This window comes from Bradyrhizobium sp. 613_E4_N2_2 (assembly GCF_052075995.1).
Taxonomy (GTDB): Bacteria; Pseudomonadota; Alphaproteobacteria; order Rhizobiales; family Xanthobacteraceae; genus Bradyrhizobium; species Bradyrhizobium barranii.
This window is the reverse complement of sequence record NZ_CP197234.1, coordinates 8,275,841-8,723,254: the sequence shown is the minus strand read 5'-3', so window position 1 is coordinate 8,723,254 and position 447,414 is coordinate 8,275,841. Positions and strand designations below refer to the sequence as shown.

The 447,414-nt window shown below is 64.2% G+C and carries 441 protein-coding genes, 5 tRNA genes, 1 other RNA gene, 4 pseudogenes and 1 riboswitch (2 of these 452 only partly in view); of the genes and pseudogenes, 265 read left to right on the top strand and 186 right to left on the bottom strand.

The genetic code is table 11. The features are described from left to right. The 5 genes in view from AB7290_RS41520 to AB7290_RS41500 are tightly spaced (at most 18 nt apart) and all read left to right on the top strand, a layout consistent with a single transcriptional unit that may run on beyond the window. On the top strand, window positions 1-568 hold the end of the coding sequence (locus tag AB7290_RS41520; protein WP_085399229.1) for a dipeptide ABC transporter ATP-binding protein. The gene continues 1,172 nt to the left of window position 1, outside the view; 568 of the gene's 1,740 nt are visible here — the last part of the coding sequence; its start codon lies off the left edge, out of view; it ends in the stop codon at window positions 566-568. Window positions 569-586: 18 nt separating this feature from the next. Further along, on the top strand, window positions 587-766 hold the full coding sequence (locus tag AB7290_RS41515) for a DUF4089 domain-containing protein (protein WP_028148078.1): 180 nt from the start codon (window positions 587-589) through the stop codon (window positions 764-766). A 7-nt stretch (window positions 767-773) separates the two neighbouring features. After that, window positions 774-2,168 carry an AtzE family amidohydrolase gene (locus tag AB7290_RS41510; protein ID WP_085399230.1) on the top strand — a complete coding sequence of 465 codons (1,395 nt, stop codon included), beginning with the start codon at window positions 774-776 and terminating at the stop codon, window positions 2,166-2,168. Window positions 2,169-2,180: 12 nt separating this feature from the next. Further along, window positions 2,181-2,573, top strand: a complete 393-nt coding sequence (gene hpxZ / locus AB7290_RS41505) for an oxalurate catabolism protein HpxZ (RefSeq protein ID WP_071909099.1) — start codon at window positions 2,181-2,183, stop codon at window positions 2,571-2,573. 4 nt (window positions 2,574-2,577) lie between these two features. Continuing rightward, window positions 2,578-3,300 (top strand): GntR family transcriptional regulator, encoded by a 723-nt coding sequence (locus AB7290_RS41500; RefSeq protein ID WP_071909100.1) that lies wholly within the window; start codon window positions 2,578-2,580, stop codon window positions 3,298-3,300. A 111-nt stretch (window positions 3,301-3,411) separates the two neighbouring features. On the opposite strand, the gene atzF is transcribed toward AB7290_RS41500, so the two are convergent. Both atzF and AB7290_RS41490 read right to left on the bottom strand, forming a co-directional pair. Continuing rightward, window positions 3,412-5,217: an allophanate hydrolase gene (atzF, locus tag AB7290_RS41495; RefSeq protein WP_085399231.1), complete on the bottom strand. Its 1,806-nt coding sequence runs from the start codon at window positions 5,215-5,217 to the stop codon at window positions 3,412-3,414. Window positions 5,218-5,409: 192 nt separating this feature from the next. Continuing rightward, window positions 5,410-5,916 (bottom strand): MarR family winged helix-turn-helix transcriptional regulator, encoded by a 507-nt coding sequence (locus AB7290_RS41490; protein ID WP_085399232.1) that lies wholly within the window; start codon window positions 5,914-5,916, stop codon window positions 5,410-5,412. A gap of 149 nt (window positions 5,917-6,065) precedes the next feature. Here AB7290_RS41490 and AB7290_RS41485 point away from each other — a divergent pair, with 149 nt between their 5' ends. Beyond that, complete coding sequence (locus AB7290_RS41485) at window positions 6,066-7,916, top strand: feruloyl-CoA synthase (protein ID WP_085399256.1); 1,851 nt, start codon at window positions 6,066-6,068, stop codon at window positions 7,914-7,916. A 347-nt stretch (window positions 7,917-8,263) separates the two neighbouring features. Here the strand turns inward: AB7290_RS41485 and AB7290_RS41480 are convergent, their stop codons facing one another. Next, window positions 8,264-8,770, bottom strand: coding sequence for a MarR family winged helix-turn-helix transcriptional regulator (locus AB7290_RS41480; protein WP_085399233.1), 507 nt, complete (start codon window positions 8,768-8,770; stop codon window positions 8,264-8,266). An 83-nt stretch (window positions 8,771-8,853) separates the two neighbouring features. On the opposite strand from AB7290_RS41480, the gene AB7290_RS41475 reads away from it, so the two are divergent. From AB7290_RS41475 to AB7290_RS41465, 3 genes are read left to right on the top strand one after another with little or no spacing between them, the layout of a single operon-like run. After that, complete coding sequence (locus AB7290_RS41475; RefSeq protein ID WP_085399234.1) at window positions 8,854-10,062, top strand: cytochrome P450; 1,209 nt, start codon at window positions 8,854-8,856, stop codon at window positions 10,060-10,062. Between the two features lie 12 nt (window positions 10,063-10,074). Beyond that, window positions 10,075-10,398, top strand: a complete 324-nt coding sequence (locus tag AB7290_RS41470) for a 2Fe-2S iron-sulfur cluster-binding protein (RefSeq protein ID WP_085399235.1) — start codon at window positions 10,075-10,077, stop codon at window positions 10,396-10,398. A gap of 51 nt (window positions 10,399-10,449) precedes the next feature. Next, entirely contained in the window at window positions 10,450-11,661 is a 1,212-nt protein-coding gene (locus tag AB7290_RS41465; RefSeq protein ID WP_085399257.1) for an ABC transporter substrate-binding protein, read from the top strand. Between the two features lie 205 nt (window positions 11,662-11,866). Here AB7290_RS41465 and AB7290_RS41460 read toward each other — a convergent pair whose 3' ends face one another. Beyond that, window positions 11,867-13,129: an NAD(P)/FAD-dependent oxidoreductase gene (locus tag AB7290_RS41460; RefSeq protein WP_135215218.1), complete on the bottom strand. Its 1,263-nt coding sequence runs from the start codon at window positions 13,127-13,129 to the stop codon at window positions 11,867-11,869. A gap of 300 nt (window positions 13,130-13,429) precedes the next feature. Here AB7290_RS41460 and AB7290_RS41455 point away from each other — a divergent pair, with 300 nt between their 5' ends. Further along, window positions 13,430-14,602: an ABC transporter substrate-binding protein gene (locus tag AB7290_RS41455; protein ID WP_028148067.1), complete on the top strand. Its 1,173-nt coding sequence runs from the start codon at window positions 13,430-13,432 to the stop codon at window positions 14,600-14,602. Between the two features lie 294 nt (window positions 14,603-14,896). Here the strand turns inward: AB7290_RS41455 and AB7290_RS41450 are convergent, their stop codons facing one another. The 9 genes from AB7290_RS41450 to AB7290_RS41410 all read right to left on the bottom strand — a co-directional run bounded on the left by AB7290_RS41450 (window position 14,897) and on the right by AB7290_RS41410 (window position 23,934). Next, entirely contained in the window at window positions 14,897-16,768 is a 1,872-nt protein-coding gene (locus AB7290_RS41450) for a bifunctional sugar phosphate isomerase/epimerase/4-hydroxyphenylpyruvate dioxygenase family protein (protein WP_085399237.1), read from the bottom strand. Continuing rightward, window positions 16,765-17,502, bottom strand: a complete 738-nt coding sequence (locus tag AB7290_RS41445; RefSeq protein WP_085399238.1) for an ABC transporter ATP-binding protein — start codon at window positions 17,500-17,502, stop codon at window positions 16,765-16,767. The genes AB7290_RS41450 and AB7290_RS41445 overlap by 4 nt, the downstream gene beginning before the upstream one ends. Before the next feature lie 9 nt (window positions 17,503-17,511). Further along, entirely contained in the window at window positions 17,512-18,255 is a 744-nt protein-coding gene (locus tag AB7290_RS41440; RefSeq protein WP_085399239.1) for an ABC transporter ATP-binding protein, read from the bottom strand. Then, entirely contained in the window at window positions 18,252-19,250 is a 999-nt protein-coding gene (locus AB7290_RS41435) for a branched-chain amino acid ABC transporter permease (protein WP_071909113.1), read from the bottom strand. Before AB7290_RS41435 ends, AB7290_RS41440 begins: the two co-directional genes overlap by 4 nt. Continuing rightward, on the bottom strand, window positions 19,247-20,122 hold the full coding sequence (locus AB7290_RS41430) for a branched-chain amino acid ABC transporter permease (protein ID WP_063979909.1): 876 nt from the start codon (window positions 20,120-20,122) through the stop codon (window positions 19,247-19,249). Before AB7290_RS41430 ends, AB7290_RS41435 begins: the two co-directional genes overlap by 4 nt. A gap of 236 nt (window positions 20,123-20,358) precedes the next feature. Further along, on the bottom strand, window positions 20,359-21,489 hold the full coding sequence (locus AB7290_RS41425) for an ABC transporter substrate-binding protein (RefSeq protein WP_085399240.1): 1,131 nt from the start codon (window positions 21,487-21,489) through the stop codon (window positions 20,359-20,361). A 58-nt stretch (window positions 21,490-21,547) separates the two neighbouring features. Continuing rightward, entirely contained in the window at window positions 21,548-22,426 is an 879-nt protein-coding gene (locus AB7290_RS41420) for a shikimate dehydrogenase (protein ID WP_085399241.1), read from the bottom strand. A 143-nt stretch (window positions 22,427-22,569) separates the two neighbouring features. Then, window positions 22,570-23,508, bottom strand: coding sequence for a LysR family transcriptional regulator (locus AB7290_RS41415; protein WP_085399242.1), 939 nt, complete (start codon window positions 23,506-23,508; stop codon window positions 22,570-22,572). A gap of 249 nt (window positions 23,509-23,757) precedes the next feature. Next, window positions 23,758-23,934: a hypothetical protein gene (locus AB7290_RS41410; protein WP_014491261.1), complete on the bottom strand. Its 177-nt coding sequence runs from the start codon at window positions 23,932-23,934 to the stop codon at window positions 23,758-23,760. A 165-nt stretch (window positions 23,935-24,099) separates the two neighbouring features. Between AB7290_RS41410 and AB7290_RS41405 the strand changes: the two genes are divergently transcribed. From AB7290_RS41405 to AB7290_RS41365, 9 genes are all read left to right on the top strand, one after another. Continuing rightward, window positions 24,100-24,837 carry a helix-turn-helix transcriptional regulator gene (locus AB7290_RS41405; protein WP_063979905.1) on the top strand — a complete coding sequence of 246 codons (738 nt, stop codon included), beginning with the start codon at window positions 24,100-24,102 and terminating at the stop codon, window positions 24,835-24,837. 83 nt (window positions 24,838-24,920) lie between these two features. Then, window positions 24,921-25,580, top strand: a complete 660-nt coding sequence (locus AB7290_RS41400) for an acyl-homoserine-lactone synthase (RefSeq protein WP_071909116.1) — start codon at window positions 24,921-24,923, stop codon at window positions 25,578-25,580. Window position 25,581: 1 nt separating this feature from the next. Next, the gene (locus AB7290_RS41395) at window positions 25,582-25,800 is read left to right on the top strand and encodes a hypothetical protein (protein WP_008540920.1); all 219 of its coding nucleotides are present in this window, start codon (window positions 25,582-25,584) and stop codon (window positions 25,798-25,800) included. A 296-nt stretch (window positions 25,801-26,096) separates the two neighbouring features. Then, a complete protein-coding gene (locus AB7290_RS41390; RefSeq protein WP_008143427.1) occupies window positions 26,097-27,014 on the top strand; it encodes a branched-chain amino acid ABC transporter permease in 918 nt (305 codons plus the stop codon). Continuing rightward, window positions 27,011-27,955: a branched-chain amino acid ABC transporter permease gene (locus tag AB7290_RS41385; RefSeq protein WP_085399243.1), complete on the top strand. Its 945-nt coding sequence runs from the start codon at window positions 27,011-27,013 to the stop codon at window positions 27,953-27,955. Before AB7290_RS41390 ends, AB7290_RS41385 begins: the two co-directional genes overlap by 4 nt. Continuing rightward, window positions 27,948-28,715 (top strand): ABC transporter ATP-binding protein, encoded by a 768-nt coding sequence (locus tag AB7290_RS41380; protein ID WP_063979902.1) that lies wholly within the window; start codon window positions 27,948-27,950, stop codon window positions 28,713-28,715. The genes AB7290_RS41385 and AB7290_RS41380 overlap by 8 nt, the downstream gene beginning before the upstream one ends. Further along, window positions 28,708-29,436, top strand: coding sequence for an ABC transporter ATP-binding protein (locus tag AB7290_RS41375; protein ID WP_085399244.1), 729 nt, complete (start codon window positions 28,708-28,710; stop codon window positions 29,434-29,436). The genes AB7290_RS41380 and AB7290_RS41375 overlap by 8 nt, the downstream gene beginning before the upstream one ends. A gap of 39 nt (window positions 29,437-29,475) precedes the next feature. Next, complete coding sequence (locus AB7290_RS41370) at window positions 29,476-30,471, top strand: AraC family transcriptional regulator (RefSeq protein WP_244623213.1); 996 nt, start codon at window positions 29,476-29,478, stop codon at window positions 30,469-30,471. Window positions 30,472-30,581: 110 nt separating this feature from the next. Continuing rightward, the gene (locus AB7290_RS41365; RefSeq protein ID WP_085399246.1) at window positions 30,582-32,864 is read left to right on the top strand and encodes a TonB-dependent siderophore receptor; all 2,283 of its coding nucleotides are present in this window, start codon (window positions 30,582-30,584) and stop codon (window positions 32,862-32,864) included. 312 nt (window positions 32,865-33,176) lie between these two features. On the opposite strand, the gene AB7290_RS41360 is transcribed toward AB7290_RS41365, so the two are convergent. Together AB7290_RS41360 and AB7290_RS41355 are read right to left on the bottom strand one after the other, a co-directional pair. Continuing rightward, complete coding sequence (locus AB7290_RS41360; protein WP_085399247.1) at window positions 33,177-34,613, bottom strand: glutamine synthetase family protein; 1,437 nt, start codon at window positions 34,611-34,613, stop codon at window positions 33,177-33,179. A 163-nt stretch (window positions 34,614-34,776) separates the two neighbouring features. Next, a complete protein-coding gene (locus AB7290_RS41355) occupies window positions 34,777-36,135 on the bottom strand; it encodes an aromatic ring-hydroxylating dioxygenase subunit alpha (protein ID WP_085399248.1) in 1,359 nt (452 codons plus the stop codon). Window positions 36,136-36,246: 111 nt separating this feature from the next. On the opposite strand from AB7290_RS41355, the gene AB7290_RS41350 reads away from it, so the two are divergent. The 4 genes from AB7290_RS41350 (at window position 36,247) to AB7290_RS41335 (ending at window position 39,460) form a co-directional block, all read left to right on the top strand. Beyond that, a complete protein-coding gene (locus AB7290_RS41350) occupies window positions 36,247-37,032 on the top strand; it encodes an IclR family transcriptional regulator domain-containing protein (protein ID WP_085399249.1) in 786 nt (261 codons plus the stop codon). Window positions 37,033-37,100: 68 nt separating this feature from the next. After that, window positions 37,101-37,433, top strand: coding sequence for a PRC-barrel domain-containing protein (locus AB7290_RS41345; RefSeq protein ID WP_085399250.1), 333 nt, complete (start codon window positions 37,101-37,103; stop codon window positions 37,431-37,433). 82 nt (window positions 37,434-37,515) lie between these two features. After that, window positions 37,516-39,249, top strand: coding sequence for a YbaL family putative K(+) efflux transporter (gene ybaL / locus AB7290_RS41340; RefSeq protein WP_441254446.1), 1,734 nt, complete (start codon window positions 37,516-37,518; stop codon window positions 39,247-39,249). Continuing rightward, window positions 39,200-39,460, top strand: coding sequence for a hypothetical protein (locus AB7290_RS41335; protein ID WP_085399252.1), 261 nt, complete (start codon window positions 39,200-39,202; stop codon window positions 39,458-39,460). The genes ybaL and AB7290_RS41335 overlap by 50 nt, the downstream gene beginning before the upstream one ends. Before the next feature lie 64 nt (window positions 39,461-39,524). On the opposite strand, the gene AB7290_RS41330 is transcribed toward AB7290_RS41335, so the two are convergent. Both AB7290_RS41330 and AB7290_RS41325 read right to left on the bottom strand, forming a co-directional pair. Continuing rightward, on the bottom strand, window positions 39,525-39,920 hold the full coding sequence (locus tag AB7290_RS41330; protein WP_085399253.1) for a group II truncated hemoglobin: 396 nt from the start codon (window positions 39,918-39,920) through the stop codon (window positions 39,525-39,527). Window positions 39,921-40,187: 267 nt separating this feature from the next. After that, window positions 40,188-41,204: a helix-turn-helix transcriptional regulator gene (locus AB7290_RS41325; protein ID WP_275552115.1), complete on the bottom strand. Its 1,017-nt coding sequence runs from the start codon at window positions 41,202-41,204 to the stop codon at window positions 40,188-40,190. 28 nt (window positions 41,205-41,232) lie between these two features. Between AB7290_RS41325 and AB7290_RS41320 the strand changes: the two genes are divergently transcribed. From AB7290_RS41320 to boxB, 5 genes are all read left to right on the top strand, one after another. Further along, window positions 41,233-42,774, top strand: a complete 1,542-nt coding sequence (locus AB7290_RS41320) for a benzoate-CoA ligase family protein (RefSeq protein WP_085399255.1) — start codon at window positions 41,233-41,235, stop codon at window positions 42,772-42,774. A gap of 224 nt (window positions 42,775-42,998) precedes the next feature. Continuing rightward, on the top strand, window positions 42,999-43,817 hold the full coding sequence (locus AB7290_RS41315; RefSeq protein ID WP_085399607.1) for an alpha/beta fold hydrolase: 819 nt from the start codon (window positions 42,999-43,001) through the stop codon (window positions 43,815-43,817). Window positions 43,818-43,835: 18 nt separating this feature from the next. Further along, window positions 43,836-44,363, top strand: coding sequence for a DUF309 domain-containing protein (locus AB7290_RS41310; protein ID WP_085399608.1), 528 nt, complete (start codon window positions 43,836-43,838; stop codon window positions 44,361-44,363). A 116-nt stretch (window positions 44,364-44,479) separates the two neighbouring features. Beyond that, complete coding sequence (boxC, locus tag AB7290_RS41305; RefSeq protein ID WP_085399609.1) at window positions 44,480-46,168, top strand: 2,3-epoxybenzoyl-CoA dihydrolase; 1,689 nt, start codon at window positions 44,480-44,482, stop codon at window positions 46,166-46,168. Between the two features lie 129 nt (window positions 46,169-46,297). Beyond that, on the top strand, window positions 46,298-47,734 hold the full coding sequence (gene boxB, locus AB7290_RS41300; protein ID WP_085399636.1) for a benzoyl-CoA 2,3-epoxidase subunit BoxB: 1,437 nt from the start codon (window positions 46,298-46,300) through the stop codon (window positions 47,732-47,734). A 194-nt stretch (window positions 47,735-47,928) separates the two neighbouring features. Here the strand turns inward: boxB and AB7290_RS41295 are convergent, their stop codons facing one another. Next, on the bottom strand, window positions 47,929-48,729 hold the full coding sequence (locus tag AB7290_RS41295; RefSeq protein ID WP_085399610.1) for an SDR family oxidoreductase: 801 nt from the start codon (window positions 48,727-48,729) through the stop codon (window positions 47,929-47,931). 228 nt (window positions 48,730-48,957) lie between these two features. Next, window positions 48,958-50,016 carry a polysaccharide deacetylase family protein gene (locus AB7290_RS41290; RefSeq protein WP_085399611.1) on the bottom strand — a complete coding sequence of 353 codons (1,059 nt, stop codon included), beginning with the start codon at window positions 50,014-50,016 and terminating at the stop codon, window positions 48,958-48,960. Between the two features lie 164 nt (window positions 50,017-50,180). Between AB7290_RS41290 and AB7290_RS41285 the strand changes: the two genes are divergently transcribed. The 13 genes from AB7290_RS41285 (at window position 50,181) to phoB (ending at window position 62,007) form a co-directional block, all read left to right on the top strand. Beyond that, on the top strand, window positions 50,181-51,575 hold the full coding sequence (locus tag AB7290_RS41285) for an OmpA family protein (RefSeq protein ID WP_085399612.1): 1,395 nt from the start codon (window positions 50,181-50,183) through the stop codon (window positions 51,573-51,575). A 2-nt stretch (window positions 51,576-51,577) separates the two neighbouring features. After that, window positions 51,578-51,874 (top strand): hypothetical protein, encoded by a 297-nt coding sequence (locus AB7290_RS41280; protein ID WP_063979886.1) that lies wholly within the window; start codon window positions 51,578-51,580, stop codon window positions 51,872-51,874. A 125-nt stretch (window positions 51,875-51,999) separates the two neighbouring features. Continuing rightward, the gene (locus AB7290_RS41275) at window positions 52,000-52,590 is read left to right on the top strand and encodes a TetR/AcrR family transcriptional regulator (protein ID WP_085399613.1); all 591 of its coding nucleotides are present in this window, start codon (window positions 52,000-52,002) and stop codon (window positions 52,588-52,590) included. Beyond that, on the top strand, window positions 52,587-53,519 hold the full coding sequence (locus tag AB7290_RS41270) for a haloalkane dehalogenase (RefSeq protein WP_085399614.1): 933 nt from the start codon (window positions 52,587-52,589) through the stop codon (window positions 53,517-53,519). Before AB7290_RS41275 ends, AB7290_RS41270 begins: the two co-directional genes overlap by 4 nt. Before the next feature lie 11 nt (window positions 53,520-53,530). Then, complete coding sequence (locus AB7290_RS41265) at window positions 53,531-53,758, top strand: Rdx family protein (RefSeq protein WP_085399615.1); 228 nt, start codon at window positions 53,531-53,533, stop codon at window positions 53,756-53,758. Window positions 53,759-54,211: 453 nt separating this feature from the next. After that, the gene (locus tag AB7290_RS41260; protein ID WP_063979882.1) at window positions 54,212-55,267 is read left to right on the top strand and encodes a lysylphosphatidylglycerol synthase domain-containing protein; all 1,056 of its coding nucleotides are present in this window, start codon (window positions 54,212-54,214) and stop codon (window positions 55,265-55,267) included. 33 nt (window positions 55,268-55,300) lie between these two features. Then, window positions 55,301-56,599, top strand: coding sequence for an ATP-binding protein (locus AB7290_RS41255; RefSeq protein ID WP_085399616.1), 1,299 nt, complete (start codon window positions 55,301-55,303; stop codon window positions 56,597-56,599). 144 nt (window positions 56,600-56,743) lie between these two features. Next, window positions 56,744-57,757: a phosphate ABC transporter substrate-binding protein PstS gene (pstS, locus tag AB7290_RS41250; RefSeq protein ID WP_063985930.1), complete on the top strand. Its 1,014-nt coding sequence runs from the start codon at window positions 56,744-56,746 to the stop codon at window positions 57,755-57,757. Between the two features lie 144 nt (window positions 57,758-57,901). Continuing rightward, window positions 57,902-58,891 (top strand): phosphate ABC transporter permease subunit PstC, encoded by a 990-nt coding sequence (pstC, locus tag AB7290_RS41245; RefSeq protein ID WP_085399617.1) that lies wholly within the window; start codon window positions 57,902-57,904, stop codon window positions 58,889-58,891. 1 nt (window position 58,892) lies between these two features. After that, entirely contained in the window at window positions 58,893-59,738 is an 846-nt protein-coding gene (pstA, locus tag AB7290_RS41240; RefSeq protein WP_063979879.1) for a phosphate ABC transporter permease PstA, read from the top strand. Next, a complete protein-coding gene (gene pstB, locus AB7290_RS41235; protein ID WP_063979878.1) occupies window positions 59,735-60,556 on the top strand; it encodes a phosphate ABC transporter ATP-binding protein PstB in 822 nt (273 codons plus the stop codon). Before pstA ends, pstB begins: the two co-directional genes overlap by 4 nt. Before the next feature lie 11 nt (window positions 60,557-60,567). Then, on the top strand, window positions 60,568-61,284 hold the full coding sequence (gene phoU / locus AB7290_RS41230) for a phosphate signaling complex protein PhoU (protein ID WP_028155152.1): 717 nt from the start codon (window positions 60,568-60,570) through the stop codon (window positions 61,282-61,284). Between the two features lie 15 nt (window positions 61,285-61,299). After that, window positions 61,300-62,007: a phosphate regulon transcriptional regulator PhoB gene (gene phoB / locus AB7290_RS41225; RefSeq protein ID WP_014491300.1), complete on the top strand. Its 708-nt coding sequence runs from the start codon at window positions 61,300-61,302 to the stop codon at window positions 62,005-62,007. A gap of 234 nt (window positions 62,008-62,241) precedes the next feature. On the opposite strand, the gene AB7290_RS41220 is transcribed toward phoB, so the two are convergent. After that, on the bottom strand, window positions 62,242-62,754 hold the full coding sequence (locus AB7290_RS41220; protein WP_014491301.1) for a GcrA family cell cycle regulator: 513 nt from the start codon (window positions 62,752-62,754) through the stop codon (window positions 62,242-62,244). 456 nt (window positions 62,755-63,210) lie between these two features. On the opposite strand from AB7290_RS41220, the gene AB7290_RS41215 reads away from it, so the two are divergent. The 3 genes from AB7290_RS41215 (at window position 63,211) to AB7290_RS41205 (ending at window position 66,606) form a co-directional block, all read left to right on the top strand. Continuing rightward, window positions 63,211-64,419 carry an aspartate aminotransferase family protein gene (locus tag AB7290_RS41215; RefSeq protein WP_085399637.1) on the top strand — a complete coding sequence of 403 codons (1,209 nt, stop codon included), beginning with the start codon at window positions 63,211-63,213 and terminating at the stop codon, window positions 64,417-64,419. Further along, window positions 64,419-65,342, top strand: coding sequence for an ornithine carbamoyltransferase (gene argF / locus AB7290_RS41210; RefSeq protein WP_014491303.1), 924 nt, complete (start codon window positions 64,419-64,421; stop codon window positions 65,340-65,342). The genes AB7290_RS41215 and argF overlap by 1 nt, the downstream gene beginning before the upstream one ends. Window positions 65,343-65,598: 256 nt before the next feature. Continuing rightward, window positions 65,599-66,606, top strand: a complete 1,008-nt coding sequence (locus AB7290_RS41205) for an Hsp33 family molecular chaperone (protein ID WP_085399618.1) — start codon at window positions 65,599-65,601, stop codon at window positions 66,604-66,606. Window positions 66,607-66,758: 152 nt separating this feature from the next. Here the strand turns inward: AB7290_RS41205 and apaG are convergent, their stop codons facing one another. Then, window positions 66,759-67,151: a Co2+/Mg2+ efflux protein ApaG gene (apaG, locus tag AB7290_RS41200; protein WP_014491305.1), complete on the bottom strand. Its 393-nt coding sequence runs from the start codon at window positions 67,149-67,151 to the stop codon at window positions 66,759-66,761. A 180-nt stretch (window positions 67,152-67,331) separates the two neighbouring features. Here apaG and AB7290_RS41195 point away from each other — a divergent pair, with 180 nt between their 5' ends. Genes AB7290_RS41195 through AB7290_RS41185 form a run of 3 tightly spaced genes read left to right on the top strand, consistent with a single transcriptional unit; the run spans window position 67,332 to window position 70,378 of the window. Further along, the gene (locus tag AB7290_RS41195; RefSeq protein WP_028155148.1) at window positions 67,332-68,597 is read left to right on the top strand and encodes an OpgC domain-containing protein; all 1,266 of its coding nucleotides are present in this window, start codon (window positions 67,332-67,334) and stop codon (window positions 68,595-68,597) included. Continuing rightward, complete coding sequence (locus tag AB7290_RS41190; RefSeq protein WP_063979875.1) at window positions 68,597-69,376, top strand: SGNH/GDSL hydrolase family protein; 780 nt, start codon at window positions 68,597-68,599, stop codon at window positions 69,374-69,376. The genes AB7290_RS41195 and AB7290_RS41190 overlap by 1 nt, the downstream gene beginning before the upstream one ends. Before the next feature lie 12 nt (window positions 69,377-69,388). Beyond that, entirely contained in the window at window positions 69,389-70,378 is a 990-nt protein-coding gene (locus AB7290_RS41185; RefSeq protein ID WP_071909137.1) for an SGNH/GDSL hydrolase family protein, read from the top strand. A 159-nt stretch (window positions 70,379-70,537) separates the two neighbouring features. Here AB7290_RS41185 and AB7290_RS41180 read toward each other — a convergent pair whose 3' ends face one another. After that, window positions 70,538-71,734 carry an O-succinylhomoserine sulfhydrylase gene (locus AB7290_RS41180; RefSeq protein ID WP_085399619.1) on the bottom strand — a complete coding sequence of 399 codons (1,197 nt, stop codon included), beginning with the start codon at window positions 71,732-71,734 and terminating at the stop codon, window positions 70,538-70,540. A gap of 63 nt (window positions 71,735-71,797) precedes the next feature. Then, window positions 71,798-71,877, bottom strand: a riboswitch (SAM riboswitch). Window positions 71,878-71,957: 80 nt separating this feature from the next. Between AB7290_RS41180 and AB7290_RS41175 the strand changes: the two genes are divergently transcribed. From AB7290_RS41175 to AB7290_RS41160, 4 genes are all read left to right on the top strand, one after another. Further along, entirely contained in the window at window positions 71,958-73,094 is a 1,137-nt protein-coding gene (locus tag AB7290_RS41175) for a 2'-deoxycytidine 5'-triphosphate deaminase (RefSeq protein WP_094183942.1), read from the top strand. A gap of 114 nt (window positions 73,095-73,208) precedes the next feature. Further along, window positions 73,209-73,622, top strand: coding sequence for a PAS domain S-box protein (locus AB7290_RS41170; protein WP_085399638.1), 414 nt, complete (start codon window positions 73,209-73,211; stop codon window positions 73,620-73,622). A 104-nt stretch (window positions 73,623-73,726) separates the two neighbouring features. Then, complete coding sequence (locus tag AB7290_RS41165; RefSeq protein ID WP_085399620.1) at window positions 73,727-74,779, top strand: hypothetical protein; 1,053 nt, start codon at window positions 73,727-73,729, stop codon at window positions 74,777-74,779. Window positions 74,780-74,941: 162 nt separating this feature from the next. After that, window positions 74,942-76,387 (top strand): MATE family efflux transporter, encoded by a 1,446-nt coding sequence (locus AB7290_RS41160; protein ID WP_085399621.1) that lies wholly within the window; start codon window positions 74,942-74,944, stop codon window positions 76,385-76,387. On the opposite strand, the gene AB7290_RS41155 is transcribed toward AB7290_RS41160, so the two are convergent. From AB7290_RS41155 to AB7290_RS41135, 5 genes are all read right to left on the bottom strand, one after another. Next, entirely contained in the window at window positions 76,384-76,887 is a 504-nt protein-coding gene (locus tag AB7290_RS41155; protein ID WP_085399622.1) for a hypothetical protein, read from the bottom strand. The genes AB7290_RS41160 and AB7290_RS41155 overlap by 4 nt on opposite strands. 100 nt (window positions 76,888-76,987) lie before the next feature. Further along, on the bottom strand, window positions 76,988-77,389 hold the full coding sequence (locus AB7290_RS41150; RefSeq protein WP_085399623.1) for an SRPBCC family protein: 402 nt from the start codon (window positions 77,387-77,389) through the stop codon (window positions 76,988-76,990). Window positions 77,390-77,632: 243 nt separating this feature from the next. Further along, the gene (locus AB7290_RS41145) at window positions 77,633-77,992 is read right to left on the bottom strand and encodes a VOC family protein (protein ID WP_038933391.1); all 360 of its coding nucleotides are present in this window, start codon (window positions 77,990-77,992) and stop codon (window positions 77,633-77,635) included. A 55-nt stretch (window positions 77,993-78,047) separates the two neighbouring features. After that, window positions 78,048-78,887 (bottom strand): helix-turn-helix transcriptional regulator, encoded by an 840-nt coding sequence (locus AB7290_RS41140; protein WP_085399624.1) that lies wholly within the window; start codon window positions 78,885-78,887, stop codon window positions 78,048-78,050. A gap of 95 nt (window positions 78,888-78,982) precedes the next feature. Continuing rightward, the gene (locus tag AB7290_RS41135; RefSeq protein ID WP_063985926.1) at window positions 78,983-79,558 is read right to left on the bottom strand and encodes a methylated-DNA--[protein]-cysteine S-methyltransferase; all 576 of its coding nucleotides are present in this window, start codon (window positions 79,556-79,558) and stop codon (window positions 78,983-78,985) included. A gap of 173 nt (window positions 79,559-79,731) precedes the next feature. Between AB7290_RS41135 and AB7290_RS41130 the strand changes: the two genes are divergently transcribed. After that, window positions 79,732-79,805 (top strand) — tRNA-Gly (locus AB7290_RS41130). 250 nt (window positions 79,806-80,055) lie between these two features. On the opposite strand, the gene AB7290_RS41125 is transcribed toward AB7290_RS41130, so the two are convergent. The 5 genes from AB7290_RS41125 to AB7290_RS41105 form a co-directional block, all read right to left on the bottom strand. Next, on the bottom strand, window positions 80,056-83,937 hold the full coding sequence (locus AB7290_RS41125; RefSeq protein WP_354102069.1) for a tetratricopeptide repeat protein: 3,882 nt from the start codon (window positions 83,935-83,937) through the stop codon (window positions 80,056-80,058). 170 nt (window positions 83,938-84,107) lie between these two features. Further along, window positions 84,108-85,118, bottom strand: a complete 1,011-nt coding sequence (locus tag AB7290_RS41120) for a CBASS cGAMP-activated phospholipase (RefSeq protein ID WP_354102070.1) — start codon at window positions 85,116-85,118, stop codon at window positions 84,108-84,110. A 62-nt stretch (window positions 85,119-85,180) separates the two neighbouring features. After that, entirely contained in the window at window positions 85,181-87,868 is a 2,688-nt protein-coding gene (locus AB7290_RS41115) for a tetratricopeptide repeat protein (RefSeq protein ID WP_354102071.1), read from the bottom strand. Further along, a complete protein-coding gene (locus tag AB7290_RS41110) occupies window positions 87,855-89,723 on the bottom strand; it encodes a hypothetical protein (protein ID WP_354102072.1) in 1,869 nt (622 codons plus the stop codon). Before AB7290_RS41110 ends, AB7290_RS41115 begins: the two co-directional genes overlap by 14 nt. Before the next feature lie 76 nt (window positions 89,724-89,799). Further along, window positions 89,800-90,036, bottom strand: a complete 237-nt coding sequence (locus AB7290_RS41105) for a hypothetical protein (protein WP_441254438.1) — start codon at window positions 90,034-90,036, stop codon at window positions 89,800-89,802. A 726-nt stretch (window positions 90,037-90,762) separates the two neighbouring features. On the opposite strand from AB7290_RS41105, the gene AB7290_RS41100 reads away from it, so the two are divergent. Together AB7290_RS41100 and AB7290_RS41095 are read left to right on the top strand one after the other, a co-directional pair. Continuing rightward, window positions 90,763-90,963, top strand: coding sequence for a hypothetical protein (locus tag AB7290_RS41100; RefSeq protein WP_354102074.1), 201 nt, complete (start codon window positions 90,763-90,765; stop codon window positions 90,961-90,963). Window positions 90,964-91,203: 240 nt separating this feature from the next. Continuing rightward, window positions 91,204-91,398 carry a hypothetical protein gene (locus AB7290_RS41095; protein ID WP_354102075.1) on the top strand — a complete coding sequence of 65 codons (195 nt, stop codon included), beginning with the start codon at window positions 91,204-91,206 and terminating at the stop codon, window positions 91,396-91,398. 508 nt (window positions 91,399-91,906) lie between these two features. Here AB7290_RS41095 and AB7290_RS41090 read toward each other — a convergent pair. Genes AB7290_RS41090 through AB7290_RS41075 form a run of 4 tightly spaced genes read right to left on the bottom strand, consistent with a single transcriptional unit; the run spans window position 91,907 to window position 96,080 of the window. Beyond that, a complete protein-coding gene (locus AB7290_RS41090; RefSeq protein WP_354102076.1) occupies window positions 91,907-93,394 on the bottom strand; it encodes a hypothetical protein in 1,488 nt (495 codons plus the stop codon). Further along, complete coding sequence (locus AB7290_RS41085; RefSeq protein ID WP_354102077.1) at window positions 93,378-95,006, bottom strand: hypothetical protein; 1,629 nt, start codon at window positions 95,004-95,006, stop codon at window positions 93,378-93,380. Before AB7290_RS41085 ends, AB7290_RS41090 begins: the two co-directional genes overlap by 17 nt. After that, window positions 95,003-95,734 (bottom strand): hypothetical protein, encoded by a 732-nt coding sequence (locus AB7290_RS41080; protein ID WP_354102078.1) that lies wholly within the window; start codon window positions 95,732-95,734, stop codon window positions 95,003-95,005. Before AB7290_RS41080 ends, AB7290_RS41085 begins: the two co-directional genes overlap by 4 nt. A 10-nt stretch (window positions 95,735-95,744) precedes the next feature. Then, window positions 95,745-96,080: a hypothetical protein gene (locus tag AB7290_RS41075; protein WP_354102079.1), complete on the bottom strand. Its 336-nt coding sequence runs from the start codon at window positions 96,078-96,080 to the stop codon at window positions 95,745-95,747. A gap of 215 nt (window positions 96,081-96,295) precedes the next feature. On the opposite strand from AB7290_RS41075, the gene AB7290_RS41070 reads away from it, so the two are divergent. Further along, window positions 96,296-96,889, top strand: coding sequence for a hypothetical protein (locus tag AB7290_RS41070; protein ID WP_354102080.1), 594 nt, complete (start codon window positions 96,296-96,298; stop codon window positions 96,887-96,889). A 35-nt stretch (window positions 96,890-96,924) separates the two neighbouring features. Here the strand turns inward: AB7290_RS41070 and AB7290_RS41065 are convergent, their stop codons facing one another. From AB7290_RS41065 to AB7290_RS41050, 4 genes are all read right to left on the bottom strand, one after another. Beyond that, entirely contained in the window at window positions 96,925-97,272 is a 348-nt protein-coding gene (locus AB7290_RS41065; protein ID WP_354102081.1) for a hypothetical protein, read from the bottom strand. 346 nt (window positions 97,273-97,618) lie between these two features. Further along, window positions 97,619-98,536, bottom strand: a complete 918-nt coding sequence (locus AB7290_RS41060) for a hypothetical protein (protein WP_354102082.1) — start codon at window positions 98,534-98,536, stop codon at window positions 97,619-97,621. 91 nt (window positions 98,537-98,627) lie between these two features. Further along, window positions 98,628-100,607, bottom strand: coding sequence for an AAA family ATPase (locus tag AB7290_RS41055; protein WP_354102083.1), 1,980 nt, complete (start codon window positions 100,605-100,607; stop codon window positions 98,628-98,630). A 443-nt stretch (window positions 100,608-101,050) separates the two neighbouring features. After that, window positions 101,051-101,656 carry a hypothetical protein gene (locus tag AB7290_RS41050; protein ID WP_354102084.1) on the bottom strand — a complete coding sequence of 202 codons (606 nt, stop codon included), beginning with the start codon at window positions 101,654-101,656 and terminating at the stop codon, window positions 101,051-101,053. 307 nt (window positions 101,657-101,963) lie between these two features. Between AB7290_RS41050 and AB7290_RS41045 the strand changes: the two genes are divergently transcribed. The 10 genes from AB7290_RS41045 (at window position 101,964) to AB7290_RS41000 (ending at window position 111,590) form a co-directional block, all read left to right on the top strand. Next, window positions 101,964-102,158 (top strand): hypothetical protein, encoded by a 195-nt coding sequence (locus AB7290_RS41045; protein WP_354102085.1) that lies wholly within the window; start codon window positions 101,964-101,966, stop codon window positions 102,156-102,158. A gap of 233 nt (window positions 102,159-102,391) precedes the next feature. Next, a complete protein-coding gene (locus AB7290_RS41040) occupies window positions 102,392-103,291 on the top strand; it encodes a DNA-methyltransferase (RefSeq protein WP_354102086.1) in 900 nt (299 codons plus the stop codon). 3 nt (window positions 103,292-103,294) lie between these two features. After that, on the top strand, window positions 103,295-103,882 hold the full coding sequence (locus tag AB7290_RS41035; protein ID WP_354102087.1) for a hypothetical protein: 588 nt from the start codon (window positions 103,295-103,297) through the stop codon (window positions 103,880-103,882). 28 nt (window positions 103,883-103,910) lie between these two features. Further along, a complete protein-coding gene (locus AB7290_RS41030; protein ID WP_354102088.1) occupies window positions 103,911-104,231 on the top strand; it encodes a hypothetical protein in 321 nt (106 codons plus the stop codon). Beyond that, on the top strand, window positions 104,228-104,944 hold the full coding sequence (locus tag AB7290_RS41025; RefSeq protein WP_354102089.1) for an ImmA/IrrE family metallo-endopeptidase: 717 nt from the start codon (window positions 104,228-104,230) through the stop codon (window positions 104,942-104,944). The genes AB7290_RS41030 and AB7290_RS41025 overlap by 4 nt, the downstream gene beginning before the upstream one ends. A gap of 64 nt (window positions 104,945-105,008) precedes the next feature. Then, complete coding sequence (locus tag AB7290_RS41020) at window positions 105,009-106,262, top strand: hypothetical protein (protein ID WP_354102090.1); 1,254 nt, start codon at window positions 105,009-105,011, stop codon at window positions 106,260-106,262. Window positions 106,263-106,276: 14 nt separating this feature from the next. Continuing rightward, a complete protein-coding gene (locus tag AB7290_RS41015) occupies window positions 106,277-108,130 on the top strand; it encodes an ATP-binding protein (RefSeq protein WP_441254434.1) in 1,854 nt (617 codons plus the stop codon). 65 nt (window positions 108,131-108,195) lie between these two features. Continuing rightward, window positions 108,196-109,806, top strand: coding sequence for a phospholipase effector Tle1 domain-containing protein (locus AB7290_RS41010; RefSeq protein WP_441254432.1), 1,611 nt, complete (start codon window positions 108,196-108,198; stop codon window positions 109,804-109,806). Window positions 109,807-109,809: 3 nt separating this feature from the next. Next, window positions 109,810-110,922, top strand: a complete 1,113-nt coding sequence (locus tag AB7290_RS41005; RefSeq protein ID WP_354102093.1) for an MBL fold metallo-hydrolase — start codon at window positions 109,810-109,812, stop codon at window positions 110,920-110,922. Then, complete coding sequence (locus tag AB7290_RS41000) at window positions 110,919-111,590, top strand: hypothetical protein (RefSeq protein WP_354102094.1); 672 nt, start codon at window positions 110,919-110,921, stop codon at window positions 111,588-111,590. Before AB7290_RS41005 ends, AB7290_RS41000 begins: the two co-directional genes overlap by 4 nt. Here the strand turns inward: AB7290_RS41000 and AB7290_RS40995 are convergent. Continuing rightward, entirely contained in the window at window positions 111,583-112,740 is a 1,158-nt protein-coding gene (locus AB7290_RS40995) for a hypothetical protein (protein ID WP_441254430.1), read from the bottom strand. The two genes, AB7290_RS41000 and AB7290_RS40995, sit on opposite strands and share 8 nt — an antisense overlap. A 144-nt stretch (window positions 112,741-112,884) precedes the next feature. Then, complete coding sequence (locus AB7290_RS40990; RefSeq protein ID WP_354102096.1) at window positions 112,885-113,586, bottom strand: hypothetical protein; 702 nt, start codon at window positions 113,584-113,586, stop codon at window positions 112,885-112,887. Window positions 113,587-113,876: 290 nt separating this feature from the next. Between AB7290_RS40990 and AB7290_RS40985 the strand changes: the two genes are divergently transcribed. Next, window positions 113,877-115,088 (top strand): RES family NAD+ phosphorylase, encoded by a 1,212-nt coding sequence (locus AB7290_RS40985; RefSeq protein ID WP_441254428.1) that lies wholly within the window; start codon window positions 113,877-113,879, stop codon window positions 115,086-115,088. A gap of 133 nt (window positions 115,089-115,221) precedes the next feature. Further along, window positions 115,222-115,485 (top strand): hypothetical protein, encoded by a 264-nt coding sequence (locus tag AB7290_RS40980; protein WP_354102098.1) that lies wholly within the window; start codon window positions 115,222-115,224, stop codon window positions 115,483-115,485. Between the two features lie 75 nt (window positions 115,486-115,560). Here the strand turns inward: AB7290_RS40980 and ku (AB7290_RS40975) are convergent. Continuing rightward, window positions 115,561-116,482, bottom strand: a pseudogene (gene ku / locus AB7290_RS40975) (non-homologous end joining protein Ku). Between the two features lie 167 nt (window positions 116,483-116,649). On the opposite strand from ku (AB7290_RS40975), the gene AB7290_RS40970 reads away from it, so the two are divergent. The 5 genes from AB7290_RS40970 to AB7290_RS40950 all read left to right on the top strand — a co-directional run bounded on the left by AB7290_RS40970 (window position 116,650) and on the right by AB7290_RS40950 (window position 119,007). Next, the gene (locus tag AB7290_RS40970; RefSeq protein WP_354102099.1) at window positions 116,650-117,021 is read left to right on the top strand and encodes a hypothetical protein; all 372 of its coding nucleotides are present in this window, start codon (window positions 116,650-116,652) and stop codon (window positions 117,019-117,021) included. A 12-nt stretch (window positions 117,022-117,033) separates the two neighbouring features. After that, window positions 117,034-117,483: a hypothetical protein gene (locus AB7290_RS40965; RefSeq protein ID WP_354102100.1), complete on the top strand. Its 450-nt coding sequence runs from the start codon at window positions 117,034-117,036 to the stop codon at window positions 117,481-117,483. A 2-nt stretch (window positions 117,484-117,485) separates the two neighbouring features. After that, complete coding sequence (locus AB7290_RS40960) at window positions 117,486-118,205, top strand: SOS response-associated peptidase (RefSeq protein ID WP_354102101.1); 720 nt, start codon at window positions 117,486-117,488, stop codon at window positions 118,203-118,205. Then, window positions 118,202-118,471, top strand: coding sequence for a hypothetical protein (locus tag AB7290_RS40955; RefSeq protein WP_354102102.1), 270 nt, complete (start codon window positions 118,202-118,204; stop codon window positions 118,469-118,471). Before AB7290_RS40960 ends, AB7290_RS40955 begins: the two co-directional genes overlap by 4 nt. A 305-nt stretch (window positions 118,472-118,776) precedes the next feature. Continuing rightward, window positions 118,777-119,007, top strand: a complete 231-nt coding sequence (locus tag AB7290_RS40950) for a DUF6894 family protein (RefSeq protein ID WP_354102103.1) — start codon at window positions 118,777-118,779, stop codon at window positions 119,005-119,007. A gap of 227 nt (window positions 119,008-119,234) precedes the next feature. Here the strand turns inward: AB7290_RS40950 and AB7290_RS40945 are convergent, their stop codons facing one another. Continuing rightward, the gene (locus AB7290_RS40945; protein WP_441254425.1) at window positions 119,235-119,462 is read right to left on the bottom strand and encodes a hypothetical protein; all 228 of its coding nucleotides are present in this window, start codon (window positions 119,460-119,462) and stop codon (window positions 119,235-119,237) included. A gap of 278 nt (window positions 119,463-119,740) precedes the next feature. Here AB7290_RS40945 and AB7290_RS40940 point away from each other — a divergent pair, with 278 nt between their 5' ends. Then, complete coding sequence (locus AB7290_RS40940; RefSeq protein WP_354102105.1) at window positions 119,741-120,010, top strand: hypothetical protein; 270 nt, start codon at window positions 119,741-119,743, stop codon at window positions 120,008-120,010. A gap of 318 nt (window positions 120,011-120,328) precedes the next feature. On the opposite strand, the gene AB7290_RS40935 is transcribed toward AB7290_RS40940, so the two are convergent. The 3 genes from AB7290_RS40935 to AB7290_RS40925 form a co-directional block, all read right to left on the bottom strand. Then, on the bottom strand, window positions 120,329-120,523 hold the full coding sequence (locus AB7290_RS40935; protein WP_354102106.1) for a hypothetical protein: 195 nt from the start codon (window positions 120,521-120,523) through the stop codon (window positions 120,329-120,331). An 80-nt stretch (window positions 120,524-120,603) separates the two neighbouring features. Beyond that, window positions 120,604-120,963: a response regulator gene (locus AB7290_RS40930; RefSeq protein ID WP_354102107.1), complete on the bottom strand. Its 360-nt coding sequence runs from the start codon at window positions 120,961-120,963 to the stop codon at window positions 120,604-120,606. 304 nt (window positions 120,964-121,267) lie between these two features. Further along, complete coding sequence (locus AB7290_RS40925) at window positions 121,268-122,362, bottom strand: DUF1236 domain-containing protein (protein ID WP_354102108.1); 1,095 nt, start codon at window positions 122,360-122,362, stop codon at window positions 121,268-121,270. A 238-nt stretch (window positions 122,363-122,600) separates the two neighbouring features. Between AB7290_RS40925 and AB7290_RS40920 the strand changes: the two genes are divergently transcribed. Then, the gene (locus AB7290_RS40920; protein ID WP_354102109.1) at window positions 122,601-122,828 is read left to right on the top strand and encodes a hypothetical protein; all 228 of its coding nucleotides are present in this window, start codon (window positions 122,601-122,603) and stop codon (window positions 122,826-122,828) included. Between the two features lie 226 nt (window positions 122,829-123,054). Here AB7290_RS40920 and AB7290_RS40915 read toward each other — a convergent pair whose 3' ends face one another. Continuing rightward, complete coding sequence (locus AB7290_RS40915) at window positions 123,055-123,459, bottom strand: hypothetical protein (RefSeq protein ID WP_354102110.1); 405 nt, start codon at window positions 123,457-123,459, stop codon at window positions 123,055-123,057. Between the two features lie 192 nt (window positions 123,460-123,651). Between AB7290_RS40915 and AB7290_RS40910 the strand changes: the two genes are divergently transcribed. After that, the gene (locus AB7290_RS40910) at window positions 123,652-124,062 is read left to right on the top strand and encodes a hypothetical protein (RefSeq protein ID WP_354102111.1); all 411 of its coding nucleotides are present in this window, start codon (window positions 123,652-123,654) and stop codon (window positions 124,060-124,062) included. A 64-nt stretch (window positions 124,063-124,126) separates the two neighbouring features. Here the strand turns inward: AB7290_RS40910 and AB7290_RS40905 are convergent, their stop codons facing one another. The 4 genes from AB7290_RS40905 to AB7290_RS40890 all read right to left on the bottom strand — a co-directional run bounded on the left by AB7290_RS40905 (window position 124,127) and on the right by AB7290_RS40890 (window position 126,858). After that, window positions 124,127-124,552, bottom strand: a complete 426-nt coding sequence (locus tag AB7290_RS40905; RefSeq protein ID WP_354102112.1) for a hypothetical protein — start codon at window positions 124,550-124,552, stop codon at window positions 124,127-124,129. 67 nt (window positions 124,553-124,619) lie between these two features. Next, window positions 124,620-124,964 carry a DUF1236 domain-containing protein gene (locus AB7290_RS40900; RefSeq protein WP_354102113.1) on the bottom strand — a complete coding sequence of 115 codons (345 nt, stop codon included), beginning with the start codon at window positions 124,962-124,964 and terminating at the stop codon, window positions 124,620-124,622. Between the two features lie 113 nt (window positions 124,965-125,077). Next, window positions 125,078-125,443, bottom strand: a complete 366-nt coding sequence (locus AB7290_RS40895; RefSeq protein ID WP_354102114.1) for a hypothetical protein — start codon at window positions 125,441-125,443, stop codon at window positions 125,078-125,080. An 86-nt stretch (window positions 125,444-125,529) separates the two neighbouring features. Continuing rightward, a complete protein-coding gene (locus tag AB7290_RS40890; protein WP_354102115.1) occupies window positions 125,530-126,858 on the bottom strand; it encodes a histidine kinase in 1,329 nt (442 codons plus the stop codon). Window positions 126,859-126,972: 114 nt separating this feature from the next. Here AB7290_RS40890 and AB7290_RS40885 point away from each other — a divergent pair, with 114 nt between their 5' ends. Continuing rightward, complete coding sequence (locus tag AB7290_RS40885; protein ID WP_354102165.1) at window positions 126,973-127,593, top strand: response regulator transcription factor; 621 nt, start codon at window positions 126,973-126,975, stop codon at window positions 127,591-127,593. A 342-nt stretch (window positions 127,594-127,935) separates the two neighbouring features. Here the strand turns inward: AB7290_RS40885 and AB7290_RS40880 are convergent, their stop codons facing one another. The 4 genes from AB7290_RS40880 to AB7290_RS40865 form a co-directional block, all read right to left on the bottom strand. Continuing rightward, a complete protein-coding gene (locus tag AB7290_RS40880) occupies window positions 127,936-130,041 on the bottom strand; it encodes a PAS domain-containing protein (protein WP_441254421.1) in 2,106 nt (701 codons plus the stop codon). A gap of 297 nt (window positions 130,042-130,338) precedes the next feature. After that, window positions 130,339-130,713: a response regulator gene (locus AB7290_RS40875; RefSeq protein WP_354102118.1), complete on the bottom strand. Its 375-nt coding sequence runs from the start codon at window positions 130,711-130,713 to the stop codon at window positions 130,339-130,341. Window positions 130,714-130,795: 82 nt separating this feature from the next. Further along, the gene (locus AB7290_RS40870) at window positions 130,796-131,920 is read right to left on the bottom strand and encodes a PAS domain-containing sensor histidine kinase (protein WP_354102119.1); all 1,125 of its coding nucleotides are present in this window, start codon (window positions 131,918-131,920) and stop codon (window positions 130,796-130,798) included. Then, window positions 131,913-132,701 (bottom strand): alpha/beta fold hydrolase, encoded by a 789-nt coding sequence (locus tag AB7290_RS40865; protein ID WP_441254420.1) that lies wholly within the window; start codon window positions 132,699-132,701, stop codon window positions 131,913-131,915. The genes AB7290_RS40870 and AB7290_RS40865 overlap by 8 nt, the downstream gene beginning before the upstream one ends. A gap of 285 nt (window positions 132,702-132,986) precedes the next feature. Here AB7290_RS40865 and AB7290_RS40860 point away from each other — a divergent pair, with 285 nt between their 5' ends. The 3 genes from AB7290_RS40860 to AB7290_RS40850 all read left to right on the top strand — a co-directional run bounded on the left by AB7290_RS40860 (window position 132,987) and on the right by AB7290_RS40850 (window position 134,726). Then, complete coding sequence (locus tag AB7290_RS40860) at window positions 132,987-133,244, top strand: hypothetical protein (RefSeq protein WP_354102121.1); 258 nt, start codon at window positions 132,987-132,989, stop codon at window positions 133,242-133,244. Between the two features lie 85 nt (window positions 133,245-133,329). Further along, window positions 133,330-134,487 carry an ATP-binding protein gene (locus AB7290_RS40855; protein ID WP_441254418.1) on the top strand — a complete coding sequence of 386 codons (1,158 nt, stop codon included), beginning with the start codon at window positions 133,330-133,332 and terminating at the stop codon, window positions 134,485-134,487. A gap of 110 nt (window positions 134,488-134,597) precedes the next feature. Continuing rightward, window positions 134,598-134,726: a hypothetical protein gene (locus tag AB7290_RS40850; protein ID WP_441254416.1), complete on the top strand. Its 129-nt coding sequence runs from the start codon at window positions 134,598-134,600 to the stop codon at window positions 134,724-134,726. Between the two features lie 62 nt (window positions 134,727-134,788). Here the strand turns inward: AB7290_RS40850 and AB7290_RS40845 are convergent, their stop codons facing one another. From AB7290_RS40845 to AB7290_RS40825, 5 genes are all read right to left on the bottom strand, one after another. Then, window positions 134,789-135,109: a hypothetical protein gene (locus AB7290_RS40845; RefSeq protein WP_354102124.1), complete on the bottom strand. Its 321-nt coding sequence runs from the start codon at window positions 135,107-135,109 to the stop codon at window positions 134,789-134,791. Window positions 135,110-135,195: 86 nt separating this feature from the next. Continuing rightward, window positions 135,196-135,651 carry an Hsp20 family protein gene (locus AB7290_RS40840; protein WP_354102166.1) on the bottom strand — a complete coding sequence of 152 codons (456 nt, stop codon included), beginning with the start codon at window positions 135,649-135,651 and terminating at the stop codon, window positions 135,196-135,198. Window positions 135,652-135,838: 187 nt separating this feature from the next. Next, window positions 135,839-136,291 carry a hypothetical protein gene (locus tag AB7290_RS40835; protein ID WP_354102167.1) on the bottom strand — a complete coding sequence of 151 codons (453 nt, stop codon included), beginning with the start codon at window positions 136,289-136,291 and terminating at the stop codon, window positions 135,839-135,841. 117 nt (window positions 136,292-136,408) lie between these two features. Next, window positions 136,409-137,029, bottom strand: coding sequence for a hypothetical protein (locus tag AB7290_RS40830; protein WP_354102125.1), 621 nt, complete (start codon window positions 137,027-137,029; stop codon window positions 136,409-136,411). A gap of 35 nt (window positions 137,030-137,064) precedes the next feature. Continuing rightward, window positions 137,065-137,385: a hypothetical protein gene (locus tag AB7290_RS40825; RefSeq protein ID WP_354102126.1), complete on the bottom strand. Its 321-nt coding sequence runs from the start codon at window positions 137,383-137,385 to the stop codon at window positions 137,065-137,067. A gap of 129 nt (window positions 137,386-137,514) precedes the next feature. On the opposite strand from AB7290_RS40825, the gene AB7290_RS40820 reads away from it, so the two are divergent. Continuing rightward, entirely contained in the window at window positions 137,515-138,045 is a 531-nt protein-coding gene (locus AB7290_RS40820) for a response regulator transcription factor (protein WP_354102127.1), read from the top strand. A gap of 152 nt (window positions 138,046-138,197) precedes the next feature. On the opposite strand, the gene AB7290_RS40815 is transcribed toward AB7290_RS40820, so the two are convergent. Genes AB7290_RS40815 through ku (AB7290_RS40800) form a run of 4 tightly spaced genes read right to left on the bottom strand, consistent with a single transcriptional unit; the run spans window position 138,198 to window position 140,738 of the window. Then, the gene (locus AB7290_RS40815) at window positions 138,198-138,806 is read right to left on the bottom strand and encodes a cell envelope biogenesis protein TolA (RefSeq protein ID WP_354102128.1); all 609 of its coding nucleotides are present in this window, start codon (window positions 138,804-138,806) and stop codon (window positions 138,198-138,200) included. Window positions 138,807-138,813: 7 nt separating this feature from the next. Next, window positions 138,814-139,476, bottom strand: a complete 663-nt coding sequence (locus AB7290_RS40810) for an HAD family hydrolase (RefSeq protein ID WP_354102129.1) — start codon at window positions 139,474-139,476, stop codon at window positions 138,814-138,816. Next, on the bottom strand, window positions 139,477-139,812 hold the full coding sequence (locus AB7290_RS40805) for a hypothetical protein (RefSeq protein ID WP_354102130.1): 336 nt from the start codon (window positions 139,810-139,812) through the stop codon (window positions 139,477-139,479). Beyond that, window positions 139,809-140,738 carry a non-homologous end joining protein Ku gene (gene ku, locus AB7290_RS40800; RefSeq protein WP_354102131.1) on the bottom strand — a complete coding sequence of 310 codons (930 nt, stop codon included), beginning with the start codon at window positions 140,736-140,738 and terminating at the stop codon, window positions 139,809-139,811. The genes AB7290_RS40805 and ku (AB7290_RS40800) overlap by 4 nt, the downstream gene beginning before the upstream one ends. A 187-nt stretch (window positions 140,739-140,925) precedes the next feature. Between ku (AB7290_RS40800) and AB7290_RS40795 the strand changes: the two genes are divergently transcribed. After that, window positions 140,926-141,855 carry a 3'-5' exonuclease gene (locus tag AB7290_RS40795; protein WP_354102132.1) on the top strand — a complete coding sequence of 310 codons (930 nt, stop codon included), beginning with the start codon at window positions 140,926-140,928 and terminating at the stop codon, window positions 141,853-141,855. A gap of 44 nt (window positions 141,856-141,899) precedes the next feature. Here AB7290_RS40795 and AB7290_RS40790 read toward each other — a convergent pair whose 3' ends face one another. Continuing rightward, window positions 141,900-142,088, bottom strand: coding sequence for a DUF3606 domain-containing protein (locus AB7290_RS40790; RefSeq protein WP_354102133.1), 189 nt, complete (start codon window positions 142,086-142,088; stop codon window positions 141,900-141,902). 110 nt (window positions 142,089-142,198) lie between these two features. Here AB7290_RS40790 and ligD (AB7290_RS40785) point away from each other — a divergent pair, with 110 nt between their 5' ends. From ligD (AB7290_RS40785) to AB7290_RS40765, 5 genes are all read left to right on the top strand, one after another. Beyond that, entirely contained in the window at window positions 142,199-143,116 is a 918-nt protein-coding gene (ligD, locus tag AB7290_RS40785) for a non-homologous end-joining DNA ligase (protein WP_354102168.1), read from the top strand. Window positions 143,117-143,184: 68 nt separating this feature from the next. After that, entirely contained in the window at window positions 143,185-143,529 is a 345-nt protein-coding gene (locus AB7290_RS40780) for a response regulator (RefSeq protein WP_354102134.1), read from the top strand. Between the two features lie 688 nt (window positions 143,530-144,217). After that, the gene (locus tag AB7290_RS40775) at window positions 144,218-145,084 is read left to right on the top strand and encodes a hypothetical protein (protein WP_354102135.1); all 867 of its coding nucleotides are present in this window, start codon (window positions 144,218-144,220) and stop codon (window positions 145,082-145,084) included. 182 nt (window positions 145,085-145,266) lie between these two features. Beyond that, window positions 145,267-145,704 carry a DUF2231 domain-containing protein gene (locus tag AB7290_RS40770; RefSeq protein ID WP_354102136.1) on the top strand — a complete coding sequence of 146 codons (438 nt, stop codon included), beginning with the start codon at window positions 145,267-145,269 and terminating at the stop codon, window positions 145,702-145,704. Next, the gene (locus AB7290_RS40765; RefSeq protein ID WP_441254411.1) at window positions 145,701-147,020 is read left to right on the top strand and encodes a PQQ-dependent sugar dehydrogenase; all 1,320 of its coding nucleotides are present in this window, start codon (window positions 145,701-145,703) and stop codon (window positions 147,018-147,020) included. Before AB7290_RS40770 ends, AB7290_RS40765 begins: the two co-directional genes overlap by 4 nt. Window positions 147,021-147,097: 77 nt before the next feature. On the opposite strand, the gene AB7290_RS40760 is transcribed toward AB7290_RS40765, so the two are convergent. Further along, window positions 147,098-147,322: a hypothetical protein gene (locus AB7290_RS40760; protein ID WP_354122511.1), complete on the bottom strand. Its 225-nt coding sequence runs from the start codon at window positions 147,320-147,322 to the stop codon at window positions 147,098-147,100. Between AB7290_RS40760 and AB7290_RS40755 the strand changes: the two are divergent. The 5 genes and pseudogenes from AB7290_RS40755 to ligD (AB7290_RS40735) all read left to right on the top strand — a co-directional run. After that, window positions 147,298-147,420: pseudogene (locus AB7290_RS40755) on the top strand (DNA ligase); the annotation flags it as partial. The gene AB7290_RS40760 and the pseudogene AB7290_RS40755 overlap by 25 nt on opposite strands. A gap of 64 nt (window positions 147,421-147,484) precedes the next feature. Continuing rightward, window positions 147,485-147,754 carry a hypothetical protein gene (locus AB7290_RS40750; RefSeq protein ID WP_354102139.1) on the top strand — a complete coding sequence of 90 codons (270 nt, stop codon included), beginning with the start codon at window positions 147,485-147,487 and terminating at the stop codon, window positions 147,752-147,754. Then, the gene (locus tag AB7290_RS40745) at window positions 147,755-149,437 is read left to right on the top strand and encodes a PHP domain-containing protein (RefSeq protein WP_354102140.1); all 1,683 of its coding nucleotides are present in this window, start codon (window positions 147,755-147,757) and stop codon (window positions 149,435-149,437) included. Then, window positions 149,437-150,000, top strand: a complete 564-nt coding sequence (locus AB7290_RS40740) for an MOSC domain-containing protein (RefSeq protein ID WP_354102141.1) — start codon at window positions 149,437-149,439, stop codon at window positions 149,998-150,000. The genes AB7290_RS40745 and AB7290_RS40740 overlap by 1 nt, the downstream gene beginning before the upstream one ends. 10 nt (window positions 150,001-150,010) lie before the next feature. After that, window positions 150,011-150,958, top strand: coding sequence for a non-homologous end-joining DNA ligase (gene ligD, locus AB7290_RS40735; protein ID WP_354102142.1), 948 nt, complete (start codon window positions 150,011-150,013; stop codon window positions 150,956-150,958). 25 nt (window positions 150,959-150,983) lie between these two features. Here ligD (AB7290_RS40735) and AB7290_RS40730 read toward each other — a convergent pair whose 3' ends face one another. Further along, window positions 150,984-151,808, bottom strand: coding sequence for a ribonuclease HII (locus AB7290_RS40730; protein ID WP_354102143.1), 825 nt, complete (start codon window positions 151,806-151,808; stop codon window positions 150,984-150,986). Window positions 151,809-152,069: 261 nt separating this feature from the next. Between AB7290_RS40730 and AB7290_RS40725 the strand changes: the two genes are divergently transcribed. After that, entirely contained in the window at window positions 152,070-152,339 is a 270-nt protein-coding gene (locus tag AB7290_RS40725; RefSeq protein ID WP_354102144.1) for a hypothetical protein, read from the top strand. A gap of 271 nt (window positions 152,340-152,610) precedes the next feature. Here AB7290_RS40725 and AB7290_RS40720 read toward each other — a convergent pair whose 3' ends face one another. From AB7290_RS40720 to AB7290_RS40710, 3 genes are all read right to left on the bottom strand, one after another. Then, window positions 152,611-154,287, bottom strand: a complete 1,677-nt coding sequence (locus AB7290_RS40720; protein WP_354122512.1) for an ATP-dependent helicase — start codon at window positions 154,285-154,287, stop codon at window positions 152,611-152,613. 29 nt (window positions 154,288-154,316) lie between these two features. Further along, window positions 154,317-156,155 (bottom strand): ATP-dependent nuclease, encoded by a 1,839-nt coding sequence (locus tag AB7290_RS40715; protein ID WP_354102145.1) that lies wholly within the window; start codon window positions 156,153-156,155, stop codon window positions 154,317-154,319. A gap of 525 nt (window positions 156,156-156,680) precedes the next feature. After that, window positions 156,681-158,225, bottom strand: coding sequence for a hypothetical protein (locus AB7290_RS40710; RefSeq protein WP_354102146.1), 1,545 nt, complete (start codon window positions 158,223-158,225; stop codon window positions 156,681-156,683). Between the two features lie 758 nt (window positions 158,226-158,983). Here AB7290_RS40710 and AB7290_RS40705 point away from each other — a divergent pair. The 12 genes from AB7290_RS40705 (at window position 158,984) to AB7290_RS40650 (ending at window position 172,592) form a co-directional block, all read left to right on the top strand. Then, entirely contained in the window at window positions 158,984-162,037 is a 3,054-nt protein-coding gene (locus AB7290_RS40705; RefSeq protein WP_085399625.1) for a DPP IV N-terminal domain-containing protein, read from the top strand. Window positions 162,038-162,228: 191 nt separating this feature from the next. Further along, window positions 162,229-162,810 carry a helix-turn-helix domain-containing protein gene (locus AB7290_RS40700; protein ID WP_028160282.1) on the top strand — a complete coding sequence of 194 codons (582 nt, stop codon included), beginning with the start codon at window positions 162,229-162,231 and terminating at the stop codon, window positions 162,808-162,810. Next, a complete protein-coding gene (locus tag AB7290_RS40695) occupies window positions 162,810-163,322 on the top strand; it encodes a GNAT family N-acetyltransferase (protein WP_085399626.1) in 513 nt (170 codons plus the stop codon). Before AB7290_RS40700 ends, AB7290_RS40695 begins: the two co-directional genes overlap by 1 nt. Window positions 163,323-163,324: 2 nt before the next feature. Next, the gene (locus tag AB7290_RS40690) at window positions 163,325-163,789 is read left to right on the top strand and encodes a GNAT family N-acetyltransferase (RefSeq protein WP_085399627.1); all 465 of its coding nucleotides are present in this window, start codon (window positions 163,325-163,327) and stop codon (window positions 163,787-163,789) included. Between the two features lie 88 nt (window positions 163,790-163,877). Further along, window positions 163,878-164,921, top strand: coding sequence for a LacI family DNA-binding transcriptional regulator (locus AB7290_RS40685; RefSeq protein WP_085399628.1), 1,044 nt, complete (start codon window positions 163,878-163,880; stop codon window positions 164,919-164,921). Window positions 164,922-165,004: 83 nt separating this feature from the next. Then, a complete protein-coding gene (xylB, locus tag AB7290_RS40680) occupies window positions 165,005-166,462 on the top strand; it encodes a xylulokinase (protein WP_441254407.1) in 1,458 nt (485 codons plus the stop codon). Next, window positions 166,459-167,781, top strand: a complete 1,323-nt coding sequence (gene xylA / locus AB7290_RS40675) for a xylose isomerase (RefSeq protein ID WP_085399630.1) — start codon at window positions 166,459-166,461, stop codon at window positions 167,779-167,781. The genes xylB and xylA overlap by 4 nt, the downstream gene beginning before the upstream one ends. 12 nt (window positions 167,782-167,793) lie before the next feature. Beyond that, a complete protein-coding gene (locus tag AB7290_RS40670; RefSeq protein WP_085399631.1) occupies window positions 167,794-168,552 on the top strand; it encodes an ATP-binding cassette domain-containing protein in 759 nt (252 codons plus the stop codon). Next, the gene (locus AB7290_RS40665) at window positions 168,552-169,634 is read left to right on the top strand and encodes an ABC transporter permease (protein ID WP_085399632.1); all 1,083 of its coding nucleotides are present in this window, start codon (window positions 168,552-168,554) and stop codon (window positions 169,632-169,634) included. The genes AB7290_RS40670 and AB7290_RS40665 overlap by 1 nt, the downstream gene beginning before the upstream one ends. A 94-nt stretch (window positions 169,635-169,728) precedes the next feature. Further along, complete coding sequence (locus AB7290_RS40660; RefSeq protein ID WP_063985925.1) at window positions 169,729-170,661, top strand: sugar-binding protein; 933 nt, start codon at window positions 169,729-169,731, stop codon at window positions 170,659-170,661. A gap of 106 nt (window positions 170,662-170,767) precedes the next feature. Continuing rightward, window positions 170,768-171,745, top strand: coding sequence for an aldo/keto reductase (locus AB7290_RS40655; protein WP_085399639.1), 978 nt, complete (start codon window positions 170,768-170,770; stop codon window positions 171,743-171,745). A 4-nt stretch (window positions 171,746-171,749) separates the two neighbouring features. Further along, window positions 171,750-172,592: an amidohydrolase family protein gene (locus tag AB7290_RS40650; RefSeq protein ID WP_085399633.1), complete on the top strand. Its 843-nt coding sequence runs from the start codon at window positions 171,750-171,752 to the stop codon at window positions 172,590-172,592. 201 nt (window positions 172,593-172,793) lie between these two features. On the opposite strand, the gene AB7290_RS40645 is transcribed toward AB7290_RS40650, so the two are convergent. From AB7290_RS40645 to AB7290_RS40630, 4 genes are all read right to left on the bottom strand, one after another. Further along, on the bottom strand, window positions 172,794-173,159 hold the full coding sequence (locus AB7290_RS40645) for a nuclear transport factor 2 family protein (RefSeq protein ID WP_063979860.1): 366 nt from the start codon (window positions 173,157-173,159) through the stop codon (window positions 172,794-172,796). A gap of 154 nt (window positions 173,160-173,313) precedes the next feature. Next, window positions 173,314-173,664 carry a RidA family protein gene (locus tag AB7290_RS40640; RefSeq protein WP_014491332.1) on the bottom strand — a complete coding sequence of 117 codons (351 nt, stop codon included), beginning with the start codon at window positions 173,662-173,664 and terminating at the stop codon, window positions 173,314-173,316. Between the two features lie 117 nt (window positions 173,665-173,781). Next, window positions 173,782-174,699 carry an alpha/beta hydrolase family esterase gene (locus AB7290_RS40635; protein ID WP_094183948.1) on the bottom strand — a complete coding sequence of 306 codons (918 nt, stop codon included), beginning with the start codon at window positions 174,697-174,699 and terminating at the stop codon, window positions 173,782-173,784. Between the two features lie 3 nt (window positions 174,700-174,702). Continuing rightward, the gene (locus tag AB7290_RS40630; protein WP_085399634.1) at window positions 174,703-176,361 is read right to left on the bottom strand and encodes an FAD-binding dehydrogenase; all 1,659 of its coding nucleotides are present in this window, start codon (window positions 176,359-176,361) and stop codon (window positions 174,703-174,705) included. A 250-nt stretch (window positions 176,362-176,611) separates the two neighbouring features. Between AB7290_RS40630 and AB7290_RS40625 the strand changes: the two genes are divergently transcribed. From AB7290_RS40625 to AB7290_RS40600, 6 genes are all read left to right on the top strand, one after another. Continuing rightward, on the top strand, window positions 176,612-177,133 hold the full coding sequence (locus AB7290_RS40625; protein WP_085399635.1) for a hypothetical protein: 522 nt from the start codon (window positions 176,612-176,614) through the stop codon (window positions 177,131-177,133). A gap of 120 nt (window positions 177,134-177,253) precedes the next feature. Further along, the gene (locus AB7290_RS40620) at window positions 177,254-177,448 is read left to right on the top strand and encodes a hypothetical protein (RefSeq protein ID WP_028160269.1); all 195 of its coding nucleotides are present in this window, start codon (window positions 177,254-177,256) and stop codon (window positions 177,446-177,448) included. Window positions 177,449-177,472: 24 nt separating this feature from the next. Continuing rightward, window positions 177,473-178,063, top strand: a complete 591-nt coding sequence (locus AB7290_RS40615; protein ID WP_014491337.1) for an SCO family protein — start codon at window positions 177,473-177,475, stop codon at window positions 178,061-178,063. A gap of 138 nt (window positions 178,064-178,201) precedes the next feature. Continuing rightward, a complete protein-coding gene (locus AB7290_RS40610) occupies window positions 178,202-179,377 on the top strand; it encodes an IS481 family transposase (RefSeq protein ID WP_085398134.1) in 1,176 nt (391 codons plus the stop codon). A gap of 215 nt (window positions 179,378-179,592) precedes the next feature. Continuing rightward, on the top strand, window positions 179,593-180,534 hold the full coding sequence (locus AB7290_RS40605) for a transporter substrate-binding domain-containing protein (RefSeq protein ID WP_085398353.1): 942 nt from the start codon (window positions 179,593-179,595) through the stop codon (window positions 180,532-180,534). Window positions 180,535-180,693: 159 nt separating this feature from the next. Further along, entirely contained in the window at window positions 180,694-182,337 is a 1,644-nt protein-coding gene (locus tag AB7290_RS40600; protein WP_085398354.1) for a lysine--tRNA ligase, read from the top strand. A 58-nt stretch (window positions 182,338-182,395) separates the two neighbouring features. On the opposite strand, the gene AB7290_RS40595 is transcribed toward AB7290_RS40600, so the two are convergent. Beyond that, window positions 182,396-183,148, bottom strand: coding sequence for a carbonic anhydrase (locus AB7290_RS40595; RefSeq protein WP_085398359.1), 753 nt, complete (start codon window positions 183,146-183,148; stop codon window positions 182,396-182,398). A 125-nt stretch (window positions 183,149-183,273) separates the two neighbouring features. Then, the gene (locus AB7290_RS40590; RefSeq protein WP_085398355.1) at window positions 183,274-183,927 is read right to left on the bottom strand and encodes a S24 family peptidase; all 654 of its coding nucleotides are present in this window, start codon (window positions 183,925-183,927) and stop codon (window positions 183,274-183,276) included. Between the two features lie 293 nt (window positions 183,928-184,220). Between AB7290_RS40590 and AB7290_RS40585 the strand changes: the two genes are divergently transcribed. Together AB7290_RS40585 and AB7290_RS40580 are read left to right on the top strand one after the other, a co-directional pair. Then, window positions 184,221-184,565, top strand: a complete 345-nt coding sequence (locus tag AB7290_RS40585) for a DUF952 domain-containing protein (protein ID WP_071909157.1) — start codon at window positions 184,221-184,223, stop codon at window positions 184,563-184,565. Continuing rightward, window positions 184,562-185,659 carry a quinone-dependent dihydroorotate dehydrogenase gene (locus AB7290_RS40580; protein WP_063979852.1) on the top strand — a complete coding sequence of 366 codons (1,098 nt, stop codon included), beginning with the start codon at window positions 184,562-184,564 and terminating at the stop codon, window positions 185,657-185,659. The genes AB7290_RS40585 and AB7290_RS40580 overlap by 4 nt, the downstream gene beginning before the upstream one ends. 99 nt (window positions 185,660-185,758) lie before the next feature. On the opposite strand, the gene AB7290_RS40575 is transcribed toward AB7290_RS40580, so the two are convergent. The 5 genes from AB7290_RS40575 to AB7290_RS40555 form a co-directional block, all read right to left on the bottom strand. Continuing rightward, entirely contained in the window at window positions 185,759-187,084 is a 1,326-nt protein-coding gene (locus AB7290_RS40575) for an MATE family efflux transporter (protein ID WP_085398356.1), read from the bottom strand. Between the two features lies 1 nt (window position 187,085). Further along, entirely contained in the window at window positions 187,086-187,820 is a 735-nt protein-coding gene (locus AB7290_RS40570; protein ID WP_085398357.1) for an MBL fold metallo-hydrolase, read from the bottom strand. Between the two features lie 21 nt (window positions 187,821-187,841). Next, window positions 187,842-188,147, bottom strand: coding sequence for a DUF6460 domain-containing protein (locus tag AB7290_RS40565; protein ID WP_063979849.1), 306 nt, complete (start codon window positions 188,145-188,147; stop codon window positions 187,842-187,844). Between the two features lie 72 nt (window positions 188,148-188,219). Beyond that, window positions 188,220-190,178 (bottom strand): ATP-dependent DNA ligase, encoded by a 1,959-nt coding sequence (locus AB7290_RS40560; RefSeq protein WP_135215208.1) that lies wholly within the window; start codon window positions 190,176-190,178, stop codon window positions 188,220-188,222. Continuing rightward, on the bottom strand, window positions 190,175-191,212 hold the full coding sequence (locus AB7290_RS40555) for a ligase-associated DNA damage response exonuclease (protein WP_085398189.1): 1,038 nt from the start codon (window positions 191,210-191,212) through the stop codon (window positions 190,175-190,177). The genes AB7290_RS40560 and AB7290_RS40555 overlap by 4 nt, the downstream gene beginning before the upstream one ends. A 199-nt stretch (window positions 191,213-191,411) precedes the next feature. Here AB7290_RS40555 and AB7290_RS40550 point away from each other — a divergent pair, with 199 nt between their 5' ends. The 5 genes from AB7290_RS40550 to AB7290_RS40530 all read left to right on the top strand — a co-directional run bounded on the left by AB7290_RS40550 (window position 191,412) and on the right by AB7290_RS40530 (window position 197,996). Further along, window positions 191,412-192,338: a class I SAM-dependent DNA methyltransferase gene (locus tag AB7290_RS40550; RefSeq protein WP_085398187.1), complete on the top strand. Its 927-nt coding sequence runs from the start codon at window positions 191,412-191,414 to the stop codon at window positions 192,336-192,338. 115 nt (window positions 192,339-192,453) lie between these two features. Further along, window positions 192,454-193,683, top strand: coding sequence for an ABC transporter substrate-binding protein (locus AB7290_RS40545; RefSeq protein WP_085398188.1), 1,230 nt, complete (start codon window positions 192,454-192,456; stop codon window positions 193,681-193,683). Between the two features lie 169 nt (window positions 193,684-193,852). Next, a complete protein-coding gene (locus AB7290_RS40540) occupies window positions 193,853-196,429 on the top strand; it encodes a ligase-associated DNA damage response DEXH box helicase (protein WP_354080244.1) in 2,577 nt (858 codons plus the stop codon). A gap of 116 nt (window positions 196,430-196,545) precedes the next feature. Next, window positions 196,546-197,244, top strand: coding sequence for a ligase-associated DNA damage response endonuclease PdeM (pdeM, locus tag AB7290_RS40535; RefSeq protein WP_085398435.1), 699 nt, complete (start codon window positions 196,546-196,548; stop codon window positions 197,242-197,244). A 320-nt stretch (window positions 197,245-197,564) separates the two neighbouring features. Further along, entirely contained in the window at window positions 197,565-197,996 is a 432-nt protein-coding gene (locus AB7290_RS40530; protein ID WP_085398436.1) for a hypothetical protein, read from the top strand. Between the two features lie 111 nt (window positions 197,997-198,107). Here AB7290_RS40530 and AB7290_RS40525 read toward each other — a convergent pair whose 3' ends face one another. Together AB7290_RS40525 and pyrE are read right to left on the bottom strand one after the other, a co-directional pair. Further along, window positions 198,108-198,890, bottom strand: coding sequence for a DUF2865 domain-containing protein (locus AB7290_RS40525; protein ID WP_071909165.1), 783 nt, complete (start codon window positions 198,888-198,890; stop codon window positions 198,108-198,110). A 232-nt stretch (window positions 198,891-199,122) separates the two neighbouring features. After that, complete coding sequence (gene pyrE, locus AB7290_RS40520; protein ID WP_014491354.1) at window positions 199,123-199,686, bottom strand: orotate phosphoribosyltransferase; 564 nt, start codon at window positions 199,684-199,686, stop codon at window positions 199,123-199,125. 171 nt (window positions 199,687-199,857) lie between these two features. Between pyrE and AB7290_RS40515 the strand changes: the two genes are divergently transcribed. Next, window positions 199,858-200,484: a glutathione S-transferase family protein gene (locus tag AB7290_RS40515; RefSeq protein ID WP_038959906.1), complete on the top strand. Its 627-nt coding sequence runs from the start codon at window positions 199,858-199,860 to the stop codon at window positions 200,482-200,484. Window positions 200,485-200,654: 170 nt separating this feature from the next. On the opposite strand, the gene AB7290_RS40510 is transcribed toward AB7290_RS40515, so the two are convergent. From AB7290_RS40510 to AB7290_RS40500, 3 genes are all read right to left on the bottom strand, one after another. Continuing rightward, entirely contained in the window at window positions 200,655-201,290 is a 636-nt protein-coding gene (locus AB7290_RS40510) for a LysE family translocator (RefSeq protein ID WP_085398437.1), read from the bottom strand. 242 nt (window positions 201,291-201,532) lie between these two features. Beyond that, window positions 201,533-204,586 carry a DNA polymerase I gene (gene polA / locus AB7290_RS40505; RefSeq protein ID WP_085398438.1) on the bottom strand — a complete coding sequence of 1,018 codons (3,054 nt, stop codon included), beginning with the start codon at window positions 204,584-204,586 and terminating at the stop codon, window positions 201,533-201,535. Between the two features lie 215 nt (window positions 204,587-204,801). Then, window positions 204,802-205,869 carry an acyltransferase family protein gene (locus AB7290_RS40500; RefSeq protein WP_441254401.1) on the bottom strand — a complete coding sequence of 356 codons (1,068 nt, stop codon included), beginning with the start codon at window positions 205,867-205,869 and terminating at the stop codon, window positions 204,802-204,804. Window positions 205,870-206,061: 192 nt separating this feature from the next. Here AB7290_RS40500 and AB7290_RS40495 point away from each other — a divergent pair, with 192 nt between their 5' ends. From AB7290_RS40495 to AB7290_RS40480, 4 genes are all read left to right on the top strand, one after another. After that, window positions 206,062-207,378 carry a UDP-glucose dehydrogenase family protein gene (locus AB7290_RS40495; RefSeq protein ID WP_354080250.1) on the top strand — a complete coding sequence of 439 codons (1,317 nt, stop codon included), beginning with the start codon at window positions 206,062-206,064 and terminating at the stop codon, window positions 207,376-207,378. A 116-nt stretch (window positions 207,379-207,494) separates the two neighbouring features. Continuing rightward, entirely contained in the window at window positions 207,495-209,972 is a 2,478-nt protein-coding gene (gene hrpB / locus AB7290_RS40490) for an ATP-dependent helicase HrpB (protein WP_085398212.1), read from the top strand. A gap of 259 nt (window positions 209,973-210,231) precedes the next feature. Beyond that, the gene (locus AB7290_RS40485) at window positions 210,232-210,744 is read left to right on the top strand and encodes a TIGR02281 family clan AA aspartic protease (RefSeq protein WP_085398211.1); all 513 of its coding nucleotides are present in this window, start codon (window positions 210,232-210,234) and stop codon (window positions 210,742-210,744) included. Window positions 210,745-210,953: 209 nt separating this feature from the next. Further along, window positions 210,954-212,453, top strand: coding sequence for a phosphomannomutase/phosphoglucomutase (locus AB7290_RS40480; protein WP_085398210.1), 1,500 nt, complete (start codon window positions 210,954-210,956; stop codon window positions 212,451-212,453). Window positions 212,454-212,513: 60 nt separating this feature from the next. On the opposite strand, the gene AB7290_RS40475 is transcribed toward AB7290_RS40480, so the two are convergent. From AB7290_RS40475 to AB7290_RS40420, 12 genes are all read right to left on the bottom strand, one after another. After that, entirely contained in the window at window positions 212,514-213,689 is a 1,176-nt protein-coding gene (locus tag AB7290_RS40475; protein WP_085398134.1) for an IS481 family transposase, read from the bottom strand. Window positions 213,690-213,904: 215 nt separating this feature from the next. Beyond that, window positions 213,905-214,414: an Lrp/AsnC family transcriptional regulator gene (locus AB7290_RS40470; protein WP_014491365.1), complete on the bottom strand. Its 510-nt coding sequence runs from the start codon at window positions 214,412-214,414 to the stop codon at window positions 213,905-213,907. Window positions 214,415-214,511: 97 nt separating this feature from the next. After that, window positions 214,512-215,435 (bottom strand): sugar kinase, encoded by a 924-nt coding sequence (locus AB7290_RS40465; protein WP_085398525.1) that lies wholly within the window; start codon window positions 215,433-215,435, stop codon window positions 214,512-214,514. 13 nt (window positions 215,436-215,448) lie between these two features. After that, window positions 215,449-216,393 carry an NAD(+) diphosphatase gene (gene nudC, locus AB7290_RS40460; protein ID WP_085398524.1) on the bottom strand — a complete coding sequence of 315 codons (945 nt, stop codon included), beginning with the start codon at window positions 216,391-216,393 and terminating at the stop codon, window positions 215,449-215,451. A gap of 9 nt (window positions 216,394-216,402) precedes the next feature. Beyond that, complete coding sequence (locus tag AB7290_RS40455; RefSeq protein ID WP_085398523.1) at window positions 216,403-216,822, bottom strand: HIT domain-containing protein; 420 nt, start codon at window positions 216,820-216,822, stop codon at window positions 216,403-216,405. A 254-nt stretch (window positions 216,823-217,076) separates the two neighbouring features. Then, window positions 217,077-218,204 carry a muconate cycloisomerase family protein gene (locus AB7290_RS40450; protein ID WP_085398522.1) on the bottom strand — a complete coding sequence of 376 codons (1,128 nt, stop codon included), beginning with the start codon at window positions 218,202-218,204 and terminating at the stop codon, window positions 217,077-217,079. Continuing rightward, window positions 218,201-218,956 (bottom strand): SDR family NAD(P)-dependent oxidoreductase, encoded by a 756-nt coding sequence (locus AB7290_RS40445; protein WP_085398521.1) that lies wholly within the window; start codon window positions 218,954-218,956, stop codon window positions 218,201-218,203. Before AB7290_RS40445 ends, AB7290_RS40450 begins: the two co-directional genes overlap by 4 nt. Beyond that, window positions 218,956-219,762 carry an amino acid ABC transporter ATP-binding protein gene (locus tag AB7290_RS40440; protein WP_085398520.1) on the bottom strand — a complete coding sequence of 269 codons (807 nt, stop codon included), beginning with the start codon at window positions 219,760-219,762 and terminating at the stop codon, window positions 218,956-218,958. The genes AB7290_RS40445 and AB7290_RS40440 overlap by 1 nt, the downstream gene beginning before the upstream one ends. Further along, window positions 219,759-220,421 (bottom strand): amino acid ABC transporter permease, encoded by a 663-nt coding sequence (locus AB7290_RS40435; RefSeq protein ID WP_008131668.1) that lies wholly within the window; start codon window positions 220,419-220,421, stop codon window positions 219,759-219,761. Before AB7290_RS40435 ends, AB7290_RS40440 begins: the two co-directional genes overlap by 4 nt. Window positions 220,422-220,609: 188 nt before the next feature. Further along, window positions 220,610-221,458, bottom strand: a complete 849-nt coding sequence (locus tag AB7290_RS40430) for a transporter substrate-binding domain-containing protein (RefSeq protein ID WP_085398526.1) — start codon at window positions 221,456-221,458, stop codon at window positions 220,610-220,612. A 428-nt stretch (window positions 221,459-221,886) separates the two neighbouring features. Beyond that, a complete protein-coding gene (locus AB7290_RS40425; protein WP_354080258.1) occupies window positions 221,887-223,368 on the bottom strand; it encodes a catalase in 1,482 nt (493 codons plus the stop codon). 115 nt (window positions 223,369-223,483) lie between these two features. After that, the gene (locus AB7290_RS40420) at window positions 223,484-224,125 is read right to left on the bottom strand and encodes an HD domain-containing protein (protein ID WP_085398518.1); all 642 of its coding nucleotides are present in this window, start codon (window positions 224,123-224,125) and stop codon (window positions 223,484-223,486) included. Window positions 224,126-224,229: 104 nt separating this feature from the next. Here AB7290_RS40420 and AB7290_RS40415 point away from each other — a divergent pair, with 104 nt between their 5' ends. The 6 genes from AB7290_RS40415 (at window position 224,230) to AB7290_RS40390 (ending at window position 228,878) form a co-directional block, all read left to right on the top strand. Further along, window positions 224,230-225,210: a GlxA family transcriptional regulator gene (locus tag AB7290_RS40415; RefSeq protein WP_085398517.1), complete on the top strand. Its 981-nt coding sequence runs from the start codon at window positions 224,230-224,232 to the stop codon at window positions 225,208-225,210. Window positions 225,211-225,337: 127 nt separating this feature from the next. Next, window positions 225,338-225,434, top strand: an RNA gene (ffs, locus tag AB7290_RS40410) — signal recognition particle sRNA small type. A gap of 94 nt (window positions 225,435-225,528) precedes the next feature. Further along, window positions 225,529-227,367: a DNA polymerase III subunit gamma/tau gene (locus AB7290_RS40405; RefSeq protein WP_085398516.1), complete on the top strand. Its 1,839-nt coding sequence runs from the start codon at window positions 225,529-225,531 to the stop codon at window positions 227,365-227,367. Window positions 227,368-227,489: 122 nt separating this feature from the next. Further along, a complete protein-coding gene (locus AB7290_RS40400; RefSeq protein ID WP_085398515.1) occupies window positions 227,490-227,810 on the top strand; it encodes a YbaB/EbfC family nucleoid-associated protein in 321 nt (106 codons plus the stop codon). Between the two features lies 1 nt (window position 227,811). Next, window positions 227,812-228,414 (top strand): recombination mediator RecR, encoded by a 603-nt coding sequence (recR, locus tag AB7290_RS40395; protein ID WP_063979823.1) that lies wholly within the window; start codon window positions 227,812-227,814, stop codon window positions 228,412-228,414. Window positions 228,415-228,440: 26 nt separating this feature from the next. Further along, on the top strand, window positions 228,441-228,878 hold the full coding sequence (locus AB7290_RS40390; protein WP_085398514.1) for a hypothetical protein: 438 nt from the start codon (window positions 228,441-228,443) through the stop codon (window positions 228,876-228,878). 142 nt (window positions 228,879-229,020) lie between these two features. Here AB7290_RS40390 and AB7290_RS40385 read toward each other — a convergent pair whose 3' ends face one another. Next, entirely contained in the window at window positions 229,021-230,385 is a 1,365-nt protein-coding gene (locus AB7290_RS40385; protein ID WP_085398513.1) for an AmpG family muropeptide MFS transporter, read from the bottom strand. Window positions 230,386-230,468: 83 nt separating this feature from the next. After that, window positions 230,469-231,668, bottom strand: coding sequence for a DNA recombination protein RmuC (locus AB7290_RS40380; RefSeq protein WP_085398512.1), 1,200 nt, complete (start codon window positions 231,666-231,668; stop codon window positions 230,469-230,471). 171 nt (window positions 231,669-231,839) lie between these two features. Between AB7290_RS40380 and def the strand changes: the two genes are divergently transcribed. From def to AB7290_RS40360, 4 genes are all read left to right on the top strand, one after another. Beyond that, a complete protein-coding gene (gene def, locus AB7290_RS40375; protein ID WP_063979819.1) occupies window positions 231,840-232,364 on the top strand; it encodes a peptide deformylase in 525 nt (174 codons plus the stop codon). A 216-nt stretch (window positions 232,365-232,580) separates the two neighbouring features. Next, the gene (gene fmt / locus AB7290_RS40370) at window positions 232,581-233,504 is read left to right on the top strand and encodes a methionyl-tRNA formyltransferase (RefSeq protein WP_085399968.1); all 924 of its coding nucleotides are present in this window, start codon (window positions 232,581-232,583) and stop codon (window positions 233,502-233,504) included. A 119-nt stretch (window positions 233,505-233,623) separates the two neighbouring features. Further along, the gene (truA, locus tag AB7290_RS40365) at window positions 233,624-234,361 is read left to right on the top strand and encodes a tRNA pseudouridine(38-40) synthase TruA (protein ID WP_085399970.1); all 738 of its coding nucleotides are present in this window, start codon (window positions 233,624-233,626) and stop codon (window positions 234,359-234,361) included. A 23-nt stretch (window positions 234,362-234,384) separates the two neighbouring features. Beyond that, window positions 234,385-234,720 carry a GIY-YIG nuclease family protein gene (locus AB7290_RS40360; protein WP_063979816.1) on the top strand — a complete coding sequence of 112 codons (336 nt, stop codon included), beginning with the start codon at window positions 234,385-234,387 and terminating at the stop codon, window positions 234,718-234,720. Between the two features lie 141 nt (window positions 234,721-234,861). Here the strand turns inward: AB7290_RS40360 and dapE are convergent, their stop codons facing one another. The 11 genes from dapE to rpmH all read right to left on the bottom strand — a co-directional run bounded on the left by dapE (window position 234,862) and on the right by rpmH (window position 244,411). Continuing rightward, on the bottom strand, window positions 234,862-236,028 hold the full coding sequence (gene dapE / locus AB7290_RS40355) for a succinyl-diaminopimelate desuccinylase (protein ID WP_085399972.1): 1,167 nt from the start codon (window positions 236,026-236,028) through the stop codon (window positions 234,862-234,864). Continuing rightward, window positions 236,025-236,663 carry a DUF805 domain-containing protein gene (locus AB7290_RS40350; RefSeq protein ID WP_085399974.1) on the bottom strand — a complete coding sequence of 213 codons (639 nt, stop codon included), beginning with the start codon at window positions 236,661-236,663 and terminating at the stop codon, window positions 236,025-236,027. The genes dapE and AB7290_RS40350 overlap by 4 nt, the downstream gene beginning before the upstream one ends. A gap of 237 nt (window positions 236,664-236,900) precedes the next feature. Next, the gene (gene dapD / locus AB7290_RS40345; protein WP_063979813.1) at window positions 236,901-237,746 is read right to left on the bottom strand and encodes a 2,3,4,5-tetrahydropyridine-2,6-dicarboxylate N-succinyltransferase; all 846 of its coding nucleotides are present in this window, start codon (window positions 237,744-237,746) and stop codon (window positions 236,901-236,903) included. A gap of 233 nt (window positions 237,747-237,979) precedes the next feature. Continuing rightward, window positions 237,980-238,672, bottom strand: coding sequence for a pyrimidine 5'-nucleotidase (locus AB7290_RS40340; protein ID WP_085399976.1), 693 nt, complete (start codon window positions 238,670-238,672; stop codon window positions 237,980-237,982). Window positions 238,673-238,686: 14 nt separating this feature from the next. Further along, window positions 238,687-239,673 carry a DUF1036 domain-containing protein gene (locus AB7290_RS40335; protein WP_085399977.1) on the bottom strand — a complete coding sequence of 329 codons (987 nt, stop codon included), beginning with the start codon at window positions 239,671-239,673 and terminating at the stop codon, window positions 238,687-238,689. A 155-nt stretch (window positions 239,674-239,828) separates the two neighbouring features. Then, window positions 239,829-240,716, bottom strand: a complete 888-nt coding sequence (argB, locus tag AB7290_RS40330; RefSeq protein WP_063979811.1) for an acetylglutamate kinase — start codon at window positions 240,714-240,716, stop codon at window positions 239,829-239,831. Between the two features lie 114 nt (window positions 240,717-240,830). Next, complete coding sequence (locus AB7290_RS40325; protein ID WP_094183983.1) at window positions 240,831-241,199, bottom strand: DUF423 domain-containing protein; 369 nt, start codon at window positions 241,197-241,199, stop codon at window positions 240,831-240,833. Further along, window positions 241,196-241,849: a ribosome biogenesis GTP-binding protein YihA/YsxC gene (gene yihA, locus AB7290_RS40320; protein WP_085399980.1), complete on the bottom strand. Its 654-nt coding sequence runs from the start codon at window positions 241,847-241,849 to the stop codon at window positions 241,196-241,198. Before yihA ends, AB7290_RS40325 begins: the two co-directional genes overlap by 4 nt. A 139-nt stretch (window positions 241,850-241,988) precedes the next feature. Further along, window positions 241,989-243,830 carry a membrane protein insertase YidC gene (gene yidC, locus AB7290_RS40315; protein WP_085399982.1) on the bottom strand — a complete coding sequence of 614 codons (1,842 nt, stop codon included), beginning with the start codon at window positions 243,828-243,830 and terminating at the stop codon, window positions 241,989-241,991. Window positions 243,831-243,846: 16 nt separating this feature from the next. Beyond that, entirely contained in the window at window positions 243,847-244,248 is a 402-nt protein-coding gene (gene rnpA, locus AB7290_RS40310; RefSeq protein WP_085399984.1) for a ribonuclease P protein component, read from the bottom strand. Between the two features lie 28 nt (window positions 244,249-244,276). Continuing rightward, window positions 244,277-244,411 carry a 50S ribosomal protein L34 gene (rpmH, locus tag AB7290_RS40305; protein ID WP_008542748.1) on the bottom strand — a complete coding sequence of 45 codons (135 nt, stop codon included), beginning with the start codon at window positions 244,409-244,411 and terminating at the stop codon, window positions 244,277-244,279. Between the two features lie 362 nt (window positions 244,412-244,773). On the opposite strand from rpmH, the gene AB7290_RS40300 reads away from it, so the two are divergent. From AB7290_RS40300 to AB7290_RS40285, 4 genes are all read left to right on the top strand, one after another. After that, window positions 244,774-246,273 (top strand): ATP-binding protein, encoded by a 1,500-nt coding sequence (locus AB7290_RS40300; protein WP_094183985.1) that lies wholly within the window; start codon window positions 244,774-244,776, stop codon window positions 246,271-246,273. 163 nt (window positions 246,274-246,436) lie between these two features. Continuing rightward, window positions 246,437-246,513, top strand: a tRNA-Arg gene (locus AB7290_RS40295). Window positions 246,514-246,812: 299 nt separating this feature from the next. After that, window positions 246,813-247,595 carry an alpha/beta fold hydrolase gene (locus AB7290_RS40290; RefSeq protein WP_085399985.1) on the top strand — a complete coding sequence of 261 codons (783 nt, stop codon included), beginning with the start codon at window positions 246,813-246,815 and terminating at the stop codon, window positions 247,593-247,595. A 167-nt stretch (window positions 247,596-247,762) separates the two neighbouring features. Beyond that, window positions 247,763-248,161 (top strand): hypothetical protein, encoded by a 399-nt coding sequence (locus AB7290_RS40285; RefSeq protein ID WP_085399987.1) that lies wholly within the window; start codon window positions 247,763-247,765, stop codon window positions 248,159-248,161. A gap of 137 nt (window positions 248,162-248,298) precedes the next feature. Here the strand turns inward: AB7290_RS40285 and AB7290_RS40280 are convergent, their stop codons facing one another. From AB7290_RS40280 to AB7290_RS40260, 5 genes are all read right to left on the bottom strand, one after another. Beyond that, window positions 248,299-248,718 carry a CBS domain-containing protein gene (locus tag AB7290_RS40280; RefSeq protein WP_085399989.1) on the bottom strand — a complete coding sequence of 140 codons (420 nt, stop codon included), beginning with the start codon at window positions 248,716-248,718 and terminating at the stop codon, window positions 248,299-248,301. A 115-nt stretch (window positions 248,719-248,833) separates the two neighbouring features. Beyond that, entirely contained in the window at window positions 248,834-249,304 is a 471-nt protein-coding gene (locus AB7290_RS40275; RefSeq protein ID WP_085400052.1) for an aminoacyl-tRNA deacylase, read from the bottom strand. A 203-nt stretch (window positions 249,305-249,507) separates the two neighbouring features. Next, window positions 249,508-249,828 carry a hypothetical protein gene (locus tag AB7290_RS40270; protein ID WP_063979802.1) on the bottom strand — a complete coding sequence of 107 codons (321 nt, stop codon included), beginning with the start codon at window positions 249,826-249,828 and terminating at the stop codon, window positions 249,508-249,510. 50 nt (window positions 249,829-249,878) lie between these two features. Further along, window positions 249,879-254,705, bottom strand: coding sequence for an NAD-glutamate dehydrogenase (locus AB7290_RS40265; protein ID WP_354080286.1), 4,827 nt, complete (start codon window positions 254,703-254,705; stop codon window positions 249,879-249,881). 307 nt (window positions 254,706-255,012) lie between these two features. Next, window positions 255,013-255,252 carry a hypothetical protein gene (locus AB7290_RS40260; RefSeq protein WP_193560915.1) on the bottom strand — a complete coding sequence of 80 codons (240 nt, stop codon included), beginning with the start codon at window positions 255,250-255,252 and terminating at the stop codon, window positions 255,013-255,015. A gap of 100 nt (window positions 255,253-255,352) precedes the next feature. Between AB7290_RS40260 and AB7290_RS40255 the strand changes: the two genes are divergently transcribed. The 5 genes from AB7290_RS40255 (at window position 255,353) to AB7290_RS40235 (ending at window position 260,355) form a co-directional block, all read left to right on the top strand. After that, entirely contained in the window at window positions 255,353-257,509 is a 2,157-nt protein-coding gene (locus AB7290_RS40255; protein WP_085399993.1) for a GumC family protein, read from the top strand. Between the two features lie 143 nt (window positions 257,510-257,652). Next, window positions 257,653-257,811 (top strand): hypothetical protein, encoded by a 159-nt coding sequence (locus AB7290_RS40250; RefSeq protein WP_166104648.1) that lies wholly within the window; start codon window positions 257,653-257,655, stop codon window positions 257,809-257,811. 176 nt (window positions 257,812-257,987) lie between these two features. Next, entirely contained in the window at window positions 257,988-258,311 is a 324-nt protein-coding gene (locus AB7290_RS40245) for a hypothetical protein (RefSeq protein WP_085399994.1), read from the top strand. Between the two features lie 136 nt (window positions 258,312-258,447). Beyond that, entirely contained in the window at window positions 258,448-259,749 is a 1,302-nt protein-coding gene (locus tag AB7290_RS40240; RefSeq protein WP_244623305.1) for an aminotransferase class V-fold PLP-dependent enzyme, read from the top strand. A gap of 165 nt (window positions 259,750-259,914) precedes the next feature. Then, window positions 259,915-260,355, top strand: a complete 441-nt coding sequence (locus AB7290_RS40235) for a hypothetical protein (RefSeq protein WP_085399998.1) — start codon at window positions 259,915-259,917, stop codon at window positions 260,353-260,355. 26 nt (window positions 260,356-260,381) lie between these two features. Here AB7290_RS40235 and AB7290_RS40230 read toward each other — a convergent pair whose 3' ends face one another. Next, window positions 260,382-261,404, bottom strand: a complete 1,023-nt coding sequence (locus AB7290_RS40230) for an LLM class flavin-dependent oxidoreductase (RefSeq protein ID WP_085400054.1) — start codon at window positions 261,402-261,404, stop codon at window positions 260,382-260,384. Window positions 261,405-261,434: 30 nt separating this feature from the next. Further along, window positions 261,435-262,364, bottom strand: coding sequence for a LysR family transcriptional regulator (locus AB7290_RS40225; protein WP_085400000.1), 930 nt, complete (start codon window positions 262,362-262,364; stop codon window positions 261,435-261,437). A 107-nt stretch (window positions 262,365-262,471) separates the two neighbouring features. On the opposite strand from AB7290_RS40225, the gene styA reads away from it, so the two are divergent. Both styA and styB read left to right on the top strand, forming a co-directional pair. Next, window positions 262,472-263,722, top strand: a complete 1,251-nt coding sequence (styA, locus tag AB7290_RS40220; protein WP_354080290.1) for a styrene monooxygenase subunit StyA — start codon at window positions 262,472-262,474, stop codon at window positions 263,720-263,722. Between the two features lie 6 nt (window positions 263,723-263,728). Continuing rightward, window positions 263,729-264,232, top strand: coding sequence for a styrene monooxygenase NADH-dependent flavin reductase subunit StyB (styB, locus tag AB7290_RS40215; RefSeq protein ID WP_085400003.1), 504 nt, complete (start codon window positions 263,729-263,731; stop codon window positions 264,230-264,232). Window positions 264,233-264,310: 78 nt separating this feature from the next. Here the strand turns inward: styB and AB7290_RS40210 are convergent, their stop codons facing one another. Further along, complete coding sequence (locus AB7290_RS40210; RefSeq protein WP_224580953.1) at window positions 264,311-265,402, bottom strand: AraC family transcriptional regulator; 1,092 nt, start codon at window positions 265,400-265,402, stop codon at window positions 264,311-264,313. Window positions 265,403-265,733: 331 nt separating this feature from the next. Here AB7290_RS40210 and AB7290_RS40205 point away from each other — a divergent pair, with 331 nt between their 5' ends. The 3 genes from AB7290_RS40205 to AB7290_RS40195 all read left to right on the top strand — a co-directional run bounded on the left by AB7290_RS40205 (window position 265,734) and on the right by AB7290_RS40195 (window position 267,641). Beyond that, window positions 265,734-265,934: a hypothetical protein gene (locus AB7290_RS40205; RefSeq protein ID WP_244623307.1), complete on the top strand. Its 201-nt coding sequence runs from the start codon at window positions 265,734-265,736 to the stop codon at window positions 265,932-265,934. A 3-nt stretch (window positions 265,935-265,937) separates the two neighbouring features. Next, entirely contained in the window at window positions 265,938-266,255 is a 318-nt protein-coding gene (locus AB7290_RS40200; protein WP_205124614.1) for a DUF1488 family protein, read from the top strand. A 252-nt stretch (window positions 266,256-266,507) separates the two neighbouring features. Further along, entirely contained in the window at window positions 266,508-267,641 is a 1,134-nt protein-coding gene (locus AB7290_RS40195) for an alpha/beta hydrolase (protein ID WP_071909205.1), read from the top strand. Window positions 267,642-267,701: 60 nt separating this feature from the next. Here AB7290_RS40195 and AB7290_RS40190 read toward each other — a convergent pair whose 3' ends face one another. The 4 genes from AB7290_RS40190 to AB7290_RS40175 all read right to left on the bottom strand — a co-directional run bounded on the left by AB7290_RS40190 (window position 267,702) and on the right by AB7290_RS40175 (window position 271,372). Beyond that, window positions 267,702-268,415, bottom strand: a complete 714-nt coding sequence (locus tag AB7290_RS40190) for a class I SAM-dependent methyltransferase (protein WP_135215953.1) — start codon at window positions 268,413-268,415, stop codon at window positions 267,702-267,704. Further along, window positions 268,412-268,870, bottom strand: coding sequence for an Rrf2 family transcriptional regulator (locus AB7290_RS40185; protein ID WP_085400006.1), 459 nt, complete (start codon window positions 268,868-268,870; stop codon window positions 268,412-268,414). Before AB7290_RS40185 ends, AB7290_RS40190 begins: the two co-directional genes overlap by 4 nt. A gap of 228 nt (window positions 268,871-269,098) precedes the next feature. After that, window positions 269,099-271,120: a YgiQ family radical SAM protein gene (locus AB7290_RS40180; RefSeq protein ID WP_085400008.1), complete on the bottom strand. Its 2,022-nt coding sequence runs from the start codon at window positions 271,118-271,120 to the stop codon at window positions 269,099-269,101. Window positions 271,121-271,216: 96 nt separating this feature from the next. Then, on the bottom strand, window positions 271,217-271,372 hold the full coding sequence (locus tag AB7290_RS40175; protein WP_161495788.1) for a 3-keto-5-aminohexanoate cleavage protein: 156 nt from the start codon (window positions 271,370-271,372) through the stop codon (window positions 271,217-271,219). 98 nt (window positions 271,373-271,470) lie between these two features. On the opposite strand from AB7290_RS40175, the gene AB7290_RS40170 reads away from it, so the two are divergent. After that, entirely contained in the window at window positions 271,471-272,409 is a 939-nt protein-coding gene (locus AB7290_RS40170; RefSeq protein WP_085400012.1) for a DMT family transporter, read from the top strand. 190 nt (window positions 272,410-272,599) lie between these two features. Beyond that, the gene (locus AB7290_RS40165; protein ID WP_162131457.1) at window positions 272,600-272,740 is read left to right on the top strand and encodes a hypothetical protein; all 141 of its coding nucleotides are present in this window, start codon (window positions 272,600-272,602) and stop codon (window positions 272,738-272,740) included. Window positions 272,741-272,746: 6 nt separating this feature from the next. Here the strand turns inward: AB7290_RS40165 and AB7290_RS40160 are convergent, their stop codons facing one another. Both AB7290_RS40160 and AB7290_RS40155 read right to left on the bottom strand, forming a co-directional pair. Next, entirely contained in the window at window positions 272,747-273,442 is a 696-nt protein-coding gene (locus tag AB7290_RS40160; RefSeq protein ID WP_085400014.1) for a GntR family transcriptional regulator, read from the bottom strand. Between the two features lie 8 nt (window positions 273,443-273,450). Continuing rightward, the gene (locus tag AB7290_RS40155; RefSeq protein WP_085400016.1) at window positions 273,451-274,863 is read right to left on the bottom strand and encodes an FAD-binding oxidoreductase; all 1,413 of its coding nucleotides are present in this window, start codon (window positions 274,861-274,863) and stop codon (window positions 273,451-273,453) included. 179 nt (window positions 274,864-275,042) lie between these two features. On the opposite strand from AB7290_RS40155, the gene AB7290_RS40150 reads away from it, so the two are divergent. The 9 genes from AB7290_RS40150 (at window position 275,043) to AB7290_RS40110 (ending at window position 287,686) form a co-directional block, all read left to right on the top strand. Beyond that, window positions 275,043-275,927 (top strand): dihydrodipicolinate synthase family protein, encoded by an 885-nt coding sequence (locus AB7290_RS40150; RefSeq protein WP_085400057.1) that lies wholly within the window; start codon window positions 275,043-275,045, stop codon window positions 275,925-275,927. A 202-nt stretch (window positions 275,928-276,129) separates the two neighbouring features. Beyond that, window positions 276,130-278,466, top strand: a complete 2,337-nt coding sequence (locus AB7290_RS40145; protein WP_085400018.1) for a TonB-dependent siderophore receptor — start codon at window positions 276,130-276,132, stop codon at window positions 278,464-278,466. Between the two features lie 2 nt (window positions 278,467-278,468). Beyond that, window positions 278,469-279,494: an extracellular solute-binding protein gene (locus AB7290_RS40140; RefSeq protein ID WP_085400019.1), complete on the top strand. Its 1,026-nt coding sequence runs from the start codon at window positions 278,469-278,471 to the stop codon at window positions 279,492-279,494. Continuing rightward, the gene (locus AB7290_RS40135; RefSeq protein ID WP_085400021.1) at window positions 279,487-280,668 is read left to right on the top strand and encodes a PepSY-associated TM helix domain-containing protein; all 1,182 of its coding nucleotides are present in this window, start codon (window positions 279,487-279,489) and stop codon (window positions 280,666-280,668) included. The genes AB7290_RS40140 and AB7290_RS40135 overlap by 8 nt, the downstream gene beginning before the upstream one ends. A 73-nt stretch (window positions 280,669-280,741) precedes the next feature. Beyond that, window positions 280,742-281,974: a rhodanese-like domain-containing protein gene (locus AB7290_RS40130; protein ID WP_085400023.1), complete on the top strand. Its 1,233-nt coding sequence runs from the start codon at window positions 280,742-280,744 to the stop codon at window positions 281,972-281,974. A 120-nt stretch (window positions 281,975-282,094) separates the two neighbouring features. Then, a complete protein-coding gene (serA, locus tag AB7290_RS40125) occupies window positions 282,095-283,339 on the top strand; it encodes a phosphoglycerate dehydrogenase (protein ID WP_085400059.1) in 1,245 nt (414 codons plus the stop codon). A gap of 111 nt (window positions 283,340-283,450) precedes the next feature. After that, window positions 283,451-284,470 (top strand): patatin-like phospholipase family protein, encoded by a 1,020-nt coding sequence (locus tag AB7290_RS40120; protein ID WP_085400024.1) that lies wholly within the window; start codon window positions 283,451-283,453, stop codon window positions 284,468-284,470. 3 nt (window positions 284,471-284,473) lie between these two features. Continuing rightward, window positions 284,474-285,928 carry a GntP family permease gene (locus tag AB7290_RS40115; protein ID WP_085400026.1) on the top strand — a complete coding sequence of 485 codons (1,455 nt, stop codon included), beginning with the start codon at window positions 284,474-284,476 and terminating at the stop codon, window positions 285,926-285,928. 96 nt (window positions 285,929-286,024) lie between these two features. Then, window positions 286,025-287,686, top strand: a complete 1,662-nt coding sequence (locus AB7290_RS40110) for a tannase/feruloyl esterase family alpha/beta hydrolase (protein WP_085400028.1) — start codon at window positions 286,025-286,027, stop codon at window positions 287,684-287,686. A gap of 154 nt (window positions 287,687-287,840) precedes the next feature. Here AB7290_RS40110 and AB7290_RS40105 read toward each other — a convergent pair whose 3' ends face one another. Then, window positions 287,841-289,454 (bottom strand): MDR family MFS transporter, encoded by a 1,614-nt coding sequence (locus AB7290_RS40105; protein WP_085400030.1) that lies wholly within the window; start codon window positions 289,452-289,454, stop codon window positions 287,841-287,843. Further along, window positions 289,402-290,661, bottom strand: a complete 1,260-nt coding sequence (locus AB7290_RS40100; protein ID WP_085400031.1) for an HlyD family secretion protein — start codon at window positions 290,659-290,661, stop codon at window positions 289,402-289,404. The genes AB7290_RS40105 and AB7290_RS40100 overlap by 53 nt, the downstream gene beginning before the upstream one ends. Before the next feature lie 91 nt (window positions 290,662-290,752). Here AB7290_RS40100 and AB7290_RS40095 point away from each other — a divergent pair, with 91 nt between their 5' ends. The 7 genes from AB7290_RS40095 to AB7290_RS40065 all read left to right on the top strand — a co-directional run bounded on the left by AB7290_RS40095 (window position 290,753) and on the right by AB7290_RS40065 (window position 298,328). Beyond that, on the top strand, window positions 290,753-291,421 hold the full coding sequence (locus AB7290_RS40095) for a TetR/AcrR family transcriptional regulator (protein WP_085400033.1): 669 nt from the start codon (window positions 290,753-290,755) through the stop codon (window positions 291,419-291,421). Window positions 291,422-291,452: 31 nt separating this feature from the next. Further along, window positions 291,453-291,902, top strand: a complete 450-nt coding sequence (locus tag AB7290_RS40090) for a MarR family winged helix-turn-helix transcriptional regulator (RefSeq protein WP_085400034.1) — start codon at window positions 291,453-291,455, stop codon at window positions 291,900-291,902. A gap of 11 nt (window positions 291,903-291,913) precedes the next feature. After that, window positions 291,914-292,684: an enoyl-CoA hydratase gene (locus tag AB7290_RS40085; protein ID WP_085400036.1), complete on the top strand. Its 771-nt coding sequence runs from the start codon at window positions 291,914-291,916 to the stop codon at window positions 292,682-292,684. A 121-nt stretch (window positions 292,685-292,805) separates the two neighbouring features. Beyond that, the gene (locus AB7290_RS40080) at window positions 292,806-294,887 is read left to right on the top strand and encodes a methyl-accepting chemotaxis protein (RefSeq protein ID WP_085400038.1); all 2,082 of its coding nucleotides are present in this window, start codon (window positions 292,806-292,808) and stop codon (window positions 294,885-294,887) included. Between the two features lie 117 nt (window positions 294,888-295,004). Beyond that, window positions 295,005-295,943, top strand: coding sequence for a dihydrodipicolinate synthase family protein (locus tag AB7290_RS40075; protein WP_085400060.1), 939 nt, complete (start codon window positions 295,005-295,007; stop codon window positions 295,941-295,943). A gap of 292 nt (window positions 295,944-296,235) precedes the next feature. Then, on the top strand, window positions 296,236-297,636 hold the full coding sequence (locus AB7290_RS40070) for a selenium-binding protein SBP56-related protein (protein WP_071909224.1): 1,401 nt from the start codon (window positions 296,236-296,238) through the stop codon (window positions 297,634-297,636). Between the two features lie 83 nt (window positions 297,637-297,719). Then, entirely contained in the window at window positions 297,720-298,328 is a 609-nt protein-coding gene (locus tag AB7290_RS40065) for a hypothetical protein (protein WP_085965313.1), read from the top strand. Window positions 298,329-298,331: 3 nt separating this feature from the next. Here the strand turns inward: AB7290_RS40065 and AB7290_RS40060 are convergent, their stop codons facing one another. Genes AB7290_RS40060 through AB7290_RS40050 form a run of 3 tightly spaced genes read right to left on the bottom strand, consistent with a single transcriptional unit; the run spans window position 298,332 to window position 300,910 of the window. After that, window positions 298,332-299,030, bottom strand: a complete 699-nt coding sequence (locus AB7290_RS40060; protein WP_085400041.1) for a DUF1045 domain-containing protein — start codon at window positions 299,028-299,030, stop codon at window positions 298,332-298,334. Between the two features lie 18 nt (window positions 299,031-299,048). After that, window positions 299,049-300,242, bottom strand: coding sequence for an alpha-D-ribose 1-methylphosphonate 5-triphosphate diphosphatase (locus tag AB7290_RS40055; RefSeq protein WP_085400043.1), 1,194 nt, complete (start codon window positions 300,240-300,242; stop codon window positions 299,049-299,051). After that, entirely contained in the window at window positions 300,239-300,910 is a 672-nt protein-coding gene (locus AB7290_RS40050) for a chloramphenicol acetyltransferase (RefSeq protein WP_085400045.1), read from the bottom strand. The genes AB7290_RS40055 and AB7290_RS40050 overlap by 4 nt, the downstream gene beginning before the upstream one ends. A gap of 174 nt (window positions 300,911-301,084) precedes the next feature. Here AB7290_RS40050 and phnC point away from each other — a divergent pair, with 174 nt between their 5' ends. The 5 genes from phnC (at window position 301,085) to AB7290_RS40025 (ending at window position 305,856) form a co-directional block, all read left to right on the top strand. Further along, window positions 301,085-301,894 (top strand): phosphonate ABC transporter ATP-binding protein, encoded by an 810-nt coding sequence (phnC, locus tag AB7290_RS40045; protein ID WP_085400046.1) that lies wholly within the window; start codon window positions 301,085-301,087, stop codon window positions 301,892-301,894. A 59-nt stretch (window positions 301,895-301,953) separates the two neighbouring features. Then, window positions 301,954-302,889, top strand: coding sequence for a phosphonate ABC transporter substrate-binding protein (gene phnD, locus AB7290_RS40040; protein ID WP_063979768.1), 936 nt, complete (start codon window positions 301,954-301,956; stop codon window positions 302,887-302,889). Window positions 302,890-302,965: 76 nt separating this feature from the next. Continuing rightward, window positions 302,966-303,850, top strand: coding sequence for a phosphonate ABC transporter, permease protein PhnE (gene phnE, locus AB7290_RS40035; protein ID WP_085400048.1), 885 nt, complete (start codon window positions 302,966-302,968; stop codon window positions 303,848-303,850). Beyond that, window positions 303,847-304,695: a phosphonate ABC transporter, permease protein PhnE gene (phnE, locus tag AB7290_RS40030; protein ID WP_085400050.1), complete on the top strand. Its 849-nt coding sequence runs from the start codon at window positions 303,847-303,849 to the stop codon at window positions 304,693-304,695. The genes phnE (AB7290_RS40035) and phnE (AB7290_RS40030) overlap by 4 nt, the downstream gene beginning before the upstream one ends. A 201-nt stretch (window positions 304,696-304,896) precedes the next feature. Then, window positions 304,897-305,856, top strand: a complete 960-nt coding sequence (locus tag AB7290_RS40025; protein WP_085398127.1) for an IS5 family transposase — start codon at window positions 304,897-304,899, stop codon at window positions 305,854-305,856. Window positions 305,857-305,990: 134 nt separating this feature from the next. On the opposite strand, the gene phnF is transcribed toward AB7290_RS40025, so the two are convergent. Further along, complete coding sequence (gene phnF, locus AB7290_RS40020) at window positions 305,991-306,722, bottom strand: phosphonate metabolism transcriptional regulator PhnF (protein WP_071909231.1); 732 nt, start codon at window positions 306,720-306,722, stop codon at window positions 305,991-305,993. A 120-nt stretch (window positions 306,723-306,842) separates the two neighbouring features. Here phnF and phnG point away from each other — a divergent pair, with 120 nt between their 5' ends. From phnG to AB7290_RS39975, 9 genes are read left to right on the top strand one after another with little or no spacing between them, the layout of a single operon-like run. Next, a complete protein-coding gene (gene phnG, locus AB7290_RS40015; RefSeq protein WP_085400868.1) occupies window positions 306,843-307,307 on the top strand; it encodes a phosphonate C-P lyase system protein PhnG in 465 nt (154 codons plus the stop codon). A 4-nt stretch (window positions 307,308-307,311) separates the two neighbouring features. Next, window positions 307,312-307,920: a phosphonate C-P lyase system protein PhnH gene (gene phnH, locus AB7290_RS40010; RefSeq protein WP_085400870.1), complete on the top strand. Its 609-nt coding sequence runs from the start codon at window positions 307,312-307,314 to the stop codon at window positions 307,918-307,920. A 4-nt stretch (window positions 307,921-307,924) separates the two neighbouring features. After that, the gene (locus tag AB7290_RS40005; protein ID WP_085400872.1) at window positions 307,925-309,028 is read left to right on the top strand and encodes a carbon-phosphorus lyase complex subunit PhnI; all 1,104 of its coding nucleotides are present in this window, start codon (window positions 307,925-307,927) and stop codon (window positions 309,026-309,028) included. Further along, window positions 309,025-309,915 (top strand): alpha-D-ribose 1-methylphosphonate 5-phosphate C-P-lyase PhnJ, encoded by an 891-nt coding sequence (locus AB7290_RS40000; RefSeq protein ID WP_085400873.1) that lies wholly within the window; start codon window positions 309,025-309,027, stop codon window positions 309,913-309,915. The genes AB7290_RS40005 and AB7290_RS40000 overlap by 4 nt, the downstream gene beginning before the upstream one ends. A gap of 7 nt (window positions 309,916-309,922) precedes the next feature. After that, complete coding sequence (gene phnK / locus AB7290_RS39995; protein ID WP_085400875.1) at window positions 309,923-310,720, top strand: phosphonate C-P lyase system protein PhnK; 798 nt, start codon at window positions 309,923-309,925, stop codon at window positions 310,718-310,720. Window positions 310,721-310,742: 22 nt separating this feature from the next. Beyond that, window positions 310,743-311,441 (top strand): phosphonate C-P lyase system protein PhnL, encoded by a 699-nt coding sequence (gene phnL, locus AB7290_RS39990; protein ID WP_085400877.1) that lies wholly within the window; start codon window positions 310,743-310,745, stop codon window positions 311,439-311,441. A gap of 11 nt (window positions 311,442-311,452) precedes the next feature. Further along, complete coding sequence (locus AB7290_RS39985) at window positions 311,453-312,610, top strand: alpha-D-ribose 1-methylphosphonate 5-triphosphate diphosphatase (RefSeq protein WP_085400972.1); 1,158 nt, start codon at window positions 311,453-311,455, stop codon at window positions 312,608-312,610. Further along, entirely contained in the window at window positions 312,607-313,203 is a 597-nt protein-coding gene (gene phnN / locus AB7290_RS39980) for a phosphonate metabolism protein/1,5-bisphosphokinase (PRPP-forming) PhnN (protein ID WP_085400879.1), read from the top strand. The genes AB7290_RS39985 and phnN overlap by 4 nt, the downstream gene beginning before the upstream one ends. A 22-nt stretch (window positions 313,204-313,225) precedes the next feature. Further along, a complete protein-coding gene (locus AB7290_RS39975) occupies window positions 313,226-313,837 on the top strand; it encodes a pyridoxamine 5'-phosphate oxidase family protein (protein ID WP_071909237.1) in 612 nt (203 codons plus the stop codon). A 285-nt stretch (window positions 313,838-314,122) separates the two neighbouring features. On the opposite strand, the gene AB7290_RS39970 is transcribed toward AB7290_RS39975, so the two are convergent. Continuing rightward, window positions 314,123-314,854, bottom strand: coding sequence for an SDR family NAD(P)-dependent oxidoreductase (locus tag AB7290_RS39970; RefSeq protein WP_085400974.1), 732 nt, complete (start codon window positions 314,852-314,854; stop codon window positions 314,123-314,125). A 392-nt stretch (window positions 314,855-315,246) separates the two neighbouring features. On the opposite strand from AB7290_RS39970, the gene AB7290_RS39965 reads away from it, so the two are divergent. Together AB7290_RS39965 and AB7290_RS39960 are read left to right on the top strand one after the other, a co-directional pair. Continuing rightward, complete coding sequence (locus AB7290_RS39965) at window positions 315,247-315,468, top strand: hypothetical protein (RefSeq protein WP_085400880.1); 222 nt, start codon at window positions 315,247-315,249, stop codon at window positions 315,466-315,468. Window positions 315,469-315,490: 22 nt separating this feature from the next. Continuing rightward, window positions 315,491-316,444, top strand: coding sequence for an aliphatic sulfonate ABC transporter substrate-binding protein (locus tag AB7290_RS39960; RefSeq protein ID WP_085400882.1), 954 nt, complete (start codon window positions 315,491-315,493; stop codon window positions 316,442-316,444). Between the two features lie 134 nt (window positions 316,445-316,578). Here AB7290_RS39960 and AB7290_RS39955 read toward each other — a convergent pair whose 3' ends face one another. The 3 genes from AB7290_RS39955 to AB7290_RS39945 all read right to left on the bottom strand — a co-directional run bounded on the left by AB7290_RS39955 (window position 316,579) and on the right by AB7290_RS39945 (window position 319,543). Next, a complete protein-coding gene (locus AB7290_RS39955) occupies window positions 316,579-317,361 on the bottom strand; it encodes an alpha/beta fold hydrolase (RefSeq protein ID WP_085400883.1) in 783 nt (260 codons plus the stop codon). 4 nt (window positions 317,362-317,365) lie between these two features. Beyond that, entirely contained in the window at window positions 317,366-318,661 is a 1,296-nt protein-coding gene (locus AB7290_RS39950) for an O-acetylhomoserine aminocarboxypropyltransferase (RefSeq protein WP_085400885.1), read from the bottom strand. Window positions 318,662-318,742: 81 nt separating this feature from the next. Next, a complete protein-coding gene (locus AB7290_RS39945; protein WP_085400886.1) occupies window positions 318,743-319,543 on the bottom strand; it encodes an IclR family transcriptional regulator in 801 nt (266 codons plus the stop codon). Between the two features lie 129 nt (window positions 319,544-319,672). Here AB7290_RS39945 and AB7290_RS39940 point away from each other — a divergent pair, with 129 nt between their 5' ends. From AB7290_RS39940 to AB7290_RS39915, 6 genes are read left to right on the top strand one after another with little or no spacing between them, the layout of a single operon-like run. Next, on the top strand, window positions 319,673-320,638 hold the full coding sequence (locus AB7290_RS39940; protein ID WP_085400888.1) for a Bug family tripartite tricarboxylate transporter substrate binding protein: 966 nt from the start codon (window positions 319,673-319,675) through the stop codon (window positions 320,636-320,638). A 3-nt stretch (window positions 320,639-320,641) separates the two neighbouring features. Then, entirely contained in the window at window positions 320,642-321,259 is a 618-nt protein-coding gene (locus AB7290_RS39935) for a flavin reductase family protein (RefSeq protein ID WP_085400890.1), read from the top strand. A gap of 55 nt (window positions 321,260-321,314) precedes the next feature. Beyond that, the gene (locus AB7290_RS39930) at window positions 321,315-322,175 is read left to right on the top strand and encodes a fumarylacetoacetate hydrolase family protein (RefSeq protein ID WP_441254382.1); all 861 of its coding nucleotides are present in this window, start codon (window positions 321,315-321,317) and stop codon (window positions 322,173-322,175) included. A 3-nt stretch (window positions 322,176-322,178) separates the two neighbouring features. Then, complete coding sequence (hpaH, locus tag AB7290_RS39925) at window positions 322,179-322,982, top strand: 2-oxo-hept-4-ene-1,7-dioate hydratase (RefSeq protein ID WP_085400894.1); 804 nt, start codon at window positions 322,179-322,181, stop codon at window positions 322,980-322,982. Between the two features lie 25 nt (window positions 322,983-323,007). Further along, window positions 323,008-323,400 (top strand): RidA family protein, encoded by a 393-nt coding sequence (locus tag AB7290_RS39920; protein ID WP_028159133.1) that lies wholly within the window; start codon window positions 323,008-323,010, stop codon window positions 323,398-323,400. A gap of 12 nt (window positions 323,401-323,412) precedes the next feature. Continuing rightward, complete coding sequence (locus AB7290_RS39915; protein WP_085400896.1) at window positions 323,413-324,288, top strand: amidohydrolase family protein; 876 nt, start codon at window positions 323,413-323,415, stop codon at window positions 324,286-324,288. 12 nt (window positions 324,289-324,300) lie between these two features. On the opposite strand, the gene AB7290_RS39910 is transcribed toward AB7290_RS39915, so the two are convergent. The 3 genes from AB7290_RS39910 to AB7290_RS39900 all read right to left on the bottom strand — a co-directional run bounded on the left by AB7290_RS39910 (window position 324,301) and on the right by AB7290_RS39900 (window position 326,061). Continuing rightward, on the bottom strand, window positions 324,301-325,308 hold the full coding sequence (locus tag AB7290_RS39910; protein ID WP_085400898.1) for an LLM class flavin-dependent oxidoreductase: 1,008 nt from the start codon (window positions 325,306-325,308) through the stop codon (window positions 324,301-324,303). A gap of 308 nt (window positions 325,309-325,616) precedes the next feature. Then, on the bottom strand, window positions 325,617-325,835 hold the full coding sequence (locus AB7290_RS39905) for a hypothetical protein (RefSeq protein WP_028151408.1): 219 nt from the start codon (window positions 325,833-325,835) through the stop codon (window positions 325,617-325,619). 58 nt (window positions 325,836-325,893) lie between these two features. After that, window positions 325,894-326,061, bottom strand: coding sequence for a hypothetical protein (locus AB7290_RS39900; RefSeq protein ID WP_161495807.1), 168 nt, complete (start codon window positions 326,059-326,061; stop codon window positions 325,894-325,896). A 170-nt stretch (window positions 326,062-326,231) separates the two neighbouring features. Between AB7290_RS39900 and AB7290_RS39895 the strand changes: the two genes are divergently transcribed. Both AB7290_RS39895 and AB7290_RS39890 read left to right on the top strand, forming a co-directional pair. Beyond that, on the top strand, window positions 326,232-326,471 hold the full coding sequence (locus tag AB7290_RS39895; RefSeq protein ID WP_085400900.1) for a hypothetical protein: 240 nt from the start codon (window positions 326,232-326,234) through the stop codon (window positions 326,469-326,471). Then, a complete protein-coding gene (locus AB7290_RS39890) occupies window positions 326,468-326,917 on the top strand; it encodes a DUF3085 domain-containing protein (RefSeq protein WP_071909249.1) in 450 nt (149 codons plus the stop codon). The genes AB7290_RS39895 and AB7290_RS39890 overlap by 4 nt, the downstream gene beginning before the upstream one ends. 13 nt (window positions 326,918-326,930) lie before the next feature. Here AB7290_RS39890 and AB7290_RS39885 read toward each other — a convergent pair whose 3' ends face one another. Then, complete coding sequence (locus tag AB7290_RS39885; RefSeq protein ID WP_085400902.1) at window positions 326,931-328,685, bottom strand: SulP family inorganic anion transporter; 1,755 nt, start codon at window positions 328,683-328,685, stop codon at window positions 326,931-326,933. A gap of 371 nt (window positions 328,686-329,056) precedes the next feature. Here AB7290_RS39885 and AB7290_RS39880 point away from each other — a divergent pair, with 371 nt between their 5' ends. From AB7290_RS39880 to AB7290_RS39870, 3 genes are all read left to right on the top strand, one after another. Next, window positions 329,057-329,545 (top strand): Twin-arginine translocation pathway signal, encoded by a 489-nt coding sequence (locus AB7290_RS39880; protein WP_085400903.1) that lies wholly within the window; start codon window positions 329,057-329,059, stop codon window positions 329,543-329,545. 11 nt (window positions 329,546-329,556) lie between these two features. Beyond that, on the top strand, window positions 329,557-330,195 hold the full coding sequence (locus AB7290_RS39875; RefSeq protein WP_085400905.1) for a ferric reductase-like transmembrane domain-containing protein: 639 nt from the start codon (window positions 329,557-329,559) through the stop codon (window positions 330,193-330,195). A gap of 196 nt (window positions 330,196-330,391) precedes the next feature. Next, a complete protein-coding gene (locus AB7290_RS39870) occupies window positions 330,392-330,880 on the top strand; it encodes a cyclic nucleotide-binding domain-containing protein (protein ID WP_071909253.1) in 489 nt (162 codons plus the stop codon). Between the two features lie 96 nt (window positions 330,881-330,976). On the opposite strand, the gene AB7290_RS39865 is transcribed toward AB7290_RS39870, so the two are convergent. Next, window positions 330,977-331,468, bottom strand: a complete 492-nt coding sequence (locus AB7290_RS39865) for a septal ring lytic transglycosylase RlpA family protein (protein ID WP_094184040.1) — start codon at window positions 331,466-331,468, stop codon at window positions 330,977-330,979. Window positions 331,469-332,570: 1,102 nt separating this feature from the next. On the opposite strand from AB7290_RS39865, the gene AB7290_RS39860 reads away from it, so the two are divergent. After that, entirely contained in the window at window positions 332,571-333,590 is a 1,020-nt protein-coding gene (locus AB7290_RS39860; protein ID WP_245344060.1) for an outer membrane protein, read from the top strand. Between the two features lie 100 nt (window positions 333,591-333,690). Here AB7290_RS39860 and AB7290_RS39855 read toward each other — a convergent pair. Next, a tRNA-Thr gene (locus tag AB7290_RS39855) sits at window positions 333,691-333,765 on the bottom strand. Window positions 333,766-334,082: 317 nt separating this feature from the next. On the opposite strand from AB7290_RS39855, the gene AB7290_RS39850 reads away from it, so the two are divergent. From AB7290_RS39850 to AB7290_RS39830, 5 genes are all read left to right on the top strand, one after another. Next, on the top strand, window positions 334,083-334,271 hold the full coding sequence (locus AB7290_RS39850) for a hypothetical protein (RefSeq protein WP_028159142.1): 189 nt from the start codon (window positions 334,083-334,085) through the stop codon (window positions 334,269-334,271). 40 nt (window positions 334,272-334,311) lie between these two features. Beyond that, entirely contained in the window at window positions 334,312-336,018 is a 1,707-nt protein-coding gene (locus tag AB7290_RS39845; protein WP_085400907.1) for an FAD-dependent oxidoreductase, read from the top strand. Between the two features lie 126 nt (window positions 336,019-336,144). After that, window positions 336,145-336,453 carry an EthD family reductase gene (locus AB7290_RS39840; protein WP_085400908.1) on the top strand — a complete coding sequence of 103 codons (309 nt, stop codon included), beginning with the start codon at window positions 336,145-336,147 and terminating at the stop codon, window positions 336,451-336,453. 251 nt (window positions 336,454-336,704) lie between these two features. Beyond that, complete coding sequence (locus AB7290_RS39835) at window positions 336,705-337,214, top strand: hypothetical protein (protein WP_085400910.1); 510 nt, start codon at window positions 336,705-336,707, stop codon at window positions 337,212-337,214. Between the two features lie 114 nt (window positions 337,215-337,328). Continuing rightward, window positions 337,329-338,153, top strand: coding sequence for an alpha/beta fold hydrolase (locus AB7290_RS39830; RefSeq protein ID WP_085400911.1), 825 nt, complete (start codon window positions 337,329-337,331; stop codon window positions 338,151-338,153). 222 nt (window positions 338,154-338,375) lie between these two features. Here the strand turns inward: AB7290_RS39830 and AB7290_RS39825 are convergent, their stop codons facing one another. Beyond that, entirely contained in the window at window positions 338,376-339,029 is a 654-nt protein-coding gene (locus AB7290_RS39825; protein WP_085400912.1) for a TetR/AcrR family transcriptional regulator, read from the bottom strand. Window positions 339,030-339,113: 84 nt separating this feature from the next. On the opposite strand from AB7290_RS39825, the gene AB7290_RS39820 reads away from it, so the two are divergent. The 11 genes from AB7290_RS39820 to AB7290_RS39770 all read left to right on the top strand — a co-directional run bounded on the left by AB7290_RS39820 (window position 339,114) and on the right by AB7290_RS39770 (window position 346,035). After that, complete coding sequence (locus AB7290_RS39820) at window positions 339,114-340,052, top strand: SDR family oxidoreductase (protein ID WP_085400913.1); 939 nt, start codon at window positions 339,114-339,116, stop codon at window positions 340,050-340,052. A 26-nt stretch (window positions 340,053-340,078) separates the two neighbouring features. Beyond that, window positions 340,079-340,738, top strand: a complete 660-nt coding sequence (locus AB7290_RS39815) for an NAD(P)H-binding protein (RefSeq protein WP_085400977.1) — start codon at window positions 340,079-340,081, stop codon at window positions 340,736-340,738. An 81-nt stretch (window positions 340,739-340,819) separates the two neighbouring features. Further along, a complete protein-coding gene (locus AB7290_RS39810) occupies window positions 340,820-341,269 on the top strand; it encodes a DUF2948 family protein (RefSeq protein ID WP_063986739.1) in 450 nt (149 codons plus the stop codon). A 145-nt stretch (window positions 341,270-341,414) separates the two neighbouring features. Continuing rightward, window positions 341,415-342,710 carry a histidinol dehydrogenase gene (hisD, locus tag AB7290_RS39805; RefSeq protein ID WP_085400914.1) on the top strand — a complete coding sequence of 432 codons (1,296 nt, stop codon included), beginning with the start codon at window positions 341,415-341,417 and terminating at the stop codon, window positions 342,708-342,710. After that, the gene (locus AB7290_RS39800; protein WP_071909262.1) at window positions 342,707-343,204 is read left to right on the top strand and encodes a UPF0262 family protein; all 498 of its coding nucleotides are present in this window, start codon (window positions 342,707-342,709) and stop codon (window positions 343,202-343,204) included. Before hisD ends, AB7290_RS39800 begins: the two co-directional genes overlap by 4 nt. A gap of 132 nt (window positions 343,205-343,336) precedes the next feature. Then, a complete protein-coding gene (locus AB7290_RS39795) occupies window positions 343,337-343,804 on the top strand; it encodes an arsenate-mycothiol transferase ArsC (RefSeq protein ID WP_085400915.1) in 468 nt (155 codons plus the stop codon). 146 nt (window positions 343,805-343,950) lie between these two features. Then, a complete protein-coding gene (locus AB7290_RS39790; protein WP_085400916.1) occupies window positions 343,951-344,580 on the top strand; it encodes a Maf-like protein in 630 nt (209 codons plus the stop codon). Window positions 344,581-344,725: 145 nt separating this feature from the next. Continuing rightward, window positions 344,726-344,908, top strand: a complete 183-nt coding sequence (yacG, locus tag AB7290_RS39785; RefSeq protein WP_028151429.1) for a DNA gyrase inhibitor YacG — start codon at window positions 344,726-344,728, stop codon at window positions 344,906-344,908. 184 nt (window positions 344,909-345,092) lie between these two features. After that, window positions 345,093-345,168 (top strand) — tRNA-Phe (locus tag AB7290_RS39780). A 105-nt stretch (window positions 345,169-345,273) separates the two neighbouring features. Continuing rightward, window positions 345,274-345,429 carry a hypothetical protein gene (locus tag AB7290_RS39775; RefSeq protein WP_155794856.1) on the top strand — a complete coding sequence of 52 codons (156 nt, stop codon included), beginning with the start codon at window positions 345,274-345,276 and terminating at the stop codon, window positions 345,427-345,429. Window positions 345,430-345,543: 114 nt separating this feature from the next. Then, the gene (locus AB7290_RS39770; protein ID WP_441254374.1) at window positions 345,544-346,035 is read left to right on the top strand and encodes a hypothetical protein; all 492 of its coding nucleotides are present in this window, start codon (window positions 345,544-345,546) and stop codon (window positions 346,033-346,035) included. 561 nt (window positions 346,036-346,596) lie between these two features. On the opposite strand, the gene AB7290_RS39765 is transcribed toward AB7290_RS39770, so the two are convergent. Then, the gene (locus AB7290_RS39765; RefSeq protein ID WP_028147401.1) at window positions 346,597-346,980 is read right to left on the bottom strand and encodes a PLDc N-terminal domain-containing protein; all 384 of its coding nucleotides are present in this window, start codon (window positions 346,978-346,980) and stop codon (window positions 346,597-346,599) included. A 156-nt stretch (window positions 346,981-347,136) separates the two neighbouring features. On the opposite strand from AB7290_RS39765, the gene AB7290_RS39760 reads away from it, so the two are divergent. Beyond that, on the top strand, window positions 347,137-347,262 hold the full coding sequence (locus AB7290_RS39760; protein ID WP_256376437.1) for a hypothetical protein: 126 nt from the start codon (window positions 347,137-347,139) through the stop codon (window positions 347,260-347,262). A 127-nt stretch (window positions 347,263-347,389) separates the two neighbouring features. On the opposite strand, the gene AB7290_RS39755 is transcribed toward AB7290_RS39760, so the two are convergent. Both AB7290_RS39755 and AB7290_RS39750 read right to left on the bottom strand, forming a co-directional pair. Beyond that, on the bottom strand, window positions 347,390-347,617 hold the full coding sequence (locus AB7290_RS39755; protein WP_085400918.1) for a DUF3551 domain-containing protein: 228 nt from the start codon (window positions 347,615-347,617) through the stop codon (window positions 347,390-347,392). 899 nt (window positions 347,618-348,516) lie between these two features. Continuing rightward, entirely contained in the window at window positions 348,517-350,637 is a 2,121-nt protein-coding gene (locus tag AB7290_RS39750; protein WP_085400919.1) for an ATP-binding protein, read from the bottom strand. A gap of 143 nt (window positions 350,638-350,780) precedes the next feature. Between AB7290_RS39750 and AB7290_RS39745 the strand changes: the two genes are divergently transcribed. Genes AB7290_RS39745 through AB7290_RS39735 form a run of 3 tightly spaced genes read left to right on the top strand, consistent with a single transcriptional unit; the run spans window position 350,781 to window position 353,451 of the window. Then, complete coding sequence (locus AB7290_RS39745) at window positions 350,781-351,443, top strand: FABP family protein (RefSeq protein ID WP_063985871.1); 663 nt, start codon at window positions 350,781-350,783, stop codon at window positions 351,441-351,443. Between the two features lie 19 nt (window positions 351,444-351,462). Further along, window positions 351,463-352,173, top strand: coding sequence for a RibD family protein (locus AB7290_RS39740; RefSeq protein WP_085400920.1), 711 nt, complete (start codon window positions 351,463-351,465; stop codon window positions 352,171-352,173). Between the two features lie 9 nt (window positions 352,174-352,182). Then, on the top strand, window positions 352,183-353,451 hold the full coding sequence (locus tag AB7290_RS39735; RefSeq protein ID WP_135215754.1) for a flavin monoamine oxidase family protein: 1,269 nt from the start codon (window positions 352,183-352,185) through the stop codon (window positions 353,449-353,451). Window positions 353,452-353,482: 31 nt separating this feature from the next. Here AB7290_RS39735 and AB7290_RS39730 read toward each other — a convergent pair whose 3' ends face one another. The 7 genes from AB7290_RS39730 to AB7290_RS39700 form a co-directional block, all read right to left on the bottom strand. Beyond that, window positions 353,483-353,803, bottom strand: coding sequence for a hypothetical protein (locus tag AB7290_RS39730; protein ID WP_085400922.1), 321 nt, complete (start codon window positions 353,801-353,803; stop codon window positions 353,483-353,485). Window positions 353,804-353,924: 121 nt separating this feature from the next. Next, entirely contained in the window at window positions 353,925-354,500 is a 576-nt protein-coding gene (locus AB7290_RS39725) for a cysteine hydrolase family protein (RefSeq protein WP_085400923.1), read from the bottom strand. A gap of 171 nt (window positions 354,501-354,671) precedes the next feature. Further along, the gene (locus tag AB7290_RS39720; protein ID WP_085400925.1) at window positions 354,672-355,019 is read right to left on the bottom strand and encodes a DUF3088 domain-containing protein; all 348 of its coding nucleotides are present in this window, start codon (window positions 355,017-355,019) and stop codon (window positions 354,672-354,674) included. A gap of 55 nt (window positions 355,020-355,074) precedes the next feature. Further along, a complete protein-coding gene (locus AB7290_RS39715) occupies window positions 355,075-355,650 on the bottom strand; it encodes a hypothetical protein (RefSeq protein WP_071917092.1) in 576 nt (191 codons plus the stop codon). 202 nt (window positions 355,651-355,852) lie between these two features. After that, window positions 355,853-357,169 carry a tetratricopeptide repeat protein gene (locus tag AB7290_RS39710; protein ID WP_085400926.1) on the bottom strand — a complete coding sequence of 439 codons (1,317 nt, stop codon included), beginning with the start codon at window positions 357,167-357,169 and terminating at the stop codon, window positions 355,853-355,855. Between the two features lie 12 nt (window positions 357,170-357,181). Beyond that, complete coding sequence (locus AB7290_RS39705; protein ID WP_085400928.1) at window positions 357,182-358,192, bottom strand: aldo/keto reductase; 1,011 nt, start codon at window positions 358,190-358,192, stop codon at window positions 357,182-357,184. 305 nt (window positions 358,193-358,497) lie between these two features. Next, entirely contained in the window at window positions 358,498-358,923 is a 426-nt protein-coding gene (locus AB7290_RS39700; protein ID WP_063986737.1) for a PaaI family thioesterase, read from the bottom strand. Window positions 358,924-358,994: 71 nt separating this feature from the next. Between AB7290_RS39700 and AB7290_RS39695 the strand changes: the two genes are divergently transcribed. Together AB7290_RS39695 and AB7290_RS39690 are read left to right on the top strand one after the other, a co-directional pair. Further along, on the top strand, window positions 358,995-359,621 hold the full coding sequence (locus AB7290_RS39695) for an NUDIX hydrolase (RefSeq protein WP_085400930.1): 627 nt from the start codon (window positions 358,995-358,997) through the stop codon (window positions 359,619-359,621). 56 nt (window positions 359,622-359,677) lie between these two features. Continuing rightward, window positions 359,678-360,892: a hypothetical protein gene (locus AB7290_RS39690; protein WP_085400931.1), complete on the top strand. Its 1,215-nt coding sequence runs from the start codon at window positions 359,678-359,680 to the stop codon at window positions 360,890-360,892. A 172-nt stretch (window positions 360,893-361,064) separates the two neighbouring features. Here the strand turns inward: AB7290_RS39690 and AB7290_RS39685 are convergent, their stop codons facing one another. Continuing rightward, the gene (locus tag AB7290_RS39685; RefSeq protein ID WP_085400981.1) at window positions 361,065-361,373 is read right to left on the bottom strand and encodes a hypothetical protein; all 309 of its coding nucleotides are present in this window, start codon (window positions 361,371-361,373) and stop codon (window positions 361,065-361,067) included. 197 nt (window positions 361,374-361,570) lie between these two features. On the opposite strand from AB7290_RS39685, the gene AB7290_RS39680 reads away from it, so the two are divergent. The 5 genes from AB7290_RS39680 to AB7290_RS39660 all read left to right on the top strand — a co-directional run bounded on the left by AB7290_RS39680 (window position 361,571) and on the right by AB7290_RS39660 (window position 366,731). Continuing rightward, entirely contained in the window at window positions 361,571-362,050 is a 480-nt protein-coding gene (locus AB7290_RS39680; protein ID WP_085400933.1) for a hypothetical protein, read from the top strand. Window positions 362,051-362,260: 210 nt separating this feature from the next. Continuing rightward, complete coding sequence (locus AB7290_RS39675; protein WP_063985861.1) at window positions 362,261-363,208, top strand: TAXI family TRAP transporter solute-binding subunit; 948 nt, start codon at window positions 362,261-362,263, stop codon at window positions 363,206-363,208. Window positions 363,209-363,395: 187 nt separating this feature from the next. After that, window positions 363,396-365,504, top strand: coding sequence for a TRAP transporter permease (locus AB7290_RS39670; protein WP_085400935.1), 2,109 nt, complete (start codon window positions 363,396-363,398; stop codon window positions 365,502-365,504). Continuing rightward, window positions 365,501-365,878, top strand: coding sequence for a DUF1850 domain-containing protein (locus AB7290_RS39665; RefSeq protein ID WP_167768178.1), 378 nt, complete (start codon window positions 365,501-365,503; stop codon window positions 365,876-365,878). The genes AB7290_RS39670 and AB7290_RS39665 overlap by 4 nt, the downstream gene beginning before the upstream one ends. A 46-nt stretch (window positions 365,879-365,924) precedes the next feature. Next, entirely contained in the window at window positions 365,925-366,731 is an 807-nt protein-coding gene (locus AB7290_RS39660) for an SDR family NAD(P)-dependent oxidoreductase (protein ID WP_085400938.1), read from the top strand. A 166-nt stretch (window positions 366,732-366,897) separates the two neighbouring features. Here the strand turns inward: AB7290_RS39660 and AB7290_RS39655 are convergent, their stop codons facing one another. Together AB7290_RS39655 and AB7290_RS39650 are read right to left on the bottom strand one after the other, a co-directional pair. Then, window positions 366,898-367,668 (bottom strand): hypothetical protein, encoded by a 771-nt coding sequence (locus AB7290_RS39655; RefSeq protein ID WP_085400939.1) that lies wholly within the window; start codon window positions 367,666-367,668, stop codon window positions 366,898-366,900. A gap of 86 nt (window positions 367,669-367,754) precedes the next feature. Beyond that, window positions 367,755-369,332 carry a cation:proton antiporter gene (locus AB7290_RS39650; RefSeq protein WP_085400941.1) on the bottom strand — a complete coding sequence of 526 codons (1,578 nt, stop codon included), beginning with the start codon at window positions 369,330-369,332 and terminating at the stop codon, window positions 367,755-367,757. 118 nt (window positions 369,333-369,450) lie between these two features. On the opposite strand from AB7290_RS39650, the gene AB7290_RS39645 reads away from it, so the two are divergent. The 5 genes and pseudogenes from AB7290_RS39645 to AB7290_RS39625 all read left to right on the top strand — a co-directional run bounded on the left by AB7290_RS39645 (window position 369,451) and on the right by AB7290_RS39625 (window position 375,356). Then, window positions 369,451-370,215: a tetratricopeptide repeat protein gene (locus AB7290_RS39645; protein WP_085400943.1), complete on the top strand. Its 765-nt coding sequence runs from the start codon at window positions 369,451-369,453 to the stop codon at window positions 370,213-370,215. Between the two features lie 133 nt (window positions 370,216-370,348). Beyond that, a pseudogene (locus tag AB7290_RS39640) lies at window positions 370,349-371,658 on the top strand (tetratricopeptide repeat protein). A gap of 329 nt (window positions 371,659-371,987) precedes the next feature. Further along, window positions 371,988-373,898 carry a propionyl-CoA synthetase gene (locus tag AB7290_RS39635; RefSeq protein WP_085400945.1) on the top strand — a complete coding sequence of 637 codons (1,911 nt, stop codon included), beginning with the start codon at window positions 371,988-371,990 and terminating at the stop codon, window positions 373,896-373,898. A 260-nt stretch (window positions 373,899-374,158) separates the two neighbouring features. Beyond that, window positions 374,159-374,428 (top strand): hypothetical protein, encoded by a 270-nt coding sequence (locus AB7290_RS39630; protein ID WP_085400946.1) that lies wholly within the window; start codon window positions 374,159-374,161, stop codon window positions 374,426-374,428. A gap of 181 nt (window positions 374,429-374,609) precedes the next feature. Next, window positions 374,610-375,356 carry an OmpW/AlkL family protein gene (locus AB7290_RS39625; RefSeq protein WP_085400948.1) on the top strand — a complete coding sequence of 249 codons (747 nt, stop codon included), beginning with the start codon at window positions 374,610-374,612 and terminating at the stop codon, window positions 375,354-375,356. A 305-nt stretch (window positions 375,357-375,661) separates the two neighbouring features. On the opposite strand, the gene AB7290_RS39620 is transcribed toward AB7290_RS39625, so the two are convergent. Next, window positions 375,662-376,357, bottom strand: coding sequence for a DUF1013 domain-containing protein (locus tag AB7290_RS39620; RefSeq protein ID WP_085400950.1), 696 nt, complete (start codon window positions 376,355-376,357; stop codon window positions 375,662-375,664). Window positions 376,358-376,622: 265 nt separating this feature from the next. Between AB7290_RS39620 and ispH the strand changes: the two genes are divergently transcribed. Genes ispH through rnhA form a run of 3 tightly spaced genes read left to right on the top strand, consistent with a single transcriptional unit; the run spans window position 376,623 to window position 379,042 of the window. Beyond that, window positions 376,623-377,591 (top strand): 4-hydroxy-3-methylbut-2-enyl diphosphate reductase, encoded by a 969-nt coding sequence (gene ispH, locus AB7290_RS39615; RefSeq protein WP_063985850.1) that lies wholly within the window; start codon window positions 376,623-376,625, stop codon window positions 377,589-377,591. Between the two features lie 6 nt (window positions 377,592-377,597). Further along, window positions 377,598-378,581 (top strand): homoserine kinase, encoded by a 984-nt coding sequence (locus AB7290_RS39610; RefSeq protein ID WP_085400952.1) that lies wholly within the window; start codon window positions 377,598-377,600, stop codon window positions 378,579-378,581. Continuing rightward, window positions 378,578-379,042 carry a ribonuclease HI gene (gene rnhA / locus AB7290_RS39605; protein WP_085400953.1) on the top strand — a complete coding sequence of 155 codons (465 nt, stop codon included), beginning with the start codon at window positions 378,578-378,580 and terminating at the stop codon, window positions 379,040-379,042. Before AB7290_RS39610 ends, rnhA begins: the two co-directional genes overlap by 4 nt. A gap of 159 nt (window positions 379,043-379,201) precedes the next feature. Here rnhA and AB7290_RS39600 read toward each other — a convergent pair whose 3' ends face one another. The 6 genes from AB7290_RS39600 to AB7290_RS39575 form a co-directional block, all read right to left on the bottom strand. After that, window positions 379,202-379,687 carry a peroxiredoxin gene (locus AB7290_RS39600; RefSeq protein ID WP_007597501.1) on the bottom strand — a complete coding sequence of 162 codons (486 nt, stop codon included), beginning with the start codon at window positions 379,685-379,687 and terminating at the stop codon, window positions 379,202-379,204. A gap of 96 nt (window positions 379,688-379,783) precedes the next feature. Then, window positions 379,784-380,338 carry a DUF924 family protein gene (locus AB7290_RS39595; protein ID WP_085400955.1) on the bottom strand — a complete coding sequence of 185 codons (555 nt, stop codon included), beginning with the start codon at window positions 380,336-380,338 and terminating at the stop codon, window positions 379,784-379,786. Window positions 380,339-380,354: 16 nt separating this feature from the next. Continuing rightward, entirely contained in the window at window positions 380,355-382,040 is a 1,686-nt protein-coding gene (locus AB7290_RS39590) for a long-chain fatty acid--CoA ligase (protein WP_085400957.1), read from the bottom strand. A gap of 191 nt (window positions 382,041-382,231) precedes the next feature. Further along, window positions 382,232-383,701, bottom strand: coding sequence for a D-alanyl-D-alanine carboxypeptidase family protein (locus tag AB7290_RS39585; protein ID WP_135215749.1), 1,470 nt, complete (start codon window positions 383,699-383,701; stop codon window positions 382,232-382,234). A gap of 176 nt (window positions 383,702-383,877) precedes the next feature. Further along, window positions 383,878-385,674 (bottom strand): glucan ABC transporter ATP-binding protein/ permease, encoded by a 1,797-nt coding sequence (locus tag AB7290_RS39580; RefSeq protein ID WP_085400960.1) that lies wholly within the window; start codon window positions 385,672-385,674, stop codon window positions 383,878-383,880. A 91-nt stretch (window positions 385,675-385,765) separates the two neighbouring features. Continuing rightward, window positions 385,766-386,815, bottom strand: coding sequence for an ABC transporter substrate-binding protein (locus tag AB7290_RS39575; RefSeq protein WP_085400962.1), 1,050 nt, complete (start codon window positions 386,813-386,815; stop codon window positions 385,766-385,768). 227 nt (window positions 386,816-387,042) lie between these two features. Here AB7290_RS39575 and AB7290_RS39570 point away from each other — a divergent pair, with 227 nt between their 5' ends. The 7 genes from AB7290_RS39570 to AB7290_RS39540 all read left to right on the top strand — a co-directional run bounded on the left by AB7290_RS39570 (window position 387,043) and on the right by AB7290_RS39540 (window position 392,809). Further along, on the top strand, window positions 387,043-387,420 hold the full coding sequence (locus AB7290_RS39570) for a hypothetical protein (protein ID WP_071909294.1): 378 nt from the start codon (window positions 387,043-387,045) through the stop codon (window positions 387,418-387,420). 133 nt (window positions 387,421-387,553) lie between these two features. Next, window positions 387,554-387,958: a phosphoribosyl-ATP diphosphatase gene (hisE, locus tag AB7290_RS39565; RefSeq protein WP_028147364.1), complete on the top strand. Its 405-nt coding sequence runs from the start codon at window positions 387,554-387,556 to the stop codon at window positions 387,956-387,958. A 133-nt stretch (window positions 387,959-388,091) separates the two neighbouring features. Continuing rightward, on the top strand, window positions 388,092-388,694 hold the full coding sequence (locus tag AB7290_RS39560) for a YqaA family protein (RefSeq protein WP_081369120.1): 603 nt from the start codon (window positions 388,092-388,094) through the stop codon (window positions 388,692-388,694). 122 nt (window positions 388,695-388,816) lie between these two features. Then, window positions 388,817-389,356, top strand: a complete 540-nt coding sequence (locus AB7290_RS39555; RefSeq protein ID WP_085400964.1) for a hypothetical protein — start codon at window positions 388,817-388,819, stop codon at window positions 389,354-389,356. 27 nt (window positions 389,357-389,383) lie between these two features. After that, complete coding sequence (locus tag AB7290_RS39550) at window positions 389,384-390,784, top strand: aspartate ammonia-lyase (protein ID WP_014491544.1); 1,401 nt, start codon at window positions 389,384-389,386, stop codon at window positions 390,782-390,784. A gap of 155 nt (window positions 390,785-390,939) precedes the next feature. Continuing rightward, window positions 390,940-391,908: an NAD(P)H-dependent flavin oxidoreductase gene (locus AB7290_RS39545; RefSeq protein WP_085400966.1), complete on the top strand. Its 969-nt coding sequence runs from the start codon at window positions 390,940-390,942 to the stop codon at window positions 391,906-391,908. Window positions 391,909-392,035: 127 nt separating this feature from the next. Then, on the top strand, window positions 392,036-392,809 hold the full coding sequence (locus AB7290_RS39540) for a thioesterase family protein (RefSeq protein ID WP_085400967.1): 774 nt from the start codon (window positions 392,036-392,038) through the stop codon (window positions 392,807-392,809). 422 nt (window positions 392,810-393,231) lie between these two features. Here AB7290_RS39540 and AB7290_RS39535 read toward each other — a convergent pair whose 3' ends face one another. Further along, window positions 393,232-394,794: an AMP-binding protein gene (locus tag AB7290_RS39535; protein WP_085400969.1), complete on the bottom strand. Its 1,563-nt coding sequence runs from the start codon at window positions 394,792-394,794 to the stop codon at window positions 393,232-393,234. A gap of 108 nt (window positions 394,795-394,902) precedes the next feature. Here AB7290_RS39535 and AB7290_RS39530 point away from each other — a divergent pair, with 108 nt between their 5' ends. From AB7290_RS39530 to AB7290_RS39505, 6 genes are all read left to right on the top strand, one after another. Then, window positions 394,903-395,868, top strand: a complete 966-nt coding sequence (locus AB7290_RS39530; RefSeq protein ID WP_085400971.1) for an NAD(P)H-dependent flavin oxidoreductase — start codon at window positions 394,903-394,905, stop codon at window positions 395,866-395,868. Between the two features lie 169 nt (window positions 395,869-396,037). After that, window positions 396,038-396,286, top strand: a complete 249-nt coding sequence (locus AB7290_RS39525; protein WP_028147356.1) for a hypothetical protein — start codon at window positions 396,038-396,040, stop codon at window positions 396,284-396,286. A gap of 131 nt (window positions 396,287-396,417) precedes the next feature. Further along, the gene (locus tag AB7290_RS39520; protein WP_085399489.1) at window positions 396,418-397,125 is read left to right on the top strand and encodes a hypothetical protein; all 708 of its coding nucleotides are present in this window, start codon (window positions 396,418-396,420) and stop codon (window positions 397,123-397,125) included. Window positions 397,126-397,212: 87 nt separating this feature from the next. Next, on the top strand, window positions 397,213-397,896 hold the full coding sequence (locus tag AB7290_RS39515; protein ID WP_085399483.1) for a hypothetical protein: 684 nt from the start codon (window positions 397,213-397,215) through the stop codon (window positions 397,894-397,896). A 402-nt stretch (window positions 397,897-398,298) separates the two neighbouring features. Next, entirely contained in the window at window positions 398,299-398,724 is a 426-nt protein-coding gene (locus AB7290_RS39510; RefSeq protein WP_144030651.1) for a hypothetical protein, read from the top strand. A 2-nt stretch (window positions 398,725-398,726) separates the two neighbouring features. Continuing rightward, window positions 398,727-400,619, top strand: coding sequence for a PQQ-binding-like beta-propeller repeat protein (locus tag AB7290_RS39505; protein ID WP_085399480.1), 1,893 nt, complete (start codon window positions 398,727-398,729; stop codon window positions 400,617-400,619). 131 nt (window positions 400,620-400,750) lie between these two features. On the opposite strand, the gene AB7290_RS39500 is transcribed toward AB7290_RS39505, so the two are convergent. Further along, window positions 400,751-400,975, bottom strand: coding sequence for a hypothetical protein (locus tag AB7290_RS39500; protein ID WP_014491555.1), 225 nt, complete (start codon window positions 400,973-400,975; stop codon window positions 400,751-400,753). Window positions 400,976-401,201: 226 nt separating this feature from the next. Here AB7290_RS39500 and AB7290_RS39495 point away from each other — a divergent pair, with 226 nt between their 5' ends. Further along, on the top strand, window positions 401,202-401,483 hold the full coding sequence (locus AB7290_RS39495) for a hypothetical protein (protein ID WP_085399488.1): 282 nt from the start codon (window positions 401,202-401,204) through the stop codon (window positions 401,481-401,483). Between the two features lie 137 nt (window positions 401,484-401,620). Here the strand turns inward: AB7290_RS39495 and AB7290_RS39490 are convergent, their stop codons facing one another. From AB7290_RS39490 to AB7290_RS39470, 5 genes are all read right to left on the bottom strand, one after another. After that, complete coding sequence (locus AB7290_RS39490; RefSeq protein WP_085399479.1) at window positions 401,621-403,558, bottom strand: sensor histidine kinase; 1,938 nt, start codon at window positions 403,556-403,558, stop codon at window positions 401,621-401,623. Then, window positions 403,555-404,238, bottom strand: coding sequence for a response regulator (locus AB7290_RS39485; protein ID WP_038933185.1), 684 nt, complete (start codon window positions 404,236-404,238; stop codon window positions 403,555-403,557). The genes AB7290_RS39490 and AB7290_RS39485 overlap by 4 nt, the downstream gene beginning before the upstream one ends. 121 nt (window positions 404,239-404,359) lie before the next feature. Then, window positions 404,360-407,107, bottom strand: a complete 2,748-nt coding sequence (locus tag AB7290_RS39480; RefSeq protein ID WP_085399478.1) for a DUF2235 domain-containing protein — start codon at window positions 407,105-407,107, stop codon at window positions 404,360-404,362. A gap of 273 nt (window positions 407,108-407,380) precedes the next feature. Next, window positions 407,381-407,632 (bottom strand): GCG_CRPN prefix-to-repeats domain-containing protein, encoded by a 252-nt coding sequence (locus tag AB7290_RS39475; RefSeq protein ID WP_085399477.1) that lies wholly within the window; start codon window positions 407,630-407,632, stop codon window positions 407,381-407,383. A gap of 24 nt (window positions 407,633-407,656) precedes the next feature. Beyond that, window positions 407,657-407,899 (bottom strand): hypothetical protein, encoded by a 243-nt coding sequence (locus AB7290_RS39470; protein WP_063985829.1) that lies wholly within the window; start codon window positions 407,897-407,899, stop codon window positions 407,657-407,659. Between the two features lie 297 nt (window positions 407,900-408,196). Here AB7290_RS39470 and AB7290_RS39465 point away from each other — a divergent pair, with 297 nt between their 5' ends. After that, entirely contained in the window at window positions 408,197-409,156 is a 960-nt protein-coding gene (locus AB7290_RS39465; RefSeq protein WP_085399476.1) for an AraC family transcriptional regulator, read from the top strand. Between the two features lie 7 nt (window positions 409,157-409,163). On the opposite strand, the gene AB7290_RS39460 is transcribed toward AB7290_RS39465, so the two are convergent. After that, window positions 409,164-409,394, bottom strand: coding sequence for a hypothetical protein (locus AB7290_RS39460; protein WP_063985827.1), 231 nt, complete (start codon window positions 409,392-409,394; stop codon window positions 409,164-409,166). 125 nt (window positions 409,395-409,519) lie between these two features. Here AB7290_RS39460 and AB7290_RS39455 point away from each other — a divergent pair, with 125 nt between their 5' ends. Next, window positions 409,520-409,981 carry a DUF6314 family protein gene (locus AB7290_RS39455; protein WP_085399475.1) on the top strand — a complete coding sequence of 154 codons (462 nt, stop codon included), beginning with the start codon at window positions 409,520-409,522 and terminating at the stop codon, window positions 409,979-409,981. A gap of 35 nt (window positions 409,982-410,016) precedes the next feature. Here the strand turns inward: AB7290_RS39455 and AB7290_RS39450 are convergent, their stop codons facing one another. Beyond that, entirely contained in the window at window positions 410,017-410,319 is a 303-nt protein-coding gene (locus AB7290_RS39450; protein WP_085399474.1) for a hypothetical protein, read from the bottom strand. 417 nt (window positions 410,320-410,736) lie between these two features. Here AB7290_RS39450 and AB7290_RS39445 point away from each other — a divergent pair, with 417 nt between their 5' ends. Then, entirely contained in the window at window positions 410,737-411,573 is an 837-nt protein-coding gene (locus AB7290_RS39445; protein ID WP_085399473.1) for a DUF6538 domain-containing protein, read from the top strand. A gap of 171 nt (window positions 411,574-411,744) precedes the next feature. Then, window positions 411,745-412,254 carry a lipocalin-like domain-containing protein gene (locus AB7290_RS39440; protein ID WP_085399472.1) on the top strand — a complete coding sequence of 170 codons (510 nt, stop codon included), beginning with the start codon at window positions 411,745-411,747 and terminating at the stop codon, window positions 412,252-412,254. Between the two features lie 243 nt (window positions 412,255-412,497). Here the strand turns inward: AB7290_RS39440 and AB7290_RS39435 are convergent, their stop codons facing one another. From AB7290_RS39435 to AB7290_RS39400, 8 genes and pseudogenes are all read right to left on the bottom strand, one after another. Continuing rightward, a complete protein-coding gene (locus AB7290_RS39435; protein WP_161495773.1) occupies window positions 412,498-415,821 on the bottom strand; it encodes an adenylate/guanylate cyclase domain-containing protein in 3,324 nt (1,107 codons plus the stop codon). Between the two features lie 171 nt (window positions 415,822-415,992). After that, window positions 415,993-416,689 (bottom strand): annotated as a pseudogene (locus AB7290_RS39430) (transposase); the annotation flags it as partial. Window positions 416,690-416,722: 33 nt separating this feature from the next. Next, entirely contained in the window at window positions 416,723-417,688 is a 966-nt protein-coding gene (locus AB7290_RS39425; protein ID WP_161495772.1) for an ABC transporter substrate-binding protein, read from the bottom strand. 102 nt (window positions 417,689-417,790) lie between these two features. After that, window positions 417,791-418,225, bottom strand: coding sequence for a YybH family protein (locus tag AB7290_RS39420; RefSeq protein WP_085399468.1), 435 nt, complete (start codon window positions 418,223-418,225; stop codon window positions 417,791-417,793). 64 nt (window positions 418,226-418,289) lie between these two features. Then, complete coding sequence (locus tag AB7290_RS39415; RefSeq protein WP_085399467.1) at window positions 418,290-418,937, bottom strand: cysteine hydrolase family protein; 648 nt, start codon at window positions 418,935-418,937, stop codon at window positions 418,290-418,292. Continuing rightward, the gene (locus AB7290_RS39410; protein ID WP_085399466.1) at window positions 418,934-419,728 is read right to left on the bottom strand and encodes a sensor histidine kinase; all 795 of its coding nucleotides are present in this window, start codon (window positions 419,726-419,728) and stop codon (window positions 418,934-418,936) included. Before AB7290_RS39410 ends, AB7290_RS39415 begins: the two co-directional genes overlap by 4 nt. A gap of 132 nt (window positions 419,729-419,860) precedes the next feature. After that, a complete protein-coding gene (locus tag AB7290_RS39405) occupies window positions 419,861-420,385 on the bottom strand; it encodes a DUF302 domain-containing protein (RefSeq protein ID WP_244623486.1) in 525 nt (174 codons plus the stop codon). A 44-nt stretch (window positions 420,386-420,429) separates the two neighbouring features. Next, on the bottom strand, window positions 420,430-421,416 hold the full coding sequence (locus AB7290_RS39400) for a nitrilase-related carbon-nitrogen hydrolase (protein WP_085399465.1): 987 nt from the start codon (window positions 421,414-421,416) through the stop codon (window positions 420,430-420,432). 366 nt (window positions 421,417-421,782) lie between these two features. Here AB7290_RS39400 and AB7290_RS39395 point away from each other — a divergent pair, with 366 nt between their 5' ends. The 3 genes from AB7290_RS39395 to AB7290_RS39385 are packed head-to-tail and all read left to right on the top strand — an operon-like array spanning window position 421,783 to window position 425,663. Then, window positions 421,783-424,581 carry a PAS domain S-box protein gene (locus AB7290_RS39395; RefSeq protein ID WP_161495771.1) on the top strand — a complete coding sequence of 933 codons (2,799 nt, stop codon included), beginning with the start codon at window positions 421,783-421,785 and terminating at the stop codon, window positions 424,579-424,581. Beyond that, entirely contained in the window at window positions 424,581-424,991 is a 411-nt protein-coding gene (locus AB7290_RS39390; RefSeq protein WP_085399463.1) for a response regulator transcription factor, read from the top strand. The genes AB7290_RS39395 and AB7290_RS39390 overlap by 1 nt, the downstream gene beginning before the upstream one ends. A gap of 36 nt (window positions 424,992-425,027) precedes the next feature. Then, window positions 425,028-425,663, top strand: coding sequence for a response regulator transcription factor (locus AB7290_RS39385; protein WP_085399462.1), 636 nt, complete (start codon window positions 425,028-425,030; stop codon window positions 425,661-425,663). A gap of 99 nt (window positions 425,664-425,762) precedes the next feature. Here the strand turns inward: AB7290_RS39385 and AB7290_RS39380 are convergent, their stop codons facing one another. Continuing rightward, window positions 425,763-426,230: a carboxymuconolactone decarboxylase family protein gene (locus AB7290_RS39380; RefSeq protein ID WP_085399461.1), complete on the bottom strand. Its 468-nt coding sequence runs from the start codon at window positions 426,228-426,230 to the stop codon at window positions 425,763-425,765. Between the two features lie 405 nt (window positions 426,231-426,635). Between AB7290_RS39380 and AB7290_RS39375 the strand changes: the two genes are divergently transcribed. From AB7290_RS39375 to AB7290_RS39365, 3 genes are all read left to right on the top strand, one after another. After that, window positions 426,636-428,039 carry an aldehyde dehydrogenase family protein gene (locus tag AB7290_RS39375; RefSeq protein WP_085399460.1) on the top strand — a complete coding sequence of 468 codons (1,404 nt, stop codon included), beginning with the start codon at window positions 426,636-426,638 and terminating at the stop codon, window positions 428,037-428,039. Window positions 428,040-428,205: 166 nt separating this feature from the next. Further along, window positions 428,206-428,937 (top strand): NAD-dependent epimerase/dehydratase family protein, encoded by a 732-nt coding sequence (locus tag AB7290_RS39370; RefSeq protein WP_085399486.1) that lies wholly within the window; start codon window positions 428,206-428,208, stop codon window positions 428,935-428,937. 127 nt (window positions 428,938-429,064) lie between these two features. Continuing rightward, window positions 429,065-429,691, top strand: a complete 627-nt coding sequence (locus AB7290_RS39365; protein ID WP_085399459.1) for a flavodoxin family protein — start codon at window positions 429,065-429,067, stop codon at window positions 429,689-429,691. Between the two features lie 722 nt (window positions 429,692-430,413). Here the strand turns inward: AB7290_RS39365 and AB7290_RS39360 are convergent. After that, window positions 430,414-430,486: transfer RNA gene (locus AB7290_RS39360), tRNA-Ile, on the bottom strand. Between the two features lie 171 nt (window positions 430,487-430,657). Between AB7290_RS39360 and AB7290_RS39355 the strand changes: the two genes are divergently transcribed. Both AB7290_RS39355 and AB7290_RS39350 read left to right on the top strand, forming a co-directional pair. Continuing rightward, the gene (locus tag AB7290_RS39355) at window positions 430,658-431,170 is read left to right on the top strand and encodes a hypothetical protein (RefSeq protein WP_135217084.1); all 513 of its coding nucleotides are present in this window, start codon (window positions 430,658-430,660) and stop codon (window positions 431,168-431,170) included. Continuing rightward, window positions 431,134-432,468: an MFS transporter gene (locus tag AB7290_RS39350; protein WP_085399458.1), complete on the top strand. Its 1,335-nt coding sequence runs from the start codon at window positions 431,134-431,136 to the stop codon at window positions 432,466-432,468. Before AB7290_RS39355 ends, AB7290_RS39350 begins: the two co-directional genes overlap by 37 nt. Window positions 432,469-432,831: 363 nt before the next feature. Here AB7290_RS39350 and AB7290_RS39345 read toward each other — a convergent pair whose 3' ends face one another. Further along, window positions 432,832-433,728, bottom strand: coding sequence for a ketopantoate reductase family protein (locus tag AB7290_RS39345; RefSeq protein WP_085399456.1), 897 nt, complete (start codon window positions 433,726-433,728; stop codon window positions 432,832-432,834). A gap of 481 nt (window positions 433,729-434,209) precedes the next feature. Here AB7290_RS39345 and AB7290_RS39340 point away from each other — a divergent pair, with 481 nt between their 5' ends. The 3 genes from AB7290_RS39340 (at window position 434,210) to AB7290_RS39330 (ending at window position 437,283) form a co-directional block, all read left to right on the top strand. Further along, complete coding sequence (locus tag AB7290_RS39340) at window positions 434,210-435,241, top strand: amino acid ABC transporter substrate-binding protein (protein WP_085399455.1); 1,032 nt, start codon at window positions 434,210-434,212, stop codon at window positions 435,239-435,241. Between the two features lie 19 nt (window positions 435,242-435,260). Beyond that, window positions 435,261-436,151, top strand: coding sequence for a L,D-transpeptidase (locus AB7290_RS39335; protein ID WP_085399454.1), 891 nt, complete (start codon window positions 435,261-435,263; stop codon window positions 436,149-436,151). A gap of 916 nt (window positions 436,152-437,067) precedes the next feature. Next, window positions 437,068-437,283, top strand: coding sequence for a hypothetical protein (locus tag AB7290_RS39330; protein ID WP_244623494.1), 216 nt, complete (start codon window positions 437,068-437,070; stop codon window positions 437,281-437,283). Window positions 437,284-437,463: 180 nt separating this feature from the next. On the opposite strand, the gene AB7290_RS39325 is transcribed toward AB7290_RS39330, so the two are convergent. Beyond that, window positions 437,464-438,060 (bottom strand): type 1 glutamine amidotransferase domain-containing protein, encoded by a 597-nt coding sequence (locus AB7290_RS39325; RefSeq protein WP_205124632.1) that lies wholly within the window; start codon window positions 438,058-438,060, stop codon window positions 437,464-437,466. A 126-nt stretch (window positions 438,061-438,186) separates the two neighbouring features. Next, window positions 438,187-438,984 (bottom strand): SDR family NAD(P)-dependent oxidoreductase, encoded by a 798-nt coding sequence (locus AB7290_RS39320; protein ID WP_085399453.1) that lies wholly within the window; start codon window positions 438,982-438,984, stop codon window positions 438,187-438,189. Between the two features lie 111 nt (window positions 438,985-439,095). On the opposite strand from AB7290_RS39320, the gene AB7290_RS39315 reads away from it, so the two are divergent. After that, on the top strand, window positions 439,096-440,076 hold the full coding sequence (locus AB7290_RS39315; RefSeq protein ID WP_085399452.1) for a GlxA family transcriptional regulator: 981 nt from the start codon (window positions 439,096-439,098) through the stop codon (window positions 440,074-440,076). Here the strand turns inward: AB7290_RS39315 and AB7290_RS39310 are convergent. After that, entirely contained in the window at window positions 440,073-440,981 is a 909-nt protein-coding gene (locus tag AB7290_RS39310) for a LysR family transcriptional regulator (protein WP_085399451.1), read from the bottom strand. The two genes, AB7290_RS39315 and AB7290_RS39310, sit on opposite strands and share 4 nt — an antisense overlap. A gap of 326 nt (window positions 440,982-441,307) precedes the next feature. On the opposite strand from AB7290_RS39310, the gene AB7290_RS39305 reads away from it, so the two are divergent. The 8 genes from AB7290_RS39305 to AB7290_RS39270 all read left to right on the top strand — a co-directional run. Continuing rightward, window positions 441,308-441,601, top strand: a complete 294-nt coding sequence (locus tag AB7290_RS39305) for a hypothetical protein (RefSeq protein WP_085399450.1) — start codon at window positions 441,308-441,310, stop codon at window positions 441,599-441,601. A gap of 88 nt (window positions 441,602-441,689) precedes the next feature. Beyond that, the gene (locus AB7290_RS39300; RefSeq protein ID WP_441254354.1) at window positions 441,690-442,976 is read left to right on the top strand and encodes a c-type cytochrome; all 1,287 of its coding nucleotides are present in this window, start codon (window positions 441,690-441,692) and stop codon (window positions 442,974-442,976) included. A gap of 1 nt (window position 442,977) precedes the next feature. Further along, window positions 442,978-443,454 carry a (2Fe-2S)-binding protein gene (locus AB7290_RS39295; RefSeq protein ID WP_085399449.1) on the top strand — a complete coding sequence of 159 codons (477 nt, stop codon included), beginning with the start codon at window positions 442,978-442,980 and terminating at the stop codon, window positions 443,452-443,454. After that, window positions 443,447-445,744, top strand: coding sequence for a molybdopterin cofactor-binding domain-containing protein (locus AB7290_RS39290; protein ID WP_441254351.1), 2,298 nt, complete (start codon window positions 443,447-443,449; stop codon window positions 445,742-445,744). Before AB7290_RS39295 ends, AB7290_RS39290 begins: the two co-directional genes overlap by 8 nt. A gap of 20 nt (window positions 445,745-445,764) precedes the next feature. After that, window positions 445,765-446,208 carry a tautomerase family protein gene (locus AB7290_RS39285; protein ID WP_245343989.1) on the top strand — a complete coding sequence of 148 codons (444 nt, stop codon included), beginning with the start codon at window positions 445,765-445,767 and terminating at the stop codon, window positions 446,206-446,208. A 40-nt stretch (window positions 446,209-446,248) separates the two neighbouring features. Continuing rightward, window positions 446,249-446,662 (top strand): tautomerase family protein, encoded by a 414-nt coding sequence (locus AB7290_RS39280; RefSeq protein ID WP_085399447.1) that lies wholly within the window; start codon window positions 446,249-446,251, stop codon window positions 446,660-446,662. A gap of 84 nt (window positions 446,663-446,746) precedes the next feature. Further along, the gene (locus tag AB7290_RS39275) at window positions 446,747-447,136 is read left to right on the top strand and encodes a tautomerase family protein (protein WP_085399446.1); all 390 of its coding nucleotides are present in this window, start codon (window positions 446,747-446,749) and stop codon (window positions 447,134-447,136) included. A gap of 73 nt (window positions 447,137-447,209) precedes the next feature. Continuing rightward, on the top strand, window positions 447,210-447,414 hold the start of the coding sequence (locus AB7290_RS39270) for an oxidoreductase (RefSeq protein ID WP_349642879.1). The gene runs 416 nt beyond the window's last position; the window shows 205 of its 621 coding nt (coding positions 1-205); the start codon lies at window positions 447,210-447,212; the stop codon falls past the right edge of the window.

The window sequence follows — 447,414 nt, the reverse complement described above, 5'->3', positions numbered from 1 at the left end:
CATCGCGCCTGCCTCCTTCGCCCGGCTGCCGCAGCGCAGCCGCATCCAGATGGTGTTCCAGGACCCGACCGACAGCCTCAACCCGCGTTTCACCGCCGCCCGCGCCATCGCCGACCCCATCATGCAACTCGGCGACATCAGGGGACGCGATGCGCTGCGAACGCGCTGCGAGGAGCTCGCGACCATGGTCGGGCTGCCGCACAATCTGCTGGATCGGTTTCCGCACCAGCTCTCCGGCGGCCAGAAGGCCCGCGTCGGCATCGCGCGCGCCATCGCCCTGCATCCAAAACTGGTCATACTGGACGAGCCGACCGCGGCGCTGGACGTCTCGGTGCAGGCGGTGGTGCTGAACCTGCTTCAGGACCTCAAGGCACGGCTAGGTATGAGCTATCTGTTCGTCTCGCATGATTTGAATGTAGTGCGCTTGTTGTGCGATCGTGTCATTGTGATGCGGACGGGGCGGATCGTCGAGGAAGGCTCTTCCGAGAAAGTCCTGAGCGATCCGCAGGACGACTACACCAAGGAGCTGCTGACGGCGATCCCGCATCCGCCGTTGCCAGTGCACTGAGATCAGCTTGAGAGAGTGATGGCCGAGCCGCTGGACGATTATATCGACGCCGTATCGAAAGCGCTGGCGCTGCCGGTCGAGGAGGCCTGGAGGCCGGCGGTGCGCGCCAATCTCGAAGTCTCGCTCCGGCTTGGCCGACTGGTCGACGAATTCGCGCTGCCGGACGAGACCGAGCCCGCGCCGATCTTCACGGTCTGACCCCGCTATGACCACCAAGCCAGAGATGACGGCTGCGGACATCGCCAAGGCTGTGGCCGGCGGCAAGATGTCGGCACTCGATGCCACCGAAGCAGCGCTTGCGCGCATCAAGCAGCACGATGGCGTCCTCAATTCCTTCACCGACGTCACCGCCGATCGCGCCCGTGCGAAGGCGCGTGCGATCGACGCCGACATCGCGTCGGGCAAGGAGGTTGGCCCGCTCGCCGGTGTTCCCTTCGCGGTGAAGAACCTGTTTGACGTCGCAGGCCTGCCGACACGCGCCGGCTCGAAGATCAACCGCGACCTCGCGCCTGCCAAGCGCGACGCCACGCTGATCGAGCGGATGGAAGCCGCCGGTGCCGTGCTCGTCGGCGCGCTCAACATGGGCGAATACGCCTACGACTTCACCGGCGAGAACGTCCATGACGGTCCCTCGCGCAATCCGCATGACACGACCCGGATGACCGGCGGCTCGTCCGGTGGTTCGGGGAGCGCCGTCGGCGGCGCGCTGGTGCCGATCGCGCTCGGCTCGGACACCAATGGTTCGATCCGCGTGCCGTCCTCCTTCTGCGGCATCTTTGGTTTGAAGCCGACCTATGGCCGGCTGTCGCGGGCGCGCTCGTTCCCGTTCGTCGCGAGCCTCGATCATCTCGGTCCGTTCGCGCGCTCGGCGACCGATCTCGCGCTCGCCTATGACGCGATGCAGGGACCGGATGCGGATGATGCCGCCTGTACCACGCGCGGTCTGGAGCCGACGCTGCCGCTGCTCGCCAATCCGGTGTCGGACCTGCGCATCGCGATTGCCGGCGGGCACTTTCAGAACAACGTGTTTCCCGAGGCCGTCGAAGCCGTCAGCCGCGTCGCCAAGGCGCTCGGCGCGACGAAGATCGTTGACGTCCCCGAAGCCTCGCGCGCCCGCGCGGCGGCCTATGTCATCACCACCACCGAAGGCGCCTCGCTGCATCTCGATCGCCTGCGCAAGCGCCCGAACGATTTCGATCCCGCCGTGCGCGACCGGCTGATCGCCGGCGCGATGGTGCCGGCGCCGCTGGTCGACCGCGCGCAGAAATTCCGCCGCTGGTATCGCGCGCAGCTCGCCGAGATCTTCAAATCTGTCGACGTGCTGATTGCACCGGCCACGCCCTGCACCGCGCCGAAGCTTGGCCAGGTGAATTTCACGCTTGACGGCGTCGAGTTGCCGGTGCGCGCCAATATCGGCATCCACACCCAGCCGATCTCGTTCATCGGATTGCCGGTGGTCGCCGTGCCGGTGCCGCTCGAGCCGCTGCCGATCGGCGTGCAGATCATCGCCGCGCCCTGGCGCGAGGACATCGCGCTGCGCGTGGCGCACGCATTGGAGAAGATGGGCGTGGTCTCCGCGCCGTCGCCAAGGGGACTTTGAGAGGGATTTAAAATGGAGATCGATCTCCCCGAGGTGATCGCGGAAGTGAAGGCCGCGTTCGATCGCTATGAGCAGGCGCTCGTCACCAATGATGTCGCCGTGCTCGGCGAGCTCTTCCGCAACGATCCCCGCACGCTGCGCTATGGCATCGGCGAGAACCTTTACGGCTATGAGGCGATCTCCGGCTTCCGCGCCGGCCGCTCGCCGGTCGGCCTGAACCGCCGCACCGCGAAAACCGTGATCACCAGCTATGGCCGCGACACGGCCGTGGCCTCCACTCTGTTCTATCGCGACACGGCTCCCGGCAAGGTCGGCCGGCAAATGCAGACCTGGATTCGCTTCGCGGAGGGCTGGCGCGTCGTCGCCGCCCATGTCAGCATCATCGACGAGTCGAAAGAGACCTGATCGTATGACGCTTGACGATCTTCCGCCCGGAACATTGCCGGCCGAGCCGGTGGTGCCGCGCGTCGACCGGGCCCAGCCCAGCCTGCACAAGATCACGCGCGCCGAGGAACTGCGGCTTCAACTCGCCGACGAGATCGTACGCGGAACCCTGGCCCCCGGCGCGCCGCTGGATGAAACCGACATCGCGCGGCGCTTCAGCGTCTCGCGCACGCCGGTCCGCGAGGCGCTGCGGCAGCTGGTGGCGAGCGGCCTCGTCGAATCGCGCGCCCATCGCGGTGCGGTGGTGGCGCAGCCCTCGGTCGAGCGTCTCAAGAGCATGTTCGAGGCCATGGCGGAGCTCGAGGCGCTGTGCGCGGGCCTTGCCGCCGAACGCATGTCGGCCGCCGAGCGCCATGGTCTTGAAGCCATCCACGAAGAGCTGCGCGTTCTCAGCTACGCCGGCAATCCCGATCGCTTCCACGAGGTCAACGAGCGCTTCCACAACGCGATCTATGCGGGATCGCAGAACGGCTACATCGCCGAGATCACGCTGGCGACGCGCGTCCGCGTGCAACCGTTCCGCCGCGCCCAGTTCCGCAACCTCGGCAGATTGGCAAAGTCGCAGGCCGAGCACGATCGCGTCGTCGTCGCCATCATGCGCGGCGACAAGCAGGGCGCTGCGGCTGCGATGCGCGCGCATATCGAGCTGGTGCGCGGCGAGTATGAGATTTACGCGGTGTCGGTGTAGGGCGGCAAACGCGGTACCGTAGGGTGGGCAAAGGCGCAAAGCGCCGTGCCCACCATCTATCCTAACTAATGCTGTTGGTGGGCACGCTACGCTTTGCCCACCCTACGGCAGCTACGCCTTCGCGGCCTCCGCCATGAACTTCCGCCAGCCACCATACGCCGTGATGTCTCGCGCCTCGCCCAGCACCTCCGGCTCGACGAGAAATCCCTTCACGCTGCGGCCATCCGCAAGCCTGATCGTGCCGATCGCCATCGGTGCGGGAATCGCATTGACGAACTTGCCGAAGGCGGATGACGACAGCGACCAGATTTCCAGCTCGATCGACGCGCCCGTGCCCGCCTCGAGGCGCAGCATGCCTGGCTTCGGCGGCGTGGTTTGAAGCGCGTAGAGCTTGTAGTCCGGCGCGGTCTTCGTTGCCTCGATCAGCTTTCCGTTCAGTGCCCGCAATTCGCCGTTCAGCGCCATGCCGGAGAGATGCGCGCCGACGACGGCGATCGGAATCTCGTCACTGCCGTTTGCTGCGAGCGGCGCCAGCGGTGCCTGCGCGACGCCCTTCGCGCCGACGGTCAGCTTCGTATCCGCATGGAATGCACGGCCGATGCTCGCAAGCAGCGCATCGCGCCCCGCAGGCGCGAGCAGCGTGATGCCGAACGGAATGCCGTCGGTGCGCATCGACGCCGGTACCGCGAGGCCACAGAGGTCGAGCAGGTTGACGAAATTGGTGTAGGTGCCGAGCCGGCTGTTGAGCTCGATCGGATTGGCCAGCACCTGGGCGGTCGTATACGCCGTCGGCGCCGTCGGCAGCACCAGCGCGTCGATATTGGCAAACGTCCGCTCGGCGATCTTGCGCAAGCCCTGCAAACGGTAGAGCGCAGAGAAGGTTTCCGCGGCGGTCAGCCGCGCGCCGGCGGCGGTGATCTCGCGCGTCACCGGATGAATCGAATCAGGCGCGGACGCCAGCAGATCCTTGATCACGAGATAACGCTCGGCGACCCACGGCCCCTCATAGAGCAGCCGCGCCGTCTCGTAGAACGGCTCGAGGTCGAACTCGACCAGCTTAGCGCCGAGCGCGGTCCAGCGCTTCAGCGCATCACCGTAAGCGGCTTCCGCCTTCCTGTCGCCGAAGAAGATCAGCTGCCCGTTGCGGGGCACGCCGAGGCGCAAATTCGCGGGGAACGGCGTGATCGCGCCGAGCGGCCGGTCGCGCGAGAACGGATCGGCCTGGTCCGGCCCCGCCATCACGGAGAGTGCCAGCGCAGCATCGTCAACCGTCAAAGCGAATACCGAGATGCAGTCGAGCGTGCGGCAGGCCGGTACGAGGCCAGCAGTCGAGATCATGCCGAGACTCGGCTTCAGCCCGACGATGTTGTTGAGCATCGCCGGCACCCGGCCGCTGCCGGCGGTGTCCGTGCCCAGCGACAGCGGCACGAGTCCGGCACCGACCGCGACTGCCGAGCCCGAGCTCGATCCGCCGGGAATGAGATCCTCGCGGATCGAATTTTTGGGGATGCCATAAGGCGAGCGCACGCCGACGAGGCCGGTTGCGAACTGGTCGAGATTGGTCTTGCCGATGATGATCGCGCCGGCCGCGCGCAGGCGCTCCACCGCGGTCGAATCATGCGTCGGCGTATACGAGAAGGCCGGGCAGGCCGCGGTGGTCGGAAATCCCAGCGCGTCGATATTGTCCTTCACCGCAACCGGCACGCCGTAGAGCGGCAGGCTGGTGGCATCCCTTGCGGCAAGCTTCTCGGCCTCCGCGATCGCGTCCTTCTCGTCGCGCAGGCTGATGAAGATTGCGGGATCGTTGTGATCGCGGATGCGCTGATAGGTTCGCGCGACGGTCTGCGCAGGCGTGATCGTGCCCGCGCGATGCGCGGCCACAATCGCGGCGATCGTTTCAGGCTGCTCAGCCCCCATGGTGACAAAACTCCGGCAACAGGTCTTACCCGGATTGAAGCAAGCGATGTGCCATTGTGTACACAATCCGGGCAGGCGCTATGCTTCGGATATTATCGAAGGATCAGTGGCTTGTAAGATATTTCGAGGATTGTTGGGCCGTCGTGCCAGCGCCCCGATACGGGCAGTTGCGCAAATATTGGGCAGCGTCGATCAGGTGAAGCCGGCGAGGATCTGGAGCAGCCGCTCCCGGTTCTCCTTGCCGATCTTCTCCACGACATGCCGCTCGTGCTCGGCGGCGAGGCGCTTGAATTTGGCAAGCGCCGTCTCCCCCGGTGCGGTGAGGTGCAGCGCGTGGGAGCGGCGGTCCGCCTTCGACTTGACCCGTTTCACCAGCTTGCGCTGTTCGAGGCTGTCGAGCAGATGCACCAGCCGGGCGCGCTCGATGCCGAGACGCTTCGCCACCGCCATCTGCGACAAGCCCGGATTGGCGCCGATGACCGTCAGCACGGAATATTGCGTCGGCTTGATGTCGACCGCGCCGAGCGTCTTGATGAAGTCCTGAAAGATCCAGATCTGGAAGCGCCGCACCGCATAACCGGCGTGCCCGACCAGTGCGTCGAGGCCGATCTCGTCCGCGTCGTTCGGCCGCGCGGCGCCGTTGCCGGCCCGCTTGCGTGGGGAGGGGCGGGGCTCAGTTCGGGCTGCGCTGGCTGTCACGTAATCTCTCCTGCCGTGCAACCTTAGCGCCCCGAAGGCCTGTGCGGAAGATTGTTGTTGACGACAACAATTGTCGTGCCCAACAATATGGCCAAAAGCGGCCCGGAACGAGGCTGCAGCCGATCCCGGATACGGGCGAGGAGGAAACCATGACAACCGCCGCACGCGGTGACGCTTCGAGCCTGTTCGCAACGCCCAAGACCGTCGCCGAGCATCGCGCCGACGGCAGCATCGTGCTGCGCTCGCCAGAGCCCCTGCGCGACGGCGCGCGCTGCATCGGCGACTGGCTGGAGCATTTTGCGCGGCAGACGCCCGATACGATCTTCCTCGCCGAGCGCGACAGCGCCGACACGCCCTGGGCCACCATGACCTACGCGGGTGCCCTGCGGCGTGTGCGCGCGGCGGCGTCCTGGATTCTGGCGCAGAGCCTCAGCGCCGGGCGTCCCGTCGTCATCCTCTCCGACAACAGCATCGATCACGCGTTGCTTGCGCTGGCCGCCCAGCATGTCGGCGTTCCCTCGGCCGCGATCTCGCCGGCCTATTCGCTGATGTCGAAAGATTTCGACAAGCTCAAGAGCATGATTTCGCTGCTTCAGCCGGGCGTGATCTATGTCTCGGCGACAAAGCCGTTTGCCGCGGCGCTGGCCGCGATCGAGCCGCTGCACAAGGCGCAGATCATCAGTGGCAATGCCGGCGATGCCGATGCGCTGGCCTTCCGTGACATCGCGGCGACGCCCGAAACGGGCGACGTCGCAAAAGCCCTCGCCGCGGTGACGCCGGATACGATCGCAAAATTCCTGTTCACCTCGGGCTCGACCGGCACGCCGAAAGCAGTCATCAACACCCAGCGCATGCTGACCTCGAGCCAGCAGGCCAAGGCGCAAACTTGGACGTTCCTGGACCAGGCCGACAGCGATCTCATCATTCTCGATTGGCTGCCCTGGAGCCATACCTTCGGCGCCAACCACAATTTCAATCTCGTGCTGCGCAACGGCGGGTCGTTCTATATCGACGGCGGCAAGCCCGCGCCCGGTCTCTTCGCAACGTCACTCGCCAATCTGAAAAGCGTGATGCCGACGGTCTATTTCAACGTGCCGCGCGGCTTCGACATGCTGATCGCAGCGCTGCGCGGCGACGAGGAACTGCGCCGCCGCTTCTTCGGCGAGGTGAAATTCGCCTTCTATGCCGGCGCCGCGCTGCCGCAGAACCTCTGGGACGCGCTCGAGCAGCTTTCGGTGGAGACTGTTGGTCGTCCGCTGCCGATGGTGTCGGCCTGGGGCTCGACCGAGACGTCACCGCTGGCGACCGACTGTCATTTCCTCGCGGAGCGTTCGGGCAATATCGGCGTGCCCATTCCCGGAACCGAGCTGAAGCTCGTCACGTCGGGCGACAAGCTGGAGGTGCGCGTGCGCGGCCCCAATGTCACGCCGGGTTACTGGAAGGCGCCGGAGCTGACGAAGCAGGCTTTCGATGACGAAGGCTTTTATCTGATCGGCGATGCCGTGAAGCTTGCCGATGCGAACAGGCCGGAGCGGGGTCTGTTCTTCGACGGCCGCGTCGCGGAGGACTTCAAGCTCAACTCCGGCACCTGGGTCAGCGTCGGTACGCTGCGCGTGGCCGGCATCGCTGCGCTGGCGCCGCTGGCGCAGGACATCGTCGTCACCGGCCATGGCGGCGACGAGGTGCGCTTCCTGGTGTTCCCGAATATGGCTTCTTGCCGTGCCCATGCCGGCTTGCCCGAGACGGCAGGCGTGAACGATGTGCTCGCGCATGGCAAGGTCAGGACTGCGATCGCGCAGGGCCTGGCGAAGCTGAAGGGGCAGGGCGCCAACTCCTCCGGCCACGCCACGCGCGCGCTGCTGCTCGCCGAGCCGCCGTCGGTCGATGGCGGCGAGATCACCGACAAGGGTTACATCAACCAGCGCGCCGGGCTGACGCGGCGGACCGATGCAGTGGCGCGGGTGAATGATGATGCGTCGGGTGAGTGGATCGGTCTGTAGCCACGGGCAGATCAAGTCAGAGTGAGGCCACGCTCTCTCCACATCGTCATTGCGAGCGCAGCGACGCAATCCAGAATCGTTCCCCGAAGGGGCTCTGGATTGCGTCGCTGCGCTCGCAATGACGGGGATAGAGCTGCCGCCAACTAAGCCAGCTATTCTGCCGCAATATCCTGCATGATTCTTTTGTTGCTTAAGCAACTAATTTGTGCGAACCGTTCCAGACAAGGATGACGGCGGGGGAACCGCTGCGCCTGATCCTGGAGGAAACGATGCTCGGCAGAGAGGGTGCCGCGGGCAAATGCCGGCGTATGCCTGAAGGCGGCGATGCCGCGCGCTTCACGCGCGCGTCAGGTGGTGCTGCTGCCGGTCACTGCGCCGAGATTTTCGTGCAGCCGGCGCAGCAGATCGATCAGCACCTCGCGCTCGTCCTTGCTCAGGCAGGACAACAGCCGCCGCTCGCGCTCGAACGCCGCGACGATCACCCTGTCATGGGTGGCGCGGCCCTTCGCCGTCAGCGAGATCGAATGGGTGCGGCCATCGTTCGGGTCGGTTCGAATCGAGACCAGTCCGCGCTTCTCCAGCCCCGCGAGCGTCCGGCTCACCGGCCCCTTGTCAAAACCGATGACGTGGCAGATCCGCGAGGCGGGAATGCCGGGCTCAATCGCCAGCAGCGACATGATCCGCCATTCCGTGACGTTGACGCCAAACTCGCGCTGGTAGAACGCGGTAGCGCTGTTCGAGAGCTTGTTGGCGATGAAGGTGATGAAAGCCGGGACATAACGGTCGAGATCGAGCGTCGGCCCGGTTTCGGCGGGTGCGGGCCTTTGGCGGGCTCTGGTCGAAGACGGCGGCATATCGGTCTTTTGTCTCGCGGCGTGTCCGAAGACCTAAGGGCAAGCGCGGCCCTTTCACAAGATCAAAATGAGGGAGGACTTCAATGAGCGCACCTGGCTCCGCCGTATCAGGCGTCCCGCATCTCGACGTCGATCCCTTCGACATGAATTTTTTCGCCGACCCCTATCCCACGCACGAGCTGCTGCGGGAGGCAGGTCCGGTCGTCTATCTCGACAAGTGGAACGTCTACGGCGTGGCACGCTATGCCGAGGTCCACGCCGTGCTGAACGATCCCGCGACGTTCTGCTCCAGCCGCGGCGTCGGCCTCTCCGATTTCAAGAAGGAGACGCCGTGGCGGCCGCCGAGCCTGATCCTCGAGGCCGATCCGCCCGCGCATACGCGGACCCGCGCCGTACTCTCGAAGGTGCTGTCGCCGACCGTGATGAAGCAGGTGCGCGACCGCTTTGCCGCGGCGGCCGAGGAGCGGGTGGACGCGCTGATCGAAAGGCGCAGCTTCGACGCGATCGCCGACCTCGCCGAGGCCTATCCGCTCTCGATCTTCCCGGATGCGCTCGGGCTGAAATCCGAGGGGCGCGAGCATCTGATTCCCTACGCGAGCGTCGTGTTCAACGCATTCGGGCCGCCCAATGAGCTGCGCCGGGAGGCGATTGCGCGTTCGACGCCCCATCAAGCCTATGTTGCCGAGCAGTGCCAGCGCGAGAACCTTGCGCCCGGCGGCTTCGGCGCCTGCATTCATGCCCAGGTCGACGAGGGCGCGATCACGGCCACCGAAGCGCCGCTGCTGGTGCGCTCGCTGCTGTCGGCTGGTCTCGACACCACTGTCAACGGGATCGGCGCGGCCGTCTATTGCCTCGCGCGCTTCCCCGAACAATGGCAGCGCCTGCGCGGCGATCTCACGCTCGCGCGGAGCGCCTTCGAGGAAGCGGTTCGTTTCGAAAGCCCGGTGCAGACCTTCTTCCGCACCACCACACGTGAGGTCGAGCTGTCAGGCGCGACGATCGGCGAAGGTGAGAAGGTGCTGATGTTCCTTGCCGCCGCCAATCGCGATCCGCGCCGCTGGGACAAGCCCGACAGCTACGACGTCACGCGCCGCTCGTCCGGCCATGTCGGTTTCGGCTCCGGCATCCACATGTGCGTCGGCCAGCTCGTCGCGCGCCTCGAGGGCGAAGTGATGTTGACGGCGCTGGCGCGGCGTATCGCGAAGATCGAGATCACGGGCGAGCCGAAACGCCGCTTCAACAACACGCTGCGCGGGCTCGACAGCCTGCCGGTCACCATCACCCCGGCCTGACGAGGAGCCTTGATGCCCGCCATCACTTTCATCCATGCCGACGGCAAGTCCGATCGTGTCGAAACCTCAGGCGACGAAAGCGCCATGCAGGCCGCGACCCGCCATGGTCTCGACGGCATCCTGGCCGAGTGCGGTGGCAATGCCATGTGTGCGACCTGCCACGTCTATATCGACGCAGCCTGGCTCGCGCGCCTGTCCGCGATGGCTGATGACGAATACGCGCTGCTCGACGGCACCGCCGCCGAGCGGCTGCCGAACAGCCGGCTGGCCTGCCAGATCATGATTACGCCCGCGCTCGACGGGCTGGTGCTGAGATTGCCGGAACGGCAGGTCTGATTCCAGAACGTGCCGGCGGCGACCGGCGCGACACACAAAGGGGAGGGAACGATGAAACACCTGAAATGGACGCTTGCGCTCGCGGCGAGCCTGGTAAGCGGCGCGGCAAGCGCCGAGATCTCCGACAATGTCGTGCGCGTCGGCGTGCTCAACGACATCTCGGGCATCTTCCAGGACACCAACGGCATGGGCTCGGTCGAAGCTGCGCGGATGGCGGCCGAGGACTTCAACGGCGGCGGCAAGAACATCAAGGTCGAGATCGTCTATGCCGACCACCAGAACAAGGCCGATGTCGGCAACGCGATCGCGCGCAAATGGCTCGATGTCGAGGGTGTCGATGCCATCGTCGACGTGCCGAATTCGGCCGTCGGCCTCTCCATCAACACGCTGCTGCGCGACAGCCGCATGACCTTCCTGGCGTCGTCCACGGCGAGCTCGGATCTCACCGGCAAGGCCTGCTCGCCCAACACGATCCAATGGGTCAACGATGCCTGGGCGACCGGCAACACCACCGCGGCTGCGATGATGGCGCGCGGCGGCAAGGACTGGTATTTCCTCACGGTCGACTATGCGCTCGGCAAGGGCATCGAGGCGGAGGCGCAGAAATACATCGAGGCGCACGGCGGCAAGGTGCTCGGTTCCTCGAAACATCCGCTCGGCACCTCCGATTTCGCCTCCTTCCTGTTGCAGGCGCAGGGCTCGAAAGCGCAGGTGATCGGCCTTGCGAATGCCGGCGGCGACACCATCAACGCGGTGAAGCAGGCTGCCGAGTTCGGCATCCAGCAAGGCGGGCAGAAGCTCGTCGCGTTCCTGCTCTTCATCAACGACGTCCATGGCATGGGTATCAAGGTCGCCCAGGGCCTCCAGCTCATGGAAGCGTTTTACTGGGACATGAACGATGATACCCGCGCGTTTGCCAAACGCTTCGCCGCGCGACCCGGCATGAACGGCAAGATGCCGAGCGGCAACCAGGCCGGCGTCTATGCCTCGACGCTCGCTTATCTGAACGCGGTCGCCGCGACCGGCAGCGACAATGCGAAGGACGCCGTGCCCGAGATGAAGAAGTTCAGGGGTAAGGACAAGCTGTTCGGCGACACCACGATCCGCCAGGACGGCCGCGTCGTGCATCCCATGTATCTGTTCGAGGTGAAGAAGCCGGAGGAGTCGAAATATCCGTACGACTATTACAAGCTGGTCTCGACGATCCCCGCGGACCAGGCGTTTAGGCCGATGACGGAGGGCGGATGTGAGTTGGTGAAGTAGGCAACAGCGTAGCCGCGAGCGCGGTCTTCCTTCACCTCTCCCCGCTTGCGGGGAGAGGTCGGATCGCCCCCGGCGATGCGTAGCATCGTCCGGCGCGATCCGGGTGAGGGGGTACAGGTCTATCGACGATCTCGCGTGTGGAGAGAAGCCCCTCACCCCAACCCTCTCCCCGTAAGAACGGGGAGAGGGAGAAGAGGCAGCGTCCCTACGCCACCTTGCTACTCCCCTGCGTGATCAACCGCGCCGCGCGCTGGTCGCGGGCGTAGATCCAGAGCCAGCTCAGGGCGACGCTGAGGCGGTGGCGCAGCCCGATCAGGAAGTAGATGTGGGCGATGCCCCAGATCCACCATGCGATGGTGCCGCGCAGTTTGACCTTGCCGAAATCGATCACGGCGAGCCGCTTGCCGATCTGTGCGAGGCTGCCGGAGTGCTTGTAGCGGAATGCACCTTTATTCTCGCCACGCAGGCGCGCCTTGATGGTCTCGGCGACATGCCGGCCCTGCTGCTTGGCGGCCGGCGCGATGCCGGGCACCGGCTTGCCGTCCCAGGCGTTGATCAAGACGGTGTCGCCGATCGCAAAGATTTCGGGATGACCAGGTATCGTCAGGTCGTCTTGGACCTCCACGCGCCCGGCGCGATCGCTTGGCGCGCCCAGCCATTCGGCGGCGGGCGAAGCGCGCACGCCGGCGGCCCAGATCCGCGTCTTTGCCTCAAGCAGCTTGCCGCCGAACACGACGCCCTCACGGTTGATCTCGGTGACGGCCTGGCCCAGCACGACCTCGACGCCGATCTTTTCCAGCGAGGCCTGCGCATAGGCCGAGAGATCATCGGGGAAGCCTGCGAGCACGCGCGGTCCGGCCTCGATCAGCACCACGCGTGCCTTGTGGGTGTCGATGTTGCGGAAGTCGGCGGGGAGCGTGTGGTGCGCCATTTCGGCGATGGTGCCGGCGAGCTCGACGCCGGTCGGGCCGGCGCCGACGATGACGAAGGTCAGCCGCGCCGCGCGTTTGGCCGGATCGGTCTCGCGCTCGGCGCGCTCGAATGCCACCAGGATGTGACGGCGCAGCGTGGTCGCGTCTTCCAGCGTCTTCAGGCCGGGGGCGAACTGCTCCCACTCGTCATGGCCGAAATAGGCATGGCGGGCGCCGGTGGCGAGCACCAGCGTGTCGTAGGGCACCTCGCTGCCGTCGTCGATCAGCACGCAGCGCCGGTCGGCGTCGACGCCACTCACCGTCGCAAACAGGGTCGTCACCTCGCGCCGGTCGCGCATCAGGTGCCGGACCGGCCAGGCGATTTCGCTGGTCGCGAGCGAGGCGGTCGCGACCTGATAGAGCAGCGGCTGAAACAGATGGTGGTTGCGGCGGTCGATCAGGGTGATCTCGACCGGGCTGCCGGCGAGCCGGTAGGTCGCCTCCAGCCCGCCGAAGCCGGCTCCGACGATGACGACGCGGTGGGGATTTGCGGCCATGATAACACCCTCGAATCTCGCTGCTGCTCTCCTTCATGTAAGTGCGCATTGGGCGCCGTAGTCCAATAGCCGTCATCAATCGCGGCATAGGCTGGGCGTATCGTCATCCCGCGAAAAAGCGCCGCAGCCTTGGACGAAGTGAGTAGAATTATATTTCTTGCCATCCTCGATTGGGGCGAAATATGGTGCAGGGGCGGGCGCTGAGCCATTGGCGGCGCGACAGATTTTACGTTCAATAGAGACAGACCCGGGGCGGCGATCACCCCGTTTCCGGGATCAATAATAAGGAGGGGAGTGGTTATGAGGACGGCATTCTGGCTGGCGGGCGCAGCGGCGCTGGTGCTGGCAAATCAGGCTTTCGCCGGCGACACCATCAAGATCGGCTTCGTTTCGACCTTCAGCGGCCCGACCGCCGTGATCGGCAACGACATGCGCAACTCCTTCGAGCTCGCGCTGGATCACATCGGCCGCAAGATGGACGGCAAGCCGGTCGAGGTGATCTACGAGGACGACGGGCAGAAGCCCGATGTCGGCAAGCAGAAGACCGAGAAGCTGGTGCAGTCCGACAAGGTCGATTTCATCGTCGGCTACATCTGGTCGAACGTGCTCCTGGCCTCGCTCAAGACCGCGGTGGATTCGCAGACCTTCCTGATCTCGGCCAATGCCGGTCCGTCGCAGCTCGCCGGCGAACTGTGCTCGCCTTACGTGTTCTCGACCTCCTGGCAGAACGACCAGACGCCCGCCGCCATGGGCCTCTACATGAACCAGAAGGGCGTCAAGAGCGTGTTCCTGATCGGGCCGAACTACGCGGCCGGCAAGGACATGCTCGCGGGCCTGAAGAGCACGTTCAAGGGAGAGGTCAAGGGCGAGGAATACACGGTCTGGCCGAGCCAGCTCGATTTCTCCGCCGAGCTCTCCAAGGCGCGCGCCTCGGGCGCCGAGTCGATCTTCGTATTCTATCCCGGTGCGGCCGGCGTGCAGTTCCTCAATCAATATGCGCAGGCCGGCCTGAAGAGCACGATGCCGCTCTACACCGCCTTCACGGTCGACGAGCTCTCGCTCCCGCTCCAGAAGGAGAACGCGCTCGGCGTGCCCGGCGCGCAGGAATGGGTCAACGACCTCCCGAACGAGCAGAACAAGCGCTTCGTCGCCGACTACCGCAAGAAGTACCCCAATCTGCGCCCGACCTATTATGGCGCGCAGGCCTATGACGCGGCCCAGCTCATCAACAGCGCGGTGGTCGCGGTGAAGGGCGACACCAGCAAGAAGGACGCGATGAAGGCCGAGATGGAGAAGGCCAACTTCAAGTCGCTGCGCGGCCCGTTCAAATACGGCAAGAACCACATCCCGGTGCAGAGCTTCTATCTCCAGGACGTGGTCAAGGACGGCGAAGGCCAGCTCTCGCTGAAGACGGTCGCGACGATCGTGGAGAACGACCAGGATCGCTTCCACGACAAGTGCGCGATGAAGTGAGCTGATGCCTCTTCCCCTCTCCCCGCCTGCGGGGAGAGGGTCAGGGTGAGGGGGAGTCTCCGCGGGGACGAAGGTCGTTGTATTCCTCGATAGTCCCCACATCGTCATTGCGAGCGCAGCGAAGCAATCCAGACTGTCTCCGCGGAGGGACTCTGGATTGCTTCGCTGCGCTCGCAATGACGTGTTGAGAGAGCGTTGCTCCTGGGGGACATATGACTCGCGGAGAGTCCCCCTCACCCGGAATTTGCCACCGCAAATTCCGGCCTCTCCCCGCAGGCGCGGAGAGGCGAAGACCTACACCCGCGGCATGCTCGCAGGCCTTACCTCGCGGGCCTGCGCCGCGAGCCTGATCCCGGCATTGGCTGCCCCAAATCCCTGATAATCCCGTCGCTCCACGATCTCGAAGAAGAAGCGCTCATCGAAGATGTGGGTGTAGACCTGGAAGAACTCGCCGTCGCCTTCGCGGTCGTAGAGGATGTGGTTGGCGCGCAGCTGCGCCATCAGGTCGGGCGCGAGGTCGTATTTGGCTTCGATGTCGTCGTAGTAGTTATCAGGGATATCCAGGAAATCCGCGCCACGCTTGCGCATCGCGGCGACCGTCGCAAAAATATCCCGGCAGGAGAACGCGACGTGCTGCACGCCCGAGCCGAAGAACTCCGAGATGAAGCGCGCCGGCAGGGTGCGGTTGGCGGATGAGCCGTTGAGCACGAAGCGCAGGCTCTGGTCGGCGTTGATGACCGCCTGGCTCTGCACGAGGCCACGCGGGTCGGCGATCTCCATCTGCGGCAGCCGCTTCAGGTCGAGAATGCCGGTGTAGAACAGCAGCCAGGACAGCATCTCGTCGTAGGGCATCGACTGCGCGATGTGATCGACGGCGAGCAGGGCGTCGGCGTTCGCGTCACTTGCGACCGGCTCGAAATCGGTATCCCAGTTCTTGCCGGCCTGATCGAGGAAATAGAGCAGGCTGCCGCCGACGCCATGGATCGCGGGAATCTCCAGCTCGCCCGGCCCGACCGGCTGGTAGAAGGTGCGCGTCTTCAGCGCTTCGGCGCGCTGCATGGCAAGACCGGCATTGTCGACGTCGAGCGCGATCGCGCAGACGCCGGGGCCGTGCGTGACGTAGTGCGAATGCGCAAAGCCGTCGGTCTCACAATTGATCACGAGCTCGACCTTGCCCTGCGACCAGCGCTCCACGGCCTTGCTGCGATGCTTGCCGGTCTTGCGGAAGCCCAGCTGCGCGAAGAGGCGGGCGAGGTCGACCGCCTTGGTCTCGTTGACGGCAAACTCGATGAAGCCGGTGCCATGGCTCTTCGCCTTCGGCGCCAGCGGCTCGCTGACAAGCTTCGGCCAATCCGGTGCAAGCTGATCCTCCAGCAGGATCAGCGAACGCAGGCCGTCGACCGCGGTCTGCGCGGACGAGCCGGCGCGGAACTGGTCGTTGAAGATTTCGAGCGACAGCGGCCCGGCATAGCCGGTCGCTGCGATGGCCTGCATGAATTCACCGACCGGCAGATCGCCCTGGCCGGGGAAGGAGCGGAAGTGCCGGCTCCACGAGAGGATGTCGAGCTCGAGCTTCGGCGCGTCGGCGAGCTGCACCAGAAAGATCTTGTCGCCGGGGATCGAGGCCATGGCGCGAACCGGAAAGCCGGGCGCGAGCGCGTGAAAACTGTCGAGAATGACGCCGATCGCGGGATGATCGGCGCGCCGCACGATCTCCCAGGCATCGCGGTAGTCGTTGACATGGCGGCCCCAGGCCAACGCCTCGTAACCGACTCGCAACCCACGCTTGGCCGCGCGTTCGCCCAGTTCGCGAAAATCGTCCGCGGCGCGATCGATGCCGCCGAGCGAGGCGGGCGAGACGTTGGAGCAGATCAGCAGCAGGTCGGTGCCGAGCTCCTGCATCAGGTCGAACTTGCGCTCGGCGCGAGCAAAGTTGCGCGTCCGCTGCGGCTCCGGCATGCCCTCGAAATCGCGGAACGGCTGGAATGCGCAAATCTCGAGATTGAGATCCTTGCACAGCTGCGCTACCTCGCGCGGACTTGCGCCGAACGACAGCAGATCGTTCTCGAAAATCTCGACCGAGTCGAACCCGGCTGATGCGATGGCGCGGAGCTTCTCGTCCAGGCTGCCAGAGAGCGAGACGGTCGCGATCGAACGCTTGTTCATGCTGCGTTGTCCTCCATGGCGCCGCCGAGAAAGAGCTGGCCGATGCGCGGATCGTTCAGAATGCGCTTCGCGCCGTCGACCATGCGGGTCTGGCCGAGCTCGAGCACGATTCCGATGTCGGAAATCTCCAGCGCCGAGCGCGCATTCTGCTCGATCATCAGGATGGTGACACCGCGGTCGCGCAAGCCTTTCAGGATGTCGAAGGTCTGCTGCACCATCAGCGGCGACAGGCCAATTGAGGGCTCGTCGATCAGCACGAGCTTGGGCTCGAGCAGCAGCGAGCGCGCGATCTCGAGCTGCTTCTGCTCGCCGCCGGAGAGCGTGGAGGCCTGCTGCGCCGACTTGCGGCGCAGCGCGGGAAACAGGTCGAGCGCGGCTTCGATCCGTGCGGACAGGTCGATGCCCTTGCCGGCGGAGACGCCGCCGAGCTCGATATTGTGGCGCACCGACAGTTCGGGAAAGATGTTGCGGCCCTGTGGCACGTAGCAGATGCCGGCATTGAGCAGCGCGCGCTGGCTCAAATTGGTGACGTCGCGGCCCGCAAAGCTGATCTTGCCTTCGCGCAGCTTCAACAGGCCGAAGATCGCCTTGAACACGGTCGACTTGCCGGCACCGTTGGGGCCGATGATGGTGGTGATGGTCGCCTGCGGCACGGCAAACGTCGTGCCGTTCAAAATCGTCATCTTGCCGTAGCCGCCGACGAGATTGTGAACCGAGAGGATCGGGTCGCTCATGATGGCTTCCTAATGTCCGAGATAGGCTTCGATCACGGCGGGATTTTTCCGCACTTCGTCCGGCCGCCCCATCGCCAGCACCTTGCCTTCCGCCATCACCATCACGCGCGAGCACAGCGACATCACGAATTCCATGTTGTGCTCGATCACGACGAAGGTGGCGTTCTTCTCGCGGTTGATCGCGACCAGGCGATCCTTCAGGTCCGACAGCATCGACGGGTTGACGCCGCCGGCGGGCTCGTCGAGCAGGACGAGGCGCGGCCCGCCCATGAAGGCCATCGCGGCATCGAGCAGTTTTTGCTGGCCATAGGAGAGCCCGCCGGCCGGCTCGTCGGCGAGATGGTCGAGCTTGAAGAAGCCGATCATCTGGTTGGCGGCCTCGGTCAGCCCGGCATCGGAGCGGCCGACCAGGCGCGAGGCCATGTTGCCCTGGTGCTCCTGCCCCGCGAGGATCAGGTTCTCGCGCACCGAGAGCTTTGGGAAGACCTGCAAGAGCTGGAAGGTGCGGCTGACCCCGAGCTTGTTGAGCTCGGCGGGACGCAGGCCCGTGACCACCTTGCCGTCGAGCTTGACCTCGCCGCCTGATGGTGTGAGCTGGCCGAGGATGCAGTTGAACAGGGTCGACTTGCCGCAGCCGTTCGGGCCGATCAGGCCGAGGATCTCGCCCTCGCGGACGTCGAATGAGACGCCGTCGACCGCGCTGATGCCGCCGAAATTCTTCTTGATGCCGGTGACTTCCAGGACCGCGCTCATTGCACCGTCTCCAGCCGGGACTTTGCAACGGCCCGCAGTGCGGAGGCCGCCTTGGTGCGGCGCTCGGCGAGGTAGCGATCGAGAATCCCCAGAATGCCGGTCGGCGACCAGATCAAGAGAAGCATCACTGCGACCGCGTAGAGCATCAGATAATACCCTTCCGTGAAGCGCAGCCATTCCGGCAACAGCACCGCGATCATCGCGCCGAGGAAGGGGCCGAAGTAGAAGCCGGCACCGCCGACGATCACCATCATCAAGAGGTCGAGCGAGAGCGACAGGTTGAACGGCACGGGATCGATATATTGCGTCAGCGGCGCATAGAGCGCGCCGGCGACGCCGCCGAGCGCCGAGCCGATCGCGAACGCCATCAGCGTATAGCGCCTTGTGTCCACGCCGAGCGACTGCGCGCGCAGCGGATTTTCGCGCAATGCCATGAAGGCACGGCCCCAGGGCGAGCGGATCAGCCACCACACCGCGAGCGACACGATCGCAAGCGAGCCGAGGCAGACATAGTAGAAGGGTAGCGGCTTGTTGGTCGCGATGCCGAAGATGTGCGGCCGGGGAATGTTGGAGATGCCGTAGATGCCGCCGGTGAGCCAGCTTTCGTTGCGGAACACCAGGAAGGCGAGGGTGGAGAAGGCGAGGGTGACGAAGGCGAGGTAATGGTGCTGCACGCGCAGCGCCGGATAGCCGAGCACCCAGCCGACCGCGAAGCTCAAGGCAATCGCGACCACGATCGCCGCCGGCAGCGGCCAGCCATGGGTCGTCATGATCGCTGCCGCATAGGCGCCGATCCCGACGAAGGCGCCTTGCGCCAGCGAGACCTGGCCGGCATAGCCGAGTGTCAAATTGAGCCCCATCGCGGCGATGCTCATCACCGCCCACTGGCTCAGGATGAACAGGCCGTAGCGGTTGAAATTCATGGGGACGATGATCAGGCCGGCAATGACGATGAGGCCGAGCGCGATCTTCAACGGTTTGGCGAAGCCGCTCATACGGTGCGCTCCTCGGCGCGGCCGAGCAAGCCCTGCGGCCGGAACAGGATGACAGCGATCAGGAAGATCATCGGAACGGCGGCGCGGTACTGCGTCGAGACATAGGCGGCTGCGAGATTGTCGAGCACGCCGATCAGGAGGCCGCCGGCGATGGCGCCGCGCACCTGGTTGAAGCCGCCGACGATCGCGGCGATGAAGGCGGCCTGGCCGAGCACCTCGCCGGAGGAGAACTTTGCGAGGTAGATCGGCGTGATCAAAAGCGACGCCAGCGCGACCAGGAAGGCGTTGATCAGGAACGTCAGCAGGATCATGCGCTCGACCGGCACGCCGATGATGCGCGCCACCGTCGGGTTCTGCGCCGCCGCCTGCATCTGGTGACCGAGCGAAGTGCGGTTGAGAAGGCTCGTCAGGCCGAAGACGGCAAGAATGGCGAGGACGAGGACGCCGATGCTTTGCAGCGATACGGCATGTCCAAGAATGGAAATATCGCCGGTCGGCACGATCGAGGGGAAGGGCGAGGCCTCCGCGCTGAAGAACTGCTTCACGGCCTCCTTGATGCCGATCGCGAGCGCCATCGTCGCGATCGCCAGCGGCAGCACGCCATGGCGCATCATCGGATCGACCAGCAGCATCTTGAAGGCGAGGCCCAGCAGGAGCATCGAGAGCAGGATGCCGAGGATGATCGCGAGCCAGAACGGCGCGCCGGCATGCATCGCCGCCAGCATCAGGAACGCCGGCAGCATCACGAACTCGCCTTGCGCGAAATTGATGGTCTGCGAGGTCTGCCACAGTAGCGTGAAGCCGACCGCGACCAGCGCATAGATCGCACCGGTGGCTAGTCCCGCGACCAGAAGATCGAACAGATTGGACATTTTCCCCTCTCGTGTCCCTACCGCCGCTCTGTCGTCTCCCTCGCCCCGTTCTTACGGGGAGAGGGCGGGGGTGAGGGGCTGTCTCCGCAAGCTCATCTCTCACCGTCTGCGCAGAAGCACCCCTCACCCCAACCCTCTCCCCGCGAAGAGCGGGGCGAGGGAGAGGAGAGACCTCTCCCTGGGTCCGCCTTCGCTGAAGCTTCGGCGGGACGGGCGCGGGGAGAGGCGAAAAAGCCTCACTTCACCTTCGGCAGGACCTGCTTCACCACCTGCTTGCCTTCGACCACCTCGACCAGAAAGCTCTGCCGGTCGATGTCGCCGGTCTCGCTGAAGGTGACGTCCATCAGGATGCCCGGCTCGTCCGCGGCCTTGATGGTCAGGCCGTGCAGCGTGTCGGCGAACGCCTTGCTGTCGACCTTGCCCATCTTCTCGGTGGTGGCCTTCACCATGTAGACGGCGAGATAGCCCTTCAGGCCGTTATGGTCGGGCACGTAATTGTACTTCTTGGCGAACTTGTCGCGGAACGCCTTGATCAGGTCGACCGGTGCGTCCGTGGTGAGGCCGACATGGCCGCGCGCACCGTTGGCGGCATCGCCGGCGAGCTCGATCACCTTCTGGCCGATCAGCGTGGTCTCGCCCATCAGCGGCGCGGTGACGCCCTGGCGCTTCAGCTCTTTCAGGATGCGCGCGCTCTCTTCTTCATTCAGGTAGACGAACACCGCGTCGGGATTGGCGGCCTTGATCTTGCCGACGTCGGCGGCGAAGTCGGCTTGGCCTGCTTCGGTCGAGAGGTCGGCGACCACCTTGGAGCCAAGACGGTCGAGTTCCTTCACGACGACGTCGCGGCCGCCGCGGCCGAAGTCGTTGTTGACCCAGACCACCGCGACCGTCTTCGCCTTCATGTCGTCGTGGATGTATTTTGCGACCTTCGGCATCGACGACTGCTGGCCGAACGAGGTGCGGAACAGGAATTTGTTGCCACCTTGCGTCAGTTCGGCGGCTTCGCCGCCCATGATCTGCGCGATGCCGGCTTCGGCCGCGAGTGGCGCCGTCACCTTGACCGAGCCGGAATAGCCGGGCCCGAGCAGGACATAGGGCTCGGCGTCGAGCGCCTTCTGCACCTGGGCGCGGGCAACGCCGGGGTTGGACTGCGAATCGGCGTGGCTGACCTCCAACTTGCGTCCGAGCACGCCGCCCTTGGCGTTGATCTCCTCGATCGCGAGGTCGATGCCGTTCTTCCAGTTGGTGCCGACGGTGGCGCCGCCGCCCGAGAGTTCGGCGACGTCGGCGAGCTTGATCGCCTGCGCGTGGACGCTGGTTGCAGTCGCGAAGGCAAGCAAGGCGCCTGCCACTAGGGTCGATTTCATGGTCACTCCTCCCATTTTTCGTTGATGTTGTCCGCGGCCTTGTGTCCGGCCGCTTCGGTTACGCGGCGTGATAGGCCGCGCTTCGCGCCGCCATCACCTCGTCGAATGCCTCTCCCATGACCTCGGTCGATGGGGCAAGGCCGGTGAACAATTCGAAGGCGTCAGCGGCCTGGTAGATCGCGAGCTCCCGCCCGGTCATGATCCGCGCGCCCTTGGCCTGTGCCGCTGCCAGCAGCGGCGTGATCAGCGGCGAATAGACGGCGTCCGCGACCCACATTTTCTCGTGCAGCAAGGCCGCCGGGACCGGCATGCCCCGGTTCGGCAGCATGCCGACCGGCGTGCCGTTGACGAGGCCGGTTGCGCCATCGAGCGCGTCCTCGACGCTTTTAGCCACCGTGGCGCCGCCGTGCCTGGCAAGCAATGAAGCGAGCTTTTCGGCGCGCGCCGTCTCGCTGTCGAAGATGCGGAGGCCGGAGACCTTTAGGCTCGCCAGTGCAAAGGCGATCGCCTTGCCGACGCCGCCCGTTCCGATCACGGCGACTGCATTTGCGGACGGTGCCAGCAGCGGCGCGACCGCACGTGCAAACCCGGTCGTGTCGGTGTTGTGGCCGATCAGCCGGCCGTCCTTGACGACGACGGTGTTGACCGCGCCCATGGCGGCCGCGCCCGGCGCCAGCTCGTCGAGCAGCGGGACCACCGCTTCCTTGTAAGGGTAAGTCACGTTGACGCCGGCAAAGCCGAGCCGCCGCACGCCCTCGAGCATCATGCGGAGCCCGGCCGCATCGGCGCCGGCGACCTCGATGAGCTGGTAGTGACCGCGCAGGCCGAGCGCCTCGGCGGCCCGCTCGTGCATGGCAGGGGAGGCAGAATGCGCGATCGGCGCCCCGATCAGGCCGGTGAGAAGCTTCTTGCTGGCGGCGTATCCGCGCTTGGACATGGTTGGCTATCGTCTCGTTGGGAGCGTTGGGTCCTGGCCATTAGCGGGGAAATCCGCACAATTCCAAGGGGCTTCCAGTTGCGACGATAGCCTTTCCCGTGCCTAACACAATTACCCATTTATTGGGCAAACCTAACATAATGTTATTTCTTCCGCGCGCGTGCCGGGGCGGTGTTGCCCTCGCTGCGGGACGGCTCCACCGCGCGCATCTCGGCGCGCAGGGCCTCGATGAAATACTCGACATGGAGCGACAGCGGCGCGCCGCGCTTCACCGCGATATAGGTCTCGAACCGCGTCGGCTCGGTGATCTTCAACAGCTCGATTCCCGGATAGCCGCCATGGGCCACCGTGAACTGGTCGATGATGGCGATGCCGAGCCCTGCCTTCACCAGCGCACACACCGTGGTGCCGAAGCGCGCGCGGATCGTGATGTTGTAGTCGAGCCGGTGGCGCGCAAAGATCCCGGCCATGATCCGGCCGTAGGGATCGTTGGGATCGATGCCGATCAGCGGATAGCGGGTGATCTCGGCCGCCGAGACCTGCTTGCGGCCGGCAAGCTCGTGACCCGGCGGCACGATGCAATAGAGCTCACCCGAGGCGAGCGGCATGAAGTCGAGCCCGGAATGCTCGAGCCGATAGCTCATCGCCACACATTCGCCGCGGCCGAGCAGGAGGTAGTCGATGGCCTCCTCGAGCTTGAGGATGTTGATGTCGATGCCGAGATCGGGGTAGCGGCGCCGGACGCGCTCGATCGCGCGCGGCACCATCACCTGGGAGATGCTCGGCACCGAACCGATGCGCAATTCCGACAAACCGCCGCGGCCGATCTTGGAGATGAGCTCGGAGAGGTCGTCGACCTTCTTGTAGACGCCGTTGATCTGCTCAAAGATGTTCTCGGCTTCCGGCGTCGGGAAATAGCGCCCGTTCTGGCGCTGGAAGAAGCGGATGCCGAGCGTGCGCTCGGTGTATTTGACCAGCCGGCTGATCCCCGGCGCCGACACGTTGAGCAGCTTCGCCGCGCCGCCGATGGTACCCGTCACCATCACGGCACGGATCACTTCAACCTGGCGCAGCGTCATCATGTCGTGGGCATCCCAAAGAGGATCGTGGTGGCGATCATCTCACGAGAGCCGTGATGTCATCCAGCGGCAAGTGTGCGACGGAGCGGGCGGCGCTTCACCCTCCCCCTCCAGGGGAGGGTAAGAGCGCAGCTCGCTCACCGGCAACAATTGCTGATTAACTTCGCAGTCAGAATGTTTCGGCCAAAATCGGCACGTTCGAATGGAAGGGCGCCGCTCGCGCAGAACGTACGCCTCACCTGTAACCGCGTTCTAGCTCGCCGGGCTCTCGGGCGACGCGCTGCCGGGCCGCTCCGCGCGTTCGCGCTGCAGCACTTCGCGCGCGTACTCGATGATCTTCTGCTTGTTTGCCGTTTCGCGGACGGCGAAAAACACGCGGTTGAGTTCCAGGCCGAGCACGCTGTTGAGGGCGATGTCCTCGTCTTCCATCGTGATTTTCCCGCTTCAGACGCCATAGGTGTAACTTGACGTCACTTCCTCCACAAGTAGATTAAATCTCGGGTGCAGACGAGGGCCGGTAAACTACGGAAGCAGCGAATTGAGGCAGCTCCCAAATACGTGCTATACCTACGACGAGGCTCAGGAAACGTACCGATGTCCGCCGTAGACGCCGTAGATTATGGCCGGGAAGCGCTCGACTTCATCGAAGGCCTGGGGACCTATCGCAAGGTACCGGACGCCATGAATGCGCTTGAGGCGGCGTTCGGTCGCTTCGGCTTCGAGACCATCATCGTGACGGGGTTGCCGAATCCCGATCAGCGGTTCGCGCAGATGGTGCTCGCCAAGCGCTGGCCGGCAGGATGGTTCAATCTCTACACCCAGAATAATTACGACCGCGTCGACCCCGTGGTGCGGCTGTGCCGGCAATCGGTCAATCCGTTCGAGTGGTCGGAAGCGCCCTATGATGCCGAGCTCGAGCCGAGCGCGGCCGAGGTGATGAACCGCGCCGGCGATTTTCGCATGTCGCGCGGCTTCATCGTGCCGATCCACGGGCTCACCGGCTACGAGGCGGCGGTGTCGCTCGGCGGCGTCCATCTCGACCTCAATCCCCGCAGCAAGCCGGCACTGCACCTGATGGCAATGTATGGCTTCGACCATATTCGCCGCCTGCTGGATCCGGCGCCGCATCTGTCGACGCGTCTCACCCCGCGCGAGCGCGAGGTGATCGCCTGGGCCTCGCAGGGCAAGTCGGCCTGGGAGATCGGCGAGATCCTGCACATCACGCAGCGCACCGCAGAAGAGCATCTTGCAACCGCCGCGCGCAAGCTCGGTGCCGTCAACCGTACGCATGCGGTTGCACTGGCGATTCGCAACAAGCTCATCAATCCCTAAGCGACGTACTGGGAAATTTCCCAATATCGAACCTGCCTCTTTTCGCAGAGGCTGCCCCTCATTCCGGCTGAATGGGGGTTTTCATGATTCACGCAATTTCTTCGGTCAATCGCCACCTTTACGAAGACGTACTCGAGCAGCACTTCCGACTACGCCACGACATCTTCGTCGAGGAGCGGCACTGGGAGACGCTGCGCCGGCCTGATTGCCGCGAGGTCGATTCCTACGACGACGAGGACACCGTCTATCTGCTCGCGCTGGAAGGCCGGCGCGTCGTCGGCGGTCACCGGCTCTACCCTACCACCAAACCCTCGATGATGAGCGAGGTCTTCCCGCATCTGGCATCGGTTCGCGGCTGCCCTGCGAATCCGCTGGTCTGGGAATGGTCGCGCTACTTTGTCGTGCGCGATCGCCGCGACGGCACTCTCAACCTGCAACTGATGGCAGCGGTGCAGGAGTTCTGCCTCGATCAGGGAATCGCGCAGGTCAGCGCGATCATGGAGACCTGGTGGCTGCCGCGCTTCCATGAGGCCGGCTTCGTCGTGACGCCGCTTGGTCTGCCCGAGCTGGTGGAGAACGCCTGGACCATGGCGGCGACCATCGACATTCGCCGCGAGACCCTCGATGCCCTGCATGATCGCATCGGCATGGATTCGATCGTACAACAGGACGGCCCGCGTCTGGACGCCGTCGCCCGTGCCAACCTCTGCGGCCTTGCTGCCGCGCAACGAAAGAGCGCCTGAAATGTCGAACATGATGCGGGACAGCCAGATCATGGCGCAGACCAAGGACGAGAATCTCGGCTACATGTCCGACATGGCGCTCGAGCTGGCGCAGATGGCGGAAGACACCGGATTGGCAACGCTCGCCTATCTGTTCCGGATGGCGGCGCTGGAAGCCTCGACGGCCAACAGTGTACTGGCCGAGCCGGATGATCTCCCTCGGCAGATGACGTCGCACTAGACGCCTTCTCCTGCTTCCGTCGACCTTCGCGCCCTCTCCCAGGCATGCCTGGGGGAGGGCGATCGTTTGGGTGCGGCAGGTTGACCCATCCTGCGCGGCAGCCTTCTTGCAGGGCCAATTTCGATCGCATGCACCGGCATGCAACAAAGTGCATGTCTGGTGTTGAATCGCTCTTGCCTCGGAACGATACTGCCATTACCCATTTTTCCGCCTTGAAGAGGCAGGGGGAGCTCTTTCACTGATGGCGACCGAGTTCGAACATCGGCGCGACACCGCGTGCGCCTGAAAGAGTTTTGATGCTGCTCGTCGTCGAACAGTTCTTGAACGGATTGCAGTTCGGCCTGCTCCTGTTCCTGCTCGCCGCCGGCCTGACGCTGGTGTTCGGGATCATGGATCTCGTCAACCTCGCGCACGGCTCGCTCTACATGATGGGCGCCTATTTCGCCGCGACCTTTGCGGCCTGGACCGGCAGCTTCCTGCTCGGTGCGCTGCTGGCGTTAGGTGCGACTTTGGTGCTCGGCATCGTGCTGGAGATGTCGGCACTGCGGCATCTCTACGGGCGCGACCATCTCGACCACGTGCTCGCGACCTTCGGTCTGATCCTATTCTTCAATGAAGCCGTGCGGCTGATCTGGGGTCCGGCCGGGCTTGCGCTGCCGCTGCCGGCCTGGCTCACGGTGCCGGTGCCGATCCTGCCCGGCATCCACTATCCCGCTTATCGTCTCGCCATCATCGTGGTGGCGCTGCTGGTCGCGCTGCTGCTCTATCTCGGCGTGATGCGCACCCGCATCGGCATGCTGATCCGCGCCGGCGCCTCCAACCGCGAGATGATCGGCGCGCTCGGCATCAACATCAAGCTGCTCTACACGCTGGTGTTCGGCCTGGGCGCCGCGCTCGCCGGCCTCGCCGGCCTGATGCAGGCGCCGATCCTCACCGTGCAGATCGGCATGGGCGAGAACATCCTGATCCTCGCCTTCGTCATCATCGTGATCGGCGGCATCGGCTCGATCCGTGGCGCGTTCCTCGCCGCGATCTTCGTCGGCATGATCGACACGCTCGGCCGCGCCTTCCTGCCCAACCTGTTGCGGCAGGTGCTGAGCGGCGCCGCCGCCTCCACCGCCGCGCCCGCGCTGTCGTCCATGCTGATCTATCTGCTGATGGCGATCGTGCTGGTGGTGCGCCCGGAGGGGCTGTTTCCGGCCAACCGTCGATGAAGGCTTTCACTGTGAGCAAGGCCGTCACGGCCCTGATGCTGGCGGGCCTCGTGCTGCTGCCGCTCTATTCGCAGCTGTCCGGCAACATCTTCATCCTGACGCTGTTCACCCGCATCGTCATCCTGGCCCTTGCGGCCGCGAGCCTCAACCTCATCATGGGTTTTGGCGGCATGATGAGCTTCGGCCACGCCGCCTATCTCGGCATCGGCGGCTACGCGGTCGGCATGCTCGCGCAGGAAGGCGTCGGCTCCGGCTTCATCCAGTTCCCGGTCGCGCTCGCGGCTTCCGCGATCTATGCGCTGGTGATCGGCGCGCTTTCCCTTCGTACGCGTGGCGTCTACTTCATCATGATCACGCTGGCGTTTGCGCAGATGGCCTATTACGTCGCCTCCGGCCTCGCGCGTTACGGCGGCGATGACGGTCTCACCGTCTACAAGCGCAGCGACTTCTCCGGCCTGATCAACCTGTCGAACCGCACGCAGTTCTATTATCTCTGCCTCGCCTGCCTGTTCGCCGTGATCGTCCTGATCTGGCGCATCGTCAATTCGCGCTTCGGTCTCGTCTTGCAGGGCCTGCGCTCCAACGAGCAGCGGATGCAGGCGATCGGCTTTCCGGCAAAACGCTACAAGCTCGTCTGCTTCGTCATCTCCGGTATGATGTGCGGCCTTGCCGGCGCACTGCTCGCCAACAACACCGATTTCATCAGCCCGGCCGTGATGTACTGGACCCGCTCCGGCGACCTCATGGTGATGGTGATCCTGGGGGGCATGGGCACGCTGTTCGGCCCGGTGATGGGCGCGGTGGTGTTTTTGCTGCTGGAAGAATTCCTGTCGCAGATCACCGAATACTGGGCGCTGATCATGGGCCCGCTCTTGCTGCTGATCGTGCTGTTCGGCCGCGGCGGTATCATGGGCCTGCTCGGGAGGCTCAATCGTGGCTGAACCGCTGCTCCGCGTCGAAAAACTGGTGCGCCGTTTCGGCGGCATCGTTGCGACGGACAACGTCTCGCTCGACGTAGCTAGCGGCGAGCTGCACGCCATCATCGGCCCGAACGGTGCCGGCAAGACCACGCTGATCAGCCAGCTCACCGGGCACCTCGAACCGCATTCCGGCAGCGTCTCGCTCGGCGGCCGCGACATCACCTATCTGCCGGCCTATCGCCGCTGCGCGCTGGGGCTGGCACGCTCGTTCCAGATCACCTCGCTGCTGCTCGACTTCACCGCCGCCGACAATGTCGCGCTGGCGGCGCAGGCGCATGCAGGCCACTCGTTCCGCTTCTTCGCCAATGCGCGCAAGGAGAAGGGCCTGCGCGATGCCGCCCATGCCGCGCTCGACCGCGTCGGGCTCGGCCATCGCGCCGATGTCCTGGTGTCCAGGCTCAGCCATGGCGAGCGCCGCCAGATCGAGCTCGCGGTCGCGCTCGCGAGCAAGCCGAAGCTGCTGCTGCTGGACGAGCCGATGGCGGGTCTTGGCGTCACCGAATCCCAGCGCATGGTGCAACTGCTTCAGGAGCTGCGGAAGGAAGTCTCGATCGTGCTGGTCGAGCACGATATGCCGGCGGTATTCGCGCTCGCCGACCGCATCTCGGTGCTGGTCTATGGCCGCGTCATCGCCTCCGGTGATCCAGCCGCGATCCGCGCCAATGAGGACGTCAAGCGCGCCTATCTCGGCGACCAGCATGTGGTGACGCACCATGTCTGAAAAGGCGATGGCTGACACGCTGCTCGACGTCGACGGCATCGAGACCTGCTACGGCCTCTCCCAGGTGCTGTTCGGCCTGTCGCTGTCGATCAAGCCGGGCGAGATGGTCTCGCTGATGGGCCGCAACGGCATGGGCAAGACCACGACGATCCGCTCCATCATGGGCCTGACACCGGCACGATCAGGCACGATTCGCTTTGCGGGCGCCGAGGTGCGGCAGCTTCCGTCCTATCGAATTGCAAAACTCGGCGTCGGCCTCGTCCCGGAGGGACGCCAAATCTTTCCGAACCTCACCGTGCGCGAAAATCTCGTCGCGGCCGCCGCCGATCGCTTCGCTAGCCCCAATCCCTGGACGCTGGCCGCGATCTACGTGATGTTCCCCCGCCTTGCCGAGCGCGCCGCCAACATGGGCAACCAGCTCTCCGGCGGCGAGCAGCAGATGCTCGCGATCGGCCGCGCGCTGATGACCAACCCAAAGCTGCTGATCCTGGATGAAGCGACCGAAGGCCTTGCGCCGCTGATCCGCGAAGAAATCTGGAATTGCCTGTCGCTGCTGAAGAGCCGGGGACAGTCGATCCTGGTCGTCGACAAGAACGTCGACCACCTCGCCCGCATCTGCGACCGCCACTACATCATCGAGCGCGGCAAGACGGTGTGGAGCGGCACGTCCGTCGAGCTGATGGCGGAGCCGGATCTCCAGCACAAATATCTGGGCATCTGACGCGCTCCTGGATCTGGTTGCCGTATCGTCCGTGCAGGATTGCCGCGCGCGCAGAACCTCGTCGAGGACGTCAGTTTCGAAGCTCTCCAAACTGCGCGCAGAGGTCTTGAGTGCGCCGCCGCCAGCCGCCAATGTCGCGGCGTAGCGGATTCGATGCAGGACTTTTACAATCAAATTGCCGGACGGCCTGAAGACGACATCATCGGCTCCGCACAGCGAGGCGCTTCGACAGCGCCTCAATGGCTGGATTTCCCGGGCTGTGTGTTCATCAGAGGTGAGTTTCGCGCCGATCCCGATCGGCCAGCGATCGTAGGGCCGGGCTTGTTCATCTCCGTTGCGCTCGATGAAGGCGCAGGCCGCGGCATTCTGACGCGCACAACGGGTGCAGGGCAGATGACGGCGATTGCCGTGCGCGAATCCGTCGCCGTAGGAGGCTCGGTTCGCTGCGGCGAACGTCCTGCGATCGGCCTGGCGCTTCCCCAAGCCTCCATCGACGGGCTTGGACTCGGCGACGAGGTTCGGGCGCTGTTCAAGACCGACGCGTTGGGCACGGCCATCGTCTCTGTCACGGCGTCTCCGCGTGTGCAGGCCCTCGCGGTAGAAATGTTCTCGCCACCGGTGGCCGGAAACGCGACGCAATTGCTGCTGTCGGCGCATGCCGCCGAGATCGTGGTCCACGCCTTGTTCGGCGAGCGCGGGATCGCGCTCGATCCTGCAGCCGACCTCCAGCGGGTGCGGTTGCAATCGGTCAAGGCGCGCATGGATGCCGATCTCGCTTATCCCTGGAGCATCGACGAGCTGGCGCGGAATGCGGGGCTGAGCCGCCGGTCCTTCAACCAGAAATTCCAGATGGCGTATGGCGAGAGCGCGATCGACTATTTGCGGGCCCGCCGACTCGATGCCGCACGTGACCTTCTGATTCATCAACGGTTGTCGGTCACCGAGGCGGCCTTTCGGGTCGGCTATGCCCATCCGGCCAATTTCGCGACGGCATTCCGCAGGCACTTCGGCTATTCGCCGAGCCGCTGTCAGTGAACTTGAACGCCTCCACGTGCGATCAAAGGTGATTTGCGCGCGCGCAAAGGCGGTGTGCGCCTCGATCTGGTTACTCCCGGGTTGTTCGAACACGGAACTCGGGGAAGACAATGACGCGCAACGACGGGTGGACGCTCGGCTGGGAACGGATGGCGAGAACTGGTCTGGGAGCGGCCGGCCTGGGAATAGTCCTGCACGCAACGCCGTCGGTCGCACAGACCTCCGGGACCAATTCGACGTCGACGGCGGCGACATTGCCTCCCGTCACGGTGGAGGCACCGATCCAGGCGCGTCCGCGCACCCAGCCCGCGCAGCGAGCTTCGCAGTCGTCGCGCGGCCGCATCGCGACGCAACGCAATGCCGGGCCCGCGCCAGCCGGAAATTCGGGCGCGCGCGAGGCCGGTGTCGGTCGCGCCAACGCGTCGAGCGAGAGCAGCTATGTTGCAGACAGCAGTTCGGCGGGTACCAAGACCAACACGCCGTTGCTCGAGACGCCGCAGTCGATCTCGGTCGTGACGCGCAAGGAGCTCAACGACCGCGCCGTCCAGACGCTGACGGAGGCGGTTGGCTACGAACCCGGCGTCCGTATCGGCTACGATCCGCGTTTCGACGCGATCGCGATCCGCGGCTTCGACATCACTTATAACGGCGTTTATCTCGACGGCCTGCGCCTCGTCGGAGCAGGTCTCAGCGTGTTCAAGACCGAGCCTTATGGGGTCGACAGCATCACCGTGGTCCGTGGGCCGAGCTCGGCACTCTACGGGCTCGGCTCGCCCGGCGGACTGATCGACCTGTCGAGCAAGCTGCCGACCAGCCAGCCGTTTCACGAGGCGCAAACGGTGTTTGGCGACCGCGATCGCGTCCAGGGCAATTTCGATCTTTCGGGTCCGGTCGATGCCAACGGTCAATTCCTCTATCGGCTGACCGGCGTGGTGCGCGACGCGGACGTGTTCGTGCCGGGCGGCAAGGATAACAGGACCTACATCGCGCCCGCCGTCACCTGGAAGCCGGATCAATCGACGACCCTGACGATTCTCGGGTCCTATCAGAAGTCGAAGACGCCCGGATCCATGTTCACCTACTCCACGGGCACCGGCACCGCCACGGACATCTTCACGGGCAGCCCGTCCTACAATTCGCTCAACCAGGAGCAGGGACGCGTGGGCTACCTGTTCGAGCATGCGTTCAACAACGCCGTGACCGTCCGCCAGAAATTCCGCTACGTCGATGTCGACGCGGTCACCCGCTATGTGGGCTTTCTCGGGGCGCCGGTGGGCAATGTCGTCTCGCGCTATACCGGCTACGTCCACGACACGCTGCAATCGGCCATCATGGATAACCAGGTCGAGGCCAAGCTATCGACCGGGCCCGTGCAGCACACGCTCCTGGTCGGCACCGACTACACCGCGTCGAAGTTCAACGACAAGCAGGGATTCGGCTTCGGCGTCTCCGACCTCAATCTGGCCGCGCCGGTCTACGCGCCGGAATCCATTCCCGATCCCGCGATCTCGTCCTTGACGCAGCAGCGACAGACCCAGTCCGGCGTGTACATCCAGGACCAGGCCAGGCTCGATCACTGGATTCTCACATTGAGCGGCCGCAGCGACTGGGTCAGCACCACGGGTGAGGATCTGTTCGCGCTGACCCGGCAGACGCAGTCCGATCAGGCCTATAGCGGGCGAGCCGGGCTGACCTATGTGTTCGATTCCGGCGTTGCGCCTTACGTCGCCTACTCAACCTCGTTCTTTCCCAATCTCGGCGTCGATCCGTCGGGCGCCTTCTTCAAGCCGACCACCGGCAAGCAGACCGAAGTCGGTGTGAAGTACCAGCCGCAGGGCACGAGGAGCTTCATTACCGCGGCGGTGTTCGATTTGACCCAGGACGGCGGCCTGGTCACGACGGGGACGGGCGTGACGGTCCAGCGCGGGGAGATTCAAAGCCGCGGCTTCGAATTGCAGGCGCTTGCTAGCCTGGGCGGTGGTTTCGACATCACCTCGTCGTACACCTATCTCGACATGGTGACCAAGCAGGCCGCTGACGACTCGCTGATCGGCAAGTTTCCCTCGGGCAATCCTCCGCACACGGCGACGCTGTGGGCGAACTATGCCCTGCCGCTGGCCGGACCGTTTGCAGGATTGAGCGTCGGTGGCGGCGCGCGTTACATGTCCTGGAGCTACGGCGATGATGCGAATACGTTCAAGAACAGCTCGGTAACCCTGATCGACGCAGCGCTGAAATATGATTTTGGCCAGGCGATGAAGGAGCTGAAGGGCCTCCAGTTCCAGGTCAATGCCAAGAACCTGTTCAATCTGCACTACACCACGTGCCAAGTCGGTTACTGCTACCGTGGCGCGCCGCTGACCGTCATCGCAACGCTCGGCTATCGCTGGTGAACCAGCTTGCGCATGAGAACCCCGGTTATCCGGTCAATATGTCTTACCCAAATCGCTGGCGCCGGCGACTAACGCGCCAGGTGGTGGGTGCCGATTTCAACCAAGGTGGTCCGGCAGGAGAGGCGGTAGATCAGGCTGAACAATTGAACCCACATGATCGAACTCCACTGTTGATCACATGCAGGATATTAGGCCCCCAGTCTTTCCGGCCGTTTTCGAGGGACAGGGAAAATGGCTTCGTCGGCGAGCGCCGTGATGTCGTCGGAACAGACCGGACGAAGTCGCCTCACGCGGGCGTGAGACGTATCTCCGTCAAAACACCTCGAAATATTCGCGGTGCTCCCAGTCGGTCACCTCCGACAGGAAGCGGTCGATCTCGGCATTCTTGATGTGGGTGTAGTAGTCGACGAACTCGGGCCCGAACTTCTCGCGGAAGAACGGATCGTCCTTCAGCGCGGCGACCGCATCGCGCAAGCTCTTCGGCAACGGCGGCGCCTTGGTCTCGTAGGGCGTGTCGGCGGACGGGCCGGGGTCGAGCTTGCGGTCGACGCCGTCGAGGCCCGAGAGAATCTGGGAGGCCATGTAGAGATAGGGATTGGCGGCGGGCTCGCCGATGCGATTTTCCAGGCGCGTTGCGGCATCATTGGCGCCGCCGAGCACCCGGATCATCACGCCGCGATTGTCGCGGCCCCAGATCGCGCGGTCCGGCGCCAGCGAATAGGAGCGGTAGCGCTTGTAGCCGTTGATGGTCGGGGTGGTGAACACGGTCGAGGCGCGGGCATGGTCGAGCAGGCCGGCAAGGTACGCCCGGCCGAACGCGCTGAGCGGCTCGCTGCCGTCTTTCGCCATGAACTGATTTTCGCCAGACGCGCGCGAGACGATCGACTGGTGCAAATGCCAGCCGCTCGCGAACACGTTCGGCAGTTTCGGCCGGCACATGAAGGTGGCGTGATAGCCGTGGCGACGCGCGATCTGCTTCACGGCGGAGCGGAACAGCACCATGTTGTCGGCGGGCTCCAGCCCCTTCTTCGGCGCGAAGGTGAATTCGCACTGGCTCGGCCCGAACTCGACCTCGACCGAGCGCAAGGGCAGTCCGAGCGCGACGATATCGCGGCGCAGGATCTCCAGCACCGGCTCCATCTGATCGAAGCGCTGCTCGGTGAGGTATTGGTAGCCGTGGCTGAGCAGGCTCACCGACGGCGGCGTCCCGGGCTGGCCGGCATCCTCGGGCCGCATATGCGCGTCGTCGAGCTTAAAGATGTGGAATTCAACCTCGAGGCCGGCGACGAAATCGTGGCCGCGGCCGCTGAGATCATCGAGCACCTTGCGGTAGAGGCCGCGGGTCGCGAATGGCACGGGACGGCCGTCGCCAAAATAGAGATCGCAGAGCACCCAGCCCGTCGCAGGCGCCCATGGCAGCACGCGGAACGTGGTTGGGTCGGCGACCATCAACACGTCGGCCGCGCCCTCCATCTCCTTCATGCCGAACCCGCCGCCTGACGTGAACACCGGAAACACCGTGCGGTGCGAGGTATCCTTGGCGAGCATGGTCGTGGTGATGGAGCAGCCGCTCTCCAGCGAGGCGATCGCCTCGGCGGCGATGATGGTCTTGCCGCGCAAAATGCCGTGCTGGTCCGGGAAGGCGAGGCGGATGACCTCGAGGTTCTTTTCCTCGACGATGCGGCGCAGGCGCGCTGCGGCGTCCCTCTGCTCATCCGACCACAGCGCATGACGCGCGACGAAAGTCACTCGGTTGCTCCTTCTGTCCGTGCTGTCATCGCCCGCGAAGGCGGGCGATCCAGTATTCCAGAGACGGCGACGTGTCCACGAGAGGCCGCGGCGTACTGGATGCCCCGCCTTCGCGGGGCATGACAGTGGAGTATGTGGCGCCTGCCGCTGATTGACGGCATTATCACTCCGCCGCCGTCAGCCGGTGCACGTTGTCGGCGATCTCCTTCGGCACCGGCGCGGCCCAAGGTGCGCCGCGGCGGCGCTTGACGTCGACCTCCATCCAGTAGAGCTCCCAACCCTGGGTCGGCCCGATGCCGTCCATGGTGGCCGGTCCCTGGATGCTGCGCGCCCTGCTCTCGTCCAGGAACAGCATCGGCTTCTCGCCGCCGCCGACCTTCTCGATCTCAGCCCGCAGCAGGCGGCGGTACTGCACGATCGCCTTGTCGCTCGAGCCGAGATGCTCGTTGGTGCGGTCCTGGATGGCGCCCATCGATTCCACCGCCCACTGGTCGTGCACGTTGATGTCGGTGCCCATGCCGGTATAGGTCGCGGTCGCCTGCTCGTGCGGATCGAAGCCGTAATCGTTGCCGCGGTTCTTGCGCGACTTGTAGTCGGGCAGCTCATAGAGCTCGAGCCGCTGATCGCGCATCTTCTGCTTGTCGACCGGGTTGGTGTAGCTGGTGAAGATCGCGTACCAGTAGCAGTTCTCGTCGTCGACCGGCACGTGCCACTGCGTGATCGTCATTTCCGTGCTCATGGGGATGACGAAGCCGTGCGGGAAGAGCTGGTTGGTGACGCGCACATGGGTGCGCTCCTCGTCGATCTCGCGCAGCGCGATCAGCCGCAGGCCATATTCGGTGTGTTCGACATTGATGATCGGCCGGTCGTATTCGCGCAGGATCTTTGTCATCGGCAGGTCGCTGCCGGCGGAGGCGCCGCGGAACTGCTTGCCGTAAGCCGTCGACGTATCCTCGTCCTCGAAGAAGCGGTGCAGATAGGAGGCGTGCGCGGGATCGATGCCGACCTCGAGGGCCTGAAGCCAGTTGCAGGCCATGTGGCCCTTGAACGCAAAAGTGTGCGTGCCGGGCGCGACAAAGCAGTCGAGCTCCGGAAATGCCGGCGGCTCACCCTCGCCGAGATAAGCCCAGAGGATGCCGCTCTTCTCGACCACGGGATAGGAACGCTGACGAATGTTCTGGCAAAGTTTTGAGTCCTTCGGCTCGGCCGGCGTCTCGATGCACTGGCCAGTGGCGTCGAACAGCCAGCCATGGAAGGCGCAGCGCAGGCCGCCATGTTCGAGACGTCCGAAGGCGAGGTCGGCGCCGCGGTGGGCGCAGTGACGATCGATCAGGCCGTAGCGTCCGCTCTCGTCGCGGAACAGCACCAGGTTCTCGCCGAGCAGTTTGACGGGACGGATCGGGCGCGCGCCCTCCAGCTCGTCGACCAGCGCCGCCGGCTGCCAGTAGCTCCGCATCAGCTTGCCGCAGGGGTCCTTCGGACCGGTACGGGTGATCAGGTCGTTCTGCTCCTGGCTCATCATGGCGGGCGTCCTTTGTCGGAGAGGCGTTTGTTCGCCTATTGAACGAATGGGCGAATTATGCCATGCCTTGGTCCGGCGGCAAGCAATATTTTGCAGGATGTTCCCGAACCTATGCCCAAGCTGAAGCGCAGCGAAAACGACGAGCGGGCGACGGATTTCGTCGAGAGCCTCGATCGCGGCCTGCGCCTGCTGCAATGTTTCGGCGCGACCACCGGCCCGATGACGCTGAGCGATCTCGCCCGGGCCGCAGAGCTGCCGCGCGCCACCGCGCGGCGTATGCTGTTCACGCTCCAGCGCGGCGGCTTCGTCGCCGGCGACGGAAAGCTGTTCTCGCTGACGCCGCACGTGCTGACGCTCGCGGCGTCCTACCTGCGCTCCAGCCAGCTCGTCGCCGTGCTTCAGCCGGTGCTCGATCGCGTCGCCACGGCAGCGCAGGAAATCTCCTCGCTCGCGGTGCTCGATGGCGACGACGTCGTGTTTGTCGCGCGCAGCAGCCCGGCGCGGATGTTTTCGGGTGGGCTCGAGATCGGCTACCGGCTGCCGGCGTTCTGCACCTCGGTCGGTCGCGCCATGCTCGGGCAGTTCGATGACGCAGCGCTTGCCGCACGCCTGAAGACAATGAAGCGCGAGATGTTGACGCCGCAGACGGTGACGGATCCCAAGGCGCTGCTGGCCAGTATCACAGCCGATCGCGACCAAGGCTATTCGCTGGTCGATCGCGAGGCAGAGCCGCATTTCCGCTCGATCTCGGTTCCGGTGCGCCGCTACGACGGCGTGATCGTCGCCGCCATCAACATGGGCGCCCATGTCGACCGCGTGCCGGCAGGGGAGCTGGTCGACCGGTTGCTTCCGCTGCTCCGCGAGGGCGCGGAGTCCGTGCGGTCGCAGCTGTTATAGCAACGATCGTTGGCGCCGCGCGTCCGCGGGCCTATAATCTCGTCACGCAAGACAACAGGGAGGACGCCATGAAACACACCATGGTTCCCAGTGATCGCGTGGAGCACGTCGGCGTCTACGGGCGCGACGGCGCGAAGCTCGGCTCGATCGAGCGGCTGATGCTCGACAAGGTGACCGGCACGGTCGCCTACGCCGTGATCAGGACTGGCGGGCTGCTCGGCACGCACCACCATTATCCGGTGCAGTGGGGCGCGCTGAAATACGATCCCGCGCGGCAGGCTTTTCGTGTCGAGGTGACGCAGGACGAACTCGCCAGCGGACCGTGCGAGTTCGACGGCGACGAATTTGACTGGGGCGATCGTTCGCAGCCCTACGCGCACCCAAATTATTGGTCGATCTGACGGCGCGATTGCAGGCGTCGCGCGCTGAGCCGCCTCACTTGGTCGCGGTGCGCCGGCGCGCGCTCTGTGTCAAAAGGCAAAAATGCCGCATGACACACCTCTCATCGCCACCATCGTCGTCGGACTTGGACTCGCCTTCGTACTTGGAACTATAGCGCAGCGGTTCCGCATTCCGCCGCTTGTCGGCTACCTGCTTGCCGGCGTTGCCGTCGGCCCGTTCACGCCAGGCTTCGTCGCCGACCAGGCACTTGCGACCGAGCTCGCCGAACTCGGCATTATCTTGCTGATGTTCGGCGTCGGCCTGCATTTTTCGCTCCAGGATCTGCTGAGCGTCCGGCGCATCGCCGTTCCGGGCGCCGTCGTGCAGATTGCGGTCGCCACACTGATGGGGCTCGGCCTTGCATGGCTGATGGGCTGGGGCGTTGGTGCGGGACTCGTGTTCGGACTGGCGTTGTCGGTCGCGAGCACGGTGGTCCTGCTTCGCGCGCTGCAGGAGCGGCGCCTGATGCAGACCGATCGCGGCCGCATCGCGGTAGGCTGGCTCATCGTCGAGGACCTCGCGATGGTGATCGTGCTGGTGCTGTTCCCGGCGATCGCAAGCCTTCAGAGCGGCGGCGACAAGCCAGCCTTCGAGCCGCTGGCCGCGCAGGCTGGCTTCGGGCTTGCCGGCATCGTGATGCTGACCCTGGCCAAGATCATCGTGTTCATCGGGCTGATGCTGGTGGTGGGGCGCCGGGTGATCCCCTGGATCCTGCACTATATCGCGCATACCGGCTCGCGCGAATTGTTCCGTCTTGGCGTGCTTGCGATTGCGCTGTGCATCGCATTCGGGGCAACGAAGCTGTTCGACGTGTCGCTGGCGCTGGGCGCGTTCTTCGCCGGCATGATGCTGCGGGAATCGCCGCTCAGTGCACGCGCCGCGCAGGAATCGCTGCCGCTGCGCGATGCCTTCGCCGTGCTGTTCTTCGTCTCGGTCGGCATGATGTTCGATCCGATGAGCGTGGTCCGCGAGCCCTGGCCGCTGCTGGCGACGCTGGCGATTATCATGCTCGGCAAATCACTCGCGGCGTTCCTGATCGTGGTCCTGTTCCGGCATCCGGTCGCGACCGCGCTGACGATCTCGGCGAGCCTGTCGCAGATCGGCGAGTTCTCTTTCATCCTGGCCGAGCTCGGCGTCGCCTCGCAGATCCTGCCCAGCGACGGTCGCGACCTGATCATGGCCGGCGCGATCCTCTCCATCATGCTCAACCCGCTGATGTTCGCGGCCGCCACCTGGCTCGCGCCGCGTCTCGACCCGCGCCGGGATTCACCGCAGGCCGCGGCCGCCGTGCCCGAACCGATCCGCACCACGGACCTGACCGACCATACGATCGTGATCGGCTATGGCCGCGTCGGCGCGCTCGTCGGCGATGCCCTGAAACAGCGGCAATTGCCGTTCCTTGTCGCCGAGGTCGGCGAGAGTGCGCTGGCGAAGCTGAAGCAGGGCGGCATCGAGACCGTCATGGGCAATGCCGCGCAGCCCGAAATTCTCGGCGCCACCAATCCGTCACGGGCGCGGCATCTCGTCATCGCGATCCCCGAGGCGTTCGAGGCAGGGCAGATCGTGCAGCAGGCGCGTGCGGCCAATCCGGATATCCGCATCATCGCGCGGGCGCATGCGGATGCCGAGGTCGATCATTTGAAGGGGCTGGGGGCGGATGTCGTCATCATGGGCGAGCGGGAGATCGCGCGCGGCATGATCGAGGAGCTGGAGAGGAGAGTTCCAGATGCTGCCCAGCAAGATCCCCGTCCGCTCGAGGCCGGTTCGGTCGTTTGACCTGATCACGCCGCAGGGCCAGACCTACCGCTTTCCGCAGCCGACATTGTTGCAGCGGTTGTTGCGGTGGGGGCTCGCGCATGCGGAGACGGTGGCGATCTCCGCGGCAATCCTGGCGTTGATTTATGTGGCGGGTTTTGTGGCCGAGGCGCTGGATCACTCGGTGTTTGACGCGTGCAATGACAGGGTGGGATTGCGCAGGGTCGGTTAGCCTGCAACTGCGCGAAGCGCAGTCCGCTGGCGTAACCCACCGCGTCCCCAACTCGCGCTCTGTGTCACTGTCGGTTGCGCATCCAGTCGGCCAGGCCCGATATCGCCTTGTCGAGGTCTTGCCGCGCGGCAGCGTCCGTGACCGTCTCGTCCAGCGCGCCGCGCATGCAGAGCAGCCACGCATCGCGCTCGGCGTCGCCGATGGCAAAGCCGATATGCCGCTGCCGCAGCCGTGGATGGCCCTTCTCGACGGAATAGAGTTTTGGGCCGCCGGTCCATTCGGTGAGGTAGCGCTTCAGCACGTCCCTGATCAGTCCGAGGTCATCCGCGTGCATCGCGCGGATCATTTTCGCCTCCGGCAGCTTGTCCATGCGGTCGTAGAAGCGGTCGACCAGAAGGTCGATCGTGCCGCTGCCGCCGATCCGCTCGAACATGGAGGTGGTGACGTCGCTGGAGGTCATCGTGAGTCCTGTCTGGTGCAAGGCTCTTCATATCGTCTCCCTTTGCGAAACGAAAAGGGGACGCATGGCGTAGCTGCGCGCTCAGCTCTGCTCCCTCCCCCCTTGCGGGGGAGGGCAGGGGAGAGGGGTCGCCCAGGAAATGGTGTTGGTTGTCGCGAAGAAGAAGCGCGTTGCGCGAGTGATGGAGTCCCCGTGTGGACCCCTTTCCCGAACCCTCCCCCGCAAGGGGGGAGGGAACGCAGCGGAGGTCGGCGCGCGCGGATCGCCCTACAGCGCCACGCTGCGCAGGCCGAAACTCCGGGCTTCGTTCTGCAGCACCGGCCGCACCGCATCGATCAGCCTTGCAGCCGCCGCATCGACCGACAGCCCTGCCGTATCCACCACCGCCGTCGCGCGCGAATACAGCGGTTCGCGGCTCAGCAGGATGTTGCGCAGCTCGGCCATCGCGGAGCGGTCGTCCGCCATCGGGCGCAGGTCGCCCTGGCGGCGCACGCGGGCCATGTGCTCCTCGGGCTCGGCCTTCAGCCAGATCGTGTAGAACGACGACAGGATCTGGTCGAAGGTCAACGGCTCCGACACGATGCCGCCGCCGGTCGCCAGCACCATCAGCTCGTTGCGCGCGAGCAGCTGTTGCAGCGCTGCCTGCTCCATGCGGCGAAAGCCTTCCTGGCCGTAGAGCGCGATGATCTCGGCGACCGAGAGCCCGTTCTGCTGCTCGACCTCCTTGTTGAGCTCAACAAAACTCCAGCCGACCTTCTTCGCCAGCATCCGCCCAAGCGTCGATTTGCCGGCGCCGCGCAGGCCGATCAGCGCAATGCCGCAGAACGGCGCGCGCCGCGGCGCCGACGCACTGCCGCCGGCGAGAACGTCCTTGGCCTGAGCGATCTGCGCCGGCGTCGCCTTGCGCAGGAGATCGCGAAACATCTGCCACTCCGGCGTCGGATCGGCCGAGGGAAGCAGGTCCTCGAGATGCGCGCCCATCGCGTCGGAGACGCGGCGCAGCAGCACGATGGAGACGTTGCCCTTGCCGCTCTCGAGCTGCGCGATGTAGCGCTCCGAAATCCCTGATACCTTGGCCAGCACCTTGCGCGACATGCCGCGCAGCGCGCGCATGGTGCGCACGCGCTGGCCGAGCTGTTCGAGAAATCGGGATTCGGCGTCGGGACTGTCGGTCATGGACTGCAGATCATGGGCCTTCTTGAGAGGGTGTCCTGCGGCGCGTTTTAATGAAACATAATGCCTGCCAGCATTGACAGCAAGCCGCCGCGGTGTCTTTCTATGAATTATAATTCTAAATTCGGGGGAGAAGTCCGTGAGCGAGGGATCCTATAACGCGGTGACCTGGCTGCTCGACCGCAACGTCGAGGACGGCAGGGGAGGCAAGCTCGTCTTCGACGACACCGTCTCGCGGCTCACCTATGGCGAGCTCCAGCGCGAGACCCGGCGTGCCGCCAACATGTTGCGCCGGCTCGGGGTCCGCCGCGAGGAGCGCGTGGCGATGATCATGCTGGATACGGTCGATTTCCCGATCGTGTTTCTGGGCGCGATCCGTGCCGGCATTGTGCCGGTGCCGCTCAACACGCTGCTGACCGCGGACCAATACGCCTACATCCTCGCCGATTGCCGCGCGCGGGTGCTGTTCGTCTCCGAAGCGCTCTATCCTGTTATCAAGGACGTCGTTGGCCGCATGCCGGATCTCGAGCACGTCGTGGTCTCCGGCGCCAAGATGAACGGCCACAAGCAGCTCGCGGAAGAGCTCGCCGGCGAGAGCGACCAGTTCACGACCGCCGCGACGCATCCCGACGAGCCCGCATTCTGGCTGTATTCGTCGGGCTCAACCGGCATGCCCAAGGGCGTGCGCCACATCCATTCGAATTTGCAGGCGACCGCGGACACCTATGCGAGCCAGGTGCTCGGCATCCGCGAGAACGACGTCTGCCTGTCTGCGGCAAAACTGTTCTTCGCCTATGGCCTCGGCAATGCGCTGACTTTTCCGATGTCGGTCGGCGCCACCGTGGTGCTGAACAGCGAGCGCCCGACGCCGGCGCGCATGTTCGACCTGATGAACAGGTACAATCCCTCGATCTTCTACGGCGTGCCGACGCTGTTCGCGGCGATGCTCAACGACGAGACGATGAAGGCCGAGCGCGGCGGCAAGTCGCTGCGCATCTGCACCTCGGCCGGCGAGGCGCTGCCGGAATCCGTCGGCAACAGCTGGAAATCGCGCTTCGGCGTCGATATCCTCGACGGCGTCGGCTCGACCGAGCTGCTGCACATCTTCCTGTCGAACGCGCCCGGCGACATCAAATACGGCTCCTCCGGCAAGCCGGTGCCGGGCTATGCGGTGCGGCTCGTCAACGAGGCCGGCCAGGATGTCGCCGACGGCGAGGTCGGCGAGCTGCTGGTCGATGCGCCCTCCGCCGGCGAGGGCTACTGGAACCAGCGCCACAAGAGCCGCCGCACCTTTGAAGGTCCGTGGACCCGCACCGGCGACAAATATGTCCGCGATGGCGAAGGCCGCTACACCTTCTGCGGCCGCGCCGACGACATGTTCAAGGTGTCCGGCATCTGGGTCTCGCCGTTCGAGGTCGAGAGCGCGCTGATCACGCATCCCGCCGTGCTGGAAGCCGCCGTCGTGCCGGAAGCCGATCCGGAAGGCCTGCTGAAGCCGAAGGCCTTCGTCGTGCTGCGTCCGGGTGCGGCGACGGCGGACTTGCAGGAGATGCTGAAGGAGCACGTCAAGCAGAAGATCGGCCCGTGGAAATATCCGCGCTGGATCGACGTGGTGGAGTCGCTGCCGAAGACGGCGACCGGGAAGATCCAGCGGTTCAAGTTGCGGGAAGGGGCGAATTGAGCGTGCAAGCGGCGGGCTCGCTTGCTGACCCTCCCCTGGAGGGGGAGGGTCGCTTCGCATGGAGCGAAGCGCAATGCGAAGCGGGGTGGGGTGATCTCTCCACTCGGGCACCGCATCCGCCGAGAGACTGTCACCCCACCCCGTCTCACATCTCGCTGCGCTCGATGTGAGCCGACCCTCCCCCTCCAGGGGAGGGTACAGACGGAGCGAACAGGAATACGACCATGACCAACCTCACCCCCACCGGCTTCCTGACCATCGGTAGCGCCAGCCTCGAATACAAATGGCTCGCGCCACAAGCCGCTGACGCCCCCACCATCGTCATGCTGCACGAAGGCCTCGGCTCCGTCGACCTGTGGGGCGACTTGCCCGAGAAGCTGCAGCAAGCCACCGGCGCCGGCATCTTCGTCTATTCGCGCGCGGGCTACGGCCAGTCGAGCCCGGTCACGCTGCCGCGGCCGCTCGATTACATGCAGCGCGAGGCGCTGGATGTGCTGCCGAATATCCTCGACGCGATTTCCTTCAAGCGCGGCCTCCTGCTCGGCCATTCCGACGGTGCCTCGATCGCGACGATCTATGCCGGCGCGCATCAGGATCACCGCTTGAACGGCCTCGTGCTGATGGCGCCGCATTTCATCGTCGAGGATATCTCGGTGAAATCCATCGCAGCGATCAAGACGACCTTCGAGAGTACCGACCTCAAGGCGAAGCTGGCGCGCTGGCACAGGGATGTCGACAACGCCTTCTACGGCTGGAACGGCGCCTGGCTCGATCCGAAGTTCCGCGACTGGGACATTTCGGAATATCTCGCCTACATCCGCGTTCCCATCCTGGTCGTGCAGGGCAAGGACGACCAATATGGGACATTGCGACAGGTCGAAATTGCGCAGGAAGAGTGTTACTGTCCGGTAGATTTGAAAATTATTTCAGACGCGGGACATTCCCCGCATCGTGAAGCGCCGAGGGCGACGCTTGACGCGATTGAGCAATTTGCAAGAGCGGCCCTGCGCGACGATCAGGGACTTCAGGGACGCGCCGCATGATCCTGCGGAGGCACATCCATGAATGTGCCTTCGGATGCGAGCGGCCCGTTGCCGTGGCCGCGATGGGCCTATGTGCCGGGCGAGACCGACGGGGTCGACGCGGATTACGAGACGCTTGATTTGGCCAAGGCGCTGGTGCCCCCGGCGTTCCGCGGCTACGTGCCGGCGCGCCATCCGGCGCTGCGCTACGGGCTGGCGCTCAACGATCGCGGCTATTTCTGGGAATCGCAGGAGGTGCTGGAAGCGGTGTGGGCCGCAGCCCCGCAAGGCGGCCGCGAGCGCATCCTGCTGCGTGCCTGCATTCACATCGCCAATGCCAATTTGCGACTGCGCATGCAGCGGCTGCATTCGGCCGCGCGCCTGTTCGGCGACGCGCAGGCGGAGTTGCGGGCGCTGAACTCGCGCAAGGCGGCCGCGGGCGGCGACGGCTTTGTCGAGAGCTTCCCCATTCCGGCGCTGACGGCTCTGCTCCAGGCCAAGCTGGGCCGTTCCGAACTCTCGAAGGCGGACTGGATCACCCTGGGCGCCATTGTGCGGTCTCAATAGGTCTCATGAAACAAAGTGCATGCGATGGCCGTTAAGGGCTAGACGCTTTCAAAAAGATGCACTATTGTGCATCTAACGCTACAGCCAAAACGCATAACCAAGCTCAAGGGTGGCCCATGGCCGGGGAAGATCGGCGCCTCGCAGGCGGCGCGACATTCATCGATTTCCAGACCGAACCGTCCCGCTACAAGCACTGGAAGCTCGCGGTCGATGGCGACGTCGCCACCCTGACCATGGACGTCGACGAGAATGGCGGCCTGTTCGAAGGCTATCTGCTCAAGCTCAATTCCTACGATCTCGGCGTCGACATCGAGCTGGCGGACGTCGTCCAGCGCCTGCGTTTCGAACACCCCGAGGTGAAGGTCGTGGTGATGCGCTCGGCCAAGAACCGCGTGTTCTGCGCCGGCGCCAACATCCGAATGCTTGCGGGCTCGACCCATGCCCACAAGGTGAACTTCTGCAAATTCACCAACGAGACCCGCAACGGTATGGAAGACTCTTCGGAGAATTCCGGCCAGCGCTTCATCACGGTGGTGAACGGCTCGGCCGCCGGCGGCGGTTATGAGCTGGCGCTCGCGACCGACCACATCATCCTCGCCGATGACGGCTCGTCGGCCGTCGCGTTGCCGGAAGTGCCGCTGCTCGCGGTGCTGCCGGGCACCGGCGGCCTCACCCGCGTCGTCGACAAGCGCAAGGTGCGCCGCGACCACGCCGATTTCTTCTGCACCATCGAGGAAGGCGTGAAGGGCAAGCGCGCCGTGCAGTGGCGCCTCGTCGACGAGATCGCGCCGAACTCCAAACTTGAAGCCAAGGTCGCCGAGCGCGCCAAGGAATTCGCAGGCCAGTCGAAGCGCAAGGGCACCGGCAAAGGTATTGCGCTGACACCGCTCAGGCGCGTCATCGACGAGACCAGCATCCGCTACGGTTTTGTCAGCGTCGACATCGATCGCACGGCGCGCATCGCCACCATCTCGATCAAGGCGCCGGAGGCCGCTCCGCCGGCCGACATCGACGGCATGATGGCGCAGGGGCCTTCGTTCTGGCCGCTCCAGGTCGCGCGCGAGCTCGACGACGCCATCCTGCATCTGCGCATCAACGAGCTCGAGATTGCGATGCTCGTCTTCAAGAGCCATGGCGACCGCGCCCATGTGCTGGCATCCGATGCCTTCCTCGAAGCCAACAAGGCGCACTGGCTGGTCAACGAAATCAGGCACTATTGGAAGCGCGTGCTGAAGCGCATCGACGTCACCTCGCGCACGCTGGTGACGCTGGTCGAGCCCGGCTCCTGCTTTGCCGGCACGCTCGCCGAGCTCGTCTTCGCCGCCGACCGCTCCTACATGCTGATCGGCACGCGCCAGGGCGACAACCGTCCGCCGCCGTCGATCGAATTGTCGGCCATGAACTTCGGTCCGTATCCGATGAGCCACGGCCTGACCCGGCTGGAATCGCGCTTCCAGGCCGATCCGTCCGACGTCGAGCGTGCGGAAGCTACCATGGGCACCGCGCTCGACGCCGAGCAGGCGGAAGAGCTCGGCCTCGTCACCTTCGCGCTCGACGACATCGACTGGGACGACGAGGTGCGCGTGTTCCTCGAGGAGCGCGCCAGCTTCTCGCCGGACAGCCTCACCGGCATGGAAGCCAGCCTGCGCTTCGTCGGCCCCGAGACGATGGAATCGAAGATCTTTTCGCGTCTGACCGCGTGGCAGAACTGGATCTTCCAGCGCCCGAACGCGGTCGGCGAGGAAGGCGCGCTGCGCCGCTACGGCAGCGGCCAGAAGCCGAAATTCGATATGACGAGAGTTTAGCGAGTAGGGAGTGGTGAATGGCGAATAGGGATTTCCATTCGCTACTCACCATTCGCCATTCGCAAGCTCACGGTTCGATGCCAATCGTTGAATGAATCAGTCCCCCACGGGAGGTCCACCATGAACATCATGAACGTCGACTACTCGACCAAGATTCCCAACAACGTCAATCTCGCCGAAGACCGCCAGGTGCTGAAGGCGCTGGAAGGCTGGCATCCCGGCTATATGGACTGGTGGAGCGACATGGGGCCGGAAGGCTTTCAGGAGTCGCTGGTGTATCTGCGCACCGCCTATTCCGTCGATCCGCGCGGCTGGGCCAAGTTCGATTATGTCCGCATGCCCGACTATCGCTGGGGCATCCTGCTTGCGCCGCAGGAGGAAAATCGCGTCGTTCCGTTCGGCGAGCATTTCGGCGAGCCTGCGTGGCAGGAAGTCCCGGGCGAGTATCGCGCCATGCTGCGCCGCCTGATCGTGATCCAGGGCGACACCGAGCCGGCTTCCGTCGAGCAGCAGCGCCACCTCGGCAAGACCGCGCCCTCGCTCTACGACATGCGCAATTTGTTCCAGGTCAATGTCGAGGAAGGCCGTCATCTCTGGGCGATGGTCTATCTGCTCCAGAAGTACTTTGGCCGCGACGGCCGCGAGGAAGCTGATGACTTGCTGCGCCGTCGCTCGGGCGATGCCGATGCGCCGCGCATGCTCGGTGCCTTCAACGAGGCGACGCCGGACTGGCTGTCCTTCTTCATGTTCACCTACTTCACCGACCGCGACGGCAAGATGCAGCTGCACTCGCTCGCGCAGTCGGGCTTCGATCCCTTGTCGCGCACCTGCCGTTTCATGCTGACGGAAGAAGCGCACCACATGTTCGTCGGCGAGACCGGCATCACCCGCGTCGTGCAGCGCACTTGTGACGCGATGCGCGAAGCCGGCATCACCGATCCCACCGACATCGCAAAGGTTCGCGCGCTCGGCGTGATCGACCTGCCGACGATCCAGAAGAAGCTGAACCTGCACTATACGCTGTCGCTCGACCTGTTCGGCTCGGAGGTCTCGACCAACGCGGCCAACGCCTTCAACACCGGCATCAAGGGCCGTTATCACGAGACCCAGATCGACGACGATCACCAGCTCAAGAACGCCACCTATCCGGTGCTCAAGTTCATCGACGGCGAGATCAAGCTGGTAGACGAGCCGGCGCTGACCGCGCTCAACATGCGCCTGCGCGACGATTACAGCCAGGACTGCGTCAAGGGCATGCTGCGCTGGAACAAGGTGATCTCGACCGCCGGCTATAACTTCCAGCTCAAACTGCCCAACGTCGCTTTCCATCGCCATATCGGCGAGTTCAAGGGCATCCATGCGACGCCGGATGGTCTTTTGATCGACGATGCCATTTGGGCGAAGCGCAAGGACGAGTGGCTGCCCTCGACCGCCGACGGCGACTTCATCACCTCGCTGATGCAGCCCGTCACCGAGACCGGCAAGTTCGCCTCCTGGATCTCGCCGCCGAAGGTCGGCATCGACAACAAGCCCGGCGATTTCGAGTACGTGAAGATCGAGTCGTAAGAGTCAGGGTTCGACCCTCGCACAACGCAAATGGTGTCATCACCCGCCTTGTGCGCGATTGCGCACTGGAGCGGGTGATCCAGTATTCCAGAGGCGGCAGAGATAGATCGAGACGCTGCAGCGTACTGGATGCCCCGGTCAAGCCGGGGCATGACTGCGGAGTGTGACGCGCGCTCTGTGCTGAAACGCCCCGCCTACCCGGCGATCTCCAGCCCCGCATTCGCGTACACCACGCCGCCATCCACCGCGATGGTGTTGCCGACCACGTAATCACCCGCGCGCGAGGCGAGATAGATCGCCACGCCGGCCATGTCCTCATCGGTTCCGATACGCCGCGCCGGAATGCGCTTGGCGACCTCGTCCGCATGGTCGCGCGCGGCGCGGTTCATGTCGGACTTGAACGCGCCCGGTGCGATCGCGGTGACGTTGATGTTGTCCTTGATCAGCTTCGTCGCCATGCGCCGCGTCAGATGGATCACGGCGGCCTTGCTGGCGGCGTAGGAATAGGTCTCGCTCGGATTGACGAAGATGCCGTCCACCGAGGCGATGTTGATCACCTTGGCCGGCCGCTCGTGCGAGGCCGCCGCGCGCAGCGGCTTTGCCAGTGCCTTGGTCAGGAAGAACAGCGACTTGACGTTGAGGTCCATCACCTTGTCCCAGCCGCTCTCCGGGAATTCGTCGAACTCCGCGCCCCAGGCTGCGCCCGCATTGTTGACGAGGATGTCGAGCTTCGGCTCCAGCTTGATGATCTCGGAGGCCAGCCTGTCGCAGCCTTCGATGGTCGAGATGTCGATCGGCAGCGCGATGCATTCGCCCTCATATTGGGCGGAGAGCTCTTTCGCCGTCGCCTCGCACGGCCCGGCCTTGCGCGCGGTGATGTAGACCTTCGCCGCGCCTTGCGCGAGGAAGCCCGCCGCGATCATCTTGCCGATGCCGCGCGACCCGCCGGTCACGAGCGCGACACGGCCTTTGAGCGAGAACAGATCGTTGAACATGGAGCCTCCCTTGGTTGGCGACGTTTTGAGCGCGGCGGAGAGGGGAGTCAAGGAAGGCGCGAGAGTGGCGCGGCTGCGGTCCAACTCACTCGGTGTCGTCCCGGCGAACGCCGGGACCCATAACCACAGGGAGTAGTTTGGCGAAGACTCGTCGTTCGGTACTTCTACCAAATGTAATCGATGGATTCCGCGGTATGGGTCCCGGCGTTCGCCGGGACGACAGCGTGGCTACGCCGCCGCAATCCGGCGAAAGCCGTTCCACATCGCGGTCGCGGCGCCTGAGGTCAGCACCGGCAAAATTCGCGCGTCCTGGTAATTGCCGTTGAGCGAGACGCGCGGCAGCGCGGTCATGTGGCCGGCATTTTCTGCGAACAGCATGCCGGGCCGGGTCGTCACCGCGGTCTTGAAGCCGGCCGATGCAGCGAGAGCGAATTCGCGCTCGCCCGCGGCTTCGCGGTCGCCATAGGGGTAGGCGAAGTGCAGCACGGTACGGCCGAGCGCCTGCTCGATCCGCGCGCGGCTTACCGCCATCTCCTGTGCGGCGATCCCCTCGCTCTGCCTGGCGAGATTGCAATGGCTGATGGTGTGCGCGCCGATCGTGACCAGCGGATCGGCGGCAAATGCCTTCACCTCGTCCCAGGACAGGCACAGGCTGCGGCACAGTGCGGCCATGTCGACGTCGTATCTGGCGCAGAGCGCCTCGATCTCGCGCTTGAGATCATGTTCCCCCGGCAGCGCGCGCAGCCAATCGTGCAGGCGGTCGAACGCCATTTGTTTTGCGGCGGGGGTCGTTGCATCCAGCCGCAGCGCGGAATTGCCGATCTGGATGTCGATGTGTTCGGCCTTCGCGATCACGGTTTCCAGCGCGGTCCACCACAGACGTCCGGTGCCCTCGGCAAACTCGCTCGCGACATAGACGGCCAAGGGCGCGTCAAATTCGCGCAGAACCGGCAGCGCGAATTCGAGATTGTCGCGGTAGCCGTCGTCGAGGGTGAAGGCGGCGAAGGGGCGGGTGAACCGGCCCTGCACCAGCCGCTCATGCAGCTCGTCCATGCTGACGATGTCGATCCCGCGCGAGCGCAAATGGCTCAGCGTGGCGCGCAGGAAATCGGGGGTGACTTCGAGGTGCCGGTTCGGCTGGAACGCGGCCTCGCGGGCCGGCCGCACATGGTGCAGCATGAAAATGGCGCCGACGCCCGACAAGAGCGGGCGCAACAGGTGGTGCGCCCCGCTGAAATAGAGTGCCCCCAGCCCGGCGCGGATGACGTTGTTTCGGAGTTGTTTCATGACCGGCTGGCGAACTCTGGCATTCCACTTTCAACTTACGGAAGAACCCTTGAAGAAAAAGTTATTCCAATTGTCGACGCATGGCCTTCGGAAGGGCATCATTTCCGGTTTGACAGCCCGCCAAGGGTTTGTTTTGTCTCCGGTTCCAGAGTTCGGGTCGTTGAATGCAGAAGCTTTTCAGGTGGGCCAGCAAATGGTGGCCAGGGCTGATCCCCCTGGCCGTCATGTGGGGATTTGCGGCCTGGAATAATACCTTGCCGGTCGAGGCGGACCTATCCGCCCGCAGCTCGGCCGCGCTCAAGGAGACCGTTCTGGACAAGACCCGGATCGCGGTCGACGGCCGGGACGTCGGCCTGGCCGCGGACGCCTTTTCCGAGGAGGGGCGCCGCGATGCCGTGATGGCGGTCGAGCTCGTCCCGGGCGTGCGCCTGGTCGACGACCGGACCCGCCTTGTTCCCGAAGCAACGCCCTTCGTCTGGAATGCCGAGCGTGACGTGGTGCGGGTGACGCTGTCCGGCTCCGCGCCCCTGCCGTCGATGAAGGCGCGCCTGACCGAGGCCGCGCGCAAGGAGGTCAACGGGACCGAGGTCGCCGATCAGATGGGTCTCGCGCGCGGCGCGCCGCCGCGGTTCGAGGCGGCCGCGATGCTGCTGCTCGACCAGATCGGCAAGCTCAAGGACGGCAGGATCACGATCACCGACACCAAGGTCAATCTGTCGGGCATGGCGCGCGACCTCGGCGGCCGTGAGGCGATCGCGGCCGCGCTCAAGAACCTGCCGGAGGGCTTTTCGGTCGCCGCCAACGATGTCAAGGCGCCGCCCTACATCTTCCAGGCCTACAAGGACCCGGTCGCCGCGACCGTGACGCTGACGGGCTACGTGCCTGACAACAACGTGCACGCGGCCATTGCAACGAGTGCCTCGCGAAAGTTCTTCACCGAAAAGGTCGTCGACAATCTCAAGGCCAGCGTCGGCGCACCCGGCTCCTTCAATACTGCCGTGGTCACAGCGCTCGGCGGGCTGTCGCGGCTGTCGACCGGTACGCTCGTGGTGTCCGATCGCGAGGTGAAGCTGTCGGGCGACGCGCTCTATGAAGGGGCCGCCAACGACATCCGCGCAGGCCTCGGCAAGGACTTCCCGAAGAACTGGCAGTACAAGCCGGAGATTACGGTGAAGCCTGCCGCGGGCCCGGTCGACGGCACGGTCTGCCAGCAATTGTTCACGGAGCTCCTGAACAAGGGCAAGATCCGCTTCGCAACGAAACGCGCCGACATCGACCCGGATTCCGCCGGCATTCTCGACCACCTGATCGAGACGGCGCTGCGCTGCCCCACCACCAATATCGAGGTGGCCGGGCACACCGATGCCGACGGTGAGGACTCCTTCAATCAGGCTCTCTCGGAGAAGCGCGCGCAGGCCGTGATCGACTATCTGGTCAAGGCCGGGCTGCCGGCCACCCGCTTCACTCCGGTCGGCTATGGCGCCACGCAACCCCTCGCCGGCAATGACACCGATGAAGGCAAGGCGCAGAACCGCCGCATCGAATTTCTGGTGAGGTGATGATGCCCTATCTCGTCTCGTTCCATCTGGGCTGGCTGATCGGCTCGCTGCTGCTGGGCTTTTGCATGGGCTGGATCTCGGTGGTCCAGCGCGGCAACGGCACCTCGAAGGTGACCGCGCGCTGGCTCGCCGTGCTTGCCGCCGCCTTGGTCGCAGCCTCGTTCGCGCATGTGGTGCCCGGCCGCTTCGGCTATTGGCTCGATCTCGGGCTGGTCATGTTCGCCTGCTACCTCGTCGGCTGCACCATCGGCGCCTGGCTGCGCGACAGGGTGGTCTCGCGGAGCCAGCCGGCGGCTTAGGTCTTCAGGTTCGCTCGGAGGGCGGGCCTCTATCCAACATTGCGATAACGGCTTGATCGGCAAGCAAATTGCCAAACGATCGCAATGCGCTTGACATTAATACGTACGTACGTATTATTTTCCTTATGCCAAAGCCCTCACTCAAAGACGCCATCCTCGATGCCGGCCTGAAGGTCATGTTCAGGACCGGCTATCACGGCACCAGCGTGCGCGACGTCACCGCTGCGGCAGGCGCGCCGCAGGGGTCCTTCACCAACCATTTTCGCTCCAAAGAGGTGTTCGCCTCCGAGGTGCTCGACCGCTACTTCGACACCACGAGGGGGCTGGTCGCGGAGGCGCTCGACGACACCTCGCTGACGCCGCGCGCGCGGCTGCGGCGCTATCTCGACATCATCACCGGCCGGCTGGAGGTCGACGGCTATGGCCGTGGCTGCCTGATCGGTGACCTCAGCCTGGAGGCATCAGCCAGCAGCGAAATGCTGCGCGCGCGTCTCGCCGAAATCTTCGCGCAATGGCGCGCGCCGTTCGCCGCCTGCATCAGGGACGCCCAGACGTGCCGCGAGATCGCATCCGATTTCGAGCCCGAAGAGCTTGCCGATTTCCTGCTCGCGTCCTGGCAGGGCGCGATCCTGCGCATGAAGGTCGACCGCAATCCCAACGCCCTCGAACGTTTCAAGACCATCGCCTTTCAAACCGTCTTCAGGGAGCTGACATGAGCAAGCCAACTGAAATCGAGATTCTCAAAGCGTCCGTGCTGGGAAGCACGATGGCCTATCGCGAGGCGGGAGATCGCGATGCGCCCGCTGCCCTGTTCCTGCACGGCAACCCGACGTCGTCGCATATCTGGCGCAACATCCTGCCGCTTGTATCGCCGGTCGCACATTGCATCGCGCCCGATCTCGTCGGCTTCGGCCAGTCCGGCAAGCCCGACATCGGCTATCGCTTCGTCGACCACGTCCGCTATCTCGATGCATTCATCGAACAGCGCGGCATCAAATCGGCCTATCTCGTCGCGCAGGACTGGGGCACCGCGCTCGCGTTCCATCTCGCCGCGCGCCGGCCGGATTTCGTGCGCGGCCTTGCCTTCATGGAGTTCATCCGCCCGATGCCGACCTGGCAGGACTTTCACCACACCGAGGTCGCGGAGGAGCAGGACCACGCCGAGGCGGCGAGGGCGGCGTTCCGCAAATTCAGGACGCCGGGCGAGGGCGAAGCGATGATCCTCGAGGCGAACGCGTTCGTCGAACGCGTGCTGCCCGGTGGCATCGTTCGCAAGCTCGGCGAGGACGAGATGGCGCCTTACCGTGCGCCATTCCCCACGCCGGAGAGCCGCCGGCCCGTTCTCGCCTTCCCCCGCGAACTGCCGATCGCAGGCGAGCCCGCCGACGTCTACGAGACGCTCCAATCCGCGCATGCGGCGCTGGCTGCATCGTCCTATCCGAAGCTGTTGTTCTCGGGCACGCCCGGCGCGCTCGTCGCGCCCGAATTCGCCGAACGGTTCGCAGCCTCGCTGAATCACTGCGCATTGGTGCGCCTCGGACCTGGGCTGCACTTTCTCCAGGAGGATCACCCCGAGGCGATCGGCCGCTCCGTCGCCGGCTGGATCGCCGGCATCGAAGCCGTGCGCCAGCAGCGTGCTGCCTGAAGGCGGGCGAGATGGCTGATGTGACCATCATCTATTGCCGTCCCTGCGGCTACGAGAAGCGCGCCAAGGACGCCGCTGCTGCGCTGCGGCAGCATCTGGCGCTGGAGGCGGCTCTTGTGCCCGCCAAGGGTGGGATCTTCCAGGTCAGGGTCGGCGACAGCATTGTCGCCAGCCGCAGCAAGGGCCACTTTCCCGGTACCGACGAAATCGTGGCCGCCGTCACTTCCGCGTGGCACTGATCCGGGGCGGATTCCGATCGCTTCCTGAGGCCGCCACCGTCGCCGCGGCCTTTCGGCCCACCTGAAATCCCTGAACAACAGCGCCGGCCACCCCCTCTTTCGCCAGGCGGGGGCGGCCCATAGATTGACGTCGGCTTAAGTCGTGACGGAACATTGTGCGGTCGAAATCATCAAAACTTCATGGCGCCTGCGCAGGATTGCCATGGAGATTCGCGTCAGTCTTGCCGCCGAAAGCGCCAATCAGTGCATCAGGAGCCCGCAACCCTGCCTAAAATATTGAAGGCACGAGTTTTTGTTCGAATTGCTGAATTCCACTCCGCCCCAAAACGCGCTAGTGGAAGGGCATGGGGCATGCGCGATGCCGGAGCCGGCGGCAAGGGTTCGTTGAATGCCTGTGCGTCGTCCGCCTGTCCGCCGGCCACCCCGGCCGCTGAAGCGTTGTTCGAGGTCTAGATGCTGGAAGCCATACGCAGGGCGATGACGTTTCTGCGCCAGAAGCAAGTCCTGCATAAGCTTGGAGTTGTGATCAGCGTCGCGGTCATCGGCATCGCTTGCTATGTGCTCTACCACATGCTGCGGGGAATCGACGTCAACGAGGTCCTCGAAGCGATCAAGAGCACCGAGCCGAGCCAGATCGCGATGGCGGCGCTGTTCGTGGCCGCGGGCTATTTCACCCTGACCTTCTACGATCTGTTCGCCGTGCGCGCGATCGGCCACGCCCATGTGCCCTACCGCATCAATGCGCTCGCCGCCTTCACCAGCTATTCGATCGGCCACAATGTCGGCGCCAGCGTCTTCACCGGCGGCGCGGTGCGCTACCGCATCTATTCTGCCTATGGCCTGAACGCGATCGACGTCGCAAAGATCTGCTTCCTCGCCGGCCTGACCTTCTGGCTCGGCAATGCCGCGGTGCTCGGCCTCGGCATCTCCTACCATCCGGAAGCCGCTGCCGCGATCGACCAGCTTCCGCCCTGGCTGAACCGGATGCTGGCGATGATGATCATCGCGGGGCTGGTCGCCTATGTGGTCTGGGTCTGGACCCAGCCGCGGGTGGTCGGCCGCGGGCCCTGGACCGTGGTGCTGCCGGGCGGCCCGCTGACGCTGCTCCAGATCGCCATTGGCATCATCGATCTCGGCTTCTGTGCGCTGGCGATGTACGTGCTGGTCCCGGACGAGCCCAATCTCGGCTTCGTCGTGGTGGCGGTGATCTTCGTCTCGGCGACGCTGCTCGGTTTTGCCAGCCACTCGCCGGGAGGGCTCGGCGTGTTCGATGCCGCCATGCTGGTCGGCCTCTGGCAGATGGACCGCGAGGAACTGCTGGGTGGCATGCTCCTGTTCCGCGTCCTCTATTATCTCTCCCCCTTCGTCATATCTGTAATCTTGCTGACGTTTCGCGAGGTTATAATCGGCGCTCGATCGAAGCGCTTGCAGCAGGCGGCGCTCAAGCTCGACCCCGGCCCGGCGCGTGAAGCCGCCTATGTGAGAGAGCGCAGCGACACCGGCGCCTGACCGGCGCATCCCCTTTAGGAGAAGCCCGCCCCGATGGCGATCGACGCACCATCTTCTCCCTCCGCGCAGCCCTGGTCCGACCGGCTGCGGCACTCGACCGTCATCCTGATCGCCGCGGCGCTGGCGCTGTCGGTGGTGGTCTCGCTCGGCGAATTGTCGGTGATGCGGGCGGCGACGGTGTTCCTCTGCATCGCGGCCGCGGCGCTGATCCCTTGGAGGCTGCACGACAATGCCGCCTCGCGCGACGACACCCGCCGCGTCAACCCGGTCGAGAGCGCGGCGGTGGCCGCGGTCGTCGCCGGCATGCCGGATCCGGCGGTGCTGCTCGACCGCGCCGGGCGTGTCATCCATCTCAATGCCGCCGCCGCCCAGCTGGCGCCGGCGCTGCGCAAGAATGAGCTCGCCCAGTTCGCGCTGCGCTCGCCGGAGATCATCACCGCGCTGCGTGAATCCATCGCCACCACCGAGCCGCGGCGCACGACCTATCTCGACCATGTCCCGGTCGACCGCTGGATGGAGCTGACCATCACGCCGGTGCCGGTGCCGACCTCCTTCGGCGGCGCCGACAAATGCATGCTGATGACCTTCCACGACCAGACGCCGCTGCGCCGGGTCGAGGAGATGCGCGCAGACTTCGTCGCCAATGCCAGCCACGAGCTGCGCACGCCGCTCGCCGCGCTGTCGGGCTTCATCGACACGCTCCAGGGCCAGGCCAAGGACGATCCCAAGGCACGCGAGCGGTTCCTCGGCATCATGCACAACCAGGCGACCCGGATGGCGCGCCTGATCGACGATCTGCTCTCGCTGTCGCGGGTCGAGCTGTCGGCCCATGTGCGGCCCGACACCCTGGTCGACCTGCTGCCGATCATCTTCCAGGTCGCCGACGGGCTCGAGCCGCTGGCGCGGGAGCGCCAGGTCGAGGTCGAAACCCATCTGCCTGAGACCCCGGTGATGATTGCGGGCGACCGCGAGGAATTGCTCCGCCTGTTCGAGAACCTGATCGAGAACGCGCTCAAATACGGGGCGTCGGGCGGACGTGTCATCGTGTCGCTGGCCGCGGCGGCAGCCACTGATGGAACTCAGGAAATCCGGGTCATGGTCCGCGATTTCGGCCCCGGCATCGCGCCCGAGCATCTGCCGCGGCTGACCGAGCGGTTCTACCGGGTCGACGTCGGTGACAGCCGCTCGCAGGGCGGGACGGGGCTCGGATTATCGCTGGTGAAACATATTCTTAACCGCCATCGCGGCCGGCTTTTGATCGAGAGCGTGCCCAAGCAGGGCGCCGTTTTCACGGCCTGTTTTCCCCAGGCGAAGACCGCGGCCTCGACCTGATATTCAAGCGATTTCAATCGCTTGGCCGTGTCATCCAGCTGTCACGAAACCTTCGTAAAAGCACAGCCGACCGCTCCTAAAGGGGCGGCACGGGGAGCGCGATCGGGCGCGGATGGCGCTTCGCTCCCCTGTATGGAGACCACCATGAATTTCATCAAAACTATCGTCGCTGCCGGCTTGGTCGCCGCATCGGCGACGGCGGCGTTTGCTGCCGACATCACGGGTGCCGGTGCGACGTTCCCGTTCCCGATCTATTCCAAGTGGGCTGACGCCTACAAGAAGGAGACCGGCAACGGTCTGAACTACCAGTCGATCGGCTCCGGCGGCGGCATCAAGCAGATCCAGGCCAAGACCGTGACCTTCGGCGCCAGCGACGCGCCGCTCAAGGCCGAGCAGCTCGAGAAGGACGGCCTCGTCCAGTGGCCGATGGTGATGGGCGCCATCGTTCCGGTCGTCAACATCGAGGGCGTGAAGCCCGGCGAGCTGGTGTTCGACGGCGAGACCCTGGCCAGCATCTATCTCGGCAAGATCACCAAGTGGGACGACGCCGCGATCAAGAAGCTCAATCCGAACGTGAAGCTGCCGTCGGACGCGATCACCGTGGTCCGCCGCTCGGATGGTTCGGGCACCACCTTCAACTTCACCAACTATCTCGCTAAGGCCAGCGCGGACTGGAAGAGCAAGGTCGGTGAGGGCACCGCGGTCGAGTGGCCGGTCGGCGTCGGCGCCAAGGGCAACGAAGGCGTGTCGGGCAACATCAGCCAGACCAAGAACTCGATCGGCTACGTCGAGTACGCCTATGCCAAGCAGAACAAGCTGACCTACACCGGCCTCGTCAACAAGGCCGGCAAGCCGGTGCAGCCGACGGTCGAAGCCTTCCAGGCGGCCGCTTCCAACGCCGACTGGGCCAAGGCTCCCGGCTACTACGTCATCCTGACCGACCAGCCCGGCGACAAGTCCTGGCCGATCACGGCGGCGACCTTCATCCTCATGCACAAGGATGCCACCGACAAGGCAGCCTCGCAGGAAGCCATCAAGTTCTTCCGCTGGGCCTTCAAGAGCGGCGGCAAGGCGGCTGAAGAGCTCGACTATATCCCGATGCCGGACCCGGTCGTCCAACTGATCGAGAAGACCTGGGCTGCCGAGATCAAGAGCTAAGCGCTCTGTGTCCCGGACTGGGCGCCGGGATCTCACAAGACCTCCGCTCCGGATCGGCCTCGCGCCGCATCCGGAGCGCAAGACCAACAACAAGACCGACAACAAGCGTATATCAAACGGGCACAGGGGATCGGCGTGGCAGAGATGGCCGTTCAGAGCGATGTAATCGACGACGCCGGACCGTATGACCGCGCCAAGGCCTTGGGCGCCTTCAAGCTCGGCGACCTCACCTTCTACTGGATCACGCGGCTGTCCGCGATCTCGGTGCTCCTCATCCTCGGTGGCATCATCATCTCGCTGATCGTCGGCGCGTTCCCGGCGATGAAGGAATACGGCTTCGCCTTCCTGTGGACGCAGCGCTGGGCGCCGTCGGCAGATCCGCCCGTGCTCGGCGCGCTCGGCCCGATCTACGGCACGCTCATCACCTCCTTCATCGCGATGGCGATCGCCATTCCGGTCGGTCTCGGCATTGCGATCTTTCTGACCGAGCTCTGCCCGCAATGGGCGCGCCGCCCGATCGGCATGGCGATCGAGCTGCTCGCCGGCATTCCCTCGATCATCTACGGCATGTGGGGCTTCTTCGTGCTCGGCCCGTTCCTGGCCAACACGTTCCAGCCCTTCATGATCAAGATCTTCGACGGCATCCCGGTGCTGGGCGCGATCTTCGCAGGCCCGCCGTCCTATCTCAGCCTGTTCAACGCGGCGCTGATCCTCGCCATCATGGTGCTGCCCTTCATCACCTCGATCTCGGTCGACGTGTTCAAGACGGTGCCGCCGGTGCTCAAGGAAGCCGCCTACGGCGTCGGCTGCACCACCTGGGAAGTCGTGCGCAGCGTGGTGATCCCCTATACCCGCGTCGGCGTCATCGGCGGTGTCATGCTGGCGCTCGGCCGCGCGCTCGGCGAGACCATGGCGGTGACCTTCATCATCGGCAACTCGTTCCGCATCTCGTCGTCGATCTTCGCCCCGGGCACCACGATCTCGGCGGCGATCGCATCGGAGTTCGCCGAAAGCGACGGCCTGCACCAGTCCGGCCTGATCCTGCTCGGCCTGCTGCTGTTCGTGCTGACATTCTTCGTGCTCGCGGCTGCACGGTTGATGCTGATGCGTCTTGAAAAGAAGGCGGGGAAGTAACATGAACCCGATCTACGCACGCCGCCGCCGCATGGACATCGTCATCCGTGTGCTCTGCCTGGCTGCCGCTGCCTTCGGCGTCACATGGCTCGCGCTGATCCTGATGACGCTGCTCTACAACGGCATTGCCGGCCTGAACCTGGAGCTCTTCGTTGCGGACACGCCGCCTCCGGGCTCGACCGAGGGCGGCCTGCGCAACGCCATCGTGGGTTCGATCATCATGACCGTGCTCGGCGTCGGCATCGGCGCGCCGCTCGGTCTGTTCGCCGGCACCTATCTCGCCGAGTACGGCCGCAACGACCGCCTGACCTCGGTGATCCGCTTCATCAACGACATCCTGCTCTCGGCGCCCTCGATCATCATCGGCCTGTTCATCTATGGTGCGGTGGTGGTGCCGATGCGCGGCTTCTCGGCGATTGCCGGCTGCCTCGCGCTTGCGGTGATCGTCATCCCGGTGGTGCTGCGCACGACCGAGGACATGCTGCTGCTGGTGCCGAACGCACTGCGTGAGGCGGCCTCGGCGCTCGGCCTGCCGCGCTCGCTGGTGATCAAGCGCATCGCCTATCGCGCGGCGCGCTCGGGCCTCATTACCGGCGTGATGCTGGCCACCGCCCGCGTCGCCGGCGAGACCGCGCCGCTGCTCTTCACCGCGCTGTCGAACCAGTTCTTCAGCCTGGGTCTGAACAAGACGATGGCGAACCTGCCGGTCACCATCAACAATTTCGTGCAGAGCCCCTACGCCTACTGGAAGCAGCTCGCCTGGAGCGGCGCGCTGCTCATCACCCTGACCGTTCTTGCCCTGAATATTGGCGCGCGCATTCTGAGCGCCGAGAGGACCGCAAAATGAGTGATCTTTCCGTATCGATGAGCGCGGCCGGTGGTTTGCCCCAGGCGCCGGTGCTGCCCGAAGCTCCGGCCAAGGTGACGGTGCGCAACCTCAATTTCTATTACGGCGAGCACCACGCGCTGAAGAACATCAATCTGGCGCTCGGCACCAACCGCGTCACGGCGTTCATCGGCCCGTCTGGCTGCGGCAAGTCGACCCTGCTGCGCATCTTCAATCGGATGTACGACCTCTATCCGGGCCAGCGCGTCACCGGTCAGCTCATGCTCGACCAGACCAACGTCCTCGACCCCAAGCTGGACCTCAATTTGCTGCGCGCCCGCGTCGGCATGGTGTTCCAGAAGCCGACGCCGTTCCCGATGACGATCTACGAAAACATCGCCTTCGGCATCCGTCTCTATGAGAAGATCTCGAAGTCCGAGATGGACGACCGCGTCGAGAAGGCGCTGCGCGGCGGCGCGCTGTGGAACGAGGTCAAGGACAAGCTCAACGCCTCCGGCCTGTCGCTCTCCGGCGGCCAGCAGCAGCGCCTCTGCATCGCCCGCACGGTCGCGGTGCGGCCCGAGGTGATCTTGTTCGACGAGCCCTGCTCGGCGCTCGACCCGATCTCGACCGCCAAGGTCGAGGAGCTGATCCAGGAGCTGTCCGAGAACTACACGATCGCGATCGTCACCCACAACATGCAGCAGGCGGCGCGCGTCTCCGACAAGACCGCCTTCATGTATCTCGGCGAGCTGATCGAGTTCGACGACACCAGCAAGATCTTCACGTCGCCGACCGACCGGCGCACGCAGGATTACATCACCGGCCGGTTCGGCTGAGGAGACGGAACATGGGTTCTGAACATACCGCAAAGGCCTTCGACACCGACCTCCAGGAACTCACGCGCCTGGTCGCCGAGATGGGCGGCATCGCCGAGCGCATGATCGTCGATTCCGTCGACGCGCTGATCCGCCGCGACGTCGCGCTCGGCCAGCGCGTCGTGACCATCGACGCCGAGCTCGACGCGCTCCAGAAGAAGATCGAGGAGCGCGCCGTTCTCACCATCGCGCGCCGCCAGCCGATGGCGGTGGATCTGCGCGAGATCGTCGGCGCCATGCGCGTCGCGACCGATCTCGAGCGGATCGGCGACCTCGCCAAGAACATGGGCAAGCGCGTCGCGGCGCTGGAGACGGATTTCCATCCGCTCAAGCTGTTCCGCGGTCTGGAGCACATGACCGACCTCGTGCAGCAACAGGTCAAGTCGGTGCTGGACGCCTATGCCGCGCACGATCTGCCGGCGGCAATGGCGGTGTGGAAGGGCGACGAGGAAGTCGACGCCATCTGCACCTCGCTGTTCCGCGAGCTCCTCACCTACATGATGGAGGATCCGCGCAACATCTCGTTCTGCATCCATCTGATGTTCTGCGCCAAGAACATCGAGCGCATCGGTGACCACGCCACCAACATCGCCGAGACCGTGTTCTACATGATCGAGGGCCAGGCGATCACCGACAAGCGGCCGAAGGGCGACATGACGACCTTCGCCACGACGGTCCCGAACACTTAAGGAGCGACGAACACCATGGGCGCACGCATTATGGTGGTTGAGGACGAGGAAGCTCTCACCGAGCTTCTCCGCTACAACCTCGAAGGCGACGGCTATGACGTCGAGACGGTGATGCGCGGCGACGATGCCGACACCCGCCTCAAGGAGCACATCCCCGATTTGATCGTGCTCGACTGGATGCTGCCGGGCCTCTCCGGCATCGAGCTGTGCCGGCGGCTGCGCACCCGGCCCGAGACCAAGCAGCTCCCGATCATCATGCTCACCGCGCGCGGCGAGGAGAGCGAGCGGGTGCGGGGCCTTGCGACCGGCGCCGACGACTACATCGTCAAGCCGTTCTCGGTCCCGGAGCTGCTGGCACGCGTGAAGGGCCTGCTCAGGCGCGCCAGCCCCGAGCGGCTCGCCACCGTGCTCGCCTATGGCGACATCGAGCTCGACCGCGACAAGCGTCGCGTGGCGCGCTCGGGCCGGCCGATCGATCTCGGCCCGACCGAATATCGCCTGCTGGAGTTCTTCCTGGAGCATCCCGGCCGCGTGTTCTCGCGCGAGCAGCTGCTCGACAGCGTCTGGGGCCGTGACATCTACATCGACGAGCGCACCGTCGACGTCCATATCGGGCGCCTGCGCAAGCTGCTCAATCTCGGCCGCGAGCAGGACCCGATCCGCACCGTCCGCGGCGCGGGCTACGCACTGGACGATCGCTTTGCGAAGGCGGAGCAAGCGTAAGGGGTTGCTGTGGCAGACGTGATTTAGCGGGCTGCCACCGCATCCTCGATGTCGTCCCTGCGAACGCAGGGACCCATAACCACAGGGAGTGGTTTGGCGAAGACTCGGAGTGATCATCCCGCGCAATAACTACGCGCCGGGATTATGGGTCCCTGCGTTCGCAGGGACGACACCGAGTGAGTTGAGCCGTCATCGCGTGACGGCGCCGTCTTCGTAGTCAGCTAATCCGATACCTCAGCGCGGACCCGGCTTCGCCGGCGCGCGCCGGCGATCGGCCGCGGGCTGATACGCCACGCGCGAGTGCTGGGCGCAGTAGGGCAGGCCGGAGAGCGCCTTGCCGCCGCAGAAGAAGAAATCCGGGCTCGAGGGATCGCCGACCGGCCAGTGGCAGGTGGCCTCGTTCAGCTCCAGCAGCGACAGCCGCTGGCTCATCGGCACGACGTTGTCGTAGGTGACCGGTTCGGCCTCGACCTCGACTTCGAAGGCTTGCGCCAGCGCGGTGTTGCCGCGCGCGATCGGGCGGGTCACCCGCATCATGTGCTGGGCGGGGCGTGCCTTGCGCGGCCGCGGCGCTGCCGATGAAGGGCTCTTGGCGCGGCCCGACAGGCCGAGCCGGTGCACTTTGCCGATTACGGCATTGCGGGTCACATTGCCGAGTTCAGCGGCGATCTGGCTGGCCGAAAGCCCGGCCTCCCAGAGCTTTTTCAGCTGCTCGACGCGATCATCCGACCAGGTCAAAACGGTCATTGCACCCTTTCCTTCGCCGGCGCCTGCCATCCTGGCGGCCGCACGGCGAATGCCTAAGCTTCGAAAAACCCGTGCCGCCAGAATCCCTTAAGGCTCGCCGGGCGCACCAGATGCGCCCGAACGCTTACGCCGGTACATGAGGACTTAGAGGATCAGAACTGCTGCACGAGATGTCGTATCTGACAAGCCAAACGCTACAATATGGCGTGACTCACGCGCAAGAGTCCGCCGACTCGCTTCCACATGTTCCGTGGCGGAAATACGCAAAATCGCCACCGCAAGACTACGGATTCTGCGTTTCGCGAGGCTTTCCGGGCGGCATTGACACCGGTTTCACCAGGCATAAGATAGTCTCGCGTGCCGCCCTTAAAAGGCGGCACGTTTCGTTTTCCGGGCCGGTCAATGGTGCGTTGCGCAATGCACGCTCACGCCGTCCGCAACATTCAAGTGATCGTCATGACTAACAGCGCAGCGCCGCATTTGCTCCCCGTTTTCGCCAGGTCCGACCTCGGTTTCGAGCGCGGTGAAGGCTGCTGGCTGATTGCGACCAATGGCGATCGCTATCTCGATTTCACCTCGGGCGTGGCGGTGAATGCGCTCGGCCATGCTCACCCTGCGTTGGTCAAAGCGTTGCAAGAGCAGGCCACCAAACTCTGGCACATGTCGAACCTGTTCCAGAGCCCGGACGGCGAGAAGCTCGCCGCGCGTCTGTGCAACGAAAGCTTCGCGGACTTCGTGTTCTTCTGCAATTCCGGCGCCGAAGCGCTGGAAGGTGTGATCAAGCTCGTCCGCCATCATCACTTCTCCAAGGGTCATCCGGAACGTTACCGCATCATCACCTTCGAAGGCGCCTTCCACGGCCGCACGCTGGCAACGCTCGCCGCGACCGGTTCGGCAAAATATCTCGAAGGGTTTGGCCCGCCGATGGACGGCTTCGACCAGGTCCCGCATGGCGATATCGACGCCGTCAAGAAGGCGATCGGTCCGCAGACCGCCGGCATCCTGATCGAGCCGATCCAGGGCGAGGGTGGCGTGCGTTCGGCAACGCCCGCCTTCCTGAGGGCGTTGCGCCAGCTCTGCGATGAGAAGGGCCTGCTGCTCGCGTTCGACGAGGTGCAGACCGGCATGGGCCGCACCGGCGATCTGTTCGCGCATCGCCGCACCGGCGTCACGCCTGACGTGATGTCGCTGGCCAAAGCGCTCGGTGGCGGCTTCCCGATCGGCGCGGTGCTGGCGACCGCGGACGCGGCTGCCGGCATGGGGCCCGGCTCGCACGGCTCGACCTTCGGCGGCAATCCGCTCGCGATCTCGGCTGCCAACGCCGTCCTCGACGTCATGCTCAAGCCCGGCTTCTTCGATCACGTGCAGAAGATGTCGCTGCTGCTCAAGCAGAAGCTCGCCTCCGTGATCGATCGTTATCCTGACATCGTCAGCGAAGTGCGCGGCGAAGGCCTTCTGATCGGCATCAAGGCCGTGGTGCCATCAGGCGATCTCGGCGCGGCATTGCGCAACGAAAAATTGCTCACGGTCGGCGCCGGCGACAATGTCGTGCGCTTCCTGCCGCCCTTGATCGTCACCGAAGCCGAAATCGAGGACAGCGTCGGGCGGCTCGAGCGCGCCTGCGCCGCGATCTCGTCCAGTCAGACCAAGCGGGCGGCGAGCTGATGAGCAAGTCCCCGAAGCACTTTCTGGATATCAACGAGCTCCCGTTGTCGGAGCTCAAGAGCATGCTCGCGGCCTCCTCCGCCATGAAGGCGAAGCAGAAAGCGCACCAGCCGGTGAAGCCGCTGGAAGGCAAGACGCTGGCGATGATCTTCGAGCGTCCCTCCACGCGCACCCGCGTCTCGTTCGACGTCGCCATGCGCCAGCTCGGCGGCGAGCCCATCATGCTGACCGGCGCCGAGATGCAGCTCGGCCGCGGCGAGACCATCGCCGACACGGCGCGCGTGCTGTCGCGCTATGTCGACGCCATCATGATCCGCATCCTCAATCACGAGGCCCTGCTGGAGCTGGCGGAATATGCGACGGTGCCCGTCATCAACGGCCTGACACGGCGCTCGCACCCTTGCCAGGTGATGGCCGACCTCATGACCTACGAAGAGCATCGCGGCCCGATCGAGGGCAGGACGGTGGCCTGGACCGGCGACGACAACAACGTGCTGGCGTCCTGGGCGCATGCCGCCGAGCGCTTCAAGTTCAAGCTCAATGTCGCGACGCCGCCGGAGCTTGCGCCGAAAAAGGTAATGCGGGACTTCATCAAGGCCACCGGCGCGCCGATCGTGCTCGGCACCGATCCCGAGGCCGCCGTGAAGGGGGCCGACTGCGTCGTCACCGACACCTGGGTGTCGATGGGCGACAAGGAAGGTGAGCACCGTCACAACGTGCTCAAGCCCTATCAGGTCAATTCGAAGCTGATGTCGCTGGCCAAGCCCGATGCGCTGTTCATGCATTGCCTGCCCGCCCATCGCGGCGAGGAGGTCACCGACGAAGTGATCGACGGCCCGCAATCGGTCGTGTTCGACGAGGCCGAAAACCGCCTGCATGCGCAGAAGGGCATTCTGGCCTGGTGCTTTGACGCGGTGAAGTAATCTCACTTGTAGCCCGGATGGAGCGCAGCGAAATCCGGGTTTGTGTCCGCAGTTGGAGTGGTCCCGGATTGGGCTACGCTCCATCCGGGCTACGCGGGCTATCGCGTAATCCTGTGGCTATGGGTCCCGTATCAGCGCTTTGCGCGCGCCGGGACGACATCGAATTTGCAGGATCCTGAGCGATCATAAGTGCATCCGGAACACACCACCCTTGAGCCCTCTTCCATTTTCCTCCATCGACCCCAGATAAAGCGCCATGGTTTCCCAATCCCCTGACATGAATACCGGGCCTGAAGGCCCGGTTCGCGCACCATCAGCGGTTCCCATCGATGACGCCGTGCTGCCTTACGAGGTCGACGCACTCGACGTGCGCGGCCGCCTCGTGCGGCTCGGTCCCGCGCTCGACGAGATCCTGACCAAGCACGATTATCCCGCTGCCGTGGGCAAGCTGCTCGGCGAGGCCATCGTGCTGACGACGCTGCTCGGCTCGGCGCTGAAGTTCGAGGGCCGCTTCATCCTCCAGGCCCAGACCGACGGTCCGGTGTCGTTCCTGGTCGTCGACTACATGGCGCCGGATCGCCTGCGCGCCTATGCGCGCTACGATGCCGAGCGCCTCGGCGAGACAAAAGATTCCGGCACGCTTCTCGGTAACGGTCATCTCGCCATGACCATCGACCAGGGTCCCGACATGAGCCGCTACCAGGGTCTGGTCGCGCTCGACGGCGGCAGCCTGGAAGATGCCGCCCACGAATATTTCCTGCGCTCCGAGCAGATCCCGACGCGCGTGCGTCTCGCGGTCGGCGAGGAGTGGCGCTCGAACGACGGCGGCAAGCATCGCTGGCGCGCCGGCGGCATGCTGATGCAGTTCCTGCCGAAGGCGCCCGAGCGCGCGCGGCAGGCCGATTTGCATCCCGGCGATGCGCCCGAAGGCGCGGAGGTGCATGCTGTCGCCGAAGACGACGCCTGGGTCGAGGCGCGTTCGCTGGTCGAGACCGTCGAGGACGTCGAGCTGATCGACCCCGAACTCTCCGGCGAGCGGCTGCTGTTCCGCCTGTTCCACGAGCGTGGCGTGCGCGTGTTCAATCCGCTGGTGCTGAAGGCGCAATGCTCCTGCTCGCGCGACGCGGTTGGTGCGATGTTGAAGAGCTTCTCGCCCGACGACCGCGCCGCCATGGTCAAGGACGACAAGGTCGTCGTGACCTGCGAGTTCTGCTCGTCGGTGTACCAGTTCACGCCGCACGAGGCCGGCGTGGAAGACGCGTAGGCGTCGCATCCTCCGTCGTTGCGCGCGCAGCGAAGCAATCCAGTCGTAGGGTGGGCAAAGCGCAGCGTGCCCACTATCTTATGCGCCACGTTTGGAATGGTGGGCACGGCGCTTTGCGCCTTTGCCCACCCTACGGCGCCTACGGCACCGGGCTAATTCAACACCCGCTTGTTGTCCGGGCTGTCCAGCGAGAACGTCGGCACGTCGATCTCGAAGCGTTCGCCGCTTTCACTGACCATCTGGTAGCGGCCGGTCATGAAGCCCGAGGCGGTCGCGAGCGGCACGCCGGAGGTGTATTCGAAGCGCTCGCCGGGAGCCAGGGTCGGCTGCTCGCCGACGACGCCCTCGCCCCTGACCTCCTGCTGGCGGCCGGTGGCGTCGGTGATGATCCAGTGCCGCGTCTTCAGCTGCACGGTTTCGTCGCCGGAATTGGTGATGACGATGGTGTAGGACCAGAAATAGCGGGAGCGGTCAGCCGACGACTGCTCCGGAACAAAGTTCGGCTCGACGGTCACTTCGATCTGGCGGGTCACGGCGCGATACATGGCGGCCATCATAACGAAAACCCGGCCGGGAACCAACGCCCGCAGGCGGTTTTGGTGACATCGTGCCGCCAGAATTGCCGAGGAAGTAGACCCAATGTGATCCGGCCGCTTTGCGAGACGACGGCCGGACCTGTACACTCCATGACACGTCGCGATTTGCGGAAGGGTTTCGAACCCCCGATGACCATTGCCGACCAAGTGACGGGATCGACGATCGCGGGAACCGGCAAGCCTGCGGAGGCCAGACCTGCGGAGGCGAAGCCGCGCTCCGCCGCGCCGGCCATCACGCTGCCCGCCATCGGCGAGCGCGAGCTCCGGCTCGACCTGTTCCGCGGGCTCGCGCTGTGGCTGATCTTCGTCGACCATCTGCCGCCGAGCCTTTTGACCTGGTTCACGATCCGCAATTACGGCTTCAGCGACGCCACCGAGATCTTCATCTTCATCTCCGGCTACACCGCGGCGTTCGTCTACGGTCGTGCCATGCTCGAAAGCGGCTTCGTCGTCGCCACCGCGCGCATCCTGCGGCGCGTCTGGCAGATCTATGTCGCCCACGTCTTTCTGTTCACGATCTTCCTCGCCGAAATCTCCTACGTTGCGACCAGGTTCGAGAACCCGCTCTACACCGAAGAGATGGGCATCATGGATTTCCTCAAGCAGCCCGATGTCACGATCGTGCAGGCGCTGCTGCTGCGCTTTCGTCCGGTCAACATGGACGTGCTGCCGCTCTATATCGTGCTGATGCTGGCGCTGCCCTTGATCTTGTGGCTGATGAAATGGCGGCCCGACGTGACGCTCGGCCTCTCGGTCGTGCTCTACGCGGTGACCTGGGAATACGACCTCTATCTGTCGGCCTATCCGAACGGCTTCTGGGCGTTCAATCCCTTCGCCTGGCAATTGCTTTTCGTATTCGGTGCATGGTGTGCGCTCGGAGGTGCGCGACGCATGTCGCGCATCCTGGCGTCCCGCGTCACGATGTGGATATCGATCGCCTATCTCGTCGCGGCGTTCTACGTGACGCTGACCTGGTATGTGCCGCAGCTCTCCCACTTCATGCCGAGGCGGCTCGAGCAGTGGATGTATCCGATCGACAAGGCCGATCTCGACGTGCTGCGCTTCACGCATTTCCTGGCGTTCGCCGCGCTCACCGTTCGCTTCCTGCCCCGGGAATGGCCGGGCCTGAAATCGCCCTGGCTGCGGCCGCTGATCCTCTGCGGCCAGCATTCCCTCGAGATCTTTTGTCTCGGCGTCTTCCTCGCCTTCGCCGGCCATTTCATCCTGGCCGAAGTCTCCGGCGGCGCAGCCATGCATGCGCTGATTAGTCTCTCCGGAATCCTGATCATGTGGGGCGTTGCATGGGTGATTTCGTGGTACAAGCGCGTGGCTGACAAGAGCGGTGCGAAAACCAAAAACGCCGTCGGCAACGCCGATCTGGCGGGAGGGGGCTGATGAAGGCGAAGGTTCTCCTGAGCCTGGTCCTGCTGTGCGGTAACCTCGCCGCGCCCCTGGCGCGCGCGGGCGATGCCGTGCCGGCTGCTCCGGCCGCGCCCCCGGCCTGCGAATTGCCATCCTATCTGCTCACCACTGAAAGCCAGCTTCCGAGGGTCGCCGATGCCATCAAGGCCGGCAAACCGCTCGAAATCCTCGTCATCGGCAGCCGTTCGACCACGATTCCGGCCTCGGAGGACAGCTCCTATCCGGCGCGCATGCAGGCCATCCTGCAGGACAGGCTGCTGCCGTCGGAGACCGTGCACGTCTCCGTAGAAATACAGAGCAAGAAGACGGCCGAGGAGGCGGCCGCCACCTTCGTTAAGCTGATGGAAGCAAAAAGGCCTACTTTGGTCATCTGGCAGACCGGGACTGTGGATGCTATCCGAGCGATTGATCCCGATGATTTTCGCGGGGCGGTAACCGAAGGGGTTTCCGCGCTGCAAAAAGCAGGGGCTGACGTCGTGTTGATGAACTTGCAGTACAGCCCGCGTACCGAAACCATGATCTCGGTGCCGCCCTATCTCGACAATATGCGGGTGGTGGCGCAGGAGCATGACATCCCGCTGTTCGACCGTTTCGCGATCATGCGGCAGTGGAATGATCAGGGTCAGTTCGACCTGTTCAGCCCGTCCCGCGGGCCAGAGCTGGCGAAACAGGTCCATGACTGCCTTGGCCGGGCGTTGGCACAGTTTGTGATCGACGCAGCCCATCTGGGGCCGGCCCAGCAGCAAAATTGAGGTCTAGCGTTAATGAGTTCTCTCCGCCCTTTTTGGTTGACTGCATGGCTGGCTGCGCCCGCGGCGGCTCTGCTGCTCCTGACGCCGGTGTCGCTGGCACCAGTGCAGGCGCAGGCCACGCAGGCAACGCCCGCGCCGCAGCAGGCCGCTAGTCCGGCTTCCGCTTCGCCTTCCCAGACCACCGTCGCCGCGACGTCCCACGAGCAGCGCGGCGTGACCGCCCGCGCCATCGACAAGGTGAAGCAGGTCGCGAAATCCGCCGGGGACATTTTCAGCCGCGTGCCCTGCCTCACGCCGAAGGGTGGCTCGAAGGCGATGGGCTCGCTGCCGCATGTCGCGGGCAAGCTCGTCGCCGGCAAACCCGTCGTGATCGTCGCGTTCGGCTCGTCGTCGACGGCAGGCTATGGCGCGAGCTCGCCCGATTTCAACTATCCGAACCGTCTCGCCGCGCAGCTCCGCCGGCAATATCCGACCGCCGACATCACCGTCATCAACGCCGGCGTCGGCGGCGAGGACGCGCCCGAGATGATGAAGCGCCTCCAGAAGGAGGTGATCGACGTGCATCCGGATCTCGTGATCTGGCAGGTCGGCACCAATGCGGTGCTGCGCAATCTCGATCCCGGTGACACCGCCAAGATGGTCGAGGACGGCATCTCCCGCATCCAGGCCGCTGGCGGCGCCGACATCGTGCTGGTCGATCCGCAATATTCGCCGGCCGTCAACCAGCGCAAGGAGAGCGCCGGCAAGATGGTGCACCTGCTCGGCAAGGTCGCCGAGCTCCGTCACGTCGGCATCTTCCCCCGCTTCGAGGTGATGCGCGACTGGCACGAGAATCAATCGATCCCGGTCGAGAGTTTCGTGATCGCCGACGGCCTGCATATGAACGATTGGGGCTATGCCTGCTTCGCGCAGATCCTCGGCGACGACATCATCCGCTCCGTCGGCCAGATCAAGCTCGGCGTCAACGTGCCCGCCGACGTGCGGACGTATCGGCCGATGTAGCTCGGTGCCGTAGGGTGGGCAAAGGCGCGCTCTTCGCGCGCCGTGCCCACCATCTATCGGCGATATGATCGTGAATGGTGGGCACGCTTCCGCCTTCGCTCTTCGAGCTACGGCGGACAAGTCGCTTTGCCCACCCTACGTTCCGAGCTCGTGAAGCCCTCACGCCTTCTCCAGCGCCGCAGTCAGATCCTCGATCAGATCATCCGCATGCTCGAGCCCCGCCGAGAAGCGGATGAAGCCCTCGCTGATTCCGAGCGCGGCGCGGTCTTCCGGCTTGAGGCGCTGATGCGTCGTGGTCGCCGGATGCGTGACGAGGCTCTTGGCATCGCCGAGATTGTTCGAGATTTTTGCAAGCTTGAGCTCGTTGAGCACGCGGAACGCACCCTGCTTGCCGCCCTTGACCTCGAAGCCGACCAGCGTCGAGCCGCCGCGCATCTGCTTCTTCACGAGAGCTGCCTGCGGATGATCGGCGCGGCCGGGATAGACCAGGCGCGAAATCTTCGGATGGCTCGCCAGCACGTCGGCGATGCGTCCCGCCGTCTCGGTCTGCGCGCGCACGCGTACGCCGAGCGTTTCCAGGCCCTTGAGCAGGACCCACGCGTTGAACGGCGAGATCGACGGGCCGGTCTGGCGCATGAAATTGTGGATGTGCTCGGCGATGAACGCTTCCGACGACAGGATGATGCCGCCGAGACAACGGCCCTGGCCGTCGATGTGCTTGGTCGCGGAATAGACCACGACGTCGGCCCCTAACGCGAGCGGGCTCTGCCAGATCGGCGTCGCGAACACGTTGTCGACGACGAGCCGCGCGCCGCCGCTGTGCGCGATCTCGGCGATCCCTGGAATGTCGAGCACGTCGAGCGTCGGGTTGGTCGGGCTCTCCAGGAAGAACGTCTTGGTGTTCGGCCGCAAGGCGCGCTGCCACTGGTCGAGATCGGCTCCGTCGACCAGCGTCGTCTCGATGCCGTAGCGCGGCAAGAGATCCTGAATGACGTAGAGACAGGAGCCGAACAGGGCGCGCGAGGCCACCACATGATCGCCGGCCTTCAGCGGCGCCAGGATCGCGGTCGTCACCGCGGCCATGCCGGTCGCGGCCGAGCGGGCGGCTTCGGCGCCTTCGAGCTCGATCATGCGGCGCTCGAACATCGAGATGGTCGGGTTGGAATAGCGCGAATAGATGAAGCCGGGGTCCTCGCCCTTGAACCGCGCCTCGCACTCCTCGGCGCTGTTGTAGACGTAGCCCTGGGTCAGGAACAGCGCCTCCGACGTCTCGCCATATTGCGAGCGCAGGGTGCCGGAATGGACCAGGCGGGTTTCGGGACGGTATTGCGTGGTGGACGCCGGGGACTTCGACATAGGACCTCCTCTGCGTGACCATCGAAAATGGTCACCGGCCTGGATAACTTCCACGGGCCGGGATCACAGAGGTCCCCGGCCTGTTTAGCGACTTATTTAACGTGGCTGCAAGCCGGCCGGCTCAAATCACCACGGGATAAGTGATGCTCATATTCCGCAATGGCCTTTCCGTCAAGGCGTCCATCGGATAGCCGTAAAAGGCTGCTATTTCCCGCATGTCCGGATGCATTTGACCCCTGACGAGGACCCCCGGTTGAGCTTCACGGTTGCCGCCGACGCCAATGGTATCCTGCCCGACCGCATGATCGCGGCGATGGCGAAGGCGGGCCTCATCCTGCCCGCTTATGACTTCGTCGAAAGCCAGATCCAGCCGGCGAGCCTCGACCTTCGCCTCGGCGACATCGCCTATCGCGTTCGCGCCAGCTTCCTGCCGGGTCCCGGCGCGACCGTCGCCGAGCGCATCGACGAGTTAAAGCTGCACGAGTTCAGCCTCGCCGATGGCGCAGTGCTGGAGACCAACTGCGTCTACATCGTGCCGCTCTTGGAAAGCCTGGCGCTGCCGCCGGAGATCGTCGCCGCCGCGAACCCGAAAAGCTCGACCGGCCGGCTCGATGTCTTCACCCGTGTCATCGCCGACGGCACCCGACGCTTCGACATGATCGGCGCCGGCTATCACGGCCCGCTCTACGCCGAGATCAGCCCGAAGACGTTTCCGGTACTGGTCAGCGAGGGCTCGCGCCTGAGCCAGGTACGCTTCCGCACCGGAGATGCCATCCTCAACATCGACGAGCTCGAGGCGCTGCATGCGACCGAGCGTCTCGTCGATCTCGACGATGCCGATCTCACCGGCGGCGTTGCCGTCTCCGTCGACCTCTCCGGCGAGAAGGCCAACGGCTTCGTCGGCTATCGCGCCAAGCGCCACACCGGTGTCGTCGACGTCGACCGCCGCTCCGGCTATGCGGTGGAGGATTTCTGGGAACCGATCTCGGCGCGTCCCGACGGCAGCCTGATCCTCGACCCCGGCGAGTTCTACATCCTCGCCTCCAAGGAAGCCGTGCAGGTGCCGCCCGACTACGCCGCGGAGATGGTGCCGTTCGATCCCCTGGTCGGCGAGTTCCGCGTGCACTATGCCGGCTTCTTCGATCCCGGCTTCGGCTATGCCGGAGCTGGCGGGCAGGGATCGCGCGCCGTGCTCGAAGTGCGCTCGCGCGAGGTGCCGTTCATTCTCGAGCACGGCCAGATCGTCGGCCGTCTCGTCTACGAGAAAATGCTGGCGCGCCCCGACGCGATGTACGGCCAGCGCATCGGCTCGAACTACCAGGCGCAGGGCCTCAAACTATCGAAGCATTTTCGGGTGTAGCTCCACACTCTACTGTCATGCCCCGGCTTGACCGGGGCATCCAGTACGCCGCAGCCCCTCGATTGACTACTGCCGGGATGCAAGCTGAAATCCGGCTGCATGCGAGGTGGCGAGATGAGTGTTCAATCCGAACTCGACGCAAGAATCCTCGACGACGTCGCGGACGCGCTGATCTATTCGGATCGCTCTGGCACCATCACGCGCTGGAATCGTGCATCGACCGCCTTGTTCGGCTTCTCCGCCGACGAAGCGCTCGGCCAGAACCTCGATCTGATCATTCCCGAACATCTGCGCGCCGCGCACTGGAAGGGCTTCGAAGCTGCGCTTGCCACCGGGGCGATGAAGCTTGCGGGCAGGCCGACGCTGACCCGCGCGCTGCACCAGAGCGGACGCAAGCTCTACATCGAGATGACCTTCGCGCTGGTGCGCGATGCCGGTGGTGCCGTGGTCGGATCGGTCGCGATGGCGCGCGACGTCACCGAACGCGTCGAGCGCGAGCGTGGGGCCAGGCTTGCGCAAAATTCGTGATGCGGAATTGACGGGCTGGCGTGCAGGGCGCTCTGCCTGAGCGTCAGGTTGCCTCGTACAGGTCGCAGTGACACACTCGATCAAAACAACGATCGGGAGCGAACATGACCGCCGCAACAGACGCAGCACAAGAAGCGCAATGGAAGCGCTGGCGCGCGGTCGCCGACCTCTATCACGCCTATTTCACCGGACTCATCCTCACCGTCGTCACACGGCGCGGCACGGCGGATGCTGCCGAATTCGTCTTCCGCGTGTTTCGCCGCCAGCAGCAGGAGCGCTTCCTGCCGGGGCTCGAAAAGCTCGGTCTCAATCATCTGCCGCCGGCGGTGGCCGCCGCGCAATATCATTATCTCTCCAACTGGATCGGCGGCGTGCATGTCGAGTACATGTATGAGAGCGACCGCAAAGCCTGGATCCGCTATCCGCCGCCGCGCTGGATCTGGAAGGGCACCGCGATCTGCGGCGTGCCGGGTGAGGTCAGCCGCGCGATGCTGCGCGGCTGGCACGCCAACAATGGCGTCGCGCTCGGCGATACCAGGCTCGGCTTCGTCTGCACCAAGCAGAGCGTCGACGGTCAGGATGGGCTCGAAGGCTATTATTATCAGTACGACCACCAGCTCGGGCTGGATCAACGCCTGGTGTTCGCGCGCCATCTGGAAGCGCCGTTGTTCGACGCTAAAGCCGCGCCTGCCTTGCCCGTCGCGAGTTGGCCGAAGCCGCGGCTGGAAAAGGCCTACCGCAACTACGCGATGGAATATGTGCGCACCGCCGCGCCCGTCATGGTGCAATTGTTCGGCCCCGAAGACGCCGGCTATCTCCTGCACCTCACTGGCAAGCTGATCGGGATGCAGTATTTTGACGAGGTCGCCGCGGCGCTGTCTATGAGCCGTGGTGGCGCCAGCGAGTTCGCAGCGTTCCTGAACGCTCTGTTTGCCGCGCAGGATGACGCTGCCGAGACGACGGCATCAGAAGGCACGTTTGAATTTCGTCAGCAGAGCTGGAAGCTGATGGATGACGTCGCCGACTATCATCGCGTCTGCACCAGGGTGCTGGAAGGGTTGTTCGAGGGGCTCGCTGCCGGATGCGGGCGGCACATCGGCGTGCACCTGCGCCCGACAGCGGGCGGTCAGCCGCCGCTGGTGTGGACCATTGAGTAATTCCATCTGTTGAAATGCGCTGCCGCAGGGCACGCCTGCATCCGGCGCAGGAGGAATCGGCAATTGTCGTGCTAAGCCTGTCGCCGCGCCTTCCGCGCGAAGAAATTTATTGGCACACCTACGCATTGCCGCGCCGCGAATGGCCTGCGCCCGGGAGAGGACATGTCCGACATCGCCGAAATCCCGGTCGATGAACAAGAGCGTCCGTTGCCGCCGCCTCCGCGGCCGGTACGAAGCGCGCTGATGGACGGGCCGATTCTGCGCACGCTGCTCGGACTCGCCTGGCCGAACGTGGTCGCGCTGTCGGCCGGCACCTGTGTGGTGATAGCGGAGACCTCCTATATCGGCAGGCTCGGCGTCGAGGCGCTGGCGGCAATGGCGCTGGTGTTTCCGACAGTGATCCTGACCATGACGATGTCCGGCGGGGCAATGGGCGGCGCCGTGGCGTCGGCCATCGCGCGGGCGCTCGGCGCAGGCGACCGCGAGCGCGCCGGCACGCTCGCCGCGCATGCGCTCTTGATCGGCATCACCTTCGGCCTCGTCTTCATGCTGGGCATGCTGATCTTCGGGCCCAAGGTGCTGGAAATGCTTGGTGGCCGCGGGGATGTGCTGACGCATGCGGTCGCCTACACACAGGTGTTTTTTGGCGGGGCCGTGCTGCCGTGGCTGCTCAACACCATGGCCGGCGTGTTGCGCGGCACTGGCAACATGAAGCTGCCCTCGCTGTTGATGCTGAATTCCGCGGTCATGCAGGTCGTGCTTGGCGGCACGCTGGGCCTCGGGCTCGGGCCCGTGCCGCAGTTCGGCATGCGCGGCGTCGCGGCCGGCTCGCTGATCGCCTATTCCATGAACATCTGTGTGATGGGCTGGTACCTGTTCTCCGGCCGCGCCCGAATCGTACCGAAACTGCGCGGGCTGCGCGTTCAATGGGCGATGTTCTTCGATATCCTGAAGGTCGGCGCCATCGCCTGCTTCTCGCCGCTGCAATCGGTGCTGACGATCTCGATCTTCACCCACATGCTGGCAAAGTTCGGCACTGCGATCCTCGCCGGCTACGGCATCGGCGCGCGGCTGGAATTTTTGCTGACCTCGATCGCGTTCTCGTTCGGCATCGCTTCGGTGCCGATGATCGGCATGGCGATCGGCGCGGTGCGCATCGCGCGCGCCCGGCGCATCGCCTGGATCGCCGGTGCGAGCGCGTTCGTCGCCGTCGGCGCGCCGGCGTGCCTCGTCGCGCTGTTCCCAGATCTCTGGGTCAACATCTTCACCGACAGCGCCACCGTGCGCGCGACCAGCCATGAATATCTGTCGACGGTGGCGCCGTTCTACGCCTTCATCGGGCTCGCCTCGACAATGTATTTCTCGTCGCAGGGCGCGGCCAAGGTGATCGGGCCGGTGCTGGCGCAGACCGCGCGCCTGATCTACATCGCGGCGATCGGCTGGTGGCTGTCGACGCATGATGCCACCGCGCAGAGCTTCTTCTGGCTGGCCGCGAGCTCGATGGTCGTGCTCGGCCTGCTCTCGTGCTCCAGCGTGGTGCTGACACGCTGGGGGCCGCGCGAGACGAAACCTGCGATCAGGCCTGCGCTTTCGGGCGTTGCAGACTAGCGGTGTCTGTGGCGGCGATGGCCGCCACCGCCGCCGACATTGGCGAGCCGCATCAGCTGCGGAATCATCGCCATCATGTCGCCGCCGCCGGAACCACCCAGCATACCCATGATGTCGCCGCCACCCATGCCGCCCATTCCGGTCGGCATGTAGCCGCCTGCGCCCATCGGCGTGTAGTCGCCGTAGTTCGGCGCGCCGAAGCCACCGCCGAAATTGCCGCCACTCAGGCTGCCGCCGCCCCCCATCATGCCGCCGAGCCCGCCGCCGCCGTTCTCCATCATGCGGCTCATCATCGGACCCATGGTCTGCATCAGCATGGCGAAGCGGCGCTTGCCCATCTTCGCCTTCATCATCTCCAGCATCGGCGCCATCTGGGTCATCATGTCCTCGCCGCCGGCGCCTCCGCCGCCGAGGAACTGCGCCTTTGCCGGCGCGCTCGAGATCGAAAATAGCAGCAGCACGGCGGCCGCCTGGCAGATCACCTTATCCGCACCTCTCATGGCCTGCTCCTCGCGTGCGTGGCTCCGCCGGGAGAGCGGAGCCAACCGGACGCACGCGGCCATGGTTAGGGTCGGCGAGGGCAGGGCTCTGTGAGAAAGATCACGCAGCCACAGCCGGGAACGCCCGGTGTATCGCGGCGACGGCGTCCTTGGTCTGCCCCTGGACGTAAGCCGCAAGCTCGTTCGGCAGCATGTCGATGATCCAGACAAGGCGGCAGCTCGCCTCGCCCTCGGCGATCACCTGCACCGAGGCGCTGTAATGCCTGAGCCGCTCGTTGTTGATGGCGTAGACCAGCCGCTGTCGCGCATCGTCGCAATCGACCAGCACCTCGCGCGCCACTGATCCATTGGCGAAGGTGACGATGCGTGCATCACCGTCGAGCGTGCAGGCGGTGACGAAGCCCGGCGCCAGCCGCTGAGGCAGCGCGCCGAAATCGCGTACGGCGTCCCAGACGTCGCGGGCCGGGACGGGGAGGGAAATGTCGTTGTGGATGGAGGCCATGGTAGATTCCTATAATTTGGAGAAACAAGCGAGCCATCATCTCAGGCGTCATCGTCCGACTTGCCGCCTTCGCTAAGGCTTCGGCGGCCAAGTGAGTTCTTGGCCCGGCGAAGCCTTGGCGGAGACGGGATCGGGCGATCCAGTATTCCAGAGGCCGCTGTGATTGAATCGAGAAGCCGCGGCGTACTGGATGCCCCGGTCAAGCCGGGGCATGACAGCGTGTGAGGCGATGGCGGCCGACGCTCACACGCAAACCGCCTCGATGTTGTTGCCATCGGGATCGATCAGGAACGCCGCGTAGTAGGTCGGGCTATAGTCCTTGCGCGGGCCGGCGCCGCCATTGTCACGGCCGCCGCTCTTCAAGCCTTCGCTGTGGAATGCCTTGACCGCATCATGGTCCTTGGCGCGAAACGCGATATGCGCGCCGTCGGCCTTGCGTCCCTTGTTCAGGTGCAGCCAGAGCGCCGGCTCGCCCTTCGGCCCGAAGCCCGCATAGCCGTCGCCGCTCGAGCACAGGGCGTAGCCGAGCGGCGCAAGCACCGCGGTGTAGAAGCGCGTGGCGGCGTCGAGGTCGGCAACACGCAGTCCGATGTGGTCGTACATGATCGTCTCCATTGCAAAGCGCGCCGCGACTGGCGCGCGCCGGAGACGACCCTATTCAGTTGAGGGTAGCGCGCTCTTGGAGAATCTTGCGCTCGCCCTTCGACGCCTGCCGAAACTTCGTCGGCGACACGCCGGCGGCGCGATGGAAGGTGCGGACGAAATTGGAGAGATCGCCGAAGCCGACGTCATAGGCGACGTCGGTGACCGCGATGTCATCATCTGTCAGCAGCCGCGCCGCGTGGCGTAGCCGCGAGCGCACCAGATATTGATGCGGGGTGACGCCGAGCACGGCCGAGAACAGCCGCAGGAAATGGAACGGGCTGAGGCCCGCCTGCCGCGCCGCCTGTTCGAGGTCGACCTCGGCATGCGAGTTGGCGTCGATCCACAGCGCGGCTTCGACTGCGCGGCGGCGGTCGCGTGCGGTGGGCGTGGCCGGCTTGCGCGCCTTGCCCGAGACGACATCGATGAAGCGGCCGGCGAGAATTTGACCGACCTCGTCGAGACCGAGGTCGCTGTTGCCATCTGCCGCCGTCTGGGCGAGCTCGCCCAGCACCATCAGCTCCGGCAGCGGCGGTGTCGCGCCGACCTGCCAGATCTCGCGTCGTCCCCCGAGGGCATCGACCAGGTCTTCGCTGAAGAAGAAGCCCAGGCAGACGTCGCCGCTGACATGCTCATGCGTGCAGGTGTATTCCTCGCGGGGAGCGCCGACCAGCATCGAGCCCGCCACCAGCTCGAAGAAGCCGGCGCGGCACTGGCAGCCGAAGCTGCCGGAGCGAACATACGCAATGGAATGGCCGGTGCGGCACTCCGCGAACGGCTTGTCGTCCGGTCCCGCATCGCAGCGAAACTCCGAGACCGTCATCGATTGCGTGGTCAGCAGCGTGGTCGCATCCATGCCACCCATCTAGGCATGATCCGGACAAGTGTGTAGCGGTTGTCCGACAAGATCATGCCCAAAAAACAAAGCTAAGGTGCGATTGCGATCGCGCCTTAGCTGGGCCTCGGTGGGGCAACGGGCAGCAGCACCTCGAACAGCGTCTTGCTCGCGACCGGATGGGCGCCCTCGAGCGCAAGCAGCCGCCGCTTGGAGATCACCCCGCCGTAAGGCGAGAGCCGGTCGGCGTAATTGCCGGCCTCCAGCACCCGGTGGCAGGGCACGATCAGCATGTAGGGATTTTTGGCGATCGCCTGCGCCACCGAATGCGCGGCGCCGGAGGCGCCCAGCGCCTTGGCGATCTCGTGATAGGTGCGCGTCTCCCCGCGCGGAATGGCGCAGGCGGCTTCATAAACGCGCCGGTGGAAGCCGGGGACGCCGCCGGCGTCCAGGCTGACCTCGGAAAAATCAGGGTCGCCGCCCTGCAGCAAGCCTGCGATGCCCTCGATCGCAAGCTCGGCATTCAGCGGAGGCTGCTGCTCGCGCGCCTCGGGATGGACCGCGAAAATCCGGCGGCGGGTATCGATCTCCCGCGCCTCCGGCAATTGCACGGCGACCACGCCGGTGCTGCTCCAGACGATGCCGCAGCGCCCTATGGCCGTGTTGAATATCGTGTAGCCACGCCCCAGCATGCACACGCCCCACTCAGTGCACGTCTCTCCCCAGACGCGCGATCATAACACCGCCACAATCCGGCGCACCCAAAATCTTGCCAGGACGTTAACAACCGTCCGGCCGGCCGCGCCAAAGCGCTTGGCGAGCGGCGCCGTCTCGGCTAATCAGGGTTGGCGTGAGATGCGCATTCGCGGGCGTAGTTCAATGGTAGAACGGCAGCTTCCCAAGCTGCATACGAGGGTTCGATTCCCTTCGCCCGCTCCACCCGATTTTTGCTGTATTTACCATCACTTACGACCTGAACGCTGTATTTGGGTCCCTTCGCGCGCTTATTGTTCTACAACACTTCTACAACTAGTGGCGGCCGCCCGGTGGTCTAGAAATCGGTATTTGGGGGCAAACTGCCAAGCGCCCGTGCACCCGCAATCTTCGCGATTGAGCGGTAGAAGCAGATTGGAGCAGAGGAAGCGGCTGCGTTCTGAATCATTCACTCAATCAAGCGGACCCGCGTATTTCACTTTATTTTCTTCGCGGCAGCAATCGCGCGATTTGCTTTCGCGGAGCTCAGCATTCCGGCCCACGATGGGTTGCTGCTCCAGGCTAACTGCCCAACCCCAATTCGCACGCTTTCCATCAATCCAATCGCGGCATCATAGTCAGCGATAGCCCCCGCGAGGTCGCCGCTATTCGTCTTTGTGATCCCGCGGTCTTGGAGCGAGTTGGCGAGGATGATCTGCAACGGGACCGGCCAAGCCTCACCTAGTGTGGCGCGGATTGTCTGCATGAACGTGATCGCAGCGTCGAAGTCGGCAATAGCACCATTGAGGTCGTCGGCAACTCCCTTGGCGATCGCACGGTTGGTGAGCACGGCTGAAAGACCGTTCTGCAACGGAAGCGGCCAAGTCTCACCCTCCGGGGGGCTGGTCGCCTCGAGGAGAGCTACGGCGTCGTCGAAGTCTACGATAGCACCTGCGAGGTCCCCGCTGTTTGTCTTCGTGATCGCGCGGCGCTGGAGCACGGCCACGATCTGCAACGGGGGCGCCCAGGTCTCACCTAGCGCTCCGCGGATTGCTCGCAGAAGCGTGATCGCGGCGTCAAAATCGCTGATGGCGCTAGAGAGGTCGCCGCTATCAGCTCTTGCAGCCCCGCGATTGGCGAGCGCGGCCGCTAGATCGTTCTGCAGCGGAAGTGGCCAAGCGTCACCCATCGCTGTGGCGATCGTTTGCAGAAGAGCGATGGCGGCGTCGTAGTCGATGATGGTGCCCGCGTGGTCCTCGCTGTCTGTTCTGGCGACCGCGCGGCGCTGGAGCACAGCCGCGAGATCACTCTGCGCCGCAATCGGCCAGGTCTCACCCATCGCGGTGCGTATCGCCTGCAGGAGAGCGATTGCGGAGTCGTAGTCGGCGATAGCGTCCACCAGGTTGCCACCATTCCCCTTGGTGTCCCCGCGGATCTGCAAACCTGTTGCAAGATCTCTCTGCATGGGGATCGGCCAAGCCTCACCTAACGCAGTGCGTATGGCCTCCCTGAACACAATCGCGGCGTCGTGGTCGGCGACGGCGCCGGTGAGATCGCCGCTATCCGCTCTTGCGGTTCCGCGGTTCTGCAGCACTGCCGCGAATTCGTTCTGCATCGTGACCGGCATAGCCTCCCTCAGCTCGGCGTGAATCGCCCACCTGAGCGCGATAGCGTCATCGAAATCAGTCACGGCACCTTTGAGGTCGTCACTGCGCGCCTTGGCGGCCCCGCGGTTCTGGAGCACAGCTGCGAGATCGTCTTGCATGGGGATCGGCCAAGCTGCCTCCAGCGCAGCGCGATTCGCCTGTCGAATCGTGATCGCGGCGTCGTAGTCGGCGATTGCCCCGGTGAGATCGCTATTGCGCGCCCTGAGGTCCCCGCACAGCTTGAGGGTAGTTGCGAGATCGATCTTCATCGGAACCGGCCAAGCCTCGCCTAGCTTGGAGCGGATGGCCTCCATGAGGGCGATTGCGTTCGCGAGATCGGCGATCGCGCCCGCGACATCGCCGCTGTCCGCCTTAGCTGCCCCGCGGATCTGGTAGCCAGATGCGAGATCATTCTGCAACGGGACCGGCCAAGCTTGACCTAATGAACCGGCGATTGTTTGCCTAAGGGCGATCGCGGCGTCATAGTCGGCGATAGCACCGGCTAGGTTACCCGTGCGCGCCTTGCAGTTCCCACGTTTTTGGAAGGTGTTGGCCAACTCGTTCTGCATCGGAGTGGGCCAAGCGTCGCCCAGCGCGATGCGGATCGCTTGCATGAGAGCGATCGCGGCATCGTGGTCGACGATGGCGCCGGCGAAGTCGCGGACCTCCGCTCTGGCATTCCCTCGGTGCTGGAGCGCAGTTGCGAGATCGTTCTGCCACCGGACCGGCCAAGCCTCACCCAGAGCGGTCCGAATCGACTCCCTGAGCGCGATCGCATCAGCGAAATCGGCGATCGCGCCAGCGAGGTCGCCGCCGCGCGCCTTAAAATACCCGCGGTTTTGGAGCACAGTTGCGAAACCGTTCTGCAATGGGAACGACCAAGCGTCACCTAGCGCGGCTCGGATCGCTTGCATGAGGACAATTGCTGCGTCGTAGTCCGATTGAGCGCCGGCGAGATCGCCGTACTGCATTTTTACCGAAGCGCGGTCTTGGAGAGACTTGGCAAGAGCTTCCTGCAATGGAATGGGCCAAACCACGCCCAGCGCGGCGCGGACAGCATGCTCAAGTGCGATTGCGGCGTCTAAATCGGCGATCGCACCAGCGCAGTCGCCGCCACCCGCCTTAGCGATCGCGCGTCCTTGTAATAGAGCAGCGAGGTCAATCTGCATCGGGACTGGCCAGTCCGCACCCAACGCGGAGCGAATTTCCTGCGCAAGCTTGACCCCGGCGTTGTAGTCGGAGAGGGCGCCCGCAGGGTCTCCGTTCATCGCCTTGGCCAGCCCGCGGTTCTGAAGGGACTTGGCCAGATCGTTTTGCAATGGGACGGTCCAATCCTTACCCGTCGCGGCGCGAACCGCCTGCATGAGTTCGATCCCCGCGTCATAGTCAGCTATGGCCCCCGCGAGATCGCCGCTCTCCCGCTTGGCGATCCCGCGGTTTTGGAGCACGGATGCGAGATCGTTCTGCATCGAGATAGGCCAGGCCTTGCCTAATTCCGTGCGGATCGCGTTCCTGAGCCCGATCGAGGCGTCGAGGTCGTCAATCGCGCCGGCGAGGTCGCCGACTTTTATTCTAGCGGCCCCGCGGTTCTGGAGTGCGTTGGCGAGAGCGCTCTGCGACGTGACCGTCAAGTCCTCACCTAAGGTGGTCCAGATCGTCTCCCTGAGTACGATTGCGGCGTCGTAGTCGGCGATAGCGCCCGCAAAGTCGCCTTCGTCCGTCTTTGCGTTCCCGCGGCTTAGCAAGGAGGCCGCGAGCGCGCTGCGGAAAACCGGCGGCGACCATTCGAGCGGCAATCCGGGCAGGAGCTTCAGTGCCGCAATCAGGGTCAGGCCAGGGACCCGACGAAGCGCATGACCCTGAACTCGCAAAGCGGCGTCCCGCTGCTCTAGCAATGAGACGAGATCCGCCGGGCTCCAACGCTTTTCGACGAGATCTGAGCCCGAGAGATGCACAAAGGCTTCGAGGAGTGGTGCAAGGGGCTCCAACAGCGCCCAAGATTCGTCGCTGTGGTTTTGGACAGCCATGATTTGGTCTGCAGCATCAAGCGCGTGGGCGGCTATGCGCGCTTGCATCCGTTTGAGCATCGGGCCGACCGTCGAGTCGTGCTTCGCCGCCGGTAGGAATTCTTTGAGCGCCAGGCGAAAGCGCGTCGTCCCTGCACCGGCCCGCGATACCCAAAGGATGCCTTGCAGCACCTGCAGCGTGATCAGCAATCCTGGATCAATGCGGTCGTGTGAGTCAGCGTCGGGCCGGTCTAGATCGAGCAGTTGCGCAAGCAAGCTGATTTCTATCCCTGCAAACTGTTCGGGCAGGGGTGTGAGCGCGCCGCCAGTGGCCGGATCAACCTTGCGGCCGTCGCCGAACACCCAAGCATGGGCCTCTTCTATAGCTGCCAGTAGCGCCAGCACCTGCCGGATCGCTTCCGTCTGCTTACGGCCGTACTCACCTTCTAGATTTGCAAGCCATAGCCGGTACAGACCGCTGCCCGCAGCCAGCGACGAAATGTTCTTTGCCGAGGCCTGCCCAACTTCGCGGCGGTCCGCGAGGAACGAAACATAAGCGAACCGGCTGTCGGCTGCGCGGATGATGGCGTCCGAAAGCGCCGCATCCTCCTCATTTGCCCGATCGAGTGACAGCCGTCCGTAAAGGTACTCCCGCAACAGGGCCCGATACTGCGGCGAGCCGAGTTCATAGCGGCGTACACGCAAAGGATTGGTCGGGGCCACCATGATGCTCCTTCACTATGATCTCCGGCGCTCGATTTGATCACGGTGTGCTGCCATCTAACCCAATAACAAGCGGCGAACATCCGCAACGGACCTCTAAAGTAAGCTGCGGCATTCGTCAGGTAGAGCTCTAAAATGGCGTTAGCCAACTTGCGTGAACGATCGCATGCCGCTCAGGCCTTCACCCGATACGATTTTTGTTCTGCAAAAAACGTCTCTATCGCCGGCAACTTCCGATACTTGTAATACATATCAGTGGCAAATTGGTTCATCAAATCAATCGATTTCGGAATAGCAAGATCGAGCTTGATATACTTTTGCTGCTCGCTACTGATCTCCGCGCTTGGTATGCGAGTGTATGTCATCGGTATGGCTTGCGATCTTTGCATCATATTCAAAAACGTGTCTGCAAATTCGCTTTGTGCGATGAGGCTGAGATCGAAAAGATCTGGCGCCCATCGTAGAAAGCTCCTGCGACGCTTTAGTAGTGGTGGCTTTCCAGCGCTGAAATTCATGCTGGCAACGGCAAGCAAAGCCAATTGATCAAACGCTTTGCCGGGACCAACGAAGTAAGAAAGTGCCTCGGTTACCCCGACGAGCGAGGGATTGTTTGCCCAGACGCCACCGTCCACATACTGAGTGTTGTTTTCTTTCGCTATCTGCGCCAGTGGGAAGAAAGTCGGAGCGGCGGATGTGGCCAGGGCAACGTCAACCATCGGCAGGGAGTTGTGACGAGAGAGATTGCCCTCCTTGTGATCGAACTTGAATACGCCGTACGTACCGTGAGTAAAATCGTAGGTAGGTATGCACAGCAAACACTCGCTGTCTCCTACGACGCTTTTCTGAAGTAATTTTTCCAGTGCTAGGCGGAGATACTCGTCTGAAAACTTTCCGCCAAATAAAGTCTGCCGGAAGAGGGCAAGCCAACTTTGCGATCCATTAAAGATCTTGGGACCGTGTTGTTCATAGAAATGGCAAATTGTCTCTGCCGGTATGCGTAGAGCAAGGCCCAAGGCAATGAGGCCGCCAGTTGAAGTCCCGCAGATCAAATCCGCGTAATCGACTATGCGTGCTGTATCACCGTGTGTCTGCCGAAGGTCGGCCTCCAAAAGACTAAGTATCCTTGCCGAATAGAGTCCCTTGATACCGCCGCCGTCGATGGAAAGCACTTTGAACTGCTTCATGTCTCTTCGGGCTCGCTGTTAATGATTGGAAGTAGATTGTTTGCCTTCTAATATCGATGGGATCATCCTTGTCGCTCAAGCGCTATCGCCCGATTTCGTTGAGCCGTAGTCAGCGTGTTGGCCCATGACAAGTTGCTAGTCCAGTTTGCTTCCCCGACCCGTCGGCGCATGCTTTCAAGAACGCCGATCGCAGCATCGAAGTCCGCGATGGCGCCCGCACGATCTCCGCTGCGCGTTTTGGCGATTCCCCGATTCTGAAGAGACTTGGCAAGATCTTGTTGAAATGGGACTGAATTTGCTTCGCCCAGCGTCGCGCTTATTCGATGCATTATTGCAATCGCTGCGTCATGGTCGGCAACTGCGTCTGCAGGGGCGCCACTCAATTTTGCATTGCCGCGGTTTTGCAGAACCGCTGCTAAATCGTATTGGAGGGGGATGGGCCAATCTTCATCCATGACGTCTCGGATCGTCTGCCTGAGGCCAATTGCTGCATCGTAATCGGCGATCGCTCCCGCGAAGTCACCACGATCCGACTTGGCGACTCCTCGGTTCTGGAGGGAGCGTGCGAGATCGTTCTGCATTGGGATAGGAAAGGCCTCGCCACACACATCGCGGATTGCCTGCATGAGCGCGATCGCAATGTCGTAGTCAGCGACGGCGCCGGCTAGATCACCGCCGCCCATCTTGGCGGCCCCGCGGTTCTGCAGGCAGCCGGCGAGATCATTTTGGAATGGGATTGGCCAGTCGTCACCTAATGTGCCGCGAATTGTAAGCATGAGGCTGCACGCTTTATCAAAGTCTGCGACGGCGCTGGTGAGGTCGCCAACGTCAGCCTTGGCGTTCCCGCGATTTTGGAGGGACTTGGCTAGATCATTCTGCAAGGGGATGGGCCAAGCCTCGCCTAGCGCAGTGCGGATCGTCATCATAAGCATGATCGCGATTTCGTAATCGGCGATCGCGCCAGGAAGGTCGCCGTAATCTGCCCTGGCGAGCCCTCGGTTTTGGAATGAGCCGGCCAGAGAGTGTTGCAATGGGATCGGACATGCTACGCCGAGCGCCTCGCGTATCCTCACTCTGAGTGTGACTGCGGCGTCGAAATCTGTGATGGCGCCCAAGATGTCGCCGTTGTCTCCTTTGCAGATCCCGCGGTTCTGGAGCACACCCGCGAGATCGTCCTGCAATGGGACCGGCCAAGCCTCGCCCAGCGCGGAGCGGATCGCCTGCATGAGCGCAATTGCGGCATCGAAATCCACGATCGCGCCCGCTGAGTCGCCGCCGCTCCACTTGGCGAGCCCGCGATTTTGCAGGGAGCTGGCAAGACTGTTGTGCAACGGGACTGGCCAGGCCTCACCTAGCGTCGAGCGGACATCGTTCATTAGCGAAATCGCATCGTCGAAGTCAACGATAGCACCTGCGAAGTCGCTGCTGCCGGCCTTAGCGACACCGCGGTTTTGTAGAGAGCGGGCGAGATCGTTCTGCAACGGCACCGGCCATGTCTCATCTTGAGTAGCGCGGATTGCCTGCCTGAGCGCGATTGCGTCGTCGAAATCCGTGATAGCGCCTGCGATGTCGCCACCGAGCCGCCTGGCGTTCCCACGGTTTTGAATGCAGCCGGCCAGTTCATTGCGCAATGAGACTGGCCAAGTGTCACCCAACGTGATGTGAATCATCTGCATAAGTTCAATCGCGGCATCGTAGTCGGCTATGGCGCCAGGGAGGTCGCCGCCATCCGCCTTGGCGACTCCACGATTCTGAATTGAGCGAGCCAAGTCGTTGCGCCGATTGATCGACGGCGTTTCGTGCTGATCGGAGGAGGACAGGAGTCGCAGCGCTGCTATGAGAGTCAGGCCGGGGATCCGCGACAGCCCATGGCCTTCATCCTGCAGAACAAACTCGCGTTGCTCGAGCAATGAGACGAGATTCGCGGGCTTCCATCGATTAGCGATCGGATTGGAGCCGCACAGATGCACCAGGGCATCGAGGAGAGGTGCAAGCGGCTCCAGCAACTCCCAGGCCTCCCCACTCTCGTCGTTGCCTGCGATGATCTGATCGGCAACGTCGAGCGCGCGTGCGGCCACGCGCTCCTGCATCAGCTTGAGCAGCGGGCCGACCGCCGGGTCGGCGGTCGCGGCCGGCAGGAACTCTTTGAGCGCCAGACGAAATCGCGTTGCCCCTTCGTCGGCTCGCGATACCCAGAGCACGCTTTGCAGCATCTGCAGCGTCAACAACAGTCCTGGATCTATACAGTCGTGCGGTTCTGCTTCGGGCCGATCAAGATCGAGCAGTCGGGTAAGCAAGCGAATCTCAAGCCCCGCGAATTGTTCGGGCAAGGGAGTGAGCGCCCCGCCGGTGGCCGGATCGACTTTGCGTCCTTGGCCGAAGACCCAGGCATGTGCTTCTTCTATAGCCGCCAGCAGCGCCAACACCTGCCGGATCGCTTCCGCCTGCTTGCGGCCGTACTCGCCCTCAAGATTTGCGAGCCATCGCTGGTAGAGGCCACTGCCCTTGGCTAGTTCGGAGATACCCTTTGTCGAGACCTGCCCGACCTCCCGTCGATCAGCCAGAAACGAGACATAGGCGAAGCGGCTGTCGGCCGTCTGAATGATGGCGTCAGAGAGCGCTACATCTTCCGTATTCTTATGATCTAGTGACAACCGCTCGAAAAGATACTCGCGCAGAAGCGCCTGATACGGTGGTGAGCCGAGATCATAGCAGCGTACGCGCGAGGCAGGTTGCTCAAGAACGGCCATATAAGGTCTCAACGTGGGTCAAAAGGAAGTTGGGAGCGTCAGCATCGCCCACCGGCCGTGACGTCAGCAGGAGATAGACACCTTTCGGTAATTCGCTCGGTTGAGGCAGTACCTGGAGTGGTGTGCTCTCTGGCGGTGGATCAGCTTCATCCAGGCCGTCGATCGCGATTAATAAAGGTGCGCCCGGCGGTGCGAGTCGATAACGCTCGGCGAACTCTTTCCATTGCAAGAGCCAATGCAGAAATGCTCTCGGAGTGGCGGTTTCGACAACAGGGCGAACCTGCGGCTGCTCATTGCGTAAGTTCTGCGAAGGGTCGTACGCCACCTGCAGCTTGTCTTGCAACGTGTTGATCATGCCAGCCAAACCGGTGCGATATTCTTTCCTGCAGTAATATGCGACGCACTTGCCGCCTTGGGTAATTTCGAATCTTGGGTCGATAGGTGCGTCCCCAATTTCCGCTTCAGCTAAGCCTTGAACAAAAGTTGTTTTGCCCACGTGGGCGGGAGCTTGAAGCCAAAATACGCCATGGTCGTGCGTTCGCAGAAAATCTGCGAGATCGTCGCGCAGATACGTTGGCGACAGGTAATTTCGATCGACCCGCGCCTTGTCAAGCGCCTCAAGTACACGGCCGAAATTTGTTGAAGCCCCGACAAGTTCCGGCGCATCCTGCGGCACCACGTCGCCTAGTGCTTCAGATAGATCGCTGGCCTCCGCGCCCTGGAGCCGCGACTTATGTCCGCGCGCATAGTCGAGGAGATCGAATCGTCCGCCCCTCGCGGCATCGTGTAGTGAGTCGTAGAGAAGAACGTCACGCCGACCGCATTGCGCGCAATTGCGAGCCGCAACGAACGGAGCAAGCGAAAGTGTGCGTCCGTCAGAGAGGCGCAACGATGTGCTCATCATGATCCCATCGTGACTCGCGTGTCGTTCGTCGGCGAGCCATCTCTCTGCTGCGCCTGCTCCAACCAGCGGAAAGAATTCCGGAGGCGCACCGGCCTCCATAGCCAGGGCTTCGTAGGCTTTCTCGCTAACCATAGTATCGAGAACGGCCGTTAGCGGCGTCACACGGATCAAGTCGCCGCGCAAGTTGTGGACCTTGCCGGTCTCGAGACAGCCAACCACAAGCTCGGCGGTCTCCTTTGGATTAAGCGATCGAGTGCCGTGTCCGATCACGTTGTTACGAATTGTCACGAACTCGTCCGCCGCCGCTAGAAGCGTCCGTCTCGAAGCGCGGGCAAGCAGCTCAAGCGGTGCAGAATAGAGCTCGTCGTCATTGTATCGAGTCACCGTTTCGCGCAACATGCCGGTCCAGTGACCGAGAGATAGTCCGCGCCGGAAGAGCTGGCGTCGCGCCCAGTCACTGTGATCGCGGTCCTTCTCCATTAGCCCGCGCATCAGTACGATTGTGGTGAATTTTATGAGCACCTCAAAAGCGTCTTTGAGCTGAAGTAGTGCGCTATCTACCGATGGGTCAACGCGGCCCCCGGTTGCGAATTGACGTCCCTGAATCTCGTCAAAAAGCCGCTCGATTTCGTGCGCGATCACCGCCGGCCATCGATCGCGCACTGCGGCGCGCCAAGGTTTCGAGGTCAAACGAGCAGCGCAATCTTTGAGTGCCCGCCTTGCATCTTCGACAGTTGCCAATTCGACGGTGTCGGAGACCAATGCCGCACTATTATCGGCTCGCTGGCGCGCAAATTCAAAGATGATCTCACGCCGACCGGGATCGATGTCAAGTTTGTCGAGTTCGTCGGAGACGATTGCTCGGAATCGTCCTCGCGTATGTCTAAGGACCTCAGACTTTTCCATGAGGGCCCAGATCATCGACTTTTCTTGATCCGAAAGGTCTGCCATATACATGCTCTTCCAAAAGCGATGCCTGTTGAGAGTTCGACACGGCAAGTGCGTTTTGCTACGCACTTCGCGCCGACTAAATGATTGGATCGCTGGCCCGGAGAGTGACCGCCATCGCGCGATTTGCTTTGGCGGCGCTCAGGGTGTTGGCCCATAACGGATTGCTTCTCCAGGCTGCTTGCCCAACCTGCTGGCGGATACTTTCCATCAATGTGGTCGCAGCGTCGTAGTCGGCGATGGCCCCCGTAAAGTCGCCGCCGGTCGCCTTGGCGTTCCCGCGGTTTTGGAGCGAGCCGGCAAGACCGTTCTGCATAAGTGTGCGGTGGCCGGAACAACCACAGGTGCCCCTTACCTCTAGCCGTTTGGGTTCGGCGCATGAGGAAAAAAGCGATCCTCGCCAAGCGCCTAGATAGTTCGACTGCTGCCACCACATTCGGGACAGCAATTCAAAGCGCAAATTAGAAGTCGCCAAATCAAAAGTGTATAGAGAATTATGTCTCAACGTGCGGATGTGCGCAACACACGATGTCGCTGAGTTCAGCGAAACGCTCCCAAAGATAATACGGGTGTGCGCCTTCCATGTCCGCGGGCCGCCACCCGCAGGTGAAAACTGCGTAAGTAGAAGGCGATAGTTTTGTCTACGGCAGAAGTTCGAGAGGCTGCAGGAAGAGGGATGCTACGCCACTCAAGTCGGTCGATCCGACGCGATAGTGATTGCACTCAGTCCTGCTCATTAAGGCCGAGCCGTGCGATCTCCGCCTCGATTGCTAGTCCTGAAACGCGGCAACCGTGCGGGGACGAGCGCGAGTTCATCATGACGTGGAGAGCAGGTCGACTTTCAACGGCCAGCCACGATATCAGGCGGGCGCAATGGTCTAAACCCCACGGCTTCCTCCCCCGTTGGTCCAAATGCTGGTTGCTGGATGGCGGCGCAATGGCCGCGCGCGCCGTTCCACCATTGGGTCGACGTCGATGGGGAATGGCTCCTGATCGCCGACTCGATCCGCGAGGCGGCGGGCCACCCCATCAAGCTTCACTCATGACCGAGGAGCTGGCGGAGCGCCACGGCGCGCAATGGAAACCGCTGGCGAGGGTGGTGCCCCTGGCCACGAGCGACGACGACTTCGGCGAGCTGGCCCGCTATCTTTCGGGCGATTCCTGCAGCACCTTCGAGCAGGACCCGCGGACCCATTGGAGTTGGCGCAGTGAGCAGACAGTTTACCGACGGGGAGATCGTTAAGCCGATCAAGGCGATCGCCGCCGAGGGGCGCCGCTGTTCCCGGCGAGCCTGCGCAAGCGTCTCGGCGGCGGCTCGACCCGGATTTCCGCGATCCTGAAGGAGTACGCTGCAGGCGCACAAGGCCCACTGGACCGGGCCGGACCGAATGGGCCGGTCCGGACCGGTCCGCTGGGTCTGGCGCCCGCGGTCGCGGAGGGCAGCGCCGGCCGGACGGCGGCCGATACCCCCTCTGCGGTGGCCATGGCGCCGACCCCGGCCCAAGTCGCGGGAGGGGATCGCGAGCCGAAGGGCGGTGTCGCCCAACTCCAAAGCGAGATCCGGGTGCTCAAGATCCTGCTCGAGTCGGAGCGCGACGCTCGCCGCGAGGAGGAGGCCCGGCACGCCCGGACCATCGAGGCCCTGCAGCGCGAGATCGAGTTCGCGAGCCGCGGCTGACCGCGGGGGACTCCCGGCCGTGCCGCGCAAGGCGCCGTCGCCGAGCCGCAGAACTGGCGAGTTTCAGGCACCATTAGCTCCACCATTTCGCGCACCAAGACGCGGATGGTGCGCTAACCCTCTGAAAGGCTGTCCTTTTCTATGGCGCGATTCCGCTTTCGGATCCTTTCACGAAGATCAGGTGCACACGGATGCGCGAGGGCCTCCATTGACTCCGCTAGGTTTTTTCAACGTCTACAATGGTCTGCGGCGGTCCGATGTCGTCCGGTTTCGTCCATTTCTGACACCATTTAGCGCACCATGCCTGCAACCATCACCTCTACCCCGATACCGATTTCTCGCCTGCCTTTTTTGAGCCTTAATTCGTTCAAAGGAAGTGTTGATGTATAATACAACCTTAGATTAGAAGTGTGATGTGGCGGCCAGAGCCCATGCGGACGCGCGAAAACCGTCCGAATGGAAGACCGCGGCCGGGGTTTTGCGTTGGTGGGGGCGGGGTCAGGAGCGTCTAGACCGCGGCGGGCGGCGGCATCGGCAGGCCGCCGAAGGTCCGCCGCTTGCCGCGGCGTCCGTCGAGGTGGCGCTGGATGAGGGACGCGAAGGCCGGGAAGTCGAGCGGGTAGTGGTAGTCGAGCCGCAGCCGCCTCCAGAGCGGCGCCCAGCTCCGCGTCGGCGCGGCGACGAATTCGCGCAAGGCCAGCGCCTGCGCGGCGTACCGTTCGGCCGGGCTCGGCGGCGGCGCCAACGCCAGGTGGAAAAGACCGTTGTCCAGATCGAACACCCGCAGCGTCAGTTGGGTCGGCGACAGGCGGAAGAGCTTGTGCGCCGCCTTGCGTGTGATCTTGCGTTCGCGCAGCAGTCGCCGGACGAACGGGAAATGGTCGGCGAGCATCCGCCGGCGGAACGGTTCGAAATGCCTGCGCGAGGAAGGCCAGGCCGTCGCCGCGATGTCGTCGAGCCGCCGCCGCTCGTCCTCGGTCGGAGGGACCCGACGCGTTGAAGGAGTGGGGCGCGGCCGATGCCTACGGACGGTGGGCGGCGCGGCGCCGGCGCGCCGGGCATCGAGCCGCATCTTGAACGAAACGTCGCAGCAACCGGTGAGCGCCACCATCCACTTGATGCTGACGCCGTCCGCCAAAGCTTCCTCGATGTCAGAGCCGAACTTCGCGAACAAGTCGTCGAGCCGGTCACCGCGCTCGTTGCGGCCCCTCCGCCAGACGTCGGAGAGGGCCTTCGTGAGTGGGTGATCGTCGGCCAGCCGCCTGCCGGCCTTCGTCCGGCCGGTGGCGTGGGCCACCGGCGGCAGAGTCGTGTCGGCGCCGCGCAGGATCGTCGCGGCGCGGTGCGGTCTGGTCAGGAAGCCGATGCGGCCGCCGAAGGGATCGGCGACCTCCACCAGCGGACGCAGTATCTCGCCGGTCTCCGGCACCGGCTGCTCCCGCGTCGGACGGATCCTCCAGTACTTGCGGTAGGCACCTTGGCCGGCCTTGGCGAGGTTGGCGCGGTGGTATTCGAGCAGCAATTTCTGCAGGTTGCGCTGGGCGCCGAGTCGCCAGCCGAGTTGCTCCAGGAACTGCTTGACGGACTGCGGCGCCGGTGCGCCGAACTCCGACGGAAGCAGAGCGTCACCCTTGTCGGTCGGGCACACCTCGATCCAGTCGTCCAGCACGGCCTTCAGCGCGGGCGTCACCGGGAGTGCGAGGGGGCGGCGCTGCACCTCGACGCGGATGATCGCGGCATCGGCGTCGTAGTCGTCCTTCGTCATGCGCGCAAGCACGACCGATGCGATGCCCGCGAGCGCCGGCATCGCGACCATTAGCGCCCCGCGGCGGGCGAAGCGACGCCGCGCTTCCGGATCGTTGACGAAGCGCGGATCGTCGTGGAATTCGGCCCGGATCATCGCCGTGACGTCGTCGTCGCGCAGCGGATCGCGGCCGAACAGCGGAAGTCCGGCCGCGATCTCTGGTGCGAGCCTGTCCTTAGGCCGCCGCGGCATAGACCTCCTCGCGGTCCCGGAGCGCGAACTTGCGCAGGCGCCAGAGGTTGAGGTCGTCGGGCCGGAACGGCTTCAGGTCCCTGGCGAACCACTTGCCGTGGAGATGCCGGTAGGTCGTGATCAGCGTGGTGAAGTTGGTGCTGAAGGCCTGCTCGACGTCCTGCACCGGCATGTTGGCCCTGGAGACGAGCGTGACGCCCGTGTGCTTCAGCGCGTGTGCGTTCACTTTCGGGATTCCGGCGGCGGCGCAGACCTCGGCCAGCAGCGTGTCCATGCGCTTTTCGGCGAGCTGGTAGCCGTTCTCGTCGTGCAGGACGTGCACGTAGCGGTCCTTCGGATTGCCCAGCTCCTTGCGCGCGGCCATGTCCTCCTCGAACCAGGCCTCGACGAGCGTGCGGAGAGAGCCGATGAGATCGCTGGGCAGGCGCGACTTGTTGGTGACGCGCGCCTGCGGTCCCTGGCGCTGGATCTCGCCGGCTTTCACGTCGATGTGGCCGAACTCGCTGTCCATGCCCCAGAGCAGCGTGCGGATGTTGTTCTTGCGCGTGCCGCCGTAGACGTAGATCAGGATGAAGCGCAGCACGCAGGCGTACTTCTTCGCCATGTCGTGCCGTCCGGCGATGCGACCGGCGTCGTCCAGCGCGTAACCGCGGCAGAAGCGGATCAGCTTCCAGAGCTGCCAGAAGCTCAGCCACCGCACCGGCTTACGGCGGAACTTGAGCCGCTTGAACGTCCTGGTCGGCAGGAAGTACTTCTCGCAGAACTTCCTGATGACCAGGAAGAAGCTGTCGACGTGGCCGTCGGCCGTCGCCGGATCCGTGGTGCGCGGATTCGGATTGTCGGGTGACTGCGACTTGATCTGCTGCTGGATCCGGAACAGCACGTAGGTCTCGGCGATGTTGCCGGGCAGTTCTGAGAAGCGCGTGTCGGCCAGCGCCGGGCACTCCTCGAGCTGGGCGCAGTCTCCGAGCAGCCGCCTGTAGGGCGCCGTGATCTCCGGATCCTGGCTCATGCCGGGATCCATGTCGGTCAGGATCTCCCTGAAGACCTGGCGCATCGTCTTGTTGGGGGCCTGGAGCTTGCCCAGCGTCTCGCGCGCCAGCTTCTTCTTCCAGCGCCGCAGGAAGATCTTCGCGCCGCGGTGCTCCTCCGCCTCCTCGCCCTCGCGGAGCACGATCCCGGTGGTGGTGTACTTGCCGAGGAAGACGATGCGCGCCATACGGCGTCCCGGCGTGCCGCTCTTGCGGCCGCGCGGCGCCCGGTCCGTCAATCGCGGCGCCTCCGTCGGCCGCCCCAACGCCGGCCGCATGTTCCACAACGCGGCGAGTTCGACCATCGTCCCGGCGGCGCGGATGTCGATGCCTTCGTCGATCAGCTGCTCGGCCATCTCCAGCGTGACGTCGGTGTCGTGCGTGATGACGTCGGCCGCCTTGGCGCGCCGCTTGGGCGCCAGCGGCTCCCACGGCTTGAGGTCGATCGGTTTCGGTCGGGCCTTCGCGGGCAGGACGACGGCGGGCGGATTGGCGCGCGCGCGCGTCCGCGCCTTCCGCGGCGGCGGCAGCGGCTCGACCGGCGCGGCGGGGAACGCGTCGTCCTTCCAGTCGCGTTTCATCGGCGCGCTCCCCGCGTCGCGGCCCAGGTGCGCGCGATGCGGGCCTGCACCGCGCCCATGCGCGACGTCAGCGCCCGGTAGAGCGGGACGTCGCTGCACACCATGCCTTCGAACGTCGGGCGCAGCAGCTCGTCCTTGTGCGCGCTGAGCTCGAGGAATTCGTCGACGTCGCGCTCCAGCGCGTCGCCGGGCAGTCTCGCTGCCAGCCTGTCGGCCAGCGCGACGCCGGCGCGGGCGGCGCGCTTCTCCTCGTAGAGGCGCTGCCGCATCGACATCCGCGCCAGCGTGCCCTGGACGTCGCGCGGACCCGAATAGGTGCGCAGCATGCGGTTGTTGGGCCGCTTCATGAAGTCGAAGCCCGGCTGGAAGGCGGGATCGGGGGCGAACAGGATCGTGTCTTCGCCGTCCGGCTTCGGCGTGACGTCGACCGGCTCGCACTTGAGCGGCCGCCAGATCGCGTGGAATTCGCAGGTGATGAACAGCGGGCCCTCCCACACGATCCAGCCGAACACCTCGTCGCCGCCCTGCCGCGCGATCTCGCGCGCGACATTGAAGCAGCAGCGGCCGGGCTCCGCGCCCGCCGGCGCGCGGACCGGAACGGGCACCGGCGGCATGGCGCCGAAGCCGGTGCAGAACGCGTCGATGACGGGCCGCGCCGCCTCCGGCGTGGTCTGGAACAGCGGCGAACGGACCGGATGCGGGGGCGCCGTGACGGCCATGGTCGACATGAGGTCGCTCCTACTTCTTGCCGTCGGCGGTGCCGAACAGCGCGGCGTCGTAGCGCAGCAGCGGGCCCGTGACGCGGTGGAGGCGGCTTATCCCCGCCGTCGACAGGGGGTGGCCGGAGCGGCCGGTCCGGCCGCCGGAGAGGAGCAGGCCGAGCGCATGGGCGACGACCCGGACCTGCTCCGGCCGGGCCTGGACGCGCCAGGCCTCGAAGGCCCGCCGCAGCCGCGAGATCTCCTCGCGGGTCAGGAAATTCGACCGGCCCCGCGGGCCACCCGTGGCGGTCTCGTTCGCACTGTCTTCCATCGCTCGCTCCTCGCTCTTTCGCAATTCATTCGAGTAAAACACCGATGTAATTCCGGAGTCAATCCATCTGGCTAAGAAAATTTGTATAACAAAATCAGTGGTTAATTCGCGTTAACTGGAGGTCAAGGCACCGCCTTCCGAAATCAAAATTGACATCATCAGAATTTTACTGCATTCAAGGATTCGATTTCAAGGACTCGTCTACCGGGCTCCAAGGATTCGCTTTTCTCGTTTCAAGGACTCGTTTGGAGGTCTCCATGCTCACGTCGCACAGGCTCGCCGAGATGCTCGCCGGGGTGCTGGGCCTGCCGCCCGAGACGGTCAGGCAGCACCTCAGGAATCTGCAGGCGGCCGAGCGCAGTCTGATCAGCGCCAAGGGACGCGGCAGGGGCGCGGCGGCCATGACCCCGCTCGACGCCGCGAGGCTCCTGCTCGCGGCGGCCGGGGCCGACTTCGTGAAGGACTCGGTGGCCGCCCTGGATGCGTTCGGGGATCTGCATCCGATCGGCCGCCGCGACCCGGGCGGGGCGACGGCCCTCGTCAGCCAACTGGCCGCCCTGCTGACCCGGCTGGCGACCGAGACGGACGAGGGGCCGCCGCCCGGCGAGCGCCCGAGCAATCTCGGGCTCTCGCTGATCTCGGTCGCGAGCGTCGATCCCGCGAGATATCCCCGCGTGGCCATCCTCAGGTGGGGCCGGACCGGCTCGGGGGCCGTGAGCTTCGCCACCGCCGGATGGGAGCAGCCCGTGATTTCGGTCGCCGACTACGCCGCGCGGATGCAGCATGCCGGACTGATCCGCGAGCGGCATGTCACCCGCTTCGCCATGGAGAGGATCGCCCGGGCGCTCTGAGCCCCGGAGTCGGGACTCGGGCGGCTCCGGCCGAGTCACTTCGCGAAGCGGTCCAGGTATCGCCGCTGCATCTCCGCGATCGATCCGGACCGGGCGGGGGCAGGCTCCGCCGCGGGGACATCCGAGGGGGGCGAGGTGCAGGCCAACATGCGCTCCAGCGCCGCCCTGCAGGTCAGGATCTTGCCGGCGACGCGCACGATGTCGAGTTGACGATCCCGCACCGCCGTTCTGAGTGACGTCACCGTGAGAGGACCGTCGGGCCACATCAGGTGTGCGGCCTCGTCCAGAGTCATGATTTCGACCGCGCTCCACTGGTCTGGCGAGGGCCGCTTCTCCACCCTCGGCGGAAGCGCGCGCGGCATCCTCGGATCGCGCTTGGTCATCGTGGCCTCCGTCTCTGTTCAAGCCGGCGCGATCCCAGTGCCGCGCCGACGACCCAGGCCGCCCGGCGCCGGCGGTCGGCCGCCGGACCGCCGGCCGTGCTTCGAATCCAAGAAATTTCGGGATCAGAAATTTTAAACGGGTTTTCCCTTGAGATCGAAAAAAACTCGATTCCAAGGATTCGATTTTGGAAACCGAATTTTTTGAGAAAGATGAATCCTTAAAAAACACTCGGGCGGTGGGGCCGGGCGCGGCCGGGCCCGGATGCCGGCGGCCGGGGTCGCCAGCGCCGCAGCCGCCGCCGGCCGGCGGCACCGCGGGCGGCCCGCCAGGCCAGCCTCCGCACGCTCACGGCGCCAGCCACACGGCCTTCGCGCTGACGGGCACCCATTTGCCCGGGGTGTGGGCACCGCAGAGCGCCTTCGCGGCGATCGAAGTCGAGGGAAAGGCCACGGCGACGATCAGCCGCCGCCGGTCGGCGACGCCGGGGATCTCGGACAGGACCCCGGCGCTGAAGAGCTGCTCGCGGCGCGTCCGCGTGATGGCATCGACGGAGCCGTTGGTCTGGGACCTAACCTCCGACAACGCGGCCACGATGAAGCGATCGCCGGCCCAATAGGCGCGCGCCCAGAGACCGAGGTAGCGTAATTCGAACTCCTCGGCGCCCAGGGGCGTCGTGGAGACGCCGACGGTCATCGGGCCGCTGTCGGCGGTATCCGGGCAGTCCTCCGCTGCATCTTGCGGTCCAACGGGCGGTCCATCGACGGGCTGGAAGATGCCGCAGCCGGCATCCCGCAGCAGCCGCAGCGCGTCCGCGTAGATGCGGTCGTGCGTGGATTCATCGGCCGCTGTCATTCGGGGCTCGACCGGATTGAGCCCCTTCGCGACCGAGACGGCGCCGCAGTCGACGGCCTGTCTCGTCAGCCTGAACTGGAAATCCAGCGCGAGGCTCTTGTCGAAAGTCGAGCCGTCGCAGCCGCTCACGACGAAGGCGTCGCGGGCGAAAGTCTTCGAAGGGTCGGCGGAGTGGTCGGCCAGGCGGCGCGAGACGCGGGCGCTTTCGCCGACATAGGCGGTTCGGCCGTCCGTCATGATGTAGGTGCCCGGCGCCGCCAGCAGGCCTGAGGCCGAGACGGCGGCGAGCTCGAGCATGGGAAAGGCGTGGACCACGACGCGGCTCGCGCGGTCGCAGACCAATCGGTAGCCCGAGAGGTCGCCATGCGGACGGTGGATGATGGTGGTGCTCGGGGGCGAGGATTTCGTCATGTTGCTCCGGTGGGTCGGTGGTGGTTGAGTTATCTTCGGCGCGGCACGGACAGGCGCGCCCGAACGGTCCCCGTCGAGCATGAAGGCCGCGCTATCTGGGCAGGCGGGAATGCTTGGCGAAGATCCGGCGAACCTCGTCTCCGGACAGATGCCGCCGCTCGACGAGGGCGGTGGCGATGGCATCGAGCGCCGCGCGATGACTGCGGACGATCTCGACCGCCCTCGCATGTAGCGTTGCGAGATCACGGTCGACCGCCGCTCTCAGCTTCGGGTCGAACCGAAGCGCTTGCGTGGCGGACGCTGGATCGCCCAGATAGGCCAGCCCATCGCCGAGGCCCATCGAAACGCGAAGAGCCGCGACGGCCTCCGTCGATCTCGCCAAATCGCTGGATTCGCCGCCACCCGCGTTCGCGGAACAGTTGCCGTCGTAGATGACGACCTCCGCCGCGCGACCGCCGAGCTGAGCGACCACGCGGTTTTCGATGGTCGCGCGGGTCTCGATCTGGGTGTGCTGGCGCATCACCGTGCGCCCCAACGCGCCGTGGTCGCCCCCGATATCGACGGCGACGACTTCATCGACCGCGAGCGCGATGGCGGTCACCACGTGTCCGGCTTCGTGCTCGGCGATCCGTCTCAAAGTGGGGGCGTCGAGGTCGATGCGCGGCGCGAGCGCCTCCACGAGATCGTCGTAGGTGAGCGCCCGCTTTGCCGCGCGGGCGGCGCTCCTGGCGGTCTTGACGGCACCGGCGATTTCGGCCGGACTCCGCCCGAGACCGAGCTGGCCGATCGGGGCGAGATCGACTCCGGCGAGCTCGCCGGCCAGATGGTGTCGGGCGATCGATACGATGCCTTCCGGGCCCGGCGCCGCGAAATGAATCACGCGGTCGAGCCGGCCGGGCCTGGTCAACGCGGCGTCGACGCGATCGGGATAGTTGGTGGCGCCCCAGACGAACACTCCGGGGCGATCGCCGCCGACCGCGGAATCAAGGAGGGTCAAGAACTCCGCCACGACAGGCGTCCACCATGACGACGAACTACCGCTACTTCTACCTAAAGTTGTACGCGACGGCAATGCATCTAATTCATCCCATAGAATCGCACAGGGGGCACTGGCTTCGGCTTTGGCGAAGGTGTCACGGACAGCCTTGATAACGGAGTCCAAATATCCCGCAGAAGTTGCAAAAGTTTCAGCTATCGATGTAGAGATGAGCGGAATTCCGAGATGGGCGCACAGGACGCGGCAGTAGTAGGTCTTGCCGAGCCCCGGAGGACCCGCGAACAGGGCGTTCGCCCCGATGTCACGCCACGCCAAGCCCGAGTTTTTCTGATATTCAGAAAAATCCCTGCCGAGAGCGAGACCCCAGTCGCGGGCGCGCCCATATTCGATCGCGTCCACCAGGAGCGGCAGGCGGTCCGTGCGCGGCGAGGAAAGACGCAGCGCCGTGCGATCGAGGCGTTCGGCGATCTCCGCCGGTTTCGAGCCGCCTCGGAAAGCGGAAACGATGTCATGGAGATCGAGGTGGCCGAGCTTTTCGATCCCCGCCGGCGCCGTCGCCACCTTGGTGAACCGCGCAATCGCGCGGCCGACGATATCGGAGTCGATCTTCAGCTCGATGGTGAGGTCGGCGGCGGCGACGAGCGCGCGGGGAAGCGTCGCGATCGACGGCGCGATGCCGACCACCATGCGTCCCTTCCCGAGATGGCCCGCGACCTCGCCGTTGCCGACCTCCGCCTTGTGCCCCGACCTGTTGCTGCCGTCGCGCGCGAAGACGTGGGCGCGCGCGTTCAGGCGTTCCATAGCCGCTTCAACCGGCGCGACCCAGGCGGCGGCCGGAACGCGGATCACCACGGCGAGCGCCTCCGTGCCCGCAAGACGCGTCCGCATGTCTTCGGTCAGCGCCGCGTCCATCGCCGCGTCCACGACGCAGCGGGTCGGGTCCGGGCCCCACCGCCGCGCAACGCGGTTTCCCGTTTCTTCGGATTCCGGCATATCGGAGTCCGTCTCGTCGAGGACCGCACGGCCCGCGGCACCTTTGGCCGCGGAATCCGCTTCGTGCTCGCTTTCGCTCATGAATCGCTCCTGACGATGTGGTCGGCCCGAAACCGTCGATGAGATCGAGAGGGGTGCCACCCCTTCGGGCGAGCGACGCGACGGCCTCGACCCGGCCAGCCCGAGCCCCGAACGCAGGTGCAAAGCTCTTCCAAGCGCATGGGATCGATAGGCGACCACTGCTGCGCCCCGACGTCATCGGCCCCGTGGCGTTGGAGGAGCGAGCGACGCAGGGCCGCCGTCGAGCGACGACTGGACGCGCGATATTGGGAGGCAGGCGCCGGCAAAGGGGAACGCTCGGCGACATTTCGCCGAAGCGACCGCGAATCCTTCGTTGACGCAGTTCGAATTAAAACCGACGACCCGTGCCGGCGTTCGAATAAGGCCGGCGTCCGCCGCCGGTCACCGGCGAGCATCGCCGGGGCCGGGGAGAACGACGGCAGGCCGCCGAAAGGGGCGCGGGTCTAGGTGCCGTAGCGGACGTGGGCGCTCTTGGCCGAGAAGCCGACGCACACGATGGCGCGGTCGTCGAGCGGCGAGCGCAGGTCGAGGGCGACGCTGCCCTCGCACGCGAGCGCGTAGATCACCTGCACCACCTCGCGGCTGGTGTCCGTCAAGCCCTTCAAGGCGCGAACGGGGACAGGGCCTTCGGACTCGAGGGTTTCGAGGACCTGCGCACGGTCGGCGGCATGGATATTGATCCCGGCGTGACGCCAGACCTCGCGCGCGGACGTGAAGAGGGGCTCACGACGGACATCGGCGTCGCCGACGGCGAGGAGACCCGAGCAGTGCTCGTCGAATCCCACCTGCAGCACAGCCTCGCCGTCGGGATCCTCCGCCGAGCGGGTGTCGACGAAGTCCACGGCGAAGCGGCCGTCATCGCGGTCCAGGACGAGAGCATCGACACGTACCAGGCGATCGAACAGGGTGCTGGTGGGGTGGTACTCGATGCGGCGGACGCCGGGATCCAGGGTCGACTGGATCATGAAGTCGCGCCGGATGGCGTTCCGGACCGGGATCGCGCGCGTGGCCTTGAAGCTGACGAACAATGAAGTCGGATTTTTCTGCATCTATCCTCGCTGGAATCACGTCGTAAAGAAGCAAGCGGCCGTCGCGCAAAATGCCGCGCGAACGACCGCCCGCTGACGGCGGGGGATCGAGTATCGGGGAAAAGTCTCTGAGCGAGCGGTGCTTAGATCACAAATCGGCCGAAAAGTCAACAAAAAAGCACGTAACAGATATCCACTAGATATCTGGTAGATATCTAGTGGATATCTATAAAACGTCAACGGCCATCAACAAGTTTGCCGAGAATGCCCTCTAGCGGCGACGGCCAGCACTGGTATCCTGCCCGCGATCCAGAAGGATGCGGGAAGCATGAAGGCAGCCAAGAAGAAAGCCAGGAAGAAAACGAAGGAGCCGACCAGAACCGATGGCCGCAAGGCGATGCTCGTCTACATGCTCCCCGAACTTATCGAAGCCGTCAAAGACGAGGCCGAGGTCGGCCATGAGAAGGCCTGGCAGTTCGTGGAACGGGCAGTCAGAAAGGCTCTGAAATCGAAGAGGCTGTGATGTCGTCGATTGGCAGCGGGCGAGGGCCCGGTCGCCGACGATTCAGCGCCGAATACGGCCGTCAGAAACGGGCACGCCGCAACAAAGGCGGGCAAAGCGCCAATCGTCAGTTGCGGACGCCTCTGCTAGATTGACGGAATTGCCTTGGAAGGGACCTGAGCGTGCATTCGGAGCGGACGGTGGGATTAGAGGAAGAAGCGGCTGGCGAACTGGCGCGCCTTCTCCGGTCCGCTATGCCTGCGGCGACGAAGAAGCGCATCACTCGAAGGGAGATCTTCGACGGTCTCGATCCGGCTCATGCCGGCACGAAGGGCGGCAAGCCGTGGGCCTTGATGCAGGGCGACGCGCTGGCCTGCCTGCGGAAGCTTCCGGACGCGATCGCCGACTGCACGGTCACCTCCCCGCCTTACTATTGGCAGCGCGACTATGAAGTCGAAGGCCAGCTTGGTCAGGAGGACACCGTCGACGACTACGTCGTGACCATGCAGCGGGTGTTCGCCGAGGTCCGGAGGGTGCTCAAGCCCAAGGGGCTGCTCTTCCTCAATCTCGGCGACACCTACTACTCCGGGAAGGGCCAGCCGATGGGCGGCGACCGGAAGCAGGTCTGGCGTAACGTCGCGCGGAAGAAGTATCGCGCCGTCGACCGACCCGGGCTCGGCTTCCCGAAGAAGTCGCTGATCGGAATACCGTGGAGGGTCGCCCTCGCGCTGCAGTCCGACGGGTGGATCGTGCGGTCCGCAGTCCGCTGGCACAAGCCGAAGGGCCTAGCCGAACCCAGCGCAACCGATCGGCCGTGGAATGCATCCGAGACGGTCTTCATCCTGGCCAAGACCAGAGACTACTACTTCGACCGCAAGGGCCTGGACGGCGAGGAGGACATCTGGAGCATCTCGGCGAGGCCTTCGAAGAAGGAGTACCGCCACGCGGCACCCTTTCCGGAGCCGCTAGTTGAGCGCTGCCTCGCCTGCGGCTGCCGGAAGGGCGGTCTCGTCCTGGACCCGTTCGTCGGTTCGGGGACGGCCGCCAAGGTCGCGCTCGACCTGGGCTCTCCGGCGATCGGCATCGACCTGAACCCCGAATATCTCAAGCTCGCGGCCGCCCGGATCCGCTCGATCAGGGCTGCGAATAAGTGACCCATGTCCAAGCTGGCCCGCGAGCTTAACGCCATCCATGATCGGCTGATCGCCGGCCGGCCGACCGCAACGCTCGAACTGTTCGAGGCCGCCCTCGATCCCCTGATAGGCTTTCTGAGGCGCGAACTAAGGTTGACCGAGGAGGACGCCTACGACCGGGCCGTCGACGCCATCATGACACACGTTCACAAGCCTGGGATCTTCGACGCCTCGAAGAGCTCGCTCTGGACCTTCCTGTGTCTCGTCGCGCAGCGGAGGGCGCAGGATTTCACGCGAAAGGGCAAGCGGCGCGGCAAGCTCGAAGAAAAATACAAGGCGGGAATCGAAGATTGGGGAGTCCAGGCGAACAACCTCAATGAAAAGGTCGAAATCGCAATGGATGCGGAGACCATCATGAGGCTGCACGGTCAGACAATCGCGAAGAACGGTATGGAACGGAAGGTCCTCGATCTCCTTCTCGAAGAGGAGAAGGAGGTCGCGGTCTACGCCGCCGCCATGGAACTCGGCGCCGACGAAGACACCGCGGCCGAGGTCAAGCGCGTCCAGGATCGGATCAAGCTGCGGCTCAAAAAGGTGGGCAATGAGCTCTGACGGTCGCCCCCATCTGGAAAGGGCCGCGATGCTCGCAGCCCGGTCCTCCAAATTGATCGCCAGCGTGTTCGCGCCGTGGGAGCGCGCGTTCGGACAGACGGCGGCCGAGCATCTCGGCGCCGACGGCCGAAGCATCGCGAAGCTGGCGCTCTGCTTGCGACCTGATCCGGACAATTGGGCCGCCGACGTCGCGGAAGTGGCCGCCGCCTGCGGCATAGACGAAGGGCGCCTGTCCGCCTTCCTGCGCCAGGCCGCCAGCGTCGAGCGCATGGCGTCGGCGCCGCCGGTCGAAGACATCGTCGACGGGCGGCTGATGGCGGCGCGCGACCGCAACGAAGACGACGAATGAGCGGGCTCGGCCGCAGGATTGACGAGGCGGCCGCCTCATTCTGGGCGCTCGCCGGCGGCCGCTCGCGCTACGGCAGGCCGGTGGACCTGGAGCGCGCCGTCGCCGTGGCGCTGCCCCTGGGCGTCGTCAAGCTGCCGAGGTTATCGTCGGGCAAGGTCGCGGAGGTGATCGCCAGGATCGGCGCCACGCCGTGGTCGGTCGCGATCGACCGGCCGCTGCGCGCCTGTCTCGTTGCCGACGTCGGCGTCGGCCTAGTCTTCGTCGACGGAGCGGATCCGGAGGACGAGCAGCGCTTCTCGCTGGCGCACGAGGTCGCGCACTTCCTGCTGCACTATCTCGAACCGCGCGAGCGGGTGATGCGGACCTTCGGAGCCGGCATGATCCAGGTGCTGGACCGGTCCCGCGCCCCGACGACGGGGGAACGGTTCTCGTCGGCGATGTCCGGGCTGTCGCTGGAGCCGTTTCGGCACGCCATGGATCGCGATTCGTCGGGTGCCGCCGCGCATCACCGGACCGAATCGATCGAGGGCGAGGCCGACGACCTGGCCTTCGAACTGGTCGCCCCGGCCGGCGAAAGGGCTGATCTGAAAGAATTTTCGGGGGAATCCTTGGCTTCTGCCTTCGGTCTGCCCACATGGACTGGCGGGTTCCTGCTACCATCGCGAGTAGAGTCGGACGGCGTCGTCAGTCTTTTCAGAAAAAAATCTTCATAAGAAAATCGAACTCAGCGCTTCCCGGCCGAAGGATTGGATAAGAGGCCAAAGAAGGACGAAGCGCATGATCAATCCGGCGGCGGCCGGACGCCCGATGGGCGGACCGGAGCGCAGTGCGGACGACGCATCGGGGGCGGAGGACGATCTCGACCAACAGGCCGAGGACTTTGACCGTGAGTTGCGACAGACCGTCGACGAGGCGTTGAACGTCGCAAGCTGGACCGCCGGCGACAACATGGGCGAGCTGGAGGAACGCCTCGAGCGCGAAGTCCGAGCCGCCACTATCTACGAAGCCGGAAAGGCGCAAGCCGTCCTCGACATCGTGCGCAACAACATCGCGGACAACTCGAACGCATCCAAGGAATCGGGCATTTTCGACGTCACGCCCGAGCAGATCTCCCAGACCCTCAAGACCATCCTTTTCAACGGTCTGGTCGAGGCCTGCGACGGCACCCGCGTCACATACGACACGCTCCCGATCTCGGTGATCCAGATCGGCATTTGCATGACGAGCTATCTCGACGACGGATCGCCGACCTCCATCGGCCATCGCCTCTTCCGCCACGACATGGTCCGCCGCAACGGCAACGCCGAGGAGGAGATCCTAGCGTTCATGACCCAGCGCGCCCGCGCAAGCAATCCCGACGAGAACGGCGAAGTCGCCGGAATCTCCGACATGCTGGTGCGGGCCATCATGGGACACGGCGAACGTTATCTGTTGACGGAGCGCTCGAAGAAGCCTTGGCGCATGGGCCACGGCACGCCGATGCCGTACGAAATGATGACCGGCTCCGGATCCGGACGCATCATCGAACTGACGCTCGACCTGCTGCCCAAGCTGCTCGGTGACCACAAGCGCTTCGTCTTTGTGCCGAGCGAGACCTCGGACAAGGCCATCAGGACCATCGCCAACGCACTGAAGCCGCTGCAGTACGCGGTGCTGACGGATACCAAGTACATCGTCGATGCGTACCTGCGTGGCAGCTACCGCGGCAAATACGCGAAGTTCAAGCCGACGCTGTTCGACTTTCGCGACGACATCGCCTCGAAGGTGCTGATCGGCGTCTACAAGGCGAGCCGCTTCAGTCCGGGCAGCATTTTCTTCGGTCACGAAGACCACATCCACGAAGCCGCTCTGATCGCAATGGCTGACAGCGCGCTGCAGGAGCACCGCGGCTTTCCCAACCTAATCGACATCGCCGATCGCCTCTGCAAGGGCACGTTCGATCCGAGCGGCATCGCCGCCGGCGTGAATTCCGTATTCGCCTCGCAAGGCGAGCCGTTCCGCTATCTTCTCGAGCGCTCGACGCGCGCATGACAACGAGGTCCGACATGAGCAACGACAAGGTTTCCGCCGCCACCCTCCGCCTCGCCGCCACCGCCGACGAAAACGGCGGAGCATACCTCGAACCCGAGGCCTATCGCGGCTCGAACGGGCGCACGATGTTCGACCGGCCAAACGCAAAGGACGGCACCGTGACCATTCTCGTCCCCGAGGACGAGATCGGCAACCTTCCGCGGCAGTCGCTGGTGAAGATCCGAAGCTTCGACCGCCGCTCCAAGGAAGTCGACGGCGACTATGTCGGCATGGTCGTGGCCGGCCCGTTCGCCGAGCCCGACGCGATGGATGCCGACGCGCCCACGCTGAAGCTGCCGGCCGTGCACGGTGCCGTGCTCACGCCGCGTTTCCACGGCGTCGCCGACGTGGATATCCTCGGCCTCGAAGCCAAGGCAGGCGGCAAGACGGTGGTGATCCCGGCGCCGCGGCGTCCCGCCCCCAACAGCCCGGTCTTCCTGCTCGAGAAAGACCGCGTCCAGCAGGTGCTCGGCCTGGTCGTGGAGGTGGAGAACAAGCCGATCCGCCTCGGTCTGATGAACGGCACCGCCGATATCGAAGTCCTCGTCCCCGCCGCCCAGAAGTCGGTGCTGCCGCGCCATGTCGGCGTACTCGGCACGACCGGCGGCGGCAAGAGCACCACCGTCTCCGGAATGGCACTTCGGCTCGCGAAACAAGGCAACGCCGTGGTCATCTTCGATACGGAAGGCGAATACGCCGCCATGTGCAAGCCGACGGAGGATCCGGGCATGCAGCGCGCCCTCGCCGAGCGAGGCCTCTCCGCGGAGGGCGCCGGCGACACCGCGCTCTACGTCCTCGACGGCTGCGATCCGGCGTACGACGACCATCCGAACAAGAAGCTGTACAAGCTCGACTTCGCCGACATCTCCATCGGCGTGTTGACCGAACTGCTGGACATCCCCGAAGCGCAGCAGAGCCGTCTCTCGGACGCCTACGACATCTGCAAGACGGTCATGGAGCGGGTGGAAATCTATCCGGCGAAGGGCAATCGTGAGGAGCAGCAGCGGGCGCTCGAGATCGACGAGCTCGAGACCGGCTGGCCGCGCATGACGCTCGAGATGCTGATCGACGTGGTCAGCGCAGCTATCGCCCACACTCAGAAGCTGACAGAGTTCGGCCTTCCGCCCCAGGCGTTCGGCGGAAGCGAAGACGTGGTGTTCAAGGCCGTCAAGGAGAAGAACATCGAGAGCAACAAGTATTCGTGGCTCGGCCTGAACAAGAAGCTGTGGAAGCTGAAGCGCGCCAAGTTGTTCGCCTCGGGCCCCCGCTCGAAGATCAACGTCCAGGAAATGCTGACACCGGGACGCATTTCCATCATCGATCTGCACGACATGGACGCCCCCTATCTCCGCAACATCGTGATCGCGCAGATCCTGCGCCGTATCCAATCGTGCCAGGAATCCAAATACGCGGCGCGCCAATCCAGCGCCGAAGCCGCGCCCATGACGCCGGTCAATATCTTCATCGAGGAGGCGCACGAATTCCTGTCCGACCGACGCATCCGGCAGATGCCGAACCTCTTCGAGCAGGTGGTCCGGATCGCACGCCGCGGCCGCAAGCGTCATCTGGGTCTCGTCTTCATCACGCAGTTGCCGGGCCACCTGCCCGATGAAGTGCTCGGTCTGATCAACAATTGGGTGCTCCACAAGATCGGCGATGCGAACGTCGTACAGCGGTTGAGGAAGATCCTGTCGGGCGTCGACGACGGAACGTGGTCGTCCCTGTCGAACCTGCCGTCGGGCCATGCGCTGGCCTCGTTCACGCACATGACGCGGCCGGTCACCGTCACCGTCGACCCAACGCCCTGCAAGCTGCTGATGGTCGACTGAGAGCACAGGAGATCGCGGTACCACGCCGGGGTCCATCCCAATGTTCAACTACAAGGTACTAATATATGAACGATAAACCTAAAGGAAATGGCGGCAACCGTGGCCGCAACGTGATCGTCTACTCGGACGGCACCGGTCAGGCTGGCGGCTTCCGCTTCGACGAGACCCGCTCGAACGTTTACAAAATGTTCAGGGCAACCCGCTGTGGCCCGGACTCGAGCATCAATCCGCGCGAACAGGTCGCGTTCTACGACCCAGGTCTCGGATCGCAGGCGGACGGCGCCAACATCTTCGGCAAGGCGCTGCGCTGGATCCACAACACGGTCGCGCAAGCGACCGGTTTCGGCATCACGCGCAACCTGATCGACTGCTACGCCGCGCTGATCCAGTTGTGGCGCCCCGGCGACCGCATCTTCCTAGTCGGGTTCTCGCGCGGCGCCTACACCGTGCGCTGCCTCTGCGGCATCGTCGCACGCTGCGGGATACCTACGCATGCCGCCGACAAGCCCGGCGTGCCGATTGAGCTCGACGACGCGTCCGCCCGCAGGCTTGCCGCAGAGGCGGTGAAGCACGTCTACCAGTTCACCGAGCCGCGCAAGATCGACAAGGCGACGCCGCGCCAGAAATTTCTGCTCGCGACGCGCGAGCGCATCGCGCGGCGATTCCGAAAGCGATACGGCTCGGCCGAGCCCGCAGCGCCCGAAAATGCGAACGTCTATCCTTACTTAGTCGGGGTGTTCGACACCGTCGCGGCGCTCGGCAATTGGCCGACGTTTCTGTTGTTCTCAACCATCTTCGTGGTCGGGGTCACCGTGTTCGCCGGCGTGATTCAGGCCCTGGTCGACTTCTTGCCGGCGGGCGGCTTTTTCGCGCACTTCACGTTCGGCAACGTGTTCTTCGGAATGATTGCGCTCGCGGCACTGACCGCGGTCGCGGTTTACGTCTACACCCACTTGAAGCGGGACTTCACGGTCGACGGCTACGGTTGGAAGGACAAGCTGCGGACCATCCACTTCAACGAACTCTGGATGCAGTTCTACGACACCGAACTCAGCGCGCAGGTGAGCTACGCCAGGCATGCGATCTCGATCGACGAGAACAGGAAGGACTTCGCGCGCGTCGGCTGGTCCAGCCCGCGCGGCGCCGGCAAGGACGCCAACGGCATCCAATGGTTCGAGCAGGTCTGGTTCGCCGGCAACCACTCAGACATCGGCGGCAGCTATCCTGAGAACGAGTCCAGACTCTCGGATATCGCGCTCGATTGGATGGCGCGCTGGGCCGCAGCCGTGCCGGACGGGCTGAAGTTCGACCGGAGCGTGCTGAAGGTCTGGCCGCATCCAGAGGGGGCGCAGCACGACGAGGTCGCCGCGGGCTTCTCTTCCATCCCGCGCTGGACCGGCATCACCTGGACCGAGAAGAACCGCGATCTGTCCGACGAAGGTCTCCACGGCATCATGCACGCCAGCGTTTATCGCCGCTTCGACGGCGAGTCCGTGCGCCTGACCCACGGCTTCGGCGCCTACCGCCCTGCGTCGCTGCGCAGGCACGAAGACTTCGCGCGCTTCTGGGAGCCCGGCGCACCGTTCCCGGCGAATTCCTACGACGGTCAGAAAAACTTGGCCGGCGAACCGCCTGAATTTCCCGCCGAGGCGCGCACGCCGAATGAGGAGGCCTGATCCATGAAGTGCGAAGTCGAATTCGTCGCTGTCGGCGATAACAGCAAGGCCGGCGACGCCATCGTCATCCGGTATGGAGAGCCGCACGACTACAAGCTCATGCTCGTAGACGGCGGACATGGGGAGACCGGCGACCGCCTGGTGGCGCATCTGAGGAAGCAGTTCGGGCCCAGCGTCGTGCTCGAACACGTACTGCTCACGCACTCCGACGCTGATCATGCGTCCGGACTCCGTACCGTCCTCGAACAGATCCCTGTGCGCAACATGTGGCTTCACGTGCCGTGGTTTCTGGCTCGCGACGTAGTCCATCTCTTCGACGACAGCCGCTGGACCCAGGACGGTGTCGAGCGCGCGATCCGAAAGGAGTACGACATCATCGGCGAGATCGTGGACCTGGCCGTGGCGGCGGGTGCGCAGCTTCGCTACCCGTTCCAGGGAGATGATATCGGGCCGTTCCGAATTCTCTCGCCGAGCCGGCGCGCGTACCTGCATCTGTTGCCGCAGTTCGAGAAGACCCCGGCCCCGAACGAGGCGAAAATCAGGGGCGCCTCCATGTGGATCGGCAAGGCCTCGATCGTGCAGAAGATCGTCGAGGCCGCGCGGGCCAAGGTAGATTCCTGGATCACCGAGTCCTGGGCCTCGGAGCGCCTTCGAGATGGCGGCATCACCAGCGCAAGCAACGAGTCCAGCGTGGTGCTGTACGGTACTTTCGACGGAGGTCGGCGCTACCTCCTGACCGGCGATGCCGGCGTGAACGCGCTCACGTGGTCGGCGAACTACGCTGAGGCGATGGGCTTGCCGCTGCAGAACTTCACGTTCGTGCAGATTCCCCATCACGGCAGCCGGCGCAACGTCGGCCCGTCGATCCTGACGCGGCTGCTCGGGCCCGTACTTCCTGAGAATTCCCCCGGCAGCTTCTCCGCCTACGTCTCGGCGCCGAAGGACGACGAAAGCCATCCGCGGCGCATCGTGCTCAACGCCTTCAAGCGGCGCGGCGGCATCATCATCGCGACCCAGGGATCGAACAAGCTGCACATGGGCGGGTTCCCCGTCAGGGATGGTTACGGCGACGTCGATGCGCTTCCGTTCTACACCCGCGTGGAGGCGTACACGTGACGAAGCCGACTTCGCCGAAGTCCCTCAAGGACCAGAACAAGTGGCAGCTCTGGCTCGCGATCGCCGGCAATGCGGCCGCGGCCTACGCCGCCTCTCAATGGACCGACGTCGCGGCGACGGGGCTGCGCGGCCTGTTCGACGGCGTCCTCCACCTTCTGCCTGTGGGCCTCGCGGTGCTCGTCACGACCGTGGCGAACGCCATCGTCGGTCCCGACGCCAAGTATCGCTTGGTCTTCCTGCGTATGCATCACGCGCTGCCCGGTCATAGGGCCTTCACCGAGTACGGCCCTTGCGACCCCCGAGTTGACATGTCCAAAGTGAAGCGCCAGCTCGGCAACAAGCTGCCGCAGGATCCGGACGATCAGAACAAGGCCTGGTACCGGCTGTACAAGCAGGTCGAGAAGGCGCCGCCCGTGGAGAGCGTGCATCGGGATTTCTTGTTGCTGAGGGACTACACGGCGCTGTCGCTGCTGTTCGTCGTCGCGCTCGGCACAGTCGCGGGCTTCGCCGTGCGCCCCACGACCGTGCTGATCGGCTATCTCGGGTTCCTCGTCCTGCAGTTCGTGTTGGTTCGCCTGGCGGCCGCGAACTGCGGCAAGCGGTTCGTCACCACGGTGCTCGCCGAGCAGAGCGTGGCGACCCCGCCGCGGAATCGCGCGTCTAGATGAGCGGATTCGCCGAAGCGTCCCGCCCCCAATCGCTTGACCCGTTGGCGCACAACTCCTCCCAGTCCCTGTAGACCCGCTGGAGTTCGTCGACCATGAGCGCGAAGCCGCCATCGTCGCGGGCGCCGAGTTGCTGAACCCGCAGCATCATCTGGACCGCCTTTTCGAGCCAGAGCATCGAAAGCTGGATGGTACCGCGCCGCGTGCCGTCCGGATCGATCACCCTTTTCGGAAAGTGCGGCATCACCTCCTGCATGAATAGGACGTACAGCGACCGCATGAAGTGCCAGTCCGTGTTGTCCTTGGCGCAGCCGAACCGGATCCGCCGACGCGGACCGGAATAGTACAGGAATTCGCCGGTGGCGTTCGATATTAGGTGCGTCCGGACGAGCTGATTTAGATCCTCGCGTTTCCGGATACGGGGAATCCGTCGGTAGCGCGGGATCGTAGTCGCGTTGATGTACATTCCGAACGTTTCTTCGTTGATGCAGTTTTCCAGCCAGAAGCTCGATTGCGCGATGACGGTCGCCCCCGGGACATCGAACTGCTTCCAGTCCTGCCGCACCCGGTAGTCGGTCTTTTCCATGACCGCCATGACTTTGTCGGGTTCGTCGCTGAACGCCAGCATCTCCTTCGGGAACGGCATGCCGGCATAGTGGGACACGAAGCCGTCGAGGGACAGCGACAGGATGCGGAGATTGTTGATCTTGAGGAACATCCCCGCCTGGCTGGTTCGGAAGATCTGGTTGTCCATTCCGCCGAGGCCGAAGCCTTTCGTGTCGTCGTCGGGATCGATGCTCACGATCGCGACCCGGTCCTTGATCCCAATCCGCTGGTCGATCCTGAACTTCGGCGCGAATTCCTCCTTGTGCAGCATGTTGTAGCCGAGCCAGAGACCGACCCTCACCTTGTCGAGCCAATCGAGCAGCCAATAGCACTGCGACACCGCGAGCGACTTGCCGGTCATCAAAGCCTCGACCGCACGCTTCGCCGGCGCTTCCAGCGTCTTGCCATACCGCTCGTTGCAAGGCTTACAGGCCGGGAAGTGGAAGGTCGATGCCGGCCGGAGGACGTCGGCGCCCGTCACCGGATCGCTTTCGATCTTGATGACCCGGTTCGGATCGCCGGTCGCGCGCAGCATCCACATCGGCAAGACGTGTTCGCGTGATCGCGCGGCCTTGCCGACCGGTTTCCCGCAGAAGACACAATTCGTCCATCCGGGATCGTTCGGGGCATATCCCCGCTGCTTGCTTTCGGACATCGGCGAGGGGGATCCCCGGTCTTTTCTGCAGGTGGACTAGCGTCGGAAGAGATTGCGGATCCGCAGGCCTGCGTTCTTGGCTCTATAGATCAGGAAGTGCCAGCGTCCAACCAGAGCGTTCTTATCCGGTGGCCGCCTGTAGGGAGGCGCCAGCGTTCGGTCCTGCGACGCCCAATCGACCGCGTGATCGATGCGGTATTGCCAGTCCTTCGCGACGGCGAACAGACGGGCGTAGTAATATTCGACGACGGCGAGGTTGATGCTCGGCCAATCCTTCAGATGCTGATCGTACTTGATCGACTCCGGATATCTGAACGTCTGGCCGGCCGGGTCGACCTCTTCGATATGTCCAATCACCTCTTCGAAGAGCGCGGCATCTTCGGCGGCATGGTCGATGGCCTTCAACAGCTTCTTGGCCTTCTTCCAGTTCCGGAGCAGCGAGTGGCCGGCCTGGTACTGCCGGCCGGTCCCCTGCACCCTACTCAGGTCGGCGATTATGTACTTGACGTAGAGTTCGACGGCGTGCCGGAAATTGAAACAGATCGGATACACCAGGACGTCGATGGTCGCGCCCGAGACTTTCTCATCGGCAAGAAGCAGCCGGGTGCCTTCGAAATACCCCCAGGCGTAATCGTAGAGGTCGTAGGGACCGCCATTGTTGCCGACGCACGCGTTGAGGCGCGAAAGGTCGTTCTGAAGACCTCTGAAGAGGTCGTTCTGCTTGAAAGCCGGAACCATGGAGCCTCCCGGGACGGAAACGCCACCATAGCAAGTCCGCGGGATCCGGGTCGACGGCCCGCATGGAATCATGATTCCTGGACTCCCAGAGCCGCTGCGAGACCGCTGTCAGGCTTTCTGATTCTGCCGCATGGCATCTAGCCGGAAGCGATCGCCGAAGTGCTTGAGGAAGTCGGCGACACCGGGCCGAATGTTCCTAGGGGATTAGAAGTGCTTGGACGATCGACACCGGCCCCGCCACCTACTAAACGTCCCGAGCCGGGACGCAACGCCCGAGCACGGAAAAGCCCATGGCCGACGACAGAAATCTTTGCTTGCGATGCATTCAGGAAGGGCCGTTGCGGGATTGGCTCGAGGGTGTCGGCGTCGAAGGGGATTGCGATTTCGATGACGACCACACGTCGGTGCCCTGCGTGAGCGTTGACGAGTTCGCCGAAGAAGCGGACCGATGGTTTCAGGCGAACTACCAGCCTGGCGGTGAGACGCTCGAAGTCGATCCGGATCCCGATAGCGACAGGGTCTACCACGGCACCGAGGGACAGCCATACGAAGAGATTTTCGCCGAGGAGCTCGGCTCGTCCGACGATGTCCTCGATGCAGTGATCGCCGCACTGCCCGACGCTTCCCACTACGAAATCGCGCAAGGCGGAGAGGCCTACTACACCGATGCGCACAACTTCGAATCGATCGCAGCCGCCCATGCGCGGGAGAAGGCCGACCAAGACGAGTATTGGTTCGCGAACAGGTATGCCTTCGAGTGGAAGGATTTCTGCGAACAGGTGCAATTCTCTTCCCGCTTTTTCGGCATCAAGGAGAAGTTGGACGAACTATTCGGAAAGCCGGAGGAATACGGCGAGGGGCCGGTGAGGCCGCTGTACGATTTGGCCGCGGGTCAGGTCATTTTTCGCGCGCGGCTTATGGACGGCAACCTGACCGAAGACGATCTCCAGGTTAACGGTGCGGCGCTTTTGGGCCCACCGCCATCCGCCCGAACGCAGGGCGGCCGGATGAATGTGGAGTTCATTCCCGTATTCTATGCGGCCTTCGCCGCTGCGACCGCAATCGCCGAACTAAGACCGGGCATCGGAGATTCGATCGCGATCGGGAGGTTCACGACCCACCTACCGCTCAAGATCTTCGATTTTACGGTGTTCGATCAGCGCGCGGCCGATCGCGGGCGCTTCTACGATCACAGTCGCTACGACTTCATCACGCAGATGCAGGACGAGATAAGTAGGCCGGTTCGGCCTCACGAACGGCAGCGAGAATACATCGCGACGCAGATCGTGGCGGAATACCTGAAATCCTATTTCGGTTGCGACGCGGTCATCTACAAGTCGTCGATGCAGCGGGATGGCGCACAAGACAATCGCAATATCGTCATCCTGCATCGGAAAGCGTTCGTCGGAACGGAGGATCCCAGCGTAGTGTCTTACGTCGATTGGTCGCTGCAGGAAGTGACCGACGTGCGGTATTCGACCGTGGACGGCAACCCGTTCTAGAGCGCCGGCCAAGGTGAAGCGGGAGGAACAAGAGGAAAACCTCAGCCCGCGCAAATCGGAATCCCTGCCTTGTGCTAACGGGCCCGGAAAGGTGAGGGACCAAAGGATTCGCCCCTCATAGGAAGCATATTCGATGCTGATCACGAAGGAACGGCCGCCTCCGACGCGCACACTGCGGGGATGGGCCATCTCTGTTCTGTATGAAGCCGGCTCGATCCGCGAGTGCGAGGAGCACGCTTGGATGCAGGATCGCGCGGATCCGCACGCGCGCGAGAGGGCAATTGAGATTGCCCGCCAGGATCCGCCGGTCGGGCCTGCCCGACGGAAAGCTATCGCCGCGATCGAAGAGGTTCTTGACGGTATCGGTGATACGTGTCCCGAGTGCCCACCGGATTAGCGGCGACCTACCGAAGCTTCCGACTCGATCGAGATCGGGTCGTCAGGCTGACAACAGCCGGGACATGCCGAGCTTCTAGGCGGACTTTCGCTGCGACCTGGCCGCCGGCTTCTTCGCCGCCGCTTCCTTCGCCGGCTTTTTTCCGGTGATCGGCATCAGCATCTCCTTCTGGCCCGCCGCCGCCTTGCGCGGCTTCTTGACGGGCTTTGCCGCTTTCGCCGGCGCTGCCTCCTTGCCCACGCTCCGCCGCAGCGCCTCCATCAAATCGACCACGTTCTCGCCTTTCGGCCGCTCTACCGGACGGATGGTCTTGCCGGCTCGCTTCTGATTAATCAGGTCGACAAGCGCGGACTCATAGTGGTCCTCGAATTTCTCGGGGTCGAACGTGCCCGTCTTCTGGTTGACGATATGCCTTGCGAGGTCGAGCATGTCCTTGGTGACTTTGACGTCCTGGATCTCGTCGAAGTATTCCTGCTCAGAGCGGACCTCGTAGGGGTAGCGCAGCAGCGTACCGACGAGACCCTTCTCCAACGGCTCGAGCGCGATAATGTGCTCGCGGTTCGTGAGAACAACGCGGCCGATCGCGACCTTGTCCATCTCCCGGATGGTCTCCCTGATCACCGCGAAGGCGTCGTGACCGACCTTGCCGTCGGGACGCAGGTAGTACGGACGGATCAGATAGCGCGGGTCGATGTCTGCCTTGTCGACGAACTCGTCGATCTCGATGGTCCGCGTCGACTCCAGCGCCAGCTCCTCGAGCTCCTCCTTGGTGACCTCGATGTACTTTGTCGAGTTCGTAGCCCTTGACTATGTCCTCATTCGCGACCTCGTCACCGGTATCGGCGTCGACCTTCACGTACTTGATCCGGTGACCGGTCGCTCGATTGAGCTGATTGAACGAGATCTTTTCGGATTCCGATGTCGCCGGGTAGAGAGCCACCGGACAGGTGACGAGCGACAGACGCAAGAAGCCTTTCCAGTTGGCTCTCGGGGCCATGGTGCGCAGAACTCCAGTTCGGGACGGCTCGGATTCAAGACGAACGACAGGGCATGGTTCCGACTGCATGGACGGGCCCCAAGAGGATATTTTTCACGCCGGCTATCGACTCTTTTGTTCTTGTTATGTTCTATTGAGGCATGACGGACCGACCCGCGAGCTGGCGCATGCCGAACCCAAAGGAGATGGACAAGATGGCCGCTCTCGCCGGCAGAAACGTGCCTCGAGAGCCCGGATTGTCTCCGGAAGCTGATCTGCCGCCGGAATACTGGCAGGCACTCCTGGACGACCCTCGCGCCGAGGCGAGGCCAGGCCCCTCCCGAGGGGCGCTGCGGCTGAGCCAAATTCCTCAACATATTCTGAGGGTGGGATGCCGGCGCTGCGGCAGGACTGTCGAGATCCAGAAGGTCGATGCCGCCCGCCTCTACGGTCCGGATGCGATTTGGCGGGACGTCGGCCAGCGTTTGCTGGACAACACATGCAAGCAGCGCACCGGCCGCCACGAGGAGGACGGCTGCTGGCCGTCGTACGACGTCTAGCCGGCGGCGACCATGGCGCCCAAGCACCACCCGACCCCGCTCTCCGGAGGCGACCGCAAGGCGCTCCAGAAGGAATTGGGGAAGGCCCGCGCGATGACGACGATTCTCGCCAGCCAGGCAGCCGAAGCCCGCGCCAAGGGCGAGGCCCTCATCAAGCAGGCCGACAGGCTCCTCAGCGAGTCTTGGAACGAACGGATGTGGGCGTCTGGCGGCCCGATCGACCCGTCGCCGGCGATCGACCAGGCCATCAACGGCGGTTTCGCGTGGCTAGAAATCGAGTGTTCGCGGTGCAAGACCCGGCGGGAGGTGGATCTGGCGACGATGCGTCATCCGCCGACAACCTTCGTGCACGACCTGGCAAGCCGGCTCCGCTGCAGCAAGTGCGCCAAGGCCAATCGCCGGCCAGCGGCGACGCTGCTACAGTTGGCGCAGCGCCCCCGCCAGGCCGCTCCGGAGACCTGACGATGTGCAACCTCTATTCCATCACCACCAATCAGGCCGCCATCAGCGCGCTCTTCCGCGTGGTCAACCGGTACGTCGGTAACCTCGCGCCGATGCCCGGCGTGTTTCCTGACTACAAGGCGCCGATCGTCCGGACGGGCCCCGACGGCCGCGAGCTCGCGACCGCGCGCTGGGGCATGCCGTCGTCCTCGAAGGCGCTGATGGACGCCACCAAGAAGCGCGCCGAGAAGCTGCAAGCCAAGGGCAAGACGGTCGACTTCAAGGAATTGCTCCGGATGGAGCCGGATTCCGGAACCACCAACATCCGCAACGTGAAAAGCAAGCACTGGACGCGATGGCTCGGCGTCGAAAACCGTTGCGTGGTGCCGTTCAACAGCTTCAGCGAGTTCAACAAGGCCGAGGGCGGTGACATCTGGTTCGCGCTCGACGAGAGCCGTCCCCTCGCGTGCTTCGCCGGCATATGGGCCAACTGGACGTCGGTCCGGAAGATCAAGGAGGGCGAGACCAACAACGACCTTTACGCGTTCCTGACGACGGAGGCGAACACGGAAGTCTTCGCCATCCACCCGAAGGCGATGCCCGTGATCCTGACCACGCCGGAAGAGGTCGAGATCTGGATGACCGCTCCAGCGGAGGAAGCCCTGAAGCTGCAGCGACCGCTCCCGGACGGCACACTGAGAATCGTGGCGCGTGGGGCGAAAGAGGATCAAGCTGCTACATGAAACTCGCTGAGACCCGTCCCTACGCCAATCCAGAAAGCCGCGGTCCGCAAACTGGTGGAGTTAGCGACCGGTGTCGCGCCGGTTCAGGACGGGCGATTCATATCGAGAAGATCAACGCGCCATTCCTGTTCACGCTCAAGGCAAAAAGCAGCGAGGTCGGTGCCGGCCTCGAGTTCGCTCTCGAGCCCGGCTGGCTCGAGCTGCACGAAAGCGGCACCTATGTGTGGATACTGGCGCAAGGCATCGACCTGTTTCCGCGTCAGTAAAGCAACAGCACCGATAGCCACGCCGCCAGCGACGCACAGAGACCGATCCCCAGATAAGGCAATGCAAGGCGCATCGGCTTCCCTCCGAGACGCGAAATATATTGCGAGCATCGCATACCTGCGAGCGGCCGACCACGAATCTACGGTTGCGTCGAACCACTTGGAACCACCGGCCTCGCAGGCCAATTGTTAACCTGCCAAGCATCGCCGCCGATGCTGGCGGAGCGGCCCCGGTCTACTTGCCCCAAAGCCCCCCCAACCGGGGCCGTCTCTCCGACCTCCACAAGCGGCACGTGAGGACTGCTATGCCACGGTATTATTTCCACGTTCATCATGGCCACATCGAACTAGACCGCGAGGGTGAGGAATTGCCGGACAAGCATGCGGCTTGGCGAGAAGCGACGGTGACGGCGGGACAGATTCTGCAAGGCCTCGATGGCAGCCTGCGCCCACAGGAGGATTGGAGCATGGAGGTCGTGGACGAATTTCAGAACCCGCTTTACACGCTGCGTATCAGCGCCGAGAAGCCGAAGTGACGAAACTTCTGATAGTCGCGGCAATCATCCTCACGGCGCTCATTGCGTTTTCGGTGTGGGTGATTGCGTTATGACCTTCGAGACATCGGGTTCTTCGAGACCGTTTGCTTGCTGACATTCACAGGGCATGCCCGCCCCGCATTGACAGCCCCTATCATCCCAAGTCTGGAACGGGTGGTTTTCACAGACCCAGCCCAGCCCGAAGCAGATCTGACAATCGGGATCTATCAGGTGACCAACTCCAACGGGCGGTCGGCACGGAATTTCTTGTAGTCGCTGATGGCCTTGTTCGAGAGCATCAAGACGCGACGCTCTCCGCGACGAACCAGTGTTTCCACCGACTCCAGCAGAATCTGGCTCGCAATCGTCGGATCGCCGAGGTCACCAGTGCGCTCAAGGTAATCCCAGGCGATCTGAATCGAATTCTCCATGACGACGGGTAAGGGTTCACTCATGGAAAGGAAACGGGGTCTAAGGCCGTGTGTTCCTGAATTCCCGGCAAAGGTCGAATTTGAACCCGTCTCAAACAGGCCCCATCGCGTTCTGCTGCCGTGGGGAGGGCACGCCGGTGTCGTCGAGGCGGACGTCGGCGGATCGCCGGCACCGCGTTTTGCACGGGAATGCGGAACACGTGGACAACCCGAAGCCACTGCATTTCGGAATCCCTGACCCGTGCTAACCGCCAGGAACGAGCCGGCGGTCCAAAGGATTCGTCCCGGCAGGAGCTATCCCGATGCTGATGACGACAGAACGACGGTCGGCGACCCGTACGCTGCGCGGCTGGGCCATCCATGTGCTGCAGGAGGCGGGCGCCATCCACGAATGCGAGGAGCATGGCTGGGCCAAGGAACTTGCCGATCCGCACGCGCGCGAGCACGCGTTTGACATCGCTAAGCAAGATCCGCCCGACGGCTTGTCTCCGGATCAGGCGGTCGCTGAAGTTTGTGAAGTGCTGGACTCCATCGGCGACACCTGCCCCGAGTGCCTGCCCGACAATCCTTGAGCCGAAGAGCATCGCGACATTGGCCTTCGACGCTCTTGTTCCGTGCCAGGAACAACGATTCTCATTTCGACGAAATAATCGAAACAAACCGCTGCTCTCATAGGTTGGTCCGGGCGTGGGGTTTGTATCCGAAGTAGTTTTCATTCCCGGGGCTGGCTTTGAGCGCACCTAATTTTTTTCTCGTCAATCAGACTTTGCAAAGGGCCCTCTAGCGGGGCCTTTTTCTTATTGGCACTCAGAACGAGGAGCGGGCCCGCGACCGAAAGAACGAACTCATCGATCGGGCGGAGGGCGCCCCACGGTCGGTGTCGACCGGCGCTACCCGCGTGGAAGTCGCACGCCCGACATCGCCGCCCAGCCGACGACCTCCTTCAGCGTGCGCCGGCCGACGCCAGCGACCGCAAACAGGTCGCGCTGCGTCAGTGGCCGGAGATTTTCGGAGGTCGCGGGGCGACCTGCCAACGCAGCGCGCACGGCGTTCTGCGCGCGAGCGGTCAATCCGGTCAGTGTCACTTCGTCCTTCCTCTCACCCGTCGCGGATCCCGCCGCGGACTCCGGCCCTGGCTCGCGCCGGCTTAGACGAGCCGACAAGTTCAGTTCTCGAGCACGGTCTGGACCGCTCGATCGAGGGCGTCCAGTTGAAACGGTTTTCGGAGCATGGGCCGATCCTTGAAGTCCTCCGGCAAGCCGTCCTCCCCGTAGCCGCTGGCGAAGATGAACGGCAACGCTCTTTTCACCAGGACCTCGGCGACAGGCGTGCTCTTGGGGCCTCCCAAATTTATGTCGAGGATCGCGATATCGAACGCCGCATCGGACGCGACCCTCACGGCATCCTCGAGGCTTCCGGCCTCGGCGACGACGACGTGGCCGAGCTCCTCGATCATGTCCACGAGCATCATGCGGATCAGGGCTTCGTCCTCGACGACGAGGAAGGATATCCGGGGTTGGCTCACTTGAATCCTTTGAGAACGATGCGCGCCCGCAGAAAGAGCCCTGGCGTCATGCCGACTTCGAGGAGGGCTTTTCATTCTCGAAGAAGGTCTGGTGAAGCAGGCAACGCGGCGGGACTCGTTCTGGCCCAGATGGCAAACGACCCCGCCCGATGGGTCGAGGTCGCCGACCTGTGGGGGCCAGGTTTCGCTCCCGACTAGTGGGGGGCAATGCCGGGAGCGAACACTCGACGTGCTGGCCCGCCGATCGTTCCTCACGTAGCGTGCGGGACACGGCCGGCCCCGGTCGAGGCCGGCCAAGCCAGGGTCAATCGATCTCTTCGATGACGCGGCGTTCCTGCGGCTCGACGATGTAGGTGTGGCTGTCGCGGTTGATGTACCGATACTCGCGGAGGGTCGGCGCATCGCGATAGACCTCCTCGGGGAAGGACTCGACTTCCACGCCCTCGGGCACGCGCTCTCCTCTGCGGATCTCGGTCCGCACCGCACTACCCGTCGTCTGACGCTCGCGCTCCACAGGGCGGGCCTTGGCGTGCTTCCGGATCACTTCGCGATCGCGATCGCTGAACGTCACCTTGCGCTGTTCGGTCCGCGGCGGCGCGGCGGCGGTCGAGCGACCGGAATACGGGAGGACCGCGACGATCTGGTAGCTCGAAGGTTCGACGATGACGATCTCGTCCTTCACCAGTACAAAGTTGTAGCCCCGATACTGGGGCACGACCTCGACCACCTCGGCCGGCAACGGCTGGAGCCGCACGTCGCGCGGCACCGCGACGCCGACGGAAAGCGAGAAGTTCACGCGGTCGAGCGGCCGCACATCGAGATGCGAGATCGATTGGCTGATGCGCGTGCGCTGCTGATCGTTGATGTTGACCGAAGCGTTCACGTTAGTGCTCGACGAGCGATCGGCCGCGTTCTGCTGGTTGGCGGGCTGCTGGGCGGTATTCGTCGACCCGGTGCCCGTGGGCGATTGCGCCTGGTTGCTGTTCGACGCAGGGTTCGCGTTCTGCGCGTTGCCGTTCGAAGGCGTGTTGGTCTGCGCCTGGCTGGAGGGTGGGTTCGCCTGGTTCGCGGGCTGGCCGGTCTGCGCCTGGCCACCGGAAGAGGGCGTTTGTGCGGTGTTCGCGCCGGAGGCGGTGTTGGCCCCCTGACCGGATGCGTTCTGGCTGGAAGCCGGTGCCTGGGTCTGAGCGGGGCTCGACGACGGGTTGGCCGGCTGAGCGCTGCCTGAAGAGGTCGTCGACTGGGTCGACGTCGTGCTCGATGGCGGCGGGGTCGTGTTGGAATCCTGCTGACGCTGCGTCGGCGGATTCGTGTTCGAGGTGGTGGGGGACGATTGCGCGAACGCGGAAGTGGCGATCGCAACCGCGGCCGTAGTGGCCAGCAATAGACGCATGTTCATGGGATACTCCCTCATTGTTAGGCCCAGACAACCTTGGTTGCCGCCTTGAGTTCCAACTCGGGATGTTTCGGCAATCAGCACGACGCTTAGAGCCAAAATGCTGCGCCGGCGAAGAGGAAGTGGTCAGAATTCGGATTTTTGACGCGAATCCACAATCGGGAAAAACCGGAACTTTCCGCCGCGATTTCGGTTGGCGATTACTACTGCGAAGTAGCTTAAAATCATTGGAGGAATGGACATGAAAAAACTGATCGTCTGCGGCGCTCTCGCCGCCTTCGCTCTCGGCACCCAGGCGGCCAGCGCCGCCGAGTTCTACGTGGTTCGCGATGCCACCACCAAGAAGTGTACGGTCGTGGACACCAAGCCCACCTCGACGACCACCACCATCGTCGACAACGGCACCTACAAGACCAAGACCGAAGCCGAGAGCGGCATGAAGACCACAAAGGTCTGCACCGAGCAGTAAGCCCCGCGGGCCCGAGCGGCCCACGGACACTCATTTGGACAACCAAAGGAGGACATCATGCCCGTATTGCTGTTGTGGGCTGTGCCTGCCGTCATCGTCGTCGGCGGTGCAGGCTATTGGTTGGTTCACATGCACTGAGCGAGCGATACCCTCGCTCGAACGGCCCGTCCGGCATCGGACGGGCCGTTCTGCTGTCTGCGTCCCGGCCGAAGCCTCGCCCAGCTCGTCAGGAAGCATTGGCGCGGGCTCGCGCCCGGGCGGCGCGGCGACGCTGAAGTCGATTGGTTCGACCGAGACGTACGGAGGGCGGAAGGCGGGGCCCGGTGCCCGCTGGAGGCTCTTCAAGTGCACTTGCCCCATGGAAAGGCTCCGCTTCGGAAGGCCTGGCTTCCATGAGGGCGAGGACGGCTCGTCCCTTCCCGGTAATTCGCCAGCCGCCGTCGAGTCTCTCGATCAAAGCTTGCGAGAAGATGTCCAGTTCGGGAACGCGCGCCGCCAGGCGCTTGGTGCGGTCGGCCCAGTCCCGGCCGCTGGTCGCAAGGATCGCCATATCGCGCTTGAGATCGGCCATGGTCGCGAAGCCACCGGGGTAGCTCACCAGGATCTTCAGCACGGTCACCTGGAAGTTCACGTCCCGGCTCCTCGCCACGCGTCACATCGAGTTGGACGGCCCCGCTTATCCGTCAAAGTCTACGTCCTGTTCATCTCTCCCGGCAAACTTCCCGCCGAGGATCATCCCGACGTGAAAGCTCTTCTTCTGAGGACGGCAACCATTGCCGCTTTTTCCCGTTGTTATCCGGGCAGTTAGGAAAGGAGAAGCTCGATGAAGAAGATTGCAATGGTGGCGGCTATGGTCGGCGCTCTGGGCGTCGGCTCGGTCGCAACGACATCGCCCGCCGAAGCCCATTGGCGGGGCGGGTGGGGTCCGGGCATCGCAGGCGGACTGATCGCGGGTGCGGTGATCGGCGGCGTCGCCTCTTCGGCGTACGGCTGGGGCCCGGGCTACGGCTACTACGGCCGCCCAGGCTACTACGGCGCCGGGTATTACGGCGGGCCCTACGCCTACGACGATGGATACGATGCGCCCTATCGGTGGGGAGGCTATGCCACCAGGACCTACTACTCGGCACCGGTGTCCTACGGCTACCGGTACCGTCGGGTCGTCAGGCCGGCGTACGCCTACTACGGGGGCGGATACCCGGTTGTACGGCACCGCTGGCATCATCATTGGTGAATCACGACGACGTTCGGGCCGCGCTCCGGACGGACGCGGCCCGTCCGTTTGCAGGCGCTGCAGGTCACCACCAGCTACCTGCAAGGAATTCGCGCCGCTCCGAGGCCATCCGTCGGTCCGGCGTCATCATCGAAGGCTTGGCTGCGGTCTTTTTGCGAAGACGATTCTCGGCACGCTTGCGGACCGGTGCCTCGCTTTTCGTGGCGGACGGGGACGGTGCTGCAGCCATCGCGGACAGGACATCGCCCGAGGCATGTTCCACCGCTTCCGGAATGGGGTCTACGTTCGCCAACGCCGGCGCAGCGGTGCGTGTCCGCGTGTCGAATACTATCTTCTCCGGAAGGCTACGCGCCGAGTGGATCCGGATGATGGTCTTGTCCGGATCGGAAGCATGCCCGGTCTCGGGCGGCATCGGCAGGTACCGGTCGATCGCAAAAAGCAGGGCGACGAGCACACTGCCGACGAAAACGAAATATCTTATGATCGGCATGGACCGCCGCTCGCAGTTTGGCTTGTCGGCGGATGGCGGGCCCGTTTCAGGGCCCGCCGCGGCGAAACTATTCGACCTCTTGGACCACCGTCCGGGTCGACGGATCGACGAGCATCACGCGCTCGCCCGAGTAGACGTAGCGGTACTTGGTCAACGAAGGACCCCACTCGGCGGGAACCGCCTCGAGTTCGACTTCGCGTGGGACCGGCGCGCCGACGACGATCTTCTCGCGGCTCTCGATCGGCCTGATCTTATGCTCCGTGACGTAGGAGCGGATCTTGGTGCGATACTCGGGCTCGATCTGAACCGCAGCGGTGTGTCCGGTGCCCGTGGTCGTGACGACGGTGGACTGTGCCATAGCGCCGCTCGAGAGCAGCGCAGCGGCGGCGGTAATCAGCAGCAATTTCTTCATCATGTTCTCCTTGCCGCTTGATGCGACGCAGCGAGAACCTTGACCCCGCCACCGAAGTTCCTGAGCAACGATAGATTTTTGCCGCTTTTTCCCGACGCGCCACTGTTCGATGGTCAAGCCGCCTGGGAGTTTGGGCCGTCCTGTACTATCGGAGTGCAGAGCGTCCTGACGATGCCGCCGGCAGCATCGAACCAGAATTTCGTGCTCACAACGGCACCGTCGTAATCGCGATAGTCGAGCCGAATGCAGTCCTGCTCCGGATAGACTTCGTCGAGCACGAATGAAGTCGACGTTGCGCCGCGCAGCTTGGCCGCCCAGTAACGACATAGACCGGGCCGCCCGACGAATCGTTCTCCAGTGCAGCAATCGAGCGTCGCCTGATATGCATACAGCGCAAGCAAGTCCTCGAGACGGCGCTCGCGGCATGCGTCCAACCAATCGATCACGATTGCGATGGGATCGAAGTCAGTTCCCGACATGGTCCACCTTTCAGTTGTCCCCGGTGGCAGGGTCTGATTAGGCCGCACGACTTGAATGGTCGATGAACCGCCGGTTCTGCTCCCGTTTAGGTCCCGCGCACGTCCGCGTCGTAAGAGATCGGAAGGCTGCAGCGCACGATGGTTTGCTCGTCTTCGCGCGCGAACTGGAGGTTGCCATGGAGAGCGCGCACGCGTTCGGACATGCCGGTCAGTCCGCGACCGAATTTGATATCTGGCGTACTGCGCCCATCATCCGCGATTTCGATCAGCACGCTATTGCCCTCGATTCTCGCCGCGACATCCATCGTGGAAGCGTCGGCATGGCGGAGCACGTTGGTGACGCCTTCCTGAACGACGCGGTACACCGTCTGCGACAGCAGATCGTCGAGAGCGTCAAGACGATCATCGATCCGCGAGCGGATACGGAGGCCGGGAGCCTGCTGTCCGACGTCGCGCAACAGTGCCTCTAGACTTTCGCGGAGCCCGAGTTCTGCGAGATAGAGGGGGCTCAATCCCTGGAGAATCCGCTTGTTGGCCTGCTGCAGGGCTTCTGCCGCGTCGACGATGCCCTGTACGGGCCTGCCGAGGCCTCCCGCGTCGTCAGAAATCGCGGCGGCGTTGGCCCGGATGGCAAACAGAAGCGGGCCCATCTCGTCGTGAATTTCGCGCGCCATGCGACGGCGTTCGTCGTCCTGCAGCGAGACGAGCCGGCGCAGCAGGTCACGGTTGTCCCGGCTGAGGTCTTTCAAGGTCAAGGCAAGGCGATTCGCCTCCTGGCAGAATCTCCGGATTTCAGGAGGGCCGACCAGCGGGATGACCGTGTCGTAGTCCCCCTCGCGCATCTGGACCAAGCCAGCACCCAGACGCTCCATCGGAACGATGGCCCTGCCGGCGATCAGGTGCGCGCCGAACGCGGCCAGGAGCATCGGCAACGAGCCCGTCGACAGGATGGCGACGAAGCCCACCCACTTTTCCCAGATGTCGGCGGAGAGGTCCGGAACAAAGGCGATGTCGCCAGCGTGTGCAGGGCCGACGTTGACTGGATAGCTCTTCGCCAGGTCGGGGATCGTGAGGTTGGAGACGAACCAGGCGGGCACGCCGCTACCCTTGCCGCGCAACGGCGGCATCGGCTCACTTATCCCCACGGGAACAAATCTGATCGCCTCAACATTCCCGAGCCCGTTGCTGAAGGCGTCGAGCGTCTGCTCCGGATTGCGCGAGGCTTCCAGAGCTAAATTGAGGGCTCTCGCCACGGCGCGAGCGGCCCCGGACTCCTGTTCATTTTCGTACTCGAATTGATCGGGAGAGAAGACGAGAAGCGCGACCGATCCGGACACCAGCGCGCTCAGGATCATCAGAGCGATCGGCAGCAACAACCTCTGCCGGAAGGAAAGACCATTCCATAACTTGCGCACTTCGTGCTCCTCGATCCGGTCGACGATCCCGCTCGGCTATTTGGAAACCAATACTGCGCCCGCGACGTTCTCCACAACTGAGGAGGCAACGGCGTGAAAGAGGACGAGATCGACATGCGGATACTGATTGTCGACGACCATCCGGTTGTCGTGACGGGCTGCCGGGCCTTGTTCACGTCGGATCCCTCGGTCGAGATCCTGGAGGCTTCCGATGCGAAGGCGGGCCACCGCGCCTACCTGCAGAGCCATCCCGACGTCACGGTCGTGGACGTAAAGCTTCCCGATCTCACCGGCTTCGAGCTGACGCGGCGCATCCGCAAGGACGATCCGGCCGCCAAGATCGTCATCCTGAGCGTGAGCGACGATCCGGCATTCGTGGTGCGCGCCGTCGAATTGGGCGTCCAGGGGTATGTCTCCAAAAGTGACGATCCGCGGCTCCTTGCGAAGGCGATCAGGAAGGTCGCAGCGGGCGAACGCTTCGTCTCGCCCAGATTGGCCGAAGCCACGACCTTCGCCGGCGCGGCGGTCAAGGCCAGTCCCTTGACGCAGATGAGCGCACGCGAACTCGAGATCCTGAGGCTCCTGGGCCGGGGCGACCGGATCACCGAAGTGGCATCCGAACTTGGCGTCTCCTACAAGACCGTCGCTAACACGACCTCGACGCTCAAGACCAAGCTCGGCGCCAAAAACCATTCGGACCTCGTCCGGATCGCCGTCGAGATCGACCTGCATTGACGAAGGGGGGTCAACCCGTTCTCTCGCGCAAGCGACGGAACGAGCAGCAGCCCAGGTTCGTATGGACAAAACCGCTCTCCAGAGCCTAGCAAACCAGGGAATGGTCAACAGCTTGGGTTTGACGATACGGAACAGACGATCGACGACCAACTCGGCTGTCAGGATGAACGTCTGATCCATGCGTAACCGGATATCGCGACCGGTGCGGTTTCAGCAATCCCCGTCGGGACACTCCGGGCACGTGTCGCCGATCGAATCCAGGACATCGCGGACTTCCGCCACCGCGTCCCGCTCCGCGGCCGGTTGGTGACGCTCAACTGATCACGTTCAAGGAGCCGCAAGCTACTTACCCTCGTTGCTCGCGAGAAAGTCCGGCATCTCTGCGAGCCTTGCGGTCAGTTCCGAATTTCGAAATGGCTTCGTCAATCGGGCAAACGATGGGTCCATCCCGTCCTCCTCGGCGTAACCGGATATGATCAGCAATGGAAGGCTTGGTCGGCGAGCGCGCAAAGCTCTGGCCAATTCGACACCCGTCATGCCGGGCATGAGATGATCGGTCACGACGAGATCCGGCCGAAGTCCGTCATCGATCAGTCGGAGGGCCTCCTCGCCGGAGGATGCTTCAACCACGTCGTAGCCAAGATCCATCAGCATATCCGCCGTACTCAAGCGGACCATCTCCTCGTCGTCGACCAACATCGCCGTCCCCAACCCTGCCCGACCGGCGGCTCCGCGGACAGACCCGGCTTGCTCGCCGGCCATGACGGAGCTGATGGGAAACCAGAGGTCCACGACCGTCCCCTCGCCCAATCGACTTGTGATCGTGAGCGCGCCATCGAGTTGCAGCGCAAGTCCGTGCACCATGGAAAGCCCGAGGCCCGTGCCTTTTCCGATGCCCTTCGTCGAAAAGAACGGTTCGATGGCGCGCGCAAGCGTCGCCTCGTCCATGCCGCTTCCGGTATCCTCGACGGAGAGCCGCACGTAGTGGCCCTGACGCAGCTTCGAGCGGTGACCTGGACGCACCGACTCGCGGGCCGCCGAAATGGTCAAGGTCCCGCCTTCGGGCATGGCGTCCCGCGCGTTGACGGCCAAGTTGAGCAGCGCCATCTCAAGTTGGTTCAGATCGGCAAGGGCGGGCGGAAGATCATCCGACAGCGCCAGCCGCAACGCGATGCGCGGGCCCGACGTACTGGCGATGAGGCCCGCCATGCCGTTCACAAGACGCCTCACGTCGATGGCCGTGGGCTGGAGAGGCTGTCGCCGCGCAAACGCCAGCAGGCGCTGAACCAAGGTCTTCGCCCGCTCCGCCGACTGCAGCGCTCCTTGGATCAGACGGCGCTCCCTGTCGCTACCCACCTCCCGCCGTACCAGCATATCGAGGCCGCCGATGATCGGGGTCAGCAGGTTGTTGAAGTCGTGCGCCACTCCGCCAGTCAATTGGCCCATGGCGTCGAGCTTCTGGCTTTGGCGCAGCACCTCCTGCGCCTCGGCAAGTTCGGCCTGTTGTTCCTTAGATGCCGACACGTCTCGGCCACTGCAGTAAATCTGATCGCCTTCGGGAACGGCGATCCACGAAATCCAGCGGTATCCCCCCGTCTTTGTCCTGCAGCGGTTCTCCATGCGAAGCACAGCATCGCCCTGCCTTAAGGTCTCCAGAGCGGAAGCCGTCGCCTCGCGATCGTCCGGGTGGACCAGCTCCAAGAAAGGGAGTTGCCCGATCTCTTCCTCACTCCACCCGAGCGTCCGGCTCCAGGCCGGATTCGTGCTTGTGAAAACGCCATTGAGGTCCGCTACGCCCAGCAGTTCCGGACTGAGCCGCCATGTTTGGCCGCGCACGTGCGAACGCTCGAGAACCTGAAGCTCGAGTTCGGCGTTCAACGAGCGAAGCTGCGTTTCGCTTGCCCGCAGCGCGGCTTCGGTGTTCCGAAGCTGATCGATGATGGCCTGCTGTTGTTGGGCCACCCTGTCATTGGCGGCCATCTCGCCCTGCAAGCGAACCAGATCGGTCACTTCCTCGACCCTGTGGATGACGAGAGCCACCTCCCCATCAGCACCGAAAACAGGAGTGTTGATCGGATTCCACCATCTCTCGACGAAAACGCCGGCGGCGTCGCTCAAGGCATAGCGCTGCACCGGCATCACGTCGGTCTTCTTGGTGGCAAGCACGCGTTGCAGCGATCGCGTGAGGTTGCGGACGCCGTCCGCCTCGGGCTGGTCGGGATCGTCCGGAAACACGTCGAAAAGCTTCCGCCCCAGGTTTTGCTCGCGCGTCGTGTCCGTCGCCTTGAGCCTCGCCTCGTTCGCCGCCACGATGGTCCAGTCCGGTGGGGCGATCACCAGCAGGGGCGTAGGCGACGCGTCGAACACGGCTTGATAGTCGGGGGATGATACCGGCGCCGTTGTGTTTTCTGGAGCGCCGAGGCCGGTGGCAGGGCGTTTGTCGGTCAAGGTGTCGGACTCCACTCATGGTTTTCAGGCGCAAATGGCGGCAACCGCGAGTCCTGAGGGTCGCCGCGGATGTGGGAAAAAGCCCGAAATCGAGGCTAGGTTCCCCATAAGGGACGGCGCTGCCGCATTCCGTGAAGCGTGGCGATTTCGGCCAGGCAGCTGTCATGCCTGGCTCGAAGTGAGTTGGCGCCGACGTCTGGACCGGACGTGGATGCCCGCGGGAGATGCCGCCGTCCGCCGAAAAGGTTCGGTACCGAATTGCCGGAGGCGCCGGCCGTCAGCTGCGGTATTAGGAAATCAGCCGAAGCCGGTCAGCTTGCGCAGCGTCGCGACCATATCGGCGCCCCGATAGGGCTTTGGCAGGAACATGCCCCCGGCGGGCAGATCGCCGGGACCAACCTTCACGAAGCCGGAAGTGGCCAGGATCTTAATCGGCGGCCAACGGTCCCGAACGAAGCGGGCGAGCTTCAAGCCGTCCATCGAACCAGGCATCTGAATATCGGTAAAGACGACGTGGATATCGGAGCGGGCCTCGAGGACGGCAATGGCCTCGTCGGCGTTGCCCGCCTGGATGACTTCGAAGCCGGCCTCCGCAATGCTCTCGGCGGCGTCTTCCCGAATCAGGAATTCGTCCTCGACGATCAGGATCGCGGGACTTTGACGATGCGTCAAAACGGACCTCCGTTTCCGACAAGCGATCGAACGAGGGGGCGTTCTGCACGCGTTGGCCGTCGTGGGTTTTGACGCCGTTTCGTCATGGCGCAACCCGCGACAGTGGCATCCTGAAGACGAACCGCGTCTCTTCGGGCGTGGACGTCACATCGATCCGCCCGCCGTGGGCCTGCGCGATCTGCGAGGCGATGTGCAGCCCTAGTCCAAGACCCTGTCGGCTATCGCGGACGTCGCCGCGAAAGAACGGTTCGAACAGCCGTTCCATCGCAGCCGCGGCAATGGGCTCGCCGGCATTGGCCACCCACAGCTTCAATTCCCCGTCTTCGGTGTCCGCTCCCACGCGAACGGGCCGATCGCGCGCTCCATGGGTGAGCGCGTTGCCGACCAGATTGGACAGGAGCTGCCCCACGCGCGCGCGGTCGCAATCCACCGGCACCGTGATGGCGAAGCTCGTCTCGATGATGCGGTCCGGGGATGAAGTGCGCAGTTCGTCGACGACCTGCTCGAGGATCGGCTCCAACGGCTGTGTCGCGTCGCGATTCAGCACGATACCGCTGCCGAGACGTCCACGCGCGAAATCCAGCACGTCGTCGATCAAGTCCGACATCCGAGTGACGGTGGTGTTGATCATGTCGAGAACGCGGAGGTGCTTGTGCTCCTGCAGCGCGCCCGAGCGCTGCAGGATCCGTGCACCGGCGCTGATAGCCGCGAGCGGGTTGCGCAGGTCATGCCCGAGCACGGCGATGAACTGCTCGCGCAGTTCGGCGGTCTCGCGCTCGGTGGCGAGACCCTTCTGCAGCTGCGACCTCGATTCCACCAATTCGCGTTCGTACCGCCTGCGATCGGTGGCCTTGATGACCGCGACCGCGGTAAACAACAACCCACCATCGGCATCGCGGCGTTCGACGGCGTTCGCGATCACCGGCAACCGATCGCCGGCCACGGTCTCGAAATCCAGAGCGAACTCGTTGAAGAATCCCTGCATCCGCAGCAGCGGCGCGATGTGCGTTTCGTAGTAGATCCGACCCGCCATGTTGAGGAATTGGTGGAGCCGCCGCCCGATGAAAACGTCGGCTCCAAGACCCGTCCACGTGGTCAGGGTCGAATTGACTTTCGAGACGCGCCCGTCAGGCCCCATCGTGAGATAGCCGCACGGGGCGTTTTCGAACAGATCCTTGTACTCGTCGTGGGGGCGGAATTCAGACATAGGCCCTGATGGCCGAGACGACCTCCGCCGGCGCGCTCAGGTTCGGACAGTGTCCGGTGGCTCTGAGAAAGACGATCTCGCTTCCCGGGATCTGGCTCCTGACGAATTCGCCTACCGCTTCCGACGCGATGATGTCCTCGCTGCACTGGAGAATGAGGGTCGGGATCGTAACCTTCGAGAGGTCCTTCCTGTTATCGGAGGTGAAGGTCACGCGCGCGAATGCCTTTGCGATTTCCGGGTCGGTGCGGCAGAAACTGTTCGTCAATTCCTCGCCGAGTTCGGGCCGGTCGGCGTTGCCCATGATGGAAGGCGCCATGGCGGCGGACCAGCCCATGTGATTGTCTTCCAGGAACTCGAGCAGCTCCGCTATCTGCTTTTCGGTGAAGCCACCGACGTATTCGCCATCGTCGATGTATCTGGGGGACGGGCCCACCAAGACCATCCGCCCGAAAAGCTCCGGAGCCTTCAAACTGGCGAGAAGCCCGATCATGGCGCTGACCGAATGACCGACGAAAACCGCGTCTTTCAGACCCAGATCCCGTCCGATCTCGACCAGGTCGTCGGCGTAGCCGTGCAAGGTCGAATACTTGGTCTTGTCGTAGGCCGACAGGTCCGAACCCCCGGCGCCGACCTGGTCGAAAAGCACGACTTTGAAGTCTCTTTCGAACTGGGGCGCCACGAACCGCCACATATTCTGGTCGCAGCCGAATCCATGGGCGAAGACCATCGGCCGATCACCTTGACCGGTGACGTGCACGTTGTTTCTTTTCCGAATATCCATGGATCTCCCCGACGAGCCGAACTTTCACAATCATCGGGCTGTTGCCGGGTGACCGTCAGACCCTCTGGGCTGGGGATCAGACAGCCAACGACCGCGATGAGAAACCGTTCCGCCGCCGCGAACCTGAATCCACCGGTGTAGGTTCCGTCGCCGCTTTCTCCCGTTAGTAGTTCGGCCTCCTGCCGGCGTCTGCGAAACGTTGGTGAGCATCGTCGGCCGCGACCCTGCCTGGCCCCGCGGCAGGGGCCGCATTGAAACCGGCGGCTCCGGGCGAGGTTATTCTGCATGGCCGAGTCTTTCGGAAATTCGTTTACCATCGTGGAAGTGACGCCGGACGATCCCTTGACGGACGGTGCGTCGCCACAACTCTGGCTCGCCTTGGCAAAACCTTCCCAAGCCTTGACCCTGGTGCTGGCTGCCGTGCCGGAGGGATGGACAGCCGAGTTGGCCGCACAAGAGTTGACGGACGAGCAGTGGCAGACGTTCCGCCGGCTCAACCTTAGAGCCGGTGACGTCTACCGCCTCACGGGCGCGACGACTTAAGGAAGTTTCGTTCCCATGGGGACTGCCGCAAGACCGGGTAGTTGGCTAGAGTGGGCGGAAACTCAAACATCAAGGCGACCCCCGCGTGAACGCTTCGAGCAACGAAGATCGACATGAGCGTTTGGCCGATTTCATTCGGCAGAACCAGCCCGCCATCATCGAAGAATGGATCGCGTTCGCGAAGACGCGCACGCCGGCGAGCGACGGAATGTCGAAGCTCGCCCTCAAGGACCATATCGTCGATATTCTGGGGTTCGTGGCCGCGGATCTGGAATCTCCTCAGACATCCTCCGAGCAGGTAGATAAATCGCACGGCATCGAGAGCGGCGATGGAGCGCTACGCAACAGCGCCGCCGAAATCCATGCGGCTTTGCGTCTGGCCGACGGCTTCGACATCGATCAGATGGTCGCGGAATATCGCGCCTTGCGAGCCAGCGTCGTCAAACAGTGGGTGGCGCACAACAAGACCCTCGCCAGCACCGATCTGGAGGACCTGACCCGGTTCAACGAAGCGATCGATCAGGCCGTCACGGAGTCGGTGGCGCACTATACGAAGACCATCACCAACTCGAGGAACCTGTTTCTGGGGATTCTCGGCCATGATCTCCGGAACCCGATCGGCGCCGCCTCCATGGCCGCGCAGTGGATGGAGAGAACGAAGACGTCCTCCGATCCTCACCACGTGAAAATGGTCTCGGAACTAGTCCGGACGACGGACCGGGCTGCCCGCATTCTCGACGATCTTTTCGATCTGACGCGTTCGTCTTTCGGAACTGAAATCCCCATCAAGAAAGCGCCGGCTGATCTGGCGGCGCTGTGTCGGTCACTCGCCGAAGAAATGCGAACGATACACGAAGCGCAACCTCTCACGGTCACGCACGACGGCGATCCGACCGGCATGTTCGATGCGGCGCGAATGGGACAGGTCATTTCGAACCTGATGGGCAACGCGATCCAGTACAGCGACGGATCCGGTCCGGTGACGGTGGCCATTTTCGGCGACGATCCCGACGTGCTGCGCGTGAGCGTCCACAATTTCGGGGATCCGATCCCCGCGAAAAGCCAGAAGACCATTTTTCAGAGTTGGATGCGCGGCAACGTCCAGGACATGGACGAACACTCGCATCTCGGATTGGGCCTATACATCGCGAAGCTGATCGTGGAGGCGCACGGCGGGGACATCACCGTTGAATCCGAGGAAGGAAGCGGCACGACGTTCAAGATCGATCTGCCCCGCGCGTAGCGAGTTGCGAGCGACGTCATCACAAGGCAGGCCGGAAAGCATAGGCTGACCACATGTCCGACCAGCACAGGCACTGCAAATGCGGAGCGGTCTATCGCAGGACCGAGGGGATGGCCGCAGTCCGGGAAGTGAACAGCTTCGAGTGTTCGGTGTGCGGCGACACCATGGAGACCTGGAATTCCGGGTGGGTGCCGACCTATCGCCTGATAGCCGGTCCCGTTCGCCCGTCGAGCCGCTGATAGCAAGGCACCGAGGATGCGGCGGTGCACGCCGATTTCGGTGCCTGCAATCGTCGATTTTTTTAGGCGGCGGCTCGCTCGACGGAGCGCATTCGCATCGGCTTGCCACCCGGAGGATTGCGAGGACCACCGTCCAGCGCGCAAAGCGCCTCCAGGATCTCGTCGATCGTCACCGGCGCCTTCAGCCCCTCCGGCGCCCGCAGCGAAGGGCAGGACGCGATGGCGGATGCGTCAGAGGCCCAAGACGCCAGGATGGCGCGCTTCTCGGATAGGCTGAGGGCGGGATGCGAGACCACGTCTCGCGGATGTTCGAATACCGTACCGGGATGCAGGACGGCGTCGAGATCGATGATCTTGTCGTCGAAAGCGGTCGTCGGCCGCATGGCTTGCTCCATTCGAAGACGAGTTGAGGGAAGCGGCGCGGAGTGTCCGCGCGGCCGGCGATCCAATCCTTGGCAGCTGTGTCCGGTCAGGCCGCCCTGGATTCGATCTGCGTGACGTTGCTTGGGGTTGCCCCGCCGATGGCGATGCGGCGCGGCTTCTTGGCCTCGGGAATCTCCCGCTGCAGGTCGATGACGAGCAGGCCGTTCTCGAAGGTGGCGCCCTTGACCTCGACGTGGTCGGCTAGGGTGAACTGGCGCTTGAAGTTGCGGGCCGAGATACCCCGATGCAGGAAGGTCCGCTCTTCCTTGTCGCTTTTGCGGCTCTCCAGCGTGAGGACGTTCTGCTCGACCGTCAGCGCGACCTCGTCCGGAGTGAAGCCGGCGAGCGCGACTGAGATCTGGAAACGGTTCTCGTCGAGGCGTTCGATGTTGTAGGGGGGATAGCTTTCCTCGCCCACGCGCTGGGCGGCTTCCGCCAGGTCGAAAAGGCGGTCGAAGCCGATGGCCGACCGGAACAGGGGCGAAAAATCTACAGTGCGCATAGCCAGATCCTCCAAGGAGCAAAATGGTTGGGCGGCACCGGACACGACCGGTGCCCGTCTCAAGTTGCGGGACCCTGACGGCATCCCGATCGCTGCATGGCGACGCCGAAAAAATTACGAATTTCGGGGAAAGTTTCAAGGGGCCGCCGAAAAATTTTTCGGCCAAAGACTTGGGACGGTTAAGGGGTCAACCGCCGCGGAGAGAGAGGCTGATGCGCGTGACGATGCCGTCCCAATCGTGCTCTTCTTTGGCGGGATAATTGATGAGCACGCAATGGACCATCCGGTTCGAAAAGTTGCAGCGGTCGTAGAAGACCTTGTCGCCCTTGTAGCTCGACACCGCGAAGAAACGCGACGTCACGCGCTTGTACTGGATGCGCGAGGGCGGATGCTTCTTTGCGAGAAAGACCGCCGGTGAGTCATCGGAGGTATTTGGCGCAGACTGAATCGTGAGGTCGGCACGGCCGTCGGACGTCGTGAAACGCTGGCCTTGGCCGTCGGGCTTGCCGGCTTCCTCGGTGAAGATCGAGGCGGGAAAGTCGACGGAAGTGCCGGTCGCCGGGAGGGTGAACGTCGTCCATCTCACGGGCTGCGCCGGCGCAGCAGATGGGCAAAGTGCGAGGGCTACGGAAGCCGTCATCGCCCACTTGGCCACCGCTTCCGGTCTGCTCATCTCGCCATCCTTTTATGGTCGCCGACGCGAGAAGTGCGACGACAGAAGGAAACGGCGGCCCGCCTAAGCGGACCGCCGACTGATTCAACGCACGTTCGTGCCGTAGAGTTGCCGCTCTTTCCGGACCTCGTCCGCACCGTACGGCTGGGCCGAGGGATCGTAGCTTTTCCATCCGGCCTTCTGCCAGGCCGCGCTACGGTCGCGCAGATTGACGGCGGACTGATCGAGGATCGCTTCGTACCGCGCACGATCGGCATCCGGAACGCGGGCCGAAACCATCGTGCCGCCGCGCCTCACGCCTTCTGCGTAGAGCGGAGCCTCCTCGTCCGAGACGCCCGCCTGCGTCAGCGCCCCCACAACGCCACCCGTGGCGCCGCCGGCGACGGCCCCCAAGGCTGTGCTTGCGAGCCATCCGGCCGCGACGACCGGGCCCAAGCCCGGAATGGCCAGCAGGCCAAGACCTGCGAGCAGCCCGGCGGCGCCGCCAAGTCCCGCGCCGACGCCCGCACCCTTAGCAGCACCTTCGGCCCGATCGTCGACCCCGTCGCGGTCGCGATCGACCTTCTTATCGGTGCTGTACCAGTTGTCCGAGTTGTTGGCGACGATGCTCAGATCCGAATGCGGCAGGCCTGCCGCCTCCAGGTTCGTCACCGCACGCTGCGCATCGGAGTAGTTGTCGTAGAGACGAGAAATCGTAACCGTCATATCGAAACCTTTCTTCGTTGGCTGCTACGGCTTGATTACTTGGAGGCGTTCACGTTGCCCTGGAAGTCCAGGCTGACGTCCATCGAAGCGCCGCCCTTGCTGGCCTTGCCGCGCCATACGCCGTTGTCATCCTTCTTCAGCGATGTGATGTCGGCATAGCCAGCCTGCTCGATCTTGGATTTGGCTTGGCCCTCGGTGAAGCTGTTGGCGCCTGAAACCGGCTTTTCGGAATTGTTTTGGCCGGAACTGTTGACTGCGCCGTTGTTCGGGCGATCGGTCGCCGGCGGATTTTGCGCGAACGATGGACCGGCCAGAAGAGATGCAGTGGTTAGCAGCAGAAAAAACTTCCTATTCATATCGTCCTCCAGTGGTGGCCGGGCACAACAGGTTTACAGGCAAGGTGTTCCTATTTTTCCCGATTCGGTTTCAACGAAGCCAATCCTTGGCTGGTTTGGAATGGACCCGCGCCATCAGATATCGCCCAATTGAAAGAAGCGCGGTCGAGGCCGATTACAGCGCCGCCGACGCAGATCGCGGAGGCGCGACGCCTCGAATGCGGGGCGATCTCCGCCGGCGAGGCTCTCCGATCAAGGAACGGAACTGCCGATGGTCTGTGCGATTTTGAACTTCATCTGGAGCACGAACGTCGAGGAACTGCAGTGCGAATACTGGTCGTTGAGGATGACGTCCTGATCCGCGAATTCGTGGTCGAAGCGTTACGGGAGGAAGGCTTCGACGTGATTCACGCAAGTAATGGAGAGGAGGCGTTGCAGTGGTGCAAGCGGAAGGTAGCGGACGTGCTCGTGACTGACGTCAAGCTGCCGGGAGGGATCGATGGATGGCAAATCGCCGAGCGTTGCCGAGATCACGATCCCGACCTTCCGGTGATCTACGCGACGGGATTTTCGCCAGTCCAGCCTCGGCCCGTACCGGGGAGCGTCCTGCTGCAGAAGCCCTACCATCCGGACGAGATCGTGTCGGCCATAAGGAAGGTCACCGAAGGTCGTTCCGCATAGACGTTCACGGCGCAGGACGTGGAAGGACAGATGCGGTGCCGCTTTCACGTGCGATCCGCCGGCGCAGTCAAACGCGCGCAGAGGCGGGGCTGCGTAGGAAAGCGTGCCTCCGAGTTGCAGGATAAACAGTTAGGGGTTCAGCGAAGCATGGCCTATTCGCGGGCACGGCGTAGCGCATCCTTCAGCTTTTCTCTCTCGCCTTCCCAGCGCGCGTCTTCGCCCCCGACCCGCTTCTCCAGTTGGCGCCGCTCGGCGTCGAGCGCCTCGGATCGTTCTTCATGCTCCCGCTGCGCGGCGTCCAGGGCTCCCTGCGCTTTCGCGATCGCTTTCTCCCGCTTAGCCCGCTCCTTTTCCCGGACCGCCTCCTCCTTGCGGCGCTCGGCATCGCGAAGCTTCTGTTCGCGCTCGAACTCCGCGGCGGCCTTTTTTGCATCCCCGTCGTTGACCTTCGGCGCCGCCCGCCGCTTCGGTTCCGGACGACGAGCCTTCTTCTTCGGGCCACTTGCCTCGTCGCCCAGATCGGGCAATTCGGAATGCTCGGCAAACTTTCCGCTCGAACCGGCCGGGCGCTTCAGCACCACGCCGGGCTTCGCCATGGTCGCGGCGACGACGTCCGGATCGTCTGTCTCCTTGGCGAAGCCTTGGTGGAAGAGATTGCTGCCAGCGCCCCACGCTTCCAGCGCGGCCTTCATGGACGGCGCCGCGATCGCGAGATCGTAGAACCCGAGCGAGGTCTGGTAGGTCTTCAGCTTTCGCGCCATGGGGCGTCTACTTTGCGAGGAGCGAACCCGCGAAGCAGGCCAGCAATGTTGCCGGCCCGGGGCGGACTTCGGCGCAACCGGCCTGCCGAAGCGATGCTTCGGTAAACCCGCCGCAGAGCACGCCGATCGTCCGGATGCCGGCCTTGCCCGCCGCCTCGGCATCGTAGGGGGTGTCGCCGATCGCGACGGCATCTCCGCCTCCGATCCCGAGCTTGCCCAGAGCGACCTCGAAAATGTCGGGGGCCGGCTTCGATTCCTTCACGTCGTCCGAGCTGGTCGTGACGTCGACCAGGTCGGCGATGCCGGCGATATCGAGGTACATATCGAGCTCATCCTTCTTTGCTGAGGACGCGACGGCGATGCGGAGGCCGGCATCGTGGACGCGCCGAAGCAAGTCCGGGACCGCGGAGAAGGGACGCACCAGCGGCAGATATTCGCTCTTGAAGCGCTTGCCGCGCCATTCCTCCAGCTCGCTACCGTGGTCGCGCTGCGCGTCGACCTCGAGGAAATGCGGAATCAGCTTGTCGCCACCCTTGCCGATCTGGCTCCTCACTTGCTCGAAGCTGACGTCGTGACCGAACTTCACCATGGCTTCGTGCCAGGCGAGAGCGTGGAGATCGACCGAGTCTAGAAGAGTCCCGTCGACGTCGAAGATGGCGGCTTTTGGCATTCAGGATCCTCCGGGGCGGGACCGCCCTGTCTTCGCATACCAGTCGACGTAGATCGTGTTCTTCGCCATGTGGCGGTTGAGGTCGGGAGAACCATCGTCCCACCAGACCGGGCCTCGCTCGCCGAGCGCTCTCTTGGCCTCGTCCACGGCACGATGGGCCGCCGCTTCGGCCTCCGCATCCCCGTCCGCCTTCGCATCCCGTACCGCGCGCCTGGCCACCATCAGCCGCTTCGTCAGCTTCGATCGCTCCGCCTCTTCAAGGCCCGGGTTGGCCATCCGCCAAAGCCGGCCGCGAACGACGAAGTAGCGGCCGTCCGGTGTCACCGGATACTTCACGCCGACTTTCGCCGAGCCCCTGTGGCCGTCTTCTTCGCAGCCGCTTCCTTCGCGGGCTTCTTGCCGGCGATCGGCATTAGCATTTCCTTCTGGCCGGCCGCCGCCCTCTTCAACTTCTTGGCCGGCTTCTTCTGGGCCCTGGTGTCCGCCGCGGCACCGCCGACGCTCTTGCGCAGCGCGTCCATCAGGTCGACCACGTTCTCGCCGCGCGGACGCTCCTTCGGGGTGATTGGCTTGCCGGCCCGCTTCTGGTTAATGAGCTCGACCAGGGCGGTTTCGTACTGGTCCTCGAACTTGTCGGGTTCGAAGTTGCCGGCCTTCTGCTCGACGATGTGCCGGGCCAGGTCAAGCATGTCCTTCGTTACCTTGACGTCGTCGATCTCGTCGAAGTATTCCTTCGGATCGCGCACTTCGTAGGGGTATCGCAGCAGCGTCCCCATCAGGCCCTTGTCGAGCGGCTCCAGCGCGATGATGTGCTCGCGGTTGGTCAGCACCACCCGCCCGATCGCGACCTTGTCCATCTCCCGGATCGTCTCGCGGATCACAGCGAAGGCATCGTGCCCGACCTTGCCGTCCGGACGCAGGTAGTAGGGGCGGATCAGGTACCGCGGATCGATCTCGCTGCGGTTGACGAACTCGTCAATCTCGATGGTCCGGGTCGATTCAAGGGCGACGTTCTCGAGCTCTTCCTTGGTGACCTCGATGAAGGTGTCGGTGTCGACCTTGTAGCCCTTCACGATGTCCTCGTTGGGGACCTCGTCGCCGGTGTCGGCGTCAACCTTCAGGTACTTGATGCGGTGGCCGGTCGCCCGGTTCAGCTGGTTGAAGGAGATCTTTTCGCTCTCCGAGGTCGCCGGGTACAGCGCCACCGGGCAGGTGACGAGCGACAGGCGAAGGAAGCCTTTCCAATTGGCGCGGGGGGCCATGAACGCGGAACTCCAAATAGGGTACCCGGACTCAAGACGAACGGGGCCTAGCGGTTCCGACATGCGCCGAGCCGGTCAACAGGAAAATCGGCCAGCCGCCCGCAGCGCGCCCGAGTACGTCCGAAAACGTCGTGAATCGCTTGTTTTCCAGGTACCTCTTGGAGGTTTCGGCCGGTATTGTGAACCAATGGACGCGCTGACCCAGCCCCTCAGAGACGAGCAATTTCCGGACCCGGCGGACTTGGCCGCGATGGCCGACGCACTAAGCCGGTCGGCGGACTACCGCGTGCTGCGGCGCCTGGTCGCGAGACCGACGTACACCCCGGCCAACGGGCAGGAGGTCAAGACCGGCGTCCTGCTCGACACCGAAACGACCGGCCTCGATCACCGCAAGGACGAAATTATCGAACTCGGTATGGTCAAGTTCGACTACTTGGCTGACGGCCGCATCGTCGGCGTCCGCGACATCTTCTCCGCCTTCAACGAGCCCTCGAGTCCGATCCCGCCCGAAGTAGTCGCGATCACGGGCATCACCGACGAAATGGTAGCCGGCCACAAGCTAGAAGAGGCCGCCGTCGCGGCCTTCGTCGACGGCGTAGTGATCGCAATCGCGCACAACGCCGGCTTCGACAGGAAGTTTGCCGAGAGATACTGGCCGATCTTCGAGCGGATGGCCTGGGGCTGCAGCATGACCGAGGTCGATTGGCGAGCGCACGGTTTCGCGGGTAGCCAGCTCGGATACCTGCTCAACGGGGCGGGTCTCTTCCACCAGGCGCACAGGGCCGTCGACGACTGCCATGCGCTGCTCGAGATCCTGGACTTCGTCCTGCCAACGACCGGATCGCCGTCGCTCGCCCTACTGCTTGATACGGCACGCCAGAAGACGGTACGGATCTGGGCGGAGCAATCGCCGTTCGAGTTGAAGGACTCGCTGAAACGCCGCGGGTACCGCTGGAGTGACGGCGCGGATGGGCGCCCCAAGTCATGGTACGTCGATGTCTGCGAGTCCGCCGTCGACGACGAACTCGCGTTCCTCAAGGCGGAGATCTACCTGCGCGATGTCGAGCCGCGCCTCCAGACGCTTACCGCCTTCACCCGCTTCTCCTGCAGGATCTGAGCACGCGCGGACCGCGAGGTAGCGGCACGCGGGCTCAGTAGACGTCAGCGAGCCAGGCGCTTCTCCACCTTCTTGCGGCCATTGCCGACCTTCTTGACCGCCTTCTTGACGGCGGAGGCCGAGCGGCCGGTCTTCTTGGCTTCGTAGCCGACTTCGTACTTCTGCCCGCCGGCTACGCGGGCCCGGTCCTGCTTGCGTCCTCGGGTGGTTTTCTTCTTCGTTGCCTTTGCCATAGTCGGCTCCTTCATTGAACGATGCCGAAGCAACGTCACAAGGATTCACTGGTTCCGGAACGATTCCGCGCGTGCCACCTTGAATTACGTTTGTCGCGTGGAGTTTGTTCGTGGCGTTGCGTAGGAAGCCTGCCGATATCGGCGTCAAGGCGCCGTTCCCAAATTTCGTGGAGCCGGCCCTGGCATCGTCGATCGAGAGGGTGCCGGCCGGATCCCGGTGGGTTCACGAAATCAAATTCGACGGCTATCGGGTGCAAGTCCATCTCCACAACGAAGCGGTCCGGGTTTTCACCCGACGCGGTCACGACTGGACGAACCGATTCAAGAAGGTTGCTCACGACGCTTGGCGCATCAAGGCAAGCTCGGCGGTCGTCGACGGCGAAATCGTCGTGCCGGCCGCGGACGGTACCACCGACTTCTCCGTGCTTCAGAACGAGCTTAGGGGAAGTTCGAAGCGCATCGTCCTGGTCGCCTTCGACCTGCTCTACCTGAACGGCCGCGACCTGCGGAAACTTCCGCTCCACCAGCGTAAGGCGGAGCTCAAGAAGATCATCGGCGGTACCGACGTCCAGTTCAGCGAAAGCTTCGAGATCGAGGGCGCCGATATGTTCGCCCACGCATGCAAGCTCGGACTTGAGGGAGTGGTCTCGAAGGTCCGCGACAGCACCTATGCCAGCGGCCGCGGCAACAACTGGGTGAAGAAGACCTGCACCCAGCGGGAGACGCTTACCATCGCCGGCTTCGCCCTCGATGGCTCGAAGTGGGACGGCCTCTACGTCGGCCGGCGCAAGGGCGCCGACCTGGTCTACGCAGGCAAGGTCGACCACGGCTTTGATAAGGCGTCCACTGCGGAGCTCCGCCGGCGGCTGGAGCCGCTTGTCCGAAAAACCCAGCCCTACGCCAAGCGGATCGCCCACAAGGGCGTCTGGGTGGAGCCTAAATTGCTCGCCGAGATCGAGTACCGCGCGAAGTCCGCGGAAGGGAAAGTCCGGCACCCGTTCTTCAAGGGACTGCGCGAGGACCTTTAACTGCCGAGGCGGTTGCCTCGAACCAAATCGTCGTTTCCGGATTGACGCGCATGCGTGAGGAGACCCGGATGTCCAACTTCGTCACCCTGCTCGTCGAAGACGACCCCCTGCAACGGGAGATCATGTCCGACCTGCTCCGGGACGAAGGTTTCGAGGTAGTCGAGTGCGCCACGGCCGAAGCGGCGGAGCTCATCGTGACTTCGACCGGACCTGAGTTGCGGGCGCTGGTCACCGATCAAAACCTTGCCGGCAACATGACGGGAGCGGACCTGGCCGAATACGCGCGGGGGCGACACCCTTGGCTGAACATCATCGTGATGTCGGGCACTGTGGTCGATCGCCTGCCGCCGCGAACGGTCTTCCTGCAGAAACCCTTCGTCCCACGCCAACTTCTTGATGCGGTCAGAGACTGACGGGTGCAAACACCCTCAGCCGACACATCCTGAACTTCGCTGAATCCGACAACCTTGGAAGGCGGGAACCCTGCGGTAAGAGGCGTGCCCATTGCTCGATTGTGGTCGCGGGCTGGAAAAGAGATCATTGAGTAATTTGCTAGGAAAAGCGTGATCGCTCCTCTAACCTTCGTTGTATCGAAGCGATCGTCGACGGTGAGGGCGATGTAATCCTGCCGGAAGGCCCCTCCTGGGGGGCTTCGTCGTTTGAGGAACGTCTGCGAGTTGCCATCGTTTTCGATGTATGTGCACGTATATCGCGGTTCTGATGGGATCTTTTTTTGATCGTTGTGATGGCGTGCTTCGCATCGCTCAACTGGCCTGCAAGTCATCGATGATAAATCCGAAATGCCGGATCTGCCGTGGCTCGGGACGGGTGTGCGAAAACCACCCAAACCGTCCCTGGCTGGACAAGGTCGATGGATGCCAATGCGGGGCGGGGATGAGGACTCTTGAGATCACTTTGCGGTAGCATTAGCTTCCAGCGCTCGCGTCAGTAGCATCCCGTACACGGCGGGGCTTGACCACATGCGCGGGGCATGGAGATCGCCGCAGGGGGTGACTCAGGTCGTGGTCGCCCAAGTTTCATCCGAGGAACTTACCGCCAAGCTGCGCATTTCTTGGGCATTGATCTCAAGGAGGAAGCTACATGGCAGAAGGATTCGCACGAACGGCGGCAGAGGAAATCGTCGAACCGTCGGCGGCCGGCGTGTCCTGGGCGGCAGTATTGGCGGGCGCTGCGGCCTCGCTCGCCATCACCCTCGTTCTCCTGTCCTTCGGCATGGGCATGGGCTTCGCGGTCGTGTCGCCATGGGGCAATTCCGGAGTGTCGGCGACGACATTCAAGATCGGCACTGGTCTCTATTTCATCGTGATGGCGATGTTGTCGTCGTCGATCGGCGGCTATCTCGCTGGGCGTCTCCGGACGAAGTGGGTCGGGGTGCACACGACCGAGGTCCTGTTCAGGGACACGGCCCATGGCTTCCTGGCTTGGGCGGTCGCGTCCGTGCTCGGGGCGGTGCTGTTGGCCTCGCCGGCCAGCACACTTGTCGGCAACGCTCTCGGCGGCGCAACCCAGGGCGCGGCAAGCGCCGCGAACTCCGGGCCGATGGCGGGTTACGTCGACATGCTACTGCGTCCCAACGATCCTTCCGCACAGGCACAGGGGCAGTCAGACCCGCGTCCAGAGATGGTGCGCTTGCTGACCACCGACTTCCGGGCTGGAAGCGATGTGAATGCGAACGACAAGGCCTACATCTCTAAAGTGGTCGCCGCGCGCACCGGCCTCAGCCAGGCCGATGCCGAGAAGCGCGTGAACGACGTCGTGACCCAAGCCAAAGCCGACCTCGATGCCGCTCGCAAGGCCGCGATGCAAACGGCCATCTGGTTGACGCTGTCGCTGTTCATCGGGGCATTTTCCGCGACCCTCGCCGCCATGGAAGGTGGCGGACTTCGGGACGGGACATGGGGAAAGAAACGCTACGCTACCGCTCAATCATCACTGGCAAGAAACTGAGGAGATAGAACCATGCCCATTCTGCTTTGGCTCGTCGGAATTCCGATCCCGCTGATCATCCTGATCATGCTTCTGCGCTGACAAGCAATCTGCCACGCGGTCTTCGACCGCGTGGCGTCCGCCTGTTCCGAGGAGCGCGGCGCGTCGCTCGTCGCGGGCACTCAACCCAGTTCGGAGCGCACATGGCAAGATCGGCGTTAGAAGCCCGTCCGAGGTCACTGCTGCACCCTAGTTTCATCGGCGCCGGAGCAACGCTGCTGATCGCCGGGTTCGCCACCGACATCATGTACTGGGACACTTCCAACTGGCAGTGGGCTAACGCGTCAGCGTGGCTGATTGCTGCCGGTCTACTTCTGGCTCTCATCGCCACGATCGCCTTGATCGTCGATTTATTGACTGGGCGCGCAGGACGCATCAATTGGATCTCCTTCTTGCTCGTCGCGGCGGCCGCCCTTCTCTCTCTTCTGAACGTTTTCGTCCATAGCCGCGATGCTTGGACCTCGGTCGTGCCGCAGGGCATATCGCTCTCCGCGATCGTGACGATTTTGCTCCTTGCGGCCGCAGTGTGTGGTTGGAAGGTAACCGCAGTTCGTACCTTCGCGGTGGGAGACAGGCCGTGACACATGCGTTGTTCAAAGCCTTGCCTGCCCTTTGCGCCTTGGTGACGCTGACCGCCTGCGATCAAGGCGGTGATCCCATGCGACAATACGGGGCAGACCCCTATCTCCCTGAGCCTCAGAACTATCTGTTGCCGCCCATGAGCGTTCCCAAGGAGGTGGGCTGGAAACCGGGGGAGACGCCGACCGTCTCCGGTGGATTGAAAATTCAGGCGATGGCAACTGGACTGCTGCATCCCCGCATCGTCTACCCTCTGCCGAACGGTGATATCCTGGTCGTCGAAGGTAACAGCCCCGGCACCACGCCTTTCCGACCCAAGGACTTCATCCAAGGCAAAGTGAAGGCAAGAGCCGGAACTGCCGGAAAGGGCGGCAATCGCATCACCCTGCTTCGCGATTCCGACGGCGACGGAAAGCCGGAGGAGCAAACGATTTTAGTCGACCACCTTCACTCACCTTACGGCGTAACTTATGTGGACGGCACCCTCTACGTCGCCAACACGGACGCGATCATGGCGTTCAAATACGCGCTGGGGCAGACTCAGATCAAGGAGCCAGGTGTCAAGCTTGCCGACCTACCGGCGGGACCAATAGACCATCACTGGACCAAATCGATGGTCGCCAGCGCGGATGGATCCAAGCTCTATGTCGGCGTCGGATCCAACAGCAACATTACCGAAAACGGCCTCGACGTCGAAGAAGGCCGGGCCGCGATCTACGAAGTCGACCGCCTGACAGGTGCCAAGCGCATTTTTGCCTCCGGCACGCGCAACCCGACCAATCTCGCAATCGATCCCGAGACCGGCCGGCTGTTTGCGGTCGTGAACGAGCGGGACGAAATCGGCCCGGACTTGGTCCCGGACTATCTCACCATGGTGCAGGAGGGCGCCTTCTATGGCTGGCCTTACAGCTACTGGGGTCAGCACGTCGATATCAGAGTTCATCCGCAGCGCCCCGACTTGGTGGCCAAAGCGGTCAAGCCTGACTACGGACTGAGTTCGCATGTTGCAGCGCTTGGCCTTGCGTTCAGCCAAGGCGAGAAGCTCTCCCCCAAATTCAGCAACGGCATCTTTGTCGGTGAGCACGGCAGTTGGGACCGCAGCCCCGTCAACGGTTATCAGGTCATCTTCGTGCCACTGGTGAACGGGCGACCGGAGGGCAAACCTGTGCCGGTCGTCAACGGATTTCTCGGCGACGACAACGGAACGGTGCGAGGGCGGCCCGTGGGCGTAGCGCTTGACCGCACAGGCGCACTGGTGGTGGCCGACGATACCGGCAACGCGGTGTGGCGCGTCAGTTCGGAGAAGTCGGGGCAATAGCGCCAGCAGGCACGTCGTGGCCTCGCCGGTTGTTGTGACGGAGCATCCGTCGAGGCTACCGCCTTCCGTCGGAGTCGTTAGGATTGGGCTTCTCCGGGAATTTCGCGACGGGAAGCTGCCAAGCGGATCGCCAGCACGCGAAGCCCGAAGCACAGGGCCAACGCCACGATGGCGACCGGCGTGATCGGCAAAAGCATCAAATGACCGATCACCACGACCCCCGCGGCGGCGAGCGCCGCTACGGCATAGAGTCCGGCACGCAGCACGGTAGGTATTTCCGCAAGCAGCACGTCCCGCACCATGCCGCAAGGGCGTCTGGGTGGAGCCGAAGCAGCTCGCCGAGGTCGAGTACCGTGCGAAGTCCGCCGAAGGAAAGGTCCGGCACCCCTTCTTCAAGGGGTTCGCGAAGACTTTTGAGAGGGTGCTGCGGCCGAACTATCGGCGAGAACAGGCGTTGACCCATCATGTCAGACGCGTTCGACTATTTCCGCGCCTACGCGGTCCGGGCTCTTTGCAAGGCGCGAGCGATGCCGAAGGGCCGGATGAAGCACCTGCAGCTTGTGGCAGGCCGGATCTATAACCTCCTCAAGAAGGAGGCGGCGTATGGCCCGAACGTGGAACACCTCGAGGATTTTCGCGCCGCTCAGAAGCTCGAGAGCTTGCTCGATCGCCCGCCAATTGACAGCCCGGGCGGTCGCCTTGCAACGCAACGTGCGGACCGGGAGGCTGGCTGAATGCCTTCGCTCGACGCGCGCGGTGTGGCAAGTCTCCTGCGAGAGTACGCGCAGCGCACGGCCCTGCGCGGCGGCAATCCTTACCGGGCAAAGGCCTACTCTCGGGCCGCCGACAGCGTGGCGGCCCTTGCCGTTTCTCTGGATGTGCTGATCGCCGAAGATCGTCTTACGGAGATCCCGGGCGTCGGCGATGCTATCGCCGATATCATCGCCAAGCTTCACAAGACGGGCACTCACCCGAGCCTCGAAAAGCTGCGGAAGGAGATTCCCGAGGGCGTGCTCGAGATGCTCGCGGTGCCCGGCCTCCGCCCGGAGAAGGTGCTGCGGCTCTACAAAGATCTGGGCATCGCCTCCCTCGCCGAACTGGAGGCCGCCGCCAAGGACGACCGCATCAAGAAGGCGAAAGGACTCGGCGCCGCGCTGCAGACCAAGATCCTGCAGAACCTCGCGATCGCGAAAAGCGGAGAAGGCCGCCTCCACCTGCACCGTGCCGCCGCCCTGCTGGCGCATGCCAAGGATTCGATCCGCAAGTCGCGGCCCGAACTGACGCGGGTTACGATCGCTGGCGATTTCCGTCGAGGCTGCGAACTCGTCGCCGACCTCGCGATAGTTGCGGAGGCTCCGGCGGCCGCCAAGGCACCGAAGTCGTCACCCGCCGACGGACTGCAGATTCGGCTGTCCGATCGCAAACACTTCGGCGCCACGCTTCTGTTCGCGACCGGCTCCGCCGCTCATATCGAGCAGCTCCAAGCTTTGGCCGCCGAGAAAGAGATGCGGTTGGAGGCCGATGGCTTGCACAAGGGGCGCACCCTGATCGCCGGCGAGGAGAGCGAGATCTATCACGCACTTGGTCTGCCCTTCATCGACCCCGAACTCCGGGAGGGGCGCGGCGAGATCGAGTTGGCTCTGAAAGGCGAGTTCCCGAAGCTCGTCACCGACGAGGACCTGCGCGGAATCCTTCACTGCCACACCGATGCCTCCGACGGCACGGAGACGCTTGAGGCCATGGCCAAGGCGACGCGGCAGCGCGGCTTCGAATACTTCGGCGTCGCCGATCATTCCAAGTCCGCTCACTACGCCGGCGGCCTGTCGGTCGAACAGATCGCCGAGCAGCACCGGGAAGCCGACCGCCTGAACAAGCGCCTCGGCAAGGATTTCCGGATCCTCAAAGGAATCGAGTCGGACATCCTGGCTGACGGCTCGCTGGACTATCCGGACGAAGTGCTCGATCGGTTCGATTTCGTAGTAGCCAGCATCCACGGCCGCTTCAAACTGGACCGCAAGGCGCAGACGCAGCGCCTTCTTCGTGCCATCAGCGATCCTCATACCACCATCATCGGCCACATGACCGGGCGACAGCTTCAGCGGAGGCCCGGCTACGAGATCGACGTCGAGAAGGTGCTGCGGGCCTGCGCCAAGCACGACGTTGTCGTCGAGATCAACGCCCACCCGTGGCGGCTCGACCTGGACTGGCGCTGGCACCAGGCGGCGCTCGAGTTCGGCTGCACGGTGAGCATCAATCCGGACGCGCACTCGATCCCGGAACTTGACCACATGCACTGGGGCGTCGAGATGGCCCGGAAGGGCGGAGTTCCCGCCGACCGGGTCCTGAACGCGATGACGCTTCCGGAGATCACGCGCTACCTTCGCCAGAAGCGGCGCTCGCTGGCCCGCGCCGCTTGATGCCGCCGAAGCAAGATTTCTCGCTGCAGGGAAAGGTGGTGGCGGTCGCTGCCGATCGCGGGCACCACTTCAGCAAACCAACGCAGGACCGCATAATCCTGGTGGAGGGCCAGGGCGTCGAAGGCGACGCCCACGCCGGCCCGTTCGTCAGGCACCGCTATCTGGCCCGCCGCCGGCCACGCCTGCCCAATCTCCGGCAGGTCCATCTGATCCCGGCCGAACTCTTCGCGACGCTACTTAAAGCCGGCTTCGAGGTCGGCGCCGGCGACCTCGGCGAGAACATCAGCACCGCCGGCTTGGCCCTCGAGCGGATGCCGCTCGGGACGCTCCTCGAGTTCGGACCCACGGCGGTTGTTGAGCTGACCGGCCTCCGCACGCCCTGCGTTCTGATCGACCGGTTCAGGGCGGGCCTCAAACGGCACGTGCTCTCGTCGGCGGAAACGGGCCCTGCGTTCAAATCCGGAGTGCTAGGCGTGGTCCGGGCCGGGGGACCGGTCGCGGCTGGCGATATCGCGCGGGTTTGCCTTCCGTCGTCCTCGTTTCGGCCTTTGCCGGCCCTGTAGGAACCCTGCCATGGCCCGAAAATCGACCCTGCCTTATCGCCTGCAACCCATGCTGGCCACGCTGACGGATGCGCCGTTCGACGATCCCGATTGGGTTTTCGAGGACAAATTCGATGGTTTTCGTATGGTCGCGGAAATCCGGCGTGGTCAGGTCGCGCTCTACAGCCGCAACGGGAAGATCATCAGCCACTCCTACGTGGAGGTCGCGAAAGCTCTTGAAGGCGTGAAGATGGACGCCGTGATCGACGGCGAGCTTGTCGCCATCGGCAAGGACGGCGCATCCCATTTCCAGTTGCTCCAGAACGCCCTGCGCCATGAGGCCAAGCTGTTGTACTGCGCGTTCGACCTCATGTTCGCGGACGGAGAGGACCTGCGAGCGCTGCCGCTCCTGGAGCGCAAGAAGCGGCTAAAGGCTATCCTGCCGCGACACAAGCTGATCGCATTCAGCAACCACCGCAAAGGCGAGGGGACGAAGTTCTTCGCAGAAGCCGAGCGAAGGCATCTCGAAGGCATCATGGCCAAGCGCGCCGACAGCCCGTACGCGTCCGGACGCCGGACCGCCGACTGGCTGAAGGTGAAGACCGCGCAGCGGCAGGAGGTCGTGATCGCCGGCTTCACGGCGCCGAGGCGAACCCGGCCGTTCTTCGGCGCCCTGGTGCTGGCGGTACGGGAAGGCCATGGGTGGCGGTACATCGGCCACGTCGGCACCGGATTCAGCCACCAAGTTCTCGAGGAGCTTCACGGCAAGCTGGTGAGGCTCAAGACAGGCAAGTCGCCTTTTCCCGCCAAGGTAAAGGATGAGCAGGTCACGACCTGGGTACGTCCTTCGTTGGTCGCGGAAGTGAAGTTCGCGGAGTGGACTAGCAAGGGCGAACTGCGCCAGCCGGTCTATCTCGGCCTGCGGTCCGACAAAAAGGCCATGGACGTCGTTCGCGAAAAGCAGTGGTCTCGAAAATAGTGCGCGGGACGCGCCTACGGCCTGTTCAGCCGGCCTCGCGCTCGGATGCCGAAGGCCAAGGCGGCAGGGGCGGCAACCCGAGAGCCTTGCGTACAGGTCCGAACGACCTCCGGTGAGCTGCGCATGCACCAAGCCTGGCGAGAGCTTCGTAATGAGCCGGCACCGGGTAGCCCTTATGATCCGCGAAGCCGTAGCCGGGGTGGAGGACGTCGAGCGTCCGCATGACCCCATCGCGCTCGACTTTCGCCAGGATCGACGCAGCAGCGATGCTGGCGGACTTGGCGTCGCCCTTGATGATGGCCTGCTGGGGTAGGTCGATTTCCTTCAATCGCTTCGCGTCGATCAGCAAGTGCTGCGGCGTCAACCCTAGCCCCCGGACCGCACGTTGCATGGCCTGGATGCCCGCCCAATAGATGTTGATCGCGTCGATCTCCTCGACCTTCGCGAAGGCAACACACCAACTCTCTGCCTTTTCCTTGATCTCCTTCGCCAGTTCCTCGCGAGCAGCAGCGTCGAGCTTCTTCGAGTCGTCGATCCCCGCTATCCGCGTGCCGGGTTTCAGGATCACGGCGCCAGCCGAGACAGGTCCGGCGAGAGGGCTCATTCCGGCCTCGTCAACGCCTGCCACGGCATGATGGCCGCTTTCCCATAAGGAGGTCTCGAAGCGCAGCATCTTGCGGAGGCGCTGCCCTTCCGATCTGTTTTCGAAGCGACGCTTATCGATCGACGCCAGGATGGCACGGGCTCCCGCGCGGCTGTCGGCGCGCAAGATCTGCTCGACGCTGGCCTCGAGTGGTCGTTTCTCGACGACATAGCGCTGACGCAACACATCGAGCGAATATTGGGACATAGCGGCCTTCGCACAGACTAATTGGGAAAGCGTGTCCGTAAACTTTGTGGCGATTGTCTGAAGTTAGGCTTTGCCGCCATCGTCAGCCTGCGCAGCGCCCCGTCGAGAGGAACCACCGACTGTAGCTGGGGGCCAGTATTCTGCGCGGCTACTGATCTGCATCTACGACCCGACGATCTCCAAACGGAACCAACCGCTGTCTTCATTTCTTTTAGAAGGGAGTGGAGCCTCGATCCTAGGGTGCTTCCGAGGGACAGGCCCATGCTCCGAGAGACTCGCAACGAAGAACAGGTTCTGGACCGCACCGCCGAGGTCGCAGCCACCATTGCGGAAGAAGGCCTTTGCTATGTCAGCGACTCCGCGCCCGGTTACACCCGCAAGCGCACGGGGACTACCTTCAGCTACTACGACAAGGACGGGAAGCGCATCACCGATGCGGCCGTTATCCGACGCATCAAGTCCATCGGTATCCCGCCGGCCTATGAATCTGTCTGGATCACTCTCCGACGCGGTCACATGAGCCGTCTCTGACGCCGCCGGGCGGGCCTCCATGACCTCGAGCACGGCCCGCCCTTTGGCGGTGATCTTCCATACTCCGCTTAGACGTTCGACGGTCGCTGTTTCGCGTGGATACCATCGAAGACGAGGGTGAATTGCTGGGCCTCTATCACGGACGAGGCGACGCGAACAAAGCCCTGAAAACGATCGCGTACGCAAATGAGCGCAGATGATCTCGGGATAGACGCGTCGCAAAGGGCTGCCGCGCCGAGCGAGGACCGCCGACTTGAGGCTCCAGCTCGGATTAGGAATCGCAAAGCGGCGCCGAGTTCACCGGCCTGACGATCGCCACCCGCGTGCGAGCGCGAGTGATCGCCACGCGAAGCAGCCGCCGGCTTTGCGGAAATGGTGCCTTCTCGTTCCGATCATCGAAGAAGGATGACTTGAATGCGCCCTCAACTAGGATCACCCCGTCGAATTCTTTTCCTTTTGACTTGTGGATGTTCATCACAAGCACGCCTTGGGGCTCCAGCTCAGCAGAGATGAGGCGCTCCTGATCGAGCACCTTCTTCACCAGCACCGTCGCACCGGCGTAACCACCTGTGGCGACCCAGGAATCCGCAAGGCCCTGGCCCAAGGCGTCCGTCGCGCGGAACAGTCGGACAAGCCGAACCTGGCGCTGAATCTCGACGAGTGCTGGCGTCTGCCCGAGCACTCGGCTCGCCGCGCGCCAGTCCTCGACCGGATCGCCGACCAATGCCACGCCAGCCTCGACCGCGGCGACGATCTCCTTGGCTTTCTTTGTCTTTAGCTTGCCACCACTCGACACGGCAACCGCCGCCTCGCCGAACTGGCGCGCCAGGTCCTTTGCCGCCTGGGTACCATCGGTCGCCGCCTTCAGCCGGTAGTAGGCAGAGACGAGCCGCAAAGTCTTCACTTGGGCCTCCCCAACTTCCTTGCGAGGCCACTCCAGGACCGAGGCGAGCACCACAGCGGCAGCAGCCGACAGCTCGGGGTCCCAAACCACCTCATGCGCAACCGGCTTCAGGGTCTGGTTCCTGTAGGTGTGCTCCCGACCCAGCAGAGCGGAGATGTCCGAAACGAGCGGGTTGCTGCGTGTCAGCACCGCGATCGTCGGCCGTTCGACCTTGGCTTTCGCCAACTGACTGAACATCCAGATCACCGCTGCATGCACCGTGGGTTCAAAACCTCGGGGCGGATAGCTGTGCTGGGTGACTTCCTTGCAGGCGGAGGGAAGGCTGGTGTTCTTCATCACCGCGTCCGCGAACGCGAGAATGCCGCCGTTCGGGCTCCGATGATTGTCGCCGGCCAGATCAACAAGCTTCGGCTTCAAGAATGCCTCGGCCTTTTTTAACCGCAGCGGATCCACCCTGGGGTCATACTGAAAAATGCTTTGATCCGGGTCGGCGAGGCAGAAGATCGTCGTCACCTGAGACAGGGCGGCGATGATGCGCCATTGGTCGTCGTCGGTGTCCTGGAACTCGTCGACGATGATCAAGGGGTATTTGCGGCCGAGCAAAGTGCGCACCGCGCTACACCCCTCGACGATGTCAGCCATCGCCCCGGCAAACTGGTCGAACGCGAATATACCTTCGGCCTTGGCCCGCCGCACCAGTTCTTCAGACCAGTCGCCGTCGAACTCGGCCTTCTCGATCCGCTCGATGTCTGGATAAGCGATCCGCGCCTGAAGCCCGTTGAGCAAACGCCCGTGGGATCGAAGCCCTTCCAGGCAGAATGAGTGATAGGTCTGGACCTCGATCACGCGGCGCTCATCGCGGTTCAGGATCAGCTTACAGCGAGTCATGACCTGCCGGACCGCAGCGCGCGAAAAGCTCAGAAAGAGAATCGCCTGGCTGGCTGCCAGCTTGGCAATGACCTGCTTCGCCTTGAGCAGAGAAATGGTCGTCTTTCCGGACCCGGGGCCGCCTGTCACCAGCAGGTGTCCCGGCTCCGCGAGGATATCGAGCCGCTTCTGGTCCAGATCGATTTTCAGGACAGGACTCCGAACAGATCCTCATCTTCCTTCGGCGTCGGCGGCTTCATCGCGGCATCGATCTCCAGCAGCACCTTCTTGATCGTCGCGGGTAGCTCATCGCCTGACTGACATTGCCTGATGAACAGTGCCGTGTAGCCGTAGGCGTCGCCCTTGCGCGCCTTGAGGACTTCGAGCGCCAACGCGCGGGCCGTGGCTTCGTCGTCAATCACGGCGTCATACACGCCGCAGTGGCTTGGATAGTCATCACGCGCGCTCGCCGCTTCGAGAAACCGGTGATGGACCTTCGGGTCGGTCTCAGAAACAAGGAGGACCTCGATGCCTTTGGTTGGCGACTGCCAATGAGCGACATAGTCGCCAAGCTTCGTTGTCATATCCGCGGTGCGCGGTTTGTTGGGCTTGTCGTAGAAAGCAAACGCGGGCTTGTTGAGCGCCTTGAAGACCGGGCCGTACTTCGGCACCGCGCTCTCGCTGTCGGCATCGAAGAGAGTTATGCCCGCGAAATCGAGATGCATGTAAACATCGGCGCCCAAAGACCGTTCCAGGATCGTTGAAGCCTCCGGGAATAGCGCAACCTCGGAAGCCCCCTCAACGACCAGCACGCCACGGCCAAGGATCGCCTCTGCGAATTGCCGGCGTTCGGTCTTGAAGCTCTTCGTCTTGAAGTCCCCCAGGTCGATGGGCGCGCCTTCGAGCACGCCGTTCGGCTGACGAGAAAGGATCACGATGTCCTGGGGCTCAAACTGCTCGATCACATAAGGCGAATGCGAGGTGACGATCGCCTGCCCCATCTCGCTGAGCACGAAACGACTGACCCGCCTCTGTGTGTGAGGCGGCAGCGCAATTTCCGGCTCCTCCATCGCGAAGATGACCGACTGCTTTTCCTTCAGTTCAGCAATAACCGTTAGCAGCGCAAACACCAACAGGTTGATCGAACCGGTCCCGAGCCGCGCAAACGGCACGCTGTGGCCGACAGGCTCGGCGGCGATAAACAACCGCACGACCTCGCGCAAGTTCTCCCGCGTAAGCTCTGAGGCGAAAAACGCTGTCGCTGCGTCACCTGGCGCCAGGGACACGAAGCGCGCCATGCGCTCGCGAATGTCGGCCCGAATTTGTTTGAGCTGAGGCACCTCGCCAATCGGCGGCTTCATTCCCTGCAGTCGGTCGAGCGTGTCCTGCCACATGTCCGCCAGCCCCGTCCCGCCGAGGCGCAGCACGGTGTCGAGCAATGACCCACGCTGAAGGCTAAGCGCCCGCGAGCCGGTGCGCAGCGTGCGAAGGAAGACGAATCCGCAAAGCCGTTTGTGATCCCGACCGAACAATCTGCGGCCAGCTCCCAATGCCAGCTCAGCCGCTTCGTCGTCATCAAGAGGCTCAATGGGGTGGTCGAAGAAGGTGTTGCCGACGAAGTCGTCCTCTGCCTTGTCATATCGGCCGATGAACACGATGGGCAGAGCCCAGCGCTTCTGCGCTCCATCTCCATCTGCCGGTCCGCCAGCGCCCTGATCCGCGAAATCGCGGGTAACGTCATCCCACCGCCGAAGGTGACGGTGAAATCGAAGCTCGGCCTCCTGTGGAAGATCCATCAGCACGGCCTCGACGCGGACCTCGATCGGCTCCTTCTGATCGTCGAGATACCGGGCGCAATGAAAGTCATGCTCGTCGATCACCGGCCGGCGATAGAGCCGCTCGGGCCCCAGCACGAGGTCGAGCGCCTCGCAAACGGTCGATTTCCCGACGTTGTTGCCGCCGACCAGGAGTGTGTGCCCCGCCAGATGCACGACACCATAGGCGACGCCCCGGAAATTCGAGATTGTCAGACGCTTTACTTTCACGTGGTGCAGCCCCCAGTGAAGCCAGTGTAGTCCCCCTCGCCCTTGGCAACCTACCCGGGAAGTCGACATCGAAACCATACCCACCGTCGTCTGATCCAGCACTGGTTGCGGCTGGCGGGCCGGCGAGCGGGTCTTAGGCGCCCGCCCACTGCGAGAACAGCGCGTCGGTCGCATGGCGAAGGGACGAGGCGTTGAAGCGATTGCGGGACCGACGAAGGCAGAAGTACGCGCCCACTTGATGTCGGTCCTCAGACGCCTCGAAATCGACTGACATTGAGGCCCGAATCGACCCGTCCGGTGGTACACAGCGGTGGTCACAAATCGCGGCCGGGCTATTTTGGAATCCTTGGTTTTTCAGCGGATTTCGCGCTATCGCAGCCTAACGGAGGAGATTCCCACTCTCTCCGCCGCCCTGCAACCTTTGATAAAGGGCGGACCTTCGAAGCGCAGGCGGACAAATGGCGAGAGCTTGGCTTTGCCGCTTCGCGAGGTGAGGGACCTCGGACCTGTTCGTCGGTCTCGGGATCAGCGGCTACTTTGAGGCGGCAGTGCCGGAGGTCGCGGCTTTCGGATGAGTGCCTTTTGCTCTTTTTGGCAGGCCGCGAGTAAAGCTTCCGTCCAAAGCGCCATCCCCTCTGCTTTCAGTGCAATGCGCTGAGACGAGTTGTAGTGGATCTCCGTGACTGGGGCCATTCGCTCCCTCTCGGGCATGTCGTCGCGAGGGAGCTTATGCCCAAGGATCGCGGAGGCCGCGCCGCCCAGGCGCTTGTCGTCTAGAAACTCTCCGAGCGTCCGGCGGATATCGTGGAGCGTCCAGGGCCGAATGCCGTAGTACGCGAAGAGATCGACGCGCTCCTTGGCCTTCTTCGCCGCTTTCGGGCCGGGCTTGCCGGGACGGTCCGGCTTGTTCTTACTGCGATGGTCGAAGACTCTTCCCTGCAGGCGATACATCAGGAGATTGAGGGCGGACTGAGTGATGCGCTCGTTCGACTTGCGGCCCGAGAACATCCACGCCGACTTTCCGCCGGAGGCCTTGTAGTAGCGGTCCAACACTTTGAGCGCATCGGGCGGCACCGGAAGAGCATGCGGCCTGCCTCCATCCTTGCCCCCCTTCATCTCCTCGGCAGTCCAGTTCGCGATCTTCCACCCGGGAAGTTTCGCCTTCTTCTCCGGTGAAAACAGGCGATCGGGCCGCAGAACCAAGAGCGACCCGGTTCGTTGCGCGGTGAGCGCTGCTGCCCACAACGCGCCGACTGTGCCCGGGTAGGTCTCATGTTCATTATCGGACAAATGCCTGAACGTGTCCGCGATCACCATCGTGCGCGCGATCTCCTCGATCTTGGGAGTGTGGTGTCTGATCTTCCACTTGTACTTGACAGACCATCTCTCCCACCAGGCGTGCTGGACCTGGTCGAGGCCAGCCTTGGCCGGGTGATACCTCCATGCCCAGGTCAGCATCTCGCGGCCCTGGCGGACGGCGCGATGCACGGTCGAGGGGCGGTACGCCGCAAGCATTCTGTCCCTGACGACTTCGAGGTCGGCAGCCGCCAGTTCGGCCACTGGACGATCGTTGAGTAGGGTGAATTCGGGCAATCGTAGGTAACGCGCGTAGCGATCCCGATACTTTTCCTTCAAGTCGGGTAGCTTCTCCGAGAGAAACTGCTCGGTTAGTTGCCGCCACGTCCAGACGGAGTAGACTTCGCCCTTGAGTCGACGCCGCCCGAGCTCCGAGTTGTCGTCGGCGATCTCGTCCGCGGTCTCCCATTCCAAACTGTCGTCGTAGCTCTTGTGCCCGTTGAATCCGTGCGAACGAAGCTTCACCAGCGTCTCCACGAAGACCTTCAGATCGCGCCCCCGCTTGGCCGCTTCGCGTGTCCTGTGTGCGATGTACCTCGCCGTCGGGAGAGGAACTTCAGCGCAGCGCCCGATCTTAATGGTACGGTCGCGACGGCGGATCAACCAGGCCGCGTCGGTTTTGGTGATGCGCAGCGTCAGACCAGCGCACTCGGTGTCCCGCCACTCGATCTCGCGCGCTTTAGCCGAGGGCGTCCGGGACATCTTGATCGCCATCTGGACATCCAGAGGCGAGATAGCCTTGCTTCTTCGTTCGTAGTGGACGCCGGGCATTCAAGACCTCTACAACAATTCTACAACGCGTCCTGAAAACGCTGAGGTTTTGGAATTGATACGCAAATGGCCCTTAAGATGCAATTAATAAAGCATATTCAGGGGCTTATCGCTTGGATGGAGGGGCGGTGAATGAGCGGAATGGCCCTTCCCAAGCTGCATACGAGGGTTCGATTCCCTTCGCCCGCTCCATTCAAAAATTGATGGCCGCTGATTTGGCGTGTTGGATGTTTCTCCGACCCCTGGCCACGTTCATCTTGGCGTATCCGGAAGCATGAAGGGGCCGAAGATCCGCCAAATGGCGTCGGTCTCCCCAGCGTCGGTTAAAGTGGCCAATTTTTGGCGATGGCAATTCTTGGTGATGTAACGGATCACCGCTCGCGCTGCATTTCAGAAGGAGCGGCTTATTCATCCCGACGACACGAGATCACCCTGAGGGATGCTATGCGCTCTCGCAGTTCGGCGCGGCTGCGTATCGTGAAAGACTGCTGGCGCAGTTTTGATTGCCTGTCGTGCAGCGGCGCAGCCAACGACGCTCAATCTGATCCTTCATCTGATCCTTCGCGGCTGCATCAAGCGTTCGTCATCTAGGGCACTAAACTTGCCTTGGACAGCAGGGACTCATTGGTGCCGCGTTTCTGTTTCTGATTGTCGTGCAAAACATTCGGACCCGGCCTGTTGCCGGGCAAACGGAGGCATTGATGACGAATTCAGCACCTGTTTTCACCGCTGGCGGTGGCAGCGACGATGCGTTCACGCGCGTGTCGACCAGCGCAACCGGGGCGCAGGCGGATGGCGCGAGTGTCCAGGCAGCGTTCTCGCCCGACGGCACGAAAGTGGCGTTCGCATCCTATGCCGACAATCTGGTGCCCGGCGATACCAACGGTGCACCCGACGTCTTCGTGAAGGACCTTTCGACCGGGGCGATCACGCTCGTGTCGACCGATGCCAGCGGGGTTCAGCTGGGTGGCTACCAGCCGATTTTTTCGCCCGATGGCACAATGTTGGCGTTCGCAACGGGCGCCGACATCTTCGTGAAGGACCTGGCCACCGGTGCCCTCACGCGCGTATCGACGAGTGCCAGTGGGGAACAGGCGGACGGCTTATCGACCACCAACCCGATATTCTCGCCTGATGGCACCAAGGTTGCGTTCTATTCCGATGCCGACAATCTCGTGCCTGATGATACCGACCACGTGCGCGACATCTTCGTGAAGGACCTGACCACTGGCGCGATAACGCTCGTGGCGCCCAGTCCATACAACGGAGGACCCGGCGGCGGCGGGCTTGAGAATGGCTTTACCTTCCCCCCCTCGTTCTCACCCGATGGCACCAAAATCGTGTTCGGGTCGGCCACAGTGCGCGGCGACACCACCGAGATCTACATCAAGGACCTTTCCACCGGGGCCACCACACTGGTGTCGGAGAGCGCCAGCGGCGCTCGTGGGGATCGCGGCAGCTTCGACCCGGTGTTCTCGCCAGATGGCACCAAGGTGGCGTTCTATACCTTTGCCGACAATCTTGTGCCGGGTAGTTCTAACAACCTAATCGGCAACATCGTCATTAAGGATCTGACCACAGGCGCGGTCACGCTGGTATCGACCGATGCCGACGGAGTCCCGCAGAACAACGGCGAAGCCCAGAAACCCGTGTTCTCGCCTGATGGCACCAAGATTGCGTTCTATTCCAGTGCCACCAATCTCGTGCCGGGTGTCAATGCCGATCAGGTCGTCTATGTGAAGGACTTGGCCACGGGTGCCATCACGGCCGTCTCGACCAATGGGGGCAGGCCGTGGGAATTCGGGGGCGGCAGCCGGCTTCCCGTGTTCTCGCCTGATGGCACCAAGGTGGCATTCGAGTCTTTATCCAGCATTCTGGTGCCGGGCGATACCAACCATACCTACGACATCTTTGTAAGAGATCTTACTACGCGTTCCTTCACCGCAGCGAAGCTGACGGACAATGGCGCTGCCCATGTTTCGACATCGCAGGCGGGTTTCTTTGCCGGTGCCCACACGGTCGCGGTGGCACCGCAAGACGGCAATCTCGGCACACTCACGGCCACCATCGACGTTGCCGATGGCAAGGTGACGTGGAGCTATGATGTCTCTCATGCCAACATCGCTCCGCTCGCGGCCGGACAGACCCATACCGACATCTTGATCTTGGTCCTCGACGGCTTCTACGGGACACAGGGCATCACCGTGACGCTGACGGGAATCGATGATGCGCCCGTGATCAGCTCGGGCACGACGGCAAGCTTCGCGGAGAATGGCTCTGGCGTCGCCTACCACGTCGCGGCGACCGATGTGGACAGTCCCGCGCTGACCTATTCGCTGTCCGGCACTGACGCGGCTCTGTTCGACGTGTCGGCGACGGGCGATGTGACGTTCAAGTCCGCGCCCGACTTCGAGGCGCCGAAAGACGCGAACCACGACAACGTCTACGACGTCACCGTCGCGGTCAGCGACGGGACAGAGATCGCGACAAAGAACGTCGCGATCACGGTCACTGACGTGAATGACACCAGCGGCGGCGGTGGCGTTCTGACGGTCACCGGCTCGACCGGCTTCACGTCGATTGATCGGGCAACGATCAATATCAGCGTGACCGGCAATTTGCACGAGACCGGCCGCGCCGGTGTGATCAGCAACAGCACGATCAACAATCTCGGTTCACTGAGCGAAACCCAGGCGATGCTCGCCTTCGTGAACGATACGATCGCCGGCGGTTCCCTCGGTGCGATCGTCGCCAATGGCGGCACCATCACCTTCGACAACGTGCATCTGGACGGGACGTTGCTGGATGCGACATCAGGCGGACTCATCGAATCCGTTGCAGGCAGCGCCAACAGTTTCAACAATGTGACGCTCAAGGCCGGCGCCGTGTTTGACGTCAGTGCCGCAAGCGGTCTGTTTGTCAGCGGCACGCTGAACAACGGCGGCAAGATCGAGTTCTTCAATTTCGCGAAAGTCATCCTGACCGGCGACGCCACGATCATTGGCAATGGCGAGATCAAGCTCGATCCGGGCTCCTCGATCCTGAACAGCGGTGCGCATCACACGCTCGACCTTGACGGCGGCACGATCGACGGCGCCGGCACGATCGGAAACGGAGATCACAGCCTCACCTTGGATATCGGCTTCTCCGGCACGCTCGAGGCGAACGGGTCCCAGCCGCTTGCGGTCAACACCGGCAATTCCGTCACCAGCAGCGGCCTGATCGAAGCCGTGCATGCCTCGCTCGATTTCGACGACGCCGTTTTCAACACCTTTGGAACGATCACCGCCGATCAGGCCGGCACGATCGACTTCAAGAATGGATTGACCAATGGCGGTATCGTCAATGTGCACACCGGCAGTGAGGTGGATGTTTCGGGCAACCTCGTCAACAACGGCACTGTCCTGGATAGTGGCGTGCTCAAGGTCGATAATTTAAGCGGGACTGGCGCTGTCAACGTCAACAACGGGACATTGGTGGTCACTGGCAATCTAAGCAGCAATGTCGTTCTGACGGGTACGGACTCATTTGTCTTCGGACCCGATGCCAAACAAACATCCGGCGTCATCTCAAACTATACGCCAGGCACGACGCTGGTGCTGGATGGCTTCGACGCCAAGGTGAACGCGGCCTTCGACACTCAGACCAATATTTTGACGCTGACCGATGCGGATCATCATGCGATGACGCTTCACCTCGCGCCCGGATCCCTGATCCCGCAGGCCCACGGCGCGGCGCCGGATTTTCTGGTCTAGCGAATTTCCCCAAGGACACTTTGCCGAGCCCGCCATGTCCAGGCGGGCTGTGGCAATTCGCCAGGGAATTTGCCGCGCAAAAATTCTAATATATTAGCTCTTCGCATCCGGCATGCGCGCCCCGCCCGGCTTAAGCTTCTCCCGCCCTGATGGGTGCGGTCCTCCTGTCGGGCAATATTCGGATGAAAGCCATGGACCAGCAGAAACTCGACCGTGCGATCGGTCGTCGCTTGAAGACGTTGAGGACGCAGGCGGGCATGACGTTGAACGAACTCGCGACGCGCTCCGGTGTCAGCCGGGCCATGATCGGGAGGGTGGAGCGGGCGCAGAGCAGCGCCACCGCTGCGCTGCTCAACAAGCTCTGCGCGGCGCTCGATGTCACCCTCAGTGACGTCGTCGCGCTCGCCGAGAAACCGCCGGAGCGATTGATGCGGCTTGCCGACCAGCCGCTTTGGCGCGATCCCGACAGCGGCTACCGGCGGCGTCATGCCTCGCCGCCGGATGCGGCGAGCGGCATCGAGATCATCGTCGTCGACCTGCCGGCCGGAGCGCGCGTCTCCTACAGCCCCTGGGGCCGCAACGCGTTCACCCAGCAGCTGCTGATGCTGGAGGGTGCGGTCTGCGTGCATATCGACGCCAAGACCGTGCGGCTGCGCGACGGCGATTGTCTCGATTTCGACGTGATGCGGGCGGTGACCTTCGAGAACGAAACCAAACAGGATGCGCGCTACGTCATCATCACGCGGCGCGGCACATCGTACGGGAAAATGTGATGTCGCTAATCGTGCGGGATGCCACGCTGGAGGATGCCGAAGATATTTTGGCCATCTACAATTACGCCGCGATCAACACCACGGCGGTGTGGACCGACGGACCGGCCGATCTGGATTCGCGGCGCGAGTGGATGCGCGCACGGCAAGCGGCCGGCTATCCCGTGCTGGTTGCGATGAAAGGCAGGGACGTCGTCGGCTTCGCGTCATTCGGCGATTTCCGCCCCTGGCCCGGCTATCGCCACACCGTGGAGAATTCGGTCTATGTCGGCGTGCAACATCATCGGCTCGGCGTCGGCCGCAGCCTGATGGCCGCGCTGATTGAGCGCGCTACCGCGCTCAACAAGCACACGATGGTCGCCGCGATCGAGGCCTCGAATTCCGCCTCGACCGGGCTGCACGCGTCGTTCGGCTTTGCCGAGGTTGGCCGCATGCCAGAGGTCGGCTGCAAGTTTGGCCGCTGGCTCGATATGGTTCTCATGCAGAAGCGGCTTTCAAGCGGGGTGAGGCCGTGACGATGCAGGTCCGCACCGGCGACACCTTTGATCCCCGCGTCATTGCGCTGCTCGACCATCACGTCGCGGCTGCGCGGGCGCAGACCGCGCCGGGCAGCGCCCATGCGCTCGATCTCGCTGGGCTGCGCGCGAGCGACGTCGCGTTCTGGACCGGCTGGGACGGCGAGACGCTGGTCGCCACCGGCGTGCTGAAGATGCTCTCGGCCGACCATGGCGAGGTGAAGTCGATGCACACGCTGCAAACGACGCGGAGGCGCGGCTTCGGCGGCCAGATGCTCCGCCACATCATCGCTGAGGCCCGCGCGCGTGGCTCGCAGCGGCTCAGCCTCGAGACCGGCTCCTGGGATTATTTCAAGCCCGCGCATGCGCTCTACCAGGCGCACGGTTTTGTGCTCTGCGGCCCGTTCGAGGGCTATGTCGAGGATCCCAACAGCCTGTTCCTGACGCTCGACCTGACCGGCGGCTGAGGCCGCGCGGTGTAACCCGGGCCCGAAAACATCGCCCTGCGCCTCAAAATGAGTTGCGTACCTCAAAACACCTCGATAACCTTCAGCCATGGCCGATACTCTCACCGCGACCGCGCTGACGCTGAAGGACATCGCCCGCGAGGCGGGTGTCAGCCTTGCGACGGTCGACCGCGTCCTGCACAACCGCCCGGGCGTGCGGCCCGATACGGTCCGGCGCGTCAAGGCGGCGATCGAGCGCAACGCCTTCCAGCCGCACGTCGCCGCCGCCGAGCTCGCCCGCAGCCGTGCCCGCCGCTTTGCCTTCGTGATGCCGGCGGGGCCGAACCCCTTCATGCAGCAGATCGAGGCCTATCTCGGCGAGATGTCGGCCTGGCTCTCAGCCCGCCGCCTCGGCGTCGAGGTGGTCACCACGGATGTGTTCGACCCGTCCGTGCTCGCGGCCTCGCTGGAGGCGCTGTCCGGCGATTACGACGGCGTCGCCGTGGTGGCGCTGGACCATCCGGGGGTCCGCGCCGCGATCAACGATCTCGTCGACGCGGGGACCAGGGTCGTGACGCTGGTCTCGGACGTGCCGTCCTCGCGTCGCCACCATTATGTCGGCATCGACAACATCGCGGCGGGGCGCACCGCCGGCGCGCTGGTCGGTCGGCTGGTTGGCCAACGGTCCGGCAAGGTCGCGATCGTCGCGGGCTCGCAGGGCCTGCGCGACCATTCCGAACGCATCTTCGGCTTCAGCCAGGTGATGGCGTCGGAATTCCCCGATCTCAGCGTGCTGCCGGTGCTGGAAGGGCGCGACGAAGACGGCCGTTCGGAACAGGTTCTGGCGCAGCTGCTCGGCAGGCATGCTGACATTGTCGGCCTTTATAACGTCGGCGCCGGCACGCAAGGCGTCGCCAAAGCGTTGAGCGATGCCGGCCGCGGCAAGCAGGTGGTGTTCGTCGGACACGACGTCACCGCACTGACGCGCCGGCTGCTGTTGCAGGGCGTGATGGATGCCGCGATCTCGCAGAACCCCGGGCATGAAGCGCGCGCCGCCGTGCGCGTGCTGCTCGCGCTTGCGCGCGGCGAGCCGATCTTGCGCGAACAGGAGAAGATCAGGATCGACATCGTGATGCGGGACAATTTGCCCTAGGGGCAGGCGGATTTTCAGAACGGTCCGTTGTGGAAAGGGCGACTCTGAGATCGCGCACCGCAACAGGCGAAAGGGAGGATAGCGTGTATCTCGGTATCGACATCGGCACATCCGGTGTGAAAGCGGTGCTCGTGAGCGAAACCGGCGCGATTGTCGCGACGGCCGCGCGCGAGCTTGCGCTGTCGCATCCCGCGCCGCTGTGGTCCGAGCAGGATCCCGACGCCTGGGTCGACGCGGCGGTTGGCGCCGTCGACGATCTCGCCGCCCGCCATCCGCGCGAGGTCGCGCAGGTGCGCGGCATCGGGCTGTCCGGCCAGATGCATGGTGCGACGCTGCTGGACGAGGATGGACGGCCGCTGCGCCCCGCTATTCTGTGGAACGACGGCCGCTCGCACGCCGAATGCGTCGCGCTCGGGCGGCGCTGCCCGTCGCTGCACACGATCGCGGGCAATCTGGCGATGCCCGGCTTCACCGCGCCAAAGCTGCTCTGGGTCGCGCGGCACGAGCCGCAGATCTTCGAGCGCGTGGCAAAGGTGCTGCTGCCGAAGGCCTATGTGCGTTATCGTCTCACCGGCGAGATGGTCGAGGACATGTCCGACGCCGCCGGCACGCTGTGGCTCGATGTCGGTCTGCGCCGCTGGTCGGCGCTGCTGCTGCATGCCGTCGGGCTCGATCTCCACCACATGCCCCGCCTCGTCGAGGGCAGCGAGGTCAGTGCAGTGCTCGCGCCGGAATTCGCGCGGCGCTGGGGCACGGCGAATGATGTCGTGATCGCCGGCGGTGCCGGCGACAATGCCGCGAGCGCCATCGGGCTCGGCGCGATCGCGCCGGGCGATGCATTCCTGTCGCTCGGCACATCCGGCGTGGTGTTCCGCGTCACCGACCGGTTTGCACCGGCACCGGCTTCGGCCGTGCATGCGTTCTGCCATGCGCTGCCCGGCCTCTGGCATCAGATGGGCGTAATGCTGTCGGCCGCGGCTTCGCTGGCCTGGCTCGCGGGCGTGATGGAGACGCCGGCCGCCGCGCTCCTGGCGCCGCTCGGCGAGCGTGTCGACGGACCGAGCTCCATAAAATTCCTGCCCTATCTCGATGGCGAGCGCACGCCGCACAACGATGCCGCCGCCAGCGGCACCTTCGTCGGCCTGCGCGGTGCGAGCGGGCGCAGCCAGATCGTGCAGGCCGTGCTGGAAGGCGTCGCCTTCGCCGCGCGCGACAACCTCGCGGCGCTGAGCGCGGCCAGCGGGCCAATCGCGGAGGTCGATCTCGTCGGCGGCGGCTCGCGCTCGCCGCTGTGGGCGCAAATCTGCGCCGATGTGCTCGGCATTCCCGTCCACCGCGTCGAGGAAGGCGAGGTCGGGGCCGCGCTCGGCGCCGCACGGCTCGGCCGGCTCGCCGCCACCGGCGAAGATCCCGCGGAAGTGTGCAAGCGCCCGCGGCGGCTCGCGAGCTTTGCGCCCCGCGCATCCGTCACTGCGGCCTATGACGACGCCTATCGGCGATGGCGCGAACTTTATCCTGCGTTGAAGGAGAGTCTTAAGTGAACGCACCAGCAAAATTCTTCGATGCAAGCGCCCCTGTCGCCTTCGGCGGCAAGGATGCGGGAAACACGCCCGCCTTCCGCTGGTACGACAAGGACCGGCTCGTGCATGGCCGCAGGCTCGAGGATCATCTGCGCTTTGCGGTCTGCTACTGGCATTCGTTCTGCTGGCCGGGCGGCGATCCCTTCGGCGGCGAGACCTTTCTGCGCCCCTGGCATCAAGGTGCTGATGCGATGGCGCAGGCACGCGCCAAGGCCGATGTCGCCTTCGAGCTGTTCCGCCTGCTGGACGTGCCCTTCTTCACCTTCCACGACGTCGATGCGGCGCCGGAAGGCACTTCGCTCAGCGAGTCCGTCGCCAATCTCAACGCGGTCGCCGATCTGTTCGAAGCGAAGATGGCCTCCGCAAAAGTCCGCTTGCTCTGGGGCACGGCCAATTTGTTCACGCATCGCCGCTACATGGCGGGTGCCGCGACCAATCCGGACCCCGAAATCTTCACCTATGCCGCCGGCCAGGTCCGCGCCGCGCTGGAGGTGACGCACCGGCTCGGCGGCCAGAACTACGTGCTGTGGGGCGGCCGCGAGGGCTACGAGACACTGCTCAACACCGATCTCGAGCGCGAGCTCGACCAGCTCGGCCGCTTCATCTCGCTGGTCGTCGAGCACAAGCACAAGATCGGCTTCAAGGGCCCGATCCTGATCGAGCCGAAGCCGAAGGAGCCGACCAAGCATCAATATGATTTCGACGTCGCCACCTGCTATGGCTTCCTGGAACGCTACGATCTCCTGAACGACGTCAAGCTCAACATCGAGCAGAACCACGCCATCCTTGCCGGCCACTCCTTCCATCACGAGGTCGCGCTCGCCGAGGCGCTCGGAATCTTCGGCTCGCTCGACGTCAATCGTGGCGACGATCTGCTCGGCTGGGACACCGACCAGTTCGCGATGAACGTGCCGGAGCTGGCTCTGGTGTTCCACGAGATCCTGAATCGCGGCGGCTTCACCTCGGGCGGGCTCAATTTCGACGCCAAGATCAGACGGCAGTCGATCGACCCCGACGATCTGATCCATGCCCATGTCGGCTCGATGGATGCCTGCGCGCGCGCGTTCCTCGCCGCCGCTGACATGCTCGATGCCGGCGCCCTCACCGCACCGCTCGCGCAGCGCTACGAGGGATGGGCGGGGCCCGAGGGCCGGGCCATTCTCGGCGGCCAGCGCTCGCTCGCCGAACTTGCCGACCGTGCGCTCAGCCCCGGCTTCGATCCGCAGCCGCGCTCGGGGCGGCAGGAATATCTGGAATCCCTGGTCAACCGCTACGTCTGAGGAACGCCGTCGATGACAAAGGCTGAAGCGACACCGGTCCTCGAGCTGACCGGCATCGGCAAGGAGTTCGGCGCAATCCGCGCTCTGCACGGCGTCGACCTGCAGGTCCAGCCGGGCGAGGTCGTCGGCCTGATGGGCGACAACGGCGCGGGCAAGTCCACGCTGGTCAAGATCATCGCCGGCAATTTCCGTCCCAGCCATGGCGAGATCCGCTTTGTTGGCAACGCGGTCCATTTCAACCGGCCCATCGATGCCCGCGCCGTTGGCATCGAGGTCGTCTACCAGGACCTCGCGCTCGCCGACAATCTGACGGCTGCTGCCAACGTCTTCCTCGGCCGCGAGCTGAAGCGCAGGTTCGGCCCGCTCGCACTGCTCGACCACAAGGCGATGGCGGCGCGTGCGCTGGAGCTGTTCGGCGAATTGCGCTCGGAGACGCGCCCCGACGATCTCGTCAAGCAGATGTCTGGCGGCCAGCGCCAGGCGGTTGCGATCGCGCGGACGCGGCTGTCCAACGCGCGGCTGGTCATGATGGACGAGCCGACCGCCGCGATCTCGGTACGCCAGGTCGAGCAGGTGCTCGGCCTGATCCACCGGCTGAAGGAGCAGGGCGTCGCCGTCATGCTGATCTCGCACCGTATGCCCGATGTGTTCGCGGTGTGCGACCGCGTGATCGTCATGCGTCGCGGCGAGAAGCGGGCCGACAAGCCGATCCACCAGACGTCGCCCGAGGAAGTCACCGCCCTGATCACTGGCGCGAAGGAGGCGGCGTGATGGCCATGCCCTTGGAATCTCCGATCAGCTTCACCAATGTCGGCCGGATCAGATGGTGGCAGCGCGGCATCTTCGCCTCCCAGACCGGCTATGTCCTGCTCGCGCTGGCGATGCTGCTGGTGGTGATGCATTTCGCCAGCCCCTATTTCTTCACCGAAGGCAACATGCAGAACGTGGCGAAGAATTTCTCCTTCATCGCCATCGCCACCCTCGGTGTCACCTTCGTGATCATCACCGGCGGCATCGATCTGTCGGTCGGTTCGATGATGTGCTTCTCGGCCATGATCACCTCCATGGTCATGACCGAGTTGTCGGCGCCCGGCTCGCCCGCGGGCTCGCTGTTTGTGCATATGGCCGCTGACGGCAAGACCGTGCTGGCCAACGTGCCGGGTCTGATCCTGCTGATCTCGATCCTCGCGGGGCTCGGCGTCGCGCTGATCGCGGGCCTCGTCAACGGCTTCTGTATCGCCGTGCTCGGCCTGTCGCCCTTCGTCACCACGCTCGGCATGCTCTCGATCGTGCGTGGGCTCGGCTACGTCGTCTCCAACGGCCGCGGCAGTTTTCCTGGCGGGCCGGACGCTGATTACTTCTACGCGCTCACCTCGGGCGATGTGCTCGGCGTGCCGGTGCCCTTCATCTACCTCGTGGTCCTCGCGCTGGCGATGGCCGTGGTCCTGCACCACAGTTCGTTCGGCCGCCACGTGTTCGCGCTCGGGGGCAACGAGAAGGCCGCCGAACTCACGGGCATACCGGTCGTGCGGGTGAAGATCGAGGTCTATGTGATCTGCGCGCTTGCCGCAGGGCTGCAAGGCATCATCATCTCCGGCTGGCTCGGATCGGCGCCCGCCAACATGGCGACGTCCTACGAGCTCAACGTGATCGCGGCGGCCGTCATCGGCGGTGCCAATCTCGCCGGCGGCATCGGCGGTCCGTTGGGGGCCATCGTCGGCTGCGTGCTGCTGGAAGTGATCCGCAACGGCCTCGTGCTGGCACAGGTCAGCTCCTACTGGCAGCAGACGCTGGTCGGCGTGATCATCATCCTGGCCGTGCTGGTCGACCGCATCCGCTCGCGGATGATCTGAAATGACGTCGTTCCGGGAGGGCAACGAAAATGTCGCCTGTCCGCTCCCCGGACGATCTTGAGAGGACGGGCGCCAAATAAGGGTGGAGGAAACAATGAGGAAACTTCTTCTTGCCGGCATCGCGGTCGCGATGATGGCGACGCCGGCGTTCGCCGCGAACTACCGTTTCGTGATCGTGCCCAAGGCGATGAACAATCCGTTCTTCGACTTCGCGCGCGACGGCTGCCTGAAGCGTGCCAAGGAGCTTGGCAACATCGAGTGCATCTACAAGGGGCCGGTGGAGCATGAGCCGGCGACGCAGGCGCAGATCATCCAGGACTTCGTCACCCAGAAGGTCGACGGCCTCGCCATCTCGGTCGCCGACGTTGCGGCCATGACCAAGTCGATCGAGGCGGCGACCGCGGCCGGCATCCCCGTCATCACCTTCGATGCCGATGCGCCTGGCTCCAAGCGGATCGCCTATATCGGCACCAACAACAAGGAGTTCGGCGTCGCGCTCGGCAAGGAGCTCTTGAAGCTGCGGCCCGACGGCGGCAAATACGCGATGGTCTCGGGCGGTCCGGGCGCCAAGAATCTCGCCGAGCGCGTCGACGGCGTCCGCGAGGCGCTGAAGGGCTCGAAATGGACCGAGGTCGCGGGCTCGCCGACCTTCTGCAACGACGATCCGGCGCTGGCGGTCCAGCAGATGACGGATATGCGCACCGCAACGCCCGACCTCGCCTCGATCGTTCCCATCGGCGGCTGGCCGATGTTCGCCCCCGAAGGCTTCAAGGCCTTCGCCTCCAGGAACAAGAAAGACATCGACTCCGGCAAGTTCACGCTGGTCGTCGCCGATACGCTGAAGATGCAGCTCGAACTGCTGCGCGACGGTTACGCCAATGCGCTGGTCGGCCAGCGTCCGTTCGAGATGGGCGAGAAGGCGATGGATACGCTGCTCGCCATCAAGAAGGGCGAGAAGGTGCCGGAGATCGTCTATACCGGCCTCGATCTCGTGACCAAGGATAACGTTGCGCAGATGTTGAAGTAGGAGCGTCGCCAGCCCCGTGCTCCTGCGAGCCTCTCCCGCTTGCGGTTTCCGCAAGCGGGAGAGATGATTGGACGGTTGGAAGGAAGACTTTTGGAAGGCAATGGGAATGAAACGGTCGCGGCTCGGCTCCCTCGACGTCACCTCAATCGGTCTCGGTTCGGCCCCGCTCGGCGGATTGTTCACCGCCGTCAGCGATACCGATGCGTTCGCCACGATCGAGCGCGCCTGGTCGGCCGGCATCCGCTTCTACGATACCGCGCCGCTCTACGGCTTTGGCCTCGCCGAACGGCGGATCGGCGCTTTCCTGCGGCAGCAGCCGCGCGACTCCTACGTCATCTCGACCAAGGTCGGTCGTCTGCTGCGCGCGCCTGATGGCGCGGCCGCCGAGGACGCGCACTACAAGGGTACGTCGCGCGAGCGGCCGGTGTTCGACTTCTCCCATGACGGCGTGATGCGTTCGGTGGAGGAGAGCCTGACGCGCCTTGGGCTCGACCGCATCGATGTCCTGCTCGTGCATGACCCCGACGATCACTATGACGACGCCGTGGCCGGCGCCTTCCGCGCGCTCCAGCGCCTGCGCGCCGACGGCACGGTCAAGGCGATCGGTGCCGGCATGAACCAGTCGGAAATGTTGGTCCGTTTTGCCCAGGCCGTTGCGGTCGACTGCTTCCTGCTCGCCGGCCGCTACACGCTGCTCGACCAGGGCGCGCTGGATGCGCTATTTCCGGTCTGCCGCGAGAAGAACATCGGCATCCTGCTCGGCGGCATCTACAACAGCGGCATTCTGGCCAATCCGCATCCCGGCGCGAAGTTCAACTATCAGGACGCCGACGCGGCGCTGATCGCGCGTGCGCTCGAGCTCGACGAGCTCTGCCGCAAGCACGGGACCGAGCTGAAGGCCGCCGCGCTCCAGTTCTGCATGGCCCATCCGGCGGTCACAATTGCCGTGCTGGGCGCGCGCAACGCCGCGGAAGTTTCCGACAACATCGCGATGTCGGAGAAGGCGGTGCCACAAGCCTTCTGGCAGGAGCTGCGTGCGCGCAAACTCGTCGACGCACGCGCGCCGTTGCCGGGCGGAGCGTGAGGGCATGATCATCGACGGCCATCAGCATTTCTGGGATCCGACGCGCGCCGACTATCCCTGGATGGACGCGCCGGAATTGGCCTCGATCCGCCGCGCCTTCGGCCCCGCCGATCTCGCGCCGCTGTTGAAAGCAAACGGCATCGACGCGAGCATATTGGTGCAGTGCCGCTCCGCGCTGGAGGAGACCGAGGAATTCTTGCGGATCGCGCATGCGACGCCCTCGGTGATTGGCGTCGTCGGCTGGGCTGATCTGACGGACGGTGCGCTTGGCGACACGCTCGACCGCTTGCGCGCTTCGCCCGACGGCGACAAGCTGGTCGGCATTCGTCACCAGGTGCATGACGAGGCCGATTCGGACTGGTTGTTGCGCGAGGACGTTCAACGCGGCCTCACCGCAACGTTCGCCCGCGATCTCGCCTACGATTTTCTCGTCCGCACCCGCGAACTGCCCGCCGCGATCGCAACCGCGCAGGCCTTTCCGCAAGCGCGTTTCGTGCTCGACCACGCCGCAAAACCGCCGATCGCCGACGGCGGCAGCGCCGAATGGGCCGATCGCATCAAAGCTCTCGCGGCCTGCGGTAATGTCTGGTGCAAGATTTCGGGCCTGGCGACGGAAGCGGTGTGGAGTGACTGGGATGCGGAGCGGCTGTTTCCGTTCGTCGAACATGCCGCAACATGTTTTGGCGAGGATCGCCTGATCTTCGGCTCGGACTGGCCGGTGTGTCTGCTTGCCGGGAGTTATGGCGAGATCAAGGGGGCGCTGGAGGCGAGTTTGACGAGGCTCGGGCCGCAGGTTCGCGAGAAGGCGTTTGGTGTGAATGCGAAGGCTGCGTATCGGTTGGCTTGATTGCAGTCGATGCGCGCTTCTTTCTTCCTTCTCCCCTTGTGGGAGAAGGTGGCGCGAAGCGCCGGATGAGGGGTATGCCTCCGCGAACTCAACTCTCAAGATTCTCGCGCGGAGAGATACCCCTCACCCCAGTGAGCCTGCGTCTACGAGCGGAGATGCCCTCTCCCGCAAGGGGAGAGGGCACAGCAACGGGCAGTGTCGTCACGCGCCCGCGGGCACCTGGTCCAGAAATCCCGTGATGCTCCTGATGCGGCCGTCCTTCAGCACGGCGAAATCCGTCCCCTTGATCGGGCTGTCGACACCGTCGGGACCAAGGCCCCACGAAAAGCGGACATGCTCGCCGTAGCCGTTGGGCTCGCCGATCAGCGTGAACTTGAAGTCGGGAAAGCGCTGCTGCACGCCCGCGATCAGCGCGTCGATGCCGTCCCGGCCGTCGCCCTTCATCAGGGGATCGACATAGCTCGCATCCGCCGTCCAGTTCTCGCTGAGCAGTTCGCGACGGCGGCCTGCGGTGCGCTCGTTCCAGAGCTCGATGTAGCGGCGGGCGATGGTGACGGGGTCGGTCATGGTGTTCTCCTTCGATGGCGCCGTGTTCGGCTGTCTCGACTATCGAAGGTTCGCACGCGCAGATCGATTACCTCGGAGGTCATGCGCACGCAGAAAAGAAGCGCGATGATGCTCTCATCGCGCTTCGGACGTTCGCAACAATTTCAGCGCGAATTTACTTCGCCGCGGTGACCATGATCTCGACGGTGTACTGAGCCGCCGCGAGCTTGGCTTCGACAGTGGCGCGAGCCGGGGTGTTGCCGGGCGAGACCCAGGCGTCCCACACCGCGTTCATCTCGGCAAAGGTCTTCATGTCGGTGATGTAGATCGTGGCCGAGAGCAGCTTCGACTTGTCGGTGCCGGCCTTGGCGAGATGGCTGTCGATCGTCGCCAGGATGTCCTGGGTCTGCTTCGTGACGCTTTCACCGGCGGCCTTGTTGGCGACGACGCCGGCGAGATAGACGGTGTTGCCGTGCACGACGACCTGGCTCATGCGCGGGCCGGTTTCGAAACGCTGAATGCTCATTGGGGGATCTCCTGGTGGGAATGGCGGCCCTGTCTAACCCAGCGCCCCCAGCTCTGCCACCCCAGGCACGCATGCGTTGCCGGGCACGCATGCGTTGCCCGCTGATGCAAGCGTCGTTCACGGAAACTGACTGAAAAACGACCAGATCGTCTCGGCGCCGTCGATGTCGCGGTTCTGCGGCCCGAGCAGGCTGGTTGCAACCTTCGGGAAGCGGGCATCCGGAGCGAAGCCGGGCATGCGGTGGCCGCCATGGTTGATGCGATAGAGCACGACGTCGTGCCCTTTGGGACAGCGTGAGGAGATCCGTGTGACCGTAGACTGATCCGCGGGCGCCTTCTCGGGCAAATCGGTCACCTCGGCGTCGTCGGTCTCGCAACCATTGAGCTTGCGCCAGAAAGCCAGCGTCTCTTCGGTGGACCAGAACCCGTCTGCGGCATAATAGCTCGATCCCCGTCCTCCCTCGTAGGGGACCAGCGGGTCGGCCGTGCCGTTGATGAGCAGCATCGGCAACGGCCGCGATGGATGGCAGGTGACTGCGGCCTCATCCGTGAGATTCATGATCACGCTCGCGCCCGCCGCAAACAGATCGGCGCGCGCGCAAACCAGCGTCATCGCCATGGCGCCGCCATTGGAGATGCCGGCGACATAGACCCGCTTCGGGTCCGCCGTGCCGTTCGTCACCAGCGTCTCGACCAGCTTTGCGATGAAGGCGACGTCGTCGGTGCCCTCGGGCGGGCCACGCAGCGCCGGTCCAGCCTTCGTCCGCGCATCGGCCCAGGCATGGTTGAGGCCATCAGGAAAGACCACGGCAAAACCCTCGCGCTTCGCGACCTGCGGCCACGCCGTTCGCGCGACCATGTCAGCGCCGCGCTGGGTCTTGCCGTGCAGCACGACCACGAGCGGCACCAGCCGCTTCGCCGGCAGTTGCGCGGTGTAGGATCGCTTCACGCCGTTGACGTCGATCGTATCGGCGGATGCGGCCGAGGCTGCGGCCAATGCCGCAAGAAGCGCCCCGATCTGCATCCACCTCCGCATGATCTAGCCCACGGCCTTCGCCGCGGCGCGGCCGGCATTGCGGCCCGAGAACAGGCAGCCGCCGAGGAAGGTGCCTTCCAGCGAGCGATAGCCGTGCACGCCGCCGCCGCCGAAGCCTGCGGCTTCGCCGACCGCATAGAGGCCGGGAATGACGCTACCCTCGCTGCCGAACACGCGCGAGTCGAGATCGGTCTCGAAACCGCCCAACGTCTTGCGGGTGAGGATGTTGAGCTTGACCGCGATCAGCGGCCCCTGCGCGGGATCGAGGATGCGGTGCGGAGAGGCGGTGCGGATCAGCTTGTCGCCGATATAGCGCCGCGCATTGTGGATGTTCATCACCTGCGCATCCTTGACGTAGGGATTGGCGATCTCGCGGTCGCGCGCCTCGATTTGCATCCTGACGTGCTCGAGCTTGAGGAGGTCGCTGTCGGCGAGCTTGTTCATGGCCGCGACGAGATCCTCGATCTTGTCGCGTACGATGAAGTCGACACCATGGCTTTTGAATGCCTCCACCGGCGCCGGCGCGCCCTTGTTGGTGGCGCGGCGCAGGGTCATCCGCCAGCTCTTGGCTGTCAGATCGGGATTCTGCTCTGAGCCCGACAGCGCAAATTCCTTCTTGATGATGCTCTGGGTCAGGATGAACCAGGAATAATCATAGCCGGTGGACATGATGTACTGGAGCTGGCCGAGCGTGTCGGAGCCGGGAAACAACGGCGCCGGCAGCCGCGTGCCTGTTGCGTCGAACCACATCGAGGACGGGCCGGGCAGGATGCGGATGCCGTGGCGCGGCCAGATTGGATTCCAGTTCTGGATGCCTTCGACATAATGCCACATGCGGTCGCGGTTGATCAGCCGCGCGCCCGATTTCTCGGTGATGCCGATCATGCGGCCGTCGACATGCTCCGGCACGCCGGAGATCATGAACTTCGGCGGCTCGCCAAGCCGCTTCGGCCAGTTCTGCCGCACCAGCTCATGATTGCCGCCGATGCCGCCGGACGCCACGATCACGGCCTGCGCCTTCAGCGCGAACTCGCCGACCACGTTGCGCGACGAGCTCCTGCCACGCTCGACATTGTCAGGGGCGAGCACGGCGCCGCTGATGCCGTCCACCGTGCCATTGGTGATGGAGAGCGCATCGACGCGATGGCGGAACCTGAAAGTCAGCCGGCCGCTCTTCATGGCCTCGCGCGCGCGGCGCTCGAACGGCTCGACGATGCCGGGGCCGGTTCCCCAGGTGACGTGGAAGCGCGGCACCGAATTGCCGTGGCCCATCGCGTCATAGCCGCCGCGCTCGGCCCAGCCGACCACCGGGAAGATGCGATGCCCCATCGCGCGCAGCCAATCGCGTTTCTCGCCCGCCGCAAACGCCACATAGGCCTCGGCCCACTGGCGCGGCCAGAAATCCTCGTCGCGGTCGAAGCCGGCGGTGCCGATCCAGTCCTGCATGGCAAGGTCGAAGGAGTCCTTGATGCCGAGCCGGCGCTGCTCCGGCGAATTGACCAGGAACAAGCCGCCGAACGACCAGAATGCCTGGCCGCCGATCGACTGCTCGCCCTCCTGGTCGACCACGATCACGCGCTTGCCCGCGTCGGCAATCTCGGTTGCGGCCACCAGTCCCGATAGTCCCGCACCGACGACGATGACGTCTGTCTCTTCAGCCATAGGTTCCCCCCTGTAGTTACCCGGGATTGAAGCCAGCGGTTGCAGCTGAGATCAAGGGTGTGGCGCATAAGGCATCGTTAACTTGTTCCGCTTTGGGATTAGGGCCGTCCGACTGCAGCGCGGGCGCAACACTGGATTTGAATTTGTTTTGAGCCAGCCGGCGTGCCTAGACAAAACCACGGTTAGGACGGACGCTAGCAACGCATCACCACCTGACACGCAGATTCGAATTCGACTGGGGCGGGGGACAATGAAGTTTCTGACGGGGTTGCTCGCGGCGGTTCTCCTGATCGCGGGCATGGGGGCTTCTCACGCAGTGGTTCGGATTGCGGATGACCGCGGTGGCCGGATCGGAACCTACGTCGACAGGTACCAGGATCTGCGCCAGTCAGGCGACACCGTCATCATCGACGGCCTCTGTGCCTCGGCCTGCACCATCGTCCTCGGCGCCATTCCGCGCGACCGCATCTGTGTGACCTCGCACGCGACCCTCGGCTTCCACGCCGCCTGGGATTTTGGCGCCAACGGCCGTGCGGTGACCAACTCCGAAGCGACCCAGATGCTCTATGCGATGTATCCCTCGCAGGTGAAGCGCTGGATCAACCAGCGCGGCGGCCTCACCCCGCACATGCTCTTCCTGAGGGGCAAGCAGCTCCAGGCCATGTACAAGCCCTGCTACCTCGACGCGCAGGCCTCGACCAACCGACCCCTGCGCCGGGCTCTCCCGCAAGCGGAAGAGCTGGAGTCCGCTCGGGGCCAGCTGCTTCGCTGACGTCATCGGCGCGATCTGACTCCGGGAAGTATTCCTTGGAACACCCGCGGCGCTTGCCCGGGCCCGGGCCAACACCTATTTGAATGGCAGGGAACCGGGGCCTTCGCCCCGATCGTTGTCATGGCTCAACCACTGCACCCGGCCCAACCGCTACAGGACAATTCGCCCACTGCCGGCCGGCTGCCGTTCGTGCTGCTGTTGGCTGGCGCGGGGATCGGCGGTCTGGTCGTGCTCGGCGCGCTGGCGCTCTGGTTCCACTACGGCAGCCAGGTATTCTTCGAAATGATCAGGACCGGCTTTGCCGCCTGCTTCTGACCTGCGACAGGAAGTTTTCCGCTCATGAGCTCCACTGCCCGTCCGCTGGTGATCGCGACCGCCTTCGCTGCAAGCCTCGTCGTCGGACTGCTGATCGTGTTCTGGGCGATGGGCGGGGTCAGCAAGGTGGCGCAGCCCGCCGCGATCGGCGGCCCGTTCCAGCTCACCGACCAGCACGGCAAGGCCGTCACCGACAAGAACCTGAAGGGCAAGCCGACCCTGATCTTCTTCGGCTATACTCATTGCCCCGACGTCTGCCCGACCTCGTTGTTCGAGATCTCGGAGGTGCTGCGCGCGATGGGCAAGGATGCCGACAAGGTCAATGCCGTCTTCATCTCGGTCGATCCCGAGCGCGATACGCCGGCGACGATGAAGGACTATCTGTCGAGCTTCGACCCGCACCTCGAAGGGCTCAGCGGCGACCCCGCCGAGACCGCCAAGGTGATCACCTCCTACCGGGTCTATGCCAAGAAGGTCCCGACCAAGGACGGTGACTACACCATGGACCACACCGCGCTGATCTACCTGATGGACCGCGACGGGCGGTTCGTATCGCCGTTCAACATGAAGCGGACGCCGGAAGAGGCCGCGGCCGATTTGAAGCGGTATCTCTGAGGGCCCTTTCGGGCGCAGTCCTCTCCACATCGTCATGGCCGGGCTTGTTGTTTAGCCCGGACAGATCACTGACGGGTGTTCGGAGACATAGCTGACACATCAACATTGGCTGGATTGGTCCGATTCGGGAGGCCGTCCATGCCTTGGAGCGAGGTGTCAGTGATGGATCAGCGCCACGAGTTTGTGCGGCTGGCTTTGCAGGAGGGCGCCAACCGGCGCGAACTGTGCCGTCGGTTCAACATCAGTCCTGACGTCGGCTACAAGTGGCTGGCGCGCTGGCAGGCCGGCGATCGGGAGCTGGCCGACTGTTCCCGGCGCCCGCATGCGATGCCCAAGCGGAGTGAGGCTGCGGTCGAGGCAGAAGTCCTGGCTGTACGCGACAAGCATCCGGCTTGGGGAGCACGGAAGATTGCCCATTGCCTGAAGCGGGGCGGGCAGACGGTGCCTGTGCCATCAACGGTGCACCAGATCCTGTGTCGGAACGACCGGATCAAACCGAGTGAGAATGCGCCGCCCAATCCGGGCCACCGGTTCGAGAAGGAAGCTCCCAACCTGCTGTGGCAGATGGACTTCAAGGGTCACCTGCCGCTCGCCAATGGGACGCGGTGCCATCCGCTAACGATCGTCGACGATCACTCGCGCTACGTGCTGTGCCTGAAGGCATGTGCCGACGAGCAGCGCCTCACCGTGCAGAATCACCTGTCGACGACGTTCCGCTGCTATGGCCTGCCGGAGGCCTTCTACACCGACAATGGCTCACCCTGGGGCGATACGTCCGGCATTCGTTGGACCGGACTGAAGGTGTGGCTGCTCAAGCTTGGCGTCAGGGTGGTGCACGCAAGGCCATGCCACCCACAGGCCCGCGGCAAGAACGAACGCTTCCATCGCACCCTGAAGGCCGAGGTGTTTGCAATGCGCCGCTTCCGAACTCTCCCGGAAGTCCAGCGCGCCTTCGACGCCTGGCGGCCGGTCTACAATCTGGAGCGGCCTCACCAAGGCCTCGATATGCAGGTCCCTGCCGATCGCTTCCGGCCAAGTGCTCGCCCCATGCCGGCCCGCGTTCCGAACGTCGAATACGACAGCGGCGAGATCGTGCGCAGGGTCTCATCGACAAGACCCTACATCTCCTTCAAGGGACACTTCTGGAAAGTTCCCCAGGCCTTCGCCCGCGAACGCCTTGCCATCCGGCCGCTGGATCGTGACGGCCACTACGGAATCTTCTTCGCCAGCTGGCAGGTCGCATCGATCGACTTGACCAATGGCCAACCTGTCAGTGATGTGTCCGAACAGGTGTCAGCCATGTCTCCGGGCTAAACACTTGTCCCGGCCATCCACGTTCTTCGGGGGGTGCTAATGTTCGTGGATGCCCGGGCCTTCGCCTCGCCGGATGGGCTTCGGCCCCGCAGGCGGGACAAGCCCGGGCATGACGGCTGAGAGACCTTTACCCATCCCGCAATCGGCGCTCGCGTTCCCGGCGGGATGGTCTATAACGCCTTCCGATCCCAACGAAATTCGTTCATTTCCCGCCGATGGCCCCGTCGCGACAGGCAAAATCGTCCAAAACCGTGCGCCGCGTCCTGACCGGGCTGGTCGCCTGCGCATGTCTGCTCGTAGGCCTGCCCGCCGCAAAGGCGCAGGCCCCGGCCCCGGCCAAGCAGCCTCCGGCAGCGCCCCAGGCCACGCCGCAGGTCGCGCCTCAGGCGGCCCCGCAGGCTGTGCCCGGCTTCTGGGACCCGCGGCGGCGGCCGGAGCGGCCCGACCTGTCGCGCCTGACCGTGATCCGCTTCCTGACCGAGACCGACTATCCGCCGTTCAACTACACCGGCGCCGACGGCAATCCGGCCGGCTTCAACGTCGATCTCGCCCGCGCGCTGTGCGAGGAGATCAAGGTCACCTGCACGGTGCAGATGCGCCGCTTCGAGACCCTGGTCGACGCGCTCTCCTCCAACCGGGGCGATGCCATCATCGCCTCGATGGCGGTGAGTCCGCAGCTCCGCGTCCGCGTTGATTTCACCGATCCCTATTACCGCGTGCCGGCGCGCTTCGCCTCGCGCAAGGACGCAGTGATGCCGGAGATCCGGCCCGAATATCTCGAAGGCAAGAAAGTCGGCGTCATCGCCGGCTCCGCGCACGAAGCGTACCTCAAGGCGATGTTCACCGACGCCGAGCTGCACCCCTATCCCAACGACGATGCGATGCGCGCGGCGTTGCGCAAGGGCGAGGTCGATTTCATCTTCGGCGACGCCATCTCGCTGGCGTTCTGGATCAACGGCACGGATTCCGGCGATTGCTGCGCCTTCTCCGGCGGCCCCTTTGTCGAGAGCCGTTTCTTCGGCGAGGGCATCGGCATCGCCGTCCGCAAGGGCAACGACGTGCTGCGCCAGGCCCTGAACTGGGCCCTGTTCCGCGTCTGGGAGAAAGGCCGCTACACCGATCTGTGGCTGCGGTATTTTTCGGTGAGCCCGTTTTAGTGCCGTAGGGTGGGCAAAGGCGCGCTAGCGCCGTGCCCACCGTCTTTGGCAGTGGTGGGCACGCTTCGCTTTGCCCACCCTACGATTCCACGATAAAGGCGCTGCTACTTTTGCATTCTGCCCGGAAATCGCTATTTTCCGCGGCCCGGAGGCCCCTGAATGTCTGTCATCGATCTTGCCGCGAACCCGAGCGATCTGCGTGCGCTCGCCGAACAATCCAACGCCTGGCCGTTCGAGCAGGCGAAGGCCATTGTCGCGCGGCTGAAGAAAAGCCCGAAGGACGAGGTGCTGTTCGAGACCGGTTACGGCCCGTCCGGCCTGCCGCATATCGGCACGTTCGGTGAGGTCGCGCGCACCTCGATGGTGCGCCATGCCTTTCGCGTGCTCACCGAGGACAAGATCAAGACGCGCCTGCTGGCGTTCTCCGACGACATGGACGGGTTTCGGAAAGTGCCCGACAACGTCCCCAACAAGGAGATGCTGGCCGCGCATCTCGGCAAGCCGCTGACGCGGGTGCCGGATCCGTTCTCCAACGAGTACCCGTCGTTCGGGCACCACAACAACGCGCGCCTGCGCGCCTTCCTCGATCATTTCGGCTTCGACTACGAGTTCGCGAGCTCGACCGACTATTATACGTCCGGCCGCTTCGACGCGACGTTGCTGAAGATGTTAGCTGCCTACGACAAGGTGATGGCGATCATCCTGCCGACGCTCGGCCCCGATCGCCGCGCCACCTATTCGCCGTTCCTGCCGATCAGTAAGACCACCGGTGTCGTGCTCCAGGTGCCGATGATCCGGCGCGACGTCGCGGCCGGTACCGTGACCTATGTCGATCCGGACACGAACCAGGAAGTCGAGACGCCGGTGACGGGCGGCAACGTCAAGTGCCAGTGGAAGGCCGACTGGGCGATGCGCTGGGTCGCGCTCGGCGTCGACTACGAGATGGCCGGCAAGGACCTGATCGACTCCGTGAAGTTGTCCGGTGCGATCGCCAAGGCGCTCGGCGCCACGCCGCCCGAAGGTTTCAACTACGAGCTCTTCCTCGACGAGAAGGGCCAGAAGATCTCGAAGTCGAAGGGCAACGGCCTGACCATCGACGAATGGCTGCGCTATGCGTCGCCGGAATCGCTGTCGCTGTTCATGTATCGCGAGCCGAAGGCGGCCAAGCGGCTGTATTTCGATGTCATCCCGCGCAACGTCGACGACTACCAGCAGTTCATCGACGGCTTTGCGAAGCAGGATGGCAAGCAGCAGCTCGGCAATCCGGTCTGGCACGTCCACAACGGCCATCCGCCGAAGGGCGACATGCCCGTCACGTTCCAGCTCCTCTTGACGCTGGTGTCGTCGTCGAATGCGGAGAATGCCGAGACGCTGTGGGGCTTCATCGGTCGCTATCGTCCCGGCGTGAGCCCGCAAACGCATCCGAAGCTCGATGCGATGGTCGGCTATGCCATCAACTATTATCGTGACTTCGTGGCGCCGACGAAGCAGTTCCGCGAGCCGACCGAGGTTGAGCGCGCCGCGTTGCAGGATCTGCGCGATGCGCTGTCGCAGCTTCCGCAGGAATCCTCGGCCGAGGACATCCAGAACGTCGTCTACGAGATCGGCCGCCGCGAGCCGTTCCTCGACCAGGTCAAGAAGGGCAAGGACGGCCGTCCGGGCGTGACGCTCGACTGGTTCAACATGCTCTACCAGGTGCTGCTCGGCCAGGAGAAGGGCCCGCGCTTCGGCTCCTTCGTTGCGGTCTACGGCGTGCAGAACGCGGTGAACATGATCGACGGCGCGCTGGCGCGAAGTGCGTAATAGATGCCGTAGCCCGGATGTCGCTACGCTCATCCGGGCTACAGATTTGAAGCGCGCCTCAGATCGAGCGCAGCACGAAGCGCCGGTTGTCCTTCTGCACCGGGCGCGCGTTCATCGGATAGAGCTTTGCGAACGCAGCGACGTCGGGGGCTGACACCTGGATCGGGTCGGTCAGCAGCAGCCATTCGACGACCTCCGAACAGGGCGGGGTCGTCAGCGAGCCGGAGTAGCGGAAATAGCTCAGCCTGTGCGGCAGCATGGCGTGGGGATCGATCGCTGCATCGGCCTTCACCGCGGGGCCTTCCGCCGCCGGCATGGTCTTGACGATCTTGCCGAAGGCCGTGTTCGGCTTGCCTTCCGCCATCAGCACGCCGACCACGGCGAGCCCGCCGGCATCGTTGCGATGCACGAAGTGCGCTTCCATCGGAAAGTTCTTGCCGCCGATCATGTGCTCGCTCGGCCGGTGGAAGTGCACCTGGAGCAGCTTGTATTTGATATCGCCGAGCGTGAGCGTGCTGCCTTCGGCGAAGTTGAGCTGGATCGTGTGCCCGTTGTTGACGATGGTGTCGGCGCTCTTGCCCCAGTTCAGCTTCAGAACAGGCAATTGCGACTTGATCGTCCCCTCGATGTCGATCGGCGATTGCTGCAAGCCGACCGCGCAGGCCTTGTTCGCCGCGTCGATATCGCCCCATTTGGCCGGGCCGCCGGCGCCCTCGTAGCTCCAATGCGTGCCTTCGGCGGCAAAGGCCGGCTTGCACAGCGGACAGAGTGCGAGACCCGCCAGGGCCTTCAATGCGTGACGGCGATTCATCATATCCCCCTGCGATGAATTTGATCGGCAAAATCGGCCGCAACCTATGCGAGAGGGATGGTGAGTCGCAAGGTCGCCGGGGCGAGAAGCGGCGCGGCCGGCGTCATGGTGCGGTCACGACGCAATCACTGGCTCGCCCACACGATTCGCGCGATCCAGCCGACGTCGCTCGGCGCCATCGTATGCTCGGCCTGCGATGCATCGAGCGGCTGCAATTCCAGTGCCTTTGCCGTGCGGCGCTTCAGCGTCGCGACCGTCACGTCGCCCGCCTTGGTCTTCACCACCACTCGATCGCCTCTGCGGATCGGCGCGCGGGGCGAGATCAGGATGACGTCGCCGTCGCGATAGGCCGGGGCAAGCGCATCGCCGGAAATCTCCAGCGCAAAGGCGCGACTGTCCTCGGCGGTGGGAAGCGCAAGTTCGGTCCAGCCCTTGCCGGATGGAAAGCCGGACTCGTCGAAAGCTCCGCTCGCGCCGGCTAGCGCGAGGCCGAGCAGCGGCACCGATCGGCCGTCGCTGGCGTCGTCACCGGTCAACCCGGCAAAGGTGTCCATCGAGGAGCCGGCCGCCGCCAGCGCTTTCGCGATCGATTCGGTGGATGGCCAGCGCTCGCGCCCGTCGGGGGTGACACGCTTGGACTTGTTGAAGGTGGTGGGATCGAGCCCGGCCCGCTTGGCGAGGCCGGACGGCGACAGGCCGGCACGCTCCGCCAGCCGATCCAGCGCTCCCCAGATCTGGTCGTGAGTCAGTATCCTCTGCGCTTTGGCCTGTCTGACCATGGAAGGTCCAGCCCGTCGCAACTCAGGAAAACTGTCCTCAAATCAACCGGTTTTCCGTTTTTCGCGCAAGGGGTGGCGGGAGAAGCATTTTCAAGCGAAGCGGATACCGGTTCGCGTCAAGAAAACGCGTCAAAACAAGAATTTAAAGCCCCGTTCCGATTTCATCGGAACGGAAATGGCTCTAAGCCTTGAGTTCGGAGGGGGCGGCCATTACGGTCGCGCCCGGGTTTTGAGGACCCGCACGAGACGAAAAAACCCAAAAGACTCAAAGAGCAAACAGGGCTGCGTGAGCGGTGGTCAAGATCTACAAAATCTGTCCGGCCTCGGCCTGGCGCGAGGCGGAACGGCAGGGCGTCTACCGGGGCAGCGCGGACGATTCGCGCGACGGTTTCATCCATTTTTCGACCGCGCCCCAGGTTCCCGAGACCTTGCGCAAGCACTATTTCGGGCAGCGCGCGCTGTTCCTGGTCGAGGTCGACGGCGACGCGCTCGGCAGCGCATTGCGCTGGGAGCGCTCGCGCAATGAGGAGCTGTTTCCGCACCTCTATGGCGAGCTCGATCTCGGCGCGGTGCTGTCGGTGATGAACCTCAACATGCGCTCCGATGGCGGCCACGACGTTCCGGAGCTTATCCCGTGATCCGCGCTTTCGACGCCTTTTCGCTGCCGGTGCTGCGCTGGCTCGATCCGGAGGATGCGCATCGCCTCGCGATCCAGGGCCTGCGCTTCCTGCCGCCGGTCAAGCCGCGGCCTGACGATCCCAAGCTCGCCGTGCGCGCCTTCGGGCTCAACTTCCCCAATCCGATCGGCATGGCCGCGGGCTTCGACAAGAGCGCCGAGGTGCCGGATGCGCTGCTGCGGCTCGGCTTCGGCTTCGTCGAGATCGGTTCGGTGACGCCGAAGCCGCAAAGCGGCAATCCGCGGCCGCGGCTGTTTCGCCTGGAGCGCGACGAGGCCGTGATCAACCGCATGGGCTTCAACAATGACGGCGCTGAAGTCGCGCTGCGTAGGCTCGCGGCGCGTGCGCAGCACGGCGGCATCGTCGGGGTCAATGTCGGCGCCAACAAGGATTCGCCGGATCGCGTCGGCGATTACGTCAAGCTGATCGAGACTTTTGCGCCGGTCGCGAGCTATTTCACCGTCAACGTCTCCTCGCCGAACACGCCGGGCCTGCGCAATTTGCAGGAAGGCGCGCTGCTGGACGATCTCCTCGCCAGGGTGATCGACGCGCGCGAGCGGGTGCGCCAGAAGGCCGGCGACACGCCGGTGCTGCTCAAGATCGCGCCTGATTTGAGCCTCGCCCAGCTCGACGACGTCGTGCAGGTGGCGCGCTCGCGCCGGGTCGACGGCATGATCGTGGCGAACACGACGATCGCGCGGCCGAGCACGCTGCGCGAGGAAATGCGCGCCAAGGAGCAGGGTGGTCTGTCCGGCCGGCCGCTGTTCCGCCTGTCGACGCGCATGGTCGCGGAGACCTATGTGCGCGTCGAGGGCGCCTTCCCCTTGATCGGCGTCGGCGGCGTGGATTCCGGCGGCGCCGCGCTGACGAAGATCCGCGCCGGCGCGAGCCTGATCCAGCTCTATTCGTCGCTGGTCTACAAGGGCCTCGGCCTCGTCGACGAGATCAAACGCGATCTCACCTCGACGCTGCTGCGGACAGGGCGGGATTCGCTGTCCGAAATCGTCGGCGCCGACGCGGCGACACTCACGGCGGAAGACTGGCCGGGGATGTAGCCACCGTCCAGTAGCCCGGATGGAGCGCAGCGCAATCCGGGAATCTTTCCGCGAGCACGAAGACCCCGGATTTCGCTGCGCTCCATCCGGGCTACGAATCTACGATTTCGGAAACGTCACCCGATACAACGCAGGATACCTTGCGCCCTGCAAGCCGCCGCGCGCGACGTAGAACGCGATCAGCGCGCTCCACAGCCCGGCATTGCCGAACGATTGCAGCGCCCACCAGGCGCCGATAAAGATCGTGAACGATAACAGCATTAGATTGCGCATCTCGCGCGCCCAGGTCGCGCCGACATAGATGCCGTCGAAGCCGAAGGCGAACACGCCGGGGATCGGCGCGAGCACGATGAACGGCAGGAATTCGCGCGCGGCGCGGCGGACGTCCTCGCTCGCTGTCATGACATTGATCAGGTTCGGCCCGAACAGCGCGAACAGCACCGCGACGACCAGCGCGAAGCCGAGGCCCCACAGCAGCACCAGCCGGGTCGAGTCCGCAAAGCCCCTGGAATCACGCGCGCCAAACGTGCGCCCGCAGAGCTGCTGGGCTGCGTTCGCAAGACCGTCGAGGAAGAAGGCGCTGACCAGCAGGAAATTGTTCAGCACGGAATTCGCCGCCAGCGTGACGTCGCCGGCGCGTGCGCCCTTGGCGGTGAAGAACAGGAACACGGCGATCAGCGCCGCGGTACGGATCATGATGTCGGAGTTCACCGCCAGCAGCCGCATCAGTTTTGCCCGGTCGAGCAGCGTGGCAAGGGGCACCGCAAAGCCGCCATCCGCATAGCGCCGGCAGACGATCACGCCGAGCACGAAGCCAATCGTCTCCGAGAGCAGTGCGGCGATCGCCGCGCCCGCGATGCCGGTGTCGTAGACCAGCACCAGCAAGATCGTCGCCGCCATGTTGATGAGGTTGATGACGACCTGCAGCAGCAGCGCCGGATTGGCGCGCGCCTGCCCCACCAGCCAGCCGAGAACGACGTAGTTGGCGAAGGCGAACGGCGACGACCAGATCCGGATCATGAAATAGGTCTTTGCCGCGCGCGTGACGCCTTCGCTGCCGCCCATCAGGTCGAACAGCCCGGCGGCCAGCGGCAGTTGCAGCACGATCAGCGCGGCGCCGATCAGGCCCGCGACAATGAAGCCGCGCACCAGGATCACGGTCTGCTCGCGTGTCTCGCCCGCGCCGAGCGCCTGCGCCGTGAAGGCGAGCGTGCTCATGCGCAGGAAGCCGAACAGCCAGAACAGGCAGTCGAAGATGACGGAGGCCATCGCGACGCCGCCAAGCAGCGCGGCATCGTCGAGCCGCCCGATCGCGGTGGTCGAGACTACGCCGATCAGCGGCGTGGTGAGGTTCGCGACCATCGCGGGACCGGCGATGGTGAAGACCTGGCGGGAACCGATCCTGGGATGAACGGGCGCGTGCATGTCAGAACACGACCACCATGCCGTCTTCGGCGGCGAGATGCGGTACGTCGTCCAGGCGCGACAGCACGTCGTCGCTCATATGGGTGAGGACAAGCCGCTTGGCGCCGATGGCGGGGAGGTGCTGTTCCAAGGTCTTCAGGCTGAGATGGTTCTTGACCACCTTCTCGTACATATAGGCTTCCGCAATGAAAAGGTCCGCGCCATGCGCCAGCGGAATGAGCGCCTCCGTCCATTCGGTATCGGCGCTGTAGGCGAGCGTGCGATCTTCAACCTCGACGCGGTAGGCCAAGAACGGCCCGCCGGATTCGCCGTGCACGACCGGGTAGGGCGTCACATTCACCCCGCCAAAGGTTTGGCTTCGCCCGGGCGCGAGTTCGATGAGGTTCAGCTCGAAGCGCTGCTTGGTCTTCGAGGAGTGCTCGAACAGCGCCTCCATCACTTGGCCGAGCCGCGTCTCGAGGCCTTGCGGGCCCGCGATCGTCAGCGGCCGGGTCCGCCGCGAGAATTGCGCATCGAGCAGGACAAACGGCAGCCCGGCAAAATGGTCGCCGTGGAAATGCGTGATGAGAATGAGGTCGATCTCGTTGCGGTCGATCTCGAGTCGCTTCAACGACGGCAGAGCCGACGCGCCGCAATCGATCAGGAAGTTGGCCGCGCGCCCTGAGATGTGGAAGCAGGTGTTGAGCCTGCCGCCCGAGCCGAAGGCGTCGCCGCAGCCGACAAAGCGCAATTGCATCGGCTGCGGGCTCCCAAATCCTTACCTGTTGCGCGGCGCGCCGAAGACGCGCGAGAGCAGCCAGATCGGAACCACGATGACGGCGCCGAGCAGGAAGTAGCGCCACAGCCAGTTCACCGCGTCGAAGCCGAGATCCCACAGACGCTGGAACAGCAAGCGGATGCTGTAGATGATATTCCAGGGATCGAAGCCGATCGCGGCGAGCACGACGCCGACCAGGATCGAGAGCAGGACCAGGCGAAACGCGACCGCCAGCGGCGAGCCGCCGAGAAAGCGGTTCAGCCCATCGCTGCGGCCGGCCGGCAAATCTCTGACGTCTTGGACCATCTCAAACTCCTCGCGGGGATTCGACCCCATTATAGGTCACGGCGGGGCACATGGGGAACCCGCATTCCCTCGTCAATGGCTGTCGGCGGAAGCCGCAACCTTAATTGTTGGTAGGGATTCGTCAGCCTTCAGCATCTTTTCCAGCGTTTCCAGCCGGTCAGCCTCGCGCGGCGGCTTGTCCCAGCGCAGCCGGCTGATTCGGGGAAAGCGCATGGCGACGCCGGATTTGTGCCGCGGGGAACGCTGCAGCCCCTCGAACGCCACCTCCAGCACCAGCCCCTTGTCGCGCTCGTGCACGACGTGGCGCACGGGGCCGAATTTCTCGGTGGTGTTGCGGCGGACGAAACGGTCGATCTGCAAGAGCTCCTCGTCGGTGAAGCCGAAATAGGCTTTTCCGACCGGCACCAGCTCGTCGCCGGCTTCGCCCTCGGTCCAGACGCCGAAGGTGTAATCGGAGTAATAGGACGAGCGCTTGCCGTGGCCGCGCTGCGCATACATCAGCACGGCGTCGATGATGTGCGGATCGCGCTTCCACTTCCACCACTGGCCTTTTGGCCGCCCCGGCAGGTAAGGCGCATCGCGCCGCTTCAGCATGACGCCTTCGACGGCATCGGCATCTTCGCCCGCGCCGGCACTCGCGGGATCGGCGCGCGCCGCGGTCAGCGCCTGCCAGCTTGCGAACGGCACGGTGGGCGACAGGTCGATGCGGGGATCGTCGAGCTTGCCGATGAACGTCTCCAGCCGTTCGCGCCGCTCCGCGAAGGGCAGCTCGCGCAGATCGTTCTCGTCGTCGCCGAGCAGATCATAGGCGCGCAAATGGATCGGAAACTCCTTGATCAGCTTCGGCGAAACGACCTTGCGGTTGAGGCGCTGTTGCAGAACATTGAAACTCTGCACGCGGCCTTCGCGCAGAATCAGAAGCTCGCCGTCGATTGCGCCTGCGAGCCGCAGCGACGGCACGAGGTCCGGAAAGCTCCCCGTGATGTCCTCGCCGGTGCGCGAATAGAGCCGCGCCGTGATCTGCCCGTGCTCATCGCGGCCCGCCACCGCCTGCACGCGGATGCCGTCCCATTTCCATTCGGCGATGTAGTCGGCGGGATCGAGCGCGGCGAAATCCGTGTCCTCGATCGCGTGCGCGAGCATCACCGGGCGGAACGGCGCGGGATCGCGATTGACCGGCTTTTCGCCGCGGCCTTCCAGCCAGGCGAACAGGTCGAGATAGGGAGGGCTGAGCCCCGGCCAGATCAGCTCGACCTCATGCGGGTCCTTGTCGCCGAGCGCCGCGGCCGCGGTCTTCGCCAGCCGCGCGGAGATGCCGATGCGCAGCGCGCCGGTGACGAGCTTCAGCAGCGCCCAACGGCCGGTCTCGTCAAGCTCGTCGAGCCAGCGTTCGAGCTGCTTTGGCAGCTCGGTCTTGCCGAGCGTGCGCAGCGTGGTGACGACTTCGGTGAGGGTGGGGGGCGGTGGGTTGTTGTGGTTGCTTGGATGTGTGGACTCATGAGCATCCCGCCCGCGGTACCCCTCTCCCTGCCCCTCCCCCGCATCCGCCTTCGCTCTTCGAGCTACGGCGGACAAGAGGGGGGAGGAAGTATGTTCCTGATGCGAAATTGACTCGCCCGCGTTTATCGGCGTCTTGCTTGTCGATTGCTCCGCGCTCTGTCCCTCCCCCCTCTTGTCCGCCGAAGCTTTAGCGAAGGCGGATGCGGGGGAGGGCGGGGGAGAGGGGTGGCCCGGAAAAGACTTTCCGTTGCCGGGCACCCGCCGCGGCCACATCAGCGCCACGGTCTCCGAGAGATCGCCGACGTAGTCGTAGGACAACCCGAACAGCACCTCATCCGTGCGCGCCGCGATCAAATCGCGGATCAGCGCGGGCTTGGCATGCTTGAAGCTCAGCGCGCCGGTCAGCGCGGCCAGGGCGTAGCCGCGGTCGGGATCACCGACCTCGCGGAAATAGCCGGTGATCAGCCGCAGCTTGTTGTTGCGGCCGGGCTCGTAGGCGAGGCGATCCAGCAGTTCGGCGAAGCGGTTCATGCTTCGGCCTCATCTTGAAGCGGCGTCTCGCTCTCCTCCTCCTCGCCATAGCCGACGAGATCGAGCGGCTGCGCGCGAAGACCTTGCGACTTGCACCAATGCACCAGCGCATCTTCCTGGCCGTGCGTCACCCAGATCTCGCCGGCGCCGGTCGCGGCGATGGTCGCGGTGAGGCCGTCCCAATCGGCGTGGTCGGAGATCACCAGCGGCAGCTCGATGCCGCGCTGCCGTGCGCGGGCACGCACCCGCATCCACCCCGAGGCAAAGGCGGTGACGGGGTCGGGAAAGCGCCGCGTCCAGAGGTCCGAGGTGGCCGACGGCGGCGCCAGCGTGATGGTGCCGGCGAGCGCCGCCTTCTTGACGCCCATCACCGGCTTGAGCTCGCCGAGATTGACCCCTCGGCTCTGATAGTACTCGGTGATCTTCTCCATCGCGCCATGCAGGTAGATCGGTGCGTCATAGCCGGCCTGTCGCAACAGCGCGATCACGCGCTGCGCCTTGCCGAGCGAATAGGCTCCGACCAGATGCGCGCGCTCGGGAAACAATGCAACGGAGGCCAGCAGCTTCCTCACCTCGTCGGCGGCGTCGCCATGGCGAAACACCGGCAGGCCGAAGGTGGCTTCAGTGATGAAGACGTCGCAGGGCACGAGTTCGAACGGCGTGCAGGTCGGGTCGGGCGCATCCTTGTAGTCGCCGGAGGCGACGATGCAGGTGTCCTTGCAGGTCACAGCGATCTGCGCCGAGCCCAGCACATGACCGGCCGGGTGAAACGTCACACGGACGTCGCCGAGCCCGATCTCCTCGCCATAGCGGATCGCTTGCGTCGAGCCGGCAAAGTTCTCGCCATAGCGCAGCCGCATCATGTCCAGCGTTTCCTGCGTTGCCAGCACCGCGCCATGGCCGGCGCGGGCGTGGTCGGAATGGCCGTGGGTGATCACGGCCCGCTCGACCGGGCGGACAGGGTCGATGTGGAAGGTGCCGGGCTTGCAGCACAGGCCGTCAGCAGTTGGCAGCAGGATGTCTTGCGGACGCATGTGCGTCATATAGGGAGCGGCCACCCCAAATGAACCCGTCTTCGCGGGCTTGCCGTCTCCGCTAGGCTTCGCCGGCCCGGCGGTGTAAAAGCCCGCCGAAGCCAATTGGCGGAGGCGGGACCCGCGCCTCCATCCTTTTAAACAGTTCGCTTTTTGATGGATTGCCGGCTCGAGCCCGGCAATGACGAGCCGAGTTCCTATGCCCCTGCGCCTGTTCCACTCCTCCGGCGATCTCATGGCCGACCGCCGTTTCGAGTTCGCGCGCGACCTCCAGCTCAAGGGCGATCTGCCCGCCGCCGCCGACCTCATCGAGCAGGCGCTCGAACTCGCGCCCGACTTCACTTCGGCCTGGTTCACGCTCGGCGAGATCCGTCAGCAGCTCGGCGAGGGCGACAAGGCGATCGCGGCGTTCCGGAAAGCATGCGACTGCGACCCCGAGGACCAGCACGGCGCCGGCCTGCATCTGATGCGGCTCGGCGACGCGCAGATGGCGGAGATGCCCAAGGCCTACGTGCAGGCGCTGTTCGACCAGTACGCGCCGCGCTTCGAGCACACACTGATCAACGATCTCGACTATCGCGCACCGTCGCTGATCTTCAAGGCGGTGGTGGCCGCGCGCGTCGCCGCGAAGAAGCCGGCCTTGTTCAAGCGCACCATCGATCTCGGCTGCGGCACCGGGCTTGCGGCGGCTGCCTTTGCAAAGCAGGTCGATCATTTCATCGGCATCGATCTGTCGCCCGGCATGATCAAGGAGGCGCGCGCCACCGAGCTCTATGCCGAGCTCGAGGTCGCCGACATGATCGAAGGCCTGCGCACCAAGGGCGATACGAGCGCGAACCTCGTCGTCGCCGCAGATGCGTTCGTCTATCTCTCCGATCTCGCGCCGGTGCTCACGGAAGCGCAGCGCGTGCTCGTATCCGGCGGCGTGCTCGCTTTCACGCTGGAGACGCATGACGGCAGCGGCATCGTGCTCGGCGAAGGCCTGCGCTATGCCCATTCGGCGGAATATGTGCGTGACGCGATGGCGAAGGCCGGGCTCAAGCTGCTGACATTGGAGCCGGCATCGCCACGCATCGAGAACAACGAGCCGGTGCGCGGCCTCGTCGTCGTCGCCGAGAAAACTTGAGTTTAGGCGCTAAAAACCCCGCGATTTAAGCGTCATTGCGTCGCAAAGCGGCGTCTTCCTACTTGCGAGCCGTGCTGCGTTGCCAGCACAATGCGCGCACTAGGGAGAAACAAAAATGACCAAGAATCCATCGCGGCGCGATTTCAGCGCCGGTGCGCTCGCCACCATCGCTGCATCCACCTTGCCTGCGCCGTATGTCTGGGCCGCGGAGAAGAAATACGATGCGGGCGCCAGCGACACCGAGATCAAGATCGGCCAGACCGTGCCGCATTCCGGGCCCGGCTCGCTGTACGGCGTGCTCGGCCGCATCGGCGAAGCCTATTTCCAGATGCTGAACGAGAAGGGCGGCATCAACGGCCGCAAGGTCAAGTTCCTCACCATGGACGACGCCTACAGCGCGCCGAAATGTGTCGAGGCGACGCGGCGTCTGGTCGAGCAGGAGGAAGTGCTCGCGCTCTACGGCTCGCTCGGCACCGCGCCGCAGACCTCCGTGCACAAATATCTCAATTCCAAGGGCGTGCCGCAACTGCTGCTCAACACCGGCGCGTCCAAGTGGAACAATCCGAAAGAGTTCAAATGGACGATGGCGGGCCTGCCGCTCTATCCGACCGAGGCGCGCATCCTGGCGCGGCACGTCCTCAGCGTGAAGCCGAATGCCAAGGTCGGCATTCTCTACCAGAACGACGATTTCGGCCGTGACTTCCTCGGTCCGTTCAAGAAGGTGCTGGCGGATGCCGGGGGCACCGCGCAGGTGATCATGGAGCAGACCTACGATCTGACCGATCCGACCGTCGATTCCCAGCTCATCAATCTCTCGAAATCGGGCGCCGACGTCTTCTACAACATTTCCACCGGCAAGGCGTCGTCGCAGTCGATCCGCAAAGTGGCCGAGCTCGGCTGGAAGCCGCTGCAATTGTTGTCAGCCGGTTCGACCGGTCGTTCGATCCTCAACGCAGCAGGCCTCGAGAACGCCACCGGCATCGTCGCCATCCGCTACAACAAGGAAGTCGGCCTGCCCAAATGGGAGAAGGACCCGGACGTGATGGCGTTCGAGGAGCTGCGCAAGAAGTACACGCCGGCGATCGATCAAGACAACACCATCGCCTTTGCCGGCTACGGCCAGGCCGTCACCATGGGCGAGATCCTGCGCCGCTGCGGCGACGATCTCACCCGCGCCAACGTGCTGAAGCAGGCGTCCACGCTCGCAGGCTTCCACTCGCCCTATTTCCTCGACGGTGTCGCCTACAGCTACACGCCTGAGGACTACACGCCGATGAAGACGCTCTTCATCTCGACCTTCAGCGGCAAGGACTGGGACATCTCCGACAAGCCGATGTCGGAGTAGGTGCGGGCAGGGTGCCGTAGGGTGGGCAAAGGCGCACTCGCGCCGTGCCCATCATCTCTCCGAACACCTCGGTGCGAATGGTGGGCACGCTTCGCTTTGCCCACCCTACGAGACCTATTCACATCCCCACCCCTCGACGAACCCACCCCCACGGCTTACCTGTGATGCCGTGCCGCCCCGCATCCTCAAAATCCCGGCCGAGCCGGCCACGCTGCTGCCCGACCGCTTCCAGGCGTGGTTCGCGGCCCGCGGCTGGTCGCCGCGTGAGCATCAGCTCGCGCTGCTGGACGAGGCGCGCGAGGATCGTTCCGCACTGCTGATCGCACCCACCGGCGCGGGCAAGACGCTGGCGGGATTTCTGCCGACGCTGGTGGAGCTCTCGACGCAGCCGGTCGAACGGGACGGAAGGGCGAAGCAAAGCCTCATCTCCACCGGTCGCGATGTTCACCGCAGCGATGGCCTGCACACGCTCTACATTTCGCCGCTGAAAGCGCTCGCCGTCGACATCGCCCGCAATCTCGAGCGGCCGATTGCGGAGATGGGGCTGCCGATCAAGGTCGAGACCCGCACCGGCGACACGCCGGTGTCGCGGCGGCAGCGCCAGCGGCGCTATCCGCCCGATATCCTGCTGACGACGCCCGAGCAGGTCGCGCTGCTGCTCTCCTCCGACGACGCGCCGTTCCTGTTCTCCTCCTTGAAGCGCATCGTGCTCGACGAGCTCCACGCGCTGGTGACGTCCAAGCGCGGCGATCTGCTTTCGCTGGGTCTGGCGCGGCTCTGGCGGCTGGCGCCGCAGCTGCGCGCGATCGGCCTGTCGGCGACCGTGGCCGAGCCGGACCAGCTTGCGCGCTTCCTGGCGCCGCAGCCCGGCGGGAAGGAGGCGGCCGCCGACATTGTCGTCGCCGGCGGTGCCGCGCCGCCGCTGGTCGAGATGCTGGATACCCGCGAGCGCCTGCCCTGGGCCGGCCACAGCGCGCGCCACGCGCTTCCCGAAATCTACGAGCTGATCAAGGCCAACAGGACCACGCTCGTCTTCGTCAACACCCGCAGCCAGGCCGAGATGCTGTTCCAGAATCTCTGGAGCATGAACGACGACAACCTCGCGATCGCGCTGCATCACGGCTCGCTCGACGTCGCCCAGCGCCGCAAGGTCGAGGACGCGATGTCGGCGGGCAGATTGCGCGGCGTGGTCTGCACCTCCTCGCTCGACCTCGGCGTCGACTGGGGCGATGTCGATCTCGTCGTCAATATCGGCGCGCCCAAGGGCGCCTCGCGCCTGATGCAGCGGATCGGCCGCGCCAATCACCGTCTCGACGAAGCCTCGCGCGCCGTGCTGGTGCCGGCCAACCGTTTCGAGGTGCTGGAGTGCCGCGCCGCGATCGATGCGATCGCCGAGAATGCGCAGGATACGCCACCCTTGCGCACCGGCGCACTCGACGTGCTGGCCCAGCACGTGCTCGGCCGCGCCTGCGGCGAGCCGTTTCTGAGCGATGATCTCTACGGCGAGGTGCTCACGGCCGCGCCTTACTCAGATCTCGCCCGGCAGGATTTCGACGACGTCGTCGATTTCGTCGCCTCCGGCGGCTACGCGCTGAAGACCTATGAGCGCTTCGCCCGCATCAAGCAGGACAAGCAGGGGCGCTGGCGTGTCGCCAATCCAAAGGTGCGGCAGAGCTATCGTCTCAATGTCGGCACCATCGTCGAGGAGCCGATGCTGAAGGTGCGGCTCGTTCGTGGGCGCTCCACCGGCAGCGGCTCGACCGGCGTCATCGCGCGCGGCGGCCGCGTGCTCGGCGAAATCGAGGAATATTTTATCGAGGGCTTGATCGCCGGCGACACCTTTGTGTTCGGCGGCGAAGTTGTGCGCTATGAGGCGTTGGCCGAGGATCAGGTCTATGTCTCCCGCGCCAACGACAAGGACCCGAAAGTGCCGTCCTATATGGGCGGCAAATTTCCGCTCTCGACCTATCTTGCCGAGCGCGTGCGGCGCCTGCTCGACGACCGCCGTGCATGGAATGGTTTGCCCGAGCAGGTGCGCGACTGGCTGTCGTTGCAGAAAGACGTCTCACGTGTGCCCGGCGTGCGCGAGCTGCTGGTCGAGACCTTTCCACGCGGCAACAAGCATTATCTCATTTGCTATCCCTTCGAGGGCAGGCTCGCGCACCAGACGCTGGGCATGCTGCTGACGCGGCGGCTGGAGCGGATGCGCGCCCGGCCGCTCGGCTTCGTCGCCAATGAATATGCGGTGGCGATCTGGGGGCTTGGCGATGCCTCCTTCATGATCCGCAACGGCGAGCTTAATCTCGACGCGCTGTTCAACCCGGACATGCTCGGGGACGATCTCGAAGCCTGGCTCGCGGAATCCGCGCTGATGAAGCGCACCTTCCGCAATTGCGCGCTGATCTCCGGCCTGATCGAGCGGCGCTTCACCAGCGAGGACAAGAGCCGCCGCCAAGTGCTGTTCTCGACCGATCTCGTCTACGACGTCCTGCGCAAGCACCAGGCAGATCACGTGTTGCTGCGCGCCGCCCGTGCCGATGCCGCCACCGGGCTGCTCGACCTGCGCCGTCTCGGCGCCATGCTTGCCCGCATCCAGGGTCGTATCACGCATCGGGAACTCGATCACGTCTCGCCGCTCGCCGTCCCCGTGATGCTGGAAATCGGCCGCGAGTCAGTCTATGGCGAAGCTGGTGACGAGCTCCTGGCGGAAGCCGCCGACGAGCTGGTCAAAGAGGCGATGTCGTAGAGAATTTTACCAGTGGTGCGCGCAACTCCATCCACATCGTCATGCCCGGGCTTGACCCGGGCATCCACGTCTTTGCTTCCGCGGCAAGAACGTGGATGGCCGGGACGAGCCCGGCCATGACGGAGCAAGTGGCACTATCAATCACTTCAACGCTTGCACTGGATATCGCCGGTGTGACCTTCGCAACCGATCTCTCCGGTGCGCTGTTCTGGGAAGAGCAACGCCTGCTCGTCGTCTCCGATCTGCATCTGGAAAAAGGGTCCAGCTTCGCCACGCGCGGTGTGCTGCTGCCGCCTTACGATACGTTGGCAACGCTGAGCCGTCTCGCTGCTGTCATCTCCCGCCATAATCCCCGAACGGTTGTCGCGCTCGGCGACAGTTTTCACGACCGAACCGCGCATGAGCGGTTGTCGTCCGACGATCGCGATGCTGTTGCCGCACTCCAGACCGGCCGCGATTGGATCTGGATCTCGGGCAATCACGATCCGATGCTGCCGCGCGATCTGGGCGGGACCGTCGCCGACGAAGTCGCGATCGGCCCAATCACCTTCCGTCATGAGCCGACAGGTGCGCGCGGCGAGATCGCCGGCCATCTGCATCCGAAGGCGCGCGTCTCCGCACGCGGCCGCTCGATGGAACGCCGCTGTTTCGCCAGTGACGGGATGCGCGCGGTGATGCCCGCCTTCGGCGCCTATGCCGGCGGTCTCAGCATCCGCGATGCCGCGTTCGCAAAGATCTTTCCCAGTAATGGCTTTGTCGCCCATCTGCTCGGTGACCGCCGCGTCCACGCTATTGCGGCCTCGCGCTGTTATTGAGATCCCGGCCTCGCGCGAACCCGGATCCATCGGGCTCGTCAACGGAAAATAGGACAGGACTACGTCCAGTACTTATCCGGAATCGCCTAAGTCCATAGGTACCTCTAACTTGCCAATTGCCGGGGCTGGATTTCATCCCGAACACGATTGCAACCGGCAAAGGGGTCGCTGCGAGGCGGCCCCTTTCGATTCCGCCAGTCGGACTTTGTCCCCAGATCCGGAACAAATTAAGAACACTTTAGCAAGTCTTTGATATATCATTGTGATTCGGCGCGTTGCCGACACAATATCTAGCGTCCGTCAGACTTTGCGAGGACTACATGTCCACCATCGCCTTCGATCAATTTGCCCTCACCCGGATCGCCGATTTCGCGCGCTCGCTGTCGCGGCTGCATCAGGCCGCGCGGCGCTACGCGGCCGATGACGACCAGTTCGACCGCGAGTTCAACGCGGTGTGCCAGTCGATCTGGGGCTACACCATCGACGACGTCAGCGACGATCTGTTCTCGACCGAGGATCATCTGTTCCTCGACACGCTGGACGAAGCGCATGCGCGCATCTTCGCAGCCGAGCAGGGTTACGATCTCATCGGCGAGGCGGGCATGCTCACCGACTGGTGGGGCTTCTGCTGGATGATCCTGGCCGAGAAGCGCGGCCTGCTGACTCAGGAAAACCGCGCCGCCGCGCGCGCGGCGATCGAGGAGAAATATCTGGCGGCCCCGAACGTGATCGGGGTGATCATCGGGAGATGACGCAGCACTCTCCGTCACTGCGAGCGTAGCGAAGCAATCCATAATCTGTTCGCGGTGACAGACTGGATTGCTTCGCTGCGCTCGCAATGACGACTTTGATTCAGTTGGGGCTTAGTCCAGCCCCGCCCGCTTCGCCGGCTTCTGTGCTGGGGTCTTCGGCACCGTCACGTCAGGCAGCGCCTCGCGCACGATCTCGACTGAGGCCGGCGCATCCGCCGCGACCGTCTCCGCGCGCACCGGTGCCACCTTCATCTCGCCGAGCCGCGCGCGGACCTGCGCGGTGAGGCCCGGGTAGGAGGCAACCGGCGTGAAGTCCGCAGCCTGGTCATTGCCGACGCGGATGCCGGTATAGGCGACGAGGCCGTCGCTGGTCGCGATCACGTCGCCGGCTTTCAGCGAGGAATCCAGCGCGAGATCGACCGGGGCGAGGCCGACCGGCTCGCGGCCGTTGCAGGTGCAGTCGGCACGCAGCGCCTTGCGATAGGCGAACGCGTTTTCGCTGTCGGCGTAGCGCTCGCCGGTCTGCGAAGCGGCGCCGTCGATCGAAGAGCCGAAATAGACCTTTGTCGTGGTGGCAGGACAGAACGCCTGACACATCTGGGCGGGCGAGGCGAGGCCGCGCATCAGCGGGAAATATTTGCCGTCGCAGGTGCGCACGCAGAAGGCCGGGCCCGAGCCGCCGGCCGCCGCCGCGCGTGTCGGTGGCACATATTGCGGGTTTGCGGGATTCTGCTGGCTGGCGAAGGGATCGGCAAAGGAGTTCGACTGCTGCGGAACCTCACGCTGCGGCCGGGGCCGCTGCATTCCGCCGAAGAAGAAGTCGAACAGGCCTTCGGCCGAAGCCGGGGCTGGAGCCGCAAGCAGCGGGGCCGCCAGGCTGGCGGCCACAAGCATCGCGCGACGCGCATGGGACAAGGCTGTACGCAATGCTCACTCCGACGCTACTGAACCGGCCGGAACCTTCCGAGGTCTCGGCACATGATTCACCATAGTGCTGGATGGTAAATGAGCAGTTGAGCGGAGGCGATTTCAAGTCGAGGCCGTGACCTCTTCAAGGCCGGGCACAGCTTCCGGCGGATGGTTGCTTCCGGGCAACGCCCGGGCATGGACGGACTGTCTCGCGGCCTTAAGCCTTCAGGAACTCCGACGCCTTGTACAGCGAGCGGAACGGCAGGCCGGCCGCGCCAAACGTATCGGTGGCCCCTTCCTCGCGGTCGACCATGGTCAGCACCAGCACCACCTCGGCGCCGGTCTCGCGCACCGATTCCACCGCCTTCATCGCCGAGCCGCCGGTGGTGGTGACGTCCTCGACGATCACGACGCGCTTGCCTTCGAGCGTCTCGCCCTTGGGCAGACCTTCGATCGCGAGCTTCGCGCCGTGCTCCTTCGGTTTCTTGCGCACGAAGAACGCTGCGATCGGATGGCCCTTGATCCAGGAGATCTGCGCCAGCGCGCCGGCCAGCGGCACCGCGCCCATCTCGAGCCCGCCGATGAAGTCGAGCTGGTCGTCCTTCAGCGCCTCATAGGTCAGCTCGGCGAGCAGCGTCGCGCCCTCGGGGTCGAGCATGGTCGGCTTGAGGTTGAAGTAGAAATCGCTCTTGCGGCCCGACGCGAGCGTGACGTCACCGCGGCCGAAGGAGCGCCGGCGGATGATTTCGAACAGGCGGGCGCGGGAGGCAGATTTCGACACGGCGGTCCCTCGGGGCTTTTTGGAGGTGGCGGAATTTATCCGCGACGGCCGCGACATTCCAGAGGGGACCGGTCGAGTCAACAGGGATCGGCCATCCCGGTCCGCCAGTTGTGGGGGTGCAACCTTCTGGAGTAGTTGGATGCCAGATATCTCGGGGAAGGAAATGCCTGAATGACCATCGAGCTGCACACCTGGAACACGCCGAACGGCCGCAAGATCTCGGTCGCATTGGAGGAAATGGGGCTGCCTTACAAGGTGGTGCCGGTGAACATCACCAAGGGCGAGCAGATGGCGCCGGGCTTCCTGAAGCTCAGCCCCAACAACAAGATCCCCGCGATCGTCGACCCCGAGGGGCCGGACGGCAAGCCCGTCAGCATCTTCGAGTCCGGTGCGATCCTGCTCTATCTCGGCGAAAAGACCGGCAAATTCCTGCCGAAATCGCTCGCCGGGCGCATCCCCGTCTATGAATGGCTGATGTGGCAGATGGGCGGCTTCGGCCCGATGCCCGGCCAGGTGCACCATTTCATCGCGCTCGAGAACGAGCAGGATCGCGCCTATGGCCTGAAGCGCTACATGGCGGAGACGCGCCGGCTCTACGGCGTGCTGGACCGCCGGTTGGAGGCCCACGACTTCGTCGCTGGCGACCTCTCGGTTGCCGATTTTGCCATCCTGGGCTGGGCCTGGCGCCACCCTCGCCACAAGGTTGAGCTGGCCGATTTTCCCAACGTCAAGCGCTGGTATGAGGCGCTGATGGCCCGTCCCGCGGTGAAGCGGGGCATGGACGCGAAGCTGGATTGAGGGGCCTTTTTCCCTCCCCCCTTGTGGGGGAGGGTGGCTCGCCGCGCAGCGGCGAGACGGGTGAGGGGTCTGTCTCCGCGAGTCCAGCTGTCTTCGAATGCGCGGAGAAAGACCCCTCATCCGGCGCTTCGCGCCACCTTCTCCCACAAGGGGAGAAGGAAGAAAAATAATCACACCTTCTTCGCTTCCACCGCCATCCGCACCGCAAGCCCGGCCAGCACCGTGCCCATCAGCCAGCGCTGCACCAGCATCCAGCTCGGCCGGCTCGCCAGGAACAGCGCGATCGACCCTGCTGCAAGTGCGATCGTCGCGTTGACGCTGACGCTGATCGCGATCTGGATCGCCCCCAACACCACCGACTGCGTCAGCACGCTGCCGGCGGTGGGATCGATGAACTGCGGCAGCAGTGCCAGATACAGCATCGCGATCTTCGGATTGAGCAGATTGGTGACAAAACCCATCGCGAACAATTTGCGCGAGCTGTCGATCGCAAGCTGCTTCACCTGGAACGGCGAACGTCCGCCCGGCTTCACCGCCTGCCAGGCCAGCCACAGCAGATAGCCCGCGCCGGCAAAGCGCAGCGCGTCATAGGCAAAGGGAATGGCGAGCAAGAGCGCGGTGATGCCGAACGCCGCGCACAGCATGTAGAACACGAAGCCGAGTGCCACTCCGCCGAGCGAGACGATGCCCGCCGCCGGCCCCTGCGTGATCGAGCGCGAGATCAAATAGATCATGTTCGGCCCCGGCGTGAGCACGAGACCAAGGCAGACGAGAGCGAAGCCGAGCAGGGCGGAGGTGTGGGGCATGCGTGAACCGGTGTGGGAGACGACACCGTTCTAATGTGCGCCGCGCGGCGGAGCCATCGCGCAATTGCACGGAGGACAATTCGAGTCCCGCATCTCACCCCAACGTCGTCCCCGCGAAAGCGGGGACCCATACCCCCAGGGAGGAGTTTGAGGCTGGATCGTCATGGGCAATCTTCGCCCAACTCGATCCTGTGGTTATGGGTCCCGGCGTTCGCCGGGACGACACCGTGCTGGTGGAGACATCAATGCGCCTCGTCCCAATTCTTCGCCGCGCGCGCATCGACATGCAGCGGCACCGACAGGTTCACGGCCGGGAACGGCGCGTCCTGCATCACGTGCTGCACCACCGGGAGCGTCGCCTCTACCTCGGCGTCAGGCACCTCGAAGATCAGTTCGTCGTGCACCTGGAGCAGCATCTGCGCCGACAGCTTCTTCTGGACCAGGGCATCCTCCATCCGCGTCATGGCGCGGCGGATGATGTCGGCGGCGGTGCCCTGGAGCCGCGCGTTGATCGCGGCGCGCTCGTTGAAGGCGCGCACCGAGGCGTTCGAAGCCTTGATGTCGGGATAGTACATCTTCCGGCCGAACAGCGTGGTGACATGGCCGTTGCTCCGGCAGAAGTCGCGCGTCTCGTCCATGTAGGCGCGGATGCCGGGGAAGCGCTCGAAATACTTCTTGATGTAGGCGGAGGCTTCCTCGCGCGCGATGCCGAGCTGGTTGGCGAGGCCGAATGCCGAGATGCCGTAAATGATGCCGAAATTGATCGCCTTGGCGCGGCGCCGGATTTCGCTCGGCATGCCCTCGATCGGCACGCCGAACATTTCGGAGGCCGTCATCGCGTGAATGTCGAGCCCGTCCTTGAACGCCTGCTTGAGGACGGGAATGTCGGCGATCTCGGCGAGCAGCCGCAGCTCGATCTGCGAATAGTCGGCGGAGACGAGCTTGTGCCCGGGTGTCGCGATGAAGGCGCGGCGGATCTTTCGCCCGTCCTCGGTGCGCACCGGGATGTTCTGCAGATTCGGCTCGTTCGACGACAGCCGGCCCGTCGTGGTCGCGGCCAGCGCGTAGGTGGTGTGGACGCGATGGGTCTGCGGGTTGACGTAGGTCGGCAGCGCGTCGGTGTAGGTCGATTTCAGTTTCGAAACCTGGCGCCACTCCAGGATCTTCTTCGGGAAGTCGTGGCCTTGCTCGGCAAGTTCGTCGAGCACCTGCGCGGTCGTCGACCATGCGCCGGTCTTGGTCTTGGTGCCGCCGGACAGTCCCATCTTGCCGAACAGGATGTCGCCGATCTGTTTGGGGCTGCCGACATTGACGGGCTCGCCCGCGATCTCCTGGATCTCGGCTTCGACGCGCGCCGCGGTCTGGGCGAAGTCGCCTGATAGCCGCGACAAGACCTGGCGGTCGATCGAGATGCCGCGCCGCTCCATGCGCGCGAGCACCGACACCAGCGGCCGCTCCAGCGTCTCGTAGACGGCGGTCATGTGCTCGGCGACGAGGCGCGGCTTCAGCACGCGCCACACGCGCAAGGCCATGTCGGCGCCTTCCGCCGACAGCGGTGCGGCCTTGTCGATCGGCACCTGGTCGAACGTGATCTTGCCCTTGCCGCTGCCGAGCAGCTCGCTCTCCTTCAGCATGGCGTGGCCGAACCAGCGCTCCGCGAGCGCTTCGATCGCGTGCGAGCCGCGGCCGGCATCGAGCACATAGGAGATCAGCTGCGCATCGTCGGCGTTGCGCAGCGTGATGCCGTGCTGCGCCAGCATCACGGCGGTGAACTTGACGTCGAAGCCGATCTTGAGAATGCCCGCCGATTCCAGCACCGGCCGCAGCGCTTCGATGGCGTCGGCATGCTTGACCTGGTCCGGCGCGAGGCCCGTGTCGAACAGGCCGGCGCCGCCGCCGGACTGCTTGTGCGCGAGCGGCACGTAGCAGGCCTCGTTCGGCGCCAGTGCCAGCGCGATGCCGCACAGATCGGCCTGCATCGGATCGATGGAGTTGGCTCTCGTCTCGATCGCGACATGGCCGGTGTCATGGATGCGCGCGACGAAGGCATCGAGCTCCTTGAGCGTCTTGATCGCCTGGTATTTGCTGCGGTCGACCGGCAGCTTGCGCAGCGCCTCTTCGCGCGCGGCGGCCAGTGAAATCGGCGAGCCCTTGAGACCGGCCGACTTATCGCCCTTGTCGCCGCCCGTTGCGGTCGCGGCTGGAGCGGCGAAAAGATCGCCGGAGATCTCCGACGTTTTTGCCTTGGCGGCGTCGCCGCCGGCCCTGGCGCCGCTGCTGTTCGACGCATCGGCATCGACATTGGCGGGATCGATCTGCGAATAGTCGGCGACGCGGCGTGTCAGCGTGGTGAATTCCATCGCCTTCAGGAAGGCAATCAGCTTGCGCGCGTCGGGCTCGTGCACTGCGAGATCGTCCAGCGGCACCTCGAGTTCGACCTTGTCGTCGAGCAGCACCAGCTGGCGCGAAATCCGCGCCTTCTCGGCATTCTCGATCAGCGCCTCGCGCCGCTTCGGCTGCTTGATCTCGGTGGCGCGGAACAGAAGCTGCTCGAGATCGCCATATTCGACGATCAGCTGCGCCGCGGTCTTGATGCCGATGCCGGGCACACCGGGCACGTTGTCGGTGGAATCGCCGGCCAGCGCCTGCACTTCGACAACTTTCTCCGGCGGCACGCCGAACTTCTCGATCACCTCGGGGATTCCGATACGGCGGTCCTTCATGGTGTCGTACATCATGATCTTGTCGTTCACGAGCTGCATCAGATCCTTGTCGGAGGACACGATGGTCGTGTGGGCGCCGCGGTCGCTGGCCTGTCGCGCATAGGTCGCGATCAAATCGTCGGCCTCGAATCCGCTCTGTTCCAGGCAGGGCAAATCGAAGGCGCGCACGGCTTCGCGGATCAGCGCGAATTGCGGGATCAGATCATCGGGCGCGGGCGGCCGGTGCGCCTTGTACTCGGGATAGATCTTGTTGCGGAAGGTGACTTCCGACTTGTCGAACACGATCGCCAGATGCGTCGGGCGGTTGTCCGCGGGCATGTCGCGCAACAGCTTCCACAGCATGTTGCAGAAACCGAGCACGGCGTTGACCTGCAAGCCATCGGACTTGCGGTTCAGTGGCGGCAGCGCGTGATAGGCGCGGAAGATGTAGCCGGAACCGTCGACCAGGAAGATGTGGTCGCCCTTGCCGGCCACCTTCGCCGCGACCGGTTTGGCAGCAGGCTTGTCAGCAGCGGGTTTGGTGTCGGCTTTGGCGGCGGTCTTCGGGGATGTCGTTGGGGAGCTTTTGGGCATGGCCGCAATGTATGAATTTTTGCGGGCTTTGACAGCCTTGAGCGGGGGATTTTTGGGCCGCTGGTGCCGCTATCCCCACTGTCGTTCCCCACATCCCCGCTGTCATTCCCCGCGAAGGCGGGGAAACCAGTACGCCGCGGCTTCTCGGCTCGATCACTGGCGTCTCGGCGTACTGGGTCGCCCGGTCGAGCCGGGCGACGACACCGAGAGGGCGGCTACTCCGCCGCCTGCAACACTGGCCCCGCCTTCTTCGGCGCGATCCAGAACGTCTGCGGCCGTTCGAACAGGAAGCGGGCATTGAGCCGCAATGCGACGTACCAGATCGCGAGCGATCCGATCACGCCGACGATGGTGACGATCAGCGACACCGTGCCGATGTCGGCAATGATGCCGGCGCGCAGCAGCAGCGTTCGTGTCGCCGCCATCGGCAGGAAGAAGGCGAGGTAGATCACGATCGAATGCTCGCCGCAGAAGCGGAAGAAGTTCAACCACTGTGCGCGCGCGAGCAGCGTGCCCATCGTGATGATGGCGCAGGCGCCGGCGAAGCCGAGCGCGAGCGAGACGATCTTCCATTCGCTGGCGCCGAGCGCGACGAGGCCCGCATTGACCAGCGCCCAGGTCGCAAGCGCCGCCAGCGCGAGTGCGGGATGGTTGCGCGCGCGATCGGACAGCGCGAACACGTAAGGCGCGAACAGATATCCCGAATAGAAATAGACGAAGCGCGCGCAGAATTCGTCGATCGCGGTCCAGCCGGTCGAGATGCGCGCCGTCTCCAGCGCGGCAGCGATGAGCCAGATCGCCGGCGGCGGGACTCGCCGTGTCAATTTTGTGACCACGAAGAAGATCGGCAGCAGGTAGATGAACCAGAGCGTGCCGAACGGTTCGACGAAGGATTCCAGATACAGCAGGCCGGCCTCGCGCCAGCTCGTCTCCGCCGCGAATGCCGGTGCCTTGAAGCCGAACTGGATTGTCACCCAGACGACATAGAAATAGGCGAAATGCACCACCTTGCGGTCGAGATAGGTTCGCCAGTCCCGATCGATCACCAAGGGCAGGAACAGGCCCGAAATCAGGAAGAAGTCCGGCATCCGGAACGGCTTTGCGAAGGCCACGGCGACATGCATGAAACCGGTCTGGCCGGCCGCGATCTCCACCCCCAGCACCGAGTGCATCATCACGACCATGACGATGCAGATGCCCTTGGCATAGTCGACCCAGTCGACACGTGCGGGCGAGGGGGCCTTGGAAAGCCCGCTCGCGGCGATTGTGCCTGATAGTGCCATGGTGTCCCGTTTCGAGGCGCGGTCCGCCCGGCTCTGTGCGGACGTGGCGCAGTGTGAAGCCTTGCGGTTTAAGGTTTCTTTACCGGTACAATTCGCGTGCCGGTTTTTGCATCCGGGCTGTTCTCTCCCCTCAGGAAAATGCTAAACCGCTCGAGTTGGGGTTTCGTTAACCAAGCTGGAACAGGGTTTTTCATGCGAATCGCGATGATCGGAACGGGCTATGTGGGACTGGTGTCCGGAGCCTGCTTTGCGGATTTCGGTCACGACGTCACCTGCGTCGACAAGGACGAGAAGAAGATCGCGGCGCTTCATCGCGGCGAGATTCCGATCTACGAGCCCGGCCTCGACGAACTGGTCGCGACCAATGTGAAGGCCAAGCGGCTCGACTTCACCACCGATTTGTCGAAGCCGGTCGCGGACGCCGATGCCGTCTTCATCGCGGTCGGCACGCCCTCGCGCCGCGGCGACGGTCACGCCGATCTGTCCTATGTCTACGCCGCCGCGCGCGAGATCGCGCAGTCGCTGTCGGGCTTCACCGTCGTCGTGACCAAGTCGACCGTCCCGGTCGGCACCGGCGACGAGGTCGAGCGCATCATCCGCGAGACCAACCCTGCGGCGGACGTCGTCGTCGCCTCCAACCCCGAATTCCTGCGCGAGGGCGCGGCGATCCGCGACTTCAAGTATCCCGATCGCGTCGTCGTCGGCACCTCCGACGAGCGCGGCCGCAAGGTGATGGGCGACGTCTATCGCCCGCTGTCGCTGAACCAGGCCCCGCTGATGTTCACGGCGCGCCGCACCGCCGAGATGATCAAATACGCCGCGAACGCGTTCCTCGCGACCAAGATCACCTTCATCAACGAGATCGCCGATCTCTCGGAAAAGGTCGGCGCCGACGTGCAGGAAGTCGCGCGCGGCATCGGCCTCGACAACCGCATCGGCACCAAGTTCCTGCATGCGGGGCCCGGCTTCGGCGGCTCCTGCTTCCCGAAGGACACCAAGGCGCTGATCAAGATCGCGCAGGACTATGACGTGAGCCTGCGCATCGTCGAAGCCGTGCTGGCCGTCAACGAGAACCGCAAGCGCGCGATGGCGCGCAAGGTCAGCCAGGCGCTCGGCGGTAGCTTGCGCGGCAAGACCATCGCCGTGCTCGGCCTCACCTTCAAGCCCGACACCGACGACATGCGCGATGCGCCGTCGATTCCGCTCGTCACCGGCCTGATCGACATGGGCGCGACGGTCAAGGCTTTCGATCCCGTCGGCATGGAGCAGGCCAAGGGCGAGCTGCCGAACATCACCTATTGCGAGGACGCCTATTCCTGCGCGCAAGGCGCCGATGCGCTCGTCATCGTCACCGAATGGGTGCAGTTCCGCGCGCTCGATCTCGGCCGGCTGAAGGCGACCATGACGCAGCCCGTCGTCGTCGATCTCCGCAACGTCTACCGTCCCGAAGACATGGAAGCCGCCGGCTTCACCTACGAGAGCATCGGCCGTCCGCCGGTGCAGGGCTGACGGTCCACTGCCGCAACGATTTCGTCATGGCCGGGCTTGTCCCGGCCATCCACGTCTGTTTCTAGTCGAAGACGTGGATGCCCGGCACAAGGCCGGGCATGACGAATGGATAGGCCTTGCCCCGCAGCTTCGACACGCCCCTCCCGATCGACGCCGTGCTCGACGACCTCTCGCGCACGCTGGAGGTGCATAACGCCGCTGTGCTGGTGGCGCCGCCCGGCGCAGGCAAGACCACGCGGGTGCCGCTGGCGCTGCTGGATGCGCCCTGGGCCGCGGGCAAGAAGATCATCGTGCTGGAGCCGCGGCGTATCGCTGCCCGGGCGAGTGCCGAGCGCATGGCCAAGTCGCTTGGCGAGCGCGCCGGCGAAACCGTCGGCTACCGCGTCCGCTTCGGCTCGAAGATCTCGCGCGCGACGCGCATCGAGGTGGTGACCGAGGGGATCTTCACCCGCCAGATCCTCGACGATCCCGAGCTCTCCGGCATCGCGGCCGTCCTGTTCGACGAATTCCACGAGCGCTCGCTCGATGCCGACATGGGCCTCGCGCTGGCGCGCGACGCGCAAACCGGCCTGCGCGAGGATCTGCGCATCCTCGTGATGTCGGCAACGCTCGACGGCGCGCGCGTGGCAAAGCTGCTCGGGGAAGCGCCCGTTGTCGAGAGCGAGGGCCGCGCCTTTCCGGTCGAGACGCGCTATCTCGGCCGCAAGGCGGATGCGCCGGTCGAGCGGCAGATGGCGGATGCGATCGCGTCCGCGCTGCGCGCCGACAGCGGTTCGGTGCTGGCGTTCCTGCCCGGCGCCGCCGAAATCCGCCGCACCCAGAATTTCCTCAGCGAGCGCGTCCAGGATGCCAGCATCGAGATCGTGCCGTTGTTCGGCGCGCTCGACGCTGCCGTGCAGGACCGCGCGATCGCGCCCGCGCCGAAGGGCACGCGCAAGGTGGTGCTGGCGACCTCGATCGCGGAGACCTCGCTCACCATCGAGGGCGTGCGCATCGTGGTCGATTCCGGTCTCGCCCGCGTGCCGCGCTACGAGCCCGACATCGGGCTGACCCGGCTCGAGACCGTGCGCGCTGCGCGTGCGGCGGTGGACCAGCGCCGCGGCCGCGCCGGCCGCACCGAGCCCGGCGTCTGCTACCGGCTCTGGGATGAGCCGCAGACGGCCTCGCTTGCGCCCTACACCCAGCCGGAAATCCTCAGCGCCGACCTCTCCTCGCTGGTGCTCGACCTCGCGCAATGGGGCGTCGCCGATCCTTCGGCGTTGTCATTCCTCGATCCGCCGCCGCTGCCCGCCTGGAAAGAGGCGAAAAGCCTTCTCTCCGAGCTCAACGCGCTTGATGGCGACGGCCGCATCACCGCCGAAGGCAAAAGCCTGCGCGCGCTGGCGCTGCCGCCGCGGCTGGCGCGCATGATCGTGGATTCGCATCGCGTGGGCAGCGGCGAAGCCGCCGCCGAGATCGCGGCCATCATCACCGAGCGCGGGCTCGGCGGCGACAGCGTCGATCTCGAGTACCGGCGCGACCAGTTCCGCCGCGATCGCTCGCCGCGCGCCGCGAGCGCGCGCGATCTCGCGCGGCGCTGGGCTTCGCAGGTGGCGGCGTCGGAGAAGGCCGCAACCGGACAGGACGATCTCTCGACCGGCCTGATGCTCGCCTACGCCTTCCCGGACCGTGTCGCGCGCAACCGCGGCAATGGCACCTTCGTGCTCGCCAATGGTCGCGGCGCCGCGGTGGAGCAGACCTCGTCGCTCGCCCGCGCGCCCTACATCGCGATCGGCGAGATGACGGGCACGGCGGCGAGCGGCCGCGTTCTGCTGGCAGCGCCGATCGGCGAGGACGACATCGAGCGGCATTTCGCCGAGCATATCGAGACCGTCGACGAGATCTCCTTCGATCGTGGCGCGATGGCGCTGCGCGCGCGGCGCAAGCGCGCGCTGCATGCGATCACACTGTCGGAGGCAACACTCGCGGTGTCGCCTTCGGAGGACACCGCGCGCATCTTAGCAGATGGGCTGATTGCCGCAGGTCTCGACCGGTTGCCCTGGTCGAAGGCCGCAAAGCAGTGGCGCGACCGCGTGATGTTTCTGCGCAAGGCCGAGGGCGACAGCTGGCCCGATTTGTCCGACGACGGACTGATCGCGCGGCGCGACGACTGGCTGGTGCCGGCGCTCTACGACAAGATCGCACTCAAAGACATCTCGGCCGGCGATCTGTCCGACGCGCTGATGGCGCTGCTGCCCTGGGAGATGCGCGCAAGGCTCGATCGCGAGGCGCCGACGCATTTCGAGGCGCCGACCGGCAGCGTGCTCGCGATCGACTACGAGGCCGAGCAGGGGCCGACTATCGCGGTGCGGCTCCAGGAATTGTTCGGGCTCAACACCCATCCGTCGATCGCCGCCGGCAAGGTGCCGCTGGTGCTGGAATTGCTGTCGCCGGCGCAGCGCCCTGTGCAGGTGACGCGCGACCTCCCCGGTTTCTGGCGCGGCAGCTACGCCGCGGTACGCTCCGACCTGCGCGGCCGCTACCCGCGCCATCCCTGGCCGGAGGATCCGGCGAGCGCGCTGCCGACCCGGCGGGTCAAGCCGCGCGGGACGTGAACCGCAAGTAGACCCTCATGGTGAGGAGCGCGGAACGCGCGTCTCGAACCATGCAGGCCCAACTTTCGCCCGCGGCCATCCTTCGAGACGCCCGCCGTTGGCGGGCTCCTCAGGATGAGGATCTGTCGTACTGGCGACACTGCGCCATTAACCCTCCGCTCATCCTTTTCGTCAAAATAGCGGCGCTCTGACCGCAGCGTCGCTCGCGGCCAGACGTGTCGCGTGGTGAAATCGAGCTTTCCGGCTCGGAAGTGGTGTGATGCGTAACATAATGATCCTCGCGGCCATCATGATCGGCCTCGGCACGTTCATGGCGCAGATGGCGGACAGGATGAGTTCCGCCTCCGCGACGTCAGCGCCGCGCACGACGATCACGGTTGCTGCGACGGCGCCGGCCGGTGGGCGCAGCCTCGCCATCTCCCGCGATGGCCGTGGCCATTTTCAGGCCGAAGGCCGCATCGACGGCCAACGGATCGGCTTCATGATCGACACCGGCGCCTCCGTGGTCGCGCTGAACGAGAGCTCGGCCGCCCGCTTTGGCCTCCGTCCCTCGCGCGGCGAGTACAACGCCACCGTCTCGACCGCCAACGGCACCATCAAGGCGGCGCGCACGCGCATCGCCATGCTCGAGGTCGGCGGCCTCGTCGTGCGCGACGTCGACGCCATGGTGCTGCCGGACGAGGCTCTGTCGGAGAACCTGCTCGGCCTCTCCTTCCTGTCCCGCCTCAAGCGCTTCGAATACGCCAACGGCCAGATGGTGCTGGAGCAGTAAGCCGCCTCAAAGGCGCTCACCGCGCCGACGAACGGTCGTTCGCACGGATTTTTTCAGGACGGCATTGGCGGAAGTCTCGCGCCGGGCCGCGTTTTCCCGTTACCAAACTGCCGCAATTATAAGCCATAAGCTGCCATTCCCGCCTTCCGCTGCGGCCCGGCATTCGCTAAGGCTGCATCAATTCCCGCCATTTTCACGAGACCGTCTCAATGTTCCCCAAGCCGAAATCCGTCTTGTTGCCCAACACCTATGCCTTCGAATCCGAGCCGATGGTGAAGGCCACGGGTTTTCGCGAATACGACGCGCGCTGGTTGTTCCAGAAGGAAATCAACCTGATGGGAATCCAGGCGCTCGGCATGGGGCTGGGCGCGCTGATTGCGGAGCTCGGCGTCAAGCAGGAGATCGTCACCGGCCATGATTTCCGCGGCTATTCGGCCTCGATCAAATATGCGCTGATTTCCGGCCTGATGGCTGCGGGCTGCAAGGTGCACGATATCGGGCTCGCGGTGACGCCGATGGCCTATTTCGCGCAGTTCGATCTCGACGTGCCCTGCTGCGCCATGGTCACGGCCTCGCACAACGACAACGGCTGGACCGGCGTGAAGATGGGCGCCAACCGCCCGCTGACCTTCGGCCCCGACGAGATGACGCGGCTGAAGGAGATCGTGCTCAACGCCGAATTCAAGAACAAGGCCGGCGGCTCCTACCAGTTCCACGAGAATTATCCGGCGCGCTATATCGCCGATCTCACCGGCCGTCCGAAGCTGACCCGCAAGCTCAAGGTCGTCGCCGCCTGCGGCAACGGCACTGCCGGCGCGTTCGCGCCGCAGGTGCTGGAGGCGATCGGCTGCGAGGTGATCCCGCTCGACACCGAGCTCGACCACACCTTCCCGAAATACAATCCGAATCCGGAAGACATGGAAATGCTGCACGCGATCCGCGACGCGGTGCTGCATCACAAGGCCGATGTCGGTCTCGGCTTCGACGGTGACGGCGATCGCTGCGGCGTCGTCGACAACACCGGCGAGGAAATCTTTGCCGACAAGGTCGGCGTGATGCTCGCCCGCGACATGTCGGCGATCCACAAGGATGCGCATTTCATCGTCGACGTGAAGTCGACCGGTCTGTTTGTCACCGATCCCGTGCTGCAGAAGCAGGGCGCCAAGGTCGCCTATTGGAAGACCGGCCATTCCTACATGAAGCGCCGCACCCACGAGACGGGTGCGCTCGCGGGCTTCGAGAAGTCCGGCCACTTCTTCTTCAACAAGCCGTATGGACGCGGCTACGACGACGGCCTGGTGTCGGCACTCGCGATCTGCGACATGCTCGACCGCGCGCCGGGCAAGTCGATGGCCGATCTGAAGAACGCGCTGCCGAAAACCTGGTCGTCGCCGACCATGTCACCGCATTGCGCCGACGAGACCAAATACGGCGTCATCGACCAGGTGGTGAAGCATTTTGAAGGCTTGCAGGCCAAGGGCGCCAAGATCGGCGGCCAGGCGATCCGCGATCTCGTCACCGTCAACGGCGTACGCGTCACGGTCGAGGACGGCAGCTGGGGCCTGGTGCGCGCGTCCTCCAACAAGCCCGAGCTCGTCGTCGTGGTCGAGAGCCCGGTCTCCGAGCAGCGCATGCACGACATGTTCGAGATGGTGAACAGCGTGCTCCGCACGCATCCCGAAGTCGGCGCGTACAATCAGACGATTTGAGGGGCATCAGGGAGCACAACCCGCGCCGCAAATCTCCGCTGTCATGCCCCGGCTTGATGTTTAGCCCGGAGACATGGCTGACACCTGTTCGGACACATCACTGACAGGTTGGCCATTGGTCAAGTCGATCGATGCGACCTGCCAGCTGGCGAAGAAGATTCCGTAGTGGCCGTCACGATCCAGCGGCCGGATGGCAAGGCGTTCGCGGGCGAAGGCCTGGGGAACTTTCCAGAAGTGTCCCTTGAAGGAGATGTAGGGTCTTGTCGATGAGACCCTGCGCACGATCTCGCCGCTGTCGTATTCGACGTTCGGAACGCGGGCCGGCATGGGGCGAGCACTTGGCCGGAAGCGATCGGCAGGGACCTGCATATCGAGGCCTTGGTGAGGCCGCTCCAGATTGTAGACCGGCCGCCAGGCGTCGAAGGCGCGCTGGACTTCCGGGAGAGTTCGGAAGCGGCGCATTGCAAACACCTCGGCCTTCAGGGTGCGATGGAAGCGTTCGTTCTTGCCGCGGGCCTGTGGGTGGCATGGCCTTGCGTGCACCACCCTGACGCCAAGCTTGAGCAGCCACACCTTCAGTCCGGTCCAACGAATGCCGGACGTATCGCCCCAGGGTGAGCCATTGTCGGTGTAGAAGGCCTCCGGCAGGCCATAGCAGCGGAACGTCGTCGACAGGTGATTCTGCACGGTGAGGCGCTGCTCGTCGGCACATGCCTTCAGGCACAGCACGTAGCGCGAGTGATCGTCGACGATCGTTAGCGGATGGCACCGCGTCCCATTGGCGAGCGGCAGGTGACCCTTGAAGTCCATCTGCCACAGCAGGTTGGGAGCTTCCTTCTCGAACCGGTGGCCCGGATTGGGCGGCGCATTCTCACTCGGTTTGATCCGGTCGTTCCGACACAGGATCTGGTGCACCGTTGATGGCACAGGCACCGTCTGCCCGCCCCGCTTCAGGCAATGGGCAATCTTCCGTGCTCCCCAAGCCGGATGCTTGTCGCGTACAGCCAGGACTTCTGCCTCGACCGCAGCCTCACTCCGCTTGGGCATCGCATGCGGGCGCCGGGAACAGTCGGCCAGCTCCCGATCGCCGGCCTGCCAGCGCGCCAGCCACTTGTAGCCGACGTCAGGACTGATGTTGAACCGACGGCACAGTTCGCGCCGGTTGGCGCCCTCCTGCAAAGCCAGCCGCACAAACTCGTGGCGCTGATCCATCACTGACACCTCGCTCCAAGGCATGGACGGCCTCCCGAATCGGACCAATCCAGCCAATGTTGATGTGTCAGCTATGTCTCCGAACACCCGTCAGTGATCTGTCCGGGCTAAACACTTGACCGGGGCATCCAGTACGCCGCAGCTTCTCCGTATCCAATCGCCGCCTCTGGAATACTGGATCGCCCGGTCAAGGCCGGGCGATGACAGCTTCCTTGTGGTGAGACCTGAGAACTAAGCCTCTAAGCCGCCACCACCGCCGGGATCGGCAGCGCGGTGACCGACTTGATCTTCTCCATCGCGAAGCGCGAGGTGACGTTCTTCAGCGGCACGGCGCTGATCAGCTTCTTGTAGAACACGTCATAGGCCTGCATGTCGGCGACCACGACGCGCAGCATGTAGTCGACGTCGCCGGCCATGCGGTAAAATTCCATCACCTCGGGCATGGCACTCACGGCCTCGGCGAACTTCTTCAGCCAGGCGTCCGAATGGTCGGCGCTCTCGACTGACACGAATACGGAGATGCCGAGCCCGATCTTGTTCTGGTCGACCAGGGCGACGCGCTTCAGGATCACGCCGTCGGCCTCGAGGCGCTGGATGCGCTTCCAGCAGGGGGTCGAGGACAGCCCGACGCGGTCGCCGATCTCGGCGACGGAGAGGGACGCATCCTCCTGGAGCACCATCAGAATCTTGCGGTCGATGGCATCGAGGCGGCGGCTGGTCTCGGGGAGTTGCACGGCGAGGTCAGTCATTTGAAGAACTTTGTTCCATTTCAGGGGCTGATTTCCCTGATATAGAGAAAATCTTTCCACGGCAAGCCTATAATCTCGGCGTAACAGTGGAACTTCTCTAGAGCCTGCCTCGTAAAAGCTCTTCAACTTCAACGCGTTGTGGGGCGGCCATGCCGCCACCGTGGCGGGTGCATTTCAGCGCTGCGGCGGCCGCGGCGAATCGCAGCGCCTCCCGCACCTCCGCGCCCTCGGCGAGGCCAAGCGTGAAGGCGCCATGGAAAACGTCGCCGGCCCCGAGCGTATCGACCGCCTGAACCGGGAAGGCCGGGGTCTCCTCCAGCTTGCCCGCCTCGTTCAGCCAGATCGTGCCGCGCGGGCCGCGCGTGGCGGCGAGAAGGGCCGGCGTCAGCCCTGCCAGGCGCTTCAATGCCTCGCCGTCATCGGCGACACCGGCCGTCTCCTGCACCTGGTCGCTGGCGAACAGCACGTGCGAGGCGGCCGTGAGCAGGCCGTCCTGCAACGACATCGCGCGATCGACGCCGACGATGACAGGAATGCCGCGCCGTCGCGCCTCGGCGCAGAGATCGATACAAAGGGCGCCGCAGCGGCTCTCGACGAGGACCGCCCGGCAATCGGCGAGCAGCGCGTCACCGTCCGGCAGCTTCACGCTCCACAGGCCGGGATCGCGATAGATCGTCAGCGTCCGCTCGCCCGAGGGCTCGATCAGGATCGCGGAGACCGGCGTGGTCAGGCCGGGCACGCGCACCACGTGCGTCGTGTCGATGCCTTCACTGGCCATCTGTTCGAGAATGAAGCCGCTCGACGCTTCCCGTGCATCGCCCATCGGTCCTGCGAAGGAGACCCGGCCACCGAGCCGCGCGATGGCGATCGCAGCATTGAGCGCGTTGCCGCCGCAGATCTCGGCGAGATGCGTGGCGTTGGCCTTGCTGCCGCGCGCGGGCACGGCCTCGACGCGAAAGGTGAGGTCGCGCACGGGAATGCCGATGCAAAGGATGTGCGGCGCGGTCCCTGATATGGCCACCGGCGGCCCCAGCTTACGCGCCGGTCTTGTCGTGCACCCAGCGGCCGAGCAGGTGGTGGGCGATCGCGAACGGATGCGGGCCGGCGAGCCCGTCCGGATGCGTCCGCGTCAGCATCAGCGCGGCCTCCTCGCGGGTGAACCAGCGCGCGTCCTCCAGCTCGGAATGATCGACGACGACGTCCTCGTTGAGCGCCCGCGCGCTGCAGCCGATCATCAGCGACGATGGATAGGGCCAGGGCTGCGTCATGTAATACTGCACGTCGGTGCAGCGGATTCCGGATTCTTCGAGGATTTCCCGGCGTACCGCGTCCTCGATGGTCTCGGCGGCCTCGACGAAGCCGGCGAGACAGGAATACATCCCCGGCGGGAACTGCTTCTGGCGGCCGAGCAGGCACTTCTCGCCGGAGGCGACCAGCATGATCACGACGGGATCGGTGCGCGGAAAGTGCTCGGCCTTGCAAGCAGGGCACTCGCGCTTCCAGCCGCCTTCCTTCATCGCGCTCCGCGTGCCGCAATTGGCGCAATAGCCGTGGCGCTGATGCCAGCTCACCATCGACTTCGCCATCGCGATCGCCGAGAGCTCGCCGGGCGGAATCGCGCCCTGCATCGCCATGCCGCGCAGCTCGGTGACGGTGTAGTCCTCGCGGCCGATCAGCTTCTCGGCCGCCGCCTGCGACATCCCCATGCCGAACACCGCGGCGCCGTCGCGCAGGCCTAAGAAGATCGTGCCGGGGTTGGCGCCGCATTTCAGCGCCTCGTCTACTCCCAGCAGCGCGCGCGCCTTGTCGCCCTCGCGCTTCACCAGCAGCGAGTCGCGGTAGACGACATAGGCGCGCGACAATGGCTTCTGCTCCATCGCGAACAGCTTTTCGTCGTCGCGGCGCAGATGCGCGGCGCGATCGAGGACGTTGGTGACGAAGGCCGGCTGTCCCAGCGGAAACGAGTCGAATGCTGACATTTCTTGTTCTCAACCCAACCAGATCTTGCGGCGAAGCGCGCTGATGAAAGTCTGCACCTCGGTGGCGTCATGCGCCAAGGGCTTCATCACGCCCCAGACCGGCCGCGGCCATGCAGCGTCGCTGGTCCGGCGTGCGATGATGTGGACGTGAAGCTGCGGCACGAGGTTGCCGAGCGCGGCGACATTGAGCTTGTCGCATTTGGTGATCTCTTTCAGCGCGCGCGAGACGCGGGAGATCTCCGTCATGAGTTGCGCCTGCTCCACCTCGTCGAGATCGATGATCTCGACCGCATCGGGTCGCCGCGGCACCAGCAGCAGCCAGGGATAATGCGCGTCCTTGATGACCAGGACCTTCGAGAGCGGCAGGTCGCCGATGTCGATGGTGTCCTCTTTCAGGCGGGAGTGCAGCGACCAGGCGGGTTCAGACATATGCGTTTCCGGATGGCCCGATGGGGGCGGGCTTGTTTGGCCGGACCATACGATACGGAGTTAGCTAGGGGAAGGTTAGGGACCGCGGGGGCGGCATGCTCCGCTGTCGTCCCGGGGCGCGCAAAGCGCGAGCCCGGGACCCATAACCACAGAGAGAAGTTTGGCGAAGATGCGTGGTGACCAGCTCGCGCGACAACCCCTCCCTGTGGTTATGGATTCCGGGCTCGCGCTACGCGCGCCCCGGAATGACGAACTCACGCCTCCGCAAGCACCCGCGCATTGGCGCGGACGGAGGCCTCGCTGACGCGGATCCCGAGGCCCGGGCCGTCGGGCACCACGACATGGCCGGCGCGGTTGGCAACGCGCTCTTCCAGCACGTCCTCGGTCAGCACGTGATGCGGCATGTAGAATTCGCAGCCGAGCGAGATGCCCGGCGTTGCCGCGATCAGCTGCGTCCCGGCGGCAAGCCCGATGCCGCCCTCCCACAGCGTGCCGCCATAGCCGGGCAGGCCGGCGATGTCGGCGATCGCCATGATCGCCTGCGCCTCGAACAGGCCGCCGGCTTTCATCAGCTTGATCGAGACGGCATCGGCGGCTTCGCGGCGCACCACCTCCATCATGTCGCGGCGGTCGAAGCAGCTTTCGTCGGCGAGAACGGGTGTTTCCAGCGCCGCGGTGAGCTGCGCCATCACGTCGAGATATTTGCGCGGCACCGGCTGCTCGATGAAGGTCGGTGCGAATTCCTCGATGTCGCGCAAAATCTTGATCGCGCCGAACGGCGCCAGCGCCTGGTTGTAATCGACGCGCAGATCGACCTTGTCGCCGAATTCCTTGCGGATCGCTTCGAGATGATCGAGATCCTCGCGATGCGGCTTCACGCCGGTCTTGACCTTGTAGATGACGTTGCCGTCCGGAACCATTTTTCGCATGCGTTCGAGATCGGCGGCGAAATCGGGATCGGCGATGGAGAAGGAGAGGGGAATCGTGTCGCGCACGCGGCCGCCGAGCAGGTCGGCGACCGACAATCCCGACGACTTGCCGACGATGTCGAGCAGCGCCATCTCGATCGCGACCTTGGCCTCGGCATGACCGACCAGCGCGCGGTCGAGCTCGGTCATCAGCGCGCGGATGCGGCGCACGGGTTTGCCGAGCACGATCGGCCGCAGATAGATGTCGAGCGCGGAGAAGGCCGCTTCCGGCGTCCCCGTGAACACTTCCCACGGTGCCGCCTCGCCCCAGCCGATCACGCCGTCGCTCGCGGTGAGCTCGATCAGCACGCGCTTCACCGTGCCCTTGACGTTGCCGACGCCTTGGAGGCGCGCCATCTTGATCGGGCTCTCGATCAGGAACAGCCTGATGCGTTCGACGGTTGCTTCGGTCATGTCAGGCCTCCATTGACGTGCCAGACCTGGCCGGTGACGTAGGACGCCTTCGGTGATGCCAGGAAGGCGATGATCTCGGCCACTTCTTCCGGCCGCCCGCGGCGGCGCATCGGGATCAGCGCCTCGGTGGTGGCGATCTGCTCGGGCGAGAGCCGGCTCTCGCTCGGCTTGTCCTTGATGATGAGGCCGGGTGACACAGCATTGACGGTGATGCCGTCTTTTGCGAGCTCGATCGCGGTGAGACGCACCAGCGCTTCGAGCGCGGAGCGGCTTGCCGCCGTTGCGGCAAAGGGTGCGAATTCCGGCCGGATCGCATGCGCGACGAAAGAGGACACCGCCACGATCCGCGTATCGCGCCCGGCACGCAGCAGCGGCAGCGCGGCGTCGACCAGCCGCGTGAACGCCAGCGCCGATTCGTCCATCGCCTGCCGGAACTGATCCGCCGGCGTGCCGATCGCGCTGCCGCGGCGGGCATGACCGCCGACCAGGATCAATCCGTCGAGCCGTCCGAAAACGCGTTGCGCGGCGGCGACGGCGTCGGTAACGGCTGCTTCCTCGGCGAGATCGCCGAGGCATTTTGCGACGGCGGCGCCTTTCGCTTCGGCTTCGGCCGCGGCGGCATCGAGACCTTCCGCGTTCGAGCGGGTGTGGAGCAGCAGCGCGGTGCCGGGGGCCGCGAGCAGTTTTGCGGTGGCGCGGCCGATGCCGCTGGCGGCACCGGTAACGAGATAGGCGCGATCGATATCAGGCATCACGGTGCTACGTTGGCCGGCGGCAACGCGCCGGTGCGGTGGAAATGGCTGAGGAAGGCGCGCGTCGCGGCTTCCTGCGGATTGTCGATCACCTGCCGCGCCGGACCTTCCTCGACCACGACGCCGTCGCGCATGAAGATGAGGCGGTCGGCGACCTCGCGGGCGAAGGCGATCTCATGGGTCACGATCACCATGGTCATGCCTTCCGAGGCCAGCCGCTGCATGACGGCGAGCACCTCGCCGACGAGCTCGGGATCGAGCGCCGAGGTGGCCTCGTCGAACAGCATCACGTCCGGCTCCATCGCGAGCGCACGTGCGATCGCGACGCGCTGCTTCTGCCCGCCGGACAGCGTCGCCGGATATTGGTCGGCCTTCTCCGCAAGGCCCACCTTGGCAAGCTGCGCGCGCGCGAGCTTCTCGGCGTCCGCCCTGGCCATGCGGCGCACCGTGACGGGCCCCTCCATGACGTTCTGAAGCGTCGTCATGTGCGGGAACAAATTGAAATGCTGGAACACCATGCCGGTGGTGGTGCGGAATTTGGCGAGTGTCTTCACGTCCGGAAGCTTGGCGCCTTCGCCGAATTGGAAGCTTGTGTCGCCGACGCGGACGCTGCCGCCGTCGGGCACGACCAGCAGATTGATGCAGCGGAGCAGTGTCGACTTGCCGGAGCCGGATGGGCCGATCAGCGCCACCACGCCCCCCTTGGCCACGTCGAGGCTGATGTTCTTCAGAACCTCGTTGCTGCCAAAGCTCTTGCGAAGGCTGCGGATCTCGATCTTCGAAGTGTTCCTGGATGGCTCGCTCATTCGCTGACCGCCAGTCGCTTCTCGCCGCGGCGGACGATGATGGTCAAGGGAATCAGGATCGCCGCATAGGCGACCGCGACCGCGGTGTAGGTCTCGAGCGGCCGGTAGCTGTCATGGGCGGCGACCTGGCTCTGGTAGACGAGGTCGGGCACGGCGAGCACCGAAACCAGCGAGGTGTTCTTGAACTGGATGATCGACTGGTTCATCAGCGCCGGGATCATGCGCTTGATCGCTTGCGGAAGCACGATGCGCCGCATGCTCTGTCCCGGCGTCATGCCGAGCGCGGCGCCGGCTTCCGACTGGCCTTTGTCGATCGAGATGATGCCGCCGCGGATGATCTCGGAATAGAACGAGCCGCCATAGAGCGAGAGTGCGAGCGCCGAGGCCGTGATCGGCGTCATCTCGACGCCGGCCAGGATCGGCAGCGCGTAATAGAACCAGATCAGCTGCACCAGGATCGGCGTGCAGCGGAACGCCTCGATGAAGGTGAGGGCGAGGAGACGCACCGCCTTGAAGCGCGACAGGCTGCCGAACGCGCCGAACAGGCCGAAGACGAGACCGAGCACGACGATGACCACGGTGAAGCCGACGGTGACGCCGAGCCCGTTGAGAAAGAGCCAGCGATAGCTCCAGAGGATGCCGAAGTCCCACTGATACATGCGTGCGTTACTTTTACCCGATGTCAGTTCAGAAACTTGTCGTCATGCCCGGGCGTAGCCGTCCGAAGGACGGCGTCGCTTCCGCTCGCCTATGTCCCGGGCATCCACGTTCTTGGTGCCGCGAGTCAGGCGTGGATGGCCGGGACAAGCCCGGCCATGACGGTGTGGATACTTCAGGCGCTCATCACCTACAGCGAAACGCCCGGCGGAATGTCCGCTTCGGTCACGCCCACCAGCTCCATGTTGGTGATGATCGCGTTGCGGATGAAGCCGAGGCCCTTGTTGAAGTCGATCCAGGTGTTGACGTAGTCGCGGAAGGTCTTGTCGTTCTCGCGGCGGAAGCCGGCGTTCGACGTGGTGGCGAAGATCGGCGTCGGCAGCACGAACTGGCCGAGCGAGGGATTCTTCTTCAACACGGTCAGCGACAGCATGGTGATCAGGCACTGCGCGTCGACGCGGCCGGTTTGCAGCGCGGCGGTGGCATCGTCGGCGGTCTTCAGTCGCGAGATCTGCGCCTTCGGCGTCAGGCGGCTGACGACCTGGTCGTGCGACGAGCCCTGGTCGACGGCGATCTTGACGTCGGGCGAGTTCAGCTCGGCCCAGCTCTTCGGCTTGAAGTCCTTCTTGCAGAGGATGCCGAAGGCGTTGTTGAAGACCGGCACCGAGAAGTCGACCACCAGCGCGCGCTTCGGGGTCGGGTTGAGGCCGAAGAAGATGTCGATCTTGTTGGACTGCAGATCGAGCACCGAATTGCCCCAGGTGGTCTCGGTGATCTCGAGCTCGGCCTCCATGTCGTCGGCGAGCGCCTTGGCGATGTCGATGTAGAAGCCCTTCCACTGGCCGCTGGCGAGGTCCTTCATGTAATAGGGCGCGCCGCCGCCGACCGCGCCGATCCGCATCTTCTTGGTGCGGCGAATGCGGGCAAAGGTCGATTCGTTGGAATCCGCTGCGGTCTGCGCCACGGCCGGTGAGGCCAGCGTGGCTGCAGCCATCGCGCCAAGTCCGACAATCGATGCGACATCACGACGTGTAACCATTTTGAGGAATCGCTTTTCTGGTTGGATGAAGGTGAGTGGTTGATCTCGCGCGAAAAATTCGCCCATCAATCGGCGTCAGCCGGCTGAAAAATGCTCAGGATCGGATTTTCGCGCACCCTTTGTTTCGGTTCCGGCAGGATTTCATAGAAAGGCGCTGCCGGGCGGGCCCTGTCAAGACTCGATTGCCTCAGGGATGTGCGGGGCCTCGAAGATAGGCAGGGAGCCCATCGGCCATGACGCTTTCCGAGGCGAACGTCCGCATCTGCACTTCGCGACGATGCGCGAGGGAAGGCCCGGCGAGCGCGTCGGCTCGAGCTATTTTCGCGAGAAAATTGAGAGGTTTCGGCGGTTCGCTTTAAAAATGCGAACGGCGCCCTGTCGGCGCCGTTCGCCGAAGACGGCGAGAGGTCGGTGCGGATCGACCGACCCTATTCCGCGGCCTTTTCCGTTCCCTTGGCACGAACGGTCGCGAGGCGCGTCAGCGCGTCGCGGACGCCCGCGCCATAGGCGGGATCGGCCTTGGTGCAATTGGCGATGTGCCGTTCCTGGATCGCGATGGCCGCCGCTCCGACGGCGCGCGCCGTGTTGTCGAACAAGGCCTGCCGCTGGGCTGCGTTCATCTTGCGAAAGAGGTCGCCGGGCTGCCGATAGTGATCGTCGTCGATGCGGTGATCCCAATGTGCGGCTGCACCATCGATCTCGAGCGGCGGCTCGTTGAGATCGGGCTGGTCCGTCCACTCGCCACGGCTGTTCGGGAAATAGGTCGGCGTCCTCCCGAGATTGCCGTCGGTCCGCATTGCGCCATCGCGATGGTAGCTGTGATACGGGCATTTCGGCGCGTTGACCGGGATCAGATGATGGTTGACGCCGAGGCGATAGCGCGCCGCGTCCCCGTAGGAGAACAGCCTCGCCTGCAGCATCTTGTCGGGCGAGAAGCCGATGCCCGGAACGACGTGGGCCGGCGAGAAGGAGGCCTGTTCGACCTCGGCGAAGACGTTTTCCGGATTGCGGTTCAGCTCGAAATAGCCGACCTCGATCAGCGGGAAGTCCGCCTTCGGCCAGATCTTGGTCAGGTCGAACGGGTTGAAGGCAAACGCCTTGGCCTGATCGTCGGTCATGATCTGCACGAACATGGTCCAGCGCGGGAAATCGCCGCATTCGATGCTCTCGAACAGGTCGCGCTGGTGAGTCTCGCGGTCCTTGCCGATGAGGGCTTCGGCCTCGGCGTCGGTCAGGTTTTCGATGCCCTGCTGCGTCCGGAAGTGAAACTTCACCCAGGTCCGCTCATTGGCGGCATTGATGAAGCTGTAGGTATGGCTGCCAAAGCCATGCATGTGCCTGAAGCTTCTGGGAAGGCCGCGCTCGCTCATCACGATGGTAACCTGGTGCAGAGCCTCCGGCAGCAACGTCCAGAAATCCCAATTGTTGTCGGCGCTGCGCATTCCGGTTCGGGGATCGCGCTTGATCGCATGATTGAGGTCGGGAAAGCGCAAGGGATCGCGGAAGAAGAACACGGGCGTGTTGTTGCCCACCATGTCCCAATTGCCTTCCTCGGTGTAGAACTTCAGCGCAAAGCCGCGGATGTCGCGTTCGGCGTCGGCTGCGCCGCGCTCGCCGGCAACGGTCGAGAACCGCGCGAACATCGGCGTCTGCTTGCCGACTTCCGAGAAGATCTTCGCCTTGGTGTATCGGGTGATGTCATTGGTCACGGTGAAGGTGCCGAAGGCGCCGGAACCCTTGGCATGCATCCGTCGCTCCGGGATCACTTCGCGATCGAAATGTGCTAGCTTCTCGATCAGCCAGACGTCTTGCAGCAGCGCGGGCCCGCGGCGGCCCGCGGTCATGATGTTGAGGTTATCGCTGACGGGCGCGCCCGTCGCATGGGTCAAACGTTTCGGCTCATCGGCCATGGGATGCTCCTGAATATGGGGTCATTGGCTATTGCTGCCCGCGTGCGAAATCTCAGGCTCGCATGGGTCCACAGCAGTCGATTTCGAGATCGCACTGTCCTTGCGCGAACGCCGGTCAACCGTGCCAATGCGAGTTGCGGATGACGCTGCAGAAATTGCCGCGATGGAAATGCGGCTCCTTGTCGGCGATGACGTCGGCCTTGACGTTGCCGAACGTCGTATCGGGCCGATGCTTGATGCCGTCGTAGAAGGCCTGGATGATGTCTTCCTTGAAGTGCGGCGTGCGCGGAAAGGCGTTCACGACCGCCTCGCGCTCCGCGTCGGAATATTCGTCGTAGGTGAGCCCGAGCACGTCCATCTCGACGCCCGCGGTCACCAGCGCGACGACGGGGTGCATGTGCTGGGGGACGCCCGGCGTGGTGTGCAGGGCGATCGCGGTCCACACCGTGTAGGCGTCGGCTTCCGAAATGCCGTGGCTGCGCAGGAAATCGCGCGCGGCATGCGCGCCGTCGACCTCGAACCGCTCGTGTTGGCTGCCATGGCCCGGCATCAGGCCGATGTCGTGAAACATGGCGCCGGCGTAGAGCAGTTCGCGGTCGAACGTCAGCCCACGGCGGACGCCGGCCATCGCGCCGAACTGGTAGACGCGGCTGGAATGGTTGAAGAGCAGGTCCGTTTCGGTATCGCGGACGTATTCGGTGATGGCGCGCGCCAGCTTGCTGTCGGGAATGACGGCGGCCTCGGTGATTTCTGACATGAGCAGCTCCTGAAATTTTGGATCGCGTCCACTGTAAATCCGGGCTACGTTGTCTTAAATCGACGTAATACGTCAAAAACGGACAAATCCGGATCGAGGCGGACATGGGTGCAAAGCCGAAACCAAGGACGGTTGTGATCGTGGCGCTGCCAGGCGTGCAGCTGCTCGATGTCGCAGGGCCGCTCGATGTGTTCGCCGAGGCGAACGTGCAGGCCGGCTATCCCGCCTATGCCTTGTTCGTGGCGGGCGCGGAGCCAGGGCCGATCCGCAGTTCCTCAGGCGTCCAGCTGATGCCCGACCGAATCGTCGACCGCGACTTCCAGGAGCCGATCGACACCTTGCTGGTGGCGGGATGCCCGAACGCGGCCGAAGTCCCGGCGGACGGGAGCGTGATCGACTGGCTGCGGCGGCGGGCTTCGCGGACCCGCAGATTCGGCTCGGTTTGCAGCGGGGCCTTCTTCCTTGCCGCCGCCGGTCTCCTTGATGGCAGGCGGGTCACGACGCATTGGGCGGTCGCAGACATGCTGGCCAGCAAATTCCCGTCGGTCACCGTGGACAAGGATGCCATCTACGTCACCGACGGCAAGCTCCGCACGGCCGCCGGCGTGACCGCAGGGCTCGACCTCGCGCTGGCACTGGTCGAGGAAGATCTCGGGCGCGACACGGCCATGAGAGTCGCAAGCCAGCTCGTGATGTTCTTCAAGCGCCCGGGTGGGCAGATGCAGTTCACCCGCAAGGGCGAGGCTGTTCCCGCCGGCCGCGCCGCATTGCAGGAGCTGCAGCGCTGGGTCGCCGCCAATCCCGGGCTCGACCACAGCGTTGCGAGCCTGGCGACGCGCATGGAGCTCAGCCCGAGGCACTTTGCACGGCTGTTCCGCGCCGAGGTGGGCGTCACGCCTGCGACCTGGGTCGAGGAAGCCCGCGTCAATGCGGCGAGGCGGCTGCTCGAGTTTGGCAATGAAGCCCCGAAGCAGGTGGCGCTCCATTGTGGATTCGCCGATGCCGATACGCTGCGCCGCGCGTTCAATCGTCACGTCGGCGTGACGCCCGCCGAGTATCGCAAGCGGTTTGCGCGAATCACGTAGGTTCCAGCTCGCCAACACTGAGCCGGCTTCCGCGTCCAAATGGGCCGGCGGGGGCCGCCCAGCGGGGTGTGCGGGACCTACGGATACCCGCTTGCTTTCCCGACCTTTTGGCCCCAAATAGGGACCGGGAGATTGGCGGTGGACGAGCCACTCGCCAACCGGGTCAGGTCCGGAAGGAAGCAGCCCTAACGAGGTCCGGATCGGGTCGCTCGTCAGTCTCCTACCTGTTTTTCCGAGCGAATTGCGCCGGCGGGCTTCCCGTCAGCGCGCTCCTTTCCGCAAAAGCCGGGCGAAAGACATTCCATTGCGGATCGACCGATGACCGACGCTGGCGCCCCTCCCAACCCCGACAGCGCCGGCCAGGCCAGCACGCCCTACCGGGTGCTGGCGCGCAAATACCGGCCCTCCAGCTTCGACGATCTGATCGGCCAGGAGGCCGTGGTGCGCACCGTCTCGAACGCGTTCGAGACCGGGCGCATTCCGCAGGCCTGGATCCTCACCGGCGTCCGCGGCGTCGGCAAGACCACCACCGCGCGTATCCTGGCCCGTGCGCTCAACTACGAGATGCCGGACGGATCGGTGAAGGGCCCGACCATCCACATGCCGACCCTGGGCGTGCATTGCCAGGCGATCATGGAAAGCCGGCACATGGACGTGCTGGAGATGGACGCGGCCTCGCACACCGGCGTCGACGACGTCCGCCAGATCAATGACAGCGTGCGCTACGCGCCGGCCAGCGCCCGCTACAAGGTCTACATCATCGACGAAGTCCACATGCTGTCGACGGCGGCGTTCAACGCCTTCCTGAAGACGCTGGAGGAACCGCCGGAGCACGCCAAATTCGTGTTCGCGACCACCGAGATCCGCAAGGTTCCGGTCACCGTGCTGTCGCGCTGCCAGCGTTTTGACCTGCGCCGGGTCGAGGCCGACGTGCTGATGAAGCACCTCGCCAATATCGCGGCGAAGGAGAACGTCGAGATCGAGCCCGAGGCGCTTGGCATCATCGCGCGCGCCGCGGAAGGCTCGGTGCGCGACTCTCTGTCGCTGCTCGACCAGGCGATCGCGCACGCGGCAGGCACCGTGAAGGCGGATGCGGTCAGGCAGATGCTGGGCCTCGCCGACCGCACCCGCGTCATCGACCTCTTCGATTCGCTGGCGCGCGGCGACATCGCTGCCGCTTTCAAGGAGTTCCGCGACCAGTACGACGTCGGCGCCGATCCGATCGTCGTGCTGTCGGACCTTGCCGAGTTCGTCAATTTCGTCACCCGCGTGAAGATCGTGCCGGCGACCGCCGACAACGTCGCCTATGGCGAGACCGAGCGCGTGCGCGCGCGGGATTTTGCCTCGAAGATCTCGATGCGCGTGCTGTCGCGGATGTGGCAGATGCTGCTCAAGGGCATCACCGAGGTGCAGGCCGCGACGCGCCCCGCAGCGGCCGCCGAGATGGTGCTGGTGCGCATCGCCTATGTCGCCGACCTGCCGACGCCGGACGAAGCGATCAAGATGCTGGAGCAGAACGGCGGCGGCTCGCCGGTCGTGGGCGGCGGAAGTGCCGCGCGCAGCGGCGCGCCGGGTGCGCCGGTGGCCTCCGCGGCGCCGGTTGCCTCGGCCGCGCCCATGCGCGCACCGACTTCGTCACCGTCCGCGTTCGGCGGCGGCGCCGCCCGGCCGCAGATGGCGGCGCCCGCGCCGGATCCGCAAGGAGCCGCGCCCCAGCTGCGCATCACGAGCTTCACCCAGCTCGTCGCGGTCGCCGGGCAGAAGCGCGATCTCATGACCAAGGCCGCGCTCGAAGGCGACATGCGCCTCGTCCGTTTCGAGGAGGGCCGGCTGGAAGTCGCGCTCGAGCCCAACGCCTCCAAGACCATGATCTCCGAGCTTGCGCGAAAATTCGAGCTCTGGACCGGCCGGCGCTGGACCGTGATCGTCTCCAACGAGCAGGGCCAGCCGACGCTGCGCTCGGTGAACCACGCGGCGAAGCAGGAACATGCGCGCTCCGCTGAAGCCGATCCGCGCGTGCAGGAGGTGCTGTCGCGTTTTCCCGGTGCGAAGGTCGTCGAGGTCCGCAGGCTTGCCCCCGAGGCGCCGGAAACCAATATGAATGCGGACTATGGCAGTGACGATCCGCCCGATGGTTCCGACGGCGACGATCTCTAGAGCATGATCCGGACCCGAAGGGCCGCGTAGCGCAAAGTGTGAAGCGGTTTTCCGATTAGATCATGCTCAAACCAAGAGTTAAGGCGCGATGACGAGTCATCGCGCAACCAAGGACAGCACCGATGGTCGATATTTTCGGCATGATGAAGCAGGCGCAGCAGCTGCAATCCAAGATGCAGGAGATGCAGGATCAGCTCTCCAGCGTCGAGGTCGAAGGCATCTCCGGCGGCGGTCTCGTCGCCGTGCGCATGACGGCGAAGATGGACGTGAAGGGCATCAAGATCGATCCCTCGCTGATGAAGCCGGAAGAGCGCGAGGTGCTCGAGGACCTGCTCGTCACCGCCCTCGGCGATGCCCGCCGCAAGGCCGAAACGGCCGTGCAGGAGAAGATGCAGGCGCTCACGGGCGGCCTCAGCCTGCCACCGGGTATGTTCGGCCAATAAGATGGGTTCGGTTGCAGGTCCCGAAATCGAGCGGCTGGTCCAGCTCCTCGCACGGCTGCCAGGCCTTGGTCCGCGCTCGGCGCGGCGTGCGGCGCTGCATCTGATCAAGAAGCGCGAAGCGCTGATGATGCCGCTGTCTTCGGCCCTGCAGGTCGCGCTCGACAAGGTCCAGGTCTGCAAGACCTGCGGCAATATCGACACGCAAAATCCCTGCACGGTCTGTACCGATCCGAAACGCGATGATGCAATCATCGTCGTCGTCGCCGATGTCGCCGATCTCTGGGCGCTGGAACGGGCCAATGCGACCCAGGGGCGCTATCATGTGCTCGGCGCGACATTGTCGCCGCTCGACGGCGTCGGGCCGCAGGACCTCACCATCGACGCGCTGGTGGCGCGCGCGCATGCTGCCGAGGTGCACGAGATCATCCTGGCGCTGAACGCGACGGTCGACGGCCAGACCACGGCGCACTACATCACCGACCTGCTTCAGGACGCCAACGTAAAAGTAACCCGGCTGGCCCATGGTGTGCCGGTCGGTGGCGAGCTTGATTATCTCGACGAAGGTACGCTATCGGCCGCGATGCGGCAGCGGACCTTGTTCTAGCCATCCAGACTTACGGAACGGACGACATGACGAAACTTTTCGCCACACGATCGGCTTTGGTCGCGACGATGATGCTGCTGGCGACCCCGGCCATCTCCGCGCAGCAGGACGACGGGGCGCCGCCGCCGCCGAAGCCCGGCAAGCCAATCAGTGCCGGCGAGGTGCTCTCGGGCGAATTGAACGCAATGAAGGTGCGCGACATCAAGAACGCCGGCAAGCGGATTGCGATGTACCAGATCACCTCCGAGCCGCGTCGACTGCCGGCGCCGAACGGGCTGTGCAATCTCGAGACCGGTCCTGAGACGTTCCAACTCGTCACTTCCAGCGACGCGCAGGCCACGCAGCTGAAATCGTTCGTCGGCAAGGCGATCTCGGTCAAGGTCGACGAAGTCGCCTGCGCCAGCGATCCCGGCCAGATGAGCGAAGCCGTGATCACGAAGTGGAGCTTGATCAGGAAGCAGTAGGGGGCGCCGCTCCAGCCGAGCTACCGTAGGGTGGGCAAAGGCGCAAAGCGCCGTGCCCACCATTCTCCCGGCGACGATTCAGGTGGTGGGCACGCTTCGCTTTGCCCACCCTACGGCATCGCGGGCGTAGCGCGTGCCGAGTTTACACCCTCACCGGCCCCAGCGTCTCGAAATGCCCGCGCTTCTGCAGCCAGGCCAGCAGCACAAGGCTCGGGATCGCCACCAGCACGCAGATCACGAAGAACAGCGGCCAGCCGGTCGTCTCCGCGACATAGCCCGCACTCGCTGACAGATATGTGCGCCCGACCGCGGCGAGCGCGGTGAGCAGCGCATATTGCGTCGCCGTGTGCAGCGGATTCTGGCACAGCGCGGAGAGATAGGCGACGAAGATCACGGTGCCGATGGCGCTGGTAAAGTTCTCGCAGGTGATGGCAAAGGCCAGCGCCCATTGGCTGGTGCCGACGAAGGCCAGCCAGGAGAAGGAGAGATTGGCGAGCGCCTGCACCACGCCGCCGATCCAGAGGCTGGTCGCAAGCGAATAGCGCCGCGCGAGGAAGCCGCCGGCAAAGCCGCCGATCAGCGTTGCCGCGAGGCCGACGCCCTTCACGATCGCCGCGTAATCGTTGCGGGAAAAGCCGAGGTCGATCACGAACGGCGCGGTCATCGTGCCGGAGAAGGCATCGGTGAACTTGAACAGCACGACGAAGGCGAGCGCGGCGAGCGCATCCTTGCGCGACAGGAATTCCGAGAAGGCCCCGATCGCCGCGTGCAGCACGCGCGCGAACGCCGTCTCGGTTTGTGTCGCGGCTTCCGCCCGCACCGATTGCTCGGGCTCTGTCGCGGCCAGCGCGGTGATCGTGCCGATCAGCACCATCGCCGCCATCACCACGTAGCCCCACATCCAGGCCGACGCGCGCGGAATGCCGGTGCCCTCGAAGCCGGACACGATGAACAGCGCGCCCGCGGTCGAGACCAGCATGCCGATGCGATAGGCCGCGACATAGGAAGCCATTCCGGCGGCCTGCTCGCTCTCCGGCAGGCTCTCGACGCGGAACGCGTCGACCACGATGTCCTGCGTCGAGGACGTCGTCGCGACCAGCAGCGCGCCGAGCGCGACGTAGAACGGCGAGCGCGCGGGATCGGTGAGTGCCAGCAGCAGGATCGCGATGATCAGCAGCAATTGCGAGAACAGCAGCCAGCCGCGCCGCCGTCCGAACGCGCGGGTGAACAGCGGCACATGCAGCGCATCCACCAGCGGCGCCCACAGGAATTTCAGCGTGTAGGGCGTGCCGACCAGCGCAAACAGCCCGATGGTCTTGAGGTCGACCCCGGCCTCGCGCATCCACACCAGGAGCGTGGAGCCCGACAGCGCCAGCGGCAGCCCGGACGAGAAGCCGAGGAACAGTACGATCAGCACCCGCGGTTGCAGGTACACGGCCAGGCCGTCACGCCAGGAGGTGGGGGCCGTGTCGGGGCTGGCAGGGGAGGTCGCGTCGGGTGCGGTCATGGGGAGGTGTTAGCAGATTCTGGCTGCCACAAGTGAGGTGTCGTCGCCCGGTCAAGCCGGGCGACGACAGTGTGCCTCAAAACTCACTCCCCCGCCTGGAGCTTCCTCGGGAACAGCTCCGCGGCACCGGTTGCCACCAGATGCGGCCCCTCCGGCGCATCGGTCTTGCTGAAATCGAGCTCCTCGATTCTCCCTGCGCGCTTCTCGATCTTGTCGGCGGAGATCAGCACCTGCCGCACGTCCTCGTTCGCGTCGGCAAAATGCTTCTGGAGCTTCAGCACGCGGTCGCGCAGGCGGCCCAAATCGTCGCCGAGCTTGATCACCTCGGTGCGGATCTGGTCGGCGGCGTCGCGCATGCGCGCGTCTTTCATGATCTGCTGCATCACCTGGATCGCGAGCATCAGCAGCGAAGGCGACACCAGCACGACGCGGGCGCGATAGGCCTTCTGGATCACGTCGTCGAAACCGTCATGGATCTCGGCATAGACCGATTCCGACGGCACGAACATCAGTGCCATCTCCTGGGTCTCGCCGGCGACGAGATATTTGTCGGCGATGTCGCTGACATGCTTCATCACGTCGCCGCGCAGCCGCTGCGTGGCGATGCGCTTCTCCTCGTCGGTGCGCGCATCGTGCAGCGCGGTCATCGCCTCCAGCGGAAATTTTGCGTCGATGCAGAGCGGCCGCTGGTCGGGCAGGAACACCACGCAGTCCGGCCGCTTTCCCGTCGAGAGCGTGAACTGGAACTCGTAGGCGCCCTTCGGCAAGCCGTCCTGGACGATCGCCTCCATCCGCGCCTGGCCGAAGGCGCCGCGCGACTGCTTGTTGGCGAGCACGTCGCGCAAGGTCGTCACCTGCGTGGTGAGGTCGGTCAGGTTCTTGTGCGCGTTGTCGATGATGCCGAGCCGCTCGTGCAGGGCGCGCAGGCTCTCCATGGTGTTGCGCGTCGAGTGTTCCATCGACTGGCCGACCCGATGGGTCACCGAATCCAGCCGCTCGTTGACCGCGCGCGCCATGTCGGCCTGGCGGCCGGCCAGCGCCTGGGTCATGGCGTCGGCTCGGCCGGCAGCCTCGCTCTGGGCGTGCAGCACCTGGCTGAGGCGCTCCTCGAGCTCGTCCGCGCGGATGGCATTGGCCATGGCGAGTTCCGCGCCGCGCCGCCCGGATCGCGCGATCACGACCGCGATCACCACCAGCAGGATGACGACGAGGGCGCCGAAGCCGATCAGCGCATCGATGGTGCGGACCGGCCAGTCGCCAGCCAGGAAAATGATCTCGTTCATGGCGGCCCTTGTAGCCGATTCGACACTCTCCGCGAACGAATAGCGAACGCTTATGGTTAATAGCCCCCTAATTTTTATGGTTAACGAAACCTGAAGTTTTATGGTTAGCGGAGGGTTAACGGAGTTCCTCGCCGCATTGACCGCATCCGGCATGCGGCTTAAATCGCGGCCATGGCCCTCAGAGAAATCATCATCCTGCCCGACAAGCAGCTGCGTCTGGTCTCCAAGCCGATCGAGAAGGTCACGACGGAGATCCGCAAGCTTGCCGACGACATGTTCGAGACCATGTACGACGCGCCCGGCATCGGGCTCGCGGCGATCCAGATCGCGCAGCCCTTGCGGCTGATCACCATGGACCTCGCCAAGCCTGACCCGGACGGCGAGACAAAGCCGGAGCCGCGTGTCTTCATCAACCCTGAAATTATCGCCTCCTCCGAGGATCTGTCGGTCTACGAGGAAGGCTGCCTCTCGATCCCCGAATATTACGAGGAGGTCGAAAGGCCTGCGAAGGTGCGCGTGCGCTTCACCGATCTCGACGGCAAGGTGCACGAGGAGGACGCCGAAGGCCTCTACGCCACCTGCATTCAGCACGAGATCGACCATCTCAACGGCGTGCTGTTCGTCGACTATCTCTCAAAGCTCAAGCGCGACCGCGTGATCAAGAAGTTCGAGAAAGCCGCCAAGCGCGCGGAGTAAGTCATTTGTAAGCGCTGGTGCTGCCGCGAACTCCCGTGCGCTCCCTCCCCCCTTGCGGGGGAGGGCGGGGGAGAGGGGTAGCCCAGCAAAAGGCGCCCGTCGTTTGCGAATGCCAACAATAGGGCGCCCGCGCTAACGCCGAGAGAGCGCGTCGTGTGGCACCCCTCTCCCTAGCCCTCCCCCGCAAGGGGGGAGGGAACATACCGAGTCCTTGTCATGCCCCTCCGCCTCATCTTCATGGGCACGCCCGATTTCTCCGTGCCGACGCTGCTCGAGCTGGTCTCGCATGGCCACGAGATCGCGGCGGTCTATACGCGCGCGCCCAAGCCCGGCGGACGGCGCGGCCTGCAATTGCAGCCGACCCCGGTCGAGGAAGCCGCGCGAAAGCTCGGCGTTCCCGTGCTGACGCCGAAGTCGCTGAAGACGCCCGAAGCGCTCGACGAGTTTCGCGCCTTCGACGCCGATGCCGCCGTCGTCGTCGCCTACGGCATGATCCTGCCGCAGGCGATCCTCGATGCGCCGAAGCTCGGCTGTTACAATCTGCACGCTTCGCTGCTGCCGCGCTGGCGCGGCGCCGCGCCGATCAACCGCGCGATCATGGAAGGCGATGCCGAGAGCGGCGTCATGGTGATGAAGATGGATGTCGGTCTCGACACCGGTGACGTCGCCATGGCCGAGCGCATGGCGATTCCCGACAACATGACCGCGGTCGATCTGCATGACCGCCTCTCCCGGCTCGGTGCCGATCTGATGGTGCGCGCGATGGCCGCGCTCGCCCGCGGCGGGCTCCAGCTCAAGAAGCAGAGCGCGGATGGCGTCACCTACGCCGCCAAGATCGACAAGGCCGAAGCGCGGATCGAATGGACCAAGCCGGCGCACGCCGTGCTGCGCCACATCCACGGCCTGTCGCCGTTTCCCGGCGCCTGGGCCGAGCTTGAGAATGCGCGCGTAAAAATCCTGCGCTGCGAGTTGGCGAAGGGCTCCGGTGCACCCGGCGAGGTGCTCGACGACCAGCTCACGATTGCCTGCGGCGAGGGCGCGATCCGCATCCTCGAGCTCCAGCGCGAGGGCAAGGCGCGGATGCAGGCCACGGACTTTTTGCGCGGCGTGCCGGTGAAGCCGGGAGCCAAATTCACGTAGCGCTGTCATACCCCGCGAAGGCGGGGTATCCAGTACGCCGAGGCTTCTCGGCTGAACAGAGATGTCTCGGAGTACTGGATCGCCCGGTCAAGCCGGGCGATGACACCACCCGGATTGAGATGCCCCGCTACAAGCTCACCATCGAATATGACGGCGCGCCGTTCTTCGGCTGGCAGGTGCAGGACACGCTGCCTTCCGTGCAGGGCGCGTTAGAGGCGGCGGTGAAGGCGATGACCGGCGCGGATCTGCGCGTGCACGGTGCGGGCCGCACCGATGCCGGCGTGCATGCGCGCGGCCAGGTCGCGCATGTCGACATCGACAAGCAGTTTCCGCCGGGCCGTTTTCGCGATGGTCTCAACGCGCATCTGCGCCCGCATCCAATTGCGGTGCTGGAGGCCGAGATCGTCCCTGACACCTTCGAGGCGCGGTTCTCGGCCGTGAAGCGGCACTACCGCTACCGCGTCGTCAACACCCGCGCCAATCTCGCGCTTGATATCGGTCACGCCTGGCGCGTGCCGCGCCGGCTCGATGCCGATGCGATGCATGCGGCGGCACAACGTCTGCTCGGCAAACACGACTTCACGACGTTTCGCGACACCGAGTGCCAGGCCAAGTCGCCGGAGAAAACGCTCGACCAGCTCGACGTGCACCGCGACGGCCGCGAGATCACGATTCTTACGTCGGCGCGCTCCTTCCTGCACAGCCAGGTGCGCTCGATGGTGGGATCGCTGGTCTGGGTCGGCGAGGGCCGCTGGACCGCGGACAATCTCTCAGCGGCGCTCGCAGCCCGCAACCGCGCGGCCTGCGGCATCGTCGCACCGCCTGACGGGCTGTATCTGATGAAGGTGGATTATTAGCGCCCGCTGCCGCCACAGACGTCATGGCCGGGCTTGTCCCGGCCATCCACGTGCGCCAACATGCAACCATGCATGGTGGATGGGTCTACATCCTGGCGAGCGCGCCAAACGGCATTTTGTATGTCGGTGTGACGAGCGACATTATTCGCCGCATCTATGAGCATCGAAACGGACTCGTTCCCGGCTTCACCAAGAAGTACGGCGTCAAGCTGCTGGTCTATTTCGAGCGCTATGAGGATATCCAAACCGCTATCCAGCGCGAGCACAACATCAAGCATTGGTCGCGGACGTGGAAGGTCAGGTTGATCCTCAGGGATAATCCCGAATGGAAGGATCTGTACGAGACGATTGTTCAATGAGACGGGCCCGGGCTCTCGCCACATCGTCATGGCCGGGCTTGTCCCGGCCATCCACGATCTTCTTTTCGGCTCGCGAAGAACGTGGATGCCCGGGACAAGCCCGGGCATGACGGCGGAATATTTGGCGAAGGTCGCGGTTTGCTACCCAAAATACCGCGTCAAAATCCCCCGATACACCTTCGTCAATCTCTCCAAATCCACAACCGGCACGCGCTCGTCGACCTGGTGCATGGTCTGGCCGACCAGGCCGAACTCGATCACCGGGCAGTAGCTCGAGATGAAGCGCGCATCCGAGGTGCCGCCTGAGGTCGACAGTTCCGGCTTGCGCCCCGTCACCTCTTCGATCGCGGAGACCGCGAGGTCGGTGAACGGGCCGGGCTTGGTCACGAACACGTTCGAGTTCGAGGGCTCCCAGACGATGCGAGCCTTGATGCGGTTGCCGCAGGCTTTCGTCAGGCGCGCCTCGACCAGCTCGCGCAAGGATGCCTGGGTGTGGTTGTCGTTGTAGCGGATGTTGAATTTTGCGCGCGCCTCGCCGGGGATGACGTTGTTGGCCTTGTTGCCGACGTCCACCGAGGTGAATTCGAGATTGGAGGCCTGGAACTGCGCGCTGCCATGGTCGAGCGGCTCGTCACTGATCGCCACGATCAACCGTGAGATATCAGGCACCGGATTGGATGCACGGTGCGGATAGGCGACATGGCCCTGCACGCCGTCGACATAGAGCGTGCCGGACTGCGAGCCGCGGCGGCCGACCTTGATGGTGTCGCCGAGCGTCTCGACATTGGAGGGCTCGCCGAGCACGCAATGGTCGAATTTTTCGCCGCGCTCCGCGGCCCATTTCAACAGCTTGATGGTGCCGTTGACCGAGACGTCTTCCTCGTCGCCCGTGATCAGGAACGAGATCGAGCCCTTTCCATCGGCGCGCGGCGCGCCGCCATTGGCGGCGAGATGCTCGAGCACGGCTGCCACCGAGCAGGCGATGCCGCCCTTCATGTCGACCGCGCCGCGGCCGTGCAAAAAGCCGTCCTTCACCTCGCCCGAGAATGCGCCGACGCTCCAGGCGTTCTCGTCGCCGGGTGGCACCACGTCGGTGTGGCCGGCGAAGGTGATGTGCTGGCCCTCAGTGCCGATCCGCGCATAGAGATTGTCGACGTCGGCTGTGCCTGCTTCGCTGAAGGTCACGCGGTGGCAAGTGAAGCCGGCAGCGTTGAGGGCTTTCTCAAGCACGCCCAGCGCACCGGCATCGGCCGGGGTTACCGAGGGGCAGCGGATGAGATCGCGGGCAATCGAGAGAGCATCGGTCATGCGCCCCGCTTAACATGCATGCCGCCGGGTGGGCTAGCGCTGGGCGGCACCAATTCGAGCTCGCTTTGCTGGTCCCAGCTTTTTGCAGGGGACGGGCCGTCCTCGGTCTTGGCCAATGGATCAGGACCGAACCGGTTGTCGCCGACGCTGCCTGATACGATGAACATCTCGACAAATCCCCACAGCCACAGGATGGATGCGCCCAGCCAGAACGGAAGCATCCAGGTGGAGTTCGGCAGCAGGTCCGAGAACTGGTTGTACAGGCCGGGCAGGAAGAAGAACGGAACGAGCCACCAGCCACTCCTGTCGCGATCATGCAGCCGCTTGATCGCAGTCGCGAGATAGATCCAAAGGAACAGCGACAAGCCGAACGCCTTCAGGATCAGGTTGGTGCGATCAACGGGCGCCAGCGAGCGATAGGCCCGGGGATCGACCAGCTTGAAGAGGTCGTCGAGGCCGAAGTCGAAATCGAGTTTCAGGGATAGCTTCAACGCCCCCTCGGCGTTGATGAGGTGGATCACCTGAGCAATGATTCCCAGCAAGGCTGCCAGCACCGCGACGATCAGCAGCGCCTGCCACAGCAAGGCGCGATTGATGCGGCCGTCGAAGCGAAAAAGATACCAGGTCCAGTCCATGGCGAAGGTTCCGGGCAGCGGAGGCCGTCCGGTGATTGGTCGCGATGGGGAGAAGGAGGGTTCGATAGGAAAGCCGCCGCGGGCTCGCTTCACCTCGCCCCGCTTGCGGGGAGAGGTCGGATCGCTCTTGCGATCCGGGTGAGGGGGTACCGGTCTCTCGAATATCTCGCGTGTGGAGAGAGGCCCCTCACCCCAACCCTCTCCCCGTAAGAACGGGGAGAGGGAGAGGAGAGAGTCTTAATCCCGCAGCAGCTCGTTGATGCTGGTCTTGGAGCGCGTGCGCTCGTCGACGCGCTTGACGATCACGGCGCAGGCCGTGCTCGGGCCGATCTGGCCGTTCTTCATGGGCTTGCCGGGCAGCGCGCCGGGCACGACCACCGAATATTCCGGCACCTCGCCGATGAAGATCTCGCCGGTCTCGCGGTCGACGATCTTGGTCGAGGCGCCCAAAAACACGCCCATCGCCAGCACGGCACCCTTGCGCACGATCACGCCTTCGGCGACCTCGGAGCGCGCGCCGATGAAGCAGTCGTCCTCGATGATCACGGGCTCGGCCTGCAGCGGCTCGAGCACGCCGCCGATGCCGGCGCCGCCGGAGATGTGCACGCGCTTGCCGATCTGCGCGCAGGAGCCGACGGTCGCCCAGGTGTCGACCATGGTGCTCTCATCGACATAAGCGCCGAGGTTGACGAAGGACGGCATCAGTACGACGTTCTTGGCGATGAAGGCCGAGCGGCGCACCACAGAACCCGGCACCGCGCGAAAACCGGCATCGCGAAAACGGTTCTCGCCCCAGCCCTCGAACTTCGAGGGCACCTTGTCCCACCAGGTCGCCTTGCCGGAGCCGCCGGGAATGACGCCCATGTCGTTGAGGCGGAAGGACAGCAGCACGGCCTTCTTCAGCCATTGATTGACCTTCCACTTGCCATCGGCCCCGCGCTCGGCGACGCGGGCCTCGCCCTTGTCCAGGATCTCCAGCGCCTGGTCCACGGCCTCGCGCACCTCGCCCTTGGTCGAGGTCGAGATGCCGTCACGCGCGTCGAAGGCGCTGTTGATGGTGGATTCGAGGGCGGACAGGGACATCGGGATTTCCTCTGGGAAATGGGAATTTTGACGGATTGGGGCGCTTTTTCGGGATTTGGCGGGGAGGAGTCAAGGCATACTCCGCCGTCGTCCCGGGGCGCGCGAAGCGCGAGCCCGGGACCCATAGCCACGGGCAGTCATTTGGCGAGGATTCGGAGTTATCGATCTCGCGCCACAACCACTCCCTGTGGTTATGGGTCCCGGGCTTGCTTCGCGCCCCGGGACGACGGCGGCTATTTGGGCAACAGTCCCGCCAAAAAACCCGCCAGATCATCCGTGACGTGGTCGACATGGGGCGCGTCCCGGCCCTCCAGTTCCCAGTCCTCCCGCACCACTTCCTTGGTGCCGTCAGGCACCACCAGGACGGTGGTCATGCCGAGCGCGTGCGGGACGGTGAGGTTGCGGGCGAGGTCCTCGAACATCGCGGCTTTGGTCGGATCGACCGCATGGTCGGCGAGGAATTTTTGATAGGTCTGCGGCGACGGCTTCGGCTCGAATCCGGCGGCGATGATGTCGAACACGCCGTCGAAATGCGTTGCCAGGCCGAGCCGCGCCAGCACGGCATCGACATGGTCGACCGAGCCGTTGGTCAGGATCAGCTTGCGCCCCGACAGTTTCGCGATGGCTTCGCCGAGCGCCGGGTTCGGCTCCAGCGGCGAGTGGTCGATCTTGTGGACGTAGGCGAGGTAGTCGTCGGCGTGCACGCCGTGCAGGGTCATCATGCCGCGCATGGTGGTGCCGAAGCGCTGATAATAATCCTTCTGGATCCTGCGCGCTTCCTCCGGGCCGACGTTCAGCCAGTTGCAGACGAACTCCCCGATCCGCGCGTCGACCTGCTGCCACAGATTGACGTGATGCGGGTAGAGCGTGTTGTCGAGGTCGAACACCCAGGTGTCGACATGGGCAAAGGTGCGGGGTGGATTCATCACTGGTCTCTCAATCACGGCATCGCAAAGCGCAGCGTCTTGCCGCCGCTCGACATGTCCACCACGCCAAAACCCGTCGCCGCGAATCCGCGCGCGCCGCAATCGGCCTGCTCGTTGGTCTCGAACTTGGTCTCGCGCGTGCAGAGCTGCCTGTCGCCGCCCCAGTTCAGCGGCTTGTCCTTCAGCTTGATGACGCGGTTGTCGGCGTCGATGGCTTCCGCGAAGCTGAAGATCTGCTTCGGCTGCCCGGTCACATCGGGGTGCAGGCACGTCTTGGGATCGATGCGGTACCAGCCGCGGCTCGTCACGGACTTGCCGTCGTCGGTGGCGACCGCCGCCATCACCTTGTGCGGCGTGTCGTTGCACCAGGTCAGGCCGGTTGCAGAAGGCGTCTGCACCGCATCGACCATGGTCTTGAAGAAGTTCGGCGACGACATGATGTCCGCCGCCAGTCCGCGGCTCTTCAGGAAGGCGGCCAGTGCTGCTTGCGTCTTCGGCCCGTCGACGCCGTCGATCGGCGCTGCGTCGTAGCCCGCGATCACCAGCAGCCGCTGGATGCCGGCGAGGCGCGCCTGCTCGTCGTCATATTCGGAATCCTCGGCGAGATAGGCCGTGAAATTGCCGTCCGCGGCTTGCGTCGGCGTGATCTGGGTGAACGCGGCCTGGGTCTGGCCGCTGCGGCATTGCCGCGCAGCCGCGATGACGAAATTGTCCTGCGCCACGCACAGCATGTCGCTGCCGTTCTGCGGGATCGGCGAGGCGCCGTAGACGCCGAGCGCGCGGGCGTTGAGCAGGATGCGGTCGGCGGAGAGCGTGCCCTGCACCACGACGCGGCAGGTGGCGGGATCGATCCTGAACCAGCCGCGCGTCGCGGTCGCGGCCTTGTCGTCGATGCCGATCGCGGCCTCGACGACATAGGACATGCGGTTGCAGATTTTCAGGTCGGCCAGGGCGGGCGCGGCGGAGAAGACAAACGAAACGGCTGCGGCCGGAAGGGACATCAGGATACGTGTGAGGGTTGAGCGACGATGTCGCCGAGCCCTCAACTCGTCATGCCCGGCCTTGTGCCGGGCATCCACGTTCTTGGCGCGAGATGAGAGGTCGTGGATGGCCGGGACAAGCCCGGCCATGACGGCTTGCTTTGGCCCGCTCATCATCACTTATGGATCAGCGTTCCCGTGCCCGTGTTGGTGAAGAGCTCGAGCAGCACCGCGTGCTGCATCTTGCCGTCGATGATGACGACGCCCTCCACGCCCTGTTCGAGCGCGTAGATGCAGGTCTCGACCTTCGGAATCATGCCGCCGGAAATGGTGCCGTCGGCGATCAGTTTTCGCGCATCCTTCACCGAAAGCTGCGGGATCAGCTTCTTCGACTTGTCGAGCACGCCAGGCACGTCGGTGAGCAGCAGCAGGCGCTTCGCCTTCAGCGCGCCGGCGACCGCGCCGGCAAAGGTGTCGGCGTTGACGTTGAGCGTCTGGCCGTCCTTGGAGGTCGCGAGCGGCGCCAGCACCGGGATCAGCTCGTAGCCGATCAGCTGGTTGAGCAGCGTGAGGTCGACCTTCTCGGGGTCGCCGACGAAGCCGAGATCGATCGCCTTCTCGATGTTCGAACCCGGATCGACGATGGTGCGCGTCGTCTTCGACGCCTTCACCATGTTGGCGTCCTTGCCCGACAGGCCCACGGCCTTGCCGCCGGCTTCGTTGATGTAGCCGACGATCTGCTTGTTGACGGAGCCGGCCAGCACCATCTCGACGATCTCGATGGTCGCGGCATCGGTGATGCGCAGGCCTGCCGCGAACTCCGACTGGATGCCGAGGCGCTTGAGCATGGTCGCGATCTGCGGCCCGCCGCCATGCACCACCACCGGGTTGATCGCGGTCTGCTCGAGCAGCACGATGTCGCGGGCAAAGTTCTTCGCGGTCTCCTCGTCGCCCATGGCATGGCCGCCATATTTGATGACGATGGTTTCCTCGTCATACTGCTGCATGTGCGGCAGCGCTTCGGACAGGATGCGGGCCTGGTCGAGCGGGGAGATGTCGGTCATGAGGCGGATCTCGCTGGCGGGACTGTCGGTGCGCGTTCTATCCGATTGGCGGGCGCGGCGCAAAGTGGGTGTTGCCTCTTACCCTCCCCCTCCAGGGGAGGGTAAGACGGAGCATCACTTCCGCGCCGCCACGGCTGCGAGCGTCACCGCCAGCCAGCTCAAGATCATCACCGTTCCGCCGGTCGGCGCCGCGAATGGAAACAGCGAGTGCCCCGCATATTGCCGCAAGGTGAGATCGCCCGCGAACAGCGCGGCGCCGATCACGAAGCCGAACGCCGCGATGAGGCCAATTCCGCCGTGCAGAAGGCCGCGCGCGAGCAGGGCGACGCCTGCGAGTATGGCAGTTGCGTGAAACAGCAGCATGGCGCTGGCGGAGGCGAGCCGGCTGGCGTCGGCGCCGTGGGCGGAGGCGGCGGCCAGCGCGACGCCGGCGGCGCCCATCAAACCGGCAAGCCCTAGCAACAGGCGGAATGCAGGCGTCACGAGGTTCGCTCTTCCAGCAGCTTCGCCATCGCGGCGCGCAGTTCGGCCATGCCGGTCGAGCTCCGCGACGAGGTCGCGAGCACGTTCGGAAACGCCGCCGGATGTTTTGCCAGCGCGGCCTCGGTCTCGGCGATGCGGGACTGAAGCTCGGACGCCTTCACCTGGTCGGCCTTGGTCAGCACGACCTGGTAGCTCACCGCGGAACGGTCGAGCGTCCCCAGGATTTCGAGGTCGACGTCCTTGAGGCCATGCCGCGCGTCGATCAGCACGTAGACGCGTGCGAGCGAGGCGCGCCCCAGCAGGAATTTGTGGATCAGCTCGGTCCAGGACGCGACTTGCGCCTTCGGCGCCTTGGCGTAGCCATAGCCGGGCATGTCGACGAGGCGCAGGTCCTTCTTGCCGGGGACCTCGAAGAAGATCAGTTCCTGGGTGCGGCCTGGCGTATGCGAGGTGCGCGCAAGCGCGTTGCGGCCGGTCAGCGCGTTGATCAGGCTGGACTTGCCGACATTGGAGCGGCCGGCAAAGGCGATCTCCAGCCCGTCCATCGGCGGCAGCGTCGCAATCGAGGGCGAGGCCCAGATGAACTGCCAGTCGCGGGTGAACAGCTTTCGCCCGGTCTCGATCAGCTTCGCATCTTTGTCGTCGGTCATGCGAAGATCTCACCTCTCGTCATGGCCGGGCTTGTCCCGGCCATCCACGTCTGTCCACACGGTACCCTCCAAAACGTGGATGCCCGGGACAAGCCCGGGCATGACGATGTGGAGGCATTTGCGCCCAACAATGACGGCGCTACGTCGCCTTCTTCGCGAACGTCGCCTTGAGATTGTCGAACAGCTCCACCTTCACGCCGTTGCGGCGCATGATGAAGCTCTGCTGGAGCACCGAGAGCGTGTTGTTCCAGGCCCAGTAGATCACGAGACCCGCCGGGAAGCCCGCCAGCATGAAGGTGAAGATCAGCGGCATCCAGTTGAAGATCAGCTGCTGGGTCGGATCCGGCGGCGTCGGGTTCAGCTTCATCTGGAACCACATCGTGATGCCCATGATGATCGGCCAGATGCCGAGCGCGAGGTAGTGGCCGAACACCGGAATCGTCGTCGGATCGAACGGGATCAGGCCGAACAGGGTGAAGAGGTTGGTCGGATCGGGCGCGGAGAGGTCCTTGATCCAGCCAAAGAACGGCGCGTGCCGCATCTCGATGGTGACGAACAGCACCTTGTAGAGCGAGAAGAACACCGGGATCTGGATCACCACGGGAAGACAGCCGGCGACCGGATTGATCTTCTCCTTGCGGTAGATCTCCATCATCTCCTGCTGCTGCTTCACCTTGTCGTCGGGAAAGCGCTCCTTCAGCGCCTGAAGCTGCGGCTGGACCGACTTCATCTTCGCCATCGAGGCGTAGGACTTGTTGGCCAGCGGGAAGAACAGCAGCTTGACGATCACGGTGACGAGCAGGATCGAGATGCCGAAATTGCCGAAGAAACGGTAGAAGAAGTCGAGGCCGAGGAACATCGGCTTGGTGATGAAGTAGAACCAGCCCCAGTCGATCAGCAGATCGAAATGGTTGAGGCCGAGCTCCTTGTTGTAGCCGCCGAGGCCGGCGAACGGGAACACGCCGACGACGCCGGCTTCCTTGGCGCCGGCGAACAGCCGCGCGTTCGCGGTCGCGGTGCCGCCGATCGCGACGGTGACGGGGTCGAGCAGATAATCAGTCTGGTAGGTGTGGACGTTGCCGACCGGGTTCGACGAGAAACGCGCCTGAAGCTGGGCACTGGTGTCCGGCAGCAGCGCCGAAGCCCAGTACTTGTCGGTGATGCCGAGCCAGCCATTGGTGGCCTTGAAGTTCACCGCCTTGGCTTCGTCGATCTTCTTGTAGGCGTATTCCTGCAAGCCATCGAGATAGCCGATCAGGCCTTCATGCAGGATGTAATAGCCGGAGACCTGCGGCGTGCCGTGGCGCGAGATCAGCGCGAACGGGTAGAGCGTAACAGGCGCGTTGCCGACATTGCTCACCTCGTCCTTGAGCGTGAAGAGATAATGGTCGTCGACCGCGATGGTGCGGCGGAAGGTGAGGCCCTCGCCATTGTCCCACTTCAGCACCACCGGCGTCGTCGGCGTCAGGCTGCCGTTGCCGTCCTGCTGCCAGAGGGTCTGGGCGTCCGGCAGCTTGGCCGTCACGCCCGTCGCCGGCACCCAGCCGAACTCGGCGTAATAGGGTTCTGCGGTGCCCGAGGGCGAATAGAGGATGATCGGCGGCGACTTCGGGTCGACCGTTTCGCGGTATTGCACCAGCGCGATGTCGTCGATGCGGCCGCCCTTCAGCGAGATGCTGCCGGCAAGCCGCGGCGTGTCGATCTTCACGCGCGGGCTGGCTGCAATCGCGCTTTCGCGGGAAACGACCGGCTGGGCCTGGTTCGCGGCCGGTGTTGCCGGCTGGGCCGCGCTGCCGGGCTGCGGCGCGGCGCCCGGCGTTGCGGAGGCCGTCGGCTGCGGCGTGTTCTTCTGGAGCTCGGCCTGCGCCTGCTGCTGGGCGCGCTGCTTCTCCATCGCCGGCACGTTGTAGAAATATTGCCAGGCGATCAGGACGAGGCCCGACAGAATGACGGCGAGGATGGTATTGCGATTGTCGGTCATCACTATTGTCTCGTCATCAATCCGGTTTGCGGCTGGTCGCAGGAGCGGGGCCGGGCCTTGAGCCGTCGGTTCTTGGGCCGCGTCCCTTGTGCGTATGCCGCGCAGGCTTCGTGAACGCTATGCGCAGATCGTCGAGCATGGTGGCGAAGTCGCGCGAGAGCGCGTCCCTTCGGCCGACCAGTACATAGTCATGATGGGGCTGCATCGACACCGGATCGAGCCGCTTCGCCAATTCGCGAAGCCGGCGCCGGATGCGATTGCGCTGGGGGGCGTTGCCGTTCTTTTTGGTAACGGTGAAGCCGATCCGGATCGGGCCGCTGTCGTCGCGGCGGCGGCTTTGCAGGACGAACGCGGGACTATTCGCCCGCGCGCCATTGGCAACGGCGAGGAAATCCGCTCGCTGCCTCAGCCGATCCATGATGAAATCCCAAAAATGGGGGTCCGGCTCAGGCGCTCAGACGCTTGCGGCCGCGGGCGCGGCGGGCGGCGAGAACCTTGCGGCCGCCGGCAGTGGCGAGACGGGCACGGAAGCCGTGACGGCGCTTGCGCACCAGTTTGCTGGGTTGATAAGTCCGCTTCACGGGTTTTTCTCCGCTGACCGGGCAATTTGCCTGTAGAATTGATGATAAAGTCCGGAAGATGCGGCCCAAAACGGGCCCTTTTCGGCCCCAAGAGAGCCGCTCCCGGCGTGCGCACCGGGTCATCGCGGACAATTTGCGCGGCTTATATGCGAGCGTCTTCTTTTCGTCAACGTCGCAAGAGCGCGCTGTTCCGGTGAATATCACTGTTTGTGCGGGGTTTTTAACCCTTGAGGTGGCGACTCGCGATATCAGAGCTTACATCCCACCTTGAGAGATTAGCGATCCGTAATTTGACCGGCCCCCGGCCGGGTCGCATCCTTCATCAGCCAGGCTCTATTACAAAGCCAACAGGGGCGAACTTCGTGGCAGCGACAGACCTCCAGCCGGTCCATGATACGGATCAGCCGGGCCAGCCGGCGATGCGGCCGCGTGGGCCCAGCGGGCTCGGGCTATCCGGCAAGCTGCTGCTGCTCACCGTCCCCCTGGTGATGATCGCCGCCGTCCTGCTCTACGTGCCCGCCATCGCCAACTTCTGGGTCAACCGGCTCAATGACCGCGTCGCGGCGGCCAACACCGCCGCGCTGGTGCTCGACGCCGCCCCGCTCGGCATGGTCCCCGAGTCGCTGTCGCGCGAGATCCTGAAAAGCATCAATGCCCGTGCCGTCGCCATCAAGATGGGGCAGCAGCGACGGCTGCTCGCCAGCGACAACCTTCCCACGGCCATCGAGCATGACATCGACCTGCGCGACATGACGGTGTGGGAGGCGATCACCGGCTCGTTCCGGATGATGCTGGAGACCGGCAACCAGGCCATCCGCATCGTCGGGCCCGGCGTCGGCAACGCCCAGTTCATCGAGATCGTGACCGATGAGCTGCCGCTGCGGCAGCAGATGTATCGCTTCTCCCGCAACGTCGTGGTGGTCGCGCTGATCATCGCGGTGCTGACCGCGGGCCTCGTCTATCTCGTGCTGCATTATCTCTTCGTGCGCCCGATGCGGCGGCTGACCGCGAGCCTGGTCGGCTTCCACGAAAACCCCGAAAGCTCGGCGCGGATCATCGTGCCGAGCCAGCGCAGCGATGAAATAGGCGTCGCCGAGCGCGAATTGTCGGACATGCAGCGCGACCTGATGTCGATGCTGCATCAGAAGAGCCGGCTTGCCGCCCTCGGCCTCGCCGTCTCCAAGATCAACCACGATCTGCGCAATCTGCTCGCGTCGGCCCAGCTTCTGTCCGACCAGCTCGCCAGCGTGCCGGATCCGCGGGTGCAGCGTTTTGCGCCGAAGCTGGTGCGCTCGCTCGAGCGCGCCATCGCCTTCTGCCAGTCGACGCTGTCCTACGGCCGCGCCCAGGAAGCGGCGCCCGACCGCCGCATGATCATGATCGAGCCTGTGGTGCTGGAGGTGCGCGAAACCGCGGGCCTCGCCAGCGACGCCTCGATCGCCTGGGTGGCCGCGATCGAGCGCGGGCTCGCGGTCGATGCCGATCCCGACCAGCTCTTCCGCGTGCTGCTCAACCTCGTCCGCAACGCCGCCCAGGCGCTGGAAAGCCATTCGTCGGGCGACGGCGGCGCCCAGCAGATCCGGATCACGGGAAAGCGCGAAGGTGCCGTCGCCATCCTGGAGGTCTCCGACACCGGCCCCGGCGTCCCCCAGAAGACCCGGGACCATCTGTTCGAGGCGTTCCAGACCTCCGGCCGCCCCGGCGGCAGCGGGCTTGGCTTGGCGATCGCCGCCGAACTGGTCCGCGCCCATGGCGGCGAGATCCATCTGGTCGAGGGCACCATCGGCGCCACCTTCCGGATCGTCATCCCCGATCGCCCCGTGGAACTCCTCTCCATCCGCAACGAGCGGCAGAGGGCGTAGTCGGCCAGAGGCCGAGCCGGGAAATCGTCACCTCCCTGTAAAATCTCCCCTTCCCGGACCTTGCCAATCGAGGCAAGAGCGGTTAGTCAGAGCGCTCTTTCGCACCCCTCCGGCGCTGTCTGGAGGCTGCCTGCGGGCTCAGCCCGCACTGTTTGCGAAAAACGCGCCCGTAGCTCAGCTGGATAGAGCATCAGACTACGAATCTGAGGGTCGGACGTTCGAATCGTTCCGGGCGCGCCATTCCGCTACAAAACTGGGCACTCCAAAACCTCCCATTTCTGCGCCGGGCGAGATCATCGCGCCGCTGCTCATGTTCGTCACCGCGTAAGCCTGGAGCTGGTGACGGCCTTTCCGGCCGGCCTCGGCGGAGCGAAAAATCGCGTGGCATCGCCGAATGTGCGGCCGGTGCGCTTGGTCGGCCGCAGCGTCATGGCACCACGGCGAAGCAGTGGTTCCCGTCTTTATCGGCCGTGTGGCGCCGGTTAGATTGAGGACTCGCCAGAGACGCCTGGACATGTCGGTGAATATGGAGATGACCCATGAAGCTCGCGCATGACGGAATCCAGCTGTCCTTCGACATTGCCGGCGCGGGACCGCTTCAATTCCTGTTCGTCCATGGCCTCGGCGGGGATCGCACGCATTTTGCGCCGCAGATGGAGTATTTCGCCAGTCAAGGTCGGGCATTGAATGCCGAGCTGCGCGGGCATGGTGAGAGCGACAAGCCGCAACAGGCGTATTCGATCGAAAGCTTCGCCGATGATCTCGTCTTTCTGTGCAACCGACAGCAGATCACAAAGCCGATCATCGTGGGTCAAAGCATGGGTGGCAACATGGCGCTCGAAATCGCCGCCCGCTATCCGGACTTTCCTGCAGGCCTGGTGCTGCTCGACTCAGGGGTGCTCTTCCCTGCCTCGGCAGGGACGGTGTTCGCCGGGTATCTGGAGGGCTTAAGGGGCGCGAATTTTGCGGACGAGGTACGGAAAATCGTAGCGGACTCCTGTCTGCCGACCGACAGATGCCGCGCCCATGTTGAACAGACCTTTCTGGCGACGCCACAGCACGTGCTGGTGTCCACGTTTACAAGTCTGTTTCCCTGGGATGTGCATCGGGCGCGTGAATGCGCCCAGGCGTGCCGGGTCCCGGTGCTCTACATCGAAGCGGCCCATCGGCTCGCGGATCTGGATCGTTTTGCGGAGCTGTGCCCGCAGCTGGTCACGGCCAAGGCCGTCGGCTCCGGACATTTCCTGTCGCTGGAGGTGCCGGAGCAGATCAACCCGATGATCGACCGGTTTATCTCGCTCTACGTGCGAAGACCCGGGTAAGCTTCGCCTTCGGCCGTGACGCGCCGCGACCGGCGTCCGTCGGGAAGCCACAATGCGCTGCCGGGCAAGGACGAAACCCTTTGCCGGCCGGGCGAAGCCGGCCGGAAACAAACCGGGCCTAACCTCCCCGGAGCTTTCCCGTCCAACCCGATTCAAGGGAGGATTTTATGAAAGCAGCGCTCTTGGTCCTGTCGCTTCTTGGCCAGCCCACGATTCCGATTTCAGACCGTGTGCCCATCTTCAATGTGGAAGCCCTTTGCCGGGACGTTTCCGCCGACGACAAGGCCTCAGGGCTCACCCTGGCGCAGGACGCCGGCGAGTGCGTGCGTGACGAGACAATTGCGCAGCAACAGCTGAGCTCGACCTGGCTGACTGTTCCGGGCCCCGCGCGCGATAGTTGCGAAGGCGAGGCTGCTGCAGAGGGAATAGAAAGCTATGTCGATCTGCTCACCTGCCTGCAGATGGCAGGCTGGGCGAATCCGACTCCGCCGCCGAAGCCCCCGCTCAGGGGAGCGAGCAAGATGCGGAACGCCAAGAATGAGCTGCGGAACGAATTGAAGAATTAGCTGCGCAGGTGACAATGGGGACGAGAAGACGGCGGAGCAGCTTCTTGGCAGGTCGCGTATCATAGCGTGCGCGTTCGCCGGCAGCGGGGTCCTGCGAGCGATGCGACGAAGTTCCGGGCGCCGGGTGGCGGTCGCCATCAATGATGGGCCGACACGCCCTTGATGCATTGGGTCAACAGATCAACGCTGGCGAATTGGCTGACATCGCCCAGGCTGATCATGCCGACCATCCGCCTGCTCTTGTTGATCACGGGCAGCCTGCGGATTTTCAGCGTCTCCATGTGATGCACGGCTTTCGCCAGATCGTCGTCTTCCCGGCAGCAATGGATGCCTTCGGTCATCACGTCCCGCGCCGTCATGCGCGCGGCGTTGAAGTTCTTGCTCGCGAGGCCTTTGCAGACGATGTCGCGATCGGTCACCATCCCGATCAGATGGTCGTCATCGCCGATCGGAATGCAGCCGATGTCGTGCCCTTGCATCAACTTCGCGATCTCGGTGATCGGGGTGTCCGGGCTGACCCAATCGACACCCTTGTGCATCACGTCCTTGACCTTCATGGAGGACCTCCGTTGCGAACGCAGCCCCCGTGACGCGATTATACTACGAACCGGGCGCGACCGCACGCGCGCCGCGACGAAGGCGCAGGAAAAATCATCCCGCTGCCATGCTGCGTCAACCGTGCGTGCTGAAGCGTCCATGCGGCGCACTGGCCGTCAGCCGTTCGAACTGTGCATGCGTCAGGTGAAGCAGCGTCTCATGGTCGCCGGCTTCGATATAGATCTCGGGCTGCGCCCGGATGCTGTCATCGACGATGAGATCGAGCCCGTAGCATCGGCCTACCGCCGGAACGGCTCCATGCGCGCAGTCCGCGAACAGCCTGTTGATCTCGGTTTCGTTCGCCATCACGAGATCCGCGCCGAGCTTCTCCTTCAAGTCCGGCAAGTTGAGACGGTGCGATGCCGGAACGATCGCGAGCATATAGCCGCCGTCATGGCGCAGCACGACGGCCTTGGCGAAACGATCGCCCGAGACGTGGCAGGCCTGCGCCGTGCGCGCGGATGACATGGTGAAAACGTGCGGGATCTCGACATACTGGATGTTCTCGGCAGCCAGGTATCGGTGGAGCGTGGGGGCAATGGTCATAGCGTAGCCTTTCGGATGGATATGCGAGCCATCCATCGTGAGGCTGCCCCGCCGCACGATGGGCGGCCGCGTGATTGCCGGATGCCAGCATAGGCCTCGCGCTCGAATGCGGCAATCGAGTCGGGGGTTCAGATCGTTCCGGGCGCGCCTTTCCGCTTCGTTTGCCGCCGATCGATTGTGGCTTTTGCTGCGCTTCTCGTGTCTTACGGGATCCTTGCCACAACGTTGGGCCGGTTCTCCCTGAGCCACGCGACGGCCTCGGGTCCATCGACGACGCACGCGAAGGTTTCCCAGGTCGGGTCCTCCAGGGACTCCGATTGCAGTCGCTTCGCCGCATACTCGACGAGATCGTGCAAGCCCTCGTATCCTCGTCGGTGCTCGAGGGACTCTGCAATCGCCGTGCTGGTCCAGCCTCGTCGGGCCAGATCGACAATGCTCGGAGCGTCAGCCTCGCTGAACCAAGGTGTGGCATCGAACTCGATGCAGCGGACATTATCGGCGGTGTGGCAAGTGGCGTGGATCATGGGATTCCTCCGTTCGCCGGCTAGGTTTCACATCGCTGCCTCGCACGCGCTCAGACTTTGACCAGGTCCCCCAGCAGGTTCGCCGCCACCGTCAGCTTGGCAAGCGTCAGGCCGCTGGCCGCAATCTCCTCGACCGAGCGGCGGATGCGCGCCGCTTCGGGGTGAGCCGCGAGCCAGGTCTCGACGGCCTGCTGGCCGGACTGGCCGGTTGCCAGCATATCCGCGGCCAGTCTTCGTTCGGCGCCGGCGATCTGCTCGACGGCGCGATCGACCGCCATGCGTTCGAAATAATCATTTGCCGGCACGCTGCGCGCGGCGGCGATGATGCGGTCGAGACGGAAATTGGCTTCCGCAGCGAAGAAGGTTGCGGCAGCATCGCCGATGGCGCGGGAGGTGCGCTCGGCGACCGTCACGATATCGGGTGCCGCGATCAGAGGGTCGAGATCGGCGAGCTCACCGGCGAGGCCGGCCGGGACGCCGGCATCGGTGAGCTCCTGGCGCCGCTTGCCGCGCGCGGCCTGCAGGTCCGGCGGCAGGGTGGTGTCGAGGGAGGCCGCGATCTCGCGGATACCCGGGCCAAAACGTCCGATCACCGCCTCGAGGCCGTCCTTGAAATCGACATTGCGCACGTACCAGACCATGCGGGAAATCAGGAGGTCCTGGACCGTCGCGTAGAGGCCGAGCTGCACCTGCCCGTCGATGCGGGTGTCGAGCGCGTCGATCGCGTCATTGAGCCGCCTGAGCTCGTAGATCGCGTCCACCGCCACCTGCGCCATGACGATGGTGGAGATATCGGCGTCGGTCTCGTCGGTCAGGCGCACGATACACGCCGGGCCGCCGCGGTTGATCACGGCATTGACGAGACTGGTCGCGATGATCTCGCGTCGCAGGCGATGGAGCTCGACCGCGGCCGGGAATCTATCGGGAACCTCGCGCGGAAAATACAGGGACAGTCTGCGGGCGAGATAAGGATCATCAGGCACGCTGGTGAGGAGCAGGTCCTCGTAGAGCGTCAGCTTGGCGTAGGCGAGCAGCACGGCAAGCTCGGGCCGTGTCAGGGCCTGGCCGCGCCGTGTACGCTCGGTGAGCGCTGCGTCGTCGGGCAGGAACTCCACGGCGCGGCTGAGCAGGCCGCGCTGCTCGAGCGACTGCATCAGGCGGGTGAGGAAGCCGGTCTCGGCCACGCCCTTGCGCTCGGCGAGCGAGAGCGCCAGCGTCTGCAGATAGTTGTTGCGCAGCACCAGCGTGCCGACCTCGTCGGTCATCGCGGCCAGCAGGCTGTTGCGATCGGCGAAGCTGAGGCGGCCCTCGCGCTCGGGGCGCGCCAGCGCGACCTTGATATTGACCTCGACGTCGGAGGTGTTGACGCCGGCCGAATTGTCGATGGCGTCGGTGTTGAGCTTGACGCCCTTCTGCGCCGCTTCGATGCGGCCGCGCTGGGTGACGCCGAGATTGGCGCCCTCGCCGATCACCCGGGCGCGAACGTCAGTGCCTGCGATGCGGATCGGATCGTTGGCACGGTCGCCGGCCTGATCGTCGCTCTCTGCAGATGCGCGGATATAGGTGCCGATGCCGCCAAACCACAGCAGGTCCGTGCGCGCTTTCAGGATCGCCGTCATCACCTCGAACGGCGTGGCCTGCTCCTTGTCGAGATCGAGCAGGCTGCGGACTTCCGGTGCGAGCGGGATCGCCTTGAGCGTGCGCGAGAACACGCCGCCGCCCTGCGAGATCAGCGACTTGTTGTAGTCCTGCCAGCTCGATCGCGGCAGGTCGAACAGACGCTTGCGCTCGGCGAAGCTGGTCGAAGGGTCGGGGGAGGGATCGATGAAGATGTCGCGGTGATCGAACGCCGCCACGAGCCTTGTCGCCGGCGAGAGCAGCATGCCATTGCCGAAGACGTCGCCGGACATGTCGCCGACGCCGGCAGCCGTGAACGGCATGGTCTGAATGTCGGTGCCGAGCTCGCGGAAGTGGCGCTTGACCGCCTCCCAGGCGCCGCGCGCCGTGATCCCCATCTTCTTGTGGTCGTAGCCCTGGCTGCCGCCGGAGGCGAAGGCGTCGCCGAGCCAATGGTTCTTCTCGGCCGAGATCGCGTTGGCGACATCGGAGAAGGTGGCGGTGCCCTTGTCGGCGGCGACCACGAGGTAGGGGTCGTCGCCGTCATGGCGCACAGTGGAATCGGGCGGCACGACGGCGTCGCCGTCGAGATTGTCGGTGAGCTCGAGCAGCGAGCGCACGAAGATGCGATAGGCCTCGGTGCCTTCCGCGAGCCAGGCGTCGCGATTGGACGGCGGCGGCAGCCGCTTGGGCACGAAACCGCCCTTGGCGCCGACCGGCACGATCACGGCGTTCTTGACCTGCTGCGCCTTCACGAGACCCAGGATCTCGGTGCGGAAATCCTGCGGCCGGTCGGACCAGCGCAAGCCGCCGCGCGCGACCTTGCCGAAGCGCAGGTGAATGCCTTCGACCCGCGGCGAGGAGACGAAGATCTCGTAGAGAGGCCGCGGCGCCGGCAAATCGTCGATCCGCCGCGCGTCGAACTTGAAGGAGATGACCGGACGCGGATGTCCATCGTCGCCGATCTGCCACAGATTGGTGCGGATGGTTGACTGCACCAGATTGGTGAAGCGGCGCAGGATGCGGTCTTCATCGAGCGAGGCGACGGATTTGAGCTGCTCCTCGATCTCGGCAAGGAGTGCCGTCTCGCGCGCCGAACGCTCGCGATCGGTAAGCACGAGGCGTGGATCGAGGCGGGTCTGGAACAGTGCGACGAGGGTGGCCGTGATCGCGGCGTTCTTGCGCAAGGTCTCCCACATGTAATCCTGGGTGAACGGAGCGCGGATCTGGTGCAGATAGCGCGACAGCGCCCGGATCGTCGAGACCTCGCGCCAGCCCAGCGCGGTGCGCAGGATCAGGGCGTTGTATCCGTCGGATTCGGCGCGATCTGTGACCACCGCCATGATCGAGGCTTCCAGGCGATGGCTGAATTCCGGATTGATCTCGATCGGCTGGCCGTCGCTGGTCTCGATCGTCATCTCATGCAGCCAGACCGGCTCCGGCCTGTTGCCGGGCACGATCTGATAGGTGCGTTCGTCGACCACGCGCAGGCCGTGATTTTCGATCACCGGCACGCGATAGGACAGCGATAGCGGTGCGGCGTCGGAGAACACCTTCAGGCCGAAGCGCCTGGGATCGTCCTCGCCCTTGTCGCGGTGCACCGAAATCGTCACCGGGCGGGCCGGCGTCAGCCTTTCGATGGTGGCGATGTCGGCGATGGCCTGCTCCGCCGTGAAAACCTCGGTATAGCCGCCGCTAAAGGCCTGGGCATAACGATTGGCGATCATGCGCGCCCGCATGCCGTCGGTCGACGCGGTGAGCGCGGCCTTCAGCTTGTCGGTCCAGGTCGCGGCAATGGCGCTGATGCCGGCTTCGAGCGCGGCGCGCTCGACGACGGGCGTTTTGCCTTCATAGCGCCCGATGATGAAGTGGACGCGCGCAAGTGCGCCCTCAGGGAACGATACGTAGGACGCCGACAGGGTCCCCTTGTAGACCTGCGACAGGAAGGCTCCGACCCGCGTGCGGACGTCGGTGTCGTATTTGTCGCGCGGAATGAAGGTGAGAATGGAGACGAAGCGATCGAACTTGTCGACCCGCGCCAGCGCCCGGACGCGCGGGCGCTCGTAGAGGATCAGGACCTCGATGACGAAATTGTAGAGCGTGTCGACGTCGATCTGGAACAGCTCGTCACGCGGATAATCTTCCAGGATATGCATGAGCGCCTTGCCCGAATGGCCGTTCGGGTCGAAGCCGGCGCGCTGCAGCACCCGCGAAACCTTGTGGCGCACATAAGGGATCTGCCGCACCGAGCGGGTATAGGCGCCGGAGGTAAACAGGCCGACGACGCGCAATTCGCCCTCGAGCCGGCCGTCGGGTGCATAGAGCTTGATCCCCACATAATCCATCCGGATGCGCCGATGGACGAGGCTTGAGACATTGGCCTTGATGACGATCAGCAGGGTCGGCTCGTGCATGAACTCGCGGATTTCCGACGTCATCACCACCATTTCGTTGCCGCGTCGCAGGACCTTCACGTCGGGATCGCGCAGGATGCCGAGGCCTTCGCCGCTGGTGATGTCGTCGGACGCATCGCTGTCGGGCGAGAAGCGATATTCGCGCACGCCGAGGAAAGTGAAATTGTCCGCGCAGAGCCATTGCAGGAACTGACTGGCCTCGGCGACCTCGTCGATCGGCAGCGGCGGCGGATTGGAAGCGAACGTCTTGATTGCTTCCTCGACGCGGTCACGCATGGCGCGCCAGTCGGTGACGCAGGCGCGGACGTTGTTCAACGCCCTGGTCAGTCCGTCGATCAGCTTCTGGCGATCGGCGTCGGCGTCCAGGCGGGTGATGTGGAGGTGGATCAGGCTTTCGCGCGCGCCTCTTGCGCCCTCCGGCAGTGCCTCGCCGTAGAACCGCAGCAGCTTGCCCTCGGCATCGCGCTCCACGGCGATGATCGGGTGGGCGACGAGGGTGACTTCGATGCCCTGCTCGGCGAGCTCCGCCATCGTGGAGTCGTACAGGAAAGGCATGTTGTCGTTGAGAATCTCGAGCACGGAAATCTCGCGCCCGTTCGGCAACGTCGGATTGACCACGCGGATATCGGCGCTGCCCGACGTGCGCCGCTGCACATGCTCCCAGGCTTGCTCCGCCAGGACGGCGAGCGAGGCGGCGTCGTAATTGTCGAGATCCTCGATATTGCTGTAGCCGAACAAGGGCTCGGCAAAGGCCCGCGGGCTCTTGCCCGGCGGCACGCTGCCTGCTGCATCGCGGATCAGGGTTGCCCGGGCCTTGTCGTCACGCCACGCCATCATGTCCTCCATTTGCCGCGCCGTCCGACCGCAGTCGCGATCCTCAGCCTAATTCTGGAGTGCATCTCGTCGAGCGCCGCGATCGCGTGGATAGGCAAGATCCCCGGTCTCGTGCGTCGGCAGCTTCCGACGACAATACTACGATCCCGGAGCGAAAGGCGCACGCTGTTGTGAGGCGTGCCGGAATTTCCGACAGTGGCTGGCGAGGCCGCCGAATCATCGAGGTGAGAAAATTACGAGCAATTTCAATTGTGTATGAGCTCGTGTTTTTATTCTCAATGGCGCGCTGGAGCACCGTTCCGATTGCGCTGCAGCGGCTCTAGTGATTGCGGGTCAGCTCCACGCCATCGACCACCATTTTCCATGTTCCCGCCTCCTGGTGAGGCGGCGTCGACACCTCGAATGTCGTCGGGAGGAATGCAATGCCGACGACGAAATGATCGCCTCGAACCGCCGCAGCGGGGCGTTGATCGACGTCGTGGTGGTCGCGCCAGCCCGGATCAACCGCACGCGCCGATGCCGCGCGGCGCATCGGCGCGCGCGTTAACAGATTGTTCATCGACCACGGCGCGGCAGCCGTAACCGCCGGTTAACCATGGATATTTACGGTGTAGCAAGCCTCTGAACCGGGGCTGTCAGTTGATTTCGAGTCCAATCCTATGGCGTTCGGTCGAAGCGCATCTCCGCGAAGCATCGCCCCGACGGAGCCTGCGGCTTCGTGGGAAGCGCCGCGGGCTGCGACGGCGAAGCCTGACAGCGCTGCTCCTGCGCTGATCAAGGGATCGCTGACCGTCACCGGTGCGCTCTCTTTCCTGCGCGAGAATGGCCGGCGCATCCTGACGCTGGCGCTGGCGCTGTTCGCCCTGGGCGTCATTGTCCTGATGGTCTTGCCGGTTCGATATGCCGCGACAGCCCTGGTCGTCGTCGATCCCCGCGAGCTGCGCGTCACCTCGGAGCAGGACGTGCTGCCGGGCATCGGCCAGGATGCCGCGGCACTCCAAAGCCAGATCGAGATCGCCAAATCGGACGGCTTTCTCCGCCCCCTGATCGAGCAGCTCAAGATCGCCGACGACGCGGACATCGCGGGCGGTTACACCGACATGACGCGCCTGCTCGAAAAATTTCGCAACCGTCTCGATATCTCGCGCCGCGGACTGACCTACGTCATTGCGATTTCATTCACCTCGAACAATGCGGAACGGGCCGCGCATTACGCCAATGCCATCGCCGAGGCGTTCGTCGCGAGCCAAGGCCGTGTCCGCACCGAGGCGACGGACGAGGCGGCCGACTGGCTCAAGGACCGGCTGAAGGCATTGAACGAGCGCCTGCGCGTATCAGAAGATGCCGTTGCCGCCTTCAGGTTCGAGCACAAGATCCTCAATGCCGGCAAGGATTCCACGACCCAGCAATTGCGGGTGACCGATCTCAATCAGCAGGTCTCCGCCGCTCGCGCGCGTACCGAGGAAGCCAAGGCGCGTTACGAGCAGGTGCAACGCGATCTCAAGGCCAATGTCGAAGGTCCGGTGAAGCAGGACCTTCTGAGCATGCTGCGCGCGCAGCGCTCGACCCTGAACGATCAGATCGCGCAGAAGAAAGCGGTGTACGGCGACCGCCATCCCGACCTCGCGATCTCCTACAGCCAGCTGGCTGACATCAACAGGCAGATCGAGGTCGAGCGGAAGAAGAACATCGACACGGTGAAGTCCGAATACGACGCCCAGCTGGAGCAGCAGAACGCGCTGGAAAAGCAGCTCAGGGCGGTCGAGACGCAGATGCTGGTCGACGGCCAGGCGCTCGTGAAGCTGCAGGAGCTGCAGCGTGACGCCGATGCCAACAAGAACATCTACGAGCAGTTCCTGTCGCGGTTCAAGACGACCAACGAGCAGCGCCAGCTGCAGAGCTCCCAGACCAAGATCGCCTCGCTCGCCATTCCGCCGATGCGCTCGACGCGTCCGCCCCTCGCCTTGCTGCTCGCGGCGCTCGCGATCGGCTCGATCCTGACCTCGACGGCGGCCGTTGCGGCGATGGGAAGCATGTCCGACGGGCCTGCGCCTGCCGAGGCTCCTGCTCAAACTCCTGCTCAGACTCTTGCGCGTGCTGAAGCGGCGGAGACGCAAGTCCAGCGACCGGGCCCGGCCGCGCGCCAGCCCGAGGCGATGCCGAACCTGCCTGTCTGGGCCCGCATTCCCGATCTGGCGCCTGGCGCCGTGGCCAACACCGTGTGGCAAAGGCCGATCACTGCCTCGGCCGAGCTCGACCTCGGCGCGTATCTGCGTCCGCTTCTCGAGCGGATCGATCGCGCGCCGGTGCGCGGCTGCAAGGTCGCCCTCGTGTTGTCGGTCGGCAAAGGCGCCGGCGGTAACACCGTTGCGCGCTCGCTCAATCGCGCGGCGGTGAATCGGGGCATGATGAGCGTGCTGATCCGGCTCCAGCCGGAATTCGCAGGTCACCAGCCTCCGGTAACCGAATGGCAGGACGGCTCCACCACGGCGGGGCTGCAGTCGATCGACGAGCTGTTGAGCGCCGGCAGAAAAGCCGATGCGCGGCCCGAGGACGATATTCGCTCGGAGTTCGATCTGATCGTCGTCCATGCGAGCAATCTCGCACTTCAGCCCGACGCCATCGCGCTGGCCGCGCACGCGGATCTGATCATCCCGGTGGTGCGCGCCGGCGAGCTCGGTTCGGCGGCGATGCGGCGGGTGACCGCTGCGCTGTCGAGATATGGCACCGTGCCGACCGGTCTCGTCGTCAATCACGCGCCGGCGGGTTCAGTGGCGCCTCACCCTGAGGGCAGCGCGTTGAGCCGGGCGGTTTGACGATGCCGACCGCTGGCAAGGCTGCGGCTCATGCCTGAGGCGCAGCGCGCAAGCGCACCTGTAATCTGCTTCACACGCAAACGCGCCCAATGACGCTAGATGAACTAGGGCCCGCCTCCGCGCGGCCCGGTTCGGAGCTGGCGATGATGGCTGCACTGGCAAAGGCGATATCCCGCGCGACGAGAACCAACGTTGATGTCGAAACCGTAAAGGTGCTCGTGATCTTCTCGGGCGCGGGCTTGCTGCTCTCTCTCGTGGCCGCGATGATCTACGGACAGGCCCTCAACGCCGCCTTGTTCTGAGATCGCGCGAGGCGACCGCGCTTCGACCCGAAGCAGGTCCTCATCCCCAGGAGCCCGCCCGAAGCGGGCATCTCGAAGGTATCCGCCTGCATTCGAGCCGTCATTGACGCCGCGAGGCGGCGCCCGCAGGATGCAGCGTCTCCAATGCACGACTATCTCGGCTCGGGATTGCGGCGATGACCTGTCAAGCTCACTCCGTAACGCTGGTGCTCATTGCCCGCATACCGCCCGAGGGTATCGAGGCCTTCCGCGCCTACGAGGATGCCGTCCTGCCGCTACTCCCTTCGTTCAACGGGCGTGTGGAGCGTCGTCTTCGAAATCCGGATGGCACGATCGAGGTGCACATCGTCAGCTTCGCATCCGATGCGGACTTTCAAGACTATCGCAATGATCCCCGGCGCCTTGCGCAAGCCGGGTTGCTGGAAAAATCATCCGCGAAGCTGGAATTGCTTGCGATGGCGGACGTCTCGCAATGGCCGGTGACATCGGCGCAGGGATGATCGGCGGCGCAATGACCGGGATGTAACCGGGCGCGCCGGGCATCATCGAACTGTCATCGCTTCGTCATGCGCGCTCTATGGATCGCTGCTCCCTTGGCCGCGCATCGTGGGGGCTGATATGCATCTGAATGAGACAATGTCGTCCGACCGCCGGTCGATCCTGAAGGGCCTCGCGGCCGCAGCCGTCACGTCCCTGGCGGCACCGGCCATGGCAGCCGATGGTCTGCCGGCGCAGCCGAGCGGCGCGGCGGCCGCCATCGCGACCGACAATGCCTATTGGACGGCGGTGAAGGCGCTCTATTCAGTGACGCCGGATGTCGTCAATCTGGAGAACGGCTTTTGGGGCATCATGGCCGAGCCGGTGAGGCGCGAGTTCATTCGCCAGACCGACATGGTCAACTATCAGAACACCTACTACGCGCGGCAGCGCGCGGGTGCGGATTTCGAGGCCGTGCGCATCAAGGTGGCCCAGGCGGTCGGCGCGGCGCCCGAGGAGATCGCGCTCACTCGCGGCGCGACCGAAGCGCTGCAGCTCCTGATCGGCGGCTACAACAAGCTGAAGCCGGGCGACAGCGTGCTCTACGCCGACCTCGACTACGATTCGATGCAGTACGCGATGAACGCGCTTAAGGCGCGTCGCGGTGTCGACGTGGTCAGGTTCGATGTGCCGGAGCCGGCCACCCGCCAGGCCGTGCTCGACGCCTATGCCCGTGCCCTCGAGGCGAATCCCAGGACCAGGCTCCTCCTCCTCACCCATGTCAGCCATCGCACCGGCCTCGTCATGCCGGTCGCCGAGATCGCCCGCATGGCCAGGGCCAAGGGCATCGACACAATCGTCGACGCCGCCCATTCCTGGGGGCAGATCGACTTCAGGGTGGGCGAGCTCGAGGTCGATTTCGTCGGCTTCAACCTGCACAAATGGATCGGCGCGCCGCTCGGCGTGGGCTTCCTCTACATCAGGAAGGACCGTCTCGCCGACATCGACCGCGACATGGGCGACGAGGACTTTGCGGAGACCGATATCCGCTCGCGGGTTCATACCGGCACGGTCAATTTCGCGACGGTCCTGACGGTGCCCGCGGCCGTGGCGCTCCATCAGCAGATCGGCGCGGCGGCAAAGCAAGCCCGCCTCCGCTATTTGCGTGATTACTGGGTGAGCCGCGCCCGCGGATTCAAGGACATCGAGATCCTGACGCCGGATGAGGTCGGCTCATATGGCGCGATCACGTCCTTCCGTCTCGCCGGAAAGACCAGCAAGGCGGACAACGACGCTATCGTCGTGAAGCTGAGGGACAGCCACAAGGTCATGACGGTGCGCCGGGCCGGCGTTGCCAAGGGCCAATGCATCCGTGTGACGCCGGCGCTCTTTACCGAGGAGGCCGATCTCGACCGCCTCGTCGAGGCGCTCGCCGTGGTCACGGGGACGAAGACGGGGTAGGCCCGGGCGCGGGACTGACATCACCACGAATTCACGGGACTTCATCCTCCGCGCATCTGACAAATGTCAGATGTGGGGCGTCCGTCAGTCTCCGCCGCCCCATTTTATCGGCCCACGGTCTGGTTTATCTCTGTCACTCCGGTGCCCTGCGCAAGGAGGAGACGCGTGCTCGACCATATTCTCAGATTCGTGACGCTCGGATCGATCATCGTTGGCATGGCTGCGATCTATGCGGCGCTACACACCAACAATCGGCGTCTGGGCGCGGACATCTTCCTTCGATATTCCGACCGGGTCTCCGACCTGCGACGCCGCCTTCCGGTCGCGGCATTCCTCGAGCGAGGGGCTGCCGGCGACATTGAGATCACACCGGAAGAGCGCCGGGCGGTACACGAGATCATTCATTCGATCTTCGAGCTCTACGAACTCAAGGTGCATGGCTTCTTTCCGCCGGCGATCTGGAAGATCAGGGAGCCCGATATCGAACGGCTGCTCTCGCTGCCGGTCTTTCAGCAGGAACTGGCGGGCCTGGAGGGCCGATATACGAGACATCCGCGTTTGACAGCTTGGCTTGAGAAGATCAGGGGTCAGCAAGAGACGGCCTGACTTTCTCAGTGAACCGGTCGACGGTCTCACCGCCAGCCAAGCGCCGGCGCGACGTGCTTCAAGATCGCCTCGATCGCATGGGCGCAATAGTCGACACCGAGCTGGTTCGGGATCGTCAGCAGCAGCGTATCGGCTTCGGCAACCGCCTCGTCCTGCTTGAGCTGCTCGATCAGTGCGTCCGGCTCGGCCGCATAACTCCGGCCGAAGATCGCGCGCGTTTGCGGGTCGATGAAGCCGATCTGGTCTTCGCCTCCGCGCTCCCCGCCGAAATAGGCGCGGTCGCGATCGTTCATCAGCGCGAAGATGCTGCGGCTGACGGACACGCGGGGCTCACGGGTGTGGCCTGCCTCCGTCCACGCGGCGCGATAGCTACGGATTTGCGCCGCCTGCTGCACATGAAAAGCTTCGCCGGTCTCGTCGTTCTTCAGCGTCGAGCTCTGCAGATTCATGCCGAGCTTCGCCGCCCACACCGCGGTCGCGTTCGAGCCGGCGCCCCACCAGATGCGTTCGCGCAGGCCTGCCGCATGTGGTTCGAGGCGCAGCAGTCCCGGCGGATTGGGAAACATCGGCTGCGGATTGGGCTCGGCAAAACCTTCGCCGCGCAACAGGTCCAGAAAGACCTCCGCGTGGCGCCGGCCCATGTCGGCATCGCTCTGGCCGTCAGCCGGGCGATAACCAAAGTAGCGCCAGCCGTCGATCACCTGCTCCGGCGAGCCGCGGCTGATGCCGAGCTGGAGCCTCCCGCCGGCGATGAGATCGGCGCTACCCGCATCCTCGATCATGTAAAGCGGGTTTTCGTAGCGCATGTCGATCACGGCCGTGCCGATCTCGATTGTGCTGGTTCTCGCGCCGACGGCGGCGAGTAGCGGGAAGGGCGAGGCCAGCTGGCGCGCGAAGTGATGCACGCGGAAATAGGCGCCATCCGCGCCGAGCTGTTCCGCCGCGACGGCCAGCTCGATGGATTGCAGCAGCGTGTCCGCCGCCGAGCGGGTCTGCGATTGCGGCGAGGGCGTCCAGTGTCCGAAGGACAGAAATCCGATCTTTTTCATGGGCGTCATTTAATGATGGCAGGGGCGGCGTCAACCGCCTGCTCTGGCGACGGGGGTATGCGACGGGGCTGGCGCGAAATGCTCGGCCCGTTCGACCAGGAGATCCAGGAAGGTTCGCGCGCGCAGCGACATCCACTGCGTCTCCGGATAGACCGCATGCAGGGGCAGCGCGGCGATGGTGTAGTCCGGAAGCACATGTTCGAGCTCGCCGCTGCGAAGGCCCTCCGCGGCATTCCACTCGGGCAGGATCGCGATGCCGAGATGCTGCATCGTCGCCTCCTGCATCGCATCGGCATCGTCGACGTGAATGGGTCCGTTGATCGATGCGACATGACGGCCGTGCTCGGATTCGAAGGCCCATTGGTGCGCCGGCGACATCCGTGAATAGACGATGCACTGGTGCGAGCTGAGATCGTCAGGTGTCCTCGGCAGCGGGCGGCCGTGCAGATAGGTGGGGGTCGCGACCAGATGGCGCTGCACGGTCCCGAGCCGGCGGGCGACCAGCGTGCTCGCCTCCAGGTTTCCAATGCGCAGCGCCAGCTCGATGCCTTCTTCCACCAGATTGACGAACCGCTCGCTGAAGCGGATGTCGACCCGCACTTCCGGATAATTCCGAACGTACTCGGCGATGACGGGCATCACGTAGCGCCGTCCGAACGACGACGGCACGCCGATCCGGAGCGTGCCGGTGGGGCGGGGTGCGGCCTGTTCGACACTCGACCGCGCCATGTCGAAGCTGTCGAGGATCTGCCGCGCGAGATCGTAGATCCGGTGCGCTTCGGCCGTCGGCTTCAGCGTGCGCGTCGTGCGCGAAAACAGCTGCGTGCCGAATTCGCTTTCAAGCATCGCAATGCGCTTGCTGATCGCGGGCTGGCCGATCCCGAGCTCCTTGGCCGCAGCCGAGAAGCTGCCGCCCTCCAGGGCGCGAACGAAAGCGCGCAGGCAATCGATCCGGTCCATAATTCATTCCGATCTGGAATAAATTATATCCCATTTATTCCGTGGTGCGCAACTCGGCGGGTCGCTAGGCTCCCTCAAAACAAGCATTCACAGGGGAGGAGACGAAATTGGCACGCCATATCGGAATTGTCGGCGCCGGCATCGCCGGCCTGCATCTCGCGCTTTACCTGCAGAAGCACGGCGTGGACGCGACAATCATCACGGATCGACCGCCCGAGGAATACAAGAACATCCGCCTGCTCAACACCGTCGCGCATCACCACGTGACGATCGCGCGCGAGGACTATCTCGGCGTCAATCATTGGAGCGATCCGAAGGACCATTATTACTACCACGACCACGTCTTCAATTTTCCGCAGCCGCTGAGTTTTCGCGGTGATTTCTCGAAGCCGAGCCGCGCCGTCGACTATCGGATCTATCTTCCTGCCCTGATGCAGGATTTTGTCAGCCGCGGCGGCAAGATCGAATACCGCCGCATCGAAGAGCGCGACATTCGTCCGCTGGTCGCCCGCTTCGATCTCCTGGTCGTCTCGACCGGGAAGGGCCCGCTGGGCCAGCTCTTCACTTACCGGCCGGAGCACACGCCCTATTCGCAGCCGCAACGGCGGCTGTGCGTCGGGCTTTACACCGGCGTGCGGCAGCCCGATCCCATGAACGTCACGCTCTCGGTGTCTCCAAGCCATGGCGAGATGATCGTGATCCCGACCATTACGTTCGGCGGTGTCGCCAACGCGCTGTTGATGGAGAATGTGCCGGGCGGCGACATGGAGGAACTGGCCACGCTCAGCTACGACGACAACCCGAAGCACTTCTTGAAGGTGCTGCTGGGCAAGCTCGAGAAGCACCACCCGACGACCTACGACCGCATCGACACCGCGCGGTTCGATCTCGCGCAGCCGCAGGACCTGCTGCAAGGCGGCGTGGTCCCGACGGTGCGCAACACTGTGGTCGAGTTCGACGACGGCAAATGCGCGATCGCGCTCGGCGACGTCCATGCGATCGTCGATCCCATGATGGGCCAGGGCGCCAATATCGCGTCCTATGCGGCCTTCGTGCTCGGCGAGGAGATCGTCAACGCCGACGCGCTCGACGTGCGCCTGTGCGAGAAGATCGAGCTGAAGCGACAGGATCGCGTGCTGGCGGCATCGCGCTGGACCAATGTGATGCTGCAGCCGCCGACGGAAGCGCTGGGCATGCTGATCGGCGCGATGAGCCAGAACCCGGCGCTGGCCAACGAGTTCACCGAGAATTTCAACTACCCGGACCGGCAGTGGGATCGCATCTGCACGCCGCAGCGCATCCAGGCCTGGATCGAGCGCATGTCGGCGCCGCCTGAGCCGGTCAGGGCGATTGCGTGAGGCCCGATGCGAGCGGAGGCTGAGGTGCAGCGCGCCAATCCGGCGTCATTCCGCGAAGCCGCGTCGCGCTTTGCGACCGGCGTCGCGGTGCTGACCGCGCTGGACGAGCACGGCCGCGTCTGCGGCATGACCGCGAACAGCTTTGTCACCGTCAGCTTGTCCCCGCCGACCGTGCTGGTGTCGGTCATGCCGGGACGCATGCACCGGGCGATCTCGGCGACTGGACGCTACTGCGTCAACGTCCTGCCCGAGCATGGCCGGGACCTGTCGCGGCACTTCGCGAGCCAGCCGAACACCGGCGCTGCTCCTGATTACGACATCGTCGACGGCCTGCCGCGTCTCTCCGGCTGCATGGCCTGGTTCGCCTGCGAGGTCACACGCCACGTCGATGTCAGAGACCACACGCTGATCATCGCCGAAGTTTCGAGCTGCGACTATCGCGACACCACGCCGCTGGTGTTCTTTTCCAGCCGGTATCATCTCGGGCCGGGCGTGCCGGTGGATCGGTGAGGGTTGCAGCGGTCCGCGGCTTGAGCGGATCTGGTGTTTTCCTGGCTGCATCGGGGCGCTTTGGCGTTACCGCCGGGACTAGCTTGCCCTGGCGTTCTTTGCGCGAGGGGGCGTATCGTTGACGTTGTCGGCGCGCTTGGGATCGTCCGCGGCACGCCATTGTCGTGGCGTCATTCCGGTCCAGCGCCTGAAGGCGTGGGTGAATGCGCTGACTTCGCCATAGCCGAGCAGCCAGGCGGTTTGCGAAATCGGCAACTCGTCCTTTTTCAAATAGCTTTTGGCGAGGTCGATTTTCAGCTCGTCCATAATGCCGGTGAAGGTCAGTCCTTCCGACGCGAGGCGCCGCGCCAACGTGCGGTGGCTCATGCCGAGCCGGCGCGCGATCTCCTCAGCCCGTGCCTCGCGATGGGGAAGCAGTGGCGCGATGGCATTCTCGACGCTCGATCTGAGCGAAACTCCCCCAGGCTTCCGATGTGCAAGCGCCTCCTCGCAGAAGGTCACCAGCAGATCGTTCAAGTGGTGATCGGCACTTTCGATGGGCATCTGTCCCACGGACTGAGGGAAGGCGATCTCATCGACGTCTGATCCGAACTCGATCTCGCAACCAAGGAACGACCTGACCTCCGCGGGCATCGCTCGACGGCGATGGGCGACTTTGACACGGCTTGGCACCACGCGGCGGTTGGTCAGTGCGCGGTTGATTCGAATGATAGAGGTCACCCAGAATTCGATCTGGTGCCGATCTGACCGCCGTTCCACGCCGACATAGCTCAACGCAATCGCCATGTCCTTCGCGGCAAATCGCAGTGAAATTCCCTCGTTCGCGAGGCGGCAATAGCGCTCCGTCTTTGACAAGGCTTCAGCGACTGTCCCGGATGAGGCCGCGACATAGTAGAGCAGGCCGATCTCACGAAGGTCGAAGTCCCGTGCCAGGTGAAATCCCAGGGCGTCGTCGTGCAGCGCCTCGGCACCAAGCTCCAGAAACTTGATCTGGCTTTCAACGCTCAGCCGCGCCTTGCGGTCTTGGATCTGCTCGAGGGTCAATCTGGCCTTGGACAGCAAGCCGTCCGCCTGAATGCCGGCTTCGCGCAGGCGGGCCCACACCAGGCGGGCGATGCCGCCGGTCGCACTGGGCATGGCTTGCAATTGGGGCGAACGGGCAGCAGCCACATCGAACCCTTTCGTCGTTGCCGCTGCGGCCTTGAGTTCTCGGCTCGCGCATCGGGATCGCGGCATAGAAAATCAAGTTATTGGCTCACGATAACAAGAAACCGGGTGTCATGTGACTTAAATCGGCGATCTGTCCCCCTAGGTGCGTCGTCTGTACTCGGGGGCGAACCCACCCCGAAAAAGCCCGAAGGCCTTGATGTCCAGCTGCGATGGCGCGCCGCCTATAAACGTGAAGATATTGCGAAGTTACGGAAAATTGCTCGGAATTCCTCATATCGCTCATGGCCCACGGACGGTTGCGCTTGAGCGCGTTGGCGATTGCGAGATCAACATGTTCGAAACGCTTGAAACCGGTTCAGCTGCGGCGCCCCTGTTCTGGATGGAGCTGTTCGATCTTCGCGTTCACGCCTCGCGCGACAGCCGCGGATGCCACAACATGAGCGACGCAGTCGCAGCGTTCAACGATTTTGCTTCGCAGGCGAGCCGCCTGGCGGAGGTGCCGCCGTGCGACACCGGCGAAGCCGTAGGCTGACAATTGCCGCGTCCACCGAGAGTATTCCCAGCGGAAAACGCAGCGCTTCTGACGCGCGGCCAGATTCTTGGCTACGACACGGAGCGGATGGCGTTTCTGTTTACGATGACGTATGGCGCCAGCATCGTCGACTGCGAGATAAGCAGCGTCGCGCTGGACGACCTTCACGGCTCGAAGGGCACGCGTCCCGACGAAAGGGAGACCCAATTCAGGTGTCTCCGCGACGCGGTCGAGCGCCTTGCATCATACGCTTTCGAACAGCAGGGCAGGCGGCAGCGCGAGCGGCTCCGCATCTTCTCCAAGCACGTCAAGGCGCTCTGACGACCGCCAAAGCAAGGCCGCCGCCAACAACGGCAACGCATATGCAATTTGTGCCACGTGAGATGCTCGACATCTCCCTCTTAAACATTTCACTCGACCATGGTCTGCAAGACCGGGTTCCGCAGTTGTCGCCGGCTGGGTGTTGCCGCGCCGTGACATCCAGGCACGCTCAGCCGGCATAGACTGGTCGATATCCGGTGCCCCTTCCGTTGCCCGGATGGTGAGTTATCGCGCTCTTGCGTCCAGTTGTGAGTGTTGCCGGTGGTCCGGACGAGTCGCATCAGTGCTCCAGCAGTTTTGTTGGCTTTGTCGATCGCAGCAGTCCTGGGCGGCTGTGCAGGACGTCCGTCGCAGGGCGTGCTTGTTCCGACAGCGCAGGTCGCCCCCGGAAACACAAATGTCCCGATCTACGTCGTCACCAATCGCAAGCGATCCGACGTCGATCCCGGTGAGATGTTCAGCGGGGACCGTTCGGACGAGTTGTCCTTTGCCGAGGTGACTGTCTCGATCCCGCCAGATGCCGCGCGGAAGATCGGCGAAGTGCAGTGGCCCGCGAGCCTGCCCGGCGACCCCCAACGGGATTTCACGACTGTGTCGGCCGACTATCTCGACAAGACGCATTTCGCTGCGTCTGTCGCCGCGGCGATGAAGCAGTCCGGTCGCAACAAGGTGCTTGTCTTCGTCCACGGCTTCAACAACCGCTTCGATGATGCGGTCTATCGCTTCGCGCAGATCGTGCACGACTCCAAAGTGCCGGTCGTTCCCGTGCTTTTCACCTGGCCATCGCGCGGCGAGCTGAGGCTGCGCGCGTATACCTATGACCGGGAAAGTGCCAATTTTTCGCGTGACGCGCTCGACAATCTGTTGAGCACGCTCGACGCCTCGCCTGCCGTCGGCGAAGTTTATCTTCTGGCTCATTCGATGGGCAATTGGATCGCACTGGAAGCACTGCGAACGCGGGCGATCCGCGCCCCGGCTGTCGCGTCGAAGCGCAGCAAGCTGAAGAATGTGATGCTGGTGGCACCCGACGTGGATGTCGATGTCTTCCGCTCGCAACTGAACCGGATGAGCGGCGCGCGGCCCCCCATCTCGTTGTTCGTCTCGCGTGACGACGGCGCGCTCTCGCTGTCGAAGACGATCTGGGGAGACGTCGCCCGCCTGGGCGATATCGACCCGACCCAGGAGCCTTATCGAACTGAGCTCGCGCGCGACCGGATCGACGTCTACGACCTGACGAAACTGGCGGTCGCCGGCGACGACGCCCACGACCGGGCTTTCGAGCAGGTAGGCCCGGTTGTCGCAATGATCCGCCAACGCATGGCCCAGGGCCAAGCGCTGGGTGAACAGAAGGCGGCCGCGGGCCCGCTCGCGCGGCTTGCGGAGTAGCGCGAGAGGCAGGCCCTGCCTGGCTTTTTCATGGCGACGTGTCGACGAGGCCGTGACGTCTCAGGCGTAGGCCACCCAGCCGCGGAACGTGAAGCCGGTATAGAACAGGGTCGGGTCGGAGAAGCCTGCGTCGCGCAAGATCACGACGTCCTGCTCTGGTGCCAGAATGCTCAACTGGCCGTCGACCGCCTTTCGCGCGGCGGCCGCCTTGTCGGGCTCGACTCCGGCTGCGGCGAGAAAGGCCGAATAGCGCGAGAGCCAAAGCGGCCGTTCATCGTCGTTGCCGGGGATGCTGAAATGGGCCGCGACGAACGGCGCGCCGGGCTTGAGGCGGCGGCGGATTTCGGACGCTATTCGCAGCCGTTCCTCGACATCGACGAAATGCAGGGTCAACAGGCACGTCGCGCCGTCGAACGGCCCCTCCGGCGCATCGTCGATATAGCCTTGATGCAGATGCGCGCGCGACACGAGCGGGCCCAGCGTCTGCTTCGCGAGATTCAGCATCGCCGCGGACGGGTCCACGCCATCAAAGGTCCAGCGCGGCTGCGCTTGCGCAAAGGCATTCAGCTCCAGGCCGCCGCCGGCGCCAAGAACAAGTATTCGCGCATCTTCACGCGCACGCTCGCCCAAAAGGATCGCCGCCATGGACAGCATCGAATTGTAGCCGGGAACAAACCGTGGCGGCCCTTCGGTGTACTTCGCCACCATCTGCGGATCGGAGAACGCGTTTTGAATGTCGGTCACGATGTTGTCCTGCTGAGGGGAGTCGGTCACGCGTGATGCGCGCTCATGCTGTGAAGCTTTCGCGCACCCAGGCGCTTGCGCAGATCGTCGCTCAGCATCGCCAGCGACACTTCGGCAAAGCGCGACAGCAACAACGCCTCTGCATCGTCAAAGGCCTGATCGAGCGCGGCATTGACGGCCTGCTCGACCAGGCAGCCAGGCGCCTCGGTCCGGTTGCCCATGGCCAGAATCGAGGGGCTGCCGAGCGCGGTGTAGACATCGCGCAGCGTCACCTTCGACAGATCGCAAGCCAGCGTCCAGCCGCCGCCGTGCCCCTTCTCGGAGCGGACGTAACCGAGGTCGCGCAGGCCCGCCATGATGCGGCGGATCACCACCGGGTTGGTGTCCATGGCCTTCGCCAGGGTCTCGGACGTGAACGGGCCAGGCTGCTGCGCCATGTGCAGCAGGACGTGGAGCACGCCTGATAATCGGCTGTCTCGCTTCATGTAACTTCATATGTTACATGATGGCGCCGAGGTCAACCCGTTTCGGTGCGAGCGTAAGGGGCGCGTTGCCATCCCGCGCCCGTTTTGCCCGACGGGTCAACGTCGCCGCAGACCGCCTAAGCCATTGATCCCGCTCATGCCGTCTACTGTGCATGGGGTTGTTTTCGACATTTTTGCTTTGGGGACACAACAGCCGCGGGCTGAACCGGATCTCATCCGGCTCTGCCGCTACTTCATCACCCGCAGGCCCTTGGTCGTAAACCGCTGCGTCTTGCCGCCGGGGCGCACCGGTCGCCGTGTGCCGGCGGCCTTGCCGGTGCCGGGCGGCTGATGCGCGGGCACGAGCTGGTCGGGACGCGAGCCGATCAGGTCGCGGCGGCCCATCTCGATCAAGGCCTCGCGGAGCACCGGCCAATTGTCGGGGTCGTGATAGCGCAGGAAGGCCTTGTGCAGCCTTCGCTGGCGCAGGCCCTTGATCGCCTCGACCTTGTCGCTGCCGCCGCGGCGTACGCCGCGCAGCGGGTTGACGCCGGTGTGGTACATCGCGGTTGCGGTCGCCATCGGCGAGGGCAGGAAGGTCTGCACCTGATCGGCGCGATAGCGGTTCTTCTTGAGCCAGAGCGCGAGGTTCATCATGTCCTCGTCGGTCGTGCCCGGATGCGCCGCGATGAAATAGGGGATCAGGTAATATTTCTTGCCGGCCTGCTCGGCCGCGGCATCGAACATCCGCTTGAACTGGTTGTAGGCGCCGATGCCCGGCTTCATCATCTTGTCGAGCGGGCCGCGCTCGGTATGTTCAGGGGCGATCTTCAGATAGCCGCCGACGTGATGGGTGACGAGCTCCTTGATGTATTCGGGGCTCTCGACCGCGAGGTCGTAGCGCACGCCCGAAGCGACCATCACCTTCTTGATGCCCTTGGTCTCGCGCACCTTGCGATAGAGCCGGATCAGATCGTCATGCGAGGTGTTGAGGTTCGGGCAGATCTCCGGGAAGACGCAGGACGGCCGCCGGCACGCCGCCTCGACCTTCGGATCCTTGCACGCCATCCGGTACATGTTGGCCGTGGGGCCGCCGATGTCGGAGATCACGCCGGTGAAGCCCGGCGTCTTGTCGCGGATCTTCTCGATCTCACGCAGGATCGAGCCTTCCGAGCGGTTCTGGATGATGCGGCCCTCGTGCTCGGTGATCGAGCAGAAGGTGCAGCCGCCGAAGCAGCCGCGCATGATCGTGACCGAGAACTTGATCATGTCCCAGGCGGGGATTTTTGCTTCGCCATAGGACGGATGCGGCGCGCGCGCATAGGGCAGGTCGTAGACCGCGTCCATCTCGTCGCTGGTCAGCGGGATCGGCGGCGGGTTGAGCCAGAGATCGCGATCGCCGTGACGCTGCACCAGCGGGCGGGCATTGCCGGGATTGCTTTCACGATGCAGCACGCGCGAGGCGCGCGCATAGGCTTCCTTGTCCTGCTCGACTTGCTCCAGCGCCGGCAGCCGGATGACGGTCGCACCCTTCTGGCGCGTTGCGCCCTCGTCGGCGGAATCGAGATCGTCGGCGTGCAGTTCGCTGTAGTCCTCCGGGACGCGGCGGAACAGCGCGACGCCCCTGATGTCGCTGAGCTCGCGCGGTGCTTCGCCGGCGGCAAGACGGTTGGCCACCTCGACGACGGCACGCTCGGCATTGCCATAGAGCAGCAGGTCCGCCTTGGCGTCGGCCAGCACCGAGCGGCGCACCTTGTCGGACCAGTAATCGTAATGTGCGATCCGGCGCAGCGAGGCCTCGATGCCGCCGAGCACGATCGGGACATCCTTGAACGCCTCGCGGCAGCGCTGCGCGTAGACGACGGTGCAGCGGTCCGGCCGCTTGCCGCCTTCGCCGCCGGCCGTATAGGCGTCGTCGCTGCGGATGCGCCGGTCCGCGGTGTAGCGGTTCACCATGGAGTCCATGTTGCCGCCGGTGACGCCGAAAAACACTTTTGGCTTGCCGAGCGCCTTGAACGGATCGGCCGAATGCCAGTCGGGCTGGGAGATGATGCCGACCCGAAAGCCCTGCGCCTCCAGCAGCCGGCCGATGATGGCCATGCCAAAACTCGGATGGTCGACATAGGCATCGCCTGTCACCAGCACGATGTCGCAGGCATCCCAGCCGAGCGCGTCCATCTCGGCGCGGCTCATGGGAAGGAACGGCGCCGGCTTGCGCGGGCGCGCCTGCGCCATCAGGGGCTTTTCGGCGGTGATGATCTGGATGTCCATGGCGCCTACGCATAGGACTCCGGGCGTACGAATACAACCGACGGACGCGTGAAGATTTGCGGTTCCGCCAGGGGCTATCCGGCTTGCGGGAGTGCGTTAACCGTTCGCGAACCCTTGCCGGACCTCGGCAGTCGTGGCCGGCTCGCCGCCATGCTGGCGGACCATCCGCACGGCATTCCCGACGAGGCGGAGATTGGTCACCGTCGAGCCCGGCAGCGCCGCCTCGATCCAGACCTTGCGCAAGGCGAGCATCGCCTCGCCGCCCGGAACAGTGCGCGTGCCGCATATGCATATGAGCGATCCGTCTTCCGGGTTCTCACCGCGGCCGACATCGGATATCCGATTGCTCCATGGGCAAGGAAATTTCCGACGGCGGTGACGACGCCGGTGCGGCGCCGTCCACCGAGGCCTGGCTCGGTGCGGTTGCGCTGATCGGCTTCATCCTGGTGGCGACCGCGCAGGCCTCAAATCAGATTCTGGCGCGGGGCCTCGCGGGCTCCGTCCCGCCCTTCGCGCTCGCCTTCTTCCGCTGGAGCATCGTTGCCATCGGGCTCGCGCCGATCGCGTTCGCCGAAATCCGCGCCGGCCGCGTGCCACTTGGCAAGAACATCTGGCCGATCCTCGCCGCCGGCTTCATGGGCATGTTCCTCTGCGGCGGCCCGGTCTATGCCGCGGGCATCTCGACGACGGCGATCCACATCGCGTTGATCATGGCGCTGTCGCCGGTCACGGTGCTGATGATCTCTGCGGTGCTCGGCATCGAGCAGGTCGGCCCGCTGCAATGGCTCGGCACGGCGCTTGCGCTCGCCGGCGCCTTGCTCATCATCTCCGGCGGTCATCCGGAGACCTTGTTCGCACTGGAGACCGCAGCGGGCGACGGCCTGGTCGTGATCGCGATGCTCGGCTGGTCCGGCTACACGCTGCTGCAATCGCGCGCGGCGCCCAAGGCGTCGCTGCTGGCGCGCATGAGCCTGTTCGCAGGCGCCGGCGCGCTGTTCTCGCTGCCGCAGGCGCTGATCGAGATGTGGACCACGCCGGCGCAGGTCTTCAGCACGAAAGCGGTGTCGGCTTACGTCTTCGCCGGGATCGTTCCCGGGCTGCTCGCCTATGCCGGCTTTGCCTGGCTCGGCGGCAAATTCGGTTCGGTCCGAACCTCGCTTGTGCTTTATCTCGGACCGATCGCGAGCGCCCTTCTGTCGTTCGCAATTCTCGGTGAACCGCCAAAACTGATCCATCTGTTCGGCGGTGTGCTGATCCTCGGCGGGGTCTGGGCGAGCCTGCGCAAATAGTTCCATTGATCGGAGTTGTGGTTCATCCGCAGGAACCAACCGCCTCCGCGAACATTCTGATCAAGGGACCGGTGCGAGCCATGCTCGCGCGCGCCCCGACCATCCCGGCGCCAGTGCCGTAACCGGATTTTGCCTCGACGCTTCGTTTCGGGGCGATGGGGGACTTGTGAGTACGGTCATAGAGAACTTGTTGTCACGGAAGCAGAAGCTTGTGGAACAGCTCGAGAAGGCGCAGTCGGTCGACGATCGCGACAAGATCGAGCACCAGCTCGAACAGATCAACACCGCGCTGGATTTTCTGGACAGGCCGGGATCGAAGGACGCGGGGTAGTAGCGCTCAGTCCACCTTCAGCGCCTCCACTATCAAGGCCTCCACTTTCAAGGCCTTGGCATAGGCCAGGCCGGAATTGGTGATGTGCGTCGTCATCAGCGCTTCGAACGCCGCGAACTCGCCGCGCGCGAACAGATCGAGCAGCTTGCGATGCTCGTCGAAGGACGAGCGGGTGCGCACGTCGATCGGCGACGTCAGGTTGGTGCGCAGCGCGGCGACGCGGCCCGAGACGAGCTGGTAGGATTCGATGAGATAGCGGTTGCCGCAATGCGCGAACAACCCTTCGTGAAAGCTCGCATCGGCGCGGCCATAGGCGATGTTGTCCTTCGCCGCGATCGCCGGCTCCATCGCCGCGATTGCCTCGCTCATCGTCGCAATTGCGCCGTCGCGATCGTGACGAAACGCGAGCTCGGCGGCCTTGGGCTCGAGCGCGATCCGGAAGGTGCAGAGCGCAGTGATGTCCTCCGCGCTCGGCGTGAACACGAAGCTGCCGACCTGCGGCCGGATCACGACCAGCCCCTGCGCCTGCAACTGGCCCATCGCCTCGCGCACCGGCGTGCGGCTGACGCCGAAGGAATTCGCCACCATCTCCTCGGAGATGGCGGCGCCGAGCGCGAACTCGCCGTCGATGATGGCCTGGCGCAGCCGCAGCACCACCCGCTGCGACAGCGATTTCGGCGTATCGAGCTTGAGCGATCGCATCTGCTGTCTCAGATCACCTTGCCGGGATTGAGCAGGTGATCGGGGTCGAGCGCGGCCTTCAGCGTCCGCATCAACGCGATCTCGGCTTCGCTCCTGGCATGGCCCAGCCACTTCTTCTTCAGCGTGCCGATGCCGTGCTCGGCGGAGACGCTGCCGCCCAGCTCGCGCACCAGACCGTAGATGATCGCGTCCATCTCTTCCTTCGGCTGCTGCTCGACGGAAAGACCGGTGACCCAGGACACGAGATGCAGATTGCCGTCGCCGATATGGCCGTAATAGACGCTCTCGCACCCCTTGATGCCGGAGGCCAACGCGGCCTTGCAGCGCGTGACGAATTCGTCCATGCGCGCCACCGCAAGCCCGATGTCGTAGGAGATGTGCGGGCCCAGCACCTGGCCGAACTCGGCGCAGATGTCGCGCACGCGCCAGAACGCCTGCGTCTGCGCCAGCGATTGCGCCACGGCGGCATCTGCGAGCAGCCCGCGCTCCATCAGCTCTTCGAGCCAGGCCTGGAAACGCGGTGCATCCAGGCTCTCGTCGGTGCCTTGGGCCTCGACGAGCACGTAGAGACCGTGGCCTGCGGCGACCGGCGGCTTCACGCCGGCGCGATTCGTGATCACGTCCCAGTAATCCGGCCACATCACCTCGAAGGCCGACAGCAGCGGGCCGAGCCCGCTGCGCGCGGCACCGAGCAAGTCGATCACCGCGGCATAGTCCTTCAGCGCGCACAGCGCCGCCATGGTCGAGCGCGGTTTCGGGAACAGCCGCAACACCACGCGGGTGATGATGCCGAGCGTGCCTTCGGAGCCGATGAAGAGATGCTTGAGGTCATAGCCCGCGTTGTTCTTCATCAGCTTGTTGAGGCTGGTGATGATGGTGCCGTCGGGCAGCACCACCTCCAGGCCGAGCACCAGTTCGCGCGTCATGCCGTAGCGGATCACGCGGTTGCCGCCGGCATTGGTGGAGAGATTGCCGCCGATCGCGCAGGAGCCGCGCGAGCCGAGGTCGAGCGGAAAGAAGAAACCGGCTTCGTCCGCGGCCTTCTGGATCGTCTCCAGCGGCGTGCCCGATTTCACCGTCATCGTCATTGACGCCCGATCGATCTCCTCGATGCCGGTCATGCGCTCGAGCGAGATCGCGACCCAGCCTGCTTCGGGCGATGCGCCGCGGCACAGCCCGGTCAATCCACCCTGCGGCACGAAGGGCAGTCGCGCCTGCCGGCAGGTCCCAATCGCATCGGCAACGCCTTGCGCATCGACCGGTCGGATCACCGCAAGCGGCGCTTGTGGCAGGCTCGCGCTCCAGTCGTTGCAATTGCGCGCCGGCACGTCGGTGCCAACAAGCACGGCGGCCGCGCCGAGCTTGTCGCGCAAGGCGCCGAGCAACTGATCGGGACGCTCAATGGGGCTCACCATGTTCATGCGAGACCTCCTCGGAATCTGGCTGCGTCTCATGCGCGCCGTGATGGTGGAAAGGATTTGCGTCCGCCTTGTATGTAAGGTACAACATAAAAAGTAAAGCAAAAACAAGGCTCGGAAGGCTTCCTAAGATCGTTCGAGATCAGGGGTTTAGTCCGGGACCGCAGCTAATGGGTGGTGAGATGACGGAGGCAATTCGCGGGTTCTGGGTGGCGTCGGCGACGCCGCTGGCGACGGATGGCAGCGTGGACTCCGCCAAGCTCGCCGCCCACGCTAGGCAGCTCTTCAGTAAGGGCGTCGATGGCGTCGTGCTGTTCGGCACCACCGGCGAGGGCACCTCCTTCAATGTCACCGAGCGTGTCGCGACCATCGAGGCCGTGCTCAAGGCCGGCGTCGCGCCTGAGCGGATCGGCATCGGCGGCGGCTTTCCCGCCATCACCGACAGCATCGCGCTGACGCGCACCGTGCTCGGCCTCGGCCTGCGCCACGTGCTGTATCTGCCGCCCTATTTCGACCGTGGTGTCACGCCCGAAGGCATCGAGGATGCTTTTGCTGCGATCATCGACGGCGTCGCCGACGATCGCCTGCGCGCCTCGCTCTATCACATCCCGCAGGTCTCCGGCGTTGCGATCCCGACCGGTGTCGCGGCAAACTTGCGCAAGCGTTACGGCGAGGTGGTTGCGGGCCTGAAGGACTCCAGCGGCGACTTCAAGCAGTTCCAGGCGTTCCGTAGTGCTGCTCCCGATCTCGCCATCACCGTCGGCAACGAAGCCGACATCACCCGCGCGATCGCCGCCGGCGGCGCCGGCACCATCTGCGGCATGGCCAACGTCGTGCCCGAGCTGGTCAAGGGCATGGTTGATGGCAAGGACGTCGAGGCGCGCATGCAAGCCGCGACCGATGTCGTGCTGAACACGCCGTCGTTCCTTGCGACGCTGAAGGCAATCCTCGCCGCACAGACGGGCGACGCGGGCTGGCTGCGCGTGCGCCCGCCATTCCGTGCCTCGTCCGATGGCGCAGCGCTCAAGCGAAAGATTGACGAGCTGATTGCTCCTGCCATCGCGTGAGATGCGAAACTTTCGTGACACGTTGTCGCGAATTCGCGTGCAGCGTGTTGCGATCCCTGCGACGTCAATCGGTAATTGCCGCTTAGTGCGCTGATGCGCTTAGAACGATTCAACACTAGAGCGATTCAAGCTCGCCTACGGTTCTCTTCGATCCCGCCGACTGTTACAGGCGCACACTTCAATGTTCTTGACTTGAAGTGGAATGAAAGTGCGTGCCCCCGTGGATGGCCAACGCGTCAGCGGCCATCGTCATCATGCCGGCAAGAGCCGTGCAGGTCTTCTCCTCGGCGCAGCGGTGCTGCTCGTCGAATCCCCCTCGAACACGACGACCGCGCAGGCGCAGTCAGCGCTGCCGCCGGTGACAGTGGAAGCGCCGGTGCAGCGGCCGAAACCGGCCCGCGCATCCGAATCGCCCCAGCGCCGGACGCAAGCCGCCGCGCGCCAGCGCAGCCGGAATGCCGCCACACCAGCAGCACCGACAATATCGGAACGTGCAGCAGCGGCGGCCGCCGCGCAGCAGGCTGCCAAGCTCGGTTACCGCGCGATGCCGAGTTCGACCACGCTGCGCAGCGGCGCATCGCCCCTCGATACCTCGCAGGCGGTCAACGTCGTGCCTGAGCAGGTGTTGAAGGACCAGCTCCCGCGGAACATCGACGATGCGCTCATCAATGTCTCCGGCATCACCCAGACCAACACGCTCGCCGGCAGCCAGGACGCGGTGATCCGCCGCGGCTTCGGCGATAATCGTGATGGTTCGATCATGCGCAACGGCATGCCGCTGGTGCAGGGCCGCAGCTTCAATCCCGCGGTCGAAAGCGTCGAGGTGCTGAAGGGGCCGGCCTCGCTGCTCTACGGCATCATGGATCCCGGCGGCATCGTCAACACCATCAGCAAGCGGCCGGAGCTCTATCAGCACGGCTCGGTCACGCTGCTCGGCTCGACATTCAGTGCCTCGAAAACCGGCGCCGACGGCCTGCTCGATGTTACCGGTCCGATCGGCGATCAGGGCCTTGCCTATCGCTTCATCGGCTACGGCGTCAGCGAGGATTACTGGCGCAATTTCGGCCGTCACCGCGAGATGCTGGTCGCACCGTCGCTGGCCTGGTACGGCCAGGACACCACGGTCCAGCTCAACTACGAGCATCGCGAGTTCATCTATCCGTTCGATCGCGGCACGGCGTTCAATCCGGTGACGAAAGCGCCGCTGGCGGTTCCCGCCGACCGCCGGCTCGACGAACCTTTCAACAACACATGGGGCACGTCGGACCTGTTGCAGGCCTCGGTCGAGCACCGCTTCAACCAGGACTGGAAGCTCTACGCTGGCTACAGCTACAACACCGAGACCTTCAGCGCCAACCAGCTCCGCATCACCGGCATCAACTTCACGACCGGTGCGGAGACGCGCAGCAATGACGGCACGCGCGGCTCGCTCAGCAATGTCAGCTACGGAACATCCTACGTCTCGGGCAGCTTCTGGCTCGGCAACATGCGCAACGAGGTGGTGTTCGGCGGCGACGGCCAGTATCGCACCATCTACCGCGATAGCCTGATCCGGCAAGCAACGCCCGCCATCAACATCTACAATCCGGTCTATGGGTTGGTCGGGCCGGGCACGACCGTGGTGCCCGGTGACAGCGCCCAGACCGACAAGCTCGGACAGTGGTCGCTGTTCGTCCAGGATACGCTGCATTTGACCGAGCGGTTCGCGCTGGTCGGCGGCGCGCGCTACATGGACTACGATCAGATCGCCGGGCGCGGGAAGGCACTGTTCTACACCAATACCAACGTGTCCCAGGACAAGGTGCTTCCCCTCGGCGGCGCCATCTTCAAGCTGACCGACGAGATCTCGCTGTATGTGAGCTACACCGAATCGCTGAAGCCCAACTCGACCATCGCGCCGATCGGCATCGTGATCGATTCCAATGTCGCGCCCGAAGAAGGCGTGTCATACGAGACCGGCGTGAAGTTCGATCTGAACAAGCGTATCTCCGGTACGCTGGCGCTCTACGATCTCGACAAGAAGAACGTGCAGACGACGAAGACGAACAGCGCTGGCGTGGTGGAACTCCATACCGTCGGCCGCGCCCGCTCGCGCGGCGTCGAGCTGGACGTGACCGGCAGGCTCACCGACAGTTGGGCCCTGATCGGCAGCTATGGCTATACCGACGCGCGGGTGACGGCATCCGAAGATCGGTCGCTCTACGGCATGAAGCTGCAGAACGTCGCGCTGAACACGGCCTCGCTCTATCTGGTCTACGACTTCGGCACGGCTCTGCCGGGACAGCTCCGCCTCGGCGGCGGCGCGCGCTATGTCGGCGATCGTCCCGGTGATGCGATCAACAGCTTCTTCTTGCCGTCCTATGTGGTCGCCGATATTTTCGCGACCTATGAGACGAAATACCAGAACACGCCGGTGATCTATCAGCTCAACGTCAAAAACCTGTTCGACACCGTCTATTATCCCTCCGCCGTCAACAATCTGAACGTCGCGATCGGCGATGCGCGCCGCGTGTCGCTGTCGGCAACGGTGAAGTTCTAGCGATGGCGGTGCGGCACAAAGCCATCGCGGTCCTGATCGCGGCGGCGTCTGCCTGCCTCGCTGCCACAGGTGCGAGCCGCGCCGAGGAAATCACGCTCTATTCGACCAGGGAGGCTGCCCTGGTCGAGCCTGTCGTTGCGGCCTTCACGGAAGCCAGCGGCGTCAAGGTGAAAATCGTCTTCGTCGAGGACGGCCTCGTCAAGCGACTTACGTCGGAAGGCGCCGCATCGCCCGCCGATGTCCTGTTGACGATCGGGCTGGACAAGACCACGCAGCCTGCCGTCAGCGGCCTGACGCAGGCGATGTCGTCGACGCGGATCGAGCAAGCTGTGCCGGCAAATCTGCGAGGCGGCGGACAGTGGATTGCGCTCGCCATACGCCCCCGCGTCGTGATGGCGCGCAGGGACGATGCCCTTGCGGCTGTCGACTACGAAGACCTCGCGAGTCCGCAATGGCGCGGCAAGCTCTGCATACGCTCGCCGCTGCATCAGAACAATGTCGCGCTGGTTGCGGCCTATCTCGTCCATCACGGCGAGGCCGCGACGGAGGCCTGGCTCGCCGGCCTGAAGGCCAATCTCGCCCACAAGCCTGATCGCAAGGACAACGACGTGATCCGCGAGATCGCACAAGGCGCGTGCAAGATCGGCATCGGCAACACCGTGGCATTGGCGCAATTGCGCGACGGACGCGAAGGGGCCGACTGGCGTGCCTGGGCGATGGAGGTCAAGGCGGTGCCATCGACATTCAAGGGCGGCGGCACGCATGTGAACCTCACCGGCGCGGCCATCGCGAAACAGGCGCCGCATCCGGCGTTGGCGCGACAATTCCTCGAATTCCTTGTCACGCCGGCAGCGCAGCGGATCTTTGCCGCTGCCGAGTTGGAATACCCCGTGCTTGCAGCAGCGGAGCGTGCACCGATCGTTGCCGAAATGGGCACGTTCATCGCCGATGCAATTTCGATCGACCAGATCGCCGCACGTCAGCAGGCCGCGATCTCGCTTATCAAGAAGGTTGGCTTCGATGAGTAGGGTGGGGCATTACATCAAGGCCGCTCTGCACCAGATTCACTCGATCGCGGGCCTCGTGCTTGCGCTGCTGCTGGCCTTGATCGCGCTGACCGGCGCGATCATGAGCTTCGAGGACGAGATCGGCGACTATCTGAATAGCGGTATCATGCAGGTCGCGCCGCGCCAGGTGCCGGCGTTGATGCCGGACGAACTGGTGGCCCGGCTCAAGGCGGGGCAGGACCTCGGCAAGGTCTCGGCCGTCACGCTGTCGAGCGATCCGGCCGCGGCGGTGCGTGTCCGCTTCGCGCGCGACGAGCAGGGCGCGCGGCCGACATCGCTCTATGTCGATCCCTACGACGCGCACGTGCTGGGTGCGCCGCGTGGCGAGGAGTTCTTCGCGACCGTCCGCAGGCTGCATCGCTGGCTGCTGATCCCCGGCGATGCCAAGGGCTGGGGACGCCAGATCACCGGCATTGCCGCGCTCGGTCTGATCGTCATGCTCATCTCGGGCCTCGTGCTGCGCTGGCCGCGCCGCGCCGGCAGCGTGAAGATGTGGCTGAAACCCAATCTCGGACTCAGCGGCCGCGGACTGCACCGTTCGCTGCACGCCGTCATCGGCACCTGGGTGCTGCCGGTCTATCTGGTGATGACGCTGACTGGGCTGTGGTACTCGTTCGACTGGTACAAGGACGGCGTCGTCTGGCTGTTGTCGCGCCCGCACGTTGCCGCCGCGAAGATGCAGCCGAAGCAGCCGCGTGCGGCAGGGCGTCCTGAGCCGGTTCAGGCGGTGGGATTTGATCGTGCCTGGTCGACGCTCCAGCACGAGGAGGGCGATCGTTTCTCCAAAGCGCTGCTGACGCTGCCCGCCGGACCCGGCACGGTCATCCGGATCCGGTCGTGGCCGAAGGATTCGACGCTCGATACCACGCGTGACGAATTCCGCGTGGATGCGGTCACGGGGCAGGTGATCTCGGCGGAGCGCTATGCCGACAAGACGTTTGGCGAGAAGATCATCGCGAGCGTGCTCGACATCCATCGCGGCGCGTTCCTGGGCTGGCCCGGCAAGCTCGCCTTCATGATTGCAGCAGCATTGATGCCGCTGTTCTCGGTCACCGGCATTTTGCTTTATCTGTCGCGCCGCAGGCTGCGGCGTCCCGCGCCGCCGCCGCTCGGGCGGCTGGTTCCGGGCGAGTGAACGGTCGCGAAGGCTAGCCAAGCGCGCGGCAATCGTTCAAAAGCCCTTGGCCGTACTTGCCAGGGTTCACGCCATGAAACTCCCCACCGTCACCCCCGCCGATATCCGCCGCGCGCTGCTGCTCCGCGAGGAGATCGCGCTGCTTGATCTCAGGTACGAGGCCGGCTTCGCCACCGGCCATCCGCTGTTTGCCGCCAACATGGCCGCGGACCGGATCGCGATCGAGGCCGAGCTGCGGTTGCCGCGCAAGGACGTCGCGATCGTGCTCTATGATGATGCCGAGGGACTTGTTGCAACCGGCGCCGAGCGGCTTGCCGCGCTCGGCTACAGCAATGTCCGTGCGCTTGACGGCGGGCTGAAGGGCTGGCGCGCGGCGGGCTATCAGGTGTTCGAGGACGTCAATTCCTATTCCAAGGCATTCGGCGAGCTGGTCGAGGCGCGGCGGCACACGCCGTCGTTCAGCGCCGACGAAGTGGCAAAGCTGATCGCGGACAGGGCCAACATCGCCATCCTCGACGTCCGCCGCTTCGACGAATATGCGACCATGAACATTCCGGGCTCGGTCAGCGTGCCCGGTGCTGAGCTGGTACTGCGGGCAGGGCAGGCCGCGCCCGACCCTGAGACCACCATCATCGTCAATTGCGCCGGGCGCACGCGCTCGATCATCGGCACGCAGTCGCTGATCAATGCCGGCGTGCCCAACAAAGTGCGGGCGCTGCGCAACGGTACCATCGGCTGGACGCTGGCGCGGCACACGCTCGATCACGGTGCCGACAGGCGTGGCGCGATCGGGCCGTTCGAGGGCGGCCCGGCCAATGCCCGCGACGTCGCCTATCGCGCCGGTGTTCGCCACATCGGCGCGAACGAGGCGAAGGCACTCGCAGCGCAGACCGATCGCACGCTCTATCGTTTCGACGTGCGCGACTCAGAGGAATTTGCGGCCGGCCATTTCCCCGGCTTCCGTCATTACCCCGGCGGCCAGCTCGTCCAGGAAACCGACATGGCCGCGCCCGTGCGCGGCGCGCGCATCCTCTTGACCGACGACCAGGGCGTGCGTGCCGACATGACGGCGTCATGGCTCGCGCAGATGGGCTGGGAGGTCTATGTGCTCGAAGGCGGTTACGGGGGTGAGCTCGAGGTCGGCCCGCCGCGCGTGCTGCCCAAGCCCGACCCGGCGCATCGCTACCGCCGGCCCTATGAGGGCACTGACGTCGCCGAGCGCGCGATGCAGGCCTATCTCGACTGGGAATACGGTCTCGTCGAGCAACTCCGGCTCGACGGTACGCACGGGTTTTACGTCATTTGACTGGGCGGCCACCGTAAACACTTACCGCCCCGCCATCTTCTCCCCATATCCAAACCCTATTGTGCTGCATCTCCCCCGCGGTCTATGAGCTGCGGCAAAGCTGTGACCTACGGAGATTCCATGCCAGCCCCAGGCCAAAGCCCCGAGCGGAACGCGAAGGCGCTGTTGCTCGAAGGCGTCAATGACAGCGCTGTCGACCTGTTCCGGAGCGCGGGCTTCACCAATGTCGAGCGGTTGACCAAGGCGCTGGACGGCGAAGACCTGCGGCGCGCGCTGAAGGGCGTGTCGCTGCTCGGCATCCGCTCGCGCACCCAGATAACCGATGAGGTGCTCGCGGCCGCGGACGGGCTTCTCGCGGTCGGCTGCTTCAGCGTCGGCACCAACCAGGTCGATCTCCTGGCGGCCCGCAAGCGCGGCATTCCCGTGTTCAACGCGCCGTTCTCCAACACGCGCAGCGTCGCCGAGCTCGTGATCGGCGAGATCGTGATGCTGCTGCGGCGCATCTTCCCGCGTTCGGTGTCGGCGCATGAGGGCGGCTGGGACAAGTCGGCGACCGGCAGCCGCGAGGTGCGCGGCCGCACGCTCGGCATCATCGGCTACGGCAATATCGGCTCGCAGCTGTCGACGCTGGCCGAAGCGATCGGCATGCGCGTGATCTATTTCGACCGCACCGACAAGCTGCGCCACGGCAACACCGAGCCGGTCGAGAAGCTGGAAGAGCTGCTGGCGCAGAGCGATGTCGTCAGCCTTCACGTGCCCGAGACGCCGGAGACCGCAGGCATGATCGGCGAGACGGAGCTGCGGGCGATGAAATCAGGCTCGTTCCTGATCAACAATAGCCGCGGCACCGTGGTCGATCTCGATGCGCTCGCCGGCGCCTTGCGCGACGGCCATCTCGCCGGCGCAGCCATTGACGTGTTTCCGGTCGAGCCGTCCTCGAACTCGGATCGCTTCACGAGCCCGGTGCAGGGCCTCGAGAACGTCATCCTCACCCCGCATATCGGCGGCTCGACCGAGGAAGCACAAGAGCGCATCGGCGGGGAAGTCGCGCGAAAACTGGTCGACTATTTCATCACGGGATCGACCATGGGCGCGGTGAACTTCCCGGAGGTGCAACTGCACTTACGTCCCGCCGGTGCGCGCTTCAGCCATGTCCATCGCAACGTGCCGGGCATGCTGAGGCGGCTGAACGAGGTCTTTCTCCAGCGCGACATCAACATTGTCGCGCAATACCTGGAGACTGCCGGCGACCTCGGCTACGTCGTGCTCGACGCCGACCTGGCAGGCCAGGATTCAGATGCATTGCTTCAGCAGATCCGCGCGCTCGACGGAACGGTCGGCGCGCGGCTGGTGTTCGAGCACTAGGCCGGCGTCACGTTCCAGTTGCATTACGCTGCCAAGGTTCTCTAAACTGTCGTTATTCTCGGCGTGTGACAAATCGCGTCGAATTTGAGCTTCAGTTGCGTGGGTGCCGCCATGGAACGGGACGCCGTACTGATCGATCTCGCGCTTCAAGGAGGCGGCTCGCACGGCGCCTTCACCTGGGGCGTGCTCGACCGTCTTCTGGAAGAGAAGTGGCTCACCATCGCCGCGATCTCCGGCACCTCCGCGGGCGCGATGAATGCGGCCGTGCTCGCAGACGGGTGGATCGCGGGTGGCGCCGAGGGCGCGCGCGACGCGCTCGAAAAATACTGGCGCCGCGTTTCGAAGGCTGCCGCCTTTAGTCCGCTCCAGCGCTCGCCGCTCGATCGACTGATGGGGCGCTGGACGCTCGATACGTCGCCCTTCTACATCCTCACCGATTTGATGTCGCGCGTGCTGTCGCCCTACGATCTCAATCCGACAGGCTACAATCCGCTGCGCGCGGTGCTGGCCGAGAGCATCGATTTCGAGCGGCTCGCGAGCTCGCCAATAAAGCTGTTCGTCACCGCGACGCGGGTGCGCACCGGCCGTGGCCGCATCTTCCGCAATGCCGAGATCACGGCGGACGTGCTGTTGGCATCGGCCTGCCTGCCGACCATGTTCCGCGCGATCGACATCGACGGCGAGCCCTATTGGGACGGCGGCTTCGCCGGCAACCCCACGATCACGCCGCTCATTCGCGAAAGCGATGCGCACGACACGATCCTGGTGCAGATCAATCCGACCGAAACGCTCGAAGAGCCGCGGACGGCTGCGGAGATTCTCAATCGATTGAACGAGATTTCGTTCAATTCACCCCTGATGAAGGAATTGCGCATGATCGCGCTGCTGCGCCAGGCGGCCGACCCCGGCAGCGGCGAGGGCGCGCGCTGGGCAAAGATGCGGACCCACCGCGTCAAGAGCGACATGCTGGCGAAGTTCGGCGCGTCATCCAAGCTCAACGCCGAATGGGAGTTCGTCTCGATGCTGCGCGCCGAGGGGCGCCTGGCCGCGGACGCGTTTCTCGCCGCGCACGGTGCCGACATCGGCCGGCAATCGACCGCCGATCTCGACGTCCTGCTGTCGGAGTGCTGAGACATGGGTCTTCTCGGCCTCCTCGTCGGGCTCGCCCTGCTCGTCCTGTTCGCTTTTCGCGGCTGGAGCGTGCTTCTGCTGGCGCCGTTTGCAGCGCTCGTTGCCGCGTTGTTTGGCGGCGAGCCGCTGCTTGCGAACCTGACCCAGGTGTTCATGGTGCATGCGGCGGGATTTCTGGCCCAGTTCTTCCCGATCTTCCTGCTTGGCGCGGTCTTCGGCAAGCTGATGGACGATAGCGGCGCGGTCACGTCGGTCGCCGCCTTCATGGCGGAGCGCCTCGGCGAGCGTCGCGTGATCCTGGCGGTGGTGCTCGCCGGTGCCGCGGTGACCTATGGCGGCGTCAGCCTGTTCGTTGCATTTTTCGTCATCGTCCCCATGGCCCGCTCGCTGTTTCACGCGGCTTCGATCCCGCGTCGCCTGATCCCGGCTGCGATTGTGCTGGGGACGTCGACCTTCACCATGTCGGCCTTGCCGGGCACGCCGTCGATCCAGAATGCGATCCCGATGCCGTTCTTCGGCACGACGCCGTTCGCAGCGCCAGGTCTCGGCATCATCGCCTCGCTCATCATGCTCGTGACAGGGTTGTGGTGGCTGCACCGCGCTGAAGCCGCAGCGCGCCGCGCCGGAGAAGGCTATGGCGACGACATCGAGGGCGCGACCGAGCGCGCCGCCGCCGACGAGCTCGTGCGCGAGCGCGCCACGACCGCGCGCGAGTTCGATCCGGCGGAACTCCAGCACGGTCAGCGCAGCGAGCGGCCGTCGCCCGTGTGGAGTGCGATCGCGCCGCTGATCGTGGTCGTCATCGTGAATTTGGTGATGTCGCTCGTGGTGCTGCCGCGGCTCGATGTCAGCTATCTCGCCGAGCAGCGTTTTGGTGAAACGACGCTCGCGGCCGTCGCAGGCGTGTGGTCGGTCGCGGTCGCGCTGACTGCGGCCATCGTCACGACCATCGTGCTGAACCGGGCCCGCCTGCCGGCGCTTCGCCGCACCATGGACGCCGGGGCCAATGCATCCGTCCTGCCCGCGTTCAGCGTCGCCAGCCTCGTCGGGTTCGGCGCGGTCGTCGCCTCGCTGCCGGCGTTCACGATCGTGCGCGACTGGGTGCTTGCGATCGAAGGCGGACCCCTGGTCTCGCTAGCGGTTGCGACCAACATCCTGGCCGCGCTGACCGGGTCGGCGTCAGGCGGCCTGACCATTGCGCTGGACGCGCTCGGCCAGACCTATGTCGAGCTCGCCGCGCGCACCGGCATCGCCCCTGCGTTGATGCACCGCGTCGCGGTGATCGGCTCGGGGACGCTCGACATCCTGCCGCACAATGGCGCAGTGGTCAGCCTGCTCGCGATCTGCGGCCTGACGCACCGCGACAGCTATTTCGACATCGTGATGGTCGGCATCGCGACGTCGCTGCTGGCGCTGGTGGCTGTGATCGCCCTGGGCAGCGCGCTGGGATCGTTCTGAAGGAAGGCCAGCGCAAGCGATTGACGGAAGGGCGAAGGTTGCATTGAATGCGGCCAACCGTCGGATACAAAAATAGGGAAAGCCAGGGTGGAAACGATGACGCGAAAGAACGCGAAGCGGTGTGCATTGCTCGTGGGTGCGGCGGTCGCGCTGAGTGCGAATGCCGTGTCGGCGGCGACGCTGGCGGAGGATGCGGAGATGGTCTGCAAAAGCCTCGCTGGCGGCGCCGATGCCGTGAAGATCGTTTCCGCGACATTGCTGGCGCCGTCGCAACTGGCTGTCGCCGAGCGCGGGCCGACGCCGTCTGGGCGCATCACGCCGGCCAATCCCGGTTTCTGCAAGGTGCTGGGTCACATCGACCCAACCGATCCCAAGGCGCCGCCGATTAAATTCCAGGTCAACCTTCCCGTCGAATGGAACGGGCGCTCCGTTCAGTATGGCGGTGGGGGCTTTAACGGCGTGCTGATCACCGGCCTTGGGCTGCCGCCGGCCTATCCGTTCGACAAGCCGTCGCCGCTGGCGCGCGGCTTCGTCACCTACGGCACCGATTCCGGCCATGAGTCCAAGCCAGGCGAGCCGCCGCAACTGTTCGCGCTGAATGACGAAGCCTTCGAGAATTTCGCCCACCGTGCCTACAAGAAGGTGCGCGACGCCGCGGTTGGGCTGATGGAGCGCACATACGGCAAGAAGCCGGAAAAAATGTACTTCATGGGCTCGTCCGAGGGCGGCCGCGAAGGCCTCACCATGGCGCAGCGTTACCCTGATGATTTCGATGGCATCTTCGCCCGCGTGCCCGTGATCAACTGGGTCGGCCTGCAGCATGCCGGCACGCGCTCGGGGCTCGCGACCATGGGCGAGGGCTGGATCAATCCGGCGCAGGTCAAGCTCGTGGCCGATTCCGTGCGGCAGGCTTGCGACAAGGCCGACGGCTCCGATAATGCGCTGGTGCAGGACCCCGTAGCCTGCAAGGCAGCGTTCAAGGTCGAGACGCTGCGTTGTGCGGCGGGCCAGAGCGGCGATCAGTGCCTCACCGATGCACAGATCAAGGCCGTGAACACGCTGCACGGGACCTACAAATTCCCGTTCGCGCTCGCCAACGGGCTCGACGATTATCCGGGCTGGGGCGTGTCGGGCGAGGATGCGGCGGCGATCGGACCGACCGGTGGCTGGGTGGCGTGGTGGCTTGGCACAGCGCCACCCGCGCAGCCGCCTGCCCCCAACAACGGCATCGCCTGGATCTACGGCGCCGGCGGCATTCAACATGTGTTCGCACGCGATCCCAAGCTCGACGTCACCACCTACAAGGTCGAGGAGCACAAGGCGCGGCTGCTAGAGGTCTCGAGCCTGATGGATTCGACCGATCCGGATCTCAGCCGTTTTCGCGGACGCGGCGGCCGGCTGATCATGCTCGAGCACATGGCCGACTATGCGCAGAGCCCCTATGCCGGCATCCGCTATTTCGAAAGCGTCGAGCGCAAGCTCGGCAAGGCCGAGACGGCGGAATTCGCGCGGCTCTACACCGCCCCCGGCGTCGACCATGTCGGCTCCGGCGCGCCGGCCAATGTCGACATGCTGAGCGCATTGGTCGACTGGGTCGAGAAGGGCAAGGCGCCCGGCGATCTCGAAGTTAGCGAGCAGAAGGTCGAGGCGCCGTCGTTTGCCGTGTTGCGCGCGATGCCGCTGTGCCGCTGGCCGTCCTGGCCGCGTTACAAGAGCGGCCCGGTCACGGAGGCGTCCAGCTTCACCTGCGCGCCGTGAGGCGGCTCTTCACCTCTCCCGCTTGCGGGGAGAGGTCGGATCGCTCTTGCGATCCGGGTGAGGGGGTACAGGTCCCTCGACGATCTCACGTGTGGAGAGAGGCCCCTCACCCCGACCTTCTCCCCGTAAGAACGGGGAGAGGGGGAAGAAGAGCCTAATGCACCGGCCCACCGGCCGCCTTCACGCGCCGCGTCAGCAGCACCGCGATCGCGGCGATCACCAGCACGATGCCGATCACGGCAAAGGCGTCGGAATAGCCCATCACCAGCGCCTGGCGCTTGACCGTCTTGCCGAGCGCGATGATGGCCTGCTCGCGCGCGGCGTGGGGGTCGGGCACGCCGTGGGCCATGAAGTAATCCGTCATCTGCGCGATGCGGGTGCGGACTTCCTCGCGGCCGAGCGTGACCGACTGGCCGATGATGTTGGAGTGGAACTGCTCGCGCTTGGTGATGATGGTCGCGAGCGTCGCCGTGCCGATCGCGCCGCCGAGATTGCGGAACATGTTGCTGATGCCGGAGGCCGCGGCCGCGTCCTGCGGCGCGATGCCGCCTGTCAGCACCGAGGTCAGCGGCGTCAGCACCATGGCCTGTCCCACGGCACGCACGATGTTCGGAATCCAGAGCTGGTCGCCGGCATAGTCCGGCGACATCGCCGTGTTCATGAAGCAGCTATAGGCGAAGATCAGAAGGCCGGTGATCGCGATATAGCGCGTGTCGAAGCGTTGCATCAGCTTCGGGATCAGCGGGATCAGCACGAGCTGCGGCAGGCCGGTCCAGGCCAGCACGTTGCCGATCTGCTCGGCGTTGTAGCCCTGCGCCTGGCCGAGATAGGCGGGCAGGATATAGACCGAGCCGAACAGCGCGAAGCCGACCATCGTCATCGCAATGGTGCCGAAGCCGAAATTACGCTGCGTCAGGAGACGCAGCCGGATCAGTGGCTTCTCGATCGTGAGCTCGATCGTGACGAACAGCGTGAGGCTGACGGCCGCGATGATCGCCAGCTTGACGATGAAGGGCGAGGAAAACCAGTCATCCTTGTTGCCCTCCTCCAGCACGGCCTGCAGTGCCGACAGCCCGATCGCCATGGTGAAGATGCCGGCCCAGTCGCCTTCCTTCAACAGGCTGAGCTGCATCTTCTGCTTCTCCAGCGTCAGATAGAGCGCGGCCACCATCACCGCGGTCGGAATCACGTTGACGAAGAAGATGGTACGCCAGCCGTAGTTCTCGGTGAGATAGCCGCCGATGGTCGGGCCGATCGCGGGGGCGAAGGTGACGGACAGTGCGAAGATCGCAAGACCGACGGGCTGCTGCGGCTTCGGCAGCTTGGTCAATACGAGCGTGAACGCCATCGGGATCAGCACGCCGCCGGCAAAGCCCTGCAGGCCGCGCATCGCGATCATCGACGGCAAATCATGGGTGAAGGCGCAGGCGACCGAGAACGCCGCGAACAGCGTCGCGCTCGCCAGCATGTAGCGGCGGAACGAGAACACGCGGCTCAAATAGTCGGTCAGGGGGATCACGATGATCTCGCCGATCAGATACGACGTCGAGATCCAGGAGCCGTTGTCGGCGCCGGTTCCGATGCCGCCCTCGATGTTGGCCAGCGAGGCGTTGGTGATCTGGATGTTCAGGATCGCCATGAACGAGCCGATCATGGCGGCGAGCACGGCGATCCAGATCGCGGCACTCGCGCGGTTCGGGTCGGCTATTGCCGGATCAGGCGTCGCGGCCGGTGTTGCTGGCGTCGAAAGTGAGAGGCTGTTTGACATGGCACGACCCTCCGGAAACGAGCTTCGCCTTTACGTTTGCCTTGGGCGCCGCGGCCGCATTGGCGGTCGGCGCGGTCGAACGTGTTGCAATGGTTGGGATCACGGACATGCCGGGGCGCAGCGCGATCGCGGGACCGTGCGCGGCATCGAGCGCGATCTTGACGGGGATGCGTTGCACCACCTTGGTGAAATTGCCGGTGGCGTTGTCGGGCGGCAGCAGCGCGAATTCCTGGCCGCTCGCCGGCGCGATGGAATCGACGTGGCCGTGCACGACCTGACCCGGGAAGGTGTCGACCTCGATATCGACGGCCTGGCCGGCCTGCACGTGGGTCAGCTGCGTCTCCTTGAAATTGGCGACGACATAGGCGCCCTCGGCCGGCACGATCGCCATCAGCTGGGTGCCCGCCTGCACGAACTGGCCGACGCGCAAGGAGCGGTTGCCGACCACGCCGTCGATCGGGGAGACGATCGTGGTGTAGCCCAGATTGAGCTCGGCCTGACGCTGGAGTGCGGCCGCGCGTGCGGCGGCGGCCCTGGCTTGCAATATCTCGGCGTTGAGGAGATCGACCTGCTTCAAGGCGGAGGTGAGATTGGCGATATCGCGCTGGATCGCCGCGTCTGCGCCGGCGTCGCGCGCTTGCGCCTGCTGCGCGTTCTGCACGCTGCCGAAACCCGTTGCCGCGAGATCGGTGTAGCGCTTGTTCTCCTGCTTCGCGAAAACCTTCGCGGCATTGTCGACATCGATGGTCGCTCTTGCCGCCGCGATCACGGCTTGCTGGACCTCGAGCTGCGCTTGCTTGCTCGTCACCGTCGCATTCGCGGCGGCGACATCGGCCTTGGCCTGGTCGAGCGCGACCCGGAAGTCGCGATCGTCGATCCTGGCGAGTACCTGGCCGGCCTTCACATGCTCGTTATCGCCGACCAGGACGCGGTCGAGGTAGCCGCTGACCTTTGGCGCGATGGTGGTGTTGTCGGCCTTCACATAGGCGTCATCGGTGGAGACGAGGTACTGCCCAACGGTCCAGTAGTCGTAGCCGTACCAGCTCGCGCCGGCCAGCGCGACGATCGTCGCACCCATCAGCAACAGCTTGCGGAGATTGAGTTTTTGCCGGCGGATGCCGGTCGGGGCGGTGGGCAGCACGCCCTCCGGCACGGTTGCTGGAATAGCGGTTTGGGTCGCAGCGGATGGGGTGGTGTGGACGGACATGGCCGGCTCCCCTGAATTAGGAAACTTGACGATTTCCAAAATGAGACTAGCTTTGGAATTGTCAATGGAATGACAGGCGTCATCTAAAAGCATGGCTCAGGCAAAACCTTCAGGTGAATGCCGCCCCCGCGGGCGGCCGCAACTGCGCAGCGACGAGGAGACGAGGCGGATCGTCTTCGATGCAGCGCGCAACGCCTTCGCCGTCGACGGCTATGCCGCGACCAGCACCGAAGAGCTGGCACGTCGCGCCGGCGTCTCGACCAAGACGCTCTATCGCCTGTTTCCGGGCAAGGCCGCACTGTTCGAGGCGATGTGCGCGGACAGGCTCGAGCGGCTGCTCTCCGCCGTGGATCTGCAAGGAAGCGACGAGGTCGATATCGCGACGGGCCTGCGTGCCGCGCTGCTGGCCTGCGCCGATCTCGCACTCGATCCGGAGGTCGTGGCGCTGCAGCGCATGGTGCTGCAGGAATCCGCCGCGTTCCCCGAGCTCGCCGCCAACTTCTACAACAACGGCATTTCCCGCACCGTCAGGACGCTCGCGGGCTGGCTGCGCGTCCAGGTCAAGCGCAAGCGCATCGCCATCGATGATGCGGAGGAAGTTGCCGGCATGCTGATCGGCATGGTCGCATCGGCGCCGCAGCGCGCGGCGATCTATGGCGACATGCCGCTGCCGTCACGCAAGCAGATCGAGCGCCGCGTGCAGACCTGCGCGGCCCTGTTCCTCGATGGCTGCCGCGCCCCCGTAGCCGTCTCCCTTTGACAATCCGGTTCGGCTCGGCTATCTATTTCGCATGCGAAATAAAGAAGCCGCAGCGAGGCATCATCGGCTTATTTACCTCCTGAACGTCGCGCAACGCCGTTTGCAGCGCTGGATGGCGGCGCAGCCGCAGAACGAGGTCACGCCGGCGCAGGCGGGGCTGTTGTTCATCCTCGGCAAGCAGGACGGCGTGCTGATGGGCGAGGCAGGCGCGGCGCTCGACATGGGGCCGGCCGGAATTTCAGGGCTCGTCGATCGCAGTGCTGCGGCGAGGCTGGTCGAGCGGCGGGCCGATCGCGAGGACGGCCGGGCCTGGCGCGTATGGCTGACGCCGAAGGGGCGCACCGTGCTGGCGCAGGCGAAGACTGACGCGGCGCAGATCAACGCCGCGTTGACGGACGGATTTACCAGCGCGGAGATCGACATCGTCGCGCGCTGGCTGACCAGCATTCAGGACAAGTTTCCAAGACCTTCAGACGACTAAAGGAGAGACCCATGACCGAGCACGTCCGGATCGAGAACAACAATGGAATTCTCACCATCACGCTGGCGCGCCCCGACAAGAAGAACGCGCTGACGGATGCGATGTACGGCAAGCTCGCCGACACCATCGAATCCGCCGAGTTCGATCCGTCCACCCGCGTGGTCCTGATCCGCGGCGAGGGTGACATGTTCACCGCCGGCAACGATGTCGGCGAATTCGCCGCCGTCGCAGCCGGCAAGTCCGAAGGCAGCCGCAACGTCGTGCGCTTCATCCAGTCGCTGGCGCGCTGCACCCGGCCGCTGGTCGCGGCCGTGCAGGGCCGCGCCGTCGGCGTCGGCACCACGATGCTGCTGCATTGCGACCTCGTCGTGCTCGCCGACAATGCGCAATTGTCGACGCCCTTCGTCAGCCTCGCGCTGGTGCCGGAGGCCGCCTCGAGCCTGCTGATGCCGGCACGCATCGGCTACGCCCGCGCCTACGAGATGTTCGCGCTGGGCGAGACCGTACCGGCCCGGTCGGCGCTGGAATGGGGCCTTGCCAATCGCGTGGTGCCGCTCGACAAGCTCGATGCCGAGGCGCTTGCGCTCGCGCAGCGGCTCGCTCGCCAGCCGGCCGGCGCGCTTACTGCGACCAAGAAGTTGATGCGCAACGGCGAGGCGCTGGTCGCACAGATGCAGGCCGAAGGCGAGCAATTCGCGCAGCGTTTGCGCACGGCGGAAGCACGCGAGGCCTTCACCGCCTTCGCCGAGCGCCGGCCGCCGGATTTCACCAAGGTTGCCTGATTTCGCTAGTCTTAAACCGCTTACAGACCGGGCACTTCCGGCAATTTGACTAAAACCTTAACCGATCCTTGGCATGTCGCGATGCAGGGTGGCCGGCAGTACAATGCAGGCCCCCTGACTCATGGCAATGTTTAAGAAATCGGTAAGCTCGCTTCTCCTGACCTTGATGGCCCTGCTGGCCGCCGGTGCGCTGGCCTCTACGGCGATCCAGATGTTCGGAGCGTTCGGTCGCTACAGCGACAGTCTCGAGACGGCGCGGCTCGCCGCTGCCGACAAGGCGATCTTCCATGGCGTGCTCGCGTTGCGCAACAATCGTGGCGATGCCCAGAGCGCCATCCTTGGCGAGGACGATCCCAAGGCAAAACTCGCTGAAGCCGAGAAGGCCGAGCAGGGCGGCTATGAAGGGATCAGCGCCGCGCTCTCGACCGTCGATTTCGCACGCCGCGACGAGCTCGCCAGCACGCTGAAGCAGCGCTGGAACGAAGCCGCGCCGCAATTCCAGCTGTTCTACGACGAGGCCAAGCTTCCGCGCGCCGAGCGCAAGATGGAGCGGACCAATTCCTGGTACGACGCCGTCACCAAGGTCATCGACACAGCGAACCTCGCCTCCACCGCGGTGTCGAACCGCGCCTGGATGAACGATCCCTACATCGCCCGCATGATCCAGGTCCGCCGCTTCGCCTGGCAGGTGCGCGACCGTTATGGGGTCCATTGTTCGTCGCTTCGCTCGAACATCAACAGCAGCAAGCCGCTCGACGACGTTCAGAAGCGGTCGGTGGCGCAATGGGATGGCACGATCACCTCCGGCTGGGCGGGCATGGCCGAGTTGCTGGCTGCGCCCGACGTGACGGCGGAGCTGGTGACGGCAGCGTCGGACGCGAAGACCAAGACCGATGGCGTCCTGAAGCAGATCGGCGATCTCACCAAGAATCTCGACGGCAGCGGCAAGCCCGCGATGCCTGCCTCGGAGTGGAATACGCTCTGCCAGTCGCCGTTCCCGCTCATTGTCGGGGTCGCGACCAAAGCGCTGGATCAGTCGATCGCGCGTGCCGAGGCCGTGCAGACCAAGGCGCTCACCAACCTCATCGTGCAGTCGCTCGCGTTTCTGCTCGCGCTCGCCGTGACCCTCGCCGGCGTCTACGTGGTGCGCAATCGCCTGATGCGCCCGGTCCGCGCCATCCTCGACGCCATCGCGCGAATCGGCGCCCGTGATTATGCGACGCCCGTGCCGCGATCCCGATATCCCGACGAGTTCGGCACCATGGCTGCCGCGCTCGAGAGCCTGCGCGAGAGCGCGGCGACCGCCGAGCGGCTGGGCCAGGAACGCGAATCGCAGCAGGCGTTGCAACTCGCCCGCTCCGGCACCGTGGACGACGCATGCCGCAGCTTCGACGACACCGTGCAGGCGGTGATCCACAGTGTCGCGGCGTCGGCGAGGGAGCTCGATGCCACCGCGACCGATGTGCGCACGCTGGTATCAGAGTCGACCAGCCAGACCGCGGCAGTCTCTTCCGCAGCCGAGCAGGCCACCAACAATCTCGAGACCATCGCGGCCGCGACCGAGGAACTCTCCGCATCCGTCGGCGAGATCTCCGCACAGGTGCAGTTGAGCGCCCGCGAGGCGCGCGAGGCGGTGTCGCAGGCCGAGCGGACCAACGCGACGGTCGAGATCCTCGATCAGACCGCGAGCCGGATCGGCGAGGTCGTGAAGATGATCAACGCCATCGCCGGCCAGACCAATCTCCTGGCGCTGAACGCGACCATCGAGGCGGCGCGTGCGGGCGAGGCCGGCCGCGGCTTTGCCGTGGTCGCCGGCGAGGTCAAGAGCCTCGCCGCGCAGACCGCAACCGCAACCGAAGAAATCTCGCGCCAGGTCGAGGAGATCCAGAGCGCGACGGGCCAGGCCGTGACCGCCATCCGCTCGATCGGGGGCGCCATCAGCGGCATCGACGAGAAGATGACGGCGATCGCAGCCGCCGTCGAGGAGCAGCGCGCGGCCACCACCGAGATCTCGCGCAACTTCCAGCAGGCCGCTCAGGGCACCCGCGAGGTCACCGACACCATCGGCAGCGTCGCGAGACTCAACCAGGAAACCGGCAACGCCGGCACGGTGCTGTCCGAATCCGTGAAGAAGATGTCGGGCGATGCCGATCGTCTTCGCGTCGCGGTCGAAGGCTTTTTGGGGGCCGTGAAGACCGCATAACTTCGATCGTCATCCGTCTGGGCGTCGCGCGAACGGCATTGCCGCCGCTTCACGCGGCGGGTACATCTGTGCCGCTGCGGGAGTGCAGCAACAGACGTATCAAGGATGGAGAGTTCGATGCCGGTCACCCCACACAAGGCCCAGCGCCCCTATCGCGGCGTGTTCCCGGTTGCGCCCACCATCTTCGACGAGCGCGGCGAGCTCGACCTCGAGGGCCAGCGCCGCTGCATCGATTTCATGATCGATGCGGGCTCGAACGGTCTCTGTATCCTCGCCAATTTCTCCGAGCAGTTCGTGCTCACCGATGCCGAGCGCGAAACCGTGATGCATGCGGTGCTGGAGCATGTCGCGGGCCGGGTTCCCGTGATCGTCACCACCACGCATTTCAGCTCGGCCGTCTGCGCCGCACGCAGCCAGCAGGCGGAGGCGGCGGGGGCCGCCATGGTGATGGTGATGCCGCCCTATCACGGCGCGACCTTCCGCGTGCCCGAGAAGGGCATCGTCGAATTCTTCAAGGTGCTCTCGGGCGCGATCAACATTCCCGTCATGATCCAGGACGCGCCTGTCGCCGGAACGCCGCTGTCGGTCGAGCTGCTCGCGCGGCTGGCGCGCGACTTCGCCAACATCCGCTATTTCAAGATCGAGGTGCCGGGCGCGGCGGCAAAGCTGCGCAGCCTGATCGAGGCGGGCGGCAAGGATATCGAAGGCCCGTGGGATGGCGAGGAAGCCATCACGCTGCTCGCCGATCTCGACGCCGGCGCCACCGGCGCGATGACGGGCGGCGGCTATCCCGACGGCATCCGCCAGATCATCGATCCCTATTTCGCCGGCAAGCGCGAGGAGGCAAAGGCCGCCTATGAGCGCTGGCTGCCGCTGATCAACTACGAAAACCGCCAATGCGGCCTGATCGCCTGCAAGGCCATGATGCAGGCCGGCGGCGTGATCAAATCGGACACCGTGCGGCATCCGCTCCAGCCGCTGCACCCGGCGACGCGGGCAGGGCTGCTGGAGCTCGCCAAGGAGCGGGATGCGCTGGCGTTGCGGTGGGGGAAGTAGCGCCGTACCCACTCGGTAGTCGCCAGGTCTCTCGGCAGTCCCCGCCTACGCGGGGACGATGCCGAGTGTGAGGTGCGCGCTGGCCTGATCCCGCCGGTTTCCGTCTGGCTGAGGGCGTCGAATTAGCGCGGTTCGGGCGGTTTTCCGCACGCCGGCGATGACATATTGTACGCTCCTTGCACGCTCGCCAACCAGGTCCGCGGAGCTTCTCAAGACGTCGCTGAGCAGCTCTTCATTATGCCGCTATTCCGAGCCAGGTTGGAGCGAGCCGACGAAACAGGGAGGCAGTGCCATGACGATGAGGCCGGATCCCACCTTTCACGCATCGCCCAAGCTGGCGATGGAAGCACCAGCGGAGAACTTTGCATACACGTTGCTGCTCAGTCCGGATTTCTCAAAGCCGGATGCTCTCGCGGTCATCGACGTCAAGCCGGGATCGCCGACCTACAGCCAAATCGTCCACACGGTGACGATGCCCAACAAGGGCGATGAGTTTCATCACTTCGGCTGGAACGCCTGCTCCTCCGCCTTGTCGCCGCTCGCGGGACATGCCTTCATCGAGCGGCGCTATCTCATCATCCCCGGGATACGCTCGTCGCGGATCTACATCATCGATACCAAGCCCGATCCGACCAAAGCCAAAATCCACAAGATCATCGAGCCCGAGGAAATCTTCAAGAAGACCGGCTACTCGCGGCCGCATACCATCCATTGCGGGCCGGACGGCGTCTATGTGAGCACGCTGGGCGGCGGCGGCAAGGACGGCACCAACGGGCCTCCAGGCGTCTTCATCATGGATTGCGAGACGTTCGAGGTCCTTGGGCGGTGGGAGATCGACCGCGGTCCGCAGACGCTGCACTATGATTTCTGGTGGAACCTGCCGCGCGACTACATGGTGACGAGCGAATGGGCGTTGCCGCCGCAGTTCGAGAACGGGATCGTCGCGGAAGATCTGCTGGCGAACAAATATGGCCATCGTCTCCACTTCTGGGATCTCCGCGCCCGTCGCAACGTGCAGACCATCGACCTCGGCGCCAATCATCAGATGGCGTTGGAGGTGCGGCCCGCGCACGATCCGGTTCGCGAATACGGCTTCGTTGGCGTTGTGGTCGACACCACCAACCTCGAAGCATCGATCTGGACCTGGTGGCGCGAAGGCGGAAAATTCCACGCGGAGAAGACGGCGACGATTCCGCCCGAACCCGCGCCAAAGGAGCAGCTCCCGCCGCTGCTGCAGGGATTTGGCGCCGTGCCGCCGCTGGTGACCGACATCGACCTGTCGATGGATGACCGGTTTCTCTATGTCTCGTGCTGGGGCACGGGTGAAATGCGCCAGTACGATGTGAGTGATCCGCGAAAGCCGAAGCTTGCGGGCTCGGTTCACATCGGCGGCATCGCGCGCCGCACGCCCCATCCGAACGGCAAGGCATTTGCGGCCGGTCCGCAGATGGTCGAGATCAGCCGCGACGGCAAGCGCGTGTACTGGACCAATTCGCTGTATTCCACCTGGGATGACCAATTCTATCCCGATGGGGTTCCGGGCGTGGAAGTCATGGCCAATGTCGGTCGCGACGGCGGCCTCGAGCTCGCCAAGGACTATTTCGTGAGCTTCCCCGACGGATATCGCGCGCACCAGATCAGGCTGGAGGGCGGCGATTGTTCGACGGACTCCTTTTGCTACCCGTCGGCCTAGGCTGGCAGCACGGGAGTTGGCCGCTCGGCTGGCTGTGGCTCGCTCTTGTTGCGAGCGGTCTTTATCACGGGGTCAATCCGGGAATGGGATGGCCGCTCGCCGTGTCGGCCGGGCTCATGGACAAGAGCCCGCGCGCGCTGTTCCGCGCGTTGTGGGCTCTGGCGGCCGGACATCTCCTGGCAACACTTCTCGTGCTGCTGCCATTTGCGTTCCTGCTCGTGCTGGCCGAGTGGCAGCGTTCGATCCAGCTCGGCGCGAGCCTTCTCGTCATCGGCTTCGGCGTCTATCGGCTGATCGAGCGACGCCATCCGCGCACGCTGGCACGAATTCCGCCGACGCAATTGGCGCTCTGGTCATTCGCCGTTGCCATTGCTCACGGCGCGGCCTTGATGCTCGTGCCGATCTATCTCGGGCTCTGCCAGGCCTTCGAGCTCGATGCCGGCCATGAGGCGGCGGGCGCGCTGATGAAGGCAAGTCTTCTGAAGACAAGTCTCGGGATGGCGGTGCTGGTGTCCCTGGTGCACGTTGTCGCCATGGTCAGTGCCGGCGGGTGTCTGGCGTGGCTGGTCTACCGCTATCTGGGATTGAGGTTCGTCGCGCGAAGTTGGTTCAATCTGGATGCAATCTGGGCAACCAGCCTCATTCTGGTTGGCGCCGTGGCGCTCGCCTTCAATCTCGCGAGCTGGCGCTGAGGCCTACTTCGCCAACGCCCACTCGCCGACAAAGCGGAAGCGCGCCCTGGCATCATCCTGCTTGAACAGCGCGATCCGGTCGATCGCCAGCGTCTCGAGACCGAGCGCCGAAAACCTCGCGCGCAACATCTCCAGGATCGGCCCGCGCCGCTCCGCATCCAGCCGTCCCGTCAGCGTCATGTGGAAGCGGAATTCTTCCATCACGTACGGGTAACCCCAGCGGTCGAGATAGTCGCGTTGCCGCTCGGTGAGTTTGTCGGGCTTGCGCCGCGCGCGGTCTTCCGCCGTCATGGGCGCGCGGAAGTCGTCGAATTCGCGGACGCAATCGGCGGCAAGCTGCTGGAGCGTACCCACGGGCTCGGTCGGAATCACCGCAATGAAGCCGCTGATGGAGTCGACGACCGGACGGATTGACGGCATCGGCCGCGCCTTGCCGGCAAAGGCGGCGCAGACTGCGATGAGCTCGGCTTCAGTCCTGCCGGGCGCCAGCGCCATCGGCGCCTTCAGCGTGCCGTGGAAGCCGTATTTGCGGGGATCGGCCGTGACGTCGCGCCAGTCCGGCGCAACACGCGATGCGTCGGCTGGGAACGGCATCTCGTCGCCGGTGTAGACATCGTAGCCGAGCAACTCGGCGCCGAAGCGGGAGAGGGCGCTGTCGGCGCCGGCGGCAAAATAGATCGCGTAGCGGGGAAAATCTGTCATCGTCCGAGCATAACCGGTTCAGGCCGCAACGACAGCCTCGCGCGGCGTCGCCGCCGCAGCGAGCAGTCGCGTCGCATCGGTGAGATGCACGAGCTTTCCGCCTGATACCACCGCGATCAGCCGCGGCCGCAGCGGCACGCTGTCGTCGACCAGCAGCATGTCGGCGCGGCGTCCTTCCGCGAGCACGCCGCGATCGGCAAGGCCGGTCGCGCGCGCTGGTCCCGCAGAGACCAGATCCCAGGCCTTCGGCAGCGGCAGCACGCCGTCGGCGACAAGGCGGAACGCGGCGAGCAGCTGCGCGGGATAGTAATAGTCCGACGCCAGCACCGAGCAGAGCCCCTTCGCGATCATGTCGGATGCCCGGGTCCAGCCGGTATGGCTGCCGCCGCGCACGACGTTCGGCGCACCGTAGACGATGGCATCGCCCGCGGACGCGGCCGCCCGCGCGGTCTCCTCGTTGATCGGAAACTCCGCGATGTCAGCGCCCAACTCGCGAAACTCCTGCCGCATCGCCGGCGTCGCATCGTCATGCGAGAGCATCCGCACCTCGGCTGCGCGAGCAGTTGCGGCAAGCCGCGACACGGAAGCCGGCACTTCACTGGCCCGCGAAAGCACACGCTCGACCAGCCGGTCGAATTCCTCGCCCGAGAGGCCGGTGCGCTCGACCATGCGGTTGCGCTTGCGCGGCTTGGCCATGTCGGCAACGGTGCCGTCCATGTGGTCGTTGAAGGCGAACAGGTCGACGCGGCCCTCGGCGAGCCACTGGCCGATCTCGGCCTCTGCATCGAGATTGTAGGTCTCGTGCCGCAGGTGGAAACGGGTATCGGCGGCGAATTGCGGGCGCTGCCGCTCGATCGCCTCCATCAGGGTGCGCGCATTGCCGGCGCTGCGCAGGCCCGGCTCCCACGAACAGGTCGTGGCGTGAAACACCGTGGTGATGCCGTTGCTGATCGCCTGGCGGTCACTGTCGGCGAGCGCGACGTCGATCGGGAAGTCGACGCCGGCGCGCGGCATCATCTGCCGCTCGAAGGCATCGCCATGCAGATCGACGATGCCGGGCAGCACCAGCAGGTTGCGCGCATCGATCGCCAGCCGCGCACGGCCGCGAGAGGCATCGACCTGCGCAATGTCCGCGCCGGACACCAGAATGGAAGTTTCGACGAGCTCGGAGCCGATCAGGGCCCGGCCGCCCTCAAGGAAGATGTCTGTCAAGCGACCGCGCTTCGTTTGCTGGCAGGGGAACGGGTGAGGGAGCTTGCCCGTGCTTCATATGCCGAGAGGAAATCTTCAATCCCGAGCTTGCGGAAATCGGGCAGTGCTTCACGCAATTTGTCGTGATCCCAGTCCCACCAGGCGAGTCGGGCCAGCCGTCCGGCGACGTCTTCCGAGAACCGCCGCCGCACGATGCGCGCCGGATTGCCGGCGACGATGGTGTAGGCCGGCACGTCCTTGGTGACGATGGCGCCCGCCGCGATCACCGCGCCGGTGCCGATGTTGCGGCCGGGCAGCACGATCGCGCCATGGCCGATCCAGACGTCGTGGCCAATATGGACGTGATGCTGGCGCCGCCAGTCGAAGAACTCGGTGTCGTCGCTCTCGCCTTCGAAGTAGGCGCTGGAACGATAGGTGAAATGCGCCTGCGTCGCGCGATGCATCGGATGATTGCCGGGATTGATGCGGGTCATCGCCGCGATCGAGCAGAATTTTCCGATCGTGGTGTAGGTGATCTGGGCGTCGTTCACGACATAGGAGTAATCGCCCATCGCGACTTCAGTGAGGATCGTGCGCGCACCGACTTCGGTATAGGTGCCGAGCCTGGTCTCATGCAGCTTCGCCGAAGGGTCGATGGTCGGTTGAACCGAGAGCGTTTTGCCGGCCATGCTGCATCCGATAGGTCGAGGGCGGGCGTACCTCTTCGAGCGGCCTGATGACAATGTCATGACGATGCGATGACAGGGGAAGAGGTGTGTAGGATCGCCGCACCGCAACGCCGGTGTCACACAAGTGTCAATTGCCAGCGCTAGCGGTGGCAGCCAGCTACTCTGGAGCCCTCTATGCTGGTGGTTGAAGGTCTGACGTGCCGCTTCGGCGCAAAAGCCGCGGTGGACGACGCTTCGTTTCAAATCTCCCCCGGCGGCTTCGTCGGTGTGATCGGGCGCTCCGGCGCCGGCAAGTCGACCATGCTGCGCATGATCAATCGCCTGGCGACGCCGACGCAGGGCCGCATCCTGTTCGACGGCCTCGACGTCACCGCGCTGCGCGGCAAGGAGCTGCGGCAGTGGCGGGCGCGCTCGGCGATGATTTTCCAGCAGTTCAACCTGGTCGGCCGGCTCGATGTGCTCACCAACGTGCTGATGGGGCGTCTTGCCACGATGCCGGCCTGGCGCTCGCTGACGCAGACCTGGCCCGAGCACGACAAGGCGCTGGCGATGTCGGCGCTCGAACAGTTCGATATCGCCTCACTCGCCGCCCAGCGCGCCGACCAGCTCTCCGGCGGCCAGCAGCAGCGTGTTGCGATCGCCCGCGCGCTGGTGCAGCAGCCCGACATCATCCTCGCCGACGAGCCGATCGCCTCGCTCGACCCGCGCAACACCAAGATCGTGATGGATGCGCTGCTGCGCATCAACAAGCATTTCGGCATCACCGTGCTCTGCAACCTGCATTCGCTCGATCTGGCGCGCAGCTATTGCGATCGCCTGATCGGCATGGCGCAGGGGCGCGTGGTGTTCGACGGCGCGCCGGCCGAATTGACCGACCACGTCGCGCGCGAGCTCTACGATCTCGAAGCCTCCGACGTCATGGGCGGAATGCCTGTGCCGGCGCCTGAAGGCGTGCCGGCGCTCGGAACGGCCGCGGCCGCCTGAGCTGCGCCTGTAACTGCCAATTTTTGCGTCAACCGACCCCAACCGATGAAGAGGGTATCATGATCACTCGCAGACTGGTTCTTGCCGGCGCCGCCGCGCTCGCGTTCACGACTTCGGCCTCCGCCGACGACTGGAAAGCCAAATATCCCGAACTGACCTTCGCGGTCATTCCGGCGGAAAACGCCTCGGGCGTGACCGAGCGCTGGGCGCCGTTCATGAACTATCTCTCCAAGGAATTGGGCGTGAAGGTCACGCTGCGCATCGCCAACGACTACGCCGCCGTCATCGAGGGCCAGCGCGCCGGCAACATCCATATCGCCAGCTACGGCTCGGCGTCGTTCGCCCGCGCCCGTCTGACCGGCGTCAAGACCGATGCCTTCGCCAACGACATCAACGCCGACGGTTCGACCGGCTACTACTCGGTGTTCTTCGTCAAGGCGAGCAGCCCCTACAAGAGCGTCGACCAGCTCAAGGGCAAGAACCTCGGCCTCGTCGACCCGAACTCGACCTCCGGCAACAATGTGCCGCGCTTCGAGCTCGACAAGATGGGCATCACGGATGCCGACACCTATTTCAGCAAGGTCGTCTTCACCGGTAGCCACGAGAACGCGATCCTGGCGCTGGCGCAGGGCACGGTCGACGTTGCGGCCAACCAGTGGACCAGCGATGACGATTCCACGCTGGCGCAGATGCTGACCAAGGGCATGCTGAAGAATGCCGACGGCTCGCCGATGAAGAAGGACGATTTCCGCATCATCCACAAGTCGGCGCCGATCATCAACGGCCCCTACGCCTACAATTCCGACCTGCCGGAAGATGCCAAGGCGGCGATCGCCAAGGCGTTCTTCGACGCGCCGGCCAAGGACAAGGCGGCCTTCGATCGCCTCCAGGACGGCCAGAAGAAGGGTTTCCATCCCGCCACCACCAAGGACTGGGATGGCACGATCGAGCTGATCAAGTTCGTCGATGCACTGCGTAAGAAGAAGGCGTCCTGAGTTTCGGGACGATAGCACTGGAGCCGGGTCGATGGACCCGGCTCTTTCTCTTTGATCGACCACCTTCCCTGGCCAGATGACCGTCGCGGTTTCGATCCTCCCCGAGCAGCAGCTCGCCGTGCTGAACGCGGCCTATCGCCAGGCGGTCGCGCGCAAGCGGCTCCGACTCCTGTTGGGGCTGGTGATCTTTGCCGCAGCGCTATTTCTTGCCGCGATCGGCGCGGAAGTGAACCTGCGCACCTTCTTCGCCCATTTCGGCAATTTCATCAGCTATTTCGACCGCATTCTCACGCTCGAGAGCGGCCAGCGGGTCTGGACCGATGCCGGCGAATGGCTGTGGGGCTGGCGCAAATGGCTGAAGATGCTGGGCGAGACGTTGCTGATCTCCTATGTCGGCACGCTGATCGGCGCGACCTTGGCCTTCGCCTTGAATTTCTTCGCGGCTGAGAACACCTCACCGTTGCCCTGGCTGCGCTTCGTGGTGCGCCGCCTGCTCGAATTCGCCCGCACCGTGCCGGGCATCGTCTTCGCGCTGATCTTCGTGATCGCCTTCGGCCTCGGGCCGATGGCCGGCGTGCTCGCGATCGCGATCCACTCCACCGGCGCGCTCGGCAAGTTGTTCTCCGAGATCGTTGAGAATGCCGACATGAAGCCGGTTGAAGGCATCCGCTCGACCGGCGCGAGCTGGCTCTCCTGCATGCGCTTCGCCGTGGTGCCGCAGGTGACCGCGGGCTATGCCAGCTATGCGCTGCTGCGCTTCGAGATCAACGTCCGCGAGGCCTCGGTCATGGGCTTCGTCGGTGCCGGCGGCATCGGCCAGGAGCTCGTCGTCGCCATCCGCAAGTTCTATTACTCCGACGTCAGTGCCATCCTGCTCACCATCATCATCACGGTCTTCATCATCGACATCAGCACGGGCTGGCTGCGCGGCCGTCTGTTCGGCAAGGAGGCGCGGACGTGACGAGACCGCAGGAGGTCGACACGCGAGAGCTTCGCGCACGCTACCCCGATGTGTTCGACCGCCCCGCCTCGGCGCGGCTCGCGATGCCGGCGATGATCGTCGCGGCGTTTGCGATTCTGGTCTACGGCCTCGTCGATCTCGACTTCTCGCCGTCGCGATTCTTTGCAGGGCTGAGCCAGCTCGGCTGGATCAGCCTGATGATGATCCCGCCCGATCCTGGTTCCTCGCTGCCGGTCTATCTGAAGGCGCTGGGCGAGACGCTGTCGATCGCGCTGCTCGGCACGACGCTGGCGGCGGTGTTCGCGCTTCCGGTCAGCCTGCTGGCCGCGCGCAACGTCATACCCTCGCAGATCCTGCGTTTTCCGGTTCGCCGCTTCCTGGATTCGATCCGCGGCGTGGACACCCTGATCTGGGCGCTGGTCTGGATCAATGTCGTCGGCCTCGGCCCGTTCGCCGGTGTGCTGGCGATTGCCGTGTCGGATTTCGGTGCGTTCGGAAAACTGTTCTCGGAGGCGATCGAAGGCGCCGACCAGAAGCAGGTCGAAGGCGTCCGCGCCTCCGGCGGCAGTGCTTTGCACGAAATCCGCTTCGGCCTGCTGCCGCAGGTGCTGCCCGTGATCGCCGGCCAGGTGCTCTATTTCATCGAATCCAACACGCGCTCGGCAACGATCATCGGCATCGTCGGCGCCGGCGGCATCGGCCTCCAGCTCGCCGAGCAGATCCGCGTGCTGGAATGGCAGCGGGTGTCGTTCCTGATCCTGATGATTCTGGTCGCCGTCGCCGCGATCGATTTCATCTCGAGCAAGTTGCGGTTTGCGATCATTGGGCGCAGGGCGGTGGCGTAGCTTTCTTCCTTCTCCCCTTGTGGGAGAAGGTGGCGCGAAGCGCCGGATGAGGGGTCTGCCTCCTCAAACTCAGATCGGTGTTTGCAGAGACATACCCCTCACCCGTCTCGTCGCTTCGCGACGAGCCACCCTCTCCCACAAGGGGCCTGTTGCGTAATTCGTCAATTGTGATTCCCTAGGGCAAAGCCTTGGAGGGTAGCGATGGCGGTCAAGCGGACGGGACAGCCGAGCTTTGTGGAAGCGCTGATGCCGAAGGGAGCCGGCGCCAATGCGGCGCTGGATCGGCTGGCTGGCCTGGTCAAGTGGTACCGGTTCGAGAAGCTGATCGGCCATTTGCGGGATGAAGGGGGGCCCGGTCGACCAGGCTATCCGGTGCTGGTGCTGTTTCGTGCTGTGCTGTTGCAGTCGCTGTATGGTCTTTCGGAGCGCGAACTCGAGGAAGCGCTGGGCGACCGGTTGTCGTTCAAGCGCTTCGTCGGTTTGAGCCTTGAGGATGCGACGCCCGACCACACGGTCCTGAACCGCTTCCGGAACCAGCTCGTTGAACAAGGCCTGCTGGAGAAGCTGTTTGGCGAACTGGATCGTCAGCTTGAGAATGCCGGCGTGATCCTCAAGCGCGGCACGATGCTGGATGCGACCTTGATCCAGGCAGTCTCGGCTCCGCCCAAGGAGGATCGCCCCTCAAACGATCCTGATGCCCGGTTTGCCAAACGGCAGGGCAAAAGCGGCTCGACCTTCGGCTACAAGGCCCATGTCGGTGTCGACGAAGGATCCGGCTTGATCCGCGCGGTGTTGACCACACCCGCTAACGTCAACGATACGACACCGGCGGACGCTTTGATCCGCGGCGATGAAGCCGTGGTCTGGGCCGATGCGGCTTACGACACCCATGCCCGACGGGCCCGGCTGAAGGCGGAAGGCAAGAAGCCCCGCATCGCTCGTCGGCCCAACAGACATCACCCGGAACTGCCGCCCAGGCTCAAACGCTACAACCTCCTCATCGCGCGTCGACGAGCCCAGGTCGAGACCACCTTCGCTACTCTCAAACGCCGCATGCGGCTGACCTGCATCCGCTACGTCGGTCTGATCAAGGCGACCGGGCAAGTCCTGCTCGCCTCGATCGCCTTCAACATGAGGCGGTGGGCCACGATCGCCGCGTGAGCTGCCCGCTCAGGGCGACAACTACAGATCTTGCCAGGCAATTGCCGGGACCAGGGCACTCGCTCCTGACGTCTTCAGCCTCAAGAGCCGATAACGCAACAGGCCCACAAGGGGAGAGGGGAAGAGAGCGCCGCTCACCCGTTCTCCACCAGAAACTCCACCCGCTCCGCCGCGAACCGCGAATGCTTCGTCACCAGCGGCTTGCCGGCGAGATCGTGGTCGGTCGCGTCGACCACCAGGATCGGCCGTCCCAGCGGCAGATCGAGCCGCGCGGCATCGGTTGCGTCCACGATGCCGGCGGTGATCCGGGTCGCGCCGCGACTGTAGTCGCGGACGCCGTAGTGCTCGAGCAGTTTCGTCATCGAGCGCGTCGCGGCGAATACCTCACCCGCGCCCGGGAACAATTCCGCTGACAGCCAGGTGGTGGAGACGCAGATCGGCGTGCGGTCGGCGAGGCGGATCGCCTCGATTCGCACCAGCGGTGCGCCGGCCTTCAATCCCAGTTCGCGCGCGAGTTCGCGGGTTGCGACGTCGCCGGACGCTTCGATCAGCCGGCCATGCGGTTCGCGGCCATCGGCGCCGACGATCTCGGAGAAGCGGGTGCGCGAGCGCAAGGGATAAGCGAGGCGCTGCGCCTCGACATAGGTTCCGCTGCCGCGTTCGGCGCGCACGATGCCGCGCTCGGCAAGCGCGGCCAGCGCGCGCCGCACGGTGTGGCGGTTCACCCGATAGGTTTCGGCGATCTCCATCTCGCCCGGCAGCTTGTCGCCGGCGGCAAAGCGGCCGTCGGCGATGCCGCGCTCGATGCCGTCGGCAACGAGGCGCCACAGCGCGACGCCCGAAGAGGCTGTGTCCTGCATGCTCATGTCGCCGAGAAGCCTACTTCAGAAATCACACGTTTGTCACGAAACAGTCATGGCGCTTCCGTATCAAGTTGTCTATTATCATAGACAACTTGGATTCGGCAAGTTCTGCAGAAAAGTTCGGTGGATTTGGTGACCCAGCACAACAACCAGCAAGTCCAGCGCAAGGCCGCGATGGCCGTGCTGGCGCACGCGGAGGCGGGCGAGATCGCCGCTCGCCTCCGCGCTCTCGCCCTGCCGGCGCATCAGGAGCTACGCGCGCCGGAAAACGGTCTCGTCATGCTGCGCGGCCGGGTCGGCGGCGACGGCGCGCCGTTCAATGTCGGTGAAGCCACGGTGTCTCGCGCAGCGGTCCGGCTCGCGAGCGGCGAGGTCGGCTTCGGCTACACGCTGGGGCGCGATGGCGAAAAGGCGCGGCTGATCGCGCTGTGCGACGCACTGGCGCAGTCCAGTGATTTCGGCGAGGCGGTGGAGCGTGACGTTATCGCGCCGTTGCGCGAGCAGCTTATGATCCAGCGCAAGCAGGCGGCCGCCGAGACCGCTGCGACGAAGGTTGATTTCTACACCATGGTGCGCGGTGAGGGGTGAGGCCATGACCACGATTGCGGAACTACCGCCGGGTTTCGTCGACAAGGTTCTGTCGGCCCAATCGACCTTTCGTTCGGTGATGGACGCGATGGCGCGGCCGGGCACGGTCCAGCGCATTGTGCCGATGGCGGGATCGCCCGGCCCGATGATGCGCGGCACCGCCGCGATCGCGCTGACGCTGTTCGATCACGACACGCCGCTCTGGCTCGATGCAAGGATGGCGGAGAGATCGGACGTGGTGAAATGGCTCAAGTTCCACACCGGCGCGCCGGTGGTGCAGGACTCTTCGATTGCGAGTTTCGCGCTGATCAGCGACGGCGCCTTGCTTCCGGCGCTCGAACGCTTCGCGCTCGGCACCAACGAATATCCGGATCGCTCGACCACAGTGATCCTTCAGGTCGAGAGCCTGGATTCGGGGCGCAGCTTCGAATTGCGTGGCCCCGGCATCGACGGTGTCGCGACGCTTCAGGCCTCGATCAGGCCTTTCGACCTGTTCGAACGGCTGCAGTTCAACGAGGCGCTGTTTCCGCGCGGCATCGATTTGGTGCTGGTCGCCGATGATGCCGTGGTTGCGATCCCGCGCACCACGCGTGTCGTGAACAAGGGAAGCTAGTCGCATGTATGTCGCAGTCAAAGGCGGCGAGCGCGCCATCGAGAACGCCCATCGCCTGCTCGCCAATGCGCGGCGTGGCGACCAGAGCGTTTCCGAGGTCACGCTGGATCAGATCTCGGAGCAGCTTGGCCTCGCCGTGGACCGCGTCATGAGCGAAGGGTCGCTCTATGACCGCGAGCTCGCGGCGCTCGCGATCAAGCAGGCGCGCGGGGACCTGATCGAGGCGATCTTCCTGGTCCGCGCCTTCCGCGCCACCCTGCCGCGCTTCGGCGCCAGCGAGCCGGTCGAGACCGGCGCGATGCGGGTGCAGCGGCGGGTGTCGGCGACCTTCAAGGACATTCCCGGCGGCCAGATCCTCGGGCCGACCTTCGACTACACGCATCGTCTGCTCGATCCCTCGCTTGGCCAGGGCTTTGTGCCTGAAGTGCCGGCGACGGCCGAAGCTTCGACGGCGCCCACGCCGCGTGTGACCGACATTCTGGGCCGCGACGGGCTGATCGAGTCCTCTCCGCGGGCCGAAGACGGCGCCAGCGTCGGCGATCTCACGCGCGAACCGCTGAACTTCCCGGCCGATCGCGACCTGCGCCTGCAAAACCTCGCGCGCGGTGACGAAGGCTTTCTGCTGGCGATGGGTTATTCCACCCAGCGTGGTTACGGCCGTAACCATCCCTTCGTCGGCGAGATCCGCTTCGGCGAGGTCGAGGTCGAATTTTTCGCGGAAGACGTCGGCTTCGCGGTGCCGCTCGGCTCCATCGAGCTCACCGAGTGCCAGATGGTCAACCAGTTCAAGGGTTCGGCGACGGAAGCGCCGTGCTTCACCCGCGGCTATGGTCTTGCCTTCGGCCAGAGCGAGCGCAAGACCATGTCGATGGCGCTGGTCGACCGGGCGCTGCGTGCCCGCGAGCTCGGCGAAGAGGCCGTAGCCCCGGCGCAAGATGAAGAATTCGTGATGTCGCATTCGGACAACGTCCAGGCGACCGGCTTCGTCGAGCATCTGAAGCTGCCGCATTATGTCGACTTCCAGTCCGAGCTCGGCCTCCTTCGCAAGCTGCGCAAGGAATTTGCCGAGGCCAATGCGCCCGACGCCATGAAGGAGGCCGCGGAATGAACGCGCCCGCCTACAATTTCGCCTATCTCGACGAGCAGACCAAGCGGATGATCCGCCGCGCGATCCTCAAGGCGATTGCTATTCCGGGTTATCAGGTGCCGTTCGCCAGCCGTGAAATGCCGATGCCCTATGGCTGGGGCACCGGCGGCGTGCAGGTGACCGCGGCGATCCTGGGGCCGCAGGATGTGCTGAAGGTGATCGACCAGGGTTCCGACGACACGACGAATGCGATCTCGATCCGCAAATTCTTCGCCAAGACCGCCGGCGTCGCCACGACCACGGCAACAGAAGATGCGACCGTGATCCAGACCCGTCACCGCATCCCGGAGACCGCGCTGCACGCGAACCAGGTGCTGGTCTATCAGGTGCCGATCCCGGAGCCGTTGCGTTTCCTCGAACCGCGCGAGACCGAGACGCGGCGCATGCATGCGCTGGCCGAATACGGCCTGATGCATGTGAAGCTCTACGAGGACATCGCCCGCTTCGGCCACATCGCCACCGCCTACGCCTATCCGGTGAAGGTGAACGCGCGCTACGTGATGGACCCGTCGCCGACGCCGAAATTCGACAATCCCAAGATGGACAATTGCCCGGCGCTGCAATTGTTCGGCGCCGGTCGCGAGAAGCGCATCTATGCGATCCCGCCCTATACGCAGGTGGTGTCGCTCGATTTCGAGGATCACCCGTTCGAGCCGTACCGCTTCAACGCGCCCTGCGCGCTGTGCGCGGCCGAGAATTCCTATCTCGACGAGATCGTCACCGACGACAAGGGCGGGCGCATGTTCGTGTGCTCGGACACCGACTATTGCGAGGGCCGCCAGGCCGCCGGCCATCACGGCAGCCTCAGCGCCGCGCCGTACAAGGACAAGGCGGGCTCACATGGCTGATCAAGACATGGCTGATCTCGATAAGCTCGAAAACGACCAGCCGCTGCTGGTCGCAGAATCCCTCAGCAAATCCTATGGCCGCATCGCCGCGTGCCGCGACGTGTCGTTCTCGCTCTACCCCGGCGAGGTGCTGGCGATCGTCGGCGAGTCCGGCTCGGGCAAGTCGACGCTGCTGCAAATGCTGTCGGGCCAGCTCGCGCCGAGCGCCGGCCAGGTGTCGTACCGGATGCGTGACGGCGTCACCCGCGATCTCACGAGCCTTGGCGAAGCCGAGCGACGCTTCCTGTTCCGCACCGACTGGGGCTATGTCCACCAGGATCCCGCGCAGGGCCTGCGCATGGCGGTCTCGGCCGGCGCCAATGTCGGCGAGCGGCTGATGGCGGTGGGCTGGAATCACTACGGCCGCATTCGCGATACCGCGTCGGACTGGCTCACCCGCGTCGAGATCGACATCGCGCGCATCGACGATGCACCGCGCACCTATTCCGGCGGCATGCGCCAGCGTCTCCAGATCGCGCGCAACCTCGTCACCGAGCCGCGGCTGGTGTTCATGGACGAGCCGACCGGCGGTCTGGACGTGTCTGTCCAGGCGCGCCTGCTCGACCTCGTGCGCAGCCTCGTCGCGGAGCTGCACCTCGCCGTCATCATCGTCACCCACGATCTCGCGGTCGCGCGACTGCTGTCGCATCGCGTGATGGTGATGAAGGGCGGCCGTGTCATCGAGACCGGTCTCACCGACCAGGTGCTCGATGACCCCCGCGAGCCCTATACCCAGCTCCTCGTCTCCTCGATTTTGCCGCCATAAGCCTTCCAAGATGAGTTTTCCGATGACCGCCATGATCGACATCGCCGCCGCGAAAAAGACCTTTACGATGCACCTGCAGGGCGGCATCGAATTGCCTGTCGTCAGCGGCGTGACCTTCCACGTCAACCCGGGCGAATGCGTCGTGCTCTCAGGCCCGTCCGGGGCCGGCAAGTCGTCGATCCTGAAGATGATCTTTGGCAACTACCGCTGCGACTCCGGCCGCATCGGCATCCGCCACCGCGGCGCGGTGGTCGATCTCGCCACCGCCGAGCCGCGGCAGGTCCTCAACATCCGCCGCTCCACCATCGGCTACGTCAGCCAGTTTTTGCGGGCGGTGCCGCGTGTTGCGACCATCGACGTCGTCGCGGAGCCACTGATCGTGAACGGCACGGCCCGCGCCGACGCACAGGCCCGCGCCGGCGAGTTGCTGCACCGCCTCAACATTCCTGAAAGACTCTGGCAGTTGCCGCCCGCGACTTTCTCCGGCGGCGAGCAGCAGCGCGTCAACATCGCGCGCGGCTTCATCTCGGAGCTGCCGATCCTGCTGCTGGACGAGCCGACCGCCTCGCTCGATGCCGCCAACCGCGCCGTCGTGGTCGATCTGGTCGCGGAGAAGAAGTGCCAGGGCGTCGCCATGGTCGCCATTGTCCACGACGACGAAATCCGCCATTTGATTGCCGACCGTATTGTTGACGTCACCAGCTTTGCCGCCGCCGCCTGAAGGAAATGGAAATGAACGCCAAGCCGAAGGACACAGTGATCGCCAACGCCAGGATCGTGCTGGCTGACCGGGTGATCGAGCAGGGCTGGCTCGCTCTCGCGGATGGACGCATCGCCGAGATCGGCGAGGGCAGGGCGCCTGCGGGCGCCGAGGATGCCGGCGGCGACCTCATCATGCCCGGCCTGATCGAGCTCCACACCGACCACCTCGAAGCGCATTACGTGCCGCGCCCAAAGGTGTTCTGGAACCCGGTCGCTGCCGTCATCTCCTATGACGGCCAGCTCGCGACGTCAGGCATCACCACCGTGTTCGACTCGCTCCGGGTCTGGCGCGAGGACGGCGCCGAGGAAGTCGATGGCCGCGCCGGCGTGCTCGCCGCCGCCATCACGACCGCCCGCGATGCCGACCTGCTGCGCGCCGACCACTTCCTGCATCTGCGCTGCGAAATCCCGATGCCGAGCGTGGTGGAGGAGGCCAAGGAGCTGATCGATCGTCCCGACGTCAAGCTGATGTCGCTGATGGACCACACGCCCGGCCAGCGCCAGTTCCGCGACGAGGTCAAGCTGCGCGACTATTATCGCGGCAAGGGCGGCGGCAAGACCGATGCCGAGCTCGACGAGCTGTTCGCGAAGCGCTTCGAGTATCAGAAGCTCTATGCCGCGACCAACATGCGCGAGATCGTGTCGCTGGCGCACAAATACAACATTCCGCTGGCGAGCCACGACGACACCACCGAGGAGAACGTCGTGGACGCCGTGCGCGATCGCGTCTCGGTGGCGGAGTTCCCGACGACGCTGGAGGCCGCGCGCGGCCTGCATCAGGCCGGCATCGACATCCTGATGGGTGCGCCGAACGTCGTGCGCGGCGGCTCGCACTCCGGCAACATCGCCGCGGTCGATCTCGCCCGCGAGGGCCTGCTCGACATCCTGTCGTCGGACTACATCCCGTCCAGCCTCCTGATGGCCGCGCTGCAATTGCCGGAGCATGTGCCCGCGATCAGCCTGCCGGCGGCGGTTCGTACCGTGACGAAGGCGCCGGCCGAGGCGGTTGGCCTTTTGGATCGTGGCGAGGTCGCGATCGGCAAGCGCGCTGACCTGATCCGCGTGCATGTCGCAGGCGACGTTCCCGTGGTCCGCAGCGTCTGGCGCGAAGGAAACCGCGTCGCATGAGCGAGACCGCGACCATGGCACACGATGAGGCCAGCGGGATCGGACCCGGGCGGCTCGTGCTCGTGGTCGGTCCCAGCGGTGCCGGCAAGGACACGCTGTTGCGGCTCGCACAGGCGGCCTGCGTCGACGATCGCGACATCGTCTTTCCGCGCCGTGTCGTGACGCGCGAATCTTCCGAAACCGAAGACAACATGGCGATGAGCCAGGACGAATTCCGCCGCGCGCGCGAGCACGGCGATTTCGCCGTGCACTGGGAAGCACACGGTCATTCCTACGCTCTTCCGCTCGAAATCAATGATGGCATCCTCGCCGGCCGGGCCGTCGTCGCCAATGTCTCGCGCACGGTGATCGGCGCGCTCCGCCAGGCCTATACCAACGTCGTCGTGGTCGCGATCACGGCGCCGCCTGACGTGCTGGCGCAGCGGCTTGCTGCCCGGGCCCGGCACAGCGACGGCAATATCGCGGATCGCCTCGCGCGCAGCGTCGACGACGCATCGGCCAATGCCGATGTCACCATCCTCAACGCGGGCAGCGCGGACTATCACAGCCGCCAGCTCGTGCGTGTGATCAGGAACGAAGGCTGGCACGAATAGCCGGCGCAACAAGGAGAACGGAATGTCGGTGATTGAAACGGTCGAACAGCTGGAGGCCATCTACGGTGCCGTTGGTGATGCCTCGACCGTGAAAGTCGCCGACCACGTTACCCCGCTCTACCGCATCTTCATCGAGAAGGCGCCGTTTGCCGCGCTCGCCACCATCGGGCCGGAAGGGATCGACTGCTCGCCGCGGGGCGATCTCCCCGGCTTCGTTCGCATCCATGATCCGAAGACGCTGATGCTGCCGGATCGCCGCGGCAACAACCGGGTCGACTCCTTGCGCAACATCGTGCGCGATCCCAGGGTGTCGCTGATGTTCCTGATCCCCGGTTCCGGCAATGCGGTGCGGGCCAACGGCCGCGCTTGTCTCTCCGTCGATCCCGAGCTGCTCGCCTCGTTCAAGGTCGAGGGCAAGGCGCCGCGCAGCGTCATGGTGATGAATGTGGACGAAATCTATTTCCAGTGCGCCCGCGCCATCGTCCGCTCCGACCTCTGGAATCCCGACAAGCGGATCGATCCGAAGACGCTGCCGACGCCCGGCCAGATTCTCGCCGAGATGAGCGAGAACAAGGTCGGCGGCGCGGAGTACGACCGCATCTGGCCGGAGCGCGCTGCGGCGACGATGTGGTAGCTCTCTCTTACCCTCTCCCCCTTGTGGGAGAGGGTGGATCGCCGCGAAGCGGCGAGACGGGTGAGGGGTATCTCTCCTCACGAAAAGGAGCCGTAGGGTGGGCAAAGGCGCACTTGCGCCGTGCCCACCACCCATCCAACACCGCGATAGAAATGGTGGGCACGCTCCGCTTTGCCCACCCTACGGCTCACGAAGAGCGGTGCGCGCCGAGAGATACCCCTCATCCGGCGCTTCGCGCCACCTTCTCCCGCAAGGGGAGAAGGAAAGGCGGCACCATCTTCGCTCCTAGTTAAACGCCATCCCGCCACTCAGCGCGATGGTCTGCCCGGTCATGTAGGCATTGTCGACCAGCAGCATCACGGTTTTCGCCACCTCATCGGCCGTGCCGAAGCGGCCGAGCGGGATGCGGCTGACGAGCTGGGGCTGGCCGCTCATCATGTCGGTCTCGATCAGTGACGGAGCTACCGCGTTGACGGTGATGCCTTCCTTCACCAACCGCGCCGCATAACCGCGCGTAAGGCCCTCCATGCCGGCCTTGGATGCATTGTAGTGCGGGCCGATCGAGCCGGCACCGCGCGCCGCGCCCGAGGAGATGTTGACGATGCGGCCCCATTTCTGTGCGCGCATCGACGGCAGCACCGCCTGCGTGCACAGGAAGACTGATTTCAGGTTGACCAGGATGGTACGGTCGAAATCGTCCTCGGTGAGATCGTCAACGCCGCGCGTGATGGCGATGCCGGCATTGTTGACGAGGATGTCGATCGGTCCGAGCCCGGCCGTGACGCGCTCGACCATTGTAGCCACGGCGTCGCGCTGCGAGACGTCGGCGGCAGCGACAATGGCGCGTCCGCCTTGCTTGCCGATTTCGCCTGCCAGCTTTTCGGCTTGCCCGATCTGCTCCCGGCAGTTGATCGCCACCGCCGCGCCTGATGCGGCCAGGGCGCGACAGACGGCTGCGCCAATCCCGCGCGAGCCACCGGTGACGAGCGCGGTGCGCCCCTTCAGATCATCCGCCATGTCCGGATCTCCCAAATTGTCTGCTTTGACGTCGCGCGAGCGTACCATGCCCGCCGCCCGCGCCTGTTGAACTCATTGCGAGATGAATCCGTCTGTCGGTGCTTGCACCGGGAGAAGCGCGCCAGCGCGCTCGTGCCAAATATGGATAGCCATTTCATTGACCGAACGCGCCAATCGCTCAATATTCGCAGCATCGAAACTGCTCCTCGGGCTTGATGTCGCGATATGAGAACCGATCACCAGCGTAATCCCAGCGACATGCACGCGTGCATGACGCGGCGCTGTTTCTCGGCGGCAACCGGCGCCTGTTGTTGTTGCTGATCGCCTCCTAGCAACCTCCCACAGCACAAATCCCACGACAGGAACGCCGAGATTCCGGCGAACGAGCAGTCATGTCCCAAATCCAGTCCAACGCCTACATCATTGAAATCCAAGACCGCGCCGCCGGCATCATCACAAGAGATGAGCGCGGCTTCCGCTTTTTCTCCTCCGAGCGCCTGTTCGACAGCCTCGAAGGCCGCCAGTTCCGCTCGGCGCGCGAGGCCGAACGAGCCGCGCGTGCGGTGTTTTCGGAGCGGAGCCGCCGTGCCAATTCCCCACTCTTCGCCAACTGAACCTGACGCAAAGGACCGCAACATGATTGCACGACGACATATCCTGACCGCAGCGCTTCTCCTCGCAACCGCCCTGGCCGCACCCGCACGCGCCGAGGAAAAGCCGGCGGAAATCCGCATCGGCACCCAGAAGGGCGGCTTCTTCCCGGCGGTGCGCCAGCGTCAAACGCTCGAAAACGCCTTCAGGCCGCTCGGCATCGAAGTCAGATGGATCGACTTCCAGTTCGGTCCGCCGCTGCTGGAGGCCATCAACGTCGGCAGCGTCGATTTCGGCTTCGTCGGCGACACGCCGCCGATCTTCGCGCAAGCCGGCGGCGCAAAAATAAAATATGTCGCGGCCGTGAAGTCCGAGGGCGACAACCAGGCGATCATCGTGCCGAAGGATTCAGCCATCAAGACGCTCGCCGATCTCAAAGGCAAGCGCGTCGCCTTCGGCAAGGGATCGAGCGCGCACAATCTCCTGGTCGCCTCGCTCGAAAAGGCCGGCCTGTCCTGGTCCGACATCACGCCCGCGCCGCTCGCGCCGGCCGATGCGACGGCGGCCTTCGTGAAAGGCTCGGTCGACGCCTGGTCGATCTGGGATCCCTATCTCGCGCTCGCTGAATTGAAGGAGAACGCCCGCGTTCTCGTCTTCGACAAGGACGTGCACAAGCCGAACGCCTACTACATCGCCAACACCGACTTCGTCGAGAAATATCCGTCGCTGGTCGCGAAGCTCAACACGACCTTCGCCTCCGAAGGCAAGTGGGCGGAGCAGCATCACGAGGAGGTCGCAAAGGCGCAGGCCGAGGCGACCGGCGTCGACATCGAAGCTGTCAGGCGCTTCGTCAACCGCTCCGTCTACAGCGTGGTGCCGCTCGACGCGGAGGTGATCAGGACGCAGCAGGCCGTCGCCGACCGTTTTGCAAAGCTCGGCCTGATCCCGAAGCCGGTCAACGTCTCCGACATCGTCTGGAAGTGGACGCCGGGTTCGTAAGATGAGGCTAGGAAGACGTCGTCATGCCCGGGCTTGTCCCGGGCATCCACGTTCTTCGTCCCGAATAGCTAGACGTGGATGGCCGGGACAAGCCCGGCCATGACGCCCGTGGAGGCTGTCTTCTATCTAAACCCTCAGCCCCTCAACGCCGTCAGCAATTCATCCGGGCGCTCTGCCATGATCATGTGGCCCGCGCCCGGCACCACGACGGTCTTCGCATGCGGGATCGCCGCGGCGAGCGCCTTGCCCGCCTTCGCCGGTGTCATCATGTCGCGTTCGCCGAGGATGAGCGTCGTCGCCACCTTGACGCTCGCGGCAGCAGTCAGCGCATTCGCGTAAGCATTGCAGGCCGACAAATCCCTGAACAGCACGCCCGGCTCGCAAGACTTCAGCACCGCCTGTGCGCCGCCATGCATCCACAGGCCCGGCGCGAGGCTGCCGCCGAGCTCGGCGTTGAAGCCGAGGCCCCAGATCGACACCATGTCGTTGGCATCCTGCGAGTTGGCCTCGGCCGCTTTCAGCAGATCCGGGCCGACTGACATGGTCGCGGCGGTGCCGATCAGGCTCAGCGCGGACACCTTGTCGGGGTGACGCGCCGCCGTCTCCAGCGAGATCAGCGATCCCATGGAATGGCCGATCAGGTGCGCCTTAGCCACGCCGGCCGCGGCGAGCAATGCCGCCGTCCAGTCCGCCATCTCGGCGATCGTTGACAGCGAAGGTCCGGCCGAGCGGCCGTGGCCGGGCAGGTCGGGCGCCAGCACGGAAAATCCGTGATGGGCGAACCAGCGCGTATGCAGCGCCCAGGTCGAGTGATCGAAGCCGGCGCCGTGGATGAACGCGACCGCGGGCAGGGACTTGTCGAACTCGCGGCCGCCGTTTGCGACAAACACCTCGGCGCCGTTGACAGTGAGCTTCATGGTGTCAGACCTTTTGCGAGATGCGCAGCGCCTGCGCAAGATCGTCGATGATGTCGCTTGCCGTCTCGATGCCGACCGACAGCCGCACCAGCTCTTCGCCGATGCCGGCGGCCTTGAGCTGTTCGGCATCCATCTGCTGATGCGTGGTCGAGGCCGGGTGGATCACCAGTGTCTTGGCGTCGCCGACATTGGCGAGGTGGCTGATCATGCGCAGCGACTCGATGAATTTTCGGCCGGCGGGTCGCCCGCCCTTGATGCCGAAGGAGACGATCGAGCCTGCGCCGCGCGGCAGCAATTGCTTTGCAAGCTGGTAGTCCGTGTGATCCTCCAGCGAAGGATGTAGCACCCAATCGACGGCCTTGTTCGACTTCAGCGCCTCCAGCACCAGATGTGTGTTCTGGATATGCCGGTCCATGCGCACGCCGAGCGTCTCCACGCCCTGCAAGAGCTGGAAGGCGTTGGTCGGGGACAAGCAGGCGCCGAAATCGCGCAGGCCCTCGGTGCGCGCGCGCATGATGAAGGCGCTCGTGCCGAACTGTTCGTCGAAAACGATGCCGTGATAACCGCCATAGGGCTCGGTCAGCACGCCGAACTTTCCGGAGCTACGCCAGTCGAACCGGCCGCCGTCGACGATGGCGCCGCCGATCGCGATGCCGTGGCCGCCGATCCATTTGGTTGCCGAATGCATTACGATGTCGGCGCCTAACTCGATGGGACGGCTGAGATAGGGCGTGGCAAACGTATTGTCGATCAGCAGCGGAATCTTTGCCTCATGCGCGATCGCCGCGACCTTCGGAATGTCCAGCACCTCGAGCCCGGGATTGCCGATGGTCTCGCCGATCACGAGCCGGGTGTTCGGCCTGATCGCCGCACGGAACGCGTCGAGATCGCGCGGCTTGACGAAGGTCGTGGTGATGCCGAAACGCGGCAGCGTGTGCGCCAGCAAATTGATGGTGCCGCCATAGAGCGAGCTCGACGCCACGATATGGTCGCCGGCATTCAAAAGCGTCGCGATGGCCAGATGCAGCGCGGCCATGCCGCTTGCGGTGCAGATCGCGCCGACGCCGCCTTCGAGCGCCGCGAGCCGCTCTTCCAGCACACCGGTGGTCGGATTGGAGATGCGCGTATAGATGTGGCCGGCGCGCTCCAGATTGAACAGCGCGGCGGCGTGGTCGGAATCCTGGAACACATAGGACGTGGTCTGGTAGATCGGCACCGCGCGGGCGCCGGTCGCGGGATCCGGATGCTGTCCCGCGTGCAGGCTCAGGGTCTCGAAGGCTGGCGGTTTCGGCGCGGGCATGCGTGGCCTCGTTGGTCGGTCGGCGGAGGCGGCCGTTGTGCCACAAAATGGTGCGCGAAGTCAGCCCATTGACAGCGCCGCCTAACCCCGGATCGCCTGCTCGATCGTGCGCGCCTCCCGCAGCAGGATCTCCACGACTTCCTGCTCGCGGCGGGGGCCGAGCCTCGTCCGAACGGCGGAGACCGTCATCGCTGCGGCCGGCTGTCCGTCCGGGGTCTTGATCCAGGTGGAGATCGATTTCGTGCCCTGCACGAGGCCGATCTCCCGCATGCCATACCCCAGCCGTCTCGCGGCGGTGACCTGGCCGAGCACCGTCGCGACGTCGGTCCGGTAGGCCCCGAATCGCTTCTCGTTGGCCGCGACGATTTTTCGCGCGTCCTGCGCCGGCATCGCGGCGAGGATGGCGACGCCTGCGCTAGAGACGCCGAGCGGCCGGCGCGCGCCGACCTCGATCGACAGCACCTGGATCGGATAGATGCCGATCCTGCGATCGACGCACAGCGTGTCGTTGCCGGTCCGCACCGTCAGGAACAGCGTGTCGCCGATCTCGGTGGAGGCACGCCGCAGCGACGGATTTGCCGCGACCAGCAGCCGCGACGGCCGCGGGCGCGCAAGTGCGAGCTCCGGCACCTGGTTGCCGATCGCGTAGCGGCCGGTTCGCTCGTAACGTTCGACGATGCCTTCCTCGATCAGCACGTGGACGATGCGATGCACCGTCGGGCGGGTGAGGCCGGTCGCGCGCACGACCTCGGCCAGTGGCACGCCGTCTTCGCGGCCTGCGGCAAGAATACGCAGCACCGCGAGGGCGCGCCGGATCGCCTGCGCGCCCTGTCGCGGCTCTGCCGTTCCGCGGGCGGATGTTGCGGAGTTTGTCTTGTCCATATTATGGACAAGAACGCCACAATTCACTCGACAGGTAAAGCGCTCATCTGGAGATTGCGCCGCGATCGAGCGCCATGCGCGACGTCACGGCATTCGATATGGAATTGGAAGCGCCGCCGGGAGGTTAACATGAGATTAATCTGGATTGCCATAGCTGCCGCAGCCGCGATGCTGGCGGGACCCGCATCGGGCCAGCAATGGCCGGCGCGCAGCGTCAAGCTGATCGTGCCCTATCCGGCCGGCGGTAATGTCGACAGCGCCGCGCGCATCGTCGCCGACAAGCTCCAGGAAAAGCTCGGCCAGCCCTTCATCATCGAGAACAAGGCCGGCGCCGGCGGCATGATCGCGGGCGAAGCCTTCGCGAAATCGGCGCCCGACGGTTACACGCTGTTCGTCGGTGCCAACGGTCCGGTGCTGTTCGCGACTGAGATCAACAAGCGCGAGGCCTATAACTGGAAGAAGGATTTTCTTCCGATCTCGACGATCTCGATGACGCCGCTGGTGCTCGAAGTGCACCCGTCCGTGCAGGCCACGACGTTCAAGGAATTCATCGAGCTCGCCAAGCGCGAGCCCGGCAAGCTGACCATGGCCTCGCCCGGCCCCGGCACCACCAACCATCTGCTCAGCGAGCTGATGCAGTCGAGCCTCGATCTGCAATGGGTCACCGCGCATTACCGCGGCAACGCGCCGGCGATCAACGATCTCCTGGGCGGACAGGTGCAGTTCGCATTCGACCAGCTCACGGTCAGCCTCCAGCACATCAAGGCCGGCCTGTTCCGCGCGCTCGCCGTCACCAGCCCGCATCGCCTGAAGTCGCTGCCTGACGTGCCGACCTTCGCCGAGCTCGGCTACAAGGATTTCGACGGCCAGACCTTTACGGGCCTGTTCGCGCCTGCCGGCACGCCGGCGCCGATCGTCGACAAACTTCACGAGACGCTGGTTGCGATCCTGAAAGATCCCGGTGTGATCGACAAGTTCGAGAAGCTTGGCGGCGAATCCACCCCGATGACGCCGGACGAGTTCAAGGCCTATCTCGCGCGCGAGGACGCCAAGTGGATTCCGGTCGTGCGCAAGGCCAACATCAAGGCTGACTGATCGATGCGGATCGACCCCACCGAGCTCGGCGCGGAGCGCATCTACCGGCTGATGACCGGCATCGTGGTGCCGCGCCCGATCGCGTGGGTCACGAGCCTGTCGCGCTCCGGCGTGCTCAACCTCGCCCCCTTCAGCGCCTTCACCTTCGTCTCGCAGAAGCCGCCGATGCTGGCCATCAGCGTCGGCCGCAAGGGCGCTGACTACAAGGACACCGCGCACAACATCCTCGACACCGAGGAATACGTGATCCACATAGCCGATACCCCGCTGATGTCTGCGGTGCACGACAGCTCCGTCGAGCATCCGCCTGAAATCAGCGAGGTCGAGCATCTCGGGCTGGAGACGCTGCCGTGCGAGCGGATCAAGGTGTCGCGGCTTGCGGCAGCACCGGTGGCGATGGAATGTCGCTTCCGGCAGTGCCTCGAATTCGGCGATGCCCGCAGCCGGCCGATCGTCGGCGAGGTCGTGATGTTCCACATCCGCGACGGCCTCGTGAACGACGGCAAGGTCGAGACCGCGGCGCTCGACCCGATCGCGCGCATCGGCGGCCCGCGCTACGCCCGCCTCGGCGAGATCGTGACGCTGAACACTGTCTTCCAGACGCCCAAATCCAAAGACTGAGCGCGCGGCCCATCGCGCGGGCCCTCGTGCCTGAAGACCATTGGAGAACACGACAATGCGACTCGTAAGCTATCTCTTGGACGGAGAGCCGCGCTATGGCGCGGCGGTGGATGGCGGCGTCGTCGATCTGACCAGGCGGATCGGCCGCGACTTCTCCCACGTGAAAGCGCTGATCGCGGCCAACGCGCTCGCGGACGCGAAGGAAGCGGTGGCCGGACAAAAACCCGACCACGCGCTGGAAAGCCTCGTCCTGCTTCCGCCGGTGCTGGCGCCGGAAAAGCTCTGGTGCATCGGCGTCAACTACGCCGAGCGCAATGCCGAGTATAAAGACAGTTCGGACCTGCCTAAATATCCCAGCCTGTTCGTGCGCAGCATGTCGTCGATGACGGGCTCCGGCCGGCCGATCGAGAAGCCGCATGTGTCCGACCAGCTCGACTATGAAGGCGAGCTCGTCATCGTGATCGGCCGGGGCGGCCGTCACATCCCGCGCGAACAGGCCTTCGCCCACATCTTCGGCATGACCCTGTGCAATGAGGGCACGATCCGCGACTGGCTGCGCCACGGCAAGTTCAACGTCACCCAGGGCAAGAATTTCGATCGCTCCGGCAGCATCGGGCCGTGGATCGTCACGTCTGACGAGCTCGATCCGCGCGGGCCTCATGACATCATCACGCGCGTCAACGGCGAGGTGCGGCAGCAGGACACGACCGAGCGGCTGATGTTCCCGTTCGATTTCCTAATCTCCTATCTCTCCACCTTTGCCACCCTGAAGCCCGGCGACATGATCGTAACAGGCACGCCGACGGGCGCGGGCGCGCGTTTCGATCCGCCGCGCTGGCTGAGGGTGGGCGACGTCGTCGAGGTCGAGTCTACTGGCATCGGCGTGCTGCGCAACACCGTCGCCGCGGAGCAGTAAGCCATGCTTGATACCGCCACGATCGAACGCCTGGCCGCGCGCCTGGATGAGGCCGAGCGCAGCAAGACGCTGATCCCGATGTTCTCGAAGGAATATCCCGACTTCGCCATCGAGGATGCCTACGCCATCCAGCGCGCCTGGACGAAACTTCAGCTCGGCCGCGGCCGCGTCATCAAGGGACACAAGATCGGCCTGACCTCGAAGGCGATGCAGAACGCGGTCGGCATCTCCGAGCCCGATTACGGCGTGCTGTTCGCCGACATGTTCTATGCCGACGCCACGCCCATTCCGTTCGACCGCTTTCACGCGCCGCGCATCGAGGTCGAGCTCGCCTTCGTGCTGAAGGCGCCGCTGCGCGGACCTGACTGCACCATCTTCGACGTGCTCAACGCCACCGACTACGTCACGCCTGCGCTCGAAATCCTGGAGACGCGCATGCATCGCGTCGATCCCGAGACCGGCAAAACGCGGAAGGTCATGGACACGATCTCGGACAACGCGGCCAATGCCGCGCTGGTGCTTGGCGGCCGCCCGTTCCGTCCCATGGACGCGGACCTGCGCTGGATCGGCGCGCTGCTGTTCCGCAATGGTGAGGTCGAGGAGACCGGGCTTGCCGCCGGCGTGCTCAATCATCCCGCCAATGGCATCGCCTGGCTCGCCAACCGCCTTGCGCCGCATGACGAATATCTTGCGGCCGGCGAGGTGGTGCTGGCGGGATCGTTCACCCGTCCCGTCGACATCCGCCGCGGCGACACGTTCCATGCCGACTATGGCGCGTTCGGCTCGGTGTCGTGCCAGTTCGTCTAAACCAATAAGAGAGAGGGAGCGCACCATGACGGGTCAAACGCGGCGCAAGAGCATCCACATCGGCGGCTTCAAGCACGCCAACCCGATTCCCAACGCCTGCCGCATCGGCAATCTCGTGATGTCCGGTGTCATCCTCGGCCGTGATGCGGCCGGCGTGATGCCTGCGAGCCTGGACGCGCAATGCGCCAACATGTTCGCGCATATGAAGGCGACGGTGGAAGCCGCCGGCGGCACCACGGACGACATCATCAAGATGACGGTGTGGCTGAAGGACCGTACGCAGCGCGGCCCGGTCAATGTCGAGTGGCTGAAAATGTTTCCGGACGAGCATTCGCGCCCGGCGCGCCACGCGCTGCCGATGGACAATATGGACGGCGGCGCACTGGTACAGTGCGACTTCACCGCCGTGATCGACTGAAGGAGCATTTGCATGCCGACCTATCTGCCGTTCGATCCGAACCCCCGCCGCCCGGTCAAGGCGCCGCCGCCGAAGACTGTCGACAGCCAGTTTCACGTGCTCGGACCCATCGACAAATATCCGGAGCGCCCCGGCGCGGCCTATCGGATGCCGAGCGCGACCTGGGAAGCAGCGCTGCGCGTGCACAAGACGCTCGGCATCGAGCGCGGCATCATCGTGCAGACCACGACCTATGGTGCGGATCATTCCGTCGTGCTCGACGGCCTCGCCGCGATGGGCCCGAATTATCGCGGCTGCGCCAACGCACTGGTGTTCGCGGAGGCGAACGACGCTTATCTCGCCAAGCTGCATGACGCGGGCGTGCGCGGCGCGCGCTTCAGTTTCCGCCAGGAGCTCGGCGCCGTGCTGTCGGACGCCGATTTCGCCCGCGCCATCGCGCGCATCCGCGAGCTCGGCTGGTACGTGAAGATCCAGCCCGAGAAGGACGGCATCGTCTCCAGCGTCGCCAAGTACGAGAATCTCGACGTTCCGGTGCTGATCGACCACATGGCGCGGCCCGATCCGGAAGCCGGCAAGGCCGACCCGAACCTGCGCAAGATGCTCGAGCTGCTCGCCAAGGGCAATTTCTGGGTGATGCTGTCGCTCGGCGAGAAGACCTCGAAGGCCGGCCCGCCTTACGACGACGTCATCCCGATCGCGCACGCCTATATCGAGGCCGCAATCGACCGCTGCGTCTGGGCCAGCGACTGGCCGCATCCCGTCTCCGTCAAGCAGCCGCCCAACGACGCCGACCTGCTCGAGCTGATGTATCGCTACGTGCCCGACCAGGCCGAGCTGGAGAAGATCCTGGTGCACAATCCGGCAAAGCTGTTCGGCTTTCCGGACTAGGGCGGACTTGATTCACACCGCCGGCTGCTTCGCCAACCTATCCCGCACCTCGGCTGCGATCTCGAACGAGCGCAGCCGCGCGGCGTGATCGTAGATCTGGCCTGTTGTCATCAGCTCGTCCGCGCCGGTCTCGGCGATTAGCGCCTTCAGCCTGTCCTCGACCACGGCAGGCGAGCCGACGGCGGAGCAGGACAGCGACTGGCCGACCATGGCCTTCTCGGCCGGCGACCACAGCGCATCCATGTCGTCGACCGGCGGCGGCAGCGGGCCGGGCGTGCCGCGGCGCAGATTGATGAACTGCTGCTGAAGCGAGGAGAACATCCGCTGCGCCTCCGCGTCGCTCTCGGCGGCGAACACGTTGACGCCGACCATCGCATAGGGTTTGTCGAGCTGCGCCGACGGCTCGAAGCGCGCCCGATATTCGCGCAGCGCCGGCATCATCATTTGAGGCGCGAAATGCGAGGCGAACGCGAAGGGCAGCCCGAGCATCGCGGCAAGCTGCGCGCCGAAGGTGCTCGATCCCAGGATCCAGAGCGGCACCTTCGTCCCAAAGCCGGGCACGGCGCGGATCGCCTGGTTCGGCTGGACATCACCGAGCAGCGCCTGCAACTCCAGCACGTCGTGTGGAAAGTTTTCGGAACTCGTCGCGAGGTCGCGCCGCAATGCCCGCGCCGTGAACTGATCGGTGCCCGGCGCGCGGCCGAGCCCGAGATCGATCCGCCCGGGATAGAGCGACTCCAGCGTGCCAAACTGCTCGGCGATGACCAGCGGCGAATGGTTCGGCAGCATGATCCCGCCGGACCCGACCCGGATCGTCCTGGTCCCGCCCGCGACATGTCCGATCACCACCGACGTTGCCGCGCTGGCGATGCCCGTCATGTTGTGATGCTCGGCCAGCCAGAACCGCTTAAAACCCCAGCGTTCGGCATGCTGGGCGAGATCGAGCGAATTGCGAAATGCCTGCGCCGCATCGCCACCTCTTCGGATGGGAGCGAGGTCGAGCACGGAGAAGGGGATCATGGTGGGTACCGGGTGGGTGTGCGATGTGCGCTGCGGCCTCACATGTAGTGGCTTAATATGGAAATGTTAGCGCGGCCGTAGCGCGCAAATGCAATCCAAACCTGCTGTGCTAACGTCAGAAACGACGTAGCGGGCCAGGATTTACCTTTTTGCTTCTCAAGAGCGAAATCGTCCTCCGTTTACTAGTTTTGGCTCCATCTCGTGAATTGTTCTGCCGTTCCTATTCCACGTCTCTGGGGTCGAGGGACGAACCTCCATGATTGTCGGTTCGGTCGAGATGTGGCCGGCACCTTTCCCGTTGGCAGCAGCTACAGCAAGCCGCGCTTGTGCTGGATGATGATGATAACGCGAATGATGCAGTCCGATACTGACTCGCCGGGCCGGCGTGCCTTGTGCAGCATTTGCCACGTCACCTCATCGATCTGTATCTGCCATTTGCCGCTTGCCAGGCGTTGTCCAGTATCGTCGGACGGGAACTCGGCCGCAATCAGAGCGCGGCACTCGTCGGTGATTTCAATTTCCGGCATAGTTGGTCGTTCTCGCGGACGGTGTGCTCGCGTGCAGCCCTCGCCCGATCCGGAGAGATCAGCCAGTTAAATCGCGGTAACAACCGATCCAGCCGAAGCCGATGCCGATCGTCCTGACCATGGACGATGAGCGCGACATCTGGACGCAGTCGCGGTAGGGCGCTGCGGCGCCACCAGTGGATGCTTGCTGAATATTGAGGGACGCGGCGCTGACAAGAAGGATCATTCAATGGCTTGGGTCTCGTTCGCGCAGCCGTGACGCTTGAGTCGTCGGGCTCCCGTCGTCGCCGGACATTGCCGATCCTTCACAACCTTAATGCGATTTAACGAGGTTTCCGTAAGCGGTGTGGGTAAACCGCGAGTTGCGGGGGCATCCTCCAGACACGAGATGACGCCGTGAAGTTTGACGAACAGGAACGCACCGCGCTGACGGACGCTGGGTTTTCCGTCGCCGACAACAGCAAGGCTGCCTACGTCGAAGCCGTCGTGGTGATCGCCGCGTACGACGCCGAAACCTATTGGCTGACGTTCGCCCTGCCGAATGATGCCCAGATCGTGTGCGTTGTGCCACGCGACCAGATTGCCGACGCGATCGCAACTCGTAACTACGCAGCTCGGCGGAACCAACTTCAGTGAAGCTGACCTTCCCTCATGCGAGGCTGAAGGCGCTCTGGAACGAGGCCGTCCGGCAATGGCCGGTTTCGGTGCGAGCCATGAACGGTCGAGATTCGCCCGGTTTCTGGCTTGTCGGTGGCCAAGGCATCTATCTCGTGCATAACGGCGCCAGGCCTCGGGGCAGCGTGACTCTGGCCTACGCAAACGAATGCGACCCGGTCAGGGTGCCGGTCCAAAGTTGGTTGGGTATCAAGCGCGCCATCTTCGGCGATAACGATGGGAGGGAATTCGTCGATCTGGTGATGATCGGCACTGCCGTCGATGCCGGCGCCGACCTCGAGGTGACCTTCGAGCCCGACACGATGACGGTGGCTGTCGTCGAAAAAGGGACGGCGAGCATACGACTGCAATCGCTGCGCATCCGGGACAAAAATGATACCACGTCAGGACGCAGTTGTCGGGTTTGAGTCTGAATCTCGGCTAAGGACCAGACGCGGTATCTTGGCCCGCTACTCTCTCCAAGCCCTGCACATCGTCGTCCTCCCAGTCCTCCCATTCCACGTTGTTGGTTTCGAGATAGCGGGCGACGGCTACGCCGATTGTCGGGAAGAAGTAATTCTCTCCAAGCTGCGCGAAGAGGCCAAATCTTTTCAGCTTGTCCTTCACGGGATCTTTGAGTTCGGCAAAACAAAACTCTATGCCTTGCGCGTGCAACGATCGGTCCAGTTCGGCAACCACGTCGCAGGCGGTGACGTCTACGCTCGTGACCGGCTCCGCGGCAACAACTAGCCAACGCACGGGTGTTGGCGATGTCGCTACGGCATCCAGGACGCGTTCCCTGAAGAATTCGGCGTTGGCAAAAAACAGAGGTGCATCCCAGCGAAACAGGACCAGCCCGGGGACCCGGCGCGCATCCGGATATCGTGTGATGTCGTGATAGCCTTTGACGCCGTGGGCGCGCCCCAATACGGCGGAGTGTGGGCGCCAACCGTCCCACAGGAACTCGATGATAGCGATTGCGATCGCAAGACCAATTCCTGGAATGACTCCGAGCACTGCTACGCCGACAAAGCAGACGATCGCCAGCCAGAATTCCCACCGCTGAATGCGATAGATTCGTTTGAGGTCGGCAACTTCAATCAAGCCAATCGCCGATGCGATGACGACGGCGGCCAATGCGGCGGTGGGTAAATGTTGGAGCAGGCTCGGCGCGACCAGGAGGAGCAACGCGATGGCAAGCGCGCCTACGACGCTGGTGAGTTGAGTGCGGGCACCGGCGGCTTCCGCAACGGGTGTCCGTGAACTACTGCTGCTGATCGGGAAGCCCTGGAAAAATCCCGTCGCCAGATTGGCGGCACCGAGCCCGACCATCTCTTGGTTGGGATCGACCCGAGACCCCAATCGCGCAGCATAGGCACGTGAAAGTACGCTCGTATCGGCAAACGAAACCATCGCTACTGCACAACCGCCGATCAGCACCGGCACGAGGTCGCTGGAGGTGATCCATGGGACAACGAAACCCGGCAGGCCCTGGGGAAGGGGGCCCAGCACCTTGACGCCGTATTGCGTCCCGAGATCAAGCACCCCGACGACGAGCGTAGCCCCAACGACCGCAATCAGAAGGCCCGGTACCCGCTTGTTGTTCCTGAGAAGCAGGATCACGATCAACGTGGCGAGGCCAATCGCGAACGCGACCCAGTTTATCTGCCCCCCAAGGATCGCGCTGACAATCGCCCACAGGCTTCGCAGTGGCCCCTCGCTCTCGATGGAAAAGCCGAAGAGCTTGGGCAGCTGGCTGATCAATACGGTCAGGGCAATTCCGTTCATATACCCGTAGCGTATCGGCTTCGAGAGAAGCTCGGTGATAAAGCCAAGGCGCGCGACACCTGCCAGGATACAGACCGTCCCTGAGACAATCGCCATCATGCCCGCGAGTGTCACGGCCCGCAGGGGATCGCCCTGAGCCAAGGGAGCGATGACTCCAAGGAGTATTGCCGCCAGCGCCGAGTCCGGGCCAAGGACGAGAATGCGGCTTGGGCCGAACAGCGCGTAGGCCAGCAGCGGCACGATCGTTGCGTACAAACCGTAGATGCCCGGCAGGCCCGATGCAGCTGCATAGGCAATGCCGACCGGGACCAGCATTGTCGCCAGGACGATGCCGGCGAAGATATCGTGCGGAAGCCATGCTGCTTCATATTGACGGAGAGTGTCGAGTCCGGGCAACCAGCGCTTCATTGATGGTCTCTCCCAGCCCGCATTGAGCAAGTTTGCCCCGCATGATGTGTTGGACCGATCAGGCTATTACGCCCGCAGCAGGCTGAACAGTGGCCCGGCGCTATGGCCGAAGCAGCACAGCGGGCCATGGGTGCCAGCCGGCACCAAGTCTTCCCTGCACCCTCTTCACGGACGAGCGGGAAGGACCAAAACCGAACTCGGGCGTTTCATGCCGCGAGAATGGCGTTCGTTCGCGGCTGTTTGAGTGGCCGGCACCTCCGTTCACAACCCTGTTATTGCGACCCATGGCGCCCTTTGTCTCAACTGGGCGTTTTGCGCCTGTTGTTGTACCCTTGGTGAAACAACTGCTGGGGTCGCGAGGAGGAACTGACATGACCATGGTCGTACTCAACCGACGCTATCTCCTCGCCGCCGGCGGCTCGGTCCTGGCGGCCGGGGTGTCCGGGCTCCTGTTGCCGGCCCGTGCCGAAGGCCTCGCACCGACCGAGTCGATGTCGGGTGGCGCGAACAATTACCGGAAGGGCGCGGCGATCGTGGACCGGATCGGCAAGGGCGGCTTCTGGATGAGCGGCACCGTACGCCGCGCAGGCGACGGGGCGCCGCTCGCCGGGCAGCGCATCCAGATCTGGGCGCACACGACCGAAGGGCAGGAGCAGGAGCCGCAGAGTCATGGCGCCACGCTCACCGACAAGGACGGCAAGTTCCGGCTCGAGATGCCGCAGATCATTCCGATCTTCGGCCAGCCGCACGGTCACCTCGCCTATGACAGCGGCGAGTTCAAGACCGTCTTTCTGCGGCCGGTGATGCGGAGCGCGAAGGAGACGAGCCTGGAAGCGCACTTCGTCCTGCAGCCGGGCTGACCGGGTTGCGAATGAAGGGGTGGAGACTGGCCCGGGTGATCCTGATCTGGGTCGCCCTTGCTTTGGCAATTGGCGTGCCGATCGCCGCGGCAGCGGGAAGCGAGCAGCTCGCATGGCGCGGTTCGCTTTACATCCTGGCCGGGTTTGCGGGGATTGTTGCCCTCGGCCTCGTGCTCGTTCAGCCCCTGCTGATCGGCGGATATCTGCCGGGATTTCCGGCCTATCGCGGACGGCGCGCACATCACTGGATTGGCGGCGCGCTGGTCGCAGCGATCGTGATCCATGTCGTTGGCCTCTGGATCACCAGCCCGCCCGACATGATCGACGCGCTGACTTTCTCATCGCCGACGCCGTTCTCTCCCTTTGGCGTGACCGCGATGTGGGCCATCTTCGCGGTCGCGCTTTTGGCCGCCCTGCGCCGGCGATTGGGACTGCGACCACGAACCTGGCGCTTCATTCACATGCCGCTGGCGATCGTCATCGTCGCAGGCAGCGTGGTCCATTGCCTGCTAATCGAGGGGACGATGGAGACGATCTCTAAGGCGGCACTCTGCGCGCTCGTCCTCGCGGCAACCGTAAAAGTCATGATCGACCTGCAGGTGTGGCGAAAGCGAAGGACCTTGCGCGGCGAGAGCACTGCGCCGCGGTGATATGGCCGCGCGTAGCGCGTAGTAGAGCGAAGCGAAACCCATCGCACTTTGTCCGCGCGGAAGCATGATGGGTTTCGCAAGCGCTCTACCATCCTACGAAACTTTTGCTGACCGCCTTGTTCAAACACGTTCGGCGTCGTCAGCGCCGATCTCCGCTCCGCTTGTCGCAGATAGCGACGGGGCGTATCCTAGCGCGATGGTTGTCAGTGCCCCCGAGCTGAAAACGTTCCTGCTCGCGACGCCGTTCTTCGGCGGTCTTCCGGACCCGAGCCTCGACCTGCTGATTTCGATGCTGGTCGAGTGCCGCTTTGATGCCGGCGCGACCGTCGTGGCGGAAAGCGAGCCGGGACGCTCGCTGTTCATCGTCAAGTCCGGCCGGCTGGCGGTGAGCAAGCGGGCGAACTCGGGGAACGTCATCCCGATTTCCGTTCTGGAGGCTGGCGATTTCTTCGGTGAAATGACGCTGATTGAAATGCAGAATCGCTCCGCCACGGTGGTCGCGGAGAGTCCGACGGTGCTGTACGAGCTGACGGCGCAAAAGCTCTACGCTTGCTACAAGGCCGATATCCACGCCTATGTGATCGTCCTGCAGAACGTCAATCGAGAGCTATGCCGGCGGCTGCGCCGTGCCGACGATCGCCTCACCGGACACCAGGCGGACGAAGACGAAACCCCCGCGAGATGACTGTGCTTCTCTGCGCCGCCGCAAGTTCGCTCCGCGGCTGACGGTCCCGGATTACGCTCGCGCTCCATCCGGGCCACGCCACTTCGCGTGGGACGTTCAGCCCACCGGTCCCGGGATCCAATCGTCCCCTGAAAGTGGGATCACCCTTACGCCAACAATGACTCCGAGTTCCAGGCTTGGATCGAAATGGCGCATCGTCCGCTCGTTGAGGTCGATGATGCGGCCAGGCCTTAATGGCCCCACGTCATTTATCTTGACGATGACCTTCTTGCCGACGGCCTCGACGAGCGCATATTTCGGCCTCGCGCCAAATTGGACCCCACCAAATTTCCCGCGCAAATTCGTCTTGATGGCAGCCGCCCAGACAGAGGGATCATAGCGCTCGCCGGAGGCTGTGTTCGGACCGCCCTCTTCCTTGCCGGGCTTGAACGGATTGTACATGGATGCGGCGCCAACGATCGCCTCCCCGGAGGCGGCATCGACGACGGCGCTTGAGTGAACTTCACACGCTTCACTTCGATCAACGGGAACAGAAACGGCAAGCGCAACCAGGGCGCCGCAAATTGCGGCGCTCGAGCGGAACAGCATTATAACTCCTGTGATTTTTTCGATCGTCCGGTTCCGACACCGCAAACATGGTCAAGCGAACGCGGAAGCGTTCACGAACTTGCACCAGTGCTTTGCGGATTCGAGCCAACCCCTGGCTACGGAACCGATGTGCGAACCAGAGCGGTCCGCACGCAGTGTTTTAGGTTGTCCCCGACTAAGACAGAGAATGCGTCAGCAGCATGACCTGATGGAACCTGCGGCGAGTGACAAATGCGATGTCGCCAAAAGCCGACACGCTCGCGCTAATTGATGCGTCGGGCAAAACACCCGCCGCTCGCACAAACCCGTCAATCCTCTTCAGTAAAAATATTCCACTTTACCGAAATTCGGAATTGCGGCATTCTCTCCGCCATCCCGGCCCGAGAAGAGGGGCGATCGTACGTCGTCACGAACGTGGGCCGGGGTGCGGTGGACGCGGCAGTGCCGGGCACGCGAATGCGGGACCAGGGCGAGATGAACCTCGTGAGGGCCTTGACTGCGTGCGGGACGGACGGCGCCTGTGTCCGGCGAAGCCCTTGGGCGGAGCTGGATCGCTGCGTACGGCGAAAACGCGTGGTCCTGACCGTCGTTGCTACGGTCAAGCCTTGCGGAGATGGATCGGGGCTCTACCGGGTTTCGAGGCATCGCCAATTCGCGAGGTGACGGAGGCCAGAAGGAACTCGGCTCCGGGGAGAGCGCGCATAAGCCGTCAGACCATCGCGCAGGGAAGGCCGGGTGTTTTTCCGGCCCACCTGTTTCCCGCCTGCGCATTTGCGTGTGCAAATTCCTGGCGCAGCGGATCATGGGTGCCAGCCGGCACCCGGCCTTCCCTGCGCCCTCTTCACGGAAGAGAGCGAAAGAGGAGAGCAAAACTCGGGCGTTTCATGCCGCGAGAATGCCGCTTCATGCGTGAATTGAGAATCGTGTTGCCCGATGGGATTGATCGAGACGCGGGGTGCGTGTCGCTCAAAATCCACATGCGTTCGTAATCGCCAGCTTAGGTGCCTCAAACGGTCGCATCCGCGGACGCGATATCTTTGCGATGGCCTGACCAGGTTCCATAGTGTCAGCGATGATTTGCAACCGAGGGGCGGGGTATCAAATGACAGCGCGTAAATGTTTCATCGTGGCCGCGGGATTGATGACGGCGAGCGCCGCCCATGCCGAGGACGTTCCCTCCAACGCCGAACTGTTTCGCATGCTGAAAGCGCAGCAGCAGACCATCTCCGAGCTGCGCGCCGAATTGAAGGAGGCCAAACAGGAGCGGCGCACGGTCACTCCGCGAGAGGCGACTGCACCGGCAGCCAAGCCAGCCGGACGCGACGCCGCGAGGGAGACGGTTGCGGTAGCACCGCCCGCGCAGGCTTATGCGATGTACAACAAGGGACCCGCAGTCGTGCCGGCGCGCACCGGCGGTGCCTATGTCGGTGTGTTCGGTGGCGGCGGCAGTCGCGGCGGCACTGACGTCAGCCAGCTCGGCACCGTCTTTTTCGTTGAGGCCGTCGGGGGCCCCTTGGCTGTCGACGCCACAGGGCGGACCAGCAGCGGCGGCGTCGGGTTCGGTGGCGCGCATCTCGGTTATGAATGGTCGTATGGTACGTATCTGCGGCCCGCTTTGGAGATCGAAGGTTTCTATCTGGCAGGTAACCAGCCGCGTGCGACGTTGGTGACCCCCACAGACCGATTTGCAGAGCACTCCTTCGACACGACTTTCCCGACGCGCACCACGGTGCTGCTGGCGAACATGGTTGTCGGTTTCAACACGCCCTATCAAGGCATCACGCCCTATATCGGTGGCGGGATCGGGGCCGCGAACGTCTCCATCAACGGCGCCACGTCCACACAGACCGACCCGGCCGAGCCTGGCATCAACCACTTCAACGCGCGTCCGGACTCCTCAGCCTGGACCTTTGCGGCACAGGCCAAGGCCGGTGCGCGCTTCGCCCTCGGCAACAGCGGCGCTTACCTGTTCGGCGAGTACCGCTATCTGTACGTCGGCGATGTGAATCAGGTTTTCGGCTCCACCGTGAATCCCGCTCATGCTGCGACCAGCCCGTGGACGGCCAGCTTCGGCGGCACATCGCACCATCTCGCAGCCGGCGGCATCGGCTTCGGCTTCTAGCTGAGCTCGATCACTGCGAGAATCGGAGGGGGCGGACGACACGTCCGGCCCCTCCCAGGAGGCAACCGGGCAACGGAAGAAGGCGATTTTCTGAGGAAACTGGTGCTGCCAGACAGGATTGAACTGTCGACCTCTCCATTACCAATGGAGTGCTCTACCACTGAGCTACGGCAGCATGTGCTGGGATGAGAATCGGCCGCCAAGGGGGCCTACCAAGCGGGCCGATATCTGCCACAAGCCCCCCTCCTGTGCAAGCTTGCTAGCTCCGCCAAAACGAGAAAATCGGGTCGATATCGGGGCCAAAATGCCCGTTTTCAGGTGAAAGTACCGACTTTCCGCCGATTTCGGTTCCGATATCCCCGGCCAACTGGCCAGTTGGCCGCGGCATGGCATTCGGCCCATTTTGGATTTCGCACGAACAGTTCGTGAGGGGCCTCTTGAGCTGCCGCATTCTCCGGGCATGTTATCGCGGATCGCTGGTATGGACCGCTAATGGCTGACGAGAACGACAAGAGCACGAGACAGGCGAGGGGGGCGCGGGACGACCGGCTGAAATCGGCGCTGCGCGAAAACCTGAAGCGACGGAAAGTGCAGGCGCGCGAACGCGCCGCAATCACCGACCCCTCGCAGAACGACGATGCTTCCCTAGATGAGGGGACCGCCGGCAAGACCGGCGATTGAAGTCTGGCGATTAGATTTTTTGGAGTGCATGGACGTGGCAATGGGGCAGGACGAGCAGCAACGAGACGATGGTGACGCGCAGATGTCGCGGTTCACGCGCCCTGAGCAGACCTTTCCGGCGCTGACATCGGCCGAGATCGAGCGCATGCGGAATTTCGGCGAGGTCCGCACCTACGCTGACGGCGAATTCCTATTCGAGACCGGCAAGCCCGGACCGGGCATGTTCGTCGTGCTGAAGGGCCACGTCGCCATCACCCAGCGCGACGGGCTCGGCAATGTCACGCCGCTGATCGACCAGGGGCCGGGGCAATTTCTGGCCGAGCTCAGCCAGCTCTCGGGCCGGCCGGCGCTGGTCGACGGCCGCGCCGAAGGCGAGGTCGAGACGCTGCTGCTGCCGCCGCCCCGCCTGCGCGCGCTGCTGGTCGCCGAGGCCGAGCTCGGCGAGCGCATCATGCGCGCGCTGATCCTGCGCCGGGTCAATCTGCTTCAGGCCGGCGTCGGCGGTGTGGTGCTGATCGGTCCCTCGTATTCGGCCGGCGTGGTGCGCTTGCAGGGCTTCCTCACCCGCAACGGCCAGCCGCATCATCTGCTCGATCCCGAGCGTGACCGCGACGCCGCCGAGGTGATCGCGCGCTATTCGCCGAAGCCGGAAGACTGGCCGCTGGTCGTCGCGGCGAGCGGCGAGGTGCTGCGCAACCCCAGCGAAACCGAGGTTGCGCGCGCGATCGGCATGATCGGCGGCCCCCGCAACGACCGCATCTACGATGTCGCGATCGTCGGCTGCGGACCCGCGGGGCTGGCGACCGCGGTGTATGCCGCCTCCGAAGGGCTTTCGGTCGCCGTGCTCGACACCCGCGCCTTCGGCGGCCAGGCCGGCGCCAGCGCGCGCATCGAAAACTATCTGGGCTTTCCGACCGGCATTTCCGGCCAGGCCCTGACCGCGCGCGCGTTCAACCAGGCGCAGAAGTTCGGCGCCGACATCATGATCCCCGTCACGGTGAAGTCGCTCGACTGCACGCGCCGGGACGGCGCCTTTGCGGTGACGCTCGACGGCAGCGATCCCTTGCGTTCGCGCGCAGTCGTGGTTGCGAGCGGCGCGCGTTATCGCCGCCCCGAGATCGAGAACCTCGACAAGTTCGAGGGCCGCGGCGTCTGGTATTGGGCCTCTCCGGTCGAGGCGCGGCTCTGCGCCGGCGAGGAGGTGGCCCTGGTCGGCGCCGGCAATTCGGCGGGCCAGGCGGCCGTGTTCCTGTCGGGACACGCCAAGAAGGTGCTGATGATCATCCGCGGCGGCGGGCTTGGGGCCAGCATGTCGCGCTATCTCATCGAGCGCATCGAAGCGACACCCAACATCGAATTGATGTTCAACACCGAGATCACCGCGCTCGAGGGCGACGAGGCTTCGCTGCTGCGGCGCATCCGCTGGAAGAGCCGGCTGTCGAGCGATGAAGACTCCGCCGACATCAAGAATCTCTTTTTGTTCGTCGGTGCCGATCCCGCCACCAGCTGGCTCGACGGCTGCGGCGTCACGCTCGATCGCGGCGGCTTCGTCGTGACGGGCGCGCAGTCCGAGCTGAACCAGGGCAAGCTGGTGGCCCCACTGGAGACCTCGGTGCCCGGCGTCTACGCGGTCGGCGACGTCCGCTCCGGCTCGGTCAAGCGCGTCGGCGGCGCCATTGGCGAAGGCGCGCAGGTCGTGGCCTCCCTGCACGGCTATCTCGGCGACGCCGCAAAACCGGCGCTTTAGTCAAGGACAAGACAAGCAGACGGCAAGCGGAATCTCACTTGCCATCTTGCCGTGTCCCACGGACTATCGCCCCGTCGCGAGGCCAATCGCGCGTGGAAGAACAAAAGATTCACAAGGGAGGACTAAATGGCCGAACTCGTCGTGCTCTACAAGACGCCCAAGGACGCCGCCGCCTTCGACAAGCATTATGCCGAGATCCACATTCCGCTCGCGAAGAAACTTCCCGGCCTGAAGAAATACGCCGTCAGTACGGGCGCAGTCGGCTCGCCCGCCGGACCATCGGGCGTCCACCTCGTCGCCATTCTCAGCTTCGACAGCGTGGGCGACATCCAGAAGGCCTTCGGCAGCGAAGCTGGCAAGGCGGCCGCGGGCGACGTGCCGAAATTCGCCAGCGGCGGCGCCGATCTGCTGATCTTCGACACCAAGGAAGTCTGAGCGCGCGCGAAGCGTCTCGCCAAATTCGATTCAACTTTCGTCGAAGACCTGCAAGCTCGTAGCCCGGATTTAGCTTCGCCCCATCCGGGCTACAAACTGCTCTCGTTTGTGACAGCGGTGCAAAAAATTCAGTCATGCGTTTGTCGATTCGCACGACGGCGCATGGCTCCGCACGAGCCTGTGACATCGCGCATGTAGCCATTCAATGAGGGCCGTAATACCATCCAAAGCTTCCAAACGGAGAGAGTGAGATGATGCTTGGATTGAGCCTGCCCGCCTTCACGTTGGTCCATGTCATCATCAGCCTGATCGGCATCGTCGCCGGCCTGGTCGTGATGTTCGGCCTGCTCGGGTCGAAGCCGATGCCGGGCCTCACCGCGATCTTCCTGCTGTTCACGATCCTCACCAGCGTCACCGGCTTCCTGTTTCCGTTCAAGGAGCTGCTGCCCTCGTACATCATCGCCGGCATCTCGCTGGTGCTGCTCGCGATCGCCTGCCTCGCGCTCTACGGAATGAAGCTCAAAGGGGTCTGGCGTCCCGTCTACATCGTGACCGCGATGATCTCGCTCTATTTCAACGTCTTCGTGCTGGTGATCCAGTCGTTCCTGAAGGTGCCGGCGCTCGCCGCGCTCGCGCCTGCCGTGCCGCCGAATCCGCCGGGAGGCCCCGTGTTCGCCGTGGTGCAGGGCATCGTGCTGGTGTTCTTCGTGGTGCTGACCATCGGCGCCTGGCGCCGCTACAAGCCGATGACGTTTGCCTGATCGCACGTTCACGGTCGGTGCGCGGCATCGACCTCGTGACATCGCCCGACCATCTCCGGATCGCCGGCTCGCGTTTTGCGAGCCCCGGATTGATTTTCACTGAAGGAGCCATTCATGCCCACCATCACCACCAAGGACGGCGTCGAGATCTTTTTCAAGGATTGGGGCTCGGGCCAGCCGATCGTGTTCAGCCATGGCTGGCCGCTGTCGGCCGACGACTGGGACACGCAGATGATATTCTTCGCCAATCACGGCTACCGCGTCATCGCCCATGACCGCCGCGGCCACGGCCGCTCCTCGCAGGTCGCCGACGGCCACGACATGGATCACTATGCCGACGATCTCGCGGCGGTGACCGCGCATCTCGACCTCAAGAACGCCATCCATGTCGGCCACTCCACCGGCGGCGGCGAGGTCGTGCACTACATCGCGCGTCACGGCGAGAGCCGGGTGGCGAAGGCTGCGATCCTCTCCGCGGTGCCGCCGCTGATGGTGCAGACGGCGGCCAATCCCGGCGGCCTGCCGAAGAGCGTGTTCGACGATCTCCAGAAGCAGCTCGCCGCCAGCCGCACCGGCTTCTACCGCGACGTCGCTTCCGGTCCTTTCTACGGCTACAACCGTCCCGGCGCAAAGCCGTCGGAAGCGGTGATCCAGAACTGGTGGCGCCAGGGCATGATGGGCGGCGCGAAGGCGCATTACGATGGCATCGTCGCGTTCTCGCAGACCGATTTCACCGAGGACCTGAAGAAGATCAGCGTGCCCGTGCTGGTGATGCACGGCGACGACGACCAGATCGTTCCCTACGCCGATTCCGGCCCGCTGTCGGCCAAGCTGCTGAAGAACGGCACGCTCAAGACCTACAAGGGCTTCCCGCACGGCATGCCGACCACGCACGCCGAAACCATCAACGCGGACCTGCTCGCGTTCTTCAAGGGGTGAGGGAGTCTTCCTTCTCCCCTTGTGGGAGAAGGTGGCATAGGCGGCCTTCGGCCGCCGTTCTTAAGAACGCCGATGCTCTGCATCGGCTATGGCGCCGGATAAGGGGTCTGCTTCAACGAGTCGAACTGCAAGAGTTCACGCGCGGAGACAACCCCTCACCCGTCTCAATCGCGCGAAGCGCGATTGATCCACCCTCTCCCACAAGGGGAGAGGGGAAGAGCGTCACTTCAAGATCGCCCTGATCGCATCGAACGTGCGCTTCACGAAAACCTCCGGCTTCTCGCGCACACCTTCGCCGATCCAGCTTTCGCCGCCGACGCGCATCGCGCCGGTGGCGATCATGGCGACGAGCCGTGCCTTGAGCCTGTCCGATTTGGTTTTGGCACGCTGCGAAAGCCCTTCGGCCAGTGCGCGCTCGAGCTTCTCGTATTTGAGCTGGTCGCGCGCCTGCAGCGCGGGATTGTCGCGCTTGAGCCGCGACATCGCCGCCGCTTCCGCCGGGTCGATCCGCCTGACCGCCGCCGCGATCGCATTCTCCGCCGCCGTCAGCATGGTTTCGCCCGCTGGCCGCGCCACGACCTCTGCGACCAGCGCGCTTGCTGCGCCCTCCTGCCAGGCGGCGACCACGTCCTCCTTCGACGCGAAGTAGTGGAAGAAGCTGCGGCGTGACACGTCGGCCGCGGTCGCGATGTCGTCGATGGTCGTGGCCTCGAAGCCGCGCTCCAGGAACAGCGCCATCGCCGCACGGGTCAGCCGCTCGCGGGTCTCTTGCAATTTACGCTGGCGCAGGCCGGGGCCGTCAGGGGATTTTGCTCCTGCCGGCAATGGCTTGGCGCCTGTCCTGACCGATTTCCCGCCGGGCTTTGAAGCCTTCAAATTATTTCACCTCTTGCAAACTTGCACTCAGTGCACATTTAGACCGGTCGCGGGCCTCATTCCAGCCCCGAACGGAGATACGGCATGACCGACTGGAGCACGGCAGACATCCCCTCCCTCAGCGGCAAGACCGCCGTCGTGACCGGGGCGACGGGCGGCCTCGGCTACGAGACGGCGATGGCGCTGGCGGGCGCCGGTGCCATTGTCATACTCACCGGACGCAACGACGCAAAGGGCCTGCGGGCGATCGAGGGCATTTGCGAGCGGTTTCCCAACGCATTGATCGCCTACGAGCATCTCGATCTCGCCAGTCTCGCCTCCGTCGCCGATTTTACCAGGCGCTTTGCCGCCAGCAATGAGCAGCTCGATCTCCTCATCAACAATGCCGGCGTGATGGCGCTGCCGAAGCGGCAGCAGACAGAGGATGGTTTCGAGATGCAGCTCGGCACCAACTATCTCGGCCATTACGCGCTGACAGCACAGCTGTTGCCGCAGCTTCGCCGCGCGAAAGCGCCTCGCATCGTCAATCTGTCGAGCCTCGCGCACCGCTCCGGCGCGATCAATTTCGACGATCTGCAAGGCAAGCGTTCCTATCGTCCCTGGCGTGCCTATTGCCAGTCCAAGCTGGCGATGCTGATGTTTTCGCTGGAGCTGCAGCGCCGCAGCCTCGCCGCCGGCTGGGGCCTGACGAGCCTTGCTGCCCATCCCGGCTACGCGCGGACCGATCTCATTCCGAACGGGCCGGGCGCCAACAGCTTCCAGTGGCGTGTGAGCCGTTGGCTCCAGCCTTTCATAAGCCACTCCGCAGCCGAAGGCGCGCTGCCCACGCTGTTCGCGGCAACCTCTCCGGCTGCAGAGCCCGGTGGCTATTACGGTCCGAACTGGTTCTACGAATTGAAGGGGCCGCCCGCGCCGGCGAAGATCATGCCGCAGGCGAAGGATTTCGCCGCGGCCGCCATGCTGTGGGATGTCTCGGCGACGTTGACCGGTGTATCCTTCGACGAGATCGCGGTCGCCGCATGAGCCACGGGCCGGTTGGGGACGTCACGATGCAAGTCATCATCTTCGGCGCGACCGGCATGGTCGGGCAGGGCGTATTGCGCGAATGCCTGATCGACACCGGCATCGACCGCGTGCTCGTGGTCGGCCGCAGCCCGACCGGCGTCCGCAATGCCAAGCTCACCGAAATCACGCACGGCGATTTCACCGACTACTCGGCGATCGAAGCGCAGCTCACGGGCTTCGATGCCTGCTTCTTCTGCCTCGGCGTCTCCTCGATCGGCATGAGCGAGGATCGCTATCGCCATCTCACCTACGATCTCACGCTCGCGGCGGCGACGACGCTCGCGAAGCTCAATCCGCAGATGACGTTCGTCTACGTCACCGGCGCCGGCACCGATTCCACCGAGCAGGGATCGCGGATGTGGGCGCGGATCAAGGGCAAGACCGAAAACGATCTGCTCAAGCTGCCGTTCCGGGGCGCCTACATGTTCCGTCCAGGCGCGATCCAGCCCCTGCACGGCGCCCGCTCGAAGACCGCCTGGGTGCAGGCCGTGTATGCCACAACCGGGCCGCTCTGGTCGGCGCTGCGCCGGATCTCGCCGCGGCTCGTCACCTCGACCGAGCAGATGGGCCGCGCCATGATTCGTGTCGCCCGGGAGGGGTATCCGCGGAAGGTGCTGGAGATGGAGGATATCAATAGCCTCTAGCCGGCTGGCCCGTTAGTTTCACGGAAATTTCCGCGTCCGCGCGCGTTGAGCCTTATCGGCCCCCGAGGAGAAATGCCGGCGATGTCGCCCCAGCTCAAACTGATCGCGCTCGACGCCGACGATCTCGCCGTGATCTCGACCCATGTGCAGGACGCCCGCGTCCAGGCCGCCGACATCATCTGGCGGCAAAGCGAGAAGCGGCTGGTGGTCGGGATGAGCCGGCTGGACTGGGAGCAGTCACTGGACGGCGAGGCCGAACCCCGCCGGCTGGTCGCCGCGCTCCGCTTCGACCGCGTGCTCGCCTGCAAGTCGCGCAACATCGACCTCGGCGCGCCGGACGAGGTTCTGGACCTCGTCGGCATCGAGTTTCACTCCCAGGACGGCCGCGACGAGGAGCCCGGCGGCAGCGCCCTGCTGCTGTTCGCCCATGGCGGCGCCATCCGCCTCGACGTCGAATGTCTGGAATGCGAGTTGACCGATCTGGGGGCGGACGCGCTCGGGGCCGGACTGGGCCTCGAGGAGGAGGGGTGAGCTGGCCGGTATACCAGTCAAGCCAGGTCGGGCCGCTGCCGGAACGGCATCTCCCGAGGGTTGACGCAGCTTCCCCGCCGCGCCATTGAGCAGGGGGTCGGGTGAGCCAATCCGCCCCAAAGACCAGCCGGAAGCCAAGCCAAAAATGCCCGTTCGTCTCGACCGCAGCAGCGCCGATTTTGACCAGCGATTCGCGGCCTTCCTCGCCGCCAAGCGCGAGGTCTCGGCCGACGTCGAGGCCGTCGTGCGCACCATCGTCGACGACGTCGCCCGGCGGGGCGATGCGGCCCTGCTCGAGGCCACGGCAAAGTTCGACCGGCTGAAGCTGGATGCATCCGGCCTGCGCGTCACCGCCGCCGAAATCGAGACGGCCGTCAAGGCCTGCGATGCCGCGACACTGGATGCGCTCAAGCTCGCGCGCGACCGCATCGAGACCTATCACCGCCGCCAGCTTCCGAAGGACGAGCGCTTCACCGATCCGCTCGGTGTCGAGCTCGGCTGGCGCTATACCGCGATCGAATCCGCGGGCCTCTATGTGCCCGGCGGCACCGCGGCCTATCCGTCCTCGGTGCTAATGAACGCGGTCCCCGCGAAGGTCGCCGGCGTCGCGCGCCTCGTCATGGTGGTGCCGTCACCGGACGGCAAGCTCAACCCGCTGGTGCTGGCGGCCGCTTCGCTTGGCGGCGTCAGCGAGATCTACCGGGTCGGCGGCGCGCAGGCCGTGGCGGCGCTCGCGCACGGTACCGCCACGATCGCGCCGGTGGCCAAGATCGTCGGCCCCGGCAACGCCTATGTCGCCGCCGCAAAGCGCCTGGTGTTCGGCAAGGTCGGTATCGATATGATCGCGGGACCCTCCGAGGTGCTGGTGATTGCCGACGACACCGGCAATGCCGACTGGATCGCCGCTGATCTGCTGGCGCAGGCCGAGCATGATGCCAGCGCGCAATCGATCCTGATCACGGATTCCGCGCGTCTCGCCGCGGATGTCGAAAAGGCCGTCGAAGCGCAACTGAAGACATTGCCGCGCGCCGCGATCGCCGGCACGTCGTGGGCCGATTTCGGCGCCATCATCATGGTCAAGAATCTTGCCGACGCCATTCCGCTCGCGGATGCGATCGCGGCCGAGCATCTCGAGATCATGACTGATGATCCCGACGCGCTTGCCGGAAAGATCCGCAACGCCGGCGCGGTGTTCCTCGGGGCGCATACGCCGGAGGCGATCGGCGACTATGTCGGCGGCTCCAACCACGTGCTGCCGACGGCGCGCTCGGCGCGGTTCTCCTCAGGCCTCGGAGTTGCCGACTTCATGAAGCGCACCTCAATCCTGAAATGCGGTCCGGACCAGCTGCGTGCGCTCGGACCTGCCGCGATGACGCTCGGACAAGCGGAGGGGCTGGACGCTCATTCGCGCTCGATTGGATTGCGCCTCAATCTGTCATGACCCAGCCGCCCGAACAGGACGACTCGACCAATCGCATCGTCGCGGTCACCCTCGACGAGGACTCGATCGGCCGTTCCGGGCCGGACATCGAGCACGAGCGCGCGATCGCGATCTACGATCTGATCGAGCAGAATTTGTTCGCGCCCGATGGCGCCGACGGGAAGGGGCCGTTCACGCTGCATATCGGCATCACCGGCAGCCGGCTGATGTTCGACATTCGCCGCGAGGAAGGCACGCCCGTGGTCGCGCATCTGTTGTCGCTGACGCCGTTCCGGCGGATCGTGAAGGACTATTTCATGATCTGCGACAGCTACTATCAGGCGATCCGGACAGCTACGCCGGACAAGATCGAGGCCATCGACATGGGCCGCCGCGGCATCCATGACGAGGGATCGCGCACGCTCCAGGAGCGGCTGAAGGGCAAGGTGCGGGTCGACTTCGAGACCTCGCGCCGGCTGTTCACGCTCATCACCGTCCTGCACTGGAAGGGTTAGGCGCATGATCCCGAAAAGTGGGCACCGGTTTTCGGACCAGATCATGCGCGAGACAAACGGCTTAATGGCCCGGAAAAATGTGCAGCGGTTTTCCGACAAGGCCATGCCCTCTTTCAAAAGAGGCTAGGCGCGATGGCGGGTCCGCCACGCGCACGCGATCCGCAATCGGTGCTGTTCGCCTGCGCGATGAACAGCGTGCGCTCGCCGATGGCCGAGAGCCTGCTCCGGCACATGTTTCCGCAGGGCCTCTACGTGAAGTCGGCCGGCGCCAGGAAAGGCGAGCTCGATCCCTTCGTGGTCGCCGTGATGGACGAGCTGGGGCAGGACATCTCCACCCACAAGCCGCAGACCTTCGAGGAGCTGGAGGATTGGGAGGGGCTGAATTTCGACCTCATCATCACGCTCTCGCCCGAAGCGCACCACAAGGCGCTGGAGCTGACCCGCACGCTCGCCGCCGACGTCGAATACTGGCCGACGCAGGATCCCACCACCATCGAAGGCACCCGCGACCAGAAGCTCGCCGCCTACCGCGAGGTCTGCGACCAGCTCCTGATGCGCATCCGCAGGCGTTTTGCGAAGGTCGGCGCGGCGAGCGGTTAGCCGTAACACCCGCGTCACAGACCGAGGGCACACGCATGTTGGACGCCTCGAATCAGTAAAGTCCGGGTTCCCGGGTTGTGAAATCAGCCCCCTTCCGATAGGTTCCGCGCGCAATTCATCCCCTGCTTCATCCCCCAAATCACCTGATGCTCGGCCGCCCCAAATTCGTACTTGCCTCCGGTTCGCCGCGGCGCCTGTCGCTGCTCAACCAGGCTGGCATCGAGCCGGACGCGCTCCGGCCGGCCGACGTCGACGAGACGCCGAAGCGGGGCGAGCTGCCGCGCGCCTGCGCCAACCGTCTCGCAAGGGCCAAGGCCGATGCGGCGCTGAAATCGGTGCAGCTCGACGACGAGCTGCGCGGCGCCTTCATCCTCGCCGCCGACACGGTTGTGGCGGTCGGCCGCCGCATCCTGCCCAAGGCCAATCTGGTGGACGAGGCGGCGCAGTGCCTGCGGCTGCTGTCGGGCCGCAACCACCGCGTCTACACCGCGATCTGCCTGGTGACGCCGCGCGAGGCCTTCCGCCAGCGCCTGGTCGAGACCCGCGTCCGCTTCAAGCGCCTCTCCGAGGACGACATCCAAGCCTATATCGGCTCCGGCGAATGGCGCGGCAAAGCCGGCGGTTACGCCGTGCAGGGCATCGCCGGCTCCTTCGTGGTCAAGATGGTCGGGTCCTACAGCAACGTCGTCGGCCTGCCGCTCTACGAGACCACGACGCTGCTCGGCGGCGAAGGTTTTCCGATCCGCTTCGGCTGGCTCAACGCCACGGCCATCTAGCGCGCCGACAAAAATCTCGAAAACAACCCCATGCACAGTAGAATGGGCCCGCTTGACCCGGCCCGCGACGCCTGCGCGACCGCCCGAGGAACCGCTTTACCGACAGGCTCTTGAACGCCTTCACCCCGAGTAAGCTGCCGACATCATGGACGACCACGTCAAAAAGCCCGCCGGCCCGCTCAAAACCTGCCCGATCTGCGGCAAGCCGCAGTCGGAAGCCACCCGCCCGTTCTGCTCCTCGCGCTGCCGCGACGTCGACCTGAACCGCTGGCTGAAAGGCTCCTACGTCATCCCCGGCCGCGATGACGAGGCGGATGGCGAAGAATAGCCAATAATATCAGATGTTTATTTCGACTTCCGATTCGCCGCGCACCAGCCGCAGCAAGCCCGCCCCACCTTGTGCACAGCCGGGCCGCGCCCGGCGAAGCCACTTGGCGAAGCCGGGTGGACATGCCGCTCCGAGCCCACTATAAACCGCCCGCTCGATGGGCCTTGGCCCCTCTTTGGAGCACGCCCAGGTAGCTCAGTTGGTAGAGCATGCGACTGAAAATCGCAGTGTCGGTGGTTCGATTCCGCCCCTGGGCACCATCCTGGTGTTTGCCCTCGTTCTCCGGCATCCGCTGACGCCAATTTCTCCGGCCTATTCCAGGAACGCCACCGTGGCTGAGCGCGAACTTTGGTTTAGCGGGCGCGGTGCTGCTGACGATGCTCATTCATGGCTGCGCCCGCTTCAAGGCGGAATGCAACGATGATTTCCGCCCGCTCCAGGAGCCAAACCTCATCGTCGTCGCCATCGCGGTCGCCGTTCTGATGACGTTCTTCCAGTGGTTGATCACCACGGGCGGATGACGAGAGCGGCCGAATCAAGTTGCAGGGTTCGGCGATGCAACTTCAATCGGCGCGTGATATCCTCGTCTCGGGGGATGGAATGGACTGTCCCTCCGCATCTGGAAGGACATGGCCATGACGTTGTCGTCACGCTTCGTTGCGCGTCCCGCTGTCACATTCCCATCGATTGCACTGTTGCTGTGCGGCCTGAGCGGCACGGCAATGTCTCAACCGACGCCCACCGAGACTCAGCTTCCCAGCATCACGGTCGACGCGCCGAGACAGGTGGCGAGGCCGCACAAGCCAACGCATCACGTGGCCATCCGCAGCACCGGGTATCGGACATCGCCAGCCACATCGACGGCCGTGGCGGCGCCGATGTCGGATGCCGCGAGGCTCGCCAAGCTCGAACGCGAAACGAGCAGCTGTGCCGGCGGTTGCCAATCGAGCTTCAAGACGGGAAATCAGCCCTGGGTCGGCTGCAACGCTTCGGGCGGCGTGTACTCCTTCACGTGCCGGAACGTCGGCAACTTCAAGACTTACGACGAGTGCAAGGAAGCCGGACGGGTCACCGGCTGGCGATCGGGCGAGACCTCGGCGTATTGCAGCAGACTGGCGTTGAAGTAGGGGCGGCTGGGGGTTGAGGAGGCTCGTCGGCTAGGCCAGCCTCCTCCGATCGGACTGGGCACAGTCGCCCGCGCACCTCGATGGTTGATGCGAGAGCGATCCGGTGGGCAACCTGCAAACCCGCAAGACGAAGTCTGCCTTCTAATTCCCTTTGGGCCCGGGCGGTCCGATCGGGCCCGCAGGTCCGGCCGGCCCTGGAGGACCCGCTGGCCCGGGGAGGCCGCAATTCTGTATCACCACGTCTCTCGTATCCGGTCCGGACGTGATCTTTACGATACAAGTCGATGGAAACTCCGGTCCAATCCACCGAAATCCTCCGGTCGAAGTGCTCTCGACTTTCACGGTTTTGCTCGGACTGATCTTGATTTCCACGCCGGACTCGCGGGGCCGTCTTACTCTTCCGACGATGACCAACTCGCCCTGCGATATGGTGGCGGTTGTTATGAATATTTCCGCATGCGCGCTTTCAGTCCACGCAATTGCAAAGCCAGCAATAAGAGCTCCAACGGTGCCAAAAGGCTTTGCGAACATCATGGGCCTCCCCGCTTCCCTCACCGATGGTTAGGAGACCAGCTTGGTGCGAAGGCGCCCGTACTCGGTATCGGTTATAGATCCCGATTTTTTGAGCTGATCGAGCTTGGAAAGCTCGTCGGCGACACTAAAGCCGACGATGTGCCGTAATTCCTCGCGCGCCCGCTGAGCCTGCTCAGCGCTGCGTTCCGCCATCCCCCTGCCTTGGGTGATGAGGTAAGCAAAGATGCCGAGGTAGGAGGTCAGAACAAGTGCAAGCACCCACAGTGCCTTACCCCATCCGGAAATGTCGTGGCGCCTGAACAGGTCGCCATAGATGACAATGAGCAGCCAGAACCAAACGACAAATGCGAATACAGCAATTATATCCATCAGAAAATTTCGATATGTGAATCCTTCCTGAGCGAAGAACATTGCGATCCCCTTATTGAGTTGCCGTTCTCGATCTTTCCTGTAGGCCAGTCGCACGGCCCGCTACGCGAAGGCTCAACGGCAGTACCGATGCGACACGCGGTGCGACCTTCCGCTGGTCGAGCGGTACCAGCAGTTGCCGTTCCTCCAATAATATCGATGCCAATGTTGATGTCGCCGGTGGGCGCCCGCGATGGCTCCGGCCGTCGCCCCTATGGCAGCGCCGCGGCGACCACCAACAGCACCACCGATGACGGCACCTCGAAGCGCACTCTGAGCAAATGATTCGCTGGAAGGGACCATTCCTGCGAACGAGAGCAGGATGACGAACAGTGCAAGCTTTCGCATCGGGGGCCTTCCCTTGATTGACTGCTTCTGCCATGCCGTGCCGCCGAATAGCTCCGAGCGGTGATTAGCGCCGCCGCGGAGCGGCATAGCGCGGGTTGATGCCGCAATATGCGTTCGTGCCAGAAGCAGCAGCCAGGCATTGCGAGCGGGTGGCGAACTGACAATTGCCCGGAAAGCCCCAATTGCGACCTCGCAGGCAGTATCGATCCGCCTCGGCAGCTCGGACTGGCTCCAAAAAAGCAAGGAATACAGCGGCAGTGAGTAACGTCAGCAGCGGAGCGACACGATGCATATCGATCTCCGTGGATGGAGGAGGTGAATATACTGGCGGCGCGAGGGGAATACCGCCAGTAAAAGCCCTTGCCAGACGCTGGGGCGTTTATTGATGCTACCTGGCGCGAAAAGCGCTCATGCTATTCAGGCTCGGAACCGCTTGTAGGTAAACGTAACAATTGCCATTGCGTGTCCTTGAATGCGGACCGCTGGCCGGATGACGTACGGCTTTCGGATATCGAGCCCCGTTTCATCTGCGCCGCCTGCGGCAGGCGGGCGCCGATGTCGCGCCAGATGGAGCCGCAGAGACATGGTTCGGGGAGAACGATCCCGAGGGCGTGGCGTTTGAATATGAGGTTCTTGAATGAACCGGATCGGCCGCAGGACTATCTACGCCATGTCAGTAATCGTTGTGCTGCTGATCGTCTGGTAGATTCTCGCACCGCTTTGAAGGAGTGAGACGTCGTCGCGCAAGGCCAATGAACCTTGCATACTTGTAACGAGGCGGACACCGAAGCGCCTTCTGGGTGGCCAAATGCTGGCGGAATGTGAGGGCTTATAAAAGCCGACCCTGGCCCACGGGATTTACTCCGATGTTATTTCAAGCGGCGATTATTTGCCTGATCGTACTCAGCATCGGCGTTCTCGTCGCCCACGCGGTTGACGCTCTCAGAACGTAGCGAGCCCGCCAGCGTGAACCGGCGGGCCTCCACCTCGGTCTTCTCAGTTCACGCCCAGAGTCTGGCGTTGAAGTAGATGCGGCTGGGGTTGAGGAGGTTCGTCGGCTAGGCCAGGCTCCTCCGATCGGACTGGGGTACAGTCGCCCGCGCATCGATAATCACGGCGTGATCGCCGATACACATCATCGCACCGGCATGTCGCTTTCGCTCATGCGAGCTGCTCGCCCGCTTGCGTCGCCTACCGCCCCGCCTTCGCCAAGCCCGCCAGGCTCGCCGCCAGCTCATCGCTTCGGAACGGCTTCGTCAGCAGCGACAGGTCCGGCGTGATGCCCTCGTTGTTGGCGTAGCCTGACACGACGAGGATCTGGAGCTCGGGATATTGATTGCGCAGCGCGAGGCCGAGGTCTGTTCCGCTCATGCCGGGCATCAAATGGTCGGTGACGAGCAGGTTCGGCCGCAGGCCTTCCCTGACGCGCTGAAGCGCGTCCTCCGCCGAGGCGGCTTCGACGACGTTGTAGCCGAGCTCGCCCAGCATCTCGGCGGTGCTCATGCGCACCAGCGGTTCGTCATCCACCAGCAGAGCCGTGCCGACGGGCTGTGGCCGCAGTTTTGATTGCGGGACGGCATCAATGGCGCTCGCGACGGCGTGGCTGACCGGCAGCCACAGCTCGACCGTCGTCCCAGCCCCCATGGCGCTCCTGATCGTCAGCGCGCCGCCGAGCTGTGACGCAAGGCCGTGGACCATCGAGAGGCCAAGACCGGTGCCTCGCCCGACGCCCTTGGTCGAGAAGAACGGTTCGACGGCGTGGGCCAGTGTGAACTCGTCCATGCCGATGCCGGTATCGGCGACGGAGATGCAGACATAGGCGCCCGGTGCCAATTCCGAATTGTGAGAGTCTCCAATCGTCCGGGCCTTCGCCGAGATGCGCAGCTTGCCGCCGCCGGGCATGGCATCCCTGGCGTTCACGCTGAGGTTCAGGATCGCCATCTCGATCTGGTTGGGATCGGCCATGGCCGCGGGAAGGTCTTCCGGCGTGTCCACCGTCACCTGGATCTGCGGCCCGGTCGTGCTCGAGATCAGGTCGCCCATCTCGGCAACGAGGAGACCAATGTTGACGGGAATGGCCTGAAGCGGTTGCCGGCGCGCGAAAGCGAGCAGGCGCTGAACCAGCGTCTTGGCGCGCTCGGCCGCCTGTGCTGCGCCGGCGATGAGGCGATGCTCGCGCTCGCCGCCGATGCCCTTGCGCTGAAACAGGTCGAGCAGGCCGACGATCGGCGTGAGCAGATTGTTGAAGTCGTGCGCGACGCCGCCCGTGAGCTGGCCCATGGCCTCCATCTTCTGGGCCTGGCGGAGCGCTTCCTCGGCCTGCGCGAGCCGCGCCTGCTCCTCCAGGCGATCCGTCACGTCGACCCCGGTCAGGAACGCGCCGATCCGCGTGCCGTCCGGAGCGCGGAGCGCCTCGAACTTCATCTCGTAGACGCGGCGGTCGAACCGGGGATCGCCGAACTCATCGATGTTGGTGAAGGCTTCGCCGGCCAGCGCCCGGCTCCAGATCGCGGTTGCCGCCGCGAGATGCTCGGGCCGGTCGGCCAGGAACTGCTGCAGGGAATCGCCGATCTGCGGCCGCTTGCCGTAGATGCGCTGATAGGCATCGGCGCAGGACGTGTTGATCGCCAGCCAGCGATAATCGAGATCGAGCGCCTGGATCTGTCCGTCGGTGGTTTCCACGATCGTCGCCAGCAAATGACGCTCGGCGGTGCGTTCGGCGACGCGCTGCTCGAGGGTCGTGGTCAGCTCCCTGTATCGCGCTTCGCTCGCCCGCAGCCGCGTCTCGCCCAGCACGCGCTCCGTCGTCTCGGACACGATGCAAAGCACTCCGCCGACCGAGCCGTCATCGTCCCGCACGGCCGAGTAGGAGACGTCCCAGTAGCTGGTTTCGCCGTAGCCGTGGCGCTCGACGTAGAACGGTCGATCCTTGGCGGCGAATGTCTTTCTGGTTCGGCGCACGCCTGATAGCAGCGGTTCGAGATCGTCCCACAGCTCGCCCCAGTTTTCGATCGCGGGGCGACCGAGGGCGCGGGGATGATTGGCGCCGATGCCCGGGGCGTAGGCGTCATTGTAGAGCGCGACGAAGTCGGGCCCCCAGAACAGGACGATCTGGGCTTGCGCGGCCAGCAGCATGCTGACCGTCGTTTTCAGCGCCTGAGACCAATCGCGGGGATGACCGAGCGGTGAATCCGACCAGTCGCGGGCGCTCATCATCGCGCCCAGCTTGCCTCCGTCAGCGAGGAAGCCCAATTCAATCGACCGCCGAGCAGCCTTCTCAGACAGCACCGGATCCCCCGCTACGCGTGACACGGGCGTCCTTGCCCATTCGAGCCGGCTTTCGAGGGCTCGTGCTCAAGCGCAGATAACACCCGGCGCGCGCTCTGGTTCCATTCCAGTCGATTCCCGCCGTCCTTGTGCTATTGCTGCTCCCCGCAACTTGACGCGAGGTTCCCATGCTCCCCATTCCCGCCGACATCTTCACCGAGCCCGAGGACGTTTCGCCCGACGGCCTTGCCAATCTCGGCCCGCTCCGCCGTCTCGCAGGGAGCTGGCAGGCGGACAAGGGCATCGACATCAATCCGAAGGCGGAGGGGCCGGAGCGGCGGACCTTCATCGAGCGCATCCGCATGGACCCGATCGACCCGCAGGCCAACGGGCCGCAGCTGTTTTACGGGCTGCGCTATCACATCCACATCAACACGCCCGAGGAAGACATCACCTTCCACGACCAGGTCGGCTATTGGCTGTGGGAGCCCGCGACCGGGCTGATCATGCAGACGCTCGCGATTCCGCGCGGACAGGTCTTGCTCGCCTCGGGCAAGGCCGGGCCGGATGACAGGAAGATATCGGTCACGGCGAAGCGCGGCGACACGGCTTACGGAATCTGCTCGACCGATTTCCTGGAACAGGCCTTCCGCACCGATTCCTATCGCTGCGACATCACCTTCAACGATGACGGAAGCTGGAGCTATCTGATCCAGACCGAGTTGTTCGTGCGCGGCGCGCCGTTCAATCATCACGACAGCAACACGCTGAAGCTCGTCGCGCCGCCCAAGCTCAATCCGCTGGCGGTGATCGTGAAGGATCGCGCCGGGCGCGATGGATCAGCGGCCTGAAGCGTACCCGGAGAATTGCATGAAGCCCTACGTCATTTGCCTGATGCATTCCAGCCTGGACGGCCGCACGCATCCCAGCCGCTGGCGGCCGAAGGGGGCGGGCACAGACTGGTTCGAGAAGATCCATGACGAACTCGGCGGCGACGCCTGGGTGATCGGCCGCGTCACCGGCTCCGAGTTCGCCAAGGGCAAGCCCTATCCCGCAACGGCGGGCGAGACATTTCCCCGCCAAAGCTGGTTCGCGCGGCGCGATGCGAAAACCTATGGCGTCGTGCTCGACGCGCAGGGCAAGATCGGCTGGGGCCGGTCAGACATTGGCGGTGACCCGATCGTCGTGGTGCTGACCGAGGGCGTGCCGGATTCGCATCTGGCCGGGCTGCGCGGCGAGGGTGTGTCCTACATCTTCGCCGGCAAGTCCGAGATCGACCTGGCGCTGACGCTGGACATCCTCAATCGCGAGCTCGGCGTGAAGCGCTTGCTGGTCGAGGGCGGCGGCGTCGCCAATGGGGCCTTCCTGCGCGCCGGTCTCATCGACGAATTCAACCTGATCCTCAGCCCCGCGATCGATGGCGCCAGGGGCGCACCCTTCGTGTTCGATTCGACGGACGCGGACAGCGACAAGCGCGCGCCGCTCGCCGCGATGACGCTGGAGAGCACGCGCGACCTCGGCAGTGGCGTTCTGCTGCTGCGGTATCTGATCAAGAACGACCCGCAAGCGATGCCCAAGTAAGGCATCGGCATGGGACAATTGGAGCACATCGTCATCGTCGGTGCCGGCGCGGCCGGGCTGATGGCGGCGCGCGAGCTGGCACGCGTGGGCAGGACGGTCACGATCCTGGAGGCGCGCGAGCGCTGCGGCGGGCGCATCGATCCGCTGCCGGCGTCGGAGTTCGGCTACCCCGCCGATGGCGGCGCGGAATTCGTCCATGGCGAGGCGCCGGTCACGCGCAAGCTTGTGCGCGAGGCGGGGCTGTCGCTGCAGGAGATCGAAGGCACCCAGTGGAGCTTTGACGGCACGAGGCTCTCCCACGAAGACCGTCACGATCCGCACGAGGCAGAGCTGTACGCCGCGCTAGGGGCGTTGAAGGATGATCTCACGGTTGCCGATTTCCTCCGCGGCCACTTCGCCGGGCCTAGGTATGACCGGCTGCGCCATTCGATCGAGCGCATGGTCGAGGGCTACGACGCCGCCGACCCCGAGCGCGCCTCGACGCTGGCGCTGCGCGAGGAATGGATGGACGGCGGGCATCACACCCAAGCGCGCATCGTCGGCGGCTACGGCGCGCTGATCGATTTTCTGGCGAGCGAGTGCCGCGGGCTTGGCGTGACGTTTCGCTTCGGCCGCGCGGTGTCGGCGATCGAGGAGACGGGCGGCGCGCTGGCCGTCCGCTGTGCCGGCGGCGACGTGCATGGCTGTGATCGCGCGATCCTCACCGTCCCGCTGCCGTTGTTGCGCGAGATCGCGCTTCCGGAGCCCGCACGCGCGAAGGCTGCGGCAGCTGACGATATCGGCTTCGGCAGCGTGATAAAAATCCTGCTGCGGTTCGCGCGGCCGTGGTGGCGCGAGCGAAACGAAGACCTCGCGGACATGACCTTCCTGCTCTCGGACCAGTCGATTCCGGTGTGGTGGACGCGGCATCCGGACCAGCATCCCGTGCTCACCGGCTGGTTCGGCGGGCCGCGCACGGCCGAGCTTGCGAAGCTCGATCGGCAAGGGCTGATCGATGCCGGGGTCGATTCGCTTGCGGTCATCTTCGGCGTGTCGCGCGACGACATCGCGCGCGATCTCGTGGCGGCTGCGGCGACCAACTGGCTGCACGATCCCTTCGCCCGCGGCGCCTATTCCTGGGCGACGCCGCGGACGCGCGAGGCCCAGGCGATCCTTGCGCGCGCCGACGGTCCGGTACTGTTCTCCGGCGAAGCGCTCTATCGCGGCCGCGACATGGGGACAGTCGAGGCGGCGCTGGCGAGCGGGCTGGAGACCGCAGAGATGATTTTGCGGGGATGAAAAAAGGCCCGCACAAGGCGGGCCTTAACTCTCACCAGCGGCCGCCGCCGAAGCTGAACGTCACGCCGGGACCTCCGCCACCATAATAGCCGTACGGTCCGCCGCCGTAATAGCCGTGGTGCCGCGGGTAATAGCCATAGTTCCGGTAGTGCGGACGATAATAGCCGTGGTGGTGATGGCGCCATTGGTGATGGCGATGGCCGTGGTGGTGGTGCCTGTGCTGCGCGCTGATGTCGGTGGACTGGCCGGCTGGCGCGTTCTGCTTCGCGCTGGCCTTGCCCGCCGCGTTGGCCGTGGATCCGCCGGCGAGCGCCGCAGCACCTACAGCCATCGCGACAAAGAGATACTTCATGTCATCACTCCAGTTGAGAAGTCGCGTGATAACAGATGGCTGTCCGCTGCGTTCCGGCCAGTGCGGGCGTCGAAACGACGCAGACGTAGTTCCGATCGACGTGTGAATGATGTGGCGCGATCTATTGTCGCATCGCTTCGAGCGAAGCGATCACGTCGGCGGCGGCGACGATGCGCGCAAATTCGTCGTTGAGATTCGACAGCGTCATCGCATGAATTTCTTCAGCCGAATGCTTGTCGCCATCTGGTCCGATCCGGTCGAAGGTCCAGGTCGCATCGCGCACGAGGCTCGCGTCGAAGCCGAGATTGCCGGCCATCCGCGTCGTCGTCTCGACGCAATGATTGGTGGTGGCGCCGCAGATTACCAGCGTCGTGATGTTGCCTGCGCGCAGGCGTGTCTCGAGATCGGTGCCGATGAAGGCGCTGTTGACGCGCTTGACGACCACCGCCTCGCCCGGCGCTTCGCGCGCCTCGTCCTTGACCGCGTAGCCGGAGCTTTGCGGCAGGAACGACGAATTCGGCTTCGTGCCCTCGTGGCGGATGTGGAAGATCGGCGCGCCGCGCTTCCTGAATGCCTTCAGCAGATCGGCGATGCGCGCCACCGCGTCCGGATTGTTGCGCCGCTTGCCGGCCGCCTCCCATTCGTCGAATGCGCGCTGGACGTCGACGACGACGAGGGCGGGGAGGGAGTGGGACATAAGGAGCGGCTTCCAGACTTGCTTGCTGCGCGAAGTATGCGGGGCGACCGACGTGGCAGGCAATGTCGATTTTCCCTCGTTTCGCGACAGCTCTCGTGCCCCGGCTCTGCGGAGCGGCGCTACGCGCCGCACTGCGTCCGGGACACGGAGAGCTGCGCGCGTGCTCGGCCCTCACGGATGCGGATCGGGAAACCCGTGGCGTTCAGTGAGCGCGGCGAGGATCGCGTCCTTGTCGGCAATGAAGGTGCGGCCGTGGTGACTGCCGGTCTGATGCGGCGACGTCGTCCCGTCGGCCAGCACGAGCAGCGGCAGCGACTGGTTCTCCTCGCCGACCAGCGCGATCACCGGCAGCCTTGGCCGCGGCCATGCGATGCGCTCAACGTCGAGCTGTTCGGCGAGCTGCGGAAACGAGGCGAGCACGCCCTCGATCAGCGCGCAATGCCAGCAATAGAAGCGCTGACCCGGAAAGGCGGGGTCCTCGAAGCCAGGGCGCAGCAGAAACAGGCGGTCGCGCGTCATGAATCGCTCCAAAGCATGGCGCGATCATACATGCCGGCAGCAGCGGATGATGCCGTTACTTGAACGGATCCTGGATCGATGGCGACGATTGCCGGATGCGACGTACGCTCACCGGCTTGCCGTCGGAGACGAACAGCAGCTCGTATCGGCGGCCCTCGCTGTCGGTCGCCGTGCAGGTGACGTCCGTCACCTTCCTTGCGGCGAAATTGCCGGTCTGGCGGCAGACGCCGGTCGAGGTCTGCTCGGCCGGCACCGGCAGGCCGTCGACCTTGGGCCGGTCCTTGGAATTGAGCAGCATGCGGTCGATTCGCAGCTCGTAGGAATTGTCGTCCGCGCGCTGGCCGTTCTCGCCGGAGAACGACACGACATGGTTGGCGTCGGAGGGATCGTCGACGGCGACCGCGAAATTGACCCGGCCCTTGTCACCATGGGCGTAAGCCACCGTCTTGCACGCGAAGGTGCGCCCCGCGACCTTCAGCGTCTTGCAGTGGCCCGACATCAGCGCCAGCAGGTCGATGAAGGCGTTCTGCGCCGGCGGGTTGTTGACGGGGATGGGCGCGGAAGACTCGGCAAAACAAGGGCTTGCGAGAGTCGCGAGGGCCGCGGCGAGGACCGGTCGGCGGAGGCGCATCATCAGGCTCGTATGCCAGGGGGCCACGGCGGCGGAAAAGTTCCGCTCAACAACGAGCGAACCACAAATTGGTTGCGATCCCGTTTGTTCAGCTAAACCCGACTGGAATACCACCGCACCACCCATCGGCGATTCATCCGATCGCCCCATCCCGTCCTAGCAGGCCACTTGCTGCCAGACCGATGTTTTTTTCGTGGCAGAGCTAAACGGTCGCCGCCTGCCAGCGCGTATCGCGAAGCGAGGGCCGGCGGTGCAGGCGGGCGTCGAGCAGCGCGCGGGCGCGGGGCAGCTCGCCGCTGCGCATGAGCGCGACGATGTAGGTATCCTCGATCAGTTCGCGCTGGGCATGGCTGCCGCCGATGCGCACGACCTCGCCGAGGACGGGCCCGAGCGTTCGCACGCATGAGGTGTAATCCTCGCGGGCAAAGGCCACGAGCGCACGGCAGATTGCCGGCACCACGGGACCGGCCGGCAGCCTGCCGTCGCCGAGCCGCTGCTCGATCGCCGCGAGGCGCGCGGCGAGCGCCTCCTGGTTCTGCGTCGCCGCAGCGAACAGTGCCATGTGGACGTCGGCAAAGGGCAGGCTCGATTTTGGAAACAGTTTTTGCGCGGTGGCATCGGCCTCGAGCCAGAGCGCTTCCGGCACGGTGTGGCCGTAAGCCGACAGGCGCCAGAGCAGCGAGGCGCCGTCGGTGACGACGTTGAGCGGCGGCGCCTTCGTGGCGGAGGGCCGAAGTACGTCGGCATAGATCGCAAGCGCGCGCGCCGCATCGCCATGCTCGAGCGCGCCGAGCGCCTGGTGCCAGCGAATATGGCCGTGCAGGATGCCGGTACGGTCGTAAGAGGGGATCCATGCGTCGACGAGACGGTCAGCCGCGTCGATCGAGCCGTCCTCGAACATCGCATGCAGCACGGCGTGCGCGGCGTGGGCATTCTGGCGGCGCAGGTCAAAACCGCGCTCGGTGACGCCGCGGCCGCGCGCGACGTCGCCATTCTCCGTCATCGCCCAGCCGGACATGGTGAGAAACCACCAGTCCTCGCCATAATGCTGCGCGACGCGCTCGCACAGCTCGTGCCGGGCGCGGTCGTGATCGGGCATGCCGGAAAACGCGAACAGGCCGAACGCGCCGAGCGGCAGCGACAGCACCACAGCGTCGCGCGGCCAGCTCTCGACATGCTTCAGCGTCGATGCGATGGCCTCGGGCAGCCGGCCCTCGATCGCAAGCGCCAGCGTCTCGACATGCGAGCGCTCGCGCTCCGTGCCGCGTTTCGCTGTGAGCTCGCGCGCGCGTGCCGCCTTCTGCCGCGCGAGGTCGCCCTGCTGATAGAAGGCATGCACGCGGGCGCGGGCGATATGGGGAAGCGCGAAATCCGGATCGGCCGCAATCGCGCGTTCCAGCGCCTCCGCCGTACCGGTCCAACCGGCCAGCATGAGATCGACGCCTTCGCGATAGGCGCTTGCCGCCTCGTGCGAAGACGTCGAGAGTGAAAGGCCGTAGCGGTCTTCGTGCGCCGTCATCGTCTTCAGCTCTCAAGCCGTCCGCGCGCGGCGTCCCTCGATCGGATAGGCGGGGTCGTTGTAGCCCGGCGTCGAGGGATGGCCCGGCACGACCAGCCGGTCGATCAGCGCCTCGTCATTCGCCGTGAAGCGGTAGTCGAGCGCGCGGATGTAGCCGTCCCACTGCTCCTCGGTGCGTGGGCCGGCGACGATCGAGCTGACAAAGGCGGAGTTCAGCACCCAGGCGACCGCGAACTGGCCGGCGGTGATGCCTTTCTTCTCGGCGTGGGTCTTGATCTCCTGCGCGAGCTGGAGCGATTCCGGTCGCCATTCCGTCTGCATCATGCGGGTGTCGTTGCGGCCGGCGCGTGTCTCCTTGTCCGGCGCGGCGTCGGGCTTGTACTTGCCCGTGAGCACGCCGCGCGCCAGCGGGCTGTAGGGCACGATGCCGAGGCCGTAGTAGGAACAGGCCGGGAAGTGCTCGACCTCCGGCATGCGATTCATCGCGTTGTAATAGGGCTGGCTCACCGCGGGCCGGTCGATGCCGAGCCGGTCGCAGATGTTGCAGATCTCGGCGACGCGCCAGGCGCGGTAGTTCGAGACGCCGAAATAGCGCACCTTGCCGGCGCGGATCAGATCGCCCATCGCGCGCACCGTCTCCTCCAGCGGTGTCGCATGGTCTTCCTTGTGCAGATAGTAGATGTCGATGTGGTCGGTGCCGAGCCGCTTCAGGCTCTCATCGGCGGCCTGCAACACCCAGCGCCGCGACAGGCCGACACGGTTGGGATCGTCACCCATGGGGTTGGCGAGTTTTGTGGCGAGCACCCAGGCGTGCCGGTTGTTGCCGATGGCGCGGCCGACGACCTCCTCGGATGCGCCCTTCGAATAGGCATCCGCCGTGTCGATGAAATTGATCCCGGCCTCATGCGCTTTCGCGATGATCCGGTTTGATGCGGCTTCATCGGTCGGCCCGCCGAACATCATGGTGCCCAGACAGATCGGCGAGACTTTCAGGCCGGTGCGGCCGAGCTGGCGGTATTGCATGGGCTGTTTCCTCAACGCTATCGAAGCTGGCAGCATAGCCAGCTAATTCCGTCATTGCGAGCGCAGCGAAGCAATCCAGAGATGCATCCGCGGAGAGATACTGGATTGCTTCGCTGCGCTCGCAATGACGAGATTGGGGAGGCCGCTTGCCAAACTCTCAGCTGTCATCGCCCGACTTGATCGGGCGATCCAGTATTCCGAGGAGGCAAAGATTGAACCGATAGGCCGCGGCGTACTGGATTCCCCGCTTTCGCCGGGAATGACGGCGGTGGGTGTGGTTGGAGCGGCAGCCCGACCGCGCGCCGCTACCCCGGCCCCTTCAAGATCTTGAACACGCCATTCGCCATCACGATGCAGCGGCCGTCGACGGTGACTTCGGTGCTCATGAAGATGAGGCTGCGCGTCGAGCGCACCACGCGGGGGCGGGAGATCAGGATGTCGCCGATCTGCCCGGCCTCGACGAAATGGGTGTCGAGCTGCACCGTCGCCATGAATTCCTTGCCGGAAACGTAGCGGGCGGTCATGCCGCAGGTGCGGTCCGCGAACGTCATCATCACGCCGCCCTGGACCATGCCGCGGCGATTGTGGTGCTTGTCCTCGGTGGCGAGCGCGAATTCGTAATGGCCGTCGACCTTGCGCTCCCACAAGGGGCCGATCAGGTGCAGGAAGCCCGTGGTCTCCAGGATGCTCCAGCCGTCCGATTTGAGCCTTGCGGCGGCCTTGTTGGTCATGTCGTCGTCCATTGCTGCGCGGGCCTTGCGAGCTCATTTCATCGGGGCCTGACGTGGTGTAGTCAAGCATCATGAGACCGTTCGACGATGCCACACGGCGGAATATCGCGGCTGCCTGCGCGGCCTTCACGCGCCTGCCGGAGGATGATGCGCCCGCCGCATTGAAGCACGCCGCGGTGGCGGTCGCGCTGACCGCGGCGAGTGACGGCGATGACACCGCATTCCTGCTCACGCTGCGCGCGTCACACCTGCGCGCCCATCGCGGCCAATGGGCCTTGCCGGGCGGCCGCTGCGATGCCGGCGAGACGCCGGTCGAAGCGGCGCTGCGCGAGCTTGATGAGGAGCTTGGCCTCCGCCTTTCGCATGCGGAGGTGCTCGGCACGCTCGACGATTATCCGACTCGCTCCGGCTATCTGATCACGCCGGTGGTGGTCTGGACGGCCGACAGTGCCGCGATCCGGCCGAACCCGGATGAGGTCGCCTCGGTCCACCGCATCGCGCTCGCGACGATCGAGCGCGAAGACGCGTTCGACTTCATCGCGATTCCCGAAAGCTCCCGCCGCGTGATCCGCTTCCATCACGAGAAGAGCCTGATCCACGCGCCGACCGCGGCGCTGATCTACCAGTTCCGTGAGGTGCTGGCGGGACGTCACACCCGCGTCACCGAGCTGGAACAGCCGGTGTTCGCCTGGAAGTGACGATGGTAAACGGCGCGTTAACGTGACGGTTACCGGATGCCTGCTAAGAGGGCAGCATGCATCATTCGATTCGAAAACATCTCGCGCTAGTTCCATTCGCGCTCGTCCTGCTCGCGCCCACTGCGCGAGGCGGCGAGGCCGACGCGCTGCCGCCGGCCGTCCGCGATGCCAAGGCCCAGTTGCTGTCGCAGTTCTTTGCGCAGGGTGGCGCGTCGCCGGCCGTGCTCGAATATCGCCGCAAGCTGCAGGAATATCAGGCGGCGCGCGGGGCCTTCGACGAAGAGGCGGGTGCCTATTGGAGCCAGATCTCCGAGAAGCGGAAAGGCCGCAACGCCAAGCGGCGCAGCGGACAGCAGGTGACGCTTGACGATTATGTGCTGCAGCATCCGCCGCTCTATAACGGGCCGAAGCGGCCGGTGAATCCGGAGCCGGAAGAAACGCCGGATCGTCCGACCAGAAAGCCGATACCGGTGGTCGCCGATCTCCTGCAGGCGGCACGCGAGCTCTATCAGTTCACGCCGCAGCGGCCGTCCAGCGAGGTCGAGTTCAAGCGCGCCTATGCGCGCTACGCGCTCGCCTCGGGGCTGACGCGCGAGCAGGCGGTGCGGGTCTATTCGTTCGAGACCGGCGGCACCGGCAATTACGACGTGCAGGCGGGTATTGAGCATGGCGGCAAGCGCGCGATCTCGACCGCGATGGGCTACAACCAGCTCCTGACCACCAACAGCGTCGAGCTGCTGGCCGAGCAGGGCCATGAACTCATCCGCGCGCTTTCCGACAAGGTGGCGCGGACGTCCGGGCCGGCGCGCCAGCCGCTCGAGCACAAGCTTGCCGTGCTGAAGAAGATGGTGGCGCAGGCGAAATCGGTGCCGGACACCTGGTCGGAGCACGAGAAGATCGGCAACACCGCGCAGGGCTGGGCCATGCATGCCATGGTGCTGGACATCGATATCGGCCCGATGCTGCAAACCCATAAGCTTTTGACTTCGGTGCTGTTCGCGCGCACCAAGGGCTACACCCGGCCGCTCACCGCCGCCGAGCTCGAGATGATGAACCTCACCGGCGACGGCACCGGCCTCGACATGGTGACGATGCCGCAGGCGATGCGCGAGCAGGTGCCGACCTCGAACTTCTTCCAGCGCGGCGGCTACGAGCGCAACCCGGTCGCGATCCGCCACAACACGGTGGCCAAGCTGCTGGCGGTGACGGATACGCGGATGGACTCGAACAGCAACAATGCCGGCGCACGGGAGCTGGCGGGGGCGTTCTAGTCCTCGCTGCCACATCCTCCGCTGTCATGCCCCGGCTTGACCGGGGCATCCAGTACGCCGCAGCCTCTCGATTGAAGCACAACGGCCTCTGGAATACTGGATCACCCGCCCCAGTGCGCAAGCGCGCACAAGGCGGGTGATGACACCGAGTGCTTGGGTTGGCCGTCGCCCCTTACTGATCCGACCCGAACTTGAACTTGCCGTCGCCTTCGAGATACGGGCCGCTGCGCATGTAGAGCTGGCCGTTGTGGCCGATGAAGAACAGCGTGCCTTTCGGCACCTTCTTGGCGCCCTTCAGGAGTTCACCGGCATTGTTGGTGCCCATCTTGTAGGAGAAGGTCTTGCCGTCCTTGTCATAGGCATAGCCGGTGTCGGGCTTGAGCTCCCAGGGCGTTGCCGCGGTCTGCGCCAATGCGGGTGCGCTGAATGCGCCGAGCGTTGCTGTGAGTGCAAGTGCAAATGTCTTCGTTGAAAATGCCATCATCCCATCCTCCCCATCGTTGGGGTTGCCATCTTGAACAAATCACGAACGGCGTTTACAGGTCAATTTGCGAAAGCGCCGCAGCGCATCACGTCCTGCCCAGCAGTTTGTGATTTTCCCTTCGTCCCCGCGCGACTATGTTCCGCTTTCAGTCTAGAACGCAATTCGACAAAAATATTGGTAGGGGGATGATTCGGATGAACCAAGTCGTGAAAGCCTGCTCAGCCGCCGCGCTGTTGGTGACGGCGCTGGCGCCCGTCGCCCGGGCGGATGACTACCAACTCAGCCACAACCAGCGGATTTCGTGCAGCCGTGGCCTCGCCCCGGGCAAGCTGAACACCGCGACCTGCAAGTCTTACACCTACCTGTTCAACACCAAGACCTCGGAATATTTCCGCTGCCAGGTCTCGCTGGCGCTGACCCGCGACAACAAGGAAGTCATCAACGTCCAGACCGACGGCGGCTGCACCAAGAAGCCGCGCATCTTCGAGACCGACGGCAAATACGATTTCGACGCGACCGAGACCGAACCGCCGAACACCAACTCGTTCTTCGGCCCCGGCGGCTATTCGGTCTGGGCCGCCGACGTCACCGCGCAGAAGGTGCGCGGCTGCATCATCATCTCCTCCGGCCTCGGCTCCGACATCTCCAAGTGCCTGGACATGACCTTCCAATAAGGGCTTGCCAGCAAGAGCTTGCCAGTAAGGCTTGCCGGCGAGGGCGAGACACGCGCCAGACCCTGATTGCGCCACCTCGCCGCACCCGCGGGTTCCCCAAAAATCGAGCCGGGTCAGCCGTTTACCGCAGTCCTGTTGTGACTTTTGGATGGGTTGACCCGCTTCCCCCATCCGGCCAATTTCCCGGCCGGTTTGGGGAGTACAACAACCATGAAACGGACGATTTTCGGCGCGGCCGCGGCTCTTGCCCTGGCGGCGTCGGCACCTTGCGCGCATGCGCAATCCTTCATCAACGTGCTGACCGGCGGCACCTCCGGCGTCTACTATCCGCTCGGGGTCGCGATCGGAAAGATCTACGGCGACAAGATTCCGAATGTGAAGACGCAGGTGCAGGCCACCAAGGCGTCGGTCGAGAACCTGATCCTGCTCCAGCAGGGCCGCGGTGAAATTGCGTTCACGCTGGGTGACTCGCTCAAAGCCGCCTGGGAGGGCGACGAGGAAGCCGGCTTCAAGTCCAAGCTGGACAAGCTGCGCACCATCGGCGCGATCTATCCGAACTACATCCAGATTGTCGCGACCGCCGAATCGGGCATCAAGACGCTCGCAGACCTCAAGGGCAAGAGCCTCTCGGTCGGCGCGCCGAAGTCGGGCACCGAGCTCAATTCCCGTGCGATCCTCGCGGCCGCAGGTATGACCTATAAGGACCTCGGCAAGGTCGAATATCTGCCGTTCGCCGAATCCGTCGACCTCATGAAGAACCGCCAGTTGGGCGCGACGCTTCAATCGGCCGGCCTTGGCGTCGCCTCGCTGAAGGATCTCTCGAGTTCGGCCTCGATCACCGTGGTGTCGGTGCCGAAGGAGACCATCGACAAGATCGGCCCGCCCTTCATCTCGGCAATCATTCCGGCCAATACCTATACCGGCCAGGACAAGGACGTGCCGACCGCGGCCGTGGTCAACTATCTCGTGACGAGCTCCGCGGTGTCGGACGACCTCGCCTACCAGATGACCAAGCTGATCTTCGAGTCGCTGCCCGAATTGCAGAACGCCCATGCCGCGGGCAAGGAGATCAAGCTCGAGGCGGCCGCCACCGGCAGCCCGGTTCCGCTGCATCCCGGCGCGATCCGCTATTACAAGGAAAAAGGGCTGATCAAGTAAGATCAGCTCCATTCGTGTCGTCATGCCCGGGCAAAAGCGCGAAGCGCGTCTTCGCGCAGATGTCCCGGGCATCCACGTTCTTGGCGACACCGTAGGCCGTGGATGGCCGGGACAAGCCCGGCCATGACGCGTGCGGTGGCACTGCCAATGTTATAATGACGCACCATAAGGGCTCGGGGACATATCGATGTTGCAGGCAGAGGGCTCCGCAGGGCCTATCAAGGTTGAATTCGACAATTTCGAGCACGGTTTTCCGGAAGGTTTTGGTCCGGGCTGGTGGGGCACTCTCGCCTACTGGATCGGCATTGCCTTCGCCACCTTCCAGCTCTATGTCGCCGCCTTCAACTATCTGCCGAGCCAGGTGGTGCGCGGGGTACATGTCGGTTTCCTCGTTCTCCTCACTTTCGGCCTGATCGCCAACTTCACCGCGAAGAGCGATGTCGGTCGCGCGCTTGGCTGGGTGATCGGCGGCGCCGGCTTCTTCTGCGGCCTCTATCAATGGATCTTCTATGCCGACCTGATTGCGCGCGACGGCGATCCGACGCGGCTCGATCTCGCGGTCGGCACGCTGCTCGCGGTGCTGATCTTCGAGGGCACGCGGCGCCTGATGGGCGCGGCGCTACCGCTGATGTGCGGCGCGTGTCTCGTCTACTGGTTCTTCGGGCAATATCTGCCGTCGCCGCTCAACCATCGCGGCTACGACTTCGACCAGATCGTCACGCATCTGTCGTTCGGCACCGAAGGTTTTTACGGCGTGCCGATCTACGTCTCGGCGACCTACATCTTCCTGTTCATCCTGTTCGGCTCGTTCCTGGAACGCGCCGGCATGATCCAGCTCTTCACCGATGTCTCGCTCGGCCTGTTCGGCAGGACGCGCGGCGGACCTGCGAAGGTTGCGGTGTTCGCCTCGGGCATGATGGGCACCATCTCCGGCTCCGGCGTCGCCAACGTCGTCACCGTCGGCCAGTTCACGATTCCGCTGATGATCAGGTTCGGCTATCGCCGCGCCTTTGCCGCCGGTGTCGAGGCGACGGCCTCGATGGGCGGGCAGATCATGCCGCCGGTGATGGGCGCGGTCGCCTTCATCATGGCGGAGACGCTCGGCGTCCAGTACTCGGAAATCGTCAAGGCGGCGGCGATCCCCGCCATCCTCTATTTCGCGTCCGCCTTCTGGATGGTGCATCTGGAAGCCGGCAAGCACGGCCTCGTCGGCATGAAGCGCTCGGAGATTCCGAGCGCCTGGAAGGCGCTGGTGACGCGTTGGTATCTCGTGCTGCCGCTCGCGGCGCTCGTCTACATGCTGTTCGAGGGCTTTACGCCGCTCTATGCTGGCAGCATGGGCCTTGCGCTCACGGTGACACTGATCCTCGGCGCCAGCATCACGGCCGGCGCCTCCTCGATGGTCGTCCGCTCCATCTTCTGGATCGGACTTGCGCTCGTCGTCGGCGCGCTGTCGCGCGACGGTCTCCAGATCGTGCCGGTCGCGAGCGTCGTCGTCGGGCTGATCGTGATCACGGCGTTCGTGCGCGGCGGGTTCGCGGCCTTGCGCGAATGCCGCAATGCGCTGGCCGAGAGTGCGAAGTCGGCGATCACGGTGGGTATGGCCTGCGCCATCGTCGGCGTCATCATCGGCATGATGTCGCAGACCGGCGTCGGCACCATTTTTGGCAGCTGGGTGATCGGTCTCGGCGAGAAGAGCCTGTTCCTGGCGTTGATCATGACCATGCTGCTGTCGATCCTGCTCGGCACCGGCATTCCGACCATCCCGACCTACATCATCACCGCCGCGCTCGCCGCGCCGGCGCTGGCGAAGCTCGGCGTGCCCCTGATCGCGAGCCACATGTTCGCGTTCTATTACGGCATCATGGCCGACCTCTCGCCGCCGGTGGCACTCGCCGCATTGGCGGCGGCGCCGATCGCGAAGGAGAATCCGGACAAGATCGGCTGGGAGGCGATGCGTATCGCGCTAGCCGGCTACGTCATTCCGTTCATCTTCGTCTATTCGCCGGCGCTGATGCTGCAGGCCGGCGATCCCATGGCGGCCAAGCTCGGCTTCTATGGTGCGGTGGCGCTCGCGACCTTCAAGGCGCTGGTGGCGATCGGCCTGTTCGGCATGGTCGCGATCGGTTTTCTGTTCACGCGCATGACGCTGCTCGAACGCGTGCTCGCGCTCGGAGCCGCGCTCTGCCTGCTCGGTGACTTCGCCTTCAGCGACACCGCCGGCTTCGTGCTCTCCGCCGCGCTCTTGCTGTGGCAGTGGCGGCAGCGTCCGCCCGCCGTCGTCGAAGCCGCGTGAGCCTCTGCTTCGCAACAGCGGGTGGCGTGAAAGCGCTGGCGCTTTCCGCCTTCACGCTGGTGTGGACGCATTCGATCGCGAAGGTCGACTGGCAGGAGGACTGGCGCGTCACGCCTGCCGGCCTCGACCTGGTGCAGGCGCGGGTCAAAGGCACCGGGCCCGGCATGGAGCCGCCGCCCGAGGCGCGCCTCGTCGACGGCTGGTTTCAATGGCAGCCGCAGCGTGCACCGATGCAGGAGGTCGTGCTTGGCAATTCCGGCGCGGCCGGGGAATGGCGGTTATGCCATGATGGAAGCTGCCGGACTCTTTCGGAGATTGTCGGGCATCCCATCGGTGCTAACGTCACCACGATGAAGGTCTGTAACGATCCGTAGCTCGCCACGCCCGGGCTACAATTAACAACAACACGGGAGACACGCGATGGATCGGCTCAAGGGCAAGGTTGCGATGGTGGTGGGCGCCGGCTCGATCGGGCCCGGCTGGGGCAACGGCAAGGCGACCGCGGTGACCTTTGCGCGCGAGGGCGCGCAGGTGTTTTGCGTCGATCGCAACGGTGCCGCAGCCGAGGAGACCGCGAAGATCATCACGGGTGAGGGCGGCAATGCGACTGCCTTCACCGCGGACGTCTCGCGCGCGAGCGAGATCGAGGCGATGGTGGCGGCGTGCCTGAAAGCCTATGGCCGCATCGATGTGCTCGACAACAATGTCGGCATCGCCGAGATGGGCAGCGTGGTCGAGGTCGCCGAGGAGAGCTGGGACCGCGTCTTCACTGTCAACCTCAAGAGCGCCTATCTCGCCATGAAGCACATCGTCCCCGTGATGGTGAAGCAGGGCGGCGGCTCGATCATCAACATCTCCTCGATCGCCTCGATCCGGCATGTCGGGATTTCCTATGTCAGCTACAACGCCAGCAAGGCGGCAATGAACCAGCTGACGCGCTCCACCGCGATCGAGTTCGCGAAGAACCATGTGCGGGTGAATGCAATCCTGCCCGGCCTGATGAAGACGCCGATGGTGGAGCATTCCGCGGGTCTCGCGAACAGCTACGCCAAGGGCGACGTCGAAGCGATGTGGCGCGCGCGCGATGCGCAGGTGCCGATGGGGCACATGGGCGAGGCCTGGGACGTCGCCAATGCCGCGCTGTTCCTGGCGTCGGACGAGTCGAAATATGTGACGGGGATCGAGCTGGTGGTCGACGGCGGGATCACGTGCAAGGCGGGGGCGTAGCTCCAATTTCCTTCGTCGTCCCGGGACGCGCAAAGCGCGAACCCGGGACCCATAGCCACAGGACGAAGTTGCCGCGCGAGCTAGCAACTCCGAGTCTTCGCCAAACCACGTCCTGTGGCTATGGATCCCGGATCTGCGCTGCGCTTGTCCGGGACGACAGCGGTGACTACTGCGCCAGCGCCAGGATGCCTCCGGCAAACGAATGCCACGCCGCACTCTCGCTGATCGGCCAGTTCAGCACCTTCACCGCCAGCAGCGCGAGCGTACCGTAGATGTAGACCGGGTGCACGCGGCCATCGGTGCGCCAGTCGCGCACCATAGCGACGACGAGCAGGAGCGAAGCGACCACGGCCGGGGCGATCGTGACGGGCACCGGCGGCGGGCCGGGCGGTCCGGGAGGCGCGAGGAAGGTAATGAACCAGCGCGCGATCGCGGCGTCGAGGATCGAGACCGCGGCAAGCAGCATAAGGCGCTTGTGAATCTCGGGCTTTCGCGTGTTGATGATCGCGAGCACGAACACCACCGCGAAGAACGCGATGCCGCTCATCGGCACGATCGAGAAGCCGATGCCGGCATCCTTCTGCCCAAGTGCGGCGGCGTGCTGCATCACGTGCACCGAGGCGAGGAAGCCGAAGATCGTCATCGCGGTCGCAAGCGACACGCCGGCAATCCCGAGCGCGCGGTGATTGACCACGCGGCCCGACGCCGCGAGCCAGGTCTGGATCACGAAATAGAGAGACCAGGTGAAGAACAGGAGTCCGTGAAAATGAATCACCGGGCTCGCGGAAAACGTCCGCTGCGCGAGCGGTACGAAATAGGTCGGCGCGAAGCCGAGAAACGCGGTGGCCGCGCAGGCCAGTGCCATATTGAGATAAAAATATCGTGCAGGCGACGCATCACGCGCGCGTACACGACGGTCGTCGATCAAGGTCGTCATCTGGAATGAGTCTGGAGAGGCGGTGTTTGGTTCAAGCTCCTGACCACCTGGATAGGCCGGGACGCCGCTCAACGCTCGAGCGGAGTTTAACCGCCCGCGCTCAACTCTGCGCGATCGAGCTCTTCCTCGATCCGGTGAAACGCGTCGTCGCCGATCACTTCGGTATCGCGAAGGCCGAGGATCGATTTGCGCGCGGCCTCGATGGCGCGGCGGCGCAGCGGATCGGCGGGCAATTCGCCGCTGGCGATGCCGCCGTGCGGATCGTCGTCGGCCTGCATCAGGATGGCGCGGTATTCGAGCCGCAGGATTTCCGCCTCCTCCGACGGATCGTCCTCGATCGCATCGAGCGCGGCGCGATAGGCGACTGCGCGGGCGCGCGCGACCTCGATACCGACGGGATCGTCGTCCTTGAGGCCGAAGGCGAGAATCAGCGGCCGCAGCGTCAGGCCCTGGATGACCAGCGAGCCCAGCACCACCGCAAAGGCGATGAAGACGATGAAGTCGCGATAGGGGAAGCTTTCCGGCAGGGCGAAGGCGGTGGCGAGCGTGACGAGACCGCGCATGCCGCACCAGGAGATGATGAGGCCACCCTTCGGCGAGGCAACCTGCTTGGGATCCTTCGGATGATAGAGCCCGTGCGCGATCAGGACGCGCAGCGTCGCGCGGTAGAACGTGATCCAGGCAAGCCGCACCAGGACCACTGTGAGCAGGATCCAGGCGGCCGCCACGCAATATTCCCAGCGGACCTCCGCGTCGAGCCGCGTCCAGATCGGCCGCATCTGCATGCCGATCAGCATGAAGGCGAGCACGTTGAGCACGAACACCATCGTCTCCCAGACCGCATAGGACGGCACCCGCAACCGCGCCGGCATGCGCGCCCCCGCGGTGCGCGCGACGGTGATGGCGTAGACGACGATGGTGAGGATGCCGGAGAGGCCGAGATGCTCGGCTGCGATCCAGACCATGAAGGTGGTGGCGAACTGCACGATGATCGCGCTCGGCGCTTCCTTCACGCGTTCCAGGAACAGCGGGATGATGCGCCCGGCCAAAAGACCGGCGAGGACGCTGCCGACCAGCCCGAGTGCAATCGTCGGCGCGACCTCGCTCCATTTCAGATGCTCCATGACGACAGCGCCGACCGCGATGCGATAGATCAGAAGCGCGCTGGCGTCGTTGAGCAGGCTCTCGCCTTCCAGCACCTTCACCATGCGATAGGGCAGCTTGACCTGGCTCAGGATCGCGACCGCGGCCGCCGCATCCGGCGGGGCCACGATGGCGCCGAGCGCAATGGCGGCGGCCCAGGGCATGTCAGGCATCAGCCGGTGCGCGACGAAGGCCACGCCGACCGTGGTCAGGCCGACCGCGGCGACCACCAGGGTCGAGACCGGAACCCAGTTGTTGCGGAGATCGCGCAGCGAGGTGTCGAAGGCGGCATCCATCAGCACCGGTGCGACAAAAAGCGCCAATGCCAGGTCGGGTTCGAGCGTCCAGGACGGGCTGTTCGGCACGAACGCGATCAGCGCGCCGCCGATGGCGAGAAAGGTCGGGTAGGGGACCTTGATCCGCCGCGCCAGCGCCGATAATGCAACGGCGCCGAGCAGAAGCACGATGATCCATTCGAATGTCGACACGTTGATCCCCGAAACCGATTTTGGCTGTGCCACAAGCTAGCACCAATCCGGCCGTATGATGGATAGTGCACCCTCAAGGCAAGGCTCAAGCCAAGACCCAAGCCAAGACCCAGGCCAAGATTCAAGCCAAGACTTTCCGACTGCAGCTAGCATGCGTTCTCAAAATCTCATTCGATTGTCCGGTGCGGTGGCGCTCTTTGCGCTTTCGCTCGGGGCGGCCCGTGCCGCGACCGGCGGCGAGCCCGCCGCCGTCGTGCAGGTCGATGTCGCGCCGTGCCTCGCTGCTGCTGCCGCCGACGACATGGACAAGGCCGGCTCCGCCTGCGCCTCCGTCATCGACAACGAGAAGACGGCCAAGGCGGACCTGGTCAAGGCGCTGGTCGCGCGCGGCGCGCTTTATGCGCGGCATGACCAGGTCGACCGTGCGATCGCCGACGACAGCCGCGCTCTTCAACTCGATCCGACCCTGGCCGACCTCTTCAACGCCCGCGGCGAGCTCTGGCTGAAGAAGGGCGACAAGCCGAAGGCGGTGCAGGATTTCGGCGCCGCACTGAAGATTGATCCGAACCACGAGAAGGCCAAGGCCAATCACAAGGCGATGGCGCGCGAGCTCGAGCGGATCGGCGCGCAGATGGCTGTGGCCGGCAAGCCAAGCTTCAATTGCAAGAGTGCGGCCCGGGCGGTCGAGAAGGCGATCTGCGCCAACCGCGAGCTCGCCGATCTCGATCGGGAGATTTTTGCATCGAATGCCCGCGTGGTCCGGGAGGCGCGCAATCCTGCGGAAGCCAAGGCACTTCAGCGCGAGCAGGACGAATTCATTGCCCGCCGCAATGCTGGTTATGGGCGGGCCGGGTACGATCTGAAGAAGGCGATGCAGGAGCGGCTGCAGCGGATCAACGGGGTGGACGGGTATTGAGGGCTTCCTTCGCCTCTCCCCGCAAACCGGGCGAGGGAGTGCAGGCGCCCGTGCGTCCCTAACAGGCCCGAATTGAACCCATTCCTCGCCCGCCGCGACAATGGTGAACACCTGATGTCACGGAGTCTTCCCGATGTGCGGCACGCGTTCTTCCGCGCAAATGTTCCCGTTTGCCAAAATCCCGCTTCGCGCCTTCCTGCTCAGCGCCGCGATGAGCCTTATCCTCGCCGCCCCGGCCTCTGCTACCGTCGATTGCGTGATGGGCAGCAAGACTGCGCCCGCCGAACTGATCACGGCGTGCGGCGCCATCATCGACCAAACCACCAATTCGAGCTCCGACCGCGCCGCCGCGCTGCTGGTGCGCGCCGACGCCAATGCGCGAACCTCAGGCGGCCTCACGCAGGCGCTGCGGGATATCGACCGCGCCATCGCGTTGGACGGCAAGAACGCAAAGGCCTGGCGCCTGCGCGGCGACCTGCTGCGCGAGGCCGGCGGCGATCTCAACCGTGCCGCGGCTGATCTCAGCAAGGCCATCGAACTCGATCCGCAGGACGCGGAAGCCTACGAGCTGCGCGGCGTCGTCTACACCAATCAGCGCCGGCTCGACCGCGCGCTCGCCGATTACGATCAGGCGATCAAGCTGAAGCCGGATGATGCGCAGGCCTGGTCCGACCGCGGCGTGAACTATTATCTCGGTGGCGACAACGAGAAGGCGATCCGCGATCTCAGCGAGGCGCTGCGGCTCGATCCGAACCGGCCGCGCGCCTACACCAATCGCGGCGCGGCCTACAAGAAGCTCGGTCAGCTCGACAAGGCGGTCGCCGACGACGGCGAGGCGATCAAGCTCGATCCGAAGGTCCCCGAATATTACGACAATCGTGGCCTGGTGCTGGCCGCGATGGGTGAGTACGACAAGGCGATCGCCGACTACGACCAGGCGCTGCGGCTGGCGCCGCGGCCGAACTTCTTCACCAACCGCGGCGACTCTTACCAGCTCAAGGGCGAGCTTGGCGCGGCGCTCAGCGACTACGAGGCTGCGCTCAAGATCGATCCGAATTTCGCGCAGACCTTCAACAACCGCGCGGTGCTTTACAAGAAGATGGGCGAGCGCAAGAAGGCGCTGGCCGATTACGAGACGGCGCCGAGCCGCTGCGTCCGCTCGCGGCGAATTCCGGCAACGGCCCGTCGTTCGATTGCGCCACGGCGAAGCGCGAGGTCGAGAAGGTGATCTGCGCCGATCCGCAACTCGGCGTGCTCGATCGCCAGATCGCCGAGACCTATGAGCGCGTGCTGAAGGCCACGAAAGGCCGTTCGGCCGGCGACCTGCGCAAGACCCAGCGCGATTTCCTCGCCACGCGGAATACGAGCTTCGGCCGGCCCGGCTATGATCTGAGGAAGGTCATGCAGGAACGGTTGCAGCGGCTGAATGCGATGGAGAGTTGAGGCGCCTCTACGCGCACACTGCGTTCCCTCCCCCCTTGCGGGGGAGGGTTAGGGAGAGGGGTGGCCACAAACTCCAGACAGAGTTCGTGGCCACCCCTCTCTCCCGCTCTCCCCCGCAAGGGGGGAGAGGGCTCACCTTTGTCGTGGCTCCAGCTTGCTGCGATGGCCTTTCTTCCCTCCCTCCCAAAGACCCATCCTTTTCAGCTTGAACCGCGGCCCGTTCCCGGGAAAATACCTCTCAAACAACGCCGGCACTTGATCCCTGTCATGGCGGGACGCTCGTCCTGTCGGTCAAGTCAAGGCTAGGCGAAAGGGATGGGAGCGCGGGAATGAACGTCAAGGGAACGAGCCTCTATCACGAGGTCCATGCGCGCTCGCTGGCTGATCCCCAGGGCTTCTGGGCCGAGGCGGCCACGGAGATCGACTGGATCGAGCCGCCGAAGACGATCTTCGATGCCTCGCAGGGCGTCTACGGCCGCTGGTTCATGGGAGGCGTCGTCAACACCTGCTACAACGCGCTCGACCGCCATGTCGAACGCGGCCGCGCCGACCAGGTCGCGCTGATCCATGATTCGCCGCTGACGGGCTCGGTCACCAGGTTCACCTATGCCGAGCTATTGGGGGAGGTGCAGGCGCTCGCCGCCATCATGCAGGATTTTGGCGTCGCCAAGGGCGATCGCGTCATCCTCTATATGCCGATGGTGCCGGAGGCCGTCGTCGCGATGCTCGCCTGCGCGCGCATCGGCGCGGTGCACTCGGTGGTGTTCGGCGGCTTTGCCGCCAAGGAACTCGCCACCCGCATCGACGACGCTCAGCCGAAGCTCATTCTCTCCGCAAGCTGCGGCATCGAGCCCGGCCGGATCGTGCAGTACAAGCCGCTGCTCGACGAGGCGATCAAGCTTGCGAGCACGAAGCCGAAGGCCTGCATCGTACTGCAACGTTCCCAGCATATCTGCGACCTCACACCGGGCCGCGACTACGATTGGGAGAGCCTTCGCCGCAAGGCGATGAACGACGGCAAGAAGGCCCCTTGCGTGCCTGTCGCCGCCACCGATCCGCTCTACATCCTCTACACCTCAGGCACGACCGGCATCCCCAAGGGCGTGGTGCGCGACAATGGCGGCCATCTCGTCGCGGTCAAATGGTCGATGTTCAATCTCTATGGCGTCAAGCCGGGCGAGGTCTGGTGGTGTGGCTCCGACATCGGCTGGGTGGTCGGCCACAGCTACATCATCTATGGCCCGCTGCTGCATGGTGCGACGTCGATCATGTACGAGGGCAAGCCAATCGGCACGCCCGATGCCGGCGCGTTCTGGCGCGTCATCAGCGAGCACAAGGCGGTCGCCTTCTTCACCGCACCGACGGCGTTCCGCGCGATCCGCAAGGAGGATCCGGAAGGCAAGTTCATCCGGCAATACGACCTGTCGCAATTCCGCACGCTGTTCCTCGCCGGCGAGCGCGCCGATCCGCCGACGGTGGAATGGGCGGAGCAGCAGTTGAAGGTGCCGGTGATCGACCATTGGTGGCAGACCGAGACGGGCTGGTGCATCGCCGGCAATCCGGTCGGTCTCGGCATGCTGCCGGTGAAGCATGGCTCGCCGACGGTGCCGATGCCGGGCTACCAGGTCGACGTCGTCGACGAAGCCGCAAAGCCCGTCGGCCCCAACACCATGGGCTCGATCGTCATCAAGCTGCCGATGCCGCCGGGTTGCCTGCCGACGTTGTGGAATCAGGACGCGCGCTTCAAGGACGCCTACCTCACTGAATTCCCCGGCTACTACAAAACCTCGGACGCCGGCTACAAGGATGAGGACGGCTATGTCTTCGTGATGGGCCGCACCGACGACATCATCAACGTCGCCGGCCACAGGCTCTCCACCGGCGGCATGGAGGAGATTTTGGCCTCGCATCCGGACGTCGCCGAATGCGCCGTGCTCGGCGTCAAGGACGCGATCAAGGGCGAGGTGCCCTGCGGCTTCCTGGTGCTCAAGGCCGGCGTGAAGCGCGCGCCTGCGGAGATCGAAAAGGAGATCGTCGCGCTGGTGCGCGACAGGCTCGGCCCCGTCGCCGCCTTCAAGCTCGCCATCACCGTCGGCCGCCTGCCGAAGACGCGCTCGGGGAAGATCCTGCGCGGCACCATCAAGAAGATCGCCGATGGCGAAGCCTGGACCATGCCGGCCACGATCGAGGATCCCAAGGTGCTGGACGAGATCGGCGAGGCGCTGAAGGGCAGGGTGTGAGGCGATCTCCGCTGTCATCACCCGCGAAAGCGGGTGATCCAGTACGCCGCGGCCGGAGTTGTGTGACCCAATGACCGCCGCGGAGTACTGGATTCCCCGCCTGCCGCCTACGCTAAAGCTTCGGCGCCCCTGGACCTCAACCCCGGCGAAGCCTTGGCGTAGCCGGGTCGCGGGGAATGACAGCGCGTGGAGAACGACGCCCAGGGACTTACAATCTCCTCATTCCGGGCTAAACAGGGCCGGCCAACAGGGGACCTCGTATGCCACTCGCCACCGCGCCGCGCCTGCTTGTCGCCGTGCTGCTCGCCATCGCTGTCTCCGCCTGCTCCGCGCGCTACCAGACGCCGGTGGCGGTGGGCGGTGACGATGACGACGCGGTCTGTCAGAGTCGCGGCTATGCGCAGGGCTCGCCCGAATACGTGGCATGCCGCAAGGACCGCGACGTCCAGCGCAACGCTGCCACCGCCCGGTCCGACCGCCGTCAGCGCGATCTCGGCGAGTACATGCTGAACCATCCCGAGCGGCCGTGACATCGGCTACGGAATTATCCTGCGCATTCATTCGCGTTTCTCGTGACACATCGGCAACGCCACAACCAAATCGTGTCGCGTCAGTCCTGATTTGATCGGCGTCAAATCCATCACCATCCCCTTTCTGCTCTGACGCTGATGTCGCGCAACGACGCGCGAGAGATGGCTGAAGGGGAATGCAATGAACGGAACGACAAAAAACCTGGCGCGGCTTGCGACGGTTGGCGCGATGCTCGTGGGGACTTTTGGCTCGGTGCAGGCGGCCGATCTGCCTGTCTATAAGAAGGCACCGCCGCCGGTAGAAGCGTTCAATCCGTGGATGGTGCGTCTGCGCGTGCTCGGCGTGTTGCCGGATGCCGGTGGCTCAACCGTCAATGTCGCAGGCGTGCCGTCGCTGTCGTCGCCGAATTCCGGGCTCTCGATCAGCGACCAGGTCGTGCCCGAGCTCGACATCAGCTATTTCTTCACCAAGAACATCGCGGCCGAGCTGATCCTCGGCGTGACCAGGCACTCGATCAGCGGCAACGGCTCGCTCGCGAACCTGCCGATCGGCAAGACCACGCTGCTGCCGCCGACGCTGACCTTGCAATATCACTTCGACAATTTCGGCGCGTTCAAGCCGTATATCAGCGCCGGCGTGAACTACACCGTGTTCTTCAACAATTCGGCTGCCAATGCGCCAGCCGCCATCGTCGGTCCGCCCGCGATCGTTGCCACCACCACCAGCGTGCACGTCAGCAACGCCTGGGGCGGCGCCGTGCAGTTCGGCTTTGACTACATGCTCGACCGGCACTGGGGTCTCAACGTCGACGTCAAGAAGCTCTGGCTGCGGCCGGATTACTCAGCGACCGTCAGCGGCCTGCCGGTCACAGGCACCGCGCATATCGATCCGTGGCTGGTCGGTGGTGGTGTGACGTACAAGTTTTGACGCGTTGTTTGAAGACGAGCTGTGGCCGCGGTTGACCCTGCGCTCCCTCCCCCCTTGCGGGGGAGGGCGGGGGAGAGGGGCAGCCCAGCAAAAGGCGCGAGAGAGCTTCGCCAGACGCTTTGAATTGATGGAGGAAGTCCCCGTGGGGCAACCCCTCTCCCTAACCCTCCCCCGCAAGGGGGGAGGGGACTGCAGCTTGCGTGTGGCTGCATCTGTGCCGATCGCGAGGGTCTCCGCAAAACAAAAACGCGGCAGGTTTCCCTGCCGCGTTCGAATTGCGTTCGATCGTAACCGGGAGCGGAGCCTTACTCCTCCTCCTCGTCCTGCTTCTTGCCGCCGAGCGTCTTCAGCTTGGCGAACACGGCGTCGACGTTGAGATCGTCGTTCGATCGCTCCGCCGGCTCGAACTCGTCCTTCTTGGTGGTCTCGGAGGCCGGCAGCAGGGTGGCGCCGCCATAGGCTGTGTCGATCGGCTTTTCCTTCGCCGCGCGCGCCACTTCGAAATCGAGCTCGATCTGCGAGCAAAGGCCAAGGGTCACCGGGTCGATCGGGGTCAGCTGGGAGGTGTTCCAGTGGGTGCGGTCGCGAACGCTGGCGATGGTGCTCTTGGTGGTGCCGACCAGGCGCATGATCTGGGCGTCCTTGAGCTCTGGATGGCTGCGCAGCAGCCAGAGGATGGCGCTCGGGCGCTCGTGGCGGCGGGAGACCGGGGTGTAGCGCGGGCCCTTGCGCTTGGGCTGGGGCGGCAGCACGACCTTGCTCTCCTGAAGGCGGAGCCGGTAATCCGGGTTCTTCTCGCCCTTTTCGATCTCCTCGCGGGTCAGCTGGCCGTTGGAGAGGGGGTCCATGCCCTTGATGCCCTGGGCAGCGTCGCCGTCGGCGATCGCGCGCACCTCGAGGGGATGCATCTTGGTGAAATCGGCGACCTGGTCGAAGGTCAGCGCGGTGTTGTCGAGCAGCCAGACGGCGGTCGCCTTGGGCATCAGAGGTGCGTTGCTCATGGCAAATCTCCTTTGTGCTTCGCCCACCCCTCTGGAGGCGAAACCGGTGGTCATCAGCGATGACAGGGAATTCGCGCTATATAAGCCCGGAGGGGCTAGCCACGCAATGGTTCTGCTATAGATAGTGCCTTGACAGAGCCCGAAAGGGGGCCCAATTCCCTTGGAAGCGCCTGTAAAGTCCTAGCAGACCCATTAAAGCCCAATTCCATCCATTGACCGCCCCCGCCAGAAGGCGAAACGGGTGATTCGGTCCCGAGATCGCTCAATGTCAGCCAAACCAGACCTCAAGATCGTGCTTTGTTCTCCCCGCGGCTTCTGCGCCGGGGTGGTCCGGGCGATCGACACCGTGGAACGGGCGCTCGATAAATACGGCGCCCCCGTCTATGTTCGCCATGAGATTGTGCACAACAAATACGTCGTCGACGGGTTGAAGAAGAAGGGCGCGATCTTCGTCGAAGAGCTCGCCGAAATCCCGGAAAACACCACCGCGCCGGTGGTGTTCTCGGCCCATGGCGTGCCGAAATCGGTGCCGGCCGACGCCACCTCCCGCAATTTGTTCTCGCTGGATGCGACCTGCCCGCTGGTGACCAAGGTGCACCGCGAGGCCGCGATCCACTTCAAGCGTGGCCGCGAGATCTTCCTGATCGGCCACTCCCACCACCCCGAAGTGGTCGGCACGCTCGGCCAGCTTCCGGTCGGCGCCGTAACCCTGATCGAGACCGCCGAGGACGCCAAGACCATCGTCCCGAAGAACCCCGACAACATCGCCTTCGTGACGCAGACCACGCTGTCGATCGACGACACCGCGGAGATCGTGGCGCTGCTCAAGGAGCGTTTCCCGAACATCAACGGCCCGCACAAGGAAGACATCTGCTACGCCACCACCAACCGCCAGCTCGCGGTGAAGAAGGTGGCGCCGGTGGTCGACGCCCTGATCGTGGTCGGTGCGCCGAACTCGTCGAATTCGCAGCGCCTGCGTGAGGTCGCTGAGCGCGAAGGCTGCGGGATCGCGGTACTGGCGCAGCGCGCCACCGACATCGACTGGACCAGGTTTGGCAACATCAAGAGCCTCGGCATCACCGCGGGCGCGTCCGCGCCGGAAGTGATCGTCGAGGAGATCATGGATGCGTTCGCCGAGCGCTACACGCTGCATGTGGAGACGGTCTCGGCCGCGGAAGAGAACGAGTTCTTCCCGCTGCCGCGCCAGGTGCGCCCCGAAGCCGCCGCCGAGTAGACTTTTATGGCGGTCTACACCGACGTTGCCGCCGACGAGCTTGCGGATTTCCTGAAGCAATACGATCTCGGCGAATTGCTCTCCTACAAGGGCATCGCCGAGGGCGTCGAAAACACCAACTTCCTGCTGCACACCAGCAAGGGCTCGTTCATCCTCACGCTCTATGAGAAGCGCGTGGCGAAGACCGACCTGCCGTTCTTTCTCGCGCTGATGACGCATCTCGCTGAGCACGGCGTCACCTGCCCGCTGCCGGTGAAGGCCGGGGACGGCGAGGCGTTGCGCGAGCTGTCGGGCCGGCCGGCCGCGATCATCACCTTTCTCGAAGGCGTCTGGCCGCGCAAGCCGAACGTGGCCCATTGCGCCGGCGTCGGCGAGGGGCTGGCCAGGATGCATCTGGCCGGCGCCAATTTTGCGATCAAGCGTGGCAATGCGCTGTCGGTCTCCGGCTGGCGGCCGCTGTTCGACGCGGCGGCAAGCCGCGCCGACGAGGTCCAGCCGGGCCTGCATGCGTTTCTCGCCGCCGAGCTCGACTATCTCTCGAGCGGGGTCTGGCCGAGCAATCTGCCGGAGGGCGTGATCCACGCCGATCTCTTCAACGACAACGTCTTCTTCCTCGGCGACAAGCTCTCCGGCATCATCGACTTCACCTTCGCCTGCAACGACATGCTGGCCTATGACGTCGCGATCTGCCTGAATGCCTGGTGTTTCGAGCCGGACCATTCGTTCAACGTCACCAAGGCGCGCGCCTTCCTCAATGCCTATCGCCGGGTGCGAAAACTCTCCGAGGCGGAAGAAGCCGCGCTGCCGCTGCTCGCGCGCGGCGCCGCGATCCGCTTCCTGCTGACGCGGCTGGTCGACTGGCTCAACGTGCCTCCGGGGGCGCTGGTCAAGCCCAAGGATCCGCTGGAATATTTTCGCAAGCTGCGCTTCCACCAGAGCGTTTCCAGCGTGCGCGACTACGGGCTGATGCCGTCAGGACTGGTCGCGTGAGCGAGCTTCCCCTCGTCACGATCTATACCGACGGCGCCTGCTCGGGAAATCCCGGGCCCGGCGGCTGGGGCGCGATCCTGAAGTTCGGCGACAAGGAAAAAGAGCTGAACGGCGGCGAATGCCACACCACCAACAACCAGATGGAATTGATGGCGGCGATCTCCGCGCTCGAAGCGCTGAAGAAGCCGTGCACCGTCGATCTCTACACCGACAGCCAGTATGTGCGGCAGGGCATCACCGGCTGGATCCACGGCTGGAAGCGCAACGGCTGGCGCACCGCCGACAAGAAGCCGGTGAAGAATGTCGAGCTATGGCAGCGCCTCGATGCGGCGCTGAAGCAGCACGAGGTCCGCTGGCACTGGGTCAAGGGCCACGCCGGGCACCCGGAGAACGAGCGCGCGGATCAACTGGCGCGCGACGGGATCGTGAAGGCGCGGTTGCAGCAGCGGGTGGCGGAGTAGGCGACGCGCTGTCGGCGGCGTCGCCCGGTTTCGTAGGGTGGGCAAAGCGAAGCGTGCCCACGGCTTTTTCTCAATCGAGGAAAGATGGTGGGCACGGCGCTGACGCGCCTTTGCCCACCCTACGGGACTTCCTGCTTGGAAGGAGCCGGGGCCTAAAGCTTACAGCTGCCCCAGCAGCGTATCGCCACCGGAGACCTCGACCTTGCCGGGCATCGCTTCGAGGTTCAGCTTCTTCACCACGCCGTCCTCGACCAGCATCGAATAGCGCTTGGAGCGGATGCCGAGGCCGTTGCCGGAGGCGTCCAGCTCCATGCCGATCGCCTTGGCGAAGTCGGCATTGCCGTCGGCGAGGAAGATGGCCTCGTCGCGCTGGTCAGTATCGCGCTTCCAGGCGTTCATGACGAAAGCGTCGTTGACGGAGACGATGGCGATGGTGTCGACGCCCTTGTCCTTCATGGCATAGGCGTTGAGGAAGATGCTCGGCAGATGCATCTTGTGGCAGGTGCCGGTGTAGGCGCCGGGCACTGCGAACAGCGCCACTTTCTTGCCCTTGAAGATGTCGTCGGTGGTCTTCACCTGCGGACCCTCGGCCGTCATCACGCGGAATTTCGCCTCGGGCAGCTTGTCGCCAGTCTGGATCGCCATCGTCAGTCTCCCTGAAAATCGGTCCCGCTTTTTAGACCGTGCGGCGGCGCTGCACAACATTGGCGGCGAGGGTCGTGGTTCTTCACCGTTATGTCATCAGCCGGCAAAACCGCCGGCGTCGAGGAAGGCCTGTTCTTCCTCGGTGGTGGCGCGGTCGAGCAGGCGGTTGCGGTGGGGAAAGCGGCCGAACCGCTGGATGATGTCGGCGTGCTCCCGCGCGTATTTCAGGTTCTCGGCATTGTCTGTGTTCTGAAACAGCGCGACGCAATGTAACTGGTCGGGCAGGTGCTCGGAATGCATGAAGGGCAGATAGAGGAATTCGAGCAGGATGGGATCGATCCTGCGATCGACGCCCCGATCGATTGCGCGGCGGGCGACGTCGCGCGCCGGCGCGTCGCTGGCAAAGGCTTCCGGCGTGCCGCGAAACATGTTGCGGGGAAACTGGTCGAGCGCGATGATGAGCGCGAGCGCGCCCTCGTCGCTTTCTTCCCAGGAGGCCAGCTCGCCGGCGGTCGCCCGCTTCCATAGCGGAAGAAAGCGACGCCCGACCTCCGCGTCGAAAGCGTCGCTGCGCTTGTACCAGCGCTCGCGGCCGGCCTCGCGCCAGAAGGCGAGAATGCCTGATGGCGTGATGTCGCCGACGTCAGTCATGAACCCAAGGCGCGGCTTACGCCGCCTCCGCCTTCTTCTCGTCGCGGAGCTGCCGGCGCAGGATCTTGCCGACATTGGTCTTCGGCAGGTCGGTGCGGAATTCGATGTGCTTGGGCACCTTGTAGCCGGTGAGCTGCTCCTGACAGAACTTGATCACGGCTTCCGCGGTGAGGTTGGGATCCTTCTTCACCACGAACGCCTTCACCGCCTCGCCCGACTTGGAATCGGGGATGCCGATCACGGCGCATTCGAGCACGCCCGGATTGCTCGCGATCACTTCCTCGATCTCGTTCGGATAGACGTTGAAGCCCGAGACCAGGATCATGTCCTTCTTGCGGTCGACGATCTTGGTGTAGCCCTTCTCGTCCATCACGCCGATGTCGCCGGTGCGGAAATAGCCGTCGGCGGTCATCACCTTGTCGGTCTCTTCCGGCCTGTTCCAGTAGCCCGACATCACCTGCGGGCCCTTGGCGCAGATCTCGCCGGGCTGGCCGAGCGGGACTTCGTTGCCGTCGTCGTCGCGGATCGAGATCCAGGTCGAAGGCACGGGGATGCCGATCGATCCCGAGAACTCGGTCGTGGTCGCGGGATTGCAGGTCAGTGTCGGCGAGGTCTCCGAGAGGCCGTAGCCTTCGGCGATGAAGCAGCCGGTCACGGCCTTCCACTGCTCGGCGACGGGGCGCTGCACCGCCATGCCGCCGCCGTTCGAGATCTTCAGCTTGGAGAAGTCGAGCTTCTTGAAGTCGGGATGGTGCATCAACCCGTTGTAGAGCGTGTTCACGGCCGGGAAGCTGTTGACCTGGTACTTCGCCAGCTCCTTGACGAAGCCCGCGATGTCGCGCGGATTGGGGATCAGCAGATTGCAGCCGCCGGCGCGCACCGCGAGCAGGTAGCAGGCCGTCAGCGCGAAGATGTGATAGAGCGGCAGCGCGCAGACGATCATCAGCTGATCGACATGCGGCGGCGCGGCGAGTGCCGGCTGGAGCCAGGCGTCGTTCTGCAGCACGTTGGCGACGATGTTGCGGTGGAGCAGGGTGGCGCCCTTGGAGACGCCGGTGGTGCCGCCGGTATATTGCAGGAAGGCGACGTCGCCCGGCGACAGCTTCGGCTTGTTGAACGTCAGGCTGCGGCCGGCCGATACCGCGTCGTTGAAGGACACCGCGCCTGGCAGCGACCAGGCCGGCACCATCTTCTTGACGCGGCGGACGACGACGTTGACGATCATGCCCTTGAAGCCGAGCAGGTCGCCCATGCTGCCGACGATGACATGCTTGACTTGCGTCTTCGCGATCACCTGCTCGACCGTGTGGGCGAAATTCTCCAGCACGATGATGGCTTCGGCGCCGGAATCCTTGAGCTGATGCTCGAGCTCGCGCGGCGTGTAGAGCGGGTTGACGTTGACCACCGCGAAACCGGCGCGCAGCACGGCAGCGGTCGCGACCGGATATTGCAGCACGTTCGGCATCATGATCGCGACGCGGGCGCCACGTTGCAGGCCACGGCCCTGTAAATAGGAGGCGAGCGCCAGCGACATCTGGTCGAGGTCGCGATAGCTGATCGCCTTGTCCATGCAGATGAATGCCTTGCGGTCGGCGAACTTGGCGAAGCTCTCCTCCAGAAGGTCGACCAGCGATGCGTATTGGGTCGGCTCGATATCAGCAGGGACGCCGGGCGGATATTGCTTGAGCCAGATGCGCTCCATGGAAAACTCCCCTCAATTTACCAGAGCCCGTTGTGTCTCGGGCTTGCCTCATTGCGGCCAGTATCGAGCCTGCCGGAACGGGTGGCAAGCCGGTCGAGGCTTAGGACAAAGGTCAGGGAGTGGCTACTGGAATTGTCGCAAGCCGCTCTGCCGCAGGTGCGAAGCGCGGGCGCGGCTTGCGATGGGTGCCGTTAACTGTTGTTGGCCGGCTTGGCGGCGGGCTTGGTCGCGGCCTTGGGCTTGGCGGGCTTGGCCGCCTGATCGCCGCCTGCCGCAGGCTTCTCGGCGGGTTTCGCCGCCGCATCGTGCTTGGCCGCGGCATGCTTGGTCCCGGCCGGCTTCGCAGCGGACTTGGTATCGCTCTTGGCGTCAGGCTTGGCGGCAGCCGGCTTTGCCGCCGCCGTCTTGGCATCCTTCGGCTTGTCGGCTGGCTTGTCGGTCGCGTCGGGCTTCCTGGCGACGCGCGACTTCTTGCCACGCGGCTTTGGCGTGGCCTGCTGGTCGGCATCGGCCGCGACCGCCGCGATCAGGGCAGTGCCGGTGCGGGTCGGGCCGGTATAGACCAGCACGGGCTCGGCCGCCGCGGGCGCCGTGGCCATCAGCTCGGAGGCCTTCATCAGGGGCGGCTGAAGGCCCGCGGTGAAGAAGGTCACCTGGGCTTCGCCGCCGGTGGCGGAGGCCGATCCGGACGTGCCGCCATTGGTGGCGATCAGCGCGTCGTCATCGTCGCTGGCCGGCCGCTTGCGATGACCGCCGCACATGTCCTCGCGCAGGTTCGGCGGCGAGGCGTCGACCGGCACCAGCCTGTCGACGGTGCCGAGCGAGGGGCGGAGCCAGGTAAGATTGTCCTGGCTGAAGCCGCGCTCGAGCAGCTGCGCCGCCTTCACCGCACGCGCAGTGCCGGAGTTGGCGCCGAGCACGACGGCGATCAGCCGGCGGCCGTTGCGCGTGGCCGACGCCACGAGATTGTAGCCGGAGGCGCAGATGAAGCCGGTCTTGAAACCGTCGGCCCCGGGGTAGCGGCCGATCAGCTTGTTGAAATTGCCGGTGACGCGCTTGCCGAAGCGGATTGCCGGGATGTGTACGAAATATTCGTATTCCGGCAGGTCGCGCAGGAACGAGCGCGCGAGAATGCCGAGGTCGCGCGCGGACGTGATCTGGCCGTCAGCGGGCAGGCCGTTCGGATTGACGTAGCTCGTCTGCGTCATGCCGAGCTTCTGCGCGGTGTCGTTCATCATCGCCGAGAAGCCGTCGATCGAGCCGCCGACGCCTTCGGCGAGCACCACGGCCATGTCGTTCGCCGACTTCACCATCATCATCTTCAGCGCGTTGTCGACGGTGAGCTGCGTTCCCGGACGGAACCCCATCTTCGACGGCGATTGCGAAGCCGCCGTCGGCGACACCGTGATCAGCGTGTCGAGCGTGAGCCTGCCGTCCTTCACCGCCTTCAGCGTCACGTAGGCCGTCATGATTTTGGTGACGGAGGCCGGATACCACGGGATGGTCGCGTTCTCGGCCTGCAGCACCTTGCCGCTGTCGGCTTCGATCAGCAGCAGTGCTTCGGCGCTGGCCGTGCGCGGCGCAAGCAGCACCGCGGATGCGAGGGCCGCGGCGAACAGGTTGAACAGGGACTTGCGAAGCAGCGGGCGAAGGGCGTGCACTATCCGATTCCGGTCCTTGGAGACCCGCCGGTTCCGGTCGGCTCTCGTGATCTGATGTTCGGTTCTGAAATCCGGCGCCGCCGCTTGCGGCGTCGCAAACCTATACCGGCTTGTGCGTCGAGAATAGGGGCTTCGGCCGGGTATTCCGTGATGAAATAGGCCGAATTTCGACGATGCTATGGGGACTTGACCGCAGTCGCCGCAGCCTCAGCGGCCGTCACGCTGGCCCGTGCATTTTCCTGAACCATGAACTGGGCCCTGGCGAGCTCGGCAAAATGGCCGCCTTTGGCCACGAGTTCATCGAAAGTTCCGCTTTCGATCACGCGGCCGTTCTCGAACACCAGGATCCGCGTGGCGTTGCGGATGGTGGAGAGACGGTGGGCGATCACGAACGTGGTACGTCCCTTCATCACTTCGTCGAGAGCGGCGTTCACCTTGGCCTCGGTGACGGCGTCGAGCGCGCTGGTGGCCTCGTCCAGGATCAGGATCGGCGGATCCTTCAGCAGCGCGCGGGCGATCGACAGCCGCTGGCGCTCGCCGCCGGAGAGCATGCGGCCGCGCTCGCCGGCGTTGGTCTCGAAGCCGCCGCTGCGCTCGATGAATTCGAGCGCCTGCGCGCGCTCCGCGGCCTTGCGCATCTCCGCTTCGGTCGCATCCGGCTTGCCGACGTGCAAATTCTCCGCGATCGAGCGGTTGAACAGCAGCGCCTCCTGGAACACCACGCCGATGTTCCGGCGCAGCGACGTCAGCGTCACGCCGCGGACGTCCATGCCGTCGATCCTGATGAAGCCGGACTGCGGATCGAAGGCGCGATGCAGAAGCGCGATCGCGGTCGACTTGCCGGCGCCGGTCGCACCGACCAGCGCGATGGTCTGGCCGGGCAGCGCGGTGAAGGAGAGGTCCTCGACCGCCGGCCGCTTGCCGTCATAGGAGAAGGTGACGTCGTTGAATTCGACGAGGCCGGAGAGCCGCCCCGCATCGATCGCGTCGGGGCGGTCGTGGACTGTGGGCACGGCGTCGAGCACGTTGAAGAACTCGCGCAGCCGCGGGGCTTCCATGAACACGTTGTTGATGAAGCTCACGACCTGCTCGAGCTTCTGGATCAGCATCGTCGCGAAGCTCACGAACATCACGATCTCGCCGACGGAGGTCAGCCCCTGGTCGTGCAGCGCGATGCCGAGCGTGAAGATCGCGAGCACCGTGATGGTGGTGGAGGCGCGCGTGATGACGGTGACGAGCGCCCACCACGACAGCACCGGCATCTGCGCCGCGAGCAGGTCATCAGCGACGGAGCGCAAGCCCTTCACCTCGGATTCGACGCGCACAAAACTCTGCACCAGCGCGACGTTGCCGAGCGCGTCGGAGGCGCGCGCGGAGAGCTCGCTGTAGTGCTCCTCGACCTGCATCTGCATGCCGAAGGTTCGGCGCACGACGAAGGTCGTCAGCGCGGTGAAGACGACGCAGAGCACGAACAGCAGGACCGCGAGCCGCCAGTTCAGGTAGAGCGACAATGGCAGCAGCACCACGACCGACAGGATCGCGGCAAAGTGCTCGCGGAAGAAGCCGAGCCACAACCGCCACAGCGCATCGGTGCCGTTGAGCATCACCTTCATGAGCCGGCCCGAATGGGTGCCTGAGTGGAAGGTCAGCGGCAGTTGCAGAATATGCTCGAAATAGTCGGTCAGCACCGCTTGGCGCTGGCGGTGGGAGAGCCGGTCGGCTTGCAAAGCCACGATCGCGCTGCAGCCGATGGTGAACAGCCCGAACGCCACCCAGGCCAGCAGGAACGGCCAGGCCGAATTCGACCCGGCGACCGACTTGCCGGAGAGCACGTCGACGATCCGGCCGAACAGCACGGGTTCCGCGAACTGCGAGGCGGCGAGCAGCAGATTGGCGAACGCCAGCAGCCAGCCCAGCCGCGCCTCCTTGCCGAGCAGCTCGAGAACGCGGGTGTAGAGGCTGAAAATGGACATGCGGGCGAGGAACTCAGGCGGATCGAACGAGGTGAGTCCACATTCTAATCAGGGATCGCCCGCGAGATACAGCGGAAGCTGCGGGTTTTGCTCAGTTGATCAGTCGTCCCGCGACCGGCGGCAGGAACCGGTCGTCGAAGATATCGCCGGCCGCCGGCCGTTTGCGAAATTTGAAATCCTGCGCGATCTGGTCGATCGAGCGGTCCAGGCGCGCCGGGTCGATGCCGCCGAGGCCGTTGCGCTTGACCTCGTCCGTCAGGATGTTGTCGATGAGCACGCTGCGCAGGCGTTCCCGCTCGAGGTCGCGGTCGCCGTCGTCGATCCGGCTCGTGGCTTCGTCCGCCGCACGGGCCGGCTCTTTGATGGTCGCGTTGACGCCGGCGATCAATGCGCGGACGAAGCCCTTCACGGCGTCGGGCTTCGCGGCGGCGAAAGCGGGGTTGGCCACAACGGCGAAGCCGTAGGCCTCGCAGCCATAGTCGGCATAGCGGAGTACCACGAGATCGCCACCGGGCACGCCGCGGTCGCGCAGGTTCACCGCCGAGAGATAGCTGAAGCCGGCGACGGCATCGACCTGGCCCGCGGAGAGGAGCGGCTCGCGGACCGCGGCGCTGATCTTGTGGAATTTCACTTGCGACGCGTTGATGCCGTTCTGCTGCGCCAGCGCCGGCCACAGCCGCATCGACAGATCGCCGTCGGCGACGCCGACGGTCTTGCCGTCGAGGTCGGGCAGCAAGTGAATGCCGCGGCTCCTGCGCGCGACGATCGCGTAAGGCGCGCGATTGAACAACACGAACACGGCTTTGACCGGCGCCGCATCGTCCTTGTCGCGAAAGCGGATCAGCTCGTTGATGTCGACGAGCGCGAGCTCGCTGTCGCCCTTGGCGACGCGCGCGAGCGCCTCCGGCGATCCGGTGGCGCTCTTGAAGGACACGTTGAGACGCTCGGCGCCGAAATTGCCGTCCTTCGCGGCAAGGAAGAACGGCGCCATGCTCGCATCGACAGGACGATCGAATGTGAAGTGGATCGCGGTGGACGGCGCAGCAGTCTCGGCCGCGCTGACGTCGCGCGCAGCCAGCGCGGCGAGCGAGATTGCAATGGCCAGCAGGCCGCGAAGGGCGATCGTCTTGAATGCAAACATCAGTGGCGCCGGTCCCGCATTGTTGTGGTTTCGTGACGCTCGCAGCGCCGGCCAGCGACGAGCCTGCGCGCGCCAACATGAACGGCGGATGAGCGGGGGTTGCGTGATCATGACGCAACCCCGTTCAGCTTCTGTTGGGGTTCCGGAACCCAACATGGGCTGCGGGTGTTTGAAAGACATGAGCCTGTCGTCAGGCACCATTCGAGGTCCCAAGGAGGGTCCAGGACATGTTTGACCGATTTTCGAGATTTGCCGGCCGCAAGGCCGTCTTTGCCACCGCCGCGGTGCTGGCGCTGACCGCGGTCGCCCCGACCGCCTCATACGCAGGCGGCCGCCACTGGCATGGCGGTGGCGGCGGTGCTGCGGCTGCCGCGGCCTTTGCCGGCATCATCGGCACCGGCCTTGCGATCGCTGCGACCCGTGACGCCTACGCTTATGATTACGGTCCGGGTCCGGGTTATGGCTATTACGGCGGCCCTGCCTATTACAGTGGCCCCGCCTACGGTCCTTACTACGGCCCGGGCCCGAACTACCAATATCAGCGCTATGGCGGCACGGCTCCGTCGGAGCTCTGTGGCCAGGGCTACATGCAGAACTGCTACTAGCCTTGGCTACCAAGTCCTTGGCTACCAAGTCTTGACCACAACGGGCCGTCGCGCTTGCCGCGGCGGCCTGTTTTTCGCTTTTAACCCTGCGCGTTAACGCGCTCGCCATTGGTTTAGGGTAGTTTTGAGTACCATGAGTGATTCGCTTGAGCGGCTATATCTGGCTGTGCTCGCGGCCAAGGATCTTGATCCGGCAACATCGCGTACCGCCCGGCTGTTTCAGCGTGGGCCATCCAAAATGGCGAAGAAACTGGCCGAAGAAGCCATTGAGGTCGTCATCGACGCGGTCAATGGCGATAGCGAGGCCGTGATCCGGGAAAGCGCCGACCTGCTCTACAATCTCACGGTGCTCTGGGCCTCGGCCGGCGTGCGCCCGGAGGATGTCTGGCGCGAGATGGCGCGGCGGGAAGACATGCTCGGCATTGCCGAGAAGCTGCCGAAGTCGCCGATGAAGCTGCCCAAAGTCGCGTCACCGCGCGTTGCCGCCAGGCGGCCAATTGTCGCGCTGGAAGGGCGCGTCTCGCGCAAGCGCCACTAAAGCGCGGTGAAACCGGAGCAAAGCGTCATCGCGCTTTAGGTTGTTGTTTGCGCGCGATCTTTCGGAAAACCGCGACACACTGTTCCGGATCACGCCAAATCGTCACAAAACTCGCGATGGACAAATCCGTCCCATGGTGCTTCATCGCGGCGCCATGCTGAAACGTATCTACGACTGGTGCATCGACGCCGCCCACAAGCCCTACGCGCTCTGGATCATGGGAGCCGTGGCTTTCGCAGAAAGCTCCTTCTTTCCGGTCCCGCCGGATGTGATGCTGATCCCGATGTCGCTGGCGCGCCCGCAGCGCGCCTGGCTCTACGCCGCGGTCTGCACCGCGACCTCGGTGGTGGGCGGTCTGCTGGGCTACGCCATCGGTGCGCTGCTGTTTGACTCGGTCGGCCATTGGCTGATCCAGGTCTATGGTCTCGGCGACAAGGTCGATGCCTTCCGCGCCTCCTATGCGGAATGGGGCGCGGTGATCATCCTGCTCAAGGGCCTGACACCGATCCCCTACAAGCTCGTCACCATCACCTCGGGCTTTGCCGGTTACAATATCGGCCTGTTCATCCTGTGCTCGATCGTCGCGCGCGGCGGCCGTTTCTTCATCGTCGCGATCCTGCTCAACCGCTATGGCGACTGGATCCGCGTCAGGATCGAGAAGCATCTCGGTCTCTGGGTGGCGCTCGGCGCCGCCGTGCTGGTGCTCGGCTTCGTCGTAGCGGTCAAGCTGATCTAGGGAATGATCCGGACCCGAAGGGCCGCCTCAGCGCAACGTGTGAAGCCGTTCTCCGCAAAGATCATGTTCGCTCAATAACCCCGCGCTTTGCCGCTGCGCCGGGTTCGGCTACGGTTGCCGTCATGATGGTTCGATCCGGCAATCCGGTCCTCCGACCGGGGACGCTGATATTCGCAGTGCTTTCGCTCCTGCTCGGTGCCGGCAGCACCAGCTGGCCGCAATCCGCGCCGCCGGCGCTCGGCTTGCAGGAGCAGGGACCGCAGACCGCGCCGCCGCCCTCGACATCAGCTCCTTCGTCGCCGCCGGCGCGCGAGGAAAATCCCGGACTGATCAACGAAATGGGCAAGCTGTTCGACAAGCTGCCCTCGATCCTGCCACCGATCAAAAGCCCGAGCGAGACCATGAACGACCTGTCGCGGCTGGCGACGCCGTCGGCCATGGTGTCGGGGCGCATGGCCTGCCCCGCCTCGTCGAATGGCGCGCCCGACTGCAAGCAGGCCGCCGACCAGCTCTGCCAGAGCAAGGGCTACAAGGAAGGCAAGAGCCTGAACGCCGATTCCGCGGAAAAATGCTCGGCCAAGGTTCTGATCCCGGGCCGGCAACGCAAACCGGATGACTGCCGCACCGATACCTTCGTCACCAGCGCGCTGTGCCAGAACTGAGGACGTAGCGCCAGCAAAGGAGCGCCCATGAGCCGCACGGAGCAGGACTTCCTCGGACAGCGCGAGATCGCCGACGACATCTACTACGGCGTCCAGACCATCCGCGGGAAGGAGAACTTCCACATCACCGGCATTCCGATGAACCAGGAGCCTTACTTCGTGAAGGCGCTCGGTTACGTCAAGAAGGCTGCCGCGATGGCCAACCGCGACCTCGGCGCGGTCGATGCGAAAGTTGCGGACGCGATCATCCAGGGCTGCGACCGCGTCATCGCCGGCGACATGATGGATCAGTTCGTCACCGACTTCATCCAGGGCGGCGCCGGCACCTCCACCAACATGAACGCCAACGAGGTGATCGCCAATCTCGCGCTGGAATCGCTCGGCTTCAGCAAGGGCGACTACCAGCATGTCAGCCCGAACGACCATGTCAATTACGGCCAGTCGACCAACGACACCTATCCGACCGCGTTCCGGCTGGCGCTGATCCTGCGGCTCGAGAGCTACATGACGGCGCTGCGCCAGCTCCAGGAGGCCTTCTTCACCAAGGGCCGCGAGTTCGAGCGCGTGCTGAAGATGGGGCGCACGCATCTTCAGGACGCCGTGCCGATGTCGCTCGGCGCCGAATTCCGCGGTTGGGGCACCACGATCGGCGAGGAGGTCGACCGCATCTCCGAGGCGCGCGCGCTGCTGCGCGAGATCAATCTCGGCGCCACCGCGATCGGCACCTCCGTCACTGCGGCTGTCGGCTATCCAAAACTCGCGGTCCGGCATTTGAGCGCGCTGACCGGCGTCGACTTCATCCTCGCCGGCGATCTCGTCGAGGCGACCTCGGACACCGGCGCCTATGTGCAGCTCTCCGGCGTGCTCAAGCGCACGGCGAGCAAGCTGACGAAGATCTGCAACGACATCCGCCTGCTGGCCTCGGGCCCGCGCGCCGGCTTCAACGAGATCAACCTGCCGCAGCTCCAGCCGGGCTCGTCGATCATGCCGGGCAAGGTCAACCCTGTCATCCCCGAGGTCGTCAACCAGACCAGCTTCCTCGTCATCGGCCTCGACACCACGGTGACGCTGGCCGCAAGTGCCGGCCAGCTTCAGCTCAACGTGATGGAGCCGGTGATCTCGTTCGCGCTGTTCTTCTCGATCCGCACCATGGAGCGCGCGGTCAACAGCCTGCGCGAGAACTGTGTTGTCGGCATCACCGCCAACGAGGAGCACACCCGCAACATGGTGCTGAACTCGCTCGGCATCGTTACGGTGCTGAAGCCGCTGCTCGGCTACAAGCAATGCGCCGAGATCGCGCGCGAGGGCTACAAGAGCGGCAAGTCGCTGCACCAGATCGTGGTGGTCGAACGCAAGCTGCTGACGCAGGAGAAATGGGACGAGATGTTCTCGTTCGAGCGGCTGATCAATCCGGATTTGATCGGGTGATGCCGCCCGCGTTTGCGTAGCGAATTCCGCATGTTGGAATTGCGGTAACGGCATCCGCCACGGCGTCAAAACGCAATACTTGACAGTGGAAAGATTGCCTTGTTGGTATGGCCTCCAGCTTTCGATTTGCTCGCCACCAAAGGATCGTTTCGCCTATGTCCATGCCTGCCTTGTTCAAGGGGCGCTTGTCGATCCCCGTGATCGGTTCGCCGCTCTTCATCATCTCGGTGCCCGATCTCGTGATCGCGCAGTGCAAGGCCGGCGTGGTCGGCTCGTTTCCGTCGCTGAACGCACGGCCGCCGGAGCTGCTCGACGAATGGCTGGCGCGGATCACCGAAGAGCTCGCGGCCCATGACCGTGCCCATCCCGACAAGCCGTCGGCGCCGTTCGCGGTGAACCAGATCGTGCACAAGTCGAACAACCGGCTCGATCACGACATGCAGCTCTGCGCCAAGTACAAGGTGCCGATGATCATCTCGTCGCTCGGCGCGCGCGAGGAGCTCAATCAAGCGGTGCACGGCTGGGGCGGCATCGTCTTCCACGACGTGATCAACCAGAAGTTCGCCCACAAGGCGATCGAGAAGGGCGCCGATGGCCTGATCCTGGTTGCGGCCGGCGCCGGCGGCCATGCCGGCACCATCTCGCCGCTGGCCTTCGTTGCAGAAACGCGAAAATGGTTCGATGGCCCGATCGCGCTGTCGGGTGCGATCGGCAACGGCAAGGCGATCCGCGCCGCGCGCATCCTCGGCGCCGACTTCGCCTATATCGGCTCGGCCTTCATTGCGACCAAGGAAGCCAACGCGGTCGAGAAATACAAGGAGATGATCGCGGGCTCGACGGCCGACGACATCGTCTACTCCAACCTCTTCACCGGCGTGCACGGCAACTATCTGAAGCCGTCGATCCTCGCGGCCGGCATGGATCCGGAAAACCTGCCGACGTCCGATCCGTCCAAGATGAACTTCGGCACGGATGCCTCCGGCGAGCGCGCCAAGCCGAAAGCCTGGAAGGAGATCTGGGGTTCGGGCCAGGGCATCGGCAGCGTCGACGGCATCATCCCCGCCGCCGATCTGATCGCGCGCTTCAAGAAGGAATATGACGAGGCGATCGATCCGCCGCTCTAACCGCTCTCGTGTCCCGGACGCGCTGCAGCGCGCAACGCTGCTGCGCAGAGCCGGGACCCATCGCTGCAGCACATGACCCCGGCGCTGCGCTGCGTCCGGGGGACGCCAGCCGAGATACCGTGCAAACATGACCGCCATCTACCGCGTCGACGGCAACAACGTCGTCACCAGCCCTAATGCTGCCGGTCCGTGGGACCGGCGCATGCAGCACGGCTCAGCGCCGTCCGCGCTGGTGACGTGGGCGGCGGAACGCATTCCGACGCCGGTGCCGATGAATGTTGCGCGCGTCACCATCGACTTGATGCGCCCGGTGCCGGTGGCGCCGCTCACGATCGAGAGCGAGGTTTTGCGCGAGGGGCGCAAGATCCAGCTCTGCGAGATCAAGTTGTTCGCCGACGGTATTCAGGTCGTCGATGCCACCGTGCTCAAGATCAAGCGGCAATCACAGCCTTTGCCGGACGACGTCAAGGAGTTGCCGGTCACGCTGCCGTCGCCCGAGGACTCGCTGGTCGAGGACGGCCATGGCGCGACCAGTCCGTTCGCAGGCATGGTCTCGATGCGCGCCGCGCGCGGCCGGTTCGGCCAGGCCGGGGCCGGCGCGATCTGGTTTCGCCTCGACCATCCGCTGGTCGAAGGCGAAGCGGTCTCGCAGGCGATGCGCGCCGTGGTCGCTGCCGATTTCTCCAACGGCACCGCCTCGACGCTCGACTTCCGCGCCTGGACCTACATCAATGCCGACCTTACTGTGAACCTATCGCGCCAGCCGGTCGGCGAGTGGATCTTGCTCGACGGCGAATCCTGGATCGGTCCCGACGGCGCCGGCCTCGCGATGTCGCGGCTCGCGGATCGTCGCGGCTATTTCGGCCGGGCGGTGCAGAGTCTGGTGATCGAAAAGCGGTAAGCGTGTCGGCAAGCGCCGTGATCGCTCCTTGCGCCGATGGAACGGCAGACTTCCGCCGCCGCGGAAGGGATGCCCTGGTCGCGAACCTCTTCTTGTCCGGAGGTCTCTGTTCGACGCCAGCGTCCTGCCAGTTCAGCTGCCGTAGACGATCTTGATCTCCCACAGCAGGACGATGATAGCCGTGATCAACGTGATCGCGGCCAACGCACTTTCCAAGGAAGCGACTCTCATTTGATACTCCGCTTCCCAGCCCCGTCAGCGGTCTAATTGATTCGTTGATTCGCCTGCAATTGCGCGGACGGCGTGCCTGAAAAGTCCCTTCCGAGCTGTTGTTCGCGGGTCACAGCGACCCGTAGAACCCCGGAGTGCGGCCGCGGGAATACGTGCGGTGCTACCTGCCACAAGTTGCAGATCGGGGATGACTACCCCACCATCCGGTCCCGTCCACTCCAGAAGCCCGCGCGCAGCACCTTCTTGTCGACCTTGCCGACGCCGGTCATCGGCAGCTGCTTGACGAACTGGATCTGCTTCGGTGCATGTGCCGAGCCTTTTCGCGTCCTCACCAGATTGATCAGCTCGTCCGGATCGGGCTGTGCCCCCTCACGCGGCACGACGATGGCGGTAACGGCTTCGCCCCATTTCTCGTCGGGAATGCCGACGACCGCGACCATCGCGACATCCGCATGCTGCGACAGCACGTCCTCGACCTCGCGCGGAAAAATGTTGAAGCCGCCGGAGACGATCATGTCCTTCTTGCGGTCGAGGATGAACATGTAGCCGCGCTCGTCCTTGCGCGCGACGTCGCCGGTGTGGACCCAACCATGCTTCAGCGTCTCGGCCGTGATGTCGGGCCGCTTCCAGTATTCGGCCATGACATGCGGCGCGCGCACGCAGATCTCGCCGGCTTCGCCCGTCTTTACTTCCTGGTCGTTGTCGTCGAGAATCCTGACCTCGCAGGTCGAGATCGGGAAGCCGCAGGACAGGAACAGCTCCGGCGTCCTGGGATCGTGATCAGCCTTTCGCAGCACCGAAATCGGATAGCATTCGGTCTGCCCGTAAAGCTGCGAGAACACCGGCCCAATGCGTTCGATGCCCTCGACCAGCCGGCTCGGCGACATCGCGGAGGCGCCGTAGAGCACGAGCTCGAGTGAGGACAGATCGGTCCTGCTCAGCGCGGGATGATCGAGCAGCACATAGATCATGGTCGGCACGAACAGCGTGAAATTGATGCGCTCGCGCGCGATCGTCGCCAGCACCGCCTCGGGATCGAAGCCTTTCAGCATGTGCACGGTGCCCCCGCGCATCAGGGTCGGCACTACTTTCGTGCCGGCGACATGGCTGATCGGGGCAACCGCGAGGTAGTGCGGGGTGTCAGGGATCTCGAAGTCGGCGAGGATCGCGGCAGCACCACCGGCGTTCTCGCGGTGATAGCGCAGTGCGCCCTTGGATTTTCCGGTCGTGCCACCGGTGTAATTCAGCGTTGAGAGATCGTCGGGGCCGGCGAAGCAATGCGCGCCGGCGTAGCCTTCGATCTCGATCGCCTGCAACAGGTCGACGCCATAGTCGGCCGGTCCCGTGGTGAAGACCGCCTTGAGCCGGCTCGCACTCGCGGCAAGCTCGCCGCCGCGATCGCGGAAGGTGGCGGCATCGACCACCAGCATCTCGGCCTCGGAATCCTCGAGCTGGAAGAGCTGGTCTGCCCTCGATCCCAGCGGATGCAGCCAGGTGACGCAGAGCCTGGATAATTGCGCGGCGACACCGGCGCACCAGGTGTCGGCACGGTTCGCGGTGAGGAACGCGACGCGCGCGCCGGGCTGCAAGCCCAGCCGCATGAACACGGCCTGGATGCGTCCGATCAGGTCGATGGTGCCCTGATAGCTCAGCGATCCACCGGGCCAGGCGAAAGCGGTGCGGCCGGGATAGCGCGACAGTGCCCGCAGCGTCTGCGCGCAAGTCGGGGACGATGCGTGGAGCGGATCGGACATATGTTTCCCCGTTGTTTTGTCATCGGCTTTTGACGTGCCAATGTTTGTGCGCAACGCTAGCACAGAGAATGCGGGATGGAACGACAAAGCCCGTGCAAGGAGGCGTGAGTGACATCCGATCGACTGCAACACTTCCGTGATCGTCTCGCTCTGCCCTTGATCGCGGCGCCGATGTTTCTGGTGTCGGGCGTCGAGCTCATGGTCGCGGCCTGTCGCAATGGCGTGATCGGCAGCTTCCCCACCGTGAATTGCCGCGGCACGGAACAGCTCGAGGCGTGGCTCACCGAGATCGAAACGCGACTGCGGCAACACGAAGATCACACAGGTCGTAAGGCCGCGCCGCTTTGCCCGAACCTGATCGTGCATCGCTCCAACGCGCGGCTGGAGCAGGATCTCGCGGTGCTGCTGCGACACAAGCCGGAGATCGTCATCACCTCTGTTGGATCGCCCGCGCCGGTGTTGAAGCCGCTGCACGATGCCGGCGCGCTGGTGCTGGCGGACGTGGCCTCGATCCGCCACGCCCAGCGTGCGGCGGAAGCCGGCGCCGACGGGCTGGTGCTGCTCACCGCGGGCGCAGGCGGGCAGACCGGCTGGCTCAATCCGTTCGCTTTCGTCCGCGCGGTGCGCGCATTCTTTGACGGCATCATCGTGCTCGCCGGAGGCATCAGCGACGGCCGCGCGCTGCGTGCGGCTGAAGTCCTCGGCTGCGATCTCGGCTACATGGGCACGAAATTCATCGCGACGCGCGAGAGCATGGCGGACGAGCGCCACAAGGAGATGCTGGTCGACAGCAGCGCCGACGACATCCTGCTGACCACCGCGTTCACGGGGTTGCAGACCAGCATGCTGAAGCCGTCGATCTTGGCTGCGGGCCTCGATCCCGACGATCTGCCGGCACGTGGCGCGATCGATATAGGCAAGGACATTGACGTCGACGCGCGCGAAAACCGCCCGAAACGCTGGCGCGATATCTGGAGCGGGGGACACGCGACATCGGGCGTGACCGACGTGATGGCGGTCGACGATCTCGTGGCGCGGACCCTCGCCGAATATCGCGATGCGGGCGGGCGGTAGGCGGCGTCCTTCCCCTCGCCCAGCTTGCGGGGGAGGGAGAGGAGGGGCCGTCGCTCCCGATCACAGTTAATCGAGCGCTCCTCCGCGGCCCCGTACTTAACGGCAGATTAACCAACGCCCGCCAAGAATCCCCCTCACGGCCGCCAATCAGGACCGAGAGGGACAGGCGATGGACTTCGATTTTCTCAATAGCAAGACAGCCGCGACGCTGGACGAAATCCGGGTCCGCGTGGCCCATGCTCTGGCCCGTCATCCGCTGTGCCGCAACGTGCGCTTCGACATCCTCAGCGTCCCCCGCACCCGCCGGGGCGGCAATTGGACGGTGACGCTGCAATCGGTCGAGCCGCGCGCGGTCTGGGAGGCCTCCGAGATCGTCGCCGACATCCAGGATGCCTACGACCTGGCGCTAGCTGCCTGATTTCCTTGAGATTTCGGGGCATGTCGCCACAGTCCGCGCGATTGCCGTCGCGATGGCTCGGTTAAGCCTTATTTACCGCCCAGTTTCCGGGCACTCGTCACGTGGACTTGAAGCTGGGCCTGGAGAGACGTTTGTCCAAAGCCATCACCATCGTCGTGCTGACCTGTTTCCTCGTCCTCGGCGCCGCCACCACCGCCATCCTCGGCCGTGACAGCGTGCCCAGCGTCAGCGCGGAGATGATCACGCAGGCCCCGCCGCCCAAGCAGCTTTCGACAAATCGCGCCGCCAAGGCCGACCGCCTGGTCCCGACGCTGGCACTGGCCTCGGCCGCGATCGATCCGGTCCAGGTCTCCGCCGACAAGCTTTCGCAGGCGCCGGTGCTGACCGAGCCGCTGCGCCAGGCGTTTGCCGCCGCAACGCCCGCCGATTTCCCGATGCCCAAGGCGAGTGTGCATGAAGCGCCCGCTGCCGCAGAGGCTCCCGTCGAAGCTCCGGCCAAGCCGAAAGCCGCCGCCAAGCCGCAGCCGCAGAAAAACTATTCGTTGCTGTCCGACGTGCAGATCGCGGGCATCAGAGATCGCCTGAAACTGTCGTCGTCGCAGGAATATTACTGGCCCTCGGTCGAGACCGCGCTGCGCAATGTCGTCCGCAAGATCTCCGCGAACAAGCTCTCCAATCCGAACGCGCCGGGCGTGCCGATCGATCCGAACTGCGACGAGGTCCAGCAGTTGAAGTCGGCCGCAATGCCGCTGCTGTTCCAGCTGCGCGAGGATCAGAAGGAAGAAGTTCGCAAGCTCGCCCGAATCATCGGGCTTGAAAAAGTCGCGCAGCAGATCTGACGCGCAAGTTCCTCCGGGAACTGCGTCCCGCATCGGGAACATCCGGCAATCGACAAACGTTGCCCGCTCCAAAGAGGGAGTGGACCAATGCGCGCCTCGACAGCTTATTTCGTCGGTGCCGGAACGATCGTCGCGGCCATCGCCATTGGTCTCGGTGGCGGCATCGTCGCCGGCAATATCATGAATCCGGTCGCGCCCAAGCAGGGGCCGGACACGAGCAAGATGGCGCAGCGCGCTGAAGCTGCCAAACCCGCGATGACGGACGCGCCTTCCGAGCGCTTGCAATATCTCACCGGCTCGCAAGCCTTCGGCGCCATGATCGCCGCGCCGGCGCAGGCCGAAGCCAAATCCGAACCCGCAAAGCCCGACACGCAGGCAAGGCAAGCGAACGCCGAGCCGCCAGCGCCGCAGCCTTCCCAGGCGGCCGCGGCCGAGCCGCCCAAGCCGGCACCGGCATTGCCTCCGCAAGTCGCAAAGCCTGCCGAGCAGCAGGCATCGACAGAGCCGCCATCCTCACCCGACAACGCCTATGCCAAGGCCAGAGATTCCGACATGAAGCGCGCCGCGTCCGAACGGCGCCGCATGGAGCGCCGCGAGCGCTGGGCCGAGCGCCGGCACTACGATCCCCGCGAGCCGCGCGGCATGCGCGACCGCACCGATTGGGATGACGTCGCGCGCAACATCCGCGAAGATTCCGATGCGCGCGATGTCGCGAGCCGGCCGCGCAGCGGCTTGCCGCAGATCAGGCTGTTCGGGCCCGACGACGACTAGCGCCCATCCTCGCCGTCGTGCACGCGATCGTGAGCGACGGTTCGTTCTGCGGACGCGCTTGCCTCGAATTTCAACTTCCAGACGATCTCCGTTCAATGCATGATTGGCGTGGCTAGCCAAAGGCCTCGTCATGGGCGTAGCGCTGTTAGCTCGGGGTCGCTTCTTCGCGCCGTACCGCGAAGGCGTCACCGTGCCGACGCCGGTTGATAGAGCCGGCATTGCCTGGCTGCTCCACTTTCTCGCGCGACACGCGCGGAATCGCGGTTTCACCGCGCTGCAATTGCCCTCGAAGGCGGACGACGGGGCGGCCTTCTCGACTGACCTCACTTATCTCGCATTGCAAACCTTTTAGAGGTTTCCATGTCGATACATCTGTTGTGGACGTCCGCGGACAGTCTCATCGTGGCCTTTGCGCTCGCACTCATCGTTCCGCAACCGCATGTGCTGCCGCTCATTCTGATGTTCGGCGCTTGCGATGCGCTGGGTTCCGCGCTCGGCGTCACGATGCCGGTCGCGGGCGGGCTCGCAGCGATCCTGTTGATCGCGTGCGGCGCATCGCTGGTGGTGCGCCACCCCATCGCGCAACGTCTTTTGAATGCGCCGGGGTGGTTCTATGTGCTGCCACCGCTGCTGGCGATCGACAATCTCGTGTCGCGCACGCCTGATGCGCCGGCCGTTGCCGCACTGTCGAGCGCGATGATGGCCGGGCTCGGCTTTGCCTGCGGAGCCGTCGTGTCGCGCGGGTGGCGCGCAGGCTTGCGCGACGTACGACCGCTTGCAGCGGCTTGCCTGATTGCGGCCGGAAGCCTCCTCGCCTACGGAGCCTGAGCATGGTCGCCTCCGTCACGACCCGCAGCTACGACCGTGCCCGTACCGGTACGAACAATTCCGAGACGGTGCTGACGGCGACCGCCGTCCGCAGCAGGGGCATCGTCAAACTCTTCAGCCTTCCGATTCCCGACGATCCCAGGCTCGAGGCGCAGCCGCTGGCGGTCGGCGGCCTGCACACAGCCGACGGCAAGATCCGCGACCTGATCTTCCAGGCCAGCATGGGCAATTGGGTCTATGCATTCGACGCTGTGACCGGCGAGAAGATCTGGGCGACCAACTTGGGGCGTCCCATCGTCGGAACGAGGGCGATCGACGGCCACATGACCAACGTCCATTGGGGCATTCTCTCGACCCCGGTGATCGACGAGGGGGCGGGCATTCTCTATGCCTGCGCCTGGATCAGCGACGACGGCAGCGTCGCCAAGGGGCAGCATTTCCTCGCGGCGCTGCGGATCCGCGACGGCTCGAAGGTGCACGGGCTGCTGAACCTGGAGGGCGCGGTCTACACGCCGCCGAGCGGCCTGCCGGTGCAGAAATTCGTCTCGGCCCAGCGCAAGCAGCGCAGCGCCCTGACGCTGACGCGGAACCACGTGCTGATCCCCTTCGGCACGATCGCCGAGACCTCGAAGACGGCGCGCGGCTGGCTGCTCGCGGTCGACGTCCATGCCTGGCGGCTCGCTGCGTCGTGGTGCTCCACCGTCACCGGCTCCGGCGGCGGGCTGTGGCAGAGCGGGGCCGGCCCGGCCCTCGCTCCCGACGGTTCAATCTACGTCATCACCGGCAACGGAGCGTTCTCGCCGCAGCATGGCGATTTCGGCGAGAGCATCGTGCGGCTCGCCTTGCACACCGGAAGCCATGCGCATTTCGAAGTCATGTCGTGGTGGGCGCCATGGACCGACGCCAACCGGGTCGGCGCGGCTGCGGACGCAGCAACCGCCGACGATGACGACAATGACGAACTGCCGCTGCCGTCGAACGTTTCCCTGCCCTCCGTGATCGCGCATGCAAGGCGTATGGGAATGACGCTGAAGCCTCGGTATGCGCGCGAGATGCCGCATGTCGCGGTCACCTCGGGTCGCAGTGCAACCGATGCGCAGATCGCGCCGGTCGTGGCGCATCACATGGAGGCGATGAACGAGTCGATGTGGGGCGACCAGGATTTCGGTTCCGGCGGTCCGGTCTATGTCGCCTCCGCCCATGCCATTCTGGCCGCGGGCAAGGACGGCATCCTCTACACCGGCAATGCCAATGCGCTCGGCAAGACGCAGCCGGGCGAACTTGCGGCCGGCCATTTCGCGGCGAACTACAACAGGCTTCTCATGCCACCGATCCTGTACACGTATTTCGATCCCGCCGTGCCGCCTGCGCCGGCGTCACCGATGGAGCTGAACGTGTTTCCCGGCGGCGCGACGCGGCATCTGCATGGCACGCCGCTGCTGTTCCAGTCCGCCACCCACGGCACCATGCATTTCGTCGGCGGCGAGAACAGCGCCTTGCGGGCATGGTCGATTGCGGCCGACGGGAGAACGACCTATCTCGCCGGGGGCAACGAGATCGCCTCGCCGCAATCGCCGCGTCCGCCGGGCGGCATGCCCGGCTGGAGCATCACGCTTGCCGCCAACAACGGCACTGATGGCATCATCGTGGCGATGGTGCCCTATCAGGACAGCAACATGATTCTCAGTCCGGGCCGCTTCCTGGTCTACGATGCGCAGAATTTCGCCACCAATCCGGATGGTTCCAAACGGCTCCAGGTGATCTGGGACAGCGAGGACTGGGGCCCGGAGCACGCCTTCATGCATCCCAAGTTCAACCGTCCGATCGTCTGGAAAGGCCGCATCTATCGCCCGACTTATGACGGCCGCATCGACGTCTATGGCCTGACGAATTAGCTGCTGTCCCTCTCCCTTCTTCGCGGGAGAGGGTGGCTCGCGGCAGAGAGTCTCTGCTCTTGGTGCGTCGAGGCAGCTCTCATCCGCCTTGCCATCGGCAAGGCACCTCCCACAGGAGGGAAGGAAGAAGATCACCCGCCGTGCGACTCCACCACCTTGCGGCAGGCGTCCGAGAGCTTTGTCTTGTTCTCGCGCAGGCAGGCATTCATCTGCGGCGGCTTGCCGATATGTTCGGCGCAGAATTTGCCGGCGTCGCCGCGGCAGGCCATCTGCTCCTGCGGCGTCGGACCGGATTGGGCAGCGGCGGGCAGGATGGCCGCAGCGAGCAGCAGCGCGGCAAGAACTGAAGTCTTCATGAAACACCTCTTTGGGATTGTGAAGGGTCCCGCTGGGATCGGGTGAGCCGGACCATCTCGCGGAGGGCCGTTGCCGGTCCATGCCATGTTCATGGCATCGGCTCGCTCGGCGCACCCCCATCTTCATGGCATGTATCCGCGCGCCGTCTTTTGCCATTCAGGCTGCACGTCGGCTGCGAAACCCGGTGATTGCATCGGGGCGCCGAACGGGAAGCAGGAGAGCAAGATGTCGAAAAACGTGGGAGCGCTGAGCGCCGGGCTGACGGTCATGATGCTCGCGGGCGCGGCGATGGTGTCGCTGGGCACGAGCCCGGCGCAGGCGGTGGTCTATTGCAAGACGGTCGGCGTGCCCAAGGGCTGCGTGGTGCGGCCGGCCGGGGCGGTGGTGGTCGCGCCGGCCGCCGCGGTCGCGGTGGCGACGCCCGGAGTCGGCGCGCCCGGCGTCGGCGTTCGTGCGGGAACGCCGATGAATCGCGGAGGCCCGGTCAATCGCGTCGGCGTGCGCTGACGATCTCGTTTGATTGAGTTGATTGCATTGCTTCGGGCGAAAGGATGATCTGCGGACGACCCCCCCGTCCTCCGCATGACGATAATCCGGCCCGTCCCCTCTCTCCGTGCGTCCCACACGTTCGGGGAGGGGGCTTTTCAGCCCGCGGCGGCGGCGTCGCTATCGGGAAAGATTTTCGGCAGTTGCAGCCGCACGCGCGTCCCCGAGGAATCCGAGGCCAGATCCAGCACCGCGCCGCAGCGCGCGGCGCGGCTTCGCATGTTGCGCAGACCCCGCGCGGTCTGGCCCGCACTGCCGGCTTCGCCGTTGCCGGACAGGGCAAAGCCCTTGCCGTCGTCCGCGACGCTGATCATGCCACACGGCCGGTCACCATCTCCTTGGCCATCGTCGAGCGTCTCGATGGTAACAACGATATGGCGCGCCTGCGCGTGCTTGACCGCGTTGGTCACGGCCTCGTCGAGGATGCGCACGATCTGGATGACGTGCCATGGCCGCAGTTCGGGATGGAGCGGCAGGCCCTGCGGCGTCGCCACGTGCCATTCGAGTGCGACGTCGTGTGGCCGCAATTGTGCCGCCGCACGCTCGCGCCAGGAGCCGAGCGCAAGCATCAGGTCGCCGCCGATGTCGTCCATGGAATCGATGACCAGGCGCAGATCCTTCAGCGCGGCGCGCGCAGCGTCCGTGATGGTCGCGCCCTCGTGTCCACGCTCGGAGAGCGCGACGATGCTGACGAGCTGACCGCCGAGGCCGTCATGCAGGTCGCGCATCAAGCGCGTGCGCTCGTTGGCGAGTGCGGCGGCACGGGCGCGCTCTTCTTCGCGGGCGAAGCTTGCCTTCAGCCGCTCCTCCGCCTCGCGCACGCGTGCGATGAGCTGGCCGGCGAAGCTGTCGACCTCGTTGAGCGCGCGGGCGAAGCGCCAGGTCAGTCCGGCGCCTATCGCCACCAGCATCGCGGAATAGGACAGCCGCGTGACGAAGGTGCGATCGTCCGGCACGAACTCGAACGCCGAGAGCATGTCGTGAAACCAGCAGGTCAGCACGATGGTCACGGCGCAGCCGAAGGTAAAGCTCGCCGCGTCCTGCCGCCTGATCACCGCCCACGTCAGGATGACGACCAGCAGCATCAGGCACAGGCCCACGGTCGGCACGCCGAGGAACAGGAAGGTGATGCGCGGGATCGGCTGGCCCGCAAAGAGCCCGACCAGCAGGATGACGAGCCCCGGCGCGAACAACAGCAGCCCGTAGCGCGGCCAGCGCCAGCCGAAGAACAGCACCGCGAACGTCACGACCAGCGCGCTCTCGATCGGCGCGGACGCCAGCAGGATGGCGGCCAGCCGCGGATAAGGCGCGGGCGGCAGCGGCGCCGGCGCGAAGGCCTGCATCGCGCCGACGAGCATTCCTGCCGCCAGCACGCCATAGACCGGCTCGCGGCGTCGCATCAGCCACATGATGGCGAGGATCACCGCCAGCAACGATTGCCAGGCCGAGAACACCACGGGCAGCGTCACGAACAGCAGCGTGCGCGTCTCGTAGGCTCCCCGCAGGCTTTCGTCCGGCCCGACATAGACGGTGTCGAGGAAGCCTCGCAGCGGACCCCACACCAATAGCCGCACGGTGATGGCGTTGCTGCCGTCGCGCAGCAGCGACGACGGGATCACTGTGATCTCCGGCGTGTTGCGGTCGGGCCGGTTGGCGGTGGGATCGCGCCGGGAGTCCAGGATCGCGACGCCGTTGACCGCGACCTCCACGCCATTGCTGAAGCGCGGCAGAAAGACCGACCAGGCCGTGTTTGCCGCATCGGGCTTGAAGACGAACGTGCCCGAATAGAGCGGCGGGTCCTGGAGCGCGTAGCGCGACGACGTGAAATGCGGCAACGTCACCGCCCGGGTCGTGCCGTCCTCCCGCAGCGAAAATTCGCTCACGGCAAAATCGTCGGGGTCGCTGGGCTGGAGCAGCCGCAGCCCCTGGATGGTGACGATCACGATCAGCGCCTGGAGCAGCAGATAGGGCACGAGGCGCGCCGCGATCAGCCGGCGCCGCGGTCGCGCAGGTGCTTTCGCTGCAATCTCGCTCACAGCTTGATCAGGCCCTGCTGCACCGCCTCGAACACCGCTTCGCTGCGCGTGTGCACTTCGAGCTTGCGATAGATGTTCTTGATGTGGCCGGGCACGGTCTGCCTGGACAGGCCGAGATGGCTAGCGATCTCGGCGTAGCTGAAACCCTTTGCGATGCCCCAGAGGATATCGATCTCGCGCGGGGTGAGTCGTGCGGTGTTGAGCACGGGCCCGCGCGGCGGCTCGGCCGAACTCGGCGCGGCGCCTTGCGTTCTGCGCACGATGAAACGGGCGATCGAGGCCGAGATCGGCGAATGGCCGGCGACCAGATCGCGCACGGTGGTGGCGATGTCGGTCGGGAAGGCGTCCTTCAGGAGATAGCCGGTGGCGCCGACGGTGATCGCCGAGATCACGCTCTCCTCGTCGCCGAGCGCCGAGATCACCATGATCTCGGTGTCGGGAAAGCGCTGCCGGGTCTCGCGGATCAGCTCGATGCCATGGCCGTCGGGCAGCCGCAGATCGGTCAGCAGCACGCGCGGTGCGCCGCCGTTCAGGGCCTGGCGCGCCTCGCCGAGCGTTCCTGCGCTGCGCACCTTGTAGCCGGCCTTGACCAGCGCATCCTGGAGCCGCCAGCAGGTCGGCGCGTCGTCCTCGACGAGGAGGATGGTGATGGCCTCACCCGTCTCGCCCTGTTCGCTCATGTTCATCGTCCCGCACCGCGTGTCCCCCGCGGCGCGAGGCCAAGTTTAGCCGCGGCGCGGACGCCGCGACACCCATAATCATGGGGGCGTTGTCACTCTTCCGCTCCGGTGTGGCCGGCGCCTAATGCTTTGCCGCAGCCGATGGCGTCGGCGGCGCGGGCAGACGCTGTACCGTGATCCGCGCCGTGCCGCTGTTGTTCTTGTAGTATTGTTCGTCCGGCCCGAAATAGTCGACGTATTTTGCCGGGGCCAGCCATCGCAGGAAGCCCGGGACGATCTGCACGGCGTCGTTGACGTAGAAGAACAGCTCGCCGGAATCAGGTGCGGTGAATTCGGCCACCATCCGGTCTGCAAGTTTCTGCGTGTCCCAGACCTTGCGTGCCGACTCGTCTGGCGGAAGCGCATCGAATGTGCCCATCTTCGCGATGTCAGCCTTGAGTGTCGTCAGCTTCGCCGCATCGTCCGTGCTCGATTCCTCAGCGTTTTCGATGCGGACGGGATATCTGTTTTTTGGCTCATCCTGAGCATTTTCCTCGGGAAGGGTCGGGTCAATGCGGCGCGGCAGTTCATCTGCCGACATCACGTTCATGGCCTGCAGCGGCTGATCGTTCAGGCCCTTCTCGCCGACGCGTACGACCGGCTGGAACCAGTCCGCGCCGAACAGTCGCCGGGTCGGGAGAGCGAGGTAATGGTGGTTTTCGTAGGTCTGGAATCCGGTGACGCCGGTCATGATCGTGCGGTCGAACCAGCGTTGGTCGATATCGATCCAGACCCGGTATTTGCGGCCCTTCTCCACGGCGAGCCTGCTTGCCCAACAGAACTGGTTGACGTTGAAAAGCTCGACCGCAGGAAGCGCGTTGTCGCCCACCGGCTTGGCAGGCGGAATGTCTACCGCGACGTTCGCTCCCTTTCTCTTCGCCTCTGCGGCTTTTGTTTCCGGGGTTTCACAAACCTGTCCGGTCGCGACGCGCCAGGTGAAGAAGCTGCTCGAGGCGATCAGCAAGGCCGCGGCGTAGATGACGACGATGGAGACGATGGGAAAGATGATCTTGGTGAACGGAAAGCTCATCCACCGCGCATTTCGCTGCATCAAACCGCCAAACCTGAACAACAAACTCATCCGGCTGAGGTTTTTTGCGCTCGCCTTCCGTTCCGGCCGGTACCAGGCGAGTCGCGCCCGCTCCTGGATGCCATCACGCAGCGAGGCGTTGATGCTCCAGACCCACCACGTGACCAGCACGACGAGTGCGGTCGCGACAGGATAATAGAGTGCGATATTGAGCCATGGCCCCGCATAGGAGGGCAACACGTTCTTGAGCAGGTTCGCGACGGAGCCGAGTATGGCGCTGAAACCCCAGTCGATGTTGCTGACAAAATCGCGCAGGCTCTTGCCGGATGTATCTATGATCTTGCGGGCGATCCACGGCCAGGCGGCGATGATGCCCGTCATGATCAGGAGCGAGAAATAGGCCACGCGTCGCCACCACACGGCGCCGCGCGCCAGATTCGCCATGTCCGCGTCTGGCGCTTTCATTCCAGTGAAGGCGTCGGATTCCTCCTTGCTTATCGGGCGCCTCGCTTTCTTCGCGTAGGCGTCATGCATGGCTTGGTGCGCGCCGTCATTGGTGAGCTCCCTGATGCTTCCGTCGGGCATCAGCACCCGCGCGTTCGCCGGCAGCATGATCGGCGCATAATCGTCGCATCCGAACAGCATTCGTTCGACCACGGCGAAGTGAACGACCGGTTTGCCGCCGTTCACATCGCCTTCGAGGATCGGCCGCGGACCGTAGCGGTAAAGCACGGCGGCGCCGCTGCGTGAATCGTGCTTTGGCCCGATCGCCGATTGATACTCGCGGAAGCGCTCGATCGTGCCGTTCTGGAAGCGCAATTGGCCACCGAGCTGCTCGGTCATCCAGACCAGCGGAACGAAGGAGAGGGTGGATTCCGGGTAACCGCCGCCAATGTCGGAATGGACGCCCGCGAACCACACCTCCTTGACAGTCTGGTCATTCGCTAGACGGCTCTGGTCGATCCGCAGCGGATGAAAGGTGGTGCGCTCGTCGTCGAGCGCGAGCGCGTGACAGATGTGCTTCGCCTTGCGCGAGGGCCGGTGATTGCGGAACGAAATCGGCCAAATTGCCCAGTCGATCGCGACGCGCAGCTCCTCGATCGGTACGCCGAAAGCCTCGACGGTGTCGAACAGCCCGAGGAATTCGATCTTGACGTTCTTGCGGCCGGCCATGGCCTTGCGGACCGTGCAATAGGAGCGGTGCCCGCAGACGAAATGGTAGATGATGAGCAGCAGGTCGCGAATCCAGCGCGTAATCCAGATCGTCGGCAGGCTGCGATAGCCCACCGATTCCTTGCGGTATTCCCGCCATGCGGACATGGCGTTGCGCTCCATCTCGGCATGCGAGACCGGCTCGCCCTTGATTTCCGCCGGCACTAACCCCTGACTCGCGATCAGCGCCGCCAGCGTGCGCGCAGTGAAGGCGCCGCGGCTGAAGCCGAAGATGTAGATCTCGTCGCCCTCGCGCCAGTTCCAGCACAGGAAGCGGTAGAGCTTGCGGACGTTGGAGGGAACGCCGATGCCGGTGGCGCCGTCGATGGCTGCGAGCGGCGCCCAGCCGGCGGTGCCGACACCCTTGATGTAGTGGGCGATCTGGTCCGGCTGGGTGTGGTCGAGCGCTTCATAGAGCCGCCAGACGCTGGATTCCTGGGCGGTGAACGCGTTGCCCGTGCCGTCGGCGAACAGCACCAGCTTGCGCTTCGACAGGGTGGTGGCGGTCGTCCCGCCGGCGCTTGCATCGTCATGCGTGTGCTTGGGTCTGGCAGAATCACCATTCTGCGCGCCATCATGCTGGGTCATGGGGCCCCTCTGGCAATCGACGGTGAAGCACTTCGGGCTGGAGCCGTTCAGCACTCCACGATTTCAATCAATGGTTGTGTTATGAAAAACAGGTGCATTCTGTGCATAGTCCCGTTGAGGTAGCAAGCGGGATCGCGCCGCCGCCCTGCCGCGGTCGGACGCCGCGGCATGACGGTTACGAAAACGTTTGGTCTTGCTGGTGCCGGTGGCGAGAGGCGTGATGTCGGCGGACGCCTCTCCCCTGCGAGCGGGGAGAGGCGGAGTGTTCAGCTCCTACCTGCCATTGCCGCGGCAAGCGCCGCCGGGGCCGATATGGTAGCCGCGCGGGCAGGCATGCGCGGCGGGGTTGGCGTAGTTCCTGAGGCAGCCGCCATAGGGGCCGCGGTGCCAGCCGGGGCCGCAGCCGCCGGCGACCGCGATGACGTCGCCGTTCGCGCCTGCGTTGAGCAGGGTGAGCGGCATGGCCTGGGCAACGCCCGTGATCACGCCGAGCGTGAGAGCCGTGGCAAACAGGGTGCGTATCATGTCTTCCTCCCGAATGCCCTTGCTTCAATGGCCGGCGGCGAACGCGATGCCGGCGCGTACTTCGGCGATCGCCTGGTCGATCATCCCGATCGCCTTCTCGCGATGACCGCCCTTGTTCGGCTCTGCCTTGCCGAGCTCGGCGCGGGCCGATTGCAGGATCGCGATGGCTTCGTCCATGTGCGGCTGCGCGCCAAGCGCGTAACCGATGCAGAGGCTGGTCGCGATGGCGCCGCCGAGCACGAGGCTGCGGGGTAGAGAGGTTCGCATGTCGTTGTCTCCTCCAGCGGGCGTCAGGCTGGGGCCGCCCGTTTGCCCGGATGCAGTCCTTGTGTGGCGTGCCGCATCCGCTGCCTGAATAGGGCCCGCTTGTGTGGGGCGTCTTGGACTGTCCGGCGCCAGCGCCGTCGCAGCTTGGACTGACCGGCGCGGCTTGATTCACGTTGGCGTGCTGATAGCTTGCGGTATGCTGGTCTTCTGCGGGCGTCTGTTTGGCGTGCGAGGTTCGGCGAGCGCCAAGCCTTTTTTTAAGAACTTAGAAAAGCCATTCTCGAAAAGTCGTTCTCGATGTCCGTCATCAGGAAGTCGCTCTCGACCGAGATGCTGCCACAGGACTTGTCCGACCGGCAGCGCTTCATCCGCTTCGCGGAGCTGTTCGAGCATTTCTCCAACACCGGCGAGCTCGATCCGGCGTCCGACGTGCCGTTTCGCGCCACGATGAACTCGATCCATATCGGCACCACCATGCTCGGCCGTTGCGACGGCAGCTTCGTCACGGTCCGGCGCGAGAAGCGCCAGGTGATCGAGACCGGCGACGACCGCTTTTGCCTCGCGCGCAACACCGGAGATCTTCCGTCTCAGGTGATCCATCGTGGCCGCGAATTCACCATGCGGCCGGGAGCGATGGTGCTGCTCAAGCTGGACGAGCCGTTCTTCGCGGCCGACGGCGCGAGCCAAAAGCGTTTCACCAACGTGCATCTGCCGGTCGATACGCTGCGCGCGATGGTCGCCGACATCGACGATCTCGTCGGCTGCGAGCTCGAGCCCGGCGGCGCGCTGTTGCTGGCGATGGATTACAGCGATCTCCTCCTCCGCAATCCCACGGCCGCCGACGAGGCCGGCATGGCGATCGCCGGCCATCTGCTCGACCTTGCCGCGATCGGTCTCGGTGCCCGCAGCGAAATCGCCACTGCCGCGCGACGCGGGGGCCTGCGCGCCGTGCGGCTCAAGGCCGTGCTGTCGATTCTTGAGGCGCGCTTCCACGAGCCGGGTTTTTCCGCCCAGAAGCTTGCCGCCGCCGGCGGCCTTTCCGAGCGCTACGTCAACGAGCTGCTGTTCGAGGCCGGCGCCAGCTTCACCACCCGCCTCACTGAGCTGCGTCTGCGCAAGGCCGCCGACCTCCTGGCACATCGCGAGGGCCGCATCAGCGACATCGCCTTTGCCTGCGGCTTCAACGATCTCTCTTATTTCAACCGCTGCTTCCGCAGGCGGTTTGGGTTGACGCCGACCGCGGCGAGGGGGAAGTGAGAGAGCGCTAGGTCTCCACCCTCGGTGGCGGATAGCGGCGCGCCAGCGCTGACAGCGGCAGGTGCCGTTCGCCTTCCGGCAGCTCGAGAAAGGCCAGCACTTGCGGCCGCTTCCAGTCACCGATGCCGAAATCCATCGCCATCCATTTCTGCGGCTCGGGGCCTTCGAGGCCCCGGACCCAGACGAAATAGCGGGGGAGGTCGTCGGCGTCCGCTTCCGTCGTGCGTCTCCTGGCCATCGAAGCTGCTCACTGCATCACCATTTCGTTGCGATAGGATATAGGTATCGGCTCGCTGAAGTCGAACTCCCGGCTGCGGGTCCTGAGAGGCTGGGCCGGCTGGTTAATTGCGCAGGTCTGAAGATATGAATGAAGTGATGATCGACGGCTGGGGTGACGCCTCGGACGTCACGAAAAGGCTGATCGGCTCGTGGTCCTTCAACCGTGTCATCGAAGGCCAGGCTACGATGCAGGGTATCGCGATCTTCACGCCACTGGACGGGGGGCGGTTGGCCTATCGCGAGCAGGGACATCTGAAGCTCGCGAACGGCGCCATTGTGCAGGCCGAACGCGAATACGTCTTCAGCAACAGCGAGGGCGGATTCAAGGTCTTCTTCAGGGAAGATCCGCCGCGGCTGTTTCACGAGATTTCATTGTCCGCATCTTCCGGGGGAGAGCTGAGCGGACGTGCGCGCCATCTTTGCAAGCACGACGACTATCAGTCGGCCTACATGTTTCGGCCGGATGGAACGTTCGTCGTCCGTCATGTCGTATCGGGTCCACGCAAGGACTACACGATGAACACGACCTACACGCGTCTCGCGTGATCAAGCCGGGGCGATGGCGACGGCCGTGCCGCCTCTCACCGCCAGAGCTCACTCTCCGCCACGCGGTTGATGTCGGCGAGCCGGCGGTCGGCGTCGCCGTGAATATCGATGCTCTCGACCAGCGTTAGCAGACGCTGATATGCGCCATCGGCGATTTCGACCGGCAGCGGCTCCTCGTCAAAGGCCTCGACATAGCTGCCGACGAGGCCGCTCAACAGGCGGCAAAGACCGCGCTGGGCGGGATCGTCCCGGCCGAGCGTCTCGAGCTTTTGCTGAAATGTCCGGAAGGTGCGCAGGCCGTGGTGCTGCTGCGAAAGCCACGTATGCAGGTCGTTCATGTGAGCTCCTTCGAGTTACAGAAGAAGCTACCGGTTTATACAGGTAGGATGTGACGATTGGAAGGGGAGGGAAATACCGGACTCGTTGATCTAGTCCGCCTTCGCCAAGGCTTCGGCGGGACAGCCTTCCCTGCTTCGCATGGATAGACCTCCGCCCGGCTCGCCCAGCCGTAGCTGCGAAGCAGCGAAGGCTGGTGCCCTGGCCGGCGTCGAATTTAAAAGGCAACTAATTGATAATACGTGATTTCTTTATGGTTGTTCGGCGCGACTACCAACGACGCTACCAACACTAACGTTTCTTTCGGGGGGCGAATCCCTCCCTCTCCGCCACCACATCGAAAACAGCCTAGAAATCAGCCGACCTTTTGATTCCAATAGGTTTCCGGTCCGCCGTTGGTACACAACGCTGGTACACACATGGGCGCACTAGGCACACCACGACGACATCCCGAAAGCGGCATTTTCTGGCTCTGGAAACGCGTTCCAGATCGGCTTCAGAAGCTGGTCGGAAAGCGCGAGATCAAGATCTCATTGAGAACTCGAGACCCTGGGATTGCTCGGATTCGGTATCTGGAGGCTGCGCTGAAGATTGAGCTCAGTTGGGAGCGGGACGCCACGCCGATTGTCGGTGCATGGTCAACCCAAACACCTCCGATCGGGTCGTTGGGAATCGCAGCGAAGCCGGCGGTCGAAATCCAACCTGAGCAGGCTGACGTCTCCGAGCTTGCCGCATCTCGACCACAACTGACGCTCCGATCGGTTTTCAAGTCGTATGCCAACGAAGCTCAACTCGCGCCATCGACGTTGAAACGCTGGGAGCCTGTCATAGAGCGCCTGATCGACCATCTTGGCCACGATCAAGCCGACCGCATTTCACGTTCAAATATTGTGGCTTGGAAAAAGAAGCTCTTGGAAATGGGGATGTCCAACATCACTGTCCGAGACGTCTATCTTGCAGCAGCAAAGGCGACACTGCAGTTCGCGGTCGACCAAGAGATGCTTTTGGAGAACCCCGCAGCGGGTATCCGAGTCCGTGTCAAAGACTCTCTGCATGAGCGAGATAAGGGATTCAGCGGCGAAGAGGCACGTACGATCTTGGCTGCAACTGTTCGGCCGCCTTCAAACAAAATCAGCATTGAGATGGCGGCTGCACGCAGATGGGTGCCTTGGATCTGCGCGTATAACCATCGCGGGTGCGTTTTCGACTCGCTCGACGGCTTCCGCGGGGATCGCCGACATGATCGTCGGCCGTAGCGTTTTGGCCGATTGCTCAATCCCGTACTGGCCGTTGGTGCGGTATTGTGGGATGAATTGCCCCACTGACCTACGAGTGCCCCATGCAATGATTTCGAGGCTCTGACTAAGCTGGGCGGCCAGCCCAGAACCCGTCATAGATGGAACGTTCCTGAAAACCGGAGGAGCACCATGAAAACACTATTGTCAATTCCGATAGCCGCAGCTCTTGCATGCACCACGTTATCCGCGGAAGCCGCAGAGCCGCTCAAACAGCAGCTTGTAGGCACTTGGAGCGTCATTTCATTTGTAAACGTGAATGAAAGGACCGGGAAAACAACCGAAGTATTTGGTTCCGATCCGAAAGGATATTTCATGTTTGATGCAGCAGATCACTTCTCAATCAATCTCATGCGTCCGAGACGAGGAAAATTTGCCCGCCGCGACTTTCCGACTGCCGGGCAAAGCAAAGCTGCTCTGGAGGGGATAATCGTGATGTTTGGTGACTACAAAGTCAATGAATCTGAACATTCACTGTCCTTACATATTATCGGCGGCAGCTTTCCCGCCTGGGACAATACGAATCAGAAGCGCTTCATCGCGATCAACGGCGATGAGCTCACGTATAAGAATCCTACACCGGCATCCGGTGGGGGTACTGCTGTGGTGACTCTGAAACGCGCAACAAGCGCAGCCGAGTGATCTTTTGGTCAATCCGTCGCCACGGGCGCTGGGTTCAGAACTCGGCCCCCCGACCGGCAAGCCAAGCCTCGGTACCCCGAAGTGATCGAGTGAGTGGGCCACGATGTCCGAATTGGGTCAAAATGCGAAGAACTCAGAGTGAGCAAATCCAGTCCACTCCGCCCCACTAAGCGGACCTCAATGAGGGGTGTCGTCACTTCACTGATGGGCCAAGCTCGGAAGTCGCTAGACCATTCGACTGGCTCACGACGCCAAGTCATCGAGCAACGCCTTGGCCTCTTTCAAATCGAGCGTGTCGAACCCTTCAGTGAACCAGCCGTAAACCGGAGCCAGAAGATCACGTGCCGCGGTGCGTTTGCCCTGATCGCGCCAAAAACGGGCAAGGCTCGTCGCTGCCCGAAGTTCAAGTGATTTCGCCCGTTGTTGCCGAGCGGTCTGTAGGGACTTCAGCAGCCATGCATTGCTCCCACTGAGCTGGCCGCGAGTTAATGCCACCAACCCTCGCAGCCGAGAGATTTCCGCATCCCACCAGTGCTCGCCGCTTTGTTCCGCAATGGCAGCAGCACCCGTTAGGGCTTCGGCTCCGCCGGGGTGGTTTCCCGTGCGACAAAGCACCTCGCAAAAGAGCGCAAAGCTATAGGGAGCGTACTGGATCGTGCCTTGCTTCGCCGGATCAGCAAGCGCGGCGCGGTAGGAGGCAATCGCCGCCTCAATCGTATCCGGTGCCAACAACGCCCAGCCGCGGAGGACTCGTGGATCGAGCGGCAAGGCAATGCGCTTCTTAGCCGCTAGGGTCTCTGCGCTCTCAATGCACTGCAGCACCGAAGCTGAGTCACGTCGGAACTGGTGCAATATCGACGCATGCAGACGCGCCATAGCAAGGCTGAAGGGATGGTTCACCCGTTCCGCAAGCGCCAACGCGTCATTCACGTGAGCGAGCGCCGTGTCAGGGTAGCCGAGCAGCCAGGCGCTCCAGGCACCTAGCGTTCGTGCACAGACTCCAGGGTCGTGACCGTAGATGTGTGCGTGCGTCCGGTGCTGCTCGAACTCATAAAGGGTTCGGCCCTTCTCGCAATGCTCCTGCGCCGGAGCGAGTTCGCCGCAGAAGAAATGTGTTGTCCAACCCGTATGATGAGCTTCGAGCCGAAGGCCGACATTATTACCCTTTTCGACCAGGCTCAGAAGCCTATCTGAAAGCTGGCGCGCCGCATTCCAATCCGACGTGCGTCGGAAAGTCCACAACCCCAATATCGCGGTGAACTGAGAATCGATGTCCCCTATCTTATCGGAAAGCTCGTGCGCACGAGCGTGCGCTTTTGCTGCTTCGGCCGAGGAGAAGCCGTTCGCGTTACTAAGAGACACGCCTTTAGCGAGTTGCAGCTTGATCTCGTGCCGATCGCGCTGCGCATCCAAGAGAGATGGCAGCAGGGACAAACCACGATCGAAATGATTGACCGCCTCGGCATACGCGGAGCGGGAAGCCGCAAACTGGCCCGCTTTTAGCCATTGATCAGAGGCGCGTTCCGCCTCTCCGGCACCCGTCAGATGATGGGCCAGTATCTCGGGCTGCCGATCGACCAGATCTGCGAAATGCTGCTCCAAGGCGGTGGCAACTCGTGCATGCAACTCTTGCCGTCTTCGGCGCAGTAGCGTGCCATAGGCAGCGTCCTGCACCAGCGCGTGCTTGAATAGATAGCTGGAATACGGAGGCACACCTTGCCGGAACAACAAGCCAGCGGAGATCAGACGGTCTAAGGCGGATGCCAACTCTGGCTCCGGCTTGCTCGCAACGGAAAAAAGCAGGGTGTGAGAGAACTCTCGCCCGATCGCGGAACCGATCTGGGCCACCTCCTTGGCGGGCCCGAGCTGGTCGAGCCTCGCCATAAGCGAGGCGTGCAGGCTTGCGGGGACCGCCGCCACAGGTGACGGAATATTGCCTGTAGTTCGCCGGGCTTCGCCCTCACTCTTGGTTTCCAGGACCGCCTTCGTCATCTCCTCCACGAAAAGGGGAATCCCGTCCGTGCGCTCAATGATGTCCTGCCGCACGCTCGCCGAGATGAGCTGGTTGCCCACGATGTGATCAATCACCGTCTCGATTTCGCGCTGCGCCAGCCGATTGAGGGTGAGAGCAGTGACGTAGGGCCGCCCGATCCAGTGCGGTTCGAACTCCGGACGAAACGTCACAATCAACAGCACACGGTAGGTCCGAAGCCGGTCAACGACCCCGCTGAAAGCTTCCTGACTCGTGGGATCGGTCCAATGTGCATCCTCGACCATCATCAGCACAGGTGTGGAGCGCGACAATGCCTCCACCTGTGACCAGAGAGCTTCAAATGTCCGCTGGCGGTGCTGTTCGGAGGGCATGTCGAGCGCCGCGTAGCGTCCGTCTTTTGGTAGCGACAGCATGTCGGCGAATAGCGCCATATCCTCCAAAGAGGTTGAAGTCTGCGCCAATACTTTATCGAGCTTGTCCAGCTTCGTTTCCAGCGCGTCGTCATGCGCAAATCGTGCGGCCCGTTCCATCTGGCCGATGATCGGATAAAAAGCGCTGTCGGTATGCTGCGGCGAGCAGAAATAGCGCAATCGGGTATGCGGCTCGTTAGCGATGCTTTCCAGCAGCGCCGCCGTAAGCCGCGATTTGCCAATACCAGCCTCGCCGGAGAGCAGCACTACTTGGCCTTCACCACTCTTTGCCTTGGACCAGCGTCGCAACAGGAGTTCGAGTTCTTCGTCCCGCCCAACAAGCTCGGTCAATCCGTTCGCGTGCAAGGCCTCGAAGCGGCTTTCGACTGAAGCCGGCCGCAACGCAGCCCATGCCCCTACGGCGCCTGAGATACCTTTGAGTTCTATCGGCCCAAATTCTTCAAGCTCGAACAGATTGCCCAACAGTTTCCGAGTACTCTCCGCAATGACGACGCTGTTCGGCTCAGCAACGCCCTGCAAACGTGCCGCAAGGTTTGGCGTTTCACCGATTATGGCGTGCTCCTGAGAAGCGCCGGACCCGATGAGGTCGCCGACAACCACCAGTCCCGTTGCGATGCCGATACGCGTCTGCAGGGGCGCACGAATCTTCAGAGCACCTACGCCAGCCACCAACTCCAGCCCCGCCCGGACGGCCCGTTCCGCATCGTCTTCGTGCGCCTGCGGATACCCGAAATACACCAGTACCCCATCGCCCATATACTTCGCAACGAAGCCGTCGAACCGCTGCACGATGTCGGCGACGCAATTCTGATACGCGGAAATGATCTCGCGTAGGTCTTCAGGGTCCATGCGTGCTGAAAGTGCTGTTGAACCCACAAGGTCCGAGAACATCACAGTGACTTGGCGACGTTCGGCGGCACCTTGGGGCTTCAACTCGGCCGTAACGCGTTGAGCTACGGCAGGGCTCCCAAGCTCCTGGATAGCCGCAAGCATTATGCGCCGATGCCCGAGCAGCACGCCGATGTCCTTAAGGTCCTGATCAGTCAGATGGCGAAGTGCTGCGAAACCAATCCCGTTTTCAGCAAAACGTTGCGCGTACTCGAACATTCCGAGCTTTTCGAGCCAGTCGGCAATTTGCTGCATCGCGGCCCCTCCGGATTTTGTGCAACCCACTCTGGCCCGATAGGACCGAAAGTCTACCACGCGCGCCGACTTATTCCAGCGCCCGCCGCGAGGTTGCATGTCCGGTCAGGGTCTTGGTCGTGTAAAAACGCCTTCCGCGGGAGGGCGGTGATAAGCCATGACGGTTCGGTCTCAGGCCGCGATCGCGGCCATCAGCGGCTTGGTCCCGACGATGTTCATGGCCCGTGTCAGGTTATAGGCCAGGACCGAGAGAGCCATCTCGGCGGCTACTTTTGGAAGCGTTTTGGTGAGGAAGTGTGTCGCTCCCATGCGGGCCTTCATGGTGCCGAACGGATGCTCAACCGTCTCGCGACGCACGCGCATGGCTTGTACGTTTGCATCAAGGCGCTGCTGCACAGCTTCGAGCAGATGCTCATGCTCCCATCGTGGAATCCGTCGCTCCGGGCCTGTCGTGCATTGCGATTTGAGCGAACATTTTTGACAGGCTGTGGTCCAGTAGCGCCTTATCCGCTTGCCATCTTCCTCGTTCGTAAAGCGATACGGCAGTTGCTCCCCAGCCCGACAGCGATAGGCGTCTTCCTCCGGCAAATAGACAAAGTCCTGCTTGCCGAAGCGACCATTTGACTTGGCACCCGACGTCTGCGGCTTGGGTAGAGTCACGATGATGCCGGCCTCGTGGCACGCGAGGATTTCCAGGCTGCTGAAGTAGCCGCGATCGGCAACGGCCTCGAGGGGTCTCGGTCTCGAGAACAGCCTTCGCCTGCTTGGCCATATCGGCCAGCTGAGCCCGATCCGAGCCGCTGTTCGTCACCTCATGCGTCACAATCAGATGGTGCTCGGTATCTACGGCGACCTGCACATTGTAGCCAAAGCGATGGGCCAATTCCGGAAGTCGCGACGCTCATTCAATGATCTTGTCAGCACGGACCAGGATCGTTGCCGGCACGGTGATGTTCGAGGCCTTGGCCGTCTTGAGATTGATGACAAGCTCGAACGTGGTCGGCTGCTCGACGGGGATGTCTGCCGGCTTCCCGCCTTTTAGGATGAGGTCGATAATCTCCGCGCCGCGCCGCCATTGCTTGCCATGATCGGTGCCATAGGACATAAGGCCGCCTGCTTCCGCGAACTCGCGGTAGCCGTAGATAGCGGGCAAACGCAGGCGGGAGGCGGCCGCGGCAATTTCGGTCCGCTGACTAAACGTGAAGGGGTCCTCGAGAATCGCAAGGCCGCCGGCTCCTGCGACCTTGCTGGCCTCGAGCTGCGGCGCGATCTCCTCGGGCGAGCGCACCTCAAAGACCCGTAACTCTATTTTCGCGACACGCGCTGCGGTCTCGAGTTCCCTGTAAGCGAGGGCCGCGTACGGCGTGCCCGGATTCAAGACCGCGGCAATCAGCGAGGCGGCAGGGACGATCTCGCGCAACAGCTGAAGCCGGGCGCCCTGTATGCCAGCGGCTAGGTCCGACAGTCCGGTGACGTTACCGCCGGGCCGGGCGAGACTTGCAACGACCCCCGCGCCGACAGGATCGCCGACAGCCATGAATACAACCGGGATGCCGTTTCCGGCTGCCTTGCCTGCCTTGGCGGCAACCGTGCCAAATCCGGTGACAAGCACATCAGGCTTCATCCGAATGAGGTCGGACGCAAGACCTGGCAAGAGTTCCGGCCGGCCTTCTGCCGAGCGATAGACGAAGTGCAGGTTTTTTCCGTCAATGTAACCAAGCTGATCGAGACGGCGCAAAAAATTCGGCGCGAAGCTACGATCCTCACCTGCAAGAAGGGCGAGGTAGGCAACGGTGAATGATTTGACTTTTTGTGCGCTAGCCTTGGGCGCGACGCCGAGGAGCGTGGCACCGGCTAGTATTTTCATCAACGACCTCCGGTCCGTCATGCAAATGCCTCTCGCACCAAGTATTCGAGCTGCAGACCAGACGGATCGCCCACGAATCCTGTTGGCTATCAAATGCGCCTTCTATTCCCGAACAAAAATATGGGACTTAACCTTCCATTCACCGTTGGATTGGTGCTCATAAAGTTTAACTGTACTGCCGGACAGCATGGTCGTTTCCTCCCCCTTTACCAATGAGGCTTTGAAGCGGGACGTCACGTAAGCGTAGTCTCCCATCTGCAAAATCTCTACAAGCTCAAGTTTGTGATTTTTGACGCTCGTGCCTCTTTTGGCAAAAAAGTCGCGTATCGCAGTAGGGCCAGAGACGGGTGCTGCGCCGGGCGGCATTAGACTGGCGTCGGCGGCATACATTGGCAGCAAGGCGTCGAAATTCGGATCGTTGATCGCGGCGTCCCATTGCGCATTGAGTTTCGTCATATCTTCAGTGAGCGGGTCTGCACACACATGGCCGATCGTGGCCAACAAAAGCACCAGCACCACTGACCAGGTTTTGCTCATGACTTTGCTTTCTCTGATCTGTTGGAAGCTGGCTCTCGGTTACCACTCAAGGTCGGATATCTGCCTAGGCTGCAAATCCGTCAGCAGCCACGGAGCGCCTGATTGCTGAAACCAACTCAGCCGTCGTTAAGATCTCGTGGGCAAAGGTCGGTCCATCTATGTCGAGTGTGGCATGCAGGGCTTCATGCGACCGAGCTGCTGTCCCGTCTCGAACGAGCGTGACGTGGAAGCCAAGCTCCATTCCGACGCGTGCCGTGGCTTCAAGGCAGGTGTTGGCCAGGAGACCTACGCAGATGATCTTTTCCTTGCCGAACCGCTTGAGTTTGTGTTCGAGATCGGTGTTCGGAAAGCCGCTTGATGCCCAATGCTCGGTCGCAACGATATCGCCCGGTCGCGCCTTGAAGTCATCGTGGAAAGTCCCGCCCCAAGTGTCCTTCGCAAAGGCCTGTCGCTCCGCTGCGCCGAGCTGGTAAGGAGACGGGTACTTCCAATCTACATAATCGCCCGGCTCCCAGCGATGATGCGGAACGTGACAGACCTTGATTCCCGTCTCGCGAGCGGTTCGCACGATCGTACGAAGATTATCAAGCAGGTTAACTTCTTCGGCGATGTCCTTGACCCACGGCCAGAGTTTCCCGCCCGCACTCAGAAAGTCGTTGTAGAAGTCGATGCACAGCAGCGCCGTGATCTTGGGGTCGTAAGTGCTGGTCATCGCGTCCTCCCTTGTTTCGCTCGCTCGCCTCGCGGGTGATCGACGCAGCCGGGGGCGGCAGTGGCGGCAGAGATCTGCACGTCTTCTACAGTTGGATCGTCCGGACCAATCCAGGCGCCGTGCGTCAATCGCGAAGCTTCGCCGTCGATCGGAAACCGCAATACCGATGTGGCTCCTTCGGCGCCAAACTGATGGTCAATCCTGCCATTCAGGTCCCTTGCCAGCGCATCGACGATCTTCAGTCCATGTCCAGGCTGAAGTAGGCCACTTGAGGACCCATTGTCCGTGATGCAGCATTGGGCAAGCGACCCGGATACTGACATTTGAATCCGAATTGTTCCGCCACCGTCATCGAAGGCATGGCGCGTTGAATTCGTGATCAACTCGGCAATGATCATGCCCAGCTTCCAGCATTGCTCAGATCGAAGTCGAAGTGGGACTTCGACCAGCACAAGATTGATATGCCTGTGATCCAGTCTCGCGCTCTGGATCGATTGGCACAGCGCGCGAATGTAGCCAGATGCATCAATCTCGGTGCTGCATGTCGGCATTTGGAGCGCCCGATGTACGCCAGCGTAGCGGTGCAGCAGATCGGCGACGCCAGCCAGAGCCAATTTCGCGTCCTCACTCGTCGAGTGCGACGCGGTTATTGAAACATAGCTGATGACCGATGTGAACTCATTGCCGATCCGGTGCGAAAGTTCCCGAAGTAGCAAAAATTCATTCGAGGTCACCGCCTGGTCTCCGCTGGTGGTCGTCGCAACGTCGCTCTTGATCGGAATTGCTCGCATTGGCCAAACTCCCTGGATCGTTCGCGCTGTCTTCTCGCATGCTTAAAAAACAGAATGAGTTCTCTTGTGCTTCTATATCGGGGCTCCCAGTAGCCGTCCCGTTCCGCCACGGCTCTAGAAAGAAACTTGAAATTACTTTGCTGCATTGATCAGAGCGTCGTGGATCTTCCGGTCGAGCTCTCTGGCTACAGCGGTTACGTCTTCATTTCCGTATTGGCCGAAGAGCGTCGACGGCCGGTCGTATTCGAACGTTGAGGTGCCAGTCCCGTTTTCGTAAAGCACGATCCGGAGCGGTGCATAGAGACCCGCAGCAAGTTCATGCTGCGTCATTTGTGTCGATACGAGTACGTTGCCTATGACGTACTGCACAACATTACGCTTCCCCAACAAAATCTGCAGCCAGTCACCGTGGGTCGCAATGGAAAAGATAACCAGCCCGGCATCACCCTGAATATCATTCAATTCAGTTTTGACGCGTTCGATGTCGCCATGCAGCAAGTGAGATCTGATGCGCTCGTCGAATCGGGGAAATTTTTCCAGTGCAGTTCGGGTTTCGAGGTATGGCTTCTCGGAATCGATACGAATATGCTCGATAGCGAGCTGGCGCCGGCTAACGCTCGGCAGGCTCGGTGAGTCCGACATTGCGATGCTAGGCATTGTCATCTCCGGTGGTTGTTTCGGGCATCCGCGCGTCCAAGCTGTCAAGCTGGAGCGCAACATTGCTTGTCCGCGCTTTCGACAGCGACTAATGAAACCTGCGCACGACGCTCATGGACGTGAGTGGCAGGCGTACGGTTGATCAACAGACTGAGCAATTCCGGACGACTGTAATGGCCACGCGAGTCCATCAGGCGCTTGCGCTTGTCGATCAGAGCGAAATCGAGATCGGCAATGACCGCTCCCTCGCCGGTGCGCAACGGTTGTCCCAGCAACTGGCCCTGCGGCGTGACAATTGCGGTGAAGCACCCGCCGGAGATTGGTCCGACTGGACAGTCGGTGTCTTGCACAATGCGGGCTTGTTGATCTGGGTCCAGCCAGGCGGTTGCGTTGACAACAAAGCAAGCGGATTCGAGCGCGTGTTGCCTGATGTTGATTTCGGTCTGTTCGGCGAAGAGATCGCCGCCGAAGGATCCCGGATACATCGCCGCATGAATTTGCTCGCCGTCGACCATAAGGGCGTATCGCGCCAACGGAATGTAGTGCTCCCAGCATGCGAGCTGTCCCACGCGCCCAACCGCACTATCGACAGCTCTCAGCCCCGAGCCGTCACCTTGGCCCCAGATCATGCGCTCATGGTGGGTCGGCGTCAGTTTGCGGCGGCGTTGGATCAGTGTACCGTCCGCATCGAAAAGCAGTTGGGTATTGTAGATCGTTCCGCCATCGCGCTCGTTGATGCCAATGGACGCCACCACGCCTGCTTGTTTGGAAGCTTCACCGATTGCGAATGTTGTGGGCGATGGCACGGTCACTGCCTGCTCAAGCAGTATGAGGTTCTGCCCGAGCATTTCGAACGGTCGCTGCACGTACGAAAAATAAGGATAGTAAGGTACGATCGCCTCCGGAAAGGTCGCGAACTGCACATCTTGACGACCAAGCTCGATGATTTTCTCGATGATCTTGTCTACGGTGCCCTCGCGGCTGTAGAGGACAGGGCTGATCTGGACTGCGGCAGCCTTGATGATGGTCATGCCCGGATACCTTCTGATGGCTTCTAGCGTGATCGCTCGAATACGCTCCTGCGAAGATACTCCGGCGAGTGATTGAATCTATTGCACCTAGGTGTCGTCGGCACTTCTGCACGAAGTCTCGTTCATGCGCGACGGTCCGCCCCAGCGGACCTCTACATTTCTTCTCTCGTTCAAAGATCTCTTGAGGTCTGAGTGTCAGTGATCGCCTCGGTGCGGGAGGCAGATTGCCGATCGACGGCCACGGGGAGTAGGATGGCGGACTAAATGGCGTCTCGGCTCCTTCCAGACCGACACCAAGGTATCATCGACCTTTGTCAGCAACTTGACGCATTGTTCTGGGACGGCAGCTACCAGGAAAGGACTCCAATGGAGAAAGACCTCGGTCCCATCCTTGATGCGCTCCCGGGATTGATCTGGACAGCGGTGCCTGACGGGCGTGTGGACTTCGCAAGCCAGCCTTGGTGTGAGTACACCGGGCTGGGTGCTGGTGAGCTGTTTGGAACCGGTTGGCAGCGCGCGATCCACCCGGAAGATCTGCCTGGCCTGCTCGAACGGTGGCGGTCCATTCTGTTAGCTGGCGAAGTGAGCGCCATGGAAGCGCGCCTGCGCCGCTTCGATGGTGCCTATCACTGGTTCACTTTCCGAGTTCGACCGTTGGTGGACGCATCTGGAAAGATCATCAGATGGATCGGACTGAATGTCGATATTGAGGACCGAGGCCGGTCTGGTCGCGCGAGCGAGGGCCTTTATCGATCAATTACCGACGCCATTCCGGCGATGATCTCCTTCATGACGCCGACCGGCGAACTCGAGAGTGTCAACCAGCGATTCTTAGAGTACGTCGGCACAACGCTGGAAGAGCTGAAGCGCTGGAAGTCAGGAAAGTTAGTTCACTCAGACGATCTTCCCTCGGTGATTGCAGCCTGCGATCGGGCGATAGCCACTGGGGAACCTTATGATATAGAGCACCGCTTGCGGCGTGCTGACGGCGCTTATCGGTGGTTTCATCTGCGTGGCATGCCCCGGAGGGATGTGCGTGGGAATATTGTTCGCTGGTACGTGATCGAGACCGACATAGATGACCGGAAGCGGGCTGAGGCTCTTCTTACGGGAGAGAAGCACCTGCTGGAAATGGCAGCTGCTGGCAACTCGATGTCTGACATTCTCGCAGCGCTTTGTCGGTTGGTCGAGGCCACGACCGAGGAATGCCACTGCAGCGTCGTGCTGGTTGATGCAGACGGCGTGCGACTTGAACACGGCGCCGCGCCGAGCCTTCCGGCCAGCTTCATCAATTCAATAATTGGCCGACCGGTAAATGTCGATTCAGGCCCGTGCGCAATGGCAGCGTACCTGAACAAACAGGTGATTGCTGCCGACCTCGCGCTAGAAACGCGATGGGCGGCGCACGCGTGGTGCCCAATGGCCATGGCGCATGGTCTCCATGCGTGCTGGTCAACGCCGATCCCATCAACGATGGGCAAAGTCGTGGGCGCTTTTGCGATCTACTATAGCGAGCCCCGGACGCCCACGCCGGAGCAACAGGACCTCATTGCCCAGTTCGCCCACGTGGCAAGCATTGCCATTGAACGCGCGCAGAGCGACGCAGCGCTGAAGCAGGGTGAGGCGCGCAAGGCCGCGATCCTGGACGCGGCACTCGATTGTATCATCACCATCGACCACGAAGGGCGAGTCATAGAGTTCAACCCCGCCGCTGAACGAACCTTCGGCTATCCCCGGAATGAGATTGTGGGCAAGCTCTTGGCGGACGCCATTATCCCGCCAGCCTTGCGGAAGAAGCATCGGCAGGGAATGGCCCGATACCTAGCGACCGGGGAGACGCGATTGATTGGCAAGCGCGTCGAGATGACGGCCGTACGTGCCGACGGTAGCGAGTTCCCAGTCGAACTTGCAATTTCTCGTATCCCGCTTGAGGGGCCGCCGTCATTCACCTGTTACCTGCGTGATATTACCGAACGCAAACAGTCGGAGGAGGCCCTTCAACGAAGCGGAGCATTTCTCGCCGAAGCCCAGCATCTGAGCCGAACCGGTAGCCTCTCGTGGTGCGTGGCTACAGGGGAGATCATCTGGTCAGACCAAGTTTACCGCATTTTCGAGTTTGATCAGACGGTTCCCGTAACGCTCGAGCTGATCGGCACGCGGGTTCATCCGGAAGACATTCCGTTGATGAAAGACATGATTGCCCGGGCGGGAATGGAGGCCGAGGACTTTGAGTACGAACATCGGCTGCTCATGCCTGATGATTCGATCAAACACCTTCACCTCGTCGCACATGCAACTCGAAACCGAAACGGTCAACTTGAATACATCGGTGCGGTGCAGGACGTGACGAAGCGCCGACTTTCGGAAGAAGCGCTTGAGGACGTACGATCAGAGCTCGCGCATGTTTCGAGGATCGCGAGCCTTGGAGCATTGACGGCGTCGATTGCGCACGAAGTCAACCAGCCGTTGTCTGGGATCCTCACCAATGCCAGCACATGCCTGCGGATGCTGGCTGTGGATCCGCCCAATGTGGACGGAGCGCGTGAAACTGCGCGGCGCACCATTCGCGATGGTAACCGTGCATCTGACGTGATCGTTCGACTGCGCGCGCTCTTCAGCAAGAGAAAATTCACGATGGAGCCGGTTGACCTTAACGAAGCGACGCAAGAGGTGATTGCACTGTTGATGAGTGAACTCAAGAGAGACCGAATCAATCTTCAGACGGAGTTTGCCGACGGCCTTCCATCGGTCATGGGTGATCGCGTGCAGCTTCAGCAGGTTATCCTGAATCTGATCCGCAATGCGTCGGACGCAATGATAGGTATCGACAATCGTCCTCGGCGGCTGATCATCAGAAGCGGACGGGATGCCGACGAGCATGCGCGCCTGACCGTGCAGGACGAGGGAGTGGGTTTCGGTTCGCAGGACCTGCGCAGAATTTTTGATGCCTTCTTCACCACTAAGGATAATGGCATGGGGATTGGCTTATCTGTAAGTCGATCCATTATCGAGAATCACCATGGTCGTCTTTGGGCGGAATCGAATGATTGCAATGGCGCTTCATTCTCCTTTTCCATTCCACTTGGACTTGGGAGCAAGGAGGACCGCAGACTTGACGGCAATTGGAGTCCTGCTGCGCAAAAGCAGGCGATGAGGAGTTTGTAATGACGGGCCGTTTGCTCGTTTCGATTGTCGATGACGACGAGTCGGTACGTGAATCGCTACCAGACTTGCTCAAGGAGTTCGGGTTCGCGGTGGAGGCCTTTTCGTCGGCGGAAGAGTTCCTGGCTTCTGACCATCTTGGCCGGACCAGTTGCCTGATTCTCGATATGGCTATGCCAGGAATGTCCGGACCAGATCTCCAGCGAGAGCTTAGGTTACGCCGGCAAGACATTCCGATCGTTTTCATTACCGGTCACGGCGATGAGACGGCTCGGCCGCGCGCGCTGGCGGAAGGTGCCGCGGAATGTCTGCTCAAGCCATTCAGCGACGCCTCGCTGCGCGGGGCCCTCGATATCGCACTCCGCATGGGCGGAATGTCACGTGGTACCTTTGACTGCTGGAAAGTAAAGTAACAAACATCAGAGCAATCATTGTTTGGGTCAGCGTCCATGTCGCACGTATCGCACGTCATACCGATTGTGTTCGTTGTCGACGACGATGTGTCGGTGCGCGAATCACTGGAACTAATGATTAGCTCGGCCGGCTGGAGGCCAGAGATATTTGCTTCTGCAAAAGAGTTCCTGTCCCGCCCGCGAGCAGACGCGCCCAGCTGCCTAGTGCTCGACGTCAATCTCCCGGACCTGAATGGCCTCGATCTTCAAGTGCGCGTCGCTGGTGATCGGATCGACATGCCGATCATCTTTATCACGGGGTATGGAGATGTGCCCATGACGGTGCGGGCCATGAAGGCCGGTGCGGTCGAGTTCTTGACGAAGCCGTTCAGCGACGATGCGTTGCTGGGCGCAATCCGGCAGGCGATCGAACGGAGCCGCACGGTACTTGGTCACGAGGCGGAGATTCGCATGCTATCCGATCGTTACGAGACGCTGAGTCGTCGTGAACGGGAGGTGATGGCCCTGATCGTCACCGGCTTGTTGAACAAGCAGGTTGCTTTCGATCTGGGCATCAGTGAGATCACCGTAAAAGCTCACCGAGGCAGGGTGATGCACAAGATGCAGGCCGGCTCGCTGGTCGACCTGGCGTCAATGGCCGCGAAACTTCGGCTTGCGCACACGCAGCATTGATTTCGCACGTACTGTCGTTTGTCGGCTTGTAAGGGTTCGCCGTGAACGTGCCTTCAGAGATTCAGGCCGTCGGTTATGAAGCCCTTAGCAACGATCAGCCTATGCTGCATGGCTAGCCCTGGCCGCGGCGGCGGGGGGCGTGCGGAACGCAATCGACAAACGATTGAAGACGTTCATCAAGCTGATCGCATAGGTAAGATCGACAAGCTCCTTATCGCTGAACGCGGCAGCCGCGGCTTCATAATCCGCATCGGGAACGCCGGTTTCGGCGACGTTTGTTACGGTCTCTGTCCAAGCGAGCGCGATGCGTTCGCGGTTGCTGAATACGTCACCCGCTCCACGCCACACCGGCACGAGAACGAGCTTCTCGACTGCGACGCCGAGCTTGAGCAAGTCGCTGGAATGCATATCAATGCAATAGGCGCAGCCGTTTATCTGCGAAGCTCGCAGGTAAACGAGATAGATGAGATCCTTTGGAAGGCCACTGTTCTGAAGATGGACGTACACCCCGCCGAAAGCCTTGTAACCTGCGGGTGAAGCCTTGGCATAGTCGACGCGATTGCTCATGGAGAATCCCTGCGTTGATGGTTTCGGTGTGGTTTGGTCGCTCATCGGCGCGCCGGTCGCGTGCGTCGGAAGGCCTCCACTACAATCGTGGGGACAACTTCGCTTCTGGAAAAGATGGTTAGCGGTCGCGAAGCGTCCATTGTTCTTTGGTGTCGGGTCCGCCGTGGCGTAGGGCGCCTTCGCGAAAAGGGCTTGTGCCGGATTTGCTGCTCTCAAGTGCACCGACTGGCCGTGCAAGATCTGTTCGCTGATGAAAGATCCGCGGTTTCGCGCAGGCCGATCCTAAAGTATCGGCGACACCTAGGTCTGATAGATACGCCCCCAGCTTGGTGCCATCACAGGTGTGTGGATGGTAAACTCTTGAGGGAGTTCATCATCGCCGCGACATCCCGTGAGGAGAGAGCAATGAGAGAATTCAAACTGCTGATTAATGGAGAATTGGTGCCCGGCGCAGGAAGGCTTGATGTCATCAACCCAGCGACCGAGGACGTGCTGGCGGAGGCGCCGCGAGCTGATCGCGCGCAGCTTGACGCGGCAGTCGCCGCCGCGAAGGCGGCGTTCCCAGCGTGGTCCGCTAAACCGATATCCGAGCGCGGTGCGCTGTTGGGTAAGTTGGCTGATGCGCTGGATGCAGGACAAGACGAATTTGCGCGCTTGTTGACCCTGGAACAGGGCAAGCCGCTTTCTGAGGCGAACTGGGAGATCTATTTTACTATCCGGATTATTCGCCATTACGCGAGTCTCGATCTGCCAATCGAAGTCTTGAAGGAGGACGCCACACAAAAAATCGTGCGGCAGCACATCCCACTCGGCGTGGTCGCCGCGATTGTGCCGTGGAATTTTCCGATGCTCCTGCTCGTCATCAAGGTGGCTCCGGCGCTGCTTGCCGGGGACACGCTGGTCGCGAAGCCGGCACCAACGACGCCGCTAACCACGCTCCGGTTCGGAGAACTCTGTGGCGAGATCCTGCCCGCAGGCGTGATCAACGTCATCGTCGATCACAACGATTTGGGTGATGCGCTCTCAAGTCACGCGGACGTGGCCAAGGTCGCCTTCACGGGCTCGACTGCGACCGGCAAGAAAGTGATGTGCAGCGCGGCCGGTACGTTGAAACGGCTCACCCTGGAGCTCGGTGGCAACGACGCCGCGATCGTGCTCGATGATGTCGATCCAATCGAGGTAGCTCCCAAACTGCTCGCCGCCTCGATGATGAACGCCGGCCAGATCTGTCTCGGGGCTAAGCGGATCTACATCCATGATTCACAGTACGACCAGATTTGCGAGGAGCTCGGACGCCTGGCGAGCGAATCAGTTGTTGATGACGGCCTGAAAAAGGGCACGCAGATGGGCCCGCTGCAGAATAAAGCTCAGTTCGAGAAGGTTAAGGGCTTTCTTGAGGATGCAAAGCGAAACGGCAAGATCGTCGCTGGCGGCGACGTGCTCCCCCGCAAGGGGTATTTCATTAGGCCAACGATCGTTCGAGACATTGCCGACGATGCGCAACTGGTGACGGAGGAGCAATTTGGCCCCGTCGTCCCGGTGCTGCGCTATTCTGACGTCGACGACGTGATCGCTCGTGCCAACGACTCGGATTATGGACTCGGCGGAACGGTGTGGGCGAAGGATCTCGATCGTGCGTTCCGGGTGGCGGCCAAGCTTGAAACCGGGACTGTCTGGATCAACACGTTTCTTGACGTGTCGCCCGACATTTCTTTTGGTGGCGCCAAGCAATCGGGCATCGGCGCTGAATTGGGTCGAGAAGGGCTCGAAGCCTTTACCCATGCCAAGATCATCAACATCGCGAAGTAGCGTTCGGCATCCTCTGGGCGCCGTTGGAAAAATTGATCACGGTTGAAGCCCCCGAGGCGAGGGGAAGGCGGGTGATCTCGACGCCGATCGCGATCTGAGACTGATCGGATCTCTCGCTTTGGTAACGACGCGCCTGTTGGAGTGGATAGTGAAAGGAGTAACGACGATGGGTTACAGGATCTTTCTTGCCGGCGCGTCCGGCGCAATCGGCAGGCGCTTGACGCCACTCCTGCACAGCGCTGGCCATTACGTCTGTGGCAGTACCAGATCGAAAGTGAACGCGGACGCGCTACACTCCCTCGGGGCAACGCCGGTCGTAGTCGACGTGTTCGACGTATCGGCGCTGTCACGCGCCGTCGCATCGGCGCGCCCAGATGTTGTGATCCATCAGCTCACTGACCTCCCGAAGGATCTCAATCCGCGTGAGATGGGAGCAGCGATCGTCCGCACCGCCCGCATCCGTAGCGAAGGAACGCGGAACCTCGTCAGGGCCGCAATTGCGGCGGGTGCGCAGCGGTTGGTGGCGCAAAGCATCGCGTGGGCCTATGCGCCGGGGGCCGAGCCCCACGCGGAGACGGACCCGCTCGATACCGGCGCTGAGGGAGAGAGCGGTATCAACGTGCAGGGAGTGATTGCGTTGGAAGATCTAATTTTAAAATCGCCGCCGCTCGAGGGCATCGTCCTTCGCTACGGGCAGCTTTATGGCCCGGGAACCGCTTCGGACCAACCCTCAAATTCTGTGCCGGTTCATGTGGATGCGGCGGCCTATGCCGCTATGCTCGCCATCGATCACGGGGACCCGGGCATCTATAATATTGCGCAGTTCAACAGAACCGTAGCGACTGAAAAGGCTCGCGTGGAATTGGGTTGGACTTCCGAGTTTCGTCTTCCGACATGACGATCCCGCACGGCGGTTCAGCTCGGTACTCACCACCTCATGCGCTTCGCTTGCCAGGCGATACACGAAGTGACCAGCGCAGTCAGCACGATAGAGGTCCATCAACCAGCAAACAGAAGGGTTCGTCATGAGTGATCGTATCAACTACGCAGCAACTCCAGTAACCGTTGCCGTAATATTTCACAGCGGTTTCGGCCACACTGCGCGGCAGGCCGAAGCCGTACGAAGTGGAATCGAACGAGTCGCGGGCGCATCTGCCCTCTATCTAACGTCAGATGAGGCTCAAGGCCGCTCTGATGATCTCGAACTAGTAGACGCGATAATCTTCGGCGCCCCGACTTACATGGGAAGCGCATCCGGACCATTCAAAGCCTTCATGGATTCGACGTCAAAATCCTACTCGAGGGGCGCCTGGAAGGACAAGATCGCCGCAGGCTTCACAAACTCGGCGTCACGGTCTGGGGACAAGCTCGCAACACTGACCCAATTCGCCATCCTTGCTGCACAACATGGCATGCACTGGGTCAATCTTGGTCTGCCGCCGGGCAACAATAGTACGCACGGCTCGGATCAAGACCTCAATCGGCTAGGCTTCTGGCTCGGTGCTGCGGCGCAGTCGAACAACGATCAAGGACCTGACGTCGCGCCACCCGAATCCGATCTTCTGACCGCCGAACACCTTGGCGAGCGCGTGGCGAGAGTTACGCAGCAATTTGTGCGTGGTCGTTTGCCTGCGGTCAAAGCGTATCGTTAGAAGCGTCCTAGGGGGTCCTAGGGGCGCACATCCGGCTTCGCGGTCATGGCAAGCGAGACGAACTTTGAAACTGCTGGCATGATCAGCTGGCGGAATCCGCTACTGATCTCGTCCGCACGGTTCTCTTGGTGATCAGAGGGAAGTCCCCGTGCGAACCGGCCCTTCGGTGCCGTTCAAGTATGCAACCGATGTCGGCGTTGGCCGATTGTGTTGAAACAGTCGAAAATACCGCCTCAGCAAAATTCGCGCGAAAGTTAGCTGATCTCTGACTTCGGCTGTCGATGCCGTTTTAGATTGCGTGGAAGGGCGCTGGTTGAAACCGCCCAAGTCTAAGTTGTCCCCCGCCTCCCAAAAATATCGAGCGCACCAGTGTCTCTTAGACAGTCTCAACGCCGCAAAAGACGTTTTCAACGGAATCGAACCCTTAGCGGACATGACCATCGCTGCTAGGGAGATCAGCCGTGGAAGTCCGCATGGGTAGGAGGGCTTGGAACTAGTTTGAACAGTGCTCCTAGAGCCCAGCGTCAAGATTCGATAGCGGTTAAGCGCTGGTTACGGCAGGCAACTGTCGGGAATGAACCATCTTCCTACGATCTCACGGGTCTTTTGATTGTGGAGCGCGAACCGCCTCACGAACGAAAAGTGGACGTATCTAGTGCGGTTTCTGGTGCGGCAGTCGGGCAGGGGGCAACGAAGAGCAAGCAAGATACTGATATTCTTGCTATGCCCGCCAGGACTCGAACCTGCAACCAGACCGTTATGAGCGGCCGGCTCTAACCGTTGAGCTACAGGCCCCGCGAAGGCGGCCGGAGCTATTGAGTGCACTGTCATAATCCCCCCTCGTCTGCGCAATCATTTCGCCTGCGGCCAAAATGAATCCACGGCGTTGCCGGATTTAAGTCGCGTTGCGACCCAGATCACGGCCAACGCTCGTGGTCGGGCAGGGGCGCAACCCCGGGGGTTTCCATGTCCGGTCATTTGCGAATTTGTTTTGCCGCTTTTGTATGTCTTGCCGGTCTCTCGACGACGTCTGCGTCGTCGAACACATTTTCCGCATTCTTCAACGCCGATCCCGCGCCAACCCCTGCGCCCGCGTCAGCGGAGGTGGGGTGCTTGTCACGGCCCGGCAAGTCGGCCGACGGCCAGCACTGGGTCTATCGGGTGGAAGGCCGGCGCAGATGCTGGTTCCAGGTCGCCGAAGCGACCGGGACGGTGAAGCAGCCGGTTCGCGATCGCGCCGCCAAAGATCGTGCCGCCAAGGCCGAAGAGAACAACACCGCGCCCAAGCGGAAAGCGGTGGTGGATGCGCACGCGGAGCTGCAGCGCTCGGCACCCGAGGATACGTCCCGGCCGAGCCGGTCCGCGCCCATGCAGGTGGTTGATGCCGGTCCTGATCCGGCAGGCCGGCTAAGCGTCACCCCAAGAAAGGGAGTAACGGTGTCATGGACGAGATTGAAGCAAGAACCATCCGCAGGGTGATGTGGCGGTTGCTGCCCTTTCTCTTCGTCTGCTACTTCGTCGCCTACCTCGACCGGGTGAACGTTGGTTTCGCCAAACTACAGATGAACTCGGCGCTCGGGCTATCGGAGGCGGCATACGGCTTGGGTGCGGGCCTATTCTTCATCTCTTACTTCCTGTTCGAGGTGCCATCCAACCTCGCGTTGGAAAGGTTCGGCGCTCGGCTCTGGATCGCCCGCATCATGCTAAGCTGGGGCATCATCTCTGCTCTGTTCGCCTTCATCCCCTCGATCGCAGCGGCCACAGCGATCTCGAGCGAGTGGGTTTTCTACATCCTCCGTTTCCTGCTCGGTCTCGCCGAGGCCGGTTTCTTTCCGGGGATCATTTTCTACCTGACTCTATGGTTCCCCTCGGTCTATCGCGCGCGCGTTGTCTCGCTTTTCATGCTGGCTATCCCGTTCTCGTCGATTGTGGGCGGCCCGATTTCCGGGGCTCTGCTGAACATCTCCGGCGCTGGACTCGATGGCTGGCAATGGCTCTTCATCATCGAAGCCTTGCCGTCGATCTTAATGGCCTTCGGCGTCGTCTTTTACCTAACGGACCGTCCGACGATCGCGACGTGGCTCGCCAATGACGAGAGGGACTGGCTCGAAGGACGGCTGGAGGCCGAGAGGCAGCACAAGGTGGCGGTCGAGCACGTCGGCATCCTCAAGGCGCTCACCGACCTCCGCGTCCTCGCCTGCGCGTTCGTCTACTTCTGTCTTAACGCGGCGAGCTATGGTGTGGCGTTCTTCTTACCGACGATCATCAAGAACTTCGGCGTGAGCAACTTCGAGACAGGCCTGCTCTCCGCTGTGCCCTTCTTGTTTGGCGCCGTCGGGATGATCGTCCTGAGCCGCAACTCCGATCGCACTTTGAAGCGTCGGGAGCACGTTTGCTTCGCCATGTTCCTTGCCGCGGTTGGTCTCGCGGGCGCGGGCCTCGTCTCGGCCCCGGCTCTGGTGCTTGGCTTCCTCTGCCTAAGCCAGATCGGTGTTTCCGCGACGCCACCTCTGCTGTGGCCGATACCGAGTGCCTTCCTGACGGGCGCTTCGGCAGCGGCTGGGATCGCCGGGATCAATGCGCTCGGCAACTTGTCCGGGTTCGCCGGTCCCTACGTCATGGGCTACCTCAAAGACGCGACCGGCAACTTCACCGCCGGGCTGCTGGTCCTCGGTGGCTGCGCTCTAGTCGGCAGCATTGTAGCCCTCACGTTCAAGGTCAATCCGCATATAGAGGTCGCGGGTGCTGCGCCGGGCGCGCCGGTGCCAGCCCGCTGAGAGACCATTCCCTTGTGGCGGAGGACGCATCTATCCGCTTCGACACGATGCACTCTAGGCCCATGTGGCAGACATTCTCGAACACGGTAGGGTCATCGCCCGTCAGATGTTCGCAGAACTTGATTGATCGGCGCTTGGCCCTGCCGAATGGTCTCGTGCGATACTGGAGGCTGTCCTGGCCTCGGCAAAACTGTGTGCTCTCCCGGCGCATCGACGCCCCAGAGCCGAATGCGCGCGTTATGGATTTCGATCGTATCGCGTCGATGACGCTGGCCTGTCCAACAAAATCATCGGCCTTTGCCGGAGCCGCAACAACGACGATCGTCTCAACGAGCAGGGCCGAGGCAAGAGTCTCAAGCCGGGTCATTGTTTGCGCTTCGCTTCCGCCAGTTTGACCATTACTTGAAGGGCGCGATTGGTTGGCGTCGGAATGCCCAATTCAATGCCCTTGCGCACGACGTACCCGTTGAGAAAGTCGATCTCGCTTGGCTTGCCACGCGCGAGATCCTGCGCGGTAGACGACATCTGGTTCGGCATGGCGGCGGGAATTTTGAGGATCTGTTCAAGCAGGTCCTCCTGTACGAGGACGCCGCAAGCGCGAGCGATAGTGATGGCTTCCTGCACCGCGCTCGCCACGACATCCCTGGTGCCGTCGACGTCCAGCATCGGTCCATAGGAGATGCCAGCGACGGCAGAGAGCGCGTTATATGCACAGTTCGTGACCAGTTTGCTCCAGAGGATCTTTTCGATGTCATCCGTAACAGTCGTCTGGATGTCGGCCGCGCGTAGCATTTGTGCCAACGCTTCGCTTCTTGGGGATGAGCCGATTACGAGGGCACCGCCGCCGTGATGTTTGACGTGGCCGGGGCCGGCCATTTCGCTGCCAACATAGACCACGGCAGGAATAACAGGATGCCCCGTGACGGCCCGAAAACGCCGCGGATTGTCGACGCCGTTCTGGAGACTGAGGATCGACGTTTCCTGATCTAAGCGTCCAGCCAAAGACCGACCTGCTTCCTCTGTGTCGGCCGACTTCACGCAAACCAGAACCACATCGGGCGAGGCGAGGGAGCTTGCGTCTGTAGCCGCACTGGCCGGCAAGTATCCCTTGAAGTTCTGCGTGTCCAGGAGGAGGCCACGAGAATTGATCGCATCGACGTGCACCCGCCTGCCGATGAACAGTACGTCATGTCCTGCCCTCGCGAGCAGGCCGCCATAGAAGCACCCCACTGCTCCAGCTCCGACGATCGCGATTTGCATGTTGATCTCCCAAATTGGCGGAGGAGCCTGTCAGGCAGCTTTGTCTACCTTGTCGGTCGCCGTGGGTCGAGGTCGCGATCAGTAACCGCCGATGCCCATCACTGAAAGCAGGCCCGAAGGGGATACGCGAGGTGCTATTTTCCGGCATGGTCTCTGTTCACAAAGCCGATGAGCGGTCCCGTCTCCGGCCGAATATGCTAAATGCTGCCAGAACAACCCTATGATCTGTTGCAACTTCACACGCGAGCAGTTCGGACCGAATGGAAGGAAGCGAGACGCGTTCAGAAGCAAACGGTACTCTTTGCTGTGGCTTACACGATCGGGACAATGGCGGCCTTTTGGCTGATCGATAGGACCTATGCGTTTTTCGTCTGAAGGCCGCGCCGTTCTGCAGCGTATTGGTAGTCGTTCGGGTTGTGCTAGACTGCTGACATTCCTTTGGCCGAAAAACGCTGTGGCCACCACTTGTCGTGAGACCGGCATGCCCGACTTCAGGAAGCGCCCCATCCTCGCGGCCGTCATGTTGATGGCTATGATTGTTGCGGGGAGCCATCCCGTCCGCGCGCAGACCCTGAAAACCGTTAAGGAGCGCGGTTTGCTGAATTGCGGTGTCAGCCAGGGACTGCTGGGATTTTCCAGCATGGACGACAAGAGCAACTGGAGCGGTTTCGACGTCGACATATGCCGGGCGGTTGCGGCAGCGATTTTAGGCGATCCCGCCAAGGTGACGTTCACCCCGCTCGATGCAACCTCCCGCTTCGCGGCGTTGCAGTCGGGCAAGATCGATTTGCTGTCGCGCAACTCGACCTGGACGATGTCGCGGGAGAGTTCGCTCGGTCTGATGTTCGCCGGTATCGCCTATTATGACGGTCAGGGCTTTCTGTTGCGTCGGGATACCGGGATCGATACCGCGTTGCAGCTAGGAGGCAAGACGGTTTGCACCCAGACCGGCACCACCAGCGAACTGAACCTGACGGACTATTTTCGCACCAAGGACATGGCACTGAAGGTGCTGGCACTCGACACTGCGGAAGAGAGCCGAAAGGCCTATGATGATCGCAAATGCGACGTGCTGACCAGTGACGTGTCGCAACTCTACGCCGAGCGCCTCAAGCTGTCCGCGCCCGACAGCCACATCATCTTGCCGGAGGTGATTTCGAAGGAGCCGCTTGGGCCCGCGGTGCGGCAAGGCGACGACCAGTGGTTCAACTTGGTGAAGTGGACACTCTATGCGGTGATCAATGCCGAGGAATTGGGCGTCAAGTCGGCAACGGTCGACGACGCCGCGAAATCGCAAAATCCCGACATCAGGCGCCTGCTCGGTGGCGAAGGCGAGTTCGGCGAGCAGCTGGGCCTTACAAAGGATTGGGCCGCTCGCGCGGTGCGCGCGGTCGGCAATTACGGGGAAATCTACGAGAGAAATGTCGGAACGCAGTCGAATCTCAGCATCCCGCGCGGGCTGAACGGGCTCTGGACGCAGGGCGGAATTCAGTACGCGCCTCCCGTCAGATAATTCCTTTGGGGGGCCGACCATGGACGTGGACTATTATGCGTTGATCACGAAAGCCGTCGCAGGCAAGGACGCCACGGCGCGCGACCGGATTTACAAGGACGCCTTTGGACTGATCACGCGATCCCACCTCACGCGCGAGGCCGCGTCGTCGCACGCCGCCGCGCTGGAGGACGCCATTCGGCGGATCGAGGATGACTTCGCCGCCGAGGAAGCGAACGCCGCGGCTGAAATCAACGAGGTGTTGTCGACGGGGAGGAACTGGAGGCCGTTCGCCATCGGCGCGGCCGCGCTAGTTGCTGCCATCGCCGCGTCGGCCTTGCTCTACGTCTACGTCGCTATTAAAGGACCGGCCATTGTTGCCAGCAATGCCACATCGTCGCCGCCCAAGTTGCAGCGTGTGCGCGAAGAGGCCGTAATGGCGGATCTCAAGCCTGGCGTCGATGGCGGCTCCACAGGCGAAGGCCTGCCGTTCGCGCTACAGCGACAAGTGGTCTTTTACCGAACAACCGTCGTTCCCGGCTCGATCGTGGTCGACCGCGAAAACCGCTTTCTCTACCTGATCGATAACAACAATTCCGCGCGCCGCTACGGCATCGGGATCGCGCAGGCCTGCCAGAAGGGCGGCAGCTTCTTCCGCATCGCAAACAAGCTGGAATGGCCGGACTGGCAGCCTTCCGCTACGAGTAGCAGGGACACCGAGGCCTTGCAGGCGTCGGCCGGCCGTCCCGGGAGTTTCCTCGGCGCCCGCGCACTGTTGCTCGACAAGCCCGGACTGCTCATCCACGGCACGAATTCGCCGAAGACGATCGGCCATCTCGTCGTTTCCGGATGCATCCGGCTGGTGAACGACGATGTCGAGGATTTGTACCGGCGGGTTTCGCTGGAAACGCGGGTCGTCTTCATCACCTAAACAACTAGCGAGATCGGCAGGCGTCAGGGCGGGCTGGACAACGCCTTTCGCCCCTCATGGCCCATAGGTGAAGATGAAGGCGACGTTCAGCACGACCGTAGTCGGGGCCAGACCGGACATTGCGCGCTCGCGGCCAAACCGCCGCTTGTGACCCTAAACGGAAATCGGGCGTCGCCTGATCGGATTCACAAAATCGCGCTCAATGTGGTTTGCGACAAGGTGCGTGGTTTGCTCCCTAAATCGCGCGGGCCGTTCGCCACATGGGGGCAAGCTGAAGAACCCGGTGTCGCCTTCGAAGGATGTGCAGAGGACTCAGTCGTTCAGAGATGAGCACGCGGCAATAGCCATCCTATGATCGTCTGATACGGATCGCGACGACTGCGGACGAATGCGTTATCGTTCTGCTGAGCGGCGGTCCTGGCGAATTCAGAAATCCCCTCCATAGACTGCCGTCTATCCTTCGGAAGCTTCGCCCATTGGCGAATGATCTTCCGGCGGGCTTCGCGTTGCTTTTCCCTTACGTCAGGCATCGGGACGCTCCTTGAAGAGGATTATTCCCGTCGACCTAGTATTGTTTGGGCTCACTAGAACTTCAACGTCCAATCAAGAACTCTTAGCCCCTCTGATCGTGCAGCGCTATACACGGGAGCGAGCCTCATATTGGCTTTGTAGGCCCGCCGCCCTAGAATTGCGGCGATCGCGGGACGAGCAAAATGCGGTACGTTTGCGACGCGCCGAAGGGTAAGACCTGGTTCCGTATCGAGACGGAAGGTGAAGCGGCGCATGAGTCGCGCCTGATGGGCCACACAGTCGAGAAATATTTCCGCTACGAGCGGGAGAAGGCCAGTCCTGGCGTCCGGAGCGGCCGGACGCGATCGAGCGCGACATTGGCCTCGAGGCCTATGTACAGCGAGAGATGCCGGTTTTCCTCACACTGCGCGACAGGGAGGGCAATGCCCTGGCTACAGCGATGCTGCCACCGGGTGGCAAGGACCGCGGCGGGTTCCGGATCATCATCGTTGCCGCATCCAATGCCGATCCTTATCCTGAGCAGGACGCGGCCATCGCTGCGCTGGGAGTGCATTTCGGCCTCACACTCGATCGCCGCCGCTGCTTCCCTTACGGCCGCTAAGAAGCCCGACAAGTATCGCCGCTTGATTGGAGCGATGTCGGCTCATGGCCCATCGCGTCGGTGGCGGGACGCAGCGACATGTCCGGAATCGGACGCAAACCGGTAGTCGTCGGTTGAGGGGCCAACCGACGCGATTGACCCATCTGAGACATCGGCGCGATGACCTTAACCCATGGATCATTATACTGATTGTGGTGGCTGCTGACGTCCGTCTCTGTGCTGCAACCGCCTACTTGAGGAGGCCGCCGTATGACCGCGCTTGTCGAGCGCCTCGACTTGCCCGCTGCGTTGCCACGCGCCCGCGGTCGGCGCGAAGAGCAGGCGCTCGAAGGCCCGAACGGACGGACGACCGGACTCGTGGAATCTGGTCAGGATCTTGCCGAGGTTCTTGTCCTTGAGCAGGTCGACCATCGGCGCATGACCGCCCGGGATAAACAGGCCGACATATCCGTTGGTGCCTTCCGAGACGACGGAAGCCAGTGTCTTCGGATGCTTCAGCTGCTCGAGCCCCTCGGCGTACTTCAGCGCCGCGGCCCGGGCGTCGTCGTCGCCGCCGAAGAACATCGCGTTGTTGGAGTTGACGTCCATCACGGGCAGGTCGCCCTTCGGATTGGCGATGACCGGCTCGTATCCGGCCTCGACCAGTTTGCGGTAGGGGACGACGAACTCGTTCAGATAGTAGCCGGTCTTGTAGGTCTTGCCGTCGTTCAAATCGAGCGCGTTGGCGCTGGACATCACGACGAGAACTTTGCCTTTGGTTTGTGCGGAAGCGGTCATTGGAGTCACCATTGTTAGGGCGAGCGCCAGCGCGCCGCCGAGTTTGCGGAAAAACATTTCGATTGCCTTAGTTTGGAGGGGACAGCGTTGGAGATGCGAGGTCCCCGGTTCGGTGGGAGAAGCCGGTCAGGCCACGTGGTAGCGTGCGGCGGGTTTGGGGTTGCGGAATTTGGGGGCCAGGTCGCGGCGTTCCTGCTCCCATCGGGTCCATGCCTCGCCTTCGTGAAGGCCGGGGATGGTTACCGTCTCACCTGCGTCGAGGCCGGCCAATGCCGCGTCGACAAGGTCCTCTGCTCGCATGGTGATCTCGGAGGACTTCTGCGGCGCGTAGCCAGCGACGTCCCAGAACTCGGTGGCGGTGGCGCCGGGCAGCACGGTCTGGACGCGAACGCCCTTATCGGCGAGATCCTTCTGCAGCGAATGACCGAAGCTCAGAACGTAGGACTTCGAGGCGCTGTAGACGCCGTTCAGGGCCTCGACCGCGATGCCGACCACCGACGAGATGTTGATGATCGTGCCCGTGCCGCGTTCGACGAACGCCGGCGCAGCCGCGTAGGTCAGGCGAGTGAGAGCGGTGATGTTGAGTTCGATCATCGCTTCCATCTTGTCGACGTTCGCCTGGAGGATCGAAGCGACCGAGCCGACGCCGGCATTGTTCACCAGCATGGTGATGCTAGGATCTTCATGGATGGCGGCTTCGACCTTCGCGATGCCGGTCTTGTCGCTGAGGTCGGCCTGCAGCGCGGTGATCTGGCGGCCGGTCTCCAACCGCAAACGCGCGGCCAACGTGTCGAGACGATCCTTGTTGCGGGCGACCAGGATCAGGTCGTAGCCGCGCTTGGCGAGGCGGTCGGCGTAGATGGCGCCGATGCCCGTCGATGCCCCGGTGATGAGGGCCACGCCTTTGGAGGACGTGTTGGTCATGGGTGTTCTCCGTCTTTGATGCTCGGGATCGAGCGTGCAAATAGAGAATAGGGTTGCATCCCCAAGTCTCAAATGTCATACAAACGTAGATTTAGGACGTCGGAGGCCGCCATGCGTGACATCGCATTCCTCGTCTACCCCGGATATTCGCTGATGGCCCTCGCCGTCACGGCAGGCTTCGAAGTTGCGAATTCGATGGTCGATCCAAAGCCTTACGACCTCCACTTCGTCTCGGAGCGCGGTGGATCGGTCAAGACGTCGGCCGGCGTGACGCTTCAGACGGAGATGTTCACGGAAAAGCCGTTCGATACGCTCGTCGTCGGCGGCGCGACCTATCCGGAGCCATCTACGCCGGGTCTGATCGCCTTCGTGCGCGACGCTCCCAAACGTCACCGGCGCATCGCGGCGGTGTGTACCGGCGCTTTCGTGCTCGCCGAGGCCGGGCTTCTGAACGGTCGGCGCGCCACCACGCACTGGATGCACGCGCGTGATCTGCAGCGGGCCTACCCGTTGATGAAGATGGAGGAGGACCGCATCTTCATCAATGACGGCCCGATCTGGACGTCCGCCGGCATGACCGCCGGCGTCGACCTCGGGCTGGCGCTCATCGAGAACGACCTCGGTCCGGAGCTTGCGAAGTTGGTGGCGCGCAAGCTCGTCATCTATCATCGCCGCGGCGGCGGCCAATCGCAATTCTCCGCGCTGCTCGAACTGTCTCCGAAGTCGGACCGCATCCAGGCCGCGCTCACCTACGCGCGGGACAATCTGCACAAGCCCCTGACCGTCCCGGACCTGGCCGATGCGGCTCGCCTGAGCCCGCGGCAATTCAGCCGGGCATTCCACGCCGAGACGGGGCAATCACCCGCCAAGGCGATCGAGAATCTCCGGGTCGAGGGCGCGCGCAATCTGATGGAGCAGAGCCGGCACTCGATCGACGAGGTGGCCCGGCAAACCGGCTTCAGCGACCGCGACCACATGCGTCGCGCGTTCCTGCGCGCGTTCGGGCAACCGCCGCAGGTGCTCCGTCGCAACGCGCGGCTCGAGTCGATCGACATCCAGGACGAGGTCGACGATCGCGAGACTGCGGCTTAGACGCGCAACGCGTCGGACGGCTTCCACCTCAGCGCATCGATCAATGCCCGCAGGGCGGGCGTCACGTGCCTGCTCGGATAGTAGAGGTGCAGCCCCTGGAACGGGACGCACCAGTCGTCGAGGACCTGGACGAGCCGTCCGTCCGCCAGGTGCGGCGCTGCTTTCGGTTCGAGCATCAGTCCCAGTCCGGCACCGGCCAAGATCAACGTCGCCGCAAGGTCCGGATCGTCGAGGACGAGCTGGCCGCCGGCACGGGTACGGACTTCCTTTCCGTCACGCTCGAGCTTCCATGGGAAAAGTCCGCCACCCGTGACGAGGCGATAGAGGATGCAGTTGTGGCGATCCAGATCTGCCGGCGTTTGCGGGCGAGGATTCCGCTCGAAATAATCCGGGGAGCCGACGACGATTAGGCGCGTATCCGGACCTACGCGGACGGCGACCATGTCCTGGGCGACGTTGCCTCCCCACCGGATCCCAGCATCGAATCCGTCCCGGACCAGATCCATCAGGCGGCTGTCCACGCTGACCTCGACCGAGATCTTAGGATTTGCGAGCAGAAACTTCGGTAGCGCAGGCGCCAACACCGCCTGAGCGGCAAACTGGGACGCGGTGAGCCTGATGGCGCCGGAGGGATCGCCGCGCCATTCGCCCATGGCGGCAAGGCCGGTTTCGACTTCTTCGACGGCGGATTCGATGGAGCGCAGCAACCGCTCGCCGGCCAGCGTGGCGGCGACGCTGCGCGTCGTGCGCGCCAGTAGCCGGACCCCCAAGCGCGTCTCGAGCCCCTTCATCATGTGACTCAAGGCGGACGGCGAAACGCCAAGCTCGGCTGCTGCGCGGGTGAAGCTGCGAGCCCGGGCGATGGTCCCGTACGCCACGAGGTCGTCGAGTTCGCCCCGCTTCATTGATGAACCCAATTCAAAAGCCCTTGCGGCTTCGGGGTTATAATCTACCGCTTCCGGCACTACTACCTCTATCAAAACGCCAATTGATGAACCGTACACACCAACGAAGGCTTTGCGGGGGCCAGCCTTTTCGAGACCGCGGGGAAGGGAAGCCATGATCGAGGCCTGACGGCATGTCCTAAACTGTCGTTTATTAGACATTTGAGGCGGCGACGGAGAGGCCTACTCGTAGGTGCGCGGCCGGAGCGGCCAAGACACCGGGCCCACTTCCGGCACTGGCCCCGCTTTCATCCGGGCCGCACTCGCAACGCGAAAGGACGACGCACATGCAGTTGATGGTCCTCTTCAGCCTGAATCCCGAAAAGGCACAGACACCTCCTCCGCACGAGCTTCTGGAGGCCGAGTTCGAGGCGGTCCGCGGCCTCTACATGGAGAACCTGATCCGGCAGGTATGGCTGCGAAGCGACGGCAGCGGGGCGTTCGCGATCGTCGAGGCGAACTCGGTCGACGACGCTGCCGAAAAGCTCGGCCGACTGCCGATGGTCCGCGCGGGCGTCCTGCAGGCTCCCGTCATCGTGCCGCTGTCCCCCTATTGGGGTTTCGCCCCTCGCGCCAACTAGAACGTCGGAGAGCATGATCGTGCCGACTTCCAATTCGTCGCACTCGCAGCCCAATAAGCGAGCGAACGCCAGGGAGCTCCGCCGGTGGGTGCTGCGTGCGACCGCTTTGGGCGTGGCCGGCCTGTTCGGATTCGCCGCATTCGCCTGGCGGCCGACGATACCGGAAATCGCGACGCCGCCTTCGTCGAGCTTCAGTGCCGGCGTGGTGTCGCGCGGAGCGATGCTGTCCTCCGCGGGATATTGCGCGACATGCCACAGCGTGAAGGGTGGACAACCGTTCGCCGGCGGCTACGCCATGAAGAGCACGTTCGGAACGCTCTATTCGACCAACATCACGCCGGACCGCGAGACGGGGATCGGCGCCTGGTCGAAGGAGGCCTTCCGCCGCGCCGTGCACGAAGGCATCGCCCGGGACGGCTCGCATCTCTTTCCGGGCTTTCCCTACGACCACTTCACGAAGGTTTCCGACGACGATGTCGATGCGATCTACGCTTTCTTGATGACGCAGCCCGCGGTCCACGCGCCGGCGCGCCCGAACGAACTTCTGTTTCCGCTCGGAATCCGCGCGCTGCAGGCCGGTTGGAAGCTGCTGTTCTTCCGGTCGGGCAGGTTCGAGCCTTCTCCGGATCACGACGCGAAGTGGAATCGAGGCGCATACATCGCCGAAGCCCTGAGCCACTGCTCGGCCTGCCATACGCCGCGCAATCCGCTCGGCGCCGAACGGAGCGGGCCCGCGCGCTACGCGGGCGCTGCGGTGGACGGCTGGTTCGCGCCGGCGCTCACGGCCGCGAACCCGTCCCCCGTGCCTTGGATTGCGGACGAACTGCGCGCCTACCTGTTCGAGGGTCTCAGCCGCTTCCACGGCACGCCCTCGGGTCCGATGTCGCCGGCCGCGCACGGGCTTGCCGCCTTGTCCGCGGACGACCGCGAGGCGCTCGTGACTTACGTCGCCTCCGTCGGCGGCGATGCCGCGCGATCTCAAACTGCCGCAGCAGCCGTGACCAAGGCCCTGCAGGCCGATGCGACCAGCACTGGTCGTCAGATCGATCCCGATGCCCGGTTCTATGCCGCAGCTTGCGCGTCCTGCCACTACAACGGTTCAGTGGGCATCAACGCGAGCCGCCCCGATCTTGCGCTCAACAGCGCCGTCCATCTTGCCGATCCCGCCAACCTGATCCGGGTGATCCTGTTCGGGATCGACGCATCCGAAGGTGCGAGCGGGCTGGTGATGCCGGCCTTCGGCTCGGGCTTCAGCGACGCAGAGGTTGCCCGGATCGCCGCTTATCTCCGCCGCACCCGCACCAACGAGCCGCCGTGGCCGCACCTCGAGAAGACCGTCGGTGAAATCCGCGCACAGGGAAAAGGAGAGGGATAACATGCCCACAAATTTCCGGATCAACGGACGTTCTGTCAGCGCCGGCGAGGAGACCGATACGCCTCTCCTCTGGGTCATCCGCGACGAGCTTGGGCTGAAGGGCACGAAGTTCGGATGCGGGATAGGTATGTGCGGCGCCTGCACCGTCCATGTCGGCGGTCGGCCGTCGCGCTCCTGCATCACTCCGATCGGTGCCGTCGAGGGAGCGGAGATCACGACGATCGAGGGCCTGCACCCGCAAGGCGATCATCCGGTGCAGCAGGCCTGGCGCGATCTGCAGGTGCCGCAATGCGGCTACTGCCAGTCGGGACAGATCATGCAGGCGGCCACGCTGTTGAAGGACTTTCCGGCGCCTACCGACGCGGACATCGACGCGGTGATGTCGGGCAACCTGTGCCGCTGCATGACGTATCCCCGCATCCGCGCGGCGATCAAGGCGGCCGCAGCCTTGTCCGCCGGGAGTGCGGGCCATGAATAGGCCGCTGCGCCCGAGCGAAGAAGTGGTGATCTCGCGCAGGACTTTCCTGATTTCGAGCGTTGCGGCCGGTGCGACATTCGGATTCGGGCCGCCGGCCGGCGCGACCAATTTGCTTCCTCTACCTGATCCCTTCAAGCAAACGAGGGGCCCGCTGTTCGAGCCGACCATCTGGTTCAGCATCGGCACGAACGGCGTCACGTCGATCAACATAGCCAAGGCCGAGATGGGGCAACACATCGGGACGGCGCTCGCGCGCATCCTTGCCGACGAGCTTGAGGCGGACTGGAGCCAGGTGCGGCTCGTGAGCGTGGATACCGACCCGAAGTGGGGACCCATGATCACCGGCGGCAGCACCTCGGTGTGGTCCTCCTACCCGGACTTCAGCCGGGCCGGAGCGGCGGGCCGCATGACCCTCATCGAAGAAGGCGCGAAGCTGCTTGGCGTCGACCCGCTGGATTGCGTCGCGCGCCAGGGCCGCGTCGTGGCAAGCGATCGTTCGATCGGATACGGCGAGATCGTACGTCGAGGTGACCTGTCAAGGCGATTCAGCGCCGACGAGCTCAAGGCCCTCAAGATCAAGACACCCGACAAGCGCACGTTGATCGGGAGGCCGACGCGCGCGCTCGACATCCCGCCCAAAACCAAGGGCGAGGCCGTCTACGGCATCGACGCCGAGGTCGAGAACATGGTCTTCGCGCGGCCGAAACTGCCGCCGACGCGTTATGGCTCCAAGGTTCTTTCGATCGACGACAGCGCCGCGCGCAAGGTGAAGGGCTATTTGCGTAGCACCGCCCTTGACGATCCATCCGGCACGGTCCCGGGCTGGGTCATGGTGATCGCCGAGACCTATCCCGCGGCGGTGCGGGCCACCGAGCTTGTACAAGTCGCCTGGCAGAACGACGAGACCGCCCAGGTCTCGGACAACGATCTTCAGGCGCATGCCTCCCGCCTCATCGCCGATCCGGCGGCTGGGGCCGTCCTCGACACCGGCGGAGGCGACGCCGCCTCCGCCTTCGGTCAGGCCAAGACGACCGTCGAGGCGACCTACACGACTGCCGGCGTGCTCCATTTCCAGCTCGAACCGGTCAACGCGCTGGCGTTCGAGAAGGACGGAGTGATGGAGATCCACACGGGCAACCAGGCGCAGAGCTTCATTCTGCCCGTACTCTCCAAAGCGCTAGGACTGCCGCCCGAAAAGATCGTCATGCGGACCTATCTCATCGGCGGCGGGTTCGGGCGTCGGTTGAACGGCGACTACAGCGTCCCGGCAGCCTTGGCCGCCAAAGCTCTTCGCCGGCCGGTGAAGATGATCCTCACGCGCGCCGACGATTCCGTGCTCGACTCGATCCGCTCGCCGACTGTGCAGACGTTGAAGATCGGCTTCGACGCCGACCGCAGACCGGTCGTGATGGATCACGCGGCCGTCGCGGGCTGGCCGACCAAGGCGATGTTCCCGGTCGGGCTCGTCAAGGGCACGAACGGCGCGCTCTACGATCCGTTTTCGATCGCGGGCGCCGACCATTGGTACGATGTGGGCGTGCTCCGCGTGCGCGCGATCAACAACGATCTGGCGCAGAAGAGCTTCCGTCCCGGATGGCTGCGTGCGGTGGCGCCGGGCTGGACCAACTGGGCGCTCGAATCCTTCATGGACGAGGCCGCCCGAAGCATCGGTCAGGATCCGCTCGTCTTCCGTCTCGCGCGCCTAACAGGTCGGGGCATCAACGCGGGGTCGGCGCCGAATGCGGTCGGTGGCGCGAACCGGCAGGCGAACGTGCTGCGGCGGGTCGCCGAGCGCGCCGGGTGGGGACGCTCGCTGCCCGCAAATACCGGACTGGGGCTTGCGAGCTCGTTCGGACAGGAGCGTGGAATGCCGACCTGGTGCGCCTGCGCCGCCGAGGTCGAGGTGGACAGAAGGGCGGGCGTCGTCGCGGTGCGCAAGCTGTGGCTCGACATCGACGCCGGCACGATCATCGATCCGGACGGCGCGCGTGCGCAGGCCGAAGGCGCAATGCTCTGGGGCCTCAGCATGGCGCTGCACGAAGGGACGGACTTCGCGAACGGCAAGGTCCGCGACACCAACCTCGACACCTACACGCCGGTGCGTATCAGCGACGTGCCCGAATTCGACATCGCTTTCGTCGACAGCGTCGAGGCGCCGATGGGCCTCGGAGAACCGCCGACCACGGTCGTCGCGCCGGCGATCGGAAACGCGATCTTCGCCGCCACGGGCATCCGTCTCCGACGCCTCCCGATCAGACCCGGCGATCTGCTCGCCGCCGCCCGCACCTAGCTCACACGAAGGAGATACCCATGCCGACGTATGTGTGCGCCGTTCCTCCGAAACTCCTGAGCGACGAGCAGAAGGACCGGGTAGCGATCGCGATCGGCCAGCGCCATAGCGAAGCGACGGGCGCGCCTTCCTACTTCGCTCAGGTTGTCATCGAGGAAAACACGTCGGTCAGACGCTACCTGGGCGGCGAACCGTCCGACGGCCACATCTGGATCCGCGGCGATGTCCGGGCCGGCCGGTCCGAGGACGTGCGTCGAGGGCTCATCGTTGACATCGCGCGCGACGTCAGCGCCATCGCGAACATTCCGCAGGAATCGGTCTGGGTCTACCTCTGCAACCTCGAGCCTTCGGACATGGTCGAGTACGGGCACGTCCTGCCGCCGCCCGGCAAGGAGCAGGAATGGTTCGAGGGCCTTCCTGCGCCGCTGCAGTCATATCTGAAGGGGCTCGCCGCGAAGCGGTAGACCTCCGTCGCATTTGAACTCAAGCCTGAAGGATTTCGAAATGCCCTACCTGCAGTTGGACACTCCGTTCAAGCATTCGGTCGACCAGAAGCGTCGCCTCGCCAAGCGCATGGGCGAGATCTACGCCGACGTGATGAGCGCGAACATCAATCGGATTAGCATCGCCATCCGCGAGCTCGGAGAGGGCGGCCTGTGGCGATGCGGGCCGGGCGACCCTCGGCCGGCGGCGCTGCTGATGTGCGACATCCGCCAGGGTCGCGAGAAGGAGGTCCGCGCGGAGCTCGCCCGCCAGTTGGTGGCGGCGTGCATCGAGATCTGCGGGCTCGACGAGACGACGATCAACGTCGAGTTCACTCAGCACGCGGGCGACGAGATGTACCACACGATGTACGGAGGCCTTAGCGACGACTGGCAGGCGGGAAAGACCGACACGCTGAACGGTCACGTCCCGTAGCGAGCGCTTCCCGAATGTCGTCATCCGCCCCGTCAGCGACGATGCACGGGAAATCATTCCACCCACCGAACAAGGAGTTTGAAAATGCCCCTCGCAAGAATAGACGTCGACGCTTCGATTTCCCAGGAAGTGCGCCGGAAGCTCAGCGACATCGTCTACGACGCGATGACGACCATCGCGAAGGTCCCTGTCCACGACAAGTTCATGATCGTCTCGACACATGCGCCGGGCGACCTGGTCTACCCGAAGGAAGGCTACCTCGGCATCGACTACACTCCCGGGATCGTATTCATCCAGATCACATGGAATGCCGGTCGGACCACCGACGTGAAGAAAGCCTTCTATCGCAAGGTCGCGGACGACATCCAAGAGAAGACGGGCATCCGCAAGCAGGACGTCTTCATCAACCTGGTCGACGTGTCTCCGGAAAACTGGTCGTTCGGCAACGGCGAGATGCAGTACGCCCCCAAGTGACGGGCGACGGCGGCTCGTTCGCCGAGCGTCGTCGATCGGCCTGAAAAACTGACCAGCCAAGGATGGACGACAGATGAGCATCGAGGACAGACGCGTAGCTCTCGTCACCGGCGCGTCTTCGGGAATGGGCAAGGACATCGCCCTGAGGCTCGTTTCGGCGGGCTACGTCGTCTACGGCGCGGCACGTCGCGTCGAGCGCATGAAGGACATCGAGGCGGCCGGCGGCACGGCCCTTTCGGTCGACGTCTCCGACGACGCCACAATGGTTGCCGCCGTCG

Excerpts from the sequence above, each read along its gene's own strand:
- phnF (WP_071909231.1), bottom strand. The coding sequence starts at position 306,722 with ATGAGCATGCAGGACACAGCCTCTTCGGGCGTCGCGCTGTGGCGCCTC.
- AB7290_RS41160 (WP_085399621.1), top strand. The coding sequence starts at position 74,942 with ATGTCCGACATCGCCGAAATCCCGGTCGATGAACAAGAGCGTCCGTTG.
- AB7290_RS40265 (WP_354080286.1), bottom strand. The coding sequence starts at position 254,705 with ATGGAGGACATGATGGCGTGGCGTGACGACAAGGCCCGGGCAACCCTG.
- AB7290_RS41260 (WP_063979882.1), top strand. The coding sequence starts at position 54,212 with ATGCTGGAAGCCATACGCAGGGCGATGACGTTTCTGCGCCAGAAGCAA.
- AB7290_RS41350 (WP_085399249.1), top strand. The coding sequence starts at position 36,247 with ATGCCCAAGCTGAAGCGCAGCGAAAACGACGAGCGGGCGACGGATTTC.
- truA (WP_085399970.1), top strand. The coding sequence starts at position 233,624 with ATGCCCCGCTACAAGCTCACCATCGAATATGACGGCGCGCCGTTCTTC.
- AB7290_RS40105 (WP_085400030.1), bottom strand. The coding sequence starts at position 289,454 with ATGTCAAACAGCCTCTCACTTTCGACGCCAGCAACACCGGCCGCGACG.
- AB7290_RS40770 (WP_354102136.1), top strand. The coding sequence starts at position 145,267 with ATGGCAAGATCGGCGTTAGAAGCCCGTCCGAGGTCACTGCTGCACCCT.
- AB7290_RS41065 (WP_354102081.1), bottom strand. The coding sequence starts at position 97,272 with ATGACCAAGCGCGATCCGAGGATGCCGCGCGCGCTTCCGCCGAGGGTG.
- AB7290_RS40905 (WP_354102112.1), bottom strand. The coding sequence starts at position 124,552 with ATGCCGATCATAAGATATTTCGTTTTCGTCGGCAGTGTGCTCGTCGCC.
- AB7290_RS40285 (WP_085399987.1), top strand. The coding sequence starts at position 247,763 with ATGAAAGCAGCGCTCTTGGTCCTGTCGCTTCTTGGCCAGCCCACGATT.
- AB7290_RS41395 (WP_008540920.1), top strand. The coding sequence starts at position 25,582 with ATGTCGAACATGATGCGGGACAGCCAGATCATGGCGCAGACCAAGGAC.
- AB7290_RS40900 (WP_354102113.1), bottom strand. The coding sequence starts at position 124,964 with ATGAAGAAATTGCTGCTGATTACCGCCGCCGCTGCGCTGCTCTCGAGC.
- pstB (WP_063979878.1), top strand. The coding sequence starts at position 59,735 with ATGAGTGATCTTTCCGTATCGATGAGCGCGGCCGGTGGTTTGCCCCAG.
- AB7290_RS40525 (WP_071909165.1), bottom strand. The coding sequence starts at position 198,890 with ATGCTTGTGGCCGCCAGCCTGGCGGCCCCGCTGCTTGCGGCTCCAGCC.
- AB7290_RS40110 (WP_085400028.1), top strand. The coding sequence starts at position 286,025 with ATGACGCGAAAGAACGCGAAGCGGTGTGCATTGCTCGTGGGTGCGGCG.
- ligD (WP_354102142.1), top strand. The coding sequence starts at position 150,011 with ATGGCCCGAAAATCGACCCTGCCTTATCGCCTGCAACCCATGCTGGCC.
- AB7290_RS39560 (WP_081369120.1), top strand. The coding sequence starts at position 388,092 with ATGGTGCTTCATCGCGGCGCCATGCTGAAACGTATCTACGACTGGTGC.
- AB7290_RS40795 (WP_354102132.1), top strand. The coding sequence starts at position 140,926 with ATGGACGCGCTGACCCAGCCCCTCAGAGACGAGCAATTTCCGGACCCG.
- AB7290_RS39975 (WP_071909237.1), top strand. The coding sequence starts at position 313,226 with ATGTCGGTGATTGAAACGGTCGAACAGCTGGAGGCCATCTACGGTGCC.
- AB7290_RS40425 (WP_354080258.1), bottom strand. The coding sequence starts at position 223,368 with ATGGCCGATGAGCCGAAACGTTTGACCCATGCGACGGGCGCGCCCGTC.
- AB7290_RS39275 (WP_085399446.1), top strand. The coding sequence starts at position 446,747 with ATGCCCCTCGCAAGAATAGACGTCGACGCTTCGATTTCCCAGGAAGTG.
- AB7290_RS41030 (WP_354102088.1), top strand. The coding sequence starts at position 103,911 with ATGCTCGCAGCCCGGTCCTCCAAATTGATCGCCAGCGTGTTCGCGCCG.
- AB7290_RS40420 (WP_085398518.1), bottom strand. The coding sequence starts at position 224,125 with ATGTCAGAAATCACCGAGGCCGCCGTCATTCCCGACAGCAAGCTGGCG.
- ybaL (WP_441254446.1), top strand. The coding sequence starts at position 37,516 with ATGCCGCATGACACACCTCTCATCGCCACCATCGTCGTCGGACTTGGA.
- AB7290_RS41330 (WP_085399253.1), bottom strand. The coding sequence starts at position 39,920 with ATGACCTCCAGCGACGTCACCACCTCCATGTTCGAGCGGATCGGCGGC.
- AB7290_RS40840 (WP_354102166.1), bottom strand. The coding sequence starts at position 135,651 with ATGCGCACTGTAGATTTTTCGCCCCTGTTCCGGTCGGCCATCGGCTTC.
- AB7290_RS40390 (WP_085398514.1), top strand. The coding sequence starts at position 228,441 with ATGACGAAACTTTTCGCCACACGATCGGCTTTGGTCGCGACGATGATG.
- AB7290_RS39700 (WP_063986737.1), bottom strand. The coding sequence starts at position 358,923 with ATGACCAACAAGGCCGCCGCAAGGCTCAAATCGGACGGCTGGAGCATC.
- AB7290_RS41185 (WP_071909137.1), top strand. The coding sequence starts at position 69,389 with ATGAGTTCTCTCCGCCCTTTTTGGTTGACTGCATGGCTGGCTGCGCCC.
- AB7290_RS40470 (WP_014491365.1), bottom strand. The coding sequence starts at position 214,414 with ATGACTGACCTCGCCGTGCAACTCCCCGAGACCAGCCGCCGCCTCGAT.
- AB7290_RS40635 (WP_094183948.1), bottom strand. The coding sequence starts at position 174,699 with ATGCGGAGGTGGATGCAGATCGGGGCGCTTCTTGCGGCATTGGCCGCA.
- AB7290_RS40565 (WP_063979849.1), bottom strand. The coding sequence starts at position 188,147 with ATGGTCCAAGACGTCAGAGATTTGCCGGCCGGCCGCAGCGATGGGCTG.
- AB7290_RS40625 (WP_085399635.1), top strand. The coding sequence starts at position 176,612 with ATGAAGTTTCTGACGGGGTTGCTCGCGGCGGTTCTCCTGATCGCGGGC.
- AB7290_RS40595 (WP_085398359.1), bottom strand. The coding sequence starts at position 183,148 with ATGAATCGCCGTCACGCATTGAAGGCCCTGGCGGGTCTCGCACTCTGT.
- AB7290_RS40350 (WP_085399974.1), bottom strand. The coding sequence starts at position 236,663 with ATGGACTGGACCTGGTATCTTTTTCGCTTCGACGGCCGCATCAATCGC.
- AB7290_RS41050 (WP_354102084.1), bottom strand. The coding sequence starts at position 101,656 with ATGCAGAAAAATCCGACTTCATTGTTCGTCAGCTTCAAGGCCACGCGC.
- AB7290_RS39705 (WP_085400928.1), bottom strand. The coding sequence starts at position 358,192 with ATGCAATACCGCCAGCTCGGCCGCACCGGCCTGAAAGTCTCGCCGATC.
- AB7290_RS39835 (WP_085400910.1), top strand. The coding sequence starts at position 336,705 with ATGATGCTTGGATTGAGCCTGCCCGCCTTCACGTTGGTCCATGTCATC.
- AB7290_RS41435 (WP_071909113.1), bottom strand. The coding sequence starts at position 19,250 with ATGAGCGGCTTCGCCAAACCGTTGAAGATCGCGCTCGGCCTCATCGTC.
- AB7290_RS39315 (WP_085399452.1), top strand. The coding sequence starts at position 439,096 with ATGCGTGACATCGCATTCCTCGTCTACCCCGGATATTCGCTGATGGCC.
- AB7290_RS40740 (WP_354102141.1), top strand. The coding sequence starts at position 149,437 with ATGCCGCCGAAGCAAGATTTCTCGCTGCAGGGAAAGGTGGTGGCGGTC.
- AB7290_RS39710 (WP_085400926.1), bottom strand. The coding sequence starts at position 357,169 with ATGACGGCGCACGAAGACCGCTACGGCCTTTCACTCTCGACGTCTTCG.
- AB7290_RS41470 (WP_085399235.1), top strand. The coding sequence starts at position 10,075 with ATGCCCGCCATCACTTTCATCCATGCCGACGGCAAGTCCGATCGTGTC.
- AB7290_RS39410 (WP_085399466.1), bottom strand. The coding sequence starts at position 419,728 with ATGCGAGCAATTCCGATCAAGAGCGACGTTGCGACGACCACCAGCGGA.
- AB7290_RS39310 (WP_085399451.1), bottom strand. The coding sequence starts at position 440,981 with ATGAAGCGGGGCGAACTCGACGACCTCGTGGCGTACGGGACCATCGCC.
- AB7290_RS40865 (WP_441254420.1), bottom strand. The coding sequence starts at position 132,701 with ATGGATATTCGGAAAAGAAACAACGTGCACGTCACCGGTCAAGGTGAT.
- AB7290_RS40065 (WP_085965313.1), top strand. The coding sequence starts at position 297,720 with ATGGGATGGCCGCTCGCCGTGTCGGCCGGGCTCATGGACAAGAGCCCG.
- AB7290_RS40080 (WP_085400038.1), top strand. The coding sequence starts at position 292,806 with ATGGCAATGTTTAAGAAATCGGTAAGCTCGCTTCTCCTGACCTTGATG.
- AB7290_RS39440 (WP_085399472.1), top strand. The coding sequence starts at position 411,745 with ATGAAAACACTATTGTCAATTCCGATAGCCGCAGCTCTTGCATGCACC.
- AB7290_RS40290 (WP_085399985.1), top strand. The coding sequence starts at position 246,813 with ATGAAGCTCGCGCATGACGGAATCCAGCTGTCCTTCGACATTGCCGGC.
- AB7290_RS39550 (WP_014491544.1), top strand. The coding sequence starts at position 389,384 with ATGAGCCGCACGGAGCAGGACTTCCTCGGACAGCGCGAGATCGCCGAC.
- AB7290_RS41175 (WP_094183942.1), top strand. The coding sequence starts at position 71,958 with ATGCATTTGACCCCTGACGAGGACCCCCGGTTGAGCTTCACGGTTGCC.
- AB7290_RS41070 (WP_354102080.1), top strand. The coding sequence starts at position 96,296 with ATGCTCACGTCGCACAGGCTCGCCGAGATGCTCGCCGGGGTGCTGGGC.
- AB7290_RS39795 (WP_085400915.1), top strand. The coding sequence starts at position 343,337 with ATGGCGGGTCCGCCACGCGCACGCGATCCGCAATCGGTGCTGTTCGCC.
- AB7290_RS39760 (WP_256376437.1), top strand. The coding sequence starts at position 347,137 with ATGCCAATGTTGATGTCGCCGGTGGGCGCCCGCGATGGCTCCGGCCGT.
- boxC (WP_085399609.1), top strand. The coding sequence starts at position 44,480 with ATGGCCGGGGAAGATCGGCGCCTCGCAGGCGGCGCGACATTCATCGAT.
- AB7290_RS39535 (WP_085400969.1), bottom strand. The coding sequence starts at position 394,794 with ATGTCCGATCCGCTCCACGCATCGTCCCCGACTTGCGCGCAGACGCTG.
- AB7290_RS39285 (WP_245343989.1), top strand. The coding sequence starts at position 445,765 with ATGCCGACGTATGTGTGCGCCGTTCCTCCGAAACTCCTGAGCGACGAG.
- AB7290_RS40445 (WP_085398521.1), bottom strand. The coding sequence starts at position 218,956 with ATGCCTGATATCGATCGCGCCTATCTCGTTACCGGTGCCGCCAGCGGC.
- AB7290_RS39375 (WP_085399460.1), top strand. The coding sequence starts at position 426,636 with ATGAGAGAATTCAAACTGCTGATTAATGGAGAATTGGTGCCCGGCGCA.
- AB7290_RS39900 (WP_161495807.1), bottom strand. The coding sequence starts at position 326,061 with ATGATCCTTCTTGTCAGCGCCGCGTCCCTCAATATTCAGCAAGCATCC.
- AB7290_RS40590 (WP_085398355.1), bottom strand. The coding sequence starts at position 183,927 with ATGGTCAGACAGGCCAAAGCGCAGAGGATACTGACTCACGACCAGATC.
- AB7290_RS41085 (WP_354102077.1), bottom strand. The coding sequence starts at position 95,006 with ATGAAACGCGACTGGAAGGACGACGCGTTCCCCGCCGCGCCGGTCGAG.
- AB7290_RS40085 (WP_085400036.1), top strand. The coding sequence starts at position 291,914 with ATGACCGAGCACGTCCGGATCGAGAACAACAATGGAATTCTCACCATC.
- AB7290_RS41020 (WP_354102090.1), top strand. The coding sequence starts at position 105,009 with ATGATCAATCCGGCGGCGGCCGGACGCCCGATGGGCGGACCGGAGCGC.
- AB7290_RS40140 (WP_085400019.1), top strand. The coding sequence starts at position 278,469 with ATGGCGGTGCGGCACAAAGCCATCGCGGTCCTGATCGCGGCGGCGTCT.
- AB7290_RS39465 (WP_085399476.1), top strand. The coding sequence starts at position 408,197 with ATGTCCGTCATCAGGAAGTCGCTCTCGACCGAGATGCTGCCACAGGAC.
- AB7290_RS40230 (WP_085400054.1), bottom strand. The coding sequence starts at position 261,404 with ATGAAAAAGATCGGATTTCTGTCCTTCGGACACTGGACGCCCTCGCCG.
- pdeM (WP_085398435.1), top strand. The coding sequence starts at position 196,546 with ATGACGGAGCAAGTGGCACTATCAATCACTTCAACGCTTGCACTGGAT.
- AB7290_RS40895 (WP_354102114.1), bottom strand. The coding sequence starts at position 125,443 with ATGTCGGGAACTGACTTCGATCCCATCGCAATCGTGATCGATTGGTTG.
- AB7290_RS40025 (WP_085398127.1), top strand. The coding sequence starts at position 304,897 with ATGGCGGTCAAGCGGACGGGACAGCCGAGCTTTGTGGAAGCGCTGATG.
- AB7290_RS41485 (WP_085399256.1), top strand. The coding sequence starts at position 6,066 with ATGACAACCGCCGCACGCGGTGACGCTTCGAGCCTGTTCGCAACGCCC.
- AB7290_RS40615 (WP_014491337.1), top strand. The coding sequence starts at position 177,473 with ATGAGCTCCACTGCCCGTCCGCTGGTGATCGCGACCGCCTTCGCTGCA.
- AB7290_RS41265 (WP_085399615.1), top strand. The coding sequence starts at position 53,531 with ATGGCTGATGTGACCATCATCTATTGCCGTCCCTGCGGCTACGAGAAG.
- hisD (WP_085400914.1), top strand. The coding sequence starts at position 341,415 with ATGCCCGTTCGTCTCGACCGCAGCAGCGCCGATTTTGACCAGCGATTC.
- AB7290_RS39395 (WP_161495771.1), top strand. The coding sequence starts at position 421,783 with ATGGAGAAAGACCTCGGTCCCATCCTTGATGCGCTCCCGGGATTGATC.
- AB7290_RS39385 (WP_085399462.1), top strand. The coding sequence starts at position 425,028 with ATGTCGCACGTATCGCACGTCATACCGATTGTGTTCGTTGTCGACGAC.
- AB7290_RS40645 (WP_063979860.1), bottom strand. The coding sequence starts at position 173,159 with ATGACCGACCCCGTCACCATCGCCCGCCGCTACATCGAGCTCTGGAAC.
- phoU (WP_028155152.1), top strand. The coding sequence starts at position 60,568 with ATGGGTTCTGAACATACCGCAAAGGCCTTCGACACCGACCTCCAGGAA.
- AB7290_RS41460 (WP_135215218.1), bottom strand. The coding sequence starts at position 13,129 with ATGGCCGCAAATCCCCACCGCGTCGTCATCGTCGGAGCCGGCTTCGGC.
- AB7290_RS39280 (WP_085399447.1), top strand. The coding sequence starts at position 446,249 with ATGCCCTACCTGCAGTTGGACACTCCGTTCAAGCATTCGGTCGACCAG.
- AB7290_RS39600 (WP_007597501.1), bottom strand. The coding sequence starts at position 379,687 with ATGGCGATCCAGACTGGCGACAAGCTGCCCGAGGCGAAATTCCGCGTG.
- AB7290_RS41080 (WP_354102078.1), bottom strand. The coding sequence starts at position 95,734 with ATGTCGACCATGGCCGTCACGGCGCCCCCGCATCCGGTCCGTTCGCCG.
- AB7290_RS41155 (WP_085399622.1), bottom strand. The coding sequence starts at position 76,887 with ATGAGAGGTGCGGATAAGGTGATCTGCCAGGCGGCCGCCGTGCTGCTG.
- AB7290_RS40340 (WP_085399976.1), bottom strand. The coding sequence starts at position 238,672 with ATGAATCCACCCCGCACCTTTGCCCATGTCGACACCTGGGTGTTCGAC.
- polA (WP_085398438.1), bottom strand. The coding sequence starts at position 204,586 with ATGCCCAAAAGCTCCCCAACGACATCCCCGAAGACCGCCGCCAAAGCC.
- AB7290_RS40695 (WP_085399626.1), top strand. The coding sequence starts at position 162,810 with ATGTCGCTAATCGTGCGGGATGCCACGCTGGAGGATGCCGAAGATATT.
- AB7290_RS40160 (WP_085400014.1), bottom strand. The coding sequence starts at position 273,442 with ATGCGATCGCTCAAGCTCGATACGCCGAAATCGCTGTCGCAGCGGGTG.
- AB7290_RS40145 (WP_085400018.1), top strand. The coding sequence starts at position 276,130 with ATGAAAGTGCGTGCCCCCGTGGATGGCCAACGCGTCAGCGGCCATCGT.
- AB7290_RS40685 (WP_085399628.1), top strand. The coding sequence starts at position 163,878 with ATGGCCGATACTCTCACCGCGACCGCGCTGACGCTGAAGGACATCGCC.
- AB7290_RS40845 (WP_354102124.1), bottom strand. The coding sequence starts at position 135,109 with ATGCGGCCGACGACCGCTTTCGACGACAAGATCATCGATCTCGACGCC.
- AB7290_RS39885 (WP_085400902.1), bottom strand. The coding sequence starts at position 328,685 with ATGAAGCGCTGGTTGCCCGGACTCGACACTCTCCGTCAATATGAAGCA.
- AB7290_RS39845 (WP_085400907.1), top strand. The coding sequence starts at position 334,312 with ATGGGGCAGGACGAGCAGCAACGAGACGATGGTGACGCGCAGATGTCG.
- AB7290_RS41425 (WP_085399240.1), bottom strand. The coding sequence starts at position 21,489 with ATGAAATCGACCCTAGTGGCAGGCGCCTTGCTTGCCTTCGCGACTGCA.
- AB7290_RS39450 (WP_085399474.1), bottom strand. The coding sequence starts at position 410,319 with ATGAACGACCTGCATACGTGGCTTTCGCAGCAGCACCACGGCCTGCGC.
- AB7290_RS40150 (WP_085400057.1), top strand. The coding sequence starts at position 275,043 with ATGACGGAGGCAATTCGCGGGTTCTGGGTGGCGTCGGCGACGCCGCTG.
- ispH (WP_063985850.1), top strand. The coding sequence starts at position 376,623 with ATGTCAGCCAAACCAGACCTCAAGATCGTGCTTTGTTCTCCCCGCGGC.
- phnL (WP_085400877.1), top strand. The coding sequence starts at position 310,743 with ATGACCGCCATGATCGACATCGCCGCCGCGAAAAAGACCTTTACGATG.
- AB7290_RS39920 (WP_028159133.1), top strand. The coding sequence starts at position 323,008 with ATGACGGGTCAAACGCGGCGCAAGAGCATCCACATCGGCGGCTTCAAG.
- AB7290_RS39670 (WP_085400935.1), top strand. The coding sequence starts at position 363,396 with ATGTTGCAGGCAGAGGGCTCCGCAGGGCCTATCAAGGTTGAATTCGAC.
- AB7290_RS40530 (WP_085398436.1), top strand. The coding sequence starts at position 197,565 with ATGTCCACCATCGCCTTCGATCAATTTGCCCTCACCCGGATCGCCGAT.
- AB7290_RS41500 (WP_071909100.1), top strand. The coding sequence starts at position 2,578 with ATGACGCTTGACGATCTTCCGCCCGGAACATTGCCGGCCGAGCCGGTG.
- AB7290_RS39590 (WP_085400957.1), bottom strand. The coding sequence starts at position 382,040 with ATGGAGCGCATCTGGCTCAAGCAATATCCGCCCGGCGTCCCTGCTGAT.
- AB7290_RS40050 (WP_085400045.1), bottom strand. The coding sequence starts at position 300,910 with ATGGCCGGCAAAACGCTCTCGGTTCAACCGACCATCGACCCTTCGGCG.
- AB7290_RS39625 (WP_085400948.1), top strand. The coding sequence starts at position 374,610 with ATGAACGGAACGACAAAAAACCTGGCGCGGCTTGCGACGGTTGGCGCG.
- AB7290_RS41440 (WP_085399239.1), bottom strand. The coding sequence starts at position 18,255 with ATGAGCGCGGTCCTGGAAGTCACCGGCATCAAGAAGAATTTCGGCGGC.
- AB7290_RS41335 (WP_085399252.1), top strand. The coding sequence starts at position 39,200 with ATGCTGCCCAGCAAGATCCCCGTCCGCTCGAGGCCGGTTCGGTCGTTT.
- AB7290_RS40115 (WP_085400026.1), top strand. The coding sequence starts at position 284,474 with ATGGGTCTTCTCGGCCTCCTCGTCGGGCTCGCCCTGCTCGTCCTGTTC.
- AB7290_RS39405 (WP_244623486.1), bottom strand. The coding sequence starts at position 420,385 with ATGCCTAGCATCGCAATGTCGGACTCACCGAGCCTGCCGAGCGTTAGC.
- AB7290_RS40870 (WP_354102119.1), bottom strand. The coding sequence starts at position 131,920 with ATGTCTGAATTCCGCCCCCACGACGAGTACAAGGATCTGTTCGAAAAC.
- AB7290_RS41445 (WP_085399238.1), bottom strand. The coding sequence starts at position 17,502 with ATGAGCGACCCGATCCTCTCGGTTCACAATCTCGTCGGCGGCTACGGC.
- AB7290_RS41255 (WP_085399616.1), top strand. The coding sequence starts at position 55,301 with ATGGCGATCGACGCACCATCTTCTCCCTCCGCGCAGCCCTGGTCCGAC.
- hisE (WP_028147364.1), top strand. The coding sequence starts at position 387,554 with ATGAGTGATTCGCTTGAGCGGCTATATCTGGCTGTGCTCGCGGCCAAG.
- AB7290_RS40240 (WP_244623305.1), top strand. The coding sequence starts at position 258,448 with ATGTCGTCCGACCGCCGGTCGATCCTGAAGGGCCTCGCGGCCGCAGCC.
- AB7290_RS41390 (WP_008143427.1), top strand. The coding sequence starts at position 26,097 with ATGCTGCTCGTCGTCGAACAGTTCTTGAACGGATTGCAGTTCGGCCTG.
- AB7290_RS40640 (WP_014491332.1), bottom strand. The coding sequence starts at position 173,664 with ATGAGCATTCAGCGTTTCGAAACCGGCCCGCGCATGAGCCAGGTCGTC.
- AB7290_RS39755 (WP_085400918.1), bottom strand. The coding sequence starts at position 347,617 with ATGCATCGTGTCGCTCCGCTGCTGACGTTACTCACTGCCGCTGTATTC.
- AB7290_RS39365 (WP_085399459.1), top strand. The coding sequence starts at position 429,065 with ATGAGTGATCGTATCAACTACGCAGCAACTCCAGTAACCGTTGCCGTA.
- AB7290_RS39725 (WP_085400923.1), bottom strand. The coding sequence starts at position 354,500 with ATGTCCCACTCCCTCCCCGCCCTCGTCGTCGTCGACGTCCAGCGCGCA.
- AB7290_RS39370 (WP_085399486.1), top strand. The coding sequence starts at position 428,206 with ATGGGTTACAGGATCTTTCTTGCCGGCGCGTCCGGCGCAATCGGCAGG.
- AB7290_RS40205 (WP_244623307.1), top strand. The coding sequence starts at position 265,734 with ATGTTCGAAACGCTTGAAACCGGTTCAGCTGCGGCGCCCCTGTTCTGG.
- phnH (WP_085400870.1), top strand. The coding sequence starts at position 307,312 with ATGACCACGATTGCGGAACTACCGCCGGGTTTCGTCGACAAGGTTCTG.
- AB7290_RS39515 (WP_085399483.1), top strand. The coding sequence starts at position 397,213 with ATGCGCGCCTCGACAGCTTATTTCGTCGGTGCCGGAACGATCGTCGCG.
- AB7290_RS39685 (WP_085400981.1), bottom strand. The coding sequence starts at position 361,373 with ATGGCATTTTCAACGAAGACATTTGCACTTGCACTCACAGCAACGCTC.
- pstS (WP_063985930.1), top strand. The coding sequence starts at position 56,744 with ATGAATTTCATCAAAACTATCGTCGCTGCCGGCTTGGTCGCCGCATCG.
- AB7290_RS40965 (WP_354102100.1), top strand. The coding sequence starts at position 117,034 with ATGGCGCCCAAGCACCACCCGACCCCGCTCTCCGGAGGCGACCGCAAG.
- AB7290_RS39660 (WP_085400938.1), top strand. The coding sequence starts at position 365,925 with ATGGATCGGCTCAAGGGCAAGGTTGCGATGGTGGTGGGCGCCGGCTCG.
- AB7290_RS40095 (WP_085400033.1), top strand. The coding sequence starts at position 290,753 with ATGGCTCAGGCAAAACCTTCAGGTGAATGCCGCCCCCGCGGGCGGCCG.
- argB (WP_063979811.1), bottom strand. The coding sequence starts at position 240,716 with ATGACCGACATCTCCCCGCTCGACCAGGCCCGCATCCTGTCCGAAGCG.
- AB7290_RS40850 (WP_441254416.1), top strand. The coding sequence starts at position 134,598 with ATGGCCGCAGTCCGGGAAGTGAACAGCTTCGAGTGTTCGGTGTGCGGC.
- AB7290_RS39740 (WP_085400920.1), top strand. The coding sequence starts at position 351,463 with ATGAAGCCCTACGTCATTTGCCTGATGCATTCCAGCCTGGACGGCCGC.
- AB7290_RS39445 (WP_085399473.1), top strand. The coding sequence starts at position 410,737 with ATGGGCGCACTAGGCACACCACGACGACATCCCGAAAGCGGCATTTTC.
- AB7290_RS40485 (WP_085398211.1), top strand. The coding sequence starts at position 210,232 with ATGCGTAACATAATGATCCTCGCGGCCATCATGATCGGCCTCGGCACG.
- AB7290_RS40940 (WP_354102105.1), top strand. The coding sequence starts at position 119,741 with ATGCTGATGACGACAGAACGACGGTCGGCGACCCGTACGCTGCGCGGC.
- AB7290_RS40270 (WP_063979802.1), bottom strand. The coding sequence starts at position 249,828 with ATGATCCACGCCACTTGCCACACCGCCGATAATGTCCGCTGCATCGAG.
- AB7290_RS41125 (WP_354102069.1), bottom strand. The coding sequence starts at position 83,937 with ATGGTGGCCCCGACCAATCCTTTGCGTGTACGCCGCTATGAACTCGGC.
- AB7290_RS39420 (WP_085399468.1), bottom strand. The coding sequence starts at position 418,225 with ATGAGCAAAACCTGGTCAGTGGTGCTGGTGCTTTTGTTGGCCACGATC.
- AB7290_RS39635 (WP_085400945.1), top strand. The coding sequence starts at position 371,988 with ATGAACGTCAAGGGAACGAGCCTCTATCACGAGGTCCATGCGCGCTCG.
- AB7290_RS39735 (WP_135215754.1), top strand. The coding sequence starts at position 352,183 with ATGGGACAATTGGAGCACATCGTCATCGTCGGTGCCGGCGCGGCCGGG.
- AB7290_RS40955 (WP_354102102.1), top strand. The coding sequence starts at position 118,202 with ATGAAACTCGCTGAGACCCGTCCCTACGCCAATCCAGAAAGCCGCGGT.
- phnN (WP_085400879.1), top strand. The coding sequence starts at position 312,607 with ATGAGCGAGACCGCGACCATGGCACACGATGAGGCCAGCGGGATCGGA.
- AB7290_RS39455 (WP_085399475.1), top strand. The coding sequence starts at position 409,520 with ATGAATGAAGTGATGATCGACGGCTGGGGTGACGCCTCGGACGTCACG.
- AB7290_RS39610 (WP_085400952.1), top strand. The coding sequence starts at position 377,598 with ATGGCGGTCTACACCGACGTTGCCGCCGACGAGCTTGCGGATTTCCTG.
- AB7290_RS40000 (WP_085400873.1), top strand. The coding sequence starts at position 309,025 with ATGAACGCGCCCGCCTACAATTTCGCCTATCTCGACGAGCAGACCAAG.
- AB7290_RS39915 (WP_085400896.1), top strand. The coding sequence starts at position 323,413 with ATGCCGACCTATCTGCCGTTCGATCCGAACCCCCGCCGCCCGGTCAAG.
- AB7290_RS41190 (WP_063979875.1), top strand. The coding sequence starts at position 68,597 with ATGAAGGCGAAGGTTCTCCTGAGCCTGGTCCTGCTGTGCGGTAACCTC.
- AB7290_RS39720 (WP_085400925.1), bottom strand. The coding sequence starts at position 355,019 with ATGACGCGCGACCGCCTGTTTCTGCTGCGCCCTGGCTTCGAGGACCCC.
- AB7290_RS40950 (WP_354102103.1), top strand. The coding sequence starts at position 118,777 with ATGCCACGGTATTATTTCCACGTTCATCATGGCCACATCGAACTAGAC.
- AB7290_RS39435 (WP_161495773.1), bottom strand. The coding sequence starts at position 415,821 with ATGCAGCAAATTGCCGACTGGCTCGAAAAGCTCGGAATGTTCGAGTAC.
- AB7290_RS40005 (WP_085400872.1), top strand. The coding sequence starts at position 307,925 with ATGTATGTCGCAGTCAAAGGCGGCGAGCGCGCCATCGAGAACGCCCAT.
- AB7290_RS39945 (WP_085400886.1), bottom strand. The coding sequence starts at position 319,543 with ATGGACAAGACAAACTCCGCAACATCCGCCCGCGGAACGGCAGAGCCG.
- AB7290_RS41475 (WP_085399234.1), top strand. The coding sequence starts at position 8,854 with ATGAGCGCACCTGGCTCCGCCGTATCAGGCGTCCCGCATCTCGACGTC.
- AB7290_RS41415 (WP_085399242.1), bottom strand. The coding sequence starts at position 23,508 with ATGATGACGCTGCGCCAGGTTGAAGTGATCCGTGCCGTGATGGTGACG.
- AB7290_RS40075 (WP_085400060.1), top strand. The coding sequence starts at position 295,005 with ATGCCGGTCACCCCACACAAGGCCCAGCGCCCCTATCGCGGCGTGTTC.
- AB7290_RS39295 (WP_085399449.1), top strand. The coding sequence starts at position 442,978 with ATGCCCACAAATTTCCGGATCAACGGACGTTCTGTCAGCGCCGGCGAG.
- AB7290_RS41105 (WP_441254438.1), bottom strand. The coding sequence starts at position 90,036 with ATGCAGAACGGTCTTGCCGGCTCGCTCCAAAACCGCGGGAACGCCAAG.
- AB7290_RS40970 (WP_354102099.1), top strand. The coding sequence starts at position 116,650 with ATGCCGAACCCAAAGGAGATGGACAAGATGGCCGCTCTCGCCGGCAGA.
- AB7290_RS41420 (WP_085399241.1), bottom strand. The coding sequence starts at position 22,426 with ATGTCCAAGCGCGGATACGCCGCCAGCAAGAAGCTTCTCACCGGCCTG.
- AB7290_RS39330 (WP_244623494.1), top strand. The coding sequence starts at position 437,068 with ATGCCGGTTTTCCTCACACTGCGCGACAGGGAGGGCAATGCCCTGGCT.
- AB7290_RS40250 (WP_166104648.1), top strand. The coding sequence starts at position 257,653 with ATGATGGCTGCACTGGCAAAGGCGATATCCCGCGCGACGAGAACCAAC.
- AB7290_RS40650 (WP_085399633.1), top strand. The coding sequence starts at position 171,750 with ATGATCATCGACGGCCATCAGCATTTCTGGGATCCGACGCGCGCCGAC.
- AB7290_RS39830 (WP_085400911.1), top strand. The coding sequence starts at position 337,329 with ATGCCCACCATCACCACCAAGGACGGCGTCGAGATCTTTTTCAAGGAT.
- AB7290_RS40815 (WP_354102128.1), bottom strand. The coding sequence starts at position 138,806 with ATGGCGCGAAAGCTGAAGACCTACCAGACCTCGCTCGGGTTCTACGAT.
- AB7290_RS41100 (WP_354102074.1), top strand. The coding sequence starts at position 90,763 with ATGACCGAGGAGCTGGCGGAGCGCCACGGCGCGCAATGGAAACCGCTG.
- AB7290_RS40455 (WP_085398523.1), bottom strand. The coding sequence starts at position 216,822 with ATGTCTGAACCCGCCTGGTCGCTGCACTCCCGCCTGAAAGAGGACACC.
- AB7290_RS40655 (WP_085399639.1), top strand. The coding sequence starts at position 170,768 with ATGAAACGGTCGCGGCTCGGCTCCCTCGACGTCACCTCAATCGGTCTC.
- phnD (WP_063979768.1), top strand. The coding sequence starts at position 301,954 with ATGATCACTCGCAGACTGGTTCTTGCCGGCGCCGCCGCGCTCGCGTTC.
- AB7290_RS40440 (WP_085398520.1), bottom strand. The coding sequence starts at position 219,762 with ATGAGCGAGCCATCCAGGAACACTTCGAAGATCGAGATCCGCAGCCTT.
- AB7290_RS40135 (WP_085400021.1), top strand. The coding sequence starts at position 279,487 with ATGAGTAGGGTGGGGCATTACATCAAGGCCGCTCTGCACCAGATTCAC.
- AB7290_RS41375 (WP_085399244.1), top strand. The coding sequence starts at position 28,708 with ATGTCTGAAAAGGCGATGGCTGACACGCTGCTCGACGTCGACGGCATC.
- AB7290_RS40920 (WP_354102109.1), top strand. The coding sequence starts at position 122,601 with ATGAAAAAACTGATCGTCTGCGGCGCTCTCGCCGCCTTCGCTCTCGGC.
- pstC (WP_085399617.1), top strand. The coding sequence starts at position 57,902 with ATGGCCGTTCAGAGCGATGTAATCGACGACGCCGGACCGTATGACCGC.
- AB7290_RS39415 (WP_085399467.1), bottom strand. The coding sequence starts at position 418,937 with ATGACCAGCACTTACGACCCCAAGATCACGGCGCTGCTGTGCATCGAC.
- phnE (WP_085400048.1), top strand. The coding sequence starts at position 302,966 with ATGACCGTCGCGGTTTCGATCCTCCCCGAGCAGCAGCTCGCCGTGCTG.
- AB7290_RS41270 (WP_085399614.1), top strand. The coding sequence starts at position 52,587 with ATGAGCAAGCCAACTGAAATCGAGATTCTCAAAGCGTCCGTGCTGGGA.
- AB7290_RS39340 (WP_085399455.1), top strand. The coding sequence starts at position 434,210 with ATGCCCGACTTCAGGAAGCGCCCCATCCTCGCGGCCGTCATGTTGATG.
- AB7290_RS39930 (WP_441254382.1), top strand. The coding sequence starts at position 321,315 with ATGCGACTCGTAAGCTATCTCTTGGACGGAGAGCCGCGCTATGGCGCG.
- AB7290_RS40170 (WP_085400012.1), top strand. The coding sequence starts at position 271,471 with ATGGGCAAGGAAATTTCCGACGGCGGTGACGACGCCGGTGCGGCGCCG.
- AB7290_RS41090 (WP_354102076.1), bottom strand. The coding sequence starts at position 93,394 with ATGCCGCGGCGGCCTAAGGACAGGCTCGCACCAGAGATCGCGGCCGGA.
- AB7290_RS39555 (WP_085400964.1), top strand. The coding sequence starts at position 388,817 with ATGATGGTTCGATCCGGCAATCCGGTCCTCCGACCGGGGACGCTGATA.
- AB7290_RS41040 (WP_354102086.1), top strand. The coding sequence starts at position 102,392 with ATGCCTGCGGCGACGAAGAAGCGCATCACTCGAAGGGAGATCTTCGAC.
- AB7290_RS39425 (WP_161495772.1), bottom strand. The coding sequence starts at position 417,688 with ATGAAAATACTAGCCGGTGCCACGCTCCTCGGCGTCGCGCCCAAGGCT.
- AB7290_RS39325 (WP_205124632.1), bottom strand. The coding sequence starts at position 438,060 with ATGACCGCTTCCGCACAAACCAAAGGCAAAGTTCTCGTCGTGATGTCC.
- AB7290_RS40550 (WP_085398187.1), top strand. The coding sequence starts at position 191,412 with ATGCCCCTGCGCCTGTTCCACTCCTCCGGCGATCTCATGGCCGACCGC.
- AB7290_RS41035 (WP_354102087.1), top strand. The coding sequence starts at position 103,295 with ATGTCCAAGCTGGCCCGCGAGCTTAACGCCATCCATGATCGGCTGATC.
- AB7290_RS40705 (WP_085399625.1), top strand. The coding sequence starts at position 158,984 with ATGACGAATTCAGCACCTGTTTTCACCGCTGGCGGTGGCAGCGACGAT.
- AB7290_RS40245 (WP_085399994.1), top strand. The coding sequence starts at position 257,988 with ATGACCTGTCAAGCTCACTCCGTAACGCTGGTGCTCATTGCCCGCATA.
- AB7290_RS41455 (WP_028148067.1), top strand. The coding sequence starts at position 13,430 with ATGAGGACGGCATTCTGGCTGGCGGGCGCAGCGGCGCTGGTGCTGGCA.
- AB7290_RS39770 (WP_441254374.1), top strand. The coding sequence starts at position 345,544 with ATGACGTTGTCGTCACGCTTCGTTGCGCGTCCCGCTGTCACATTCCCA.
- AB7290_RS39765 (WP_028147401.1), bottom strand. The coding sequence starts at position 346,980 with ATGTTCTTCGCTCAGGAAGGATTCACATATCGAAATTTTCTGATGGAT.
- AB7290_RS40225 (WP_085400000.1), bottom strand. The coding sequence starts at position 262,364 with ATGGACCGGATCGATTGCCTGCGCGCTTTCGTTCGCGCCCTGGAGGGC.
- AB7290_RS40980 (WP_354102098.1), top strand. The coding sequence starts at position 115,222 with ATGCTGATCACGAAGGAACGGCCGCCTCCGACGCGCACACTGCGGGGA.
- AB7290_RS41150 (WP_085399623.1), bottom strand. The coding sequence starts at position 77,389 with ATGGCCTCCATCCACAACGACATTTCCCTCCCCGTCCCGGCCCGCGAC.
- AB7290_RS39940 (WP_085400888.1), top strand. The coding sequence starts at position 319,673 with ATGAGATTAATCTGGATTGCCATAGCTGCCGCAGCCGCGATGCTGGCG.
- AB7290_RS39950 (WP_085400885.1), bottom strand. The coding sequence starts at position 318,661 with ATGCCCGCGCCGAAACCGCCAGCCTTCGAGACCCTGAGCCTGCACGCG.
- AB7290_RS40830 (WP_354102125.1), bottom strand. The coding sequence starts at position 137,029 with ATGACGGTTACGATTTCTCGTCTCTACGACAACTACTCCGATGCGCAG.
- fmt (WP_085399968.1), top strand. The coding sequence starts at position 232,581 with ATGCCCCTCCGCCTCATCTTCATGGGCACGCCCGATTTCTCCGTGCCG.
- AB7290_RS39875 (WP_085400905.1), top strand. The coding sequence starts at position 329,557 with ATGAAGGGGTGGAGACTGGCCCGGGTGATCCTGATCTGGGTCGCCCTT.
- AB7290_RS40070 (WP_071909224.1), top strand. The coding sequence starts at position 296,236 with ATGACGATGAGGCCGGATCCCACCTTTCACGCATCGCCCAAGCTGGCG.
- AB7290_RS40750 (WP_354102139.1), top strand. The coding sequence starts at position 147,485 with ATGTCAGACGCGTTCGACTATTTCCGCGCCTACGCGGTCCGGGCTCTT.
- AB7290_RS39390 (WP_085399463.1), top strand. The coding sequence starts at position 424,581 with ATGACGGGCCGTTTGCTCGTTTCGATTGTCGATGACGACGAGTCGGTA.
- ku (WP_354102131.1), bottom strand. The coding sequence starts at position 140,738 with ATGGCCCCCCGCGCCAATTGGAAAGGCTTCCTTCGCCTGTCGCTCGTC.
- yidC (WP_085399982.1), bottom strand. The coding sequence starts at position 243,830 with ATGACCGACAATCGCAATACCATCCTCGCCGTCATTCTGTCGGGCCTC.
- AB7290_RS41275 (WP_085399613.1), top strand. The coding sequence starts at position 52,000 with ATGCCAAAGCCCTCACTCAAAGACGCCATCCTCGATGCCGGCCTGAAG.
- AB7290_RS40555 (WP_085398189.1), bottom strand. The coding sequence starts at position 191,212 with ATGCGTCCGCAAGACATCCTGCTGCCAACTGCTGACGGCCTGTGCTGC.
- argF (WP_014491303.1), top strand. The coding sequence starts at position 64,419 with ATGAGCAAGTCCCCGAAGCACTTTCTGGATATCAACGAGCTCCCGTTG.
- AB7290_RS41195 (WP_028155148.1), top strand. The coding sequence starts at position 67,332 with ATGACCATTGCCGACCAAGTGACGGGATCGACGATCGCGGGAACCGGC.
- AB7290_RS39335 (WP_085399454.1), top strand. The coding sequence starts at position 435,261 with ATGGACGTGGACTATTATGCGTTGATCACGAAAGCCGTCGCAGGCAAG.
- AB7290_RS40500 (WP_441254401.1), bottom strand. The coding sequence starts at position 205,869 with ATGGCACTATCAGGCACAATCGCCGCGAGCGGGCTTTCCAAGGCCCCC.
- AB7290_RS39475 (WP_085399477.1), bottom strand. The coding sequence starts at position 407,632 with ATGATACGCACCCTGTTTGCCACGGCTCTCACGCTCGGCGTGATCACG.
- AB7290_RS40180 (WP_085400008.1), bottom strand. The coding sequence starts at position 271,120 with ATGGACATCCAGATCATCACCGCCGAAAAGCCCCTGATGGCGCAGGCG.
- AB7290_RS39495 (WP_085399488.1), top strand. The coding sequence starts at position 401,202 with ATGTCGAAAAACGTGGGAGCGCTGAGCGCCGGGCTGACGGTCATGATG.
- AB7290_RS40360 (WP_063979816.1), top strand. The coding sequence starts at position 234,385 with ATGGCCGGGCTTGTCCCGGCCATCCACGTGCGCCAACATGCAACCATG.
- AB7290_RS40910 (WP_354102111.1), top strand. The coding sequence starts at position 123,652 with ATGAAGAAGATTGCAATGGTGGCGGCTATGGTCGGCGCTCTGGGCGTC.
- AB7290_RS40510 (WP_085398437.1), bottom strand. The coding sequence starts at position 201,290 with ATGCCCCACACCTCCGCCCTGCTCGGCTTCGCTCTCGTCTGCCTTGGT.
- AB7290_RS39985 (WP_085400972.1), top strand. The coding sequence starts at position 311,453 with ATGAACGCCAAGCCGAAGGACACAGTGATCGCCAACGCCAGGATCGTG.
- AB7290_RS40925 (WP_354102108.1), bottom strand. The coding sequence starts at position 122,362 with ATGAACATGCGTCTATTGCTGGCCACTACGGCCGCGGTTGCGATCGCC.
- AB7290_RS39470 (WP_063985829.1), bottom strand. The coding sequence starts at position 407,899 with ATGCGAACCTCTCTACCCCGCAGCCTCGTGCTCGGCGGCGCCATCGCG.
- AB7290_RS40610 (WP_085398134.1), top strand. The coding sequence starts at position 178,202 with ATGCCTTGGAGCGAGGTGTCAGTGATGGATCAGCGCCACGAGTTTGTG.
- AB7290_RS41365 (WP_085399246.1), top strand. The coding sequence starts at position 30,582 with ATGACGCGCAACGACGGGTGGACGCTCGGCTGGGAACGGATGGCGAGA.
- AB7290_RS40560 (WP_135215208.1), bottom strand. The coding sequence starts at position 190,178 with ATGAACCGCTTCGCCGAACTGCTGGATCGCCTCGCCTACGAGCCCGGC.
- AB7290_RS41515 (WP_028148078.1), top strand. The coding sequence starts at position 587 with ATGGCCGAGCCGCTGGACGATTATATCGACGCCGTATCGAAAGCGCTG.
- AB7290_RS40835 (WP_354102167.1), bottom strand. The coding sequence starts at position 136,291 with ATGACGGCTTCCGTAGCCCTCGCACTTTGCCCATCTGCTGCGCCGGCG.
- recR (WP_063979823.1), top strand. The coding sequence starts at position 227,812 with ATGGGTTCGGTTGCAGGTCCCGAAATCGAGCGGCTGGTCCAGCTCCTC.
- AB7290_RS39935 (WP_085400890.1), top strand. The coding sequence starts at position 320,642 with ATGCGGATCGACCCCACCGAGCTCGGCGCGGAGCGCATCTACCGGCTG.
- dapD (WP_063979813.1), bottom strand. The coding sequence starts at position 237,746 with ATGTCCCTGTCCGCCCTCGAATCCACCATCAACAGCGCCTTCGACGCG.
- serA (WP_085400059.1), top strand. The coding sequence starts at position 282,095 with ATGCCAGCCCCAGGCCAAAGCCCCGAGCGGAACGCGAAGGCGCTGTTG.
- AB7290_RS40825 (WP_354102126.1), bottom strand. The coding sequence starts at position 137,385 with ATGAATAGGAAGTTTTTTCTGCTGCTAACCACTGCATCTCTTCTGGCC.
- AB7290_RS39575 (WP_085400962.1), bottom strand. The coding sequence starts at position 386,815 with ATGTTTGCATTCAAGACGATCGCCCTTCGCGGCCTGCTGGCCATTGCA.
- AB7290_RS39815 (WP_085400977.1), top strand. The coding sequence starts at position 340,079 with ATGCAAGTCATCATCTTCGGCGCGACCGGCATGGTCGGGCAGGGCGTA.
- dapE (WP_085399972.1), bottom strand. The coding sequence starts at position 236,028 with ATGACCGATGCTCTCTCGATTGCCCGCGATCTCATCCGCTGCCCCTCG.
- AB7290_RS41480 (WP_085399233.1), bottom strand. The coding sequence starts at position 8,770 with ATGCCGCCGTCTTCGACCAGAGCCCGCCAAAGGCCCGCACCCGCCGAA.
- AB7290_RS40430 (WP_085398526.1), bottom strand. The coding sequence starts at position 221,458 with ATGGTTACACGTCGTGATGTCGCATCGATTGTCGGACTTGGCGCGATG.
- AB7290_RS40690 (WP_085399627.1), top strand. The coding sequence starts at position 163,325 with ATGCAGGTCCGCACCGGCGACACCTTTGATCCCCGCGTCATTGCGCTG.
- AB7290_RS41405 (WP_063979905.1), top strand. The coding sequence starts at position 24,100 with ATGTCCGCCGTAGACGCCGTAGATTATGGCCGGGAAGCGCTCGACTTC.
- AB7290_RS39850 (WP_028159142.1), top strand. The coding sequence starts at position 334,083 with ATGGCTGACGAGAACGACAAGAGCACGAGACAGGCGAGGGGGGCGCGG.
- AB7290_RS40435 (WP_008131668.1), bottom strand. The coding sequence starts at position 220,421 with ATGTATCAGTGGGACTTCGGCATCCTCTGGAGCTATCGCTGGCTCTTT.
- AB7290_RS39645 (WP_085400943.1), top strand. The coding sequence starts at position 369,451 with ATGCGTTCTCAAAATCTCATTCGATTGTCCGGTGCGGTGGCGCTCTTT.
- AB7290_RS39955 (WP_085400883.1), bottom strand. The coding sequence starts at position 317,361 with ATGAAGCTCACTGTCAACGGCGCCGAGGTGTTTGTCGCAAACGGCGGC.
- AB7290_RS41140 (WP_085399624.1), bottom strand. The coding sequence starts at position 78,887 with ATGGATGCGACCACGCTGCTGACCACGCAATCGATGACGGTCTCGGAG.
- AB7290_RS41355 (WP_085399248.1), bottom strand. The coding sequence starts at position 36,135 with ATGATGAGCCAGGAGCAGAACGACCTGATCACCCGTACCGGTCCGAAG.
- AB7290_RS39620 (WP_085400950.1), bottom strand. The coding sequence starts at position 376,357 with ATGAGCAACGCACCTCTGATGCCCAAGGCGACCGCCGTCTGGCTGCTC.
- AB7290_RS40630 (WP_085399634.1), bottom strand. The coding sequence starts at position 176,361 with ATGGCTGAAGAGACAGACGTCATCGTCGTCGGTGCGGGACTATCGGGA.
- AB7290_RS41410 (WP_014491261.1), bottom strand. The coding sequence starts at position 23,934 with ATGGAAGACGAGGACATCGCCCTCAACAGCGTGCTCGGCCTGGAACTC.
- AB7290_RS40415 (WP_085398517.1), top strand. The coding sequence starts at position 224,230 with ATGGGTGCAAAGCCGAAACCAAGGACGGTTGTGATCGTGGCGCTGCCA.
- AB7290_RS39865 (WP_094184040.1), bottom strand. The coding sequence starts at position 331,468 with ATGCTGTTCCGCTCGAGCGCCGCAATTTGCGGCGCCCTGGTTGCGCTT.
- AB7290_RS39350 (WP_085399458.1), top strand. The coding sequence starts at position 431,134 with ATGGACGAGATTGAAGCAAGAACCATCCGCAGGGTGATGTGGCGGTTG.
- AB7290_RS41110 (WP_354102072.1), bottom strand. The coding sequence starts at position 89,723 with ATGGCAGACCTTTCGGATCAAGAAAAGTCGATGATCTGGGCCCTCATG.
- AB7290_RS39880 (WP_085400903.1), top strand. The coding sequence starts at position 329,057 with ATGACCATGGTCGTACTCAACCGACGCTATCTCCTCGCCGCCGGCGGC.
- AB7290_RS41220 (WP_014491301.1), bottom strand. The coding sequence starts at position 62,754 with ATGACCGTTTTGACCTGGTCGGATGATCGCGTCGAGCAGCTGAAAAAG.
- AB7290_RS41170 (WP_085399638.1), top strand. The coding sequence starts at position 73,209 with ATGAGTGTTCAATCCGAACTCGACGCAAGAATCCTCGACGACGTCGCG.
- AB7290_RS40670 (WP_085399631.1), top strand. The coding sequence starts at position 167,794 with ATGACAAAGGCTGAAGCGACACCGGTCCTCGAGCTGACCGGCATCGGC.
- AB7290_RS40725 (WP_354102144.1), top strand. The coding sequence starts at position 152,070 with ATGCTCCGAGAGACTCGCAACGAAGAACAGGTTCTGGACCGCACCGCC.
- AB7290_RS40990 (WP_354102096.1), bottom strand. The coding sequence starts at position 113,586 with ATGGTTCCGGCTTTCAAGCAGAACGACCTCTTCAGAGGTCTTCAGAAC.
- AB7290_RS39860 (WP_245344060.1), top strand. The coding sequence starts at position 332,571 with ATGACAGCGCGTAAATGTTTCATCGTGGCCGCGGGATTGATGACGGCG.
- AB7290_RS39675 (WP_063985861.1), top strand. The coding sequence starts at position 362,261 with ATGAAACGGACGATTTTCGGCGCGGCCGCGGCTCTTGCCCTGGCGGCG.
- AB7290_RS40730 (WP_354102143.1), bottom strand. The coding sequence starts at position 151,808 with ATGTCCCAATATTCGCTCGATGTGTTGCGTCAGCGCTATGTCGTCGAG.
- AB7290_RS39305 (WP_085399450.1), top strand. The coding sequence starts at position 441,308 with ATGCAGTTGATGGTCCTCTTCAGCCTGAATCCCGAAAAGGCACAGACA.
- AB7290_RS39320 (WP_085399453.1), bottom strand. The coding sequence starts at position 438,984 with ATGACCAACACGTCCTCCAAAGGCGTGGCCCTCATCACCGGGGCATCG.
- hpxZ (WP_071909099.1), top strand. The coding sequence starts at position 2,181 with ATGGAGATCGATCTCCCCGAGGTGATCGCGGAAGTGAAGGCCGCGTTC.
- yihA (WP_085399980.1), bottom strand. The coding sequence starts at position 241,849 with ATGACCGACGACAAAGATGCGAAGCTGATCGAGACCGGGCGAAAGCTG.
- AB7290_RS41010 (WP_441254432.1), top strand. The coding sequence starts at position 108,196 with ATGAACGATAAACCTAAAGGAAATGGCGGCAACCGTGGCCGCAACGTG.
- AB7290_RS39480 (WP_085399478.1), bottom strand. The coding sequence starts at position 407,107 with ATGACCCAGCATGATGGCGCGCAGAATGGTGATTCTGCCAGACCCAAG.
- AB7290_RS40155 (WP_085400016.1), bottom strand. The coding sequence starts at position 274,863 with ATGAACATGGTGAGCCCCATTGAGCGTCCCGATCAGTTGCTCGGCGCC.
- AB7290_RS41005 (WP_354102093.1), top strand. The coding sequence starts at position 109,810 with ATGAAGTGCGAAGTCGAATTCGTCGCTGTCGGCGATAACAGCAAGGCC.
- AB7290_RS41385 (WP_085399243.1), top strand. The coding sequence starts at position 27,011 with ATGAAGGCTTTCACTGTGAGCAAGGCCGTCACGGCCCTGATGCTGGCG.
- AB7290_RS40660 (WP_063985925.1), top strand. The coding sequence starts at position 169,729 with ATGAGGAAACTTCTTCTTGCCGGCATCGCGGTCGCGATGATGGCGACG.
- AB7290_RS40130 (WP_085400023.1), top strand. The coding sequence starts at position 280,742 with ATGAAACTCCCCACCGTCACCCCCGCCGATATCCGCCGCGCGCTGCTG.
- AB7290_RS40760 (WP_354122511.1), bottom strand. The coding sequence starts at position 147,322 with ATGGTGCGGGACGTGCTGCTTGCGGAAATACCTACCGTGCTGCGTGCC.
- AB7290_RS41310 (WP_085399608.1), top strand. The coding sequence starts at position 43,836 with ATGAATGTGCCTTCGGATGCGAGCGGCCCGTTGCCGTGGCCGCGATGG.
- AB7290_RS39540 (WP_085400967.1), top strand. The coding sequence starts at position 392,036 with ATGACCGCCATCTACCGCGTCGACGGCAACAACGTCGTCACCAGCCCT.
- AB7290_RS39960 (WP_085400882.1), top strand. The coding sequence starts at position 315,491 with ATGATTGCACGACGACATATCCTGACCGCAGCGCTTCTCCTCGCAACC.
- AB7290_RS41295 (WP_085399610.1), bottom strand. The coding sequence starts at position 48,729 with ATGTTCAACGATCTGTTCTCGCTCAAAGGCCGTGTCGCGCTCGTGACC.
- AB7290_RS41280 (WP_063979886.1), top strand. The coding sequence starts at position 51,578 with ATGCCCTATCTCGTCTCGTTCCATCTGGGCTGGCTGATCGGCTCGCTG.
- styB (WP_085400003.1), top strand. The coding sequence starts at position 263,729 with ATGCGAGCGGAGGCTGAGGTGCAGCGCGCCAATCCGGCGTCATTCCGC.
- AB7290_RS39630 (WP_085400946.1), top strand. The coding sequence starts at position 374,159 with ATGCCACTCGCCACCGCGCCGCGCCTGCTTGTCGCCGTGCTGCTCGCC.
- AB7290_RS39345 (WP_085399456.1), bottom strand. The coding sequence starts at position 433,728 with ATGCAAATCGCGATCGTCGGAGCTGGAGCAGTGGGGTGCTTCTATGGC.
- phnK (WP_085400875.1), top strand. The coding sequence starts at position 309,923 with ATGGCTGATCTCGATAAGCTCGAAAACGACCAGCCGCTGCTGGTCGCA.
- AB7290_RS39965 (WP_085400880.1), top strand. The coding sequence starts at position 315,247 with ATGTCCCAAATCCAGTCCAACGCCTACATCATTGAAATCCAAGACCGC.
- AB7290_RS39910 (WP_085400898.1), bottom strand. The coding sequence starts at position 325,308 with ATGATCCCCTTCTCCGTGCTCGACCTCGCTCCCATCCGAAGAGGTGGC.
- AB7290_RS40605 (WP_085398353.1), top strand. The coding sequence starts at position 179,593 with ATGGCCCCGTCGCGACAGGCAAAATCGTCCAAAACCGTGCGCCGCGTC.
- AB7290_RS41345 (WP_085399250.1), top strand. The coding sequence starts at position 37,101 with ATGAAACACACCATGGTTCCCAGTGATCGCGTGGAGCACGTCGGCGTC.
- AB7290_RS40335 (WP_085399977.1), bottom strand. The coding sequence starts at position 239,673 with ATGTCCCTTCCGGCCGCAGCCGTTTCGTTTGTCTTCTCCGCCGCGCCC.
- AB7290_RS41400 (WP_071909116.1), top strand. The coding sequence starts at position 24,921 with ATGATTCACGCAATTTCTTCGGTCAATCGCCACCTTTACGAAGACGTA.
- AB7290_RS40480 (WP_085398210.1), top strand. The coding sequence starts at position 210,954 with ATGTTCCCCAAGCCGAAATCCGTCTTGTTGCCCAACACCTATGCCTTC.
- AB7290_RS40120 (WP_085400024.1), top strand. The coding sequence starts at position 283,451 with ATGGAACGGGACGCCGTACTGATCGATCTCGCGCTTCAAGGAGGCGGC.
- AB7290_RS41165 (WP_085399620.1), top strand. The coding sequence starts at position 73,727 with ATGACCGCCGCAACAGACGCAGCACAAGAAGCGCAATGGAAGCGCTGG.
- AB7290_RS41060 (WP_354102082.1), bottom strand. The coding sequence starts at position 98,536 with ATGACGAAATCCTCGCCCCCGAGCACCACCATCATCCACCGTCCGCAT.
- AB7290_RS41315 (WP_085399607.1), top strand. The coding sequence starts at position 42,999 with ATGACCAACCTCACCCCCACCGGCTTCCTGACCATCGGTAGCGCCAGC.
- AB7290_RS40710 (WP_354102146.1), bottom strand. The coding sequence starts at position 158,225 with ATGGCGATCAAGATGTCCCGGACGCCCTCGGCTAAAGCGCGCGAGATC.
- phoB (WP_014491300.1), top strand. The coding sequence starts at position 61,300 with ATGGGCGCACGCATTATGGTGGTTGAGGACGAGGAAGCTCTCACCGAG.
- AB7290_RS39790 (WP_085400916.1), top strand. The coding sequence starts at position 343,951 with ATGCTCGGCCGCCCCAAATTCGTACTTGCCTCCGGTTCGCCGCGGCGC.
- AB7290_RS40380 (WP_085398512.1), bottom strand. The coding sequence starts at position 231,668 with ATGAACGAGATCATTTTCCTGGCTGGCGACTGGCCGGTCCGCACCATC.
- AB7290_RS41045 (WP_354102085.1), top strand. The coding sequence starts at position 101,964 with ATGAAGGCAGCCAAGAAGAAAGCCAGGAAGAAAACGAAGGAGCCGACC.
- AB7290_RS40405 (WP_085398516.1), top strand. The coding sequence starts at position 225,529 with ATGACCGACGCTGGCGCCCCTCCCAACCCCGACAGCGCCGGCCAGGCC.
- yacG (WP_028151429.1), top strand. The coding sequence starts at position 344,726 with ATGGACGACCACGTCAAAAAGCCCGCCGGCCCGCTCAAAACCTGCCCG.
- AB7290_RS39380 (WP_085399461.1), bottom strand. The coding sequence starts at position 426,230 with ATGAGCAATCGCGTCGACTATGCCAAGGCTTCACCCGCAGGTTACAAG.
- AB7290_RS40450 (WP_085398522.1), bottom strand. The coding sequence starts at position 218,204 with ATGACCGAAGCAACCGTCGAACGCATCAGGCTGTTCCTGATCGAGAGC.
- AB7290_RS39715 (WP_071917092.1), bottom strand. The coding sequence starts at position 355,650 with ATGCGCCTCCGCCGACCGGTCCTCGCCGCGGCCCTCGCGACTCTCGCA.
- AB7290_RS40700 (WP_028160282.1), top strand. The coding sequence starts at position 162,229 with ATGGACCAGCAGAAACTCGACCGTGCGATCGGTCGTCGCTTGAAGACG.
- AB7290_RS41510 (WP_085399230.1), top strand. The coding sequence starts at position 774 with ATGACCACCAAGCCAGAGATGACGGCTGCGGACATCGCCAAGGCTGTG.
- AB7290_RS39485 (WP_038933185.1), bottom strand. The coding sequence starts at position 404,238 with ATGAGCGAACAGGGCGAGACGGGTGAGGCCATCACCATCCTCCTCGTC.
- AB7290_RS40475 (WP_085398134.1), bottom strand. The coding sequence starts at position 213,689 with ATGCCTTGGAGCGAGGTGTCAGTGATGGATCAGCGCCACGAGTTTGTG.
- AB7290_RS41180 (WP_085399619.1), bottom strand. The coding sequence starts at position 71,734 with ATGTCGAAGTCCCCGGCGTCCACCACGCAATACCGTCCCGAAACCCGC.
- pstA (WP_063979879.1), top strand. The coding sequence starts at position 58,893 with ATGAACCCGATCTACGCACGCCGCCGCCGCATGGACATCGTCATCCGT.
- AB7290_RS39525 (WP_028147356.1), top strand. The coding sequence starts at position 396,038 with ATGGACTTCGATTTTCTCAATAGCAAGACAGCCGCGACGCTGGACGAA.
- AB7290_RS40620 (WP_028160269.1), top strand. The coding sequence starts at position 177,254 with ATGGCTCAACCACTGCACCCGGCCCAACCGCTACAGGACAATTCGCCC.
- nudC (WP_085398524.1), bottom strand. The coding sequence starts at position 216,393 with ATGTCAGCATTCGACTCGTTTCCGCTGGGACAGCCGGCCTTCGTCACC.
- AB7290_RS40495 (WP_354080250.1), top strand. The coding sequence starts at position 206,062 with ATGCGAATCGCGATGATCGGAACGGGCTATGTGGGACTGGTGTCCGGA.
- AB7290_RS41025 (WP_354102089.1), top strand. The coding sequence starts at position 104,228 with ATGAGCGGGCTCGGCCGCAGGATTGACGAGGCGGCCGCCTCATTCTGG.
- AB7290_RS39545 (WP_085400966.1), top strand. The coding sequence starts at position 390,940 with ATGTCCATGCCTGCCTTGTTCAAGGGGCGCTTGTCGATCCCCGTGATC.
- AB7290_RS41215 (WP_085399637.1), top strand. The coding sequence starts at position 63,211 with ATGACTAACAGCGCAGCGCCGCATTTGCTCCCCGTTTTCGCCAGGTCC.
- AB7290_RS41055 (WP_354102083.1), bottom strand. The coding sequence starts at position 100,607 with ATGAGCGAAAGCGAGCACGAAGCGGATTCCGCGGCCAAAGGTGCCGCG.
- AB7290_RS41135 (WP_063985926.1), bottom strand. The coding sequence starts at position 79,558 with ATGCTGGGGCGTGGCTACACGATATTCAACACGGCCATAGGGCGCTGC.
- AB7290_RS39870 (WP_071909253.1), top strand. The coding sequence starts at position 330,392 with ATGGTTGTCAGTGCCCCCGAGCTGAAAACGTTCCTGCTCGCGACGCCG.
- AB7290_RS41430 (WP_063979909.1), bottom strand. The coding sequence starts at position 20,122 with ATGTCCAATCTGTTCGATCTTCTGGTCGCGGGACTAGCCACCGGTGCG.
- AB7290_RS40775 (WP_354102135.1), top strand. The coding sequence starts at position 144,218 with ATGGCAGAAGGATTCGCACGAACGGCGGCAGAGGAAATCGTCGAACCG.
- AB7290_RS40255 (WP_085399993.1), top strand. The coding sequence starts at position 255,353 with ATGGCGTTCGGTCGAAGCGCATCTCCGCGAAGCATCGCCCCGACGGAG.
- AB7290_RS39580 (WP_085400960.1), bottom strand. The coding sequence starts at position 385,674 with ATGTCCATTTTCAGCCTCTACACCCGCGTTCTCGAGCTGCTCGGCAAG.
- AB7290_RS40985 (WP_441254428.1), top strand. The coding sequence starts at position 113,877 with ATGGCCGACGACAGAAATCTTTGCTTGCGATGCATTCAGGAAGGGCCG.
- AB7290_RS39745 (WP_063985871.1), top strand. The coding sequence starts at position 350,781 with ATGCTCCCCATTCCCGCCGACATCTTCACCGAGCCCGAGGACGTTTCG.
- AB7290_RS40515 (WP_038959906.1), top strand. The coding sequence starts at position 199,858 with ATGACCATCGAGCTGCACACCTGGAACACGCCGAACGGCCGCAAGATC.
- AB7290_RS39730 (WP_085400922.1), bottom strand. The coding sequence starts at position 353,803 with ATGAAGTATCTCTTTGTCGCGATGGCTGTAGGTGCTGCGGCGCTCGCC.
- AB7290_RS40810 (WP_354102129.1), bottom strand. The coding sequence starts at position 139,476 with ATGCCAAAAGCCGCCATCTTCGACGTCGACGGGACTCTTCTAGACTCG.
- AB7290_RS40790 (WP_354102133.1), bottom strand. The coding sequence starts at position 142,088 with ATGGCAAAGGCAACGAAGAAGAAAACCACCCGAGGACGCAAGCAGGAC.
- AB7290_RS41290 (WP_085399611.1), bottom strand. The coding sequence starts at position 50,016 with ATGAAACAACTCCGAAACAACGTCATCCGCGCCGGGCTGGGGGCACTC.
- AB7290_RS41015 (WP_441254434.1), top strand. The coding sequence starts at position 106,277 with ATGAGCAACGACAAGGTTTCCGCCGCCACCCTCCGCCTCGCCGCCACC.
- AB7290_RS40745 (WP_354102140.1), top strand. The coding sequence starts at position 147,755 with ATGCCTTCGCTCGACGCGCGCGGTGTGGCAAGTCTCCTGCGAGAGTAC.
- AB7290_RS39570 (WP_071909294.1), top strand. The coding sequence starts at position 387,043 with ATGTTTGACCGATTTTCGAGATTTGCCGGCCGCAAGGCCGTCTTTGCC.
- AB7290_RS41450 (WP_085399237.1), bottom strand. The coding sequence starts at position 16,768 with ATGAACAAGCGTTCGATCGCGACCGTCTCGCTCTCTGGCAGCCTGGAC.
- AB7290_RS39680 (WP_085400933.1), top strand. The coding sequence starts at position 361,571 with ATGAACCAAGTCGTGAAAGCCTGCTCAGCCGCCGCGCTGTTGGTGACG.
- AB7290_RS40175 (WP_161495788.1), bottom strand. The coding sequence starts at position 271,372 with ATGCTCGCCTTGCGCAAGGTCTGGATCGAGGCGGCGCTGCCGGGCTCG.
- AB7290_RS40960 (WP_354102101.1), top strand. The coding sequence starts at position 117,486 with ATGTGCAACCTCTATTCCATCACCACCAATCAGGCCGCCATCAGCGCG.
- boxB (WP_085399636.1), top strand. The coding sequence starts at position 46,298 with ATGAACGTCGACTACTCGACCAAGATTCCCAACAACGTCAATCTCGCC.
- AB7290_RS40885 (WP_354102165.1), top strand. The coding sequence starts at position 126,973 with ATGCGGATACTGATTGTCGACGACCATCCGGTTGTCGTGACGGGCTGC.
- AB7290_RS39800 (WP_071909262.1), top strand. The coding sequence starts at position 342,707 with ATGACCCAGCCGCCCGAACAGGACGACTCGACCAATCGCATCGTCGCG.
- AB7290_RS40945 (WP_441254425.1), bottom strand. The coding sequence starts at position 119,462 with ATGAGTGAACCCTTACCCGTCGTCATGGAGAATTCGATTCAGATCGCC.
- AB7290_RS39460 (WP_063985827.1), bottom strand. The coding sequence starts at position 409,394 with ATGGCCAGGAGACGCACGACGGAAGCGGACGCCGACGACCTCCCCCGC.
- atzF (WP_085399231.1), bottom strand. The coding sequence starts at position 5,217 with ATGGGGGCTGAGCAGCCTGAAACGATCGCCGCGATTGTGGCCGCGCAT.
- AB7290_RS41205 (WP_085399618.1), top strand. The coding sequence starts at position 65,599 with ATGGTTTCCCAATCCCCTGACATGAATACCGGGCCTGAAGGCCCGGTT.
- AB7290_RS39505 (WP_085399480.1), top strand. The coding sequence starts at position 398,727 with ATGGTCGCCTCCGTCACGACCCGCAGCTACGACCGTGCCCGTACCGGT.
- AB7290_RS41145 (WP_038933391.1), bottom strand. The coding sequence starts at position 77,992 with ATGTACGACCACATCGGACTGCGTGTTGCCGACCTCGACGCCGCCACG.
- hpaH (WP_085400894.1), top strand. The coding sequence starts at position 322,179 with ATGCTTGATACCGCCACGATCGAACGCCTGGCCGCGCGCCTGGATGAG.
- AB7290_RS39905 (WP_028151408.1), bottom strand. The coding sequence starts at position 325,835 with ATGCCGGAAATTGAAATCACCGACGAGTGCCGCGCTCTGATTGCGGCC.
- AB7290_RS40600 (WP_085398354.1), top strand. The coding sequence starts at position 180,694 with ATGTCTGTCATCGATCTTGCCGCGAACCCGAGCGATCTGCGTGCGCTC.
- AB7290_RS40570 (WP_085398357.1), bottom strand. The coding sequence starts at position 187,820 with ATGCAATTGCGCTTTGTCGGCTGCGGCGACGCCTTCGGCTCGGGCGGC.
- AB7290_RS41465 (WP_085399257.1), top strand. The coding sequence starts at position 10,450 with ATGAAACACCTGAAATGGACGCTTGCGCTCGCGGCGAGCCTGGTAAGC.
- AB7290_RS41115 (WP_354102071.1), bottom strand. The coding sequence starts at position 87,868 with ATGGCCGTTCTTGAGCAACCTGCCTCGCGCGTACGCTGCTATGATCTC.
- AB7290_RS39970 (WP_085400974.1), bottom strand. The coding sequence starts at position 314,854 with ATGGCGGATGATCTGAAGGGGCGCACCGCGCTCGTCACCGGTGGCTCG.
- AB7290_RS39595 (WP_085400955.1), bottom strand. The coding sequence starts at position 380,338 with ATGACTGACGTCGGCGACATCACGCCATCAGGCATTCTCGCCTTCTGG.
- AB7290_RS40545 (WP_085398188.1), top strand. The coding sequence starts at position 192,454 with ATGACCAAGAATCCATCGCGGCGCGATTTCAGCGCCGGTGCGCTCGCC.
- AB7290_RS39500 (WP_014491555.1), bottom strand. The coding sequence starts at position 400,975 with ATGAAGACTTCAGTTCTTGCCGCGCTGCTGCTCGCTGCGGCCATCCTG.
- AB7290_RS40575 (WP_085398356.1), bottom strand. The coding sequence starts at position 187,084 with ATGCACGCGCCCGTTCATCCCAGGATCGGTTCCCGCCAGGTCTTCACC.
- AB7290_RS40260 (WP_193560915.1), bottom strand. The coding sequence starts at position 255,252 with ATGAACAATCTGTTAACGCGCGCGCCGATGCGCCGCGCGGCATCGGCG.
- AB7290_RS39695 (WP_085400930.1), top strand. The coding sequence starts at position 358,995 with ATGAGACCGTTCGACGATGCCACACGGCGGAATATCGCGGCTGCCTGC.
- AB7290_RS40780 (WP_354102134.1), top strand. The coding sequence starts at position 143,185 with ATGTCCAACTTCGTCACCCTGCTCGTCGAAGACGACCCCCTGCAACGG.
- AB7290_RS39290 (WP_441254351.1), top strand. The coding sequence starts at position 443,447 with ATGAATAGGCCGCTGCGCCCGAGCGAAGAAGTGGTGATCTCGCGCAGG.
- AB7290_RS41095 (WP_354102075.1), top strand. The coding sequence starts at position 91,204 with ATGGCGCCGACCCCGGCCCAAGTCGCGGGAGGGGATCGCGAGCCGAAG.
- def (WP_063979819.1), top strand. The coding sequence starts at position 231,840 with ATGGCCCTCAGAGAAATCATCATCCTGCCCGACAAGCAGCTGCGTCTG.
- AB7290_RS39355 (WP_135217084.1), top strand. The coding sequence starts at position 430,658 with ATGTCCGGTCATTTGCGAATTTGTTTTGCCGCTTTTGTATGTCTTGCC.
- apaG (WP_014491305.1), bottom strand. The coding sequence starts at position 67,151 with ATGTATCGCGCCGTGACCCGCCAGATCGAAGTGACCGTCGAGCCGAAC.
- AB7290_RS39820 (WP_085400913.1), top strand. The coding sequence starts at position 339,114 with ATGACCGACTGGAGCACGGCAGACATCCCCTCCCTCAGCGGCAAGACC.
- AB7290_RS39810 (WP_063986739.1), top strand. The coding sequence starts at position 340,820 with ATGTCGCCCCAGCTCAAACTGATCGCGCTCGACGCCGACGATCTCGCC.
- AB7290_RS40860 (WP_354102121.1), top strand. The coding sequence starts at position 132,987 with ATGGCCGAGTCTTTCGGAAATTCGTTTACCATCGTGGAAGTGACGCCG.
- AB7290_RS41120 (WP_354102070.1), bottom strand. The coding sequence starts at position 85,118 with ATGAAGCAGTTCAAAGTGCTTTCCATCGACGGCGGCGGTATCAAGGGA.
- AB7290_RS41285 (WP_085399612.1), top strand. The coding sequence starts at position 50,181 with ATGCAGAAGCTTTTCAGGTGGGCCAGCAAATGGTGGCCAGGGCTGATC.
- AB7290_RS39400 (WP_085399465.1), bottom strand. The coding sequence starts at position 421,416 with ATGACCATCATCAAGGCTGCCGCAGTCCAGATCAGCCCTGTCCTCTAC.
- AB7290_RS40275 (WP_085400052.1), bottom strand. The coding sequence starts at position 249,304 with ATGACCATTGCCCCCACGCTCCACCGATACCTGGCTGCCGAGAACATC.
- rnpA (WP_085399984.1), bottom strand. The coding sequence starts at position 244,248 with ATGGATCGGCTGAGGCAGCGAGCGGATTTCCTCGCCGTTGCCAATGGC.
- AB7290_RS40090 (WP_085400034.1), top strand. The coding sequence starts at position 291,453 with ATGCGAAATAAAGAAGCCGCAGCGAGGCATCATCGGCTTATTTACCTC.
- AB7290_RS39690 (WP_085400931.1), top strand. The coding sequence starts at position 359,678 with ATGCATCATTCGATTCGAAAACATCTCGCGCTAGTTCCATTCGCGCTC.
- AB7290_RS40060 (WP_085400041.1), bottom strand. The coding sequence starts at position 299,030 with ATGACAGATTTTCCCCGCTACGCGATCTATTTTGCCGCCGGCGCCGAC.
- AB7290_RS40385 (WP_085398513.1), bottom strand. The coding sequence starts at position 230,385 with ATGACCGCACCCGACGCGACCTCCCCTGCCAGCCCCGACACGGCCCCC.
- AB7290_RS40400 (WP_085398515.1), top strand. The coding sequence starts at position 227,490 with ATGGTCGATATTTTCGGCATGATGAAGCAGGCGCAGCAGCTGCAATCC.
- AB7290_RS40280 (WP_085399989.1), bottom strand. The coding sequence starts at position 248,718 with ATGAAGGTCAAGGACGTGATGCACAAGGGTGTCGATTGGGTCAGCCCG.
- AB7290_RS40185 (WP_085400006.1), bottom strand. The coding sequence starts at position 268,870 with ATGAAGCGAGACAGCCGATTATCAGGCGTGCTCCACGTCCTGCTGCAC.
- AB7290_RS40100 (WP_085400031.1), bottom strand. The coding sequence starts at position 290,661 with ATGTCCGTCCACACCACCCCATCCGCTGCGACCCAAACCGCTATTCCA.
- AB7290_RS39655 (WP_085400939.1), bottom strand. The coding sequence starts at position 367,668 with ATGACGACCTTGATCGACGACCGTCGTGTACGCGCGCGTGATGCGTCG.
- phnC (WP_085400046.1), top strand. The coding sequence starts at position 301,085 with ATGCTGGTGGTTGAAGGTCTGACGTGCCGCTTCGGCGCAAAAGCCGCG.
- AB7290_RS40665 (WP_085399632.1), top strand. The coding sequence starts at position 168,552 with ATGGCCATGCCCTTGGAATCTCCGATCAGCTTCACCAATGTCGGCCGG.
- AB7290_RS39840 (WP_085400908.1), top strand. The coding sequence starts at position 336,145 with ATGGCCGAACTCGTCGTGCTCTACAAGACGCCCAAGGACGCCGCCGCC.